The sequence below is a fragment of the Solibacillus sp. FSL W7-1472 genome, assembly GCF_037969775.1.
Classification (GTDB): Bacteria; Bacillota; Bacilli; order Bacillales_A; family Planococcaceae; genus Solibacillus; species Solibacillus silvestris.
Genome location: NZ_CP150208.1, coordinates 1,711,271 through 2,172,643 on the forward strand (window position 1 = coordinate 1,711,271; position 461,373 = coordinate 2,172,643).

Here is a 461,373-nt window from a genome sequence, read left to right on the forward strand (position 1 = left end):
GGGGGGCTTGACTAAGGATGTATAAAATAATCGTAGTAGAGGATGATCGCATTATTCGTCGAGGCATTTGCCAGACGATTCCATGGGGAGAGAATGGAATAGAAGTGGTAGGAGAAGCAAGTGACGGGGAAATGGCACTTGAACTGATTGCACAGCATCAGCCGCATCTCGTCATTTCAGATATTAATATGCCTTTTTTAAATGGGCTCGATATGGCGCGTCAATTAAAGGAAATCAGTCCGCAGACAAAATTTATATTTTTGACGGGTTATGAGGATTTTAGTTACGCACAGCAGGCGGTACAGTTAAAAGCATTCGATTACTTATTGAAACCGGTCGATTCGGAACTGCTGCTTGAAAAGGTGAAGGAAGCACTCGCGGAATGGTCCGAAACGTTTTCGAATGAACAATTGCTGGTAGAGTCGCGTGCAATACGCCAGCAGAAATTTTTCAAACAGCTCATGACGGTTGGTGAAACGGAGACCGATATTGAAAAAGGGCTTGCTGAATTGGATGTTCACTTGGACGGGACATTTTATTCTGCCATTATTGTGCATGACGGATGTGAAGGAAAGCTGCAATCGTCGCTTGATAAAGAAATTGTTCTGAATACATCAACGCAGATTGATCAAGACAAATTTCATCTATTATCTGTCACGGACAATGAATGGGTGCTGCTGATCGGTCATGATGAAACGGTGGAAGCTGTTGGCCTGGCAACCTTTTTGCTTGAGCAGCTGCCGGATGTGACATTGGCGTATGGGCGTCCGTATACGAATTTGTTTGAAATTGGCCGTTCGTTTGTCGAGGCTAAAATGGCGTTGGATTTGCGCTATATTCTGGGGACTGGCAAACTGTTTTCAATCGATGAAAAAGTGACAAGCGGCGAGCAATCAGCGGAAAGTTTAAAAGCGATTGATACGAAACTGATTGCACAGATTAAGCAAGGGGTTCCGGAAAAAGTGGAGGAATTGCTTGAAGAATTTCATGACGCAATCATCGACTATCAATCGCTGTCTCTAGCAGATCTGAAAGTGATGACGTTGAAATATGCGACGCTGTTATCATTTGAAATCGACCGCTGGAGTAAAGACGAAGCATCGACCTATTCCGCTCATGTATATCAGGCTGTTATGGAAATGAATTCACTGCACGACATGATGCAAATTATCCGGGAGCTTATTCAACAGTGGTCGGAAATTCTTTATCAAAAAGAGGAAAGTAAGTTTAAAAGCCATGTTGATTTGGCGATCTACTATATGAATGAATATTATTCGGACAGCAACTTAACATTGCAGAAACTGGCTAAAATGATTCATGTAAGTGCACCGTATTTAAGCAATCTGTTTAAACTCGAAAAAGGGTTTAATTTTGGCGATTATTTATTGGAATTGCGCATGAAAAAAGCGATGGAACTGCTGCGAGAAGAAAGTTTGAAAACTTATGAAATTAGCGAGCAGGTAGGGTACAGTAATCCGCAATATTTCAGCATTTGTTTTAAAAAATACACGGGCCATACGCCGGCCGAATTTAAAAAGAAACTGAATCCGAATGTCAGCTAGCGGTTAAAGATGCCGCTAGCTTTTTTTATAGCCCGGGCTGAAGCCGAGCTTATGTGTACAAATATTTAAGAAAAGCGTTTGATATTTTAAGGACATCCTTACGTAACATTGTAAACACTTACATCGTTTTTTATAATCGGGTTGTAACAATATTCAGAAAACAATAGCGAAACTTAGGGATCACAGACCTGAATGATTAAAACTGTTTATTAACCGGAGGAGGTAGTCAAATGGAAACACGTTATGCCAATCATCCTGAAGAAATTAAACGCTATAATACGGACGAATTGCGTCAGCATTTTTTAGTGGAAACACTTTTTGAACTTGGAAAGGTACATTTAACATATACACATGTCGACCGTATGATTTTTGGCGGGGTGACACCAGCTGATACGGAACTGACGATTGAACTGGATAAAGAATTGGGCGTGAGTTACTTTTTAGAACGCCGTGAACTGGGCATCATCAATATCGGTGGTGATGGGGTTGTCGTATTGGATGGTATTGAATATGACATGCAGCGCCGAGACGGTTTATATGTTAGCCGTGGTACGAAACAAGTGCTGTTCCGATCAAACGATGCGGCAAATCCGGCGAAATTCTACATCAATTCCACACCGGCGCACCATACATATCCGACGGTGAAAATTGACATTAACAACATCAAACCGTTAGAAGCAGGTGCACCAGGTACATTGAATGAACGGAAAATCTATCAATATATTCATCCGAATGTTTGCGAGAGCTGCCAGTTGCAGATGGGCTTGACGATGCTATCACCGGGCAGTGTATGGAATACAATGCCTGCTCATACGCATGAACGCCGTATGGAAGTGTATTTATACTTTGATATGGAAGCGGATACACGCGTTTTCCACTTTATGGGCCAACCGGACGAAACACGTCATCTTATTTTGAAAAATGAACAGGCGGTAATTTCCCCAAGCTGGTCGATTCATACAGGCACAGCGACAAGTAACTATACATTCATTTGGGGAATGTGCGGCGAAAACATTACGTATGACGACATGGACCATGTAAAAATGGAAGATTTACGATAAGCGAATGGAGGAACAATAGATGACACAGGATGTAGCCGGTTTTTCATTGGATTACTTTAGCTTAAAAGGGAAAATTGCGATTGTAACAGGCGGCAATAAAGGGTTAGGTCAGGCATATGCGGTCGCATTGGCAAAAGCGGGAGCAGATATTTTTGTCATCGCACGCAGCGCAGACTGGAGTGAGACAGAACGTCTTATCAACGAAACAGGCCAAAAAGCAACATTTTTTCAAGCTGATTTAAGCGATCGTACGGTCATCAAACCAGCTGTAGAAGCTTGCCTGCAAGAGTATGGCACAGTGGATATTTTAGTGAATAATGCCGGTACGATCCGTCGTTCGCCATTATTGGATTACGAGGAAAAAGACTGGGATGCGGTTATGGAAATTAACTTAAACTCCCTCTATCTGTTAAGCCAGGAAGTCGCGAAAGTAATGGTAGAAAAAAAGAGCGGGAAAATTATTAATATCGCCTCAATGCTTTCATATCAGGGCGGCAAATTTGTTCCGCCATATACAGCGAGCAAACATGCCGTTGCCGGTTTGACAAAGGCATTCGCCAATGAACTGGCAGAGCATAATGTGCAGATTAACGCGATCGCTCCAGGCTATGTGGCGACAGATAATACGGCACCAATTCGCCAGGATGAAAAGCGCAGTGCGGAAATTTTATCCCGTATTCCTGCAGGACGTTGGGCTACGACTGCAGACTTGATGGGATCGGTCGTTTACTTGGCAAGCCGTGCTTCGGATTATACGAACGGTCATATTTTAGCTGTTGATGGCGGCTGGCTGGCAAGATAACGACTAAAATTAATACGAAATCATAAGCCGTATCACGCCATGCTGATACGGCTTTTACTAAAGGATGTGGGGACAATGAAAGTAAATTTAGGTATTCGTGCACATGATGTGGAAGCAAAAAACTTACACGAGCTTGCTGCAAACGTAGTGCAAAGAGGATTTTCTGCAGTCCAGCTTGCACTTGCAAAATCCATTACGGAATTTTCAACAAGTACAGGTTCATTATCACCAGGGTATGGTCATTATGTAAAATCGATTTTTCAGCAGCATGATGTTCGGATCGCTGTTTTAGGCTGTTACATTAATATGATTCATCCGGATTTACCTGAAAGACAGAGGCAGCTCGATCGTTTTAAAGAGCATATCCGTTTCGCACGTGATTTCGGCTGCACTATTGTCGGAACAGAAACGGGCAGTGTTATTCCATCACTCGGTTACAGCGAAGATAATTTTACTGAGGAAGCTTATATAGAAGTGGTGAAAAGTGTGCGTGAGCTCGTAGAAGAGGCCGAAAAGTTTGGTATCATCGTCGGGGTTGAAGGCGGAATCAATCACCCGATTCATACACCGAAACGGATGAAGCGATTACTGGAAGATGTACCGTCTCCGAACCTGCAAGTCATTTATGACCCAGCGAATTTTATGAGCTTGGATAATGTCCATGAACAGCATTCTGTCATGGAGGAAGCGTTCCAATTATTCGGTGAACGGATAGTTATTGTTCACGCAAAAGATTTCATCGTAGACAATGGAGAAATTACGATGGTACCAGTTGGGACTGGACAGCTGGATTATAAATATTTGTTGCAACGACTGAAGAAGGAGAAGCCGTTCATCAACATTCTTTTGGAAAATACACGCGACCCCCATCTTACCGACAGCATTCGTTATATACAAGGACGGTATGAACAAGCTAAAAGAGTGCAGTAAAGAACGAAATAGCACATCATACACCATATATTATAAGATTTTATACAATTATCTAAAAATTTTAAATTATTTCTGAAAGCGTTTTCTATTACTATTAAATTAAGAAGCACATTAGCAATGTTCACGTGGAATCGATTGAGGGGGTAAGGAAATGGCAGAATTAAAATTAAATAATATTTATAAAATTTATGATAATAAAGTAACCGCTGTTGATAATTTTAACTTGCATATCGAGGATAAGGAATTCATCGTTTTTGTAGGTCCTTCTGGTTGCGGTAAATCGACAACTTTACGGATGATGGCAGGCTTGGAGGAGATTTCAAAAGGGGATTTCTATATTGATGATAAGCGTGTCAATGATATCGCACCAAAAGACCGTGATATCGCCATGGTATTCCAAAACTATGCGCTTTACCCGCATATGACGGTTTATGATAACATTGCGTTTGGTTTAAAATTACGGAAGCTGCCGAAGTCGGAAATCGATGAGCGAGTACGCAATGCGGCGAAAATTTTGGGCATTGAAAATTACTTGACTCGTAAACCGAAAGCTTTATCTGGTGGACAAAGACAGCGTGTTGCATTGGGTCGTGCCATTGTGCGGGATGCGAAGCTGTTCTTGATGGACGAGCCACTGTCAAATCTGGACGCAAAGCTGCGTGTGCAAATGCGTGCGGAAATTATTAAATTGCACCGTCGTATTGGCACAACGACAATTTATGTAACACATGACCAGACAGAAGCGATGACAATGGCGAGCCGTATTGTCGTGATGAAGGACGGTATTATTCATCAGGTAGGGGCACCGAAGTATATTTATGATAATCCTGAAAATGTGTTTGTTGGCGGCTTTATCGGTTCACCTTCCATGAACTTTTTAAATGGTCGTGTAGAAGATGGTTATTACCAGCTGGGAGACAGAAAAATTATAATTCCGGAAGATAAAATGACGATGCTTCGTAAGCAAGGTTATGTCGGGAAGGAAGTTATTTTAGGAATTCGTCCTGAGAGCTTTTTCGTAGGGGAAGAGACGGCGGAGCTTGATCCTTCTGTTGTATCTCAATATGAAATCGAAGTTGCGGAGTTAACAGGTTCTGAAATTATGCTGTATTTCAAAATCGGCGATCAGGAAGTTGTCGCATTGACGGATGCCCAACACACAATTGAAGCAGGACAAAAAGTCAATTTTGCTGTAAATACGAATAAAATGCACTTCTTTGATAAAGAAACAGAAATACGTATTCGTTAATAACGGAAGCAATAGTGAAGCTTCTAACTTAATAGAAGAAATGAGGCTGTCCAAAAGTCATTTACTTTTAGGACGGCCTTTCTTTCAACAATTACTTGTATGAAAGCAGGGGGAAAGCTCGTGGAACGAAACTATATTTTCACTTTAGGGGATGCACTGATCACATTTAATCCGGTGGCTACAGGTCCGTTACGTTATGTTGATTCATTTGAACGCAAGTTAGGCGGGGCAGAACTGAATTTTGCCATTGGCTGTGCCAGATTAGGACTTCCCGTCAAATGGATGAGCCGATTAGGCGGGGATGAATTTTCGAAATATATTTATAATACAGTGCGCGGTGAAGGAATCAATATGGAATATGTGAAGCATGTATCCGGCTATCCGACATCACTTAATTTTAAAGAAATATTGGAAAACGGCTCTGGTAAGACGTTTTACTACCGCTATCAGTCACCGATTTTAACGATGACCGAAGAGGATATTGATGAATCAATGTTCGATGATATTGCGTATGTTCATCTGACGGGCGTGTTTTTGGCCATTGCACCGCAAAACCTGCAAATTGGACTGTCCATTTTACGAATCGCAAAAGCAAAAGGCATTCCGGTTTCTTTTGATCCGAACATCCGCTTGAAGCTTTGGACATTGGAGCAAGCAAGGGCTGCATATTTTGAGATTTTCCCGTATGTCGACATTTTATTAACCGGGCTGGACGAAATCGAGATGATTATCGATACTATGCCATTTGAACAGTTTGTTGCACAGTATAATATCTCCGAACTTGTCATAAAGGACGGCGCGAATGGTTCGAAAGCTTATGTAGATGGACACTGGCATAATGCCGAACCTTTTCTCGTCAAACCTGTCGATACGGTTGGTGCCGGAGACGGGTATGATGCGGGCTATATTTTCGGTCTAATGAACGGTTATGACATGGCCGAGCGTCTGCGCTTTGCGAATGCTGTTGGTGCGATGGTAACAACGGTAAAGGGAGACAATGAAGGCTTGCCGGAATATACGGATGTGGAAGTATTTTTAGGACAGAAAACGTTAGTCGAAAGGTAAGGGGTCCGATGAAAAAATATGAAGTGATACACCAACTGAAAGAGCATAAAATTGTTGCGGTCATTCGCGGAAACTCGGTGAACGAAGCGACAGAGATAATTCAAGGCGCTGTACAGGGCGGAATCCGCCTTATAGAACTTACATATACAACACCGTTTGTTCAGGACGTATTTCAGGAGATCCGCTCTTTAGATGCGGTCATAGGCGCTGGAACCGTTCTGGATTCGGAAACGGCACGACATGCAATTATATGCGGAGCGAAATTTATTGTCAGCCCAAGCTTTAATGCGGACATCGCAAAATTATGCAACCGCTACGGCGTGCCCTATTTACCGGGGTGTATGACTTTAAATGAAATAATAACGGCATTGGAAGCAGGCTGTGATATCGTAAAATTGTTCCCGGCGAACCATTTCTCACCCGACTTTATCCGAACGGTGAATGGACCGTTGCCTCATGTGGAAATAATGCCGACAGGCGGGATAAACGCCAACAATATGCAGGAGTGGCTGGAGGCAGGTGCTGTTGCTGTAGGCATTGGCAGTGATTTAACGAAGGCCTATGCAATTGGTGGAATAAATGCTGTTGTAGCTGCGAGTCAGGAGTATTGTGGGAAGCTATGATTTGGAGCTTCAATATTTAGGAGGAAATATAGCATATTTATATGTATGGAGGCATTTTAAGTCTTGCTGGGCTTGTGAAAGAAAAATGAATTTCTAACGGACTCCTTTTTGTTCTAAGTTTTATATTTTTAAAATCAACTGAATTTTTTCATACCTAAAATCCTTGAGATTCAAGGGTTTTTATTTTTGACCACCTTATTGTATGTGAACTGTTGTTTTAATTAGTCATTTTCTAATCCTTACGGGTTGTAAAAAATTCATAAGCTGTTTACATTTAGTTAAAAAATATTGAGATATTAAGAAAGCGATATAATGAGTGGGAAAAGTGTCTTTTTTCACGAAGAACAAGGGCGCATTATTATTGTTTTATCAGTATAATATTTCCATATATTCGTTTGAGTGTAAGAAGTTCACGCGATGCTAAGCAAGAACTCAAATGGAACAGGGGGAAATTTATGAAAACAACGCTGCAGTTACCTTTCCAGCTAAAAGGCTTTTTGGAATTGGGAGATGCTGTACTGATCACAGACAGTAACCATATTATTTTGGATGTCAATGATACATATCAAAAGGTAACCGGTTTTGAAAAAAGTAAAATAATCGGTGTGAAAGCAGGTTTTATTAAATCGAATCTTACGAATAAAGAAACATATTGTTCAATGAAAGATTCCCTAAAGCAACAGATCCCTTGGTCAGGAATTTTTGTGAATCGAAAGAAATCGGGGGAACTCTGGCATTCGTCAATTACAATCACTCCTTTCAAGATAGGGAATGAATTATATTATATTGGTATTTTTCGCGCGTTAGAGCAGTTGGAAGAAGGGTTATATATATCGGAAGACAAAAAAATTGAAGTGCAGAGAGAGCTTTTGAAAGTGCTGGCCATCTCTTGTGAAATTCGTGATCCCGGAACGGAAGAGCACTTGATAAGAGTACAGGCATTAACGGAAAAACTTTTGAAAGCATACAATGAGAAAAATAACCTTCAATTAGAACCTAATTATATGAACAATGTAATTCATTCCAGTATATTGCATGACATCGGGAAAGCGGGTATGCCAGAAGGAATTTTATATAAACCTGGAGCATTGTCCATTTACGAAAGAAAAATAATTGAAATGCATCCGTTAACAGGTGCCGATATTTTAAATAAAATGTCGAAGGAAATCAATTATGATTTTATAAAGAGTATGGAAGTCGCAGAAAATATTATTTTGTATCACCATGAAAAATGGGATGGGACAGGCTACCCTTTCCAGTTAAAAGGTGAGCAGATTCCATTTGAAGCAAGAGTCGTATCAATCGTCGATGTGTTTGATGCGTTAACGACGCGCAGACCGTATAAAGATTCTTGGCCAGAAGGAAAAGCACTGGCATTTATTGATGAAAACAAAGGGAAACATTTTGACCCGTTAATTGCGGAAACATTTATCAGCCTGTTTTAAATATGGGTCCGGTATTAAACCGGACTCATTACTTTTAAGATGAAATTTTTTAATAGTGTTGCTAACATATTAGAAGTTCTTGGCAGCTTATTAGAAGATCGCACTAACTTATTAAAAAACCGGGGCACAAGATCATTAAAACTTTGTGATTGCATATTAGAAATTGTGGTCTGCAGCTTATATTAGAACTTTCCCCGATATATTAGAACATCCGACTCACATATTAGAAGTTCTCGGTAGCTTATTAGCAGACCTGGTCTTCCGTCAATATTTCGGACAAACGTTAAGAGACTTTTTTTGCTACCGCCCTTCGGTTGCTCTGCTTTTCATCCCTCCATGCCCAGACCTGGGCATGGAGGGATGAAAACCCTGTAAGAGAACTTTATGAGGCATTTTGACAAACGGGCTCCTGTTGATTTCTCTCAAATTGGTTTGGTGATAAATAACCGATTGTTGAATGACGTCGTCGTTCATTGTAAAAGTTTACGATATATGACTCCACGCTCTTTCTTGCTTCTTTTTTGGATTCGAAACGGTGACGATAGATCCATTCTTTTTTGATTGTGGCGTGGAAGGATTCAATACACGCATTGTCATAGGGATCTCCTTTACGACTCATGCTAATTTTAATCCCATGTTCTTTTAAAGTTCTTGTATAGCTTGTGGCACAATATTGTGCACCTCGATCTGAATGATGAACTAATCCTTTTTCGGGTTTTCGAACTGCTAAAGCATGCTTCAAGGCTTGATCTACTAATGTTTCTTCCATATGATCTGCGATGGCCCAGCCGACGATTTTACGAGAATATAAATCCATGATTGACGCAAGATACACCCACCCCTCCAGTGTTCGGATATAAGTTATATCTGCGACCCATACTTTATTTTTCTCTTTTACTTGAAATTGGCGTTTGACTAGATTCGGATAAATAAATTGATGGTGATTGGAATCCGTTGTTCGTTGAACAGTTTTCGGGATTACGGCACTTAACCCAAGGTTTCGCATCATATTCGCAATTTTCTTTTGCGAACAGACATACCCTAAACTCGCTAAGTCTTGCGCAATTCGAGGGCTACCGTATGTACCAAAACTCCTCGCATACGATCGATGAATCTGATGGGCAATTTCTGTATCACGTACTTCTTTTTCCGATAAGGGCTGTATCTGTTTTTTACGCCAATCATAATAACCGCTTTTTGAAACCATCAATACTTTACACATCATCGCAATGCCAAAGTCGTTTTTATGCTTTTCAATGAATGCATAAATCACTCGGGGTTTTTCGCGAAGATGTGCATAGCCTTTTTTAGAATTTCATTCTCTTCTTCCAAATCACGTAACTTCTTATCAAACGCTGCCTGCAACTTATCTACTTCGCTAGAAGTAAAGTAACGTGTGACATCCTGATTTTTCGATTCACGATAATCTTTAATCCATTTATGGATCGTTGAAGATCCAATTTCAAACTTAAATGCCAGATCTGAAACTTTTGCGCCATCTTCTAAAACAGACTTTAAAATGTATTCTTTTGTTTGTGTGTCTAATCGTTTACGAGTTTGTTTTTCTTTCATCGGTTCCACGTCCTTTTTTAGATATCTTAATCTTAAAGTGTCTCTTAAGACGTGTCCATTTTTTATACTAACCTCAGACCTCAACCACTTATTTGAATATTGACGACTTATATTAGAAGATCGGTGTTTTATTAGAACTTTTTCGGGTTTATTAGAACATCGCACCAATTTATTAGAAACACAGAAACATAGTAAAAATTAGTAGTGAAAGGGGAGGAAAACAAAAAACCAGTCACCGGTATGGCTACCGGAAACTGGCTGTTTCTTCTTCATACTATATAAAAGCTTTACTATAAATTAAGCTGTCTTCTTAATCTGCAACGCCATTGCTGCACCGAAAAATTCATAATGAATCTTCTCAGCTGGTACACCGAGCTCAACTAAGTATTGGATCACCGTTTCCATGAATACTGTTGGACCACATACATAGACTTCCATACCAGGAACTAGGAATTCCTCAATTTGCGCTTTTGTAATATAGCCGTCTATATCTGAATAAACCGCTTTATACTTACCGTCTGTCGCTGCAACGTTTTCTTCGATTGTTTCTTTAAATGCCGCTACATTTTCGTTGCGAGCACATTGAATAAATGATGCTTGGCGACCTTCCATTGTTTTCAGCATTCCTTGTAATGGCGTTACACCAACACCACCGCTGATAAATAGAACAGGGCTTTCATTTTCTACTAATGTGAACACACCTGCAGGAGCACTTACATCCACTTTAGTGCCGATTTCTGCGTTATGAAGGAAGTTGGAAACAATTCCGTTCGGTGTTACATCATCTTCACGTTTTACAGAAATGCGGAAATAATCTTCCGAACCGTCTGTTAATGTATATTGTCGGTTCATTAAGTATTGTTCACCAGGTACTTGTGTACGTAATGTAATGAATTGACCAGCTTTAAAGGCAGGCAGTTTTTCGCCGTTAACTGGTTTTAAGTAGAAAGATTTGACTGCTTCGCTTTCTTCCACAACTTCTGCAATTGTAAATTCTTTGAATGCGCGCCATCCTCCAGCATTTTCTGCTGCTTTGTATAAATCTTCTTCAACTGAAATGAATACATCTGCAATGACGCCGTATGCTTTACCCCAAGCGTCGATAATTTCATCTGTTGCCGCATCTCCAAGAACTTCTTTAATCGCTTCTAATAAATATTTGCCGACAATCGGATAATGCTCCGGTAAAATACCTAAACTTACGTGTTTATGGGCAATTTGAACAACAGCCGGTACGATTGCCTCCAAGTGATCGATGTGAACTGCTGCTGCATAAACTGTGTTTGCTAAAGCTGTTTGCTGACGATCTTTCTTTTGGTTTGTATGATTAAAAATGTTCAGTAATTCCGGGTTTTCTCTGAATAGGTTTGAATAGAAAGTTTTAGTAATCGCTAATCCGTGTACCTCCAATACAGGTACTGTTGATTTGATTGTATCAATTGTTTGTTGTGCTAACATACATTGCACGTCCCCTCAAAATTGGTTAGTTTATTTCTTGCACCATCAATATACTGCTAAAAAAAATTTAAAGCAATATCAAAAATACATCTTTAACAGATCTGTCACAAACATATATAGAAAATACATCTTTAACAAATTGGACACAAAATATTATAATGAATTCATCGACAAACATAAGCCGTTCTATTCGAACATTTTATTTAAAATGTTATACTTAAGTTGAAGAAAGATGGTGAACAGCGTGCGGTTAACAGTATATACAGATTATTCTTTACGTACGCTCATGTATTTAGGTGTACGGGGCAGAGAAAATTTAGTTACGATTCAGGAAATTGCAGATGCGTATCAGATTTCCAAAAACCATTTAATGAAAGTTACGCATGATTTAGGAAAACTTGGCTATATTGAAACGATTCGCGGACGTGGTGGCGGTATTCGTTTGGCAGTGGAACCTGAACAAATTAATATCGGTGAAGTCGTGCGCAAAACGGAAGATGACTTCCACCTAGTTGAATGTTTTAATCCGGAAGGGAACCTTTGCAAAATATCACCCGAGTGCAGGCTGAAATTTGCTTTACAGGAAGCATTAAAAGCATATTTGGCTGTGCTTGATACCTATACATTGGCGGATGTGCTCGTATCGAAAGACATTTTAAGTGAATTATTCGGCATTACCCAAACTAGTAAATAAATATTTACTAGTTTTTATATACATAAAAATAAGAAAATAAAGAGGGAAGCTATGAAAAAGACAGTTTTTATTACAGGTGCGACAAGCGGTATTGGACGCATCATAACAGAAATGTTAGTAAAAAAAGGACACACCGTTTATGCAACTGGAAGAAATGACAGTGCCATCAACTATTTAAATGGGATCGGAGCGGTTGCCTACAAAGCGGATTTAACAATTCCATCTCAGATAGATGAAGTCGTATCGCAATTGCCGCCAATCGATATCGCGATTTTAAATGCCGGATTAGGCTACTTTGAAAGTGCGGTTGATTTAGCGGACCGGGAAATCGATCAAATGTTAGATGTGAATGTACGTGCGCCGATTTACTTGGCAAAACGTCTCGCACCGGCAATGATTGCAAAGAAGAACGGCCACTTTATCTTCGTTGGTTCACAGGCGGGCAAGGTCGCAACGAAAAAAGCAAGTGTATATGCAGCGAGTAAACATGCAATTACCGGCTTTGTGAATGGCCTTCGACTGGAGTTGGCAGAATACAATATACATGTTACGGGGATTTATCCGGGACCGATCGATACACCATTTATTCAGAAAGCCGATGCAACGAACGCTTATAAGGAAGCAATCGGAAAATTTCTACTACCGCCTGAAAAAGTAGCGAAAGAAGTTGTCGATTCAATCGAGAAGCGTCCTCGAGAAGTGAATCTACCTCGTATTATGAGTGTAACGAGTAAATTATATGCGGTAGCGCCAGCACTTGTAGAATTTGTAGGCAAAGGTTTCTTTAATAAGAAGTAAGTGTGAGAGCATTCGATTTTTCAGTCATAAAAATTGAATTGCTCTCTTTTGTAATCTGCTGCAATTAATAGCATATTTATGCATGAACGAGAGCTTGTGAAAACTTCACGAATGAATGTTTTTAGATTGTATCAAAAAGTGAAAAAATTTATATAAATGCAGTTGCGTTTATTTTTATAACGTGTTACTATTCGTGTATAAACTATTAATTCAATGTATAAACATACATCATTTGGGGGCAATTAACATGGCGAACAAGAAAGTCGTATTAGCATATTCAGGTGGTCTTGATACATCAGTAGCAATTCCGTGGTTAAAAGAACAAGGTTGGGACGTAATCGCAGTATGTCTTGATGTTGGTGAAGGTAAAGACTTGGAATTTATCCGTAATAAAGCACTTCAAGTAGGTGCTGTTGAATCATATATGATCGATGCAAAAGATGAGTTTGCAGAAGACTTTGCATTAATTTCACTACAAGGTCACACTTGGTATGAGCAAAAATATCCATTAGTTTCTGCATTATCTCGTCCATTAATTTCTAAAAAATTAGTAGAAATCGCAAATGAAACAAATGCCGATGCAGTAGCACACGGTTGTACTGGTAAAGGGAATGACCAAGTACGTTTTGAAGTATCAATTAAAGCATTAAATCCGGATCTTGAAGTATTAGCACCTGTACGTGAGTGGGGCTGGAGCCGTGACGAAGAAATCGAATACGCAGCAAAACACGGTGTTCCAATTCCGGCAACACTCGATTCACCATTCTCGATTGACCAAAACCTATGGGGCCGTGCAAACGAAGCGGGTGTCATGGAAGATCCTTGGGTTGCACCACCAGAAGAAGCTTACGGTTTAACAGTTTCATTGGAACAAGCACCGGATACTCCGGAATATGTGGAAATCGAATTCGTTGAAGGTAAACCAGTTTCTATTAACGGTATTCAAATGAAACTAGCAGACTTAATTCAAGAATTGAATAAAATTGCGGGCGAACACGGTATTGGCCGTATCGACCACGTTGAAAACCGTCTAGTTGGTATTAAATCTCGTGAAGTATACGAAATTCCAGGTGCGAAAGTGTTATTAACAGCGCATAAAGAATTAGAAGATATTACATTAGTAAAAGAATTGGCGCATTTCAAACCAATCATTGAACAAAAACTATCTGAAATCATCTATAACGGTCTTTGGTTCAATCCAATCCGTACAGCTCTTGAAGCATTCTTAAAAGAAACGCAAAAGTATGTAAACGGAACAGTTCGTGTAAAACTTTACAAAGGTCATGCGATTGTTGAAGGACGTAAATCTCCAAATTCTCTATACTCTGAAGAATTGGCGACATATTCAAAAAATGACCAATTCAACCACGCTTCTGCTGTAGGCTTTATCGAATTATGGGGTATGCCAACAGTTGTAGCATCAGAAGTAGCAAAAAGCACAAAAGAAACAGTAAATAAATAATTAGATATACGGTTAATGAAGTGAGCGATTCGGAACCCGAGTCGCTTCTTCTATTATGAGGAACATAAGTTGAGGAGTGAAACTACTATGGCAAAATTATGGGGCGGTCGTTTCCAAAAGTCTGCAGAAAGCTGGGTTGACGAGTTCGGGGCATCGATTGGCTTTGATCAGCAGTTAGTATTGGAAGATATTGAAGGATCTGTAGCGCATGTCACAATGCTTGGAGCACAAAATATTTTACCAAAAGAAGATGTCGAGAAAATTCTGGATGGTCTGGCACAATTAAAAGTAAAAGCCGAAGCAGGTGAACTGGAGTTTTCAGTTTCAAATGAAGACATCCATTTAAATCTTGAGAAGATGCTGATTGATTTGATCGGTCCTGTTGGCGGGAAGCTGCATACTGGACGCTCACGTAATGACCAAGTAGCAACAGATATGCACTTATTTTTAAAGAAACGTGTACCTGAAGTGATCGGATTAATCGAACATTTCCAAAAAACGATTATCGAGCAGGCGGAGCAGAATGTGGACACGATTGCTCCTGGCTACACGCATTTACAGCGTGCGCAGCCGATTAGTTTTGCCCACCATTTAATGGTGTACTTCTGGCAGCTGCAACGTGATAAAGAGCGTTTTACAGAATCAATGAAACGTATTGATATTTTACCTTTAGGTGCCGGAGCGATGGCAGGTACAACATTCCCGATCGACCGTCTAAATTCGGCTGAACTGCTTGGATTTGCTGAAGTATATGCCAATTCAATGGATGCGGTAAGTGATCGTGACTTTATCGTCGAATTTTTATCGAATTCAGCACTATTAATGACACACTTATCACGTTTTGCGGAAGAAATCATTATTTGGTCGACAGATGAATTTAAATTTATCGAGCTGGATGATGCGTTCTCAACGGGTTCATCCATTATGCCACAAAAGAAAAACCCGGATATGGCAGAGCTGATCCGCGGGAAAACTGGCCGTGCATACGGGAACTTAATGGGGCTGTTAACAGTTTTAAAAGGTACGCCATTAACATATAACAAAGATATGCAGGAAGATAAAGAGGGCATGTTCGATACGATGGAAACCGTATTAGGCTCACTGAAAATCTTCGAAGGTATGGTTCGTACGATGACGGTCAACAAAGCTCGTCTACACAGTGCTGTACATTCAGACTTTTCAAATGCGACAGAGCTTGCGGATTATTTGGCGACAAAAGGAATGCCGTTCCGTGAAGCACATGAAGTAACAGGGAAGCTTGTATTTACATGCATCCAGCAAGGAATTTACCTACTGGATCTGCCATTGGAAGAAATGCAGAAAGAATCTGCGTTAATTGAAGAAGATATTTATGCAGTACTTGCACCGGAAGCTGCTGTCAGCCGACGTAATTCATTGGGCGGTACAGGTTTTGAGCAAGTAGCACTTCAAATTCAAAATGCGAAACAGCTATTAGTTTAACAATGGATGTCCTGTAGAAATTTTTACAGGACATTTTTGTTCCTTTTTTTGGTACTTTTTCTTAGTCAATTTCAAAATTAGCAGTATAATAATAGGTAACTTAAAAAGAAAGGTGTCTTTTTATGACGAATGCGAAGACTTCACAAACATGGGTGCTTACTTTATTTGCACTGGGCGTATTTATGGCGGCACTTGACAATGGGATCATCAGTGCAGCTCTCACTACAATCAACAGCTCATTCAATGTTGAAGCAAACTGGGGAGCTTGGGGTGTCACGTTGTATACTCTTGGCTTGGCAATCAGTGTCCCGATTGTCGGGAAACTCTCGGACCGTTATGGACGTAAAAAACTGTTTATTGTTGAAATTGCGTTGTTTGGTCTTGGATCTCTGCTCGTTGCACTTAGCCCGAACTTTACGTTTTATTTAATTTCCCGCTTTATCCAGGCAATGGGCGGCGGCGGTATTTTTATTATCGGTACTTCATATGTCGTGAGTACACTGCCAGCAGAAAAGCAAGGGAAAGCACTAGGATTGCTTGGCGGGATGAACGGGGTTGCCGCAGTGTTAGGTCCGAATATCGGAAGTGTCATTTTGGATCTCACAGGCAGCTGGCATTGGCTGTTTTTAATCAATGTGCCGATCGCAATTTTTCTTGTGATCATGGGTTTTCTCAAACTGGAAGAAACGAAAGACGCAGCACCTGGCAAGCTCGATATGACCGGTACGGTACTGCTTTCCATTGCAATTTTAGGAATTATGTACGGACTGACTAATATTGAGGGCATCAACTTTTTCAGCTCGTTGATCGAACCAACCGTATATCCTTATTTACTAGCTGGAATTATTGTTCTTGTTATCCTTTATTTCTATGAAACTCGTCTTGAGCGTCGTGGAGGAGACCCGATTTTACCGGTAGCGTTAATGCGTCAGCCTACTTATTTACTGACATTGCTGCTAGGTCTTCTATCTGGTGCAATGCTTGCTGCGATGATTTTCATTCCGGCCTTTTCAGAACAAGTATTGGGTATTAAATCCGAACATGCGGGTTACTGGATGACACCACTTGCACTAGCTGCAGGTATTGGGGCAGCGGTTGGCGGTATTCTAGTCGATAAACGTGGCCCGGTATTAGCTGTTCTGTTTTCCGGTCTCGTTGCTGCAATTGGCTTTTTCCTGTTCCCGACATGGATTGATGCAAAATGGCAGTTTGTCATTGCTTCCGTAATTGGCGGTGTCGGCATGGGCGTTCTTCTAGGAGCACCACTGAACATTTTGGCAACCGAAAAACTCGAAGCAAATAAAGGGACGGCATTAGCGTCACTCTCATTAATTCGAACAATCGGGATGACGATTGCGCCGACAATTTATGCAGGATTTATCGCGCGCGGATTCAGCGAAATCCCATCACTATTTAAAAACGATTTCCAAGGAATTTTGCAGCAAAATGTACAACAGGCAAATTTATCGGAACAGGCCACTGCAGAACTTGCTCAAGTGGGCAGTCAGTTCGCTGCGGGCGGTCAGTTTTCCGAGGAACAAATGATGACGGTCGTTCAAAATATCCAGGATCCGACGTTAAAAGAAGTCATTTTGAATTCTGTTAATGAAGTAACGGTAATGGCAGCGCAAAACGGCTATGGCGGACTATTTTACTCGGCAGTCATAATTGCCATTTGTATTTTTGCATTAGGACTGATTTTAAAACCGATTCGAAAAAAATCATTGGAAATATAAAAAAGTGTTTTAGGTTGAACGATTTGGGGTAATTTATCATTAGACTCATGCAAAGCTTGTGTGGGTGTGAAGTCTCTCCCCCAATAGTAGACTTACAAAAAGTGTCCTTTTGCGCATAAAAGGGCATTTTTTGTTGTCTAAAAGCGGTGCGTTTATTTTCCGGTAGGCTCAAATTAGAATAATCACAATGTTTTGCGTTATAATTAGCAGCAACAGCATGAAACTTTTCATGAAAATTTACGTAAATACTAGTAATACATAGAATGGGGGAATCGTACATGGCTGAAAATCCATTATTTGAAGATTTAAATAAACGTGCTGAGCAAGAGCCGGCACCAACAACTGATATGATCGAACAACCACAAAAACAACTCGTTTCGCAACAGGAGTTTTCTCAAATCCGCCAGCGTCAGGAACAGTTAAAACAACAGCCGCAAGTTCAACAGCTTGCAGAAAAAATAGACGTGAAAAATCAAATTGCCGTTCTCGAATTCGGTAAAGAAACGGCTCAGGGTATTTCAACATTTTCAGACCGTATGCTCGCAACGATTAAACAGAGCAACCTGGAAAAGTCGACAACATTACTCAACAATCTAAATAAAATTATGGACCGTTTTGATCCTCAGGATTTCCAGGAAGAGCAGAAAAAAGGCTTCCTAAAAAAACTGTTTTCAAAAAGCAAAGAGCAGTTGGAGCGCATTTTATCCAAATACGATACGATGAATAAAGAAGTCGATGTCGTTTATAACGAAATTCAGAAGTACGAAGTGGAAATGAAACGAAATACCGTGCAGCTGGAACAAATGTATGATGAGAACCTCAACTACTTCCATACTTTAAGCGAGCACATTGCGGCAATCGATATTAAAGTAAACGATTTGCGTCAGCAATTGCCAGCATTATCGGCAAAAGCGGATTCCGGTGACCATGAAGCGATCATGGAGCTTGAAACGGTTACTCGCGGAATCGAGTTACTGGAGCAACGAGGCTACGATCTTGAAATGGCTCAGCAAGTATCATTCCAGTCGGCACCGCAAATTCGTTTAATGCAGCAAGGCAACAACCATTTAATCGGGAAAATTAACTCCGCATTCGTGACGACAATTCCAATTTTCAAACAAGGTCTGATCCATGCCGTAACAATGCAGCGACAAAAGCTTGTTTCCGATTCGATGGCTGAACTGGACCGTCGAACAAATGAAATGCTTGTACGAAACGCGGATAATGTGCGACAAAATTCGGTGAACATTGCGCGTCAGGCAGGCAGTCCGAGCATCAAAGTCGAAACGATCGAAACAACGTGGAAAACGATAATTTCCGGTATTGAAGAAACAAAACAAATTCAGGCAGAAACAGTGCGCAATCGTGAAGAAGGACGTAAGCGTATTGAACAATTGCAGCTTGAGTATGAGAAATTAAAAAGTATGTAATAAAATAATGCAGGCATCGAGTATCTTTTGCTCGATGCCTTTTATCATTTTTGGAACACTGACTTGTTTTTTGAAGATGTGAATCTTTTATTATACTCAATAATAGGAGGGCTGGGGGCAGCCATCTAATGTGGTATACACCTATTATCCGATAAATATATATTCAAAAATACGGATTAACATACAATTTAAAAGCTTGTTATATTAAGCGTATAAGCCGTCTAAAATTTCTTTCTGGTGATTAATTAGGGGTGAATTTGGTGAAATTGGGTAAATAACAATAAAAGAAGATTTACACAAGTATTGCCAAGAGGGAAAGGAAGACAACGATGGAAAAGAACTTAATGAAAATCGACGAATTTCTTAAAATGCCGAAAAGTGTTATACGCAGAGCAAATGAACGGGACGTATTGAGTATAAAGAATGAATTGCTTATTTTAATGAATGAAAAAAGCGATTTGTATGATAAAGCGCATATTCGAAAATTAATTAATGAAATCCAATTTTTAAATGTGTTTGTTGTAAAGGATGATTTTGATAAAACCGTATTTTCCTACGAACCTCCAAAGTACGCATCACCCCGTGTAACGATTAAAGAAAGTGGCTGGATTGAGCTAATCAAATAATAAGTACTATTTTCCCAACAATGGAATCATGATAAAATTTTATTATGAATAGAACGTTGGAAGAAGGTAGTATTTGTGGAACGTCTGAAAGGCATAGTGATGATTATAGTAGGCTCGATATTTTGGGGGGCTACCGGTCCGATGATGGAATGGCTCCTGCAACAAACAGCCATGACCGCCGAATTTATGCTTGCTGTAAGGTTAATGATTGCAGGCATCTTAATACTTGGCATTGCAGCTATGCAGAAAAAATCGATATTCTCGATTTGGAAAAACCGGAACTATTCGGTACAATTACTTATTTTCAGTGTGATAGGAATGGTAGGTTTACAATTTACGTTTGTAAAATCGATTGAAGTGAGCAATGCGATTATTGCAACACTGTTGCAGTTTTTGGCGCCAATCTTCATCGTTATCTATACATCGGTCGTTGGGAAGGTTCTTCCTCCACGCAGTCAACTGATCGGTATTTTCGGTACGCTCGTCGGGCTGTTTCTATTGCTGACAAATGGCTCTGTTTCAGGGTTGCTTGTGAGCAATGAAGCGCTTGTTTGGGGACTGCTGTTAGGATTTACGTATGCATTTTATACATTGTATCCTGCTCGGCTAATGGCTGAAGTAGGGGTCATCATCATTATTGGCTGGGGTATGATCATAGGCGGGCTTATGTTCTCGGTAGCGGGTCAGCTTTGGAAAACAGAACAATGGCTGTTGTTGCTGGATCCGGTAAATGTATTTCTTATTATTGCTACGGGTATTTTTGGATCCTTCGCCTATATTTTATTTTTAACAAGCCTGAAATACATATCTCCAGTTGAAACGAGTATTTTATCGAGTTTCGAACCGTTGACGGCAATGGTGATTTCCGTTGTCTGGCTCGGTGCAACTTTGTATAGCTGGCAATATGTCGGTATTTTATTAATGCTTGTTTTTGTTGTCTATTTATCAATTGCCGGGAGCAAAAAAGCAACACTTCGAATGTCTAAGTGAATGTCACTTAGGCATTTTTGGGTATAGAAAACGAAGGAGGCGTTGTTATGGAAGCATTCGATTTTTTTATATTGCATGAAAAGGATATTAAAGACGATATTAAACGCTTAGTATTAGCAGATTCCCCATCACAGAATAAAGAGTTGCTTGATCTGTGCAAAGATGTGATCCAATCGATGTTTTATGACTATTTTCATGTGAAAGCTACGGAATATGCGATGGAGCATAACGGCAATCATCTCCGTTTTGAAATGGGCGAAGGGACCGAACAGATATTAATGATTGGTCATTATGATACCGTTTGGGATCAGGGAGCTTTGTCATACCGGGAAGAAGAAGATAAAATTTTTGGTCCTGGTATTCTGGATATGAAATCAGGTCTCGTCAGTGCTATTTGGTTTTTTAAATATGTTCAAAAAATGAATCTGCCTTTGAAGCGGCGGGTTGTTTTTTTCCTGAACAGCGATGAAGAAATTGGAAGCCCTACATCCAGAGCGCTAATCGAAGAAGAAGCAAAAAAGTCTGTGGCGGCTTTTATATTGGAGCCTGCTGTTACTGTTTCGGGTGAACTGAAAATTGCGCGGAAAGGGACATCCAGATATTTGCTGAATATTCGAGGACTAGCATCGCATGCTGGCAATAATCCGCGGGATGGTGTCAGTGCAATTACGGAAGCAGCAAGACAAATCCTGAATATTGATGCACTGAACGATTACGAAAAAGGGACAACGCTGAATGTCGGTATGATCCAGGGCGGCGGTAAACTGAATGTCGTACCTGATGAAGCGCACGTAGGAGTCGATGTCCGATCGGTTACTCGCACAGAGCAGGAACGTATCGACGATTATTTCGAAGAGCTAAAGCCATATGATCAACGTACGAAAATTGAAATTGATGGCGGAATTAACCGGCCGCCGATGGAACGTGATGAAGACAGTGAAGAACTGTTCGAAATTGCGCAGGACGAAGCGGAGGAGCTTGGTTTTGATGTGGAAGAAGCATCAGTCGGCGGTGCAAGTGACGGCAATTTCACATCGTTATACACGCCGACATTGGATGGCCTTGGACTAGTAGGGGACGGCATTCATGCAGAACATGAGCATATTGTAAAAGATCATATCATTGAACGTTTCGCGCTTTTGACGAATACATTGCTGGAAGTTGTAAATGAGATTGAGATGGAGGGAAATCAGGATGACGGCTGAAACACTGGCTCACTTGATGAAACAATCGAACCGTACAGTAGTGCTGACAGGTGCCGGAATGTCCACCGAATCGGGCATACCGGATTTTCGCTCGTCAACAGGCTTATGGCGAAATATCAATCCACGTATTGTTGCTTCGACAGAAAGCCTGCAAAAGAACTATGAACAATTCCGCGAGTTTTACCAGACACGAATGAATGCATTGAACAACTGCAAACCCCATGAAGGACATCTTATTTTAGCGGACTTTGAAAAGCGTGGACTTGTTTCGCTTATTGCGACCCAAAATGTCGACCAGCTTCATCAGCAGGCCGGAAGTAAAAATGTAGCGGAACTGCATGGAAATATTGTAACAATCCGCTGCCAAAAATGCGGCAAGCCACATGCAAAAGAGCAATTTTTGAATAACAGTATTTGTACGTATTGTTCAGGAAAATTACGCCCGAATGTGGTGCTTTTTGGAGAAACATTGCCATCCGAGGCATGGGACCGCACGTTACATGAAATACACCAGGCTGACCTTGTCATTGTGATCGGCACAAGTTTGGAAGTCTACCCTGTCAACCAGTTGCCAAGCATGTCGAAAGGAAAGCTCGTCTACATCAACCGGGAGCAAACGTCCACCAGTCTACACTATTCGTTTGATTTAGTCTTGGAAGGATCGGCAGGGAAAATTTTAGCGGATGTATACCAAGAGTTGGGGGATTTCGAAAAGTAATAACAAAGCCTGTAATGATACTACTATAGGCTAAATAGTATAATAAAATAAAACCAGATCTTATATTTAGAGGATTTGAGTTTGATTATATATAGTATATAAAAATACATCCATTAAAGAGGTAATGGATGTATTTTTTATTGTGGTATTTGAATAAACTCAACTAATTTTAATTTCAATAGTTCATCTTCCTATTAAAATTAACCTTTTGCGATTTCATTTTGGGGTGAATATTTGGTTCTCCATATTTATTCTATTCAAGGAGATATAATTAAACGGCAATCACTTAGAGAAATGGATATTTATGTTAAAATTAAATGACTTGTATTAGGGGGGAGATAAAAAAATGATTGAATTACGAAAAATATCAGGGGATAACATAGACGAAGTAATAGCACTTAAAGTTGGAGAAAACCAGAAAGAATTTATATTAGAAACTACAAACCTCAAATGCTTTGCAGATGCACATATGTTGAATGCAGATGGTATACCAGCTACACCGCTAGCCATTTATGCTAATGATACTATGGTTGGATTTTTAATGTATATTTACGATACGATGGATCATGAATCATTTGAAAATGAAGCTTTTTATGGCAAGAAGGCGTATTTTATTTGGCATAATATGATTGATAAAAGTCAACAAGGGAAAGGATTTGGTAAACTGGCTTTTGAAAAGGTCTTAATAAATATTGGAACTATGCCAAATGGAGATGCTGAATATGTAGCCCTCTTTTATCATAAAAGTAATGTCTTAGCGAAAACATTATACGCTTCATTTGGTTTCGTAGATACAGGCATCATTCAAGATAATTCGATGTTGGCGGTTAAAAATCTAAAGGGAAAATAACGAAATACATAAGGAACCTTTTTAGATAGGGACGGATTGCTTATTAAAGTGGGATTCTTCATTTTACAACCCTCTTAAAAAATAAAATAACTTTTTTAGTAATGTTATCAATTATATTATTCCTTTTTTATTTACTAAAAACCTTTTAATTGTTAAAAATAATTAAGAGGTGATTTTTATGAAGAAATATATACTTTCGTTTTTAATCGTGATTTTAATAGCAACTACAGTAATTATTTTTTTAAATGTGAATAAATCTAGAAATCTCGAAATACATATTTTCGATACAGATAATTTAAGTGAAGAAATAAATCAAATCTCTGTTGTAGATAACTCTACAACTATTGGTAAGAGTATCAAAAAAGACAATCCTTTATTTTTGCCGCTAATAACTTTACTAACAGATATGGAATTTAGAAAATCTAACTTAAAATTCTCTTATAGTGAAGGTTACGACCTTTTGACTAATCACAATGGAAATTTTTATAGTATCCAAATCAACGAAAATGGACTTTTTAACATTGATGGTAAAGTCTATAAAATACAAAATAACGAAACCGTTAAAGAATTATTTAATATATTAAAAAAGAGTACCCAGTAAAGTTTCTATTAAAAGTCAAGTTTTAATTATCTATACGTGTTTTAATAACAACAGAATATAATGTTACACATTGATTGTTCAAGACGGAATCCAACAGGGTTTCGTCTTTTTATTCCAAAATCGGGCCATATTGTGGAATAACATTCTTTATGAAATGTCAACAAACGACGCTTTGGGAATGATTTATGATAGCATTTTAGTAAGAGGTGATAAATTTTGAATAAAATTAAACTTGGAGGAAATCAAGGATTTATTGAAATAAATTTAGGAAATACGATCGAGGGGCAAAACGAAGGAACCGTATCCATCCAAAGTGGAAATTACTATGTAATAAATGCAGAATTTTGGGTGTCATTAAATGAGTTGATTGTGTTATATGAAGAGTTACAAGAAGCTTATAAAATACTAAAAGGAAATATTGCCTTTTCGAATTTGGATGGAACATTGCAATTTACACTTCAATTCACTTCAGTTGGACAAATAAAGTGTGAAGGTCGCTTTCAAGAATTTCCGAGCCAAGAAACTAATCGTTTGAAATTCGAATTTATGATTGACCAAAGTCATTTGCCTGCAACACTATCAGATATGAAACCAATTGTCGAAGCATATTATATGCAACAAAAAATCTAAAGAATAATTCGTGACTTTTTAAAGGGGGAAGTTATTTACTTTTGTTTTGTATACGCTATAAATCACAATCTGGCGCTTTTCCTGTATTTGAAACATATAAACATAGTAACTAAAAAAGGTGTATCACATAAGTGATAACACCTATTGATAAACTCAATCCCAAACTCGTATTCTTGGAACATTTGCCTTTCTTAAGTAATCCAGCAATTGTCCGGTATGAACTGATTCATGATAGGCTATTCTTAACAACATGTCGCCTAAACTTCTTATGTAACCTGATTCGGAACGATCAATTTTAATGTTTATAAGGTCTATTTCTGAAAATGACATGATACTTTCTAAGAATTGATTTCTATATGGTTCAGCAAAATTTAATTCAGCGTTTACAGTAGTAAAGGGTTGTTGTTCGAAAGGAGAATCGAATACTTCTAGACTTCCACGATTTTGAATAGCTAGGTGGTAATAATATTCACTTTCTAGAACATGCCTAATCATCTCTATACAAGTCATTGCTTCATCATCGGGTTTCCAATGTAATTTCTCTTGAGGAATAGAATTCCAAAGCTTAATACTTCTTCTTCGTACTTCATTGAAATTTAAAAGAATAAGTTCAATTGATTTCATAATTCACCCTCCATTTATTGATTTACCTTTAATATACAGGAATGGATGTTCGTAGTGAACAATTATTTTATCACATTTGCAAGTCATCAGAAATTATTCGTGTTATTCCACATTCGGGCGAGATTCTTCAATAAGAAGATCGCGTTTTTCCGATATAGGGCCATTTTCTTGAATAACTTTTAATAAGAATAAATTTAAATAGGTTTGTGAAGTAATGTACTTAAACTATCGCGCAGGATTATGTAACAAGTCAGTAAAAAAGGAGAGTTATAATGCGATACATTATAAGGTTTGCAAATGAAAACGACTTGTCTGGTTTATGTAGTATTAGAAATAATCGAGCTTTATTTATTCATTATTTAAAGAAATTTATGAATAAAGAAATTTATTTGCTAATTGCTGAACAAAATTCAATTATATTAGGTTTTGGATTGCTTAAGATTAAAGGTACATTACACCCCAAATTAAGCGACCTTTATGTAAAAGAGGAATATAGGGGAAATGGTATCGGTTCAGATTTAATAAGATGCAGGGAAAATATCGCAAGGAATTTAGGTTATACGGAGATATATGTGAGTGTTGATCCAATAGAGAATCCTAAGATGGTTAAGTTAATTAAAAAGCACAGTTATGAAACTATATCAGAACCATATATAAAGAAAGCAATTTTTTATGATAGTGATGGATCTTCTTATGATAAAACTTACCAGAGAATTGATTTAAAGAAGTTATTGAACTATCGGTGGGCTGTTGTACTCTAATATGAGAGATTACCAAACGAAGCTTTGGGGCATTTTGAAGGGTTTACATTATAAACTGTTGAAATATTAATTTATGAATGGAGAAGGGAGGTACGAGCAATGCAAAAATCCATATGGTATTTTATTTTTGGTTTAATTTTAGTTTTGGTAAGCACGCCGATAGCATATAGTGCTGTTGGAATTATTTATGCAGAGAGAAACTTAACAGGAGAGTATGTACCAATTTTAAATGGTTTCATCCATTCGTTTATGCTAATAGGGACTTTGATATTTAGTGTAGGTTTAATAAAATTAATTAAAATATCAAAAGCTTAAAATGTTTATACATATACATACAATAAAATATAAATAATCGTTCCCAAATTAAAGGCCGATTGAGATTGATTTTGTTATTGCAGTTAAATAGGAGGGATTAACAAGATGATTTCTTTAAAAGATGTGAAAGATGGCAGAGAACGAATTAGCGATATAGCGTATGTAACACCAATTTTACAATCAAGGCAACTTTCTGAAATATGCGGGAATCAGATGTTTTTAAAATCAGAGCATTTACAAAAAACAGGTTCATTTAAAATACGAGGAGCAAGTAATAAAATTATTCATGCGATTGAAAATGGTGCGAAGTTTGTAACAGCAGCATCATCAGGTAATCACGGTCAAGCCGTTGCTTATGTTGCAAAAAAATACGGAGTTCCGGCAACCATTGTAGTGCCTGAAAACGTTAGTAAGTGTAAGGTTAACGCAATCCAAACTTATGGTGGTAAGGTGCAAATGTTCGGGACTACTTCTGGAGAACGTATACCAAGAGCACAGGCGATTGCAAATCAAAAAAAAGGCGTATACATTCCACCTTATGACGACCCATTGATTATGGCAGGGCAAGGAACTATTGGATTAGAAATTTTGGAACAGGTGGAGAATGTTGATGTAATCATTGTCCCGATTGGTGGTGGTGGACTTATATCGGGAATTCTAACAGCCATTAAAGAAACTAACCCGAAAATAAAAGTAATTGGGGTAGAACCTGAACTTGCTAATGATACATACCTATCATTACAAAATGGAAAAATCACCACAATTCCCGTAAGTCAGACCATTGCGGACGGATTAAGAACTAACCAGCCGGGTGACCTAACCTTCCCTGTACTTATGAAATATCTAGACGATATTGTCCTTGTGAGTGAAGAAGAAATTCGCCAGTCCTTTAGCTTCGTCATGGAACGTACGAAACAACTAATAGAAACATCGGCAGCCGTAACGATCGCAGCAGCTATGTTCAATAAACTAAACATTCATGGTAAAAATATCGCAACTGTTATTTCTGGCGGAAATGTGGACCTAGACAAAGTCCATCAATTCATTGTAAATAGTGAGAAATGACCCCGTAAGACTAGACTTAATTCTCTTTAAGGCTAGATTGTTGAACAACATTCTTAAGATATAATTTGATAAACGAGTTATTCAACAATCGGGCCATATTGTGGAGCAACATTTTTTTCTTGGTGGAGTCCTAGAGAAGATGCAGATTTATATTGATAAAAGAATGGCTATACAAGTTTTTATGCAAATTAAAGATCAAGCCCAGCAAGTATAAAAGCTGCTTTAGTAACGTTTCATTGACTTGCATAAAATCATGTATAAACAATATTCCATAAGAAAAGCGAGAAATGTTATTAAATCAACGTTTCCCGCATTTTGGTGTATTCCCAAACTTTGTTTTGGGAATGTTATTTTGTATAGTAATGAATAAAAATTGTTCTATTCTTTTGCCTTGCGAATGTATTCCATTCCCTCGGAATCAACGATAATATGGTCCATAAATTTAGTAAATTCTAATGATATATCGTCATCAGCTGTAATAATATATTTATCACCTTTTACTTCAACCTTAGCATTAGTCAATTCTTTATGGATATGTGGACTATCCATAACTTCGGATACCACAACCTTGTCAATAATGCTCTTTCTATCATCATTTATAAAAGTTCCATCAATTGTGAGTCCATCTTCATGCAAGTATATAGTATACCTATCACTTTGATAATAATGAGATTCAAAATCCTCAGCTTTCGCAACTTTATCAGGATTTTTTGATGAATTTTGTTGGTCACATCCAAATAGCATTAAAGCACAGACAATAATAAGCATTGCTAACGAAAGAATTTTTTTCATAAATTCCCCTCCCTATTTTTAAATTAAATTAATCGATTTTATAGAGCTAATTACTTATACGAGAACGAATAAACAAAAGTTTCAATTTTCTGAATACAAAACCTAAATAGCACTTTTAGAATAACGAAACATTCCCAAAGCGTGTTTGGGAATATTGTTGTTCATAAATTTGTGAACCCAGCATAAAACTAATGGCATTCGTTATTCAACAAAACCAGCTAATAGTTGTCAATAATTTTCATTAAAAATAATAAAAATATCATGTTATACTAAATTTGTGCATGCCAAATAACCGTCCAAATTCTTGATTTGGAAAGTTTAGGTTTGCTTGGTTAAATTGTTAAATCAAGCTATGTCTTGGAAAGAAGTTTTGTTTTTTAATATTGCATAAATCCAATGTAAGAGTTTGTTTGCACAAGCTATTACAGCTACTCTAAATGGTTTTCCTTCTTCACGTTTTTTATCATAAAACGCCCGTAGTTTCTTATTACGAGGAAGGATTTCATCTGTAGTTTTCTGTTTTCGACAATCACGAATTGCACATTTAACAGCCATATACAAAGCTTGCCGTAGTCTGCTAGAGCCTCTTTTGGTTATTCGGTTGTAAGTGCCTTTGAATGTACCTGATTCAAAGATACTTGGATCAAGACCGGCAAATGCGACTAGTTTCTTAGGGTGATTAAACCTTTCAATTTCCCCAATTTCAGATATAATCGTGGCAGCGATTTTTTCTCCGATACCAGGAATTGATTGGATAATCTTCGATTCTTCAATACTTTTGGCCAAAGCATCTATCTCATTTTCAAGTAGGGATAGGTGTTTTTTGTATTCGAAGATCATGTTAATATACATATCTAAACTTAGGGCAAGGCTAGAATATAAAGCCTGTTGAAATGGATTTTGAGCTGCTGCAGTCATTAGCTTTTCAGCCTGTTGATTTGCCCATTGTAGAGAACGAGAATTACAGAATTCTTTTATTTTAGTTGTTAATACTTCGTTATTGGCGCTCAATATATCTTCTGAAGTAGGATAAGTCTGTAGTATTTTTAAAGAAACATTCGAATATAAGTCGCCAAAAACATTACTATATTCAGGGAATACTTGATCTAAGACTGCCTGGAATTGTAGTTTAGTTTGTACAAACATGCCTGTAATATTATCGTGCTGTCTCGTAAGATGACGTAAGTTCGCAAGTTGGATGCCACGCTTTTTATAAGGCTCTAAATCCTCTTTATAATACAGCTCGCAGAGATGATTGGCATCAACGATATCTGTTTTTACCTTTCGTAAACTAGAACTTTTCGTCTTATAAGAGATGAGTGGATTTACGATAATGATTAAATAACCTTTGTCTTCAAAATATTGAACAACTGGTGTGTGATAATGGCCTGTAGACTCCATAACTAGGGGAGGGCGCTCTCCTGAAATATCTTCTACTTCTTTAATAAAATCTAATAAACTAGCTAACCCATCAAGATCATGTTTTACTTTAAAGCTTTTCTTGTAGGGCTTCTTTCTTTCCAAATAAGCTTGAACCTGACTTTCACCTTTAGCTACATCCAGGCCAATGACTGGATTCATTATAATTCCTCCTTCAAAATGATAATTGCCGGTAACCCCTAAATCCTCTTTGTAGTGTCATAGCTTCGCTTGTTATACGAGATCACTGTCCCAACCAGCCTCAAACATGTTTCTACAAGTAGGGGGTGAACTGTTTTGCGGACGAGGTCTTAGCCCCACGGGCGCGAACGTTCTACCTCGGCTACCGTTATCATATATCGATATAAAAAATGGTCAACCAGAAATATTTTCTGGCTGACCTAATAATACGATCTGGGCGCGATTCTTCAATAAGAAAATCGCGTTTTTCTGTTAAAGGGCCAGATTGTAGAACAACATTTTTTCTCTAAGGGGAGTGTTAGAAAAGATGTAGATTTATAACGATAAAAGAATGGCTATACAAGTTTTTATGCAAATTAAAGAACCTGCCCAGCAAGTATAAAAGCTACTCTAATAATGTTTGTTTCATTTATATACATAAAATCTCGTATAAACAATGTTTCAATAAAAAATCGGTAAACGCTGAAACAACAACGTTTACCAATTTTTCTTATATCCCCTAACTTTGATTTGTGAATGTTATTTGTTTTCTTTATGTATTGAGTTATACTATATTTTTTATCTAATGTTATTTATTTAACAAATCGGAGGAATTACTTTGAGCGTTGCAACTTATATAGGGTTAAATTTCGAGGTAGCACTAAGTGAGGAAGTTATAGATGATGTTATAGAGATTCATTATTGTTTTTCAGATGAGGAAAATCGTATGAATGTAAAAGAAAAACATTTTTCTACACAATTTGTTTATGAGATTATGGACAAATCCGAACCTATTTGGAATATGAATGAGTACAACCAGCAATATTCACCACATAATTTTGATAAAGCTCAAACAACATTTATTCAGTTATGTGAATTTCTAAACCAATTCATTCCAGAAGGTGATTATTGTGAATTATATATATGTTGGTTGGGTGATGAAAACGATCCTATAGAATATAAGATGTCTATTGATTTAAATAACCCAATAATCAAGCCATTTGAATACTATGAGAAATGTTATATTAAGTTGTTTAAATAGCAAAATGGCCTCGTTTAAGTTAATTAAACGAGGCTTATTTAGTTCCCGAAGCGGTGTTTGGGCACATTTCGAAATGCTTGTTCCATTAAGCACCCGTTAGTAGAAAAAGGTATAATCTTAATTTGTTATTCTAAGATGATTTTTAAGCACTTTAAATGGAATAGCATAAGAATCATTAAATTTCTTGATATGATTTGTTAACTCAGACCAATTACTTTCAAGAAATGGGTGAATCTGGGTTGTATCTGCAATACTATACAGTTCAATTAAAAAGTAAAGAGCTTCCCAGATCAAATAGTCTTCGTCTAACTTAAATAACAACTCAATGACTTTTGGTAAATAATTATATGCTTCTTCAGAAGTCATTCCTTTAGTAATTGATTCAAAAGAAATACTGAAATACCACTCGTTCTTTTCTAATTTATCTTGCCATTCTTCATAAATTTCCAGTAATCTAATATCCGTTTTAATCACGTCCAATGTTAGAAATACTTTATCACTTCTTGTTCAACTAAATTGCCTCGTTAGTTGAAGTATAACCTTCCCAAACCGTTGTTTCATACCCTTAATCAAGTCCCCAAAATTGTATTTGGGAACTTCTTTGTATGTAAGGCAGTAAACCTTACGAATAACTATCCCTTATTCAATAATAGGGCCATATTATTGAATAACATTCTTTTTATGCAAGGTTCCCAACTGACGCCAATCACCAACCATTCAATTGAATGAGGGCTGAATTTGGCTGCTTATGAACAGTAGGTTACCAAATGTGAACTTATAAAACCCGTTCAAATGCTCTGAACGGGTTTTACTATTTGTTAATTTAAATCAATCGTAATAGGTTTCAATTGCTCTGTTTTAGCGCTATTTATTTTTAATACAGGTACGATTTTGATGGAAGTTGTATCTTTAGGAAGTTCTAATAAAAGAGTAGCGTTACTAATTTGATTAAAGTTTATTTTTTCACCATGAATATTATAGGCTTCGAAAGTATAAGTTTGCCCTTCAATTGTTGACTCAAAGTTTGCTGTATAAGAGATTCTCGCATTCGTTCGGCCAATTTGAATTTCATCAAATGTAATGCTAAGTTCTCTGTTTTTTGAAGTGACTTGTTGATTGATGATTTGCTGCTTAAACGGTAATTTTTCTACAGCTAAGTCAAATGACCATTCTCCCCTAACACCAGCCATATGCGTGAATGTAATAGGGAATGAGATAACATCTTCTGTAACATTAGCAGGGACATCTAAAATAAGCGCACCCGTATAACCGTTTTCAGTTTTTGTTAATGACCCTAATGCGCCACCCCAAGTGGACGTGTCTTTACCATCAAACATTTCGTAAGTAAAGCCTGCTTCCGGTGCTTTATCGCCACCGATTGTATTCGTCACTGCACCCGTTGCTTTAAATGTCATCCCTACATATGTTGTATCATAAAAAACAGATGTTACCTCCACCTGGATATCTTGATCATTTGCAATGAGTGACATTTCAGTAAGTAGTTGTTCGTGGGCAATCTGTTCACCAATCGACATTTGATATTTTTCATAAATACCGCCTATTAAGGGAACTTGTGCTAACACATTCGAAACAGGTGTGAAAATAAACCCTGAAGCCAGAAACAGGGCTGCTGCTACAGAAGTAAAATACGTCATGCGCTTTGTCACCTTTGTACGTTTCGCTTTTATCTCAAGCTGTTGCGCTTGCTCAATACCTAACTGAATTGCCTGGAAAACTTCATCTGTTGGCACTTCAATCTCATGTAAATCTTTGCGCATAGTAATCGTCTCCTAACTTTTGTTTTAATTCCAATTTTGCTCGGCGTAAATAGGTTTTAATCGTAGAAGAGGGTTTCCCCATCGAAGCAGCAATTGTTCGAATCGGTAAATCATAATAATAAAATAGTAAGATGGCGTTTTTATATTCAGGTTTTAATGTAGCTAGTGATTCTGTTAAATCAAACGTAGGCTCTTCTACTTGGTTCGATTCCAAAATGTATGTAATTGTTTCTTCGGGTAAAGTAATTAATTTTTTTCTTTCGTTCTAATTCCTTGTAAGCGGAACGGATTAAAATTTTGATAAGCCATGTGCTAAAGTAGGCTGGCTCCTTGAGTTGTCCGATTGCTAAATAAGCTTTGCAAGTAGCTTCTTGAAGTACATCTAATGTATCTTCTTTATTTTGCATATGGAGAAAGGCAATTTTATATAATTTCTCACCTTCACCTTTTAATAATTCCTCAAAAGCTAGCTTGTCCCCATGAATAGCTTTAAAAGCTAGATGTTCTTTTTTATTGTTCATGAGCTAACCTCCTTTCACTTATTAGAGCAAATAATTCTATTATAAAGTTTCAAAATCTAAAAAGAATTTTAGGAATATGTAATCTGTGATGAATTCAACTGTAAATAGGAGGAAAGTGTAGTTTAAATGTAGTGCTTTTTAGGTAGCACAACAAGGATTTCAAAAACAACGAATTTACACACTAGTGAATAGTAGCTTCAGAAAAATGCAGTTTTATAACGGTAAGCACTTAATGTTACCAAACAAGAGTTTGAGGACACAGAAAAAGATCTTCAACAATCGGGCGCTTTTCTGATTAGAAAAGTGCTTTATTAAATTATAGGGCCAAATTGTTGAGTAAAGTAAATAAAAAATTTTATGTAATGCCCTTTAACTAACGCAGCAGTTTAATTTAGAAAAAGGAATATTTCTTGTCTTCTAGAATTTATAGATATACAACTCTAGGAGGGGAATAAGTGATTTTTGAAATTACTAATCAAGTCCGTGTTACTGATATCCAACAAGGGCAAAGGTGGTATGAAATTTTACTAAATAAGAAACCTGATTTTATCCCACATGAAGGATTCGCCGAATGGGAGATAATACCTGGTTATTGGTTGCAAGTTGCTGAAGGAGTGCCTTCTGAAGGCAGTGGACCTTTACGTTTAGGGGTTACTAATATAATTGCTGAAAGAGATAGACTTGTAAAAGAGTTAGGAATTGAGAAATTTGAAATATTTTCTCGTGAAGAAGTAACTGCAAAATGGGGATCTTTTACTGATCCCTGGGGGAATGAACTGGGTTTCTTTGAATATTTGGATAAGAAAGAAGAAAACGATCGTGTTAAAACTATTTTGGGGATTTAATCCACGTGAAAGATTTTTGACAAAAATTAATTGAACAAGGAACTACAATTATTGGGATGCAATTCTGTAATTAGGATCAGCGCTTTTTTCATTAAAGGGTCATATTGTTGAATAACACTTCAATGAAAAGAAAGATTTTAAACAAGTTTTATGCAATTTATGAACAAGCTTTGTAAGGATAAGTGCAGCTACTTCAACTGTTTATGCTATCTGTATAAACAAAATTACTCTAAAAAAGAGACAAACGCTGTTACATCAACGTTTGTCTCTTTATTTGCAATCCGAAACTTTGATTTGGAAGCGTTACATGTATGGATGTATTGTAAATTCATATTGTGATGTTTAAGCATTAATAGTTAGAGCATCTTCGATAATATCATTAATTAATTCATGGTCATTCATAATATATCTAATTTCAGAAGGTTCTACCCAAATTCTTGTCTGTAATTCGTGTTCCCTTAAAAATGGGTGGCATTTTGTAACATCTAATCGATAAAACGCTTGAGTATTAATTGCATAGATTGTCTAAGTAGAATTTATAGTATGTTAATAAAAAATAAAAAATTTCCAAAAAAGTGCAATATTTTATCTATTTGTAGTGTCTTATTATTTAAACGGAAAGTAAGGAGGGTTTTTGAATGGAATTGAAGCAAAGTGAATTAGATGCCATTACGAAATCCATCCCCAACCCTCTTCGTCATCGTAAATCTTACATACTCCTCTTATATCATGTCGCATTTAAAACCTCCAATTTCATTAGTTGAATACATTATAACTATCCTACACTGTTAGTTGAGTAAAAACACACTCAAACCGTCGTTTGGGAACATTAACACTGTAAATGCTCATTTTTACTGACTGGTCCCTAATATGGTTATTTAATGATCGTTGGTTGAAGCTGATGTAAAGCACCAAGATATTGCGAAGCTGTGATAAAACATATGAACGTTAATAATTCATCCTTCTCTTCTTTAGTTAAATATTTATCTAAAACATTTGTAACAGAAGGAGAAGTTTGTCCCTTTGATTGAAGAAAAGCTTCCGCATATCCAGTACATACTGCAGTTTTTTCATCATATAATTGTGGATTAGGTGTCCCTTTCGCTTTACAATACAGGCAGCCATTTACTTGTGCTAACGTTTTCCGTACTTCTTCTTTTAATTGAGCAGATAGATAGTTATCTTTTTCAAGTTCTTCGCTAATATTTCTCCATAACAGTTTTACGGTAGGATTGAAATTTAATAGTTTTTGAAATGGTGTCATTTTATTACCTCCAAAAGAATGATAATTTATTTTACCAACTCAAAATTAAATTTTACATTTGAAATTTAAAGTATTAATATAAAAGAACTTTAAAAATTGGGGGTATTTTTTAAGAATGGATTTAATTGATGAGCAAATTATAAAAGAACTTTCAATGAATAGTCGATTATCAATGAGTGAATTAGGTCGACGTGTACATTTAAGTTCACCAGCAGTAAAAGAACGTGTACTACAGCTAGAGGAGCAAAAAATTATCACGAAATATACAATTGAATTGAATAAAAAGAATTGTGGTTATCCAATTAGTTCAATTATCGAGGCTACAATTAAAAATACATTGTATGAAGATTTTAAAAATCATATTGAAAAGCAACATAATATCGATTTTTGCTACCGAATTGCTGGAGCTGCATGTTTTATGTTGAAAGCGAACTTTGCTACGTTTGAGGAGGCAGAATTATTTATCGACGGTTTAATCCCATTTGCACATACGAAAACAAATTTCATTTTTTCTAAAGTTATTTAGTCCCTAACATTGTAAATCTGCATGGTGCAATCCTTATTACACAATCGGGCGCTATTTTTTGAATAAACCTTAGATTTTTAAATTACTTTATAGTTATATTTTTGAGTACAGTGAAGTAACGTATATAGAAAATTAAACAACTATATTTTAACCCCGTCCTAAATTTAGAACGGGGTTATTGCTTGTTTGGCTTTTTAAATTAAATTACTTTAATGATAGGTCTACCTAATTGATTATAAACCCAAACACTTTCAACTATCCCGTTCTCAATTTCTTCAATTTTATTGTCTCGAAAAGGAAAATAAATTGAATATAAAAAAAGCGTGTTTTGATCATTTTTTCAAAACATGCTTTTTCGTTTTGCACTTTTATCAAGGTTTAATAAGTTACTGGTCTAGCTCTAAAGGTAAAAAGGCATATTCTCCGTCCTTAAAAATCTCACATTTACGAACTGGAATAGGATGTTTAAAAATGGGCCCATCTAGTACTGTGGTATGGAACTCTCCACCTTCTCCGCAGGGGTCAATACCACGAGCTTCAAGCTCCTTCACGTATTCATGAGTTAACTTTCGCCCTAAATCGTCCTCTCGCATTCCAAGTGATAAATTTACTGTTACAATAATCGTTACAAATCCTAAATTTATGAACTCTTCGACAGCTTCATGATGGTTCATTTCCCATAAGGGCATTCCAAGCTTTAATCCAGCATACTTCGTAACCTTTTCATGCCAACAGCCATGTGCAGGCATATCTAAGTCTCCAGTTACTAACACTTCTGATCCTTGATTTTTAGCCTTTTCTAAAAGACTTATAAATACTTTTTCATAATCTCTCCAACTTGCAGCTGCAGTATATACGGGCAAACCTATAGATCTAGCTTGGGCATGTATGAGTTCCGAAGACATTCCATGAGATCTAGAACGTTTTCCTTCTTCCTCCAGCATGACGATCAGTCCAACCGCTTCTCCAACCATCATTGCTTTATATAGAGCTAAGGCACTATCCTTTCCTCCGCTAAAAGAAGCTATAAATTTTTGCCCGTGAGCACTATTTTTCCAATCCATTAATTCTGCCATTTATATCTTTCCCCTGTAATTTAATGACTTTTTCACAATTCGTGTTATTAGCCAATATCATATTTCATATATGAGTTTTCATAGCTCTAATTGTTTGTTTAATTTTATCACGATTGGACCTTACAGATAGCCTATTATTGCATCCTGATAGAAAAAAATTGAAATTGTAATGATGAATAAAAGAGAAAATCATCTCAATAAAACTACTTCATTCGACAGAGACCTGTATTCATATAGTGTGGGACAGGACAAAGTTAATTTTTCTTTGATTATAAACAGATAAATTAGGGTATAAAGATATAGTAGCAAAATGTTTTTATTATCATGATTATAAGCAATGTATTTTAGTAATTGATTAAAGGGGAGGATTTATTTTGGCAGAGAACAAAGACAAACATGTTGCAAAAAAAGAGGATGGGGAACGTGAAATTCTAACTACTCGTCAAGGACATCCTGTAAGAGACAACCAGAATATCCGTACAGTAGGTAACCGTGGACCAGCGACTTTAGAAAATTACCATTTCATTGAAAAAATTTCACACTTCGATCGTGAAGAGGTTCCTGAACGTGTAGTACATGCACGTGGTTCAGGTGCTTTCGGTTATTTTGAAACTTACGGTAAGGTTGGAGATGAGCCTGTAGAAAAATATACCCGCGCAAAAGTCTTTTCTGGTGCCGGTAAACAAACGCCACTTATGGTGCGTTTTTCTACAGTAGCAGGTGCAAAGGATTCACCTGAGACTGCACGCGATCCACGCGGCTTTGCGGTGAAAATGTATACGGAAGATGGTAACTGGGATCTTGTAGGGAACAATTTAAAGATTTTCTTTATTCGTGATGCGATGAAGTTCCCTGATATGATTCATGCTTTTAAAGCAGATCCAGCTTCCAACGTACCGAATCCACAGCGTATGTTTGACTTTGTTTCACGTTCACCGGAAGCGACGCATATGATTACGTTCCTATTTTCACCTTGGGGTATCCCAGCGACATACCGCCATATGCAGGGTTCAGGAGTTAACACATATAAATGGGTTAATGAAAAAGGTGAAGCTGTACTTGTAAAGTATCACTGGGAACCAAAACAAGGAATCCGTAATTTGACTCAGGAAGAAGCAAACTCCATTCAGGCTACAAACGTAGGACATGCTACACAGGACTTATATGAATCAATTGAACGTGGAGAGTATCCAGAGTGGGAGCTGTTCGTTCAGATTATGGAGGACGACTATCATCCGGAACTTGATTTTGATCCACTTGATGACACAAAGCTCTGGCCGGAAGATAAGTTCCCTTGGTTGCCTGTAGGTCGTATGGTGCTTAACCGTAATCCGGAGGACTTTCATGCAGAAATCGAGCAGGCTGCTTTCGGCACTGGTGTACTAGTTGACGGTATGGATTTTTCGGACGATAAAATGTTGCAGGGGCGTACATTTTCATACTCAGATACACAGCGTTACCGTGTAGGCTCGAATTATTTAAAATTGCCAGTCAACGCACCAAAGGTACCGGTTCGTACAAATCAGCAGCGTGGTCAGATGGATACTCGTGATCCTAAAGAATCCGGTGAAAACCCACATATTAATTATGAGCCGTCAATGATTGGTGGCTACCGTGATGCAGGGGATAAAGCATATCCACCACATCAGCCATCTTATAATGCGGCATTAATGAGTGAGCCGATTGATCGCCCGAATAACTATGGTCAAGCAGGTGAAACATACCGCAGTTTTGAAGACTGGGAACGTGATGAGCTCATAAATAACTTATCGGATGCTCTGGCAATCTGTGACGAGCGCATTCAGGAAGTGATGATTCATCACTTTACACAGGCTGATGAAGATTATGGTCGCCGTGTGAAGGAAGGAATTGAAATGAAAATGAAAGAAATCGAAAAGTTGGCTCAGGAAGGTAAATTACCGGGTCGAGAGTCAGGGATTTCTAAGTATGGTCAGGGTACGATCGCTGCGAATGAGGCAACAAAAGATGCAGTGAAGAAAAGCCATGAGGCAGACCCGTATTAATGATTAAAAAGAAAACCTGGATGAATGACTTTGATTTAATCTAAAGTTAAATTTAGATAGATGTAATTGGCGAAATTAAAAGACTTAGGTTTGGTATTACACCAGGCTTAGGTCTTTTAATTTTATGGCGGTTGGCAGTGGAAGCTATATGAATCGAAATTTAGCAAAATGATTGCAGAATTAGAAAGTGTTCTGAAATAAAATTTACACGTAGCAATCAAACAATGGGGGAATAGCATGAAAAGGATACTACTGACTGTATTATTAAGTTTTTTATTAGTTGGTTGTTCAGATGTATATAGTGAATCAGATTCGAGTCCCATATTAGATAAAGAGTTTATAGAAGCAAATGCAAAAATAGGTAAAACTAAAGATGAAGTAGAAGAAATATTCGGAACAGAATATTTCGCTGGAGAAGGCGAATTCGAGACCAATGAAGTATGGGTTTACGATAAAGTGAACGACGATTTCGAGTATGAAAAAAGTATACAAAGAGTCCCCTTTGATGCAATTAGAGAAGGAAATGTGGATTATCAGTTATATATAAATTTTGTTGAGGATGAAGCATTTATGTATCTGTACATTTACAGAGGGGAAGATGGGGAACTTTGGCAGTATCAAGTAAATCCAGATGAAACGACACAAGATAAAAAAATGTAGCGATGATGAAATACGCATAAAAGCGCTCAAATTTTTTCTGAGCGCTTTTACTTCTTTTTATATGGCTATTACTCATCCCTAATTTACTGGATGAAAAGATTCTAATAAAGCTTTCATTTCTTCGAGGGATATTTTTTGACTCACGACCTCATATATATAATCACCTTTCATGCCAATAAACTTGGCGCCTAAAACATCTTTTAATTCATAGCTTTTCCATTCAATGCCGTTTAACGTGAACAGTTCAAGTTGTTTTCCTGTAATCACATCGAAATTATTCGAAGGACGCATAAAGGAATCCTGGTGATAAGCGGTTACGTATACTATTCCCGCTTCATTTTTGGGAATATACGTAAGGTAAGCGTGGCTGAATTTTTCTTCAAATTCCATATAGTAAGCTGAAGATATTTCAAGATCGGGATGCGTGAATTCATACAGGAAAGGCAAGTCCTTTCGCATTAAATCTACTATAGCCTCCGTATCTTCTTTATTGGTGTCTGCAGAATCTACAGTTTCTATTTCTTCTTCTCTTGAATCAAGCTCGGGCTTTTTTCCGTGTGGAACAAAAGGTTTATATCCATCCAAGTTTGGTACAAAATCTTGTGGTTCAATGGGTATATTCACTTCCAAACTTTCTGGATGGAGATAACTAGTAAGTTGACCGTCCGTATCATACGTTTCATATTTAACTAAGATTCCAGTATCTTTATCTACCCAAAAGCGAAACGTATCGGTAGTTTCTTTCATTTTGAATCTATTTATTACTTGTTCATCCATTTTTCCATATAAAACAATGGTATTATGACCTAACAATTCTTCATTTTGTTTTTCTATCTCCCAAAGCTCTGTATTTCTTAAGTAACTAGCTGTGATTTCATAGGGAAACAAAGACATGCCGCCAGCGGAAATTTCCGGTCTTTCTCTAAATGGGGCCTTATCTGAATAAATGTCTTTCAATTCTAAATTAAACGCTTCTTCAGGAGTTATCGGGTCTCGTGTGGGTGTTGATTGATAGTCATGAACTAGATATGTTTTATTTACACTTTCTTTAAGCCAGACCTTTTCTTCATTATAAATAATTTCGTTTATCATTTCCCCATACCCCATTAACTTTTCGTCAAATTGAGAGGTACTTTTCTGATAGCCACCAATTACATTTTTTATACTTAGTTTATACTCAGTCACTGACTTACTATCTGAGTCGTCATAATATATTGAATAATCTTCGAATTTTCCGGTTGCTGTGTAAAAATAATCCGCCGTATTTAAGAGCTTGCTAACCACATCTTCTTTTGTCATCTCTTCGTATGATTCCTCTTGGGCAGGAGGTGTATAGATGTTGGTTTCAACTTTGGGGCCAGGTGGAACATCTCCCTTGTTGGTATTTAAACCTGCCGTCTGCTCCTCACGTGAGAAAATTTCCATTTCCGTAGTAACATAATAGCTTGTGCCTATAAAAAACAGACACGCTACAGCTATTGGTAATAGATAATTCAACGTTGGCTTGATATGGCGCTTCTTTTTTCTTTTGTATATACCCTGCCTTACGTTTTCTTTCTGTTTCGCATCGAAGTGAATGTCCTTTAACACAGTTTTGTTCATAGTCTCTACGATTTGTTTAAACATGTCATCCATGTTTGATGCTCCCTTCTAGTGACTTTTTTAATAAGAGGCGCGCCCTATGTAATCGGGACTTTATCGTTTGTATATTCAAATTTAATAAATCTGATATTTGGTTATATGACATTTCTTCATAGTAATATAAAATAATTACTTCTCGATACTTCACGGGTAAGGAAAGTATTTTTTCTGCAACTAATCGCCTTTCCTCTAGACCGACTAATTCCATTTCAGGTGATTTATTTGTACTCTTTATTTTTGTGAAAAATTCAGTAAGTACGATATTTTTAAAAGACCAGCTCCTTAACTTATCTTTACATAGGTTCACCGTAATACGGTATAACCATGTTTTATAAGTAGATTCATTCCTGAAGTTGTCTAAGTTCTCGTAGCACTTAATAAATACTTCTTGCGCAATATTTTCTGATAGTTGCTTCTGCTTAGTATAAGTAAATGCTAAACGAGCTATATTTTGGCCGTATTCATTCATCAACCATTCAATTCTCTCCTCTTTATTTAACTCACTTACTTCTACTTGTTCTAGCACTCGTTCAAGCATCCTCCTCACCCTTTCAATTATTAGACGCAGCAAATCTGATTTGGTTGTAAAAAAATTACTGTATTGAAATATTAAAACATATCGACCTATTATAAAAGTCGAGAAAGCGTAATGAAGGGAGGGGCGGAAATAGAGGAAGAAATTCCGCTTTAGGGTTTCAGGTTTTCCTTTTGATTTCAGGTGCTTTTCTGGGATAAAAGGATTGCCCCTTTTTGGCGTTTTTTGAAGGGTTATCAAAGTAAGATAGAGAATAAGCATTAAAAGTCAGTGGGAGGTATTTATGTTGAAAAAAAGAATCCTTTTAATATTCGCAGTAATTTTATCGTTTGCAATTGCAGGCTGTAAGGAAGAGGAGTCCATTGGAAAAAATGAAAAAGTAATTAAAAACAATTGGAATGAAAGTTCACTTTTTGAATCAGGCGGTTACACAATGATTGGAGAAGAAGGGCGATTAGGTTTTATTTACGATGATAGCGAAGTAGTTAGGTTCTATCCTGATAAAGAGCAAAAGTACATGTGGCATTTTTGGGGGGAAGAACAAGAGTTAGAAGGAGAACTAAAAGTTGTAGCCACACATGAAAATGAAGATGAAGAAATCTTCGTAACCAGTGGCGGACTAGGTGGTGCTAATAATGGCGCAGACAAACACGCCCCATCTAACATGGCATTACCTAAAAGTGGTATATGGAAGTTAGATGCTTATATAGGGGAAAGCCTATTTGGAAGTGTATATGTGAAAGTTCATGAAAAGTAATTTAGATTTGTTTGAAACTTGCTATTCGCATACTATCAAACGCAGGGATATGGAAAATTTGTGGTAAAATAAAATGATGGATTGTGAGACAAGGGGGAATTATCATAGGTATAGCGTACATAGCCTGGGGAGAATATGAAGAGTTTAAAAGTAAAAAGCAATAATTAATGGCCGTTAAGATACAGCAATCTTTATAAAGAAAGGGTTGGTGAAAGATTATGATATCAATACTCAAAATACCGATGAATCCAATTGCTAATCTGAAAGAAGAGCTGAAAAAAATGACACCTCTTTCAATTGCACTTGGACATGACAACGATGTATTTGTTCTACTGAGGGAGGAGCAAATTCCACTAATTGGTGGTTCCTTCCCTGCAACTGTTACGGAAAAAAGCTATAGATATCAAGTCGTTCATCTAAAAGATGGACAAAAGAAAGTGCTGGATTTGCCGGAAGAGACATGGAATTATCATTACATACAGCCGATAGATGACGGACACATTCTACTTGTGTGCGCGCGGTCGTATTACCATGATGCTCAAAATATTGAAGAAAACGCACGAGTCTATGATGAAAATGGTTGTTTCATCCGATCCTTTTGTTTAGGGGATGGTATTGAGCATGTATTCGTAACAAAGAATCAAGAGATTTGGACAGGATACTTTGATGAAGGCGTTTTCGGCAATTACGGCTGGAAGGATCCGGTTGGCAGTAGCGGGCTAGTTGGCTGGGACGCGTCGGGTGGTAAGATGGATTCGCTTGAAGAGGATACGGAATATTATATTTTTGAGTGTTTAGCGTTGAATGATGTACCTAATGAAGGAATTTGGTTTTTCTTTAGCCTGGAATCGATGATTGGTGTACGGAAAGAAGGTCTCACAAAGTATTATCCAACTGAAGATATGCATTTTCATGCATTTGCGGTAAAAGGGGAGACAATCATTGCGTACCAAGGGAGAGGGGAACATGCATTTTTTGAGTTACAACGTGAAGGCAATGAATATAAGACGGTCCGTAAACTCGAACTAATGAAACCAAATGGTAAGCCTCTCGAACCGCAATTAGTGAATAACCGGGAGAATAAGTTGCTGTTTTTGGACGGGAATGAGCTGTATATGTATGAATTGAAATCCGATGTGTGATGGTTATCGCTCAGTAAATGAGACGTTTCAGTACTTAAAAACAGAAGTGCAACTATTATAGTTATTAGCATTTGGGAGCAATTGTTATGCCAGAATCGGCTATATTGTTGAATAACGCGAGTGGGATAAAGTAAAGAAGTTCAATTAAATTAAATATACAATTATGTGGAATGATAATGAGAATAATGTAAAAATACCGACATACCTTCTTAATGGGAGGCGGTATTTTGAAAAAAGTCCTAACAGGCTTTGTTGTGTTATTATTCATAATAACGGCATCTAATATGATACTTAAAAAAGGTTCAAATAAAACAGCATCTGTAAATACCGAAGCAATAGAAAGTACATTAGTTAAAAGTATGGAAGAAACGAAAGTGGAAAAAAAGAAATTAGAGCAGTTTTTAATAAAAAGTGCTAAGGAACTAAACGATAATGGGTTTAAAGTTGGTTTAGGTTTTTCACATGAAGAACGAAACGTAACTGTGCAGGTTCAGAATAAGGCATTTTTAGAAGCCAATAAAACAAACATTGAAAAAATCATCCATAACACGGCAAATATGATTGGGTTTCAAAATTATACAGTAGATTTTCTTGCTCTCGATAACTATCCTGCATTAAGTGAAGAAGATGAAAAGCAAAGGGAAACTATGATGGAAGTAATTGAAGAAATTTCGGCTTTATTAAAGGAAAGGGGGTGTCCGTCTAATTCAATCTCAACTAATTCGAATAATGAAATCCTTATTGAAATGCAAAGAATGAAGGAAGATTTCGGGAAAAGTAAGAAAATTGAAGATCTCGAAAAAATCATCGATCAAACGATTCTCTCAAAAACGGATTTAGAATATACGGTTAAGATACAAAAGAAAAGCGAAAGTGCGATACGTGATCAACAATGGCAACCAATCTTTAGTGCGATAAGTGAAGAAACGAATAAGAGGTTTAAGGAATATCGGGGGTTTGCCTACTCATTCCACCCTGAACCATTACAAATTATAATTAAAACTAACATCCATTCATCTAAATGGTTCGGGAATTCAGATAAAAAGATAAATCAAATTACAGAGTATGTAGATAAAATCATAGAGTTGAAAAGAGAAGAGTTATCGATTGAAGAAATTCCATACGAAATTATTATTAGGGATAAAAATGATAGGGAAATAAAATAGTAAGATTTAGGTCAATTTTATTTTCTAAAGCTTTAGCTCTTTTAAATATTTATGTTATTCCATTAAAGGGCGTGATTCTTCAATAAGAAAATCGCGTTATTCCGTTATAGGGCCATATTGTTGAATCACATTTTTTCTGAAGTAATCCTAACTTAACTTGTATGTAGAATCAAAAATATGAAACGCTACCAAAGTGTTATTTGGCACATAATTCCAAAAATTATTGCAATATTCAAAACAAAAAGTTAAAATAGGAACGTAGGTTCTTATTTGGAGGCGCTAATTATGGAATTACAATCGTTCAATCAATCATATCAACATTTAATTAACGAATATCAATTAGTTGAAAGCCAGCTGAAATTTACAGGGCACCCACGTGAATGTTTAAAACTAGCAAGTAATAGTAGAACGCCTATATTAGCGATCGTTGAAGGAAAGCTTGTAACATATTTTGATTTACATCAGCAGGAAGGAGTAGCACCATATTCGGATAATTATAATGCGATTTTAGTACGTGCTTTTTCAACAGAGGTTAATGAACAAGGGAAAGGCTATGCAAAGCAGGCATTGCAGTTACTACCCGCATATGTACAAAAGAATTTCCCTCATATTAATGAAATCGTACTTGCTGTTAATGTTGCAAACACTGCTGCCCAAAATCTTTATAAGAAGTGTGGTTTTAAGGATTACGGTGTTCGCCGTCAAGGGCCTAAGGGTGAATTAATTGTGATGAGTTTCTTATTCTAAGAGGATTAGTGAGATCAGCAATCAGGCGGGATTCAAAAGTAACTTTAAATAGAAAAAGAGCAACGCCTTAAAAGAGGTTGCTCTACTATGTTGGTAAGTATTTTTGTTTTTAAAATAGAAAATCCTTGCCGTTCTTGTCTTGGATTAGTAACTCATATACCTGATTGTCTATCTTTATTTTTACTTCTTCACTATTTAGGAATTCAGTAATTCTTTCATGGATTTTGTTCACTTCCTCTTTAGATTCAGTATGTGATGAGTTCATGCTCAGCTTGATGGTAATAGACACTTTTTCAGGGTTGAAGGTATAACTAATGTCATCTACCCGGTACTCTTTTTTTAGGTATAACTCTTCTTCAATACTTGTAATGACGGGCATCCACTTTGTCTCAAGTTCTTCAACCGAAACATCTTTTGTTATAATCTGTACACTTTTCAATGAACCGTTTGAATTCAAGAATTCACTCGCTACTGTGTTAATTTCTGCTTTCTTAGCTTCATCAGTAACCGGTATATATACTTTGATGATAGGCGAGTATGCGTTAATATCCAAAATCGTATAGCCTGCTGCCTGCAAGTCCGACTTCAACTTTCCGCCTATTTCTCCCCTTTGATTAAATACCTAAGATAGCTCGGGTGATATTTCATTCGTCTTAGAAATCATTAACTCGTAGTTATCATAACCTTTTTTTCCCAAAACTTCCGACAAAATAGCTAAAACCTTGTCCTCTTCTTGATTGACGTATTCTTCCATTCCTTTCAGCTGTATGTCAAATAGTGTCATATCCTCCCATTTGCTCATACCGACTCCTGCCGTGGGCAATGCTTTTTGGGTTCAACATTCAACAATTGGGCGCTTTTCATGTATATGATGAAAAGGCACAAAGATTTTGGAGGCCTGAAACACCAACTACAAATTTACAAACATTTCGGCTGCCACTCATTTATAATAGACACTAGTAATAATCCCTTAAAGGAGAAAATTAACTTTATGCAACTATCTATTTACACAAAAAATCCGCATGCAAGAGCAATATCGCATTTACTGGCGAAAAACCCGTCAACCGTATATGAGCGCAAAGTAAAAGGGCATTCGGTTCGATTTGCTTATCATAAAATGACAGATGACGAATTATACGCTTCCATTTTTGTTACACCTGATTCATTGGCACTTGTAAAAGATAATGAAGCGTATGATATTACCCATTATATTAATGACCGGGAATTTGCTGTAAGTACCATTTTCTTATCTCTTATACGTTCGGCTTTAGGTACTGCGCTGAACGGAAAACCTAAGGAAGAATATATACAATATGCAGCGATGGACTTTCCGTTTACATTTGAGTTTGGCCCAATTTCATCGAGCCTTTCAGATGAGGAAATTCGTGGTTTATGGGAACCGCTAGGCTATGACGTGACAATTGATACAATGGTGGACACTAGACGTGCACGCTTCTTAACGCTTTTCAACACCATCAGTTTAAAGAAAGCCTTACAACAAATTTTTATTATAATCCCAGTCATGGATGACTATAAACATTATTATATTGATGAAGCAGAGCGTGAACGATTGGAAAACTACGGTGTGGGCTGGCTTGAAACTCATCCAATGCGTGAGTTTATTTACAAAAAAGCATTGCGCTTTAAGCAACTCTTATTAAATGAAGAGAATGAGCAAAAAGTTGACAAGCCATCTTTAAATACGCGTCGCTATGAGACCATTGCCCGGACAGTTACCGCTTTAAAGCCTAAAACAGTTATCGATATGGGGGCAGGAGAAGGGAAGTTATCGATGCTTCTTGCGCAAATCGATACGATTACAAAACTGTATAGTGTAGATCCTAGTAATCATGCACTTGCTAAAATGGAAAAGCGGTTCGCTGATCAGCAGTTTGCCACGACACCTATTATTAAATGGGGCTCACTTTATTATGAGGATCAAGAGTTTGCAGGAGCGGATGTATTTGTTTTATGCGAGGTGATTGAGCATATTGATGAGGAAAGACTGCCTCAGATTATGCAGCTCATTACGCAAAATTATATGCCTCAGCACTTAATTATTACCACTCCAAACGCGGAGTATAATACAGTTTACGAACTTAAGCTAATGCGCCATGATGATCATCGCTTTGAATGGGACCGCAAGCAGTTCGAGGCTTGGTGTAAAGCTGTAGCGCCAAACTATGACCTACATTTTGAAGGAATTGGTACTATACATGAGCAATACGGTGCACCTACTCAAATGTGTATCATGACAAGGAGAGATTCACATGCAATTTAAACTTCCAAACGGGGCCATTGTACTTTTAATCGGGCCATCGAATAGTGGGAAAACCACATTACTGCAATCATTAGTTGATTCGGATCAGCTCCTCGAAAGCGAAATAATTAGCTCTGACTACTATCGTCGGCTTGTGGCGGATATCGATTTTATCGAACTTTCGTCTGTATCAAAAGATAACGAGGATATTATTTACGAAGAGTATCAGCGCATTTCAGAGCAGGCATTCCAAGCGCTTCATACGATTGTGGAAGCCCGTGCGAAGTTAAATAGAGTATCGATTATTGATGCAACAAACTTACGCGGCTTTGAACGCGCCAAATATTTTGAAATAGCTAAGCGCAATCACGTACCCGTTCTGGCGCTTATTTTAAACACACCAAAAGAGCAGCTGTTGGCCCGTGATGTATTGCGCGATAATCCTCGAGGTCGTAAACGCGTGCTGCAGCAATTCAATACGCTGAAATATGAGTTAAAAGCAATTAAGAAAGAGCCATTTGCCAAAATTTATAAAGTAAATGATGAAAGCGTCGAGATTGTCCGTGAACCGAATAAACTTTATTTAGAAATCGAAAGTGGTTTTGATATTATCGGGGATATTCATGGCTGCTATGATGAGATGCTTGTGCTCTTGAAGGATCTTGGCTATGAGCAGCGCGGCGATGTATATATTCACCCAGCTGGGCGACGGTTAATTTCTGTAGGCGATATTATGAGCCGAGGTCCGAAATCAATTGAAACGATGCAATTTTGGTTGAATCAGATTGAAGCGGGATTAAGCTTTATGACAGACAGCAATCATGGTTGGAAGATAGCGCGTTGGTTAGACGGAAAAAACGTTTCGCTCAACCATGGGGATGAGCTTGTCCAGCAAGAATTTACCGAGTATGAAAAGGAGCATGGCGAAGAGGCTGCTGAGGCACTAAAAGAACGTTTTGCAAGCATGCTTCTAAAGGCACCTTCACATTATATTTTAACGAAAAATAAGATCACAAAAGCTGTTGTTACACATGCCGGGATAAAGGACCATTACATCGGCAAGGAATCTAAACGCATATCTGATTTTTGTCGATACGGTGATATACAGCAAACGGACAGCTACAGTAAGCCTGTACGCGGTGATTGGTTCTCGCAGCATAAAACAAGCGAGCTGATCATTTGGGGACATGATGTGAAAGTACAGCCATTTAAAGCAAATCGAACAATAAATATTGACCAAGGAGTTGTATTTGGCGGGGAGTTAACGGCATTTCAATATCCTGAGCAAACATTAAGAAGTGTGAAAGCATTCGCAAACTATGCCGGCACTGAGGACAACCCTATTTTAGAGGCGGAAAATAAGCGATTCATTCCACCAAATGTGGCACATTTTATAAATGGCTTTGCAGTTCATACAACTAGTGGGGATCAAATAACAATTCCGAAAGAAAATGCTATGGCAGCAATGGATACATTCTCTCATTACACATTGCCTTTGGAGCAGATTATCTACATTCCGCCAACAATGAGTCCAACACCACAAACAGCTGCATTACCGGACTATTTGGAACACCCTGCAGAAGCGTTTAATTACTATAAGAAAAACGGTATTCAAAAAATGATTGCCGAGAAAAAGCATATGGGCAGTCGTGCGGTCATCTTTATTGCAAAAAATAGAGAAGTTGCAAAGAAGCTCATTAACAGTGACAGCTTAGGCTACATTACAACACGTACAGGTCGTGCCTTCTTTGAAAAATTACAGCAGCAACAGATGGTGGAAAAAATCCATGCTGAGCTAATGGCTAAAAATTACTTCGAGCGATTTAATACAAGCTTCGTCTTAATGGACGCCGAAATTTTACCATGGAATTTAAAAGCACAAAGCTTAATCGATCAACAATATGAAACGGTCGCTGAAAATGCATTAATGGATCGCTATAAACTCATCGAAAAGTTGAAGGCTACTAAACATGTGGATGTTACAAGCTGGCTGGAGGAATACACAGATAAATATAAAAATGCTGCACGCTTTGATGCGGTATTCAAAAACTATTGCTGGCCAACAAATGAACTATCTGGTATACAAATCGCACCATTCCATATTCTTGCCCATAGTTCATCAACTAACTTCCATCAGCCTCATAGCTGGCATATGCAAATGAATGCGCATTTGGCTGAAAATAGTTCGTTATTTATAGCGACAGAATACCGTGTAATCGAAAGCGAACAGGATAAACAGGAAGTAATAGATTGGTGGCAGGACATGACGGAAAATGGTCATGAAGGCATTGTTATTAAGCCATTCGATTTCCTCGCTTATCATAAAGGGAAATTACTGCAGCCGGCAATTAAAGTACGAGGCCGGGAATATTTACGCATCATATATGGCATGGATTATACAGATGAAGCAATTATGAAAAAGTTAAAACAGCGGAACCCTTCCCGAAAAATGAAGAACGCTTTATTGGAATTTAAGTTAGGCTTAGAGGGAATTTCACGTTTTGTAAGTTTGGAAAGCAGCAATCGTGTACATGAATGTGCACTTGCAACGCTTGCATTAGAAAGCGATACAACCGATCCGCGATTATAAAATGATATTTACAAATTACCGCATACCTAAAAGAAACAACTCTATTTATGGTTTATGTTGACCCTTCTTCCTCTTTAAGAAATAAAATGAGAGAACCTCGTTTCAAGGAAGGGTTTGCATAGGTTTTATAGGCCCTTTAAGCATCCGTAACAATCATATTTTCATTAGATAGTTTAGTTGCAAGCACGAAACACCATTTAAAGAATTTCTGAAAGATTTATGGAACAGAATTAATTAATATGAAAGAGGTGAATTGTTTGGATTTAAGTTATCGAGAGTATGGGGATAAGAACGCTCCATTAATGGTATTTTTACACGGTGGTGGAGTAAGTAGTTGGATGTGGGATAAACAAATTCAATACTTCAGTAATTATCATTGCATTACAATAGATTTGCCAGAACAAGGGGCAAGTAGAAATACCGAAAATTTTTCAATTCAATTAAGTGCAGAAAAAGTAAATAGGTTAATAGAAAAGATAGCTGATGGTAAAAAAATAATTGTTATTGGCTTCTCATTAGGGGCACAGGTAACTATTCAAATGTTAAGTAAAAATTCAAATTTAATTAACTATGCAATCGTAAACAGCGCATTAGTAAGGCCTAATTCATTTATTAGAAAAATGATCAAACCATCTATAAAGCTATTTTTTCCATTAGTTAAAAATAAAACTTTTTCAAAACTTCAAGCCAAAACACTTTATATTGATGAAGAATTCCTTGAAACATATTACGATGAAAGTTCTCAAATGAAATCTGCTACCCTTATAAGAATATTAGAAGAAAATATGTCATTTAAAATTCCTAACGGCTTTAATAATGCAGAAAGCAATATATTAGTTACTGTGGGTGAAAAAGAAAAAGCAATTATGAAAAAGTCTGCAAGAGATATAGTTGCAAGTAATTCAAATTGTACTGGGATAATTATACCTAATGTTGGTCACGGAATATCATTGATGAATCCTAATTTCTTTAACCAAATGATAGAAAATTGGATACAGGACTTTTCTCTACCACAAGGCGTGGTAACAATAAAATAATAAATTGTTTAATCTACTAATTGGACTTAGTACATAAAGGAAACCTATATATAATAGGTTTCCTTTAATTTTTATGTAAATATTAACATTAATTATCCATATTATTATCTACATATTTATCCTTAAAAGGAACTTATTTCAAGCGCTTTCGTTAAGTAACTATATCTATTAATTCGTGAAACAGTATGAAAGGGTGCAGAAAATTGAAAAAAACTATAATTTCAGGGATTGTATTTTGTTCAATCTTGTTAGGTGGATGTAATAAAGTAGAGGTATTAGAAAGCGAGCACGAAGTAGCAGTTTCTCATAAAGCCTTATTTGCTGAATTACAATCAGAGATTATAGGATCGATTACAGAGTTAACGGAACTTGAAAGTGATGCACTCGCAATAATGTTAGATGGTGGAGCTGGCGAATCAACCGTTGCAGTAGGTTTTCCAAAGAAATCAAATATTGAAGCTACGTTGATTCAACAAATAGTTGAAGATTCGATTAAGAATATTTCTGAATCAGAAACAGGAACAACTAGTGAAGAAAAATTAAAAATAACTATTAAAATCGAGAAATACTAACAGATCCCCTAATGGGCGCAAAAAAAAGTTAGAGGAGAGTGGAGATGTTTAAGTATGTAATGCAAATTATTGTTGGGATATTAACTTTCATAATATCAACTTTTATTGCATGGTATGAAGGAAGCGCAATTATAGAAAAACCATTCGAATGGAAGCACACAACGCCATTTACCAATTTGTTTAATACAGAGATTACAAATGGGCATGATATTAGCCCACTCGATTATTTCGTTTATGCAGCTAAATTTCAACCCTTTTTCCCCACAATTATGATCGTAAGCGTCCTCTATATTCTAAGTATAACCGGCTTATATCTAATCAAAAGTAAATCTAAATGGGGAATTGGTTACTGGGGAATAATAGGTGTAATACTGTTAATATTTAGTAGCTCGATTTTTAATTCCTCGACTTTAGGAAGAAGTATTTTTTTCTCGTTTTCTTCAATTAGCGGATTTTTCTTTTTAACAGTTGCAGTATTACTATATAAATTACATAGTACGCCAAAAGGTGAGTTAAATAGTTGAAGGAGGTTAAAAAAATGCCGGTAATTCTAACAAGTGTTTTTTCCGCTTTCATAATTTTTATGACAGTTTTTTCAATGATTAGAGTATTAAATATAGCCTATAAAAGAGAAGATATTTCGATTTTACAATATAGAATTTTAACAACTTCTTTTATAATAGCAGGAATTTGTATTGTTTCGATTTTACCTTTTGGATATCAAAAAATATATGAAATCATCCTCTAACTGAATCGGTACAATTAAATTTAATTCATGGCGAGAAAGAGTAAGCCTATCTCGATATTCAATCAGGCGTGATTCTTTAATAAGGAATACGCATTCCTCAATTTATGGGCTTTAAATAAGTAAATAGATGACATGCTTTGAATTGTGGTTAATATGTTATTTATATTAGTTGGTATGAAATAGAAAGGTGTGTTCTTATGATATCACTTAATCAAATTGAATTTAAGAATTTAAAAAGAACATTAAACAAAAATAATATAACTTGTCCAACTTTCGTATATTCAATTTTAGATTGCTATATACAAGGAACAGTTTATGTTGACTCTACTTCTCAGAAGTCAGTTCTGATTGGGACAAAATCAGGTATTTATTTTGTGGGGGGAGAGGTAGATAACTTAGATTTCAATAATTTCCTCTTTGAGCTATATAGGTATAAGAAAAATAATAAGTCAAGATTCACTTTATTCTCTTCATCGAGTAAATGGAATTGTGCAATAATGAGTCAGTTCAAAGAGGAAATTAAACAAAGGAGCAGATTTTCTTTTAATTATAATTTTGATAAGGAAATAGACAAAACAATATTACAATCTAGTGAATATTCTATAAAAAAAATAAACGCAGAAATAATAAAGAATAGCTTGGAATTTAATGAGGCTTACTATAAAGAATATTGGGGTTCCACATCAAACTTTCTTAAAAATGGTTTTGGATTCAGCATACTACATAATGAAAGACTAATTAGTGAATGTTCTTCAATTTTTTCTTCACAAGAATTTGCAGAGATTGATATTTTTACTCACAAAGATTATAGAGGAAAAGGATTAGCAAATATAATCGCAACTTCATTTATAGAGTATTGTTTGAAAAATAGTATCGTGCCTAAATGGGATTGTGATGTAACAAATAAGTCTTCTATAAACTTAGCAGGGAAGCTAGGGTTTGTTGAACCTGTTGAATATTCAATTTTCGTTTACAAAAATTAATTAGTCCATAAGGTATTGAAGGAAGTTCAGAGCTTATCAAAGCAAACTCTATAGTGGATTGGCTTTATCAAGTTGGAAAAATCGACATTGGGATACTATGCAAGAAGGTTGGATGCCAGCGGAACAATATATTGCGGTGTGTTCCTTTGGTTAACGCACCCTATTGTTGAAGAATGTTATTTTATTGACCTTGCAATTGCTAATATGCTTTATGAAACTATTCTAGATTTTTTAGGTAAATTAGTTATTGGAAGGAGTTTTTAAATTGACTAGTATTTATTCAACAGCTTTTTTTTCTGGTATCGGTTTAATTAGTTTAATTTTTATTATCCGCTACTTTATTAAGAAACAACGAGCACATAAGGATTTTTATATTGTAGTTATTATTTGTGGCTTTTTTTCTATATTATCGCTATATTTAGTTGTTACTAGTGTAATTGATATTGTTAACTATCATAGTGGTAAGGTTCACACAGCTGAAGGAATTTGTGAAATTTATTTCTTTGAACCAGATTTTAGAGCTCCAGGTCGTTATGATATATGGGTTGATGACCTTGGTTTAACAGCTAACCCTGATGATTTTTCTTACCTTAAAGAAGAAACTACTACTTGTAAGGTAACCTATTTAAAAGCAACTGGAACTTTGATTGATATTGAATTGAAGTAACCGACATTTTAGATATTTAAAAAAGACCACTTCAAACTACTATTTAGTCGTTTGAAGTGGTCTTTTCATGAACCGCACATACTTATGATAAGGTCACCAATTTTAATATAAAATTTAATTTTGTAAGTTTCCAAAATTTCGCAGCGCCTCAGAGTATTATTTTCTATAAAAAACAGCGACAAACACTGTTTATTCAGTGGTTGTCACTGTTTAAAATATTACCAAGCTTACATTTTGGAACGTTATTTTGTATAGATTTATATAAAATTTTTATTATCCCATGTTCTCAATCATCTTAAAATCTTTTGTTTTCTTAAATGGAATTTCATTTTCGACGCAAAATACGATTAAATTTTTATATACATCATTTGGTTTAAAGTAAGTTACTCGAATAGAAAGTCCTTTTCGAACTTTAATGACAGCTAATTTTGAGTTCCAACCGATTCGTTTGAAAGTAATTTTTGCAACATCCGAATGAATTATTTTCTTGTTATAAATCTTTAATCCAAAGAGTTTAATGGTATAACGAATTGTATGTTTGTTTATTACTACTTGATACGTTACAAAAGCATTGCAGATACAGAAGACAAATACCGTTATCGATACCAATTTTACAGATGGAATATGCCAACTCGATATACTTACAGCAAGACTTAGAAACGCTAATGATAGTATAAGTTGACGTGACTTAGTTCTATCATATTTCATTTATTCACTCCTCAAATATATGTAACCCACAAATAATCTATATTTATTCTCTACCTAGCATTGATAAACCTTTTTACAGTTTCCAAAACGTTCACAAGCAGCCAAAATACCCCCTACTCAATTAATTAAGGGGTTTTGGTTCCCTAACTTGCGTTTGGAAACGTTATTTTGTATAGAGCTGAATATCTTATGTATTTAAAAATGAATATTATTAATAAGCGTTAACTAAAGCTGCTATTAATTCTACAATATTCTTTAAATATGAAACTATAAAGAAACTATTTATAGCTAAAATAAATAAAGAGGTTGCAATAATAAATTTTATGAATTTCTCCAAATTAATCCACCTTTCTTCAACTGTTTATAATAAGTCAAAAGAATGTTTATAAACGTAGAATATTTTAAATTCCTTCCACATTTACATTACCATATATGGCATTTTAATTTGTTCATTGTAAAAATTCAAAGAAGTAATTAGCAAATTAATAGCGTTCAAACACTCCCAAAGCGTTGTTTCGGTGCATTTTTTGTATTTGTAATGTGTGGTTATTCGTTTGATTCTAAATCTAATGTGGTAATTAGCCTTTGAAGTATCGCATTTTTTTCAGGATTTGTAACTTCTATTTGAAATTCGTTGGGCATTGTTGAGCGTTCACCGTTGAATTTTAGAGTTTTATCCAATACTTCAAAATCTATTTCATCGATTGATTCATCTTCTAATTCACCATAAGCTGCAATGATTCTGTACTCGTTATCTTCATTTTCTACGAATGCAAGCCTTGATTTAAAGGTCTCAAAATCCACTTGTGTACTTAAATAATCTGATACAATACCTAAGATATCATCTTCATTCAATTTGAAATACTGACGTTTAGCGTTCATAGTTACTCCTTACGTGTTAGGTTGATTAAAACCAGTATAATCTAAAACGCATCCAAACCGACGTTTGAAAACAATAATTATCGCTCATACTCGTTCCCGAAATCTTGTTTAGGAGCTTTTTATAGTGCTGATCATTGTATTTGCTCGTCCCTTAAAGCTAAAGGGTATTACTGTAAACGCAGTAAATCCATGTCCTACTGATACAGGCTGGATGACAGATGAGATAAAAACTCCTTTAACAAGTAAGTCCTTGAAGTTTGTAAAAAAAAATTGAATAAAAATGAAACTAATTTCAATTTTTTCCGTCAGTACAGCACACTACTGGTTGGAGGGGATTTCTTGAAAGAACAATTGTAGAGCTTACGCTAATATTTATTGTACGAGTAGGTGTCCAGCACAGCGTTGAAGCGAGTGAAAAACTCAAAATATGGAACGCTCTTATAAAATCTTGTCACTTCCTAACGGTGAATTCCAACAAGTTTTTCCAATACAATGAAATCTATTCAAAGAAAAGAGAGGAAGCTAGAGAATGAAAAAGAGACTAATGACAGTATTTAGTGTACTAATACTTGCGTGTAGCCTGCCTTTATCCGGCACATTTGCCGCAAGCAGCACAAAGCAATTTTCAGACGTACCATCATCCAAGTACTTTGCAAATGCAGTCTATGATTTGGCAGAACGTAATATTATTGGAGGTTATCCAGACGGTACGTTCAAGCCGGGGAATTCTATTACGAGAGGACAGGCGGCTGCAATCATTGCCAAATTGATGAAGTTGGACATGGACAATATAGAAAATCCGGGATTTAAGGACGTCTCGGCGAAGAACGGGTACTACAAAGCCATTGCAGCTATGGCGAAAGAAGGCATTATTAGCGGCTATGGAGATGGGCGTTACGGTCCGAACGATCCGATTAAACGGGGACAGATGGCTTCCATTCTTGTGAAAGCATTTGATTTACCACGTTACGGGTTCTATGAAATTGAAAATCCATTCAAGGATGTGAAAGAGTATGAAGCACACGGGTCTAATATTCTCATCCTCTATAGAGTTGGCATCACGTCAGGAACGTCTCCTGACAAATTTAGTCCGAATGCGCCCATTACAAGAGGACAAGCGGCTAAAATGATGAAAGCAACGGAAGACGCGAAACCGACGATGGTGACACTAGAGGCTAGCGACTTAGGTTTGGACTGGGTAAGTGTTATAGCTAAAGAACAAGAGAGGAATTCGGATTTGTTCAAAGCGATTCGTGTTCAAGGAAGAAACACACCTGAAGGATATATTGGCGATAGAATTCAATTAGTTCCATTAAAAGAGGGTGAAGGTACTCTCAACTTGTATGGCAGAGTAGATGAAAAGACTTCTGATATTTCGTACATTTACAAAAAATATTATGTACATATCAAAAAAGAAAACGGTGAGCTGAAGCTAACGCTAGAGGAAACAAATGATTTTCAGCCGACAGCAGTAGAGTTATCTTTTTGGAATGGAACGAGTAAATCATCTAGTGAAGCTGTTCGCAGTGTTCAAAACGTATCTCTTGCCACGATAGATGGGAAGAAGCTATCTGACAATGTGAAGTTCACCCAATGCAAGGATTACTCTATTTGTATCGATATAGACCAACCCGGCGAGTATATTGCTACTGCCCGTTCTACGGGAGGGAAAGAAGTACGGTTTGCAATCGAAGCAAAACAACCGATCAATGCACTCTTTAACTATGACATCAAGACGCTAAGGGAGCAACTGACTGTAGTATTTGATTTAACAACCCACCTTGAACGTTATAGATTTGATGTAGAGGCATCAAAAAATATAGGAAAACACAACATTCTAACAAAAGATGCAGACCAAATTGCTACGGTCACAAGAGACCCTGGCACTAGCCGATTCCGTGCCGAAGCTAAGGAAGTAGGCACTATCGAAATTGAATTTGAGAATGAAACATCTTGGATAATGGGAGTACCCGGCGATTCGATATCAGGTAGTACCACAGGTATTCGTATAGATGTTCAGCGAATGGGTGAAATAACTAATATCTCCATAAACGATATTTTTTATATCAATCCGGATATGTGACGCATGAAATCCATTCGAGCTCGAGCAGCGTTAAAATATATATAAACTGCCAAAAAGGAATTAATCTGATTTCCCATTATATGTAGGAAGAAAAGTATTTCTAAATATCAAAAATATTTGGTTTTAGGAAGGATAAAACTAAGCCTTTTTATTTTATTTGGTTGGTAAATGAAAATTTCGCTATGATAGAAAATAAATGGCGAAGTAATATAAAGTATTTTTTTCGAATTATTGTAACGAAAATCATTTTAAATCTATATATAAGTATCCCAGTAAATATTTGATAGAAGGAGGGGGGCAGGTGGAGGATTTAAGTAGCATATATCAATCTTCTGCAGATGAGGTAAAACGATTTCTTATCTGTTTAACTTCGAATGTGGATTTAGCGGAAGAATTAACACAAGAAACTTTTTATCAAGCTGTTAAGTCAATCCATCGATATAACGGTGAATGCAAAATATCTGTCTGGTTATGCCAAATTGCAAAACACACGTATTATAACTACTTAAAAAAGGAGAAGAACAATCACAATGCCAGTGTAGAAAATATGATGCAAATGGGTTTAGATATCGTTTCGAACAAGGACTTACCAGATGTTACAGTCATAAAACGCAGTACGCTAATTTCGATACATAAAGAAATTCATCGCTTACAAGAACCTTATCGTGAAATTTTTTTACTTAGAGTATCTCTTCAACTTAGTTTTAAAGAAATTGGTGAAATATTTGATAAGAGTGAAAACTGGGCGAGAGTCACCTATTATCGTGCGAAATTAAAACTATCAGAAAGGATTGATCCGCATGAATTGTAATATTATTAAAGATTTGTTGCCTTCTTATATTGATGAAATTAGTAGTAAAGAGACTGCTGAAGCTGTTGAAGAACATATTGAACACTGTGAAGAGTGTCAGCGATATATACAGAGGATGAAGAAACCAACCACTAGCATTCAAATGATGACTGAAGAAGTAAGTGCAGCAAAGGAGCCTTTTAAACGGATTAATAAAAAGCGACGCATTCAAGTGCTAATAGCAATTGCAATTACTTTTATGGTGACAATAATAGGAGCATGGGTAGTACAAGATGTTGGGGCAGTCAATGACATTTTCTTCCCAGACAAGTGGGGATTGGCAACTGTAACAGATGATATGGAAGAATGGGAGAGTATAAAGTTTAGCGATCAAAACTATATGATATTTGATAGTATTTTTTGGAGGAAAGAAATCGTTAATCATGCGAATAATGGGAAGAACGTTTTATTAAGAGTAAAAGATGATAATGACAATATAGTCATTGATGAAATTCTAGTACCTGCAGGGAAAAGTGTGAAATTAGAGGGTTTGAAAAGAAATGAAAAATATTATATTGAAATCAAAGCACCACAAGGTAGATTTACCATTGTTGCGGTATGATTGGATTTTTGGATAAGAATTTTGAACAGATATCTTCAGCATTAGGGCGCTTTCCTTGAATAAAGGAAAGGCTCTTTTTCCTTTAAAGGGCCAGATTGTTGAATAAGTATCTGTACCATGAAATATACGTTTTATTCCTGGTACCATATGTCAGTAAAAAAGATACGTTTGTACGGTTAAACTTAGTAGTTCCCATACGAGTTCCGATTTCTGAACATCCTAAATAACCGGAGCCTGTATAGGTGGCCCTTATTTAAATAAAGAAAAACAGACTGAGTTTTTGTTCAAGTTGTTCAACAAAATGGCGCGAATTAATTAATAAACTTCCCATTCTTTATAACATTCTGTATCAATACCTAGTGTGTTTGTTTTTAGCCATTCAAGTGCTTTAAGGACTAAAGGTGAAGCGTTATTTACTGATACATCTTGCTCTGAAATCCAAACAGCTCCAAGTGAATCTTGTCCATCAAATTGTAGGGGTTCACTCAATTCTCCACCTATTTTATTAACTAAATAATAAACAGCTATATGATGTAAGTCTGTGAACCCATTCCAATTGTTAGGAAGTTGAAAATCAATAACACCAATATTTTTCAGAATTTCAATTTCAACGCCTGTTTCTTCTAGAAATTCTCTTTTCATTGCAATTGATAAACTTTCCCCAGATTCTAGGCTACCACCAGGGAGGTCATAACGGTTTTTATAAGGCCCACCATTTTTATTTATTACTAATAGCTTTTCATTTTCTGTATAAATCCCATAAACACCAAAGGCTCGGTGATAATTTTTGGTTTCCTCCACGATACATTGACTCCTTACTAAAATGTATTTGGTAATATTATACAATATATACTTTAACTTTTCTTTACCTGTTAAATTTAGGTCTTGAAAAATTATAAATTATCAATCTATATAATAAGCCTATATTAGGAATTTATTGGTAAATAGTTGTAAAAATGGTAAGGTAATGGGGGTGTTTTGTTATATAAGCGGGATTCAAATGTCATATTTTAAAGTAGTAGTTAATGGAAATTCTAATCAAGTTTTAACAGAAAGAGAAAAATTGATTTTACAAACTCAATATTGCATTTTTCAGCAATGACAAATGCAATTGTTACAGGCAAAGGGGTTATGTTAAATCCACCAGATGAGGGTACGATGGGAATTGTTTTTGCATATCCTGAAGCGATTGAAGCTGAAAAGGAAGTTGAAGTCCGTGATAGTATTGTTAAAAGATTAAATAGCTTTTTTGCTATGTCAAATCTTGATACTATCAGGCTATTTAGAAAAACAAGACCAGGTGAGCCGCATTTTTTCTTTTTACGAAAAACAAAAAATTGGGAGGAAAAATGAAAAACAAAAATATTCTTATAACGATAAACTGGGTCACTTTCACTATTATGTTATTGGTGGGAATTTCAACAGCAGCATTTACGCTGTATGATTTAAATACTCAGATTAGGTTTGGGGAGGAATTACAGTCACGTGCGGGGTTCCGATGGGGTATAATGCACATCATCATTTTAATTGTAGTTTTACTGTCTACTTCCTTATTATGTTTTGGTTGGAAACGACTATTCCCATTTAATGTACCTATTGCAATCATAATAGCTGGTTTATGCTATTTACTATTTTTCTTTACATTTACAATTGGATGGGTCGGTATTGTAGGGATATTTGGCTTCCTTATCGCATTCATGGTTGGCGTAATATTAATCATTTGTTACTTGGTGTTCAAGTTTCTTGAAGTTCGTAAAGCTAGTCAGACCTAAATAGTAATTATGTGATACGGATATCACGACTCCTGAATCATGCGCTATTCTTCATTAATATAATAATTTTAGCGATGACTTATTCACTGAATAATATTAGGGGTGATGACATGAACCGAAAACGATTACTATTAAAAGCGATGTTAATAGGCCTTCCAATAGTTGTATGCCTTCTTTGGATTACAGGTTCTATAAACTTGTGGTTTTATGGAATGGGTGATATTGCGGATAACGTAAAGGATTATTACCTTGAGCTTGAACCCATCGATGGTACGTATTCCGTCTTGATTGATTTAAGTGATCCTGAAAGTAATGAAGGAAAAGTTCTTTTTGATGATGGTGAACATCAGATTTACGTATCTGATGTAATTACTCTAAATGAAGCAAATTACGAAGTGTTTTTTCGAACAAGTGGCAAATATAATTTACATGGTGCAACGTTAGTATCAGGTATCGAACATAAACGGGTACAGGGTGGATTTTCTTTCGATTTTTTAGCAACTGCAAGGGCAACTTATCGTGGCAGCAATTTTAAAATATACGAGTCTGGTACATCTGGAATAAATTATAAAGATGGCGATTCTTTTGGATTGTATTTAATCCCACATGATACAGAGGTGAATGTAAATATTTCAGAAGATCCTATTATAGAAATTACGCTCACCAATCTTATTATGCATAAATGGGGGAGGAAATAGGGGGATTGATTAAGGAATACAAATGAGGTATGTAAATGGAAGATCCTTTGATTGAAAGTCTAAGTTTACAACCCCTTATTTTATAGTCCAAGTTAGTGTTAGCCTCTCCACTTTAGAAAAAAATGATATTCATTAATCGGGCGTTTTCTTTGAATAAGGAAAGGCTCTTTTTGCATTTTAATGGCCCAATTTATTAAATACAACGTTCACGAAAATGTGTTTATGAGTAAATAAAAATAACCAAGACAATGCCTTGGTTATCTTTTATTTCCATACGGAATACACATAGGTGTTCCGTATATTGGATCTTCTATAATTTCACAATTCAGTTGAAAAACATCTTGAACGAGCTTTATTGACAAAATATCCTTTGGCTTTCCTTGCGCATATATTCCTTTATTAACGAGGGCGATAATATTGGTAGCATAGCGGCAAGCCAAATTGATGTCATGCAGTACCATTACGATTGTACGATTTTTTTCTTGGTTAAGTTTGTACAATAAATCTAATACTTCAATTTGATGTGTGACATCTAAATAGGTTGTTGGTTCATCAAGTAAAATAATATCTGTTTGTTGCGCCAAAGTCATCGCAATCCATGCCCGTTGTCTTTGTCCACCTGAAAGATTTTCAACTTCCATATCCTTAAATTCTATCAAACCTGTGGCAACAATCGCTTGTTCAACAATGAGTTGATCCTCATTAGACCATTGTTTGCGCCAATTTTGATACGGAAATCGTCCTTGTTTCACTAATTGTAGGACGGTTAAACCTTCTGGTGCCATTGGTTGTTGTGGTAAAATGGCTAATCTCTTAGCAGTATCTTTTGCGGATAATTTTGTAATATCCTCATTATTTAATAAGATAGATCCATTTTGGGGTTTCAATAATCGAGCAATGGATCTTAGAAGTGTAGATTTCCCACAACCATTTGCGCCTATTAATACGGTGATTTCTCCTTTAGGCACAACTAAATCTAAAGGCTCGATAATAATTTTTTCACCGTAATTTAACTGTAGCTGCTTTGTTTCAATCATTGTTATCAGCCTACCTTTTTTGCATTTTAATTAACAAATAAATAAAGTAAGGTGCCCCTATTGCGGCAGTAAATACCCCTGCGGGAACAACAATAGAACCGAATAAGCTCCGTCCGATCGTATCAGCAAGTACAACTAAAATTCCACCGATACAAGCTGAAGCAGGAATTAGCGAACCAAATGATGATCCAACTAATTTTCGAGCAATATGGGGAGCCATTAACCCTACAAACCCAATTGTACCTGCAAATGATACGGCACTCCCTACAAGAGCGGTACATAAAAGTAACAATGCCAGTCTCGTTTTTTGCACATGTTGTCCTAGGCTAGTTGCCACATCATCACCAAATTGCTGTAAATTTAAATGGCGAGTAACGAGCAAGGTAATGATGAATAAGCAAGTGACTATAGGAATAATAATTTTCACTTGTTGCCATGTTGCACTATTCACACTTCCGGTAATCCATACATTTGCTTTACTTGCCTGATAAATTGGGCCAATGAGCATCAATAAGGTTGTGACGGCCTGCATCAATGAAGCAATTCCAACGCCGATCATGACGAGCCGTGTAGCTGAGACGCCATTTTTCCAAGCTAAACTGTAGACGAGTAGTGCCGTAGCTAAAGCACCAATAAACGCTGCAAACGGCATCCATTCAATACTTACAGTTAGTGAATTGTTAGCATCGCTAAATAGTGCCAAAAATGCAACAACTGCTGTGCCTGCACCAGTTGAAATACCGATCACATCTGGTGAAGCTAAAGGATTACGAATAATTCCTTGTAAAATTGCACCCGAAATTGCTAACCCCATACCAGCAAATAATGAGATAAAAATTCGTGGCATTCGAAATTCTTGAACGATTAATGTGTCAAATGCGGAACCATTACCAAAGAGTATCGAAATAACTTTAAGCGGAGAAATAAAGGAATCACCAATCGATAAACTCAAAATAAACGTTAAAGCAACTATAAGCAGTAATATGAATAGCTTTTTTACAGCGCTTAAATCTACTAGTTGTGAAAAATAATTTGATTGTAAGTTCATTAACTTTTTCATCCTTTATTAAATCCCTTTCTAGCTATATATACAAAGATTGGCGTACCAATTATGGCAGTCATGACGCCCACGGGTACTTCTTGTGGCATGATGATATAGCGTGCACCTAAATCTGCAAATAGTAATAAAATCGCTCCAAGAAGTGCAGCTAACGGAATATACCATTGATGTTCCGTACCAATTATTTTGCGGGCAATATGCGGAATGATCAAACCGATAAAGCTTATTGGTCCAGCGATTGCAACTGAACCTCCAGCTAGTAGCACAACAATGAGTACAATTAATAACTTGGTTTTAAGAACATTCAATCCTAGCCCTTTTGCAACATCCTCACCTAATGACAACAAATTCAATTGTTTCGCCATAATCGCAGTAATAAGCCAGCCTATAGCAAAAAAAGGCAGTACTACCCAGAGCATTTGGAGATCCCTTCCTTGTACAGATCCTGCAAGCCAAAATAATACCTGATCGAGCTGTGCTTCATTGATCGCTAACAAGCCTTGAGTTATGGAATAAAACAACGCACCTAGAGCAGTCCCGGCTAAAGTCAAGTTCATAGGCATCATTTCTCCATGACCAATAGAACTAATTGCTAAAATACTAAGGGCCGATACAGCCGCACCTAAAAATGCAACTAATGTAAAACTAAAGAGACTTGTCATTTGGAAAATACTTATAGCAAGTACTACAAATAAGCCAGCACCAGCATTGATTCCTAATATACCTGGAGAAGCTAAAGGATTTCTTGTCATTGTTTGGAGTAAAGCACCTGCTATTGCAAGGGAAGCTCCAACAAAAGTGGCAATAAGCGCCCTAGGTAAACGATGCCTAAGAATAATGATATGTTCATTACTTTTATTAAAATGGAAAAATGCTTCCCAAGTTGTTTGGAGATTTGTATTAGCATAGCCATATGTAATACTTAGCACGATCCCTATTATCATCATAATAAAACCAAATAATAATAGAATTACTTTCGAAAAGTTACTTTTCATCATATGAATTCCTTTGATAAGAATGAATATTTAAAAAATAATGTTGACAGAAATTTCTTAGTCAAATATGATTTAAACTGTTAGAAAATGATAATCATTATCAATTATGTATTAGCACAATAATACTAACACACATATCGGAGGAAGAAAAGTATGAAAATGTCATTGAGTAAGATCTTAGGAGTTTTATTATTGTTAACGGTTTGTGTTCTGGCTGCGTGTAGCGATTCAGGAAAAACCCAAGAGGCAAGAAGTGCTGAGCCGACAGAGGAAAAATCTACATCATATACAGTAGAGCATGCGATGGGTTCTACAAATATTACATCAACAGCTGAAAAAATTGTCGTACTAACAAATGAAGGAACAGAGGCATTACTTGCTTTAGGAATTAAACCGGTTGGCGCGGTATCTTCATGGTCAGGTGAACCTTGGTATGAACATATTGCAGAACAAATGGATGGAGTAGAAGTTGTAGGGCAAGAAACAGCTATCGATTTAGAAGCGATTGCTAAGTTAAAGCCAGATTTAATTATCGGTAATAAAATCCGTCAAGAAGCTGATTATGAAAACTTAAGTAAAATTGCGCCGACAGTTTTTGCTGAAACATTAACAGGACAATGGAAAGATAATTTCACATTATATGCAGAAGCAGTTAATGCTGTAGATAAAGGCGAAGAAGTGTTGGCGAATTATGATGCTAGAATTCAAGAAACAAAAGAATCTTTAGGTGATGTAACTAATCAATCTGTATCTGTCGTTCGTTTTTTATCAGGCACTTCTAGAATTTATTACACTGACTCATTTTCAGGTGTTATTTTAAAAGAATTAGGCTTTAACCGCGTAGGAGAGCAAGCGGATTTATTTACTAAAGATAATCAAATGGCAGTAGAAGTTGGTAAAGAATTAATTCCACAAATGGATGGGGATTTGCTATTCTACTTTACTTATCTACCAACAGGCGACGATTCAGCATCTGCAACAGAAGCTGAATGGACAGCTGATCCATTATGGCAAAATCTTAATGCAGTAAAAAATGGCAAAGCTATTAGCGTGAATGATGCTGTTTGGAATACAGCAGGTGGTATTTTAGCAGCTCGAAAAATGCTTGAAGAAATTCAAGAATTATTAGCTCCTTAATTGCTACTTAATTTAAAAGAGCAGACGTTTAGAATTGGTTTCATTGCAATTTTATAACGTCTTTTTTATTTAAAGTGAAATTAAAAATACATAGGGAAGCTTTTCGAAAATAATTACAATCTATTAGAGGGAAATACCACATTCTTATCTAATTATTATGTAATACCTATCACTGAAAGGAGTAGCGCAAATGTATCAGTATTTTAATGGTTTCGTAATTAGAGAAGGTACTGATGGGATTCCAGCCGATTTTGTTGAGTCCTTGTTTAAAGATGCTGGATGGGCAAAAAATATTCCATCGTGGCAAAAAGAAAAATACTCACTCATCTTTAAAAATTCCACTTGGGCATTTACAGTTTGGGATAATGAGAGAATGATTGCAATGGTGAGAGTGATATCCGATCAAATCATGGCAGCAAATATAATGGATTTAGTCGTTTTAACGGAATATAGAGGCAAAGGGTTAGGGAAAAAACTTGTTGAGTTATGTATTCAAAAACTTCCGCATGGGGATTGGTTTGCGCACACTTCAGCAAACAATTTTAAATTTTACGAGAGCTGCGGATTGGAAGTGAAAGACGTATCAACCCATGGTACTTGTGTATATTATGGCTATATACAAGCTAGGAAAGATGGACACCGTTAAAACCTTTATTCAAATTCAGTAGAAAATAAGAAGCTTTTTTAATGGAGGAGAAAAATGACTACAACTTATGTTAATTGGGGAAAATCAAGAGTTAAACTAATTTGGGAAAAAAATACTTTACTTCCTCAATCTAATTTGATTACAAGTGTACACGGTTTTTGTTTTAAAGAAGATCAACTGTTACTAGTCGACTTAAAGGATCGAGGGTGGGATTTTCCGGGAGGACACATCGAATCAGAGGAAACTCCAGAGGAATGCTTTAAACGGGAAGCTTTGGAAGAGGGATATATTGAAGGGGAATGTAAGTTATTGGGACATATAATTGTAGACCATTGTGAAAATCCAATGTGGACAGAAGGGAGTCCATATCCTAAAATTGGTTATCAAGTTTTCTACAAAATGAATATCACAAAATTGTTACCATTTGAAGGTAAATATGAATCGACCCGACGTATTTTTATAAACCCTAATGATATTTCCGACTATTATTCAAAATGGAATGGGCTTTATCAGGAAATAATGGACTGTGCTATACAATAAATGCCGTATGAAATTTTATACATATACCGTTCATAACTAAGGACACAGAAAAACGATTTTACGCAAGGAAATACACAACGGTCTTATACCATTATAGTTATGCTTTAATTTATAACTTCTACAATCTGATGTTATCTTTGAAATAAATAAGGATAAGCGTTCATCTTCATTTTAGGACCAGATTTGAAGAATGGTTGGGGTAACAATATGTAATAATTAAAGGCAGTTTTTACATTAGACTAGCTCTTCCAATAATGAAAAGGTACTTTTGAAATAACAGAGACAAAAGTACCTACACACTAAATTTAAGGTTTTAAAACCACTTTAATGCAATCTTCTTGTTTTGTATCGAATATTTCATAGCCATGTTTTGCTTTTTCGAGAGGGAGGACATGTGTGATGATATCACCTGCATTCACTTTACCATCAGCAATTAAATTATAGACATGAGGCATAAGATGAACAACTGGTGCTTGTCCAGTACGTATCGCTACATTGCGTTGGAAGATATCACCGAGTGGGAAGGCATTATATCGCCCACCATAAACACCGGTAATTTGAATTGTTCCACCTTTACGTACAGCTTGACTGGCTGTGACTATCGCTCCCATAGCGCCACTTTGCAGTTTTACGCCACTTGCAAGGAATTCTAGAGGCGTCATTTTTCCGCTCATCCCGACACAATCAATGACAACGTCTGCGCCGCCTTTTGTAATCTCTTTCAAATATTCACCACAATTTTCATGGTCTTCAAAATTAACGATTTCCACTTTATTTGTCTTCTTTGCATGTTTGAGACGATATCCGATGTAGTCAACTGCGATTACTCTTTCCGCACCTTTTAACCAAGTAAATTTTTGCGCCAATAGCCCAACTGGTCCGCAGCCAAGAATAACAACCGTATCTCTTTTTTTTACACCGGCATTCTCTACACTCCAAAAAGCAGTAGAGGCAGCATCGGCAAGGAGAACGAGACTTTCATCAGGAACTTCTGATTTTTCCGGAATTTTGAAAGGGAGAAAATTTCCATAGGGAACGCGCATATACTCTGCCTGTCCTCCCGGAAAACCGCCTGTAGTGTCTGAATAGCCAAAGTAGGCACCCATTTCACCATTGTCATTGGAATTATCACATTGACTTTCCAGCTCGTGATTGCAGTACCAGCATTGACCACATGCAATATTAAAAGGAATAATAACCCGATCACCCTTTTTTACCTTCGTCACATCCTTACCGACTTCTTCTACAATTCCCATCGGTTCATGGCCAATAACATAATCTTGGCCAAGATTTGGAATCATTCCATGAATCAAATGTAAGTCTGACCCGCAAATGGCCGTTGTTGTTAGGCGGACAATAATATCATCGGCTTTTTTTATTTTAGGGTCTTGTACTTCTTTAACCTCAACATTTTTAACACCTTGATAAGTAACAGCTTTCATTTAAAATATCCCTCTTTTTTAGTTAATTTTTTGGTGGGGTAGGGAACATTCCTTTGCGGTTCATGCTCTTAGGAAATAATTCCAACTGTGCAATACTAATCGCATTTTCTGCAGATTTAATATCCAGTTCTTTTTGACCTTCAAGATTAAAGGGCTTCAGCCATTCTTTTTTTTGCATTAGATCAGAAATCTCAAAATATAAATCAATCATGACATCTAGCTGAGTTCTCATGATTTTTTGAAGTGCAGGGGAAGCTGTTTCGGTTAAGGCGATTGAAAGATTTCGAATACCCGTTTTGGTAGTAAGTAAAAACTCAAGAGCAACTCCCGAATCAGTTAGTTCAGGCATTCCAACTGAATTTATAGGATCTAAATAGTCTTGCATATCATTGTCCTCCTAATATTCTAATTCTGATTTAGAGTAAAGCTTGACCATGGCAGTGAGTGCTGGGGTAGATAATTTAACATTTTTGTCTAATAAGGCTCTTAAATCATCATCAAAGACAACCCCTTGACTCAGCTTCGATTTGAGTAAACTCGTTGTCATAAAGTTTATGACTTCATGAAATTCCATTGTTTCATGAAGTGCTAATTTTTTTTCTAACACGTTTAGCACACCTCCTGATTTTTCTTTAAAAAGTTACCACGATGAAAGTCTACCCTGTAGAAGTCTATATATACATTTAGGTTTTGGATTAGAAATGAAGATACTAAAGTGTATAAAAGGACGGTATGATTGAAATAACTGTAGAAAAGCAAAGAAAGGTATCGGTGCCATGTTTTCATTTTTTAAAGGGAAAAGGGAAATGAAGAATAGTAAAAATCAGCAGGGAAATAGCCCTACTGAATCTACTGATAAATCGCCGAATAACATCGATACCTCATTGTCCATGAATGTGGAAATCATTAAAAAAGACTCGAAGAGGTTAATATCCGGGCATTTGCGGTGAACGGGGAGACGATCGTTGCACACCGAGGCAGAACAGAACGTACAATCGAGCCGCAATTAGTCAGTAACCGTGAGAGTTAATTGGTGTTTTTGTAAGGGGATGAGCTGTATATGTATGAAGCAAAATCGGGTGTGTGACGATGTGAAAGTAGATCTCATAGAATTAAAACTATGAGTAGTTTGCAATTGATGGAAAAAGTAATGCAATCCATATACATTTTATGATGTTTTAACGGGTTGTAATAGTTCTAATCAAGAGACAATCAAATGAAAGTTACATGGAAAAATGGCGTAGGAACTTATGTTTTTGATGTTAATGTGAATTAACTGAACAATTAGTTTAAAGATAGGTGCAAGGTATCCAAATCTCCTTGCGCCTTTTTGCATTTTATAAGTTGTTGGTATTACAAACGGCTTATATTATTTTCAATATCCTCTTGTGAAAATTACTAGTATATACAAGGGTTGCCTGGTAACAAAAAAATTGGAATTTTACAGGAAGTAAAAACGAGTGGTAATGGGTAATTTTAGTTAAATTATCCTTACTTTTGTTAATTAAAGAAAATAAAAGCAACTTTAGAAGTTGCCTAGTCGTCTCACTTTTGAAGGGAAAATGGTTCAGGGAGATTAAAAAATGTCTAAAATGAATCCTTTAGTTCTTATTGAAGAAATATACAATGAGCATTATGCATATTTAAGAAATTTTTTAATAGGTCTTACCAAAAGTGACGTAATAGCTGATGATATTATTCAAGATTTTTTTACAAAAATTTTAGTTTCACCCTCCATAGTTACAGAAGTTAAGTATATGAGGAGTTGGTTAATAACAGGGGTTAAAAATACTCTACTTGATTATTATAAAAAGAAGAAGCCTGAGTTGCTTCAAGATGAGAATATTATAGAGACGTTGTTGGTTGACAATTATACACCAGAAGTAAGTGCAACAATAAACAATGAATTGGAAACAATTTTAGGCAAGCTGTCAACTTCTGAAAAAGCAATTATTATAGCAAAAGAATATTATGGTTATGACTATAATGAAATTAGCAATCTTTTAAATATACCAGTATCTACAATTAAATCGAAAGTGTTCAGAATGAGGAAAAGAATGATTAAAGTGAGGTAATTCTATGGATTCTTTTAAAAAAATACATCTTTTATCTCAGGAGTTGATTCCCATAATTAACGACCTTGATGATGAACCGAGACAGGTTATTTTAGAACATATCACAAACTGTGAAGATTGCAAAATATTATATGATAGTACAGAGAACTTTAATAAAACTATGCCAATGCACGATTACTCAGAGAATGTGGAGTTAAAGCCCTTAAAAAAATTAGTGCAGTTTAATAATGGATTAAAGTTATTACTGATTACTGTAAGAGCGTTAATTTTGTTTTATATTGTTTACTCCAGCTTTAAATATAATGGTGCGGAGTCTGTACCATCATTGCTAGAGTACATTAAATCAGGAATATTTCTATTTTATATACCAGCTGTCATATTTCTATTGGTATTTACATTTACTTTCTTCAATAAAAAATGGCTTTGGATATCGCTGGTGACGGATTTAGTAATTATTTTATTTTTATCAAAAGTGTTACAGATGTTTTTATAAATGGAGGTGCTAACATGGCCTATTTAATTATGTTGGTTGGATTGTTTTTAGGTATTATATTTTTTGCGTTTGTATTTATTGCTTCAAAAAGGAACGGCAAATACTATTTGGCACCTGTCATCACTTTTCTCTTTTCAGGAATGATTGTTGCGTACAGCATATTCATGGTTGGAGGATTTGAAGGGATGGGTTATTTATTTCTAGCAGTAGGTTTTTTTATTGTTAGTATATTGGGGACATTATTTTTACCCTTACTAATACGTAGAATTGAATCACAGTATCTTAATAAGAGAGATAAAATCAGTTTATTCCTTTTACCTATTATATTTTTTACTACAATCGGGATATCAATATTTTCACAAGATGGATATTGAATTATTGAACAGGCAAGTGCTACTCCTGTAGAAACAGAAGGTTATCAGGTTTCCACTATTTCTGAAGGAAGTAAAGCAATTACTTTACTACTAGGTGAAAAATATCTTGGAAAAGAAATTGAAGTGGAAAGCGTGAGTAAATGGGGCTCTACGGAAATTATTTTGAAATTTGTAGATGGAGGGGATAAGGATAAAGTTCCTTTTATAAAAATAGGTCTTAATGAAATAAACGAATCTTTGAAAGTACAAACAACAGAGGGTAAAATCTTTCAACCGATAGGAAGTGCAAGGGATTGAATCTAATTGGAATAGCATCAGAACTATATATTCACAACGTAAATTTTTTTAAATAAACACCGCTTTAGTGGTTTTTTACCAAACCTTTGGAGGGCTGTATGGAGAAAACAAGTTTATATGCATACATTAGTTTTACTGGTAAGGATGATGTTGACGATTTTCCTGTTGAAGTAATAACAGATATGTTAGGTGTACAGCCAACAACAATATATCGGATGGGTGAAAGAATAAATGATGTACGTACGCGTTCATTTACATCGTGACAATTCGAAACGGAAACATTAGAAACACTTGATACAGATGATGTTTTACTTCCCATTTTAAATGTTTTCCAGTACAAAACAGTTACAATTAACCGATTAAAAGAAGAATTGAATTTGAATATACAAATTCAATTAGTGATAACAATGATAAATGGTTATACACCAGGATTAGTAATCTCCCCTGAGTTTAGTAGGTTTGCATCTGCTATCAATGCATCCATTGGTATTGATATGTATGTATATCCTTTTAGTGACCCTGAAGAATAACAACTTTACTTTAAAAATACCAATTACTCAAGGGTCTTATTTTTATTTTATTGTCAAACGATGCTTTGGCAATATTTCCGAGCAGAATTGCTTTAACAGGAAAGTGTTTAGCAACTATAGTTATATAAGATATTTTGGCACTGAGCCAATGCCTGAGGAATTAGAACTTTCTCTTGATAATGGAGGGGGTACTATTTCATTGGATGAAAATGGTATGTTTTCATTATTAAAAGGATGTTCTAATTTAGTAAATGGATCAGAGGTAGAAGCGATTATTAAATGGGACAATAAAACTGACATAATACCATTAATATTGAAATAAAAATGTAGCGATGCATCAAAAAATGAACAGTATTTACTGTTCATTTATTATTTCATATTAATGTGAAAGTCTTCTATGCAGAAAGAAAGAGATTAAAAAGGCAATGATTAAGACGGGAAATGCGTATATTTGGCCGATTAGCAATTTCCAACCTATCGTATTGTATCCATCAGAAGCAGGTAGCATAACAGCAATTATACAAACAATTAAATAAACTAATAATGGAACCATTATTTTTTTCATTTATTCATTCAACTCCTTTAAACATTTGTTATATACTTATTTTACAGAACTTACCAAGGTAATTCTACTACGCATAAACTGCAGACTTTACGAAAACAGTCTTTTTATAAACCCAAACATAAAAACAAAAAAGAAGAATCCATTTTGTACATTCTTTTTTCACAATGAATTTTTCTGGATTTTAATCGGAGGAAAGACATGAAATTTTATATTGCATCAAGTTTTACGAATAAGGATAAGGTTAGATATGTTAGTGAAAAATTAAAGAGTAATGGATATAGGTCAATTACTTGTAACTTGAGTACCCTTTATTTTTTTGATTCCAAAAAAGTAATCTTCCATTTACAAATGGCTGGCTAACATACGAAACAACGCGATAGTGAGCAGACAATACCTTCAAGGAAAGTCATCATACAAAGGTTTAGGTATGATTTATTCATGTAATATTTGTAATATATGTAATAATACTATTTTTATCCTCTGAATTAAACATTCTTTAATTGCTTTATAAGCATTTTTTATCCATTACTATATGTTACTATCTCCTAACCGTTTTATTCATTTCAGAGGAATACTAGGCCCATTTAATACAATGATTTAGGAACTTTCCCCAACGGTAGATAAAGAAATTTAATGGTACTTTAAATATAATGTAATAACGAATTAATTCCTTTATATTACAATTGATATTAAATAAGGAGGGGTTAGATGTTAATTAAAAATAATGAAGATTTATATGAATTACTAGATTCTTTGTTGAGAGAGCCAACAGAATTTTGGAATACATTTTATAAAGATAAAGAAAAAAATGTCCCATTTTTTTGTGATAGACCTGACGAACATTTGGTTAAAAATTTTGAAACAAATTATTAAGCCTCGTAAGGTACTTGAAATTGGCTGTGGGAATGGGCGAAACGCGATTTATTTAGCTCAAAAAGGTTGTACTGTAACCGCTGTAGATATATCTCAACGAGCAATTGATTGGGCAAAAGAGCAAGCAGAGGTCAATAGTGTAAAAATTCAATTTGTTTGTGAGAATATCTTTAATTTAAATCTGGAATTACAAGAGTTTGATTACATATATGATTCCGGTTGTTTTCATCACCTATCACCACATCGAAGAGTATCTTACATTCAATTTATCAACAAATATTTAAAGAATAATGGTTATTTTTCAATTAGTGCATTTAAAGAAAACGGAAAGTACGGTGGATCATCGCTATCCGATAAACAATATTATATGGATCGAACTTTATACGGTGGTTTGGGATATTCCAAAGAAAAGTTACAGATCCTTTTTTCGGAATTCCAAGAAATTGAGATACGTGATATGCAGCACAATAATTTAAATCACGATGAATTTGGTCTTGAGGATTTTATTGTATGCACTTTTAAAAAAGTATAACTCCAGATTAAATTACGGATTTATAGAAGTGACCTACAATTTTATTAGGGTGGGTGAATGAACTGAAGAAGATAGGTAGTTTATGTTTAGTGTTCTTCTTAGCAGCGTGTCAATCTGTAACTAGTAGAGCTTATATTGTTGAAGCAGAAGTAGTAGAGGCGTTTCAAAGAAATAAAATGAATTTAGTCGAAATACATACCCCAGAAGAAGAAGACATATTTGGTTCTAAATTAAAAGGGGTGAAGCCAGGGGCATATCAGTTAAAAGAAAAGTTGGTTTTTATTTATGAATTCGACACAGCAGCTGATCGTGAGGATGGTAAGAGAGTATTTGTTGAAAAGACGGCTTCTATGAATTTAGTTTCGTACAGTCAATTTGAAAAACAAAATATATTAATATTTTATGTACATGGAGGAAATTTAAATTCAGATAATGTACTCTTCGAAAAAGAAATACAACAAGCATTGGATAGTCTTGTCGAAGGTTAACTGGACAACAGGAGAGATGGTATTTTGATTATAATGATAAATGGAGCATTTGGTGTAGGCAAAACTACAATAGCAAATCAGCTCCTGAACGAAATTGAAAATAGTATGTTATATGATCCTGAAGAAATAGGCTATATGTTAAGAAATGTTATTCCGATTGATATAAAAAGGACAGAATCCGCTACAGGAGACTTTCAAGATTTAGATTTATGGAAAGAGTTAACGGTTGATATGGGAAAGAAGTTGATTACTAAATATGAACTCAATTTAATCGTGCCAATGACGATCAGGGAAATAGAATACTTTCACTATATTTACAATGGGTTTAAAAGTATTGATAAACAAACCTATCATTTTTGTCTCAATGCAAGTAAAGAGACAATATACGAAAGGTTAAGAGAACGTGGAGAGGAAGAAGGCAACTGGTGTTTTCAACAAACCGATAAATGCTTAGCTGCCTACAATCAATACGAATTTGGAGAGTATATAGATACTGAAAAAAAAAGTATCGATGAAATTATTCAACATATAAAAGGAAAGTTAAATCTTCTTTAAACAAAAGTATATCTACTATTATTGAGCGCATTTTTTAATAAGAAATGCGTATTTTCCATTTAAGCTCAAGTGGGTGAAAATCGGCTTTTAAGAGATTACTAGAGGAGGTGTACTATTGCTGCCAATTCGAATTGAAGAGATTCCAAGAGAAATACAGGAATACGTTAACAAGATTAATTCCATAAGTTTCCCGCGACAAGGACATAGTTCCAATGTTGGTTTAATCGAAAATAATCAAGAGATCTATGCACTCAAGAGGACAATGGGAGAGTTAAATTGTGCTTTACTAAATCGAGAGGTGACAGTACTTAACTGTTTGACTCAAAAAACAAAATTACCTATCCCAAAGGTGAAGAGTTTCGTTGAACAAGTATCCGAAAAGGAATCTTGGGCTCTTATTGAGTTTCTAGAAGGGGAAACTGTTAGAGCCGCTTTATATAACGAAAAAAGTAAGGGAAAACGACACGAAATAATATATAACTTTGGTAATATTTTGCGGCAAATTCATTCAACACCTTGTCCTTCTGAACTAATAAGTGAACGTCCTTGGTTAGATGAGAAGCTATGCCAGGCAGAACTTAATTTTAAAAAATATCATGTGGGTTGTACTTTAGAATTATTGGGAAAAATTAAATCTTTTAAACCGAAAGAATGCCCTCAAACACTCATACACGGAGATTTTACGATCGATAATGTTTTAGTCAAGAACGGAGTAATTACAGGCGTAATAGACTGGGGTGGTGGTGCATACGGAGACCCAAGATATGACGTATCTTTAGCTATTCGTCCGAAACCCAATGCTTTTGAAGATGAGATAGATAAACAAATATTCTTTGAGGGCTATGGGGGCAAAATCATTGATGATAATGAGTACGATTATTTTGTAAACGGTTTATATGAGTTCTTCTAAGTAAATGTTTGAAAAGACTCTTCAAATTGGAGATTACTATCAGGATAAACGCTAAGTTAGTCTATCGTAAAGGGAGGTGTTAATTTGGAAATTTTATATCTGGTAGGGGCTATATTGTTCTCGATTTTATGGTTTACTAATTTGGTTCAGCTCTTAGAAAAATTACATCAAGGGAAAAATATACATAATCAAAAAATTTTAGGCTGTGTTTGGAGTGCTTGCTTAACTATATTTATAATTATTTCCACATCTATAGTTTTCTAACTCCTTGAGTTAACAGGATAACAAATTAAGGGAGAAGATGGAACCATGTACTTACAATTCATGTCTATATTAGAAATGAAAGAATAATGATTTGGAGGCATCATGATGTGGTTATTAATAGGTCTTATTGCAATCGTAGCAACTTTTATAAACCTGTATAGGTTTATAAAAGGTAAAGATTACAAACTTGCGATGGCCATTGGGTTATCATTTACAGCGTTGACCCTTTGTACAGAATACAGTCTAGTTTCGGAGTGGGTTAAAAACGAAAATTGGCCAGCTTTATGGGAAGTACCCAATTTTGAGAAGGTGCTATGGTTTTTAACAATTGTTTCTATATTATTAAATATAGCACCGATATTTTTAGAGCGGAAAAGGAAACAGTAGCAAACAGCTTTTTCCACTATTTAAAGACCTAAAAGACAATATGTAATGGATTGCATAAAAAGATTTTAAATAATTTCTTTTTATGCTATTTTTTTACGCAAATTACTGGAGACCAAAATCCATCCTTCTTTATCACCACTTCATCTACTTTATCGAAGTTTTCAAAGCACTTCTCAATAATAAGCTCATTTGCCTGATGATTCTTATAAATTTGGTTAAACAGTACACCGCCAATAGTTAGAATAAGAATGCTTCCAACTATTGCAATAGCCATATTAAATTTATTTTTATTCAAGGAACCCTTCTCCTTTCTTATAATTCAATTTTAACATTTTCGAGTAAATTATAAAATAAGAGTAATTAATCCTGTATACGGGTTTTGGAACAAACCTAGCGAAGTACTGCGTTGAGAAGATCGGTAAGGCAGGTTTATAGTAGTGTTTTGTAGAATTTAATACTGTGAAAAAAATTATTTATGAGGAGTTAAAAAAGGCATGGTTAATGTTGAAGGTTTCGAAGTCAAAATTGCAGCAATTGAAGATAGTAGCGTAATAATCAAAATGTTAAAGCAGTTAGCACAATGGATGAAGGAGCACGATATAAATCAATGGCAGTATTTATTGGACGGGGGTGATGATGAAGAAATCAAGCAAGCTATAGTCAATCAAGAAACATACATCGTATTGAAGGATAAGGAGATAATCGCAACTTTTTCATTATCATCGAAACAAAGTGAATGGGATAAACAATTATGGGGGAATGACACTACTTTATCCTCGCTTTATTTGCATAGACTTGCAATAGTTCCTGCTTATATGAATAAAGGTATTGGTAAAAGTATTTTAAAATGGATACAAGAATATGTGAGTGATAAGCAATTGCTTAAGCTAGATTGTATTGCGGCTAATGTTAAATTAAATAATTTTTATGTAGACAATGGGTTTGAATTTATTGGTGTTACGGATGGACATAGTAAATATCAGAAATTGATAAAAAAATAAGAATTTCTTCTATTAATTCGGTTATTGGAAAAGCGTATATTATAAAATTAAGTAAATTTAGGATAGTACGGGGAGGATCTACTATGGGGATTGATTTTCATAATGAAAAAAGCCGTAATACTTATACAACTAGAAAAGCAGATGATTCATGGGTTAATGTAATAACGGACTTGGTACCGTTGGATAATATCACTAAGGCGTTGGATATAGGATGTGGTGGGGGTATTTATTCAAAGGCATTAGCTGAAATGGAAGTAGCTTCTGTCACAGGGGTTGATTTTTCCGAAGAAATACTTAAAGGTGCGAGGGAGAATTGCAAAGAATATCCGAATATATCATTTAAGCAAGGTAATGCGCTGAATACCGGCTTAGAAAGTAATAATTATAACCTAATTCTTGAAAAAGCGTTAATACACCATATCAATGATTTGCAGAATTGTTTTGAAGAGGCCTATCGATTATTGGAAAACAAAGGAATATATATTGTTCAAGATCGTACACCTGAAGACTGCTTATTAAAAGGGAATGAACATCATATTAGAGGATATTTCTTTGAGCGATTCCCACAATTGATCGAGAAAGAGACAAAGCGCAGATACGATAGCGAATTTGTATTAAAAACACTTTCGGATGTTGGGTTTAAAGAGATTCAAGAAGTTAAGCTTTGGGAAACAAGAAAAGTTCATAAAAATAAAGAGGAATTATTAAACGACCTGGGTGAGAGAACAGGAAGAAGTATTTTGCACGAATTAGATGATAACGATTTAAGTGCATTGATTTCTTATATAGATAAAGCCATTACAAATGAAGAAAATATAGTGGAAAAAGATCGTTGGACAATTTGGAAAGCTGTAAAATAATATCTTTTGAAAAATTACTTAAAATAACAGAGCGTTAATCTATAAAGTTGTACGCTCTGTTATTGTTTTTCCTAAAGTAAATCAGCTTAACCTTCAACCATCCGATACACCCAATCATACACGAACTTGCATTACTTGAAGTCTAAGCTCTTCAAAAGAAAGAGTAGCTAATCTTTTTTTGTGAAAAAGTACCCAGATATTAAGTCTTTGCTAAAATAATGTTGAAGGATACTGAATTTAATTTAGGGGTGTGGGAAAAGTGATCGAGATAGAATTATCTAATGCTGTTAGAACTTTAGTGGAAGCAAGATACCCGAAAGGTTGGGGTGGTGCAGCAGCAGTTCGTGTAGAAGATGGTACGATTTATATAAGTGTGGCACCGGAAGTGATTAATGATGCAACAGCTCTTTGTATGGAAACAGGTGCCATTTTAGAAGCACATAAATTTAATAAAAAAATAACACATAGTATTTGCTTAGCACGGGAAGATGAATATTCACCGTTAAAAGTACTTTCGCCTTGTGGAATCTGTCAAGAACGCTTGTTTTACTGGGGTCCTCAAGTGCAATGCGCGATTTCAAATGATACTGAAGCTATTATTTTTAAAACATTAGAGGAACTGCAACCTTACCATTGGACAGATACATATTATGATGAAATGGTCGATCATTGGCAAAAACGATAGTTATATTACCTTTTTTATAAATCAGGTATAAAAAGTTTGAGGAAGCCCATGCGTTGGATTTCCTCTTTACGTCGTTTTGCAGTTAGTAGCTACAATGAAACATTTCCTAATGTCCTATCCAATCGATTTAGCGATTTCCTTTTTGTATTTAAAGTACATATTTAAAGAAACTAAGCCGAAAATTAGCATTAGCCATGGCGAGCCGAATCTTGTAATGGCGAAAGGTGTCTCGAAAAAAAAGGCACTCCAGAAGTCAAAGCCATTTTTATCCCACAACCCTGGTGTATAATAAGCATCTTTAAGACTAGTAAATTGCGCTGAGTTTTGGAATACGCAAAATGTAATAAAAAGGGCGAAGCATGCGTATGCACCGTAGATTTTGCTAAGACGCTGAAAATAATACTTTATTGAGGAATGATCGGAAAAGAGGGAATCGTCTTTATTTGTTGGGTTTATCCAATACTGTAAAGTCGAGAAACGTGAGCCTCCTACATGCACCCAGCCAAAATCCTCAAAAAATGTTTTGTATTCCTGAAATTTTTGTTCAGATTCGAATGATTGGCAATCTAATCGGAAAATTTGTTCTTTGTTTGATGTTTTTTCAAATGTGTACAGATTAAAGGCATTTACACGATTTAATTGCCATCCTTTTTGAAGCATCATGTTTAACCACTGTTCTTCTTTTTGAGCATTTGAAAATAATTTAAGCCTTCTCATCATTAAACCCTCCCTCGTAAAGTGAAAGAATATGTATGAAACGTCTTTTTTCAATTTCTAAAATCTCTAAGCCTTCATCTGTAATACGATAAACTTTTCTTCGCGGGTCGTCTGAAGGAACGAGAATAATCCAGTTGTACTTCAATAAATTTTCAATTGCACCATACAGAGTACCGGCAGCAATCCGTACTTCTCCATTACTCATCGTTTCGACCTCTTGCATAATTGCGTATCCATGCAATGGACTTCTCAACGCAAGTAATATATAGTGCATTGTTTCTGTTAATGGTAATAGCTTATGTCTTTTCATTACAGCGCTCCTTGCAAACAAAAATACAGTTAAACTTAATGTTATTATATACAGTCAAACTATACATTTCAACTGTATATATGGATAAATCAAAGATGTGCATGTGCTTCAATGAACAAGCATCGGAACTGGTGAAAGGTAGTTGTAGTTAAGATTTAAAGTTTGCGAAACGAACTATAATCTGGACAGGAAAAGAATGGGGAGAAATGCATCCTTTTCAAGGATACATTTGGTATCTAAAGGAATTCTACAAAAAATATGGTATTATTCTGGTAAGCGCAAGATGAGAAATTAAAAGAGATACCGAATGTTAAACCTAACGGGCAGGTTATTTGAATCATCACATGTTGAGGAAGGAGGGGGAATATGGGGAGTTTTAATACTTTTAAAGACAGACGTTACTGGATTCTATTGATGCCATTCCTAATCACTATGGTCTTATACGTTTATTTTACCCCTAAGAATGTTCTTGAAAAATCGTATGTTTCAACACTTTCAATTCTTATTTTTCCAACATTATTTTGGTCTACATACCATCTTTGGAAATATTTTGGCGATAAAAAGAAGCGGGATAGTATAGATGAACGTGGTGACTTATGACGTGTGATTTTTATTAGTAAAACTTTTTTATTGTAAACATCAATTAGCCCCCAACTTAAATTTACTTTAAATGGGGGGCATGCTGCTATTGCCGCTTTTTCGTTTTCTTATTGTTCAGTCTCTCTGCAGCTGTCAAGGGTTCGTTTGCAAGTTCGTGATCAAGCTCCTTTGATAAATTCTTTCGTACTGCTTGCTCATCACTAGTGCTGCGAGTGCTTTTATTGTTATTACTCACTATATACACCTCCATGATGTTAGTTTGCCCCGTGATGTCATGAATATGCATTTCAGTTAAACGTACAACAACGCTGCATCATATATTTAAAATTTTAAAATAATAGTCTTCGTAAAATTGTTTAACAAACAAAGCCAGCTATTGGGGGGAATTTATTTGAATAAAGGAAAGGTTGGGGTAACTCTAGGGGTTTTTTCTCAATTACCGGTAATCGTTAGTATTGTTTATTTCTTTTCTGTACGAGGACCGGAAGCTGATATTTATCGTATCATTACGGTGTTAACCGTTTTATCATTTATTGGTCTTATAACTGCTGGATTCTCGTCATGGATATCGAAGGGGCGCATGAGCAAATTATTAATCGGGTTGATAGGAATCATCGCAAATCTGGCCGTTTTAGCTGTTGCATTTCTTTTATTATTAGCCATGGGAATTAGCGAACCATAATAATTTTTAATTGAAGAGAGAATTACTATTATGAATTATGGAGGCATCATAATGTGGTTAGCAATAGGTATTATTGCAATAGTAGCAACTTTTATAAATCTGTATATGTATATGACAGGTAAAGATTACAAACTTGCGATGGCAATAGGGTTATCATTTACAGCATTAACACTTTGTGCAGAATACAGTCTTGTAGCGGATTGGGTGGAAGTGAAAGATTGGGCAGCGTTAGAAGATGTAGTACCCACTATGGAAAGGGCATTATGGTTTTTGACGATTGTTTCAATCTTTCTCAATATTGCACCTATCCTTTTAGAACGAAAGCGTAAGAAATAAATTACTTATTGTTGCATATTGCTTTTATGAGGTTTAGCGCGATCTTACAGCCAGGTGGTTAAATGAATGGGCGTTTACTAAGAAACGAGGGAATGTATTTGAAAAGGTTATTTACTTTAATGTTAGTTGCTGGCATCCTTTTAGCAGCTTGTAATTCTTCACAGTTGAGCATTAGTGAGTTGGAGAGTGTTCCTAGCAAAGTACAAGATGTCATCAACTCTGATTCTACCCTGCAAATGATTACTAGTGGAGAAAAAAACACCTACATTGTTTTTCACTCAACGGAAGAAGTTTCAGTTGAACTTGAAGTGACAGAGAATATATTAAATATAAAATTTAATACAACCAATCGTGGTAATACTGAGTTAAAACAGTATGTTTATCAATTACATGGTGAGGATTCAGAACATGATACAATTAATGTGCTAGTTAACGGGGAAAATGCGCCTTTTGATGGAGGTATGACGATTTTATAAAATATTTATTTGTAATTTTTTGCTTAAGATCTATAACGATGAAAAAACAGTTTTCCTATCATAAAGGAAAACTGTTTTTTGAGTTTGTATAACCATTAATTTTACAAATCAGCACACAGTACAAAACTATTCAGTGATAGGGGAGGCTTTGCTTGCTCATTCATTAAATAGGCATAACTATGAATTAATGACTGAATTTTTGTGGGAACCTCCGGGAATTCATTTAACAAATAATTGCTATAGTCGACTTCCCAAAGCCCGTCCTGTAAATAGCTGGCATCGACTGTTTGTTCTAAGGTGATTAAAAAGCCTTCACTATGCATAAGTTTCTTTATTTGCGTTTTATGAAAGAGATTCTGGATATTCCCATCATTTTCTGTAAAAGCTGTATAAAGCAATGCAATATTGGCTGCGCAAAAATGGGCACGCTGGGACTCCAATGTATAATCGATGTCCCACTCAGCAAAACAGATCCGGTCAGCGACTTGCTTGATTTTTTGTAAATAATTTTTCAACAGTTCGATACTTTCGAAATACCATGAACAATGGGATAGAACGATAACATCAAATTTTTCATCGAACGCCATTTGCAAAAAGTCCGTTTCAAAGTGGAAGTCGATTCGCTGTCCTAAAGGCGATTGTGAAATAGTTTCCGCTGCTTCGCCTAATGTAATTGGTGCACCGTATTCCGGAGATGCGATATCGATTGCAACAATATGTCCTGTTTCTCCGACGGCATCCGCCAGTACTACTGTAGTATCTCCCTGACCGCACCCGATTTCCAGTACCTTCATGCCTTTTTTTACTTGAAAGGTTTTTACCAGTTCAATACGATGTGTTAATTGTGTACGTTGGATTGTATCGTCTCCGATGATTTTCATGCACTTTAATAAATGTTCCAATGTTTTCAGCTCCAATAATGATTGATTATTGAGCACAATTTTTGGCTCAATATTATTTCTGAACGTTCAACCATTTCTCTAACATCAATTCATCGACTCCTTTTCAATAATTCTATTAAAACATTATGATGAGTCAGTGGACAATAGTTATTTAAAAATAAGGGCAAAATTAATATTTAAGGGGTTTACAACGGAATATTTTATTAAATTCTCTTAAAAACCGAACGTTTATGTAAAATTAAAATAAAATATTCGTTTTATGGTTGACAACGTTTTCATTGTTTTGTAAAGTAACAGATGTCGAATGATTATTATAAAAAACACGAAAAATGTTCGTATTTAGGAGTGTAGTGAAATGATAGATACAGTTTTTGATTATGAAGATATTCAATTAATCCCTGCAAAATGCATAGTGAAAAGTCGTACAGAATGCGATGCAACCGTTACTTTGGGAAATCATACATTTAAACTTCCGGTAGTTCCGGCAAATATGCAAACAATTATTGATGAGCAATTAGCAGAAAAATTAGCTGCACAAGGCTATTTCTATATTATGCACCGTTTCCAGCCTGAAAAGCGTGCGCAATTTATTCGCGATATGCAAAGTAAAGGATATATTGCCTCAATTTCTGTTGGTGTAAAAGATGAGGAATATACATTTATCGAAGAACTGAAAGATGCTCAGCTTGTACCGGACTATATTACGATCGATATCGCACATGGTCATTCAAACCAAGTCATCGAAATGATCGGCCATATTAAAAAACATTTACCAAACAGCTTTGTGATTGCAGGAAATGTCGGTACACCGGAAGCAGTTCGTGACCTTGAAAATGCTGGAGCTGATGCGACAAAAGTTGGGATTGGTCCAGGTAAAGTATGTATTACGAAAATTAAAACTGGCTTTGGTACAGGTGGCTGGCAGTTAGCGGCACTTCGCTGGTGTGCAAAAGCGGCTTCAAAACCGATTATCGCGGACGGCGGTATTCGTACACATGGCGACATTGCAAAATCAGTGCGTTTTGGGGCATCAATGGTAATGATCGGTTCACTTTTTGCAGGTCATGAAGAATCACCGGGTCAAACAGTGGAAATTGACGGCAAACAAGTGAAAGAATACTTCGGTTCTGCATCGGAATTCCAAAAAGGTGAGCGCAAAAACGTAGAAGGCAAAAAAATGTACGTTGACTCAAAAGGTTCGATTTTCGATACGTTAACTGAAATGGAACAAGATCTGCAGTCATCAATTTCATATGCAGGTGGTAAAACATTATCTGCGATTCGTAACGTTGATTATGCAATAGTAAAAAATTCAATTTTCAACGGCGATAAAATTTAACTTATTTTATTGCGCAAAAGAAGTTAGCCCTGGCGGATTTCAACTTCATTACGCTGAATTGAAATTTAAATTTTCTGATAATAAAGGTTGACATTTTATTTCATTGCCGGTAAACTTCATTTCAAGGTAATATCTAGGCAATGATTGGAAGTAGTAAATAGCTTGTATACTTTTAGAGAGCCAGTGGGTGGTGCAAACTGGCAGATACAACTGTTGAACTCGTCCATGAGCTACGACCTGAAATTAGAGTAGGGAAGTCGGAAGTCTCCGTTAAAAGACTGGCAAATGATTTGTCGTTAAGTGGAATGTTTCAGCAATGGACATTCAATTTAGAGTGGTACCGCGAGTTTAACCTCGTCTCTATGGAATTTTTCATAGAGGCGAGTTTTTTTTTATTTACTGTTTAAAAATCAATTTGAGAAGAAAAGGGGAAATGAAAATGAGCAGAAAAATTTGGGTTTTTGATACAACATTACGTGATGGTGAGCAAGTGCCTGGGGCTAAACTGAATTTATATGAAAAAGTGGAAATTGCCCAGCAGTTAAAAAAGCTCGGTGTTGATATTATTGAAGCCGGATTCCCAGCGTCTTCACAAGGTGATTTTGATGCAGTAAAAGCTGTGGCGCAAAAGGTCGGCCATAATTCCAATATGATGATTACGGCACTTGCTCGTGCTGTAAAAGATGACATTGATTCTGTTTACAATGCAGTCAAATATGCAAATAATCCGATGATTCATATGGTTCTAGGGACATCCGATATTCATGTAGAGAAAAAGTTCAGTAAATCGAAAGACCAGATTCTGCAAATCGGTGTAGACGCAGTGAAATATGCGAAAAAGTTACTGCCGCAAGTACAATATTCAACAGAGGATGCATCCCGCTCTGATTTTGAATACCTTTGGAAAACGATTGAAGCGGTTATGAAGGCCGGAGCTACGATGATTAACGTACCGGATACAGTCGGGTACGCAGAGCCGGAACAATGGGGTGAAATGATTGCCAAGCTGAATGATCGAATGAAAAACCTGGATGATTCTGTGCTGCTTTCAGTTCACTGCCACAACGATTTAGGGATGGCTACTGCCAATACATTAGCAGCGATCAAAAACGGTGCAGATAAAGTAGAAGTGACAATGAACGGTATTGGTGAACGTGCCGGAAACGCGGCATTAGAAGAAGTGGTTATGGCAATTAAAACACGTGGGGACGTTTACGATGTGTTCACAGATATTAATACAAAGGAAATAATGAATACATCTCGCTTAGTGTCGAGCTTTATGGGACTGGATGTCCAAGTAAACAAAGCGATTACAGGTGACAATGCTTTCGCCCATTCATCAGGTATTCACCAGGATGGCTTACTGAAATCACGTGATGCTTATGAAATCGTTCATCCGGAAGATGTAGGCCTTGATGATATGGAACTTGTATTAACAGCACGCTCTGGTCGTCATGCAGTAAAAAATGCACTGTCTAAATTAGGCTTTGATGATTTTGCGGAAGAAGAGTTTGAAGGCATTTTTGAAAGCTTCCTAAAGCTGGCTGATTCGAAAAAAGAAGTTTACAATCATGATTTATATGTCATCGTTGAAAACTACTATGAAAAAACAGAAAAGAACAATCCGAATAAAGAATCATACTCTGACCAGTTTTATGATATTGAAGATTTACAGATTATTTCAAACGCTGCTTTCCCGTCTGCCAGCGTAAAAATCCGCCGCGGAGAAGATATTTTCAAATCAAGTGCGGTCGGCTCCGGTCCGATCGATGCCCTTTACTCAGCTATTGCGGATGTTACTGGAATCAAGGTAAAGCTTGTTGAGTACAATATCAGCTCCGTATCACGCGGCCAAGAAGCATTAGGGAAAGTTAAAATCATTATCGAATATGGCGGGGAAAACTATATCGCAAAAGCAGCAGATACTGATATTTTAAAAGCTTCTGCAATGGCTTACATTAATGCGGTAAACAGCGTCATCGTAGCAAAAATCGCCCCGCAACCAGTTACGACGACAGCTACAGTTTAATTAAACAGGTAAAAGTGAAAAGGATTTAAAAATTAGAGGCAGTTCGAATTTTACGACAAGTAAAGTTTGGACTGCTTTTTAATTGATTATTATTCTTAGACTGCAATACCAACTGACTATATGTAAAAGAAAAAGGCAGTGCCACTTGAAATTTTAAATGGCACTACCTTATTAAACTATTATTATTTATTAAACTGTTCCATTAAAAGACGGTAGCTGTTCAGACGTTGATCGATCGTATATAAGTTACAGTTGATCATTGCTTCATCAAAGCCATAATAGGCCTGTTCTTCTCGAATCTGATTTGCAACATCCTCAGCAGAACCGATCAGCATAAGCGGACGGTTTTGCTCCAAAATCATTTTATCCATCTCAGTTAGCGGATAGTCATTTGCTTCTTCAGGAGAAAGTACGCTTAGTAGCTTACCGCGCATTAAGTTCAGGCGGGTAATTTGCATCGGCATCGATAAGTATTCCGCTTCTTCCGCCGTCTCGGCTACACTGATAGCATAAGTTGTAATAATTTGCGGTTGTTCCATAAAGTATGATGGCTGGAAACTGTTGCGGTACGCATCAAAAATTCCTTTTGACATTTGTCCATTGAAGAACTGGGCAAATGAATAGCCAACACCGGCTTCACCGGCTTTTTTCGCGCTTTGTCCGCTTGATCCAAGCAGCCAGCTTTGCGGTAGCTGAACTTTAAATGGAACTGCTACGACATTATCATAAACAGCTTCACCAGTACGCTGTTCATTCATTAAACGTAAAATGACTTCAAGTTTATCATATTGTTCTGTCAGATCGGGTCTGCGTCCACTGGCAAGTGCGGTCATTGCCGGCATATCCCCGCCAGGAGCACGGCCTGCACCGAAATCAATACGTCCTGGTGCCAGTGCTGCCAATGTTTTAAATACTTCTGCCACTTTAAATGGAGAATAATGCATCATCATAATGCCGCCCGTTCCGACACGGATGCGTTCTGTTTTCGCAGCTATATAAGCAGCGGTTACTTCAGGAGCAGAGCTGGCAAGGGAAGTCGTGTTATGGTGTTCTGCAAACCAGATTCGTTCATAACCTTGCTCATCACCAAGTTGGGCAAGCTTCACTGCATTAGCAAGTGCTTCTGTTGATGTCATGCCTTTTGAAATGGGTACTTGATCTAATATACTAAGTTTCATCGAAATTCACCTCAACTGTTCGTTACAGTTTACGATAACGAATTGGACCCGAAATGTAAAATTATTGGCCTCTCGTATAGGCTTTAATGATCGCAAGACGTTCGCGAATACGGGATTTTGTATTGATGACTTTCGGGGTAGGGGCTGCTACGACATCCGCCTTTAAACCGAGCTTGCGGGCAAGAATTGATGCACGTTTCAAGTGAAAATCATTTGAAATAATCGTGATGCTCGCGGTATTATCGGGCAATAGTTTTTTTGTGAATAACAGATTTTCATAAGTCGTTGTAGACTGATCTTCCAGTGAGATTCTATTTTCAGCAACCCCATGTTTGATTAAATAGTCAGCCATGACCGACGCTTCCGTACAATCCTCATCAGCACCCTGGCCACCTGTAACAATCGCTTTTACAGTGGGATATCTTTTCAAATAATCCACTGCCGCATCTAAACGGTTTTTTAAAGACTGGGAAGGGATGCCGCCTGGTTTCACTTTTGCTCCTAAAATGACAACATATTCATTTGAACCATCTGCCTCATTTTTTAACACAGCATTCATTTCATGGTCGAGCCAGTAGAAAATTAACACGAGTATAATTAGAATAAATAATAGTGCAAAAATAATTCTTTTCAAAAAAATCCCCCCTTTATATAGTATACGGTGCATAAAGGGGGAATGTTTCGCTATTGCGGAACAATTATGAAATTGCCTCTTTTTCTTTTCGAATGACTCTGCGCTGTTGTCGCACTTGTATAGATAAGTAATTGATATAGCGGATTAAAACGTAAAATACAATAATTGCCGAGAATGTTAACTGAAAATAAAAATACGTTTCAAGCCAATTCGTCGACAACCCATTTTGTTCAAAATAATGAATGACACCATTAGTTGCTGTAGCAGAAATGACTAATGGGAATGTAAAGGCCGCATAGCTCGGATAAAAGGGAAGCTGCAATGCGCTGGGTAATTTCGACAATACTAAAAGATACAAGATTTGCGCGACGATGAATAATGTCAAAACAATACCGAATCGACTTTCAAACTGCTGGAAGTAAGCGGCTAAACTAATCGAAGCGGGCGCGGTTAAAATTGTTAGCATCGGGATCGTCGGCTCCGGCAAATCCTTTCTTACAAAACCGCGCAAAATAAGAATCGGCACTAAAACAATTAAGGCACATACCGCAAAAATCACGATGGCTTTTGTGAAGATTCCTGAAAGATCACTCGCCGTTAAGGGCATAACAGCTGTCCCGACAAACATGATTAGCCAGCTTGGATAAATATCGGAAATCGTGATCCGTTTTTTCCAAATAAATGTTCGAACAAAATAAAAAATAATAAACACTTGAGTCGTCGCAGCCAAAATCCAGATCATATGTATAACGAACTCATGTACACCGTAATAGTGCAACCCGCTGCTTATTGATAAAGTCCCCATCGTAAAAGTGGGGGATACCGATGCAATGATCGGGTTTTGCATTTCTGTAAGGATACTGGAAAACGCAAAGATTAGTTTGCCAATGATTAATAGAAATAAAAAGATTCCTATAAAAAAACAGACATGACCGAAAGCGGTTTGGCCCATACTTAAAAATAAATTGCCCAATGAAACCAATCCGAGCATCAGCCCACTGATCGGAATTGGGACTACTTGAAATAAATTTCTCATAATGGCCTCCAAAATATAACAACAATGTGCACAATCTATGAAAATATTCATAAAATGTACACATTGCCTCTAGTACCTCTATTCTACTGCGTAATTTTTAATCCGACAACCGCAATAATAATAAACGAAATAAACAGAATTCGTTTCCAGTCTTTTGATTCATGATAGAGGAACATTCCGACAAGGGTACCGCCAACCGTACCAATTCCTGTCCATACAGCATAGGCAACCCCCATCGGCAATTCTTTCATCGCCATTGAAAGGAGCGAAAAACTAAAAATAAAGGAACCGATTAGAAACGCATAGGAGCCAAGTGACTTTTTCTGGGCAACTTTATTCATCCCGATGACGCCACCGACTTCAAAAAGTCCGGCAAAAATTAAATAGACCCAAGCCATTATGCATCCCTCGTTTCTTCTGGTTCATTTGAAATCAATTTAAGTCCAATGACGCCGATTAATAATAATCCAATAAAGCCGATTTTCGTTAAGCTGAACGGCTCATTGAAAATAACCGTTTCCGCAATGACCGTACCGGCAGTACCGATCCCAGTAAAGACCGCATAAACGGTAGCAACCGGCAATTTCTCCGTTGCGATGATTAAAATATAAAACGATAAAACGATCAATGCGGCAACACCGACCCATAGCCACAATGAGTTTGCATATTTCAGTCCCATTGCCCAAACAATCTCAATGATGCCTGCCAATAGGACGAGTATCCAGTATTTTGTCATGATGTGTACACCTCAGCTCTTAATTCCTCTGTAAAATATTGTCCATCCAGCCTGCAGCCGCTTTTCGCAACGTTCACTGCCACCATAAAGCATTTCGACATAAAGACTATCAAGTAACGCCAAAAAACCGATTGCTGCATCGTTCGCCGAAACGGAAAGTGTTTGTGCTTTTAAATAATCCGTGAAAAGCCTTTCCAATTCGTCCAAATAAATATACGTTTGCTCACTTAACTGTTGCTCCAAATGCTGGGGCATTAAGAAAATCGAGCGCATGAAAAATTTAGTTTCGGCTATAGTTTCAAAGCGCTCCTGAAAAGACTGCAGAAATGGCAGCAATACTTTCTCGACAGGAAGTTGTTGGTGTTTAGCGATAAATTCTTTTGCAAACAACAGCTCAGCCTCCATTGCCTGTTTCGAAATCGTTAAGTAAAGGGCATCTTTACTTTTAAAATACGTATAGATGGATTGTTTACGTATTCCTACTTCTTCTGCGATTTGGGCCAACGATCCACCGCTGTATCCGTGTTCGCTGAAATTAAGCAGAGCGGCCTGTATAATTTTCTCTTTTGTCACATGTTCACCTTCCTGACGTTCGTAAGGTAAGGATAACAAAAATTATTTGCGATTGCAAACGAGTTGGATTACAGTGGATTAAAAGAGGTGAGGACATGGAGCGTTGCAGTTGGGTGAAGCTGGATGAACCTATCTATGTGAAATATCATGACGAAGAGTGGGGCGTACCCGTTTATGATGACCGGAAGCTGTTTGAAATGCTCTGTTTGGAAGGGGCACAGGCAGGCTTAAGCTGGCTGACTATTTTAAAAAGAAGAGAAGGCTATTTGGCTGCTTTTGATCAGTTCGATGCGGAAAAGATAGTACAATATGATGAAGAAAAACTTGAAGCATTAAGAAATGACAAACGCATTATCCGCAATCGGTTGAAAATTAAAAGTGTTGTGACGAATGCCGAAAGCTTCATGGCCATTCAAAAACAATACGGTTCCTTTTCAAACTATATTTGGTCATTTGTCGACGGCAAGCCAATGATTAATTCGTGGGAATCATTCGGACAAGTACCCGTTACAACAGAAATAAGCGACCGGATGAGCAAGCAACTGAAAAAAGACGGCTTTAAATTCGTCGGCAGCACGATCTGCTATTCCTATATGCAGGCAGTCGGCATGGTGAACGACCATACAGCAAATTGCCACTGTTATAAAAGGTAAAAGAGGGGGCGGGCTCCAACAGGAAACGAATGCGGAGTTTCTAACCCCAGTTTTTAGAAATAATCGATTTGAGGATTATATACTTGAAAGTGAGGATTAACAAACAAGAATTGGGGATTATGCAAAAGCAAGTGAGGATTATATAGCTCGAAGTGAGGATTATTTTGCCGGAACTGAGGATTATATTTTGGATAAGCATAATTTAACCAGATAACTTTTAAAATAGGCTGTAGCAGAAGTTTAAGGTACATTCGGTTCTGCAGATATTAAAACAGCCTTTTTACTTTTCTTGACTTCGTAATTAAAAAAATATTCTTTCTCTACCTCAAAAGAATAATCATTAGTTTTGGGAATAACGATTTCTTTTGTTTCTCCACCCCAATTTCGAATGATAATCGAATTCACCTTAATTTCCTTCACAGTAGCAAACTCTGCAACTACAGTATTGCTGCAACCAAACCAAATAATAACAGGAACAATGAGTAATAAAAGTAGTTTTTTCAAAATTATCTCCTCTGTAAGTATTTTAATAATTTTTCTACGCATTCACGTTAAATAAAATGAGAACAATAAATGTTGAAAAAAGGGATACAGTTAATAGAATTGCCGATAAAGTTCCTGCGGATAATAAAGTGATCATCTTTCGTTTGTTCACCTCTTTTGTAGGCTTTGTAGCTTCTTTAGATACAGTAATCCATATCATAGTTGAAACTATGGCTAGTATTATTAGAGCATCATTGGTCATAATTAGTTCCTCCATAGGAAGTCTAGTTTTTAATCGCATCTTCTACATATGCCAAAAAACTATCATAGTTGGAATTGCCATCAAAATATTGCTTCACTTCAAAAATGGGACACAATACGTGATCCAATTTTTTAGAATAAAGAACAGATTCATCGTCTACACTCAATACATAATAATTTAAATGAATGGTATTTTCTTGAATCGAATTAAAATTAAACCAGCGATATTGCCCGTCTTTGTGATTTTTAATTACTTCGCCTAAATAGGCACCAATACGTGTGATGAAATTTTCTGAATGCTCTTTTAAAAGCTGCTGTCCAAATTCTGTATGGATTAACCGTTCAGCATACTCATTAACGAGACGAACACTATCTATTGAAAAATCCAAATTAGCTTTCGTTAAATGTTCCTGATCCCATTGATCTGGTGAAACATCTTTAAATAACAATTCCGCATTAGATTTCTTACCATTTTTAATTAGTTTAGGCTTTAAGAAAAACACAGTTCCCACCTCATCCTGAATTTGACATGTTGACCCCAATTATATCAGATATACATAAAAAAAAGACAAAACATATTAGTCGCTCTAAAAATGTTTTGTCTTTTCTCTGTTTAGTTTTCCCTTACTTCACAAGCATTGCAGGGCATTGAACGCGCTTCATCACTTTATGCGACACGCTGCCTAATACCATTTCTTGCAGACTGTTTAACCCGCGGCTGCCGATTACGACCAAATCCACATTTTGTGTGTTGGCATATTTGATGATTTCTGGTCCTGGTGAGCCATGAATGATTTCCACTTTATAGCGAACTTGATGCTCGTTGAACAATTCCTCAATTGGCACAAGCTTTCTACGGCGTTCCATGTATAGACTTTCATTGGAACTTGAATGAAGTACATCCGTTTTTGCTTTTTCCATATCAATAATAAAAATGATCGTCACCAATGTTTCGGCATGTACTTGTGCTATTTTTAAAGCTTCTTTTGCAGCACGTATCGAGTTTTGCGAACCATCAGCGGCCAGTAAAATATGTTGATACATACGCCACCTCCTAATCGATTAATGTCGTACCGGTTAACTTCTTCAACAGCTGTTTACTTGATTCATCAATATTCAAGTAGGTTACTTCTATATTTTTCGCTTTCAGCTGGTCCTTTACCTTCATTAAAGCACCGATTGCCGAATCATCCCATACTTTACATTGTGAAAAGTCGATTTCGATGGAAGAATGATCATTTTGAACCGATTTGAAATGGTCGATAAAGCCTTCCGTAGAAGCGAAGAATAGTTGCCCTTTGACAAAGTATGTTTTCCCTTGTTGTGAAATACTTACCCGTGAAATTTCGTTGACGAAAAACAGCGCACTGACAATAATACCGGCTACAACACCTAACGCTAAGTTATGTGTATACAGGACAACCGCGATTGTCAGAAGCATAACAAATACATCTTTTTTCGGTGCTGTCACAGCGTATTTGAATGATTGCCAGTCGAATTGAGTAATACATACAACAACCATTACACCGGCCAGCACCGGCATAGGTATTTGTACAACATAATCACCTAAAACGAGAATTAAAAACATTAAAAACACACCGGCTACAAAAGTGGAAAGTCGGCCGCGTGCACCGGATTTTACGTTAATGACAGACTGGCCGATCATTGCACAGCCGGCCATACCACCGAAGAAACCGTTAATCACATTGGCGATTCCTTGTCCGCGTGCTTCTTTGTTTTTATCGCTCTCAGAAGCCGTCATATCATCCAAAATAGAAGCGGTCAGTAATGATTCGACTAGTCCGACAACAGCCAAAGCAAGTGAATACGGCAAAATAATCATCAACGTTTCTAAGTTAAACGGAATATCAGGTATTAAAAATGATGGCAGCGATTGTGTAATCGTGCCCATATCTCCAACCGTATTTAAATTGAAGCCTGAATAAATGGCTACTGCCGATAAAATTACAACAGCAATAAGAGGGGCAGGGATACCTTTAATGACAAAAGGAATTGCGTAAATAAGAGCAATTGTCGCTAAAAGAAACGCCCATGTGACGATATCGCCACCGATAAAGTGCGGTGTTTGGGCGATGAATACCAAAATCGCCAATGAGTTAACAAAGCCGATCATGACCGCATTTGGAATAAACTTCATCAGGCGTGCAATTTTCAGCAATCCAAATATGATTTGAATGATACCAGTTAAAATTGTTGCAGCGAGTAAATACTGCAATCCATGGTCTTTTACAAGTGAAACGATCACAAGTGCCATCGCTCCTGTTGCAGCGGAAATCATCGCAGGTCGACCACCGACAAAGCTGATTGTTACAGCGATGACAAATGAGGCATAGAGACCGACCATCGGATCTACACCGGCTAAAATAGAAAAAGCAATTGCTTCAGGGATGAGGGCCAGTGCGACAACAAGTCCTGCCAGCACATCTGAGCGTACATTCCCAAACCATTGCTCACGGATATTGTACATATATTGTGTAGCTCCTTTTAAATATTCTTCTACTATAATAGCATGCATACAATGTCGAGCAATAGCAACATTATGATGAAATTTAATTTACTCAAGAAAATTTCCATGTGTTAATACCTAGTCATCGTTTTGTCGATTAAGTATGAGGAACCAATTATTTCGTTTTTCGTAATTACTTGTCCGTGTTGAAATCACTGCGTTTATAATAGAATAATAATCGATTGTAAAGGAGTGACCCGTATGACTGAGCGATTCAGCGAACAGCTAAACAACTTTGATGAACACAATCCGTTGGAACAATTAATTGAACGGCTAAAACCTTTGCATAGTATTCTGTCTCAAAATGGTTATGTAAAAGATACGACTACCCGTTTAAAAAGGATCATTGATGATGCGGACAGTCAGCCAATCGTCCTCTTTATCGGAAAAGAGCGGGTTGGGAAAACGACAGTAATCAACAGTTTAATCGGCAGAAACCTGTTGGAAGACCGCCCTTCAGAACCAACGAGGACAAATACATTTTTGAAATACAGTGATGAGGAATATATAAAAGCTGTTTTTCTGAATGGAATGGAAGTAATATTTGATATTGCCAACCTCTCGCTATTTACTATTTCAAATTCAGAAAGTGCGCAAATAATTCGTAAGCATCTGGATTATTTGGAAGTGTATATAACGTGTGAGTTATTAAAGAAAGTGACCATTGTCGACTCGGTAGCGCTGGAAACAGGCGCAAACAATACGGCCTACTTTTCACCGTCGCTATTACAGCGTTGTGATGAAGTATTCTGGGTGTTACAAGCGGGTTCGCCTGCAACAGAAGCAGAAGTGAATTTTATCGAACAACTGAACAAGACGGGGATAACGGCCCATTTAGTCGTAAACGGGATTGATCGGGTAGATGGGGAAGTGGAAGCCTTTCTTGAAGTGGAGAAAGAACGTTACGGCTACTATATTGGGGAGGATGTACCAGTTTCTGCTTTACAGGCACAAGAAGCCCGTAAGACGAACAGTACACAGCTGCTCATTGATTCCCGAATAACACAGCTGTCACAACTCATGTTCCAGTTAATTGATAACAAGCAGAAGAAGACACGCCATACGACGGAGCGGTTTTTACAATGGCTGGAACGATTGCGAGTAGAAATGAATACAATTCCGGCAAGAGAACCGTATGTATCGGCGTTTGAATATATCGTACAGCATCAAGGCAATCTTCATATTGATGCCGCTCAATTACAACAGGATAAAGCGCTCATTACTTCCTTTGAAAAACAATATGAAACGGTCAGTAAAGTGTTCAAAGAAGTACAAACGCTTTTTCAGCTGTTGCAGACACTGGAGAGCTATTCCTATCTACATGACCCCGTCGTGGACATGTATGAGGAAACGGCAGCGCTTTATCAAAAAAATGTACGTAATTACCGAAAATTGCATGTAGATTACATGATGGAATATGGCCAATTGGAGAAGCTATTCAAAAAGCAAACCGGGATGTCGCTTGCATTTCCATTGGAAGAGAGTGAACTTTCGTTGATAGTATCCGAGCAAATTCAAACATTGAATAGAATCCAGACAGAATGTGAACAGAAATTGATGTCTATAAAAAAATACGAACAATTTATCCTGGAAAAACTGGATTCAGTCCAAGCCCGGCTGAACGATCTGACAAAAAAGCAACTGACAACAATACGTAATCAGGTGAAGGAACTGGAAGCCCAACAAAATCTTGAACGGTCCAAAATGATATCATATACGAATAAACTGGCGGAATTCAGCTGTATGGCCGAAGCACAAAGCTTTTTGAAAGATGCGATAGAGCCCCTTTTATTGGAAAGAGTGCTGCCGATTAAAAAGCAGGAAGAAGCATACATCCGACAGACGGTTGAACATATTATGACGGCAGATTATTCATATGAAGCCCCAGCAGTAGCAGACTCGGGTGAAATGCTGGCACAGCTGAATTTGAAAGAAAAATACCCCCTGTTTGAGTTGCGGTTATCCGTAGAAGATATCGTTTCGGACATTCCGGAATTACCGGGAATAATCGAAATCTAAAAAAACGGCTGCGCGGAAATTCATCCCGTGCAGCTATTTGCATGTAACGTCCCTCTGCGATTTCCTTACAAACAATAGCTTTGCAATACAACTGTTTTATGAGAAAATTGTACTCGCAGAAAGGAAGTATTTAAATGAATACAATTTTTAAACCGCATGATGAGTGGGAACCATATATTGATATCGATCAACATGGTAAATTAACTTTATCGAATATAGAGTTTACAACAACAAACTTATGTAATATGAGATGCTCACATTGTGCAGTAGGCTATACATTACTAACGAAAGAGTTACCGGCCATTCCGGCAGACGAAATCATCCGTAAATTGGATGAAGTTGAAACATTACGCACGATGAGCTTTACAGGCGGGGAACCTTTATTAACGAAAAAGGGAATTAAAGATAATCTGTTACCATTATTGAAATATGCGAAAAGCAGGGGGATCAAGACACAGATCAACTCCAACCTCACTTTGCCGATGTCACATTATGAGCTGGTTGCTCCTTATTTAGATGTCATGCACATATCGCACAACTGGTGTGATGAAAAAGAATTTGTTGAAACAGGATTCGCTATGATGGAAAAAACGCCGTCAGTTGAATATAGAGGGAATTTATATCGTAATATTTTTGACAACGCAAGAGAACTGTCAAAAGGCGGCATGTTTGTATCCGCCGAAACAATGCTAAACCGTAACACAGTGCCATTTATGGAGAAAATTCATCATGAAGTGGCAAATGAAATGCTATGTAAGCGTCATGAGATTCATCCGATGTACGCCAGCGATTTTGCTGAAAGTTTAGAAACGATCGGTTTGGATGAATACAGAAAAGTGATCAACGAAATTCTCGATTACCGAAATAAAGATATTTGGGTATTATTCGGAACATTGCCATTCTATCCGTGCAGCCGTGATGAGCGTGATTTAGCATTAATCAACAGAATCAATAACGCATCAAATACGACAATGAGAAACGATGTGGATGGTCGTTCAAGAATGAATCTCAATATTTTCTCCGGTGATATTTCGGTTACCGATTTCTCGGATGACGGTCAGGCGTTCGGCAATATTAAAAATGAATCATTGACTCAAATTTATAAGAGATGGCTAGATTCAAATATTTCTAAATCGATCAATTGCCATTGTCCTGCGGTGAAATGCCTTGGGGCGAATGTTATTGTTAAAAATATGTACTATCCTGAGACAGAATTTGTAAGTGGGAGTATTAAATAAACCTTCATAAATCAGTTTACCCTTCATCCTACATGGAATGAAGGTAAACTGTTTTTTATTGTCCGCAAAAAAAACTACCTGCAACTGAAAAAAGTTACAGGTAGTAATGACCTAACTGATTTCATCCAAATTCGATGAAATTTCGCTGTTATTTTCACTGTAAAACTTTGAACCGAACGAATTGTCGACCATTGTTTCAGACAGATAAATTTTCGAGAAGTTGACCGCTTGGATATTGAAATCAAATTTCGCATTTTGGATAATGCATTTCGAAGCATGGAGAACCGATTTATTTTGTACAAAAATATCAGATTCATGGCCTTCGATAATTTGTGTGGCGTTCACCTCCGCAGAAGATTCGGAGTCAATCCATAATTGAGAATACATATGATTGGAAATAAATGAATCTTGAATTAATGCTTCTGCATGGTTTTCAATAATTAAACCATTTCGTTCACCTTCCATCAACTCGCTGTTCTTTAATACAAGAGAGCTGTCATTGACGATGATTTGCGGCATTTTATGACAAGATATTTGGCTATCGATAATATGGACCGATGTATCTTTCATCGCCACAATCCCATTTGTCTCACCGCCGCTAATTTGGGTTTTTTGAATCGTGGCATTTGTATTGCCCACCATTTCAATTTGAATTCCCGTACCATCTTTGACAACCGATTCGGTTACTTCCAGTTCACATTGATCCATGACAAATATACTTTTGCCGCCGACTAATTCACTTTGGTAAATCGTCACAGTACTGTTATTTTTCCCTGCAATATGAGCCAATTCATTGTGATTGAAATGGCAATTGTCCACAGAAGCCTTTGAATGATTGACCGCTAAAATTCCATTCCCTTTATTATGATGCACTGTTGTGTTTAAAAGGAATAGTTCTGCCTCCATCACCGTTAGTGCTGCGTTTTTATGTCCTGTAATCGTACTGGAAACAATCGAACACGAAGCCCCTTTTTCCGTATAGACCCCAATCTGTTTGCCTTCCTGAATCGTCGCATCTTTTATTGTACAAATGGAGTTTTCGGTAATGAAAAGCTGTGGCAGCACATTATATGCAAACACCGTACTGTTGAAGTTTGCAATCGATTTTTCCTTTATATGAATGCCGACCCCTTGGCAACTGTACACCTCACAGTCGGTCATATTGAGTAAAGATTCAAGCAATAACTGGACATTTGCGATTTTATGGAAAGCAATCAATGAATTTTCGATCATTGCTTCCGAACCATCCCGTAAAATAATACCGGATTCATTGCCGTATTGAATTTTGCAATCAGTTACGTTTAGGGAACTTTTTTGCATCCAGATTTGGGGAAGGCGATGGTGCTGTATAGCTGTTTTTATTAAATGAATGTTTGAATGGTCTGATGCATATATACCATTACCTTCGCCGTGCATGATTTCGCTGTCGTTCATTTCCAATGAGGCATGGTCTTGAATAATGAGCTGTGTGCCGGAATGATGCTGGACTTTTACATGAGTCAAATAAGCCTTTGCATGAGATTTTACCCAAAGTGCCTGGTTTGCTTTTGAAAGTGTACAATCTGTTAAATGAATTGTTGAATTTTCCGCTAATATATGGACTTTTTTATTATTTTCAAAATAACAATTTTCCAAATGGGCCTCACTATTGTATACCAACGTGACTGCCGCATCAGATGCACCGATGAATGTTGTATTTTCGCATTGTAATGTCCCGCCGTTCAGTGCCAACAGCACATTTGTACGTCCACCTTGAATAACGCAGTTTTTTAATATAATTTTACCTTCGACGTAAATTTGCGTTGTAGGTTGAATTGTCATGTTCTCAAATGTGACGGTCGCACATTCAGCAATCACTATCGTTCCTTTTATACAGACCGTTGCATCATTTGGTGCGGTAATCGTTCTGTTTTCCTCAAAAGTTAAAGTTTCTTTATATGTCCCGGATGCAACGATAATTTCATCATGGTTCATTGTTCGCTGCACCGCTTTTTGAATAGTTTTAATTCGTGAAAAAATTGAAGATGACACTCTTACTAACGCCATACGATTCCTCCTACAAAACATGCTATATCTAATATGTTCACGTAAAATAACAAAATTAATCATTTGTAACTAAAATTGTGTGGAAACATGAAAAAAATTTTTTCCTATGCTCTTACTAAAATAGTGCAAAGTCGCCTGAAATATTCCTAGTTCTTTAGAGGAAGAATTAAGACAAGCAAAGGTTTAAAAATCGTACAGGAAGTGTAACGTTATAAGTAGAGTATTACATAAACGTGCGGGTATACGGAATTACGAAAAGATAGAGGGAAAGGTGGTCAATCAATGTGTGAACAGCTGCAAACCATCCGTCAGCAACTGAATGAACGTTTTTATGATCGGGAAGAAGAGATTGAAGCATTATTAATTGCCTTATTATCACGACAGCATCTTTTATTTATCGGACCGGCGGGGACAGGAAAAAGCGTGCTGTCGTCCATGCTTGGTTCGATTGTCGAGGGAAGTCATTGTTTTCAGCATTTATTGACACCATTCAGTACACCGGAAGAATTGTTTGGTGTGCTGTCTTTGAAAGATTTGGAACAGGGGATTTATAAACGGAATGTGACAAATATGCTCCCGGAAGCCCATTTTGCGTTTATTGATGAAATCTTTAAAGCAAACTCTGCGATTCTGAATTCACTGCTCACACTTATCAATGAGCGGATTTATTATAACAACGGGTTTCCCATTGCTTCACCGCTTTTGACGATGGTCGGTTCCTCCAATGAATACATCGAAGAAGGGGAGGGACTAGAAGCATTATTCGACCGATTTTTGCTGCGCTATGAAGTAAATTATATTCGTGAAGAAGAAGCCTTTATTGCGATGTTAAAGGATGAAAGAAAAAAGGAAATTTCGAAAATAACATTGGACGAGCTGACCGAACATCAGCAAAGGACAGATAAGGTTGCCATTTCTGATACGATTTTTAAAGTGGTCGCTAAAATTAGGCAGGCACTTCATGATGAAGGGATTCGACCGTCCGATCGCCGTTTTAAACAGTCATTGTCAATTTTGAAAGCGAAGGCTTATTTAGACGGGCGTACAGAGGTGATTCGAGAAGACTTGACGATTTTGACGAATATTTTGTGGGAGACAATCGAACAAAAACCGTTAACAGAACAAATCATTAATGAAGTTGCCTTTGATACAGTAGAAGCGTTTATTCACAGGACAGCGAACGAGTTTGAAATGATTATTTTAACAGCAAAAAATGCGATGCTTCAAAAATCCCCGTTTGCTAAATCGGAGCTGAGTCAACTGCTCCTGCAGGGAAAAACATTATTTGTAGAAGTACAAAATATGAGCCGTCAAATCCCGAGCCGTCCGGAATTGCACAGTTTAAAAACGGAAATGCATAAACAATTGCTTCGAATTACTTCAGATGTCATCGGATTTTAAAGAATACAGAAGGTGGGAAGCTTCATGAGTGAGAACATACATGTAATCTACAGCCGAACAGTTTTTGAGAGCAGCACTGAGCAAAAGACCCGTTTTAACGAACTGTTGAAAATGGCCACTTTATTGAAAGACAGCTGCATCGAAGGTGAAAAAATTGTATCCGGCTTTACGAATATCATCGGAGATTGCTGGCATGCTTTCTATTATAAAGCGCCTGTAATAAATGAAAATGCAAAGCAACTGGACAAAATGCAATATGATTTTATGAAAGAGCTGCTGAAAAATGAAGAATACAACCAATGGCATGCGCTGACAAAGGGCGACGAGCTGTTGAGTGTCCTTACTTCCGTCAGCATTGCCGAACAGCTTCTTAAAAGTTTCCAATATTATGAGGAGCAAAAAAACCCATTTCAGATCGAGCAACTGGAAGCCTTTCAAAAGCAGCAACAAATGCCTAGTACGGCAAATGATTTACCGCAAAAAAGAGAGTATTTAAAACAGTTATCCAAAACATCCATCGGCATGATGCTTCAGGAAAATAAAAAGAATATCCATCAAACAAAAACTGCGGTCATGAAAGTAGGAACGATGGATGGGAAAAAATTGGAGCAAGTTCCTTTAAGCGATCAGTTTAAACTGGCAAAAATGATTAGCGAGCGAAAAGAATTGCATAAAATTGCCGAATTAGTCGGCCGTTTTAAAAAAATTGCGATGAAAAAGCAGAAAGCAAAACAAGCACAGACAATTCAGCATCACTCGGTTTCTTTTGGGCATGAACTGTCCCGACTACTTCCGGCAGAATTGGCGAACTATATGCTTGGACACAGCAAACTGGATTTTTTGAAGCGATTAAGCGAGCATCAAACACTCGTTTTTAATAAGAAAGGAAAAGAGCGTCAAGGAAAGGGACCGATTATTGTATGCATGGATGAAAGCAGTTCTATGACATCAATTAAAGCACAAAGTAAGGCGTTTTGTATTGCGTTGCTGAACATCGCCAAAAAGCAGAGAAGAGATTTTGCGATTATTCCTTTTGCAACAAATGTTGGGGAAATCAAATTTTTCAGAAAAGGTCAGGCAAAGACGCAGGAGCTCATTCAGTTTAGTGACAGTTTCATCGGTGGCGGGACGAATTATGAACTGCCATTGCGTGAAGCATTAAAACTTTTAAAGAAAAGTGAATTTAAAAAAGCGGATTTGTTGTTTGTAACGGACGGATCCAGCTTTTTACCGTCACGTTTTATTGAGGAATTTGCGCAAACAAAAAAGCAGAAACAGTTTGAATGTACTTCGATTGTATTAACAAATTTAATTAATACGGTCGATCTGAATGTTGTGGATCGGTTTTCAGATCGTGTTATTGAAGTAAATGAATTATTTGAAGCAGAAGATGCATTTGTTTTATAAAAAACGGGTATATTCAGAAGGTGTGCGTCTATTAGAAGAGCTTTTACCTAGTCAAATGTTGGCACGTCTCTTACAATGATGTTATGCATTTGGTAAGGAGGCGTCTTTTTGGTAGTGGAAGATTATGAAAAGTTTTTTGAAATGACGACGGAAGAGCGAAAACAATCGATTCAGGAGCACCCGTCGATATTGAATGATTTACTGGGAACAATCGGTCATGAAGAAGCAGCAATCCGTGACCAGCTCAACTATCGACTGTTCATCATGCTGTTATCTGAGAATGCACTCGGCGAAACAGTTATTACCGAATTTGTGAGCAAACTTTCTTCAACTGACGGTTTACTTTTTAATATCGGTGAGAATGGGACAAGTTCTGTTTTTCAGCGTTCCTATGCGGCTCTTTATTTAGCCGCAATCGTGAATGCCGATCGACAGCTTAACATTTTGACGAGTGAGCAGTTGGAGTTGCTTGCGCAAAATGCAGTGGCACTGTTAGCGAAGGAGCAGGATTTGCGAAGCTTTGTCGATACAAAGTCTGGCTGGGCACATAGCATTACGAATACAACGGAGTTAATTAGCGCAATTATTGCACATCCGCTTTATCCGATTCGCTTTACGGCTCAAATATTGCAGGCGATACGCGCGAATATTTGGAAGGGCTATGTTTTTATCGATGATGAGGAAGAACGTTTCTGCAATATCATTCAGGCATTGTTAGCCAAAAATATTGACGAAGAACTTTTCATTGAATGGTTTGAACAGTTGTTTGACCAGCTGGAAATGGTCGCCTATGAGCGGGGCTATGATGCATTGTGGTTTAAAGCAAGAACAAACCAGCTGAACTTGGCAAAAACGATTTATTTTTATCTGAAATTTGCCAATCGGAATGAAAAACTGCGCAGTATCGTATCAACATTTATTCAGCGCTGGCTCAAATTAAACTAATTATTTTATTTTAGTACAATAATAAAATAATTTTTATTCAAACTTTTTTCAAATAGGTACTAATAAAAATGCAATTTACAATGCATTAGAAATTTGTTGAGGAATACAGTGTGAGAAGAACTTTCTGACAAAGTAGGATTTCTAAATGTATTGCAGAAGAAAATGGTATTTCCGATAGGTCATAATTTTAACTTATCGCAAAAGATAATAATAATGCAATTTACTTATGTATGAATGTGCGTTATTATTGACTGTGGAGAAAAGAGCTTTACAACCTTTTCAATTAAGAAAAACTAGGGGGAACACAACATGGCAAACTTACACAACAGTCGTTCGACTTTTGAAGTTAACGGTAAAACTTATAACTATTTCCGTTTAGCTGCAATTGAAGAAGCTGGTATCGCAAAAGTATCACGCCTACCTTACTCAATTAAAGTATTATTAGAATCAGTATTACGTCAATATGATAACTACGTAATTAAAGACGAGCACGTTAATGAATTAGCGAACTTCGGTAATCACAATGCTGACGCTGAAGTACCATTCAAACCATCTCGTGTAGTATTACAAGACTTCACTGGTGTTCCAGTAGTAGTTGACTTAGCTTCATTACGTTCTGCAATGAAAGAAATGGGTGGAGACCCAGCTAAAATCAACCCTGCAATTCCGGTTGACCTTGTAATTGACCACTCTGTACAAGTAGATAAATACGGTAACGCAGCTGCATTACAAGCGAACATGGATTTAGAGTTCGAGCGTAACGCTGAACGTTATAACTTCTTAAAATGGGCTCAAACTGCTTATGATAACTTCCGCGCTGTACCACCAGCAACTGGTATCGTACACCAAGTTAACTTAGAGTATTTAGCTCCAATCGTTCACGTGAACGAAACAGAAGAAGGTTTAGTAGCATTCCCTGACTCAGTAGTAGGTACTGACTCTCACACAACTATGATCAACGGTATCGGTGTTCTAGGTTGGGGTGTTGGTGGTATCGAAGCTGAAGCTGGTATGTTAGGTCAACCATCTTACTTCCCAATTCCTGATGTTATCGGTGTTAAACTAGTAGGCGAATTACCAAACGGTACAACAGCTACTGACTTAGCATTAAAAGTAACTCAAGTATTACGTGCTCGTGGTGTAGTAAACAAATTCGTTGAGTTCTTCGGACCTGGCGTACCTGGTTTACCACTAGCTGACCGTGCTACAATCTCAAACATGGCTCCAGAATACGGTGCTACTTGTGGTTTCTTCGCAGTTGACGAAGAATCATTAAACTACATGCGCTTAACTGGCCGTGACGAAGAGCACATTGCTGTTGTTGAAGCTTACTTAAAAGCTAACGACATGTTCTTCAACCCGGACTTAGAGCCTGTTTACACTGACGTTTTAGAAATTAACTTAGCGGACATCGAAGCAAACCTTTCTGGTCCTAAGCGTCCACAAGATTTAATTCCTTTAACTGAAATGAAACGTGTTTACCGTGAATCAGTAGTAGCTCCACAAGGTACTCAAGGTTTCGGTTTAACAGAAGAAGAATTCTCTAAAACATCAACTGCTAAATTTGCAGAAGGTGACGTAGAAATTCCTGCAGGTGCTGTAGCAATCGCTGCCATCACTTCTTGTACAAACACATCTAACCCATACGTATTATTAGCTGCTGGTTTAGTTGCTAAAAAAGCGGTTGAGTTAGGCATTAAACCTGCTAAATGGGTTAAAACTTCATTAGCTCCAGGTTCTAAAGTAGTAACTGGTTACTTAGAAGAATCAGGTTTACAAGACTACTTCGACCAAATCGGTTTCAACACAGTTGGTTACGGTTGTACAACATGTATCGGTAACTCTGGTCCGTTATTACCAGAAATCGAAGATGCAATCAAATCAAACGATTTATTCGTAACTTCTGTATTATCAGGTAACCGTAACTTCGAAGGCCGTGTACACCCATTAGTAAAAGCTAACTTCTTAGCTTCACCACCATTAGTTGTTGCTTACGCTTTAGCGGGTACTGTAGATATCGATCTACAAAAAGACGCAATCGCTGTAACTCCAGAAGGCAAAGAAGTATTCTTCGCTGATATCTGGCCATCAACTGAAGAAGTTAACGAAGTATTAAATAAAGTTGTAACTCGTGAATTATTCCAAAAAGAATACGAAACAGTATTCACAGCTAACGAAGCTTGGAATGCAATCGAAACTTCAACTGAAAACTTATATACTTTCGATGAAAAATCAACTTACATCCAAAACCCACCATTCTTCACTGGTCTTTCTAAAGAGCCAGGTGCTATCCAAACATTAGCTGGAATGCGTGTAATGGCTAAGTTCGGTGACTCTATCACTACTGACCACATCTCTCCTGCAGGTGCAATCGGTAAAGATACACCAGCTGGTAAGTACTTAATCGAAAACGGTGTTGCAATCCGTGACTTCAACTCTTACGGTTCTCGTCGTGGTAACCACGAAGTAATGATGCGCGGTACATTCGCAAACATTCGTATCCGTAACCAAATCGCTCCAGGTACAGAAGGTGGTTTCACTACTTACTGGCCAACAGGCGAAGTTGAGTACATTTATGATGCTTGTATGAAGTACAAAGAAGCAGGTACTGGCTTAGTAGTATTAGCTGGTAACGACTACGGTATGGGTTCATCTCGTGACTGGGCTGCTAAAGGTACATTCTTACTAGGCGTTAAAACTGTAATCGCACAATCTTACGAGCGTATTCACCGTTCTAACTTAGTAATGATGGGCGTATTACCATTACAATTCATGGCTGGCGAATCAGCTGAAACTTTAGGATTAAAAGGTGACGAAACAATCGACGTTAACTTAACTGACAATGTTAAACCACGTGATATCCTAACTGTTACTGCAACTTCTCCAGAAGGAAAAGTAACTGAGTTCAAAGCGTTAGCTCGTTTCGACTCTGAAGTAGAAGTAGATTACTACCGTCACGGCGGTATCCTACAAATGGTATTACGTGCTAAAGCTGCACAACAATAATTCCATTCGATAACTTTAAAGACAAAGTCAATTTTTATTGGCTTTGTCTTTTTTTGTGCCTTTAGTATGAAATTTTTTGTTAATTAGAAGTAAAATTTTCCGGAATATGTGGAAATTTTTATAATATTTCGTTACTATCAAAAGGTAGGTTAAAATTTTGTAGGGGGTCTTTTGATGAAGAAAAAGAGAATGTATTCAGCAACAGCTTTAGCAGCATTTACGGCAGTAGCTGTAGGCGCAACAGGTGTTATGGCAGAAGAGACAATTTTTACGGATGTTAGTGCTAGCCATCCATATGCAGAAGGGATCAATTCTTTAACATCTGCAGGTATCGTAAAAGGATTTGGAGACGGTACATTTAAACCGGATGCAACGGTTACACGCGGACAAGCAGCAAAAATGATTGCTGGCGCTCTTAAACTAGATACAACAAATGTAAAAAATCCTAACCTTAAAGATATTAAAACGTCTAACCAGTATTATAGTCAAATAGCAGCATTAGTAGCGACTGGATTTGTAAACGGTTATGAAGACGGTACATTCCGCACAGCGGATAAAATTACACATGGTCAATTGGCTAAAATTTTAACGAATGTATCAGCGGTATACCCGATTGATGCAACGGCTTTATTAACAGAGGCTAAAGTAGTATTTAATCCTACTAAACAACTTACACGTGGCGAACTATCAAGTGTATTGGCGACTATGATGGCTGCAGCTGCACCAGCACCACAACCGGAACCGGAAACAAATAATTATAAATTATCGATTATGCATGTAAACGATACACATTCTCGTGTAGAGGCGCTTCCAAAATTAATGACGGCTGTCAATGAACAACGTGCGAAAACACCGGATGCGCTATTATTGCATGCGGGTGACGTTTTCAGCGGAACTTTATACTTCAACGAATTTGAAGGACAAGCAGATCTTCCATTTTTAAATGCATTGAAATTTGATGCGATCACATTAGGAAACCATGAATTTGACTTAGGTTCTTCACCAGAAGGACATAAAGCATTGGCAGAATTCATTAAAGCTGCACAATTCCCGGTTCTAACAGCGAATGTTGACTTTACAAAAGACAGCCTGTTTACAGGTATGTTCTCTGATTTAGTATCAAGCGAGCCTGAAAACGGCAAAATTTATGCAGGTATGATTAAAGAAGTAAACGGTGAGAAAGTCGGGATCTTCGGTTTAACAACAGCTGAAACAAAAGACATCGCTTCTCCAGGCAGTGTCGCATTTGAAAATTATATTGACGAAGCGAAAAAAGCGGTAAAAGCGTTTGAAGATAAAGGTGTCGATAAAATTATTGCATTAACTCATATTGGATTTGACGATAATCCTGCATATGATAATGATCAAATTCTAGCAAAATCAGTCCCTGGAATTGATATTATCGTAGGCGGTCACTCGCATACAGAGCTTAAAGAGCCATTCGTAGTGGATACGAACACAGTCGGCGAGAAAAAAGACGTAACGTTAATCGTACAAGCGAAAGAGTATGCTGGTTTCCTAGGAACATTGAATGTAGAATTTGACGAAAATGGTGTCGTTGTTAAACATGACGGTCAATTAGTTGAGATCGGGAAACTGGCTGATGATGCAGAAGGTTTAAAAATGCTTGCACCATTTAAAGAAAAAGTGGATGCTGTCTCTAAAGCAGAAATCGGGGTTAAGTTGACAGAAGATTTAGTGAGTCCTCGTAAATCCGATACAAGTGCAGTAAGTGTGCGTAACAGCGAAACAGTATTAGGAAACATCATTACAGACGGCATGCTGGCAAAAGCGAAACAGTATACGGATAAAAAAGTAGTGATGGCATTACAAAATGGCGGTGGTATTCGTGCTGCGATTCCGGCAGGGAATATTACGACTGGACAGGTTATTACAGTATTGCCGTTTGGTAATACACTGGCATTAATGGATGTTACAGGTGCTGAATTAAAAGCTGCATTTGAACACTCTGTAAAAAGTGCTCCAGAGGAAAATGGCGGATTCCTGCATATCTCAGGTGCTAAACTAGAATACGATTCTTCTAAAGAAGCGGGCTCTCGTGTCGTTTCATTGAAATACTATGATGAAGCAACAAAAGCATACGTAGATGTAGCGGACAACGAAACGTACACAGTAGCAACAAATGCCTTCACAGCTAAAGGCGGAGACGGCTTCAGCTCGTTTGAAAAAGCATATGGCGAAGGCCGTGTAACAGACTTAGGTTTATCAGATTGGGAAAACTTAAAAGAACAATTACTATCAATGAAAGAAATTAAGTTTACTACTGAAGGCCGCATTGTTGATACAGCTGCACCACAAGAAAAATAATTTCATAATTAAACCACTAATTTGGGCAACCAATTAGTGGTTTTTTTATTTATTTTTTTGCAAAAAACATTATGGAAACTGAACTATTATCTTAATTACCGATAATAATTTAAGTTAGAATATTCGGATAAATAAAGAGAGTCCTAAAATAGAAAATTATTTAGCGATTATTTTGTCCTATTTTTTGAATATTAATATGAACAAAATTCACGTACTAACAAGAAAATATTTACATTTTCTAGTAGAAATATGTAAAAACTTAGAATATATTATTGTATATACGCAATGAGTCTTTATTCATTCGTATAGGATTATTTTCATAAAAAGGGGGGTTTTTATGGGGTCGTTTCAGTTGTTTGGGAAGGAATTGCAGTCACTGAAAAATCGCAAGGGTTTACTCATTGCATTGATCGGTGTCATGCTCATTCCGATTGTTTATGTAGCAGTTCTTCTGTCTGCTACATGGGGGCCGTACGACAATCTGGATAACTTACCGGTTGCATTCGTCAATAAGGATGCCGGAGGGGTTTCAGGTGGTCAAGCGATCAATGTCGGCAATGATTTAATGGAAACATTGAAAGAAAGTAACTCATTGGGCTGGCATTTTGTGACGGAAGAAGAAGCGATGGAAGGGCTGGATAAGCAGGAATTTTACTTAGTGGTAGAAGTACCGGAAGACTTTTCCCAAAAGGTGACCACTGTTCTTGATGCAAATCCGCAAGTGCCGGAATTGCGTTACATTCAAAATGAAGGATTAAACTTCATGGGTGCGCAAGTTACGAACAGTGCTGTAGAAAAACTTCGCGAACAATTAGGGGACAAAATTACAGCGACCTATGCCAGAACGGTATTCTCCAGATTTACGGATATCGAAACAGGATTTGCTAGTGGAGCGGATGGTTCGAAGCAAATTGCAGATGGTACAGAGCAGCTGGCGGACGGGACGAATACATTGTTAACATCGTTGACGGAAAAATCGGCAGACATTAACAAACTTGCTGCCGGTGCGAAAACGGCTGATGCGGGGGCAGGTCAGCTTCTTTCCGCAATCAATGGTGGAACAGGCAATATTAATAAACTAGCGTCCGGATCACGTCAAGTGGCATCTGGTGCGACACAGTTAAAGGGCGGCTCACAGCAAGTGTTAGCGGGTCTTCATTCATTAAAAGGCGGTTCAACGGAAATTTATACAGGTTTACAGAAATTGCAGCCCGGTTCTGAAAATCTTCTGAATGGATTACAGCAGCTTTCAGCAGGAGCAAATCGGCTTTATGCTGGCATCGCTCTAGGGGACGGCACGCAGGGGAATCCAGGGTTGGCAAAAGGCTTAAACCAGCTGGCGACCGTATTGCAGTCAAAACAGGCGGATATCGAACAAATGGCACAAGGTGCAGCATTACTGCAAACATTGGCGCAAGCACCTGGCATGGAAGCGTATCGTGAAAATTTACTTGCTTTAAGTGCAGGTTTAGGAGAGCTTGGTACCGTTTATCCGGTTGCCGTTCAAAGTGCCAATGCATTAAGTAATGGTGCCAACCAGATGGCACAATCAATGCCAGCATTGACAGCCGGAATTGAAAACGCAATTGCCGGTCAAAAAACGATTGTATCCGGTATTAGTTCATTAACAGCTGGACAAGGGCAGGCAATAAAAGGAATCGATGCGCTCGTTGCAGGACAGACAGCGGTCGTTTCAGGTGCATCTACTTTAGCGGGTGGTGCTTCCCAAGTAGCAAATGGTAACGCATCGCTAACAAGTTCATGGAACAAATTAGGCGCAGGTGTTTCCAGTCTGAAAAGCGGGTTGACACAAATCAGCACGGGTAATGAAACCGTTGCAGTCGGCTGGAAAACAATGACAGAAGGTGTTACTTCATTAAATGATGGAGTCAATCGTCTTCAGGCAGGTTCATCGGAATTGGTGACTGGTTTGGAAGGTGGTCGTGAGCAAGTGGCGGCATTACGAATTACCGATAAAAATATTGCAATGTTCTCTTCACCGGTCACGTTGGCAGGGGAGAAAGTTAATGCTTATGAATATTACCGCGATTCAACAGCTCCGTATATTTTATCGTTGGCATTATTTGTAGGTATGCTTGTGTTGTCCATGTTTGTGGACTTTAAAAAGCCGGCTGTATTGCCAAAGTCTGCTGTAAGCTGGTTTGTCAGTAAATGGCTGCAATTAGCACTGTTTGCTACAATTCAGGCGGTATTGGTTACAGGATTTACATTAGTCGTATTACAGCTATCGGTAGATCATGTAGTACAGTTTATTTTATTTGGGATTTTTGTCAGCATTGTGTTCATGTCAATTATTTTCTTCCTTGTATCGGTTGCAGGCAATATCGGACGATTTATCGCACTTGTACTTGCTGTTGCACAATTATCGATTACAGGTTCGAATTTGCCGATTCCAATGCTGCCTGAAAATTTACAGGCTGTAAGTGCGTATTTACCGTTTACGTATTCAATCTCAGGGTTCAAATCGGTTATTTCATTGGGTGATCTATCAATGTTATCATCGAATGCTTTAGTTCTTGTCATTTATTTAGTCGCTGCTTCTGTATTGGCACTGATCGCGTTTATCGTAAGCTACAAATCACTTACGACGAAGTATACGCCGGTAGTACAGCCGACTGCATAAAATAAGACCCGTCTTCTCTCAGATCTGAGAGGAGACGGGTCTTACAGTTTTTTTTATTAAAACTCTACGTGAGCAATCATGCCTTCTTCATCATCAATAGCAAGTGAAATACGAGCTGACATTGAATCACGGCCAAGCTGCTCATCAATATACAGACGAAGTGCCATAATGAAATTTACAGAGTTGTAAACGTCTAGTTGTCCATTGTAGAAAGCTTCCGCTGAATAACCCGCAACATCATCATACATCAGCTCCACTTCCACATCTTCAGGTGTTGTGTTTTTAAATTTTGCATGGAAAAGACAAACGGCATTAATTAAATCTTGTTCAAGTAATGTTAGTTTTTCCACGTATCCGTAACCTCTTTATCTTTTTTGCGTTTGATCAACTGGTAAATCTTCACTAGGAAGAAGACAATTGCCGCAATTGCTGCTACGTTGATTAACAGACCTAAAATGTTACCTAACATACCCATGCCGGCAAACATGCTACCGAATAATAAACCAGCTAAACCACCAAGCATTAAGCCTTTCATTAAACCGCCTTTGTTTGATGAAGCTGTATTTGAATCATTCTTTTTCGTTGTATTGTTATTTTGTTTTGTTGTTGTCGGGTTTGTTGCATCGTTGTTGTTTTTCTGAATATTAGAATTGTTATTGTTGCTGTTGAAGCCTTTTTTCCCGGATTTGTAACCTTTTGCTTCAACTGACTGTGCATCATTAGCAAATAAAATCGTAGTCCCTACACTTGAAAAGACAAGTGTGAATGCTAATAAAATCGCTGATAACTTTTTCATGTTTTTCCCCCAATTAGTCTATTTTTTACTTTATTAGTATATCAAAAATTCACCTAAATAGAAAATGAAAACACTTTTATGTAAATAATACAATCATCGCGCGAAAGATAACATTTCTTGTGAAAATAACGAAAAATATTGTATTCATAAAAATGAAACTGTATGATGAAATATAATTTAGACGAAAATTCTGAATTTACATCATGATGTAAATGAGCAATCGTCGAATAATTAAGTTGGGGGAATGAATAATGAGTAAAATTCGCATTGGTATTGTAGGTTACGGGAATTTAGGCCGTGGAGTAGAAGCAGCAATCAATCAAAATGCTGACATGGAATTGGTAGCTGTTTTTACACGTCGTGATCCTGCTACAGTTTCAATCCAATCATCGAACGTACCGGTTTATTTAGTGGAGGATGCACCGAAATACAAAGAACAAATTGATGTTATGATTTTATGTGGTGGTTCGGCAAAGGATTTACCGGAGCAAGTTCCTCATTTTGCGCAATGGTTCAACACGATTGACAGCTATGATACGCATGCAAAAATTCCGGAGTTTTTTGATGCAGTCGAAGCGGTGGCACAAAAAAGTGACACAGTTTCAATCATTTCGGTTGGCTGGGACCCGGGTCTGTTTTCGTTGAATCGTCTATTAGGTGAAACAGTACTGCCTGAAGGAAATACATATACTTTCTGGGGAGACGGCTTAAGCCAAGGTCACTCAGATGCAGTGCGTCGTATTGAAGGCGTAAAAAATGCAGTGCAATATACATTGCCGATTAAAGAAGCGGTTAACCGTGTGCGCAACGGTGAAAATCCGGAGCTGACAACACGTGAAAAACATGCCCGTGAATGCTTTGTTGTATTGGAAGAAGGTGCAGATGCAGCAACGATCGAAAAAGAAATTAAAGAAATGCCAAATTATTTTGCGGATTATGATACGACTGTGAACTTTATTACGGAAGCTGAATTTAAAGAAAATCACCAAGGTATGCCACATGGCGGATTTGTTATCCGTTCTGGTCAATCCGGCGAATCAGACAAACAAATTATGGAGTTTTCATTAACGCTTGAATCGAATCCGATGTTTACATCAAGTGTTCTCGTTGCCTATGCCCGCGCTGCTTACAAATTGCACGCAAAGGGAGACAAAGGGGCAAAAACGGTGTTCGACATTCCATACGGTTTATTATCCCCAAAATCACCGGCAGATTTGCGCAAAGAGTTACTGTAATTTCCAAATGGAGCGTCGTCTAGTAAATCTAGGCGACGCTTTTTTATTTTTGCTAGACAAATCGTCGACAAAGTCTTTTCATTCAAGGTTTGGCAACGTAGAATAGAGAGGTTAAGTCTCTAAAATGACGGTTGTCCACTTAGAGCGAGTTAATTCCCTAATGAATCTGAAATTACAGCAGATTTAAATGGTAAACAGAAAGGATGTTTAATGTGCAGGATAAGCGTTTTAAAATCGCACATAAAGAAGCACTGATCGGTGTCGTGCTTGTCATCATCAACTTTGCAATCTGGTTCGGATTTGCGTATGGGCTTGGTTCTGGTGACCCGCTTGAGTATGACTATGTATTCGGATTTCCGGCATGGTTTTTCTATAGCTGTATCGCAGGAACCATTTTCATGATTATTGCCATCTGGCTTGCGATGAAGCTTTTCTTCAAAGATATTTCACTTGAAGAGGAGGACGATCAAAAATGATACATTGGTCTGTGATTATTCCATTACTCATATTTTTACTCATCATTTTTGGTATCGGTATTTGGGCAAATCGCCAAGTCCGTACATCTAATTCGTTTTTACAGGAATATTTTTTAGGCGGTCGCGAAATGGGCGGTTTCATTCTGGCGATGACGATGATGGCGACATATGGCAGTGCCTCAAGTTTTATCGGGGGACCAGGAGTTGCCTATAATACAGGTCTTGGATGGGTTCTGTTGGCAATGGCACAACTGCCTGCAGGTTATTTTGTTTTAATGGTGCTCGGCAAAAAATTTGCGATTGTGGCACGCCGAATTGAAGCGATTACATTAATCGACTTTTTAAAGAAACGCTATGACAGCCATACCATTGTTATTTTATCGGCAATCAGTATCATCATCTTCCTTTTTGCTTCCATGACAGCGCAATGGGTAGGTGGGGCACGTCTGATTGAATCGTTGACAGGGCTTTCTTATACAAGTGCATTGCTCATTTTTGCGGTAGCCGTATTGGCGTATGTAATTATCGGTGGTTTCCGGGCTGTTGCGTTAACGGATGCATTGCAAGGATCGATTATGATTGTAGGTACGGTCATCCTTCTTATTGCTACAGTCATTGCCGGTGGTGGTGTTGACACAATTATGCAAGGATTGGTTGCAGAAAATCCGAATTTAGTGACGCCATTTGGTGCGGAACAAAACCTGACACCATTGTATGTTTCAACATTTTGGATTTTAATTGGACTTGGTGTTATTGGTTTGCCTCAGATCGCGGTTCGTGCGATGAGCTACAAAGATTCGAAAAGCCTACATAAAGCCATTTTAATCGGGACAATCGGAATCGGGACAATCATGTTTGGCATGCATTTAATCGGTGTATTTGCACGTCCGGTCATGCCGGGAATTGAAGTCGGCGATAAAGTCATGCCGCTGCTGACATTGGAAGTGCTGCCGCCTGTTCTGGCTGGAATCGTACTCGCAGCTCCAATGGCGGCCATTATGTCGACGGTTAATGCACTGCTGATACTAGTAAGTTCTACGGTTGTAAAAGATATTTATTTAAACTATATCAACCCGAAAGCAAGCGATGCACAAATTAAAAATCGCAGCTTCTGGGTGACAAGCATTATCGGGTGCGCGGTAGTTATTTTTGCCGTTAAACCGCCTGAGCTGTTAATCATGCTGAATTTGTTTGCGTTCGGCGGACTGGAATCGGCCTTTTTATGGAGTGTTGTTTTTGGCCTGTACTGGAAGAAAGCAAACAAATACGGGGCTATCAGTTCGATGATTGTCGGCCTGACATTATATATTGTCATCTACCGTTTTGCGGAAAATATTTATGGCATGCATTCCGTAACAATTCCAATCATAGCTTCTCTTATCACATTTGTAGCAGTAAGTTTGATTGCACAAAAGGTGAAAAAAATAGAAGATTACCATTTCTAATAGCCAGAATCGTTTTGGCTCTGTATGATAGAAACCAGGACTATCAATTGATAGTTCTGGTTTATTTGACGTTAAACGCTTATTATTGTAAACTAGGTTACATAAAGTAACTTAATAAAAAATAAAGGTGATAAGATGAAAAAAATAATGGCTATTTTAGAAGATAAAATTCAGCTTGTACGTCGTGATGATCTGCAGAATATTGCAGTTGTCGGACCGGTAAAGCTACCTATAAAACAAGAAAATCTAGAAGCAACATTCCAGTGGTACTCATGGACAACTGTTGAAAAAAACCAGACGAAAGAACAGGTAGTAGACTCTGTATCATCGATGCATTTAGCTTTTGGCCAGCAGTCATCTGTACTTGTGTATGGTGATTTTGCCAATCAGGATGATGCATTGATCCGTATGCACAGCATTTGTCATACAGGTGATATTTTCGGTTCACAGCGTTGTGACTGTGGCTATCAACTACATGAATCCATGAAGATGATTGTTGAACACGGCTGTGGCGCTATCTTTTATTTGGCAGATCATGAAGGTCGCGGTATTGGTCTGTTTTCCAAATCACTTGCTTACTTATTGCAGGAAGAAGCGTTTGATACGGTGGAAGCGAATCATGCACTCGGTTTTGAAGATGATGTCCGCTCATATGATGATGCAATCCGAGTATTGCAAGTCCTGCGGGCAAAACCGGTAACGCTCATTACGAACAATCCGAAAAAACTTGCAGCACTGCAGGAAAACGGTTTACTTGCGGATGGCCATATTCCATTATGGGGCGGCCTGACGGAAACGAATGAACAGTACTTGAAAACTAAAGTAGAAAAGTCTGGACATATCGGAATTGTTGAAAAGTTAACTGTGTAAGGAGAATTTCAAATGAAAACTGATCAGGACTATATGCAGCTTGCGCTTGAATTGGCAGCAAGTGCCAGAGGGAATACAAATCCAAATCCGCTAGTTGGAGCCGTTATCGTAAAAGATGGTGTCATTGTCGGTACAGGACTTCATCGAAAAGCAGGGGAACCCCATGCAGAAGTACATGCGGTGAATATGGCAGGTGAACATACAAAAGATGCGACAATTTATGTCACACTGGAACCATGTTCACACTACGGCAAAACACCACCTTGTGCGAAGCTGTTGAAAGAAAGCGGATTTAAACGCGTCGTCGTTGCCACGGAAGATCCAAATCCTGAAGTAGCTGGGCGCGGTATTCGTCTTTTACGCGATGCGGGAATCGAAGTGGAAGTCGGTGTGCTTCAAGAGGAAGCACAAAAGCTGAATGAACGCTTTATTCATAATATGCTGACAGAGCGTCCGTTTGTAGTTGCGAAATTCGCCATGACACTTGACGGCAAAATTGCGACATATAATGGTCATTCACAATGGATTACAGGGGAAGAAGCGCGCGCGGATGTACATGAATTGCGTCATGAAGTGGACGGGATATTAGTAGGTGTACAAACGGTTTTAAATGATAATCCAAAGCTGACGACGCGACTAAATGATGAACGACAAGGTCGTAACCCGATACGTGTCGTGTTGGACAGTACTTTGAAAACACCGGTTGATGCACATATTGCGGACACAACGGATGCTCGTACAATCATTGTCACTTCACTCGATTCTGATGAAGAAAAGGCACAGCAATTGGAGCGCAATGGTGTTGAAATTATTCGAGTAGAAAAAGAAAAAACAGGCTTGCACATAGAGGATATGTTGAAAGCATTATATAAAAAGGGTATTACGCATCTGCTTGTTGAAGGTGGGGGCAATGTGAACGCGTCATTTTTACGAGGCGGCTTCATTGACCAGTATATCGTGTATATCGCACCGAAAGTATTGGGCGGGAAAAACTCCATTACACCGTTTACAGGAACTGATGTAGAAACAATCGATGTGGCAAATCAGCTTGAATTCGGTGAAGTCACTCACGTCGGGGAAGATTTGCGTATTTTTGCCTATCCAAAGAAAGCTGGTATACATGATTAAAAAAGTGGATGTATGCATTGTTGGCGGTGGTCCAGGCGGTGCGCTTCTTGCCAATATATTGGCGAAAAATAATGTGTCTGTTCTTTTAATTGAACGGACAAATGGCTTTGCAAAGGCATTCCGCGGGGAACATTTAAATGAAGAAGGCGAGCGTATTTTAAAACAGTATGAGCTATTCGAACGAATTGAACAGCTCGGTTTGCTGCGTATGGAAACATTGGAATATTGGATGAGCGGTGAAAAGTTTAAAACAATTGAACCGGATCCGGCTGTAGGGCATTTAGGCATCCATGTTCCGCAAGCTCATTTGCTTCAAGCAATTATCGAGCAGGCACAAGGCTATCCAACTTTTAACTATTTATTGAATACAACGGTTAAAGAGCTTGTTCAAAACGAGCACGGACAATATACAGCAGTTCGCGCCAAACAAGGTGATAACGATATGACAATTGAGGCACAGCTTATCATCGGTGCGGATGGGCGCTATTCTACAGTTAGAAAATTGGCGAATTTAGATGTAACGATCCGCGATCATGGCTATGATCTGCTCTGGGCAAGAATACCGGCACCTGCAAATTGGACACCTTCCATTAAAATGGCCCTAGTTGATGGCATGCAAATTTCCTTGTTTACACAGGCAAAAGGATTTGTACAAATCGGCTGGAATATTAATAAAGGAAGCTATCCGGAATTACGCAAACAGCCTTTTATGCCGTTTATTGAAAAGCTCGTAAAAGCATTTCCACAATTGGACCCTGTCGTACAAGAACATATCCAGTCATGGAAAGACTTTGTGCTGCTTGATGTATTCAGCAGTACAACGGAGCAATGGGGTAAAGAAGGCGTTGCATTGATCGGGGATGCTGTGCATACGATGACTCCGACCGGCGCGTACGGATTAAATAGTTCGTTAATGGATGCCCATGTGCTGGCACAAATGCTGCTGGAAAATGAGAAATTTGATTTTATCAGCTGCGCAACAGCACGAAAACAACAGATTGAAAAAATCCAGGCAATACAAATAGAAAAAGAGCAAAAGTTTCATGAAGCTTTTCTCGTATTAAGTTAGGTGAGGGATATGAAATTCGGATTTGACATAGATGATACGTTAATCGATTTACGTCGACATGCGTTTCATTTATATAATAAAAAATTGAACAAAACGATTGGCGAAGATGTGTTTGATACAATTGCAACTGTCGAAATCCATGAACCATTTGGGCTAACAAATGAAGAAGGCAGCCAAATGTGGAAAGACTCAATGGAAGAGATCTATTTCACGAATTGTCCAAGCTTTGAAGGGGCAAAAGAGGTATTGAACGCTTTAGCAGAAGAAGGGCATGAAATTTACTATATTACATCCCGTCCGAAAGGGTATTGTGAACAGACCCGCGCATGGGTAAAAGCACAAGGGTTCCCGGTTGTGGATGAGCGTTTTTACTGCGGGATGGCAGATCATGAGAAAATCGATATTATCAAAAACCTGGAACTTGATGTATATGTAGATGATAAACCAGCTGTTTTAAACACATTGGCTGGTAGCACAACGAAAGTAATCGTGAAAAACCAGTCATACAATCAGACTGTGGAATATACCCGTCTTACAAGTTGGGATGAATTCAATAAACTGGTCGGTTACGCATCGGTGTAATCGATATGGGAAAGTCACGGAGCCATTCCGAGACTTTCTTTTTTATATAAAAGTTAAAATAGTTTGAATTTTTTCCTTTCAAGAGAAAGAATATGTGGTATTGTTAACAATGTATAGACATACTGGTTGGAGGATTTTACTATGATAACACAACAACATTACGAAGCAAGCGTTCATTACAACGGGATTATATTACTGTCGGCCTACTTACAACGCCAATATGTATATCGTACAATTCAAGTACGTCTGAATGGAGCAAGTGAAGAACCATTAAATAAAGTGAAAAATATGCTTGAACATACAGAACTGATGCTAAATATTTTCGAGGAATCTAAAGATTTGATGGAAGGACAGCGCAACAAACTCAAATCTTTCGCAGATGAGGTTGCCCTCCTGATGCAAAACTATATTAAAGAAGAGCCGGATTTTAAAGAGCGTTTAGCAGTTGTCGGATCGACACTTTACTCGGAGCAGCTGATGAATAATGGAATTATTAAACTCGGCTATATTTTTAAACAAAACATCGGCAAAGATTTTCCGGCACGCATCAAGTTTTACGAAGAACGTACAAAAGTAATCGACGTGATGGTACAGCTCGTATCGGAAGGAAAAGAAATCGAGAAGGGCATGCAGGACATTTTAAACAAATGGTACGACGGCATTGCCATCCAGAAAAAAGGCATTATGGAAGATTTATCGAAAATTAACGAAATGCTCGATTTTAAAGCAGAATAATTAAAGATTTGGGCAGAAAAGTAGAAGTAAATTAATAAACGGATATTTTGTAAAATTGATTGGAATGGAGGGCGACTCCAGCGGGAACAGCACGACGCCTGAGACTACAGGCTCAGGCCGTGCCCGCGGAAAGCGTCCCGGAATGGAAATCAATTTTTAACGCATAGAAAAAATGCCATTTTTCTCTCTCGGAGGAAAATGGCATTTTTGGGCTATGTCTCACAATTTATGCGCGTTCGAAAAATACTTTATCGATATTGTATTTTGACTGGAATTGATTGATTGCAAATGTTTCGTAAATTTCACGTTCCATTGGATCTTCAATTTCATATACTTCAATTTTGTGAATTTCTGCTCGGTGGTTTTTCATTGGTGATACATTGTCTTCAAAGTGCTTTTTAATACGTTGACGGATTTTACGTGCTTTACCTACGAATAAAAGCTCGTTCTTTTCATTATAGAAGAAGAAGATACCGCCTTTATCACGCGTAATTTTATGGAAATCAATAAATCCGAAGTATGGTGTAATTTCAACATCCCCTGGTTTTAACACTTGTTCACGTTGACGAATTACTAAATCTGGTTTTGGCATTTCAATTTTAATCAAACTGTTCACGTCCCTAAATTATTCTAAAAGTTTATTTTACACGATAATACGATAAAATGCTATTGATATAGTAGTCCAGGCATTGGAGAAAAGTAAAATAAGCGGATTTTTTACCGTTATTTTCAAAACTATAGATATTTCCGACTATATAATAGGAATTTCCTTAATCAACTACACGAACTATATACATATTATCCGACACTATTTAACTAATTTTATTAATTTAATTACTCCGAACAAAACTAAATCAATACCATAATCTACATACTTTTTAGCTAATAAAAAACTACTTGTAACAAACCCAGTCAAGCAAAAAATTCTAACTTTACTGCAAGTTAAGGTAATTTTTGAATTTTCGCTTTCTTTTTCCTCGAAGTTTGTCTATTGTAGTAGTAGTTTGTTCAGCTAAAAACAATTATACATAAACAGCAGTTTAAAAAGAGAGAAGGAATCATATGCAAAAATATAAAGGTGAGTTTCTCATGCTCATCACCGCTGTCATGTGGGGAAGCGGTTTTGTCGGAATGGCGAAAGGGCTTGAACATTGGACCGTTTTTCAATTGATGGCCGGGAGATTTTTATTAGCTTCCATTATTTTAAGTTTCATTTTCTATAAAAAATTAAAACTCATTTCAAAAGCTGTAATATGGAAAGGTGCGATTCTCGGCGCAATCTTGTTTATTGCCTTTGCCCTGCAGACCATGGGCTTGGAATATACAACCCCATCTAAAAATGCATTCTTGACAGCGATTAATGTCATTATCGTTCCAATTATCGCTTATGTCATTTACAAAAGAAGAATTGACCGGTTTGAGTTTATTGCAGCTGGTGTGGCAGTGGTCGGAATTGGATTTTTATCATTGCAGGATTCGATGACGATTAATTTTGGCGATTTCCTGTCGATTCTTTGTGCGGTCGGATTCGCTTTCGATATTTTTTATACAAATGTATTTGTTAAAACTGAAGATGCTTTAGCGCTGACAATTGTCCAGTTTTATACGGCGACTGTCCTAAGTGTAATTAGTGTTGTCATGCTAGGGGAAGTGCCGACGACTTATACTTCAGAAGGGTTGGGCATCATTGTGTACTTGGCAATATTTTGTACTGCTGTGGCGTATGTATGTCAAAATATCGGCATGCAATATGCAAACCCTACGAAATCTGCCATTATTTTATCAACGGAATCGTTGTTCGGTACGATGTTCTCCGTCCTTATTTTAAATGAAATTTTAACTGGGCGTATGCTTGTTGGTTGTGTTCTTATCTTCTTTGCGATTTTGTTTGCAGAAGTCAAACCGACCTTTAGACGTAAAAAATCCTATATATAATGTACAGCCATTTTAAGCAATCCGTTTAAAATGGCTGATTTTGTTTATTATTATAGAAATACGGAAAAGGATAAGAGATGAATTTAGGGGAGGACTGGTTATATGTTAAATTATACGCGAAATGGTTCTGGGGAAGTTGTAGTATTAGTACATGGATTTTTAGGGAGTACAGCAATATTCGAAAAAATTATGGAACCTTTAACAAAGCAATTTGATGTCATTGCAATCGATTTACCAGGGCATGGAAAAAGTGAAATGCCGGAAGGGGAATATACAGTTTATCGCTATGCCGAAGATATAATCGATGTATTAGTTACGGAAAAAGTTGAAAAGGCTTATTGGGTCGGGCATTCGATGGGTGGCTATATTACATTGGCGGCAATCGAGAAACAATACTCTAAAATCGAAAAGGCTGTCTTATTGTATTCATCCGACTCATCGGATACACCAGAAGCAATCGATAAAAGAACGAAACAACAAGAAGAGATTCAGGAACATGGAACAGGCTCGTTCGTAGACGGAGTGATTCATAACTTCCTTGCGCCCAATGCAAAAACGGAAGATGTGCTGTTTGCAAAAGAAGTTGCCTATGAAGGAAAAGAAGAAGGCCTTGTTGCCGCACTAGGTGCTATGAAGTCACGTCCAAACCAACGAGATCTTGTCGATACAATATCAATTCCAATTCTCGTCATTGAAGGAGAACAGGACAAAGCTGTCACACCGATTACGACATCCAACCCGAATGTGGAGAAAGTAAAAACCAATACAGGACATCTTGGTATGGTGGAAGATTCTCAAACGGTAGCAAGAGAAATCATTCGTTTCCTAAACAGCTAAAACTAAAAAGAGAGGGATCCATTTTTTGGGTCCCTCTCTTTTTAACTGTATTGCTTTTTCAAATATAACGTAATCCAATTAAAGCACTCGTTTTTTTCTAAATTGGAGATGAGACCAATAATAATTGCATTTCTTGGATTTTCACTTTTAAGTTCTTCTATTAATAATTGGAGGGAATCGAGTTCCAAATTGTTCGTCGTCTGCTGTTGAAGCAACATCAGTTCCTCCACTATATGATCAATCGAATAATTTTCGATCCGTTTGTAAAACTGTGAAGTATTTTGCAACAGCGCTATTTTACTTTTTGTAGCTAATAAAGTTGTCTTCTCAACAAGCGAATCTGCAAACCTCACCGCATCAAATGTCTGGCACGAGTCGAAAATATACTGCATATACGATTGAACCATCCCATTTACAATAACGACTAAATCATATTGTCGTCCCTCGATTTGTTCGCCAAATACTTCAAATAGCAGCTTTTCCAAATTTTTATTGGAAAGCTCTACATAATAATGAATCCGTTCAATTAATGCCTTATTGATGGCAGAAACGTTTTCCTTCATCAAAATATCCGCAAATCCAGCATAGTGTGACAATACTTTCATAGTATGAACAAAGTAGATATGGAGCTTTTCTGAAGGGGTATTACCTTCACTGACTGCTTGGTCAACTTCGCGAATTATATTGTTCATAAAATGTTCAATAATAGAAAAAACGAGCTCGTCTTTGGATTTAAATGATAAATAAAAAGCACCTTTAGAAATGCCGCAATGATCGGTAATTTGCTGTACTGACGTAGCTTCTATCCCTTTTTCGGCAAATAAATGTAGTGCTGAATCGATTATCAATTGTTTTCTTGTCATAATATTTTCAAGCCCCTTTCAATTGACACGTGACCGACTAGTCATTATTATAGAATGGTGGTTACATATAGTCAAGAAAGGTAAGGTGGAACTGTGAGGGGCTTGGTTAATTTCGTATTAAAGAATAAGCTTGCAGTATGGTTACTAACAATCATTATCGTGTTTTCCGGTATTTATTCATCAACGCGTATGAAAATGGAGTCGATTCCAGATATTTCGATCCCGTTCCTAATCGTTATGGGTGTTTATCCTGGGGCAACACCAGAGCAAGTAATGGATGATCTTTCAATTCCTTATGAAAAGGCAGTTGAAAGTTTAGAAGATGTAAAGGCTGTATATTCTACATCTTCATCAAATGTTTCACAAGTTCAAGTGGAATATGAATATGGCGTGGATATGGATGAAAAGAAACGTCAGTTAGAAGCTGCTTTAGATAATATTGAGCTTCCTGAAGGTGCACAAGAACCTTCAATCATGGCAATCAGTATGAACATGATGCCTGTTATTGCATTATCAGTAAGTAGTTCGGATGAAGATATTGTTGAACTGACGTCGACAGTAGAGAAAATAATTTTGCCGAAACTAAACAAAATTGACGGTGTTGCATCTGCGACAGTTACAGGTCAACATCTTGAAGAAGTTGCCTTCACATATGATGAAGAAAAGATGGCACAATTAGGTTTAACGGAAGAATCTGTTAAGCAAATGATTCAGGCAAGTGACCTTGCAGTCTCGTTAGGATTATACGAGTTTGAAGATGGCGAGCAAGCTGTTGCAGTTGACGGCAAGTTCAAAACAGAAGAACAGTTAAAAGAAATGCTGATTCCTGTTACACCTTCTGAAACCAACCCGGTTCCTTTCGTAAAACTGGGGGATATTGCTGAAATCGAAAAAGTAGGTAAAGTGCAATCAGTATCTCGAACAAATGGTAAAGATGCGATTGCGATTCAAATCGTAAAAGGCCAGGATGCCAATACGGTGACTGTAGCAAATGCAGTTAAAGATTTAATCGAAGAAGAGCAGGAAGCCATTTCAGGTCTTAAAATCGATATTTCTTTAGACCAAGGGAAACCAATTGAAGATTCCGTCTTTACGATGGTTGAAAAAGCGGTATTCGGTGGTTTAATCGCAGTATTAATTATCCTATTATTCCTGCGTGACTTTAAATCAACTATTATCTCGATTATTTCAATTCCAGTGTCAGTATTCATGGCTTTAATGGCATTGCACTGGCTGGATATTACGCTGAATATTATGACGCTTGGTGCGATTACGGTTGCAATCGGACGGGTAATTGACGACTCGATTGTAGTAGTGGAAAATATTTATCGTCGTATGCACCTGAAAGAAGAAAAATTACAAGGCCGTGCGTTAATTCGCGAAGCAACAATTGAAATGTTCAAGCCGATCATGTCTTCAACATTAGTAACAATTGCAGTATTCGCACCACTTGTATTTGTAGGCGGTATGGTAGGGGAATTATTCGTACCATTCGCATTAACAATGTCATTTGCTTTAATCGCATCATTAATCGTTGCGATTACAATCGTACCTGCACTTTCACACACATTATTCCGTAAGAAAATTTACGGTGAAAAGTCTGAAAGTCAGCATAAAGAAGTCGGTAAGCTTGCAGTAACATACCGTAATTTCTTGGAAAAATCTTTAAACCATAAATGGATTTCGTCAATTATTGCGATTGTTCTATTAGTTGGTTCACTAGCGCTAACACCATTAATCGGCTTTAGTTTCATGGGTTCTCAAGAAGAGAAAGTAATGTATTTAACATACACACCTGGAACTGGCGAATTGATGGAAGAGACACTTACGAATATTGAAGAAGTAGAAAAAGAGTTATTGAAACGTGAGGACATCGATATTTTACAATTATCGGTGAACACAGAACCTTCTACTGATGCTGCTGCAATGATGACTGGCGGTGGTGCAGGCGGTGGTTTAATCTATGCGATTTTCGATCCGGATATGGAAGATTTCCCGAAAGCGAAAAAAGAAGTAGAAGACTATATCTTTAACATTGGCCAATCCGGCGAGTGGAAAACGCAAAACTTCGCGATGGGTATGTCATCGAATGAAGTAAGCTATACACTATACAGTGAAGATTTAGATAAGTTAAACGAAGCAGTTGCTCAAGTAGAAGATGTTCTAGTTGATGTTAAAGGGCTTGATGAAGTTGAGTCTAATGCTTCTGCACCATATGTAGAAAATGTAATCAAAGTAGATCAGGAAAATGTATTACAATACGGTCTGACTACTGCTCAAATTTTAATGGCTCTACAAACAAATAATACAAAAGAAGTGCTGACAACTGTTGAAAGTGATGGCGCTGATATTAATGTAGTTGTTCAACGTGAAGCAAAATCTGCAGCAGCGGATATTGATGAATTATTGGAAACACCGATTCAAACGGCAACTGGTCAAACAATGACAATTGGTGACATTGTTGAACTTGAAGAAGGTACGACTTTAAATTCATTATCTCGTCAAAAAGGCGAATACTTTGCGACTGTATCTGCAACGATCACAGACAAAGATATATCAAAAGCAACATCTGCAGCAGATGAAAAAATTGCTGATCTAGAATTACCGAAAGGCGTAACGACTGGTGTAGGTGGTGTGGCGGCAGATATGGCTGAAACATTTACTCAACTAGGGGTTGCGATGATTGCAGCTATTGCGATCGTTTACTTTATCTTAGTTGTAACATTCGGTGAAGGTTTAGCTCCATTTGCGATTTTATTCTCTTTACCATTTACAGTTATCGGTTCATGGATTGGATTGTTCGCAACAGGTCTTACAATTTCGGTTTCAGTTATGATGGGATTACTGATGTTAATCGGTATTGTTGTCACGAATGCGATCGTACTTGTTGACCGCATTATCCGTATGGAACATGAAGGAATGAACATGCGTGAAGCAATTCTGGAAGCCGGTGCAACTCGTTTACGTCCAATCTTAATGACGGCGATTGCAACGATTGGTGCAATGTTACCAATGGCATTCGGTGGTGCTGGCGGCGGTCTGATTTCTCAAGACCTTGCTGTAACAGTAATTGGTGGTTTATTATCATCAACATTATTAACATTAATCATCGTACCGATTGTATATGAAGTATTATCAAAAATGCTGAAGAAGAATCGTAAAGATGTAAAAGACAATTAATACGAACAGCCTGTAAGAAGTAATTTCTTGCAGGCTGTTTTTTATAGTAAAGTTATGGGTATAGAAGAAAAGTTTTGATATACATAACGGGAGGCATTTTATGAAGAAACTATTGTTGTTCAGTCTGTTATCTGCAGCCATTTTCAGTTTTGGTTCGATTTCTGCCGAAGCAGCGTCAGACGCAATTGGGCTTGGTAAATACCCGGTGCAAGTAATTGCGAAGAAGAATACAGAACTAAAAGATGAACACGGCAACATCATAAAACCTGTAGCAAAAGGTGAGAAGTTATTATTGCAGGCATTAAAAGGTACATCAGGAGTTATCAACTATTCTTCCAAAGAAGCCTACATCCCTTTAACCGATGTTCACTATATCCAGTTAGTCGATGGTTCGAAAATAATCACGTCCGATGAAGTGGCAGCAAAGCTAAAGCTCGTTTCTCAAATGTATCCATCACTGACGAAATTGAAGATGATCGGGAGTTCGGTGGAGGGACGTCCTTTATATTCATTGAAAGTGGGAACGGGTAAAAAGGAAGTATTGATGGATGCATCTTTTCATGGACGTGAACATATGACGACAAATGTATTGATGGAAATGATTGATACATATTTAAAAGCATATGTGAACGGAACGAAAATTGGAAAATACGATGTGAAGGAAATTTTAAGTGAAGTGAGCATCGTATTTGTGCCAATGGTGAATCCTGATGGGGTAACACTGGCGCAAGGAGGCAAAGTAAAAACATCGATGACAAAGCTTAAAGCAATGAACAACAACAGCACCAATTTTAATCGTTGGAAAGCCAATATAAACGGTGTCGATCTGAATCGTCAATTTAATGTAAACTGGCATTTAATCAAAACGACAAGGCCCTCATTCAAAGAATATAAAGGAAAAGCGCCAAATACTGAACCGGAAGCGCTTGCGATCAAAAGACTGATTGACCGTGGGAATCATTTAGCGTATATTTCATATCATTCTTCCGGTCAACTTATTTACTGGAGCCAAACGAAATCAAAGTTCAGCCGAACGAAAAAGTTGGTGAAAGGGGTATCGTCCATTACCGGCTATAAAGTAATGCCGGTAACAAAGAAAAATGAACCAATAGCGGCATCTGAAGATTACTTCACAAAAGTAAAAGACCGCCCTGCTATGACGGTTGAAATCGCGCCATATGCCGGGGAAGCATCCGTTCCGTTAAAAAGATGGAATAAAGTTTGGAAGCAAAATAGAACAGTCGGACTTTATATAGCCAATGAGGCCCTGAACTGGTAAAAAAACTGGTGAACCCCGATTACGAAGGTTCACCAGTTTTTAGTTTGTTTCTTGAGCGGGCGTTGTCCGTTTATGTTTAGGAACGAAAAGTACGACAATAAAGGCAACGATTGCTAATAGGAACATATAGAAATACGTCGAACTAGCCGCATTTGCATAACTTTCGTTTACCTGAACGGATGTACCCGTTAACTGCAGTGTATACACTGTTACGATGACAGCCGTTCCGATTGCACCAGCAAGTTGACGGATTGTATTGTTTACGGCAGACCCGTGTGAGGCCAGTTCTCTTGGAATCGCATTAAGGGCAGCCGTATTTAACGGCATTGTAATAAATGCCAGCCCAATCCGTAAAATAATGGTGCGTACAAGAATATATACATACGAAGTAGTAGAAGATAAGTCGATAACGAGCCACATCGAAAGTGCAACTAAAACTAAACCGAATATAAATAAAGGCTTCGCTCCGTACTTATCAAATAGTTTCCCTGTAACCGGTGACAAAAACGCATTGATAATCGCACCGGGAAGCAGCAGTAATCCTGCATCCAATGCAGAAAAACCACGGCCATCCTGTAAATACATCGGGAGTAAAATCAAGTCTGCATACATGATGATCGTAATTGCGACATTTATAATCGTCGTCATGGAATACATTTTATATCTGAATACCGATAAATTCAGTAAAGGATCCTGTGAAGACAATTGACGTTGGCAAAACAGAAAAATAATGATCAATCCCGCACCAATCGTTGTTAAAATAACTCCATCATCCCATCCGCGGCTTCCGGCACTACTAAACCCGAACAATAAGAGACCGAATCCGAATGTTGAGTAAATTAAGCTGATCAAATCGATTTTCGATTTCGCACCTTCATTTACATTCATCAAGTATTTATACGCTAAGACAATAATAATAACGATAAATGGAATTAAGCTGATGAACAGCCAGCGCCATGATAAATAATCAATAATAAATCCAGCAAGAGTCGGGGCAATGGCAGGTGCAAAAATAATTGCAAATCCGACTTTCCCCATAATAGCGCCCCTTCTTTCTTCAGGGAACAAGTAGACAATTACGGTCATCATTAAAGGCAAAATAATACCTGCTCCTACAGCTTGAATCATACGTCCTGTTAAAAGCATGCCAAAGTTCATCGCACATGCTGCGACAACAGAACCGGCTAATAAAAATAGCATCGCACTAATAAACAGTTGGCGTGTTGAGAAACGCTTCATTAAAAATGCCGTAATTGGAACCAAAATTCCGTTCACAAGCATAAAGCCTGTTGCGAGCCATTGAATTGTTGTAGGCGATACCGAAAAGGTGTTCATTAAATCACTTAGTGCGACATTGAGTAATGTCTGATTTAAAGTGGAGAAAAAACAGCCTGCAATCATGACGATCAGCAGTATTTTTCTTGTTTGTTCCGATAATTCATTTTGCATTTTAAAACCCCTTACGCTACGATAACTTTATAGACGGTTTGTCTAATAAGTATTTTAACAATGAGCAGGAGCCTTTGACATACACAATATGAAGCACTTTGTAGACTAATCGACAAATTGTTCAAATATGTAGATTTAATAATATTTAATAGACAGGAATGGTAATTCTGATGATGAAAATAGATCCACGAACAATCCGTACAAAAGAAATGTTAAAGAGAGCGGTATTCGAACTTTTGGAAGAAGGAGTAATGCTTAGTCAGTTGTCTGTACAAAAAGTAACAAAGCAAGCCACGTTAAACCGAACTACATTTTATTTGCATTATGAAGATATCAATCATTTGATGGATGATTTAACAAAAGAGATTTTCAATGAAGTAACTGAAAAAATAACAGATTTAAACCATATTCATCTGTTAAACGAAAAGGAACATTTAGTTGAGCTGCTCAATTATTTAGCCTCACAAAAACACGCTTTACGATTACTTTTCCAGTTTGAACAATTTGAAAAAGTGCTATATCAATTAATGAAACAATTGATTGATACGAGAAGGCTGAACAGTGACCGAGTTTCCTCAAAATCGCTTGTCGACAGTCATATAAAAGCGGCGTCCCTTGTCGGTGTGATCTCGTGGTGGTTAAAAGATGGAGGTTATTTAAATGCGTCATACATTGCTGATCAAATCTACCTCCTGTACAGAACATAGTTTAGTTGTTTTTCACAGCTAAACTAAAGTTTGTATACAATTCCTGAAATTAGCGAATCTTTTCATGTGTAAAAAATTTCAGCCATTAAATCTGGGCTTATGTAATTGACTATTTTCTGAATTCATAATATGTTAATATATGAGTATATGTTCATATATGGAATAAAAGGGGGCATTTTAAATGGGAGAGCACCATCATCACCATCATCATTCACATAGTACGAACAAGAAAGTGCTGTTTATATCCTTTTTAATTATTACCGGGTTTATGATTGTCGAAGCGATTGGTGGGGTGCTGACGAACAGTCTTGCGCTGCTTTCTGACGCAGGACATATGTTAAGCGACGCCGTTTCACTTGGAATTGCATTAATGGCCATTGTATTTGCACAAAAAGTAGCAAATGCCAGTAAAACATTCGGCTACAAACGTATTGAAATATTGGCTGCCACACTAAATGGACTGACGTTAATCATCATCGCGCTGTTTATTTTTTATGAAGCGATCGGCCGTTTCATGAATCCTCCTGCAGTTGCTTCAACCGGGATGCTCGTCATCAGCAGTATCGGGTTGGCAGTAAATATTTTAGTCGCATGGATTATGATGCGCGGTGCGGATACGAAGGAAAATTTAAATATGAGAGGCGCCTATTTGCACGTGATCAGTGATATGATCGGTTCAATCGGTGCCATTGTTGCCGCATTGCTTATACTGTTCTTTGATTGGGGATGGGCAGATCCATTGGCCAGTGTCTTTGTAGCTGCGCTTGTACTTCGAAGCGGATATCATTTAACGAAAGCTTCATTGCATATTTTAATGGAAGGCACACCTCAGGATATTACTGTTGATGAAATCATAGAAACGATTGAGAAATATGAAGAGGTAAAAGCGCTTCACGACTTGCACATCTGGACAATTACAAGTGGATTAAATGCGCTGTCATGTCACGTTGTTGTAAATGATGACTTGACGATTAAGGAAAGTGAGCAACTTTTAGAGAAAATTGAACATGATCTGCTACATCAAAATATTCATCACGTGACGATTCAAGTTGAAACAACTATGCATCAGCACGACCATTCGGTTTATTGTACAGCGAAGCAAGATTCCAGCCATCAGCACCACCACCATCATTAATCAATTACGCCGGGCGTATAAGAGAAAAGAGGTAAATCGTATGACAATGGAAAAAAGAACCCAACATGAATTGGATGAAGAAACATTGTTTGTCGTTTCGCAAACGTTCAAGGCGTTAAGCGATCCGACACGAATCCGTATTTTAAACATGTTATGCTGTGAAGAGCATTCGGTAAATGACATTGCAGAAATGCTCGATTTAAATCAGTCGGCGGTTTCCCACCAGTTACGTTTTTTGAAGAATTTACGTTTAGTAAAATTCAGGCGTGAAGGGACGACATTGTATTATACAAGTGCAGATGAACATGTTATCAACTTGCTCCATCAGGCAATCGATCATGCTCATCATTAATTGAATAGAAACAGTCATCAACACGTAAAAGTTTTCTTAAATGAACGGTTACGTGTTTTTTTCATTGGTTTCGACATTGAAGAATGTAGGGTATATCAATAAACGGAAGTCGCAAACTAAAATCATTGCCCATTTACATGGTGGCAGCAGCAAGTTTACAAAACATTTATAGTTGAATTCTAAAATAATGGAGGTTTTTCAATATGAAAGTTGTAGCAATTGTAGGAAGTATCCGTAAAGAATCATACAATCTAAAGATCGCAAAATATATTCAGGCACGATATGCTGATAAGTTTGATTTGGAAATTTTGGATTTAACCCCTCTGCCGATGTATAACCAGGATATCGAAATGGATCCTCCAAAAGCAGTATTAAACTTTAAGGCAAAAGTAAAAGAAGCTGATGCAGTTCTTTGGATAACACCTGAATATAACGCTACAATTCCCGGAGTGTTAGGAAACGCCATCGACTGGCTAAGCCGTGTGGATAAAGTGATGAACGGCAAACCATCCATTATAATGGGGTCATCAATGGGAATGTTAGGTTCTGTTAAAGCCCAAATGCATTTGCGAGATATTTTATTTGCAATCGGTTTAAATTCCCCGGTTTTACCTGGTAACGAAGTGTATATTGGAGCGGTTCATGAAAAAATTGATGCGCTAGGACAACTGACAGATGAAGCGACAATCGCATTTTTAGATGGCGTGATTGTGAACTTCTTGGAATGGATGAAGAAGTTTTAATAGTGATGGCACCTCTAAGAGGTGTTGTTTTTTATGAAGGCGAGTTTTCCTGGAAATGTTACTGCAACAAAAAGAGAATCCGACGGTAAGGCCCAGTGTAGAGGATAAAGATATCGCATTTTGTCAATAGAATGGTGTGACGAAAAAATATTGTTTTAGGTGAAAGAATACTCCTTAATTCTGCTTTTTTATTTACTATAGTTTTTATCTATCAAAATTATAGGAAGTATCTAATGGACGAAAGACGAATCTCTCATTACAATATAGATAAGGCGATTAAAAAATTAGGTGTAACAGATTTTTTAATGGCTATATGGATTTACAGAAATTCATCGTAACATCGAACTAAAAATATTATTTTGGGGTGATTGTTAATGGGAAAAGATTTAAGTCAGTTCATCAGAAATGAAGCGTTTTTAAACAAAGTTGTTTCAGCAGAGGAAGCCGCGTCTTGGATTGAAGACGGCATGAATCTGGGAATGAGTGGTTTTACACTTTTCGGAGAGCCTAAAGAATTTCCTCTTGCACTTTCTAAACGGGGAGAGCAGGAAAATTTCAAAGTAAATCTATATACAGGGGCATCATTAGGTCCAACTGCCGACCAATCGATGGCAGAAGCAGGCATCATCAACTTACGTGTGCCTTATCAAGGTAATGCGATTATGCGCGGTAAAATCAACAACGGGGAAATTTACTATATTGATCAGCATTTATCACATACAGCGGAAGAAGTACGTAAAGGTTCACTAGGTAAAATTGATTATGCGATTATTGAAGCAGCAGCAATTACAGAAGACGGTCTCGTGATTCCAACAGGTTCTGTAGGGAACTCACCGATTTTTGTAGAAAAAGCAGAAAACGTGATTATCGAAATTAATACAACAGCCCCAAAAGCATATGAAGGGCTTCATGATATTTATGTTCAAAAAGCACAAGGCGAGCGTAAAGAAATTCCTATCTACAATACAGGGGACCGTATTGGTGAAATTGGAATTAAAGTCGATCCTGCGAAAGTTAAAGGGATTGTTTTATCGGAGCAGCCGGATATTCCGTCACCTTTATTCGAGCCAAACGAGGAAACACAGAAAATTGCCGATAATTTATTAGCATTCTTGGCAAATGAAGTGGAAGTAGGGAATTTACCGGAATCTTTAGCGCCGCTACAATCAGGCGTTGGTTCAGTAGCAAATGCCGTATTAAACGGCATGCAAAAGTCTCAATTTAAAGATCTTGAAGTATTCTCGGAAGTACTGCAGGATGGTGTATTTGACCTGATTGATGCGGGTATTGTTAAATTCGCGGCAGGTACAGCATTCTCGCTTTCCAAAAAGCGCGTGGACTCACTAGCGGAAGACTTGGAAAAGTACAAAGATAAAATTATGTTCCGACCACAGGAAATTTCAAATAACCCGGAAGTAATTCGTCGCTTAGGTGTTATTTCGTTTAACACAGCAATTGAAGTCGACATTTACGGTAACGTCAACTCAACACATGTTAACGGCACAAAGATTATGAACGGTATTGGCGGTTCTGGTGACTTTGCACGTAATGCACGCATTACTATTTTCGTTACATCTTCATTAGCGAAAAACGGGGCTATTTCAACAATCGTTCCATTCGTTTCACATATCGACCATACAGAACACGATGTCGATGTCATCGTAACGGAGCAGGGCTATGCGGACCTTCGTGGACTTCCACCAGTGAAGCGAGCAGAGAAATTGATTGAAATTGCACACCCGAAATATAAAGAACAGTTACGTGCTTATTTCGAAGAGGCAAAAGAAAAAGTAGGCGGCCAAACACCGCATATCCTTGAAAAAGCATTCTCATTCCATAACAATTTAAAAGAGAATGGGACAATGTTATTTGAAGACGACAAAATTAAACACTAATGGATAAACAGACAAAGGTGGCGTTTTAACATGGATGTAAAGTTTCCTATTGGTCCATTGCAAGTACCTGAACAGGTGACACTTGACAATGTAAAGGAATGGTTACAACAAACGGAATCATTTACGACACGTTTAAGAGAAGTGGTCGATTCATTAAATGAAGAGCAGTTAAACAAAACTTACCGCGAAGGTGCGTGGACAGTTCGTCAGCTTGTTCATCATATTGCTGATTCACAGCTGAACATGTATCAGCGGCTGAAGCTGGCACTAACGGACGATAACCCGACAGTGCCGGGATTTAATCAAGAAAAGTGGGCAGTACTGCCAGACAATGACTTACCTGTAGAAAGTTCGATTAAAATGCTTGAAGGTATTAATGAGCGGATCGTTTCGTTAGGTCAACGTATAACTGAAGACCAGCTAAAACGTGAATTTACACATGAGACAAACGGGCCAATCACAGTTGCCAAAAAATTAGCGAAATTGGCATGGCATGAAGAGCATCATTTCGCTCATATTAAAATCGCCCTATCAAATTAATTATTTTTATTGTAATGGCTTACCAAACAGTGGTAAGCCATTTTTTTGTAAGTCTACTATTTTATTTCCTTATATAAAAAGACGAGACGTTCAATTTCATCAAAGCCATTATTTTTATAAAAATGTTCTGCCGGAATATTTCGGTTTGTGAGCAGTGTCATCGATTCAACTGATTTCTCTTTCAACTGGATTTCTAAATAGTTGAGCATCGCTTTTCCAATTCCTTTATTTTGCAACGTTTGATTGACGCACATTTCATGGATGAAATATTCATCGCCACTATACCACTTCCGTTGCACGCCCATTATAAAGCCAAGCAGTACATCATTTTCGATAGCAATTACACCTAGAAAGTTTGGGGTATTGTAGTAATCGGATAAATACTGGTGCGCACTTTCATCGTTCAAGTTGTCATTCCACGGTTCTGCATTAAATACTTTTATAAATGTTTCTGTACATGTTTCTAAATCGGATTCTTTCATTCTTTTAAGTTCCACTATGAATCGCTCCTTTTAAAGTTTTTTCGTAAAACAGACAATGCGGTTTGCTTCTGTAAACCCTAATTTAAGATGAACGTTTATACTGTCCTGATTAGACAATTCGCAGTCGCTTGCAAACTCTGTACATCCCTTTGTTTTAGCCCAATGTTCACATGCTTGTACTAACTGTTGCGCGAAATGCTGTCTACGGGAAGCCTCAACTACATATATGCCTTCCAAATAGCCAACTGGTGTGGAATGTGTACCCTCTACATAGTCAAACCGGAGCTGACATTGTGCAAAACCAATTGGTTCCCCATCGTTAAATGCTAAGAAAATAGTACTGTTCTGGTTTGTAATAACGTCTTCCATGTTCTGTACGAATTCTTGTAAATCATTACCTGGCCAAAGGAGTAAAGCAAGGTGAGCTGCTGCAGATGCTTGGTCCAGTGTCGCTTCTTTAATCATAGGTTCCTCCTGATTATAGTAATAAGTATAATTACTATTATAGAATAAAATGGAAGGTGATAGGTGGTTATGTACTGGATCGTCAAAAAATTTATTTTCATTTAAAGGTCGAGCTATTGCAAAAATTGGAAGGGAAAAGGCTTTTAAAAAGGGAACTCTTTTATATAGCTGATTTAATAAAGGGGAGAAATTGCTTTGAGTAAGTCATTTATTGAACAAGTCCATTATATTCGAATTCCTGTAAAGCATTTAGAAGTGTCTGCACAATGGTACAGTGATATATTAGGGTTCCAATTACTAAACAATACTGTGGAAAGAGCCATTTTAAAAGTAAATGAAGGACCATTCTTATTAATCTTAGTTCCTACTGAAGATGAAACATTTGCCCATTTCACAATTGATAATAACCAGGAATTTAGCATTGGCTTCACGAGTCCTGAACTATCTAAATTTCATCAACACTTAATTGATCATCAAGTTACGGTCGAAGATATAAAAGAAGATAATGGGCATGCTTTTTTCCATTTTTATGACCCAAATGGGAATAAACTTCAAGTTCACTGGTGATTTATGATAAATATATTTCCTAATATCAGTACACAACAAAAATGATGAAAAGATAAAAATATTAAAGCGAATCTATCTTTCCTTAATACGTTATATCACAGCGTTTCAACAGAGCCTAAAAATAAAAAGCAAGCCATACGATCAACGTAGGCTTGCTTTATAAAGGTTTTAAAGCTTTCGTCTGCTCAATGTAAATAAATGCATTGTATCTTGAACCAATATTGGATGGAACATAATTTCCGTATACTTCATATTCAGGATGATAGACAACACCAATTGCACGATGCCCAATCCGATCATTGAATAATTTCCGATTCGCATCAGTAAAAATCAGTATTTTATCTTGTCCGCCAGCTGCGTGGAGCTGTCCTTCCCATGTGTTGAGTTTGGAAGAGGGAACTTGGATTATTTGCAAAGGATCTCCCCAGCTGTCAGCAGCGATGACCGTACCTTCATACGTCCCGAAGCCGATCGCAAAAGTATTGTCCATTCCATATTGTTCACGAATAAGTTGACCGACGTTGATCATCTGATCTTCTTTCATGCTTGTGGCGGATGCATCTCCGATATGTGTATTATGTTCCCAAATAATGATTTTTGCATCATCACCGTGATATTTCAATAATTCATTGATCGCTTCCACCATATGTGAATCGCGTGTATTCCACGAGATTGCATCCTGCATCATTTCGCGGTAATACGTTTCAGCATTTTTCGCGACAAGCGCATTCATCATGACATTTAAATCTTCCTCATGTTTATTCGAGTACTGTTCCTTGTTATTTCGCAGTGATTTCAGCAAATCTGTTACTTCACGGACACATTCATCCGTAAATTGAGCAGTGGAAAGGGCATAATGTTCGGGCGTTCTGTTGTAAGGTTCAAAGCAGGAAAATGCCTTCTTTGCGTGCTCAAAATCTGCTTTATACTTAGGGTTTTCAGATAAAAAGTGTATTACTTCATCCATCGATTCAAAGAGACTGTATAAATCAATACCATAAAACCCGACTTTATTGCTCAATGTGTCATTTTTATCCTTTAGCCACTCTACGAATTCTTTTACTTCTTCATTTGCCCACATCCATTGCGGCCAACGGTTAAAAGATTCCTTTAAAATTGTTGTGGCAGTTGCATTGTCATCTTCATAACCTTTTACATAGCGGTTTACTGCCTGTGCAGATGGCCAGTCTCCTTCAACAGCGATTATATTAAACCCTTTTTGATTGATCAGAAGTTTAGTTAACTCTGCGCGGACTGTGTAAAACTCCGATGTACCGTGCGACGCTTCACCGATCATCACAATTTGGGCATTTCCAATCGATTCGACAATTTTATTTAAACCATGTTCGTTAAAGGGAAGGGCGTGCTCTTTTATTGCAGCTACCAGTTTTCTTGGCATCTTTTTTTCGCTCCTTTCATACAACGTTATCTTTCCCGTACTACTCATATGAATACCCAGCTGCGTGTAAATTACTCGGGAGCATATTAAAAAAAACAAAAGAAAATTATTTTGTATAAATATAAAATAATTGGTGATGCTAGTAACGATGGTCGGTTAGCCATCGAATGATTTTGGCGCATGATTCCTCGTGAATCCAATGCGCCTTTAATTTTGCTCATTAAATCTTAATCTTTTTACAACTTTCAGGTTAGTAATTTTGTACTTCGTAGAATTTTATAATATGATAGTTTTATACTAACTGAATTAGGGAGAATGACTTAATGAGTATTTATAATTATTTAGTGAAAAAAACGAACGGTGAGATCCTGTCAATGGAAACTTATCGTGATCAAGTGATGTTAATTGTGAACACGGCAAGTAACTGCGGATTTACTTTTCAATATGAAGACATGCAAAAGTTATATGAACGCTATGCAGCAAAAGGGTTCACAGTACTATCATTTCCATGCAACCAATTTGGCGAGCAGAACCCGGAAGACGGAGAAACGTCCGCAAGACAATGCAAGCTACAGTTCGGTGTTACATATCCAGTATTTGATAAAATCGATGTGAATGGCAGAGAGACTCATCCGCTATTCAACTACTTAAAACACGAGGTTGATTGTCCGGAATTTGTACGTGATACAATGCAGCAAAAACATTTGTACAATACAATTCAAACAAACTATCCTGATTATTTAATCGGTCGCAATATTCGCTGGAATTTCACGAAGTTCCTAGTAGACCGAAACGGCCGTGTCATTCAACGTTTTGAGTCGGATGCTTCATTCCTGGATATCGAAAATGCGATTGAACAGCTTTTGGAAACTGCAGCTGTAAAATAATCACATTACAAATAAAGCCCATTCCTTCAATGGAAATGGGCTTTATTTTATGCATTCTTTTTTGTCCTTGTAGTGGTTGCACGTTTTCTCGTTTTCGGCTTCTTCGTCTTATCCAGGGATGCTTGTAATGCGGACATTAAATCGGTCACATTATCAGGCAGCGGTCGTTTTTCGTTTGCCACAACCGTACTTTCCGTTTTCTTTTCCTCGATCAGCTGCATGAGCGCTGTACGGTAATCATCCGTATATTTGGTTGGATCAAACTCTGTTGTCAATTGTTCAACAAGCATAAGGGCCGTATCCAGTTCCTTTTGCACGACTGCTTCAACACTTGGTATATTCGGTACATCCCCGACATCTCGCACTTCATCCGGGAAATGAATGATCTCCATAACTAATGTATTTTTATAGACACGGACAATGGCCAATTGCTCTTTTGACCGGATCGTAATTTTAGCGACACCGATTTTACCTGATTCCTCCAACGTTTTTCGTAATAGGACATAAGCTTTTCCACCTGTATTATCAGGTGATAAATAGTATGTTTTTTCAAAATAAATCGGATCAATTTCTTCCAGCTTAACAAAATCTATAATCTCTACGGATTTGTCCTCATTTTCTTTACGCAAGTTTTCCAAATCCTCTTCATCCAAAACGACGAATTTGTTCTTTGTATATTCGTATGCCTTTACGATATCTTCATCCTTTACTTCGGCCTGACATCCTTCACACACCTTTTTGTAGCTGATCGGTGTATGGCATTCCTTATGGAGCTGCCGAAGTTTAACGTCTTTATTTTCAGTTGCGGCATGTAGCTTTACGGGAATATTTACTAAGCCAAAACTAATACTACCTTTCCAGACAGTATGCATGTTGTCACCTCATTTTTCCTTACTATGGGACTAAAAATTTAATTTATGTATTGTCTGCGAAAAAAAACAAAGCATAAATATAAAAATGAAAGTTGGCCTATATGTGAAACCTATGTTATTAACCGATGTACCGGATATTCCATTAGGTGACGATTGGTTGTATGAGGCAAAGTATGACGGTTATCGCTGTATTTTAGTTTGGGACAAGGGTAAAAATATTCCTGAGCTGAAAAGCCGAAATGGGAATGTATTAAATGAAAAATTTCCAGAAATCATTCGTTTCTGTAAGAGTATTTATGCTGAAATCGAACCATATTTACCGCTGATTTTTGACGGAGAAATCGTTTATTTAATCAATCATTTTCAAAGTAAATTCTCGTTTGTGCAAAAGCGCGGAAAAATGACGAATCAAAAAAATATCGAATCGAATGCAAAGACATTTCCATGTCATTATATTGTGTTTGATTTACTGAAATTAAAAGGGAAAGATAAGGGAAATAGCCGATTAACAACAAGAAAACAATTATTATCCGATCTTTTTGAACGGCTCAATTTACTTGACACTGTTCAATATAATGATTCAAAGAGACTTCAAGCGATTGATGTATTTGAAGATCCGCATTTACTTTGGCAAAAAGTAACGTCCCATAATGGGGAAGGGATCATTGCGAAAAAGCGCAGCAGCAAATGGCTGGAAAATACGAGAACGAAAAGCTGGCAGAAAATAAAAAACTGGAAACATGTAAATGTCATCCTCACGAAATTTGATCAATTAAACGGTTTTTTTAATGGTGCAATCTATCAAGAAGACATGCTTATGGAAGTGGTTTCGTTTAAACATGGTTTGTCCGAGGAAGAAAGCAAAACATTGATCGCCTTTTTTAAATCGAAAGGGACAGTGAAGGAGAAAAGTATATTCGAGATTCCCCCTTCAATTTGCGTAACCGTTGCCTGTATTGATTTCGATGGCAGTAAACTGAGAGAGCCGCGCTTTCATTCGTTCCAACATCATCTGGACGTTACCGAGTGCAACTGGCAGCAAATGCAGAGACAATTAAACCCGATTCCGGAAAGTGTCATCGTCACCCATCCGGACAAACCAGTTTTTCCTGCTAGCCATATTACAAAGGATGACTATTTGTATTATTTACAGACGGTAGCGCCCATGATGATGCCTTTTCTGCAGGACCGGTTATTGACGGTCATCCGTTATCCGCACGGAGTACCCGGTGAAAGCTTCTACCAGAAAAACTATATCGAAAACTTGCCGGAATTTATCACAACTCAGTTAGTAGACGACACCCATTTTATCTTGTGCAATAATCTCGAATCCCTACTGTGGTTGGGAAATCAGCTCGCTTTGGAATTTCATATTCCGTTTCAGCCGGTCACTTCAGAACAGCCGACAGAAATTGTATTCGATTTGGATCCACCTTCCGTTCATGAATTTGGATTGGCGGTAGATGCTGCTGTAAAGTTTAAAACGATAATGGATTACTTTAAACTGACAAGCTTTATCAAAACGTCTGGCGGAAAGGGCATGCAAATCTATATCCCATTGCCACTGCACACATTTTCTTATGAAGATACGGGTGTATTTACCGAGTTTATATGCCGATTTCTCGTACAGCAATTTCCTGATTCGTTTACAATCGAGCGGATGAAGAAAAACAGGGGTAAAAGGCTGTATTTGGATTATGTCCAGCATCGGGAAGGCAAAACGATTGTGGCACCATATTCACCACGCGGCAATAATAAAGGATTAATCGCCACTCCATTATTATGGGAAGAAGTAAACGAAGGATTAACGCCTGATCTTTTCACGATTCCAAATATAATAAAACGTCTGGAACGCATGGCGGATCCTTTCAAAAATTTCAGGGAAGTGGGTGAGCGGCAGCCATTCCGAGCTGCTCTAGATCAAATAACTGGGAAACAAGTGTAGCTGGTAGCACCAGCAGTCAACTTAGAAAAAAGCCTTCCGCAAATTATGCGAAGGCTTTTCTTCTATACATTAAGAAGGATTAATCACTATAGGAGCATCCTCATGGTGGTTTGAATGACTTGGGGATAAGTCATAAGCAATCAGCGTAACATTTAATTTTTGTTCCAGTTGCTTAATTGCCTCGAGTTTATTCAAATCCAGTTCTGCAAATTTTGTTTCTTCCACAATAATCACATCCTTATTACAGTATAGATGTAGTATGAAAATTAAATTTATATTTATCCGTTATGTATGTAGGACAAAATAGCGATTCAGTAAATTTGGCAGAAAAAAAGAGAGATAAAAATATCTCTCAAGCCTCAAGAATTAATTGCATTATAGTTTAATGGATGAAGAATATTAGTAAATACGTCCTTTTTTACAATAAAATATGTTTTCTTATTATATGTAACGACCACTTGCCCTGGTTTAACAAATACTTTAGCTGTCTTTAAATTAGCATATGGCACACCTAATAATTTTGAAATGTTCATGATAATTACCCCTTTTCAAGTTTCTATTTTTGTTATTCCCAAAATAATAATAGTTTTAAACTATATTAGATAAATTTATGCTAGAAATAAGGTTCGAAATTCAAGGTAAGTCAATGATTTTACAAATTTAATTATGAATAAAAACCTTCGTACCAATGGTTACTCTAGATGACAATTCTAGAACATCGTGATTAAACATTCTAATACATCCATGTGAACGATTCTTACCAATTGAAGCCGGGTTATTCGTTCCGTGTATACCATAATGAGGCTTTGACAATCCCATCCAAAGCACTCCGAATGGTGCAGGAGGATTAAGTTGTTTATTGATGATCGTGTATGTACCAGAAGGTGTTGGGGTTAATATTTTGCCAACTGCAATCGGGTAAGCTTTTATAAGTTTATTGTCATCCATTAGCTTTAATCGATGTTTTAAAGTGGATATGTCGATCCATATTGCCATGAAGATCAACTCCAATTTTAAAATAGTATGAAGCAATATAGATATCAGTTAATTCGAGGAAACCATTTTTGTCGATCTTATTCCTTGGCGAATTTAAAAAGACCTGAGCAACGACTCAAGTCTATAAACCCTTATTCTAATATATGCTGCTTAACCCAAAATAATTACATGCAAACCAGTTCATTTTTTACGTAATATTAGAGGTGAAATCGTTGGAAAAGCTTATTCGGATTTTATTTTTGAGACTTCACTACCGGAATATAGATATCGCAAATTTTCCCTTCATCAAGCATGCAACGGTCATCGTATAGTTCAAAGTCATTACAACCTGGTGCATACTCGAACCCCGACTTAGGAAACCATTCATTAAAAATATAATTCCATGTTCCCTGAATGGCAGCTACAAAGTTTTTATCATCAGAAGGGGGTGTAGAAAATACGGCATAAGTTGCGGGAGATACTTCACAAACATGGTATTCGTCATCAATTTTTGCCCCAGCTTTTGGTTCGACCCCGATTACATATTCAAATTCTCCGGTTGTCGGGTCTTCCGGGTAGCATACCCCATATTCATCGTGCTTTTTAATAAAGTTTTCCGAGTGAAGTTTTTCCATTTTTCCGCCGCTCATATAGTCATCCCAAAAAGCTGGGATTGCTGTAGAGTTTTCTCCGCCAGTTGACGTTGTTTTAATGGCATATCCGGCAAGTTTAATAGCAGGCAGTGTAACAAATTTAGGTTCCATAACAATTCCTCCGATAAAGTATTTGTACGTACAGGTTAAGCTTGGCGGGAATGGTCGGCCACAATCCGCATGCAAACGGTAAGTTCCTGGTGAACAGCCGTAATAACGCCGAAAAGCTTTACTGAATCCAGAGTGTGTCTCAAACCCATATTCCACTGAAATATCGAGAATCCGTTTGCCTGAAGAAAGTTCATGTGCAGCAAAGGCAAGTCGTCGGTTCCGGACGTAGGTCATCACCGAATATCCGGTACCCCATTGGAATACCCGGCTGAAATGCCAAGTTGAATAACCCGCTTGTGCAGCCAAAATATCCGGACTGATATTTTCAGTAATATTTTCATCGATAAACTCTAAAATCCCCTGTAAAGTTTCTACTGTGTCCATTTATATCCCCCTAGCTGTATAGTCATTCGTACAGTAAAATCAGTATACCAGAGCTCTGGAGGAAAACTGTTCCAAAATTGCTGTATTTGGAAATTAAAAGAAAAAGTAAAGAAGCGTGATGATATTGAATTACTGGTTTAGTTTAAACACTTCATCAATTACCCTATTTAAAACAGCATATCGATTTTTTATCCTTACAACTCAATCATTTTAGCGCTATAATACCTCTAGAGGTGAAGAGAATGTATATTTCAGAAACAACAGTAGAAGTGCGCTATGCGGAGACCGATCAGATGGGTGTAGTTTATCATGCCAATTACATCATTTGGTGCGAAATCGGGCGTTCACAGATTGTGAAGGATTTAGGATTTAATTATGCGAAGCTTGAAGAAGACGGGTATTTATCGCCTGTTATGGATTTCTCGATTCAATATAAAGCGGCGATGCGCTATGGACAAACGGCGACCGTTCGCACATGGATTGAAGAACATACGAAGCTTCGTACTACATATGGCTATGAAATTCTGCATGAAGACGGCACCGTTGCCGTAACGGCGAAGTCTCAACATATTTTAGTGAAAAAGGAAAACTTCCGTCCGGTCGCATTGAAAAAGATTGATGCTGCTTGGGATGCCAAATATGCGGAAGTTGCGAAAATTCAAAGTTAATCGACATGTCCTGTTAAATTGATAACAGGGCATTTTTTCTTTATCGAACAGACGAATATTGTTATAATCATATACGACCTAACGGAACTGTATATAAAAAACTATGAGGGAGGTGTGTTCATGGCACCAAAAACAATCGCGAATATTCAAACCCGCTGTCATATTTTATTGACGAATACGGCACGTGAAGCGATGAAGGAGCATGTTCCAGATGAACACGCCTTTTTTAATTTACAGCAATATTTCATTGTCGCGATTGAGAAAGTATCAGTCGATGCAGAGCAGACGCATTTGACCATCTTTTTCGACAATGAAAAAAATGTAAAGCTTAAAAACAAGTTTGAAGAGCGCGTTGTCATCATGGACTGTGTTTTCGACCCGAAAAACGGACTTGTAGCGAAAAGTTTTCGAACACGCGGCAAAGGGACACCAGTTGTCACAAATCGCCGCGCCACGATGAAAATCCGCTTCGTTGCCTCCCGTATTAGCGGCCATACATACCAGGAGCCGTTTCTAAAGGCAATTGACGAATTGCCGATTGCACAGGAACGCTTTGATTATGTCAATAAGCGAATCAGCAGCTGGGAAGGCTATTTAAAAGTATTGAACAAAAATGCGGACATTGAAGATATTCACGCCCGTTTTTCAAGTGTGACGTTTGATGCCGACTTTTCTCATATGACCGTCCGAATTAATAACCTTGATAAAAAGCAGTGGAAACAGCTGGAGGGGCTAAGTGCGCGTTTACGCGGCTATATCCAGGAAATCGGAGATGTTGCCAAAATCCGTCGTAACGAGAATACCGTCGAAATTGCGTTAAAACCGTATTACAGTAATTTAGCGCGGAAAAATGAGCTTCAGTTCCAATCAGAAGACATCGAATTCTCCAATGCTGCAACGAAATCACAGCTAAAACGCCTTTTAAAAGGGTTTGAACGTTTAAAAGAAGGATTGGCCGCAAATGCGAACCTCGAAACGATTCTATTTGAAGATAAACCAGTCATTGCTGAACGCAGACAAACGATTCCTCTAGATTTTCATAATCGGCTGAATCCTTACCAGCAACAGGCAGTCGAAGGGGCGATTAGTTCCGAAGATCTGTATGTCATTCAGGGTCCGCCGGGTACTGGTAAAACGACAGTTATTTCGGAAATTTGCTATCAAAATGCAAAGGCAGGACTGAAAACACTTGTTGCTTCCCAATCAAACTTAGCAGTCGACAATGCATTAAGCCGGCTTTTATCAAACAAGGATATCCGGATTTTACGCTACGGTCGTACAGAAAGCATTGAAGAAGAAGGGAAAAAGTTCATTGAGGAAAATGTTGCGACCTATTGGCAGGAGCAGACATTCGAAGCAATTGGCCATGAAATTTCGCTGCATGAACGAAAAGAGCAGCTTTTAAATAATGAGATCAATGAGGCTCAAAATGAAATTGCAGCGCTTGAACAAAAACAAAAAGAGCTCGAACTGCAAATTGAACAAAAAGAAGCGGCAAAAGCCGAATTGCATGTTTTGGCCGATAAGATCCTGGCATTGAAAAAAGAACTGACTGAATGCAAAAAAGAATTGGAAGACAATGAACGCAAACTGGAAAAACTGCAGGCAACACAGAGCACAGTAGCAGAAACCGTTGCGAATTTTGAACAGCAATTAAAAGACGGCTCGACTGTCGAACAACTGACTGAACAAGCGCAACAGTTAAAAGAAGCGAGAGAAAACTTCCAGCAGCAACTTACGCAAAGTCACTATAAAGCGCAACTTGAACACTTCCAGCAGCGCTTTAATGGGATCAAAACGAATATCGAAAAGGCAAATGAAACGTCACAGTATGATTTGCTCGTTGATAAAATTGCCTCTTTGAAAAAAGTGTACGAAATTGAGGAGTTCATGAGTGAATACAATATTCGCCGGAACTATGCAATGGACCGTTTACTTACAGCGCTTGATCGAATTCAGCCGCAAATGGAGCAGTATAAACCGATTAAAGATGTGAAGGAACGTCTGGAAAAGGCATTGCATTACAGTGAAACGGCGTTAGGTATTCATGTAACACCGGACAGGCTGGATATGGGCCATCATTATACGCTTGAAGAAATTCAGGAGTTTTTGACGAAGCTTAGTATCGCTTTTCGGGACCGTCGGGTTAATGCTCAAAACGGAACCCGCTCCATTCAGGGTATTCATTTGCGCATGCAATATATCGAGCAGCTGAACAATAAATATATGGATGCGATCCGTGAAACCGTGCTTATTTTCGAAAAGTTGAAAGAGGAAATCATTCTTCAGTTTAAAGAGCAAAATGATGTGAAAGCACAGCATCTTCAGCAGCTGGAAGAAGAGGCAACAGCGGTAAAATCCCAAATGGATGCAATCAATGAAAAAATTGATCCATCGATTACGCTGAACCATTCCACGGACGAGCTGGAAGAACTGCTCGCAACAAATGAACTGGATCAGATGAAAACTGAAACACAGCGCCAAAACCGTGAAAAAGTGGAGCTTCAACTGAACAAAAAGGCGGAGGAGCTGGCAGTTTTAAATGAACAGATTGCCCTTGGTACTGAGACTGTCGAACAGTTAACAGTTCGCTTTAAAGGGATCAACAGCGAAGGCGTCCAGCTTGAAAAACGCCGGACAGAGCTGGAGCAGCTGACAAAGCAGAACCCTGAGCTAGCGATCATCGAAGTAAACGAAAAGATCGAACAGCTTACTGAACAGATTGCGACTCTAGAAGTGAAAATTAGTTTGCTTCCGGTAACAGCGGAACTTCAAAACGAATGGCACGGCTTATTGAAAAATGCCAATGCCCATGACTTGGAGGAAATCCGCAAACTGTATGTGAAACACGCCAATGTCATCGGAACAACATGTGTTGCTTCAGCGAATAAAGAGTTTATGGACAACTATCCGACATTTGATGTTGTCATTATTGACGAAGTTTCGAAAGCAACACCACCTGAACTGTTACTGCCGATGTTAAAAGGTGCCAAAATCATTTTAGTTGGGGATCATCACCAGCTGCCGCCACTTGTCGGGGATGCGACGTTTGAAGAGACATTGGAGCAAGTTGTGAAGGAAAGTACAACATTTGAAGAAAAACGGGAGCTTGAAAAGTTACTGGAAGAATCATTGTTCGAGCGACTTTATAACAATCTGCCGTCACAAAACAAAACAATGCTCGCACTTCAATATCGTATGCATAAAAATATTATGTCAACTATCACACCGTTTTACGAAAATGAATCCGAACAGCTGCAATGCGGGTTAGAGGATTCGGATGCCGTACGTGACCATTTCCTTGAAACATCCAAAATTACGCGGAAACACCATTTACTATGGTTCGATATTCCGAACAAAAAGCCGTATTTTGAAGAGCGTATGAAGGAAGGTTCGAGTCTATTCAATTTGGCTGAGCTGGATCAAATTAAACAGCAGCTGCTTGAATTGAATGCAGCGACAGAACAAGCGAAAGCACAAGGATTGATTCCGCAGGACGCATTAAAATCGGTTGGCGTTATTTCTTTCTACGCGGAGCAAGTAAAACGCATCAACCGTTTGATCGAACAGGAAATCAGTGTACCGCATTTACACATCCGTACAGGATCCGTCGATAAATTCCAGGGGATGGAGATGGATGTGATTATCGTCAGCATGGTGCGGAATCATGACAATGAGCGCGGAGAAATCGGGTTTGCGAAAGATTACCGACGCCTGAATGTTGCATTATCCCGCGCACGGGAACTGCTCATAATGATTGGCAGTACCGAAATGTTTACAAAGCGTCCAAAGAGCGCGAAAACACGGGATATGTATGCCCATGTATTAACGACAGTAAAAGAGCAAGACGGCTATTTTGCTGTGTAGAAACAGGGGGATTGAATGGATTTACAAAGTAAAGTTATACAGCTGCAGAAAGAACTCATCCAAAACCCGTCCATTGAAATAAAAAAGCAAATGCAATATGCTATTCCGATTCACACATTGGAAGTAAAATATCATCCGGTGATGCGCAATGCGATGGATATTTTAATGAAGATGATGCTCATTTCATTTGAGAAGGCAAAGCTGAAAAATGTTGAGTTATTAGCCGAAATTTTGTTAGTGGAACCGTTATTTATTCATGATTTAACGAATAAAATGTTACGACTGGGTATGATTGTGAAGGAACAGGAATTTGCACTTACCGCTAAGGGTAAGTCACAGCTGGAATCGGGCATTTTTGAAGAGGAGCTTGAAGAAACAAGTTATTTTATTCAATACAGCCCGATCCATGAGCAGCCACTGGATGGTGATCTGGAGGAATTTGCGGATTTGGAGGAGTTTCCGGAGCCTTTCCCGACAATCGAAACGGAAGAAATCGAAGCAATTGAAGAAGCGGTGCTGATTGAGTTCATTCAGCAGCAACTATCCGAACAACCGGTTGCGGAAGATGAAGTACCGCATTATATTTCAAGTGTTGTTTCGACGGAATCGATCCAGATTAATGATATACCGGTCCTATGTTTTTTGCTTTTCGATCAAAAGGAAAACAGACATTTTATGCGGGTATACAATACATTGACACGTGTATGGGATGAACAGCTGGAGACAATGTTATTCAATATAGAAAAAGAGCAGCTTTAGTAAGCGTGAAATAATATTTTTAGAATTATTGCAAAATTACAAAGTACATGATACACTAATGACAATTTAATAGTCTTATCAAGAGAAGCGGAGGGACTTGGCCTTATGATGCTTCAGCAACCTCTAGTTCAACTAGAAAGGTGCTACTTCCAGCAAGGTGTGAACCTTGGCAGATAAGAACGGGTAAAAAGGCCCCTCTCATTTCTGTTTTTGCTGGAATGAGAGGGGCTTTTTATATTGTTCTGGAACAGTTTGTTTCAATCGTAAAACAATGCATTGCCTGAAAACTACAGATTATTAAAAGATTGCTGAAAAAGTTTATGAGGGGGAAAGTGGAATGCCGATTAATATTCCGAAACATTTACCGGCGGGAGAGCTGCTTAGAAAAGAGAAGATTTTCGTTATGGAGGAAGACCGTGCGAAAACGCAACAAATTCGACCGTTAAATATTTTAGTGTTTAATTTAATGCCTGAAAAAGAAAAAACCGAACTGCAGTTGCTGCGTTTACTCGGGAATACACCGTTACAGGTAGATGTGACATTTTTAAACACGGCTACATACGAATCAAAAAATGTTTCCAAATCACATTTAGATACATTTTATCGAACATTCGACCAAGTGAAGCACCGTCGCTTTGATGGGCTCATTATTACAGGAGCGCCAGTAGAGAAAATGGATTTTGAAGATGTTGGATACTGGAATGAGATTACGCATGTTATGGACTGGGCAGATGAACATGTCACTTCGATTATGTATATATGTTGGGGCGCCCAAGCTGCCTTGTATCACCATTTTGGCATCGGAAAATTCGAATTGCCGAAGAAATGCTCCGGTGTTTATTCCCATGTGATTACGGATTTAACAGTAGATTTAGTGCGGGGATTCAGTGATGAGTATGTGGCACCTCATTCACGCCACACGTCGGTTTCAATTGATGAAGTGCGGGCACACCCTGACTTGCGACTATTAAGCTATTCGGATGATGCAGGCGTGTTTATTGTGCAATCGAAAAACAATAAACATATTATGATTACAGGGCATCTGGAATATGATGCAACGACTTTATCGGATGAGTATTTCCGCGATATTGAGAAAGATCCGGACAATACGGAAATTCCGATCAACTATTTCCCGAATAACGACCCGTTGCAGGCACCGAAAAATGTTTGGCGTGCCCATTCGCATCTGTTGTTCTACAACTGGCTGAACTACTACGTATACCAAGAAACGCCGTATGAATGGCATTACGTCGATGAAAATATTGAATATCATATTTAATTTGTGTAAATGAAATGAACCAGCAGGAGGTGGACTCCTGCTGGTTCATTTTTATTTAATTGCAACCCAGGCACGTTCGCGTTCGATCTGCAAACTAATTTCCCGCCCGAAGAAATCGCTTAATAATTCGTCTGTTAAAACAACTTCGCGTGCATTGGCTTCGACATTTTTTCCGTCTTTCATTAAAAGTACATGGCTAAAACAAGGAAGTATTTCTTCTACATGATGCGTCACGTAAATTAGGGTAGGGCCGTTTTCTGCTTGTGCAATCTGTTCTATTGTTTGCAGCAAGTTTTCCCGTTCGATTAAGTCCAGACCGCCACATGGCTCATCCAATATTAAAATTTCCGGATCAGCCATAATGGCCCTTGCTATTTGAACACGCTGCCGTTCACCTTGAGACAAATGCTCGAATGATTTATTTGCTAAATGGTCACAGTGAAAATGCTTCATAATAGAAACCGCATGGTCAATTTCTTCTTCCGTCACATCATTGAAAAGGCGAAGGGCACCGAATTTTCCGCTGAGCACGATTTCAATTGCATTATCCTGCCAGTTGAAGTTATCGATCATCGCATTGCTGACCCAGCCGATCCGCGTCCGCAGTTTCGGTATATACGTCTTGCCATATGTTTCACCCAGTACTTGGACCTTACCTTCATTTGGCCAAATATAGCCGTTAATAACTTTCAGCAACGTCGTTTTGCCGGATCCGTTTAACCCTAAAATAGCCCAATGCTGTCCTTTTTGTACATGCCAGCTTAAATCATTTAAAATCTTTTTGTCATTACGATATAAATGGATATTTTCAATATGTATCATTTTAAAAACACCTCCACTTACTACTATGCACCTTTTTTCATTGTCGTGAAAGTATTTTTTGAAAATTGTAACAATTTAAATGTAAAAAAAGAAAGCAAACGCATAATGCTTGCTCTCCTCATTATTTATATAACAATACTTTCGACACCTGCTGCGCGGTGGAACAGCTTTCCGTTCCATTTGAGTGCCCATTGTACGACAGGCCCTAAGCCGAACGCCATAAATACAGTACCGACTCCGACTGGTCCGCCCAATACAAAACCTAATACAGCAACCGTTACTTCCATTGTCGTCCGTGCGCGGTTGACACTCCAGCCGAGGCGATGCACCAACAGCAGCATTAATGTATCACGAGGTCCTACACCGAGGTTTGCTACCATATACATCCCGCAGCCGAAGCCGAGCAGGACAACGCCAACAACAAACGCCAATGTTTGTTCTAACAGTGTATTCGCATCCGGTAATACTATCAAAAATATATCAATAAAAATCCCTGTCAGGAACATGTCCAAATAAGTCCCTGCTTTTGGCAATCTTTTTGTGAAAAACGTATCAACAGCCAGAATTAGCAAGCCCAAAATAATGGACCACATACCGACCGTCAAGCCCAAGTTTTTTTGTAGTCCGATATGAAGGACATCCCATGACCCAACGCCCAGTATTTGTCCTTTGATCGTCAATGCGACGCCTAATGATAAAACAATGATGCCTGCAATAAAAAATACGCAGCGCCAATAAAATTCCTGTTTCACTTTCACATGTAATCCCTCATCAATCCTCAATATAATCCTTACTCATTATAACGATTGAATCGGCAAAAATGGATTTACAATAAATTCGAAACATTTGAACTTTTTGAGCTGCAAATAGACCCGATTAGAATAGGGAATATAGGTATTTAATTTTCATATGAATAGCGCAATTCATCGGACGAATTGTCGACATCTACAACTAAATGATGTTCATTAAAAAACCATTCATCGGATTTTTCGATATAATAATGAATGCCTTCAACAACTGTTTCAACGCCTATTTCATGCGGCTGTTCCCGGGTCATGCCTAACGAAAAACCTTCATGAAAAGGTGAAGAACCTCCATATCGTGCATAAAAGCGAATAAAATCGCCTTTTTCTACTTCCATCTCTTGTTTAAACCAATTGAGTGCTTTTTCTGATAGTTTGATTTCCATATGTTTCACCTCTATTGCCATTATGCAGTAAATAAAAAAAACTTACAAAGCTCGCGTTCTGAATTTCAGGCACAAAAAAAGACTGAAAGGAAACCCCTTCAGTCAACAGTTTAAAATCCTTTAATTTTCGGTTCAGTACCGGCTTTAATCCGCTTAATATTTTCACGGTGACGGTAAAAAATAAAGCCTGCCAAAACGACAACTAAAATGAGTAATGCATATTCACCTGTCAGCATCCAATGAACAATTACATAAATAACGGCCACAGCGGATACAATCATAGATGACAAGCTCACCATCTTAGTTAACTTTAAGGCGATGACAAATACGATGATTAAAATTAAAAATAACGGTAAATTATAGCCTAAAATAACACCGCCGCTTGTAGCAACCGCTTTCCCTCCACGGAAGCTTGCGAAAATCGGGAACATATGGCCTGCTGCTGCAATCACACCCAAGAATAGCGGGTGGACAGTGCTGTCTGCAAAAAACGGCAATAACGGTAGCAATACCGCAGCCGTTCCTTTTAATATATCAATAAGCAATACGGCAATACCCGGTTTTTTACCTAATACCCTAAATGTATTGGTCGTTCCTAGATTGCCGCTGCCTTGTTGTCGAATGTCCGTTTTGTAAAAAATTTTGCCAATCCACAAAGCTGATGGAATGGAACCGATTAAATAAGCACAAATAATAATTAACGCGTTGATCAAGTGTTGTGCTCCTTTCGAATTCAGAATTACTACTTGGTACTAATAGTATGTATCGAATATTTTACAATGTTTTTTAATAGAAGGAAAGAGGTATTATTTTTTCGTCCATCGTGAAAAAACAGGGAAAAAGTTACATTTTATTGTTTGCTACTAAAGGATATGCTTTTAAACGTTCGTTTTTGATGATACAATTAATCTTTGCAAAGCCTAAATCAGTACCTTTAAACATTGACATCATGCATATTTGAGCGTACGATTAGGTAGTAAATAGAACGTTTGTTTGTATTTTTGGAGGGGATTACATTTGGTAAAAAACCAAACCGGTATTTCGTATAATGAAGATGCCATTCAAGTATTAGAAGGTTTAGAAGCCGTACGCAAAAGACCAGGGATGTATATTGGTTCTACAGATAGTCGAGGTCTTCACCACTTAGTGTATGAAATTGTAGACAATGCAGTGGATGAAGCGCTTGCTGGATATGGAAATCATATCATCGTGAAGATTCATGAAGATAACAGTATTAGCGTGCGTGACCATGGTCGTGGTATGCCAACAGGTATGCATAAAATGGGTAAACCAACCCCGGAAATTATTTTCACCGTCCTTCATGCAGGCGGAAAGTTTGGACAAGGCGGCTATAAAACAAGTGGTGGTTTACATGGTGTTGGTTCATCTGTTGTAAACGCCTTATCATCATTTTTGGAAGTAACGATTTACCGTGATAACCAAATTTATCGCCAGCGCTTTGAGCAAGGCGGGAAACCGGCGACATCGCTTGATATGATCGGGAAAACGAAGGAAACAGGAACACTTGTACATTTCCTGCCGGATCCATCGATTTTTTCTGTCATTAAATATAATTATGATACATTGGCAGAGCGCTTACGTGAATCTGCATTTTTATTAAAAGGATTAAAAATTGAACTGATCGATGCCCGTGGAGAAGGACAGCATGAAATTTTCTATTATGAAAACGGGATTGAAGCGTTCGTCACATACTTAAACGAAGAAAAAGACGTATTACATCCGGTTAAATATGTAGAAGGCACAATTCAAGAAATTGAAGTGGAGTTCGCACTGCAATTTAACGACGGCTATTCCGAAACGATTTTATCGTTCGTCAACAATGTCCGTACTCGTGATGGGGGTACACATGAAACAGGTGCCAAAACAGCTCTGACACGTGTATTTAATGAATACGCCCGCAAAATCGGATTACTGAAAGAAAAAGATAAAAACCTGGAAGGTACCGATATTCGTGAAGGCCTGACAGCAATTGTTTCTGTCCGTATTCCTGAAAATCTGCTTCAATTTGAAGGTCAGACAAAAGGAAAGCTTGGTACATCTGAAGCTCGTTCAGCCGTTGATACCGTTGTTTCAGAACAATTAATGTATGTGCTTGAAGAAAATGCCGAGCTGTCGGCTTCTTTAGTGCGTAAAGCAATTCGTGCCCAACAAGTGCGTGAAGCAGCACGTAAAGCACGTGATGATGCCCGTAATGGGAAAAAGAAAAAATCAAGTACTCTTCTGTCTGGTAAGTTGACACCTGCACAGTCGAAAAATGCTTCAAGAAATGAATTATACCTAGTAGAGGGTGATTCTGCGGGTGGTTCGGCTAAGCAAGGTCGTGATCGGACGTTCCAGGCGATTTTGCCATTGCGCGGTAAAGTCATCAATACCGAAAAGGCAAAGCTGCAGGACATTATGAAAAATGAAGAAATCGCAACGATTATCCATACGATCGGTGCTGGTGTCGGAGCTGATTTTTCGGTGGAAGATGCCGCTTACGATAAAGTTGTCATCATGACCGATGCCGATACAGATGGTGCTCACATTCAAGTATTATTGCTGACATTCTTCTACCGTTATATGCGTCCGCTCATCGAAGCAGGAAAAGTATATATTGCGTTGCCGCCTCTTTATAAAGTATCAAAAGGATCCGGCAAAAAGCAGGAGCTTATGTATGCTTGGACAGAACAGGAGCTGAGTGCAGCTACGAAAAAAATCGGCAAAGGCTATATTATTCAGCGCTATAAAGGGTTAGGTGAGATGAATGCCGACCAGCTTTGGGATACAACGATGAATCCCGAAACACGTACATTAATCCGCGTTAAAATTGAAGATGGTGCTCGTGCAGAACGTCGTATTACGACATTGATGGGCGATAAAGTAGAGCCCCGCCGTAAATGGATTGAATCAAACGTCAACTTCGGCATGGAAGAGGATGCAAGCATTTTAGAAAATGAATTCATCCAGCATGAGGAGGTTAACGAATAATGAGTTTTGTAGAAAAATTTCAAGATTTGCCTTTAGAAGAAGTAATGGGTGACCGTTTTGGTCGCTATTCCAAATATATTATTCAAGACCGTGCATTACCGGATACACGTGACGGGCTAAAACCTGTTCAGCGTCGTATAATGTATGCGATGTTCCATGAAGGTAATACTTTTGACAAACCGTTCCGTAAATCGGCAAAAACAGTCGGAAATGTAATCGGTAACTATCACCCGCATGGAGATACTTCGGTGTATGATGCAATGGTCCGTATGAGTCAGGACTGGAAAAGCCGTCATATGCTGGTAGAAATGCATGGTAACAACGGTTCTGTCGATGGGGACCCGCCAGCCGCAATGCGTTATACGGAAGCGCGTCTATCGGCAATTGCCGCTGAACTGTTACGTGATATTAACAAAAATACAGTAGAATTTGTCCCGAACTTTGATGATCAGGATATGGAACCTACTGTATTGCCATCTCGATTCCCAAATCTGTTAGTTAACGGCGCAACAGGGATTTCGGCTGGTTATGCGACGGATATTCCGCCACATAATTTGCAGGAAGCACTTGATGCGGTTTTAATGCGTCTGGATAACAAAAACTGTACAGTCGATGAACTGATGACCGTTATTAAAGGTCCCGATTTTCCGACAGGCGGTATTATTCAAGGTGTTGACGGCATTAAAAAAGCGTACGAAACAGGAAAAGGGAAAATTATTGTCCGTTCACGCACAGAAATTGAACAGCTAAAAGGCAATAAAGAGCAAATTATCATTACAGAAATTCCATTTGAAGTAAATAAGGCCAACATGATTCGTAAAATGGATGAGTTGCGTGTAAATGACCGCCGTTTAGACGGCATTTCCGAAATTCGCGATGAATCGGACCGTAATGGTTTACGAATTGTTGTGGAGCTGAAAAAAGATGTACCTGCACAAGGGATTTTAAACTTTCTATTAAAATCAACAGATTTGCAAGTTTCGTATAACTTCAATATGATTGCGATTCATAACCGTCGTCCAATGATGATGACACTGCCGCTCATGTTGGATGCGTATATTGATCACCAAAAGGAAATTGTGCGCCGCAGATCCCAGTATGACTTGACGCGTGCAGAAGATCGCTTACATATCGTTGAAGGTCTGATGAAGGCCCTATCTATTTTAGATGAAGTGATTGAAACAATCCGTGCTTCAAAAGATAAACGCGATGCGAAAAATAACATTATCGAGAAATTCGGCTTTTCGGAAGAACAGGCAGAAGCAATTGTCAGCCTACAACTTTACCGTTTAACGAATACCGATATTACACAACTGCAAAAAGAACAAGATGAGTTACATGAGCTTGTTGTGAAACTGAAAGCCATTTTAGAGGATGAAAAGAAATTGATCCGTGTTATTAAATCTGAATTGAACGACATTAAAAAACGCTTTACTTTACCTCGCCTTTCTACAATCGAAGCAGAAATCGAAGAGATTAAAGTAACGCGCGATGTATTGGTGCCGAGTGAAGAAGTTGTCGTAACCGTGACAAAGGACGGCTATGTAAAACGGACAAGCCTTCGTTCACACAGTGCTTCAAACGGCAAAGATTTTGCGATGAAGGATTCCGATTACTTGCTGTACGAAGCTAACTTAAATACGCAGCATCATTTACTCCTGTTTACGAGTAAAGGGCACTACATTTACCAGCCGGTACATGAGCTGCCAGATATTCGCTGGAAAGATCTCGGACAGCATATTTCAAGTATTGTGCCAATCGATTCAAACGAAGAAATTATCGAAGTCATCGGTATTGAAACGTTCGATCAGCCGAATGTGTATGTATTTACGGCTACAAAAGAGGGGCAAATTAAGCGTTCGGCACTCGCCGATTATATCGTCACTCGTTATTCGAAACCGATTAAAACAATGAATTTAAAAGGTGAAGACGAGATGATTTTTGCCCGCCTTGTTACAGATCAGGAAGAAGTATTGCTTTCTACGAACACGAGCTATACAATTCGTTTCCCTATGGAAGATCTTCCGGTAACAGGGGTAAAAACGGCAGGAGTTAAAGGAATTATTGTTAAAGAGGGCGAGTATCTTGCGGCGGTTGCATTGTTAAAACCGGATCAGGAACAAGAGCTCGTAATCGTAACACAGCGTGGTGCCGTCAAACGAATGTTATTATCGGAACTTGAACTTGGCAACCGTGCAAAACGCGGCGTCGTCATTTTAAAAGAGTTGAAATCGAACCCGCACCGAATTTTTACAATTTTAGTTGTCAACTTTAGAAATACTTTTACTATTGAAACAGAAAAAGGCGTCCAGGAAACGATCTCTGTGACATCCTTAACGAGAGCGGACCGTTATTCAAATGGTTCACTGCGGATTGATACAGAAGGCGATGGGGCAATTAGCCGCGCCTATGTGGAGAAGACAGAGTAGGGATTCATGTATATTAGCTGGAATCTAAACATAAGATAAAAGTAATTCATTGACATGGAAGGCATACTTTCATACAATGAAGTTAGTAAGATTCATGCGTGATGGATCTACAGTAGTACAGAGCGGTTGGGTGGCCCCCAATCGCTTTTTTATTTACCCTTTTTGATTGTTGAAATTAAAAACACCACCTAGATGGCGAGTCTAAGTGGTGAAAATAAATTTTTTACAGCATCATTCGGAAAAAACGATAAATTGTATCGACTAGACGAAATAGATCAGTCACATAGCGAAAAATGGCGAGTTTTTCGTTACGCTTTTTTTCCGAAACAGCCTTAGCCTTTTCTTTGCGTGATGGATAAGACACAGTAGTACACCTCCTTTACAAAAGGAGTCAGCTGGATGCTGCTTTTCTATTGTACCATGAAATATTGAAGAGAATATTACTGTTTTTAATAGAAAATTATATAAAAAAAGCGTCAAAATCCGGCAAGAAATCCTGCGGATTTTGACGCTTTTTTTATTACGGAAGTTTTTACATAAGTCCACTTTTGTAGATGGTAAGAGGATACTTTTTTGCTTAAACGCACCGACCGTAATACCCACCTATAAATGTAAAGCATTCTTTCATGTAAACTGGACGACATGCTGGACGTTTTAGGAAGCTAAGTATACCTGCGAGTATAAACCCGTAAGTATCTCCACTTCAGCTAGCTCCATTTACATCGTTCCGATCTGTTCAGAAAACATAGCCATGGTCAATTGGTGCTATTCGTTTTTAAAAATACCCGCTGTAATCATATTCGGTAAGTTATATATATAATAACAGGTTGGCCACTTAATAAGTATTTATACCCATTAATTATAAAAACAATATAAATTCATATTGATTCAAATGACTTATTACACTCGAATTTTAGTAGGTTTAATGATATAGTTTCTAAGTTGCAAATACTATCTTGAGTTGTGTTTTAAAGTCGATATTATAGGTCAAATGGGAATTTAATTTTTTGGTGAGAAATCAGCCGGAAATTTACTAATATAGTAACTTACATATGTATCAGATTAAAGGCAACTCAAAATAAAAAATGAGGAGTTTATTATGTTCAAAAATATGACGTTCTTTAAACGGAGCATGCTATCAACGGTTTCAGGGATTATACTGATTAGCATTTTTTTAATTGGAGTTAGTTATTTAATCCAAGGTAGCCTTTTAAAGGATCAGTTAAGAAGCCAAACAAAAGCCATTTCAGAATCATGGTATGAGCAAATGGAAGGCTCGGATATTGCAGACTTAACGAAAAACCCGGATATCACAAGTAAAACACATGTGGAATATACAGATATGTTCGATAAAATGAGCGAATACAATCCTTCTGTATCACATGGTTATATTTTTGGTACTGAATTAAGCGGTGCGAATGGTAATGAAACATCATTAATTTCTTTTGATTCAGAATTATGGGAAGCCTTCTCTTCTGAGGGAATGGTCGTTGGTGATATGTATGAACAACCGGGCTTAGTAGTAGAGGGACTTAAAAAGTTAAAGGAAACCAATGAACCCCAATTTACTGAAGTATACAGCGATGATTTTGGTACATGGTTAACATTTATGTATCCAATCTTTGATAGTAATAATGAGCTGTTCGCTTATTATGCAATTGATGTAGATGCGTCTAGTATCAATAAAGGCCAAATGGATTTATTGAAATTGTCGCTTCTTGTTTTAGCGGTATTACTTGTTCTATTTATTTTAGCTCAGTATTTTGTTATCAAAAAGCAATTAAAGCCACTGCAATTCCTATTGGTTGGTATTAATAAAGCAAGCAATGGTGACTTGAAATCAGATTTACCAGAAGGTACAGATGAATTGGGTACAGTAAACGCGAGCTTCAACAACATGATCGGATCCCTGAATAACACGGTAAGCGGGGTAAGTGATTCAGCATCCAGCCTGAAAGCAGGTGCTATGGACTTAGAAAGTTCGTTCAAAGCGACGTACGAATCATCGGAAAAAATTACGAACTCAGTAAACAGCATGCAAGTAACTTTAAAAGGTCAAGAAACCTCAATTGAAGAAGCAGCATTTTCTATGGAGGATATGTCTAAGCAAGTACAGGATATTGCAACAAACGTGTCTGATGTTTATAGATATTCTGAGGAAGTAATGTCATTTACTGAAAACGGTAAAGAGTTAACAGATAAAGTTTCAAATCAAATGGAATCCATTAATGTGGATGTTGAGGAATCGAATAGAACGATTCAAACTTTAGTACAACTATCTGACGAAATCGGCTCTATTTTAACAGTAATTAATTCAATTTCAAGTAATACAAATTTACTTGCATTAAACGCAAGTATTGAAGCCGCAAGAGCTGGAGAACATGGTAAAGGGTTTGCGGTAGTGGCTCAAGAAGTTAAACAGCTATCTGAACAATCCGCGCAATCTACAGAAGACATTCGAGAATTAGTGAATCGGGTACGCACATCGGTTCGAGAAACTGAAACGGTTATGTCTAGCATTCAAAAGGAAGTTTCAGCAGGTAAGGAATTAACTGTAGAAACAAGTGAAATGTTTAATAAAATCCTTAATTTCAACAATGATATTTCAGCTAAATTACAATCGGTCTCAGGGTCGGCAGAAGAAATATCGGCAGGTGTAGAAGAAACAACCGCTATGATGGTTACTCTTTCTTCTAATGCCAAAGAAATTTTAGAAGGCTACGAGGGTATTGTTGAAAACATTGAAGATCAGCAAACGGCTCTAGGTACAATCGGCGGTATGTCAGAGAAGCTAATTAATACTTCTGAGCACTTGGAAGATATAGTTAGCCAATACAATAAGTAAAAACAAACAGGGGATTCTTCAAAGAATCCCCTGTTCTAAATAAATAACTTTTACAGCAGTCAAGGAGAGAAAAACATAATGAATACCATTTTAAAAGAGTTTAAGAGTGTAGTTGCGCGTTTCAGCGATTCAGCAGCTATTAAAGAAGGACAAAAAACAATTACATATAAAGAACTAAACGAAGAATCAAATAAAATTGCAAACCATTTAAAAGAAAATGGTTTGCAGAAAGGGGAATTTGTCAGCATTTACTTGAAGCGCAGTATGGAAACAGTCATCTCAATCTTAGGGATTATTAAAGCGGGCGGTGTGTATGTACCACTTGATCCTACACATCCGGTAGAGCGTAACAAGTACATTATTAACGATACAAAATCATCGAACATTATCACAAGTGAAAATCTCTTAAATAGCATCCAAGGGATGGTAACAGAAAATACGAATTTCTTGTTAATGGAGAACCTTAAAAATTTAGCACACGTAAATATCGAGTTCACAGATGATGATATTGACGATTTAGCATACGTTATTTATACTTCCGGAACGACGGGCAACCCGAAAGGAACTTTAATCCGTCAGCGCGGCGTAATTAATTTAATGGACTACATGTTAAAAGAATGGTCGATAACAAATGAAGATATTATTATGCAGTTTGCTACATACAGCTTCGATGCTTCCATTTTAGATACGTTTGCCTCTTTATATAGCGGTGCCACATTATACTTGATTGACGACGCGGAGCGTATGTCAGAAGAAGGTTTTTTATCAGTAATCCAACGTGAGAACATTTCTATTATCCCGGCGATTCCAACCGTATTCTTTAATCGCATTGTAAACTATGTGAACGAGCGAAATTTAGACATTTTCAAAGGTGTAAAAATCGTAGGTGTTGCAGGTGAATTATTAACAGGTGATTTAGCTCGAAAGTTCAAGTCAAGCATCGGGGAACAAATTCGTTTCTTTAATTTATATGGACCAACAGAAACTACAGCGATCGTAACGTGTTATGAAGTGCCAAACAACTTGTCTGAGGCTGTATTTAGTGTGCCGATTGGTGATGATTTACCGGGTACAAAACTTTATGTAGTCAATGAAGAAGGAAAAGTCTGTGAAACAGATGAAGTAGGAGAACTTTGGATTGCATCGGAAGGGATTTCTTTAGGTTATTTAAATAACAAGGAAAAAACAGAAGAGGCATTTATTAAAAATCCTTTTGACGAGAATATTTATGGCGGAATGCTGTATAAATCAGGCGATTTAGTAAAACGCCTGGCTGACGGTAATATTGAATTTGTTTCTCGAAAAGATACGCAAGTCAAAATTCGCGGCCATCGTATTGAAATCGCTGAAATTGAAACACGGATGAATGAAATTGACGGAATTAATGATGCAGTAGTCGTCGTTGAAGTTATAGACGGCGAAAAAACATTAAAAGGGTTCTTCACATCGGATGAAGAGTTATCGTTCAATTCTATTGTTGAAAATTTAAAAGTAACTTTACCAAGCTATATGATTCCATCGAAACTTAAACAAATCAAGGATATTCCTTTTGCGCCTACTGGTAAAGCAGACCGTAAAAAGTTAGAGCAGCTTGAAGCAGACCCAGTCGTATTGCTTAAAACAGGTGAGATTGTAGAACCGCGAAATGAGATTGAAGCAGATATTTTAGCTGCATGGAAAGCCGTTTTGGAATTAGAAAACATCGGTGTAACGGACGATTTATTTGATATTGGTGGTCACTCATTAAAAATTATTGCAATTTTATCAAAATTAAAAGCAAAATATAGCACAATTTCTATTAAAGATTTCTTCGATTTAAAAACAGTTGAAAATTTAGCGGCTAAGGTGCAAGCCGATGCGATGTTAGGTGCTCGTGAGTTTAAAAAGGAATTTACACAGCTTACTGAATATCCGAAAATGGCTGTTACTGAAAGATTACCTGAAGTTGAAACAGTGCTTGTAACGGGAGCTACCGGCTTCCTTGGCAGTCACATTGCCGACAAGCTTGTACAGGAAGGAAAAAGAGTGATTTTGCTTGTACGTGGAGAAGATGCAGTTAAGCGTGTAAGCGATACAGTGAAATATTTCTTCAACAAAGAGGTTTCTTCTAATATCCTTGTATTAAAAGGTGATTTAACTGAAAAGTATTTAGGATTAAAAGAAGAAGAATTTAAGGACTTAGCAACACGCATTGATGCTATTATTCATAGTGCGGCGGATGTACGTCACTTTGGGGATCGAGAGCATTTCGAAAAGATCAATGTACAAGGTACGCAAAATATCTTTGAATTAGTAAATGTAAACCCAGCAATCGTATTCCACCATATTTCGACTGTTGGTGTTGTTGAAGATTTACTGGCAGAAGGAAAATGGGGTTTATTAGAAGGGACTACTGAAATGCCAGAAGGTTTATCCGTAGAAAGTGTGTACACGGATACTAAGATGATTGCGGAAAAGTGGATATTAGATAAGGCTAAAGAAAACAAACAAGTATTTGTTTACCGTATGGGGAATTTAGTAGGTCGTTATAGTGATGGAAAATTCCAAAGCAATATTGACGCAAATGCCTTTTACCGTATGTTAAAACTAATGATTCTAGGCAAGAAGGCTCCGAAAGTATTATGGAAAGTGGATTTCACACCAATTGACTTTGCAAGCGAAGTAGTTGTAAATTCCGTACTTAAAACAGATAATTCTCAGCGAGTGTATCATGTAAGCCATCCAAACCCAATTACCTTTGAAGAATTGATCGCCGTTTTAAATGAATTAGACTTCGATATTACAATGATTGAACAAGAAGATTACAACGTCTATATTCTAAGTGACGAAATGAGCGAGGAAGTTAAAAACTTAGCGGTTGCTCAACTTGACGGTGACGGTGCAAACGATTCAAACGCTGTCTATGACAGCAATAACACGATGCAGGTACTCGAGGTTACAAACATTCCTGTATTGAATAAAGAGTACATCGGTAAATTAATCAACCATGCTATTGCAGTCGGATTTATTAAAGAAACAGTTATGGCTTAAATGTAGGCGTGGGGGCTATCAACTGCTTATAACTAAATGATTGGAGCACCGATTTTTATGTCTTTTCTAACATGAAATCGGTGCTTTTTTTACTAAAATAGAGAACATTTCTTTTATGTGTTTATATACACTATATTGTAGGGGCCATTGCCTACTTTTTTATTGGAGTGAAGCGAGTCCTTGAATATTTATATTATTGAAGATTGGAAAAATAACGTGAATACTGATGAGCCTAAAGGTAATTGGGCATCAAACCTTATTGAGAGTACATTTAATATTCGAATTCGAAAAGATGAAAGGGGCAAGCCTTATATAATCGGTGAAGAAAAATTTATCAATTGGAGCCATACAGAACGGTTTTTAGTAATTGCAATCAGTACAATCGGGAATATTGGGATCGATGCGGAACATTTGTTAATCCCTTATGAGGAATCATTATACGGTTGGATTTTACATGAACAGGAAAAAACCAAATTAAACGCGGGCATTCTGTTTTCAGAGATTTGGACGAGGAAAGAAGCGATTTTAAAATATACAGGCGAGGGCATTCATGAAAATATGTGTGAATTAAATAGCTATGCTCTTGATTACAATATTTCTTCATTTACATATAACAACCTTTCGATAAGCGTGTGTTATGAAGATTGTTCAGACGTTTTGAAATTATATACGAATGCTCAATAATCCTTAATTATTTGGAGTAAATAGTAGATATATAGAAATCAGCCTCTAACAGTGTTAGAGGCTGATTCGTTTATCCTCAACTCGTCAAAGTAAGGAAGGTTATTTTAGTGAGAAATGTCTTGTACAGAAATACCTGTTTGAGCTTTTACTTCAACTTCACGGTATTTCAGATCATTTCTTTCTTTAGAAATTAATGTACCGATAAATCCGCCTAAGAAGCCAAGAGGTACAGAAATTAATGCCGGGTTCGTTAACATAATTAACGGTTCACCAACAAAGATTGCTTTACCTTCCACCGGATTCCATACGTTTGGAGATACGGCAACTAAAATTAATGCAGAGATTAAACCTGTTAACATTGCTGTAACCGCACCTGATGTGTTGAAACGTTTCCAGTAGATTGTGTAGATAATTACCGGTAAGTTTGCTGATGCCGCAATACAGAATGCTAATGATACTAAGAATGCTACGTTTAATGTTTGAGCACCTAAAGCTAATAGAATCGAAACAATTGAGATAATAATTGAACCGATACGAGCTGCTTTAACCGCTTCTTTTTCAGTAACTTTACCTTTTTTAATAATTTGACCGTAAATGTCATGTGATAGGGCAGATGCACCTGAAAGCACTAAACCTGCTACTACCGCTAAGATTGTTGCGAATGCTACCGCACACACGAATGAGAATAGAATGTCGCCACCAAGCGCTTGTGCTAAAAGTGGGGCAGCCATGTTACCTGCCGGGTTCGCTGCTATGATTTCGTCTTTACCAACGAATGCTGCTGCACCGAAACCTAGGAAAATCGTTAATACATAGAATAAACCAACAATCCAAGTAGCCCAAATTACTGATGAACGAGCTGTTTGTGCGTCTTTTACTGTGAAGAAACGCATTAGGATGTGTGGAAGACCTGCTGTACCAAGTACTAACGCCATCAGCATTGAAATTGTATCAATACCATTTGTATAACGTAAACCTGGATTTAAGTAAGCTTCACCATGCTCAGTTACCGTAGTCATTTGAGTAAACATAGTAGCGATAGAGAAGTCGAATTTTGCTAATACTAAGAATGAAATAATAACAGTACCTAACATTAATAGACATGCTTTAATGATCTGTACCCAAGATGTTGCTGTCATACCTCCGAATAATACGTAAATTGTCATCATGACACCAACTAAAAGTACCGCCATCCAGTATTCAATACCTAACAGTAATTGAATAAGGGCACCTGCACCTACAAGCTGGGCAATCATGTAGAACAATACAATTGTAATCGTAGATAATGCTGCTGTACCACGAACTTTTGCTTTATCGAAACGAGCTGTAATCATGTCCGCTAATGTGAAACGGCCTAAGTTACGTAATGGCTCTGCTACGATATATAAAACTACTAAATAGGCTACAAGGTAACCGATCGAGAAGAAGAATCCATCGAAACCGAATAATGCAATCGAACCGGCGATACCTAAGAATGATGCTGCTGATAGATAGTCACCAGCAATCGCCAGACCATTTTGCCAGCCCGTTAAACCACCGCCAGCTGTATAGAAGTCTGATGCACTAGATGTACGTTTAGACGCCCACCAAGTAATGACTAAAGTTAAACCTACGATTGCTACGAAGAAGAATATCGCTGTAAAACTCATTTGCTTTTACCTCCTTCATATTCCGCAATAATTGCTCTCGCTTCTGCGTCATATTTATTAGCACGTGCTACATAGAAGTGAGCTAATCCCCAAGTCATTATGAATAAACCTGCAGAATAGAGCCAAACCCATGTAATGTCACCAATCGCTTTTTGATGTAAGATTTCTGTAAACGAAGTTAAGATTGGTAATAACATATAAAGTACTAAAAAAATTGCGGTAATCGTCCATAAAAATGAATTCTTTTTTCTTGCAAGTTGCCTGAAAGATTGCTGCGATGCAATTCTCTCATAATCAATAATCGGCTTTTGATTATTCCCCATAAACATTCCCCCATTTGTGATAATTATTACTGCTTAATGTACGTAAAATTCTGCTTTTAGGATTTTACATTTTCATTCTATTTTAGCTGTAACAAAATTGCAACACTTTTTAAATAAATTATGTGGAAAAATTTATTGCAAAAATAAGTTTAATAGAGAAAAAATAATACATTAAGGGGAGAATATTAAAAAGTTATATTTTGGATAATTGGTGAAAAGGTATATGTTATATGGGTTTAAAGGGGTCTAAACATTAAAGTATTACAAAAAATCAGAAATTTAAGTATAAGAAAATATTATTCAATTCTATAAGTAAAAGTAATATTTAAAAAATAATTTATTTTACAAAAATATGAATTCAGTATATTCAAAAAGTTATATTCATGAAAAAAATGGTATAAAAAAGCAAAAAACTGTCCGAAAATAGTAAATATTTTCGAGACAGTTTTCTATCATTCTAATCTATTCATCTAATTTACTTTCTTATAATAATTAATGAGAAACATCTTGTACAGAAATACCTGTATGTGCCTTGACGCGGATCTCTTTATAAACACGTTCTGACTCTGCACGTTCCACTTTATGTGCTGTTAATATAGAACCTAAATAACCTGCTAAGAAACTTAAAGGAATCGTAATAATGGCAGGTACTGCTAAGTTCACGAGCGGTTCGCCTACGAAAATCGCATTTCCTGTAGGACTCCAAATGTTAGGGCCTAGCGCACCTAATACAAGACAAGATACTAAACCGGTAACCATTGCTGCAACCGCGCCGTTTGCATTGAATTTCTTCCAATAGATCGTGTAAAGGATAACTGGTAAGTTCGCCGAAGCCCCGATACAAAATGCAAAGGATACAAGGAATGAAACGTTTAAACTTTGCGCAAATAATGCCAAAATGATAGAAACAATTGCAATGGAAATCGAACCAATTCTAGCTGCTAATACTTGTTGCTTTTCTGTTAATTTCCCGTCTTTAAGAATCTCACCGTAAATGTCATGCGAAATCGCTGATGCACCTGTTAATACTAACCCGGATACAACCGCTAATATAGTAGCAAACGCAACCGCACAAATAAATGATAATAAAATATTGCCGCCTAAAAACTCTGCCAACAACGGGGCAGCCGTGTTACCCGCAGCATTTTCTGCGATGATTTTATCAAACCCGACGAAGTGCATTGCACCAAAACCTAAGAAGATTGTCAACGAGAAGAAAATCGCTGTAATCCAAGTTGTCCATGAAATCGATGCACGCGCCGTTTTCGCATCTTTTACCGTAAAGAAGCGCATTAAAATATGTGGTAAACCTGATGTACCGAGCACTAATGCAAGCATCATCGAAACCGAATCGATTGTAGAGGTATACTTCATACCAGGTACTAAATACTCGTCACCGTAATTTGTGCTAACCGTATCAAACATTTTCACTAAACTAAAATCAAACTTCGAAAATACTAAAAACGCCAATAATGTTGTACCGAACAATAATAGACCTGCTTTAATAATCTGTACCCAGCTCGTTGCCGTCATTCCGCCGAACAGTACATACGTCGTCATCATGACCCCTACAATTAAAACAGCCATCCAATACTCAATACCGAATAAAAGCTTAATTAACGCGCCCGCACCAACCAATTGGGCTATCATATACAAAATTACGATAATGATCGTGCCTGTAGCAGCTACACCGCGAATCCGTTTTTCATTAAAACGCGCTGTCAGCATATCAGCCAAAGTATAGCGTCCTAAATTACGCATCGGTTCTGCTATTATATATAGTAGAACTAAATTTGCAACGACATATCCGACAGAAAAGAAGAAGCCGTCAAAGCCTGTTAATGCTATCGCTCCGGAAACCCCTAGAAATGCAGCTGCCGATAAGTAGTCACCGGCAATGGCAAACCCATTTTGCCAACCTTTTAAACCACCGCCAGCTGTATAGAAATCACTTGCTGAAGAAGTTCTCCTAGCCGCGATATATGTAACGATCAAGGTTAAACCGACGATACCAATAAAGAAACCTGCTGAAACAAGATTCATCGTTATGCACCTGCCTTTTCATATTCTTGTAAAACGGCAGCTGCAGCTTTATCAAATTTTGATGCCATTTTTACGTAGAGTGTACATAAAATAATGGTCATAATGAATAGGGCAAGCGAGTAAACCCATACCCACGTAATATTGCCGACAGCTTTCTGTTGTAACACAGAAGTGAATGCCAGGATCGGTAATAAGAGGTAAAATGTCAAAAATGTTATAGTTATTCCGAATAAAAATGTGTTTTTCTTCTTTACAAACTGATTAAATGTTTCCATGCGATCGATTTTATCATAGTTAATACCATCGCATTTCGCTGAGATTTTGTTATCTAATTGACTCAACGGAATTCCCCCTTATGAAAAATTATTCTGTTTTAAACGGCATATTACGCTTTGGACCCGTTAATAGTACTCATTGTAAGAGGGTGGAGAATATAATGCAATAACATTTTTTCTGAAAACTTGGAATGTTTAAAAAGGGAATGAAGTAGAATTATCAAGTTTTAAGGAGATAAAATAGAAGGAGTGGTGTTTTAAATTTACAGTAGATTATTATTCAAGAAAAAGAAAGTAAAGAAAAACATATTTTAGATAGAATTTAAATTACATGAAGCACAATATTATATTTCGCTACTAAAAATATTTGTAGTTTTCGCTTTTTTTAAGCAATCAAGCAAATTGTACTATAACACAAAAGTGATAGTAAAAATTTGATATACTTAACATGTAAAAATTTTTATTTAACCTATTGATTTTAATTTGTAGAATAAATCGATTGTAATTTACAAAAATTGAAAGTTAAATATTAATATTTTGACTATGTGTTAGAAAAAACCCGGGATATTATAAATAAAGAATCAAAAAAATATTAAAATGGAGGGACAGTATGTTGAATTTGAATTCGAAACGATTAACTTTTGAACGGTATTCAGATAAGGATCTTGCGCATGTTATTGAGCTTGTTTCGGACCCATTTATGATGAAATTTATTGGAAATGGACATACAAAAGATGAACAGTATGCAATTCGATTAATCGAACGGATGGTGGAACAGTACCGTAATTTTGATGATTATGGGTTACATAAATTAATCCATCGTCAAACGGGCGATTTTATCGGTCATGCAGGGCTTGTTGCACAAGTTATTGATGATACATTTGAAATTGAGCTTGGGTACTGGATTAAACGCGCTTACTGGGGACAAGGCTATGGATTTGAAGCAGCTCAGGCATTGGCAAAATACGCAGATGAAGAAATGTGGTTGCACCGTTATATTTCAGCAATACAAGTAGGTAATGAAGGATCTAAAAAGATTGCATTAAAAAACGGGATGCATTTGGAGAAAACCATAGAAATGGACGGGAAAATGGTTGAAATATATGTTAAGCTCAATTCATTTGAAGAAGATGAAACGGAAGCGTTATAAGAGGAGTATCGACACATTGTGAAAACGTATTTTGAAAGCTACGAACAGTATAAAAGGCAAGGGAATTCAATCAAAACAACGACCATTACAGCAAAACAGTTGCTGCCGGCGCTTATTGCCCATATGGAGCGTATGGACAGGCAATTTACGCTGCACATTAACGGCCAGCTGCCTATGCCAATCGATGAATTATTGAAGGAAGCTTTTGATCAGTGCCATCTAGAACAGCCATTTTATACCCAGCATTGTGAAAAGCGCAGCTACAAATATCGCCAATTAACGAAAAACCGGATTAAAGTGGAGTTTACGATGCGTTACCGTATGGCGCGGCAGGAAGAAAAATGGATAGTTGATGAAATTCAAACCATTTTAAAGAATCGAATACATCCAGACATGTCGGCGTTGCAAAAGGTCTTAATTGTCCATGATTATATTGCCAGAACGTATAGCTATGAACGTCATACAGAAGGTTCGCCGTTTGCTGTATATACGTTTATGAACGAAAAACACGGTGTTTGTATGGCATACGCGCTTTTGTTTGAAAAGATGATGGAAGTTTTGGAGATCCCTTGTTATTATGTGATTGGAAAAGCGGCGGGTGAGGGAACAGAGGGACATGCTTGGAATATGGTGCAAATTGATGGGCATTGGTATCATGTTGACGAGACTTGGGATGATATCGGTTCTATTCCAGGCAGAGAAGTTCGCTATCGCTATTTTTTAGTTGCGGACGAGAAAATGCGTCTTGATCATGAATGGAATGAAAATCATTATCCCATTTGTACGAGTACTAAATTTGAAGCATTTCATCGTTTATATGATGGCTGTGTCGTCAATACTAGTGTATATTATCCGCATCCTGGAAATGGTCATTTGTATGAAATGAACTTGGCGAATTATCCATTACAGGCTAAACAGAAACTTTCTGTTAACATTCAATTTTGTTTCTCTATAAATGGATTGTTATATTTCAGGAATGATTCTCATAATCGCTATTTGTATCAATTTGAAATTGCTGCTGAGGAATTGACGCAGTTAAGCGCGGAACCAGTTATACGAATCTATGAAACTGAAACGACATTGGAAGTCTTGTATGCTGATGAAACGACAAATAGTATTCAGAAGTTGTTTTCAACGGATACAGAAAGTGAAGATTCACTAAGAGTTGAAACGGATGAAAATCGCTTGGAAGTCCCGTTAAATACATTTGGGGACAGCTGGGTAGCATCAGTTGAACAACAAGCGGATTGTCAGCCAATGGGGTTTAAAAGCGCGGATGGAATCGAATTGATTGTAGAAGATCGTTCCAAACAATTAACAGTAGATATATATATTAATAGAGGTTTACATATACAAATAACAAGTAACCGAAAAAATGTGGAATTCGATCAGCCGGCACAATTGAAAATGCCAACTGCGTTAATACCAGGCTTAGAGCAGCAGTTAAGTAAACAAAACGCGTTGGAGTATTTTGCTGATGAAAATTTTATTTATATACAGCTGTTTAAAAGCGTAACGATCCAACTAAAAAAGTAAACAAAGTGACCATAATATATGAATCCGGTTATATTATGGTCATTTCATTAAAAAACGCATTTCGTCTCACTATTATAAGTATACTTTTGAAACGAGACTTAACTTCCTATAATATATATTATGACCGTGTCCCTATTTTATATACCTATAAATGGTTCACTCTAGACTTCCCTCGATCTTTGTACATGAACATGGACAAGACTTTCTTGTCTTTGTAATACCATTTGATTAAAAATTGGACGAAACTTTTAAAGTTTAATCAAAAATGCCTCACAAACTCGTAATGCGGTAAAAAAGAAGAATCCATTTTTAAAGAAAATTTGATCAAATTGGATTCTTCCCTTGCATCTATAAGTTTTCGTTTTATAAAAAAGTTTGATCACTTTCTAACTGTTTTGCACAACGATCATGCCCGATTATTGTTTTATGGCTCCTGTACAATTTCTTTTATAGCTTCAGCTAAAGCATCCGTAGCTCTAAAAGCCTCTTCCATTGTATTTTCAGTTCCACCAATATTTAATAATACAGACTGCTTTTGAATTTCTTGATTATATGTGTTCCTCGGATTTTCACCTTGCTCAATTACTCCTCTAGATATTCCTGGGTAAAGCTTTTCTAATTTTTGATGTAGATGGTTCGCAAACAAACCTGCCCGTTAGTATAAGTACATTTCATCTTAACATTAACATAAATATCCAAATTCATTTTAAATTTGATTCCTTCAAATGGACCTTTAATTAAATAATGCCCTTTTTCTATTCAAGAAAAGCGCCAGATTATTGAACAACTTGAATATAATTTCGGCCTCCTATGAATTACAGTGGTACTTTGACTAAAGTACCCTTCACTAGTAGCAGATTATATTTAAATGTAGCACTTGATAAAGGGATAAATTGTAAAACAAATGTTTCTTGGTTATATTAAATTTATTAAGGAAAGGAGTTTGTGCATGAAAACTAATATTTTATTCGGTTCTGCTATTGTAGTTATAATTATTTCCACACTCGGTGGAGTTTTTATATATTTAAACGATGAAGATGAATCAACTAATAAAAACCTTGTAGTAGCATTTGAACCACAAATTTATCATGCTGAAATCGGAGAATGGGTTTCAAAGATGAACGTATTACTTTCCAAACCGATGAACGACCCAAAATTGATAAAAGCGGGTAACGATGAAGGTTTCGAGTATTACTTGAAGTCACAAGTAGTCAATGATGAATCCCCTGTTCATTTAATTAGAGTATATGAAGAATTGAAAGAAGATTATATAAATTTGTTCCTTTTAACAAGTTATATATCTAATAAGCAATTTGCCCGCACGGTACATTTAGGCCCTAATGGGGAAGCAGTAGAATCAACAGATTTAGTTGAACAATGGGCACCTACAGATGAAAATACGCATAAAGCATTCGAGTACATGAAGCAAATTATGAATGATTTAGACGTTGCCATTAATCATAAGGGAAAAGGTGAAGTATATGGTGTAACGAATATATTGAATGGCGATAAGGCTTCAGAAGTCAAAGAGTTTGTAACCAGCAGTTGATAGCGAAGATGATAAAAGCTATTCGTCCCTTCAGACAGTAGAAATCTCGAAATTTCGATTTGCTGTCTTTTTTATTTGAATGCTAAGGGAGCTTACCAGTTCCATATTATTTGCATTGGAGTGGTTGGGACATTTTAATGTTTATTCCTAAAATGATTATACGTTTAATATAGAACATTTGGTGAGTTGGTTAGATCACTGATTTTACACAGAACAAAACCAACTGCTTTCAAACAAAGTCTGATCCAAACAGTTGGTTCATTATTTATAGTCTGGTTTTTATAAAAAAGTGAGATTATTTCAGGATGAGAATATTCAATTGAAGCGTCAGATTGTTGAATATGTATAATGATTTATAATCCTCAATATGAAATTAAAGGATTTTACTTCTCAAAGATATATCCAAAATAAAGTGTTAGTAATTTAACCCTTCTAGTTTTTGGCGCTACGAGACCATAACATAACCGGAATTAATAATAAAGAGAGAATCCCTCCAATAAATGATAAAGTTAGATAACTTGATCCTGCCATAATCACTCCCGACAAGGCTCCACCAGCAGCTCCTGACAACGCCACGAAAACATCCAATGTACCTTGTGTTTTAGCCCTTGTAGAGGTTGTAGTTGAATCAACAATAAGTGCAGTCCCACTTATCAACCCAAAATTCCATCCTAATCCGAGTAGAGAAAGTGCAATCACCAGGAAAACCATGGAATCTCCTGGTGCAAATGCTGCTGTTAAACCCGCCAGAAGTAATGTAATTCCAGAAGCAATCGCCATAGCAGTACGTCCCAATTTATCAACAAGGATACCAGTAACCAGAGAAGGCAGATACATGGCACCTATATGAAAACCAATAACAATACCAACTTCCCCTATGCTATGCCCATGATGCCGCATATGAACAGGTGTCATTGTCATAATAGCTACCATTACAATTTGAGTGAGAACCATAATTGTCGCACCTACAATTATGCCTCTTCGGTTTTCTACTTGCTCTGTAATAGCTGAATGTGTTTTCTCATGCTTTTCTTTGTTGGACGCTTCTATTGATCTTGCTATTAGTAATGGATCTGGCCGAAGCATAACAAAAAGCACAATTCCTGCTAAGATATATGCAGCTGCTGCTAAAATGAATGGTCCAGCAAGTGCTGGAACGCCAATAGAAAGAGCAATATCACCCATTACATTTACTAAATTCGGACCAGCAACTGCACCAAAAGTTGTAAAAACCATCGTAAGACTAATAGCAGTCGCTCTCTGTTTATTATTTGCTAAGTCCGTACCTGCATACCGAGCTTGTAAATTAGTTGCAGTTCCTGAACCATAAACAAGTAAAGATAGAAATAACAGCAAAACGCTATTTATAATAGCTGCAATGATGACCCCTATTGCCCCAAGCCCACCAATCATAAAACCTGTAGCCAGCCCGATACGACGTCCAGACGCTTGCGAAAGTCTCCCGACGAGTAAAGCTGCTCCTGCTGAACCTAAAGTAAATAACGCGGAAGGAAGCCCGGCATAGGCTTCTGTACCAAGCATTTGCTGTGCAAGAAGCGCCCCCACCGTAACGCCTGCTGCTAATCCTGCCCCACCAAAAATTTGTGAGACACTTACAACGAATAATGTCCGCTTATATAACGCTTTTTGTTTTTCCGGATAAAGAATGTAGCTTTTCAGTGTAGCTGTTTGTTCTTCTGAAGATTCTACACGAGTTTTTTGTACCATATTCCTGCCTGCCTTTCTAAAAACCTTCCTACAAGATTTGGAATATCATAACACGCACATAAAAGCCATACAATATGAAAATTGTATGGCAAACAATATTTGATAACGCAAACAGAAATCCTTACTGCCCTTTCCGGACAACTATTTCCAACTACCAACCCCACTCCTTAGGTATCCAGAAAGTCCTCGTTCCCTCCAAAAGGCACGATCATAGATAGCAACTACTTTGGCCTGTCCTGCCGTCCATGCTCTTTTCCTCGCTTTATACATCATTTAAAAGCGACAACATGTCCTTTCTACTTGTAATAAAACTCGTGGTGATACCAATAGAAAGTATAGTCATAACGGAGAGATAAAACGTCTCTGAAGTTAATAATAAGCCACCAATAATTATTATGATGGAATCAATAAACAAAATATAAATCCCTACATTTATCCCCGTCTTCTCACATAAAAACTGGGCAATAAAATCCGTGCCTCCCGTACTTGTCTGAAAATTTAACATCAATCCATTTCCAATTCCAACAAGAATGCCACCTAGTAATGAACTGTATATAGCTTCTAATTCAATTAGATTATTTAATGGTGATAGAAAATCGATAAAAAAGGCATACAGAATCAGACCATGTAAGCTGTTATAGAAATAATTTCTATAAAAAAACCAAGCAAAAATAAAAATAGGAATACTAACTACTATAACTATTAATCCTGTATTAAAACCCCATAAGTAATTTGCTATTAATCCAATTCCTACTGTTCCTCCATCTAATATTTCATGTGGCACTATAAACAGATTTATACCCAATGATATAAAAATGCTTCCGGTAATTAGCGCCAAACCTTTTTTTAAAAAGTACAGGGAATCACCTCTTATTTATACTTTTCAGAACATCTATTAGTACAATTCAAGTAATGGAAATACTTAAAAATATATGTTCATTACTCAGTTTAAAGAAGAACCCCCAAAAGTTTTTTACTACTTGCTATTAGTGTTTTGAAATTTCTTCTAGCATGAGGTTAACCTTCAATACATAACAGTTTCTTCACCAAATACACTAACAATCGAGTCAGTACATTCATGCTTCCACTGAAATAAATCGCTGGATTTAAACCACTTCCTGAAATATACACTAACTTCTAACCGTGAATTCACGAATCTAACATATTCGGCTAAATACTCCTTCTTCTCTCCATTAAAATATTGTCTTTCCACTCTCCATTGAGTTGAGCAATCTTTTCGCGGACACCAACCACACGAAAACCATTTTTAATATGTAAATTAAGACTAGCAGCATTTTCTTTAAAAATTTTGGATTCTAATGTCCAAAATCCTTCCTTTTCAGATGCTGTAATCATATGATTCAATAATAAATGTCCAATTCCCTTTCCTATTGCATCTGGTGCAATATAAATGCTTACTTCTCCTACTCCTTTATACACCTTACGTTTTGAAACGGGCGTTAATTTACACCAACCTAAAATATGATTTTCCTCCAAAACAACAAATGAACAATTTGGATTTGCTTCACCAAACCACTCATTATAAGAATCGGGGGCATTCGATTCGAATGTAGCCATTTTAGTATCGATCCCTGCTTCATAAATTCGCTTTACGTCTAACCAATCTTCACTTGTAACAAATCGTATTTTAATAGACATATGTTAACCTCCAAGTGACTGAATATTAAAATAATAAAATAAATAGTTGCATTTTGCAAATGTTTTTGTTTTACTTTAATTAGAGGTGATTGAATGGAGAATAAACGTGAAATTTTTCATATACTAACACGAAGATTTGGATTACTAAACAAAAATTGCTGTTCTGTTGGATCCTTTGAAATATCTACAATTCAAAGTCAAATTCTCTACGAAATTGATAAACAGCATACACCTTCTATGCAACAAATTTCTGAAACACTTGCAATGGATATTACGACATTCAGCCGGCAAATTCAAACACTAGTGAAAATGGAATTGGTTAAAAAAACGCCTTCACTTCAAGATAAACGTGTATCAATTTTATCATTAACAACACAAGGAAAATTTGTTGCAACAACGATAGATGAATCCATGAATGCCTATTTAGAGGAAGTATTCTCACATATGAACGACTTTGAAAAAGAAACGGTACTTCGTTCAATTCAGCTTCTAAACGAAGCAATGTCTAAATCGACGGTATGCTGTACCCCGATTTACTAAGCAAGGATTTCTTGCTTTTTTATTTAGTATATAGTTGCAAACTACAAGTAATTAAGGAGGAAGTTATAAATGAACATACCGTTATCAATTAAAAATCAAAATTCAAGCTGTTGTGCACCTGTATCAACGTCAATTAATTCTTGTTGTAGTCCTGCGGAAGGTACACAAAATGAGTCACTCCCTAAAGAATCATCTATTAAGCTAAATAAAACATATCCTGTTGCTATTATTGGAGCAGGTCCAGTTGGCTTAGCTGCTGCTGCCCATCTATCTTTAGCTGGTGAAGCATTTATCCTTCTTGAAAAGGGATCTGAGGTTGCTGAAAACATAAAATCCTGGCAGCATGTTCGTCTATTTTCACCATGGCAATACAACGTGGATAAAGCTGCTAAACAATTGCTACTTAAATCTGGTTGGACTATGCCTGAAGAATCCATTCTACCAACAGGTCAAGAAATCCGCGCGATGTATCTACAGCCATTAGCAAATTTACCTGAGATCAAACCATTTATATCGTTTAATACAACCGTTGTCGGCATTAGTAAAAAGAATCGCGATAAAATGAAATCAGCCAGTCGCGATTCTGCGCCATTTGTACTTTATACAGAACAAAACGGTAAGACAGAGCGCATTTTTGCCAGTGCTGTTATTGATGCTACGGGTACATGGACAACGCCAAATCCTGTTCATGCAGAGAATGTTTGGACTTCAGCTGAGCAAAAGCTTGCTGACAAGATCTTTTATGGTATTCCGAATGTTAAATCATTAAATGATCGCTATAAAGGCAAGCGAGTCGCTGTTATTGGAGGTGGGCACTCAGCTATTAATACGATTTTAGAATTAGAAAAACTTGAAGATGTTGAAATTATATGGGTTTTACGTAAAAAGCGTGTAGAAGAAGCTTATGGCGGTGAAGAAAAGGATGCGCTTGCTGCTAGAGGTGAATTAGGGAGTCGCATTCATACTTTAGTTAATGAAGGAAAAATAAAAGTCTTTACTCCATTTTATATCGAAGAGCTTACACAAACATCTGATGGAATTATCATAAAAGGTGATGGCCCAACTGGCGAACATCAACTTCCAGCAGTTGATGAAATCATTGCGAATACAGGAAGCCGACCAGACTTCTCATTTTTAAAAGAAATCCGATTATCGATTGATTCTACTGTCGAAAGTGTTGAAGCATTAGCACCACTCATTGATCCAAATGAGCATAGCTGCGGTACGGTCCGTCCTCATGGTGAGTTAGAATTACGTCATCCTGAATCTGGCTTTTATATTGTCGGTATGAAAAGTTATGGACGTGCTCCTACATTCCTAATGGCAACTGGTTATGAGCAAGTTCGATCAATTGTCGCTTACTTAACAGGTGATCTCGAAGCAGCTCGTAAAGTTGAGCTGGATCTTCCTGAAACGGGTGTCTGTAGTTTAGATTTAAATAGTAATAACAATTCTAACTGCTGTTAAAAAAGAAATCCCCTTGAAAACATTTCAAGGGGATTTCTTTATTAGACTATTTTTTTAACTCATCGTTTACGAACTGCTCAATGCGTGCACCGATAGCATCACGTACTTGCTGGAAAATTGCCCATTTCTCTTCCTCAGTACCTGTAGCTTTTGCCGGGTCTTCGAATCCCCAATGCTCACGGCGTACACTTGGTGGGGTCATTGGACACTTATCGGCTGCATCTCCGCAAAGTGTTACGACTAATGTTGCTTTGTTTAAAATATCTTGGTTAATTAAATCCGAAGTATGGTGAGAAATATCGATCCCTACTTCATTCATTGCTTTAATCGCATTGGGATTGACACCATGCGTTTCAATTCCAGCTGAATACACTTCCCAATCTTCCGGTAATAGCTTTTGTGCCCATCCATCTGCCATTTGTGAGCGACATGAATTCCCTGTACATAAGAAATATAGTGTGTTTTTTGTCATTTGAAAACCGCCCTTTTTAAAAGATTAGTAATGTAATATATAGTCCAATTAAAGTAAAGATAAGAATAGGCACCGTTAACACAATCCCGGTTTTAAAGTAAGTACCCCAAGAAATTTTTACACCTTTTTGAGATAGTACATATAACCAAACCAGTGTTGCCAGTGATCCGATTGGTGTAATTTTTGGACCTAAGTCTGACCCGATCACGTTTGCGTAAATTAATGCTTCACGTAATGTACCATTCGTCGTCGTTTCAGCAATCGCTAAAGCATTGACCATCACTGTTGGCATATTGTTCATGACAGATGATAGAAAAGCCGCGATAAAGCCCATTCCAACAGTAGCTGCGAACAATCCTTGCTCTGCTGTCCATTCAATTACACTTGCTAACATAGGAGTTAAACCTGCATTGCCAAGTCCGTAAACAACGACATACATACCGATTGAAAAGAATACGATATTCCAAGGTGCACCTTTCACAACCGCTTTTGTATCAACGACAGCACTTTGCCGCGCCATGACTAAGAAGAAAACTGCAATAACGCCTGCAACAAGAGAAACTGGTACGCCAATAAATTCACTTGAGAAATAGCCAACAACTAAAATTGCAAGCACAACCCATGAAAGTTTAAACATTTTCATATCTTTAATTGCAAGGTTTGGTTCCTTTAACATCGATTCATTGTATTCGCGTGGTATCGACTTGTTAAAGTAAATCAGCAGCACGACAATCGTTGCCGCTAGCGAGAACAAGTTGGGAATAATCATACGCGAAGCATACTCTACAAACCCAATACCGAAGAAATCTGCAGAAACAATGTTGACTAAGTTACTTACGACAAACGGTAAACTTGTCGTGTCCGCAATAAATCCACTTGCCATAATAAACGGGAAAATCATTCTTTCGTTAAACTGTAAATTACGCACCATTGCTAACACAATGGGTGTTAAAATCAAAGCAGCTCCATCATTCGCAAATAATGCAGCAACGACAGCTCCTAGCAGACTAACATACACAAACATTTTGATACCATTGCCTTTTGCGGCCCGTGCCATATGTAGTGCAGCCCATTCGAACAAGCCGATTTCATCTAATATTAGTGAAATTAATATAATCGCAATAAACGATAATGTGGCATTCCACGTAATATCAATGACTGTGCCGACGTCGTTAAAATCAACAACACCAACAAGTAATGCGACGATTGCGCCAACCATTGCCGACCAGCCAATATTCAGTCCCTTTGGCTGCCAGATTACAAAAACCAGCGTTACAATAAAAATGAGTAACGCAATGACAAACATATTCAATTTTTAGCCCTCCACACATTCACTGTTAATTTTACATCCACATGTTGAATCTTCATTAATTGAAGCAAGTATATTTCGCATTAACGAAGTTTGATTTTCTTGTATTCGATAATGCTTCCATGTCCCTACCTTGCGTTCAGTAATAATACCAGCTTCCTTAAGTTTGCGTAGATGCTGACTCACGGCAGGCTGTGAAATATTAAGGACGTCTGTAAAATCACATACGCAAACTTCCCCTTTTTTCAGACAGGCTAAAATTCGTAAGCGATTGGCATCTGCAACTGCCTTTAATTGTTTTTCCATTAAATCGAGTTCCATTTGCATCCCTCCATAGCTATATAAGAATATACTTATATTATGTTCTTAGTCACGGTTTTGCAACTACTAAATTTTAATTTACAATTAACTCTGGTGAAGTGTTAGAAGTACAAGTAACAGATAAAGGTGCACTTGCAGACTTTACAGCATGGGCTGGCGCAGGTGGTCACACTATTTTAGAGCAAAAAGAAGAAGCAGGCGTACTGTACTTCTACATTCAAAAAGCATAACAGTGTCTTGGGCGAGTAGAGCATTGTTCTACTCGCTTTAATTTTTATGAAAGAAGGATAAACAAATGGAAATCGATTGCCATTTGTTTATGGAGCGGTTACACAAAATTTCTAAAACTTTTACAAAGTGGACACTAGAAAAGCCATACACATCTGCTGTATATGGCTTCCTTGTCCATTAATATAGACGAATAAAATCGATTAAATCTTCTTTTGGCATGAAACCAGCTGTCTTTCCTTTTAATTCACCGTCTTTAAACACTAATAGCGATGGAATTGACATAATTTGATAGTTTTCTGCTGTAACTTGGTTCGTATCTACGTCTACCTTCACAATTTTAACTTCGTTTCCGATTTCTGCATCCAATTCCTCTAAAACTGGCGCAATCATTTTACATGGACCGCACCAAGCCGCCCAAAAGTCGACTAATACTACACCGTTTAAAATTTCTTGTTCAAATGTTTGATCTGTTGCATGTACAATTGCCATGTTTTATTCCTCCAAGTATGTTTGATGTTTTTTGATTAATTGGCGCAAGACCTCTTCGCTGACAGGGCCTACTAAGCGCTCCAGTTCCTCACCTTGTGCATTAAGTAGCACGGTTGTCGGGATAGACATTACCCGAAAGGCAGTTCCTACTTCATCTGATTCATCCAATAAAATTGGATAGGTCACTTCATATGTTTCCATAAAATTAACCAATGCCTGCTCCCCGTTATCACGGTCTGTTAAGTTTACCCCGATGAGCGCTACCCCCGCAGGTAAATCTTCCGCAAAGCTTTGCAAGTGAGGCATTTCTGCTTTGCATGGTGGACACCAGGTTGCGAAGAAGTTAACAATAGTCAGTTTCTGCTCTTGCTCCGATAAACTATACATTTCCCCGGTCGTTGTCGGTAAATCAATCATTTCATGGGCTATTGTTTCAGTTGCTTTCTCCACATCCACAAGCATCATTGCTACTAAACTTAAAATACCCGTGACGACCAAATACTGTGCTTGCTTTGTTTTTAAATACACTGTTAACAATACAAAAAGTTGGACTAGTGTTAAACTGCTCGTAAAGCCATTCAACCATGCTAGTAGTAAAAACTGTCCGAGTAACAGCCCGTGTTGATATTTTCTTTCAACAAGTACAAGGACCAAAAGCCAGATTACTGCATACAGCCAGTGCTCCTGAAATCCTAAACTAATGACGCTAAATATCGCCACAACCCTCGCCCAGTATATCCAAATATCCGGCCATACTAGTATTTGTCTTTTTCTATATAGAATAAAAGCAAGCGCCACTAATGCGAGAACGTGTCCTTTTAGCCCTCCGTCAAAATAAACTAATGATAACGGAGCTTTTATAAAATCGGATAAAGAGAATAGGATATAGCTGAACTTCCAAACGAGAATATAGGTAAAGACAAGATGCTCCAATAATTTATTTGTTCCTACACCTACCTTCCGACTTCTAAAATCACTATATAAAATAGCAAGTATAAAAGCGAGCCATGCTACCGGAATATTGAATTGTCCTAAACTTATATACATCATCTGTTAATTCCCCTCTACCAGCAGTGGGCTTTCCAGGGCTTACTTAAAACACCGCCTGCAACTCCACCAATAATGATTACTTTTTTCATCCATAAACCTCCTACCTCTTCTTATATTTGCAAAACACCAATTTCTAACACATATAATATACCCCGGTGGGTATGCGGTCAACTGATTTTTTTATAATCCTTTCTATTTCCACGTCCAGTGAAGTTTTAATTGTCCTTTAATGTATAATTTTTGATTAGAGACTTTACCTTTTTTATTTTTATCAATAATTTTGCAAATATGAGATAAACCCTCATTATGCCAAAACTTAGCCTGTATTTGAGTGTATAGGGTATAGATAGGTTTATTAATTTGTTACAATAAACAATTGAACTGGAGGTAATGCATTATGAACAAATGGACCATAGTCCTTATAACGGCAGGAATGCTGCTCGTTGGGTGCAGCGATGAAGCTGCAGAAAAGAGTAAAGCGGAGGAAGAAGAAAAACCAAATGAAACAGATCAGCTTAAAGACGATCTCAGTGAGGAAGAGGCTGCAAAATTACCGGAATACAATATTATCCGTAAGCAAATTGGAGACGGTTCTTACAAAATTATGATCATTGCTAATAACGAAGAAACTCGTATTCTCCATTTTCTAAATGCACAAGGTGAACTACAATACAAAGCCGTGTTTGTAAAAGAGACCAATCGTTTAAAAATTATAAACACCAAAGGAGACGACATTGTATTTAATCAAGTCATCGGATAGGCGCAATTTATCTAATGTCTCCAAAGGTAGTTCGAAAATGAATCAACCGTGAATCCCTTCCTTTGAATAAAACTCGCTTCAATAATGGCGAGTTTTTTGTCATTTTTTAGACTTATTTATTATACTGACATTCTATTGCTTCCCCAGCCTCTTGCTGCTGTACTTCTAACAAATGTCATCCGATAGACATTGAGGAACCATTTCTCGTGACATCTCTACCTCATATCTAAAAAATAATTTCCATTAAAATAGCATAAGATTACTCTCATTTAAACAACCTTTGCCTCCTTAAAAATAAAGTTAATTAAAAAAAGTAGATATTTTCCGGAAATCCAATAAAAATTTGTTATATATATAAGAATTACCAGTATTATTATCCTAGAATAACTAGTAAAATATTATTATTAAGATTAAGGAGGATTTACCGCGTTGAAAAAAGTATTTAAACTTGGTTGTGGTGGTTTTTTAGCCCTTATAATACTAGTGATAATCATTGCAGTGTTCAGTGACGGAGATACGTCTGAAGTGGATTCAGATACAAAAGTTGAAACGGCAACTGAACCAAAAGAAAACGCAGCAGAAACAAAAGAAGCTGTTAAAGAAGAACCAAAAGAGGAAGCAAAAGAAGATAATGTACCGCGCGAATATAAATCTGCGTTGAAAAAAGCGGAAATGTATGCAGAGACAATGCAAATGTCTAAAGCAGGTATTTACGATCAGTTAATTTCGGAATATGGAGAAGGTTTCCCTAAAGAAGCTGCGCAATATGCAATCGATAACCTGGAGCATGACTGGAAAGCGAATGCATTAGAAAAAGCAAAATCATACGCTGAAACAATGGCAATGTCTGACTCTGCAATTTATGATCAATTGATTTCCGAATACGGTGAAAAATTTACGGCTGAAGAAGCTCAGTACGCAATTGATAATTTAGAATAAAATGAAAGCCTTCCATCAAATTGATTGGTGGAAGGCTTCTTCCGTTAAAATTCATCGATCTTTTTAATTACCGTCTTTAAAAGATCAATGGAATTGACAGGATCGCTCTTATACTGCAAACTATGATCCGCGCCAGCAAGTAGACTTGTCACAAGCTTAGGATTATTGACGAATTGACTATATCTTTCCGCATTATAATGCGTGTCATCATCCCCAATAAAACATAAACTTTCATTATGACTGTTTAACATCGATTCAAAAACATCATCCCGATTAAGAAGCGGTGTTAACCAAACAGCTTTTGCATTATAAAAAGTCTCTCTTTCCAACAGAGACGCCATAGCAATGGTACCTAGAGATTTTCCGACAAAATAATATTCCTCATACGAATTTTCTTTTAAAACATTATCAATGACCGCACCCACATCATGTTTTATCGCTTCAACGAGTTCTTCCATACTGAAATGGTCATAGAACTTATCGTTATAGGTATAATTTACCTGCAGTACATCTACAGACTTCCGTAAAAATATACCCGTTGAATAATGAAGTAGAGGTGCTTGAGTGGTATATCCTGCCCCGGGAAGCAGAATCGCCAATTTCGAGGCATGCTCATCAGTGCTTAATATTGTAAATGGAATATCCTTTTCTTTATAACCTGTAATAGTATCTGTTTTTACTTTAAACATACACATCCCCCCTTAAAAAGTTTATTTATTACTCGGTTCACTCGCATTTTTATCGATATTCACGGTCCATGAAACAATCGTTGTACTGTCCCGTACGCCGTTTTCTTGAATTTCTTTTAATAGATGGTGCACAGCATTGGAATGAGATTTGGTATGGTCAAACACCTTCATAATTTCCTGAGGGTTATCAAATGAAGTATGAGGACATTCTGTTAACCCGTCCGTTGTCACAAAAAGCTGATTTAGCCCTTTTCGCAATTCCCTGCGCCCCGTACTATAACATGGTACTTCCATTTCAAATGTATTGACATTCCCGATCCACTCGTAAAAATTCCTTTGATTTAGCTGATATTGATGCATATTAGCCAGCTCAGGATGAAATAGATGTAGAATACAGTCTCCAACTGAAAACCACCAAATATATTTGCTTTTCCTAAAAACGATAAGACAAGCCGTTTCGCCTTGCACCTTACGGCAACGAGCTAAAAAATGCGGATCTTGAAAAATCTGAATGATATAATCGTCCAATTCATTAAAAGCATCGGGTAGTGACTTGTTAAAAATTGTGATCAAGTTATATTCTTCATTCACAATGGTCTCCATGACTAGTTCGGCGCTTTCCGCACTGTTATGAGCATCAAGAATCATGACGAATTCCCAGTCCTGCTCTTTATTCAACCAAACGATACAACCATCTTCGTTTTTGTATTGCCCAGCTGATGAATTACCGCCAAACCGACCAATTGCAAGATTGTTGAATTGCTGAATATGTGGTAAATCAACTAAATGTGTTTCGCTCCCTACCCAATTGAATTTAAACACTTTCTACATCCCTCCTTACACCACATTATTTATAGATTTTCATAGTATATCATCTTCAAGGTAAAATTTGTAAAATAAAGAAAAAGCTTAACCCTTTATTGAGCTAAGCTTTTTTATCTCGACTGAAAATGACTATTTCTTTTCATACTCATCGAATTTTATGTTTTTCTTACTAGCCATTAGATAAATATAACTCGTTGCCATCGATTTATCTTCCTGAACGATTAATTCATTCCCTGATTTATCGATAAATTTATAATTGCCTAATGCATTCGGCACAAACTCTAAAGCAACACGTTCAATCGAATCCCATTGCATTTTCTCAGAGCCGATTAATTGGCTTTTAAACACTACCTGCTCATTAATCGCTGTGTACGTACTTGTTGAGCTATACAACGTCACCAATCCTCCGATCAGGAGCAGTAAACTAAGCACATAGGTCGCAATTTGACGTTTCCAGCATAGCATTGCAAAAGCTGCAGCCAATATTACAAATCCTGCGATAATAATTTTCACATTGGTTCTAAATGAATAAATATAAAAATACGAGCGATCTGTCAAAAATAAATCCGGAACAGTCATAGGTACAAATATGGCGAACAGCGGTGAAATAATGATACAAGTAACCGCCATTACACCAAAAATCAGTCTCGGTGAATAGTCTTTAAACATGGCCGTTCTCATCCCCTCTTAAAAAATAGCTTTATACTATAAATTTAATGTATAATGGACCATTTTTCAATAATTTGGAAAAAATGAGGGGACGAATTTTATATAAAATAAAAAAGCAATCGAATTCTCCAATTGCTTTTATCATTTTTCTTATTAAACTTCCACACGGTAACGCCAATTTGTATGCTTTACATCCTCATAATTGATATACGCAACGCTTGCTTCGATGACATCGTTTAAGTTCAGGTTATGCTGTTTTGCAAATTCCTTCAGGCTTTCCAGTAATTCTTTATCGCATGTTGTCCGAAATTCAATGCGATCTTTTGGTCGGTTTTTTTTATCATAAGCAATTGTACCGGACTCAATCAAATTACTATAACCATTTTCCAATAAATAGCCGATATGGGTATCATATTTTTCGGCAAGCTGTTTTAAGCTGTTTATTATCGCCGCGCTCATTCGCGTTTTATACCGGATTCTTGATTCATCCGTTGTTTGGATCAGTTTCCCGTTATGTATCTTCCACATCGTCATTCTCCTATCACCAATTCATTACGTATATTATATAGCCATTATCGGGCAAATGAAAACACTCCTTATGGCATAAGGAGTGTAAAGGGGTAAAGTTGCGGCCGGTATTGCATATTAAGTTGTAATGTTTTGTACGTTAGTTTAACTTTTATAAAACGTTTGAGCTGAAATTTTCAATGGTATATCTCAATTCGTGTATGCATTTCGCTCGCCTAATTTGGTTTGGCATCTTTCGAAAATCTTCGTTAAAGCATTTTGTTCATTAATTGCCTAACATAAACTGTGAATGTTGCTTGATAAACGCATACAACGAAGCTAATAGAAATCATCATATAAACAATCTAAACTAGTGGTTAACTTACTGTCTACTCTTCAGTGACCGCAACTTTACTTACAAGTTATATACCACCTTAAAACATCTTTAAACCTAATATGCAGACTTTTTTTTCGGATTTTTTATCGTTCAAGTATATAATAGAAGGAACGGAGGTGTCTTACATGCTAAAAATCAAAAAGATCGAGTTTATTAAAGTTCTGTATGACGACGCAATAGCGCAAAATATATTTTCAATCGCCAATATTACGTTTTCAAATAGAAGTCCGATACAAGGTGCCCTCCTCTACTGGCAGCAAAATGAATCAAAGGAACCTTATACGAAAGAAGGCGACTACAAATTTTTCTATGACTTGGCAAAAGCGCAGTATTTTGCGGCTGTAAAGTTTCCGAAAGACTGTGAGTTAACACGGGATGAACGCCAGGAACTTGCCTATATATTACTGGAAGAACGCGGGGCCATCGGGACGTACAGTTTTGTCTCAACTAAGCCGAGAGCAGCCTTCCATCTAAATAAGGCTTTTCAGGAAATTGCGTTCCCTACACAGTTTTCAGTAGATAATTTTAACGATTTATCTGTTATGAAAAAGCTGGAGGCCAATGTTGAGACCATTTACGAGCAACTACCATATGACCGTGTATTTTTGGAAGCTTATAGAAATTGGTGCATTCAAGCAGTCCAGTTGCATCCTTCCCGCTTAACAGCTTATTTTCAATACTTGCCGTTTACGTATGTGTGTTATGCGAATCCGCTTTTATCAGAGCAGTTTCTAATCGATTATTTGCCTGAAGTGGATCTGGAAGCACTACAGTATAACAAGCCGGTACTTGAGCGGTTATCGATGTCCTTTAAACGTTATTTAGTGACAACGTTAATGGCCAACAAAAAACGTCTGAATCCGGATTTTGTCGATCAGCTGGATGATTTTATCGAAAGCAATGCCTTTTATAATTCCTTTGAGCTTATCTATTTACCGGAAGCCGATGACATCCCGGATATGGATTTGCAGCTATTCGAATATGACCGCGGATCTTATAAATGGGCAGGCAGTGAGCACTTAGTTAAAGGAATCCCTTCCCTTGTCAGTCAGAAGTATAACCGGTATGGGGATAGACGCTTAACAAATACCGAAATGGATAAAAAATTTAAGGCCTACAATGAAGAACAAAAGCAGTTATTTACAGCAATCGCGGAGCTGCATTGGCTAAATAAATACCGAAATGAGCTGGATTGGTCATATATTTGCCAATATAATGTGCATTTAACGGAACAGTTTTTAACAGCGCATCTTAATTATGTCGATTTCAATGCGCTAGGCCAGAATACGGATATCGCGGTTAACGCTGATTTTTTATCAACTTATTTGCACCGGTTTAACCATCAAAAAGCGGTTCCGTTAATAATTTCTCATTTAACAGAGCAGTTTTATTTAACGCATAAAGACGAAATTAAAGTTGATCTCGATTTGCTGTATAAATATATGGACAATATTGATGAGGAAGAGTTTTTGCGAATTGAAAATTATTTCCTTGATTAATACAAGGCTGCTTTGTATCACCATTACGAAGCAGCTTTTTTTGTTTTAAAAAACAAAAATCAACCTACAATATATTTGTAGATTGATTTAATAAAGTAGATTAAGTTGTAATTTCATAAACACCTCGATGCAGCATGGCGTAATTTGCAGACAGATAAGACATTTCCATCGTCAGATCAGGCTGGATATAGTGAATGTTCACAAGCTCAATCGAATGAATCGGCATTACATCCTTATAATATACTGTTTCGGTTTGAGGACTAATCATGTTGTCTCTTCTCCTGTTCCATTGCATAGCCGTTATAAGCAAGTAATTGCTGATGGGAAAGCTGATTCACATAATATCGGAAATTAACCGGCTGTAATCCAAACTGTTCACATTTCTCTACATACATCTGATACCCTTTTTCAAAATAATTCATTGGACTTCTCTCCTTTGTTATATAACAGTTTTTATTTATAAATTAAATATATAACAGTTTATAAACAGTGTCAATGAATTATCTGAATTTTATTTTACTTTTGAACATTAGCGACGAACCGTTCTTTTCGTGGAACCGCAGTAGACAATAATTTCATCTCATCGACATCTTTGTTACCATAGGAGGCGGGAGGAATTTAATGAAACTTATTTATAAAAAACTAATCGATTTTGGAGTAAATCCAATAGTTGCTGAGTATCTCTCAGTAGGAATCATGATTATTTTCATCGTGATCCTTTGTTTATTGGCAAACTTTATCACTAAAAAGATTGTCATCCGATTTATTACACATATTGTGAATAATAACAAATATACGTGGGATAACATCCTTTTAGAAAAGAAAGTATTCCACAAGTTATCTCATATCGTTCCGGCGATTATTATTTATCATTTTGCTGAAGCTTTTACGTATCAGGACCTCATCGAAAAAGGGGCCATTACGTATATCATAATCGTCGTAATAAGTTTATTAGGCAGTTTATTGAATGCTTTTCATGAAATTTATCTTACGTATGAAATTTCAAAAGTTCAGCCGATTAAAGGCTATATTCAAGTAGCAAAAATTATTGTTTATGTCCTGGGGATTATATTGATCATCGCGAACTTAATTGGTAAAAATCCGCTCATTATTCTAAGTGGGCTAGGTGCACTGTCAGCTGTCTTGCTGCTCGTTTTTAAAGATTCCTTATTAGGGCTTGTTGCAGGGATTCAATTAACATCAAACGATATGGTGCGTGTAGGTGATTGGATTGAAATGCCGAAATACGGTGCGGATGGGGATGTCATTGACCTTTCGTTAAACACTGTGAAAGTACAGAATTTTGATAAAACGATTACGACAATTCCAAGTTATGCACTAATTTCGGACTCTTTTAAAAACTGGAGAGGTATGCAAGTAACTGGTGGGAGAAGGATCAAACGTTCCTTATTTATTGATACAACAAGTATTGCGTTTTGCTCGAGGGAACAGATCGAGAAGTTACGAAACATCCATTATCTTACGGACTATATTGATACGAGACAGCGTGAGATTACTGAATATAATATCAAGCATCGGATCGATACAAGCAATCAGGTAAATGGCAGAGCACTGACTAATGTCGGTTTATTCCGAACATATATTAGTAATTACTTAAGAAATCATCCAGGCATTCATAAAGAAATGACCACAATGGTAAGACAATTGGCTCCGAATGAATATGGTTTACCAATTGAAATTTATGCTTTTTCAAATGATATCAATTGGGCCGTATATGAATCTATACAATCTGATATTTTCGACCACCTCTTTGCCATTGCGTCAGAATTTGACCTTCGACTATTCCAAAATCCGACGGGCAATGACTTTAAAGCGATGAGTTCCCTACATTTAAATAATCATGAAGGTGAATCAAATTAATTGATCGCTTTAAAAATAGCCATTTTCTTTCATAAGAAATGGCTATTTTTTTAACTCATGCGGGCTCCTATCGCGCTTCCTGTTAAATATCTCTATATTCATCTAGTTTACATAATATTATTATCATAAATTATTGAATGGGTTATTTTTAAGTACTTCTTGAATTTGTTCGTCTTCGATATGTGTATAGATTTGTGTTGTCGCGACACTGGAGTGACCAAGAATATGCTGTAGTGTCCGGATGTCCGCTCCGGATTTATACATCATTGTAGCGGATGTATGTCGAAGTTTATGCGGTGTCAGCTTCTCTTTCGGTGAATGGCTGTTTGCATTGATTACTTTCACGATTCGTGCAATCGACTGTCTCGCAAATCGTGTCCCTTTTTGGGAAATGAACAGCGGTTCTTTCCCGTCCCCTTTATACGCATGCCGCTCCTGTAAATACTTATCCAATGCATTCATACAGGCATCATTTAAATACACATGACGTTCTTTATTCCCTTTCCCGATTACCGTCAGCATACGACCATTAATAGAATCGATATTGAGTGAGCATAACTCGGATACACGAATGCCAAGATTCAGGAAAAAAACCATCATGCATTCATCGCGTGCACAATAGGACTGTGTCTGTACTGCGCCGATAAAATCCTTTGCCTCATTATAATTTAAGTAAACTGGCTGGCGTCGGCCAATTTTTGGTGTTTCCAAATGTTCAGCCGGATTTTCATCAATTAGACGACGTTTCCCTTTTAAATATTTAAAAAAGGATTTTAATGTTGCGACTTTGCGAGCGCGGGCTGATGAGGAGTTACCTCGCTGTACTTCGCAATATTCCATAAATAAATATAAATCTTCCAGAGACACTTCTTTTATTTGGTCAATTGTAATAGTCGAAATGTCGATTGTATGTAAACGGTCTAACGGAATATCTTCTTCAATCGCTTTAAGGAAACGCATAAATAAAATAAGATCATATTCATATTCTTTTCGGGTTCTTTGCGACTTTCCCGTAATCGTTGTTAAGTATATTAAAAAATCACGTAAAAATTTCGGCAGCTGCATTTTCGTCCAATCCCCCTCTATTTAGCTCTTATTATAGCATAAAAAATGTTCCCAAATTTATATTTGGGAACATTATTGCTAATTTAGAAGATTTAAGCGGTTTTTCGACATTAAAAAGGAACAAATGTTCTTATTTCGTAATTTCGCCTTCAGACGAAGTGAAATGTCGAATCGTGGATGGTAACCCATGTCGAATCGTCTGAGCGCGATTTTTGTCATCGCAGCTTTTGGTTAAATTTATCGGATTTTGGGAATAGATGTTCCAGGAGGTGAAAGGATGAATTCGCTAAAAACCCACTATGTTTTTTATTATCCTTTCAATTATCGACAGTACGATTTTGTAAAATTACAGCAAATATTAAAACGCAACAAATTTTATCATTTTACTATCGATGAAGAGGAATTCAACGAAACACTTTACGGCACGGATATCGAAGTTTCCCACCAATTGTTAAAGCAATTCTTTTACCCTTTCATGGAAGAGAAATTATTGAACGACGAGATTTCCATACGAAATTTTAACCGCTACTCCAAAAAAATTCTTTGTGATGGAAAAATGAAGACGGCATTCGATGAAATTCCATTTACATTATTGAGCGCGGATATCAATCTTTGTCCATTTGGGATCGGAATTTTAGCGGTGAGGATACAATTGGCAGATGATGTGGATTTAAATGCCGCGTTATCATTCGGTCATTTTTTTAGAGTACTGCAGCCAAAAATTGATGAAGAGCTAGGCGCAGAAATTACTTACGACAATTTTGTCTTTTATAATACAGATGAATTAATATTAAAGAAAATTGCACCTTTTTTAGAACAGTTTTTTGTCGATTATTCTTCGATTCATAAAAATATTAGTAAAATACCGTTTTTTGAAGATGAGCGGATGTATGTCAGTGCTTTTTTTCATTTGGAAGAAGGCGCTGAAATCGACGAGCATTTACTGTATCGAGCAGGACAGTTAAACGGACGTGACAAAAATGGGGATCCCTATATTTCAAGTTCAAATAAAGAGTATATTGAACGCTTTGTGCAGGAGCATTGCTACGAAAGATGGGCACCGAAATTTCATATTATAACCACATTGCAAGGCCATATTCACCTTTCGTCCGTAAACGATGAAAGCATGAAGAAATATTTGAACAGCTTTCATTCTGTTTCCTACTATACATTGCTTATCCACTATTTTTATAAGCTGATGTTGTTAAAACTCGTATTTGAACATAGTGAATTGAAGTTTTCGAAAGATAAGGACATTGTAGAGGAATTAATTGAACAGATTACGAAATTCGCATCCAGGTATTACTTTTCAGAGGTTTCGGCACGTTCGGAAGGTAAAGAAATTTCGCACTATTTCCGGAAAGCGTTTCGTATTGATGGACTGTACCGCGAGACAAAGGAAACGCTCGAAGAACTATATCGGATACAGGAAGACCGTTCAACGGACAGGTTAAATAAACTGATTTTTATTTTGACGATTTTCAGTATGATTTCCGGTATATATGGAATGAACTTGGTCATTGAAATGCTGGCAGAGCCATTTAATATATCCGAAATTTTTAGTTTTACATTTTTTGAATGGATTGCACTTATACTGATGGTCTTCGGCTTACTGACGCTGGCACTGCTTATTTTGAATCAAGTTTATAAATATTCAATTAGCTACTACGGGAAAGTGAATAGGCGACGTCAAAGATAATGGGGTTATGGGGATAGTCAATTGACTGCACCCATAACCCCATATTTATTATCCTTAGACATATAGTGTAATCTGTTCCCCGCTCCGCTCTACTTTCCAGTTTGAAGAAAGCATTCCCCGAATTTGTTGCTCGGTAATCGAATCGACTTGTAAAAAATGCAGACCGTTCCCCTCCGCTAGCAGTTCATATTGGTCATCAGAAATTTGAAAACGCATGCGCAGCAAGTTTTTCAATCCGTTCATCGTTACAAATTTCACCTCATAGTTCCCAGCAAAAGCCTGTTCCATTTCTTTAGCATTTTCTTTTAATAAAATTCTTAAACTATCTGTATCGATATCATAGGAATTTGTTAATAAATGAAGTTCATCATTTTCAATAAAGTGTTTAATTTGTTCAAATGTATAAGGATGGTTTTTCAGTAATTCGATCGTATAGGCTTCCATCATCGATATCGCCATTATTTCTCCCTCTCAATCTTTCATCAATTATATTATTTACTAGCTATTTTTCGGGAAGCGTTGTTCTCGCTCAAGCAAGACACCTTTTCTTGCATAGCCGAATTGCTCGTACAAAACTTTCGGATCCTCATTTTTCGTTAGCAATTTTTGAATGGCGTGGTAGCGCATATTTGTGGCGGTCACTTTAAATTGGAGTTGCTCGGACATCGCCTTAAAAATCCGTTCAATTGTTTTGACGGAGACCGGTTCCCCCATTTTATTGCCGACACCGAGCCAAACATATGGTGAATTTTCGGTTAGCGGCATGAATTCCAAAGTATGGTGTTTATAGTCCTCGAGCAATTCCAGCAGTTTTTTCGAACACTGTAAAACACGGTAACTTTTCGATGCCAGAACAATAATTTCATTTTTTTCGGTGTTAATATGCTTCCATTCCATGCGCACAAGTTCGGCTGGCTTAATACCAAGCTCAGCAACTGTAAAAACAATGACCGTATTGCGTAATGCGAGCCATTCATGTTCCTCATTCAAGGCAATCTCATATTGCTTCGGCCAATAGGCTAAGGCCCGAGTGAACTGCTTTTCCTTCAACACATTCAGTTCCGTTTCCTGTTTTGTCAATGGGGCGATGATTTCTTCATTATATACAGAAATCACACCGCGTAGCTGCAGAAAAGTAAGGAAATGGCGAATCGATGCGAATTTGCGGTTGACCGAATTGAACGAAGGATATTTTTCCTGAATTGTTTTTGAATAAAGTTGCAATGCTTCATTAATTTTATTTTCATGCTGAATAATTTCCGCGAATTGCTTTGCATCCAATGTATATTGTTTCGTTGTATGAAAAGATTTATTTAAAGACTTTAAATAAGCAGTAAACGCTTTAACATACGGTTGGATTTTTTCCATATTTTACGCCCCTTTCTTTGTATTGTATCATGCACAGAGGTAAGAGTTATATGGATTTCATACGGAAAATTGCTGAAAATTCGTTAAATTTACTTGAACCGCCCAGATTGCATGTTATTGTATATTTTTTCGTCTATAATGACTAGGTATATATAGTTAAGGGGGACCATTTAATGCAAGTACGTACGACAAGACTTGAAGCGGAAGAAGCGAAAATCATTTATCAGGAAACTGCGGGGCTCGCCATTATTACCATTCATCGCCCGCAACTTAAAAATGCATTAACGGCAAATATGTGGGATCAGCTTGCAAAAATTGCATTGCGCACATTGGAAAATCCAAAAAACAAAGTGCTGCTGTTGCGCGGCTCCGGCGAGAACTTTACAGCAGGCTCGGATATTAAAGAATTTAATTCGATTTCGTTGGAGAAAGCAGAAGAAGCTTTTGTGCATATGGAAAGAACCATTTCCACGATAGAAAATTTACCGATCCCAGTAATCGGTGTTATTAACGGTCCGGCAATGGGGGCAGGACTGGAACTTGCCCTCGCATGTGATATTCGTATCGGTTCGGACAAAGCGAAAATGGGGATTCCGGTCGGTAAGCTCGGCATAACATTGAATAATAAATTTGCAAAGCGACTAGTCGATCTGGTCGGACCATCCGCAACGAAAGACTTTGTATTTACAGGACGCATGTATAAAGCAGAAGAAGCGTTTAAAGCCGGAATGCTTAATTATATAGTTGCTGAAAAAGATTTGAACCGTTTTGCAATCCGTATGGGTAAGCTTGTTGCGGGTATGTCTCCTGATTCGTTAGTAGCAGTAAAACACTCCGTAAAAGAATGCGTCGATTCTGCCCCTGTATTATGGGAAGGTTCAACATCATTTGTGTCCGAAACAGACTTTTCAGAAGGTGTCCGGGCATTTGTAGAAAAACGTCAGCCGGTTTTCACAAGACAGCTTCCAAAACAATAAAAAACTGCCTCCATTTTGTGGAGGCAGTTTGTTTGAAGCTTTTTAATAAAGTTTGGTTAAAAGTAAGTTATAATCGCTTATTTTATACAGAAACCAACTGTTTTGAAACAAAGTTAGATTAATACGAATTTGTACCATAACCTTTTACTATTTACTTACTAGGGATTTTCACAATCGCAATTGTCTCTTTTTCGTTTATTGTATCAAGTGTAATCGTTCCATTGTATTTATTAATTGTTTCTTTAACAATAAACAAACCTTGTCCTCTAACTCTTCCTTTCTCTACTTTTTTCGTTGAGTAGCCTTGTTTAAAAATTTGATTTATGTCAGGTAGCTTTCGCCCAGCGTTCGTAATCGAGAACGTATAATATAACTCGTCTGCTTTACAGCTAACTGTAATTTTACGTAGTTCCTCTGGCAACTCCATTGTTGCTTCTATCGCATTATCAATTATGTTCGATAATATATTGATTAAATCAATCGTTTTTATGTTATCAAATGGATTATCATCAACGGTTATCTGTATATCAATTTGTTGATTTTGACATGTTAATTTTTTTGTTTGCAGTAATATCGCTAATCCTGGGTGATCAAGATTCAATTTAATGGATTCAATTGTCTGTATGTCTTTAGACAAAGAATCGACATACTTTGTCGCTTGATCTACCTCACCTATATGCAGAAATCCATGTAAAACTTGGATATGATTAATATAATCGTGCCTTAATGATGAGACAGAAGCAATTAACGTTTTAATTTCCTTTTGATATGTATACTCCGTAGTTCCAACTTCTTTTTGATACCACTTTTGTAAAAGGAAGAAAGAAATAATAACAATAATAACAAAAAGTCCACTGAGTACTAATAGAAAAATATTACTATTAATAACTGTTTCTTTAATCCCGTCAAGTGTTTCCGTACTAATATCAATGCTAAGGTAGCTAATAATTTCCCCTTTTTCATTCATAATAGGAGTCCCAACCGTTATATAATGATGATCATATTTCGTATCTTCTAGGATCTCTGTTACAAATTGCTTTCCTTCCTCATACGCAAATTTCACTTGGGCTTCCGGTACTGTACAAACTTCACCTATTAGAAAATCATTTGGATTATCCTTGTTTTCAGGATAACCTACAATTAAAATCTTCGATGTTGTAGGATTGTCTATTTCCATAGTATAGACGTATAATACACCTAGTTTTTCTCGGGCATCATTCAAATAATGTCGTATTGTCCAATAATCTTCATCACGATTCCGTTCTTTTAAAAATCGCTCATACGTTTCCAGATCAATCGCCTTTGCAATGGATTTGGCAGCTTCAAGATTTTGGTTAGCAATCGCCTCTTCCACTGTATCTTCAATCTTTATATAGGAAGTATACATACTTATTCCAATAAAGAATATGACTAATACGATAGATAACACTATTATTAGCTTTAATTTAAAACGTTTCATATCAAAACAATACTCCCTTACTATTAAATACATATTTTGCAGCAAATTAAACAATTAAATTATTTTCCTGAAAATGAAAAAGCCCATCCCAACGACTGATGAAATAAGGGCTATTTCAATTAGTAATCTGTTATAGAATCTATAATTATTAATATTAATTGGATATAAGGAACAAAAAACAGTATAAATGTTCCAAATCCTTTTGTCCAAAAAACTTTTATATTATCAAAGAATGTAATTATATATTTATCCGCAAAGTTAATCCAATTTTTTTAGAATACTGCTAATAATAGGTGCAATTAACATAATTAATAATACATTAATAAAAAATCTTTTCAAAACAAGTTCACATCAAACTTAGAATGATCTTTATCAAAATATAACATAAGTAATATAATTCTAAAACCTCGTTTGCTAACCTTACAGCATTAAAATGGCATGACAAGGTTATGATCAGCAATACTCCTAAACTTAGCTTTGGGGACGTTTATCTTCAATTAACGAGATAGTAGTTCAACAAGAAAATGGTATAATTTTTAGTAAATGAGGTATTAGGGGGATTAGATGAATTTTAAGAAACCAGCAGGATTTGGTATAAGATTTGTCGCAAGTTTTATAGATTTTTTAATTATTTCGTCAATATTTGGAATCGTATTCTACATGATAAACGGTAATTATTCTATCGAACAGACCGAAGAATTCACTTTTCAAGCATTATATACCTTGTATTTGACCATTACTCCTATTTTGTGGGGTGGATACGTAATTGGCAAAAAAATTTGTAAGGTTAAAATAAAGCGTTTTAACGATGATGAGAAACCTACAATACTCAAACATAACAGGTTTAATCCACAAGAAAAACCGAAATCCTTCTTCATAGACAGAGAGAGGAAATTCCGGTTCATTTATTTTACACGTTTAAACTTTGTTCAAAACGGTACGTATTTTTTATAAACAATTTAACTTTAATTCAAATCCACACAGTTTTTTTATATCGTTAATTCGGATAGTTCTTGTCTGATTGTACGAATATGGTCTTCCATCAATACTTTTGCTCTGTCACTTTCTCCCCGGCTAATCGCTATAAATATCGCGCGGTGTTCTTCTAAAGTCCGGGCGAAATTTTCTTTTGAAGATAATCGATGTTTTCTTGTTACTTCGATCGTACTTCGCATATGCGATGCAAATGACGAAATTAGTTGAGCAAGCACACTGTTATTCGCTGCTGCCGCAATTGCCATATGGAAATCCAAATCAGCTTGTATACCGATTTCTTCATCATCAGTATTTTTCATCGCTTCCAATGTGCGCGCAATTTTTTCAATATCTTGTCCTGTTGCACGTAATGCAGCAAGTGCAGCACACTGAGATTCCAGGATTAGACGTAATTCGAGCATTTCATACAAAGTCGTTTGGTCTGTTTTTAGCACGACGCTTGTCAATTGCTGTTGAATAGTCTGTTGCTCATTGGTTTTTATAAAAGTTCCATCACCAGGGCGAATTTCGACAAAATCACTTAGTTCCAGTAGTCGGAGTGCTTCGCGTATCGATGTCCGACTTACACCGTATTTTACTGCAAGCTCGCGTTCTGGTGGCAGTTTCTCCCCTGCTTCTAATATTCCGGCAGTGATTTCAGTCTGGATCTTTTGAATTATAATCTCATACACTTTTTGTTTATTTGCCGAAGTCACGTTCTTCACACCTTTACTATTTTACTAAAAATAAACTTAAGGCTGGAACAAACGAAATAATGAGTACACATACAACCATCACCATAATAAATGGAATGATGGCACGCATGACTCCTTCAAATTTCGTTCCGGCAATTTTATTTGCCACAAATAAATTTAACCCGACTGGCGGCGTAATGTACCCAATTGCCAAATTCACAATCATAATAATACCGAAGTGAACTAAGTCCAGTCCAAGTGCCGTAGCAACCGGTGCTAAAATAGGCGTCAATATTAAGATCGCTGCCGCTGTTTCCATAAAGGTACCGACAATTAGCAAAATGACGTTGATGATGAGCAATGCAAAAATCCAGTTATCGGTAATACCGAGTAATGCTTCAGTAATTTGCATAGGTATACGCTCGCGTGTCAAATAGTAGGCAAAAATAGAGGCGCCGGCAATAATGAAAAGAATCGTTGCACTCATAATCGTTGCCGATGAGAATATATGATATAAATCTTTCAATGTAATTTCACGGTATATAAATACTCCGACAATTAATCCGTAAACAACCGCAACAAGGGCTGCTTCCGTTGCCGTAAAAATACCACTGTAAATGCCGCCTAATATAATAACAGGCATCAAAAGTGCCAAAATCGAATCTTTAAAGGCAATGAAAAATTCTTTTAAATTATATTTTTCACCACCGCCATATCCTTGTATAATCGAAATAACATAAACTAGAATCATTAGCGCAGCCGTAACAAAGAAACCCGGAATGATACCGACCAAAAACAGGTCACTAATCGAAACACCTGCAGTTACACCAAATAATACGAGCGGTACACTTGGAGGGATAATAACACCAATCGTTCCCCCGGCAGCCTGTATCGCTGTGGAAAAGTTTTTATCGTACCCTTTTTTGACCATTGCAGGAATCATAATCGCCCCGACAGCTGCCGTTGTTGCAGCAGCACTTCCGGATAATGCCGCAAAAAAGGCACAAGCAACAATGGAAACGAGCGCCAGTCCTCCGCGAACCCGACCGAGCATTACTTCTGCCAAGTGGATTAGACGACGTGAAATTCCGCCTGATTCCATTAACTTACCTGCTAAGAGGAAAAATGGTACCGCCAGTAATGGAAAAGAATCAATGGAATTAAACATACGCTGGAAAATCGCTACAATAGGCATTTCACTTTGTGTGACAAAAAACAATGTTGCGGCCATTGCAAGTGCAATCGCAATCGGAACATTAATAAAAATTAACAAGAGTAAAACAACGAAAAGAATCATATCTGCCATTACGATAATTCTCCTTTCAATTGTTTGACGGTTATATAAAACAGATTCACAACGAGAATTATGCCACTAATCGGAATAACAGAATAAACAATCCCCATTGGAACCTGCATTACAGCGGATGGCTGATCCATTACCCTCATCGACAGTTCATACCCTTTTACGACCATGAGCACGAAAAACACTAAACATACTGCTGCCGCAATCACAATTAAAACCTGTTTCAACAAACCTTCTGTGCGATCAACGAATAGTTCCATCCCGATATGTGCTCGTTTGGCCAATGCATACGCAGCACCTAAAAAGGTCATCCAGATCATCGAGTACCTGGACAATTCCTCGGTCCATGCAATGGAATAGTTGAAAAAGCGCAAAGTAATTTGACAAAATACAGATACTACAAGTACGACCATTAAGGCAATCAATGCAATATGTACAACTTTATTAATCCCTTCTACTAATTTCACCATATTTTTTCTCCCATCCTACTGCTCACTTAAAATACGCTGCAATAACTGCTGATTTTCCGAACTATCATAAACTTTCATAATCTTGTCTCGGAATGCCCCTGTATCAACTTCTTCAACAACTTCCATTCCGTTTTCCTTAAGTCGCTGAAGTGCCTTCTCCTCCATATCGACAACAAGTTGACGTTCATAGGCACCGATTTTTTCGCCTTCTTCCATGACGATATCACGCAGATTCTCCGGCAGGCGATTATAGGCATGTTCACTCATCATGAATACCGCTGACGAATAGGCATGACTTGTTAACGTCATATACTTCTGATTGGCATCGTACAGTTTATAGCTGTCAATTACTAGAATAGGATTTTCCTGTCCATCCACTACTCCGGATTGGAGTGCTGTCAATGCTTCTGTCCAAGCCATCGGAGATGGGGTTACACCTAGTTCATTAAATGCGGAAATGAAAACTTTATTTTCCTGTACGCGTAATGATAATCCTTCCAGATCTTCCGGTGTCGCAACAGGTTTTATGCTATTCGTGACATGACGAAATCCATTTTCTCCCCAAGACAGGCCTACAATTCCGATTTCACGCAATTGGGCAAATAGATCTTCGCCAATATCTCCCTCTAAAATATTGACGGCTGCATCACGGTCATTAAATAAAAACGGTAAATCGAGTACCGCAAAATCTTTAACAAAGTTCATGATAGGACCTGATGTTGAAACGACAAGGTCGACTGAACCGAGCATGGCCCCTTCGATCAATTCACGCTCAGCACCGAGCTGACTTAATGGAAAAGTCTCGATAATTACGCGCCCGTCTGTACGTTCTTCCACTCGTTCTTTTAACTCTTGCATCGCCAATTCAAATGGATGATCAGCAGCAAGTGAATGTCCCGCATATAAAACATACTGCTCTTTTTCATCGGAAGTGGAGCATGCAGTTAACAGCATGCTCCCAAGGATCAATCCTGCGATGTATAGTATTTTTTTCATCTTTTAATCCCCTAATCAATAAAAATTTTGCCAGGATTCATAATGTTGTTCGGATCGAGTAGCCGTTTGATTTCTTTCATCCAAATGTAGGCAGCTCCGTGTTCCTGTTGCTGATACTTGGCCTTGCCGACCCCTACACCATGTTCTCCAGTGCAAGTTCCTCCAAGAGACAGTGCGTATTCAACAACATGTTCATTTAATTCTTTTGCTATTGCAATCTCTTCCTGACTTTCCATATCGACCATCAGCAAAATATGGTAATTACCGTCACCAACATGGCCGACAATCCCCGCGTCGATTTCCATACTTTCAATTTTTTCACGGGAATTTTGAATGGCATCAGGCAACGAATTGATCGGAACAACGACATCTGTGGACATCAGTTTTTTTCCCGGTGCGGAATGAATATATGTATAGGCCAAGTTGTGGCGAAGCTCCCATAATTGATTACGCGCACGTTCATCCTGCTCAAATGCCAGCTCAATACAGCCATTGTCATTCAATAATTCAGTCGCAAAAATGACATCTGACTTCAATCCTGCTTCATTTCCATGAAACTCCAAAAATAATGTCGGTGTTTCGGGGAAATTTGTATCGGAAGCAAAATTTACTTGTTCGATACTGCGTTTGTCGACAAGTTCAATACGTGCCATTGGGATTCCCGCTTGTTTTAATGAAACAACAGCATCCACTGCCTGCTGGATTGTTTCAAATGTAGCGCGGCCCGCAATAATTTTTTCTGGTATCCCGTAAACACGTAATGTTAATTCCGTGATGACCCCAAGTGTCCCTTCCGAACCTACCATTAAACCATTCAAGTGATAGCCTGATGATGATTTTGCGGCCAATCCGCCGGTATGGATCACATCACCATTTGCCAACACCACCTCTAAATCACGGACTTGGTCTCGCATAATGCCGTATCGGACAGAAGTTGTACCGCTCGCATTTGTCGCGGCCATTCCTCCTAATGTCGCATCTGCACCTGGATCGACAGAAAAGAATAAGCCGTATTTTTTTAATTCTTTATTGAGCTGGCTGCGGGTTACACCTGGTTGGACCTTTACAAGAAAATCATCGGGGCGTACTTCTAATACAGCATTCATCATCGATAAATCAAGCGAGATTCCTCCCTTATAAGGAATTACATGACCTTCTAAACTCGTACCAAGACCAAATGGTACAACTGGAATTCGCTGATCATTTGCCAGTATTACAATTTTGCTGACTTCTTCAGCTGTCTTCGGAAATACTACAACATCCGGTAAATGCGGTTCATGATAAGATTCATCCTTCCCGTGTTGTGTACGTAATACTTCATTCGTTGTGACCTGCTCATGTGATAAAAGATGTTGCAATTGTTCAATGTAATTCAAACCAATTCCTCCTCACTTTTGTTGTCGGACCTTTGGAGCTTTGGTCCAACCAACTCTTAATAATTAGAATATATTTATTTTTCTAAAAATACAAACTATTTATTTTTTATACTGTATTTTCCATAAAAAAAAGCTGACGTTTAAATGTCAGCTCCTGTTTAGTCTTTTTATTTCACACCTTTAATTTGTACGTGAATCGTTTCGGGCTCAATACCAAAATGCAATGAAAATTCTTCAGCAATTTCCTTTTGAAGTTCATAGATATAGCTAGGCACAACATATGAAACAGGTGATTTTAAATAAACACCGATTGTCATTTGGGGTACGCCATCTGTATGAATCTGCGCTATTTCAAATTTTGCCAGTCTTTCCTGCCTTAAAAGTACATGATCCAATACATCTGTAAATACAGTACGGGAAATATAGACACTGTTTTGATGAAAATCAGGTTGTACGATCGTCGTTTCTCCGAGCTTTACTTGTGAAGAAGAGAAAATTTCCTTTCCCCGCTGAATCAGGCGTTTAAAAAAGTTCTGTTCTACTTGGCGGTATGGAACAGGCATCACATGTTTGCCCTGAATTTCCCTCACATATTTGGCAATGCGAATTTCCTTTTCTGTACGGATATTATGAACATAATGAAATTCATCGATTTCACCAAGTTGTAACCGGCTTGCTATTCTTTTTGTCATTTTGTCGGAAGTACCGATCAGTAAAATGGACTGCACTTCATGGGACATAATTGCCTGTACGATTTCAGCTTTATGTATATCATCATCCAAAATGGCCCGGCGTACTGCTTTTAATGTATTTTTCTCAAATTTAGCCGACGTTCCTGCGACTTTTTCACCGTTAATAATAAGTATGCCGTCATCAATAATGGCTTCGATTTCATTGTCATATGCAAATTGTAAAGCGCTCGTACTTTTACCTGTCCCGCTTGGCCCACTTAAAGAATAGATTTTCATGCTGCACCTCTTAATCAATTATTATGCTGTTAATAATATTTCCTGTACCTATATTGCTATTCCACTACGGTTTCGTGCTTTATGTAGTGAATTAATTCTCTTTTCTGATTTCATCCCCATTATACGTGATGTGTATGATAAAATGGTGCTTACAATTGAAAGTTTTAAGGAGTGTTAAAATTGAATATCCAACCGTCTAAAAAAATGTCATTATTTGTGCCGGCTATATTTGGTGACTTAAAAAAACATGCTAAATTACAAGAGCAAAAAGGAACGGAACTCATTGATTTAAGCCTTGGGAGTCCTGATATCGCTCCTGCAGAGAATTTACGCCAAAAAATGTCCGAGCTTACTGCGCTCTCGTCTTCTTACGGCTATACTTTAACGGGTATTCAAACATTTAATGAAGCGGTATGTCGTTATTATAAACGAGTAAACAATGTAGAGTTGGATCCGGAAACAGAAGTTGTCCAAACAATTGGTTCTCAGGAAGGTTTAGTCCATCTTCCAGTCGCATTCTGTGATCCTGGTGATATTGTACTTACTACAAATCCTGCCTATGTTGCTTATGATGCGGGGATTCATTTGGCAGGCGCAACACCTTATTATATGCCATTAACAAAGGAAAATCAGTATTTGCCTGATTTAAAAGCCATTCCAGAAGATATTCGCCAAAAAGCAAAATTACTAATTTTAAACTTGCCGGGTAACCCCGTACCGGCCATGCCATCAATCGCGTATTTTGAAGAAGTGGTGGCCTTTGCGAAAAAGTACAATATTATTGTTTTGCATGATGCGGCTTACTCTGAATTTTACTTTAAGGGAGATGCCCCAATCAGCTTCCTTGCCACACCTGGTGCGAAAGAAGTCGGTTTGGAAATTAACTCTTTATCTAAAAGCTTCAGTCTTGCTGGGACTCGTATTGCCTACATAGTTGGAAATGCCGAATTAGTGGCGATTATGAAGCAACTGAAATCGAACTTGGACTTTGGTATTTTCGAACCGATTCAGCAAGTAGCGGCTTTAGCATTGGACAATGCTGAACAAGTTACAAGTGTACTGAGAGAAACTTTCTCTGTACGCCATAAAACACTTATGGAAGGCTTAACATCAATCGGCTGGGAAGTTGCGCCAAGTGATGGCGGGATGTTTGTATGGGCAAAATATCCGTATGATATTCCATGTATTGACTTTGCCTATAAAGCGATCGAACAAACTGGTGTCGTTATGGTTCCGGGTACGGTGTTTGGCACAGCCGGTGAAGGTTATATGCGTCTCGCATTGGTTCAACCTGTCGAACAACTCCAGGAAGCGGTTAAACGACTGTCTACAATAAAATTATAAACAAAAAGGCGTTGCTGTATGTAATTATCAGCAACGCCTTTTTAATTATTCCATAGCGCTATACGTAATAACACCTTTTTCTTCGATTTCCACACCGTCTAAAAATACAACTGTCGTTTGGAAAATCAGCTGCTCATCTTTACCGCATACCCAGCGTTCGTCTGGAATAATCTCAAATGGGATTATTTCCCCATCTTTTGATCGAATCCCTCCAACTAACTGAAACGAGTGCTTTCCGATAATGGAAAATTCACCATCCAACTCTTCACAAAGGACTAATAATGAAATGTAATCAATTTTATCCTCTTCATCTTCTGTAAGTGATGTAACATAAACGGAACCGTTTAATATGTCACCTTCTACAAGCTCTGTCTTTTCGATGACAGTTTCAACCTTCACGCCATTTTCTTCAAGTGATGTTAGCCATTTGCTTAACATGTATACTCCTCCATTTAAATATGTAATTGATAAAAGATTTTAAAAAAGGGAGCGTGTTAAAAGTTTTCGCTTTTAACACACCCCATCTTTACAATTTCCTGTTTTCTTATTTCAATTCTTCATACAGGTTCGTCTCGTCAGATTGGAAACGATTGTAACGTTGTTTAAAGAGTCGATACGTATGTGAAATGAGAACTTTGATTAAAGCATAACCAGGAATACCTAGCACGACACCTGGAACTCCAAATAAAGAACCAGCTGTTAATAATACAAAAATAATCGTAATAGGATGGATACTTAATGATTTACCCATAATTTGAGGGGAAATAAACTTCCCTTCGATTAATTGTACAATTGTCCATACAATAGCTAACTTTACTAACAGCCATGGTGAATTTACAATCGCAATAATTGCTGCAGGAGTAGCGGCAATAGCTGGTCCCAAATATGGAACAACACTTGTAATCATTGCGAGGAAGCCAAGTAGTAAAGCATATGGCATTCCAATAATTAAAAAGCCGATTGTCATCATGACACCAATACAAAACGATACTAAAATCTGGCCTTGTATGTAAGAGCTAATCTGCTTGTCCATATCATGCAATACATCTCCAATTCGCTTACGCATACGCGGCGGAAATAGGAGTAAGATGAAGCGCGGCATTTTATCCCCTTCATATAATAAATAAAATGTAATAAACGGCACGATTACGAGCGATAAAATGATACCTGTAACTGTTGACAGGAATCCTGTAATACCAGTCGCAACTCCAGTCGCTAAACTACCTAAAGTTACCTTTACTGTTGTAATGAAACTATCAGTAAAGTCCGTTAAAATCTGATTGTAGTCAAAGTTAATCTTTTCAAAATACTCGCTGAAGTGAGAGTTGTTTAAAAATGCTAATAAATCATTTGCAAGTGCCATTAAAACAACAGGAAACTCCTGTACTAAGTTTGTAAACTGATCACGTAAAAACGGGAAAACCAGTAAAACAAGCAATGTGATCAAAGCAATAACTACAATATACAAAATTAGAATCGCTAAGGCACGCGGCACTTTCCATCTTACTAAAAGCTTCAATGGCGGGCGTAATAAGTAAAACAAGATTACCCCTAATACACCAGGCAATATGATGACTTCAAATAATACATGTAACGGCTCGAAGATAAAGGAAATTTTATCGTAGACGAATACCGTACAACCAACCAATAAGATGATCACTAATAAGAATAATAAATTTTTACCACCTAAAAATCGAATAAATTTAGAAGAGAAAAATCTAGACGTTTCCTGGGGTAAAGAATTCACTTTATTCATTTCATTTTTTCTCTCCAAAAGACCACCTCAATATTTCAACAATATTTAATTTATTATTTATTTTATCATGAATAACGGATGTACACGTAATGCTTACTCGTTTAAATTTAAAAAATCATGTAAAATTTGCGAATTTTTCGCAACATCAATTTCCAGTACTTCCCCAGCATGTCGGTAGTTGTTAATTTTATACGTACCTTCTGCTGGAATCGTCATTTTTTCAACATTGATTTCCCCGCTTGAAACTGCCTTTAATGCGGTTTTCAGCTGGTCTTTATTTGTTAAATCCGTCGTAATATAACCTTGGGTAGCACCGATGAATTTTGGCAGATTCGCAACATTTTTTGGTGATAAGAATTCATCTTTCAATGCTTCGATTACTTTTTGCTGACGTGCTACACGTCCAAAATCACCTTCAGCATCCCCACGGAAACGGGCATAGCCGAGCAGTTCTTTACCGTTTAAGTTTTGAAGACCCTTTTCAATCTCTACATAGATTAATCCACCCATCTTTTTTTCAACATCGATTTCGATACCGTTTGGAGCCAAAATATCAATCAATGTTTCAAAGCTTTTAAAATCAATCATTGCATAATGGTGGATCGGTATATCGAACATATTATTTAACGTTTCCTGAAGTAACGGTACCCCACCTAAATAATAGGCCGTATTCAGTTTATACGATTGATAACCGGGAATTTCCGCATAAATATCACGCATAAATGATACGAGCTTCATATCGTTCGTTTTATGGTTCCATGAAAGAACCATCATCGTATCGGAACGCGATTTTTCTTCACCTCGGGTATCTACACCTAAGATTAAATAATTTTCTATAGTCGGATGATTGTCATCTGGTTCAAAGCCTTCTACTTCAATTTTATTACCGCTTGCCAATTCCTTTCCCTTATTAAATTGGACATAGCTATATCCAATAGCACTAATAAGCAAAAGAAATACCACTACGAAAAGTAACCGGCCTTTGCGCATTTTTTTCTTTCGATAGCGGGTTTGACGCGTCTGTTCTTCCATTCCTACAACTTCCTTTCTATTTCTGTGAAGTTTAGACGATTTACATTAAATTTAGTTGCAAATTACTTATAGTATACCATTTTATGCACATTTTCTTCCTAATTAATGAAATGTCAGCATATCTTTTTTTCAATTTTTTGCTATAGAATATTATATGCGCTTACAGGAAGTTTAATAAATTGAATGTCATTCTTATCCATGGTAGAATACAGCATATTTAACTGCTTTAATTAAGGTTAAAGTTTAAGGTTGAATATGTTTTTACTGGTTAATGAGGAGTGATACAGAATGGAAAAGGCTACATTTGCAGGTGGTTGTTTTTGGTGTATGGTCAAACCTTTTGATCAATGGGAAGGCATCGAAAAAGTAACAAGCGGTTATATGGGTGGTCATGTGGAAAATCCTACATATGAAGATGTAAAGCGTGGAGACTCTGGACATGTTGAAGTTGTCGAGATTGAATTTAATCCAGAGCTTTTCAGCTATGAAAAATTATTGGATATATATTGGATGCAAATTGATCCAACAGATGCTGGCGGTCAGTTCCAAGATCGCGGTGAGTCGTACAAAACAGTTATTTTTACGCATAGCGATGATCAATATAAGGCTGCACAGAAGTCAAAGAAAGACTTGGCGGAAAGTGGACGTTTCAAAAAACCGATTGTCACTGAAATTCAACAAGCACAAACTTTTTGGCCAGCGGAAGACTACCATCAAGACTATTACAAAAAAGAAGAAGCACATTATCAGGAAGACCGGGCTAAATCAGGACGCGATGAGTTTATTGATGTTCACTGGAAGGAAAGTTAAAATTTCTGTATAAAAAGGAACGTACCACTCGAAATTTCGAACGGTACGTTCTTTTTAAGTTAATTTTGATTGAATTAAATAAAAATTTCATTGAAAGCTTTATAAATAAATTTTTTGTAAATTGTCTCGGGAAAGTCTTCTACACCATTTTTGGCAAAAATGATATCACGTTTCGCGGCAACTTCATCTTTCTCATAGTAAGAAGCTAATGCCCGTACAGCAAAGAATTGATAATATTTGGCTAGATCAATGGGATGGTGTAAGTAGTCAGGAATGGTTAAAGCAGTACCGACTTGGAGTGCTTTCGAGTAGTTTTGTAATTTAAATTCCGCATACATCTCTTCACCGATGAAAATAGGATTTTTAAATAAAAATAAGTAATCCTGCAGTTTTGTTTTATAATGGTCAATTTCCATAACGATTTGTGCGTATTTCTTTTCAACAATGTTCATATAATGCAGCTTGCTGTACAAATAACGTACAGATATCGCCGGATCGTCAGCAAACTCTGATAAAAGCATTAATTTTTCTATGTACTCTTTACATTTATTAATATCCTCATTTGCAATGGATTGAATAAACAACAAATGATAAAAGCGGTCCATACGATAAAATATTTGCTTCTTTTTTGCCATATTTAATGCCTTTTGTAAATAATGATCTGACATTCTAGTATTATCTACTGCCGAATAGGAAATCGTTAAATTATAGTATAAATCAAGGATTACCATCGGGTCCATCATCAGTTCATAAGGTTCAATCCGTTTTTCTCCTTGCTTTAATATAGCTAATGTTTCATTGTAATTACGCTGTTCAATCGCAGCTTGACATAAATAAAAATAACAGCGAAGCATTTGACTATATGCATGAATCTCTTCGTATTGATCGATAAACTTCCAATATTCATCAAGTGATTTGGCTTTGTTAATCGTACGGTTCATTAAAAAATAAACTTCTCTTAATCGAATTTGTTCATAGTTTGTACCTTGAATTTCCGATAAATAAGGTTCGATTTTTTCGATTATTTTAATCGTTAGTGATTGGAGTTCTTCTGGGTCGCGAATGAGCTTTCTACGCTCAACATCTTCTTCGATTGTGGTATACAAATTTCTAAGCATTGTGAGTGTCCCGTCATCTATCAGAAAATCGACATCGACATTTAATTGATTGGCAATAAAACGAAGGCTTTCCATTGAAGGTTGTGCTTTACCATTCTCAATTAAACTTAGCATACCTTTCGTTAAACGTTCCCCTACTACCTCTGTTTGAGTTAATTTCTTCTGTTTTCTCAGCTTTTTGATGCGTTCACCTAGTATATTCAATATTTCACCTACACTTCTTAACTGAATATTCTTATTAAACTATGAATACAGAATTTTTACAATATCTTAACTTAAAGTTTAATGATTTAAACGCCAAAATAGTTAAAAAAGAATGTACTGCACTTGGCAATACATTCCTTTAGTATAGTGAGATAGCAATTTCAATGAGTAAATTGAATTTATTCGTTAAAAGTATTTTTCAGTATAAAGATTATATCTTTAAAAATTTTTAGGAAAAGTTTAATTTTAAATAACATTAGCTCTGTTACTATTTAACAAACTTTTATGAATTTGCAATAATCGCCTCAATAAAGGTTTTCCCGTACTTTTCCAGTTTACTTTCCCCAACACCGCTAACCTCTAAAAATTGAGTGCTGTTTTTAGGTTTTCGTACACACATATCTTTTAATGATTTATCCGAAAAAACAACAAATGGAGGCACTTTCTCATGGTCGGCAATTTCTTTCCGTATTTTACGAAGTACTTCAAATAGTGGATCATTAGGCTCGACGGTTGATTCGATAATCCGTGCTTCCTTACGTAATACCTTTTTTTGCCCAAGTAATACTTCTTTTCCCGAATCAGAAATGGATAACGTAGGGAACTGTCCATTATTTACAACAATCAGTTTTTCTGAAATTAAAAATTCGATAAAATTGGCGATTTCTTTCGCATTCATTGCCCGTAAAATGCCATATGTCGGCAACTTTTGGAAGTTGAATTCAAGCACTTTTTTGCTGCGCGACCCTGCTAATACTGAAGCTGTTAGCTGCTTGCCGAATTTTTGCCCCATTCTAACGATACAGGATAATACTTTTTGGGCATCAGTTGTCACATCCAGTTGCGGACGGTTATCTGTACAATTTGCACATCTGCCGCAATCTTGCCCTGCCTCGTCTCCAAAATATTCGATAATATAACTTTGTAGACAACGCTCTGTATGACAGTAATCAATCATGGCATGCAGCTTTTGCAGTTCAAAAGGAATACGAGAGCGATCTTGCGCCTGATCGATTAAAAAACGCTGCGTTTGTTCGTCGGAAGAGCTGTAAAGTAATATACATTCACTGTCCAGTCCATCACGTCCTGCACGGCCTGCCTCCTGATAATAGCTTTCCATATTACGAGGCATATTATAATGAAGCACATAGCGCACATTTGTTTTGTTGATTCCCATTCCAAAAGCATTTGTTGCGACCATTATTTGAACTTCATCATTTAAAAAGCGATTTTGTTCATATGTACGATCTTCCTCGAACATCCCACCATGGTATTTTCCTGCTGCAAATCCTGCTTTATTCAGCATTTCATAGACCGATTCCACCGATTTTCGAGTTGCCGCGTAAATAATACCCGCTTCATTTTCATTTGCCTTTACATATTTTTTTATATAGGCTTCTTTGTTTTCTCCAAGTAAAACAGAAAACGATAAATTTTCACGTGCAAAGCCGGTAATGAATGTATTTTCCTTTTCAATGGAAAGAAGCTGTTGAATGTCGGCACTCACCTCTTCAGTAGCTGTTGCAGTCAATGCAATAACGGTTGGTTTCTTATCCCATAAATGTAGCAGTTGCTGAATTGAACGGTAACTTGGACGAAAATCATGCCCCCACTGTGATATACAATGGGCTTCATCAATGGCTAATAATGGTACATTTATTTGTGCTAGTTCATTGCAAAAGCGCTCATTTTCAAGTCGTTCCGGTGCAATGTACAGCAACTTAATTTTTCCGCTTTGCACCCCATACATAACATTTTGCACTTCTTCATAACTGAGCGAACTATTTATATAAGCCGCTGAAATTCCGCTGGATACAAGCATATCAACCTGGTCTTTCATAAGAGAAATCAGTGGTGAAATAACAAGTGTCGTTCCTTCCATACATAGTGCTGGAATCTGATAGCAAAGGGATTTACCGCCGCCTGTAGGCATAATAACAAGCGTATCGTTATTATTTAATACATTATCAATAATTTGAGTTTGACCAGGACGAAAAGAGTCATAACCAAAATTTGTTTTTAAATGTTGTAATGCTAGTGAAATCATAATCCCTCCTCAATAACTTCAATTTCTTTATTATACATGCAAATAAAAATTCGTAAAAGGGCTTCTAGTTAACATAATATATTTATAGTGCTTTTAATGGTGTTGATGATTATAATAAAATCTTCAGTCCCCTTTTTCAATTGTTTTCGATACATACAAAATAAAAACCTTTCTAATTAGGCAAACAAATTATTTGCATAATTTTCTTCTTTCCTTTATTTCTTACTGACTAATTGGTTATTAAAATTTTACATATATAGCGTCGGATAATATGTATAATAAAAAAGAATTGCCGAATTGCAATTCCCATTTTCCAAATATGGCGATAATGTAATTTTTGTTTTTCGAGTTCGTATAGCCGTTTAAAACAAGTTGATTTTCTTCCAACCCATAGAACTGCATGTAAATTGCGCTAAACCATTTTCAACAGCAATTCCTTTGTCTTCATCTTTTACTAACCGTTAATTGGATAGCCGGCAGCTGATCTATTAAATATAAATGGAATGTAGATACTTTTGTTTCTATTCCCTGCTTATTGAAAAAGTGAACTTTCGGTACCTTTACTTCCAATCGTTGCTCGCCTTTTAAAAATTTGCACCGATTACTTTACTTTAAAAATGCTGTTATTGTACAAATGTGAGACGCACCGCACCTCTTTTTTTATCCCTCCTCCCCCTTTTTAAAATAATAGACCCAATCTTTTCGCGCATCCTATACTTAATAACCTTTAACGGGTTCTTATATTTTGTGCAGCGCTTGTACCACATCATCCAAAGCGGGGTTAATAATTTCCGCACGCTTATCGTTTACCATAATTGTATTATGTAAACTAAATTTATTTCCTTGAATAAAAAAAGTGACTAAACGGATTCAGACACTTTTTCATTATACTGATTTCTTTCGCTTTTGCATCCCGATGATCGAAAATGACATAAAAGCGAATAATATGACGATAATCCATTTCGTAGTGTAATGAGTACCGATCATATCATACAAAATACCAATGATGAGCGGGACGATCTAACTCATCTTAAAATCGCCCGATAATACTATTGAACTCCATTCATTCACTTCAGCCTTAGTTTTTTGCTTCAACCAATGGAAGCATTAAACCAATTGGGAATTATGCCTCGTTTCTCTTTTATTATCGGGAAAGCAAAACCCATTAAAAATGTGTGCCACGTAAATAATCACGTTTAGTGAGATTCATTTATTTCCGATACGCTGTTATTTAATTTAGCACTAAGACATGCTATAATAGAAACATTGTGTGCAAAAGAGAATTCTCTTTTTTAAGCAATCGAAAATACAACGAAACAATTCAAGGAGGTACTTGCATGATTCAAGTATCAGGTGTAGGTCTACGTTATGGTGACCGTAAATTATTTGACGATGTAAACATTAAATTCACACCAGGCAACTGTTATGGTCTAATTGGAGCAAACGGTGCTGGTAAATCGACATTCTTAAAAATTTTATCAGGTGATATCGAGGCACAAGAAGGCCACGTATCAATGGGTAAAGATGAACGTCTTTCAGTTTTAAAGCAAAACCATTTCGAATACGATGAATTCAACGTATTGGATACAGTTGTAATGGGTAACAAACGTCTTTGGGAAGTAAAAGCTGAAAAAGATGCAATCTACATGAAACCGGAAATGACAGACGAAGATGGTATGCGTGCTGCTGAACTTGAAGGCGAATTCGCTGACATGAACGGTTGGGAAGCTGAATCTGATGCTGCCACACTTTTAAACGGTTTAGGTATCGGCGATGACTTGCACTACATGATGATGGCTGACTTAGAAGGTTCTGACAAAGTAAAAGTATTACTAGCGCAAGCTTTATTCGGTAAGCCGGACGTATTACTACTGGATGAGCCTACGAACCACTTGGACTTAAAAGCGATTAAATGGCTGGAAGAGTTTTTAATTAACTTTGAAAACACAGTAATCGTTGTATCCCATGACCGTCACTTCTTAAATAAAGTATGTACACATATCGCTGACTTAGACTTTGGTAAAATTCAGCTTTATGTTGGTAACTACGATTTCTGGTATGAGTCAAGTCAATTAGCGCAAAAAATGATGGCAGACCAAAACAAGAAAAAAGAAGAGAAAATTAAAGAATTAAAAGAATTCGTTGCACGATTCTCTGCAAACGCATCGAAATCTTCTCAAGCAACATCTCGTAAAAAAATGCTTGATAAGATTGAGCTGGATGACATCCGTCCTTCAAGCCGTAAGTACCCGTTCATCAACTTCCAAACTGGTCGTGAAATCGGGAATGACGTATTAACAGTTGATGGCTTAACAGCTTCACAAGATGGCGAAACATTATTCAAAGACATCCGCTTCTCAATGAACAAAGAAGATAAAATTATCCTTTTAGGTTCACCAAATGCAAAATCTGCATTTATGGATATTTTAATGGGTCGTAAACAAGCAGATGCCGGTACGTATAAATGGGGTGTTACAACATCTCAAAGCTACTTCGAAATGGATCATGACCAATACTTTGGCGGTAACGAAAAGTCATTAGTTGAATGGTTACGCCCTTATTCTCCGGAAGATGAAACTGAATCATTCTTACGTGGTTTCTTAGGCCGTATGCTATTCTCTGGTGAAGAAGTGAAGAAATCTCCTGCTGTACTTTCAGGTGGAGAGAAAGTTCGCTGTATGCTTTCAAAAATGATGCTTTCAAACTCGAACGTATTATTATTGGATGAACCAACAAACCACTTGGACCTTGAATCAATTCAAGCATTGAATGAAGGCTTAATCCGCTTCAAAGGTGCGATGATCTTTACATCACATGACCACCAATTCATTCAAACAATCGCAAACCGCGTAATCGAAATCCGTGAAGATGGTTCTATTTTAGATAAACCATTATCATATGATGAGTATCTAGAGTGGAAAGATGCACAAGGTTTAAGCTAATAGATAAAAAAAGAAGGAGGCAGTTAATCTGCACTCCTTCTTTTTATTTATTCGATAATCGTATTTTTGTAAATATCGAGTATGTCATGCAATTGTTTTTTCTTTGTTTCATCAGCCTTTAATTGATCCAGTTTGTCTATATATTGTGTAATTGAATAACGGGAAAGAACCGGTAAATCAAACGTTTTGACAAGCAGATCAAATACTATTTGCTGTTCATCAGACAAATAAAGTGTGGAACTATTAGTAAAGGCATATTGTCCTTTTTTATTTATACCTATTTGAGGTGCATATTCCGGTAAAGAAAATGATAAATCAGGCTGTGGCTCAAGTGGCTCCACAATTTCCTCATCATCCATCGACCACATTTTCTCAAATTTATCTTCCCATGTAAAATCTGCAGCCATTCTGTAGCGCGCTTCGATCCAGCCTTTATTGTACCGGCCATTATGATCAAGACCTAAATTTTGCTCTCTCATTAGCTGCAACAAGAGTTTATATTCCTCCATCACTAATAAGTAATCATCTAAATACGTAGATAATGGAATATCAAATGACTTCAATAAATCATCCATATACTTTTTAAAATAAGGATTTTCCATTTGCTCAATTAGCGACTTTTCAAGCTTTATTCGCGCATTTGAACGTGCTGCTTCATCTATTTCGGTTTCGAAATCCTGCTTCAAATAATTAAATAAACCATACATCGCACCTACTTCTTCATTGGCAATTCGGTAAGCATAGGATTTATTAGGAATGTTTTCTGCACGGTAATAATATTCATGCTCAACCAGCTTTAAAGTAATGTCTTGATGCTTCCGCAATTTGCTAACGTCGTATGAAGGGATTTTGCTGAACTGATAATTTACCACTTCACCAAGATCCATGTCTATACTCCGCTCCACTACTCTAAATAATTCCAGTAACTCATCCGCAACCGGCGCATTTTCATTTCCCGATGCCGCTTCTTGCTGTAACGCATTTTCATACTGTTTGAAATTATACCGCGCCAACTCCTGTAGATTATTCCTTTCTCCAACTTCGTAAATTATATGGCTCTGTTCATCTGTAATCCCCATCGTATTAAACTCTTTTGAAGCAAGAATAATTTCCCCATCCTGATTTTTAGCAAACTTAAATAAATTCCGCTCAACTGTAAAAGGCAAATCGATATCCTTACTGGAAGGCTCGATATGAATGAATTCACTTTCTGCTAAATATTCCTGGTAATCAAAGGTTATACCCATCTTTTCTTTATAAATCTTCTCCTGATCTTCAGTTGGATAGCTAAGTTGGTTCAGTTCCATATCAACACTTAAAGAAGCATATTCGTTATTAACGAGTAAATATTCCTCTATATATTCCTGTTTACTAATTTGAAGATCTTGGAACATCTTTTCAAAATAGCTCTTTAATATTGGATCCTGCAAATCATATGTAAGCTGCTTATCTAAAGTTTCCCGCTGGAATTGACGCTTTTCATGACTTAGCGTAATATTTTGCTGCTGCATATAATCGATGAGCGCATATTTAGATATCGCATGTCTTAATGCAGAAGACACTACATCTTCATTCGAACGCATTCGATTATTCCGGTAAAAAAGTTCATACTGTTCAATATTTAAATATGTATCGCTGATCGGTATAAAATTTTCATCACTATCTGCCAGTTGGTTCATTTTTTTGTTAGTTTGTTTACTTTGTTTTTCCCAGTAAAACAGTCCGAACAAACCTGCCGTTACTAAAACAATAATAACAGCCGATTTTATTGTTCTGTTTTTACTCGTGTTTTCATTATGTACTTGTCGTATTGGTAACTCAACCTTTCAAATTATTTTCTAAATTATATCACGATTTGGAAAAATTATGTAAAAACAAAAAAGCTGCGTACTTTTATACGCAGCTTCGGAATTTGTACTATTATAGTTTGATTACATTCGATGCTTGTGGTCCACGGTTGCCATCAACAACTTCGAACTCAACTTTTTGTCCTTCTTCCAATGTTTTGAAACCTTCACCTTGAATTGCAGAGAAGTGCACGAATACATCGTCTTCCCCTTCTAATTCAATGAAGCCAAAACCTTTTTCTGAGTTAAACCATTTTACTGTACCTTGTTTCATAATAAATACCTCCAAAAATAAAAGTTAACAATTAAAAAACCAAATAAAAAAACACATATTACAAGAGTACCGATCAACTAACTCGATTACTGTTTGTAATATGTGAAGCCATTGTATTCGGTCATCTTTCAATTGTTAAATATAGTATATATATCATAATAATGACTGTCAATTACCATTTGGCAAATTAAGCAAATTTTCAATTTAATGTAGTTATCGTGTAATCGCTTCTGGCGTTAGTACAATAATGCCATGATATATTTGGGCATCATCATCACAGGCTTCACAAAATTCACATTCATCCTCTGACCAAAATGCATAAAATCGTTCATTTTTATGTGCTTCAAACTCATATTTGTTACGAAACTGAGCAAGCAAATGATTCAATGCCATTTGGAATTGCTGCTCTGTATCAAATTGTTTCGTTGATACAATATACTCTTCCCAACCGTCAAATTGCCACCAAGGCTCATAATCTGCCTTCATATAAATAATTTTATACATATACATTATCCTTTCTTTCTCTATATTTTATACACAATTGCCCGCATTGTCTAATAATGCTCATTATAATTAGGGGAAGATTGGAAATGATAATATTTGTTCCGCTTTTTAAATCTTTTTACTTTTTAATAGAGCCAAAACTTGTTACGATTAATAAAAAGCCGCCATAATAAGTTCAGGTAATATATGTGGCTTAAAATAATAATTCCGCTAATATTTCTGCGATATTGTAAGAAACAGTGAAACTTTTTTACGTTTCATACGTATCAATAGTATCGAGTAAAGGAGGTATGACAATGCTTGGTCCTATAAATTTTCTAACACGCCATCTAATTAATGTATTGGTTTTTTCGACAGCTGCCACACTAACGTTTGTTAATTTTACCGGCATAACAACGATGCTGGCATTACCTCTTGGAGCAGCAGCATATTTCATCAGTAATAAAATAACATACGCTATTCAGAAAACAACACAAAGTAAAAAAATTGGGCTTTCTAAATCGGAATACAATTTAATCGAAGCACAATTAAAACAGGCCCGTTCACATATTCAGGCATTAAATCAGCAATATGTCAGAGTGCGTTCGGTACGTGCTTTTAAGCAAATAAATGAAATGTCCAAACTAGCAAAACGTATTATCAATATTGTGCAAACAAACCCTCAAAAGTTTTATGCAGTGGAAGATTTCTTCTATGCACATCTACCTTCAGCCGTACAGTTGTCTGATAAATACACGTTACTGACAAAGGAACAAGTACCTGGTACGGATGTACATTTAGCATTGGAAGATACACGCAGAACGCTGAAAGATCTCCAAATTACAATGGAATCGGATTTAAAAAGTGCTTTATCTTCGGATATCGAAAACTTAAAAATTGAACTCGACTTTGCTAAATTGTCGAATGAAAAGCGTAAAGATCGATTAAAAATCGGCGGTGAGTAACAAATGAATATGACAAATAATCCATTTGATGCCTTTACAGCAAGTGAAAATGTTGACTTGCAAGTAAGTAAAGAACAATTTGCGGTGAACGTTGCAAACAATGCAGCCTCACCGCTTTTCGCATCATTATCTAATGATATGAAACAACGGGCACTGCAATTAGCCCAAAATTTAGAGCCGAAAAATTACGAAACGGTTCTTTCATTTGGTTTACCAGCACAAGAAGCATTGAAAAAATTTACAACACAGATGCTGCAGTATATTCAGCGCAAAGATGTCCGGAAAGTCGGTGAAGTATTATCCGATTTAATGCAGCATTTAGAAATGATTGACCCGGATGCATTAATCGAACAGGAAAAAGGGTTCTTTGCAAAACTCTTCAGCCGACCGACTCAGTCTATTCAAGAGATTATGACCCATTACAACAAATTGAGTAAACGCATCGACCGCTTGAGCATCCAATTGGAATATAACCAAAATGCGTTATTAAACGATTACCAGTTTTTAAATAAACTATATGCAATAAATGAAGACTATTTCCAGGAAATTAATGTTTATATCGCAACATTGGAAATAAAAAAACAGCATATGCGGGATGTTGTCCTACCTTCAATGCAAAAAGAAATTGTAGAAGGACAAAATCCTTTTAAACAGCATGAATTGAAAGACATTGAAATGCAAATCGAGTGGATTGACCGCCGTATGTATGATCTGGAACTATCGCGGGAAGTGGCAATTCAATATGCACCGCAAATTCGAATGATTCAGCAGACGAATCAAATGTTAATCGAAAAAATTCAAAGTTCGATTATGACGACTATCCCTTTATGGCAGTCCCAAATTGCGATGTTATTAAATATGAACAATCAGCGTCGTGCAATACGGGCTCAGGAACGGCTAATGGATGCTTCAGAACAATTGATGCGTAAAAACGGTAAAATGCTGGAAGTGTCCAAAAAAGCCTCGAATCGCCCTGCATTATCCCATAGTGATATTGACCGGTTTAAACAGACCCAGATGCAATTATTGCACGATATTGAAGATACATTACGTGTTCATGTAGAGACAGACGAAAAGCGCCATGAAATCGAGCATACAATATTAGAACAGAAATAAAAAGGGAGTGTGAAAAGCCATTATGACTTTTCTCACTCCCTTTTTATTTTTAAGCGAAGTAGTCTTTGTAAAATCCGCCAACTTCACCCGTGTTGTCGATTACAAAAATGAATTCTTCTGTTTCGTTTTTCACTTCATATTCTTTACCTACTGTTAATACGTTTGATACTAAATATTTTGATGCGTCTGTATGTACACACTTTACTGTGCGAATTGTCGGTGCATCTTTCCATTTTAAATGTAGCATGTTGTTCCCTCACTTTTAACTAATATCGATACTCTCCTATTTTATATGATTTTCCTGCCAGTGGAAAGCGCGTTGTAGTAAAAATCAACTTTTCTTGTTTGTTATATAAATACATAGGCACCGAACACATTAAAAATTGATTTAATTTATCGCTGTTTCCGGTATTTGATAGAACTACTATTCCATGTTAAACTTTCAAACAGAGGTGGAATTTATGGCTTTTGGTAGTATTCCAATGTGGTTTTTCGCAATTGTAATTGCTTTTGCAATTGTATTTATTTTAATAAGCGAATGGAACTCACGAAAATAAGCTCGCATTTGACTGCGAGCTTTTTACTACTACCGTAATGTTCGTTTCAAAAACTCTTTTGTCCGGTCATGTTTCGGATTTACAAGCAACTGTTCCGGAGGGCCTTCCTCTACGATAACCCCTTTATCCATGAAGACAATGCGGTCCGATACTTCCTTGGCAAACTCCATTTCATGTGTAACGATCAGCATAGTGTTTCCTTGGTCTGCCAGGTGGCGCATTACCTTTAATACTTCCCCTACCATTTCAGGGTCAAGCGCTGATGTCGGTTCATCAAACAGCATTACATCGGGATCCATCGCTAATGCACGGGCGATTGCGACACGTTGTTTCTGTCCACCGGATAAATGTTTCGGTTTCGCATTTTTATAGGCACTCATACCGACAAGCTCCAAATATTTCATCGCATTTTTTTCTGCTTCCTCTTTTGAACGCTTCAACACTTTCATTTGGCCAACAATACAGTTATTTAGTACATCCAAATTATTGAATAAATTGAACTGCTGAAATACCATCCCTAAATGTGTACGGTACTTTTCAATTTGATGACCGTCATTTAAAATATTTTCTCCGTTATAGATAATTTCTCCTGCTGTTGGTGTTTCGAGTAGATTAATGCAGCGTAACAGTGTTGATTTCCCAGAACCAGAAGAACCAATCAAAGTTACGACTTCCCCTTTGTTTACCTGGAAATTCACATCTTTCAATACTTCATGATCGCCGAATTTTTTATTTAAATGGTTAATATCTATTACAACTGTCATTTTATTCACCATCCTTTTCTAGCTTGTTGCCGGTAATAAGCTCAACTTTATATGAAGAAGGTCCGTCCATCTTCTTCTCGAATAATAGTAAGAAACGAGTTACAGTAAATGTCATAATAAAGTACAAAATCGTTGCGATAAAGAACGCTTCGATATATTTATAGTTACTGCCTGCAATCGAGTTTGCCGTAAAGAATAGTTCCACAACCGAAATAACACTTAATACTGAAGAATCTTTAATGTTCATTACGAACTGATTCCCTGTTGCAGGTAAAATATTTCGTGCGACTTGCGGCAGGACAATATGAATCATCGTTTGCAGGTGATTCATGCCAATCGCCTGTGCTGCCTCAAATTGCCCTTTATCAATCGAAACAATACCGCCACGTACATATTCAGCCATATATGCTCCCGTATTTAAACTAATAACAACAGAAGCTGCTAAAAAGCGGTCAATATCAATGCCTAAGTATACGAGGCCATAAAACACCACCATCGCTTGAACCATCATTGGCGTTCCCCTGAAAATTTCCACATATGATGTTAATATGAAATTAAGTACTTTTAAAACTATTGATTTTACATTCTTTTTACGTTGTGGAATCGTATGCATAATCCCGATAAAAAATCCAATCAGAGTTCCGCAAATTGTCCCGATAATTGCCAATAGAAGTGCAGTCCAAGCACCACGTACAAATAAATCCCAGTTGTTCGTAAACAAGTTCCATGATGATTCTAAAAATGCCATCGCCTTGTCCTCCATTTCTTTCTTTGTTTCTACTATTTATGTATGAAACCATAATTTTAATAGAAAAAGGTTGTCTTCCGTTTGCCGGCAAGACAACCTCATCAAAACTGTTAATGCGACACGATTATTGTGCTGCTGGTTGATTTGCAATTGCGTCTTCCATTAGTTGTTGACGCTCTTCTTCCGAAATTTCAGCTAAAACTTTGTTAATTTGTTCACGTAAATCTGATCCCTTTTTCAAACCTACTGCTACAGCTGTTGACGCTTCGTCTGCTTCGAAGTTTGGCTCAGGTACGATGTATTTAATATTATTCAGTGCCATTTCAGCAGAGATACCTTCTGGACGTTCTGAAACATATCCATCAATCGCACCTGACTGTAATTGCACTCGCATTGCACCAAAATCAGTTGCCGCTACTTGTTTTTGAACACCTTCGATTTGATCGATTACATCATAATGTGTTGTCGATTGCTGACCTGTAATTTTTGCACCTGCAAAGTCAGGTAACGAAGTTGCATTTGCATATGGACCGTCTTCTTTTACAACAATGACATAGTCACTTGTGTAATAGTTCTCTGTGAAATCAATTACTTCCTTACGTTCAGGCATTGGTGACATACCTGCAATTACCAGATCAATGGCACCTGATTGTAATGATGGAATTAAGCCATCCCAGTCTGTTTTAACAATTTGTAATTCCATGTCCAGACCTTCTGCAATTTTTTTCGCAATTTCCACATCATAGCCTGCTGCAAATTCCTTTGAACTTGCAATTTGAACTCCGCCATTAGTATCATCTTTTTGTGACCAGTTAAAAGGGGCATACGCTGCTTCCATACCAATTTTAATAACTTTCTTGTCTGAATCAGAACCGCTTGTAGTACCTTCATCGCTTGAACCACACGCTGCTAACAATAGCATTGTCATGGCAGTCAATAAAATTAATAGTCTTTTTTTCATAGAAAATCTCTCCTTTTTTGTTAAATTTCGGGGTTCACGTATACAAAAAACGACCTAAAAGAAGAACTTTAGGTCGTTTAAATTATAATTAGCCCGAATCCTCTACAGTTCCCATTTTGAGATAGCACAACTCAACCATCAGGGATATAGATGATTGAGACAGTTCTGCAATTGTTCACTGCAGACCCAGCATTGTAAAATTGAGCATTTACAACACTTCGGCGATATTTCCTTCTCTTATATTTCACAGCCAGCTCATGGCTCCATATAAAACTGTTAAGTATCGCGCCTCTACCTCACGAGAATGTGAGGTTTTGATATGAAATTGATATGTTTATATTACATTATTGCGACATTTCCGTCAACAATCATTTTTCTGAAAGTTATCTGTAAAAAAAAGCTAATGCGCAATATATAACATATTGCGCATTAGCATATAAGATACTATTAAGAATTTAATAATAAATCTTCTGGGTTTTCGATCATTTCTTTAACTGTTTTTAAGAAGCCAACAGAATCTTTACCATCGATGATACGGTGGTCATAAGATAATGCTACATACATCATTGGACGAATTTGAACTTCACCATTAACAGCTACTGGACGGTTTACGATTGAGTGCATACCTAAAATACCAGCTTGAGTACCGTTCATGATCGGTGTAGACATTAATGAACCGAATACACCACCGTTAGTGATTGTGAATGATCCGCCAGCCATGTCGTTTAAGCCTAATTTTTTGTCGCGTGCTTTACCAGCTAATTCCGCAATGTTTTTCTCGATTTCAGCAAAGTTTTTCGCATTTGCATCACGAACTACTGGTACTACTAAACCTTCTTCTGTTGATACAGCAATACCGATATCGAAGAAGTTGTTTAAGTGAATTTCATCACCGTTAATTTGTGCATTTACATATGGATATTTCTTTAATGCTGCTACTACAGCTTTTGTGAAGAATGACATGAAGCCTAATTTAATATCGTTAGCTTTCACGAACTCATCTTGTTTACGCTTACGTAATGCCATAATGTTCGTCATATCAATTTCGTTGAAAGTAGTTAACATTGCAGTTGATTGTTTAACTTCTAATAAACGTTTTGCAATTGTTTGACGACGACGGCTCATTTTTTCTACTGTTACACGGTCTGTATCAGCTGCTGGTGTAAAGATCATTGGACCATTGCCTGCTGCTGCTGGTGCTGGAGCTGCTGCTGGAGCCACAGGAGCTGTACCATGTGCTGCAACGTCTTGAACACGTACACGACCTTGTGGATCAACTGGTGAAATTGCTGCTAAGTCGATACCTTTTTCACGAGCTAATTTACGTGCTGCTGGTGAAGCGATTACACGTTCACCTGAAGTTTCTTCAACTGCAACTGGTGCTGCTGCTGCTGCTTTAGGAGCTTCTTCTTTTGCTGGAGCTGCTGCTGGAGCTTCTTCTTTTGCAGCTGGTGCTGGTGCTGCGCCTTCGCCTGCTTCAACTACTGCGATTACTTGTCCAACTAATACAGTATCGCCTTCTTCAGCTAAAATTTGTTTTAAAACGCCTGCTTCTTCAGAGATAATTTCAGCATTAACTTTATCAGTTTCTAACTCAACGATGAATTCGCCTTTTTCTACGCGATCTCCAACTTTTTTCACCCATTGGGCAATTGTTCCTTCAGTAATTGATTCTGCTAATTCAGGGACTTTAATTTCAGCCACGTTCATATCCTCCTTTAATTACGCTACACATTCATTGTATAGCAAGCCACTTCTATTTTAAATAGAAGCAGCTCTTTTTAAACAAATCATTTATTACTTTTCAAGTGCTTCGTTCACTAATTTAGCTTGTGCTGCTTTATGTGAATCGCCATCGCCTTCAGAAGTAGAGCTCATTGCAGGACGTCCTACATAGCGTACTTTTTTGCCTTCAGCGATATCATATAATGTTTCAAGAACATATGTCCATGAACCTTGGTTTTTTGGTTCTTCTTGTACCCAAACGATTTCTTTAACATTCGGGAAGCGAGCAATAATATCTTTCACTTGTTGTGCAGGGAATGGGTAAATTTGTTCCACACGAATAATGTGTAAGTGATCAAGCCCTTCGCCATCTTTCACACGTTCTGCTAAATCGATCATTACTTTACCTGTACCAAGTACTACTTTTTCAACCGCTTCTGTGTTTTTGCCTAAACCTTCTTGCTCGATTACTTCCTGGAAGCGACCATTTGCAAGTTGTTCAGCAGTAGCTGCAGCAAGTGGATGACGTAAAAGTGATTTTGGAGAAACCACTACTAATGGACGTACACCTTCTGTACCTAATAAAGCAGCTTGACGGCGTAATAAGTGGTAGTAGTTGCCTGCATTTGAACAGTTTGCTACGAACCAGTTATTTTCTGCAGATAATTGCAGGAATCGTTCCATACGGCTTGATGAGTGCTCTGGACCTTGACCTTCATAACCATGTGGTAAAAGAAGTACGAATCCAGATTTTTGACCCCATTTAGCGCGGGCACTTGAGATGAAGTTATCAAACATTACTTGCGCCATGTTTGCAAAGTCACCGAATTGTGCTTCCCATACAGTTAGTACATTTTGGTTTTCTAAATTGTACCCATATTCAAAACCTACTACTCCTGCTTCTGTAAGTGGTGAGTTGTAAACTGTGAATGAAGCCTTTGCACCTTCAATATGATGTAATGGTGTAAATTCAGCACCGTTATTTTTATCATGTAATACTAAGTGACGTTGAGAGAACGTACCACGCTGTGCATCCTGACCAGTGAAACGAACCGGTGTGCCATCTTGCGTAATTGTTGCATATGCTAATGTTTCAGCATGACCCCAGTCAATTTTACCTTCAGTAAACGCATCACGACGTTTTGCTAAAATTTTCCCTAACTTGTTTTGCGGCTCAAAACCATCTGCAAAGACAAGTAAATCTTCATTTACTTTAGCTAAACGCTCAGCATCTACTTTAGTATCGATTTCAGGGAATTCGATTTTTAGTTCTTCCGGCATATTAGGCGTTACATGCTCGTCTTTTTCTGCCATTTCTTTAACATGATCATACGCAGCTTGCATTTCCGCATAAATAGCCGTATCTATAGCTTTTACTTCATCAGCAGATAAAATGCCGGCTTCTGCTAGTTCAGCACCATACAATGCACGAATCGGTTCATGTTTTGATACTAATTTATATGTTTCAGGGTTTGTTACTGTCGGATCATCCGTTTCATTATGACCGTAACGGCGGTAACCGATTAAATCGATAACGATATCCTTTTTAAATTTGGCACGGTATTCCGCTACAAAGCGACCAACAGCTGCCACTGTTTCAGGGCTGTCAGCATTTACATGAATAACCGGAATATCATAGCCTTTTGCAGGGTCAGATGAATAAATAGATGAACGTGAATCATGTAACTCAGTCGTGAAACCGATCATGTTGTTCGCGATAATCTGAACTGTACCACCTGTTGTAAATCCTTCTGTTTGAGAGAAGTTGAATCCTTCTGTTACAATCCCTTGACCAGCGAATGCCGCGTCACCATGTAAAATGATACCGAATGCATTTGATGGATCATGTTTAGCTGTTCCTGCTGAAGATACATCATCTTGAGCTGCACGAACAGAACCGATTACAAGCGGGTTCCCTACTTCTAAGTGTGATGGGTTATAGGCTAATTTAACGTTCAATCCAGAATCATGAGTGTAAGATGCACCCATATGGTATTTAACGTCTCCAGTCCAGCCTTTTGTAATTTCTAATTTACCATCTTCAGGGAAGAATAGATCATTTGAAACATGGGCGAAATCAGAGAACATCATATCGTATGGTTTGTTTAATACGTGTGTTAATACGTTTAAACGTCCACGGTGGGCCATACCAATTCGAACATTTTTTACACCTTTAGTTTCAGATGATTTAATAATTTCATCTAAAAGGATGATTTGTGTGTCTAAACCTTCTCCAGAGAAACGTTTTTGACCAACAAATGTTTTATGAATGAATTTTTCAAAGTTTTCAATGCGTGTTAATCGCTCTAAAACTGCTTTCTTTTCTTCAGGTGATAACGTTGCTTTAAACGCTCCGCCTTCAACTTGAGCTTCGATCCAAGCACGTTCTTCCGGATTTTGTAAATGTGCAACTTCTACACCTATTTTATCTGTATATACAGATTTTAAATAATCAATTGCTTCCTTACCGTTTGTAACACCTGCAGGAACATTTGCAAAAAATACTGATGCAGGAATAGCTTGAAGATCAGCCGCTGTTAAATTGAATACGCTTTCTTCAATGCGTGAAGTGTCTAATTGACGATTTTTTAGTGGGTATAAATCTGCTGCTAAATGGCCGTATTCACGAATTGATTCTGCCAATTTAACTGCTGCTAATACTTTTTTGTAGTCTCCAGTACCTGTTACTGCTGCAGTTGCAACCGGTTGTTGACCATCTGCAAATACAGGACCACCGTATGCTTGGAATAATTCTACTAGTTCAGGTTCTACTTCTTCAGGAGATTGCAGGAATAAGTCATATTGCTCTAATACATAACCTAAGTTAGGACCAGAAAACGCTGACCATGGAGAACCTGCAGGTAATACATTGTTCGACATGAAAATAACCTCCAAATTTTGCCTTATGGCTGTTCCAATAATTTACTTAAAAAAGGATAATATTGTATATTACAATACAAAAATTTCCTTCTTTTGTAAGTAGATAAATTAAGTATTCTCTTTTTATCTACCAAATCAAAGCAAATAATATTTTATCATTCTTCCACACGGACTAAAAGCACATTTATAAACGTCGGAAGAACATTTTTTCCATCTCAATCTTACTACTCTTCACAAAAAATACAACTCTTTTTATCAAATTAAGCAATTTTTTTCGTGAACTATTGAAATAGTAATTAGATTGACTAAAATTATTCATTTTTTAAGAAGTTTTAGGTAAAAAAAGGTACCTTTCTGCAATTTACTTTCTACATCAATTTCCACTTCATATTTATCTGCAAGCATTTTTGTAATACTCAATCCAAGTCCAGTACCTGCAACTTTGTTTGTACGTGATGCATCCACCCGGTAAAACCGGTCGAAAATATGCGGTAAATGCTGTTCTGAGATACCGATCCCATTGTCTTCTAACGTAACTAAGATTGACGATTGTGAATCATTATAATTGATATTCACATTAAGATTCGGAACATTGCTATTATATCGTATACTATTACTCAAAATATTTCTAAAGATTTGCGCTAGGGCATGCTCAGTAATGGAGGCTGCCGATTTTTCGCCAGTAACTGTCAGGTGAAATTCAGCGGCAGGATACAGCTGCAATAATTCTTCTTTTACTTGTTCGTATACTTGTTCTATATCAGCATAAGCATGTTCATCCGCTTGCTCCCTGCGTGCCAATTGTAACAGTTCTTCAATCATTTTTCTCATACGTGCAATTTCAGTAATAGAAGTATTTAATGATTCTTCCATTACTTCCGGTTCATCTTTACCCCATCGTTTGATTAATGATAAATGGCCTTCAATTACTTGAATCGGTGTTCGCAGTTCATGCGAGGCGTCTGCAACAAATTGCTGTTGCTTTGTAAATGAAATTTCAAGTTCATTCATTAATGTACGGTACATATGAAGTAAATCGCCAATCTCATCTTTTGCCGCATAATCAAATTTAGGCTGTGCAGTAAAACCGTTTTTTCTGACAAAGCTCATTGCGTCCCGTAACTGGACAAGCGGTTTCATTAACATATTTGCCAAGTAGTAGCTGATCATAACCGAAAATAAAATGGCACCAAAACCAATAATAAAAATCGTCGTCAAAATATAATTCATCATCGATTGAAATGCGGCCAACGGATGAATTAATTGCATAATCCCTTGAAATTGTCCGATTTGAACGACTCGGTGGATGACATAGCTTTCGGATCCTGCAATCGTCTGTTTTTCGATCATCGTCGAAAAATAATTTTGATTTTGTGGCAGCTGTGCAGCCGGTGCCGCATCATTAATTCGCATTACTTCAATACCATCCAAATTAAATACGCGTACCGTTTGTTCCTGATTTAAAATGGCTTTCATCAAAGCCGTGTTATTCTGCAGTGCCTGTACTGTAACAGTGTTGCCCTGCGATTCAAAATAGGTTGTCATATCATCGACCGTCCGCAATGCATTTTTCTCTTCATTATGAATAAGCCAGGTTTGTAAAGCGATATACAGTACGACAGATATTAGGGCATAGCTTACAAAGATCGTTACACCTACCGCAAGCATCCACTTTGATTTTAAAGAAAGGTTCAAAAGTTTGTTTTTCATCATCCTCACCCGCGCATCACATAGCCAACCCCACGTACAGTTTCAATGTACGGAGTATGTTCTGTTTGCAGTTTTGTACGCAAATGGCGAATATATACATCGACTACATTAGTTTCTACCTCAGTATCAAATCCCCAAACCTCTTCTAAAATACGTTCCCTTGTACATACAAGGTTTCTGTTTTCCACAAGTAATTTCAATAGATCAAATTCTTTTCTTGTAAGTTCGATTTTATTGTTTTCAAATATTACTTCATAAGCATCGACGTCGATTTCCAACTCCCTTAAAATGAGTTGTTTAGATTTTTGGGCAGGCTGCACTCTCCTTAAGATTGAACGGATCCGTGCCAATAATTCTTCTATCGCAAAAGGCTTCACGACATAATCATCTGCTCCCGCATCCAATCCTGAAACGCGGTCCATTACTTCATCTCGTGCTGTAATAAGGAGAATCGGTACATTGCTTGTTTTTCGTATTCTTCTACATACTTCAATCCCGTTTAATTGCGGCAGCATTACATCGAGCAAAATACAGTCGAATTGTTCACTTTCAGCCAATTCCAGACCAGTTCTCCCATCATATGCAACAACCGTTTCAAATTGCTCGTGCTTAAGCTCCAGTTCAAGGAAACGTGCTATATTTTTTTCGTCTTCGATTATTAAAATCTTCTTTTTCATCAGCTTCCCTCTCTATCAGCAATATATATCATAATTAGTGTACCATTTGTATTTTACAAAAAAAAAGAATACGGAGTATGTTTCCGTATTCTTGCAAGTGCTAATTGGAAGACTGCTTTGCCTTGTATAATGCTTGATCCGCTAAATCGATAAGAACATCTAAACTTATACTGTGTTTTGGATAAATCGAAATTCCCATTGAGGCTGTAGGTGAAAAATGGCTACCTCTAATCAACCATCCGATTTGCAGATTTTCTTTAATCCTGTCCATAATGTGAACAAGTTGGACGGAGCGTTCTTTTTCGAAGATGGACAACCCAGTTAAAACAATGAGAAATTCATCACCACCCAGCCTTATAACAAGGTCTTCATTTCGTACACTGCGAACGAGCGAATTCCCGAATTGAATTAAAAACTCATCCCCAACTTCATGTCCGTATATATCATTTACTTCTTTAAAATTATCTCCGTCAAGATATAAAATTGCCAGGCAAGTACCTGTCTCGTCTGCCTCCTTTTTAAGAAGCGGAAATTCCTTGTAAAGTTTCCTGCGATTACCGAGCTGCGTCAAACTATCATGATAGGCTAAATAAGTTAATTTATCTTCCAGTTCCTTGCGCTCGGTAATTTCTCTTGAAACCATGACAATTTCCGTAATTTCATGATGTGACAAAGCGAACGTTAGCGTATAATTCCCTTCCGTCCAAATCGTACTATTATCTTTTTTATACAAAAGCAATTCAATTTTTTGTTCTTGTATTACATCAACCGTTTCCGGGTTTAATGCTTCATGCCACAGTTTAACACTTTCCGGCTTCAGCAATCGATCGTACGGTAAACCGATAAGCTCTTCTTCCCGGTAGCCAAGTTTCCTTGAATAGGAAGGTGAAGCATATTTAATTTTGCCGTAGCGGTCTGTTACGACAATAAAATCATTTGTGTTTTCAGTAATGGCTCTGAAATTTCGTTCAATTATATATAGCTCTGACATTAATTGTTTTTCAGAAGAAATATTATATTGAACCATTAAAAACTGCTCCACTTCCCCTAGTTCATTCTTCAGGGGAATCATAGTAGAGTCCACCCAATATATCTCACCATTCTTTTTACGATTGCACACTTCCTCACGCCAGATTTCTTCTTTACTTACTTTTTGCCAAAAACTCATCGAAGCTGAATCGGATAGATACGTTGAGTGAAGAATATGATGCGGTTTACCAATTAATTCATCATGCGTATAGCCTGTATTTTCAATAACCCGCTCATTAATATCGATTATATTTCCATCTACATCTGTAAATATAACGTCAGCTAATGAATTAATCGCATTTTTGAACATTTCCAGACCGTGTGAAGCTGTGCGCAATGCCTGTCCTTGTTTAATAAATTCCGTAATTTCCTGCAATATGATAAATACCGCGATATTTTCACCATTGCTTGTCAGCGAGGAAAAAGAAGCAGTAAAACAACGCCGCTCATTATGTTTATCGATGAAAAACAGCATTTTCGATTGAACATTTTCTCCCAGCCGTGCCCGTTTTATATAACTTTTCAATTTTTTTGCCGTTTTTCTTTCTATAAAAGGCATGTCTAACATAGAGATCCCGGAAGCATCTTCCATTTGAATATTAAACTCTTCCAAAAATGTCGGATTTGCTTCAAGTAATTGCAGATCATTGGAAACTAATATCGTGGATAAAAATGAATTAGAAAATATGGAACGCATAAATAAATATTTATCTTCTAAATCAAGGCTCATCGATACTTCTTTCGTCATGGCCAAAATATAATTTTTCCCGTCTTGTATTACTGGAATAGTTGTCGTTCTTTGTTTTCGAACATTCATTTTTCCATAAGTAAAATCTTCAAATTCAACTTGTCTGTTTTGTTCGATTGTTAAATCATAATAGTGAATAATCGTCTTTGCTAAATGGGACGGGATTACCTGTTCGATCGTTTTGCCGCAGGGATTCGTATTAATCAGATTTACTGCAGCATCGTTGACAAAAATATAACGATACTTTCCATTTATATTTTCCATGAAGAATACAGCATCATTACTATTTTTGAATAACAAATTCAATAAATCCATTGAATAAATGGAACTCATCATCCTTGTCCCCCCACTATCTGATGTTTAAAGAAAGCTTTCTATTTTATCTTTCACAAAAAGTTTGCATTTCTCATATTGGATTTGCTCTTCTGCTAGTTGAAAATGCACCAGTTGAATTTTTTCGTCTTGAAGGTCATATTCATAATCCCCAAGTACCGTTGCATTTCCGATCAGTGCCAATTCCCAGCTGTCACCGCAGTTCTTAACTTCACACTGAACAAAACCTCCGGGATTATAGACGGTTACTTTACTGTTTGTAATAAATCCTTCAATAGAAGCAATTAGGGCAGAGGCAGTCATTGCCGTACCACAGGCATTTGTAAAGCCTACGCCCCGTTCAAAAGTTCGGACGAATATTTCATCAGGAGATAACGGCTGGACATAGCTGACATTCACTCCATCCGGGCAATATTCATTTTCACTGTTCAAATAGGCAGCGAGCTGTTCTTGGTGTAACGTATTTTCCATATATTTATGATCAACGATTCCGATTAGATGCGGATTTGGTACAGATATCGCTGTAAAAGGAATATCCATTGAAAAAGCAGGAATAATTTCATGGCGCAATTGTTGTCTATTCTCTACCTTCATTGGCAATGATACTAATTCAAATGAAATGGGTGAGATTTCTACAGAATAGGTAGGTAGTTGTTCAAAAATGGATGCTTCTCGTTTTACTTTCAGACAGGCATGCATTGTTTCGATAACTGCTTCATCTACATTTAATTTTTCGCAAACATACCGCGCGACACAGCGTAACCCATTCCCGCACATCGAAGCTTCCGAGCCGTCCGCATTAATGACACGCATTTTTGCATCTGCAACAGAAGATGGGAGCACGATTAATAAGCCATCCGCTCCCCCATCATTGGAGTGATGACATAGCTGTTTCGCGATATTCACAAAATTAAATTGTTCATCATATAATGCTTCGTATAAATAAAATGTATTTCCAGAACCATGAACTTTCGTTAGTTGGATACTCATATTTTACGCCTCCGCGTTCTCTCTTATTTTATTATATTATACTTTTAAAAAATTCATCTTGTCATTAATAGTTTTTATTTACGCATTATTCTGAATATATCGACTTTTAGCAGAAAAAAATGTTTTTTTCGAGCTTGAAAGTTGCGGCAAGAGAATATATTATAATAAACTGTAGATATATTTCTTATTTCGATATTGTTATTAATTGTCTAGGATAGAGCGAGACATACGAATTATGCATAATAGTTTAACGTCAAATTCTTTTAGGTAAGATCAAGCTCGAAATGACTACTGCCTTATGATAAAGAACCTTTTAGCATTAGAAGATTATTTGCACCATTTCTTTAACAACAGGCTCTACCATTTTCTTCTTAAAAGGAGGCGTTTCACATGTTAAAACAGAGAGAACTTCATGAAACAGCAGAATTATACGAATTATTACGTCATCCGTCTGTGTTTCCATTCGTACGTCAGAAAGCGACTTCAGCAGAAGAGTACTTATTTATGACTAAACAATTGATAGAAGAAGAACAAAACGGATTAACGATTTCACGTACAATTGTAGATGATTGGGGTGCTCCAATCGGAACAATCAGTATTTTTGATATCCAAGATGGCGCCGGCTTCTTAGGAACATGGATCGGCAAACCATATCAAGGCATCGGTTATAATCAGAAAGCGAAATTAGCGTTTTTAAACGAACTATTTTTCGATTATGATTTCCATACCGTTTTCTTACGCATCCGGGAAGAAAATGCACGCTCACAAGCAGCCGCGTTGAAATTACCTTATGTAGTAGATGCCGAGCAAACAAATCCGTCTCTTTACAATGAAATTAATCAAGGTGTTAATAAATTCCGTCTTTTTAAAATTCCTAAAGATCTGTTCTATTTAACAACTGCCAATACGCTCGAGCAAGCAGAAGAACAGGCAATGTAAAAAGGAAACTTGCATTTGTGACGTGAACATCATCTTTACGCTTATATGATAAAGGCGTCATAAATATTCCTGAAACGAAACAAGGGGCTACCTTAAAAGTATGAACTTTTAGGTAACCCCTTTTTATTGATTATTTTTCATATTGAGTAATTAAGGCAACCATTTCTTTCGGAGTTTTCGGATGTTCGACTTCGAGCATCTGATCAATCATTTCTTCCGCTTTCTGTTCAAGCATTTGAATTGCTTGCATGAATGATTCTTTTGTCAATTTTTCCTCGTCCAATACATGTGCAAAGCCTTGTTTTTTAAACAAGTTGGCATTTAATATCTGATCACCACGGCTTTTTGCTGCAGAAAGAGGAATGAGCAGCATCGGTTTATGCAACGCCAAAAATTCGAAAATCGAGTTTGAACCAGCACGCGATACAACAAAATCGGTTGCATACAGTAAATCCGGCAATTCTGTTGTCACATATTCAAACTGACAGTATCCTTGTAGATTTCCCAATTTTTTGTCGGCGTTCCCTTTACCGCACAAATGGATAATCTGATACTTCTCTAATAGTGATGACAAATTTTCACGAAGCGCATCATTAATAATAACGGAACCTAAGCTTCCTCCCATGACAAGCAGTACTTTTTTTTCGGCTGTAAATCCACATAACGCCAAGCCACGCTCACGATTTCCTTCAAATAGCTGCTGACGGATTATCGAACCAGTGCAAGTTGATTTGTCGTTCGGTAAATGTTTCATCGTTTCTTTGAAAACCGTAAAGATATGGGACGCGAATGGCAGTGAAATTTTATTCGCTAAGCCAGGTGTCACATCCGATTCATGGACAACAACCGGAATATTTGCCAATTTTGCCGCAATAACGACTGGCACTGAGACAAAGCCACCTTTAGAAAAAATTACAGTCGGCTTAATTTTTTTGATGATCGAAAATGCTTGTGTAACACCTGCCATCACTTTAAACGGATCTGTAAAATTCTCTACTGAAAAGTATCGGCGCAACTTTCCGCTCGAAATACTGTGATAAGGCAATGAAGGAAACGCATTTGTAATAAGCTCTTTTTCAATCCCGTCATGAGAGCCTATATAATGCACATTATACCCCGCTTCCTGCAATGAAGGGATAATCGCTTCATTTAATGATACGTGACCGGCCGTACCCCCGCCTGTTAAAATAATTGTTTTTTCGTTCATAAACTTCTCCTAACAAAGCAAATGTCATTGCATCTATTTTATGCAACAAGACATTTCAACATGCTTCGATATATATCTTATTTATTTGATGTAACATTTTATTTTCAATGTTTATTTTTACTACTCTTTTTATAGTTCCTTTTATATTATTTAATATTTGTTCCTGTTTTGTTATTCTAAAAAAATAATTTTACTGTTTATCACTTCTATTCATGCGAATTATACACCTTTTTTTATAAGGCTTTTAAAAGTATACCGTATATTGTAGCACATTTTGGCACTTTATAAAGCATTTCTCTAAAAATGGGTGTTTTCACATACAAAATTATAAGGCCAAAAGAAATAATAAATTTCCCTAAGAATATTTCTATTGTTTTAAGTATTCGCTTAATAATAAAATAATACCCGAAATAAAAAAACTACCCTTCTCATGTTGAAAAGGATAGTATCTTCATCAAATTACTTTTTTATAAATTGTTGCGTCCAGATATTACCGTCCTTCACATAGCCAACACCAATGTGAGTGAAGTCTTTATTTAAAATATTAGCGCGGTGACCTTCAGAGTTCATCCATGCTTGTACAACTTCTTCCGGTGTTCTTTGACCTTTGGCGATGTTTTCACCAGCTGATTTATAAGCAATGCCCAATGCTTTTAAGCGGTCAAACGGGCTGCCGAATGTTGGTGAAGTATGTGAGAAGTAATTTTTATCTTTCATATCCTGAGATTTTTCACGTGCCGCTGCCATTAATGGGCGGTCAATTTGTAGTGCACTTAAACCATTTTTAGCACGTTCTGCATTTGTTAATGCAACAACTTTTTCTTCAATCGCTAAAATTTGATCTGTAGCTGTCGATTCTTTTTGTTCTTGAACTGGAGCCTGTTCAGTTTTAGGTTGTGTTGAAGGTGTTTGTGACTGTGTTTGTGACTGTGTTTCAGTCGTTGTTGGAGCAACAACGTTTGGATTTTCGTTGTTTACTACGTTTGTCGGCTCTTTTTCTACTTTCTTGTTAACCTCTTTAGAAGACTCTTTGCTGACATCTTCTGTTGAAGCCGGTTTTTTAACTGTATTTGTCGACACTTCCTGTTTAACGATTGCCCCTTTTTGAGGTGTCGTTTTTACAAGTTTAAAGTAATTATTAAGCTTTATTTTATAGTTATATGTTGATTGAACATGATTAGTTGTTGTTGATTTGCCCCCTTCAATTGCATTTGAGCTTGCATTAGCAACGGGTGCTTGAGTTGCAAAAAGTATTACTGCACAAAATGGTAGAACTAATTTTTTCATTTTGTACGCCTCCTTTCGTGATTTCATCGTAAATGAAAAAACGAAAAAAAAAAGGCCTATAAATTGGTAAACTGTCCATCTACCAACTTATTAGCCTTAAAATCTTACTCATAATTTGCGATAAATTTATCCAATTTCCTCAAACATTTCATCTGAAAAGCTATTGACATATTATGATAGTTAGATAATTTCCAGAGTGTTAATGTTCTCCCCAATGATGACTAAATTCGGTTCCATTTTAATATATTCCGGCAGCCATTGGACCATTCCGTAAGCATACTGGAACAGCATTGGATTTTTGATTCCCTCAATCGGAACATAGCCTTTCATACGATAAACGGTATCCGGTAATGAGCGAACCCAGTTTTCAAACTGTTCCTGTGTAAAGCTTGTATCAAATCGTATAAGTCGCGAGCCTAAATTGAAGCTTTCGCCAATACGTGCTGTCACAATATCATCTTTGGATACACGGGCAGTTGACTGGATATTTTGCAATAACTTTAATGGAACACGGCCATTTGTTGTTTGGAGGATGAATGCCTTTGCATTAAATCCTTGCAATTCATAGACAACTTGCGCTTGTTCCGATTCCGTTAGTAAGTCCGTTTTATTTGCCAGTAACAGATGCGCATGACGAATTTGTTCCATAAAAAGAGAACGTACTTGTGGAGTAAGGTTTGATCTGTCCAACCATAACCGACTGTCCGCCACCGTCACAATTCCTTTAATATTCAACTTATCCGCAAATAAAGGCGAATATACCGCATCCAGTGCTTCTACAGGGTGTGCAGCGCCTGTTGTTTCTATTATAAGGACATCAAATTCCTGATCGTGTAAAAGGGACTGGATTTGCGCTTCTGTTTTTTCTGCTCCACTGCAGCAAATACAGCCTTCCAACATTTCCTTCAATGGCACATCCTCTTCTACCGCCTGTGAATCAAATGGAAGCTTGCCTAATTCGTTCATAATAACAGCCGGCTTTAAATTGGCCTCCTTCAACTGGCGAATGACATCAGTTAACATGGACGTTTTGCCGCTCCCTAAAAATCCGCTAAATAAATATACATCCTTCATAAGTTCACTTCCTATAATAATGGGCTGGCAATAAAGTGTTTTTCACTTTTTACCAGCCCGCGTATTTTTTATTCGTTTGTCGTTTCTTCGGGTTTAATATCCAATAACTCTTTCGCCTTTAAGATTTGAGGATCTTCTGTTTTTAGCTTTTCGCTAATTGCATCCATTAAGGCATATGTTGTATCACCTGTTAAAATACCCGTAACTTCTAATTCATTATCTTGCTGATATGCTTTTAATGCAGCTTCAGTTGCTCCATCAAATTGTGTATCAACTTTACCTGGCTCATATCCCAATACTTCCAAAATACGTTCAGCAGTTTTGATGGAAGCATGATTTGCTTCTTTTTCATATTGCTGGCTCGGATCGATATAAGGTAAAGAAGCATAATCCGGGTAGTCAACTTTTACATCTGGTGCAATACCTTTTTCATTCACCCAATTGCCGTCTGGAGTTAACCATTTACCTGTTGTGAATTTTAAGTTTGCCCCATCTTCCATATAAATGATTTCCTGCATTGTCCCTTTACCAAAGGAATTCAATCCAACAATTTGGGCACCTGCAGATTCTTTTAGTGCACCTGCTAAAATTTCAGAAGCAGAAGCACTTCCTTCATCGATTAATACTGTTATCGGAAGATTATACTTAGAACGATTATCCGCAGTCACGATTTGAGGTTCTGCATCTCGTTCTTGAATTTGAACGATTGTTTTTCCTTCCTCAACAAACAAGTTTGAAATGTCGATTGCCGCCTTTAAATAGCCGCCTGGATTTTGACGAACATCTAAAACAATCCCTTTCATCCCTTGTTTTTCATATTCAATTAGCAACTTTTCCAGTTCTACTGCTGTGTTTTCACTGAAAGAAGTGATTTGGAAGTGTGCAATTCCTTCTTCATCAATATCGCCATAAACCGTTTCTACCGGGATATCATCACGCACGATCGTCATATCAAAGCTCTCAGCATCTCCGCGTTGAATTGTCAAAGTGACTTCAGAACCTTTTTCACCACGAATCAGTAACACAGCTTCTGTAGAGCTCATGCCTTTGACGCTTTTCCCGTCAACCGCCAATACCATATCTTTCGGTTGTAAACCGGCTTTTTCGGCAGGCGTATTTTTAATTGGAGAAACAATCATTATATAACCATTTCGTTCTTGAATTTCCGCACCAATTCCTTGAAAACTAGAAGACAGGCTTTCATTAAATGAACTTGCCTCATCTTTATTCATATAATCAGAATAAGGGTCTCCCAATGCATCAAACATCCCGTTGATTGCACCATATACCACTTCTTCTTCATTTATGTCTTCATAATATTTTTGCTGAAGTGCATCATACGCATCATATAGTTTTTTGAATTCCGCCCGTTCCAACGGTTCTTTAACTTCTACAACTTTGTTTTCACCGAATGTTAACGCAAAAATTGTTAAACCGGCTGTACATAAAATTGTCAGGAAAATGACCATTATGAATGCAAATGGTTTCATGCGTAAATATTTTCCTGCCGGTTTAGTAATTTGCTCTTCGTTTAAACCGTTTTGATCCTCATCTCTTTTTTGTTCATCCATTTCAATTTCACCACTCTCATTTTTACACTGTCTGATGTCACACTATACCAATAATATCAGTTTACAAGCGACTAGAAAAGGATAGACGTTAATTTTTTTATTTCGTTTCATGTTTAATAGAAAAAAGCAGCGATTTTCGCCATAACGCGGCATCGCTGCTTGATTTATTATTGAGTTTTAGCTTCATTTATAACTTCATTTGGTATATTGATCTCTTTTACTTCATCAAATTTCGAATAGACAATGTTCGCATCATTTTCAATTGTTGTTTCCTGGCCTTCGACATTTGTGATAATCTTGAGATCCATATCCATTTCTTTTATATCAAACGTATCTTTTGCAACGACAATATTATATTGTGAATCTTCAAAGGTCATGTTCTCCAGAATTTCACCATTAACTTCCATTGATTCACCTAAGCTTGCACCCATTTGTGAAACTATGAACTGTTTGAACTCATCCCCTTCAATGTTCAGTGTTAACAAATAATTCTCATCGTCCTGTTCAAAGCTGAAATCATCGATAAATTGCTCAAGCTGTTCAAGTTGTTCTGATGCATCTGCCTGTGCACCGGTTTGCGCTATTAATTGTTCATATTGCTCATCCGGCATTTTCAGCCATTCATTCGTATCGCCGTTTAACATGTAAAAGCCGTCTTCTTCGGTCATATACATTTCTATCGGCATATCCATTTTTTCATCGCCCATATCCATCTTAACGGTTCCTTTTGAATACATTGCCATCGGTTTTTGCTGTATATCCATTGCCAAGTTTGAATTGCTTGTAATTTCCATCGTTTGACCTTCCATAACGAAACTCGTCACCTGATCCATCGTTGTTTCAGCATGAACACTTTTCAAATTTTGCTGGCGTTGCATGGCATTCTCATATACTTGCTGTAATGTTAAATTGGCTTCGCTATCTGTACCTTCAACCGGTTCTGCTGTATCTCCGCAGCCTGCAACTAGTGCAATAGATAATGTAGACATCGCGAATAAGTATTGTTTTTTCAAATGATTTCAACCCTTCCTAGTTAAACTTCCCCTATCCATACCCTAATTTGGTGTATTAATATCTTTAATTTGGAAATAAGATTAAATGAATTTTATTATGAATTGAAAATATTGTATGGATAGAGGCATTTTTTTAGGAATGACGGATAAAATAAAAAGTGTCTACAGGCATAGACACTTTTTATTCTTCACCAATTTAATTTAATACCGTATTGTTCATTTAAGAACACATGCAATTCTTTGTAAGTGCAAAGGGCAATGCCGATGACAATTTCGTTTTCATTCATGTCTTTTTCGATTTTGAGGTTGTTATCAAAAATGTGAAAGTTCATCGGCAAAGCTCTAATATCCACACTAATGTTATGTGCGGCTTTGTTGCGCCAATAGTTCAGCAACCATAAGTTTTCGAACAATTTTTGTTCGATTAAGCCTAATGCATAAACAGAATATACTTTAGTGCTGTAATTAGAGCTCGCCATCGGGATATAAGTTGACTGATCCTTGAAGCTTCGTACTTTCGGCAGCTTTTCCTGAATCAATTGGTTAATGGCATTTTCACAAAACAGACTAACCGTGACAATATTCGCTAACGGATCCACTGTGCTTGAGATTCGATCAATAAATTTCTTTGCTACTTCCTGACTCATCCCCTCACTCCTTTTTACTTTTTTGGCCGTCATCTTATGTGCTTTAAAATTGTCGGTATCTCAGTTTGCCCACAACACAAATTCGATATGCCAAAGATTCGCTAAGAAAATTTTTTGAAATTTTTATACGCCCTTCGTTATGTACTAAAGTGCTTTATCGGTATACATAAAAAACACACCACTATTGTGTGATGTGCAAGAGTTATTCTGTATAAATTATTTCGTGTCATCTACATTCGTCTATTTCTTCAACAATTTAATCTGGCGTTCCATTCTTTTATCTGCTTTATGATCACGAACTATCAAAATTGCATGTATAACTGCCGGAATCCATATTAAAAAACATAGGAAAAAGTTGATTAATGCTTGTATTGGTTTACCGCAAATTAATACAGCTAACGGTGGAAAGAAAATAGCTAATAAATACATCATGATGATCACCTGCTTAATAAAGTTACTATTAGCATTAGTGTACCCATTAATTTGCCCAGTATTATAATCATTTTCCTATACTGAAATGATGTACGTTGCTTTTCAATTCCCTTTATATAGAAAAAGTGCCTAACAAGTTTTCACCTGTTAGGCACTTATGAAATAACGTTATAAATTAACTTACAATGATTTGTTATTTTAGTCTTGAATTGCCGCTTCTAACGCAATCACCATCATATCATTGAACGTAGTTTGACGTTCTTCTGAAGTTGTTACTTCACCTGTCAGGATGTGGTCAGATACAGTTAAAACTGTTAACGCCTGACGACCGAATTTCGCTGCTAATGTGTAAAGTGCTGAAGTTTCCATTTCAACGGCTAATACGCCATATTGTGCTAATTTTTCGTTTTGTGCTTCGTCAGAATAGAACATATCCGCCGTGAAGATATTTCCTACACGTACGTTTAAGTTCGCTTCTTTTGCTGCATTATATGCTTTTAGTAATAAATCAAAGTCTGCAGTTGGTGCATAGTCGATTGTACCGCCGAAAATTACACGGTTTAAGTTTGAGTCTGTAGATGATGTTTGTGCAATAATAACGTCACGTACTTTCACGTCTTTTTGAATCGCACCACAAGTACCTACACGGATTAGTTTCTGTACACCGTATTCTTGCATTAATTCAGTCGCATAAATCGAAATAGATGGAACACCCATGCCTGTCCCTTGTACAGAAATGCGTTTTCCTTTATACGTGCCTGTGTAGCCAAGAATATTACGTACTTCGTTGTATTGTACAACATCTTCTAAAAATGTTTCGGCAATATATTTTGCACGTAATGGATCTCCTGGTAATAGTACAATTTCTGCAATTTCGCCTTTTTTGGCATTAATATGAACGCTCATCAAAAAACCTCTTTTCATCATAATTCTTCTAAATTGTAAACGTTTTCGTATAAACATTCAATCGTTAGACGTCTTGCTTCACAAAAAAATTTGCATAAAAAACAATATTTGGACAAAATAACGAAAATTTAACGAAGGGTGCATCATAATTTCACTATACCCCATCTTGCGTATTACATGCAAAACATCGCTTATATAGAAAATTTACTTTCATATAAATCCCATAATTGATCAAAAGCACCGATAGTCAAATATTCGTCGGATTGAAATTCAATATAATTCGTAAGTTCTTCAAAGCTATCGGACATTTTAGGAAAGGCGTGATCCAGAAACATGCTTTCAGCAAAACGTACCTTTTCATCCGACCATTCTCCCCCTCTGTAGGTTAGTGCAAAATGATAAAAAGATTTTTTCAAAATTTCCCCTCCTTTATATTTTTTCTCGATATATAGTGAAAATTTCCCATACATGTAGTAAAATAGTTAAATATATAATTTTCAGAAAGTGGTGAATTATTTGCGAAATAGCAAGAAAACTAAACCTATTAAAGAAAAACTAAGGAAAAACACTAGTAAACCGAAAGCCCTATTTCACTTCTTTCATCTCATACGAGGGAAAATTTTAATTGCTTTCACTATTTTAATGGCAATTATTATTTCTATGCAAATTTTATCGTATATTAATATAACAAACTTGGAAAAGAACTTGCGAGAATTTGCTGCAGAAAACTTAAAACAGCAGATGCATATTAATAATTTAGCCTCCGATATTGCAAAGCTATCAAGCCATGAGCAAACTTACTTAATTACAGGCGATGAAAAATTTCTTCAATTATATGAAGAGTCGAAGGAACGAATACATACAAACTTAACTTCTATTGAAACTTCATTTAAAAATCAGGATGAAGAACTGAAAATCTTAGGCTTAATACAACAGTTTTACACCAATTATTTATCTTTTTCTAAATCGACAATAGAAATCCGTCAAAAATATGGCTTTGAAAATGCTGCTAAACTTTTTGCGAATAGCGGAAGCCAAAATTTTAAAGGATATATTGATGAAAACACAGGGAAACTGATACAAATACTCGAACAGCGTAACGAAAAAACAATTTCGGAACTGGAACAATTTGCTTTCGCCTCTAAAATATCAATTTTTGCCTTATCAGGTTTTGCTGTAATTTTAACCATTTCATTAGGCTATATATTATCAAAATCGATTCGAAGAAATACAAAAAAGATAAATGAATCGATTTTAGAAATTGCACAGGCTGGCGGTGACTTAACACGTCGCGTAAATGTTAAAACGAAGGATGAATTTTCAATTATCGGAAATTCTACGAATATTCTAATCGAATCAATTTCAGCATTGGTAAAACGTGTTTCAAACCTTGCTGAGAATGTATCCGGGAGTTCACAGGAATTAATGGCACTCGCGGATGAAAATGCTCGAACAATTGATTTCATTGCTGATTCTACGATGAAAATCGCGAGCGACAGCAGTGACATTCTAAACAGTATTGGTAATGCCGGCAATGAAATGCAAAAATTGGAACAATCGATGCACATATTAGACGAAAAAGCACGAGAGGTTCAGCAGGCTGCCTATGAAATGAAAGAAGCCGCATATCGTGGAAGCAAATCGGTCACCCATTCATCAATCGTCATGCTCGAAATTGAAGAAACAATGGCATCGACTTCGGATACGGTGGAAAAATTGGGGGAAAAATCGAAAGATATCACTTCTATTATAAGTACAATTACAGCGATTTCTGAACAAACAAATTTACTTGCATTAAATGCGGCGATTGAGGCTGCACGGGCCGGTGAACATGGAAGAGGATTTGCAGTTGTTGCAGCGGAAGTTCGAAAACTTGCCGAACAATCCCAAAAGGCTGCAAAGGAAGTATCGGCAATTGTAGGTTCGATTCAAACAGAGGTGAAGTCGATTATTGAACAAAACCACACGGGTGTTCAAAAAGTAATTCGTGGAGTAGAAGTGACAAATGAGACGACCGGTTCTTTACAAAATATATTAATGCAAACAGACAAAACTTCTGATATCTTAACACAGATGGTTGCTCAAATCGAACAAACATTAAATAATAGCCATGGTGTGACATCTTCATTTGTACATGTTGCCGCTATTGCGGATAATACTGCTGTCAATACAGAACGCAGCGCAGCTGCCGCATCCCAAGGTTCCGCTTCCATGGAAGAAATCAATGCATCCGCCGTTGAACTAGCTGCTCAAGCAGATCAGCTGCGAAGCGTAGTCAATGAATTCAAAATCTAATTGATAAATTAAACAGCAAAAAAATACAACTCGCTTATGAAATTCCATAAGCGAGTTGCTTTTATTCAAACATTGATTTATATTCACCGTAGCCTTCTTTTTCAAGGTCTTCAACCGGAATAAAGCGCAATGCAGCTGAGTTGATGCAATAACGTAATCCGCCCAATTGTTGCGGACCATCAGGGAATACATGCCCTAAATGTGAATCAGCTGTTTTGCTGCGTACTTCGACACGACGCATACCGTGTGATGTATCAAAATGCTCGGTAACTTCAACTTGTTCAATCGGCTTTGAAAATGACGGCCAGCCACATCCAGCATCATATTTGTCTTTTGAACTAAAAAGCGGCTTTCCTGACACGATATCCACATAGATACCATCTTCAAACACGTCATTGTATTCATTACGGAAGGGTGGTTCCGTACCTTGGTTTTGTGTAACATGATACTGCATCTCTGTTAACTCTTTTAATCGTTGTTCTTTATTCATTTATTTTGACCCCCAGTGTTTTTCAATAAATCCTGCACGTCCAGAACCAACCGAATAGCGTTCATAATGTGCCGGGTTCTTCTTATAGTAGTGCTGATGATAATCTTCTGCTGCGTAAAATGGCTTTGCTTCCAGAATTTTAACGGCAATTGGTGATTTGAATTTTCCGCTAGCATCCAGTTTTGACTTGGATAATTCGGCAATCTGCTTTTGAACATCATTATGGTAAAAAATCGCCGTTGTGTATGATTCGCCTCGATCATAAAATTGACCGCCCGCATCTGTAGGATCGATCAAGGTCCAATAAAGTTCAACCAGTTTTTCATACGGATAAATTTCCGGATCAAACGTAATTTGGACTGCCTCAAGATGGCCTGTTGTTTCACTGCATACTTGCTCGTATGTCGGGTTTTCAATATGCCCGCCAGTGTAACCGGAAATGACTTCTATAATACCGGGCTGTTGATCAAACGGCTTTACCATACACCAAAAGCAGCCCCCTGCAAATGTTGCTTGTTCATACGCCATTAAAATTACCTCCTGTTTTACTTCGTTTGGTTTGGAATAACTACTTCCAATTCTATTTTATCATTTGCTAAATCGATTTCCTTCGCACGCACCCTAGAACCACTTGCGATATTGATCCGTGACAGGTCCACATAAATTTCTTCGTCGTTTGGCTTCACCGTAATCCAATTAGGAAAATTAACCGCATCATCAATCATTTTCAGTACGGTTTTCGGAGGGATATTTACCTTGCCGACGTGGACAGCTTCTTGACTCAGAGTGATATTCCCGTTATTAACAACAGGAATGAAGTCCATCTGAATCGGCAAATCGATATTAAAGACAGTTAATGTACTGTATAAATAAATTTTATCGTCCACTGTCAGCTCTACCGGAACCGGTGACTGGTTCATAGCTTCCGATAAATATTGTTTTGCGATTGCTTCGAATTCTTTAGCTGTCGTTTCCACAGTCAATATATTACCCTCAATTTGGAGTGGCGGCTGTTCTGTTGCTTGTTCTACATCAGCAGTTATAAAATAGAGCAATGTGGCGAATGAAATGAGTACTGCTCCAGCCAATAATAAAAATGCGATTTTCCATTTATTCATCTTCTCACTCCTCAAATCCTAATAAACCGTCTGACATCTGCTCAATATCACATTGTTGCATTGATTCAATGATGCGTTTTGTCATACGATCATATCCCGTGCTATTCGGATGAAAGAAGTCTACATGATATACCATATCCTCATTTGATACAAATAAATCCTCTACAGAGACAAAACATGCATTTTCATCTGTTGCAGCAAGCTTTTCAATTTCATCATTCCACTCCGATATAATCGGATCGAAAGGTGTAATCTCATCTACTACGATCGAAAAAGGATTATAGAACCCAACTAATATAATCGGTACCTCAGGATTGACTCTACGAATTTCTGCAATGACCTGCTCGTAACGTTTAGCGAATTTTGGTAATTCCTTATCAAACATAGACTTTTTCATTGAAAACAAATTCTTTTTTACAATTTTCATCACATCATTACCGCCGAGCGTAATCGTAACTATATTTGCTTTTTCTAGCTCTTCATCATAATGGCCACGCTTAAGTAAACTTAATAGTTGATCACTGCGTCTCCCATTTTTACCGCGATTATCAAGCTCAACTTCTTCTACCATCGGCCATTTTTCCAGCTCCTGCTGCAGACGAATCGTATAGCCATAATCTTGGGTTTCATCTCCAACACCCCTTGTGAGCGAATCACCTAATGCTAAATAAAAAACCGGTTGTGCATTTTCTTCCTTACGATCAGACCAGTCTAGTTGAAATACATCATTGATAATATCAAAAAAGCTCGTATTAATTGTTTCTTCGTTTTCGGTTTCTTTTTCTGATATAGACAAATCATTTTGTTCATCGAATGATTTGTCGGACTGTTGTGCTTCTTCTATTTGTGGGTCAATTGTAACGGAGCATGCGGACAAGAAAATGACAGCTAATGATGTGAGTAATAACCGCCACATGCAACTTCCCCCTTTTTACTTTGTTATTTCATTATAAAATATTTTCCTTATCTTTAGGAATGATATGCCTATAAAAATAGTGATATATCAGAAAATATTTTTTATTGCTTTACAAAAAAGGTAATTCTAAAGTTAAAAATCTTTAGAATTACCTTTTACCTATTCTGTATAATAAATAAAGCCGATTGCACCTTCACCCGTATGTGTACTAATAACCGGAGAAGTAAAGGCAACTTCCACTTGTCCTGTATATCCCGCTGCTTTTACTTGTTCGATTAGCGGATTCACTAGAGTATCCATTGAATTCGCATGTGAGATGCCGACACCTGCAACTTTTTTACCTTGAGTATCCTTTTCAAATTCACTCATCAAATATTTCACTACTTGCTTATAGCTGCGTGGTTTCGCACAAATCGTCACTTCCCCAATATCCAAGTGACCAATTGGCTTAATATTCAGTAAAGAACTAACAACTGCCTTACCTTTTCCGATTCGGCCGCCCTTTACCATATTTTCCAACGTATCCAATGCAACAAAAAGACGTGTGTTTTCACGTACACGATTCACTCCGGCAACAATTTCCTCCACTGTAGCCCCTGCATTACGTAAACGGATCGCTTCACGAAGCTGGAATGCCAATCCAAAAGCAATATAACGTGAATCAATTACAGTTACGTCGGAATCACTCATTTGAGAAGCCTGATTCGCTGACTGATATGTACCGCTCATACTGCCTGTCATATGGATTGATATAATTCTAGATCCATCTTTACCGAGCTCGTCATATAGTTCTTTAAATGCACCAGGAGACGGTTGAGAACTTTTCGGAAGTTCTTTTGCTGTTTTTAATAATTTAATAAATGTATCCGGTTGCAAATTTACGCGATCTGTATACGTTTTTTCATCAATTTGTACGGTTAGTGGTACTACATGAATTCCATGTTCCTGAATTTCCGCGTCTGTTAAATCGCAAGTTGAATCCGTTACGATATGAATTTGACTCAAAGAAAACACATCCTTTTTCTATCTTCCTTACTATTATAAAGAAATCATATTTGTTTACCAATATGACATTTGTCATTGAAGAATGACCCCGTTTATCACGATTTACATATGACATATAGCAGTATAACATCATGACAACCATCTATCACGAATATTTTGATTTAGAACTATACTAATATAAAGGAGCGTGATGACACATGCACAATTTTGACGCATTTGACTATAAAAACTGGAAAGAAGAACTTTGGAATGCCATAACTCATGGTATAGGCCTTGCCATCAGCATACCTATTTGCATCCTATTAATTATCCATTCAGCTGTAAACGGCACTGCGATACATATAACTTCCTACGCTATTTTTGGCTCTTCATTGATTTTGCTGTTTCTCATGTCAACATTATTACATAGTGTTCCGGAAAAATATAAACGGTTCTTTTCTATACTGGACCATTCTTCAATATATATCTTGATTGCTGGTACCTATACCCCATTTTTGCTTATAGCAATCGGAGGTGTGACAGGCATTGTCATGCTATGCATTATCTGGTTTATTGCAATACTAGGCGTTGTGTTCAAATGTCTGTTCATTCATCGATTCGAAAAATTATCGTTGGTCCTATATATTTTCATGGGGTGGCTTATCATTTTCGCCATTCGACCATTATATGAATTTTTGACGTTTGATGGTTTTATGCTGATGCTCATTGGGGGGCTGCTATTTACATTTGGCGCGATTTTTTATGCTTGGACACGCCTTCCGTACAATCATGCAATATGGCATTTATTCGTAATCGCAGGCTGCGGATGCATGGTGGCTTGTATATATATCTACTTGATTTAAAAGAAAAATACTTTGGGCATAATTCAAAAACGGCACTATTCTCATGGAGAAAAGTGCCGTTTTTTCGCTATGCTTAAAAATTGATTTCCATTTCGGGACGCTTTCCGCGGGCACGGCCTGAGCCTGTAGTCTCAGGCTTCGTGCTGTTCCCGCAGGAGTCGCCCTACATTCCAATCAATTTTTTACTTCTGTCACAACGTCCTTCTTTTATAAATTTATTTTTCATAAATACAATACTGGAATGTATATCCTTCATCAGACTCGATTGGGTCGAGACATGAGATTTGTTTCCAGTCATCGTATGACGGAAAATAAGTGTCCCCTTTAAAACTATGGTTGATGAATGTAATATATAACCGATCGGCAATGGCCATGGACTGTTCAAAAATTTGAGCACCACCAATGATCATCACTTCCGCTTCACCTTCAACAAGCACCAAAGCTTCTTCCAGACTACCTACTATTTCAATACCCTCTGCTGCAAAGTCTTTATTTCTTGTAATGACAATATTTCTACGTCCCGGTAACGGTCGGCCAATTGAATCATATGTTTTACGGCCCATAATCATCGGTTTTCCCATTGTCATTTCTTTAAAGTATTTCAAATCTCCCGGTAAATACCACGGCAAATCGTTTTGATAGCCAATAACCCGGTTTTCATCATGTGCAACGATTAATGAAATCATCGTAATCCCCCTTTATACCGCTATCGGTGCTTTAATTGACGGATGCGGATGATAGCCTTCCAACGAAATATCTTCCATTTCAAAATCAAAGATCGATTGCTTTTCTAAATTAAGCTTTAAGGCCGGCAATTGCTTCGGTTCACGTGCAAGCTGTTCTTTTACCTGTTCAAGGTGGTTTGAATAAATATGTGTATCAGCCATACTGTGCACAAACTCGCCTACCTCCAAACCACATTCATGGGCAATTAAATGCGTCAGCAATGCATAGCTCGCAATATTAAAAGGTACACCTAGGAATGTATCCGCACTGCGCTGTGTCAGCATACAGCTCAATTTACCTTCTGCCACGTAAAACTGGAACATCGCGTGACATGGTGGTAATGCCGCTTTACTGCCTTTTCCTCCCGCATCGATTACATCTTCCGGATTCCAGGCATTCACGATAATTCGACGCGAATCCGGATTATGTTTAATTAAATCAATTGCATCTTGTAACTGATCGATTGATTCACCCTCTGAAGTTGTCCAATTGCGCCATTGTTTCCCGTAAACATTACCCAAATCCCCGTATTTTGAAGCAAATTCATCATCAAGCAGCACGCGTTCGCAAAATGTAGAAAGCTCTGTTTGATACTGTACATTAAACGCTTCATCAACAAGTGAGCGTCGTCCAAAGTCGCTCATATCAGGTCCGCCGTACTCTTCTGATTCTACCCATTTTTTAAATGCCCATTCGTCCCAAATATGGTTATTATTCTGCAGTAAATAGCGAATATTTGTATCCCCTTTTATAAACCATAGAAGCTCACTTGCTACAAGTTTGAATGGTACACGCTTAGTCGTTAAGAGCGGAAAACCTTCTTGTAAATTAAACCGCATCTGATAGCCGAAAACACTGCGTGTCCCTGTTCCTGTACGGTCAGATTTGTCGGTACCGTTGTCCAAAATATATTGCAATAAATTTAAATATGTATGATCTGCATGTGTCATTGTTTTCACTCCTAAAGAATGTTCTTCGTATATTATATAGACTTATGTTGAGAAAAACACGCCAATCTGCAAAATCGCTCGAAAAGCCTACTTAGAGAATACTTACTGGTTCAAATAAAACAATATGTATAAAAAAATGTACAATAAAAGGCGCTACTCGTCTTTCGTCTGCTGAGTAGCGCCTTTAGTCAAATGTGTCTAAGTCATCGTATAGCTCAATCGTTTGCGTCAATTTTTATGTTGCCTCCCTAAGAATTGTTTTGTTGTTTTCCAGAATTTGAATCATTTGAAGTAAAATTTTTTCCTCAATTTTTTGAGTACCATTTACTTCTTTCGCAATAATTTTTGTTAACTCTAAAATTGTATTTACGTCGAGCTTATGTTTTTCCGCTAATTGGAATGCTCGCCCTAACTGACCGGTTATCATCGGCAGTCCTCCTTTTTACTATAGTATACAAATATTATACCTCGAGTTACATAAAAATTCACCTTTAAATTTTAAATTTTTTGTAAACAGATCAAAAAAATAAAGGGACACTTTTTTATTGCATAGTAATAATATGATTAATTGTCGGATACTCTATTACCAACCTTAAATAAATAACTTTCACTGTATTTATTACGAAAACAGAACTATATATTTTCCTCGTTAATTCTCCGGATATTAATTCCTTTTTTAATTATTTTTATTTTCAAAAGGACAATTTTATTCGTATTTTGATACATTTTCTTTTACAAAAAAAGAGTATAAACAAACAGTTACCGGGAAAAATACGAACAGAAATAGATACTTGAAGTTCTTTCGTATGAGTATTTTGCATACAAAAGAACTTCTTATCTAAAATAAAGGAGATGTTTTACATGGGAACGTTATATAGAATTGCCCTTGTACTTGTAATTATTGGGGCAATTAACTGGGGACTTATTGGCTTTTTCAAATTTGATTTAGTCGCATCGTTATTTGGCGGTCAAACTGCCGGTTTATCACGAATTATTTACGCACTCGTAGGTCTAGCAGGTCTCGCTTGTATTCCATTGCTAATGAAAAACCTTGATGAAGAGGACACTGCAACCGTGACGCATACAAGAACTTCCAACAGACCGAACTATAACATGGAAGCAGGAAAAGAAGCAGATTTCTCGGAATATTCTAAGCAAAAAAATAAAGACAACAATAACGAGAAATAACTCAACAAATGCAAAAGACCAGGCTCTTTAAAGAGACCTGGTCTTTTGCATTTACCTGCATAGCAAGTATAAATTATTTATGAGTAGCCTTTTCTCTGCATATTCTTTGCAATTTATAATAAACCCGTTATGATCTTTATCCATCCAAATATAGAGGTCCATAATATAATACTTAAGATCAAGCCATTAAATAAACCTAAAAAAAATCTGTTTTCCAAGATCACCACTCCCCTTAAGATAAAGGTTGGCAAATCGCGGTTTATTTAAGCTTTTAATCGTTTGGTTACTGTTGGTAATGGATGGAAATGAATATCCTAACAATTTTACTTGACTGCAGTTTGTTATGACAACCATTTAAGCGGTGTTTTTTTCGGTCAAACAGAGTCCTCGTATGACAAGTAGGCGTTTTAACGGCAATAAAAATTTATAAGGTCTATTACATTTATCGGTAGAAAATTTTTCAGCTTGGCACTAATTTGTTATAAAAATCTCCTAATGTCGTATAGCACTTATACATGTTTATCTGTTCTGGACGTGAATTGTTTAGTATGATGCTACCTCTTAGTCTGACTCTTCAAAAGATGATTGCTAACCCCTACTGTAAGATATGCTCCAATGTTTAACGTCAATAAAAAAAACACCCGGCAATATATGACGGGTGCAGCTTTTTTCTATGATAACCATTTAGGCGGTGTGTTTTTCGACCAGTAGATCTCGCCAAGGTCATAATGCTTAGAATAGTTGTCTTCAAACGTATGGTAGTGGAAATTGTAATAATAGCCATCAAAAGGACGGTTCTCTGTTCGTACATGAAATCGAATTACGTCTGTTTTCGATTGAGCGTCAACAATGTGGAAGATTTTTTCTGAATAATCTCCACTCGGTTTTTCGGAAACCGTTAAGTTACGCAGTTTTTCATCGCCAACTCGTTCCACTGTCATTGCAATAGCTTCCTCGATTTTCGGGAAAATATCCGTTTCAAATTGTTGTTTAATAACCGGTCCGACTTTTGTGCCAAATTTTATGTATGATTGTTCTTTTGCAGCTGACACAAAGTCATCGGTCGTTGGCAGCGGTTTTTCATCAACGATAATATCATCCAACTGATAGGCAGCTGAAATATGGTTGTCGCTTGGACGATCCAATACAGATTTATCAAGACGGTCTTCATCAAAATTTGCCCAAATTTCATGCTTTGGTGTAATTAAACCAAATGATAATAACGCGACGGAAACAACGAGAGATTTGTAGATCCATTTCTTCAAGTCTATCACCCACTTTTATTATGTATAATTTTAAAACGCTCTTACTAATATATACGAATATTATAACAAATAGTTTCATCTTTATTGTAATCATTGTACAATAAAAAAGGAAGATATTGTAGGTTATATTAAGGGAGGTTCTAAAAAATGGACATTGTTATGGGTCTTGGATTATTACTAATGCTTGGGTATATGACTTCTTTATGCTTCACGGACTAATATTTTTTATGTGCCATCCAATAAGATTTGGATGGTTTTTAATTGGAAAATTGGACAAGGGGCCCCCAATTATTGGGGACCCCTTTAGTATTTAATAGATAGATTTATAAATAAATGAAAGTCTCAACCCGATCTTCCGGGGAATTTTTATTTTATTCGGAGTGCATAACTCCAGTTTTAACCGCGGTAAAATTCTACTAATCTCTTCTAACTTAAGCAACATAGTCCCAACCTGCTACTATGTCCTTGCAGCCCTGAAGCTTGCGCCAGTGTGAATAAGTATCTTCAAAAACACTAGCAGAAATGCCAATTCATTTATAGCACTATCTAAAATAGCACAAAAATAATCATAACACATATGTTCGTGTTTGTAAAATGTATTTGGGCCCGTGCAAATTTTCATGATGTCCGCTATACTTGAAAAATCGGAATTTAAAAGGAGTTATGTAAAGATGAATGAAGTTGAAACAACATTATCAATCCAAATGAAACGGATGGCTGTTACATTGCTGGATATGCAGCAAAGCCGTTTTGTATCTGCAAGTGAGACAATGGATTTATCCGCACTTCAATCTGAAGTGTATAATCAGTTCTTTGAATCATACATAGATGCTACATTGAATAGTCCTAAATCTGTTGCATGTAAATTTTTAGACCGTGACAATGATATTGTTACAAAAATGAACCGTTATGTAGAATATCCGGATGACACACACTTCTTATCACTGGCCAATGATTTATCAAATAAACTGTATCAAATTATGCAGACGGTATCGAACAGTAACGGTTCGGTATTTGTCGCGCATATTGAGCTGATTGGTGAAGATTATATTCTGCTGTTAAAGCTGGATCCTAAAGATGCTGTTCAGATCGACTTGGAAACATTACATTTGAAAACGATTGAAAATATTTTACCTGACGCATCAAGCCGTGTACAAAAGTGTGCACTTATTCGAATGAACTATGATCCGCTTGAAGAAAATGTTTATGTACTGGATAAGCAATCAGATGGCGAACCGGCGAAGTTTTTCATGGAAACTTTCTTGCAGGCTACTCCAATCGCATCCGACAAAAAGAAAACAAAAATGCTCATGAAGGAATTGTATGAGAAAATTGCGGAATCACTTAACGAAGAGCAGACTCCCCACCTTCAAAGAGCGATTGACGAGGAATTTGAACACGGCAAATACGTTGAACTCGACGCATCAGTGCATAATATTTATGAAGCGATTGCACCTCCTGAGAATCGGGAAGATTTTGTTGAGCAAGGAGCCAAGCTATTTATCAATGAGTTCACCGACCGCAATCCCGACTTCACGCCTACTTTTGAAGTAAAACGCGATGATTTGCATGTTGTCTATAAATCAGCAGAAGGTGAAATCTTCTTCCGTTACGATAAAGGATTGGACAATATTGATGTTAAGCACGATCAAGTGAGTGGTACGTATACGATTACTGTACGGGATGCGGATACACTTGGATTTACGCTGCACAAAAAACCGTTATAAACTTTTTATAAATCATTAAAGGGCTGTGTGAATTTTTCACACAGCCCTTTTCTTATATTACTTCGATGTTAATGCAATAAACTCGGCAACATCTTTTTCACAAAGTGCGATTCCTTTTAACCAGAAATCTTCTTTTGTAATGTCTTCACCTAAGTGCTTCATCGCCAACTCTTCAACTGTCATGACAGCCGTATCACGCAATAAGGCCATATACTTTTCTTCAAAGCCTTTTCCTTCTTCTTTTGCTTTCGCATAAATGCTTAATGAGAATAAATAACCGAACGTGTACGGGAAGTTATAGAAAGGTACACCAGTAATATAGAAGTGCATTTTAGAGGCCCAGAAGTGCGGATGTGTTTCGCCTAACCCGCCTGCATGTGCTTCAATTTGCGCTTCTTCCATAAGTTCGTTCAAGCGTTTCGTTGATACAATGCCTTTCTTGCGTTCTTCATAAAATCGAGTTTCAAACAAGTAACGCGCATGGATATTCATAAAAAATGCGACAGAACGCTGAATTTTATCTTCCAGTAATGCAATCTTTTCTTGTTCAGTTGTTGCTTCTTCGACCGCTGCATCTGCCACGATCATTTCAGCAAACGTTGAAGCTGTTTCAGCAACATTCATTGCATAGCGGCGGTTCAATGGATGAACAGGACGCAGTGCATAAGTATGGAAAGCATGTCCCAATTCATGTGCCAATGTTGAAACATTGGACATCGAACCCGAGTATGTCATGAAAATACGTGATTGATCAGACAATGGCATCCCTGTACAGAAACCGCCTGGACGTTTATTGTCACGGTCTTCCGCTTCAATCCAGCCATCTTCAAATGCTGTGCGTGCAAAGCTTTCCATTTCAGAACCAAAGCGTCCGAAATGCTTCAGAATAAATTCAGCACCATCCTGATAAGACATTGTAGCTGTTGAATCCGTAACCGGTGCATCAAAGTCAAACCAGTCCAGATGTTCTGTACCTAACAGGTTTGCTTTATGTTGCAAATAACCGGCAAATATCGCCTTACGTGATGTAATGGCACCCCACATAGCATCGATTGTTTCTTGCTTCATACGGTTAATTTGAAGCGGCTCTTTTGTTACCGAGTCCCAGCCGCGCTTTTTATAGACGGCTAAACGGAAACCAGCTAAATGGTTCAATGTTTTCGCGAAGAATTCTTCACGCTCTGTAAACACTTTTTCCAATGCATCAAATGCTGCTTTACGGACAGTTCGGTCTTTATGAGAACTTAAATTATTCGCTTGTCCAACAGAAAGTAATTTCTTTTCGCCATCCACTTCAACTTCCACTTTAATATCGCCGATCAGCATGTTATAAAGCTGGCCCCAAGAACTGTACCCATCAACACCTAAAGCGGAAATTAGCGCTTCTTCTTCTTCAGATAAGGACTCTTTCGATTTTTCGCGCCATTCCGTCAAGATGAACTCGAATTGAGCTAATTCAGCTGTTTCCAATAATCCTTTAAAAGTTGCCTGATCGATCTTACCCAATTTTTGATTAAAACTTTCTAAAATCGGTGATGAATTTGCGGCAATACCGGATAATTGGCCTTGCAGTAATAGTGCATCACGATCAGTTGTATCTTGTGCAGTCAAGCATGAAAGCACTGCCCCTGCCTGAGAAATATGCATTATTACTTCTTTGATGCTTTCCAGAATTGATTGGATTTCCAATGCAGCATCACTATTTTGTGGAACTTCAAACTTGTCGATTTTTCCTTTTAATACATCTAGTTTAGGTGTCAAACTTTCAATGTGCTCGATCAATTGCGAAGACGCACTACCACCAGGGAAAAACACATCCAAATCCCAAACTTCAGGATATTTTACATTCACCATTTCATTACCCACTTTCTGAATTGTAGTTCAATTCTTATTTTACTAAAAAATCAGTTAAAATGCTCGGAAATATTTCGGTTTTTGAAATAAAAAAGCTAGCCTGTATGTCGGCTAGCTACAAGATTATAATATCGGAGATAATAAACGTGAAACGGATTCTCGAACTTTCGTCCATGTTTTGCGTTCATCATATTGCTCCTTCGTTAATTCAAAACTCTCCTCAATATCGGCTTCAAACAGCTCCCTGCATTGTATCGCCAAATCGGCATCATATAGAATGGCGTTAATTTCAAAATTCAGGCTAAAACTTCGTACATCAATGTTTGCGGTTCCAATTGTCGCCACTTCATCATCAATGACAATCATTTTTGCATGAAGGAAGCCTTTTTTATAACGATACACTCGACCGCCAACCTCCAATAAATCGCCGCTGTATGCTGAATTGGCTCCATATACAAAAGCATGATCGGTTACTTCAGGCGTCATGATGCGCACATCAACACCTGATGAAGCAGCAATTTGTACCGCATGCATAAATGGCTCATCCGGAACAAAATACGGCGATTGAATATAAACATACTTTTTGGCACTTAAAATCATCCGAATATAGCTGTTTTTAATCGATTCAAAATCCGTATCCGGGCCGCTCGACACAATTTGAACAGGTGTATCCGAATCTACTGTAAATGACGGGAAATATCTTTGTTCGATTTCAGTCAGCTCTTCTTTTTTCGCCTGATACCAGTCAAATAAAAAATGTGCCTGCATGTTATAGACCGAATTGCCTTCTATTCTCAAGTGTGTATCGCGCCAATACCCGATTTCATCATCCAGACAGGCATATTCATTTCCGACATTAAATCCACCGATATACCCGATCCTCCCATCAATAATAATGAGCTTCCGGTGATTTCGGAAATTGATACGCGGATTAAAGAGTTTAAAATAGGATGAAAAATATGCTTCTACCTGTCCACCGGCATCCGTTAACTTTTTCAGATCCTTTTTGCGTAATGTGCGCGACCCTAAATCGTCGTACATCATTTGTACTTCGATACCTTCTTTTGCTTTTTTCACAAGTGCGTTAAATATACTTTTTCCGACATCATCCATTTTATATATGTAGTATTGAATATGAATGGTCTGTTTTGCATTTTCGATATCTTCAATAACCGAACGGAATTTCTCTTTCCCTTCTGACATTATTTTGACATCATTTTTCGAACTTAATAAAGAATGGTTATAATCAACGTTCATCTTGATTAACGCTTCATGCTTTTTTGTAATGGGATTGGGAAATTCATATGTTCCATCTTCCAGCGCATTCTTTTGTTCCTGGAATATTTCCAATGTTTCCTCCTGCTGCACTGCATGCCACCGCACAAAATGTTTTTTCTGTAAATTCCTACCGATCAGTAAATATAAAATAAAACCAAAAATCGGTAAGAAAAAGAGTACAAATAACCAAGCCCATGTAGATGAGGCGCTTTTCCGGCTGATGAATATTAATACGAGGGCAAACACAATGTTCAAAGCAAACAAGGTGACGGTTAAAATACCAGTGACTGTCATGAAATTCATCTCTTTTCATAATTTAATTATAAGAGAAAGCAACTACTAAATGTTATAAATTACTAGTTTTTTCTACTATTTTACTATTCCCTGTAAATATATATTTAAGACACAGAAATGCATATTTTAAAGGAATTCACTCATTATTCGAGTGAGTATTTGCTTTTAGCGTGAAAATGAAAATACCGCTTACCTCAAAAGTAAGCGATAATTTGATACTAGTCTCCATTTTTGCCATTTTGAAACGTTCATAGCGCTGTAATCTCTTCACTTCATTTATTATAGCTCAAACTTCCTTACAATCAATGACCGTTCTAATTAACAGATCGCATAAAAAAGCAGATGCACAATATCAGTACATCTACTTGTGATTTATCTCGCATTAACGGGTAGTAATTTATTTACCTCAAAAGCGTAAGGGTAGAGGCAAGCCTCCCCCTCCAGACTTAAGCATGGCGAAAAGCAGGCGGGAAATCAACTACCCGTAAAAGCCCGATTGGTTCTGGCCAACACGATGTTGGCCACACAAGCGTTGTCACAGGACGTGACGGTTTTAGCTTGTGTTCCTTCAATCAGTTGTGGAATGCCCCCCCCTGTTTGAAGTTTCACTTTACTTCATTTTCTTTAAGCTTTTCGATACTTGTTTCCACTTACGTTTTTCTGCAAGCTGTGCATCCGTATTCGCCTTTTTCTCGATATAAGCAAGCTCCCGCTGTAGTTTAAAATAGCTCGCTAACCGGGCAGCATCAAGTGCCCCTTCTTCAACTGCCTGCAAGACAGCACAACCTGGTTCATTTTTATGCTGGCAATCCCGGAATCGGCAGTTTTCCGTAAGCTGTTCAATATCAGAAAAACTTGCATTCAGACTGTCTCCCTGATCCCATAGCTGTAACTCCCGCATCCCTGGAGTATCGATCAGGCAAGCTCCGGATGGTAAAACAACAAGTTCCCGATGTGTCGTCGTATGGCGGCCTTTTGCATCATCTTCACGGATTGTAGACACTTTCATTTGTTCTGAGTTTAATAAAGCATTCGTAAGCGTTGACTTTCCGGCACCAGAAGAACCGAGTAATGCCGCTGTTTTCCCTTCCGTTAGTAGCGCATGTAATGGAGCCATTCCTTCACCTGTCTGTGCACTTACCGTTAAAATATCCACACCAAATGCGACCGGTTCGATTTCACTCAAAAATGGCGTGACTTCCTTACACAAATCCGATTTTGTTAATACAATAACCGGTGTTGCCCCCGAATCCCATGCAGCAACTAAATAACGTTCTAAACGGCGTATATTGAAGTCATCATTTAAACTCATGACAAGTAAAATGAGATCTATATTTGTCGCCACGATTTGTTCATCGATTTCCAGACCGGCCATTTTTCTTGTGAATTTTGATTTCCGCTCAAATAAATGATGAATTATGGCACGGTCTTCTCCAGGCATTTGTTCAATAATGACGAAATCGCCTACAGCCGGGTAATCTTTTCTTGAAAAGGCATGGTATGCAAAGTTTCCGGATACCGTTGCCAAAAACTCTCCCTGTTCTGTCAGGACACGGTAGGAATGTTTATGTTCGAGTATGACGCGTCCTACAAGTTTTGTGGACGTATCGATGGATAAAGTTTGTAGTTGTGTATCAAAAAAAGTGGTGAAACCTAATTGTTGTAAATTCAATGGAATTGCCTCCTAATGGCGTATGATATTTTGTTTTCAGGCAAACAAAAAAACCTTATGACCAGCAATTTTGCTCGTCATAAGGTTTCATACGCACAGTAAAGAAGCGTGACTCTTCGATATTAGAAGGCACTATTGTGGCGAATGTCATATGACAAGCATAATTGCATTGTTTCAATCTCATGTAATTTAGTCATATCCATCACCATCTTTCTCCATTAGTTATTCCAACTATAACAATAGATAGAATGTTTTGTCAATACAGTTCGACGGTTAATTACAAAATAATTAACAATTCATTCTACACTGCTGCACTTGCTGATCATTCCATTCATTATTGAATCTTCTCGAATATTATGAAACAATTATTTTATTAGTTATGATCATAACAATAAATAGAAATTATTAAAAAGAGGGATTCTAGATGAACATTCGATTAATACAATGTACTACCGAAAGTTTAGACGCTTTACAAACAATCAGCCGTGATACATTTTACGAAACATTTCATGAGCAAAATAGTGAAGAGAGTATGACTGATTATTTGAATGATGCTTTTTCAGTAGAAAAATTGACAGCTGAGATCAAAAATAAACACGCTCTATTTAAGTTACTGTATGTAAATGAAGCGCTGGCAGGTTATTTAAAAATCAATACAGAGGAAGCGCAGTCCGAACAATTGGGGCAAGAAACTCTGGAAGTGGAACGAATTTATATTTTAAACCGTTTTCAGAAACTTGGTTTAGGGAAAGTGTTAATGAACGAAGCGATCAAGCTGGCCCATGAAAAGAACAAAAACAAAATTTGGCTCGGCGTATGGGAAAAAAATCTGAATGCAATTGCGTTCTATGAAAAGGCTGGCTTTGAAAAAACAGGCTCTCACTCTTTTTTCATGGGTGAAGAAGAGCAAAAAGATTTTATTATGACTAAACATTTGTGAGGGAAAATAATGTACATTCCAAAGCAGTATCAATTAACAGATGAACAAAGGATTCGCCAGATTATTAATGAGTATAGTTTTGCGACAGTTGTTTCCCTTCACCAAGGTGTACCGACTGCCACGCATTTACCGCTATATTTAGGTGAAGACGGGAAGTTTATTTACGGTCATTTTGCACGCGCTAACACACAATGGAAAGATATTCTCGATCAGCAGGTGCTCGCCGTTTTCAATGGCCCGCATAGCTATATCTCTTCTTCCTGGTATGAAACAAAAGATTCTGTACCTACGTGGAATTATGTGGCGGTTCATGTAAAGGGATTTATCGAACTGATGGAGGATGAAGAGGAAATCCGCCTATCCCTTCACCATTTAATTGATAAATATGAAGTACCTAATAGTTCCTATGATGTAAATACTGTTGATCCGAAATATATGAACGGCTTATTAAAAGGCATTGTGCCATTTAAAATTCGGATTAGTTCCATTGAAGCTACGGCAAAATTAAGCCAAGGCCACTCTAAGGAACGTCAAAAACTTGTCATTGATGAATTGCTAAAACGGAATGACATTTTTGATAAAGAAATTGCAAAATTAATGACGGAAAATTAATGGATTGTAAAATGTTTGAATTATTTAAATAGTCTTATATTTTAATTGACACCCTTATCCTAATATGGTAAATTTATCTCGAATTCAAGGTATAGAACTTCTTGGGTTTCATAATAGTTGGGAGGAATTTATCATGGCAAAATGGCAAATCGATCAGGCACACTCAACAATTGGTTTTGAAGTCAAGCATATGATGGTCTCGAAAGTTAAAGGTCAGTTCACTAATTATTCAGCTGATGTAGAAGTGGATAATTTAGAAGATTTAACATCGGCGCAAATTGAAATTACGATTGATACGACAAGTATTAATACAAACAATGAAGATCGTGACAACCACTTAAAATCAGCGGAATTCTTTGATACTGAGCAATTCCCTGACATTAAATTTAAATCGACAAGCATCACAAAAAATGGTGAAGATTATAAAGTTTCAGGCGATTTGACGATTAAAGATGTAACGAAACCAGCCGTATTCGATGTAGAATATGGCGGTAAAGGAACAAATCCATGGGGTGTTGAAGTTTACGGTTTTGAAGCGGAAACGAAAATTGACCGTGAAGAATTTGGTCTTACATGGAACGCAGCACTTGAAACAGGTGGCGTATTAGTTGGAAAAGATATTAAAATTAAAGTAGAACTTGAATTAAACCCAGCACAATAATTAGTAAGATGCAGCCGTAGCTATTATGTATACGGCTGATTTTTTTGTGCAACTTTACATAATTTATAGCGTCAAGTTTGAAAACATTATTTTCCATTTTGGTGTGAGGTGCTATTTTGCGAAATTTTTGGTCTGCCATTACATTATTCACTTTATGTTTGGCCTTTATCGGCGTTTGCGTTTATATAATGAGTAATACATTATGGACATTTTCCTATACAACACTCATTGTGATTGCTCTCCTTTTTGTGCTGATTATTTATTCGTTACTTAAGGAATACAAACAATTGTCACGCCTAAAAAAAGTGGTAGCTTCTTTCTTGAATACCATCTCCATTTTATTTACATCACTCATTCTTTTATTTTTCGCTTTAAAAATCATTGTTTATTCATTTGGTGGTACAGAGCATCTGGTAAAATCTTATTCGCCGGATATGGGCTATACTTTGGATTTCTATGCTTTTGATGCAGGAGCGATGGGATCGTTTGGAATTCGGGGGGAACTTGATGGCCCATTAGGATTTAAAAAACAGTTTTATTACGAAAGACATGCCGAAAATGCAAATATTCAATGGCTGACCGATGAGATTGTCATAATTAATGGACACAAACTCAATCTAAAAAATGGGGAATCATTTGGTTATAAAATCAAAACGAGGTGAAGGTAATGCAAACGGCAATAATTTTTGATATGGACGGCACTTTATTTCAAACTAATCTTATTTTAGAACCGGCACTCGAGCGTACCTTTGAGTATTTACGCCAAAATAAGCTTTGGACAGGTGCTACCCCTATCGATGAATACCGAGAAATAATGGGTGTTCCTCTTGATGTTGTATGGAAGACGTTGTGTCCGAATCACTCTGATAAAATTCGTGAAAAGAGCAATTATTATTTTCAGTCGGCACTTATTGAAGAAATCCGCCTAGGAAACGGTGCACTTTACGAAAACGTAGTGTCGACACTTCAAATATTAAGTAAATCGTATCCTTTATTTATTGCAAGTAATGGTGAAACCGCTTATTTACAAGCGATTATGTCTACTTTTAAGTTAAATCGGTGGATACAAAAGTGCTATAGTATCGACATTATTCCATCAAGAAATAAGTCCCATCTTGTTGAACAAATAAAGCAGGAACAGAATATAGTCAGTGGTTTTGTCGTTGGCGACCGCGCATCAGATATTATCGCTGCAATTGATAACAATCTACTAGCCATTGCAGTGAACTTTGATTTTGCCCAACATGAAGAAATAAAAAAAGCCCATCATATCATTGCCGAATTTCCGCAACTAATTGACATTTTGAACATCAATCGAATATTGGAGGGAGAACATGACTAATTCAACCAAAAACTCAGATTTACTTAAATTAAGTAGCATATTTGCGATTATTGGGCTGATATTAATTGTTTTTAACGGTTCTATTGCCAATTCACTCGGCACTATTTGGATACAATCTCTCGGGGGAATGTCAGATACAAATGAATACATATTTATAAAAACGAGTTATGCCCATGCATCACTTGTAATTGGCGGGGTATTTTTGAGCATCAGTTTAATTGCAATGCTGTTCAGCTGGTATCAGCTTAGAAGTTAATAATAGTTTACACAAAAAAAGCATCGAATTAAGTCGATGCTTTTTTGCGTAGATGGAGATGAAATTTATTTGTTATTACTATTATATTTTTCATGTACGGATGTCTCCTGAACAGGTTCGTCAGGAAGACGGTTGTACGATTCTTTCTCGGTATCAACACTCGATTCCTGTTGCTGATTGCCTTCCACGTGACTGCGTTCATTATAAGATTTCATCTCTTCGTCATTGCGTTCATCCGGTAACCGGTTATAGGACTCTTTTACGGTTTCAACAGATTTGTCTGTTTGACCGTTCCCTTCCACATGACTTCTCTCATTGTAATTCTTCATCTCTTCATCATTACGTTCATCCGGTAACCGGTTATAGGACTCTTTCACCGTCTCAACAGTTTTTTCCTGTTTTATGTTATCTTCTACATGGCTGCGTTCATTGTAATCTTTCATTTTTGTTTCATCACGCTCATCCGGTAACCGGTTATATGATTCTTTATTCGTTTTTAGGCTTTTTTTTTCCACATTTCCTTCGACATGACTTCGTTCATTATACTTCTCCATTTTTTTATCATCACGCTCATCCGGTAAACGGTTATACGATTCTTTATTCGTTTTAAGCAATAAATCATCTTTCATTGATTCGTTTTGTACATTTACATGATTCGTTTCATCAAATTTTTCTACTTTCTCGTCATTACGTTCATCCGGTAAGCGGTTATATGATTTTTTATTTGTTTCAGATTCTTTGTTTCCCATTTTGCATTCCTCCTACTATATCCATGTTGTTAACGATGTATGAAGCGTGATAGTCATCTATTCCCTCAAATAACTACATAAAACATGTTGTTCAACTGTCCTAGTATTAAAACGTTAACAATAAGGAAGTTGCTAATCATACTAAAAACCGCCCTTTTCTCTAACAATAAAGGGCGGTTTTATGAATTTGTATTAATGGAGTATTATGTAAAAGAGAATTTCACCCTTAATTTATATAGTTATTAACTGCCGGTTCGTTTCCACCTGGTAAGTTTAGTTATTGATCTGATTTTAAAAATCGCAAAACCCTGCTCATCGTAGTTGGAATGACGGATGCGTGATTTTCGCTTTCTGCTATATAAAACTCATAATTAATCCATTTCTCCGAAGCCATTTCAACAAATTTCTGGGCATCTTCTACCATATCGCCCTCCTCACCTCCGACTCCTATGTATAGAGCAGCTGCAAAAGGTTTTTCCGCTTGTTGAATTGTACGAAAAAGCTCATGATTATTCCACCAAATCGAAGGACTAATAGCTACATATTTATAAAAGCTTTCGGGATAAGTTAAGTAGCTCCACAGCACAAATAATCCGCCTAACGAGTGTCCATACAGCGAGATTTTCTGATCGTCAACTGTATATTTTTCCCGAAGCATCGGTACAATTTGCTGCAAAATATAATCGATTAGTTGTACTGCTCCTCCAGCCGGAACCTCTTGCATCACTTTCCCCCTGCGAACAGGAAAATGATAGTGATCTGCCGGTGCCGTGAAATCATGGAATCGCTGTTTAGGAATATCTTTTTCATCATGGCCGATACCAACAATAATTGCTGGCTCCACTAATGTTTTTTGTCGGTTTCGCAACTGCATTGCCATTGTTTCATACATAAGTTTACTGTAGCGTGTTCCATCCAACACGATGATTACCGGAAACCCTTCTGTCGGAGGAGTTTCATACGGTTCGTAAATGTCCACAATATAAGAATAGTCATTGTAATTTGATTGCATTAACTTCACCTATTTCATTAAATTATATGAGAAACAGACGGGTACCTGATGTTCCTGATCAATCATAATCTTAGCATCAATCTGGAATACACTTTTTAGTATGTCGGCATTCATTATTTGTTCGGGTGTGCCTGTATGAAGCACTTGCCCTTTTTTCATTGCGATTAGTTCATCTGAAAATCTTGCAGCATGGTTCAAATCATGAAGCACCATAATTATCGTACAGCCAAATGTTCTATTAAGATGCTGAACAATTTCAAGCACTTCCAATTGATGTGCCATATCCAAGTATGTAGTCGGTTCGTCCAGCAGTAAAATATCGGTCTCTTGCGCCAAAGCCATCGCCAGCCACACGCGCTGACGTTGCCCCCCTGAAAGTGCCGCGATTTCCCGATTTCGAAATTCTAAAGTATTTGTGACTTCCATTGCCCAATTGATTTTTTCGTTATCTTCTTTCGTAAGGCGTCCAACATTTTTCCTGTGAGGATAGCGTCCATATGAAATAAGCTCATGTACTCTCAACTGTCCCGGTGCTGCCGGTGACTGTACTAGTAATGCCAGTTTTTTTGCGATTTCCTTAGTAGACATTGTATTCATGTTTTCATCCTGAAGAAAAATTTCGCCACATTCCTTTTTTAATATTCGGCCGATTGTTTTTAATAAAGTAGATTTACCGCATCCATTAGGTCCGATAATCGTTGTAATCTTACCTGTTTGAATGCTTACATTTAAATTTTCGATAATTCTTGTGTTCTCATAACCTGTTGTTAAGCTTTCAACTTCAAATGCATACAATATATCTCACCCTTTCGATTTTACAAGTAAATACAGAAAATATGGAATCCCGACTAGTGATACGACAATCCCAACAGAGAGTTCTACAGGTGAAAAGAGTGTTTTCGCTACATAGTCTGAAAACACAAGCAATACAGCCCCTATAAAAAGACTTACCGGCATCATAAAGCGATGATGAATACCGACTAGCTGCCTGGCGATATGCGGTGCCATTAATCCAATGAACCCTATGCTCCCTGAAACGGAAACACAGGCACTGACAAGTCCGACACTTGCGAGCAATAGTTTAATTTTTTCTTTTTCTATACTAATTCCAAGACTTGTAATCGTCTCCTCCTCCAATTGAAAGTAGTCGAGCAAATAGGCTTTCCTGTAAATATAAACCCCTAAAATAATCAGCCATGGCAGCATTGCACTAACAAAATACCAGTTGGAATTATAAATGGAACCATTCATCCAAATAGCGGCTGCCTGATAATCCCCTTCATCCATTTTCAGTGACCAGAATAGGGTAACAGCACTAAAGCCGGTATTAATCGCAATCCCTGTTAAAATCAGCCTTTGCATATCCATACGCCCATGTTTAAATGAAATGACCAATATAATTATTGCAGCTATTGCTCCTCCTACAAAACCAAAAATCGGAACAATCAATATTTTAATAAGGCTGTTTATTTCCACATCAATGAGTTCGATATGGAAGAAAAACATGAAAATAACAATTGCACAGCCTGCACCTGCGTTAATTCCGATAATTCCAGGATCAGCAAGGGCATTTTTTGTAATCCCCTGAAGCACAACGCCAGCCATCGCAAGGCCCATCCCGACAAGGGCAGCCGTAATAATTCTAGGCAGCCGAAAATCAAATATGACTAAATCAAATTGTTCTGTCGAATCAATCCGCAGTAAAGTCTTAAATACTTCCGGCGTCGTCATCGTGAATGCACCGCTCGTTATATGTATATACATGGCTATAAGAAGTATGAAAAACAGTGTGCAAATAATAATAAGCCATCTTGTTTTTTTAAGCGGCATATTTTTCCCCGCCTTTACGTCGAATTAAATATAAGAAGAACGGTACCCCGATAAGCGCGGTTACTACTCCAATCGGTGTTTCAAACGGAAAATTGATGTAACGGCTTATGAGGTCACATCCTGAAAGGAAAAATGCACCCATAACAGCCGAACAAGGAATAATTACTCGATAGTCGACGCCCACAAGCATTCTTACAATATGAGGTACGATCAAACCGACAAAAGCAATTTTGCCGACAAGAGCTACAGCAGTACCTGTCAATATAGCGACAGCTAACATACTTAATAGCTTTACTATTCTTGTGTTCTGCCCTAAGCCGACAGCAACATCTTCGCCAAGCGCAGTAATCGTTACAGCGCGCGCCAATGAAATGGCCAGTATAAATCCAATCATTCCAATTGGAACACATAAATAGATTAATTCCATTTCTACCATATGTACTTTCGAGTTGTACCACATAGTAACCGTTTGTGAAATTTGACGATACATCGCAATTGCTGTTCCGATGCTGCTTATAAACGTACCGATTACAGTACCGATAATTGCCAGTCTTACTGGGGAAAGACCGTTTTTAATAATGGATGCAAAACCAAATACAAGTGCACCGCCTAAAAGTGAACCTAGCATAGAAAGGAGGACTAAATTAAAACTTGAAATTCCTGGCAAAAAAACAAAGGCCAACGTTATAAAAAAGGCTGATCCATCCGTTACGCCCATAATTGATGGGGAGGCAAGGAAATTTCGAGTTACCCCTTGCGTAATTGCACCTGCTGTTGCTAAAAATGCACCAACAAATAATACAGCGAGCGCTCTTGGTACCCGTCCAGTCCATATGATTTGATGATCTACATTTTCTTTGTCGTAACGGATAATTGCATCGATAATCGTTTCAAGCGCGATTGATTTTGTACCCATCGAAATCGACATGAGTGTCACAACAATAATTAGAACTGGCATTATTGTTGAAATTAAAATGAAATGCCGATATGAAAAATTCAAAAGTATTGGCCTCCTTTTATTGAATAAAAGAAAGAGGCTGCCCGGAAAACCTTTCCGGGACAGCCCTTTCACAGAAATATTGTAAAGTCTGTTTTACCTTCTCTGAAGCTGTCTATTGAATAATTCGCACCTATTTTAATACGTTCTCATTAAATGCTCCCAGAAAGTTAATTTTTGACCATGCTGTCCCGCCCTGTGCCATTGCATCAATTAGATTAACGTGCACATTATTTGTTTTGGCGGCAGTTGTACTGTTGAATATCGGATTATCTAAAATCTCCTGTAATAATTCAGGAGTATCCTTATTTTCATCATCAGCATATTGAAGGAAAATCATGTCCGGGTTCCACTCTGCCAACGTTTCATATGTAATCGTTGTTTGTGCTTCGATTGAATTCAATTCTTCCGGCACTGTAAATCCAAAATCTTCATAAATTGAAGGGTTTAAATATACTCCTGCAGGATAGACCGACAACCCGCCACGTACGCGGATGATTACAACCTTTTTATCTTTCAGCTCACTGTTAGCAATCGATTTTTTCGTACTGGCTAATTTCGTATCATAGTCATCCAATGCTTTTTGTGCTTCTGATTCTTTACCGGCTAATTGGCCAAATAATAATAAATTCTTTTTCCAGTTTGTAGAAATATGAGAATAAGGGAATGTCGTTGCTATTTTGTTATAATTGGATATTTGTGCTTCGTCCCATTTGCTAGTACCTAAAATTGCCTCAGGATTTAAAGAAAGCATTGCCTCTGTGCTTGGTTCTTTTTTTGAACCGACAACAGTTGCTCCTGCTAAATCTGACTCCAAGTATTTAGGAATTGTCTTACCGTCCATAGAAATAACACCAGCAGGCTTTACACCAAGTACTGCTGCATCTTCCATCGCTTCCAGACTTGCTGCAATAATCCTTTCTACTTTTTCCGGTACTTCGTAGTCGTTCCCTAAATAAGATATTTTTCGTTCTGTTTCTTCATCTGCAACTGTTTTTTCTACATTTGAAATTTGTTCTGATTTACTTTCTGATTCACCTGCAGATGACGAATCCACCTCTTCATCTGCAGTGCATGCAGCAAGCATTAAAGACAATGCCCCTGCAAAGATTAATGTACGATATTTCTTCATAATTCTTTCCTCCTGTTTTAATCGATAACGATTATCATTATCACTTTATGTACAATATCGATAATATCAAAAGAATATTTTTACGTACATAGAGTTTTTTACAAAAGGAATGGACTTTTGCTCAAACAGTTAAATATTGCTTTCGGAAATTTGTCGGTGTCATATGATATTGCTTTTTAAAAACACGACAAAAGTAGAATGCATCCTGGTAACCGATTAGTTCAGCAATGTCTTTAATAGGAATTGATGTCGTGCGCAGCAATTCCCTCGATTGTTTTAACCTGATTTCCGTTAAAAATTGAATGGGTGACATGCCGGTTTGCTTATCGAACAAATAGGCAAGGCGTCGACGGTCACACCCTACCTCTTCCGCGATTTCTGCTATCGTAATAGGTAATGTATAATGTTCGGTCATAAATGTAATGGCCTGGTCCACAACATTATTTGATGTTTGCATTTTTGCGCAAATGACGAGAAATTCCACCAGCTGCATAAACAGGGATTTGCATTTCAGCCTATTTAAATCGCCCGGTATTTTTTCGAAATAAATTAATTGGTGGACTAAATAATCCAATTTATGATGATGACCTGTTTCAATTTTAAAATGGCCTATTTCCACTGAAAAGGGGTTGCTTATCATTTCATAATGCAGTACCGTATAATACCATGGTTCTTCACTCGTGACCGTAATATCAATCGCCATATTAGGTCCGGCATGCAGGATAACCCCTTTCTGTATAGCGTATACTTCTCCATTTAACGAAAAATTTGCACTACCTGAAAGAGTAATAACGAGTCCGTTGAAACATGGAGCCGTATTTCGATTGTGATCATGTACATTAGGACCTAAACTTGTTACAAATAAATCCGAATATTGAACCGTTGAGTTTGCGAAATATTTTATTAAATCATTTGTTTGAATGTTCCTCACCCGCTTTATCTTTCAATACCATGGGAATGATAATCATTTTCAATAAAGGTACACTACTATGACTTAATAATTCAACATATTTTTACTACTTGAGTGAATTAATGCAATTTATCATATAATTCATACTTAAAATAAGCCAAGGAAATCTCATTTTACTTAATTAATTCTATTTTCCGAAAATGTTGTTGATAGTTGATACACATTGATTTATAGTTATTGTATTTTAATGGAATAGAGGTATTTGGTCCTTGTTTTATGTCATTCAGTTTATTCTTGGCGGTACAGTTATGCTGCTGGCTTCTTGGTTAAGCAAATCGAATCTGCACTTTTTGTCCGGTATTATAACATTGCTTCCGATCTTAACGTTACTCAATATGCGGTTGCAAATGAAAAATATGACGGAAGATACTTTTCATATTGTCCAGCAAAACGCCATTTTTGGTGCTGTCGGCATGGTGTTATTTACTGTACTTGTTTTTTATTTATCGGGTTTATGGAAGCCTAGTTATGCTATTTTAGGAGCACTTTCGGTCTACATCGTTTTCATGGTTGCCGGAAGACCTGTGCTTGCGTTATTAAACGCTTAGTAACAGTTTTATTATGGATTTCCAAAAATAAAAGCGCATGGAGCAGTTACTTTCGTAACCAGCCCCATGCGCTTTTAATTTTATTGATAAAATGGTTTTACTTCATAACCGCTTTGTTCTAAATGATAGCGAATATTTTGATCGACTAAGAAGTGACCTGCGCCGACAACGACAAAGAATGTCCCTTGCTGTTCTTCCAATACATCAACAAGCTTTGCGGCCATTTCTTCATCACGTTTACCAAACAGCATCTGATTGAACTCGGATGTGTCTCCTTCCATTTCAGTTAAGCTTGCCGCAAACTTTTCCACATCACCTTTGACCCAATTCGTGAACCAGTCTGCCATTAACTGTACATCTTCTTCTGATTGTTCAGTAGGCTCCAAAATACCGTCAAGAGCGGCTACCAATGATTCTTCCTGGGCTTCTGGAGATAAAGCTTCAAACATATCGACTTGTGCATTAACACCTTCTAGCTCATAAATAGGCTTTTGCTGTAAGTAAGCACTTAATAAAAATTGCATATCTACCCCATGCATCGCCATTTCTTCTGCTGTTAAACCAAATGCCCCGTCCATCATCATTGTCGAAAAATTATTTGAAAGCAACCAAGGCTTTTGCATTTCCAGTTCTTCCATAGGCACTTCTAGTTGAGTTGCGACTTTCTGAAGTTTCGCATACGTTTCTTCACTTACAACATCTTTAATCGTTCGTCCATCTTTAAACATTGCTTTTTCGATATAATAATCCATACCAGTTGGATCTAATAAGTTCGCTTCAACGAAAAGGCCGTCCGAATCATCGAAGGCTTTCGTTAATTGTTTATGCATAGGATATAAATCAGGTGTTCCTACATGAATGGAACCAAGCAAATACACTTTTGTATCTTCGTCTTCCACTACCCATGCAACACCTTTTGCACCTTCGTTTGCCTGCTCAAATGTATTCTGTATTAAGCGTACTGCAAAAATTACCGCATGTTGTGTTGTAGCTTTTTTGTCGAGCATCAAGCCTTGTTCTGACCCTTGTAATATTTTTTGTTTCTGCATATATGTAACAGCATCTTTTTCTGTATTTAACTTGTATTGGCCGACAATATTATAAAGACGGTTAATAATATCACCGCGTGTGCCATCGCCTTTTACCGCTACTGGTTTAAATTCTTCGTTTTTATCCAAATTTAAAGTTGCAATTTTTTGAGCAGTTAGCTTAATTAATGAATCTAAACGTTCAGCTGTAATAGTAGAACGGAAGCCGTCATAGTACCATTCAATCGGAAAGATACCGAACTTTTCGCCTTCATTTAATGTACCGATTGCCCAGCTGCTTATATCCGGTGTTACTTGTTCCGCTTTAACGGCAGGCATAATTGATGTAAGCATCAATGAAGTCCCCAACGTTGTAGCCAAAACAGTTTTAGTCATCTTTTTCATTTAAACATCCTCCTGCATTTGAAAGTCATTTCCAATTAGTTTTTTGAAATAAATTATAGATAATGGATAAATTCAAGGTTAAATCATTTTCCATTAAAATCTATTTCACGAAATAAGTGTAACATAAATTTATTTAAATATAGAATATTTTGACATTTAAATTGTTTGTCTATGTACCCAAAAGCTGTAACTAGATAATTTGACTTAAATAAAAATAACTATATTTTTCTAAATAATATGAAGCTGATTAATTTTTAATAAATCGGGTATTTTAACAATAGTTACAAGAAAGGTGGTTTCCATTCATGAAGAAATTTGCATTAATTTGCGCATTAAGTACAACTGCATTGTTAGTAGGCTGTGGTGACAGCGAGGAAGCAACCAATTTGCCTGAAAATGCGCCGACAGAACAAAATACAATGAATCAGACAAGTACTGTAACCGAAACTCCGGATGCCCCATTTAACTTTACTCACTTTGATTTGGATATCCAGTATGCGGATGATAAGAGTTATGAAGTGAGTTATGAAAATGAAGCATCTCGCGCAGAAGCACAAATCGAAGATGAAGTGAACAAAACAAAAATTGAAGGTAATGAAGCAACGAACAAATTGGTTCCGATTTTTGAAAGCTTCACATTCGATATCAATTCAGAAGATGATGCGGTAATTGATGAAGTGCTGCAAAAATTTGAACAACCGGACAGCTATTTGGAAGTGGAAATTGAAATTAAATATGCAGATGGTACAGTAAAAGAGTACCACCGTGTAGCACAGCAATAATGATAATGCAGCTGGAACTGAAGTAGATATCCCAGTCGATTTTTACGGCAGCTAAAAAGTGCCATTTTTCTCCCCACGGAAAAATGGCACTTTTGTGTTATTTGCTCCCCTCTTCATTTTTTCTTGCCAAACTGAATTAAATCATTTTTGCGATCTGCAATGTTTTATATAATACTTTTGCCATTTGCGAACGTGTCAGTTTTCCATTCGGGTCAAATTGGCCGTTTTTCTTACCACCAAAAATTCCAAACTCATAAGCTGTTGCTACAAAATAACGGTCAGACGTAGATAGCTGTTTAAAATCAGTAAATGGGATTTTTTTATAATCAGGATCTGAAATTTGGACCCCCGCATATTGCAGCATCCGTATTGATAAAACAGCTGCTTCCTGCCGTGTGACAACTTTCCCTGCATTGAAATAGTTACTATTTGGATGCTCAAGTATACCGGTTTCCAACAGTGCCACTATAGAAGTTTCATACCATTTTCCACTGATATCTAGATACGTGGAACTTTCGTTTGTCGTAATATTCATCGAACGGGCAATCATTGCCGCATATTGCCCCAAAGTTACTTGCGTATTCGGTTTGTAATATCCGTTTTCTACCCCACTAACGATTTTACGTTTCGCTAACTGTTCAATTTCATATTGATGCCCATCGGCATGAATATCAAAAAATTGCACTCGACTATTTACAACTTTAAATTGTGCGGATGTTTTCGTTTTTATTATATTTTTATTTGCAATTTTTCTGTATGGCGTTGCTATATACTCCCCATCGTTATCTAGACGAACAATGGTAGTTGAAGAAGGCAATCCCTTTACTTCTATATCAATATAGGAAGAAAATTCGAAGTTTTCATCATACATACTTGCAGTAAACAGTATAGAATCTTCATTAATTTCTTCAATTGTCATTGTCACAATATCATTATTATTTGTTTTTGGCACCGCAACATAAGGGATTGTAAGTGTAATAGTATCCGATACAGCTATTTTTGTGTTCGTATACTGATTCATTTCTGTAACCGGCATTACTACCGTATACAATTGTCCTTTTTTTGAAACTTCTATGTTTGTCGGATAATCGGTTGGCTTTTCCATTTCATCAATATAATAAGGATCCCACCCATATGAAGTGTTGCGTTGTACTTCTTCGATATAAAGTAAATCTCGATAATTGGCTACATAGTTTTGCTGTAAGATCGTCAAACCGTTGTATTTAGCACGCACGGATGCTACTTCTTCCATTGAAGAGCTTGTCGACAGTTTGGAAATTTCATTTATTACTTGTTGTGCGACTGAACGATTGTTTGCTGGTGATATATACGTTTCGTACTCACGCTTTTTCTCACTCATTAGTGGTGTGAGCAACATTCGAAAATCATATGGCAATAATTGATACGCCTTCATGGCAGTTTCATAACTGTAAATATAACTGCTGTCCAGTACGGATAATTTTTCAAAATCAAGTTGTACTGCTTTCATTTTTGCTATGTTTTCCAAATAATTTTGAAGCTGTAAGTATAAATAATTTGGGATTATCGCTTGCTGTGATGTCGTCAGAGAATGGTAATAACGATTCGCTTCCTCAATATCACGCAAAAAAGTACTGTTTCGTGCAGAAATGGCAGCCATTTTATCCGAGAACATCTTCAGATAAGTTTGTTGGTTATCAGTACTTCCTAAATAATAAAATAGTGTTGTCGAATTACGAACATTACTTTGCTGATATGTCGATAATAAATAATATGCATTTTTTGCCTCTATTAAATAATATTCGTATGTAGTGCTAAATGGATTAATCTGATCGATGAGGTTTTCTACATTTTCAACCTGCCAGTCATTTGCAGCATTGATGTATGCAGGTGCAGTTATGATGACAGCTGGAGTTGTAAAGAGAGCCAAGTATAATGTTGTTTTTTTCATACGTTTAAACTACCTTCCTATTGTAAACTATTACAATCAGTTTAGCACAAATTACCTAGTCATTGTATATTTTTCCATTTTTTAATAAATACTCTCATTCCTGTCCTGGTGAATTTATCCCACTTGTGGAAGAAAACCATATGATCAATGGAATTACCGATTGGGTGATTGAAAAGGTGTGCCAATATCTTAAAGAATGCAAAAAAAACGGATTGCCATCATCCCCATTGCAATTAATGTCCCCCCTATCCGATTTATGAAAAAAGGGCTGTTTCAACATGTCAAAACACAATTGGATCATATGGGATCGATCCGTTCTATTTGGAATTCGAAATTACAGAAGATACATTGCTGAATATCGAATCGAGTGTATATTCTACGATTCAAAGCTTGAAAGACCTCGGGATTCGAATCGCGGTTGACGATTTTGGTACCGGCTATGCATCTTTAGCTTCGATTCGAAAGTTTAAACCGAATAAAATTAAAATCGATAAAATATTTATTGATAATATTAATAATGAGGACAAGGTAGATAACGGTATTATTTGTGCTACATTAAATTTAGCAAAATCGTTGGAGATGAATGTGGTCGCAGAAGGTGTGGAAGAGTTTGAACAGCTTAAATTCCTCAAGAAGAATGACTGCGATGTAATTCAAGGCTATCTATTTTCCAAACCCGTTAAGAAGGAAATGTTTGAACACATCATGAAAGCCGGTTATTTATCACCGCAAGTTTCATAATCTTTAGTTCCATCCATTAAAACAAATAAACCGAAGCAACTTTTAATAGCTGCTTCGGTTTTTTATGATGTTATTTTGACTCTTTATATGCTTTTAAGAATTCTTTAACTTTTTCGCTGTCTGCTTCCAGTTTTAAACCTGTGTCAATTAAAGGTGAAACTGTTGATACAGCTGGTTTTTTCTTACCTTGGTAGTAGCTGATGAACTCATCTTGATTGATCGAGTGAAGGACTGCTTTACGTAAGTCTGCAGATTTTGCTGTTTCACGACCGCTTGTATTGAACAATAAGTACGATACTGCGTTGCTGTCGGCTGTTTTTAATTGTAAGTTTTCATCGCCTTCAACTACATCTGTTTTCGTTTCAGGAACTGATTGTAATACGTGGATTTCACCATTACGCAATGCTGATAGTGCACTGTCATTATCCTGGATGAAACGAACGCTGATATTTTCAATTTTCGGTTCGTTTTCAGTTCCTGCCTGGTATGCAGGGTTTTTCACGAATGTTGCTTCATAGTCATTTTTCTTCACTAAAATATACGGACCTGATGCTGCTAAATGGTTTGCATAGCTTGTGCCTTCCGTAACAGTCGATTGATCACCGTATGCGATATCCGTGTTCGGGTCATAGCTTGCTACATCAAATGTGTTCACTGCAGTTACTGCCGCTTCAGATACAATTCCGCCAGATTGGTGCGCTAAGTAGTTTAATACTTGCGGGAATGGATTTGGCGTTGTTAGTTTTACAACTTGGTATTTCCCTGCTGCATTGTCTACATCTTTTTCATCTGTCACAACTTCAGAAATTGCTGCAGGCAGGTCATCTGATAATTCTTCTAAAACAGACTTGCCATCTGCTGTTTTCACTGACTCCAATGAAGTAATATCCGATACGATTTCAACTGTATCAATATTTTCATGGATTGAATATGTGCGGTGATCCGGAACTGATGTTTCGTCTTTTGCACGGTTTAATGAGAATACAACATCTTCTGCTGAAACTAAATCCCCTGTATCAACTGCTTTTTCCCCTTCCACTTTTGCGAAGTTAATATCATCGCGCAACACGAAATAATACTCTTCATTGTTTTCGGCTACTGCATGGTCATAAGAAAGTGAGCCTTCTGATACGACTTCATCTGTATCCGATAAGTTTACTAAACGAACATACATATTTGTGTTTAATGTATTAATCGAGCCATCGTTTGCTTTAACCGGATCAAGTGATGTTAATGAAGCTAATGCTTGGTGAAGGACCAATGTTTCTGAAGCATTTTTCGCTTCTTCATTGAATGAAATTGTTTCCCATGCTTGAGCACGTGATTTTGGCAGCCGTACTGTATCAGGATTTACTTCTGCTTTATAAATACCTTGGAACTTTTGAGAAATATATAATGGTGCAATATAGGCATTGTCGAATACTAAAGCTTGTTCCAGCTCTTTATATTTTTCCTTTGCTTCATCACCTGTTAGCGTACTCGCTTCATCGATTAATTTGTCGACTGTTTCATCTGAAGTACGGCTGTAGTCCCCACCAGTTTTGAATAATCCGCGTACTGCATAGTCAGGGTTACCTGTTACAGTCGTCCAACTTGAAATGGCAATGTCAAAATTGCCCGCATCTTGCTGTGCTGTGAATGAACCGTAATCCGGTTGGATATTCAGTTTTACATCGAAACCGTTCTTCACTAACTGGTCACGTACGATGTTCATGTCCTGCTCAGAAGAAGCCATACCAAGTAATTCGATGACTGGCTTTGTCCCAGCCGTTTCAGTAGTTGCTGAATCATTTTCTTTTACATCCGATTTTGTTTCGACACAGCCTGCTAATGCTACTGCTGCCACTGTTGCTGTTGATGCTAACGTAAATAATTTTTTATTCATGAAAAATTCCTCCAAAAAGTTAATTAGATTTTGGGTCCAATGCGTCACGCAGTCCATCGCCGAAAAAGTTAAACGATAAAACAAGCAGCATAATACATAGCCCCGGGAAAATCGCTAAATATGAATGTGACTCTAAATACGTACTTCCAACTTTTAAAATATTTCCCCACTCCGGTATGTGCGGTTCAATACCTAACCCGAGGAAACTTAAACTACTAGTTGAAATAACGGCTCCTCCGATTGTTAATGTTGCTTTAACTATCATTGGTGCTAATGCATTTGGGACAATATGCTTGAAAATAATCGAACGGTCATTTGCCCCTAATGCCCTGGCGGATTCCACAAATTCATAGTTTGAAATTTGCAATACATTTGCCCGCATCGTTCTCGCATAGGTCGGAATTGCACCGACACTTAATGCGATAATCAAATTGGTCGTATTTGCGCCAAATGCGGCAATAATCGCAATCGCCAACAGAATACCAGGAATTGCATATAAAATGTCCAATGCACGCATAATGATATTGTCGGTATTTTTTCCGTAATAGCCTGAAATCGCACCGAGCGCACCGCCGATTATTGCGGGAATGATCGTTGCACTGAAACCAACAATTAAAGATATCTGCGCACCGAATACAATTCGGGAAAATAAATCCCTGCCAAAATTATCGGTACCTAACGGATATTCAAGTGACGGTGTTTGCAGCAATACCGCATAATTGTTTTCAACTGCAAAGTCATAATCAAAGGTCCATGAGCTGACAACCGATAAACTGAACATGAAAACGATGAAAAACAGGCCAAAAACCGCCATCGTATTACGTAATATTTTATTCCAAGTTTTTTGCCATTTCTCCACAGCGGACGGATCTGAATTCCGCGCTTTACGAATTAGTGTAATGCCTAGCAACAGCGAGAAAAAATTGCCTGTCACTGTTGGAATAAGCAGTACAATTCCAAGCGGCAGCATCCATTTAGGTGCTGTATCAACCGTGACAAACTTCGCAATTAACACAGCTGTTGCCAAATACAGCAATGTTAGTAAGATAAATCCGCCCATAGCAAGAACAAATGTATCGACTACATATGGTTTGAACAAATTTAATCCTGAAATCAGGATAATGAATATTTGTGTCAAAAATGCATAAACAGCAAAAGTATATTCTGCCGTTTTGTTTTTCGTTGCGAGCATAAAGCCGAATCCAGCAGCAAATACATTCCCGACGAAAATGGTTAAAATCAATGGAATACCGAGAAGTCGTGTACGCTTTGTCAGTTCTCGATGCTCCGCTAAATCCTTTTTAATAAGCAGTGATATGAGCCATACGTATATTGTTGTACCAATATAAATCGCAAAAAATGCAAGTACATAAGGCCGCCATACACCTTCTGAAAAATTAAAACTATAAAGTAAAAACAGCAATGAAAAAATCGCAGAAAAAGCAATGGTAAACTGTGCATTTACATACTCTTGTGTTATTTTCAACAGCAGTTTTACATCTGATATAAATTTCACGTCGTTACCCTCTCCTAAGATTTTTTCATTTTCGAACGAATTCTTGGGTCAAAGAAAGCGTATAAAATATCGATCAGCATATTCACTATGGAAATGGTGATCGCAATATAAACAACCCCACCCAAAATTGCCGGGATATCCGGAATAAATTGCTTGTCGACAATATAACTTCCAATACCGCTAATATTAAATACTTTCTCTGTTACTGCAGCACCGCCTAGCATTCCGCCAAACAGCAGGCCAATAACTGTAATAATCGGAATCATTGCATTACGGATCGCGTGCTTAGTAATTACTTTTCGTTCACTTAACCCTTTTGCTTTTGCTGTAATAATATAATCTTCATGGATTACTTCCAGCATACTGGACCTTGTCATACGAGCAATTGATGCTGTTATTGATGTTCCAAGTACAACGATCGGTAGAACGAGCGACATCCAGTTGCTCGGATTATACGTTGCCGGGAACCATTTTAATTCCAGCGAGAACGTCAATATAAAAATTAGCCCTTGCCAGAAACTTGGAATGGATAGTCCGATTAATGCGATTAGCATAAATACATAATCAATAAATGAATTTGGACGCACTGCAGAAACAATACCGACCGGAATCGCTATTGCAATCGCCATCAGTAAAGAGAACATTGCGATTTCAAGTGTTACAGGAAATTTGTTTAATATGCTTTGTGTGACATCTTCTTTCCCTGCAAAAGATGTTCCTAAATCAAATGTAAACAGACTTGACAGTGAATGCCAAAGCTGTACTAGGTAGGGCTGATCCAACCCGTATAGCTTATTAAAGTTTTCGACTTGTGCAGGAGTTGCCTCTACCCCCAGCAAATTACGGGCAGGGTCAAACGGTGAAATATACAAAATCGTAAACACAAGCGTTGCTACCCCAATGATAACGAACACACTTTGTAATAAGCGCTCAAAAATAAAGCGAGTAAATGGATTACTCGTAATGAGTAGTAAAGCATACATCAAAATACCAGGAATTATTGTAATCAGTAAAAAGTTCGGACGTTCTAATAGTGTACTAAAATAATTTTTGTAGGAGTTTTCCACTACTCCATTTGCCTCAAGCCTTTTTTCTATTTCTCGCTCCAATTTTTGCTGGGCAAGCGCTTTCGCAGCTTGAATAATAGTTTGCTCATCGACCTTTCGATTGAAAAACTGAGCTTTCGTCCGTTCTTCTACTTCATATTGCTTATGCCACTCGAATACTTTCTCGTCTTCTATTATTTGTCTCTTCACATTCATAGCCTTTTCCGCATACGTTGATTTGGATCGATTCATTAAATAGAGCGGAACTGTGAAAATGTGTACGAGCAAGCCGAGCAATACAAAAGCAAAATAATAACTCTTTTTCGAAGCATTTTTTTGAAAGCTTTCAAAAAATAAATGCTGCATGAAACAAAAGCAGCTCCTTTCTTACCAATTCTCTCCACCCTTACTGTGTAAAGAATTTTCAAACTTTAAATATTGTATAATTCCTACCTGTATAGTAATGTATTATGTAGAACGAACATTCAGAAGTCAATGAAATTATTTTATTTTTATTAAAGGATGAGCATGTTATGAGTAAAAAGTTGCTTCAAGTAAAGGATTTACGTGTATCTTTTATAACTGGCGAGCAAGAATTCGAAGCCGTTAAAGGCGTAAGTTTTCATGTAAACGAGGGTGAAACAGTCGGAATTGTAGGAGAATCCGGTAGCGGAAAAAGTGTAACGGCCCGTTCAATTATGCGTTTACTTCCATCTCCTCCTTCGTTTTTAAAAGATGGAACGATTGAATTCCAAGGGAAAAATCTAATTACCCAAACGGAAAACCAAATGGAAGCGATTCGCGGAAAAGACATTAGTATGATTTTCCAGGATCCGATGACCTCTACAAACCCAACTATTCGTATTGGTGACCAAATTGCAGAAGGTATAATGAAACATCAAGGGCTTTCGAAAAAGGAAGCACATTTAAAAACAATTGAACTATTAAAATTAGTCGGAATAAAAAATAGTGAACAACGTTATAATCAGTACCCCCATGAATTTAGCGGCGGGATGCGACAACGAGTTATGATTGCTATGGCTTTAGCATGTAACCCTTCCCTTCTTATTGCCGATGAACCGACAACAGCGCTTGACGTAACAATCCAAGCACAGATTTTATCATTGATGAAGGACATGCAGCAGCGATTTGGTACATCTATTATATTGATTACACATGATTTGGGTGTCGTAGCGGGTATGTGTGATCGTGTCGTTGTTATGAAGGAAGGCGAGGTCGTCGAACAAGGTACTACGGAAGAGATTTTTGCCAATCCGCAGCATCCTTATACGAAACGACTGTTGAACGCTTTGCCGAAGCTACATGAACCGAAACAGCCGAAAGAACTGCCAAACTTGTCGCCTGACTTGAATATTAATGTGCCGTTAGTCGAAGTTAAAAATATATCCAAACATTTTGAATTAGCAAAAGGCAATGTATTAAAAGCGGTGAATGATTTATCATTTCAGATTTATCCGGGTGAAACATTAGGGCTTGTTGGTGAATCAGGTTCCGGTAAATCGACAACCGGCCGAACATTGTTGCAGCTACACGAGCCAACAGACGGTGAAGTACTTTATAAAGGCGTACCGGTTAGTCGCTTAACGAAAAATGAGCTGAAAAGTATGCGTCGTCATATGCAAATTATTTTCCAGGATCCTTATTCAAGTTTAAATCCGCGAAAAAAAATATTGGATATTATCGGAGAAGCACTGGATGTTCATAAACTGTCCCCTTCCAAAGAAGCACGCCGGGCACGAGTAGAAGAATTATTGGAGCTCGTCGGTTTAAAAAAAGAACATGCGCTTCGTTATCCGCATGAGTTCAGCGGCGGTCAGCGTCAGCGTATCGGAATTGCACGTGCTCTTGCTGTGGAACCTCAATTCATCGTTTGTGATGAGCCGTTATCCGCGCTTGATGTGTCCATTCAAAAGCAAGTCGTTGATTTATTGAAGGATTTGCAGCAGCGATTAGGATTAACATATTTGTTTATTGCACATGACCTGTCCATGGTGAAACATATTAGTGATCGTGTAGCTGTGATGTATGCCGGAAAAATTGTTGAGCTGGCAGAAAGTGAAGAGCTGTATGCCAATCCGCAGCACCCTTATACGAAAATGTTGCTCGATTCGATTCCGATTCCCGATCCGGCTATCGAAAAACAGAAAAAGCGTCGTGTTATGACAGACGAAGAACTGGCAGCGAATCGATTCGATGTAGAGAATACAGAGCTTGTTGAAGTTACAAAAGGTCACTGGGTAGCTATATAAATATTAAAAAGACTTCAAAAAAAGATAATATAGGGTGAAAAGTATAATAAAACAAACTAGACCTTATGTTTAGAAAATTTAAGTTTGATTATATATAATCAAACTTTATAATCAAACTTTTACCTGTATATAAAAATACATCCATTAAATCTTTATTGTGTTAATGGATGTATTTTTTATTTTGGTCATTTAATAAAGGTTAATAATTTATAATTAAGTTCGATCATTTATAATAAAGTATGATAAAAAACCTGTATGGGGTGCAATTTTCTTATTCCACAATCGGGCCATATTGTGGAGTAAGAAAAGGTGCTGATTAATAATAATAAAAGATTTGTTATACAAGTTTTTATACAAATTAAAGATCAAGCTCATCAAGTATAAACACTGTTACCTCTAGGGTTTTCATCATCTGTATAAAATGCTGCATAACATAATGTTCATACAAAAAAGCATGAAACGTTGATTTAACAACATCCATACCTTTTTAATGTGTCCCCAAACTTTGATTTGGGAACGTTATTTTGTATAGAATTGTATATCCTAAACTTAGCTAAACGCTCCGACTAAATCTATAAATTTTCCATTATGAGCGTCTATCACAATCGTTGCATTCATTTCAGATGATTTTATTGTAACTTCCCATTGCATTCTATTGAATAATTTATTCCAAAACCCAGTTCTTTCAAAAAGATGTATATGTATATCTTCTTCTGGAATTCCTTCTAGTCCATCATATACAATCGTTCCCCATTCTTCTGTTGGATTTAGTAAATATTTTTCCGCACTAATTAAAGCTGCATCGGCACTAAGTATGGGTGATTTATAAAAATATAAAAAACAAATGACACTAGAAACGATTAAAACTAATCCTATTTTTTTAAAAATAATATCACCTCAAATGAAATTATTGTGTTATCTATTCAAATCGTCCCCAAAGTGGCATTTGGGAACGTTATTTTCGTTTCAACTAAATATTCCTTCATTAACTAAATTTATTTTCTATATTTCATTATTTTTCTCCGTATTTTCCATCCCTCATTGCTTTTTTATATCGACTACCTTCTTCAATAGCTATTGCTTCCTCAGTGCTTATTCCTTGAATAGCGTAATACTTTGTGCCTTTTTCATACGTATTCGAGAAGTTTCCGGAGTAAGTTCCCTCCATATCTGAATACTTTGTAACTTCACCGATTTTTTCATCTACATTTTCAACATATTCATCACTTAATTGATAAATATAGCCATCCCAAACAACAAACTGAAAAGCCCAATCAGCTGATGAATTATTAAAGGGATTAGAGTTGGAGCAACCTGATAAAAGAACAATAGCTATTACTACACAGAAAAAATTGTATTTTAGTCTCAAAAGCATTAACTCCTTTATCTACCAATTTAATTAAAGAACAACCTTACCAAAAACGGTGTTTGGGAAGGTTTATAACAGTTTATTAGCTTAAAGTCCCTAAATAACTCACCAAATGATCTTTATTAAACGAATAATCATTTTAGGAATAAACATTAAAATGTTCCAAGCCACTTCAAATAATATTGAACTGGTAAGATCCCCGAAGAACTCTTTAAAAAAGCCGTCCTGTTGTTGCTTTGTAATAAATTTCAATCAAAAATGCCTCAAAATCCATTATTTACGGTAAAAAAAGAAGAATCTATTTTGAAATAAAGATTGATCATAATAGATTCTTCTCTTGCATATATAAGTTTCCGTTTTATAAAAAAGTTTGTTCATTTTCTAATTGTGTTGCTCAACAATCGCGCCCTTTAATGGAATAACTATGATTTTAACAAAACATTTTATTTGTGCTTTCTTTTTAAAAGCCAAGAGCGTATAAACGTTTATTACACGGGTGGAATTACACCTGTAACTAGCAAAATAAAGAAAAACAATCCGATGCCAAAGTAAACAACGGAAGCGAAAAACACTGCACCTTTTTTAAAAACAAAGGCTTCTCTTTTTTGAATGATCCCTGTTATGCCCGCGTTTCTCGCTGTAAAGAAATTCGAAATAGGCCCACCTCCACTTGTTAACAAAAGAAGTAATCCGCTACATATCGCACCGATAATTCCCATTACTTCAATAAATCGAACAGAAAACGAATTTGCAACAAAATAGGTGATAACCGCCTCGATACATAAAGTTAGGAAAAAAAGAAAACCCTTCTTTTTATTCATTGTTCTTCAACTCCCTTTATTTATATTTCTAATTATGAAATAAACTTCTTTTACACTAACCCTTCCTTTTAACCTAATTTTACCATAACAATACGTTGATTGAACCCACAATTGTATACTTCGTAGACTGCGATCTTAGTTTAAGTGTTATCCTACAATCTCAATATAAATCTAAATCTAAATGAGTATCTGAATGTAGTTCCTCCACAATCTGGCCCTATAATTGAATAAAGCACTTTTCTTATTCAAGAAAAGCGCTCAATAGTTGAAGTTTATTTTACTGTTTAAATAGATTTATCTAACAATACCTAAATTATCAAATGGATAGAATCTAACTTTGGCTGTTCCTAGAACTTTATCCATTGGTACTAATCCTACATTTGGATCTCTGCTATCAGTAGTTTTTCTACGATTATCTCCTAAAACAAATAAATAACCCTCCGGTATTTCTTTATAACCTGTTAAAGATTCTAAATTGAAATTGTATGTTAGTGGAGCATGATCTGTTAATTTTTCTTTATATTCATCTAAATAAGGTTCTTCTAATGCTTCACCATTAATATAAAGGATATCATTCTCGTATGAAATAGAATCTCCCGGCAAGCCCACAACGCGCTTAATATAATCTTCACCAATCGGCGCTTCAAATACTATGACCTCAAATCTGTCTATACCAGATATTTGCTTACTAAATTTATTAATAATAACTCTGTCTCCGTCCTCATATGTTGGCATCATTGAAGAACCATCTACTACAATTGGTGAAAAAATAAATGTTCTTATAGCGATAACAAAAACAACTGCTACCGCAATAGCTATAAACCAATCTAATAATTCTTTTTTCTTTGATTTCTCCAAAATAACAGCGCTCCTTTAATTACTCTAAAATAAATCATTTCTTCTTTCACTGTTCTGTCGTGTTAGAAGTAATATTTTACTTCACAATTTAACCTTAATTGTAACATAAACCCACCACTTTTTTGAGACGTTATTCAACTAAATGGCCCGATTGTTGAATAACTTTATTTTGACTTAACAGGTTCAAATCCACAAGAAAAACCGAGATTCCTTTTTTATAGAAATAGAAATTCCGGTTCATCTTTTTTATAAACGGTTAAACTTTTTTCAAAACGGTACGACTTTTATTAAAACAGTTCAACTTTATTTCAAAGCCACACCTGTCTTTCCTTCTTTGTTTTTTTATTTTTCATTTCCTAACTCCAAATAACTCAAGATTTATTTGAATTATAATCCTTTTTTATTTTTGAAACCAATTGATGAAAGAAATAAATTCCCCAAACCGACGTTTGGTAGCATTAATTATAGCCCAATGTCGTTTTCAAAATCGTATTAGCGAACAACTTCTTTTTGCGTATGGTCGTAAGCCACTCGAATATGGCAGCCCCTTATTCCACAAAACCAGCTAATAGTTGTCAATAATTTTCATTAAAAATAATAAAAATATCATGTTATACTAAATTTGTGCATGCCAAATAACCGTCCAAATTTTTGATTTGGAAAGTTTAGGTTTGCTTGGTTAAATTGTTAAATCAAGATATGTCTTGGAAAGAAGTTTTGTTTTTTAATAGTGCATAAATCCAATGTAAGAGTTTGTTTGCACAAGCTATTACAGCTACTCTAAATGGTTTTCCTTCTTCACGTTTTTTATCATAAAACGCCCGTAGTTTCTTATTACGAGGAAGGATTTCATCTGTAGTTTTCTGTTTTCGACAATCACGAATTGCACATTTAACAGCCATATACAAAGCTTGCCGTAGTCTGCTAGAGCCTCTTTTGGTTATTCGGTTGTAAGTGCCTTTGAATGTACCTGATTCAAAGATACTTGGATCAAGACCGGCAAATGCGACTAGTTTCTTAGGGTGATTAAACCTTTCAATTTCCCCAATTTCAGATATAATCGTGGCAGCGATTTTTTCTCCGATACCAGGAATTGATTGGATAATCTTCGATTCTTCAATACTTTTGGCCAAAGCATCTATCTCATTTTCAAGTAGGGATAGGTGTTTTTTGTATTCGAAGATCATGTTAATATACATATCTAAACTTAGGGCAAGGCTAGAATATAAAGCCTGTTGAAATGGATTTTGAGCTGCTGCAGTCATTAGCTTTTCAGCCTGTTGATTTGCCCATTGTAGAGAACGAGAATTACAGAATTCTTTTATTTTAGTTGTTAATACTTCGTTATTGGCGCTCAATATATCTTCTGAAGTAGGATAAGTCTGTAGTATTTTTAAAGAAACATTCGAATATAAGTCGCCAAAAACATTACTATATTCAGGGAATACTTGATCTAAGACTGCCTGGAATTGTAGTTTAGTTTGTACAAACATGCCTGTAATATTATCGTGCTGTCTCGTAAGATGACGTAAGTTCGCAAGTTGGATGCCACGCTTTTTATAAGGCTCTAAATCCTCTTTATAATACAGCTCGCAGAGATGATTGGCATCAACGATATCTGTTTTTACCTTTCGTAAACTAGAACTTTTCGTCTTATAAGAGATGAGTGGATTTACGATAATGATTAAATAACCTTTGTCTTCAAAATATTGAACAACTGGTGTGTGATAATGGCCTGTAGACTCCATAACTAGGGGAGGGCGCTCTCCTGAAATATCTTCTACTTCTTTAATAAAATCTAATAAACTAGCTAACCCATCAAGATCATGTTTTACTTTAAAGCTTTTCTTGTAGGGCTTCTTTCTTTCCAAATAAGCTTGAACCTGACTTTCACCTTTAGCTACATCCAGGCCAATGACTGGATTCATTATAATTCCTCCTTCAAAATGATAATTGCCGGTAACCCCTAAATCCTCTTTGTAGTGTCATAGCTTCGCTTGTTATACGAGATCACTGTCCCAACCAGCCTCAAACATGTTTCTACAAGTAGGGGGTGAACTGTTTTGCGGACGAGGTCTTAGCCCCACGGGCGCGAACGTTCTACCTCGGCTACCGTTATCATATATCGATATAAAAAATGGTCAACCAGAAATATTTTCTGGCTGACCTAATAATACGATCGGGCGCGATTCTTCAATAAGAAGATCGCGTTTTTCTGTTATAGAGCCATATTGCAGAAAGTCAATTGAAGCAAGATAGGTAGCATACGCTATCATTTTTTTTCGTATTTAATAATGTTAAAATGAACTTACGTATTGAGCAAATGCTTCACACTTAAATGAAATTTATACTTACTATTTAACAATTGGGCACGTGAGGTAGAAAGTGGTCAAGATTTTTTACAAAGCTAAAAATATAATTATTTATTGAAAAATTATACATAAAACTAAAGAAAGAGATAAGGGGATAAATTAATGACTTGGAGAGAAGACGATAACTGGAAAGTCGTATTTCCAGAACAAAAAATCTTCATAATGAAACATCATAATTGGGCATTTGTTGCATGGGATCTAGCCCGTAAAAATGCCTGGATAAACAGTGATTCAGTATTAATTCATGTTGATCAACATCTAGATGCTGCGCTAGATGGTGCACAAGTACCTGGCTTAAAAGAAGCTAAAGGATTAAAGCAATTGTCAGAATTAACAGCAGGTACTTTAGGTAATGATAGAATTGTTGGAATTGATAATTTTATTTGGGCCGGATTTGCTAGAGAAACAATACAACGAATTTTATATGTATCTCCTGAAGAACAAGATGAGTTATCGGATAATGAATTGCAATCACGTGAGTTAAAAGGTTACACTTCTAAAGAAAGGGTTGACAATATTTGGGTAAAGCGGTTAGATTCAGTAGAAATGCTAGAGTTTATAAAGCGACGTAATCTATTAAATTTATTCACGGATGGTCACTCATTAATACTTGATCTAGACTTAGATTATTTTGCTTTTGAATCTCAAACTGAGACAGGACATACTATTTATCAACTTAAAGATACTGAAGAAATAAAAAAGGATTTAAAAGTTCTAAAAAATTTGTACTCTTGGGATGCGATTACAGTAGCTCTCTCCCCAGAGGATTGGTACATAGGTGGTTCAGAGAATGCTGAATATGTATTGAACCTCTTCCTTGAAGAATTTGAATTAAATCTTTCACAAGGAAAGAGTTGGTCCGCTTTAGAAAGATAAGTATAAGTAATATTTTGCTCTAAGATTAAGATTATGTAGATATCGTAAATTTAAGAATCGGGGGCTTTCGTTCAATAACGGAGACAGCTTAAAAAAACTGTCTCTTTTTTTTATGTCATTAGCAATAATCTTTAAGAACAGAGCCTTTATATTTCATTAAGAATTTTTTGTAATGCAGTTATATATCCTGCCTTATATACCTGAATGCCGTTTTCTTTTACTCTGCCATAATTATCGGTAGTCCATCCTTGATGGTTCATAAATTCGTTTGATATGGCATTTTTCAGTGCATCTATTTCGGTATCTGTTAGATTATAAGAAGGCTCGACTATAACTACATCCTTATTTTTGCTTAGATCGTTTGTAGGACGCATATCAACCATAAAAGTTGTTTGTTCTTTAAGCAGAGAATTTTCTCGTTTAAGCTTTTTATTCTCTGCCATTAGCATTCCAACCAATGCCTTTGTTGTTGGTTCGGAGATACTTGCTAAGATATCATCGTTTAGAGTTGTTCTCTTTTCTTTTTTAGGCTTTTTAGTGGTAGTTTTATAGAATTCAGCCCACTGGCTTATCAAAACTCTGTAATCCTCTGCATTTTTGTTTCTAAGTGCCTGTTCACTTGGACCGCCATCATCTGCTATCAATCTGGCTATAGTACCAATAGAAAAATCTTTTATGTCAGACTCAGACTGTTTTTTACATACGTTATTTATGAGTTCTAATGTTTTCTTTTTCCTAGTAGAAGCATTCTCGTAAAGCTTTGAGTACAGTTCATCTGGATGCATTTCCATCCTATATCCTCCAATACATAAATAAATTATTCTTAATCAAGATTAGAATTATCTATATTGGTAATAAATTATTGTTTAAATTCACAGATTTAAGTTCATTAACAAACTCATTCTCAAACCCGATTTCTTCAAGTTTCTTACGCCCGATTGCATAAGGGATAGCATCTTTTAAATTACCTGCACGATTAATCAAAAGCCTCATGAATTGATTACCGGCAATGAGCTGTTCTTCTTCTGTTAATGAGAACATAACAGGCATTTTATTATTATTTTTTAATGTTAAATCTATGATTTGAGACCTTTGAAGAACTGCCTTGCTTGCATCTGTTTCAGGAAACAGTTCCGCCCCATTACAGATGATTTGAAGTTGTTCAAGGTCATGTTCAACGTTATTAATAGAAATTCCAATATCCGATATAGAACCTACGGTAACAAGATGAAATCCGTCATCAGAAGATGTTTCTTTGATTAAATTCATGCACTTATCAATCAGCCGAAGACTGGCATTATAATCGTTTGCTAGCTTATCGTTTTTCTGTATCTCCTGTGCATATAATTGCTCATATTTAAGCAACTCTCGATGTTTTGTAAATATGGTTCCATTTTTTAAAGAAGTTTGATAGAGATTCAATTGCTTTGGCTTTGCTTCTTATAATCGTTTTTAGCCATTCACTGCTATATTCATTCCATTGTTGTAAATCAGAATCATATTCTAAAATCCAGTCGAAGTTTTCACTCTTAAAAGTTCCATGTCGCCTTAATTCAACTTCTCTTTTTTTAGCTTTTTCCCTTAATTGTTCAAACCTTACACTTTCATTTGGAGTTAATACATTTTTACCAAAAGCTCCGTTATTAACAAATTCTCGGAGCCATCTCATAACATTAGATCCAGAAATACCGTATTCTTTCTCAATATCCGCAGTTGATTTGCCGTTGCAAAGTTCTTCAATCATTTTATACTTAAGATCATTGTCAAAACCTTTTCTGCCCATTTATTTTCTCCTATATCTGTTCTGTTGTTTAGTTTCTTCATTCATCCATGCATCAATCTCACTCTGCATTGGAAGTACACAACCATTATCCAAAGATGCAGTAGCATTATTTAGTGAAGCCGTAACTTCTGCAACTGTTGGCTCTGTATATACTTCCTGAGACATCATTGATTTGTGGTGCATGGTAATTTGTATGTTTCGGTTAGATATATTGGCTTTTTTAAGTCTTTGACCATATGCATGTCTATGTCCGTGTGGCGTAGTGCCATATTTCTTTCCGAATAACAAATCAATCTTTTCAACCGCTTTTTCGTGAGACTCCCTCTGAGTCCTTAGTGGCATCATTTCTCCTAGCGTTTTAGGAGAATGTGAGACAAAGGCAAATGGGTGCGTTTCCTTAATGCCATCTCTTAACCTTTTTGCCATATACATTTTCCATGCATACATAAAGTTGTATCCCCATTCCTTTGAAAACCAGTAAACATGCATGTATTTATCTACATAGTTATCAAGTCTTGGCTCTTTCCACCCTGCAAATCGTTTGTCCTGTGCGGAATACATATTGCGTGGAAGTAAACCATACTTTAACAAAAGATAACTTTCTCTGTCTGTAATATATTTACCGGTAGTAGGGTTCTTGCAATCCTGCGGTGCTCTTCCTTCGCTTGGATGATAGATTCGTACCACAGCAAGATTTGGGTCATCAGGGTCAGGGAAGACGTCCTGTACCCATAAATGAAATACTTCACTATGCCTAAGTCCACCGCCATGCATCAGTATTGTAATAGCAATATCACGCCAGTTATAACGGTCAACAAGGTCTAATTCAACGTTCTTTCTTAAATTCTTAAAGCCTTCCCATAGGAACTTATCTATTTCATTTTCGGGGAAGGCTTTTGTATCTCCTTTTGCTGAGTATGGATTTCTTCTTTTAACGACAGTGCGAGCTAATTTTGCAGTTTCAGAGATTTCATGAACATCATTTAAATGCCCTAGAAATGAGTTCTGACTTTTGTTTATTTGAGCCATCCAGTTAAGTCGTTCTTCATATCTGGTGGCTCTTCTCCAAGGGTTTAATTGAGTAGCTCCATATTCTTCATATAACCAATCTGATAACCCATTTAAAGCAGATAGAAGCATATTCGCTGTTTCTACTCTTTTAGGTAGCCAATAAAGTCCCGAAGGGTCTATGCCTTCTTCATTTATTGTCCCTGAATAAACAGACTCCGCAAATGTATCAAAGAATTCTTTTGGTGAAGAATAATATTGCTGATTAGCTTCCATATAATCAAGCAATAGTCCAACAGCTTGTACCAACTTCTTATGCCAAGTTCTGCTTTTACTACGATTCTTTATTTGATATCTGTGTAATTGTTCGAAAAGCTTTGTCTCTCTATTATACTCAACTAGAAGAGTAGGTAAGTCTATGCTCCTCCCTGTATTATCCTTATATGTTTTTGAAGATACCTGAACATATCTCATATATATTTCTCCTATACTTATAGTTTGATTATAATATTACATATATTACCATAAATATTTACATATAACTACAATAAAAAAGGTACTGCATCATTAAAATGCAATACCCTTTTAGTAGTTTGATTATAAATATTTCACCCTAGATAACATTCGATTTGAAGTCTTTTGTTATTATACAAAGTGCTTATTGGATTGATCCGGTACTTTTTATTCCTGGTTTAACAGTTAAGTTGACTTTAGCTTTTTTATAGGCTTCCATCCATTCTTCATCGGTCATGCGCCGATTATGTAAAACCTTTGCTTTGTAATCGATGCCGAAACCTAGTGGATCATAGCCATGTTTTTTCATCTCCGTTATAAATCCCTTAAATTTCTCTTCCGATTCCTTCTTCAGTTCTTCATTATATTGTGGAAGATCTTTATTTATCATTGGTTTATGAGATTCTGCTATCGAGCCGTATAAACTAATATTAATATCAAGTTGGATTTCAGACGGATTTTTAATATTCACATTATATTTTGATTTGACCGTATCGATATTGGCAATGAAATGGTCTCCATCCTCTTTTATAAGTAAATTCGCATGTTTTACACTTCTTGACAGCATATTATAAATCGAAGTATCTAATGAATTCAATTCTAACGGTTCTTTGTTTATTGCGAGTAATAGGGATTTATTAACTTCAAAATGCTGATCTTCATGATTTATTTCAATAATAGGCAGTACACTATCGATCCCACTTTCTTTCATATTTCTTCTGAACTCAAATAAATGTGTCGTCACAATATATGGTGTTGTAGTACCATTACTGTCAAAGTAGTTAAACAGTTCAGGATAAGCCGCCGATTCCCCTTGCGGAATCATTTTAATAATTTCTTCAGCATTAGGACGCCCAACCGTTATCCAGGAAATCATCTGAATATCAGGTCTGCGCAGTAAAAAGTCCAAAATTTCCTTATTTTTATTATCTTTCACCAATTCCTCACCGAGAATAATTAGCTTTGAATGTCCAAATTCAAGCTCCTTATCTGAATAGGATTCCATCATACGAATCGCTTCGGAAAGAGTTTCCCCATTTTCCGATAAATAGGAATACTGAGGTTCTGTTGCCTCATTAAAAGATCCAGTCGGTTCATATAGCTTTAATGTAACTTTGTACGGTTTATCCTCATCTTCAGAAACATCTAAGGCGATCATTGCAACAAAAACACTTTTATCAATGTCTTTAAATGCGCATCCGGATAATAGAACACTTCCCAATACAAATAACAGTATAGTTCCTTTAATTTTCCGGGGAAGTCTCTTCATTTTTCATCCTCCTGTTAATGTAAGTAAACAATAGGATCATGCCTGGAAAAATAAAAACCAAAACATCATAAAAATATCTCGAATACCGGAAAAGCTGATATTCAGTTAATACGGTTACAAAATATAATGAGATGGCAACAAAAATAGGAAGCGGCAAAAGTATCCCGATATCTTTATCTTTATATTTTATTTTTTCCAGCTTAAAGGTGAATTTTAAAAACTCCACCGCCGCATGCCAGTGAATGAGTATGCTTAAAAAAGCGATTCCTAAATAAAACAGTAAAAACATGAACAACACACGTTCAATAATAAAATATTCCATCCTGATCGAATCGGTCGTCGAAATCCACGGATAGACTAAATCATTAATTCCTTCAACTCCATTAAAGCCTATCGGGATGAAGTACGTTGTAAATAAAGTCCCAATAGATATTAAAACAATAAACATAATCTGTCTAAAGCCAAATTTCTGTTTATCCGTAAAGAAACGATTGAATATAAATAGATTGGCAGCACCCAAAAATAAAAAAAAGCAAGCAGAAAATGAATGCCAGTTCGGTACTTGATTAATATATAAAGCCGCTTCCCTAACAAAGTCCCAATTTAGACTTTTGCTGCTGTATGCTTTAAAAAATATGAAAAGAATTAAAGGACTTGTGATAATCATAATCATCTCAACGGTGTACATTACACGGTCTGTTTTTAATATACAGCCAAAAATTACCGCTAATATTAGCGTTAGGCAAATAAGAATTATTGGCATTTCAGGACTTAAATAGCGAATAAGTAAGAATGTAAATGTTATTAGCGTAATAAGCCCTGCAACAAACCATAATACAGCGAGTAGAAAAACGAAAGGCAGGTAAAACCATTTGGAAGTAGTTTTTTCCAGCAGTTCAGGTAAAGTTTTACCTGGATACTTAAGGAAAAATTTTGTGTATATTGTTACAAGAAGTACACCTGCAGCAATTGATAAAAGCATGGAAATGACAGCACCATCATTGTGATAATGGAGAAGGATAGCAGGTACCGAAGCGATAATATTAGCAACCATATTAATAAGAATTAAATAGTAATAAAACCTGCTCATATTTCCTCCCCTGCCTTCGTTTTACTTGTCTTCTTTTCATTGAATTTCAGATACGGTTCACCGAAGCTATCGATACTCACTAAATACATAATCATCGCGTAAAGCGCTAACGTTAATCCTGCCAGACCGAGTATTGTTGCTGCAAGAATGAAAATGAAGCGAATTACTCGTATGGAAAATGCCATTTCATTGATTGGAATAACAAAAGTTGATATTGCCACCGCCGATACAATAATAACCATAATATCCGATGCGAGAGATGCTTCTGTTACAGCCGTCCCTAAAATTAACCCCCCAACGGTTGTAGCAGTCGCACTAATACTTTTCGGTAGTCGTATACTCGCTTCCAGCAGCATTTCCATAAAAAACAGCATGAACAGTACTTCTACAAATGAAGAAAACGGTACCCCAATACGGCTTCCTGCAATTGTCAAAGCGAGTTCTGTCCTGAACACTTCCGGTGCAAATGAAGTAATACCGATATATAAGCCCGGTAAAAGGAGACTGATAAATAACCCGGTATAACGAAGAAATTTAAGGAAAAACGATATATAAAATGAATGGTAATTATCCTCCATCGATGTCATAAAGTCGAAGAAATATACTGGGGCAATCAATGCTTGAGGGTTACCATCCACCAATATGATAACTTTGCCTCCAGCCAAGTTATAAACGATCCTGTCCGGACGTTCGGTCATAATCAACTGCGGAAATAATGATAACTTTTTATTGTTGATATAGTTACTTAGCTGAACCGTAGATGTAATGACCTGCTTATCCACTTGCTGCAATTTTTCCATGATGAGTTTCAGGGCATTTTTATTTACTTTTTCCTTGTCGTAAATGATAGCCATTTTATGATTGTTTACTTGACCTATCGTGGAATATTCAACATATAACGTCGGCTGATGGTAATCGGATCGAATAATATTAATATTGGTCGCAATATTGTCGCTAAGTGCCAGCTGTGAACCGTGTATTGTTGTTTCAACTGATGCTGCATTCGTCTGGTCATTGAAAGAAAATTTCAGGTCCAGCAAATAAAATTTATTCTGTATGAAAAGAACTACATTGCCGTTCAGTACTTCAGTTTTCAGTTGCTCCTGTGACTTACTGTCCTGAAATTGAGGCAAAGCTTTCAGATATCGGATAAATTTAGTTTCAGATTGCATTTCAAAAAAAGGTTTAATGATAATTTGTTGAAGCAATTCCACATTGATAAGCGGCTTTATGTAAAACAGCTCTGCTTTCTTATCATCATCTTCCAGCGTCTTCATCGTTAATTCATTTGTATCTTTGAATTGTTCATTAATCCACTTAATGTTCTCTTCCGAAGACATATTATTTCTCCAATCTCAGCAAAACTTTTTTATAGAATGTCCAATATGAGAAATAATATTCAGGAAAGGTTAAATTTGGTTAATAAACATAAAAAAGCCCATCTCATAATGAGAATGGCTTTTCCAGTCTAATGATTATTCGCTTTCAATAAGCGGTATGCATCCATATTAATTGTTTTCACTGGGCTGATATCTTCCATGATTTCCACTACATCTTTTAGCAATGGCATTAAGTTTTCTTCAATAAATTCTTTTTTGACCGCATCTGTTACTTCTATTTCCAAGTTATCCATTCGTATTAGCAGTTCATCACACATTATGTGCAAAACTTCCTCTTCACGGTATGTAGGTGTGTCATTCAAAATGAGTTTTGCGCGTAAATCCAAATATTTATACCAGTAATCCCTTAAATCCAATTGCTGCTTGTTTTTATACAATTGGCGCTTATATCCATTGGGATCAATATTATTTGTTAAAATTAGCAATCTTTCCATTTTATACTCGATCGTTGATTGATTTTCTATTATTTGCTGTTGTTCTGCTATTAGCGCTTTTTGTTGCTGTTTCTCTTTAGAATATTTTACAAGTTTCTTAATTCCATAATACAGAGCAACGGCTCCAACGATTAACATCCAGTAATTGATGATAAACCCAATAACTAAAATAATCCCGATCCAAACCCATAATTTATTCATAATTACACTCCCGATACTTACACAATGAATTAAATTATAGCATCGCCAAAATAGCGTAACAACCGGTAAAATAAGACAGAGCCTGCTACTAAGGGGGGTTCCCAAAGTAACAGGCTCATCTATTAGTATGCTACGCGATTTTTCTCGTAAGCAGTAATTTGCTCTTCATATTGGAATGTAAGAGAAATTTCGTCCCATCCATTCAATAACATTTGTTTATAGTATGGATCAATTTCAAATGAATACGTTTTGCCATAACCCGTAGTAACCGTTTGCTGTTCTAAATTAACTTCAATTGCCTGTGCTTCTGCTAAACCTTTTTCTAACAGTTCGTCACATTCGCTTTCCGTTAATTTAATCGGTAAAATACCGTTTTTGAAACAGTTATTATGGAAAATATCCGCAAAGCTTGGTGCGATGACAACTCGGAATCCGTAATCAAGGATAGCCCATGGAGCGTGCTCACGTGATGAGCCACAGCCAAAGTTATCTTGTGCCACTAAAATTTCAGCGTTTTTATATTCCGGTTTATTTAATACGAAATCCTCGATTGGATTGCCGTTTTCATCAAAACGCCAGTGATAAAATACGAATTGTCCGAATCCTGTACGTTCGATGCGCTTTAAAAATTCCTTCGAAATAATCTGGTCTGTATCGACGTTTTTACGATCAAGTGGTGCATAGATACTATTTACAATATTAATCGGTTTCATGCTGATCTCTCCTTATGCTTCCTGCTTTTGTAGCTTACGAACATCGACAAAACGTCCGTGAATTGCAGCTGCTGCTGCCATCGCCGGTGATACAAGATGAGTGCGTGCACCTGCACCTTGACGTCCTTCAAAGTTACGGTTAGATGTAGAAGCACATCGTTCACCCGCTGGAATTACATCTTCATTCATCCCTAAGCAAGCAGAACAGCCTGATTCACGCCATTCAAAGCCAGCATCAAGGAATATTAGATGTAGACCCTCTTCTTCTGCCTGGCGTTTTGTCGACCAAGAACCAGGAACAACAATCCCTTTAACCCCCGGTGCAAGCTTTTCACCTTTTACAATTTCAGCTGCTGCACGTAAGTCGTTAATACGGGAGTTCGTACAAGATCCGATAAATACATGTTGAATTTCAATATCTGTAATTTTTTGGCCTTCTTGTAAATCCATATATTTCAGTGCTTTGTTTAAAGCGGATCTATCTGTTTCATTGTCATAATCAGCAGCAGTAGGAACTGTTTTTGAAACGCCGACACCCATCGCTGGATTTGTGCCCCATGTTACAATCGGCTCGATTTCCTGTGCGTCAATTTCAAGGACTACATCATATGTTGCATCTGCATCCGATGCAAGGCTTAACCAGTATTTTGCCGCTTCCTCAAATTTATCTCCTTGAGGTACGTGACGTCGACCGCGTAAAAATTCAACCGTCGTTTCATCCGGTGAAATCAGGCCTGCTTTTGCTCCTGCTTCAATCGACATATTACAGATTGTCATGCGCTCTTCCATAGAGAGCTTGCGGATTGCTTCACCTGTATACTCCACGATATGCCCTGTACCAACACCGATTCCCCATTTTGCAATAATCGCTAAAATGATGTCTTTCGCTGTTACACCAACACCAAGTTCACCGTTCACACGGATTTCCATTGTTGGCGGCTTTAATTGCCATAAAGTTTGTGTCGATAATACATGTTCTACTTCTGATGTACCGATTCCGAATGCGATTGCGCCGAATGCACCGTGTGTCGCTGTATGGGAATCACCGCAAACGATTGTTTTACCAGGTTGCGTCAGTCCTAATTCCGGTCCAATTACGTGAACGATCCCTTGATCCGGATGACCGATATCAGCTAATTCGATACCGAATTCTTTTGCGTTTTCCGCAAGTGTCATAATTTGTTTTTTTGCGATCGGATCGTTAATCGTCGGCAGATTTTTAGTCGGTACGTTATGATCCATAGTTGCGAACGAAAGATCAGTACGACGCACTTTTCGTCCTGCCAGGCGAAGTCCTTCGAATGCTTGAGGACTTGTAACTTCGTGTATTAAATGCAGGTCAATATAAAGTAAGTCCGGCTTTCCTTCTTCACGATGTACGACATGCTGTTCCCACACTTTTTCTATAATATTTTTCCCCATAGTTCTCACCGTTCCTTAACCATATATAGTGTTGATTCAAAACCAACTACTTTTCTTTTTATCTGAATTATTAGTTATATGAAATCATAATGCTGTCTGAGACGAAGCTTGCATCGATTTCGTTTAGTACTTTTTCTGTCCATTCTTCTGTTGTTAATGTACGTGTATGTTCCTGGGCTAAATCGGCTGTGTAGTAGCCATCTTCGAATACGGCTGCAACAGCACGCTCGATTTCAGCTGCTTCTTCTTTTAAGCCAAATGAATATTGAAGCATCATTGCTACTGAAAGAATTGTTGCTGCCGGGTTTGCAACACCTTGGCCAGCAATTTCAGGTGCTGAACCATGTACAGGCTCATAAAGTCCAAAATTATCGCCGCGAATTGATGCAGAAGGTAATACACCTAATGAACCCGTAATTACAGAAGCTTCATCACTTAAAATGTCGCCGAATAAGTTTTCTGTAACGATGACATCATAATGACCCGGATTTGTAATCAGTTTCATTGCCACTGAGTCAACTAAGTTGTGTTCTGTTTCTACATCTGGGTACTGCTTTTTCTTCTCTTCTACAATTTCACGCCATAAACGGGATGTATCCAGTACATTTGCTTTATCTACTGAGCAAAGTTTTCCTCGGCGTAATCGTGCTAATTCGAATGCATTTTCGACAATACGTTCGATTTCTTCACGGGAATACACACATGTATCAATAGCACCTGCATCTGTTTTTTTACGTGGTTCTCCGAAGTATAGCCCTCCTGTTAATTCACGGACGATCATTAAGTCTACATTTTCCGCAACTTCACGCTTTAATGGAGAAGATGCAAGTAAACTTGGGAATGCTTTCACAGGACGTAAATTCGCAAATAAATCGAAGTGCTTGCGGATTTTCAGTAAACCTTTTTCCGGACGCAATGCTGGCGGGTTATTATCCCATTTTGGACCACCTACCGCGCCTAATAAAATGGCATCACTTGCTTCACACATCGCAATTGTTTCTTCCGGTAACGGGTTGTTGTACTGATCAATTGCAGCTCCGCCGATTGCCGCGTAGTTTAAATGAAATGTATGGTTAAAACGTTTCCCGATTACTTGTAATACTTTTACTGCACTTGCAACAACCTCTGGACCAATGCCGTCACCTGGTAGTACTGTAATTATCTTTTCCATTTGTAAAACACCTTTCTTTCTACGTGAAGTAACTTGATGTAGAAGCGCCACCAATTAGGATGGCGCTAATGATAATATAAAAAGATTGCAATTAGTTCGTACAATCTGTTAAATCGTAATTGCCAGTTTTTCGCGTACTTGCTGTTGAATCAATTGTCGGTTCACTGCATTTAAATATGCTTTTGCGCTTGCTTCCAGCACATCCTGTGCAGAGTCGCGTCCTGTTGATGTGTAGCCATTATATTTTAAATTAATGACCGCTTCCCCAAGTGCATCACGACCTTTACCAACTGATTGTACTCGGTAGTCCAAAATATTAACTTTACCTCCAACAAGCTGCTCAAGTGTATTAAAAATAGCTTCGACTGAACCCGATCCTGTTGAAGCAAGTGTTTTCAACTCCCCTTCAGGAGTAATGACTGATGCAGTGGCAGTTGGAATATTTTCTGTACCGTACTGAACTTGGACTGATTTAAGTTCAAATAATGGAACATCTTCTATTGAAACTTGCTGCTCAGTTAAGATTGTTGTTAAATCTTCTTCTGTCACTTCTTTTTTGCGATCGGCCAATTTTTTAAACTCAGCGAAAGCTTTGTTCAGCTTTTCATCCGATAACTGGAATCCCATTGTTTCCGCACGATCACGGAATGCTGCGCGGCCTGAATGTTTTCCTAAAACTAACGGGATATCATCTTCTCCGATAAGTGCTGGAGATATGATTTCATATGTCTCAGGATTTTTTAATACACCATCCTGGTGAATTCCTGATTCATGTGCAAATGCATTTTTACCGACAACTGCTTTGTTTGGTTGAATGACTACATTTGTTAAACGGCTTACCATCTGTGATGTACGTTTAATTTCTTTTAAATTCAGTCCTGTTTCAACACCATAGAAGTCTTTACGAATATGTAGGGCAACACCGATTTCTTCCAATGCGGCATTTCCTGCACGTTCGCCTAGTCCGTTAATCGTACATTCTACTTGGTCTGCACCGTTTTCGATCGCTGCCAAAGAGTTTGCAACTGCCATACCTAAATCGTCATGACAATGTGCCGAAAATTTAATCTTTTCTGCACCGATCACGTTTTCACGTAAATAACGGAATAAAGCGCCGTATTCTTCCGGTGATGCGTAACCAACTGTATCCGGAATATTGATCGTTGTTGCACCAGCTTTAATAACTTCCCGGCAAATTCGAACTAAAAATTCTTTATCTGAACGGAACCCGTCTTCAGCAGAAAATTCTACAAGTGAGAATTTTTCCTTTGCATACTTTACAGCTGTTACGGCTTGCTCGATTACTTCATCCGGATTTTTCTTTAGCTTATATTCCATATGAATCGGGCTTGTTGCAATAAATGTATGGACATGTGGCTGTTCAGCATGGCGAATTGCTTCCCACACGGCATCAATATCGCTTTTAACAGCACGTGCTAAACCTGTGACGATTGAATTTTTCACTGTTTTCGCGATTAATGATACCGCCTCCAAGTCACCTGGAGATGAGGCAGGAAATCCCGCCTCAATAATTGTGACACCTAAACGCTCTAGTTGTTTTGCGATTTCTACTTTCTCTGCAGTATTTAAGTTAATACCGGCCGATTGTTCTCCGTCGCGCAATGTTGTATCAAAAATGTCAATTTTTCTCATATTATTTCACTGTTACCTTTTGTTTTCCTTGGTTGATGAATGGCATCATAGCACGTAATTTTTCGCCAACTTCTTCAATTTGGTGGTTTGCACCAGCTTCTTTGAATTTTGTGTATTCAGGGCGGCCGTTTTCGTTTTCAGCGATCCAGCGCTTCGCAAATGTACCGTCTTGGATATCAGTTAATACGTCTTTCATACGCGCTTTTACTGATGCGTCGATAATACGGGGACCTGAAACATAGTCGCCCCACTCTGCTGTATCTGAAATTGAATAGCGCATTGTCGCCATACCGCCTTCAAACATTAAGTCAACGATTAATTTAAGTTCGTGTAATGTTTCAAAGTAAGCTAATTCTGGTTGATAACCTGCTTCAACTAATGTCTCGAAACCTGCTTTAACAAGTTCAGTTGTACCGCCGCAAAGTACTGCTTGCTCACCGAATAGGTCAGTTACTGTTTCTTCAGCAAAAGTAGTTTCAAGTAATCCGCCACGTGCTGAACCGATACCTTTACCGTATGCTAGAGCTAAATCACGCGCTTGACCTGTCGCATCTTGGTGGATTGCGAATAAGCCTGGTACGCCAGCTCCTTCAGTGAATTGACGACGTACTAAGTGACCTGGGCCTTTTGGAGCTACTAGGAATACGTCAACATCTGCTGGTGGTTGAATTTGATCGAAGTGTACGTTGAAACCGTGTGCGAACATTAACGCTTTACCAGGTGTTAAATGTGGTGCGATTTCTGCTTCATATACTGCTTTTTGACGCTCATCCGGAAGTAGGATTTGAATTACATCTGCTTCTGCAGCCGCTTCTGCTACAGATTTTACTTCTACGCCATCTTCTTTTGCTGCATCGTATGATTTACCTGGACGGATACCTACTACTACATCAAAACCTGATTCTTTTAAGTTAAGCGCATGAGCATGGCCTTGTGAACCATAACCGATGATCGCGATTTTCTTCCCTTGTAATACTTGCTCGTTAATTTCGTTTTCATAATACATTTTTGACATTTTCATTTCCTCCAATTAAGTGAATGTTTTTTTATTTTTGAAATACGGGCTTCAGATGACATCTTCCACCCTGTTTAAAACCAATTGAGTAATGTTGTATTCCGTTGCGGTGGACGCTTTCCAGGGGCACGGCTCGAGCCTAAAGTCTCTCCCTCGTGCTTATCCCCTAGGAGTCGCCACCTCCACTACATACAACGTATCCATCTTTGACATAAAATTGGCCGTTTGCTTATTTTAAAATCGATAATTGCGGGCTCTCGATTTTTTGTGCTTCACGGATGGCTGCTGTTGCACCAGTACGTGTTAACTCTTTAATGCCATATGGACGAAGTAACTCGATAAAAGCATCGATTTTTTCCGGATGGCCAACTACTTCATATGTCACAACATTTTTCGAAGTATCGACAACCTGCGGACGGAATGGCTCAACGATTGCATTCATCTCCAGGCGCAAGTTGGGTGGTGAAACTACTTTTATAAGAGCCAACTCACGAAGGACGATCGCTTTTTCTGTAATATCGTTTACTTTTAATACATCGATTTGCTTCGAAAGCTGCTTGATTAACTGTTCGATTTTATTTTCATCTTCAACATGGACGATGAACGTCATTTTCGAAAAATTCGGCTGTTCCGTATGACCTACTGTAATCGATTCAATATTGAATTGACGTTTCATTAATAAGCCAGTCACTCGGTTCAATACGCCGCTTTGGTTAATTACTGTTACTGTCAGCACTCGTTTCATGGCTTTTTCACTCCAATCATTTCATGTAATCCTTTACCAGGCGCAACCATCGGGAATACGCTAACAAGTTGCTTCACTCGACAATCAATGACAACCGGCTCATCAGAATTGATCGCTTCGTCAAAGATTGCTTCCGCTTCTGATAAATTGTCAATGCGGTAGCCTTTAATGCCATATGCATCGGCAAGTTTAACGAAGTCCGGCTGGATTGGCATTAAGCTTTGTGAATAACGCTCCTCATAGAATGTTTCCTGCCATTGACGTACCATTCCTAAACAACTGTTGTTAAGGATTACTACTTTTACTGGTAAGTTAAATTCCTTTAGTAATGCAAGTTCCTGATTTGTCATTTGGAAACCGGCATCTCCAACAATTGAGATAACCTTTTTCTCAGGCTTCGCAAACTGTGCACCGATTGCTGCCGGGAAACCGAAGCCCATCGTTCCTAAACCGCCTGATGTTACCCAGTTATGCGGATTATTTAGTTGATAATATTGGGCTGCCCACATTTGATGCTGTCCAACATCTGTTGTGATAATCGCTTCTCCATCTGTCAGCTTATGAATGATTTCAACTGCTTGCTGCGGTAAAATTTCTTCTCCCGCTTCTTCATACCAAAGCGGATATTTATCACGGCTATCATTTAAGTAATGAGTCCATTCCGTCGTATCTGGTCCTGGGAAATCTTTTTTCAACAGGGCATATAACGCTTCTTTCGCATCTGCAACAATCGGAATATCAGTCGGTACATTTTTACCGATTTCTGCCGGATCGATATCGATATGGATAATCGTAGCGTTCGGTGCAAATGTTGCTAAATTACCTGTTAAACGGTCATCAAAACGTGCACCGATATTAATTAATAGGTCACATTTTGTAATGGCATCATTGGCAGTTGCATAACCGTGCATCCCGGCCATTCCGTAGAATTGTTTATGCTGTCCGTGAATGCTTCCTAAACCAAGTAATGTATTAACAACCGGTAAATTATATTTTTCAATAAATTCTGTCAATTGTTCGCGTGCGTCGGCGAATAATACACCTGCACCTGCCAGTACTAAAGGTTTTTTAGCTAAACTTAATGCTTGAATCGCCTTTTGAATCTGCAGGTAATTCGGTTTCGTTGTCGGCTGGTAACCCGGTAAATAAATATCATCCGGAGCTTTAATTTCATCCAGGAATACTGTTTGAGAGATATTTTTCGGGAAGTCAATGACAACCGGTCCTTTACGTCCTGTATTGGCAATATGGAATGCCTCTTTAACAATACGAGGAATATCTGCTACGTCCTGCACTTGATAGTTATGTTTTGTAATTGGTGTTGTGATGCCCATAATATCAGCTTCCTGGAATGCATCTGTACCGATTACCGATGTAGCTACTTGCCCTGTAAAAATTACTAACGGGATCGAGTCAATCATCGCATCGGCAATACCGGTTACAAGGTTTGTCGCTCCAGGTCCAGATGTCGCAATTACTACACCCGGTTTATTCATAACACGTGCGTAACCTTCTGCCGCATGGATAGCACCTTGTTCGTGGCGTGTCAAAATGTGACGGATCGGATTGCGGTATAGAGCATCATAAATTTGTAAAACTGCCCCACCCGGGTAACCAAAAATAATATCCACATCTTGTTCATGCAGTGCCTGCACTAAAATATCCGCACCGTCTCTCGGTTTTGTTACTTGCTGTTGTTCTTCGGGCTTTTCGATTTCTTGATTTACTGAAACGTTTGCACTCATAGTAATTTCTCCTTCCTTTTTTAAAACTTTATATGTGAAGTCATTTTTATAAATTTATAAAAAGAAAAAGCCTCTTTCTCCGCACGCAAAAGAAAACCTCTTACGTAGGGATGAAAAAGACTTTTCATGGTACCACCCTCATTTATAACATCGATGAACATGCGCTTCTAAAAGAAACAGTGTTCACCTAGTTACCTCGTGAACCGCCTTAGCCTCTTTATTTCAAAGTTCCTACTGGAAATTTGCGCAACTAAACAAAGAGAACGGTTCATTAATAACGAGCAATTCGAATATGCCCGGAGCTATCTAATGACAAATGCGTTTAATAGCCCACTCCGAGGGGATGTCGGATATAGTTGTACCGCCGGCTTCCACCAATACCGGCTCTCTGGTAAATACAAGACTCTATATCCTTTAACCTCATCAACGCTTTAAAATATTCAGATTATATTTTCATTACGCCGCCTTGGGAAGCATTTGTTACTAATGCTGAGTAACGTGCCAACCAGCCGCGCTTAATTTTTGGTTCAAATGGTTTTAAATTTAAACGACGCTCTGCAAGAATTTCGTCGGAAACTTGTAGATTAATTGTTCTGCTTGGCAAATCAATTATAATTGTATCGCCATTTTCGATTAATGCGATTGGACCGCCTTCAGCAGCTTCCGGAGAAATATGGCCGATTGAAATACCGCGAGATGCACCTGAGAAACGGCCATCTGTAATGAGTGCGACTTTCGTTCCTAACCCACGTCCTTGAATTGCAGAAGTTGGTGCCAGCATTTCCGGCATACCTGGCCCGCCTTTTGGACCTTCATAGCGAATGACAACTACATGTCCTTCACGTACTACGCCGTCATCGATTGCCTGCTGTGCTTCTTCCTGTGATTCGAATACAATCGCTTCGCCTGTAAAGGTTTTAATAGAAGGATCAACCGCACCGACCTTAATTACCGAGCCTTCAGGGGCAATATTTCCGAATAACACGGAAAGTCCGCCTACAGCACTATATGGATTATCTTTTGTGCGAATGACACGATCATTCGTAATTTCATAGTCTTTCACAAGCTCTCTCATGGAAACACCTGCGATTGTTGGTCTGTCAGGGTGAATTGCCCCTGGAATTTTTGTTAATTCATTAATAATCGCCTGAACACCGCCCGCTTTTGCAATGTCATCCATCGAAATATCCGATGCCGGCATTATTTTTGCAATGTACGGAACACGTTCTGCTACTTTATTAATGTCTTCAATGTTGTAGTCAATTTCTGCTTCATTGGCAATTGCCAATGTATGAAGTACTGTATTTGTAGAACCGCCCATTGCCATATCAAGAGCAAAAGCATCATCAATCGCTTCTTTTGTAACAATGTCACGTGGTTTTACATCTTCTTTAATCATGCGTACTAAATGCTTCGCTGCTTCGTAAATTAATTCTTTACGTTTTTCGCTTGTTGCAACAATTGTACCGTTGCCCGGTAATGCTAAACCTAACATTTCCATTAAGCAGTTCATTGAGTTAGCAGTGAACATTCCTGAACAAGAGCCGCATGTTGGACACGCATTGTTTTCAATATCAAGCAGCTCTTCAGCAGTCATCGTACCTGCTTTATGTGCACCGACTCCTTCAAAAACACTCGTTAACGATAATGTTTTCCCTGAAGAAGAAGTACCTGCTTCCATTGGTCCTCCTGATACGAATACAGAAGGAACATTTGTACGAACAGCTGCCATTAACATACCTGGTGTAATTTTGTCACAGTTTGGTATGTAGAATACTCCGTCAAACCAGTGTGCATTAATAACCGTTTCAGCTGAATCGGCTATGATTTCACGTGATGGCAAAGAGTAGCGCATCCCGATATGCCCCATTGCAATTCCGTCATCGACTCCAATAGTATTGAACTCGAATGGAATCCCGCCTGCTTCAATAATGGCCTCTTTTACTACGTCCGCAAATTCTCGTAAATGGACATGGCCTGGAATAATATCAATATAAGAATTACATACACCGATAAATGGCTTCTCTAAATCTCTTGCCTTTACTTTACCTGTAGCATATAAAAGACTACGGTGTGGAGCTCGGTCAACTCCCATTTTGATCATATCACTTCTCATTTTTAAACGCCCCTCAACGTAATGCTTTTACTCTAGTTGTTTTTATATGTTCGATATTCAATTTAAATTTCAAATATTCGAAATTTTATAATTAGAAAGTATCGAAAGTTTTACACCTTATAAGCTCACATCAAAATGTCGCTTGAGTGATGTGGTGTACTAAATTGTTGTTATCATAGTACGAAACGAACTAGAACGTCAACACTATTTTTTGAATTTTTTATACAATTCAGAAAGTAAAGATTTATTGCAATCGCTTTCATCCTCATTGGTGTTACCTTTTAACTCTTTCGTCACACTTTTTACAAAAATTGAATTTTTAAAATTTTTTGTACATATTTATTGAGCCCCGTCTTTTTTCGCCACAAAAAAGAACCTAGCGCAATATTAGGCTAGATTCTATTAAATATCGTAATCTATTAGAGTAATAATAATTCAATAGCAAAGTTCAATATGATTAAACTGTGGATTCCTGCAAAAATTAATCCTTGTCGATCCAGTTTCTTCTTTAATGCCATATCCATATTAATCACCCCATTTTTTTAATATCCTAACTATACAACATTCGGCATAATAAATCAAAATATTTCGAATATTTAGTTTTATAATCTCGATCACATTTTTTCTTTAGCCATGGCATAATAAGCTTACAATTGAAAAGGAGTGAATGAAAGATGAAAAAAGCATTGATTGTCATTGATTATACGTATGATTTTGTAGCGGATGATGGTAAATTAACTTGCGGTAAGCCGGGGCAGGCAATAGAAAACAATATTAGTACTCTTATAGAGCAATTTATTCAACAAAAAGATGTAGTCGTTTTCGCCAATGATTTACATGTTGAAAACGATCCGTATCATCCTGAATCTAAATTGTTTCCGCCGCATAATATTGCAGGAACAAAAGGCCGGGAACTGTATGGTTCGGTAAAAGATCTATATGTAACATACAAAGATTGTGTTATTTCATTTGATAAAACGCGTTATAGTGCCTTTGCAGGGACAAATTTAGATATTTTGCTAAGGGAACGCGGCGTGGAAGAAGTTGTACTGGTCGGTGTATGTACTGATATTTGCATTTTGCACACAGCGGTAGACAGTTATAATTTAGGCTATAAAATCAAAATTCCTGAATATGCCGTAGCAAGTTTTAATGAAATCGGACATAAATGGGCGCTTGGCCATTTCAAATCTTGTTTAGGTGCTTCCATTATTTAATTAAAAAGTAACATTATTTTATTATTCACTATAAAATGATTTTACTCCCATAATTTTCGGAACTGCATAAAAACTTCCAGCTAAAAAAATGTTTAAGCTTTTGCATGATAGGAAATAAATAACTAGATGCAATTATAATTCATAATCTTAAACAAAGGAGTTGGAAAGAATGATGAGTTTCATTTGGTTTTTAATTATCGGTGGTATTTTAGGTTGGTTAGCAGGAGTAATTTTAGGTAAGGATGTACCAGGAGGCATTATCGGTAATATTATTGCAGGTATTGTCGGTTCATGGATCGGTAGCATGATTTTAGGTAACTGGGGCTGGAAAGTATCAGACTTCTATGTATTCCCTGCATTAATCGGTGCCATCGTCTTAATCTTTATTGTAAGCTTTATCCTACGCTCAATGCGTAAAGCAACAAATTAAATATTTCTGCATCTAGAATAGTTTTAAAAGTGTGACTTGACGTCACACTTTTTTTATTTGTTTTCATCAAGCGCAATTTTTTTCAACTGATTCCCGTAATCACGGTACTGTTTATAGTAGAATAAGATATTTTCTACGTATTCATCACTATGATTATATTGAAATATCGCTTTTTTCAATTGCCCATCATTTACACCGGCGATTGATAAAAATTTAGCTGCACTGAACACGGCATCTTCAATATCAAAAGGATCAGCTATACCGTCACCGTTTGCATCGACCCCATATCCGCCATATTTTTTAATAACGGCAGGATTCGTTTTATCATGTTCCGGAATTTCCCCCTGCCCTAAGTCTTTGCATGATGGGTGTTGCCAGCCTACAAATGTACAAGGCATAAACTGAAGATGGCCTTCTGCGCCAACCGGTGATATAAGTGTAGACATTGTGGAAAACCGGGTTTCTACGCGATGATGTGCGGCAAGAAGCGTCCATGGAACACCGTATTTTTGTTCTGCTGCAACATATACAGGGATATATTCGATTGGAATTTCCAAATCAAACTGCTCCTGGATTTGCTGATACACCGTTTTTTCCGTAAAAGGCCAACCACGAATTTGCTGCCAACTAAAATAAGCAACAATATAAATTGTTAAAGTGATGGGGATAAGCAGAATAATTGTTAATATTTTTGTTTTCGGGGAGAGAACAGGTTTCTTTTTCTTACTTTTAGCCATAAATGCCACCAATCTATTATACATAATGAATTCATTATCTCTCATTCTACTAAAAAAGCAGGTAATTTTCACTGTTGAAAATTAAAGTGTCAATCGCTAGAATTAGAAATTGTGTAATATTATAAGAGGAGTTGCTATATTATGTGGAAAGATTTTAAAGAATTTGCGATGAAGGGCAATGTTATCGATTTAGCTGTTGCAGTTGTTATTGGTGCAGCATTCGGTAAAATTGTTACATCATTAGTTGAAAATATTATTATGCCGCTTGTCGGGATGCTTACAGGCGGAATCGATCTGACAAACGAATGGAAGTTTGGATCAGGTGAAGCACAAATAGCGTTAGGTGTGTTCGTTCAATCGATTATCGATTTCATTATTATCGCATTTGCTATTTTCATGGCATTACGATTACTGACTAAATTAAACCGTAAAAAAGAAGCGGAAGTTGTGGAAGAATCGACACCGGAACTCGATACAAAAGAAGAACTGTTAAAAGAAATCCGTGACTTATTAAAAAATGAACAAGCCAAATAATTTTTTTATCCTGGAGTACGGAGCGAACGTATTCCAGGTTTTTTTGTTTTTTAATTCAATTATTCCCCTATTCTACTTAATACTCGTTTCTCCTATTGTTCCTTTCATCTGTTCATGATAAATTGATGTAATACTCGATTCATTCGAAATGTTTAGTAAATTCATGTAAGGAAGTGTAATCCATGTCACAACGTTCAATTGAAACAAAATTAGTACAGCTCGGAAATTTAAGTGATGCCAAAACAGGTGCGATCAATCCACCGATCTATATGTCGACAGCCTATCAGCATACGGGTATTGGTGAATCGACAGGCTATGATTATACACGAACTAAAAATCCTACTCGTACAATCCTTGAACAAGGAATCGCAGATCTGGAAAACGGCGATGCGGGATTTGCATGCAGCTCAGGAATGGCTGCAGTACAGCTTGTCATGTCATTATTTAAACCGAACGATGAATTAATCGTTCCGGAAGATTTATATGGCGGAACATATCGTCTATTCAAAACATTTGCGGAAAACTACAATATTAAACCGGTATATAACCCATTTACTAACATTGAAGAGGTTGAAAGTTTAATCAATGAAAATACGAAAGCATTGTTTATCGAAACTCCGACAAACCCGTTAATGCAGGAAATCGACCTTGTGGCATTTGCGGCACTAGCGGAAAAACATAACTTATTGCTAATCGTCGACAATACATTTTACACTCCGTATTTTCAGCGTCCCCTTGAATTAGGTGCACATATTGTTTTACATAGTGCAACGAAATATATTGGTGGACATAATGATGTATTGGCAGGTCTAGTCGTAGCAAAAGGTGCTGAATTATGTGAAAAGTTAGCATTCTACCATAACGGGATTGGTATGGTGCTTTCACCGATGGATTCATGGCTGCTGATTCGCGGACTGAAAACTTTGCATTTACGTTTAAAACAGCATGATGCGAATGCAAAAAAAGTTGCGGAATACTTGGCGAATGAACCTCTCGTGACAGATGTACTGTATACAGGAAAAGGCGGTATGCTGTCATTCCGCGTCAAAGATCGATCAATGGTCAACCCGTTTTTAAAAGGAATCAAGTTGATAACATTTGCTGAAAGTCTTGGAGGCGTGGAGAGTTTTATTACTTACCCTGCTACGCAAACGCATGCCGATATGCCGTATGAGGAACGTGTTGCACGAGGTGTATGTGACCGATTACTACGTTTCTCAGTAGGTATTGAAGAAGCAGAAGATTTAATCGCAGACTTACAGCAAGTTTTCGATTCGTTACGAGGTGAATTTGCATGACAAACCGCATTGAAACAGCATTAATACACGGGGCCATCCGTGAAGGCTATGCCGATAAAAAAGGCGCTGTAAACGTACCGATGTATTTATCATCGACTTTCCATCAGGAATCGATTGATGAATTTGGTGAATATGATTATGCGCGTTCAGGAAACCCGACACGTGCCGCATTGGAAAAGGCCATTGCCGAACTTGAAGGCGGTAATCGAGGGTTTGCATTTGCTACAGGTATGGCTGCTGTCTCTGCCTGCTTTATGATTTTATCTGCAGGCGACCATATTGTTATTACAGAAGACGTTTACGGTGGTACGTACCGTTTCGTTACAAAAGTATTGCCACGTTACGGTATTACGCATACATTTGTCGACTTCACTGACACGGAAGCAGTAAAAGCAGCAGTACGACCGGAAACGAAATTAATTTATATGGAAACACCTTCGAATCCTACATTAGGTATTACCGATATCCGTGCTGTGGTAGAAATCGCGAAACAACATGGTGCGCTAACGTTTTTAGATAATACGTTTATGACACCGTTGCATCAAAAGCCGCTGAAGTTAGGTGTAGACGTTGTCATTCATTCTGCAACAAAGTTTTTATCGGGGCATTCCGATATAGTAGCTGGGCTTGTTGTAACGAAAGATGAAGCGCTCGGTAATGAAATTTATTTCGTGCAAAATTCATTCGGTTCTGTACTCGGTGTACAGGATTGCTACACACTAATTCAAAACATGAAGACGACGGCAGTACGTTTTAACGAGGAAACACGTGTTGCAATGCGCATCGCACAATTTTTACATGCACATCCGTTAGTGGAAAAAGTATATTATCCTGGCCTCCCTACTCACCCAGGATTTGAAATTCATGCTGCACAGGCAACTTCAGCAGGTGCGGTATTATCGTTTAGTTTACCGAATTATGAGATTGCAAAAGCTTTTGTGGAAGCGATGAAAATTCCGGTATTTGCGGTTAGTCTTGGCGGTGTTGAATCGATCTTATCGTACCCTGCCAAAATGAGTCATGCAGCAATGGAACCTGAAGAACGTGCAAAACGCGGAATTACTGATGGTTTGCTGCGCTTTTCAGTCGGTTTGGAAAATGAAGATGATCTGATTGAAGACTTTACTCAAGCATTGGAAATCGCAAATAAAATCAAGTAAATTACTGGTCGGTAAAATCTCTTAAAGTAGATTTTATCGGCCTTTTATAATGTCGCTTATTCGTTAATTACCGATAATAAATTGATTTCAAAGCCGCCGTCACAAGACGTAAAGTTATAATCTGTTAATGAACCGGTTACTTCCTCCGCTAATTTATCACATTGATAGTTTTCAATATTTTTACTTCCCCATTCGTCTTCCCTGTTATCAATTTCAATGTTAAAATGCTCGCCATTAAATTTTACAGCCCAATAAATTGGTGCACCCTCGATTGTATAGCGAGTTACTTTAAGTGTCTTTTGTTCCTTATCTTTAACATCCTTCAAAAACTGATGGAATAAATCCGAATTCTCAAGCTGTCCATGTTGATCAATCACTCGATCATTATCTATAGATTCGATTTGCGCCCGTTCCATTGTTTCGAAATGCTGCACGTTATCATTACAACCAGCTAAAAGTAGCAACAAACTAAATACAAGTATTTTTTTCATTCATCCTTCATCCCCTTTCTAAAGTTGACGTTAAAAAAGGAAAATAGTTACAGTAATATTTTATTTCGAATCCGAGATATTATTCTTGTCATTTTGTCAGTTGAGTAGTAAAGTGATAACTAAGAAAGGACGTGTACAGATGAAAAGTAATACATTAGGCTCTCTCATTTGGCTGCGAATGATGCGCTTTACCCATGAAAGTAATACCCTTTCGAATGAATTTTTAAAGCAATTTGATTTAACTACGGCGAAATTCGATGTCCTAATGCAAATCTCTTTATTTGAACCGATTCCCCAATCGGAGCTTGCACAAAAAGTGACAGTAACACAAGGTGGAATTTCCCGTATGCTGGCACGACTTGAGCAAGAACAACTGATTATTAGACAGCAAAACTGGAAAACAAAATATATTTCATTAACTGAAAAAGGTACTGAACTTTTAAACAATGCGTATGACGCCCAACTCGCCTTCCAGACCTCTTTTTTCGATGAAACATTAACGAAGGAAGAGCAAAAAACCCTATATAAATTAATCTCTCGTGTCCAAAAAAATAGCGAAAAGCGCAGTAAATAATAATTGGAGGAATGAACAATGTATACAATTCCAGGACATCATCATATTTCGATGATTACGAAGAATGCACAGCAAAACAACAAATTTTACCGTGATATTTTAGGATTACGCCGTGTTAAAGTGACAGTTAATCAGGATGACACATCAATGTACCATCTCTTTTATGGTGATAAAACAGGCAGTCCGGGTACAGAGCTTTCATTTTTTGAGATTCCTTTAGTCGGGCGGACGCACCGAGGCACAAATGCCATTACAAAAATCGGTCTGATTGTACCAAGTGTTGACAGCCTGCACTATTGGGTAACTCGATTGGATGAATTAGGTGTAATAAATGATGGTATTACAACTTATGCGAACCGTCCTTCCCTCCTTTTTGAAGATGAGGAAGGTTTGCGTTTGGCACTTATAGCTGCACCCAATACAAAGGTGGCACATTGGGAAACGTATGAAAAATCCCCGATTCCGGTTGAACATCAAATCCAAGGAATGGGTACTGTTGAAATAACTGTGAAAAATAAAGGGAAACTGATTCGAACATTAACTGAAATTTTTGGCTATGAATTGAAAACACAGGATGAAACGACTGCCATTCTCCAATCAATCAATGGTGAAATGTTTGGGGAAATTTACATTATTGAACAGGATGGACCATCGGAAAAACCTGGTCGCGGCAGTATTCACCATTTAGCCATCCGAGTAAAAAATGATGAAGAATTGGCGTTTTGGGATGAACAAGTAAAAGCGCGAGGATTTATCTCATCCGGCATTGTTGACCGATTCTATTTTAAAAGCTTATATTTCCGTGAGTCGAACGGGATTTTAATTGAGATTGCGACAGATGGACCAGGCTTTTTACGCGACGGCGATGTGGAGTCGCTCGGGGAACAATTGGATTTACCGGATTTTTTAGAACCTCAGCGTGCGGAAATTACAGCAAAATTAAAGCCAATTTTATAAGGAGGCATTGAAATGGAACAATATCGAATCAATGAAAAAAACGGGATGGAATTTGGTCTTTATACATTAGGTGACCACATTCCGAATCCTTTAACTGGTTCACGCATTTCTGCACAGCAGCGAATTCAGGAAATTATCGAAGCAAGTCAATTAGCAGAACAAGCAGGCATCGAAGTATTTGCAGTCGGTGAAAGTCATCAGCAATATTTTACAACACAGGCGCATACAGTCGTACTTGGTGCGATCGCCCAGGCAACAAAAAGCATCAAACTGACAAGCTCTGCGACGGTATTAAGTGTGGCGGATCCAGTTCGTGTTTACGAGGATTTTGCGACAATCGATTTACTTTCAAATGGCCGTGCAGAAATTGTTGCAGGACGCGGCTCAAGGGTTGGCGCACATGAGCTGTTCGGGGTTAGTCTGCGTGACTACGAAGAAATTTTTGAGGAAAAGCTCGCTTTGCTTAAACAGTTAAATGATAATACGGTTGTTAACTATAACGGAAAATTCCGTCCTGCTTTAAAAGATGCACATATTTTACCTCAACCTTTAAATGGCTCGATTCCGATTTGGCGTGCTGTTGGCGGACCTCCCGGAAGTGCGATTAAAGCTGGCTATATGGGAATTCCAATGATGCTGACAACATTAGGCGGACCTTCAATTAACTTTAAAGCTTCTGTTGATGCATACCGTGAAGCCGCAGATCGCAACGGATTTGATGCTGCATCTTTACCGATTGCAACGACGAGTTTGTTTTATGTTGCGGAAACGGAAAAAGAAGCGGTTGACGGGATGCACCCGCATTTAAGCGGTGGTTTCCAGGCAATTCGCGGTCAAGGCTATCCGCGCTGGCAAGTGGAACAGGCACCTCAAGTGGAAGATGCACTCATGGTAGGTAGTCCGAACCAAATTATTGAAAAGATACTGTACCAATATGAATTGTTCGGCATGCAGCGTTTCATGGCCCAAATCGATTTTGGCGGTGTGCCGTTTGATAAAGTAATGAAAAATATTGAACTGATCGGTAACGAGATCATCCCTGCGATTAAAAAGTATACTGCGAAATAAAATGAAGCGGTTGACTCATAATCCAAAATATCCACTTTTCTCTCGGAGAAAAGTGGATATTTTTCACTATACATTAATTCGATTTTAAAAAGTCAGGATCCATGTAGGCCGGATTCGGGTATTTGTAGAAGCCTTCGCCTGTTGAAACACCCATTTTACCTTGATCGATCATTTCACATTTAATTTTTTCAGCTACTAATTTAGCTCCAGGATCGTGTTCTGCACGCATTAAGTTTAAGTTATATGGTGTTTCCATTCCTACAATATCATATATTGCAAATGGTCCGCGTGGCGAGCCAGTTGAAACCATCCAGTTTTTATCTATCGTTTGGGGATCTGCTATATCTTTCACCCAAAGTTCCATTGCAGCAGATAAAAACGGTACTAATAAAGAATTAAGAATGTAGCCTGGCTGCTCTTTTTTCAGTACAAACGGAATCATACCGATATTCCGTGCGAAATCTGCCACTTGTTCCACATACTGCCTATCTGTTCCGGGATGCCCCATTACTTCCGCAGTATTGTTTTGCCAAATCGAGTTCGCAAAATGCAGGGCCAGGAACTTTTCCGGACGGCCAGTAAACTCAGCAAATTGACTCGGTAATAATGTTGAGGAATTGGAAGCAAAGACTGTTTTTTCAGGTGCCACTTTCCCGAGCTTTTCATAAAAGTTCTGTTTGATCTCTATACGTTCCGGCACTGCTTCAATAACAAGATCTGCATCTTTTGTCGCCTCTCCTAAATCGGAGTAAAACTTAAGACTGTTAGATGCTTTTTCTGCACGGTCAACGTCTTGAAAATATTTGCCATATGTTGTTTTTAATGTTGCCATCCGCTGTTTTGCTTTAGTAATTGCGTCTTCATTAATATCATAAACACTTACTTCAAATCCGAAAAATGCAGACTGGAAAGCGATTTGGCTTCCTAATACACCGCTGCCCGCAATTGTAACCTTTTTATAATTCATATGGACCTCTCCTTTGTAATAAGCTCAATTACTTTTAACCTGTTCCATTTAAAATGAACGAAATCCATTGAGAGTATTCCCATATTTACAGAAAATGAAAAGGATTACTTCATATATTGACAATTAGTCAGAGACATTCATTCAATAAAAAACCCGCGAAGGGAATGACTCCTTCGCGGGTTTCAAATTATACAGTTACTTTACTTTTAGGTGCAACACTTTCCCATACCTTTTCGATACGTTCTTTTGCTGCTTCTTCCACTATAAAGCCAGTGTCCGTTTTTGTTACTTGTGAATCAACGATATAAATTGGACTTGAAATTGTTGTCGCTCCTAAAATAGAAAGTACCGGCTTCAATGAATATTCCAATGCTAATAAATGTGCGATCGATCCGCCGATTGCAACTGGTACGACTGCTTTGTTTTCCAGGCCTTTTTGCGGCAGCAAATCAATAAATGTTTTTAAAATACCAGTATAGGAGCCTTTATAAATCGGTGTGAGGAAAAATACGATATCAGCCTCCCCTACTTTGACAATTTCTTTTGCAATCGTTTCACTCGCATAGTTCGCAGTAATTAAATCTTCCGCAGGCAATTGATGAACCTGAATTGTTTCATGCGAAATACCATACTGCTCAAGCAATGATTCAATCGATTGCTGTACGCCTGTTAATCGGGATGTCACACTGTTTCCACCATTAATTAAAACTGCTTTTATCATGATTCAATCCTCCTAAATATTTTGTAAAGTATAACGGGATGGAACTTGTTTTAAGCCTAAGTTTTCACGTAGCGTTTTGCCTTCATATTCTTTACGGAATACCCCGCGCTTTTGAAGCTCAGGAATGACTAAATCAATAAAATCGGTAAAGCCGCCCGGGAAATACGGAGGCATTAAGTTAAAGCCATCTGCCGCTTCCTGATCTACCCACTCAATTAACTGATCGGCTATTTCACTTGGCGAACCAAATATAATGCGATGACCGCGTGATCCGGCGATACGCAAATACAATTCACGAATTGTCAGGTTTTCACGTTCCGCCAGTTCGATGATCAGCTTCTGACGGCTGCGGTTACCATTTGTCGGAGGGATATCTTTCGGCAATGGGCCATCCAGGTCATATTTCGACAGATCCACCCCTAAGTAGTCTGCTAAAAAGTCCAAGCCTATTTCCGGGGTAATTAACTGTTGCAGTTCTTCATATTTGGCATAAGCTTTTTCTTTCGTTTCCGCTACATAAATTGACACGCCCGGCATGATTTTGATATCATCGCGGTCACGTCCTGCAGCAACTGCCTTATCTTTCAGTATTTTATAAAATTGTCGTGCATCTTCAAGCGTCTGCTGTGCAGTAAAAATAACATCTGCTTGCTGTGCCGCAAGTGTGGTACCGGCTTCCGATGATCCTGCCTGTACTAAAACCGGTCTTCCTTGAGGTGGACGCGATGAATTTAACGGACCACGAACTGCGTAATATTCACCTTTATGGTTTAACGTGTGCAGCTTCCCTTTTGTAATATATTCACCTGTCTGTTTATTACGTGCCAATGCATCATCTTCATAAGAATCCCATAGACCTTTTACTACTTCCACAAATTCGTCTGCCCGATCATAACGCAGAGAATGATCCAAATGCTGGTCCTTGTTAAAGTTGCTCGCTTCTGCTGAATAGTAACTTGTTACAATATTCCATGCAGCACGCCCCCCGCTTAAATGGTCAAGCGATGAAAACTTACGTGCAATGTGAAATGGCTCATTGTACGTAGTTGAAGCAGTAGCGGTTAAACCGATATTTTTAGTCACCGTGGATAAAACACTTAGTAATGTAAGTGGTTCAAAGCGAACTTGCTCTGCCGGGTGTGAAAGTTCGTTAAATGATAAACCATCACTTAAAAACAGCATATCTAATTTACCTTGCTCGGCTTTGACAGCAACTTCTTTAAAAAATTCTACATTCTCACTTGCGTCAGCCTGTGCATCCGGATGACGCCATGAAGCGATGTGATGCCCTGTACCCATTAAAAATACGCCTAATTTCATTTGTTTTTTTGTCATTTGCGTACCTCCTATACTAACTGTTCTTCGCGTTTAGCTAATATTTCATGAACTAGTGGAATGACCTTTTCACCAATCTCTTCAATGACCTCCAAATGAGGGAAACCACGCAGCAGTACTTTATCAAAACCTAAATCGACAAACTCCACAATCCGCTCAGCTACTTGCTGTGGTGTCCCGACCAGCGCAATCGAATTGCCTGATAAAACTTGCGTTAACCCTGCCCAAATATTCGGGGCAATCACAAAATTATTGTCTTTAGACTCAAGCATTAACTGATGAAGGCGGCTCACACCTACTGCTCCGTTGCTAACTGTATTAGCATGTTTTGCTTCCAATACTTCAGGGTCGACTTGGCTAATAATTTTGTTTGCATTTTCAAACGCAGCTTCTTCTGTTTCACCTAAAACAACCTGGAATGAAACACTGTAAGAAAGATCGCGATTTTTTTCTTTTGCCAGTTTAACAACCGAATCAAGCTCTTGTTTTGTCGTTTCCAATGTTTCACCCCAAAGCATATATACGTCAGCCACATCTGTTGCAACTTCTTTTGCAATTGGTGATGAACCACCGAAGAAAATTGGTGGCGCATTTTTAACAGGCAATGGTAAGTTCGCTCCTTTTAATGTGTAAAACTCGCCATTATAATCAAACGTTTCCCCGTTAAACAGGCGTTTTAAAATTTCAATATACTCACGTGTACGCTTGTAACGATCTGTATGTGATAAGAAATCCCCGTCATTCTCAAGTTCTTTTGGTGCACCGCCTGTTACGACATTGACAAATACACGGTTATTCGTCCAGTAATTGACTGATGAATACTGTTTTGCCAGTTGTGTAGGCGCAGTAGAACCAGGTCGAACTGCAATAAGGTAATTCAATGTCTTCGTATGTGCCGTCAAATGCGAAGCAGCAACCAATGAATCAACACAGCTTCCGCCAATCGGTAACAGTAATGTTGAAAAGCCTGCTTTTTCAGCTGCCTGTGCAACTTTTGTAATATACTCCACAGAAGGTTCACGATCAGAATCAACACCGACACCTGACCATGTTTGTGCACCTTTATTTGACGTTTGGTTCCCTACATATTCACTATCGCCAGAAGTTGGCGCCATTGTAATAAACTCTACTTTTGTCATTTTAATTCCTCCTTATTTTGTAACCGGTGCACTTGCTACTACTTCATCAGCCGGTAATTCGTTGGATTGTTGAATTGTGCCTGATTTTAACTGCTCTGCTACCTGTGCAAAAGATTGATTTGCCGGAATGTTAATAAATGAAATTTGCTCTTCCTGTGCTTTTTTGTAAGATAATTCGCAGAAAGTTTCAGGTGGTGCAACAAAAGTTGTCGCTCCCAGTTCAATTGCTTTACGTAATGTTGCGCCACGGCGTCCTTCTGTTAAATCAAGTGCCGGATTACGCAAATCTTCTACAGAATGGTCCTGCTGAATAATACGTAAAATTGTTCCTTCCACAATCGGTGTTACAATACCTTCATCATTTACTACAACTGCAATCGCCATTTTAAAATCCCCCTGTTATTTTGTTATTTGAGCAACTTCGGCAGCTTTCTGCAAGCTTTGTGCCAAGTCGTTTTTAATATCTTCAATATCTTCCAGACCAATAGATAAACGGATCAGACCAGGTGTTACACCACTCGCCAACTGCTGTTCAGTTGATAGTCGTGAATGCGATGTGCTTGCCGGATGGATGACAAGTGATTTCGAGTCGCCGACATTGGCAACATGTGAAAGTAGCTGAACATTATTAATAAATGCCTTCGCTGCCTCTAGTCCGCCTTTGATACCAAAGCTGAAAATCGACCCTGCCCCTTTTGGTAAATACTTCTCTACCAAATTGTTTGGATCATTGCCAGGTAGTGTCGGATAATTTACCCATTCCACTAAATCATGCTCCGCTAAATATTCAGCAACTGCCTGTGCGTTTACAACATGCTGACGAACGCGAACTGCCAGTGATTCAAGACCTTGAATGAAAAGCCAAGCATTGAACGGTGACAATGTGGCACCTAAATCATGCCCTAGCTCGAAGCGTGCTTTCGTAATAAATGCTTTTTCTCCAGCGGCTTCTACAAACGAACGGTTGCCGATTAATTCATTCGGTTCAACGAAGCTTGTGAATCGAGGCGCTTTCCACTCAAATTTACCGCCGTCAATAATTGCACCACCTAGCGAAGTTCCGTGACCGCCGATAAATTTTGTTGTGGAATGCACAACAATATCTGCTCCAAATTCAATCGGCTTTGATAAGTAAGGTGTCGCAAATGTATTATCAACAATAAGCGGGACGTCTTGACGATGGGCTACTTGTGCCAATCCTTCAATATCTGCAATTTGCAAGCTCGGATTGCCGATTGTTTCAGTGAATACGGCGCGTGTTTTATCATTGATTGCTGCTTCAACTTCCTGTAAGTCAGATCCTTCGACAAAGCGTACTGTAACACCGAAGCGAGGCAATGTTTTAGAGAACAATGTATACGTCCCGCCATAAAGGGCATTCGTTGCTACAATCTCATCTCCTGCCTGTGCGACAGTCAGTACAGCAATTAAGATTGCCGCCTGTCCGGAAGCGACCGCAAATCCACCGACACCGCCCTCCAATGCAGCAAGACGCTCTTCAAATACAGCATTTGTCGGGTTGGCATTTCGCGAATATAAATAGCCGCTTTCCTGTAATTTAAACAAGTTTGCTGCGTGTTCCGTGTCATCAAATACATATGAAGTTGTCTGATACAGCGGAACTGCACGGGAGCGTGTTACCGGATCAACTGTTTGACCTGTATGGAGAGCGATTGTTTCCTGATTTAAAAATGTCATATGAAAGATTCTCCTTTAATAAAGAAATTTTTGAGTAAGTGTAAGCAATTCCTGTTCTGTCAGTTCACCTTTTACGGTGTGTACAACTTTTCCATCTTGCAAAAATAACGTCGTCGGCAATGTTAAAATTTCATAGCTTTCTTTCAGCTGCCCTTGACGGTCTAACAGAATCGGAAACGGCAAATCGAATTTCGTTAAGTATTGATTGACCAGCCTTGTCGGTTCTTCCACATTGACTGCATAAAGCTCAATGTTATGTGACTGAAGTATTTCATACGCCGCTTTGAACGAGGGCATTTCCCGTTCACAAGGGGGACAGTAGGTTGCCCAGAAGTTGACGATGTAACTTCCTTCATTTGGAAGAGCCAATTGCTCCCCGGAAGAAGTTTGAAGTACAATATCTTCGGATTTTGCTTCGGCCTTCTGTTTGGATGCATTTGAAATAATGGCGTAGCTTAGTGCGACAATTAGTACAGAAAATAATAAAAGCTGAATCCATTTTTTCATTTTAGCTTCACCTCGATTTCAGGCATTTCATGTAGTTGGCCATAGCTGACATGGGAAATTACTTTATAAATACCGGTACCGTCAAAGCTCGTTTCAATCGCATACTTACCATCCCCGCTAGTATCTGGAGTCACGGAACCAATGGCATTGCCGGTTGGATTGATCAGTTCGAATTCAATTTCCACATCGTTTTGAATTGGTTTACCGTTGTACATTACGGTTGCTGTGATCGTTACAGGTTCGAATGCTTCGAGCTCAGATTTACTGGCATTTAATGTTACATCGAGCGTTTCATTCGCTTGTGCACTACAGCCGGTAAGCAGTAGCACTGTAAGTAAAAGTCTTTTCATTTACCATCAGCCTTTAAATTTGTCCAGAACAGCAGGCGTTTTTTTAATTTTTCAAATGCAATCATGATAGCGACAATGATAATACTGTTAAAAATAATGCCTGCCAGCACGTAATGATATTGTGAGAAATCACTGTAATACTGGATGAAAAAGCCCATTCCTGATGAAGCACCGAACATTTCGGCGATCGTTAAAATCAGGAAGCTCATACCAAGTGATGTACTCGCACCACTTAAAATATGGGGTGCACTTGCGGGCAACACGACTTTCAGCAAAAACGTCGGTCCTTTTAAACCAAGAGATTTCGCATTGTCAAGATAATGCTTTTCAATCAGCAGGACGCCATGAATCGTCCCTAAAAATACTGGCCAAAATGCGCCGATAAAAATAAGAGACATCGAAGCTGTTTGGAAAGTCGGTAAAATTGCAATGACATATGGTATGAACAGCGTTGGCGGAATCGGACTTAGTGCATGAAAATAAGGCATTAATATTTCACGTGACCGTTTGTTCAATCCGAAAAACAGACCGCCTACAATACCTGTCACCAATGCTCCGGAAAATCCAGGAATCAGCAATTTCATCGAGCTTACTACACCAGTTACAAGCTCCCCTATTTTTGCGGAAAAGGATTCAATGACCGTTAGCGGCTGCGGGAATATAACCGGGTTAATCCATGTCGCATATTTTGTGACAAGTGCCCAGACGACAATAAATATAATTCCTATCAAAATAGTAAGATTATAGCGTTTAAAAAATGTGAGCATTCCATCCCACCCCTTAAATGTTTTGTTCATTAAATCGAACGAGCTGATCTTTGTAATAAGCATCATCCGGATATTGTTCGATTAGCTCATTTAATGCTTTTTCGTATAGATCGATATTTACATACTCGTTTACATCAATATCATCCACATTTTCAACATAACCGATTTCTTTCATCTGCTCCCACATTTGAACTACTTTCTCTCTGCTTGGATCAGAAGAATAGTTCGAGTGGCTGTCGTTTACAATCGTATTAATTACTTTATCATCGACTTTCATATACTCTTTCGCTGCAGTTACTGCTGAATGCGGGTCTTCAATTTTTTTACGCTCCGCGCGAATAAGCGCTTTTAAGAAACGTTTATATGCTTCACCATCTTCATCCGCCAACAGTTCCGAGCGTGTTACAACACGGCAGCATACATGCCCTTCCTGTAAATCATTGCTCCATGCAACTGCTTCAAGACCCATATCAACAGCCTGTGCGTAGAATGAGTTTGCTGATACTGCAACGTCCACTTTTCCTGATGCTACAGCTTCAAGTAGCATACTACCTGTTTTGAATTCAACAATTTCCAGATCTTTTTTCCAGTCGATACCTGCATCTTCAAGCGCAGAACGGAAAACAATATCCGATGTAAAGATCCTGATCGTTCCAACTTTTTTTCCTTTATAGCTTTCAAGTGAAGTATATTGCCCCGCGTTTTCCTTTTTCGTTAAAATCGGGTGTCCGCCCTCCAAATGCCCTCCAATAATGGAGAAATCCGAGCCGTTTGCGATAAACGTTAAGGGGCCAGCTGTACCGAATGTTAATCCGACATCAATTTTCCCCGCCTGGAGTGCATTCAGTCCGTCTGCCGAGTTTGCAAAGCCAACACGATTGACCGAAATATGTTCTTCTTCAAAATAGCCTTCCTGATGAGCAATGTCGACAAGTGTTCCACCTGCAGACTGACTTAAACCAACCGTGATTTCATAATCGTCAGAGGCTGCTCCTTTTGAAATTTGTTCATCATCTCCGCATGCAGCGAGTAAACCTACTGTTAAAGCGAGTGAAGCGATCCATTTCTGATTTGTTTTTTTCATTTAACGATCCTCCTATATCCCTGCTCCATCTGCTATTTCTGTTTTTAAACTATTGACGATCTGTTCGTTCATCTCGTTTAAAAGGGATTCACGAAATGCACGGAACTCCTTGTTTTCATATAGTTTTTGACGATCCGTCCCTTTTTTCTCAATCGGTACTTGAATGCTTTTCGTCACCGCCCCGTTTTTCCCGGGAGCAAAGATGACAATCCGGTCCGCCAAATAAATGGCTTCGTCAACATCATGTGTCACAAACACGACTGTACGTTTTTGTTCGGCACTAATTTGAACAAGCAGATCCTGCAGTTGAATACGTGTGACAGGATCCAAAGCGCCAAATGGTTCATCCATCAGCAGTAGATCCGAACCGTAGCTTAATGCCCGTGCAATCGCTGCACGCTGTTTCATACCACCTGACATTTGGCCAGGATATTTCTTTACGGCGTGCCCTAAATGGACAAGTGTCAAATATTGCTCTGCGATATGTGCCAGTTCTTTTTTCGGCATTTTTTTATTTCGCTGTTTTAGTGCAAGCATGACATTCGCCTGTGCCGTCAGCCATGGGAATAAGGAATAATCCTGGAATACGACACCACAATCAGGGTGCGTTTCCTTCACGGATTTACCGTTTATTTCGATATTGCCATTTGAAAATGGTTCAAGCCCTGCCATCATTCGAAGCAATGTACTTTTCCCACATCCGGAAGGTCCCATAAATACGAGAAACTCGCCTTCTTTTACTTCAAGCTGAATATTGTTCAGAATTTTTGTCGTCGCATCATAACTGAAATCGATATTCTGGACTTTAATCTTCGTTTTGTACTCGGTACTCTCTTCCGTAGATATAGGGTTTTGTTGTGGCACTGGACGTTCCAATAATTGAACCATGTACTCACTCTCCTAACAGAAATTTTCTACCTAATGATTGGATCGAAGTATCAACCGGAACATGCAATGTCATCGTCCTTAAATTCCGCCAATAGCGGTCAAACCCATAGTGACTTGCAGTAGCGCGGCTACCCATCACTTCGAAAATTTTTGATGTAATATCGAGCCCTACTTGCGTTGTGAAGATTTTCGCTGTTTGCAGTGCATCATCCAAATTACTGCGATGCTCCGATGTAATTATTCCGGGTTGATCCCAAAGCTCCTGTAATAATTGATCCGCTTTTTTCACAACCAGATTTGCAGCTTCAACCTGTACGTAAAACTGGCCGTAATGATGCTGGATAATTGGATCTTCAATCGCCGATGTCTGTGTAATAGCACGCGGTCTTGTTTGTTCTCTTGTATATGTAAGCGCTGATTGAAGAGCACCTTCTGAAATCCCTAAATAGACATGGTTTAAAATAAATGTAGCGATATTCAGACGTAGCTGTGAAAACTCGCTTGCGTAAAAGCCTTGCTGCAACACTTCTTCATCATGTACTTCAACATCGTTGAAAAGAATCGTTCCACTGTCTGTCTGGCGTTGCCCCATATTGTCCCAATCGCCTTTTATATCTACACCTATCCGTTTACTAGGAATAACGACCAATAATGGCTCATCCTGTCCTTCCACTAACGCCGATACTAATAATACATCTGAATCGACACTACCAGAACAGAACGTTTTTACGCCGTTTAACAAATAGCCTGTTGTTGTTTTTTCAGCCTTCAGTTGAATAGCCACCGGGTTGAACGCATTCCCCCAAAAATAATTATGTTTTGCTGTTTCACGGTAATAAAATTCCTTTTGCTCTTGTGACCCGCATAAATGCGGTGTAACGAGATTGATAAAATGATAGCCTAAAACATGTGCAAGTGAACTATCCGCACGTGCAATCGTTCGGACAACTTGAAACACATCATGCCAATTCCCACCTAAACCACCGTATTCTGTCGGAATTAAAAGTTTTAAAAGTCCGCTTTCTCGTATTAAATCCCGCTCTTTTTTAGCATTGCCTCCGATTTTATCCCTCACTACGGCTGTCTGTTTAAACTGTTCGGCAAGCTTTTCAGCGATCTCATCAATATGTGCAACTGCTCCCATAACACCTCTCCTTTACTAGTTATAGAATTTTCTTGCAATTCAGTATTCTTAATTCGTTAGTTTACAGATGCATGTATTTAAAGTCAATAGCTAATTTAAACAATTCATACTGGAATAGTATGCTTTTAGCGGATTAACGTAAAAAAGCATATTTATTTGTATTTATTTAGAAATTAATAATGTGATTTAAAGATGAATTCGAGGTTATAAGAAGAAAAAACCACTATTTACATAGCGGTCTTTTGGTTTTACATTTTTAATAACTCATGACTTGATAATAAACAACGATTTGATAGATCGCCGGCACAATTAAAGCAATCGCCAGTGAGATGACTGCTCCCCACTTCGATTGTGTCATTAAACGAATATTGTCGCTTTTCAAATGTAGTAAAAATGACAGTGTAAAATAAAATGCACTGACTAAAAAGATAGGGGTTACGAATGTGAGCCAAATTCCTGCATTCATTTCATGCATCGATTCCTTCACCTCAATCCCATTATATTTCAATATCTATCTGTTTTATTTCTGTGAATTGAAAATCAATACTTTCGTCGAAAATAAACGTCCATGGCATTGAACAAAAAGGAGGAATTTGGAGTGCATCAATTGTAAAATTTTGAGTAATTTTCTCCGTTTCTGTTATAATACTTATTTCCGTATTTCGGAATTTCAATTGTTGATCTGTTCGGTTGTGAATAAGTGTAATGATGAGCTTTTGTTGTTTATGATTAATAGCCGTTCGTATAAGGCAACAGGAAATTCTCTTGTCCTGTTCTTTAGTTTGTTGAAAAACTTGTTCTATTAATAATCGATCCTGAGCTGAAATCGCTTTATCCCAGGCGGGTTCATATTGCAGTTTTTGCATGAACTTCATCCTTCCCATAAATTATTTACGTAAATAAGTAATTAAACAACCTTTCTTCTATAATACATGTTACAGTAGGAAAGAATCTTAAAAGTTAGAAGGCGAAAAATATGATCGAAGTTAAGAATTCCCCGATAAGTGAAGGGGAATATAATCGCGGAATTTTTGCGATTAACGCAATTCCTGAAGGAACGTTATTCCACCAAGCACCGGTACTAAGCTATCCAAATGAGCAGCATGAACATATTGAAAAAACGAATCTTGCGGATTATGCATTTGAATTTGGCATTGGACGCTCTGCAATCCTATTAGGCTACGGGATGCTATTTAACCATTCGTATGAGCCGAATGCCACATATGAAATCAATTTCGACAACGAAACATTTGATTTCTTTGCCTATAAAGATATTGAAGCAGGCGAAGAAATTTTTATTAATTATAATGGCGATGTTGATGATAATGACCCGTTATGGTTTAACAGCGAAGAAGAATAGCAGGAGGAAGGAACTGTCTAGAATAATTAGACAGTTCTTTTTTTTATCCCATCGATAAATCGAATGATATCCTCTGTCAATAATTGTCGCTCTTTTCCTAAGGTAATAAGATGACCACTATTGTCATATTGTTTTTTCTTAATAATGTTACTTTGTGCTGTTTGTTCGATTATGTCAATACTTTGGTGGAATACTGGTTCGTCCAACATCCCCTTTGCCAAGAAAAGCGGCTGTTTTAGCAAATGGAGCTGCTTGCCTGTTTCAACGATAAACTGCTGCAATGCAATCAATTTTTCCTCAGGTCTCGGGAAGTGATTGTTTAGAAATGCTTCCAGTTCCTGTTCGGAACTCCCTCTATTTTGTAAATACCTCTTGGAATAATAGACAACGCGCTGTTCCAAACCTTCCACAGGCCGCTCCAATACTGGTGAAGAGATAATACATAAAGCCTTCACTTCAGGAAATTCATTTGCCAGTCTTATGCCTAGTACACCACCTAATGACTGACCAATTACCGTAATCGCTTCATATTTTTCATCAATTAAAAATTGAACTGCCTGTCTGCTATGTTTCCATATCTGCTCCATAGAACTTGCAAATAATTGTTCCGGTGATGCTCCGTGCCCTGCCAGATTTGGCGCATAACTTGTATATCCTTTATTATGAAGCATTTTTGCCACATAGTGCATCTCTTTCGCATTGCTCGTAAAACTATGTAAAAGCAGGACGGCCTGTTTATGTCCATTTAAAAAAATATCCTCTACAAAATATTTCATGTTGGTCCCCTTTTCATTTGTGACAATATTATAGCATAACAATTCTCTCTTACTGACATTTCCTCAAGTTTAAAAAGCGGAAACAGTGCAAATGTTTTATTGTTCGGCTACAATATGGATTGAGTAAAAAAACCTATGAAAGGAGAATCATATTAATATGAGAACAATATTATTATCGATTCTTGCTGCGTTATTTTTAGCTGTACCGAACGTAGCAGCACATACGTATTTAGACACGACGAACCCAGAAGATGGAGCAGTTGTAACAGAAACATTGCAGGCGATCGAACTTACATACGCCGGGAAAATTGAAGTAGGCAGTACATTTAAAGTCATTTCAAGTAACGGCGAAGAGATAGAAACAGTTTCGATGGATTTAGTCGATGGTGTATTAACGGGTACTTTTGATTCCCCATTACCAAATGATGACTATACTGTTGAGTGGAATAGTATTAGTTCTGATGGCCATCCGTTGTCAGGTAAATTCTCATTTACGATTGATGCACCTGTAGCTGAAGAACCGGTCGAAGAAAAAGTTACAGAAGAAAATGAAGAGCAAGTAGAAGTAAACGAAACGGTAGAAAATAATGCAGCGGAAACGACTGCGGCAGATGAGGAAGAATCATCAAACAATACATTACTATATATCGTTGGAGCCCTTTTACTTCTTATTATAATAGTAAGTATTTTCACGATTGCTAAACGGAAAAATGTAAAATGATGGCATTGACCATTTTTAGTCAATTTTTACTCTATGTTAGTTTAGCTCTTCTTATGGGCTCATTTATCTTGTACTGTATCCCAGAAACAGTTCGTCCGAAAATTGATGTTTCTGCAAAGTGGCTCATTGTTAGCGCGGTCATCTTGCCGGTTGTCACATTTGTACCGAATATTCAATTGCTGACTATTTTGACACCGCAGTTCGGACTGATTGAATCAGTTGGCATGCTGCTTATGAAATTTAAAGTTGGCCATTCATGGCTGGCGATCGTTGGCTTTACGATTATTTTGCTTATTGTGATTCGACAATTCATGAAAAAAACCTCGAAGCTTATGGCGATTATGACAATCTTTATTTTAATCGCCATTATGGCGGCAATTGGCTATATAAGTCATGCAGGCTCGATGACCGGTCTTGTCGGATCGGCCCTCGATTTTGTTCACCTTCTTGCTGTCAGTGTTTGGCTCGGTATTTTACTCATGATGAGTTTTTTCTCAAAAGATCCACTTAACTGGGAAGCTTTTTTAAAATGGTTCTCCCCTGTTGCGCTCGTAGCTTTTACAGCCGTTGCTTTAACTGGTGTCCTGATGACTGACACGATTGTTCCTGGCTATGTGACAAGCTGGTCGAGCAATTATGGTCAATTCCTATTCATTAAACATGTTTTGCTCGTACCGTTGACTGTTATTATTTTGGCAAACAGTCTGCTCATTAAATTGAAGTTGAACAAGCCATTGTTTGAACCGCGTACATGGGTACGGATTGAAACGATTTTGCTCATATTGATTTTATTCATTACCGCACTGTATAGTGAGCAACAGCCACCTAGTTTTTATGTACAGGAAATTTCGCCGTTTTTTGAATTGTTCTACCGTAGCTCAATTGATGCCGGTATGCGCGGGTATTTCCAAATGACAGGTATTGGCTTAGGATTTTTCCTGTTGACTACACTGTTCATCGGTCTCGTCATCGTAAGTTATATTAAACAGTTGCCGGTCATTGTATCGGCTGCTATGACTTTTGCGGTGACACTATGTTTTTACATGGGCTTTATGTCGATTATATTTTTCAAATAATGTCCAAAATAAAGGGTTGTAGTATCAAGTCTGTTCCGACTTATACTACAACCCTTATTCATTATGCGAACTTTTTCGTCTTCATACGAACATAGCGAATGAGTGCCGCGATAATTAATATCGCCGTTAATGCGATTGTACCGTACTGCATTGTCGAATTATCTGTTTTTACAGCAATACCGATTAGAGCCCAAACGATGACTAGTGGAAAGAAAATATCCTGCGAAATGGCAACGGCCAAATAACCGAGAATAACCGCAACTCCTACAAGTACGAGCGAACCGACCACCTCTGAAATCCCCAAATCGACTCCATGATATTTTAACACATAACTTACATTAGCAATTGTCGCTACGGATATCCAAGCTAAGTAAAATGAAAACGGAAAACGCTCTGAAAGACCTTTTTCTGTATTTTTATACTGCAGGTAAATCGCTATCAGTGTAAATAATAAAAAGAACATAACGATAATGGATAGTATAAACTGTTCATAATGCCAACTGAACAGCCAAGCAATATTAAATATACAGCTGATGATAAATAAAATACCCACTTTTCCTTTAAAACGATTGTCTTTCACTTTGCGGTATATAGTAATCAGCCATAAAACAAGCAATCCATAAATCAGCGACCAAATGGAAAACACATAGCCTGCCGGCGTAAATAATACTTCCAGACGATTTGTTATTTCAGACGCCGTTTGCCCGTTTAACGGCAGTGTATTTGACAGCACATTTACTACTATTACAGCGATCATGGCTATCCACATTGAAATATACAAGCCCATTTTTCATCATCCTTTTTTTCTAGATTTAGGGAACTATACCCTTTTTTAAAAAAGAATAAGCGGTGAATAAGCTATTGTGTTTTTAATGTGAATTACGCTTAGTTAACTGTTACATTTGTTTTTCAAATGCAAGCTTGATGCCAAATCCGATTAGTACAGCACCCGTCAACGTTTCGATTACCGATTGTGTAGCAGGTTTTTTCATGAAATTGCGAATTTTGTTCAGTAAAAATACATAGAGCGCAAACCAGACAAATGTTAAGACGATATAGATGATGCCCATCGTCAGAAACGGCCAAAACGGTTCTGTATCTTTTGCTAGGAATTGCGGCAAAAACGTAAGGAAGAAAACCGCTACTTTAGGGTTTGTGATATTAGTAATGAGACCCTGTTTAAAATAAGAATTGCCTTTTGCTTCAATTTCGGGAATGTCCGTCATTTCCTCCGTATCTGCCTTTTTCGAACGCATGCTCATCAATGTTTTTACGCCTAAGTAGCATAAGTAGGCTGCTCCGACGTATTTCAGTACTGTAAATGCTACGGCAGACTTTACAATTATCGCCGATAGCCCTGCAACGGCTGCAATAGTATGGACGGTTAATCCCGCACAAGAACCGACCATCGTTTGAAAACCCCCCTTTTGTCCGTTAACAATCGTATTTTTCGTAACGATCGCTGTATCAGGACCCGGTAAAATAATGAGCAGTATACACGCAATTATAAAGAACAGAACATTCTCCATTTAATCACCTTCATTTTCTGAATTTTTAAATATGTTAACATAATTCATCCGAATGAGGCTAGAGGATTTTCAGTTTTATGGATTGTTAGTATGGCTTTACTTCTATGCCTTCTAATGATATGACCGGTGACTGATTTTATTAGAAGAATTTTATATTTATTAGAAAACTTCAACAGGTTATTAGCATTTTCCGAATGTTTATTTGAACATCTAAAAGCATTATTAGAACAATTGGTCTTCCGTCAATATTTCGGACAAACGTTAAGAGACTTTTTTTGCTACCGCCCTTCGGTTGCTCTGCTTTTCATCCCTCCATGCCCAGACCTGGGCATGGAGGGATGAAAACCCTGTAAGAGAACTTTATGAGGCATTTTGACAAACGGGCTCCTGTTGATTTCTCTCAAATTGGTTTGGTGATAAATAACCGATTGTTGAATGACGTCGTCGTTCATTGTAAAAGTTTACGATATATGACTCCACGCTCTTTCTTGCTTCTTTTTTGGATTCGAAACGGTGACGATAGATCCATTCTTTTTTGATTGTGGCGTGGAAGGATTCAATACACGCATTGTCATAGGGATCTCCTTTACGACTCATGCTAATTTTAATCCCATGTTCTTTTAAAGTTCTTGTATAGCTTGTGGCACAATATTGTGCACCTCGATCTGAATGATGAACTAATCCTTTTTCGGGTTTTCGAACTGCTAAAGCATGCTTCAAGGCTTGATCTACTAATGTTTCTTCCATATGATCTGCGATGGCCCAGCCGACGATTTTACGAGAATATAAATCCATGATTGACGCAAGATACACCCACCCCTCCAGTGTTCGGATATAAGTTATATCTGCGACCCATACTTTATTTTTCTCTTTTACTTGAAATTGGCGTTTGACTAGATTCGGATAAATAAATTGATGGTGATTGGAATCCGTTGTTCGTTGAACAGTTTTCGGGATTACGGCACTTAACCCAAGGTTTCGCATCATATTCGCAATTTTCTTTTGCGAACAGACATACCCTAAACTCGCTAAGTCTTGCGCAATTCGAGGGCTACCGTATGTACCAAAACTCCTCGCATACGATCGATGAATCTGATGGGCAATTTCTGTATCACGTACTTCTTTTTCCGATAAGGGCTGTATCTGTTTTTTACGCCAATCATAATAACCGCTTTTTGAAACCATCAATACTTTACACATCATCGCAATGCCAAAGTCGTTTTTATGCTTTTCAATGAATGCATAAATCACTCGGGGTTTTTCGCGAAGATGTGCATAGCCTTTTTTAGAATTTCATTCTCTTCTTCCAAATCACGTAACTTCTTATCAAACGCTGCCTGCAACTTATCTACTTCGCTAGAAGTAAAGTAACGTGTGACATCCTGATTTTTCGATTCACGATAATCTTTAATCCATTTATGGATCGTTGAAGATCCAATTTCAAACTTAAATGCCAGATCTGAAACTTTTGCGCCATCTTCTAAAACAGACTTTAAAATGTATTCTTTTGTTTGTGTGTCTAATCGTTTACGAGTTTGTTTTTCTTTCATCGGTTCCACGTCCTTTTTTAGATATCTTAATCTTAAAGTGTCTCTTAAGACGTGTCCATTTTTTATACTAACCTCACAATTGTCTTATATATTAGAAAATCGGTAACTTATTAGAAGATGTCAACTTGATATTAGATGATTTAAATGTTTATTAGAATATTACTAGCGACTCCTTCAATCGTCAGCAAGTAATGCCATTTTCTCAGCAGCTTTCTCTATGATTACATCATCTTTAACCTGACCCCTATAATTGATATACATCACGGTCCGACCCCTTACAAAAAGAAAATCTTTATGAAAAGAATTATCCCTAATCAGCAGACGATCAAAAGCTGTGTGTTTTCTTTCTTTAAAACTTGCAGGATCACTTCCATATGTATGCTTGATTATTAACTCATTAACTAGTGAGCTAACATGGGAATTGAAACGTAGCTTATAAACTTCCGATGAGATTGATGGTTGATATGCATGATTTGGATCGTACCATTCCCCTTCCTGAATAACGCCCATTTCTGTTGAATCATATTGGACAGAAGCAAAAATATTCCACTGTGATGAGTAGGTGCTTCCCAAATCCTCGCCTTCGAAGTAAAATGGCTTTCTTTTAAGATGCGGCTGATTTTCAATTGAAGCAAGTCGGACAATTGGCAGCCCTGTATCTTCTTCTGGTAAAGGGGTTGTTTTCATACTCCATATTTGGTAAATCGGTATAAACACAAGAGTTAATGTAATTACTAATACTATGAAACTGTAGACAATACCTGACCGGTAAAAGTTTTCCCATGGTTTTTGTTGATCGTCTAATATCCCAGCCTTAAGTTCATTATGCAAACGATTGATTCCAAATAAGCTTTTACCTATCGGAAGTATTTGTATAAAATTAACGAATAATACCAACAACGGAGCAAGTGTATATCCATCTATCAGTTGCAAAACAGAAATATTTCCGTTTTCGAAAGATTTGACGAAGACCGTAGTGATTACAATAATTGCAATTAAATTGACTATAAAATTAAATAATGTTTTATTAAAAGCTTTTTTTGCTATTGAGATTTGCTCTTCTCGATTTATTGGAGGTTCATTTGCTTTACGTTCAGTCGGTGCTGCAAATACGTGAAAATTGCGGTCACTCGCAATATAGTCCCAGCCGCTTTCTTCGTATAACCGAATTTTTTCACTCGATATATATTTGCTTTTTGCCAGTTCCAGCCGGTAATCCATTTGTTTGCGATCACCTTTCTTAAACTTTGCAAAATGAGTACCAATCTCATAAAAATGCAGCCCTTGCTCGGACATATCTGAAAACCAGCATTCATGTTCCTTGATACGCCAATACTGCCTTGGCCTTATTCTACGTACTATTTCTGCCATCGCTCTACCTCCTTGTAAGTCTTACCTAACAATAGAATAGAAGGGATTGTTTGTAAATAAAAAATAAGGACCTGGAATCTATTTCAGCACTCCCTGACGAAATAAAAAAATTGAAATTTTTCACAGCAAATAGGCAACCCTACCCATGTAAGATTGCCTTTTACACCGCTTGGAACTAACTATCCGCAAGCAGCAATATTTTCTGAGCTGCATTCTCCACTAGAACATCAAGCTCTGCATATCCGTAATAACGTATATACATTACAACCTTATCTTTTGATGCAACTAATTGTTTCCATTCTTCATCCTCGCGAGTAATAAGGTTATCAAAGCCAGGGTGTTTCCTTTCTATGAAACTTTCCCTTTCATCTCCGTATGTATGCCACTCCATCAAGTCAGACAGCAATGGTTTAGCGAACGCCTGAAATGTTAAATTGTATATTTCAGTAGAAACGCTCGGTGAGTATGTACCACTTTTATCTAACCACATTTCATCCTTAATTATTCCACTTTCGTCGGTCTCAAACTGAACGGGTGCAAAGATACTCCAATTTGTTGAATAACGGTTTGCCCAATCGATTTCATCTGTATAATATTCATCCCGGATTAGCTGTGGATTTTGTTCGATATCGGCTAAACGAACAAACGGCAAGTTTTCATCATTCTTTGGAAGTGTATAGTTATCCATTTTTTTTAATTGGTAAAGTGGCATAATTAAGCCGCTTACGAGAATAATCCCTATAAAGACAACCGAAAATACACCATTTTTTCGCAAACTTTTTTTCCAAGGGGCATGATGGTTGATGGCTTTGCCTTCATTTAAACTTTTTTTCAATTCTTTAATCGCCAATAAAGCTCTTATGGCGTAAAAAACATAGTGAATATAGACGAGAGTAAGGATACTTTGCTGTACGACATATCCTTCAACTAAACGTAATACAGGTGCTCCATCCAAAAACCACATTGCCAAAAGCATACCTAGAATCAGGGCCACTACAAGAGAAATCCATACTAAATTAAATACGAGTTTTTTACTTAGCCGCTGTAATGTAAATGCCTGTTCTGCAGAATCTGTATGGATTTCGGGTGCATTGTTTTCAGTTAGTGAAGAGAAAACATGAAACCATTGATAGCTTGTGACATACTTCCAGCCGTTTTCCTCGTACAGATCAATTTGCTCATAGGTAATTAATTTCCTATCTGTCACTTCAATCCGGTATTCAATTCGCTTCGGGTCACCTTTTTTAAAATGGGCTAAATTTGTTCCCATTTTATGAAGGTGGAGCCCCTGTAACGACATATCCGAAAACCAGCTTTCGTGTTCTCCGATTCGCCAGTAGTTGGTTGGTCTGATTTTGCGCACCATTTTAGTCATCGTTTCCCTCCTCTAATATACTGCTGTCGAAAATCAGAGATTTTAGACGAGCATATTCTATTCTTAATGCATGCTCGCCTTCTTTCGTAATTTCATATATTTTTCGCCGCCCATCGTCTTTTGCCAAAGCGATTAATCCGTCTTTTTGCATTCGTGATAGGACACCATATAACGTTCCGGGCCCCATTGTTAAACGGCCTTTTGATACTTCTGTAATGGACTGCATTAATTGATAGCCATGATTTGGACGCATTAACGCCAATAATACGTAGTACATTGCTTCAGTCATTGGCCCGCCATTATAAGACATATTCATTCCTCCAACTATTATGTCATGCGATATATCGTCTGACATAATAGTAAATGACAGGGAATAATTTGTAAACTTGTTATTAAAAGAAAACGAAAAACCACTCCAACATGTTGGAGTGGTCAGCACTAAGCATTCTTAAAACATCTTATTCAAGTTTGCCATTTCAATAGCGGACATTGCGCTGTCGTAGCCTTTATTACCCGCTTTTGTACCAGCGCGTTCAATCGCCTGTTCGATATTTTCTGTTGTGACAATACCGAAAATTACCGGAACCCCTGTATCCAAGCCTGCTTTGGCAATTCCTTTTGCTGCTTCGTTACATACATAGTCGTAATGTGTAGTTGATCCGCGAATGACCGTACCTAAACCGATTACTGCATCATAATTATTTGTTTCAGCCATTTTTTTTGCAACAAACGGTACTTCAAAAGCACCTGGCACCCATGCTGTATCAATGTTTGCTTCGTCAACACCGTGACGTTTTAAACCATCCAGTGCACCGCTTAATAACTTATCATTAATAAATTCATTGAATCGCCCAACGACAATTCCGATTTTCAAATCTGTTCCGACTAATTGTGCTTCAAATGTTTTTCCCATTTTAATTGCTCCTTTTTATACCGATACGGTAGTTAATTTTATATATTGAACTAAGTCTTCGATTGTAATAAATTTCAGTTTATGTTTTTGCGCTAGCTTTTCGAGCTGCGGCAAGCGGGCCATTGAACCATCTTCGTTCATAATTTCACAGATGACCGCGACTTCATTCGAACCGCAAAGCTTTGCCAGGTCAACGCCTGCTTCCGTATGCCCTCGACGTTCCAACACGCCCCCCTGTTTTGCAATGAGGGGGAATACATGGCCCGGACGATGAAAATGCCCCGGTTCTGTTGCTGGATCCAGCAATGCTAACATCGTTTTAGAACGCTCAAATGCACTTATACCTGTCGTTGTATGGATATGATCGATACTAATCGTAAAAGCCGTTTGATATGTATCGGTATTGCTTTGCACCATTGGATGAAGGGAAAGCTTTTCTGCAATTGCAGATGAAATTGGTGTACAAATTAACCCTCTTCCATAAAGCGCCATAAAATTAATATTTTCCGGTGTAGCGAATTCTCCTAACACAAGAAAATCCCCTTCATTTTCACGGTTCTCGTCATCTGACACAATAATAATCTCACCGTTTTTCAATGCCTGAATTGCTTCTTCAATCGTATTCATTTATCACCACTCCTTTAAAATCCGGTACGTTGCAAAAAGTCCATTGTAATCGTACTTCCCGTTTGATTTTGTAAATGTTTTTTTACATATTTTCCGATTAGATCTGTTTCAATGTTCACAACATCTCCTGGCTTTTTATAGCCTAGTACAGTCTGCTCATACGTATGAGGGATTAAGGAAATGGTAATGAATGTGTCTGTCACCTCAAAAATCGTTAAACTCGTGCCGTCTACTGTAATCGAGCCTTTCTTGATGCATTCTGCAATCAAATGCTTTTCCATTGCCAAATCAATATAAACTGCATTGGCGACCGGTCTTTTCCGTTGAATTGTCGCTATCCCATCCACGTGGCCCGATACAATATGCCCCCCGAAACGACCATTCGCCGACATTGCCCGTTCCAAATTGACAGGCTTACCTGCTGCTAATTGCTGGAGGCTGGTTGCTTTGACGGTTTCCGGCATAACATCCGCCAAAAATACGGTTGGCGAGAAATGCTTTACGGTCAAACAGACACCGTTAACGGCAATACTGTCCCCGAGTTGGACATCCTCTAAAATTTTGCTTGCGCGAATGGCTAGTTCCATCGCTTGTGTGGACTGGCTGATCGTTTCAACCGTTCCAAGTTCTTCAATGATTCCTGTAAACATCCTGCTCACCTCTTTTTAATAATAAAAAAGAACCCCGATTGAAGTCGGAGTTCGATGAGAGGAAAATTGAGCATCATCAAATAAGCTTTTTGAAGATAATTTTCAAAAAACTGCTGACATTGCTTCCTTCTCCCATCCAGACTATAACTGTCGGCTTTGGACTTGCACCAAATCCTGCACACAAAAGTGGCTCACGGGCTTAGAGATTACTCATCACCGTCGATTGGGAATTTCACCCGACCCCGAAGGAAATTATTTTTCAATGGAAATAAAAAAATCCCGTCACAAGGCGCGACAGGAAAAGTGTATAGCAAAAAACCACATTAAAAATCAAAAAATTTTAAAAATGTGTTGCCATTCCTTCTCCCATCCAGACTATAACTGTCGGCTTTGGATTTGCACCAAAATCCTGCACACAAAAAAGTGGCTCACGGGCTTAGAGATTAACTCATCACCGTCGATTGGGAATTTCACCCGACCCCGAAGGAAATTATTTTATTTGAAAGTTATTGTAACATAAATAAATTAAAAAGCTAATAGTATTTTAGCACTTACTTACTTTTTGTTCCCTCAATCTTTTTACATCTACCCCTCTATCAAATTAATATTTTGAAACTTTACTCATGGTAATACGTAGAAGAATATACATAATATCACAGAAAATAGAAAGGACTTATTGCAAGCTGATTTTAATTGTCTCTCATTTGCTTGGTTGCTTTTTTTAAGTTTTAATTTGTATAAAATATAGTGTCGGATAATCTTCAGTAATATAAAAAAACAAATACCTTTTTAACGATAATGGAGGCTTTTATGGCGAATAATTCACAATCGAATAAATATCTTATCTTTCTAGAACTACTGTTTTATGCAGCTTTACCCTATGCAATATGGAAGTTTGGCCGAGAGCCTTTTGGTGACTATGCTGCGATGCTGCTGTCCACTGTTCCCGGGATAATTTATACTGTTTACCGCTTTGCTAAGGATCGGCAGTTTAATGTGACGGGCTTGTTTATTTTAGGCTCGATGCTTATAGGTACTACAGTAGATTTATTGTCAGGTTCAGCGGAGCAAATGATTTGGAATAATGTTTATTTAGGTCTTTTTTACACATTTCTCTATGTAATTTTATTTATTATAAAAAAGCCTTTTCCTTTGTATGTTGCAATTGATTTTGCATATTTGCAAGGCTATGCACGAAAGGACAGTAAAGCTTTGTTCTTTCAAAAAGGGATTTTCGAATGGTTTCAGCTGATCCAGATTGTTTTCATTATTCGAGGACTTGTTATGGCAGGAATTACGGTCTTTCTGCTACAGAAATACGGAATTGACAGCTATGGGGATATGCTGATTTATAAACGTATAGCAAGCTGGCTGTTTTCCGGCATAGTAATGGGTATGTTCTTCTACATTAATGTAATCGTGCAAAATTACACGAACAGGGTACAGGAAAAAAATGATGAAAAGCTGCCGGAACCTGAAGTTATGGCGAAGTAATTTTTTGTGAAAGGATGATGGTGATGAAGAACACAGCAAATGTAAAAGAATGTCCAAAATGCGGCGGCACGGAATTAGGTAGAGGAAAACATAGCGGCTACAGTGTTATGGCCCCTGTTAATAAATTGAGTTTGGGTTGCAATATCGAATACATTATATGTACACATTGTGGATTTATCATTGAGGGCTATGTCGTAAAGCCCGAGAAATTTAAAGGAACATTTTAATTTAGACTTCCACTTACTAAAAGCCCATTGCATCCTGCAATGGGCCTCTCATTTTCTATATTATAAAAAATTACATCTTCCAACTACCTCTGCTTTTACTGAATAATATGCTTTTTGTATCTCCTTTGCATCCGTTGGATATGTCGCCATCAATTCATCACGCAACTCTTTAAGCTTTTTTGTATAACTTCCTGTAAAGCCATTCATTATAGCCGTCAAAAACACGGGGCTGTAATTTGTTTTCATTTGATTCATAGTAACCGCCCCTTCATTAATTCAACTGTTTTAGTCGCTCTTTTGCGGCCACCATATTTTTTAATGATGCAATCGTCTCTTGTTCCGTACGAGTTTTCAGGCCACAATCGGGATTGATCCAAAATTGTTCTTTTGCGATTACTTTTTTACCTTTTTCAATAATGGCTGCCATTTCTTCCACAGTTGGAATACGCGGGCTATGAATATCATATACACCTAAACCAATTCCTAGTTTGTATGGTGTTTCTTTTAGTACTTTTATGAGTTCTCCGTGGCTTCGTGATGTTTCAATTGAAATCACATCCGCATCCAATGATTCTATTACATCTATAAAATCGTTGAATTCACAATAACACATATGTGTATGAATCTGGGTCGTTTCACGCACACCGCTTGTCGCTAATTTAAACGCATTTACACTTGCATCGATATAAGCCTTATGCAGACTTTTACGGATCGGCAAGCCTTCTTTCAATGCAGGTTCATCTACTTGAATAATATTGATTCCCGCATTTTCAAGTGCTCTTACTTCTTCTCTTAGTGCCAGGCCGATTTGATAAGCAACTTCTGAGCGCGCTAAATCATTTCTTACAAATGACCAGTTCAATATTGTAACGGGTCCCGTCAACATCCCTTTGACCGGTTTTTCCGTAAGTGATTGTGCCGCACTTACTTCCTTTACTGTCATCGGTTCTATCCATTCAACATCTCCGTATATAATTGGGGGTTTTACACAACGTGATCCGTATGAAACTACCCATCCATTTGTCGTAAAAGCAAAGCCATTTAATTTTTCACCAAAAAATTCCACCATGTCAGTTCGCTCGAATTCACCATGAACAAGGACATCAAGGCCAAGTTGCTCCTGAATGGTAATCCAACGTGCGGTTTCATTCGCGTTGAATGCTTCATACTCTGTTGTTGTAATTTCCCCTTTTCGCCATAATCTACGGTTTTTCTTAACTTGTGCGGATTGCGGGAAACTCCCGATTGTTGTTGTCGGATAGTCTGGTAACTGTAAAAAGGCACGTTGTAGCTTACTACGCTTGCCGTAGTTATCAGTTCGTTTAAATGCTTCCGGTGTTAATGCGTTTACTTGTGCATGTACTGCTTTCTTTTTTCTTGATTCATGCAGTGCCAATGTTCGGATTGCTTTTTCGCTATCTAAAAAAGCCTGGATATGAAGAACTTCCTGCTGAAGTATTTTCCCTTTGATCATTTGCAATTCCGTTATTTTTTCATTAGCAAATGCCAAAGCATTTAGCAGCTCTGGTACAATCCCGTTTTCTCCTGCTGTTGTAACTGGCACATGCTGAAGACTGCACGATGTTTGTAAATGGATTGGTGAAAATGGTACATAGGAACGTATTTCCGCTACTAGTGCCAACTGCTTCTGCAACTCGGCTCTCCATATGTCCCGACCATTAATAATACCTGCATATAGAACTTTATCTTTTGGGAAACCAAACTTCTTTAACGCTGCTAGATTTTCATTTTTCCCATGAACAAAGTCCAGTCCAAAGCCATCTACAGGCAAATTAATCATTGTTTCATAGTTGGATAACGCTTCAAAATAAGTTGTGCAGATCGATTCAACTGTCAGTCCTTTTAATATTTGATGATAGAAATGTTGAACTAATGCGATATCTTCGGACGTAAGGTCTTTTGTAAGGCTTGGTTCTTCAAGCTGGATCGATGTTGCGCCACTTGCTTCCAATGACTGAAGCAACTCTTTATACACCTTTACCAGCTGCTGAATATAGTGTTGTTTTTGTTCTTGGCCTACACCTTTCGTCAGTTTATAAAATGTAAATGGACCGATAATAGTCACACGAGGGGTCATGCCGAATGCTTCGATTGCCTCCTGAATATATTGCGCGTAAACATTGTGTTGCAATGTCAGTTGCTGCCCTTCGTATTCCGGGACAATGTAGTGATAATTCGTGTTGAACCATTTCGTCATTTCACAAGCCACCACATTTTCAGCCCCGCGCGCCATTGCAAAATACGCTGTTAACTGATGCTTCAAGGAAAGACGGTCGTATCTAGATGGAATCATATTAAACATAATGGCTAAATCAAGCATACGGTCATAGTATGTAAAATCTCCTACCGTTAAAACATCCAGCCCTAAATTCTGCTGTTGATGGAGTTGGGCAAGTCGTAAGTTTTTCATTTCCTGTTCATAGGATTCCAAAGACAATTGTTCTTTCCAAAACGCCTCTGTTATACGTTTCCATTCACGATTTTGTCCAATATACGGATAGCCAATTACTGCTGTTTTCATAAACAATTCCTCCTTAAATTTGTTACATAAAAACCAAAACCCCTCTTTCAAAATGAAAGAGGGGTGTGAATGTTTAAGAGATTGACAATAAAAACCTTTGCATAATCAAAGGAGTTCTGTCTCACTTTCGCACAAAATCACCACCTATTTCCACGTAGGTATTGGCGTGTACTAGTTTCCGGCAGGTCTCCTGGCTCATCATCAACGTTCTTGTGACCCTTCCCATCAATAGACAGTGGTTGAATATCACGAACTCCGATTTACAGTTGCGGGACAGCACCAGACTTTCACTGGTTTCCCTTTTAAGCTTGTTCTCACAAGCACCGTAACTTACACAGTATGTAATTTCGTATACTATATCATAGAATTCTAGTTTTGAAAATTCTTTTTATTTTGCGACCATATTAAAGATATGCGGGGTTGAAATAATTTCAGTGGATGCTGTGTGCTTTTTATTAGAAGAAATTTGTTTATTTTAGCACTTCTGGTCTTCCGTCAATATTTCGGACAAACGTTAAGAGACTTTTTTTGCTACCGCCCTTCGGTTGCTCTGCTTTTCATCCCTCCATGCCCAGACCTGGGCATGGAGGGATGAAAACCCTGTAAGAGAACTTTATGAGGCATTTTGACAAACGGGCTCCTGTTGATTTCTCTCAAATTGGTTTGGTGATAAATAACCGATTGTTGAATGACGTCGTCGTTCATTGTAAAAGTTTACGATATATGACTCCACGCTCTTTCTTGCTTCTTTTTTGGATTCGAAACGGTGACGATAGATCCATTCTTTTTTGATTGTGGCGTGGAAGGATTCAATACACGCATTGTCATAGGGATCTCCTTTACGACTCATGCTAATTTTAATCCCATGTTCTTTTAAAGTTCTTGTATAGCTTGTGGCACAATATTGTGCACCTCGATCTGAATGATGAACTAATCCTTTTTCGGGTTTTCGAACTGCTAAAGCATGCTTCAAGGCTTGATCTACTAATGTTTCTTCCATATGATCTGCGATGGCCCAGCCGACGATTTTACGAGAATATAAATCCATGATTGACGCAAGATACACCCACCCCTCCAGTGTTCGGATATAAGTTATATCTGCGACCCATACTTTATTTTTCTCTTTTACTTGAAATTGGCGTTTGACTAGATTCGGATAAATAAATTGATGGTGATTGGAATCCGTTGTTCGTTGAACAGTTTTCGGGATTACGGCACTTAACCCAAGGTTTCGCATCATATTCGCAATTTTCTTTTGCGAACAGACATACCCTAAACTCGCTAAGTCTTGCGCAATTCGAGGGCTACCGTATGTACCAAAACTCCTCGCATACGATCGATGAATCTGATGGGCAATTTCTGTATCACGTACTTCTTTTTCCGATAAGGGCTGTATCTGTTTTTTACGCCAATCATAATAACCGCTTTTTGAAACCATCAATACTTTACACATCATCGCAATGCCAAAGTCGTTTTTATGCTTTTCAATGAATGCATAAATCACTCGGGGTTTTTCGCGAAGATGTGCATAGCCTTTTTTAGAATTTCATTCTCTTCTTCCAAATCACGTAACTTCTTATCAAACGCTGCCTGCAACTTATCTACTTCGCTAGAAGTAAAGTAACGTGTGACATCCTGATTTTTCGATTCACGATAATCTTTAATCCATTTATGGATCGTTGAAGATCCAATTTCAAACTTAAATGCCAGATCTGAAACTTTTGCGCCATCTTCTAAAACAGACTTTAAAATGTATTCTTTTGTTTGTGTGTCTAATCGTTTACGAGTTTGTTTTTCTTTCATCGGTTCCACGTCCTTTTTTAGATATCTTAATCTTAAAGTGTCTCTTAAGACGTGTCCATTTTTTATACTAACCTCACTTCTGCGGATGATTTTAGAAAAGTTGACATACTTATTAGCTAATCTGGAACTGATATTAGCATATCCTGCTCCTTTATTAGAAAATCAGCAACTTATTAGAAAATCGGTGGATTTATTAGCACATTTTTATATTTATTAGAAAAGCCCGCAGTAAACTCCATAAAAAAACTTGCTTAAAAAGCAGCTACACTTTTTTCGCAAGTTAATCTTTCATTTCACTATTACTTTAGACGTTCGTCAATGAGTGCTTCCATATCACTCGCAATCGTTTCATATGGAACACCATCTTCGCCAGTGCCATAGCCTGAATAGTTTTTCACGGCGATTCCTTTTTCATCCACTAGGAAAAATGTATCGGCATGGATAACTTGATCGTTCCCTTCAATCGACTGGACAGGTGTTTTAAATGAGTTTCTGCCAAACTGCTCAATAAATTTTTGATCGTATCCTGTCAGCATATGCCATTTTGATTCATCTACTGGTGTATGGCGCGATAAATATTCTGTCAAACGCGCCGGTGTGTCGTAGTCCGGATCAACGGAAAACGCGACAATTTTATAATCTTCCAGCCCTTTTTTCTCGAGATGATCCTGGACACGGGTCATATTCATTGTCATTGGTGAGCAAATTGTTGTACAGCTTGTGAAGATGAACATTGCAAGCCATGGTTCCCCTTTTAGGCTGTCCAGTGTCACTTCATTGTTCCGGTGATCGGTCATCGTAAACTCGCTAATTTCAAAGTTGGTCGTCGGTTTAAACTGATAATTGCTGCATGCTGTAAGTACAGTTGCTGCCAAGAGCATAAGTGCGAATACTATGTTTTTCGTTTTCATTTCTCTCTCTCCACTCTTTGAACATTACTCTCATCTTACCCAATATTTAGTATATTCTCAATAGTTATTGGAAGAAAGGACGTGTGTCAACATTGTGAAGAGTTTCTCACGCTCTATCTGCAGGATGATGTAATGATACGAGTGCTGTATGAATCGCTTCAAGTTTTGTTTCTATCCGATACAGTAAATAAAAAGATATAAAGATCGGAAACGTTACTTCCTGAAGAATGGCAATCCACTGGTCCATTATAATCCCTCCATTTTTATTTAAAGAAGCCGGCAAAGCATCACACTTCGCCGGCCTTGCTATTAGCTGATCAGTTCAATTGCTGTTACATTACGCTCAACAATACGCGCAGATTTTTTTACATTGAACAAAAATCCGTCTTTCGAAAATACCGCCTGATCAATAATTGTTTGCATCGCTGCATTCACTTCAGCCTCAGTTAAATTCGGCTTCGGATCACTTATATTGATCGTCATCGTGCTTCCTGCAATGTTGGCAAATGTTAATTGTAAAACTTGTGCCATAAGCTCTCCTCCTTTTCTTTACTACACTTAATTAAGCTGTAATCGTTTCTTTCTGCGTTTTCACAGATTCGATATAATCGTAATCTGTTAAGCCGACGATTGTTGTCCCAACTGTGTACAGCTGCTGGGCTGTTGCGTTTCTTTCCAAGTTACGGAATGTGGAACTTTTAATCATTGGCTCATTAAATTCATCAAGCCCTGTCTGATAATAAACTGTCAACGTCGCAGATAAAAATCCAAATTCATTCATGTTTCTCACCTCCTTGCCCTATATATGTCATGATTTACAGAAAAAAGGGACAATGACGATGAAAAAAATTACAAAAACTTATATAATAGACAATAATGAGGTTTATCACCAATAGATTAGTAGAAGAAATTTCGTAGACAATATTAAGTAATGAGGTGAACATTGTGGGCTTAGATGGCTGGTTTTTATGGTTTATTTTATTTTGGGTTGTAGTATTGATTTCGCTTATGGGGATTGGCGGCTTTTTTATGTTCCGCAAGTTTTTGAAGGCCCTGCCGAAACAGGATGGTAAATCGGATTTAGATTGGCAAAACATATACTTAGATAAAACAATTCATCTATGGGGTGAAGATGAAAAACAATTACTTACCGAGCTTGTCAGTCCTGTACCAGAGTTATTCCGGCAAGTTGCCAAAGAAAAGATTGCCGGTAAAATCGGTGAAATCGCCCTGAATGAACGTGCCACAAAAATCGACTTGGACTTAATTATTCGTGGCTATATTATCGCTTCGCCAAAGCGCGACCATAAGTTTTTACGTAAAAAGCTCGATGAAATGAGAATTGATACGACGAATTATGATCATTTATTTGAGACGTAAAACGAAAAAGACTGTCTTTAAAAGTATAAAACTTTTAGAGACAGTCTTTTTTATGCGACAATATGCGATTTTTCAAGCTTCTTATATTTAATAAGCATACCGATTCGCCACGGTAAAATCATAGAGAAAGCCAAGATAAAGAACATACCGGCCAGTTCACCGACATCAAATGTATCGGCAAATATTAATTTCAAAATAATACGTAGTACAAGTAATCCCACTAATATGAATGGAAATGCTTTAGATTGCTTCATATAAATTGCGCCGTCTCGCACTTCAAACTTCGACGTTAAGATTAATACAGATGAAAATAACAAGCCTAGTGCGGCCGCTTCTACTATTTGAATTGGCGCTACACGAAATTCCTCAAAAATAAACATCAGTGCACCTGTTGACATCGCAAAAGGCGGGATGAGTATTTTTTTTGTGGATACCGGCTTTTTTTGTGCACGTAGTCTTATGAACATTACGAATGAGCCCATTAAGACTGCCATAATCGTCGAACCAATTAATAAATAGTGAGAAGGTATACTGTCAAACATCATATTCCTCCTCTTGCATGAACGAGTGTAAAGATCTGGTATATACGAATCATGCACCCTTTTTCCCTTATATTACTTCCCTTAGTATAGCACGGTCTTATTAAGCAGGGAACTGTCAGAATCCTTTAAAACCATCGAAAATCGGCAAGAGAAGATTAATAATATACGTCAATCCGTCAAAGAACAATAAAATTCCGACCGCAATCATAATATAGCCGCCAACTACTATGATTTTTTGGCTATGTGTGCGAATCCAGTTCATTCGTGAAATGAAGAATGACAATGTAAAGAATGGGATAGCAAAGCCTAAGTAGTATGCTAGCATATACCACATTGCCGAGTCAGGATTCGTTCCACCAAGGGTAATAATCGCTGCCAGTATTGGTCCTGTACAAGGAGTCCATCCCGCTGCAAAAGCAAGACCGATCAGCACCGAACCTAAATATCCGGATGGTCGGTTTTTGAACTGGAACTTGCGGTCTTTCATTAAAAAGTCAATTTGCAGCAGACCGACAATCATTAAACCGAATGCGACAATTAAAATGGCTCCAATTTGACGCAGTAAGTCCTGGTATTGAAAAAAGAAATCTTTCGCTAACGATGTTCCAAATCCGATGGCGATAAATATAATCGAAAATCCAAGCAAGAAAAATAAAGTATGTAAAATTGCGCGTTTTTGCATCATCCCTTTTTCGGCTTTCAGCTCATCGAGTGTCATACCGGTTATGTAGGACAAAAATGCAGGATAGAGCGGTAGCGTACATGGTGAAATAAAACTTAAAAACCCGGCACCGAACGCTAAAAGGATATTTAAATCTGAATTCATGCTGCTTCATTCTCCTTAACATTGATACCTTCATCGTACCAAATTTCCCCATACATTACTTGCTTTTTTAAATGAAAATTTTTTGACAGCATTTTGTGGTTGATTTGAAAGGTAAATGTGCGAAAGTGCCGCGCTAATGTTTGAAAAATAAATGCTCTGTCTGCATGATTGGACTGACACTTTAGCACATTTGAGAAAAGAAGGGCGTGTTTTATTATCGAATCATATCAATAATAAAAAGACTGGAATAAATGACCGAGGTAAACAGGACCACAATTGAAATCGTAATAAATTGGAACCTAAGCGACCAGCGCCATACACATTCCTTAGGATAGCTTTTTTTCCATCGAAGAGCTGCCTTAAAGTTAATAAACCAGCAATGCAATGTGATAAAAATGGAAGGAATGGTATACAATGCGATCAACAACAAAGATTGTTGGAATACGTTTGTCGTATATTTTCCGTAATGAATCATGAAGTATGGGAGTACAAACCAGAATACGGATGTAAATACTAATACGACAGCTGCCAAAATATGCAGCCATAAATATTCACTGTGTGTTTGCCTGTAATGTTTTAATGCTGCCTGCATGATAAATCACCTACTTTTTTTCACTTACTATTCCCGCTTTTTGTCGAAAATGAAACCGGAAAAATATAGTAAACTGAAAAATCCTGCCTTTATCTCTTAAGATTAAGGCAGAATTTTTTAAAAAGATGAAGATAATTCGAAAATTTCTCTGTTGGACCGTAAATTCCATTCAGGTTCGAAGCGTTTCACAATTGCATTTTTCAGTTTATTCATTGCTTTTTCATTTTCCATTGGATATATTGCAAAATGCACATCGCTCGTCGGCAAAAGCTGTGTTATCTTTGCGTTTACATGGCAATGTGTAGACGTTCCATCCCGATAGCAACCTTTTGCATATATGCTGCCAATATGCTGATTAAAACGCTCTTTAAAAGTTCTTGCGCAAACACCACAAAATTTCAGTTCATTGTTTGCAACAATCGTATAAATGCCTTGCTGTTTCAATAAATTCTCATCTCCACTAACAACAAAGCGCGAGTAGATCAGGTCACCGTAATTATTTAAAAACTGTCTGTAAATAGGGTTGCCTTCATCTTTAAGAGATTTTAATGCAGCCCCTGCCGGCAAATCCAATAAATATTTCTGTTTGTTTACACAGTCTTTTAAATGCTCGTATTTCTTTTGTTTCGTAAGCTCGCCCAACGTTTTTTTATCAAAACTCTCAAATAAGTCGGCAATACCCTGTTCTAGTACAATTATCTCTACTTTAGTTAACTCTATTTTTTCTTCATTTATTTGGATAAACATTCATATTCCCCTTTCAACGAATCCCCTTTTAACATAAAATTTCGATAGAAAAGATTAAAACCCTCTTTATTTTTCAAATTCTGTATTAGTACACAATTAAACATTGCTTGCTCTCAAAAAAAAAGCGATTCGCTCTATTGAACGAAACGCTTTACTATTAAAAATTTTCTTTATCAAATACTTCCAAATCAATAATGCGTGCCCCTTGTTTTAAGATGGCGGCTTCTAGCTCGTCCACTGTCGATTGTTTCGCGCCTTTTGCCAGAGTAATAACTACTCGACGTAAATAGGTCGTGTCATCATCAAGCGAGAACACACAATGCAGAGGCCACACCTTTTTGACCGCCGTCAGAACTCTTATTAAAATTCCGTCCGTGTCCGGCAAAGCAATTGTAATGGCACAGCTACCTGTTCGGTATCCCCACGCCTCTTCCAATAGCTCAAATACTTTAGAATGAGGTAAAATGCCGGCAAAGTTCCCTTTCGTATCAACAACCGCCAAATAAGGCAACTGTTTAATCGAATGGAATACTTCAAAAAATGAACTGTTTTCGTGGACGAATGCATCTGCTTCTTCCGTCAGTGCTTTTACCGGAGCTTTCATATCGCCTTCCTTTAATTTATATTCGAGCACTTCGATTTTATAAATATTTCCGACGAATTTTTCACCTGCTTCATCCAATACCGGGATGCATCTGTAGCCATTATCATTTAACTGACCGAGTACGTCTTTAATCGGGTCCGTCTCTTTTACATAGCTTACATCTTTTTTCTTTACATACCTTTGTTTAACTAACATGGCATTACCTCCTTGATGTACTACTCTTATTTTAATGGTAGTGATTCAAATACGAAAGAAATTTTTGGAATATTTCGTATTTCCTATTTGTAAATTTCATAATAAATATACGCATACGCTAAATCCAGGCATTTTTGATAGCTAGTTAAACTATTTTCTTTATTATTTACTGAGGCGAAATAGATGGCCTCTAGTTCACTGCTGTTTTTCGGATAAGATTCACGGATTTTATAGAAAACCTTTGCACATAGTGTATCGGTACAGTTTTCAGACAGCTGAATAATATAGCCGATTGTCGATTCATCAAGGCGTGTACTCGTGATGATGACATCTTTCATCACTCTCATCATTTCTTCATTGATTAAATGAATAATTTCATTCAACTTCTCTTTTTCAGTCGCCACCACTTTACAATCAACTAGAACGAGCGTATACCCCTCATCTTTCACTGAGTTCAATAGGTATGTACTCGTGAGATGAAACTGCTGTAATGGCGATATAAAGCTTTTATCCAGTTCAAAATCGTTCGTCGTGGATGTTTTAATATATTTTTCCATATAGCGTTTATCGGTTTCAATTTTACGGTAAAAACGTGACTGGTACTGCTCCATCTTTTTTAAGAGGATTTCTTCGTTAATCAGCTTGTAGGAACGGGTAATATATTTATAGCATTCTTGCACTAAGTCCTTATGGCTATTCGCTTTCATGGAAAGCAGGAGGACTTTATGCATTACTTCAATTGCACATTCATATCGGCCATTTTCAAATAGAATTTTCCCTCTCAGGACACGCACATGGAGATCGATTCGGGAAAACTTTTCAAATGGATACTCTTTAAAATAATCATTAAATAACTTCTCTGCATAATCTACTTTTCCAAGCTGCAATGACATTTCAATATGTGTTATAAAACGGACAAGCAAGAACCGATCATCTTCCGGCTTCCCCATCTTTAAAAAGACAGCAGGTATTTTGCTGATATCCCAAAAGATTTCTTTCGGTAATTGGTCCATTTGGGTTGCAAAATAATTATTCATCGCAAGTGACAGCAATGCATAATTTTCATCTTCCAATGCTAGGCTGCTCGCAAGTCTGTAATATTTTTTCGCCTGAACAAATTCAATACTGAAATAATAGCAGTGCCCAATTATTAAATAGAGTTGAGCTAAGCACTCCTTAAGATTTTCTTTAAAATGCTCTTCCTGATCCAACAACAGTTGTAAAATCTTAAGATTGCTATTAGCTAAAACAAAAGGTTCACTATCAAAACGTAGAAAGTCACTCATCTTTTCAAAGTTCCCCTCTTTTACTAATGATTTGAACATTACTCTATACGCCTCATAATGTGCATCCAATGATGTAAATGTTTGTGATCGATAATGGTCAAGCTGCAATGTTTTAAGTTGCTCCCCCATCGTTATATACACCTCCTATTTTTCCAAAGATAATGGCTCGTAAAGTTCTCTTTTAATAATTGAAAATTGGTCCATAAAACGAATGACTTTCAGTTTAAAATCATTATATATAGCTGCATTCTCCTCTAAATACTGGCGCAGATCTTTTATTATTATCGTTTCAATTTGGACGAGCTTTTTTGGATAATGTTCGTATTCATAGAAGCGATCATTAAATAATTGCTTTGAGCTGTTTTCAAATTTCATATATAAATCATATTGTTCTTTTGATAATGATTCGAGTACATCACGCAAAAGATCCAAAAATAAATTGACTGTCATTACCGAAACCATTAAAGCATTCGTATAAGATCCAACCGTTGTTTTTTTCAGTCGTTTTAATTTCGAACTGACAAGGATCTCATTCAATATAAAATTTCGCAACAAAAAAATGAGGGCATACTCGGAATTGATGACCGGTTCTTCCTCAAAATAAAAGTAAATCCAAACATCACTTACACTGTCTTTTGCAAAAGATAAGTGTGTAAAGTCATGTCGGATTAAATGGAAAAAGTATTCAAAATGCTCAAGCTGTTTAAATTGTTCCAACTGTTGATCAGTTAATATAAATAACGAATTCGATGTATCAAAATCCTTCATCTTCACACCTCATTTACAATCTTTACTACCATTATAATAGTTATTTGTTAAATTTTGTTGTATTTTGTAAAATAAAAAGACATACCCGAAAGAAAGTGACTTTCGGGCATGTCTAATCTAATTAATATGAATTAATATGCTAGGCCAAATAACGCTTTAATATGAGTCATATAGCGGATATTTGAAGCTTCTTTCATTAATGAAGCTGGTAAACCTACTAATTGAGTGTTGTTTGCCCCAACTGTAGCAATACCGTCTTTACGACCTAAAGAACCTAAAGTACCTGAGTTAGTAAATTTGAATTCTTTTAAGTCGGCACCTTTAATTTGCGCAAAAATGTTGTAACCTGCAATTTCACCTTGCTGCCACGCTACTTGAGCAGTTGGCGCATAAGTTGGGCGGTCACCTGGGTTTGGAATATGTGCTGATGCATCACCAATAACAAATACTTCAGGATGTGAAGTAGATTGTAAGAAGTCATTGATTGTTGCTTTACCGCGATCTGCAGCTAAACCTGATTCAGCGACTAATGGAAGCGGAGCAACTCCACCTGTCCATACTAATGTGTTTGCAACGATTGGCTCACGGTCTTTTAATTGAATGACATTGCCTTCAACACCAGTAACAGGTGTTGATGTAATGAATTCTACACCGCGCTTCGATAATGACTTAGTTGCACGATCGATTAAGTTTTCCGGGAATACTGGCAAGATTTTTGGACCTGCTTCAACTAGTTTAATTTTAAGGTCTTCAAATTTAACACCGTATTTCTCAGCAACTTTAGGGAAGTGGTCTACGATTTCACCAACAAGCTCAACGCCTGTTAAACCGCCACCGCCGATAACGATTGTAGCATCTGCTTCGTCTTTTGTTGTTGCATATGCTTTAATGCGTGCTTCAATATGCTCGCGAATTGCATTTGCTTCATCTACTGATTTTAATACGAAAGAGTTTTCCTCTAAACCTGGGATTCCGAAGAAACCTGTTTGGCTACCTAGAGCAACAACTAATGTATCGTATTGTACTGTTTTGCCGTTTGAAAGTACTACATTTTTGCTTTCAACGTCAAAGCTGTTTACTTTTGCGATTTCCAAGTTGATGTCATAACCTTTGAAAATCTTTTCAAGTGGCAATGCTACAGCACCTTCAGCAATTGTACCGCCAGCTAAACGGTGTAATTCAGTAATGATTTGATGTGTAGGGAATTGGTTTACAACTGTAATACGCGCTTCGTCTTTATTTAAATATTTACGAGCTGTTTGTGCTGCTAATACACCAGCAAATCCAGCACCTAAAATAACGATTTCTTTAGTTACCATATTAAAAATCCTCCAATAAAATTAGATTATACAAATTATTTCATTTGTTTACGTTCAGATGCTACTTGTAAAAATGCATTAGCAAAACGTAATGCCCCTTGAACCTGTGGGTCTTTTAACATTTTTAATAAGCCGAATACACCTACTGTTTCATTGCTAACTTCAGCACGGTCTTTCGCTTCAATCGCTGTCTGTGCCAATGATTTTGCAGTATCAACAACTGGGCTAGCCATTTCTGTTACAGCCGCAACTGTATCATTTTTTAATGTTTCGTCTGTTGCAACACTAGTCGCAAATTCATAAGTTTTTGTTAATAAAGTAGTCATCTCAGCCAATTTTGGTAAGTTATCTACTAAAGTAGTTAATGAAGCTTGTACCTCTGGCTTTAGTAACTGATCTAATACATCTAATTGCTCTTGTGTAACAGCCACTTTTTCTACCTGCTGATTATTCATTTCTGACATAATAACTCTCCTTTGCCATCACTTAATATTATTTTTTTCGAAAATTTCATACCTGATTGTAAAAACTTTCACATACCATTCAATAAGCAACGATAGCACAAAGATTCGTTTGTTACAATTAGAAATCGGAAATAAACGACCGAAAAACTTAATTCAAGAATATTCTGTAATTTTATTATTTAAAAAAATTTAATTTTTATGTATTTAGCGTATTTTTGTGTATTTTATAATAAAAATTTCCCTTTATTATTTTTAATATTGGAAGTATTGAAATAGTTGATTCTTATCATTATTAAAGGTTAATTAGGTATTTAAATGATGGAAAACAAAAATTCATTACTACGAAAAGTGAATCACCCCCTCCTCTATTCCCCACCCTGTTATTTTTCTAAAAAAACTTTCTCTTTAAACTGTTGATTTGACTCAATAGGAACCTCCACGTTGCTATGAAACGAAAAAGTGCGTACTTTTTTTAATTTTCGAGTGGATCCATAATAAAAAAGCAACGAAATACTTATTCAATTGGAGGATCAATAAATGATTACTAGTTTACAGGATACAATCAAATTAAATAATGGGGTAGAAATGCCAGCAATGGGCCTTGGCGTCTTTCAGGTAGAAAACGATACAACGGCAGAAATCGTTAAAAATGCGATTGAGCTAGGTTATCGCAGCATTGATACAGCTGCTATTTACGGCAACGAAGCGGGTGTTGGCGAGGGCATACAATTAGCACTGGCCTCTACCGGATTAAATAGAGAGGACTTATTCATCACATCTAAAGTTTGGAATGCCGGTTTAAATTATGAGGAATCTGTTTCAGCTTACGAAGAAAGCCTGGAAAAATTAGGGCTGGATTATTTGGATCTCTATTTAATTCATTGGCCGGGTCAAAATAAATTTGCCGAATCTTGGACCGCTTTAGAGGATCTATATCAGGAAGGCAAAATTAGAGCAATCGGGGTTTGCAATTTCAATATCTCGCATCTGCAGGATTTATTGAAAACTGCTCGTGTAACACCAGTCATTAATCAAGTAGAGTTTCACCCGCGTTTACAACAACGATCATTACGTGCATTTTGTAAAGAACACAATATTCAGTTGGAAGCTTGGGCTCCATTAATGCAAGGGGGTCTACTCGAAGATACGACAATTGCAAAAATTGCCGAAAAATATGGAAAATCAAATTCACAAGTTATTTTACGTTGGGATATTCAAAATGAAGTAATCACGATTCCTAAATCAGTTCGTAAAGAGCGGATGGCGCAAAATGCCGACATTTTTGACTTTAGTCTTACTGATGAAGAAATGCAGATAATCAATGCGATGAATTTAGATAAACGCGTCGGTCCAGATCCGGAAGTTTTTGATTTCTAATTTAAATTGAAGAATTGAAAATTGCAGAGACGAAAAGCCTCAAGATTTTAGTACTTGAGGCTTTCATTATTTTTATTAAGATAGTTTTTGCACAGCAATATCATCATCTCGCTGCATAAGAAGAACTTCTTCACCATTCTCTTTTAATTTTTCAATATGTTTCTCTCCCCATGTACAAAGTAAGTTGAGCACCGGCTCCATCTCGTGTCCATATGGGGTTAAAGAATATTCAACTTTCGGTGGTACTTGGTTATACACCTTACGATTAATTAAACCGCATTGCTCAAGTTCGCGTAATTGGGACGTCAGCATTTTTTGTGAAATGCCGGGAATTAATCGGCGAAATTCATTTGTTCGGATTTGACCATGGTGATTGAGGTGACAAAGAATGACTGGTTTCCATTTACTGCCAATGACTTCGAGTGTTGCTTCGACACCAATATTATAAACTTTTTTCATTTTGAAACCCCCAGTATTATCAAAAGTAACTAAAAGTACTGTACATGCTTTTATAGTATGTATGAATAATACTATACCCTATAAAATAAATCAAAGGAGTTATTTTTAATATGTCTACATCAAAAACACCAAACGCCAGATTAACACTTCTTGCGTTAGCAATCAGTTCGTTTGGTATCGGTTCCACAGAATTTATTAGCGTTGGATTGCTCCCGCTCATCACAAATGAGTTTGGTATTACTTTAAGTACTGCAGGATTAACAGTATCAATCTATGCATTAGGCGTTACAATCGGAGCACCAATTTTAACGGTTTTAACATCCCGGCTTGACCGTAAAAAGGTGCTGTTGCTCGTAATGGTACTTTTTATCGTCGGTAATTTATGGGTAGCGATAGCACCAACATTTACTTTACTATTGATTGGACGCATTATTTCTGCTTTTGCTCATGGTGTATTTATGTCGATTGCGGCGGTTATTGCGGCTGACGTTGTGGCACCTAACAAACGGGCAAGTGCCATCGCTTTTATGTTTACAGGATTAACTTTGGCAACTGTCAGTGGAGTACCTTTAGGAACATTCATTGGCCAAGTAACGGATTGGCGGCTATCATTCATCTTTATCGTCATTATTGGCATAATTGGGTTAATCAGCAATGCGTTCCTTGTGCCAAATAATTTAACAAAAAGTAAGCCGATTTCATTAAGTGATATCGGAAAAGTATTAAGCAATTTCCGTATGCTGTTAATTTTATTTATTACAGCAATGGGTTACGGAGGCGTATTTGTTGTTTACACATATGTGACCCCTATTCTTGAAAATCAAATGGGCTATTCCCCTCATGCAATTGTCGTAATATTGGTTGTATATGGTATATGTGTCGCAATAGGAAATACAATCGGTGGCCATTTTGCAAACACTAATCCATTGCGTGCGATATTCATCTTCTTTATTGGATTAGCGTTAACGTTACTTGGTGTCTACTTCTCATTTGATTCCAAAGTAATTGGGCTCATAATGGTATTAGCAATGGGGCTTTTTATGTTTATGAATGTGCCGGGCTTACAACTGTATGCCGTTCAGCTATCCGAAAAATATGTGCCGGCAGCCACTGCGATGGCTTCCGCTTTAAATATTTCAGCATTTAATATCGGGATCTTCCTCGGTTCATATATCGGCGGTTTAATTGTTCATTATCAATCACTGGACAATACGCCCCTATACGGATTTTTAATGGTTATCATTGCAGCAAGTATTACGTTAGTTTGGATGATTGTTGAAAATAAACAAAACGTTTGGAATGCGAAGGAATTCTCGCCATTATCAAAAAATTAATCGCTATAATATATTTAAGTAGAAATGGATAGAAACCTCTCCTAACATTAATGTTTGAGACGGTTTCTATTTTTGTTTATAAATTCATATGCAAATAATTTAAAAGAGCTCTATCTTGTTTTGATAGTTCTTCGGAATATCTCCACAATTTAACCTTCAATATTCAGTTTTATTTGCTATGCTTAGATTGAAGGAGCGTTATTTAATGAAAAAGATTATTTTTATACTTATTTTTGCCGTTATTGGCTTTCAATTTTTTACGACTGAACAAGTTGGTGCTCCCGACTTACCCCAGCAGCTTTCACTAGCATCGTATTCCAATTCAAACGGGGATCTTGTCCTTGTTAACCGGGACATCGCATTACAGAATGAACCAGGCAACTTAGCCACTATTCCAGATGATATTGCTAAAAATGTAATCGTTAATTCGGAGTATTTTCTTGAAGAACAGGCTATTGCACCTCTCAAGCAATTATTCGATGCTGCAGCGAATGATGGAATCGAGCATTTCATAATCAATAGTGCCTATCGCAGCGGAAAACTTCAGAAACAGCTTTTTGAACAAATCGGTGCCGATTATGCCCTGCCTGCCGGCTATAGTGAACATCAGACGGGCCTATCGATTGATATAGGTTCGACTGTCGGCAAAATGGAAAATGTTGCAGAAGGAAAATGGATGGAAGAACATGCAGCGGAGTTTGGCTACATTCTACGCTATCCTAAACACAAAGTCGACATTACCGGAATTGAGTATGAACCTTGGCATTTCCGTTACATAGGCTTGCCCCATAGCGTGATGATGAAGGAGCACGACTTCGTTTTTGAAGAATATATTGCTTATCTAAAAGAGAAGCAATTTTATAAAATGAAATTAGATAATACAACTTATTTCGTGCATTATACCGATAACAAGACATCTGTTAACACACTTGAATCAAACAATATCAAAGTATCTGGTGATAATGTGAGCGGGTATATTATTACTTCCGTATTGGAGGAAATATGATAGGCGTTCGTTAATGTTAATGGGATAAATAAAAAGACGACCATTTGCAAGTTGCAAAATGGTCGTTTTTTATTTTAATTGCTAGATTATACTTTAACTTCGTTCTCTTTATTATACGTTGCATGTTGTTTTCTCGCTTCGAACACTTTGGATGCCGAAAAGATGAATACCGCCAGCCATATACATACGAAAGTGATGAATTCTGTCAGTGTAAAAGGCTCCTTGTATAAAAAGATGCCGAGCATTAAACTAATCGTTGGTGCCAAAAATTGAATAAAGCCCATTAAATAAAGTGGGATTTTTTGCGCACTTTTTGCAAATAGGACAAGTGGCAAGGCTGTTACGATCCCGCCGCCCATTAACAATAGGTTAGTTTTCCAGTCCACATGCATAAAAGCAATTTCCGACGTGTTCATTAAGTAAATGTATATAGACACAGCAATCGGTAAAACAAACAATGTTTCGATTGCGAGTCCGCGTGTCGCATCGAGCGGAATTTGCTTTTTAATTACACCATAAAAAGCAAAAGTTAGCGCCAGCGCCAGTGATACCCAAGGAATTGTTCCTCCTAATACAGCCTGATACCCTACGCCTATTGCCGCAATGATGACAGCTACCGCAGTTGCCCGGGAAATTTTCTCTTTAAAAAAGATCATCCCAAACAATACCGATATAAGCGGGTTAATATAATAACCTAAACTCGTTTGAAGTAAATGTCCATTGTTTACTGCCCAAATGAATATTCCCCAATTGAGCGAAACGAAAACCGATGCTACGAACAGTAGAATAAACTGTTTCTTATTTTTCCATAGCATCTTGATATCTACGATCATTTGTTTATACTGACGGATCAGCAATACAAACAGGACGGTGAATACAAAGGACCAAATTACACGTCCTACTAATATTTCTACACTGCCGACATGCTGCAGCTGTTTCCAGTAAAGAGGAATAATCCCCCACATTAAATAGGCGCCGATTGCTAAAAAGACGCCCTTTTTTTGTTCTGACATTGGTGCACCTTCTAATTTTTGATACTCTCATTATAGATGTCCATATTTGAGAAGTAAATAATTGTAGCTTTATAGACTCATTAAATTATTCCACTATACCATTTTGCAGTAAGTACATTTTGTGATATAACCCTTTTTGTGCGATGAGCTGTTGATGTGTACCGCGTTCGACAATTTCTCCTTTATGCAATACTAGTATTTGCTCTGCATCCTGGATTGTTGAAAGTCTATGGGCAATCGCTATCGTTGTACGGCCTTTTCGCATTTTTTCCAATGATTGCTGGATGCCGACTTCCGTTTCAGTATCGATCGCTGCCGTTGCTTCGTCAAGGACAAGAATTTTCGGGTTTGTCGCAATTGTCCGCGCAAATGCCACCAGTTGACGCTGCCCGCTTGAAAATGTCGAACCACGCTCTGTTACATGGCTTCCATAACCATCCGGAAGCGATTCAATGAAATCATTTGCCTGCACAAACTCTGCAGCTTCCTTCACCTTCTGTAAAGTGAGATTTTCATTATATAGTCGAATGTTCGAATCAATCGTTCCGTAAAACAGAAATGGGTCTTGTAGTACTAACCCCATTTTTGCACGTAGCTCCTGCTGTTCGTAATCTTTAATCGACTGACCGTCAATTAATATTTCACCACGCTTAAACTCGTAAAAACGCATTAGAAGATTGATAATTGAACTCTTCCCACTGCCGGTATGCCCGACTAACGCAACTGTTTCTCCAGGATTGACTGTGAATGAAATATTTTTCAGTACATCTTGCTTGCCGTCATAGCTAAACGACACATTTTTAAATTCGATATGACCTTTTGAAACTTGAACCGGCTTGTTCTGTTGCACTGGTTCAAGTTCTTCATTATCTAACAGCTCAAATACGCGGGATGCCGCTACAATCGCCTGCTGGAACAGTGCCAGACGTTCCATTACTTGATTGATCGGATCAAAGAAACGGTTCATATATGTAATGAACGCATAGACAACGCCGACTTCTACCGCTGTTTCAAATGATGTCCATCCAAAGTAAAACAGTAAAATAACGATTGCTGTAAAATACACTAAATCAATAATCGGACGAAGCAGAAGACTGTTCATTTTCGTATTGGCCATCATGGACTGGAAATGCTCTTCATTGACACGATCAAATTCATCATTGAAACGTGGTTCTTGACGGAATGCCTGCACGATGCTCATTCCTGATAATGTTTCAGAAAGTTTCGCATTAAGCTCACTGAGTTTTTCCCGCATTCTCATATAGACAACCGAACTCATTTTGCGGTATAGCCAAATGATGTACAGAATGACAGGAAGCAAAAGAAGCATATAAAATGCAAGCTTCGCATTCAGGAAAAACATCGCAAAATACACACCGACAATTAAAAACGCCGCCTGTACAAAGCTGATGAGTACCGACACGAACATATCTTTAATCGCTTCGGTGTCATTTGTAGCCCTGGACACGATGGAACCTGCCGGAACCTGATCAAAATAGCGCATGCCCAATCGGTGAATTTTAGAAAACACATCAATACGCAGTTGCTGAATGACCTTCAAAGCAAGTTCCTGGAATTTAATATTTTGATAGTATGTGATAACGACGTTCAGCAATTGAATAATAAAGTACCCAACACCGAGTGTCACGATTGGGGTCATATCAAAATTGCCGATCATTAAATGATCATCAATATAAACTTTTATCAGATAAGGACCGATAATATCGCCGAGAACGGTTAAAACAAGAAGAAACAGCGCAATGGCCAATATCTTTTTATGTGGCTTCAAATAGGTAAACAGACGCTTTAATACGATGCGCTGTTCTTTACTTGAAATCGTCTCATTCGCCATCATGATCCCCCCCTTGTTCCACTAACTGCTCAAGTTGCTGTAACTGGTACATTTCATAATAACTGCCCTCTAGTGCCATCAGCTGTTCATGGGTACCTTTTTCAATAATTGTTCCTTCATCAACGACAATAATGATATGTGCCTGCTGGATTGCACTTAGACGGTGCGACGTAATGATCGTTGTCGCATTTTTCCGCTCTTTTTTTAATGCATGCAGAATCGCTTCTTCTGTCCGCGCATCAACCGCAGATAAAGAATCATCCAATATGAGCAGCTCAGGTTTCATTAACAATGCCCTAGCGATAGAAATACGCTGTTTCTGTCCACCGGAAAGAGATACTCCCCGTTCTCCGACAATCGTGTCATAGCCATCTGTAAAGCTCATAATATCTTCATCAATATTTGCAAGTGCTGCCGCTGCACGAACTTCCTCCATGCTTGCACGTGGATTCGCAAAGGCGATATTGGAATAAAGCGTTGCTGAGAATAAAAAGTGATCTTGAGGTACATAGCCAATCGCCTGACGCAGAGCACTTTTCCTATAATCATTTATATTGTGTGCACCAAATTGAATCGTTCCTTCATATCCTTCAAACTCACGGAGCAACAGCTTTAAAATGGACGTCTTCCCTGCACCTGTTTTACCGACGATTCCGAGTGTTTCGCCGCGTTTCAGCTCAAAATGCACATCCCTTAATGTCGGTGCTGCATCTCCAGGGAAAGTAAAGGATTTCACGTTGAATAAAAGATCCCCGGAAGGATTTTCTTCAATAGCATCCAGCTTGTCATCAATTTCAATTGGGGTATTTAAAATACGTTCAATCCTGTCATACGAAACGCTGCCTCGCTCAACGATATTGAACAACATCCCAATTGCCAGCATCGGCCAGATCAGAATACTTAAATACGTCGTGAACGTAACTAAGTCACCGACCGTCATCGCATCTTCCAATATAAATTTCGTGCCAAATCCAAGACTCAGCATAAAACTTAAACCAACAACGAAGCTAATCGTCGGGTCAAATAATGAATCGACTTTTGCTACGCGCATATTTTTTTCCACCACTTCATCGGAAAGCTTCGTAAAATCCGCAACATCCTGCTGTTGCTGTCCAAACGTTTTCAGTACTTTCATCCCACTGATACTTTCCTGAGTTTTATCGTTCAAGTCGGAAAAGGCTGCTTGGGCATGGCGAAAACGCTCATGAAGCAACTTGCCGTAATAGCTCGTCGATAATGCGACTAGCGGCATTGGAATGAGCGCAATCAGTGTAAGACGCCAGTCAATGGTAATTGCCATTGCCAAAATTACAAAGCCCCCTGTTGTAAGCGAGTCAAATAATGTTAAAACCCCTCCACCAGCTGTTTGCTGCACTGCACTTATATCATTTGTTGCATGTGCCATTAAATCACCGACACGATTCTTTTGATAAAACGACGGAGACATCTGTGTAAAATGACGATGGAGCTTTTCACGTAATATTCGCGCCAACAGATTGGACGAGCCAAAAATCATTTGACGCCAATAATAGCGCAATATGTACATGGCAATCGCTACACCGATGATGATAGCGAGCCATTTAAACAAACCTGCTTTCGTCAATGTCCGTGTACCGATTTCATCGATTGTGAAGCCGATAATTTTCGGCGGTACGAGCTGCAGGATGGCTACTAATACAAGCATAAAAAGCCCGACTGTGTATTGGTATTTTCGCTCTTTGAAAAACCAACCTAATTTAAGAAATACCTTCATTCTTTCACCCTCTTTTTTACTCAAGTTCCCCCATTTTACCAAATATTTTAATTTTCCGATATATTTTACAAATATTTTTTTCGGATTCCGAATTAATTTTTTTTGTAAAAAATGTTAAGTCAATCTCTTGTCTATAAAAAAATATAATTTTGGCATTCTTTATATATTTAAATCCAATATTTCAGCTTCTTTTTGTCCATACTAAAATTATAAATCCATTTAGTACGGATTTTCCGTCCAAATATGGATAGCAATTTTTGTTACATGCATTACTGATAAATAAATTGAAGGGAAATTTTAACATGATGAAACAATTATTATTTGCACTGGCTGCTATTTTTTTATTATTTGTTCCTGGGGTTTACGCACATACGCATCTAGAATCAACCAATCCTGCAGAAGGTGAGACTGTAACAGAAAATATCCAAACAATTGATTTAGCGTATGGGGGCAAAATTGAAGAAGGCAGTACATTTAAAGTTATTGCAAGCGATGGGAAGGAAATGGCGATTCATTCAATTTCAATAAATGAAGGTGTCCTATCCGGAATTATGCTTGATCCCCTTCCAAATGACACTTATACAGTTGAATGGGATAGTATTAGTGAGGATGGACATCCGTTAACGGGTTCGTTTACATTTAAAGTAAATGCGCCTAAGACGAAGAAAGAAGAGGACAGCGCTGCAGATACAACAGAGAAGATTGAAAATGATGTCAATTCACTTGTCGATACATTAAAGGATGAGACGAACTCCGATGAGGATGATGAAGGATCATTTTGGACACTCATCATTGTTACTGCCCTAATTGTACTAGTACTTACTGTGATTACGATGTACAGCTATAAGCGATGGTTAGTTAAGAAAACGAAGAAATAAAACAAATGAAAACTGCACTCAAACTTTTATAAAGTTTGAGTGCAGTTTTTTAACGATTTACTGAGCTGTTATTCCGCCATCTACTACAAACTCTGCACCTGTTGAGTAGCTTGACTCGTCTGATGCTAAGAAGACTACTAATTGAGATACTTCTTCTGGTTGTGATACGCGTTTCAGCGGGATATGCTTTGCAAATTCCTCAATAGCTGCTTTTGCATCTTCCTGCATGATCATCGGCGTTGCAATAACTCCAGGGTGTACTGAATTTACACGAATACCCATTGGCGCCAAGTTTAATGCAGCTGCTTTTGTCATACCACGAACAGCAAACTTTGTATCTGTATAACCTACAGCACCACCAACTAAGCCGTTGATTGAAGAAATGTTGACGATTGAACCGCCACCAGCTTTCATCATTGAAGCAGCAACTGCTTTCATTCCTAAGAAAACAGATACTTGGTTAATATTGACGATTTTCATGTATTCATCTAAAGACATTTCCAACATGTTTTTATTCATCGAAATTCCAGCATTGTTTACTAATACATTTACCGGACCAAATGCTTCTTCTGCTTTCGCAATAACGGTTGTCCAATCTTCTTCAGAAGTAACGTTCTGTTTTATGAAGATTGCATTTCCGCCTAATTCTGCAGCAAACGCTTCCCCTTTTTCTTCATTTAAATCTGTTAAAACTACTTTTGCACCTTGTTCTACAAAAGCCTTCGCATGGGTAGCACCCATACCTTGAGCAGCACCAGTAATAATTGCTACTTTACCTGTTAATCGAGACATTAAAAATCACCCTTTCAATAATATGATAGTTAACTATCACTATCTAAAACTAACAATAACAATGTTTGATCGGTCCGTCAATTTTTAGTAGCTATGAATTGTAAAAACATCTCTTTAATAAGCTTTAACTGCTTTTTAGGATCTAATTTCACAGGTAGATTAGGGTCATGCTCGGTCAAATAGGATTCTACAGTAAAGTAACTTATATTTTGAACAACTGTAAATACATACTCCGGAATATCAATGCCTGCTCGGATCGATTGGTCTTCATTTCCTTTTTCTGCAATTGAATACAAAACATTAGCCATTTCTCTTCGAATATCTACAAATTCTTTGTATTCGTCCGTCTCTTCAGATATCGGTTTATATGCTTCAAACGCTTTAAAAAACTTCACAAATTGATGCTGCGGGTCATCGATTAACTCAATATAATAAGTTAATATTCGTTCAATCTGTTCATAAGCTGTCAAAGGTTCATTAGCAATTTTTCGGATAGAATTTGTCATTTGACTGGTAATTTCATTATTAATTGCTAAAACGAGTAATTCCTTATTCGCAAAATAACGATAAAATGTAGCGATCCCAATCCCTACTTCATTTGCAACGTCCTGTAATTGAACTTGTTGAATTCCGTTATTCAACATCAATGTTTTTGCTGCCTGAATTATTTGTTCCCTGCGCTGTTGTTTTCTTTGTTCTCTAATGCTCAATAGTATTCCCCTCAATTTTACATATTATAGCTGTATTGTATCATGATTATGTACGCTTATTTTTATAGTAAGATCCAAAAAAATACACCACAACAATTGTATTCAATCGTTGCGGTGCGTATATTAGCGTAAACGTTCCAAGTCCTGATAATCTTTCATATATGGGCCATCTTCTGCCACAGCTGAATGGTACAGCGCTTTAACGGCGAAGTTTTTTTCCAGTCCCATTTCCGATTTCAGTTTTTTCAGTTCGTCATGCAGTTCGCGATGCTCGTTGATTAATTTCAGCATCGTTGTTTTATTGTATTTCATATAATATCACTCCGATTAGTTCATCACTTGAATGATGACTACTTTTAAATAATTGAATTCCGGGAAATTATGCGGCACCGTGAAATCTTCCGGCAACTGGTGCTCTTCTAAAATTTTATAGCGTGCACCATAATCTTTAAACGCTTTGTCGATAAATGTTTTGAACTTTTTCATATTAAAGCTTGCATTGTTTGTCGATGCGATAATAACGCCACCATCGTTTGTAAGAGTTAACGCATCCTTGAGCAATTTCGGATAATCTTTTGACGTACTGAACGTCATTTTTTTCGTACGGGCAAAGCTTGGCGGATCCAGTACAACTACGTCGAACTTCAGGCCTTTTCTTGCTGCATAACTGAAATAGTCAAATACGTTCATCACTTTAATATCTTGTGATTCATAGTCGATTCCATTCACACTGAATTGCTCAATTGTTTTCGGCAAGCTGCGTTTAGCCAGATCGACACTCGTCGTACCTGATGCACCGCCTAAAGCAGCGGCAACCGAAAACGCACCTGTGTACGAGAATGTATTTAGCACCGTCTTATCAGTTGAATATCGGTCACGTAATGCTTTTCGTACATTTCGCTGATCCAGGAAAATTCCTGTCATTGCCCCATCATTCAGATCAACCGCAAAATTCATGCCATTTTCCTGAACGATCAGCGGGAATTCGCCCTTTTCACCTGATACATAATCATCCTGATCGATATATTGACCATTTGTATCAAAGCGTAGTTTTTCATAAATCCCTCGTGTATTCACTGCTGCATTCAATGCCTCATAAATGTCCGTACGGAACGAATAAATTCCTTCACTGTACCAGCTCACCATGTAGTAGCCGTTAAAGAAATCGATTGTCAAACCGCCAATGCCGTCACCTTCGCCATTAAACACGCGGAAAGCTGTTGTATCTTCAGAGGCAAAAAAGTCTGCACGTTTTTCAGCAGCTTCACGGATTTTTTTCGTAAAGAACTTCACATCAATCTGCTCTTTTTCTTTACGTGTCAGCACCCAGCCGATCCCTTTATTTTGAATACCGTAATAGCCAGTTGCAATATAGCCGCCGCTTTTATCGACTAAATGAAGAAGACTACCTTCTTCAATTGACGCTTCCGGCATAACAACCGTATCTTTTAATATCAATGGATTGCCATTTGTTAAATCCTTAATCGCTTTACTATCTACTTGTAGTTCTGTTTTTTTTCTCATGCTTTCATCCTTACTACTGTTTTTCGTTCATAAAAAAGAGAGACTTGTTTTAAATACAAATCTCTCCGTACAATATCAGTTTACTACGAAAGCTTGCGAATAGCTACTCGCATGTTGAGTTGACGCTTACTAGTATTGCTATTTTAAATCACTCAGGTTGGATGCACGCTCATATGTCCACCATTTATTTATTACAAGTTAACTAAAGTACGAGCCATTTAACCCGAACTATTGAAAGTACTATTTTTTTCAGGAACTTTTTCAGTTCGGAATTTTAATCCCTATTCTGTTTGGATTAGTAATTTCGAATTTAAGTATTCTGAAATCATTGGAACAGCTACACTTACATTATTCCACTCAGAATACTTGTGCTCCGCATCTTCTATAGTTAAAGCTGTAAAATTCTCTACAACTTCAAATTTCTCTACATCTATGGTAGTTATCTCGTCATCTTTCCCTTTGTAATATAATATCTTGACAGTTAATTCACGCTTGTCAAATATCACTAATATGTATTCTGATATTTCATCATAAGTCATAAATAAATTAACCTTCATATATTCAGCGCTATTCTCATGCATATTAGTACCCCTTTCTTTTTACCTAAATTCGACATTTTATATGATAATCCTGCTTAGTAGAGCAAAAAATGCGCTTGTACAGTAATATCTATTATTTATTTAGGTAATAAGTTCTATTATCTAGGCATCTAAAAATCCACGAACTCTAGTACCGATTTTCCGGAATAAGAGTACCTGTCGTTCAACCATTACTTCACCGTTATTCTGTCACTAATCTTTTCTATTAGCAAATATTAGAAAAAACTCCCCATTAAGATGAACAGGTTTCCTGTCCATATAATGAGGAGCATATTTTAAAAGTTACGTTGTTACTTTAAATACGGTTTTCATTTTTTCTATAATACCGCCTGATGAATATGTCAGTACACTTCGTTTATAGAATGACAGACTCAGGAAGTATAGTGTCAATACTGTTCCAACTAAAATAACGAAGCTAATGATTGGTTCAATGGCGTTCATATCTGTTGCACCTAAACGCATCGGCATGACCATTCCTGAAGTAAATGGAATGTATGAGAATACTTTGATCAGCATAGTATCCGGATTACCCATACCTGTCAGCATAACGTAGAATCCAACGAGTGTCAGCATCATTGCCGGCATCATTACTTGCCCTGCTTCTTCTACTTTCGACACTAGGGAACCGAATAATGCGCCGATTATTAAATACATGAAAATCGTTAAGAATAAGAAACCGACTATATATAGGAAGTAGCTTATCGATAGTGAATCAAGCAGATCCGTAACAATTGACCATTTGTTTCCGCCATCTGAGAAGCGAAGCAGTAATAAAAGTCCGCCGAAAAGTATGACGAATTGTGTAAGTGCAACTAAAAATACTCCGACAATTTTTGAACGGAAATGCACTTCTGGCTTCACGCTGACTAATAACATTTCCAATGCACGTGACCCTTTTTCCGAAGCAACATCTGTTGTAATCATTGACAAATATGATGCGACAAAAACATAAATGATAATTCCAATCGCATACGAAACCCAAACGCCCGCCATTTTTTCTTCAGCGGATTTACCGTCATCTGCAGCTTCATTCAGTGAATTTAATGTAATGACAGGCTCTGACGACAATAATAACTGTTGCTGCTCCGGTGATAATTCCATCTGACTCATCGCATACAGCTGACCCGCCTGACTTAATGAACTTTGGAAATCTTGCTGATCATTAAGCGGAAGCGGATCAAATGATTCAATTTTTGCCGCCAGCTTGCCATCTGCATCCGATAATGTAAAGGCCGCGTAATAGTCTCCATCCTTCAATTTATCTTTGACATCACCCGCTTCAACATAGACATATTCCACATCATCTGAATCTTGCAGTACTTGCGCTATATCAAAATCAGTTTCATTGATAACTGCGATTGTATCCGCATCCCCAGAGAAAATGAGGTCTTTAATTTCCGACCAGAACATAAAACCGCTTAGCACTACTAAATAAAGCAATGTTGTTAAAATAAAGGATTTTGATGTGATTTTTTGTTTATATAATTTTCTAATAAGCACATTAAATTTAGACAAGACCGGCACCTACTTTCTCTTTGAAAATCTCATGCAGCGATAAATAATCTAAACTGAACTTTTCGATATAATTGCCGTTTGAAAGCAGTTCGAAAATTTCCGGTGCATATGATTCGTCTTCAAGTGTCAGTACTGCCTGTGAGTCCCGTTCCAGTTTGACATGATTCACACCTGGATACTTACTTAATTCTTCAAAGGATTTATCTGTACGTACCGTCAGTTTTGTTTTACCGTACTGCTTTTTCAGATCAAGCAGCGAGCCTGAAAATAGGGATTCACCGCGCTTTAGTAGACATAAATGATCACATAGCTCCTCGACATTATCCATTTGGTGACTCGAGAATAAAATCGTCATTCCTTGGTCGCGCAAATACAGGATTGCATTTTTCAGCAGCTCCATGTTTACCGGGTCCAGTCCACTAAACGGTTCATCAAGAATTAAAAACGCCGGTTTATGAATAAAGCTGGCGATTAATTGGACCTTTTGCTTATTCCCTTTTGATAACGTCTCGGCTTTCACATGTCGTTTTTCTTCCAGATCAAAGCGCTCAATCCAAAAGTCGATATCTTTTTTCAGTTCGTTTTTATCCATACCGTGCAGCTCGCCGAAAAAGTAAAGCTGCTCTTCCACTTTCATTTGAGGGAAAATACCGCGCTCCTCCGGTAAATAGCCTAAAAAGTCACGGCTTACCGATTTGATTGGCTGCCCATCCCATGTAATCGTACCTTCTGTTGTATCCTGTAAATCCAGAATCATTCGGAATGTAGTCGTTTTTCCTGCACCATTTTGCCCGATCAAACCGAATATTTCACCTTTTTCAATTGTAAAGTTCAATCGATTTACTGCAACGAAATCACGATAGCGTTTCGTCACATCTTTCAGTTGTAACACCATGAGCGTACCTCCTGTTTTTAAGAACTAGCGAATTCCATTATATAGTAATTATTACAATTATTGAATAACTAAAAAATTTATGTATGTGCACTGCTTATAAAAATACTAATCAATTTCATCCGCCAATATGTTTATGTACGAAACAGACGAAGAAAAGATTCATTATTATGTAAAAAACTTAGCAAGAAATACACCCTTACTAAGTTTCGTTAAGGCGTTAAATTAATTTTCCTTTAAAAGCAGGGCTCAATTCACTCCAAACATCGAATTGATTTCCGTCCAAATCATAAAAAATAAAATTCTTTCCAGCATGTCCCCGATTTTCAATTTCACCGACTTTTACTCCGATTTGCTTAAAATCATGATGCAATGCCTCTAACGCCTGGAATCCATCAACTTCGAATGTAATTGAGAAACACTCCTTTCCGTATTTGTCTATAAAATTGGCCCTTTCATTCTCTTTTGAATGTACTAGAAAGAAACTTTGATTTGCAAAGTTTAAAATGGCTTTATCTTTGTCTTTATAATTTAAAGTCGCTTCCAAGTTTTTCACATACCATTCAGAAGATCGTTCCACATCCGCTACCGGTATGTAAGTTGTTCCGACTCTCACTAATTTTCCACCCATTTTTGTCCCCCCGAGTCCAGTTCTAAGCAATAATTGGTAAGTAGATTTCAACTTCTTCCCCTTTGCTAACAGGATGATATGTTTCGATAATATAAGAATCAAGATCTCTTTTATAACCTTGCACTGTTCCCCAATTCAGCAAATTTTCATGAAGTTTTTCCAGTTCCATTATGTTCCCTCTTGTCGTAATATAATGGTTATTCGTCTCTAAATAATCCATTCCTGCCGGGATTTTATTCACTTTCCCGCGAACGATTAGTCCTACAAAGAAATTGCCCGTTTTATGTTCGTCACTCTTTTTAGGTTCAAACAATGCGATTTCACTTTCAATCTGGTAGTCGATCTCATCAGAACGGCTTAATAACCGTTTTGCAAGCAATGGTACTTCACTTCCAAAGTTTTGATACTCCCCACTACCCTTTAAGCCAACCAACTTGAACTCTTTTTTTATCATTTTGAACGTCATTTACATCACCGCTCTATTCATATTTTTTAATCCACTCTTCCAGCAATGTACGATCAAATGGTTCTTTCAATTTTAGATAGCCGCTTGTCATGACTGCTGTTGCATCTTGTTCCCGCTTTACAATATCGTTGTCGTAAATCGTATAAGTGATCGATTTCATAAGTGCTTGATCAGAGAATTTAATTTGATAGTTAGAAGTTGTTTCTTTTCCTTTACGTACCGACTCGGTTGGCATTGTTTCGAGCAGGCGGTAAAGCTCTTTTACTTCATCCATATTATAAGAAACAGAAGAATCATTTGATGGATATTTAGCAACTGTGACCTTTGTTAAATCTCTGCTATCCACAAAACTCACTTCATTCAACTCTTTAGAAATCTGGTACATTTCATATTGATTCCATATATAATAAATACCTAAAACAATAGCGATTGACAGGATTATTTTTATCGACTGCTTCATTTCATCCTCCTCCAAACAATTTTTCATTTTAAATAATTTTACCATATTTTTCTAGATTATAAATATTAATTTGAGCAAGAAAAAATGGCTTAGTCCTTGTGAAAGAACTAAGCCATTGAACAGCGTATTTTATTTTCTGTAGTAATCAACAATCCCGTTATAAATAGATTGTGCATAGATTTCTACATACTTGTCATTGATTAATTTTTTACGGTCTTCTGCATTTGAGATGAACCCAAGTTCGACTAATACAGAAGGAATGATCATATTGCGTGTCACATAATACTGTGCTTCTTTTACCCCTCGGTTTGTCATATCCGCATTTTTGACGATTTCATTATTGATATACGTCGCAAGCTTTTTATCCTCTTCATACTGGTCACCTGTTGTAATGCTGTAATACGTTTCCGTACCTTTCGCACTTGTAGATGTCGCTGAATTTACGTGAATGCTTACATAAACTTCACCGAACTTGTCCTTTGTAAATTTCACGCGTTCCTGAAGGGATGGATACGTATCTCCTGAACGTGTAGTAAATACTTTTGCGCCGTTTGCTTCAAGTTTTTGTTTGACAAGATTACCTACTTTTAAAACGATCGCTTTTTCCGTACTACCTGAGTTCACAGCACCTGGATCTTTACCACCGTGCCCTGGGTCTAAAATAATAATACGGTCTTTGATAGGGCTGCCTTTTTCGTTTACTAGTTTAATATACGATTTGTGCACATATCCTGTATCTTTGCCCGCTGTCACTTTTGCCCAATAGCCATCAATGGAATGAACCGCAATTACTGATCCTTTTGATAACTTTTTAATTGTCGCTGATGATCCTGAAGCCGATTTGCGCATGTTTAAACTTGCAACCGTTACCTTACCTGTTGTGCCGGATGTAACGACAGGATCGTTATTGTCGGAATCCGTTTCTGATGGTGGCGGATTCACACTTGAACCACCAACATCCGTTGTGCTATTTTTTACAATATAGCCTGGAATTCCACCTACAGTTGTTAAATAATAACCGTCAATTTCTTTATAGACTGACAATGTTGACCCGGCTGAAATTTGTTTAATTTTTTTCGATGACGATGTCGGTTTGTAATACAGATTTATAATTGTATTTGTCTTGACAGCTTTAATTGATGGTCCAATGGCACTGCCGTCTTGTTCAAGGAATTTGGCATATGATTTACTGATATAACCGTAATAACCTTGATAAGAAACTTTTAACCAATTACCTTCAACAGCATACACCGATAACTTACCACCCGTATTTACTCTGCCAATCACTGCACTTGATGTTGTCGGCTTTGTACGAACATTTAAGCCATCTGTTGTTACTGATACAAGACCAATTACTTGTGTCGGATCAACTGAATCAAGGTGTTCGGGTAAGGCTAGTCGGAATTCATCGCTTTTTGCTCGCGCAATAAATGATGCAAACTGTGCTCGTGTAACCGAGCCCTTCGGCATATATTTGCCGTCACTACCTTTTGTAATCCCATTATAGTAGATTGCTTTAATATACGGAGCATATGTATTCGAACTCGATACATCTGGGAAGTACACCGGTAAATCTTTATAGTCACTTACATTTAAATTAAATGCGATGGATAAAACGTGACTCATTTCTTCACGAGACAAAGTGGCATTAGGAGAAAATTTCCCTGATGTTTTAGTAAATAATCCAAGTTGACGTGCACGTTCGATGTATGTCGATTGTTCAGTCCCGACTTTAACATCAGTGTACGAGGAATTACTTACTTTTAGTGGACTTTTACCTGCAGCAATAACCGCCATTTTCGCAGCTTGTGCACGCGTCACACTCATGTTGGGTTTGTAGTACGTTTTGCCCTTTTCCTGATATCCTTTAATCGCCCCTAGGCTAATTAAATACTGGATCTCATCGTAAGTGGCATCGGTTGTCGCAACATCTGCAAATACTACTTTAGCTGATGTCGGTGTAACAGCTAGTGTACAAACGAGGAAGATTGCAACAACCAATGTAATCAATTTTTGATTCATTGTTCCCTATCCTTTCATAAGCTGTCCCCCTCATTGTATAGTACAAAACCGGAAAAAAATAGAGGTAAATCCATATTTAATGTCAAAATCTTGTTACAGTCTAGTTACAAAAAGATTACACAGTATAATAATTTAGGTTTGTAAGGTAGAAGTAAAGGGTAAATAATCTATTTAGCATTGTTGTAATAGAGCGAATTGTCGGTGTTTTTTATAAGACAAAAAAAGAATCCAGTTCGTAATATTTCGAACAAACGGATCCTTTTTAAATCTATAAATTTTTTATGAATTTGTCATTATTTTTTAGAAATTGATTGAAAACTGTTTTGCGATTGCTCGAATCTCTTCTATTTTTTCCGGTTTTAAATAGTCTATCATCTTCGGAACAAACTGTTCGATATCATCTTTTGTAAAAGTACCTTCATCTTGCTTTTTAAAGTTTTCAGCTAGTAATGCTTTTGCTTCCTCCACCTTATCCTCTTTTACACGTTGTAAAATAAAGTTTGAAAACATTTCCTGCATATTTTTATCCAATTGCATAATGAGTGCCTCCCTATGATTTTAATTTCTTCATTACTTTAAAATTATAACAATAAATGCATTTAATAATCTATTGGGATCCAGTTCAAATTAAAGATAATAACGAAAGATGCATCCTTCCCCCTTAATTACAGTGCCCTCCAAAATAAATAAACAGCTTTGCCTATTACTAGTCCTAAAAATCCTTACTTCCGAATAAAATGCACAAATATGTAATTAACGGGGGATAATTCATGAATTCAATTTTTACCTATATTTTTTTAGGCATAACTATGGCCGCTACATTCGGACCTGTTAAGAACGTCCTATTAAATACAGGTTTAAAGAACGGTTTTTTCCATGCCTGGTTTTTTAGTCTTGGTGCCTTAACTACTGATATTGTGTACATGTTCGTCGTTTATTTTGGAGTTGGGAAATTTATTGATTCTTTATTATTGCAAACAATACTATGGTCTTTTGGGTGCTTTGTTCTTTTGTATACAGGGATAGAAAGTTTACTCACTCTACATAAAATTGAAATGAACTCTAAAACCGGCAAAATAGTTAGATTACGACATTCGTTATTAGCCGGATTATTAATGTCATTGTTAAATCCGATAACCATTTTATTTTGGCTAGGAATTTATGGCTCTATCCTCGCGAAAACGGCAGGAATCGCTACAGGATTGGACATCATACTAATTAGTGGAGCCATTTTACTTGGCATTATTTTCGTAGATTTTCTTTATTCATCCTTATCCAGTATTGCCCGTAAGTTTTTATCCATTAATCTGTTGAAAACTGTAACCGTTATATCCTCTATATTTATGATCGGATTCGGCATCTACTTTGGAAAGCATGCTTTTCAATTGTTATTCTGAATTGTTGTGACTTATACAAATAGCCGAGTGTATAAAATGAACACGAAAGGAAACCATACCTTAATAAATAGAAATACAAAATTAGTCGAGGTGTGGTAATGGATAAAAATAAGAATCATGTAAGTATATGGTGTATTGTTAGTTTGACTTCTATCCCGCTCATCATGACTTTAGGAAATTCAATGCTTATTCCAGTGCTCCCCATATTAGAAGACAAAGTCGGGATCACATCATTTCAGTCGAGTATGATTATTACTAGCTATTCAGTCGCAGCCATTTTTCTCATTCCGGTAGCAGGCTATTTATCCGATCGCTTTGGCCGAAAAGTCGTAATATTACCGAGTCTAATATTAGCTTTAATCGGAGGTCTGATTGCCGGGTTCGCTTCATGGAAGATGGATGACCCGTACACAATGATTATTATAGGCAGAATTATTCAAGGTATTGGTGCAGCTGGTGCCATGCCAATCGTTTTGCCTCTTGTAGGTGACCTCTATCAAGATGATGATGAGAAAATCAGCTCAACTTTAGGGATAATAGAAACTTCTAATACGTTCGGAAAAGTGTTGAGTCCTATATTAGGCTCAGTATTTGCTGCTATTTTATGGTTTCTTCCCTTCTTTTCTATCTCTGCACTCAGCCTAATTTCCATTGCACTTATATTTTTCTTTGTAAAAGTACCTAAAGATAAGGATGAACCTTTAAAATTTAAGCAATTTATACGTAATACGAAAGAAGTTTTCAAGGAAGAAGGAAGATGGTTGTATACCGTATTCCTTAATGGAGTCCTTGTTATGCTTATATTATTCAGTATGTTATTTTTCTTATCAGAAAACCTGGAAAAAGTTCATGATATTAAAGGGATTAAGAAAGGTTTTGTACTAGCTATCCCACTTTTACTGCTTTGCATTTCCTCCTATATTTCCGGTCGGAAAATTAAAGGAGATTTATCAAGAATAAAGAAAATTATAGTGGTCTCCTTGATTGCAATGTCTATCAGCATTGTCTTTGTTGGATACACAAGCAAAAAACTAATCCTCCTGTTGATTGTAACAAGTATCGTGGGAATAGCTATTGGCGCATTATTGCCTGCTCTAGACACCATTATTACAGATAATATAAGAAAAGAATTACGCGGTACTGTTTCTTCATTTTATAGCTCTGCCAGATTTATCGGTGTTGCAGCAGGTCCGCCTATTATGTCACTCGTCATGAAAAACTATCTCAATATTAGCTATATCACTGCAGGAATATTAGGATTAATTCTTTTATTGTTTGTCTTCAAGTTCATTAAAGTTGATGAAATCGGAAAATCAAAAGAACCAGCATAAAAATATGGACCTAACAGCAACAGCTGCATAGGTCCTTTTTTATGGGATATTTTCATGCGGATTTTAAACTAAACAGAATTAGGGAAATCCCACAGAAAAGACAAATTATACGTGTGAGAGAAATTTTTTCTGCAAGTCCAAGCAATGCTAGTGCTGTTGTCACAATTAAGACGACCGGTCCGACTAGGGCAAGTAGCGTATTAATATAAAAAGCTTTTTCTAAATCATTGAATTTAAACATTAATGCAGCAGCCGTTAACTCTATACTTCCGGACATAATTCTTAAAGCAATGATAATAATGAGTGCTTTATCCATAAATGTAAACACATCCTTGCTAGTATTGTTACCTAACATATGCAACTAACCCTAGAAATATATTTATACAGACACTTTTCCCAATTCTATAATATCTAAGATAATGGTGGATCTATAAAACCCAAGTATAGGCTAATTTTTAAAACTATTTTGAAAATATAATTAAATTCAATTTACATACGAACTATTTCTATTTAAAATTAAAATATAGTAAATGAAGGCGGTGTTTAGTTGAAAAAAATACACTATAGCTGGATTATTCTTGCTATATCTTTTTGCTCCATAATTGCCGCCGGAATAGCGATGGCATCATCCGGAGTTTTCTTAACTCCATTTGAACAAGAGTTTGGCTGGAATCGTCAGGTGATTTCCCTAGCCTTTGGAATCAGTTTATTTTTCTACGGATTTGCAGGTCCATTCATGGCGGCATTACTCCAGAAATTCGGACTAAAGAAAATGATGCTTGCTTCTATGGGGACATTGCTGATTGGCCTTCTTTTAATTTTCCTCATGAATCAATCATGGCAATTGATCATTATTTGGGGCGCTATTATCGGACTTGGTTCCAGTCTGTTTTTAACCGTTTTAAGTCCATATGTAGCGAATCATTGGTTTAAAGAAAAAAGAGGACTTGCGACAGGGATTTTAACCGCGAGTACTGCAATGGGTCAGTTAATACTGCTCCCTGTCTTAGCCACTATTATCGAAAATTACTCGTGGCGTTGGGCAGTTGGTTTAATTATAACGATTAGCGTAGTAATGTTTTTCATCATCTTCTTATTCATGAGAAACACACCTAAAGAAATCGGTATCCTTCCATATGGACAGACAGAGGATATAGAGGTCGTGCACGACCAATCAAAAGGCAATCCAATTGTAATTGCATTTAAAGGGTTAGCTGATGCTATACGCGCTAAAGAATTTTGGTTATTGGCAGGGAGTTTCTTTTTCTGTGGCTTTTCAACAAACGGGCTTGTTGGGACACATTTTATTTCCTATTGCATTAGTTTCGGAATCCCTATCGTGACTGCGGCTTCCTTGCTCTCTTTTATGGGTGTTTTTAATATGGTAGGAACGACACTTTCCGGTTGGCTTTCCGATCGTATTGATAATCGCTGGCTTCTGTTTTGGTATTATCTATTTAGAGGCGCTTCACTTGTCTTGCTGCCTTTTGCGTTAATGGAGGGCAATCTGACTTGGATTCTTGTTTTTTCTGTGTTTTACGGGTTGGATTGGGTGGCAACGGTACCGCCGACCATCAATCTTTCAAGACAAATTTTTGGAGTACATAAAAGCGCAATTATTTACGGATGGATTTTTGCTTCCCACCAAGTAGGTGCTGCAACTGCTGCCTATGGTGGAGGTATGCTTTATTCCTATTTTAATACATATACTTGGGCATTTTTTATGGCCGGCGTTTGCTGCGTAATGGCAAGTTTATTTGTAATTCTAATAAAGAAACAGCCTCGTTCGGTCAACTAAAATAGGGTGCTTTGATTTAAATTCAAAGCACCTTTTTCATGCAAAAAAAGACTAAAATTCACGTAAGGAATGAATTTTAGCCCATAAAATTATTTAATGTGGTTCAGCAACTCTTTCACAAAATTATATTCTACATATGTTTTGTTCTTTTCCAATAATGCTGGTGCAACGTCAAAATGTTTTAATGCACGATTATGGCCATATTTTGTCTCTCCACGTGTAATTGTGTAAGACAATGCACCTTTTGAGATGATTGCGCCATTTCCTGTTGAAGCAACTTTGAAGTCAAGCTCTTCTGCAACCATTCGTAACGGCACCATGATTTTGCCATCGACTTCTTTATAGTCTTCACCTATTATCGCCTGTATTTCAGGTGCGATTTCAGGGTTTACTACTTCTTCTTCAAGTTTAGGGAACACAACAATTTTTTCAGGTGCTGTCTGTGCTGGAATACTCCTTGTTGTAGGACCGTAAAATACAATCGCGTTGTAGTTTTGCAATTCCTTCGCAGGCACTTTTTCGCCTTTAGTGTTGATAATGACTGATTCCTCATTTAAATTCAGCTTTAATTGTCCGTCGTCACTTAAGAAATTTTCATCAAATTGCGCTACCTTAACTGAGTTGGCTGTATCGTCCTTTTCAACAATGACGACTGGTGGTGCATATTGCGGCGGATAAATTAAGATCATCGGCTGATCTGCATAAATGGATAATGTAATCGTATCACCAATTTCCAGTTTAGCTTCATTGCCATGTTCATCAAAAACAAGTGTTTTGTCATCTACATAGAAGTTGAACACATTGTCATCTTGACCAACCGTAAATAATTGGGCATTTTCCCGCTGCTCGACTGCTGTAATGTTCCCTCTGTGCTGGATAAATGTACCTGCTTTTTCCACTTGCTCAGTCCCTTCAGTTGTTGGCTGCTCAGCATAAGCAGATACGGTTCCGAGTAAGAGTACAGATAATGCTAATGGTGCAATTTTTTTCATATCATTCCATCCTTTCGGTAATTTCACTACATTAGTCGATTTAAAGGAAAAAAGGTTACACGTTCTAGTTATTTTTTTTGATATAGCAATGCTGTAAGTGCGATATAATCATATAACGTTAATGTACCACAATCGAATTTTTCCAACCACAATGGCTGAAATGCCCCTAATCGAATGCCTTGTTTAAGTTGCTCACGTACTGCTTCTTTATCATTAAAAATTTCTTCAACTTTTTGCTGTAACGCCCTGCTTGTGATTAATTGAGCATTCATTCGTGTTATTGGAGTTGGTTGTGCTACCAGTGTTGAAGGTTTTGCTGTCATTTGAAGTGAAGTTTTCAGGAAATAGCTTCTTAACGTCTCGGCTATTCCTTCAATTATTTGGTCTTTATTTGATTGGTATAACTTTGCATCCTGCTCGGAATTGACAAAGCATATTTCTATGATAATGGCCTTTTTCGTTGTGCCATTTAAAAATGCCAAATTTGTACGGTGTTTGGCACCTCGATTTTTAAACATCCCCGCTTTCGAAATTTCGGAGCTCATCTTTTCCGCAAACGGAGAAATTGTTGGATTCACATAAAGCACTTCTGTCCCAATTCCTTCTTTCTGTTTACTTCGTGCGGAATTAAAGTGAATGCTGACATCGAGTCCGCGTACTGTTGCGTTATGCCGCTTAACTAAATACGCTAAGTTTTGTTTCTGGCTTTTAGATTGTTTATCGATAATGGTAGTGACCTTAATCCCTTTTTGCTGCAATTTATTCCCGAGCTCCTGCACAACCAGAACAGTCTCCTCCCCTTCATCCATGTAACCAGAGGCACCTGTCCCCTTTCCGTAATGGCCAGCACTAATAGTTAGCATCATAATTCATCTCCTTTTCAATCTATATGTCTAATAGCGGAATGAAAAAGGGACATTTCGTTTTTTATTATATTAATATAAAAACCTCACTTTACATGTTGTAATAGATCGCAGAAAAAACGGTATAGCATTTTGAATAGTGATTCGTTACAATGGAGTAATTATACATAATGTGTGAGGGTTAGGCATGAAAAACAAACGAATGATTGGATTTTTATTAGTTGTGAGTGGCAGTTTTTTCTGGGGAATCGGCGGAACAATGGCACAACAACTGTTTTCTCTTGGCATTGAAGTAAGCTGGCTTGTATCAACACGCCTTGTCATTGCTGGAATTCTACTTTTAATTGCCCAGGCAATATTTAAAGATCAGGGGCAAATTTTCAAGATTTGGCGGGAAAGACGGGATGCATTCCGCCTACTCGTTTTTGCAATTGTAGGAATGCTAGGAGTTCAGTACACATATATGGCCTCGATTAAAGAAGGCAATGCGGCGGTAGCAACATTATTGCAATATTTGGCACCGGTTATGATTATTATTTGGGTAACAGTACGTGGCCTATCCAAATTCACGAAAAAAGATGCAGTAACGATTGTGCTAGCTCTTAGCGGAAGCTTCTTTTTATTAACAAACGGTTCACTTTCCGCGTTTGCCGTGCCGCTGCCTGCGATTCTTTGGGGGTTATTGTCCGGGGTGACCCTTGCGTTTTATACGCTTTATGTCATTCCACTTTTAAAACGATTCGACTCACTTGTCGTTGTCGGCTGGGCGATGCTGCTTGCCGGATTGACAATGAGTTTTGTGCAGCCTCCATGGGATGTGGATGTATCGGTTTTGACTGGCGCAACATTAGTTTATTTAGTAATTGTGATTATTTTTGGCACGATGCTCGCTTTCTGGTTTTACATTGAAAGCCTTCAAACTCTCACTGCTAAGGAAACGAGCCTTCTTGGCAATATTGAACCGCTAACTGCTGTTTTGGCAACCGTGTTATGGCTGAAGGAACCGTTCGGTGGATTTCAATGGCTCGGAACTTCGTTGATTTTGGTGATGATGATCTATATAGCATTGAAGGCGGATCGGCAGAAGGTTGAGGATCTGGATAAAGTTGAGGATGCGATAGTAGAAGACAATTGACGTTAGATAATGAAAGTGCTTGCATTGAGTGTGCGGGCGCTTTTTTATTTGTAAGGCTTCATCGGAATTACGAAATCTTCCGCAGAATTCGGAAGCGGGTTTTAGATGTTATCGTGGTTATATTAGAACAGTTCATAGGAATGTTAGAAAACCCGGGTGTGTGATAAGACATGGTGTAATTTCCGGGAAATATTAGAGGTTGGTTGATGACGTTTTGATTTTATTAGAACAATTACAGCGGATATTAGAAAATTTGAACGGGTTATTAGAACAATTCGCCTGGATATTAGAAAACCCACATTTGGAGTACGATTTCCGGTGAATTTTCTGGCAAGATTGAGGACAAGTCGATGTTGTTTTGAAGTTTATTAGAACAATCTGTTGGTATATTCGAACTTTTGATAGTGATATTAGAAAATCTACGGAGGATATTTGAACAGTGGAATAGTTTATTAGAACATTGATCGATTATATTAGAAGCTCAGCAATATATTAGAACTTTTTACGATTTATTAGAAGATCAGTGCTAGATATTAGAAAACCAACGTCTAAACATTCGAACCTCATAATAAAAACCAACTAGTAGATGCTAGTTGGTTTCCCCTCTAAAGCTTCTCAAGTTCCTTGAATACATCAAAAGCGCCTTCACTCTTATTTGAACAAACGACACTCGTCACACCATTTTCCGGATAAAATGCTGAGTGGAAGCTCACGCCCGGGTCATAGCCCATCACATGGTATTTTGATATAATATCATCCCGTTTATCAATCCATACCCCGTAGCCGTAAAATCGGTCATAGTCGTCATCTGTATGAATATATGGCGTTAATAATTGCTGTGTCATCTCTGGATTTAAAAGCTCAAACTTCATCAATGCTTGCCAAAAATGATGCATATCATCCACTGTGACAAATGCTCCGCCGTCTGCACCGCCTTTTACGGGAACAGAGTAAATATTTGATTTCCAAGAACCGTCTTCCTCATCAATATAGCCGAGTGCCGTATTTGAAGGTAGGGCATCCAGTTCAAAGTAGCCTGACTGCTCCATACCTGCACGCTTGAATACGTGTTCCGTCACATACTCATCAAAGCCCTTGCCGCTCACCTGTTCGACGATAAGACCGAGCAGTATATAGCCCGCATTATTATAATGAAAGCGTTCACCTACTGCCAACTTCATCGGTTCATGCTGGAACAACGGCAAAAAATTATGGCCGTTTCGCATTAGATACATCGGCTGATTCACCCATAAATCCGCAAAGTCCTTCATTACTTCTTCGTCAAAATAATCCGGTATCCCCGCAGTATGTGTTAACAGATGGTGGATAGTGATTCCCTCGTCGAAATGGGGAAACGGCATGTCCAAAACATCGGATAACTTCGATTCAAATGTAAGCTGCTCCTTCTCTACAAGCTGACATATCGCTACTGCTGTAAAGATTTTGCACCCGGAAGCGATACCGAATCGCGTTTGCTCATTATTTAAAGTATGATGTGTACGATTCGAAAAACCGTTACTGTAATGCTGTAATAATTCATTATTTCGTTTTACTAAAACATTACCTGAAAAGTCAATCTCTTTCATAATTGCAGTTACTTTTTCATTTATTAAATGCATTTTCATCTTGATCCCCTTTAATTTTGAGTGATTATAGATAAAAACTGGGTAACTAATTTATTCCGAATGAGATTTTCGGAATAACAAAACTTGGCAATTCAATTTTAACATACCCCGAAGTTTTTTAAGCAATAAAAAAGGACTGACTTTAACAATTAATTGCTGAAGGCCTGTCTCTCTCATATAACCAGAGTATTACACTCGATTCCTATCCCCCTATTATTTATTGTTTGCTATTTTCATGTTAAAAAACGCATTCCCATAACTCAGGAGATGCGTCATTGATTTGTATTACTCACTAAAATCCAAATTACTTGGATGTTCAGGCAAATGTTCGATATCAAGCATATTCGTTGTCGGTACTTTTTTCGTTACTTCCTCAAAACGGAAGCCATCCGCCCAAACCTTCCCTTGCCCAATAAGCAAAACACCAAAGTAAATGGAAGAACTATCTTCAGGAACATCTAATACGATTGAATAGTGGTTCCAATCTGACGTTTCCTTTATTGACCGGTTGTCCATATTATCAAATTGAATCGTATCTCCCATGCCATTATCAATCCGGAGCCAAGCCCCACATTTAAATACATTCTCTGTTTTTAGGAAACATGAAAGCTTTATTCGTTTTCCCTTATAGTCATGTGCTTGGAAGCCTTGCATCATTGTAGCGACGTGCTGCGCATTAACTTCACCCTTTGAGTAGAGCATTCCGGATTTTGTACCTGTATGAAAAACATTTGAATCTACCGTCACTTCATATAATTCAGGGTTAGATCCACTTAAACTCCATCCTTTAATCTCTTGACTATCATTCATTTCTTTTTCCTCCTCCATCATTCTTACAGCTTGCATAAGCTTCCGATATTTTCCGGGTGGCAAGGAGTAAATTTCTTTAAATGTTCTAGTAAATGCTTCCTGCGATTGAAAATGAAATAAGAAGGCAATCGTTAATAATGATTCATTTGACTGCAAAAGAAGTATTGCAGCGGTAGCTAAACGCCGCTCACGGATATATTCACCGATTGACTTCCCTGTCTCCTGCTTAAAAATACGCAACAAATGGTATTTTGAGTATCCAATAACTGACGGGAAACTATCCAACTGAATTTCTTCAGTTAAATTACTTTCAATAAATGCAATAACTCTTTGGGTTACTTCACTGTAATACATCTTGCTCACCTCAAAATTATCATAACGAATGAAGAGAAATTTTATTTGATAATTCTTGCTAAAGTTCATCATCCATATTTTAACATAAACATCAGTGGAAAATTCAGTCTATTTAACGATTCGTAAATGACGAAAACATGATAATTTAAAGTTATCACAGATTGAGAGAAGGAAAATGTTATGAATATTAAACATGTTACGATGTATGCGTCTAACTACGATGCAACAAAACAATTTTATTTAAATAAGTTCCAATTCCCTCTAATTTCAGAAGACTCGGACCGCTTTACAATGAATGTTGGAAAAACAACGGTCACTTTCATTGAGGCTTCCTTGAACGAAATACCATTTTATCATTTTGCTTTCGATATCCCGTCAAATCAATTTGAAGAAGCGAAAAAATGGGCAAAAGAAAAAGTAACTTTATCAAAAAATCAGGGTGATGATGAAGTTTACTTTGAAAGAATTGATGCAAAGTCCATCTATTTTGAAGATCCGGCCGGTAATATTGTCGAATTTATTTGTCGCCTTTCAGATGCAAAACAAAGTACAGCACCGTTTTCGGCTTCATCCCTCCTAAAGATGTCGGAGATGAGTATTGTTGTAAAGGATAAGTTAAAATCCGTCTCGGCGTTACATGCAGTTTCTATTTTTGAACGTGATCATAAAGAAATTGCGGCTGAAGGTTTAACATTTATGGGGGCACGCAAAGATGCGTCCTATCTGTTATTCGTAAATGAGGGCCGCACATGGTTCTTTTCAAATAAGAATGCTGAAGTTTTCCCAATGGAGGTATTATTATCGGATGGAGTATTGGTTAAAATTGATGAAAATCTGGAATTGGTGAGTTCGAATCGTGGATGAAATGCTTGAAATCTTTTTAAGGAAACGAGCTTGGTTCTACAAGCTCGTTTGGGCAATCTGAACAATATTTCCCATAACATTATCGATATCGCCTTTATTCTTGATAATAAATAAATGGTCGGCCTCATGTACTGTTGGATCAACAATATCTTCGCCTAGAGATTCTGCCTGTTGTTTAAAAAGCAGTTCCTCAAAATTTGAAATTGATCCCCTAAATATATTTGTACTTCTTTGACTTTGTTTTACTCTGGAATGAAGTTCATCATCCGATATATCAAAGTGAACCAATATTCGAACAAAAAATTCAGATGGGAACACTTCCTCTAGTAAATACTTTCGAGCTTTGCTACTACGATTCGAATTGGAAATAATAAAATGAAAATCAGTATGTTCTTTAGCATAATCGACAATAAGCTTTGATAAAGAAGTTTTGAGGGTATTAGGCCCTTCAATCGGGAGTAGTTTTTTATAAAAAGTATTTAAAAATCCCGCGTGATTATCTTGGTCAATTATAATCGAGCTACTTAAATGTTTCTCTAAAGCATGTGCAAATGTAGTTTTTCCAGAATGGGTTTTGCCCACTGTAATAATTACTAATTTTTTCATTTGTAACCCCTTTAATAGAAGCACTAGCATAATTACTTATTTAATATCCGTTTCCCTTTTATTCTCTTCACTTTTAAACATATATCTTATACCTTTACCTGCAAGCGGTTCATCTGCATACCTTGGTAATACATGAAGATGAGAATGAAATATATGCTGGCCCCCAATTTTTCCACAATTCCATCCGAGATTATATCCTTGAGGTTGATACATTTCATCCAAGTAGTTTTTCACATCTTGAAGAAGTGCATAGGTTGCATTCCATTCTTCTACTGTTAAGTCAAATGGAGTTGCTCTATGTACTATTGGTATAATGACGCCAGAACCTTCAAGACGAATTCCTTTCTGTTGTGCCTGTTCCAACTGCAGAAACATACAGTATTCATTTCTTAAAATAAGTTTTTGAGTTGGTTCTAATTCTAGATCACAAAATTTACAATCTTTCATTCAGATTCTCTTCCTGACAATAATTATTATTTTACGGTTTTCATTTAAATAAACAGTCGGCCTTAATTCTTTTCCTGTTCAATAAATAGTACATTGTTTTGTCTAGCTATTCGATAAATTTCGCTTTTATCTTCCTGTAGGAAATGGTTGTTCAAAGGAATTCGAATAGAATTGCCGTCTTTTGATATAAAATTGTATTCTTCGTATTTACCCGTGTCGTCGACATAATATTCAAGCGCTACTTCCTTGATTTCAGTCCATTGAAACGATTTTCCATCAAACAAATTATGCGAAACTACTTTTTCTTTTCCTATATATGTATAGCTTAAAACCGATAAATAAAAAACAAAGATCCCGCATGCAATAAAAACAATTAATAGGCTATATGTGAATTTGTTTTGTTTGATCAACGGGATAATGAATCCAATAAATAATAATAAACATGCAGCCACAACTAGGTTGAAATTTAAACCATTCGGAAAAAGCACGATTGCTGAAGAATCATACAAAAATGTTTGGACATAGAAAACAGGAAAGATTAGCCTAACGAAAGGTAAACTGATAATTGTTAATCCAGCAAGTACTAATAAAAGTAGCCGCGGCGAGTAATTGGTCGTAATTTTAATCCCCCCTAATAGTTAATCAAATATATTAGAAATTATAACAAGGAAACGTGCGCCTTCATTTAAATATGCCTAAAAGAATATTATCTTCAATATCCCTTATTTTAATGAAAAAGGGCGTGATACTAAAATAGAATCACGCCCTTAATTTATCTGGAATTTTTCAGGGAATTAAAATAACTGTGTAAACACTTTTTGAATGCTGAATTGTAAAGTTCTTATAGGTTTAAAGGTAATTGCGTGTAATAGGTTAACTGTGATAGTTGTATGCTGCCAGTCATCTTTATAAGACCGGATAATGTTTTTACGGAACCGCGGAACCTCACTGTTTGCATTAATGATAATGAATGGCTCATGAGACAAATCAAAGGTTTTACCTTCTATCGTCCATTCAATAAACTGAAGAGCAATTGGTTGGCGCATCTTATTTACAACATCAAAGTTAAAATTCATTGCATCTGTTATTTCATTATGACTGATCCCCATAATTTTCATAAAAAGATCCTGGTCATCAAGTAATAAAAGCTTAATGCCAACGTCGTCGTACATGTACTCATCACCGCGCCATATTGCCCATTGCTCATCTGTCCACGTGTCCGATTTGCTCATGTCGAATGTCTGCATTTCCATCTGGACATCAACTATTTCTTTTGGTGATATGCTTTCTTCTAATAGTACGCTCTCACGTAAACTAAGTGCATAATTTAAATCGACGTCTTCAACTAAGTGCTGTGGCGTCCATGGAATGTGGATATGTGGTAATGTCCCAGTTGCATTGTTATGATATTTTTCGGATATTTTTGAAATGCTGTAGCTGAATTCAAAATTGCCATACTTCTTAGTTGTGACATTGAAGTAATCAAGAATACCCATTGTAGGACGGCCAATTACTATGACTTTTGGTGAATATTTTAAATTTTTAATAAATGTTTCACCAGAGCTTCCGCATGTTACATCTGAAAGAATAAATACCTTTTGAGCGTTTCCTTTAGGCTCAAAAATAAAATCCTCATTGTCTTCTACTTTTTTCATGCCAATACCGTAATTTGTTTTAAATTTTTGAATTTCCTTCTCAAGGAAAGCTATCGTTGCTTCATCAAGCGGCTGCTTTAAGTAATCTGATAATGATTCAATCCATAGATCACAGTTATTAGCTGTATAATTTGTATACATTGCTTCATCAGGTTGAACGATTTGTGAGGCATGAACGGTTTCATCAATTGTATAGCCAACTAGCGGAAAGTAAAAAAGGTCGTTGCCACCGTAGTTTACACGTACATCAAATATGATGTTTTGAATGGAACTTAAAAGTGCTTCATGTTCATCCATCATTTTTTGAATTGGTTCGCTTTGGCCAAAGTCCGTCAGCTTAATATAAACCGTGTTTTCATCAAGCTGCTTTAAATCATATATTGGCGTATAAGCAGGTCGAATATATTCCGATAAATCAAGCTCATACTGTTCACCATCTCGCTCATATGTAATATGCTCGACAAATGGAAGTAAGTTATTCCATGTTTGACGCTCGAATACGTCGTGTTGTAAATATGTAGAGTAACGGGAAGCAGCAAGGTTAATAGAATCACCGTCGATTGCTATTATTTTGTCGCCAACATGCAAGTGCAGCTCTCCTAAAATATCTGTAACATATAGCGCATCTTCATAGCGACGTACACGAAAGCCACGGAATGGCACTTCACTTTTTTTATTCCTGAAAGATAGGTGGCCATCTTTAAAACCATATAAATATTCTTGAATTGTTTGAGTGAATGTTGCATCATCCATGTTGTTTGTTACAGTATAACGCTCTGGATAGTTATACTTCTTTTTGTCTTCATAACCTGCATAATCATTTTTTAAAATTGAAACAATATCATTAAAAATCTCAGTTTTGGTGTACATCTAATCACTCCGTTATCCTTATATTTTTTCTGACATTTCTTTTGCATCTAAAACACAGATGTATCTCACCCGCCCCTGCATTTTGTACAATTAAGTATTAAACCGAAGTAAAAAGTAAACTACTCTATGCTTTTATTTCCCTTACACTGCAAACTCTTCAACTAAAATTAAGTATTGTACATATGCCCTTTTCAATAATCTTTCCCGCAAGAAACACAACGGTTATCCGTGTCAGTTTCTCCATACATCCGAAGTTCCTTTTCAATATTACATACACAACATTTTTCAAAGCGGATTTGCGGGAGTTTACCGGCTTCAGCCAATATAACCCATTGTTCTTCATATAATTTTTTAGTCATACCATAGTCAATTAAAACAAGGTGTCCCTGTTCATCCAAACCGTAATTTCCACTATCTTTAAAATCAAAGCCATCCAATTCATGATCGATTACATGGAGTGCAGCTTTTAAATCTTCCGTTATTCTTGAATCCGTCTCCAAATCAATATCGTATGAGCAGTGATTGATTAAAGGAAGTTGCTCATAAAAAGGCTGAATGACATATTTATCATTCATATAAAGAATGGCCGCGATTTGCTTTTCTAACCCCTTCATTCCCAACGTTTGATACATATCATATTCATTTTTACTTTGAGCATATCCAATAGGATGCAAAAAGGTTTTAATTACAAGGTTTTCAAAACGATAAACTTTTCTTGTTGAACCGATTCCAATCATCTCAGCTTGTTTAAGCAAATCTTCTATGTGTTCTACTACTGTGGAAATCTTCATTTTCTTCATCCCCGAATCATCTATGTATTTAGTTCTCGTGTTTACAGCTGCTTCTAAAGAATGGATCTATTATCCTTCATACCAGCCTTCATCGAATTCGAGATTTAATGCTTTACCTAAACGAATCCCAAATTCAATAAATCCTCTCCCCCTTGCTGTAATAATATTTCCATCCTGTACTACAAGATCATCACAGTATTTTTCTTTATCAAAAACACATAACTTTTCGATAGCTTCCATTGGTAACCCAACAGTATATTTCTTTCCTGTCAGCAAACCTGCTTTTGCCAATAGATACGGTGAACTCGATATACTTGCAACGATTGTCTCTTTCGTAACGGTTTGCTTTAAAAATTCAAATAATATTCTTCATTAAGAAGCGTTTTTATATCCAAACACCCCGGCATCACGATACTATCAATTTCCTCAATGCTAATTTCCCTAATTGTTGTGTCAGCTACACACGTTAATCCAGACTCACCTCTTATGGAGTGATTATCCAACCCTACAGTAACCATGGTCTTGTTTCCTTGCATTAAAATAGACAACGCTATACTTAATTCATATTCACTGAATTGCGGATACAAAATTACTGCTGTTTTTTTCACAATCGCTACCTCCTTATTTCCGACCCGTTTTTATAGAACCGCCCGTGATTGTTTCGTTTGTTGTATGCTATTATTTCGGCATCACCACTTAACATATATAAACATTATTAATGAAATTATCGAAATTGAAATAGCTTAATAAAAAATAAGCGCTAATTCTTTAAAAAGAATAGCGCATGAAAACTATCCAGAAATTTTTGTTCCCTGATGAAAATGCATCTTCCACTGTCCATCGACAAATTTCCAAATCGAACTCCGCAATGAATGCTGTTTGTTTACCTCATTATAAATCCGATACGTTGCTAGAACGATTTCTTCAGACAATAAATGTATTTCAAAGTCACTCATTGTCATTTGTACGATTCCAAGAGTCGTTTCGCTAATCTCCTCATCTTTGTACAATACTTTCCCTGAGCTTCCAAATTCAAAAAAATTGTCTGCAAGTAAGTTCGTTAGCTCCTCTTTTGATGTCCGAATTTCAGATGCCAACAATTTGTTTTCTAGTTGAAATAACAGTTTTTCCAATGCTGACTTTTTTTCCACTTTCAATTCACCTTTTCTGTACTTGGAAATGTAAATCGCTTATCTTAAACAGGAATAGTAGGTGATTGGCACCCATATGAGTAGGCAAGACAACTGAAACCAGCCTTCTCAAGAATAGGTTTACTCATTGGACTGGCATCAACCGTGAGGAAAGAAAACCCCTTCTCATAAGCTTTTTGTGCACGAACCGCCAATAGTTTTGAATAATAACCATTGCCTCGGAATCCTGGAAGCGTTGAACCACCCCATAAGCTGGCAAAGGATGAATTATTCTCTAAGTACATCCAAGCAGCACTTACAAGCTGGCCGTCGTCATAAACCCCATAAATATAGAGCGAGTCAGGATTATTTTGTTTGTCTCTCCAAAGTCTTTCTCCAAGCTCTGAATGGGATCCATTCCAGATAGCATCTTCTAGCGCAATAACATCATGGATGCCTTGTTCATCCGTTATTTCCTTTACTACATGTAAATCGAAATTTGTAAGGAAAGGATGACTTCCCGATAATTTCATGACCATCAATGCTTCTGGATTATCGATCGTAAATCCTTCTTGTTTAAGTATTTCAGTCAAATTATCAGGTTTGTCATAACTGTACACTTTCCATTCAAAACTCTGCTTAAGGTTACCGAAATAAGTTAACTCATTTCGAATCACTTCCCTAGCAGAACTTACATTTACATTAGAACTTAAAATAAATCCGCTTTCGTTATATTTTGAAACATGACGAACAACATGGTCGGTTTCTTCTCTTCTAAAACCTGGTGTTACAGCTTCTTGGCGTAGTTCTTTATGAAAAAGTGCAATGCATTCGTTTTTATCCATAGCCGAGTTCCTTTCAACACATCAAATATTTTTATTGCAAAAAATTGAATAACTTATAAATATTGTAAACCAATTTTACATGTTTTTGTTTAATCTTCCTCAATTTCTTCGGCAAATTTATTGATCCTTTCTAACATTGGCGGATGAGTATAGCGGAACCATTTGACAAGTGCTGGCGGGTTAACTTCACTAAGTCCGGCTTTCGTCAACTGTTGAAATGATGAGACCGCTGCCTCAGGATTTTCTACAAGTTCAATTGCAAATTCATCAGCCCGGATTTCCTGATACCGTGAAATCGCATTGGATAATGGGCTTGAGAAGAAAACGAGAAACGATGAAATCAATAAAAACAACGGCAAGGAGTTCATATTGCCCATATCTTTAATTTTCAAAACTGGTCCATAACGTCGTATCATCCAAGGCATAATCTTTGCGATTAGCCATAGTCCAATAAGTGTCATAAATAGATAGACTGCGATGTTTATATAAATATCCTTCAATAAGTAATGACCCATCTCGTGTGCCATGATAAAGAGGATTTCATCATCCGTTAATCGGTTTAATGTCGTATCCCATAGCACTATCCGGGAATTTTCACCGATCCCTGTTACATAGGCATTTAAAGCATTCGTTTTCTCCGACATATTCACTTCATACACATGTTCAGATGGAATATTCGCCTGCTCTGCAAGAGAAAGAATTTTCGTCTCTAACTCTTTATCTTTTAATGGTGAGAAATCATTGTAGATCGGGTCGATCACGACAGGCTGAATGAACATGAGGAAAATTGAAAACGGTACAGTTAAAGCCCATGCATAGAGCCACCATTTTTTCGGGCTTTTTCTGATGAGCCAATAAAGCACCGCTACCATGATTACCGACATTCCTAACTCAAGCCAAAAATCAATTACATTTTCCCGCATCCATGATGAAAAGATCTGCGTACTGATGCCATAGCTTTTACTCAGCGTATAGCGGAAATAATCCAGTGGGAATTGGATGATGAAAAGTAGCAAGGACAGGAAAAACAGATACATCGAAGTTCTGAAAAGAGACCATTTAAATTGTTCAGAACTCCAACTTTCGAACAAACGTGAAATTCCCGTAATCAAAATAAAGAAATAAAGAAGCCATTCCAGCGGTGTTGTTATAAAGAACAGGAAATTCCTTACTTTTGATAACTCTTCACTTAATAGCAACTCCTGCGTTGTAAGAAAAGTGCTTGGATCTGCAGCCGTTCCTTGAAGAGCGGCTGGAATCCCACTATTTTGTCCATGGAAAAAATACAAATACATTGCGACAACATAAAGTCCAAATGCAAAAACAGCCAGTAAACCCCATTTTTTTGTCATTCCTTCTACACCTCAATTCATTCGTTACCATATCCTATTATTGAAATGCGGAAATCATTTCTGCCAAGTTGGTCATACTCCTTTTTTGACGGTTCTATATATCTTGGAATCTTCATAAATTGGACTCAATCTTAAATTGAATTAACAAGGAGCGCTTAATCATGTTGTTTGCTGTTCATTATTTGGAAAATAAAACACCTGTCCTAAGTCAGTGTCTAGAACGTATTCCTGAGGTAGACGAGGATATAAAAATTAAAGGTCGTAAAGGAAAAGTTTTAAATGTCGTTCAAATCGAGGAAAGTAAATATCATGTGCATGTCGTCTTAGAAAAAATAATTAAAAATCAAGCTGTATTGAAAGACGATAAAAAGAAAAGACGTTGAGGAACATGAGAAAACTAGGGTAACTATTCTAAAAATAAAGTAAAAATATAACAGTTCCCTATATACCTCCCCCTCTGTAAATGCTATAATAACAGTTAAGAACATGACTTTATCTGTTTCTTATCACGGTCTTGTAGCTCAGTTGGGAGAGCACCACCTCGACAAGGTGGGGGTCGCAAGTTCGAGACTTGTCGAGACCATTATTTCAAGTGCCCATAAACGTTGATATACCAACGTTTATGGGCTTTTCCTTTTTGAGAGACTTTCTTTCTTACACCTGGTTTTTTGGATTTGTCCGCAATTTGTCCGCAGGATTATTTCCAATTATTTAGTGTTACTTTGGATAGCGTTGTGAAAAATGTCTGCAATGTCATTATCTGCATTCGGTAATAGGTGTGCATAAAACTCTAATGTGATTTTAGGGTTGGCGTGACCTAATCGTTTTGAAATTTTAACAATATCTACACCTTCTGAAATAAGGATAGATGCATGTGTGTGCCGAATATCATGATATAAATATCCGGTCACTCAACGCTGTATTACATTAGTTAATCTTTTTAAATGGTAGCACCGGTTTTTCTTCACTATATCTTGAATAAGACCAACCTTCATTCGAAACTCCCGTACATAAATTATCCGTACAGGAAAAAATATAAGTTTGCTGTTCTGTTTGGACATTTATTTCATAATGGAAAATAGAAGATGGATTAGCAACATTAAATCGACTTACTCCTTGTTTAATTGCATAAACATTCTCCCTTGCAGCAATTTCCTGATATTGTTCATTTTCCAGCACCATTTTAGTCATTTCTCCTAAAATGATTTGATCTTCTAAGTTTGGTGTATATGTATTTTTGATAAAACTACTAATCCCCAAATAAAAATTTAATACAAAGCTAATAAAAAGTAGGATAAAAATTAATTTTGTTTTTTTCTGCATATTTAAGCACCCCGCTTTGTGATTCCATTTATCAGTCTTTAGTGAAATGCACCGGATAACTGTAATTACATACCGGACATTGCGGCTATAATTAAGAAAGTGGTCCATAAGAAACCCAATCCTAACGCTAAAATACATAGTGTCCTAAGTAAATTAATTGAATAGGAATAGAAACCATTTTTACTATCATCTCTTATTTTCAATGATAGGATAATGAAAATGACACCTAATATTCCTGTTAAATAAGTAATAGTAACCCCTACCCAATACCACGTTAATCCGTTTCCCCAATATGCCATTTTTCCAAATTTAATACTGAGATAAAATAATCCAACTGCACATAATAAAGAAAATAATGTATATAAATATAATTTAATAGCAACCGATTTCAATGAAGCTCACCTACGTTTCCAAATTTTATAAATTATCTTTAATTACCACTACATTATATATATCAAATAGGTCCTTTTCGTGTAATATTACACTATAAGTTTCATTTGTCAATATTCTAAAGCCTATTATTCTAGTTACAGATATTTACACCACAATATGACTCTATAATAAAAATGGGCTGATTCTTATTACAGAAGGTACTGCACCCCAAAAGTTAGAGTAAAAAACTAACTTTTGGGGTGATTTTTTATGACTAAATATAATGAAGAATTTAAATTGATGGTGGTTCAAGAATATTTAAGTGGTTCACTAGGATATCGAGCGATAGCGAAAAAATATGGTGTCGGTGCTACACCGTTAAGGAAATGGGTACGTGCTTATAAAGAGTTTGGATGTAGTGGCCTATCTGTTAAGAAAACGAAGCAGTTTTATTCTGTTCAATTTAAATTAGATGTATTAAGCTATATGAAACGAACAGGTGCTTCCCATCAAGATACTGCGATTCATTTTAACTTGAATGATCCAACTTTAGTTGCTAGTTGGTATCATCGGTTTTTAAAAGAAGGGATAGAGGGCCTGCAAAGAAAACCAAAGGGGCGCCCATCCATGTCTAAGAAACAAAAATCAACAGTGAATAACCAAGAAAAAACAATGTCACGTGAGGAGCAGCTAGAACGCGAAAATGAACTGCTTCGTTTAGAGGTAGCTTATTTAAAAAAGTTGAAGGCTTTTCGGGAGAATCCAGATGCCTTCCTCGAAAAGCACAAGCTGCCATCGCATTCGAACTTAAACAAGAAGGATTTCGATTAAAAGATATTTTAAAACAAGTGGATATTCCTGAAGCAACGTATCATTATCATATCAAACTGATGAGGCAAAAAGATCCAGATTTAGAGTGGAAAGCCTTGATTTTAGAGACTTTTGAACAACATAAGGGGCGATATGGCTACCGCCGAATTCATGCGGAATTAAGAGTGCAAGGACACATAATTAATCATAAAAAGGTACAACGAATTATGAAAAACCTAGGGTTGAAATGTGTAAAATTCATACGTAAATCACGCTATAAATCCTACAAAGGAACAGTTGGAAAAGTCGCTAAAAACCTTTTGAATCGTAGATTCAGAACGTCATATGCCCTTCAAAAATTGGTGACTGATGTAACTGAATTTAAATGTACAGATGATGAAAAATTATATTTAAGTCCGATCATGGATTTATTTAATGGTGAAATTATTGGGTTTAGTATGTCAAAACGGCCGAGCCTAGATTTTGTGTTAAATTCACTTAGACAAGCACTACCAATTATTCAAAAGCGCGCAGAATATCGGACAACAATTCATTCCGATCAAGGCTGGCACTACCAACACAATACATGGGTGAGAACATTAAGACAGAACAGGATTTTTCAAAGTATGTCTCGTAAAGCAACATGCGCCGACAATGCGGCCATGGAGAACTTCTTTAGCTTACTAAAACAGGAAATGTATTATGGAGAACAAATCATCTCTTATGAAGCATTACAAAAGAAAATAAATGAGTATATCCATTATTATAATAATGTTCGTATTAAACAAAAACTGGCCGGCATGAGTCCGGTAAATTACCGAAAACATGCCAGCCAATTAGCAGCATAATAAAAACTCTAACTTTAAGGGGTCACTACCGTTGTTGCCGCTCCCTATAACTTAAAGCAGGAAAGAGTTTTCTACTTATTTCATTCATCTGTAATCCCATTGTACCTTCAAAGTCTTTCCTAGTTAATTCACTTTTTATTTGATTATTATTTCTTATAACACTATTCCAGGCACTGAGTACTGTGTCAATTGGATCCCAGAGAGTTCCATCTAGATCAAAAATTACACTATCCAATTAAATTTCACTTCCCTCTAAACTAGTTTAAAAACTAACTTCGTTACATCCTAATATTACCATTTAAAAATCGATTTATATAGTTGCTTTTTAAATGATTTATTTTGATAATTGGTATTGAAAAATTTATAAAATTACTTTTGATACATACGTTATTCCACAATCTGGCCCTATAACGGAAAAACGCGATCTTCAAATTGAAGAAACGCGTCCGATTGTTGAATATTGCTATTAAACTAAAGCCCCCGTTAGTAAAGAAAAGACAATTAATTACTGTAATTGATTTTTCCTTTAGTCTCTTGTTCTGATAAGATTTTATAATCAACAATATATCTTGAACTAGGAAGATAGTTAATTACAAACCAATTATCATAAGAATTTTCTTGAATTTCTATTGGCATAGAAAATTTAATATTATCTACTACAACTTCCCATCGTTCTGGATTATTCCTACCACTACGAATTTCAAAGAGAGTAGGAACTCCTTCGGCAACTTTATAATCATTCTTTAAGTAAGCAGGAATGTCCAACCATTCAGGACTATGAATTAACAAGGCAATCGTAGCAAACAAATATATAAGTCGTTCAAAAATTTTTATATCCCTAATTAAAATAATTACAACACAAGTAAAAGCAAGTATTAGTGTACTTATCGAAATAACCCAAAACATTTCTGTAAAAGGATATTTGTAACGCAGCATCATTCCAACAGTCCCAACTGCAAAAGAAACAAACCAAATACGTTTCGTAAGTTTATTAAGGGGACTTACTAATGACTTTTCATTTTTGTTATCGTTTATCATAAAAAACCCTTTCTAACTAATCTATCTCATTAGAGTATATTACTTCACAATGTAGCCTAAATTCAAACAGATTTTCTCCAATTTATTTAATGACTCTATTCAACAAAATGGCCCTATAACGGAAAAATGCGATCTCCTTATTGAAGAATCGCGCCCGATCGTATTATTAGGTCAGCCAGAAAATATTTCTGGTTGACCATTTTTTATATCGATATATGATAACGGTAGCCGAGGTAGAACGATCGCGCCCGTGGGGCTAAGACCTCGTCCGCAAAACAGTTCACCCCCTACTTGTAGAAACATGTTTGAGGCTGGTTGGGACAGTGATCTCGTATAACAAGCGAAGCTATGACACTACAAAGAGGATTTAGGGGTTACCGGCAATTATCATTTTGAAGGAGGAATTATAATGAATCCAGTCATTGGCCTGGATGTAGCTAAAGGTGAAAGTCAGGTTCAAGCTTATTTGGAAAGAAAGAAGCCCTACAAGAAAAGCTTTAAAGTAAAACATGATCTTGATGGGTTAGCTAGTTTATTAGATTTTATTAAAGAAGTAGAAGATATTTCAGGAGAGCGCCCTCCCCTAGTTATGGAGTCTACAGGCCATTATCACACACCAGTTGTTCAATATTTTGAAGACAAAGGTTATTTAATCATTATCGTAAATCCACTCATCTCTTATAAGACGAAAAGTTCTAGTTTACGAAAGGTAAAAACAGATATCGTTGATGCCAATCATCTCTGCGAGCTGTATTATAAAGAGGATTTAGAGCCTTATAAAAAGCGTGGCATCCAACTTGCGAACTTACGTCATCTTACGAGACAGCACGATAATATTACAGGCATGTTTGTACAAACTAAACTACAATTCCAGGCAGTCTTAGATCAAGTATTCCCTGAATATAGTAATGTTTTTGGCGACTTATATTCGAATGTTTCTTTAAAAATACTACAGACTTATCCTACTTCAGAAGATATATTGAGCGCCAATAACGAAGTATTAACAACTAAAATAAAAGAATTCTGTAATTCTCGTTCTCTACAATGGGCAAATCAACAGGCTGAAAAGCTAATGACTGCAGCAGCTCAAAATCCATTTCAACAGGCTTTATATTCTAGCCTTGCCCTAAGTTTAGATATGTATATTAACATGATCTTCGAATACAAAAAACACCTATCCCTACTTGAAAATGAGATAGATGCTTTGGCCAAAAGTATTGAAGAATCGAAGATTATCCAATCAATTCCTGGTATCGGAGAAAAAATCGCTGCCACGATTATATCTGAAATTGGGGAAATTGAAAGGTTTAATCACCCTAAGAAACTAGTCGCATTTGCCGGTCTTGATCCAAGTATCTTTGAATCAGGTACATTCAAAGGCACTTACAACCGAATAACCAAAAGAGGCTCTAGCAGACTACGGCAAGCTTTGTATATGGCTGTTAAATGTGCAATTCGTGATTGTCGAAAACAGAAAACTACAGATGAAATCCTTCCTCGTAATAAGAAACTACGGGCGTTTTATGATAAAAAACGTGAAGAAGGAAAACCATTTAGAGTAGCTGTAATAGCTTGTGCAAACAAACTCTTACATTGGATTTATGCAATATTAAAAAACAAAACTTCTTTCCAAGACATAGCTTGATTTAACAATTTAACCAAGCAAACCTAAACTTTCCAAATCAAGAATTTGGACGGTTATTTGGCATGCACAAATTTAGTATAACATGATATTTTTATTATTTTTAATGAAAATTATTGACAACTATTAGCTGGTTTTGTGGAATATCAATTGGTTTCTATTAGCAGCCTTAATTAAGCACTAATATTAATTTATTTCCATGACTTTAATTACATTGTCTATATTTTATAGGTGTAAGATGTTGCCACTCTTTATAGAGTTCCTCTTGCGAAAGTATTTTCCAAGGATTAAACATCGTTTGCCCATGTTTATTAAAATATAACCCATCCCCAATATAATAAGCAGCATGTTGAATGATTTCATCTTTATCTTTCCAAACTACGATGTCCCCTAGGTGTAGTACTTCACCTAGGAACTCCTTATAATGATACTGTTTTAACTTTTCTAGAAATGTTTTTTGATGTATCCATTCATAAATAAACCATTCTTGTTTCCCTTTTGAAATAGCAAATAAAACTGATGCTAAACAATTTGCACCTTGGTAATGACCAAAAGTATTGGCAAAAGGTTTTAGAAAATTGGGTAAGGACATAGGCGCTTCGTTACATTCTCCCTTATCCCACCATTCATAAACCATTGTTGTTAGTAACTGTTCTTTAGACGACTCATCAAGCTTTTCCCACATGGAACGCTGAATGACTACGTGACCATTCACTACATAATTTGAAGGGATTTTTTCTATATCTTGTATAAATGAGGCAGGTAATACTAGCCCTCTTTCACTTTGCACTTGTGAATTTAAAATAAATTGTTTGACCTCTTCAGATATGCTTTCAATCCATTCTTTTTCAGCAATGATTACGTATTGTGCATTTTTTATATTCCAGTATTCATAACTATTTACAAAATTTAATTGTCCATACATACTGTGATTATAAAACTCGTCTATTGGCATTAATAATACATCTTTAAAGTCAATTTCATTATTAAGATGTTCTTTAGATAGAAAAAACAAGTCTTTTTCTGGGACATAAATATCAATCCATGACAATAAGACTTTTTTTGTTGGTTTTATTTTCATTATCTATTCTCCAAGTTATATTTCACTGCAGTTTAATTACATAACAGATTTTACCATAAAATCCCCTTTTAAAAATATGTTATTCCACAATCTGGCCCGTTAATAAAGCAAAGTTCAAATTTAAGTATTTATATCCTGACGGTGAAAATTAATGATTTTACAGAACTGATTATTTATGAACATTAAGTTACATTAAAAATCCATCTGTTTTTAAATTAGCAATTGCTAATACAGAGATCCCTACCTATCCAGACAAAAGAATTTTAAAACAGTTAATACAGAAAAACAAAAAAGAGTAATACAAACCACTTGTTTACTCTTTTGTCCGCAATTTGTCCGCAGAATTATTTTTTTGTGCTTATTTTATTTAACTGAATTAATTTATCCTCTCTCAAAAACCTTATTATATCAGGCTTATTTAACTTAATTGAATTTAGTTTAACTCGGTTTATTTAGCTGGATAAATTCGACAAGGTGGGGGTCGCAAGTTCGAGACTTGTCGAGACCATTATTTCAAGTGCCTGTAAACGTTGGTATATCAGCGTTTACGGGCTTTTCCCTTTTTAGGAGACTTCCTGCCTTACGCCTGATTTTTGGATTTGTCTGCAATTTGTCCGTAGGATTTTTCTAATTATTTAGTATTACTTTGGATTTAACTAAATCTCTCGTTATTTAATAAGTTTTGAACTTTTAAAACAATTTCTCTCGGTTTAACATCAAGTGATGATAACCTTTTTATATCTATCCACATAGGCAAATATATTCCTTTATTTCTCTCTTTGTCTGTGTATTCCTCACCCTGACCAGTTCCGAATGTCCCATTAATGATTTAGGATAAGAAAAAGTATTGGGTTCCGTTATATTCAATTTTTGCTATACACTCATTGACCACTACTTCTACTCCCAATTCTTCAAATGCTTCTCTTTCTGCTGCTTCTTCTGGCGTTTCTCCTTTTTCTATTCCACCACCAGGAAAAACATAATAAATAATGCCATCTCTAACTCTACGAATTATTGCTACCTTATCATTTTCTACTATTACTACCGATCCTCTATTTCGCATTAATCGTAACCTCTCAGTGATTCATATTTATTAAAGTATTACACCAGTTTGTTGAAAATCTTTATTAGTTAAATATTAGTTAAACTTTTGCTAAAACCCGTACTTTTTTCTAAGTACCCTAAACTTTTATAAAATTTATGTGCAGCGATTCTCTCTTCTCTATTCCCGCTGTTTAAAATGATTGCTATACAATCGTTCTTTTTTGCCCAGTCTTCAACTGCTAACATAAGATTTTGCCCAATATTTTTTCTACGATAATCGTCGTGAACTACTAGTGCTAAAAGTCTTACATATGGCTCATCAAATTCGTATGCTGTTTGCTTACACATTCCTACAAAACCAACTAATTCTCCGTTAACTTCTGCAACAAATGTTTCGTAATTTGGTATATTTAAAATTTTATTAAATCTCTCTTGAATTTTTTGATTTGAAGAAGGATAACCTAGCTGTTTCATTAACAGATCCATATTATTAATATCTTTTAAGGTCATTGAACGAATATACATAGTATTTCCACCTTATCTCTTTATTGATTTAGATTACCAAATGCCGTCATTAATAAACCTTCTTTAAAGATTGTTATTGAAATTTAGGAACGTTTAAAAATACAGATTTAAATTGTATGTAGGACTCTCTTCGATGAGGTGAAAGGTGATGAAAATATCCCAATTAGTATGTAATCAAACGATTGTGGTTCCAGCTTTAAATTAAAGATATTCTTACAAACAATTTGGATGTTTACATTTTGGAGATCAGCGATAAACTATAGAGGAAATGTATCCCAAAATTCTGTTGGCTCTCTTAATAATGAATCCAGTAATTCATATAATTCTTCATTATTTTTAACGCTTTTTAATTGAAGTATTTCTTAATATATTTTGTATTCTTAATAACTTCTATTTTATCTTTATATACCCCATATTTATTGAAAAAATTTATTTTACCAACTTCTTCAAAATAACGATTCCATTTAAACATTTTTAAAAAAATAGCTAATGTTGGTATGTAATTTGCTTTCTCTATTCGTAGTTTTTGTTTAATAAACCTTTTTATAATTCGATAAGTTCTGATTGAATATTTTGTATCTAAAAAGAGAATCAAATCTGCACTATGAAAACAATCGCTTACCCAATCTTCATTGTGTATGCCTTCAATTATCCAACTGTCTGATTGTAATATACTGTTTAGATACCCTTCCCTTTCTTGTTCAGTTCTCCTAATATCTCCGGACTCAAGCCTTATCCAAACAACATTGTCTAATTCGTAATACGGTATATCTAACCATGAAGATATTTCTTTTGCTAAAGTTGTTTTACCACTTCCAACTGATCCAATAATATGAATTCTTTTGTAAATTGTCTTTTTCAAAATACACCACCATAAGATATGTTTATATAGACATTTCGCTTATAGAGTTGAATTTACCTCTTACGATTTGAAATAGTAACGCTATTCCCCCTTCCTAATTATAGGTTAACAACAAATTTTTGTTGCTCCTCAAACTAATCGGTTAATGAAAACAAGCACCTAATTTCGTTACATAAGGTATATTTAACCATTAAATTCTATATGTGCCATTTCCCACTCATCATCATTAGAGTGTTTCATCCATTCTCTGAATCTTTGAGTGGGAAATTAAATATACTTTGCCAAAAATGTCGATTTTGTCTCCCTTCGTACGTATAGCGCAATCTTTGTTCGACGCGTAAATATTTATTCCTTCCGATAAAATAGACAATTCGTTTTGAACAAGCGCTATGTTATTTTCAAGATCAAAGTGAGATAGAATGGAAAAATCGTCAAGGCCAATTCCATCATAAACATAGTTCTCATCAACTTTATATCCAAATTTTTGGGAACATAACCATTTAGCAGACATGTTAATTGCACCAGCGCTTGCCCCTATGACAACCGCGCTGCTTTTTTAATCGAATCTGATAATTCATATTCCATCAAAAACCCGTTTTGCTTTATAGTATCCCCGCCCAACAAGAAAATGACTGAAGCATTTTGAATTATCTTTTGGGCATCTTCCTTCTGTACGTGATAATTAATTAAATGATAGTCATCAAAAATAATGCCAGCCTGATCAAGCCACGAGCGTTCAGTTGCACCAATCTCTTTATAAACAGATGGATTCGAGCTAATCATTGCAAGTGATTTTCTATCAGTAATATCCTCCTGTAATACCCTGCCCAGATGCTCTGGGAAAAAATTGTTAAACCACCCTAAATAATAGTGAGTTTTCATAAGTACCTCCGTAGCCAAGTATAATAAACATTCACCCCTCACTTTAACATAAATATCCAATTTATTGATTGTACTTTCTTCAATTAAATAACCCTTAAAAGAAAAAGAGCCTTTCCTTAATTCAAGGGAAGCGACCGATTAGTTGAAGGGACTAAATACCATTTAATATTATTGTCAATAAACCTCTTCATTGTATCTGTACATGAACTCTAAGTTTCCAGGTTACTAATATTGCCGAAAAGTGATGCTACAGAGATCCCTTATCATGCTTGATTGACTAATAGATCCCAATACTATTTTCACTTTTAAAATTCAGATAGTTAGATAAAAACACATCTATTGTAACTTTTAATAATTATTCAGAATTGTTAGACTATTATCAACTACCATGAATACACTTAAAACTTAATTCTTTCAGGAGGGATACAAATGGAGAAAAAGTTACACTTATTACCATATCAAGTGGATGAAGTGGTCGAAATGGTCGAAGTGGTACCAAAAGGTATTGAACTTATTGCAGCACCAGAAATTTGGGAGAATTCTAAAGGGAAGGGAATCACTGTTGCGATATTGGACACAGGCTGCGACGTCACCCACCCTGATTTGAGTGAGCGTATTATCGGCGGACGGAATTTCACTCGTGATGATGATGGACAAGCTGATGTATACATCGATTATAATGGCCATGGAACCCATGTGGCTGGCACAATTGCTGCAATTCATAACGGCACGGGAGTAGTTGGTGTTGCACCTGAAGCAAGTTTATTGATTTTAAAAGTGCTTGATAAAAGTGGATCAGGGCAATACGACTGGATCATAAATGGTATTAACTATGCAGTTGAACAAAAGGTGGATATCATCTCCATGAGCCTCGGAGGTTCTGTCGATGTACCTGAGTTACACCAGGCTATTCAAAATGCAATCACTAATCAAATTCTAGTAGTTTGTGCCGCTGGTAATGAGGGAGATGGACAGAGTTCTTCAAATGAATTTGCCTTTCCCGCCTGCTACAATGAAGTCATCAGCGTCGGATCCATTAACCTGCAACGCAGTTCTTCTGAATTTTCAAATTCGAATAATGAAGTCGACTTAGTAGCCCCTGGTGAAGGAATCCTTTCAACGTATTTAAACGGAACTTATGCAAAACTAAGCGGAACTTCGATGGCAACACCGCATGTATCCGGTGCACTTGCACTCATAAAAGTGAATGCCAACAGAAACTTTGAACGAAATCTGACAGAGACTGAGCTGTATGCACAATTAATAAAGAGAACCATTCCTTTAGGAAACTCGCCAAAACTCGAAGGCAACGGATTGCTGTACTTAACAACAGAGAAATACTTATCGGAGGTGTTCAACCAAGAATTATCTGCAAAGGCATTGAAAATATAATGGAAAAACTAAATTTGCTATATTGTGAATGGGAAACGGCCAAGTCAGACTTTTTAATAAGGAAATTCGACCCTTATTATGACGAAAAGAAAGATGAGGAAGTCAGAAATCAATACTATCAGAGCATTTCATTCACAGACGCCAATCTTTTAGATAGCCTTCACACACTGCTTGAAAAAACACATACAAATCGGTTAAACTACAGCCCACACCGTTATGTGTACCCTTGGGTTGATTTGCAGGAAAACGGTTTATTAAAAAGCCTTTATTCTGGAAATAGGATGGATCCACTTTCTATCATAGAGGAGGACATTCGGCTCCATGAAATGCAGGCAAAAGGGTTAATCAGCAACTTCTCGGATAATCTATTTAACTGTGAACATGTAGTGCCTCAATCATGGTTCGATAAAAAAGAACCGATGAGAGGAGACTTGCATCATCTATTCGCCTGCGAACCCACCTGCAATAGCAGTCGTAGCAACTACCCCTACTATGATTTCTACAATTATAACCCTGAAGGATTAATTTTAGGAATCAAAGATGGCTGCGGCAAAGCTGAAGAAAGTAAATTCGAACCCGAATACGGCAAAGGAATCGTTGCTAGAGCAACACTTTATTTCCTAATTCGCTATCCGAACATAATAAAAAAAGAACTAGCGAATGTCTCTTTATTGTTAAAATGGCATCACTCTTTTCCAGTATCCATCTATGAAAAGCATCGCAATCAAGCTATCCAAGAACTTCAAGGCAATCGGAACCCATTCATTGATTTTCCAGAGATTGCAGAAAGTATCGTAACAAATTAAAAAACACTAATTCCCTTAAAAAAGCACAAGAGAATTAGTGTTCGCTTTTTATTTTAAATGAAAATAATGGTATAATTACTATATGTAGTAGGTCTAGGTATTAAAGGTGATTGGTCATCATTTATTCCAAAACTTCGTTTCAAACGAAGGTAAAGAAGATTATCCCATTACCGTTTATGAGTCTAAACACTCATGTTAATTTTGCTACACTTATTGTAACGATTCTTGCATTGGCATTTACTTTTCCAAAGAAAGTAAACACCCTCTCTACCTTACACCAGGGTGATTTACTAGTCCTGTCAATTGCCTTATTTGCTACCGACTGTTTAGTGTTCCACACTAAGCAGCTTTTTTATTTTACGATTATTATGACTTAAGTATGAAGCAATCCTCCTTATTTTCCACTAATTAGATACACCTGCTTAACTAAATCTAAATTAGTTTATTAGATGTTATCATCTACATCCAAAGAACAAGATTTATAGATGTTCGGAAATTGTTTGCGAATGGTGTTTGTACTTGCTGGACTTGTTCTTTAATTTATATAAAAACTTGTATAGCAAATCTCTTATCGTTATTTATCAGTATCTTCTCTTTTTCAACAATATGGCCATATAATAAAAAGCACCTTTCTTATTAGGAAAGCACCCGATTGTTGAAGCCCTAGCTGCTGTATGGTTTAACTCATTGGCTATTTGTTTTTGTTTTAAGCCCTCTGTAAGTAAATTATCTACCTTTAATCCCAGAATGGTTAGCTTTATAATCCGAGTCTGGCACCTACTTCTGCATACTCTATATCTTTTCTTTCTGCATTCCAATTATACCCTGTTTGTCCGTCCCATATCGCTCCTGTTTCAACGAAACCGACATACGCAAACAACTTCCGAGCGACTTCGTTTACCATCCAATATGATGTAGCAACTGCATCGGCTTTTCCTTGTGGAAACGACTTTATGTAATCAATAACTTTTATCATTGCTTGTTTGCCAAACCCTTTGCCTTGATGCTTTTTATCAATCATAAAGCGATTAATTCCATAAGTAGATTTATCTCCATATTTTTCACATAAAAATGCACTTTCCGCCAGTTCGAAAAATCCAATATCGACATATCCTATGACTTCATCATAGTTGCATATAGCGAAATCATAGGAGGTTTTTCATCGTTAAGTAACTTTACATAGGCTTTAGCCAAACAATATATACTGGAATCGACATTTCCTTTCTGCTCGTCTGTTAGGCTTAACTTCAACACTGCCTCAAAATTATCGTGGGTAATTTTTCTTTAATCCCGATTACTGTAATACCTACGCTAAATGGTATCAAAAGTATCTCCTCATTTCTTAAGTTTACATATTTATATAATGAGAAGTATTATAACAGACAACTATTATTACAAACTATAATTTATTCATAACAATTTAAAAGAATGTTCCTAAATAAAAGTTTGGAGTCAAAAGAAAATTTGGTAAACGTTGTTGTAGCAGCGTTTACCGATTTTTTATTGAACATTGTTTATACTAGATTTTATGCAAGTCAATGAAACGTACTAACAGCTTTTATACTTTCTGGGCATGATCTTTAATTTGCATAAAACTTGTATAGCCATTCTATTACCGGTATAAACCTGCATCTTCTCTAAAACTCCCCCAAGAAAAAATGTTACTCAACAATATGGCCCTTTATCTGAAAAGGGTAGCATCAAATCTATAAGCACAAAGATTTCCCCATATTTCATAGAGCATATAAGGACAGGAACAGAGAGTCGTAGATTGGAAAAGAAGCTATTTCTTTCACCGAAAACAGCAAACCCTTACCCTGTAAACGAGTAGAATAATCAAAATTCTGAATCTAAAAATATAGTCATTCTGAGAGGTGAGTTTAGTGATTATTAAAGATAATAAATCATCCCATTTAGATGAACACCTAAAGAATAATTCTGAAATTAGTAGTAATGAAGATAAAGAAATGCTTGAAAACATCAAGGTTACAATAGAGAAAAATAAAGAAGTAATAGAGCAAAACCGTAAAATTCTTGAATCAAAGAAACAAGAAGAAGCCACTGAAGAATGATCTCAGTGGTTTTTTGTTTTATCTTATTGCTCTTGGAATTCCTTATAAAATTACTTTAGGGTCTTCCTTTTTTCCAGGAAAGCGCCCGATTGTGGAATAAGGGATCGTCATTTTCGTGTGGTTTCTTACCTGTCATACAAAGAAGTTCCCAAATACGATTTGGGAACGGGACGAGTTTAAAATTAATGTTACCAAACGTTGGTTTGGGAAGGTTATACTTTAACTAACGGCTGATTTATTAAAAGGTAATAATTTCTTATTGAAGAATGGAAGGGTTGAAAAAATGGAGAATTGTATATTTTGTGGAATTGTAAGGGGAGAGCTATCCTCATACACAATATTTAAAGATGAGATAGCTACTGCATTCCTTGATATTAATCCTGTGGCTTTGGGTCATACATTAGTAATCCCAAATAAACATTTTCACAGATTAGACACTATAAACGATGAAGAAATTATGAAAGGATTAATGAATGCAGTAATAAAGGTATCAAATTTACTCATCGATTCTGGTATTTGCAATGACTTTACTATACTCAATGATAATGGGATAAATGCACAACAAGATATTATGCATACCCATTTCCATATAATACCGAGACATCATAATGAAAAAATAGAATTAAAACTACCAACAGATAAAGAAGTTGCTAATACCGAGAAATTGAAATATACATATACTCTTTTAAAACAATCATTATAAGATATTCAACTAACGGGTGCCTTAGGTAAAAAATATTCCCAAACACCGCTTTGGGAACCATATACTTACAATTTATGTCTATATTGAAAAATGAAAGTATGATGGAGGTATTATTATGTGGGTAATATTAGGTCTTATTGCGATAGTCATAACTTTTATAAATCTTTATATGTATGCAGCAGGAAAGGATTATAAACTTGCTATGGCGATGGCATTATCATTTACAGCATTAACAATTTGTGCAGCTTTCAGTAATTTGAATAGGTGGGTAAAAGTGGAAGATTGGTCAGCCTTAAGGGAAATACCTGGTATGGCAAGGGCATTTTGGTTTGTGACAATTGTTTCTATCTTGCTAAATTTAGCACCTATATTTTTAGAACGAAAACGTAAGAAATTATGACCTATGCAATTATTGTGAAAGTCTTATCTATAACTAACGGGGTGCTTTAGTGAAAAAAGGATTTATAAAGTATACAAAATAAACCTAAATAATGTTCCCAAATGAAAGTTTGGGATATACCACAAAGGCACGAATGTTGTTAAATTAACATTTGTGCCTTTGCGCTTGAACGATCGATTATACAGTTTACTATACGTATGGCATAAACGGTTGAAGTAGCAGCGTTTATACTCGCAGAGCTTGTTCATAAATTTGCATAAAAACTTGAATAACATTTTTTATCGTCAAAAGTGTTATTCAACAATATGGCCCTATAACGGAAAAACGCGATCTTCATATTGAAGAAACGCGCCCGATCGTATTATTAGGTCAGCCAGAAAATATTTCTGGTTTACCATTTTTTATATCGATATATGATAACGGTAGCCGAGGTAGAACGTTCGCGCCCGTGGGGCTAAGACCTCGTCCGCAAAACAGTTCACCCCCTACTTGTAGAAACATGTTTGAGGCTGGTTGGGACAGTGATCTTAATAAACAGTAATTATTTTTCATGCAATAGATCACTTTGTGAACTAGATGAATACCACCCTTGCTGGATAACATCAACTTTATTACGAGCGAAATATTTATATTCTACTTGTGGTTCAGTATCAAATATTACACCTATATAATATGGATTCAAAGATTCATAGCCATCCTCACGATGAGGGACTATCTGATATTTCCACGTTTCCCCAGGGTACTGTTCTTCCAAATATATCTGTATATAACCTACTTTTTTTTCGATTTGCAAATCAATCCAATATGGACGTAGTAATAAAAGATGCCGAAAGACACCAAAAATAAAATAGCCAATCCCTGAATAATTTTTCTCCATTTCCCTTTCAAAATAAAAGAAACTAATAGGATAACAAGTATAATTCCACCAACTATCATCAATTCAATTATCTCTATTTGATGCAATGAATTTCCCCCATTTTTTTGTTTCATTTAGTTCGTTAATTGAAGTATAACACCATATTTTGGTATCCTTTCATAAAAGATTGTTATTCCACAATCTGGCCCTATAACGGAAAAACGCGATCTTCTTATTGAAGAAGGTGCTGCACCCGATTGTTGAAGAATTATCTTCTCCAAAGATACCCATAAACACAATTTACTCTTTATTAATTAAATTTAATTCCTCATAGTCCTTCACTTTTAAAGAAAGTGCTTGCTGTTCATTTCTCACACTATAAGGGAAGACAAGACTTATTTCAGTTTTTTGTTCAAACTCTTTAAAACTATTGCCTGATGCATAAAACGCCTCGCCCTTTTCATTAATTAATGCTGTATCGTGAGCGATCGTTTCACCTACATTTATTTCATTAATTGTAAAAGTAATATGCATTGAGCCATTTGTGACGATTGCTTCATTTAATGTAAGCCCAGGAACGGTATTATTTGCAATGTACTGTTGTTTCACGATTGTTGGAGATGTTAAATCAAATTCCCAATGTCCATTTATAGATTTCATTCCTCTTTTATCTGAAGAAATATGAATAGTTTCTACCACTAATCGTGCCCCTTCTAAAGAAGGTACTTCTCGCTGATTTGCAGTTGCAATCATTTCAACTGATGCACGGCTATCACTGACATCAGTTAGTTTAAAATCCATTCCACTGAAAACCTGTTTCCCTGTATAAGGTTTTGTATCTGAAATGAGGGCACTAATTTCATTACCTTGTGCATCAAATAGTCGATATGCAAACTCGATTCTATTTAAATCATCTGCCGAAATATCCTTAGAATCCATTGTAAACTGTAAACCCAAACGGTAAGCATCAACAAATAGATTTTCTAATGTCATCGTAATGTTTTCATTTTGTTGTACTTGTGCAAGATTTTGTACATCCCCGTTAATCGCTGCAATTTCTATTCCAGAATCACTTAACCCTAGAAAAGCTTGTAACTTCGCGAATGCAGTATCATTTGTCAGTAACACAGTTGCACTCAAAGCGATCGCTGCAGCTACTGCTGATACAGGCTTTAGCCAAGATTTCTTTGTCTTTTTCTTTGATTGCTGGCGAATTTGTGCATAGGATTGGTCAAAAGCCGAACGAATTGCTGCTGGTAATTGTTGTTCCTTATTCATATCTTCACGTACTAAATCATCTATATTTTGCTTCATACTAAATTAGCTCCTTCCAAATAATACGTATTTTTTAATTGCTTTTTCGCTCTAGAAATTCGCGATTTGATTGTGCCTTCAGATTCATGTAGAAATTCACTAATTTCCTTCGTTGTAAAGCCGTTTACATAATAAAGTGTGAGGGCGATACGGTGGTTGTCATCTAGGCTGCCTAGTGCCTCATCTAGCTCTACTGATAAAAAATCTTGATGTGACAAATTGTTGAGAACTGTTTCATCCATTGCAGCTAAAGGCTTGTTCTTTTTCATAAAGCGGTAGCAATTGTTCAATAAAATTCTACATATCCAAGTATTAAAATACTGTCCCTTTTTCAAAGTTGTGATTTTTTCAAAAGCTATCATAATTGTATCTTGCAGTAAATCCGCAATATCCTCGTCTTTTAAACCGAGTCGTTTAGCAGTACGATATAAAATCAGCTCATACTGCTGAATTAACTGTATAAATGCTTCCCCATCTCCTTTTTGTGCTTTTTTCACTAAAATGTCATTTTCCATTGGTAGCACCTCTCTTTTCCTTACATACCGTTAGAGCATTTGAAAGGATATTTAGTTGCATAAAGTTTAATATTTTAATTATTTCATTTTCTAATCTCGAAAAAGATGTTTTTAAGACAGTATTTATTTAGTAATTTTTTCTGTATTTATAGATAAATGTTTTTCTTCCAAAACTTGTCCCTTAATTGAAGAAGGACACATCCTTTTTAATTTAAAGGATTGCGCCCGATTGTTGAATATAAAATAAGAGTATTGTCGAAAATTATTTTTAGTGTGATATATGTTTGTACTCTAATATTTCAAGTTTAAACTCATGTTTACATATTTGCTTATTTATTTTCTCACTATCACAGGACGGGGATATTCTTACCTTAACCAAATCTTCTTTACCATTCCCGTTAAGTTGTTCTGAAGGAATATCAATTCTTACAGTAACATCATAAGAATGATTATTATTGTAAGTAATATCAACAATTCCTCTTCTATTCCAAGGCCGTTCTACCATATATACAAAGAAGTTCCCAAATACGATTTGGGGAACGGGAATGGACTGTAATTAATGTTACCAAACGACTCTTTGGAAAGGTTATACTTTAACTGATGAAGCAGCTTAATTAAACTAGAATAACGCTAAAGGGTAGATGATTTTTAACATGGAGGTTAAGTTATGTGGAAGAATTATTTGAGCAGTATTATAAAAGACAGTCAGTTTAAAGCACCTGCAACAGAAAAAGAGATAATTTCGATAAAAAAAGAATTAAACACTGAATTACCAAAGAAATTGACTGAATTATACAAGGAGACAAATGGAGTAGATGGCGAATACTACTCTTATATTTGGTCAACGGATCAAATGGTAAGGGAAAATTTATCTGTTTGGGATATTGAAGAATATGAAAACTATAAGAAGCCAGATAACTTATTATTCTTTGTTGATGCAGGTAATGGCGATTTATTTGATTATTTAATAGTGGATGGGAAAGTTCAAAATGAAAACATTTATGGTTGGAATCATGAAGATGGTAGTCAGAAAATTATTGCATCTTCATTAGAAGAGTTTATTAAAGGATGGTATAGTGGAGGAATTTCTATCTAAATTAACCCTAATGGTTGCTTTAGTGTAACAAAATCATTTCCAAAAATCGCTTTGGCTGTATTTTCATTATTCTAAAATCGTTCATGTCTGTGAAGGAAAATAAGTAAATGGAGGAAAAAATGAGTACACTCGTATATTTAACAAGACACGGAGAAACCGTGTGGAATACAAAAAAACTCATGCAAGGCTGGAAGGACTCATCTTTAACAGATAAGGGGATAAAACAGGCAAAACAATTAGCTCAAAGACTGTCTGAAGTACCATTTGACGCTATTTATTCAAGTACGAGTGATAGGGCTGTGAAAACTGCTGAAATAATTAAAGGGAAAAGACCTGTGCAAGTAATTCAAACTGATACTTTAAGAGAACTTTCTTTTGGAAATTGGGAAGGAAAAACATTTGATGAAAACGAAAGGGAAAGCCCGAAAGAATGGAGTGCTTTTTGGGAAACTCCTCATATTTTTTCAAGCAATACTGTAGAATGCTTTAGTAAAGTGCAAGAAAGAATGGTTAAAACAATAAACTACATAGTTAAACAACATCCTAACGAAACTGTTTGTGTAGTTTCTCATTCTATTGCCCTTAAATTACTGTTAGACTTCTTTGAAAACAATACGCTTGAAAATTTATGGTCTTCTTCACCTATTCCTCCAACAAGTTTAACTTTGCTTAAAATAGACAGTGTAACAAATGAGATTATATTTAAATGTGATACTTCTCACTATAATGCATAAAGACTTTTTTCACCAAACAGGCGCTATTATTAAAGGGTTTGTTCCTAAATGAAAGTTGGGGGCATAAGAAAAATCGGTAAACGTTGTTGTAGCAGCGTTTACCGATTTTTTATTGTGGAAACGAACCCTCCTGCTATGCGGGGGGGGTTCTAAAGAACTTTTAGCTATGAACCTAATCAAGGATCGGACACTGTGCTTTTCATTATTCATTTTCGTATAGCAAAAATCGGTTCTAGTTCAAGTCAGGAACAAAATACCTCTTCCTGCTTTTTGGATAGCTCAATTTCAAAGCCTAAATCCTCTAACATACGATAATCTCTATTTGCTTCTTGCCCTTCTGTCGTTAAATAGTCGCCAACAAAAATACTGTTGGCTGCATACATGCCCAGTGGTTGAAGTGAACCAAGATTCACCTCACGACCACCTGAAATACGAATTTCCTTCGTAGGATTCATATAGCGAAATAGCGCTAATACTTTTAGGCAATAGCGAGGATTTAACTCCTTCGTACCTTCTAACTTTGTACCATCAATTGCATTCAGGAAATTGACCGGAATGGAATCCGCATCTAATTTGTTTAGCGCTCTTGCAATATCCACTACATCCACTTTTGTTTCCTTCATACCGATAATCGCTCCAGAGCAAGGTGAAATACCATGCTTTTTAGCAATTTCCACAGTATTTACACGATCTTCATACGTATGTGATGTTGTAATGTACGAATGGTGGCGCTCGGATGTATTTAAATTATGATTATAACGGTCGACACCGGCCTCTTTTAATTGCTGTGCCTGCTCTTCCTTTAATATTCCTAAACATGCACATACCTTTAAACCATATTTATCTTTTATTTCTGTCACCGCTTCACTTACTGTATTCACATCTTTCCGTGTTGGGCCACGTCCACTTGCTACGATACAATATGTACCAATCTTGTTTTCAAATGCACGCTTTGCCCCTTCTAGAATCTCATCCTTTGTAATAAAAGGATATTTTTCAATCGGAGCCGTTGATTTTGAAGACTGTGAGCAATATCCACAATCCTCAGGACAATAGCCACTCTTCGCATTCATAATCATATTCAGCTTTACTTTTTTACCGTAATAATGCTTGCGGATAGCGAAAGCCCCATCCATCAATTTTAATAGCTCATCATCCTCACTATTTAAAATTGCTAGTGCCTCTTCATTATTAAGTACTTTACCTCCAATAACCTCTTGCGCCAATTGTAACCAATTCATTAAATATGCTCCTTTTCTACTCTGACAATTTTTAATGTTCGTGCAGTTTGGAATACCGGGTACAGTCGCTGTGCTAATAAAGCAGCAAGTAGTGATAAGCAAAAATCCGCTACAATACTATTTAAGAAACCTATTACCAAAATATGTGACCAACTGGCTTTTACATCTAGCCAAAAATTTAATGACACATACAAGTACGGTACAGCAACTGCATAAATCAGAAATAATCCCACAATATTTGCGCCGATAAAATGTTTTTTGTCGGTGCTTCTACCTTTGCTAATATCCACCCAACAACGTACGCGGCCATTGCAAAGCCAATTAAAAAACCAAATGTGGGCTGCAAAACATATGTAATTCCACCCCCCTGCGTAAACACAGGTAATCCTACCAAACCAATACCAATATAGACGGACTGACTAAGTAGTCCATTTCGACTTCCTAACAAGCTCCCCGCCAAAAGAACAAAAACAATTTGCAATGTAAAGGGTACAACGGGGAGTGGTACTTTAATAAATGCACCAATTGCGGTTAAAGCGGCAAACATTGCAATCATGACAAGTGAAAGAGTCGATTTGCGTTGTTGCATCACTTATCCCTCCCATTCCTTAAAAAATTGTTCAATTGTTTCTTTTGTAGTTGTTATCATGAATTCCATTTCTTCGTCTGATATAATGTACGGCGGCATAAAATACAGGATATTCCCAAGTGGGCGAATAAGCAGGCCTTTTGTTAAGGCTCTTTTATATATTTGGTAACCTATCCTCTCTTCACCTGGTAATGGCTCCTTAGTATCTCGATTCTTTACAAGCTCGATTGCCCCTACTAATCCGGTCTGGCGATATTCACCAACAGAATGAAACGCAGAAAATGCCTCTAAAGCAAGTTTCCTCATTCTCTCCCCCTTAGAGCGAATAATAGCAAGATAGTTTTCCTCTTCGAAAATCGCCAATACTTCCAGCGCTACACGACAAGCTAGTGTGTTTCCGGTATAGCTATGAGAATGTAAAAAGGCCTTCATCGTTCCATAATCATCGTAAAAAGCCTCGTATACTTTATCTGTCGTCAAAACAGCTGAAAGAGGTAAATACCCTCCTGTTAAGCCCTTAGATAAGCACATAAAGTCAGGGGAAATATCCGCTTGTTCACATGCAAATAATGTTCCAGTACGACCAAAGCCAACCGCTATCTCATCTGCGATTAAATGCACATCGTACACTGTACATAATTCGCGAAGACACTTTAAGTAACCGGGCGGATACATTTTCATTCCAGCCGCTGCCTGAATAAGCGGCTCAATAATAACAGCTGCAATCTCGTTATGATGATTGACTAATTGTTCTTCCACATAACGGATACATTGTACCTGGCAGCTTTCCGGCCGATCGTTAAACGGACAACGGAAACAGTCAGGTCCTTGCGCACGGACAGTATCGAGTAATAACGGCTGATATACCTCGTTATAAAGATCTACGCCTCCAACAGATAACGCTCCTAATGTCTCACCATGATAAGCATCTGTTAAGGCCAGGAATCTCGTTTTAGACTTTTTACCGCTTTGCATATGATATTGAAAGCTCATTTTCAAGGCGACTTCAATAGCAGAGGAACCATTATCTGCAAAAAAAACTTTATTTAAGTTCACTGGTGTTAACTCAACCAATTTTTCTGCTAATTTAACAGCTGGCTCATGCGTGAAATTTGCAAATATAGTATGCTCCAATGTAAATGCCTGCTCACTTAATGCTTTGCTAATACGTGGATTAGCATGACCAAATAAATTCACCCACCAGGAAGATACGGCATCTAAATACCGGTTATCCCGTTCATCGTACAGCCAAACACCTTCCCCTCTTTTGATCACTATAGGTGGGAACTGCTCATAATCCTTCATTTGTGAGCAAGGATGCCAAACATGCTGTAAATCTTTAGCCTGTAATTCAGAGATCTGTCTTGTCATGTTGATATAGCCTTTCGAATAATGATGTTTTTTTGAGTGAATAACGGACAACTTGCTCTATATCGTTAAGTTGTGGAACAACCGCATAAGGTAATAGGCAATGCTGAAGAATTTTCTCCATATTATTCTTCTCTAATTCGCTTCCGGTATCTCCGTTAAAAACGATACCAAGTACTTCTATTCCCCGTGAAGCTAATGCCCCCATTGTCAACAATGTGTGATTTATTGTTCCTAGCTTTGTACGTGTGACGATAACAACAGGCAATTGGCTTTGAGAGATCACGTCGAGTAAGGTTATCTGCCTATCGATATCCAGGGGAACGTAAATCCCACCTGCCCCTTCACAAATAACAGCATCATATTTTTGCTGCAGTTTTTTTATGTGGTGCAATAACCGTTTCGTATCAATTTTCTGCCCCTCCAGCATTGCAGCGAAATGTGGTGATGCAGGCTCTTTAAATGAGTAATCATTTAAATCTGCTCGTGTAAGTTTCTGCAGAGAATACTTTTCGTACATTGTGGTGTCGAAATAATAGGCTTCCTCCTGATCGCTTATTTCTCCCGTTTGCACAGGCTTGTAGGGCGTGACTCGAAGTCCTTGTTCCTGTAATTGCCGCATCAATAAAGTGGTTATACATGTCTTTCCTACATCGGTATCTGTACCGACAATCCAAAAATTAAGCAGCATTAATACCTCCTTTTTACGTTAACCAAATATAAAATTAGGTTAACACATAAAATCTATCTTTGTAAATAAATTTTGAAAATTCAACATAAATGAGAGGTTTCTATACGGATCCACTAGATTTTGAGATTCTATAAACTTTTCTGGATTACAACACTCATTCGAATGAGATAGTAGCGGGGTAACTTCATATTATTAATGCAAAAACTTCAGTCTATAATATTATTAACAATAAAGAGGTAAGCCCGAATTATAAATTCGGACTTACCTCTTTATTGTATTTCACTATCCTATTCATCTATTTGAATTTTATCCCAGCCCAATTTATCAATACTCTTTTGTACTTTCTGAATGTTCTCAATCACAATATAGAATTGATTTAATAGTTGCTAACTCCCTCTAAAATATCCCTTGATCCATTATTCTTTATTGGTCAGCTCCGATTCTTCAAATATCGTGACCATTCCTCCACCGATGAATCAAGCCTTATCCGCTTTTACGTTGCACTATTATTCCAATAAAGAAAAAAACCAGGTACGCAACAGCACCTGGTCAAGCCTTCAATATAAGAATGGTTTGGTCATCATGAATATCCGATGGCCTCAGTTCGTTTACCCTCTCTAACACTTGCTTGGCGAGCAATTCCCCTGGCAGCGAAAGGTCGGCTTTCATTACTGCTCTATGCAGCAAGTCGATCCCATCGGATGCATCGCCTTCCTTGCACTCGGTCACCCCGTCTGTATAAAGGATAATGAGGTCATTTGGCTCAAGCTCCACACTGTGTGTCGTGTAGATGCTGTCCGCCATAATGCCAAGCGCAGGGTTTCTCGTGTGCAAGTTAATAAATTCATCGATGCCAGCCTTGTACCATATAATCGGCTCATGCCCACCGGTCGAATAGGAAAAAAGCCGGGATGACTTATTGTAGTTCGCCATCGTCAATGTGACAAAGGAATAGTCGCTCGTATAGTCATGTACAAAGCTGTTCATACTGGTCAGCACATCATGCGGCTCCTCATAGCGGCTATTGAAATCCTCCAGCGCATAGACCATCATCGATTTTTGTATAGCTGCCGGAACACCTTTACCTGAAATATCGGCAATAGCCAGCATCAGCAAATCGCCCTGAGGCACGATGCTGTAAAAATCGCCATTCAGTGCACGATAAGGAACGCTCACCGCACCAACATCTTCGAGCAGCTTCCATTTACGTTGCTGCATACTGAGCGATTCCTGGAGTTTAACGGCCAGTTGCAGCTCCAGATCTATTTCCTTTTTCTCCCGCTGCAATTCATCAAAAGCCAATTCCCAAGAAAGATCGTAAAAAGTGATGACCGTCCCCCTCTGCTCTCCATTTTCAAGCATCGGCTCTGTTTTCATCGATATAGGGAACACATGTCCATCCCTATGCTGGAAAAATTGGTCCTTTGAGATGCGCGACTTTCCGTCATAGGACGTTTGCCATGCGAGGCAAGCCGTTTTTGATAAGCAGTGGCCGTCGGAGGTACAGTGAATGAGATCATGCAAATCCAAGCCCACAATTTCCTCCTGCCTGTAGCCAAGCATCTTTATAGCAGAGTCGTTGATGAATGTCACCTTGCCTTCCTTGTCGATTCCATAGATTCCCTCAGCCACCGAATTCAGTAAAAGTTTATGCCTTGCACTCAAATTATGCAGATCTGTATAAGGTTTTTCAATTTTACGGTGATATATATGCTTTAGCAAATAGTAATAACCCAGTACTTTAAAAACATGCCCAGCCATATTCCGATATTCCGTTATAGCCTCGTAGGAAGTAAAAAGCCATGAAGACAGGATCAAGTAAAACGAAGCAAAGGAAAAGTCCCTGAAATTCATGTCAAATTTGCTCGACATCACTTTAATCAGCACCGCAGTATGAATAATCATCGTTACATATTCAAAGCCGTTCTTCAATGACGTTGGACCCCTTTCCCCGATAAGAAGCGGCAGGTCCGCATAATATTTAAAAATGAAGAAGGCCACAGACGCTGCATACAATAATGCAAGCAGATAAACGTAATTTCGAACAAATAGCTTCACTCTGCTTTTTAATGGAAAAAGTACGACTACCAAGAAAATGATGCTCTCAGTCAAGCGTGCAGCAATCCAGAACCAAGCAGCCACCAACGAATTGCTGTCAATTATAAAATACGGCATCCCTTCAAAAGTGACCGTATGCAGTGCATCCAGCACCGCCACCGCCACAAACATCGCCGAAAACATCAGCCAGTTTGCCGACATCGTTTCCCTAAAGGAAATCCAGCCATGAAGCGCAATGGCGAGCGCCACAAAAATGCTAGCCACCTCAAGAATGCTGTGAATCGCTACATGGTTGGCGCGAATTGGCTCATAGAGCGTCGTAAAAAAATCGACCTGCAGATTCAGAGCGGTAAAAAAGAAGACAGAAATTAGCACAAGTAATCTTGTAGACAGTGTCAAACTTTGAAAAAAGGCAATCATAGTTGTCCTCCATTTTTTTGGGAAAGCGATTCATTATAATTTTCTTTGTATAATCTAGACCGGCATTGCCTAAACGAATTCGTGCATACCGCAATTATTGAACGTTTGTTCGCATTAATTAATCTATTATACTACGCTTTGCAGGGAAAATAATATGGAAAAAGAAGAAAATGGATATATTTTCATAGATATATCGTTCTCCTTTCTGCAAGGCATAACACGCTGTAAACGAGACATCAGCCCGCTTCTCCTTTGGAATGAATTCTACCGGCGGTAATTCGATCCTTCCAGATATGACCCTATAATTGAATAAAGCACTTTTCTTATTTAAGAAAAATGCCAGATTGTTGAAGGTAGATTTTAAAGTCATTCCTTTTTTAATTGAAAAGATCATAAATTTTCATAAAAGCCATTATCAAGATTACAACCCAAAGTATTAATATTAGCGAGCCGACTATCCAATTCTTCGGCTTACCCATTCTCATCATTTCCTCTGCCTTTGCTTCACAGTCAGATATTACACCTTTTGGTATCATTTTTAATGCAATCATAACTCCTAATGGAACAACAATAATATCATCTAAATAGCCAAGTATTGGTATAAAATCAGGTATTAAATCTATTGGACTAAACGCGTATGCTACAATACAAGCCGTAAAAATTTTAGCAGACAAAGGTACTCTTTTATCTTTGTAAGCAAAGTAAAGCACAAATATCTGTCGTTTTAAATTTTTCGCCCACACTTTTATTTTTTTATACATTTTATCTCCTACTATCAACTAGAATTTTATTTTTATTATAACAAACCTCCTGTTCCTTTAAGTATTTCCCTCCACAATATGGCCCGATTACTGAATAAGGCACAATTCCTAATTAAAAATGGTACGCACCCCAAAAGTTAGAGTAAAAAACTACTCTTGAGGTGCGGTAACGAATTGCGCCCAATTGTGAAATAACGATTAGCTTCTATTAGTTGGTTTTGTGGAAAATCGAAGTAATTCCTTTTTAGCAGTTTGAATATATTTTAAGCGGCTCGAGCTCAAATGGATTTCATGCATCACAAAAAGCAGACATGCTGAGTATGCCTGCTTTTAATGTGGTGTGCGGAGTCGGTACCCCATTATTTCATTATATGAATTAGTTCGATAGATTTTAAAATAATAACTTCCTTAAACTAAAAGCACCAGCTCTTAGTTAAGGAAGTGTATAGTTATATACTTACTCTAAAGGGAGAATTGCCTTAAGTCACAATTGATTCACTTACAATAATTACCTCGGCCCATTTCGATCTAAAATGGCGGATGTATTATCTTCATGTAAGTTGTTCAAAGTAGTTGTAGTACTATCCCTTGCATATACATCTTCTTTCCCAAAAGGAATATCCGTAGTTTGAACTTCCGATGCCTGTGCTAATAATGCTTCGCTATCGTTTTTGGACATGCCAAATGCTTCACTTATTAGTTCGACTCCTGTCTTTCCATGATTCGCCTTCGAAACTTTCTTCCCCATATTCACACCTCCTCTATATAGAATGTGTGAAGGTTCATTATTTATGTAAAAAATCTAGGAGGTTTCATTTGCCAATCATCTGATTTTGAAGCAGCTTAAATTTGTAATTTAAAAATTAAACAACTACTGCAGCTTCCCTAGTATATCCAGAATTCCGTTAAAATATAGCTTTAAAAAATATTAGAATCCTTATTAGAAAAAACATGATCAAGGGGTAACCAACACCAAATTGCATCTGTAAAATTAACTTTTGATCTTAATTTTTATTACTAAACATTTTCATTTCTATTTTCTTCATTCCTTTATTTTCCTCCGAATTTCCCATCCCTAATTGCTTTTTTATATCGTCGAAAATTGGTTTGAAAAAAATTGACACATATATTAGAAAAAGCTAATATGTTGGTATTAAAACGTATTCGTTTCCACTAATATTTAGGAGGGATTTTTTGGAAATTATAGATGTTGACATGAAAGTTAAATTGATTCATGGATTTTCCAACAAGACGAGGATTCAAATTCTTGAAAGTATAAAGGTTAAAGAAAAAACAGTTTCACAAATTGTAGAAGAAATTAATGGAAATCAGTCAAATATCTCACAACACCTCGCTTGTTTAAAAGACTGTGGAATTATTGTGGGCCGAAACGAAGGAAAATACATTTACTACAGCTTACGAAATCAACAGATAAGTGATTTATTAAGCATGTTTGATGCTGTTCTTGAAGATGTTGAAAATGATATCTCATGTTGTAATCGTCAGATAGATTAGGAGGAGTTTACATTGGCTAAAGAAAGCTGTTGTTCAAACAATAGTTCAAAAACAGTAGAAGCTAGTTGTTGTAGTAAAGCACCGACTGAACAAGCTAATAAGAGTTGTTCGAGCGCACTTGAACAACAGTCAAATAAGTCTGATTTAGCATCTTTATTATCTTTAGAAATAATGTCATATCGTGTTTATGGAATGGATTGTGGCGCATGTGCCGCAACTATTGAAAAGGGCTTGAGTAAACTTAAGGATATAGATGAAGTTAAGGTTAATTTTAGCACGGGGAAAATGCAGGTTTCCGCAACTACTGCCGAAGCATTACTTCCAATAGAAAAAGAAATTAAAAAACTAGGCTTTTCCGCAGAATCTTTGAACCAAAAAGATAATATAAAAACATTTAAAATTGTTGGGATGGATTGTAGTAGTTGTGCAAAGAGTATCGAAAATCATATTAATACCCTTCCATCGGTTAAAAGTGTAAACGTCAATTTCTCTACAGGAAAAATGAAAATTGAACATTCGAATAGTGTACAGGAGATTATTTCAGAGGTTTCGAAAATTGGTTATCAAGCATCATTATTAGGAAATAACCAACAGCACCCCGTAGAACAAGAAAGTAAAAAATTTAACGACAATACTTACGTAGTTTTGTCTGGTGTATTATTGGGATTTGGATTTATCGGATCATTTACTGGATTACCTCCTTTACTATCGACCATTCTGTATGCTATTGCAATGGTGATTAGTGGCGCTAAACCTGTTAGAAGCGCTTTCTATGCAATTAAAAGCCGCTCATTGGATATGAATGTACTCATGTCTGCTGCAGCTATTGGTGCTGCTATTATCGGCGAATGGTTTGAAGGTGCAACCGTTGTTTGGTTATTTGCTATAGGGAACTATCTGCAAAACCGCTCAATTGAACGTACGCGAAATTCAATTCGAAATTTGATGGATTTAGCTCCTGCAGAAGCATGGATTAAAGAAGGAACTAAAATCTCGAAAGTATCGGTCGAAGAAGTTAGCGTTGGTGATATTATAGTTGTAAAACCAGGCGAAAAAATCTCGCTCGATGGTGAAATCATTCTTGGAGAATCTAGTATTAATCAAGCCCCCATTACAGGAGAATCAATTCCAGTTGATAAAACGATTGGTGATGCTGTCTATGCGGGAACGATTAACGAACACGGTTCCCTTGATATTAAGGTAACGAAGTTAGCTGAAGATACGACGATATCAAAAATTATTCAATTAGTCGAAGAGGCACAAGAGAAAAAGGCACCAACAGAAGCCTTTGTTGATAAATTTGCAAGTATCTATACACCGATTGTATTCATTGTGGCATTAGTCATGATTGTACTTACACCACTACTGGGTCTTGGCGCTTGGGGGGAATGGTTTTATAAAGGTTTAGAACTACTTGTTGTTGCTTGTCCTTGTGCTTTAGTTATTTCTACTCCCGTTGCCATCGTATCAGCAATTGGAAACGCGGCGAAGAATGGTGTTTTGATTAAAGGCGGAACGTTCCTTGAAAAAGCAGGTGGAATCACTGCCATTGCATTCGACAAAACTGGTACATTGACTGAAGGGAAACCGAAAGTAACTGAAATAAAAACCTTCAACGATTCAGAAGAGGAATTACTTTCAATTGCACTCACGCTAGAAGAATATTCAACACACCCTATTGCAAAATCAATCGTAAATCATGCGAATGACAAAGGAATCATATCGAAAAATGGTGATTCATTTAAGGGTATTGTAGGGAAAGGTGTTCAAGCGACGATTCAAGAAGAAACCTATTACGCTGGAAATCTAAAACTATTCGAAGATCTCCAGGTTTCCTTAGAAAATGTGTTTGTTCATGTTCAAGAAATCCAAAGTAAAGGTAAATCTGTTGTAATCATCGGAACCCAACAAAGGATCATGGGGATTATTGCAGTTTCTGATACAATCCGAGAAACATCTGCAACTACCTTAAACGCACTAAAACAAAGCGGCGTTAAGCAAACAGTCATGTTGACAGGAGATAATGAAGGAACAGCAAAATTGATTGCATCCGAATCGAATATTAACCGATATTTTGCAGAATTATTACCCGAGGATAAAGTAAATGCGGTTAGGCAATTACAAAATGAAGGTCATAAAGTAGCAATGGTTGGTGACGGAATAAATGATGCTCCTGCACTCGCAACAGCCGATTTAGGTATTGCAATGGGCGGTGCCGGAACGGATACTGCTATGGAGACGGCTGATATTATTTTAATGGCTGATAATCTTGAAAAACTACCACATACAATGAAGTTAAGTAAAAAAGCGTTAAGGATTATTAAACAAAATATTTGGTTCTCTATCATCATTAAAGTCGCAGCTCTAGCATTAATCTTCCCTGGATATCTTACACTCTGGATGGCTGTATTAAGTGATACTGGCGCTGCTTTAATTGTAATATTAAATTCAATCAGATTACTTAAATTTAAAGGATAAAGCAGAAAAGAGGTGCTTCTAAATAAGAGGCATCTCTTTTTACATTAAAGTGTCGCTTTTAATTGTTAAATTGGAGGTGCAGTTTTTATATGGCCATCTATTTACAACAAGATTTGTAATATTTTCGAGTGGGCAATATTTGACATAAATTATTGGGAAATTTTTTTATATCCCTAAAATTTGTATTACATTTTAAATATCCGTATATTCCCGCTCAAACCTAAATCTTAGCTTGAAAATTATTATTTTTTATCTGCTGGTGTTAGATACTTCATTCCTAATATACGTTTCATCTCCTCGCTCACCCAGTTTCGTAAAGCAATGTTCCCATAGCTTCTTATTTCATCGTATCCCCTAAACAATATAAAATAGTAGGTCATAAAGTCATCAGATTTTTGCTTTTCAATTTTACACCCTTGCTTATATAAAAAATCCCTTAACTTTTTAAATTCATGAAACGTTTCATCGATTTTGGAATCATACCATTCTTCCACTACGTCCCTCATTTTTAGTTCAGATATGCATTCTCTATCCCGCTCCAGTGTTTTTAAAAATAATTCTAATACAATGTACCGGTGAATATCATCGCTAAGCTTCATGAATTCTTTATGCATTTAGTACACTCGCTTTACTGACAACTGGATATATTGTTCGTTTAGGTGGAAAAATAAAATTGTTCTTTACCGCCAAGTCGTTTTTGTTTATATAAATAATTTCTTTGATATGGTTAAGTTGCATCGCTTTACTCAGTTTCTTTCTCAACTTAATTTCCCCCAATCGTTATTCTTCACCTATTTGTAAGTGATTTTCGTTCAATATCGTCATAAAGTTTTATCACTATCTATTCTATACAAGAACACTTGTTTGTATACTTGATACAAAATTAAAATAGCTCATTAAACTGGATTTAACTTGTAATAATGAGTTTAACCTTTGAATTTTTATGACTGAAGGAATCTGGCTGAAGGAAAAACTTTCAACTGAATATTGAGTATTTTTCATAGCTGTTTAAGCCATTCTAACTTTTGTTAAGGAGGTGAGCAGCTGTGGAAAATAATAACCTTAATATTAAACGTCAGCGAAATAACAATATCAATAAGAACAATAATAATGAATTTGAATTCGGTGAAGATTTTAACTTCGACAATTTAAATGATCAAAATCAAATTAACCGAAATAACAACGAGAAAAACAAAAACAATAACAAAAACAAAAACAAAAACAACAATAAATAACAATATATTTACAGTCACCCTTTAGGGCTGATTATAACAATTCATACAACTAACTTGATGCATTAACAAAGTAGCCCTTTACCAGAAGTTTACTGGTAAAGGGCTACTATTTATTCAAATCATTTAGTTAAATCTCTCAATGTAATGATTTGGCCTGAAAAAGTGTACTATTATTACTGTCCAGATTACTGATAGTAATTAAATACTATTGCCTTTGATATGAAAATATCTTAAACATAAGGACCTTGACTTTACCCATTACTGCTTCCCTTCACTTCTTCGCCGGCTTCTTTGACTTTCCCGCCGATGTCTTTTAAATCAGTTGTAGCTTCTTTGGCATGGGAAAGAATTTCACTTGACTCGTCCTTTACCAGAGTAACTGGAAGAATAATGTTCTCGTTTACTTTTTCGTAAAGTTTTTGAGCGTCACTTATTACTTCTTTTAAGACGGAAGAAGCCGATTTCAGTCGCTCCTGCAAGTCATCCTTTACTTCTGTAGGATTGTTTTTAACCTGGCTGTACATATCCATTGTCGTATCTTTCATATTTTTGGTTGTCTCAGTTACTTTATTTCTTGTATTTGAGTCAAGCATTGAAAGCGCACCACCAATAACTGCCCCTATTATCATCCCTCTTAAAAGCTTACCATTATTATCATTTTCAGTTGTTGTCGATAAATTATTATACGAAGTTTGTGTCATAATGAATACTCCTTTTTGTTTGAATTTGATTTGTTAACTTATACCTTAGTTGCCCGATATTTTTTTCATTCAAACTATTTAAGCTAATTCTTTTTTAGCTATTCGAACAAGCATTAACAATTTAGAAGATCCTTTTTCTTTTACCAACTTTCTTTCTCAGAATAAAAAGCGGCAACCCATAAGCCCAATAGGGTGTCGATAAAATTTGTTGATGCTAGCCTTTACATAAAGGTAAAAGTGAGGTTTGTCGAATATAATAAAATACTGTTTTGAGGAGAAACACTTTTATGGATAAAAAAACTCTTTTAAATGAATATTTGATGTTACAGCCAAAATGTCTATAACTTTCATCGATTATCTAAACGGAGGCAATTTGATCTTTCTTGTATGCCATTTAATGATAGCCTGTTAAATTACTTTGCACTGGACTCACGGTTTTTATCGGTTTGAAGTAACTTTTTCCTTGTTAAAATTCACTGGTTGCTGGTTAGAAAATTCATGAAAAGGAGAAATAAAATGAAAACGAAATGGCTTTTGAGTAGTAGCGCTGTATTGATGGGTTTATTGGGGTTGGCAGGAACCTTTATTCCAGAAGAAATTTCAAATATATTAGGGATTGACCCTTTACCTATTACTCTAATTCTGCTGCAAATTATCGGAGGACTATATTTAGGGTTTGCAATGTTAAATTGGTTTACACGTTCTGCCCTGATCGGGGGCATCTATAACAAACCTATCATATTGGGAAATCTGATGCATTGCGTCGTTGTCTTTTTTGCCCTAATCCGGCAGTTGGCTGTGCAGTTTCATTTCATATTCGCTATTTTGACATTAGTTTATCTGGGGTTTGCTGTCTGGTTTACATTAGTTATGCGCTCTAATCCTTTAAGCAATCAATCAAAAAGTCTGTCTAACACATAATAAAACGGGTATTACAGGTATCTATAATACATCGCATATTTATACTTTTGGTACACAAAATTATTTTTTGTGCTGATTTAAAAAATCTCATTTGTTATGTATTAATTTTTATTGTCAATCAAATCTAAATCGAGAGAATTTCATTATGTAAAAATAAACTATATGAAGTAATAAGTCGGTTGGTGGTATCCTTAATACGAAGTTAGACTACTCAACGCCAAAATAATTTGGTCGCCAAGTAGCCTAAATAAAAGTGATTTATGTTTAAAGTTGAATAAATTGTTGTGTCCAATAGTAACCATTTTCAACAAAACCTACACCAATATGCGTGTAATTTGCATTCATGATGTTTTGACGGTGTCCTGGTGATTCCATCCAGGCTTGTACCACTTGTTGTGGTGTTCTTTGACCTTGTGCAATATTTTCTCCTGCAGAACGGTATGAAATTCCTGCAGATTTAATTTGATCAAATGGGCTTCCGTAAGTTGGGCTAGTATGTGAAAAATAATTATTTTTCGCCATATCTTCTGATTTTGCCTGAGCTACTTCCATTAAAGGAGAATGCATTTCAAGCGGTTTTAGTCCTTCTTTTGCACGTTCTGCATTTGTTAAATCTACTACTTGTTTCTCGAATTCAGAAACCGATTGACTAACATTGTTAGAAGGTGTTTTTACAGGTGCCTCTACTTGTTGGTTTTTCGAGCTTGAAGGTGCTTTTGTATTATTGTTATTTGTAACCGGAGTAGCTTTTTCTTTTGCCGGTGTTTGAGGTGCCTTAACCTCTTTTGCAGGTGTTTGAGGTGCCTTAACCTCTTTTTCTACTTTTTTATTAGTAGATTCTTTTTGTGTTTCTTTATTAGTATTAGTGTTTTCTTTATCAGTTGTAGCCTTTTCTTTATGCACTACTTTGCCTTCTTCAACTACTTTATTATCTTTAGAGTTATTAATAGTTTTGTTAATTAAACTTTTAAATTTATTTAAATCGAACTCTCCATTTGATAAGGCGATTGGATCGATTATTTTTAAACCAAAACCTTGAATGTTATCCCCTTTAATAACCTGGGCATTTTGAGGATTTGAAACACTCTTCACCTCTATATTTAAACTTGCTGCATCTGCTGTAGTAATAGATGTTGCAAATAATGTCGCTGCACATAATGATGTTGCTAACCATTTTTTATTCATTTTGTATTCCTCCTCTACGACACCAATGTTACAGTACAAAAGTTGTAATAAAGGGCCCATAAACTGGGAGGAGTAACAATTCACTACTAAACTCCGTTAAATCAAAGGTTTAATAACTAATAATTTCATAAAATCATCCAACCTAAAATTATACTACCACTGAAAAACTATTGACAGATTTTAAGCTTATTAAATTAGCGTTTTACTATTACATTTGTTACAAAATAATTACAAAATAGTATAGTGAGCTGAATCTTTTTTTATAACCGTTACAGAATGCTTAAAAAGGAAGAATCCTGAATACAGGTTCCTTCCTTTTTGTTTATTAAAAGAACAAAAATAATGCGTAATCCTCAATATCAGCAGTCAATATTTTATACTCTTACAGCACTATTACTAAATTCCGTTACAATATACGTTCCCGTTGTATTAAAATTACTCATTTCCTCGAATATATTCGTTACATCCGATAATGCAATTTCTGCAGTGATCATTTTCCCCGGTGTAATTTTCCCTTGCTTAACTAAAGGAAGCAACGATTCAAAACGATGATTTGGCATTCCCAATGTCCCGATAAATTGGATTTCTTGCATGACCATTTGATCGATAGGTAAAGCAACTTTTCCGCCTTCCACTTTTGTCGTTACACCTATTTGCAGATGACGACCTCGTTTCGCCAGGCTATTGATTCCATTTAAACAAGTATCGGCAATACCTAATGCATCAATTGAAACGTTCGCACCACCACCAGTAATTTCTCTTACCGCTTCTACTGGATCTACTTCTTTACTGTTAATGACAATGTGTGCACCCATTTGTTTTGCAAGTTCTAAATTCTTAGGGTTGATGTCGACGCCAATTACCGTAGCACCAATGGATGAGGCGATATTAATAGCGTTAAGCCCAACACCACCACACCCATAAACGACTACCCATTCACCAGGCGCCACATTTGCTCGATCAACAATACCATGGAAAGCAGTCATTAAACGACAACCTAATGCTGCACCATCCAAGAAGCTAATTTCTTCTGGTAAATGGATGATATTTCGATCTCCTAATGGTACTCCCACATATTCTGCATAGCCGCCATCATAAGTGGAACCAGGAATAAATGAAGTGTTGCAAAGGTTTGAATGCCCTTGTTGGCAATATGGACAAGTACCGTCACTGCCGGAGAATGGTACGATTACGTTATCGCCCTTTTTAAAGTTCTTTACATTTTTCCCTACTTCTTCGACTATCCCTGTAAATTCATGTCCTAATATTTTTTGTGTGATTGGAATGTCCCCGGCCCAATAGTGCCAGTCACTACGACAAACACCATTTGCTTTTACTTTGACGATGACACCATTTTCATCGACTGTTGGGTCCGCTACCTCTTGAACAAATGCTTTTTTTACACCCTCTATTACTAATGCTTTCATTTGTGTACACCCCTTATCCTAATTTAATGGCAACACTTTTTACTTTTGTATACGCTTCAATCCCTGCTAATCCCAATTCAGAACCAACCCCACTTTGTTTAAATCCTGTAAGTGGGATATTATCATCCGTTAAATAATATTCGTTGACCCAAACGGAACCTGCATCTAATGATTCAATCATTGTGTGCGCTGTTTGTAAGTTTGTTGTCCATACACCGGAAGCCAGTCCATATTCTGTTGAATTGGCACGTTCAATCACTTCCTCAATCGAATCAAATGGCAGGATGCATAGTACTGGACCAAAAATTTCTTCATAAACTGCCTGGCAATTTTCATCAAGTCCTTCGATAATCGTCGGAAGATAGAAGTTGCCTTTTTCTAATTCTGGATTTTCAGGTCGTTTGCCACCTGTTAAAATATTGGCACCATCTTTTCTTGCTTGTTCAACATATTTTTCAACCGTTTCAACTTGTGCTTTTGAAACGAGTGGTCCCATTTGAGCATTCGGATCTAATGGGTCCCCTAATACAAAGCTTTCGGCAATTTCCACAAGTTTTTCTTTTACTTCATCATATACAGAACGTTCCACATATAATCGTGATCCTGCCGCGCATACTTGCCCGGTGTTCATCAGAATAGCGGTAATGGCACCAGGAACCGCTTTATTTAAATCTGCATCTGCGAAAATAATATTTGGTGACTTGCCACCTAGCTCAAGAGTAATTTTTTTCAATGAATCAGAAGCTTTCTCCATAATCCGTTTGCCGACAACTGTCGAACCAGTGAAACCAATTTTATCGATATCCGGATGAGATGTGATGGCTTCACCAAGTTTGCCGCCTGCACCCGTTACAATATTTACAACACCAGGTGGGAATCCAGCTTGCTCTACTAACTTACCAATATATAATGTAGATAAAGACGTTTGTTGGGCAGGTTTTAATACAACGGTATTCCCTGCTGCAAGAGGTGCTGCTAATTTCCAGCATGCAACTAATGCCGGGAAGTTCCATGAAGTAATTTGTCCACATACACCAAGTGGTTCACGCTTTGTATACGCATGAATATTGCCGCCACCCGTTAATTCGACTGTCTCTCCATAAAGTTTTGTAGCCCAACCAGCATAATAACGCAAATGATGAACTGCATTTTGCGCAAAGCCCCCTGCTACAGCGAGTGTCCCACCGTATTCAAGCGAATCCAGTTGTGTAATTTCTTCCAAGTTTTCTTCCACTAAGTCAGCTAATTTGTTTAATAGTCGAGCGCGTTCTCTCGGTGCCGTTTTTTTCCATCCATCTTCAAATGCACGTCTTGCTGCTTTTACTGCAAGATCAACGTCTTGTTCATCTCCTTCGTAAACTTTGGCTAAGACTTCATTTGTTGTTGGATTAATGGATTCATAGAGAGTCCCATTAACTGCAGGAACCCACTTCCCATCGATAAACATTTCTTTAGTACCCTTCAGAAACACTTGCACTTTTTCATTGATCAATAAAGTAGTATTCACCAATCATACTCCCCCTGTTTATGCTTTAATTTCTTCGTACTGTAATTGGTAACCTTTATAGCCATGTTCAGCGACTTCATTGCAAAGTTGACGATAATTATCTAAACCATTTAAGTAAATTAAGAAGTCACGCGATTTCCCATCGATATTAGAACCTGTATACCAGGATTCCGTTTTAGTAAACAATGTACCATTGGCAATTTCTGTACATTGTTTACTCCACTGTATTTCCGCTTCTACTGTTGGCTCAATTGTTTTCACATTGTGTTCTCTTAAATAGTTCAGACAATCCGAAATCCATTCCACGTGTTGTTCGATTGCTGTTGGTACATTTGTTAAAACCGATGGACTTTGTGGACCAGTAATCGTGAAGAAGTTTGGAAATCCTGCTAGCCCAAGCCCTAAATATGTTTCAACTTTTGCCCCATTTTCCCATTTTTCCTGAAGCGATACGCCATTGCGTCCTCTAATATCAAGTTTTAATAAAGTACCTGTCATCGCATCGTAACCTGTAGCAAATACGATAATGTCTAGTGGGTATTCTTTTTCTGTAGTCTGTATACCGTTTTCTGTAATACACTCAATTGGCTGTTGTCGTAAGTTCACTAATGTAACATGGTCCTGGTTATACGTATCATGATAATTTGTATCTAAAATTGGACGTTTCGTTGAGTAATAGTAATATGGAAGCAAATGTTCGACTACATCAGATTTTTTCACTTTTTCACGAATCTTGCCTCGAAGAAATTCCGAAACCAACTCATTTGACTTTGGATCAATGACAATATCATAGAAGGCATTATTTAAAATCATGCCTCCTTTTTCCCAAGCATCTTCTAAAATTGCGATACGCTCTTCTTCTGGTGTATCTACTACTGATCTTGTCGATCTTGGAATGGGTAATCCAGAAGGAGAATTTAACATAATTTCTCGCGCATCTAAGAACGCTTCTTTAAATTGAGCGATTTCTTCTTCTGTAAATTGACGATTCCGTGTTGGAACGGAATACTGTGGGGTACGTTGGAATACATAGACTTCCTTCGCTTCTTCGGCAATTACAGGAATTGATTGCACACCACTTGAGCCTGTCCCAATCACGCCGACACGCTTTCCTTTTAAGTCGACTGGTGTATGTGGCCAATTCCCTGTGTGATAGCTCTCCCCTTTAAAGCTTTCACGACCTTGGAAATTCGGAATACTTGAAGTTGATAAACATCCGACGCCCGAAATCAAGTAAGTAGCTGTAAACACTTCTCCTTGTGCTGTTGTGACAAGCCACTTCGTTTGATCCTCATCCCAAATAGCGAACTTTACTTCTGTATTAAATTGCATTTCTTTTTTCACGTCTAACTCATCAGCAACAAAGTTTAAATAGCTTAAAATTTCATCTTGAGCTGCAAAACGTGATGACCACGACCATTTTTTATATAGTTCCTCTGAGAAAATGTAATTGTAATAAATACTATCAGAGTCGCAACGAGCACCTGGATAACGTGCTAAAAACCATACCCCCCCAACACCAGCTGCTTTTTCGAGCGTTTTAACCGTGAAACCTTCTTCCCGTAACTTATACGTCATATAAATTCCAGAAAAACCAGCACCAATAACGATTGCATCAACATGATTTGCCATAAGCATGATCCCCCTTTGTTTATGCTTATTTATAAGGAATTGAGGAAGTTTTATACTCCATGAATTCCCATAATCTCGTTTTACGCTTTTTGTTCGACTTTGTTTATGAAATTGACAATTAGTTGTGCCGTTTGTTTCGTTTCATCCGCAAAGAAATCCATATTACTGTAGTAACCATGAACAACACCCGGGATTAATTCATACTGAACGTTCACACCGTCTTGTTTTAATTTTTCTGCATAAGCGACCCCTTCGTCTTTTAACACATCATTTTCTGCAGCAATAATAATTGCAGGAGGTAATCCCTTTACAGAATCATATTTTAAAGGAGAAACATCTGGCTCATTGTATAGTTTTTCGTTTCCAACATAGTGAATGCCAAACCATTTCATCAGATCGCGGTCAAGTCCGTACCCTTGAGCAAATTCATTATATGAATCTGTGTCAAATTCTAAGTTCGTTACTGGATAAATAAGAACTTGAGATTGGATTGCGGGCCCATTATTATCCAATGCTTTTTTTGCAATAACAGTAGATAGATTTCCTCCTGCACTATCGCCCCCAACTGAAATTTTTGCTGGATCTACATTGATATCCGTTGCATGTTCGAATACCCATTCAAGTGCAGCGTAACAATCTTCAATTGGAGTTGGATATGGATTTTCCGGTGCTAAACGGTAATCAACCGATACGACAACAGCATTAGCTTCTGTAGCAACGAAACGGTTTGCAGCTTCAAACATCTCAACAGTACCAATTACCCAGCCACCGCCGTGATAGTATACAAGTGCCGGGAAGGGACCCTCTCCTTCTGGTGTATAAATACGAAGTCTAATTTCTTCACCATCTTTTGCTTTAATAAAACGATCTTCTGTTTGATGAATGCTTGGTAGATTATTTTGAGGGGGTACTGGAGATTGTGCCATAATTGCCTTTAATTCCACCGGATTAAACGATTCCATTTTCGGCCCACTGTAAAAGCTCTCTAAATATTGTTTTGCTTGTTCAGTTAAATTTGCCATTATAATTCCTCCCTTTTCTAACATAAAAATTTAAGACACTTTTATTTTATTCGCTGCTCGGTTTAATAGATATTCCTACTTTTAGGGAAAATAATATATACTTTTGGGCGAAGAATGGATTTTTTATGATTTTTCGGAGTATGGGAAGCATATATAAAACTAATAAACCGTTTTTATATAAAAGGGGTGCTCTTTTTGGTGATTGAAAGGAATACTTGGGAACAAAACTTAGCTAAAATTAATTCCGTAGAAAACGTAGATAGAAAAATTAAAATGATAATAGAATGTTTCCTATCGACCTTTTCAATAGAAGAAACAATGCTTTTCCGATATTCTCCCATTGATCATTTAGCGGAAGGTATTGTTTGTGCTAATACAAATGAATTTAAATGTATTTCATCCATTCGTGATGATGTAACTACGATTCCAGCCATTTTTGAGGCAATCCAAAAGAAAAGTGCGCAATATTTTGAAAGCAATGATTTTCATTTAAATATCCCAAGAAAATATATTATCGCTGAAAACCAAAATTCACTCTTGGTTGTACCGATTACATTTAATCATGTAGTTGTTGGATACTTTTTGGGTACCCATTTCCATAAAAACTTTGACCCTCAATTATTAATGGAAGCAAATTTATTTAGTAGTCAAGTAGGAGAAATGTTATTTAATCATCCATGCTATGTAGAAAACAATGAAATCAAACTATCCAAAAGAGAATTTGAGGTCATGAAATGCGTTGCGTTTGGTTATAGTTCAAAACAAATCGCCCACCTATTAGAAATTAGTGAAACGACCATTAAACAATATATTAAAAGTGTCATGTCAAAAACAAATACGTCAAATCGAACACATGCAGTGGCATTTTTATTCCAAAAGAGGATTTTGACTTAGACAATTAGATTTTAATGAACGAACAATTCTCATATCCATTTTTGAAAATAAGGTCTTTGGTGCGCCAATTTCTTATATATTTAAAGTTAATGAGCCAAGCGAAGTACTGAAACCGTTTGTATTCGGTTTTTTAACTCTGATACTATCATAAAGTAAAATTCCAGAACCTGGAGATCTATCTATCACATAATATTGGAGCCAATTCCACCTCAGCCCCTTCAAAGGGCTGAGGCTGAAACAGTTAGAGAGGGCAAGTTTAGTTATTATAATGGAGAAGGTGCAGCAGGTTCAGACGGAGAAAACCTACATTTTATGATTGTGCCGTCGGATTTAACTATCGATATCTTTAAAAAGGGACGACTACTTCCTCTAGCCTAAATCTGTTACCCTATTTCATTGGGATTATTGTGTGTTATTAGTCGATACGTTTAATGATTCATATCTTAAATGTTTGAATTAAACATTGCTCACCATCAATTAATTCTTGTTTTTCATTAATGTTAATGTTTAATTCAATATATAAATTTCTCCAAAATGAAACAGCACGTTTATTTTCAATAACTTGTATCACAAAATATTGTCCTTGTTTCGCTTCAAATAATTTTGCTGCGGCTTGTGCTGCTACTCCTTTCCCCTTGTACTTATTAATTATAAAAAAATCATTTATCACTAAATCATTCTCCTCAGTCAAAAACGGCCGTTCCAATAGTAAGATAAAACCTATAATACTCCCCTCCAATTTAATAAAATACGGTGAAATTCCATCAATGTCCCAGAATTTATCCAGGCTTTCATATTTGAAAGAACCGTCTATTCCAAGGTCAATCATTGAAGAGAACTTTGAAAGATCATGTAGATACAATGAGTAAAGGTTTCTTAAAATAGTTTTTTCTGATTCTAAAATTGGCACTAAAGAAATTGGCATTTTGTAAAAACTCCTTCCCTATTTCTATTATTTTTGTACTCATGAAAGTAAATCAATAAAAGCAGCCCAACAAATAATTACAATTACGATTCTATTTATAATTTTGATAAAGTCTCATGGTTTATTAATGAGATTCCTTCTACGTCACATCGTATTTTATAAAAGTCTAAAATTAATGGATGAGTGTCCTCGATGCTAAAGTTCAATTTTTTTATCCTTCTTTTGCCTAGCCTTCTATCCAGCATTGCATATGCCCGTATTATTATAATTTCGGAATTTAATGCTTCATCAATGGTCAAAGAACTATATTTCATAAAAGATCGATAAAAATGATAACTGTTAAAAATATTTTGGTTTATCATCCATTTTTCTACATTATCAGATGCTGTTAATAATTCTTGTCGTTCAGGAGAATTGAACATTACATGCCAATTTTCGTTGAATGGAATGTCTTTTAGGTTTTCTTCCTTTTTTATCTTACGATACAATTCTTCGTGTTTTTTTTCATAAATAGTATCAGATGCACTTATAATTTCTTTGTTATCAAATGTAATCCAGACTCTGCTTGGACTATCATGAAATTTCCGATATACAGTTGCGTATATTTTGATTCTTCCTTGTAACTTATCACTGAGAAAACTTTCAAGTAATGATTTGGTCTTACTCCATTGCATATCAGTCAATCCTTTCTTCAGGTAATCTAGAATCCGCTTCAATGACAGGTGAATTACCGGCACCTCGGACATCAATTAAAAATACTTGATAATGTTTCGTGAATGAAGAAGCAAACCAATTACCATTTTTATAAAAAGTCATGGAATAATGCGTTATACAAGTGGCTGACCGCTTCCCTTTACAAAATATCCAAAAGTCCCACTAGGTGTTTCAATTGATTTTTGTTCCCACATCATTGACACATCCTCTTGCTCTTGTTTCAGATGCAATATTCTAACAAACTCATTATACACTTTTGGAATTTTTTATAGGAGAATTCCCACAGCTTCGTATATTAACAATTTATAATAGAATATTAGTCAACAATCTGACCCTTAATAGAAAAAGACCCTTTCCTTATTCAAGGAAAGGGTCAGATTGTTGAAGTCGTTTTTCTAAATCTCCAAAATTTATTCTAGGGAATTGATTTTGCGTCTAAGTTCTGTTTCCTCTAATTTCAACATAGAATTGCCATGATGCATATTCTTTTATAGGAGGTAAATGTTTGTCTGAACCATTTGAATTCAGGATTACTGCTGACGAAATTCCTGAACCGATTCGGGAAGACGGAGCCGGTGCGACTGATCCTGGGCCACGTGATATTTTACGCGCATTAGAAAATCCAAATATGCTTGTACCACCTGAAACAGATGCGGGAACGGTGCCGAATCTACGCTTTTCTTTTTCCGATACACATATGACTTTAAAATATGGTGGCTGGTCGAGACAAATTTCGATGCGTGAGCTGCCAGTTGCGACAACGATTGCTGGCGTTAATATGCGTTTAACTCCTGGCGGTGTAAGAGAGTTACATTGGCATAAAGAGGTGGAATTTTGTTTTATGACCGTAGGAAGAGCAAGAATTACCGCGGTCGATCAGAATGGAAAAAACTTTATTGCCGATGTAGGAGTGGGTGATTTATGGTATTTTCCTCCAGGAATTCCCCATTCCATTCAAGGACTTGAAGAGGGCTGTGAATTTTTATTAATGTTTGACAATGGTATGTTTTCAGATTTAGATACGTTCACAATTTCCGACTGGTTTGCTCATACCCCTAAAGAGGTTCTATCGTCCAATTTTGGGGTACCTGAGAGTGCCTTCCGAAATATTCCTAGGCAGGAAAAATATATTTATCAAGGAGAGGTTCCAGGACCTATTGAGGAAGTTGCAATTCCAGATCCGTTCGGTACAAGAAATTTTACACATAGTTTGCTTGGTCAGGAGCCAATTCTTTCACCAGGAGGATCAGTTCGTATTGCAGATTCAACGAATTTCCCAGTTGCACACGATATGTCAATTGCACTTGTTGAAATTCTACCAGGAGCTATGAGGGAATTACACTGGCATCCAAATAATGATGAATTCCAATATTTCTTGTCTGGTCAAGGCCGGATGACAGCATACGCCGCTAACGGGGTTGCTCGAACTTTTGATGTGAGGGCAGGAGATGTAGGCTACATCCCTTTTTGTTATGGACATTATATTCAGAACACAGGCAATGAAACCCTATGGTATATAGAAGTATTTAAAAGTCCCAACTATGCGGATATTTCATTAACACAATGGATGGCGCTGGTCCCTAAACAAATCGTTAGTAGCAACTTAAATGTAGGACCAGAATTAATGGACTCGTTACGTAAAGAGAAATGGGCTGTTGTTAAATTCCCAGGGTATACTTATCAAGATACTGAATAGCCAAATAAAATACGTGAAAGAAAAATTTTTTACCTCTAATTTATTTAGCTGTAAATGGATATTCAATTTATACAAATAACTGATCTGTCGAGACATTGCTAAAAGCCTATAAGCATTGGTATATCAATGTTTGTAGGCTTTTTTTTATTGAATGGCACAACTACTTTCTAAAAAATTGCATCTGAACAAGCTTTTTTTCAAATTCTTATAATATTTCCTCTGTTCTATCTAACCATTCGTTTACTAAAGAACTAAATAGTTGAGGCTGTTCAATTTGTAAATTATGGCCTGCAATATCTAATATTGCAAATGACCCTCTTGGATAATAATCCATTATGTTAATTGCATCTTTGTAACCAACAGAAGAATCTTGTTTCATATCATCAGAGCTACTAATATCGTTATAATTCTTTGTTACCCCCATTCCAGGTAGGTCAATATATATCCTTCTCCATCTCTCCTTAAAGTAAATATTGGCTCCATACAACCACTCATTAGTCTGTGATCAGGTGTACATCCGTGTATCATTAAAATAGGTTTACCTTCACTTATTTCTTCATAATAAATCTCTGCCTGACGAACTTTACAATACGGCACTGCTTCCCCCCCCTCTTTCATTTCATTCCCCTCCATTTGTCCAATTGTTGAATATTAAAAAATCTATAATTTCCGTACTGTTTTACAGATTTTTAACAGAACGACCATCAGGCAAGTTAATTCAATAACCATATTTCATCATATTTGTATCAAACCATAATAAAATGCAATTTTGCACACAGTAGAAAAACACCATTTTCCCCTCAAAGAAAAATGATGTTTTTGGTTTCTGTCCCAGGTTCTAGCTATGTTTCATACTAAATGCTGCAATTAATATGTCTCCGTCTTCACCGCTATTACAAATGCTGCGAGTACAGAGATGAACACGACTATAAATGGGGCGTAGAAAATTAAAAAATCCATCATAGAAGTCACTCCCTATACATGTGTTTCGTCTTCCCCGGTAATATAGCCCTTATGAAAAATAAATAATTTAAATACTAAATACATCGATGGAATGAGTAAACAAAGTCCAGCGATAAAAGCTAACACAAGAGCGATGGCCATCGATTCATTTGTAAAACTGTCGTGAATCGTTAAATAAGGGTAAAGAAGGTAAGGATAATGCGATATACCATAAGCAAAGAACGCTGTGGCAAACTGTAAAATCATTACGACAACCGATAGACCATAGTGCTTCTTCCTCCAAATTAGCCAGATTGTTAGTATAAATAAAATGCCTGATACGATAAATAGCCCAGTAAGATTCAGTATATTTTGATAGTGCCAATTATTTGTGGCACGCATTTCCAAAATGATCCCCATGGCACTGACGATTAAAGGAATTGCCCAAATCAGTGCGTATTTACGCATCAATTCACTTGCCTTAATATCCCCTGCCTTATTGGCATACCAATTTAAAAACACTGCGGAAATATACAGAACAGCAGTAAGACTTAATACGACAATTGACCAAGCCAGTGGACTTGTAAATAACGCGCTATAGTCAAGTTTTGGTCCTGTTCCCTCTATTGTGACAAATCCACCCTCTGAAATCGCCAATACGACCGATAACGAGGCCGGGATCAATAACCCTGCTATTCCGTATGCCGTCGCGTAACCTTTATGTCCCCTCAATCCACTGTAGGATTCAAACGCATAGTAGCTCCCCCGGATTGCGAGCAGGATTAGAGCAATCGAAACAGGAACTAACAGAATGGTGCCGTAATAATAGGCGGTTTGCGGAAAAAATCCTACGATACCAACAAAGAAAAATACTAAAAATACATTGGTAATTTCCCATACCGGTGATAAGTAGCGTTTAATTATTTTTGACAAAATGTTATTTTTCCCAGTTAAAAGACTGTATGCATTAAAAAATCCTGCACCAAAATCAATTGAGGCGACAATAACGTAGCCAAACAAGAATATCCATAAAACAAAAATCCCGAGTATTTCTAATGACATTAATGTTCACCGCCTTTACGAAGCGCTAATTCTTTGGATACGGGATTATTTTTAAACATTCTTCGTAATACGACAACGCTTCCGATCCCTAATATTAAATAGACAACAGCAAATGCGATAAACAGCCATTCGACACCGGTCGCTGTTGTGGCACCTTGCTCTGTGCGCATAATCCCGTATAAAATCCAGGGCTGCCGTCCCTGTTCTGCGAGCCACCATCCTGTTTCAATGGCTACAAATGATAAAGGCCCGCCTAATACGATAAGCCACCTGAACCACCGGGAAGCAATCCACTGCCAACCTCTCCATTTTCCGACTACATACCCGAGTGCTAAAAAAATCATCAAACTGCCGATTGCCACCATAATATTAAAATAATAATGGGTGATAAGCGGTGGTCTTTCATCTTCAGGGAAATCATTCAACCCCGTTACTTCTGTATTGAAATTATTACTTATTAAGAAACTCAATACTTTCGGCATACGAATTTCATACTTCACTTCATCCCCGTCAAGTATCCCGAAAAAGATTAAATCTGCCCCCGCTTCTGTTTCAAAATGCCACTCGGCTGCTGCTAATTTTTCCGGCTGATATTCAGCTAAATATTTAGCAGAAAAGTCCCCTACAACTGCTGTCGCTATAGAGAAAACCAGTCCCAACTTCATCATCAGGTTAAGCGATTTTTTATGATAAATATGGTTCTCGCCTTTCAGCAGTTTATATGCCGCAATCGCAGCTAATGTAAATGCGACGGTCATAAAACTCGAAGTTAACACATGTCCGACTTTAGTTGGCATAGCAGGTGTAAACATCGCCAAAATCGGTTGAATGTTAATGATCTCACCGCCAACAAGATCAAAGCCCCTCGGTGCATTCATAAAAGCATTGACAATTGTAATGAAAATAGCCGACATGAAGGCGCCGATTGCTACTGGAATGAGAAGCAACATATGATATTTAGGATTTTTAAATCGATCCCATGTGTATAAATAAATGCCTAAAAAAATCGCTTCAAAGAAAAACGCAAATGTCTCCATGAAGAGCGGAAGTGCGATTGTTTGACCAGCTAACTCCATAAACTGAGGCCATAAAAGTGATAACTGTAAGCCAATAATGGTTCCCGTCACAACCCCTACCGCCACTGTAATCGTAAACCCCCGAGCTACTCTCCGCGCCAGCAATGTATAGTGTTCATCATTTTTCTTATAACCCACATATTGAGCTATTAAAATGATGAGCGGCACCCCGACACCAAGCGTTGCAAATATAATATGAAAAGTTAATGTAAGCTCTGTCAGCGCCCTGCTCCAAAACACAGCCGAGTTATCCATTATTTTACCTCCTATATTTAAAGCATCTGTAAATTATGTGCAAGTTCTACTTAATATCTCCACATCAGTATAAACATCCATTCTGCTAATATGCACTCCTAACAAAGATTCTCCACTACATGCAGAAAGCAAAAAATGAATAGTTGATGGTTGCTTTTAACATAATTTGACTAGTATAGCTAATGAGGAGTTGATACTTTGCCATTTCTGCAGCATTTCATGCGTACAAACCGATTTAAAATTGTTATTTTAATTGTCCTCTCATTATTTTTAGGAGGAAGTATTATTATGCAAAGCTACAGCATTGTAGAAACGGTCAACCATGTTTTTATGGAAAAAAAGCCTTTTTCATATACGTATGTATTCTTTTTACTATTACTATTAGCCATTATTGTCAGACTGGCTTCTCAATACTCTATAGGGCGTATCGGCGGCATGCTGGCTGAAGATGTTAAAGTGACAGTTCGGGAAAGATTAATGAATCACTGGTCGTCAACTACAATGGAAAAACACGCTTCATACCAAACCGGAGAGAAAGTAACACTACTTGTAGACACAGTGGAACAACTGGAAAGTTATTATAGAGAATATACACCCCAGCTTATTAAGACTGTCATTGTCCCTATTATGATTTTAACTGCTGCGTTTCTCATTCATCCGAACAGTGGATGGATTATGCTCGTTACTGCCCCATTCGTGCCCATTACTTATATCATCATCGGGTTGCAAACGAAGAAAAAATCAGAGGAACAATTGGACGCACTGAATCGATTTTCTGGTAAATTCCTTGACTTGCTTCAAGGACTGCAAACGATTCGATTGTTTGGTCAGAGTAAACAGCAGGAGCGGATTTTAGCAGAAAGCAATGAAGCATTTATGATTCGGACACTCGGCGTATTAAAAATTGCATTCGCCTCGACACTTTTTATTGAGCTCATTACAACACTTGGCATTGGTTTAGTCGCACTGGAAATCGGCTTTCAAATGATCGTTTTTAAAACGTTGACCTTTGCTCCGGCATTTTTTATTTTGACATTGGCTCCTGAATACTATAATTCGTTGAAAGAATTAGGCGCAGCATTTCATACAGGCCGTGGAAGTTTAGGTGCTGCCGCAATACTGGAAGAACAGATGAAGGAAGATGAAAGACCTGTACAGTGGGGAGAAAAAAAATTAGCAAACGGACAGGTGACTATTTCTGTTGAATATGCGACATTTCGCTATAGCAGCGGTTTTACTATCGGCCCCCTATCATTCACAATACAGCCCGGACAAACCGCCGCTTTTATCGGTAAAACAGGTCATGGGAAAACGACGATATTGAATCTCTTATCAAGCTTAAATGAACTTGATTCAGGGGCTATCTATTTAAACGGTGAACCGCGCAAATTGTACCGTGCAAATGACTGGTATGCGCAAACAAGCTTTATTTCCCAGCACCCTTATATTTTTGCAGGTACACTTCGTGACAATATTTGCATGGGGCTTCAAGTTTCAGATACACAAATTTATACCGCATTAAAAAAAGCCCAATTAACAGAATGGGTTGCCTCTTTACCAGATGGACTTGCTGCAGTAATCGGCGAAGGGGGTATCGGATTATCCGGGGGCGAAAAGCAGCGTGTGGCCATTGCACGAGCTTTCCTGAAAGAGCCTTCTATCGTTTTCTTTGATGAGCCAACAGCCGGATTGGATGTGGCAACAGAGCATCTGCTCAGTACAACTATCGAAAAGCTAAGCAAACAGGCAACCGTTATAATTGCTGCTCACAAGTATAAAAGCATCCGATTTGCAGATACCATTTTTATCGTTGAAAACGGACAAATCGTCACATCTGGCACACCCATTACACTGAAAGATCATCCGTATTATAAGGAAATGGCGGAAAGGAGGGCAACGTAATGCAGGAATTAGTCGCATTGATTTGGCAGGATAAAAAAGATGTGTTACTTGCATTACTGGCCGGCACATTAAGCGGTTTAACAGCTGTTGCTTTATTTGCACAAAGCGGTCTTCTCATTTCAAAAGCCGCTCTCATGCCGCCTTTTTACATCATTTTAATTTTAACTGCCTTTCTTAAATTATTCGGTGTAACAAAGTCCGCGAGTAAATATGCAGAACGCTTTATTTCACATCGCATTACTTTTAAGTTTATTAGTATTGTACGAATGAAATTTTTCAAAAAACTATTGCCGCAAGCACATGTACTCAACAATTATAAAAGCGGTGATTTACTGACCCGTATTACAGGCGATGTGGAGCAGTTGCAAAACTTCTTTTTACGCGTAATGTACCCACCCTTTATCGCCCTATTTGTATTTATCGTCGTCATATTATTTTCGTTGTTGTTCTCTCCGTGGATTTCACTGATTTTGCTCATCGGCATTGTACTGACAAGCATTGCCGTTCCATATATACTATTTCGCCGACCTTATTCTACAAGTACCTCAGAAAAAAAGGAACTCACGATTTTGGCTACAGAATACTTTTACGGGTACAGGGATTTAATACTGCATCATCAAAATGAAGCAAAAGCAGAGCAATTATCAGTTATATATAAAGCATACGGGAACTCCCGTAAAAAAGAGCTTAATCAGGAGCAGACTTCTTATTTATGGAATCAGCTCATCTCTTTATTTACAAGCTTTTCAGTTGTATTTGTCGGAGCTTATTTAACTTCAGCCGGAGAGTTGGAGGGGGTTTACCTTTCATTAATTGTTCTCATCTCACTTACGGTATTTGAATCAGCGGTACCGCTTGCCCTCGTTCCTATTTTTGCAAGACACACGAAAAATGCCGTTGTCCAGCTTGAAGAAATTACTTCTAAAAATGAAGAAGATGGAACATTACATTTAAAGGGCGTTATAAAACAAATACAATTACAGGACGTCTCCTATTGGTATCCTGCTGCTACCCGCCCTGCTCTTGACCACCTTTACTTGAACATTCAGGCTGGCCAGAAAATAGCCATTATTGGTCCAAGTGGCTGCGGCAAAACTACACTGCTGCAGCTTTTAATGAAGGAAATAAAAAGAACATCCGGTGATATCCGCATCAATACTACTGATATTGATATGATCAGTTCACAGTCGATGTATGCGTATATGAGTACAATGCTGCAGCACAATCATTTCTTTTCTGGGACAATCAAAAGCAACCTGTTAATGGCGAACAATGAAGCATCAGACGAAGCGTTACAAGTCGTACTCGAAAAAGCGCAGTTAAACAAAAAACTAGAAGCCCCTGTTTTTGAAAAGGGCGGAAATTTGTCTGGTGGAGAAAAACAGCGGTTAGCCTTTGCCCGCTTATTATTAAAAGAAAGTAACTTATGGATCGTGGATGAACCGTTTACGAGCCTTGACGTTCAAACAGAAAAATTATTGTACAACACCTTACATGAGGAAGCCTTTAATAAAACCGTTGTTATGGTTACCCATTCACTGGCCAGGTTGGACCAGTTTGACCGAATCTGTGTAATGCTCCAAGGCAAAATTGCCGAATGCGGTTCACATCAACAATTGCTGGCTGAAAAAGGACTTTATTATAAGATGCTTAATCAGTAAAAATATATAAAAAATCAAAAAATAAAATGGAGTTGTTGTCTATTTATAGACAACAGCTTTGTTTAACATACGAAACTTTATTTAAAAATTACCTAAATCTGAACTTTGGATATATCCCTTTCTCTTCAATTTCAATATTTATGTATTACACAATTTGCAACAGTATAGTTCAGAAACAATTATGAAGTATTTAATCTGGAAATTAACTCGTCTGTTTATGAGCATCTTCAAATTCACGGCTCAAAATTTCTTTAACATCCAATGGCTTGAAAGACGGAACTTCCTTGCTACTTTTAGTCAGCTCTTTATGGATGGCTAATAGCACTTCTTCATTCGCTACGATGCCAAATAAGCTCTCACGCTTAATCTCACCTGTTGTATAGATTGATAGGTCATCGTAAACTACGAAATCGATGTAGCGAACAACATTGAGGAAGCTGCCCCCATGTGTCATACCAATTCGTAATGGATCCTTTAAAGAAATGATTTTATTTTTAAAACCAAACTGGATGCCCCCAGCTGGAATATAAATGATTTTGTTTTTATCTGTTTCTACGATTTTTTCAACTTTTAAAAATTCAAGTTTCATCTTTACTCCCCCTATATTACATCTAACATATACCCTATTTTCGCAATTACTAATACGGTCGGTCGTAAAGTTTTTTATCCTGTTGGTTTTTGGCATTTTAGTTCCTCTCAAATTAGCCAAAACTTTTGCTCGTTTAGATTATAAGTCGATTGGCCTTTCCCAATTGCTAAGCATTAGATAATATAAAACCCTACCTACTTAGACAGAATATAGATAATACAGAAAAAGAGGTGCTTCGACCCGTTTTTATAATTATTCAATTAATGAAAACAGACGTTTATTAATGTACACATTTATAACCTAGAGAATTTAAAAATGACCCTTTATCGTTATCATCGTAACAGATACTTGCTTACTAATATGCTAACAGAATTCTCACAGAATTATTTAATTTACACGAAAAACATGAAAACCCTGTCGACAGTAACGTTTGATAACACTAATGTCTACAGGGTTTTTACTATTTTAAGAAATTATAGGATAACCATGATAACTATATTACATGGATGAAAACCAGGAAATCTATAATTTATTAAGTAATAAACTAAGTTTATCTTTAGTCACATTTTATCTTTACGACGGTTTTTCCTTACCTCCTTTACTTATACCTTTATGGAATCTAGTCCTTATAGCTCCTTTTGGTCTATCAAACAGCAGATTCAACAGTTTCTCTTTGGGAATTCGGATCATATAAAATTTCACCATCAACTACTGTAAGTACAACCTGTAAATCTTTAATCTTATTTAAATCACAATCTAAAATGCTTTCGCTTAGAACAACAAAGTCTGCAAGTTTTCCAATTTCGATGCTTCCCTTAATGTTTTCCTCAAAGCTTGCGTAGGCTCCGTTGATTGTGTAGCCCCGAATCGCATCTAATACGCTTACTTTTTGACGATTTCCGATTGGTTGTCCATTCCACGCTTGGCGATTGACTGCCGCATGAATTCCTAGAAGTGGATTTAATGTAATCACTGGTGCATCTGAACCGTATGCAGCAATAATGTCTTGCTCGATATAGTCCCAACAAGGATACATCACATTCACTCGATCACCGTAATACTCACTATATTTGTCACCATTAACATAAATAAATGCTGGATTAGGAATGGGTACAACTCCTAACTCTTTCATTCGGCGTTGCAGATCAGGAGAAGCAATCCCAGCATGTTCGATTCTGTGACGGTGGTTCTCTCTTGGTTGATTTTCTAAAGCTTTTTCAATACAATCTAGAAGCATTTCAATTGCACGGTCCCCTTGCGCGTGAGCAGTTACTTGGAACCCTTTTGCATGGGCATTGCCAAGAATTTCATTTAATTCCTCTTGACTATAATACAAAAGTCCAAAATTATTTTGGTCATGGGAATAGGTTTCGCGTGTAGCAATGGTTGGTCCAACACTAGCACCATCAGTAAATAACTTAGCAGGACCTATTCTGAACCTTTCATTCCCTAACCCTGTGATTGCACCCGATTCGCTCATTTTACTTACAAATAAATGGGAATTCGTTAAGGAACAAACGAATGCATAGATTCTTACATCTATTTCCTTGGCATTCACCGCTTCTTGCATGATTCGAAATGTATCCGCGCCATCACCGTAGGCACCTGCATCATGAACACTTGTAATTCCAGCTTTAATAAACTCTTTTGAAGCAAGTTTCAACCCTTTTCTTAATTCTTCTTTTGTAAAATTTGCATATTCAAGCATTTGCATATGTGCATTTTCGATTAATTTCCCTGTTAGTCTTCCATCAGCAAGTCTTTCAAATATGCCTCCATTCGGATCTTTCGTTGTTGAATCAATATTTGCTACTTCTAGTCCCTTACTATTTACAAAGGAAAAATGGTTACACTTACGGATAAGAATAATCGGATGGTCCTTTGAAATAGAATCTAACTCTTCTCTGGTTGGATAACGTTTTTCAGCTATAGTATGCTCATTGAATCCTGTCGCTCTCACCCATTGTCCCTTTGGCGTTTCCATGCATTTTTTTTGAATCGCTTCAAGTAAATCTTGAATCGATTGAATACCGGAAGAAGTACAGTCTACTCCTAAGGAATTTGTTCCATAGATCGTGAAGTGAGCATGTGCATCAATAAATCCTGGTAAGAGCGATTTACCTTCTAGGTCAAACACTTTTGTATCTTGAGTAATGGTATGTTCAATATCATTATAGGACCCTGTTGCAATGATTTGATTTGCTTTAATGGCTACACAGTCCACAATACGATTCTGATCATCCACAGTAATAACTTCTCCATTAATAAAGATTAAATCGGCTTTCATGTCCATCCCACTCCTTATTTTATTGTTGTGATATTTTCAAAAACTTCACTTTTTATAACTTTTCCGTGAAGTGATTCAATAAAAACACTGTTCTCTTCTTTACAAACTTCTCCATTTACAAGTACATACTGGATTCCTGTAGGTTCTTGTAAAGGATCGGTGAACGTTGCTTGATCACTTATATTTTCTGGATCAAAAATAACGATATCTGCATAGTAACCTTCTTTAATTAGCCCTCGATCTTTTAATCTCAACAACTGTGCTGGTGAACCTGTCATATGATGAATGGCTTCTTCTAATGTTAGTATGTTTAATTCACGTACATAGCGCCCTAGTATCCTAGGTTGAGTTCCATATAATCGTGGGTGTGGTTTTCCACCAAAAATACTATCTGAACCAACTATATGGTAGGAACTTTTCATTAGCTTTACAATATCTTCTTCTAGTCCCCAGTGAACGACCATCGTTACATTTGCATTTGCTGTAACTAAAAGGTCCATCGCCATCTCATCAGGTGGTATTGATTTAATGTCTGCTATTTCTTTTACACTTTTCCCTTCAAATAGCTTAAATTCTTCCGCACCTATAGAAGATATAATAATATTCTCCCACCCACAGTTATACACCCAATTTTCAAAGGTTAAATTACTGGCAAAATCCTCTTTTATCTTTTCACGGTCAGATAAATTCTTCAAACGTGAAAGCATCATTTCCGCCCCCCCATCATGTGCCCACGGGGGTAAAATCGCACTAAAGACTGTCGAAGCAGCTGTATACGGGTATTGATCAAAGGTAATTTCAATTCCTTGAAGACGAGCTTCGTTTATCTTTTCTAGTAGATATTGATAATTTTCACGATTTCTTACACCAATCACTTTAAAATGAGATAAGTGCAAACGAACTCCTGATTGTGTTGATACTTCGATCATTTCGTCTAAAGCTTCCATGATATTGAAACTTTCATTTCTCATATGGACGACGAAACAACCATCATACTTTGCTACACCTTTACATATCTCAATTAATTCGTCCGTTGCACAAAAGCTGTTTGGTGGATACACTAAACCGGTAGAAAAGCCAACCGCACCTTCTTCCATTGCCTTTTCTACCAGCTTGCGCATCTCGATTTGTTCTTCTACAGTAGATTCTCTTTTTTCAAATCCCATCACGAGTGTACGAACATTTCCGTGGGGTACTAGAAAAGCAACATTCGTAAGACTTTTCCTTTCATTTATGTGTTGCAAATAACTTTCAACCGAATCCCATGGCCAATCACCAATATCTCCGTCTAACCCTTTCAACTGGGCTTGCCATAGTGGACGTGTTTCATTCGAAACCGGTGCCACAGCAATACCGTCTTGACCAAATAGCTCAGTTGTAACGCCTTTTTTAACCTTAATTTGATGAATATCAGGCTTTGTCCAAAGTAGATCAGAGTGAACATGAGTATCAATGAACCCTGGTGAAACAGATAGACCTTTCGCATCAATTTCCCGTTTCGCCCCGAACTTCATATTTCTTTCTAACTTAACAATCTTCCCATCTTTTATTCCTATATCTAGCAGTGTGAATGGATTACCAGTTCCGTCATATACTTTCCCGTTCTTAATCAGAATATCTAACATAATCCTCATCTACTTTCTTCTCTTTATTTAAAAGCTTCACTTTTCTCGAGATACATAGTTTTAATCTCATCTGGGATGATACTTCCACCAGTCGCCCAAACAATATGTGTGGCTTGAATATCTTGTAAGGTTTTTGAAGTGTAAGTTGGACCCACCATCCCAGCTAATGCGGAAGGTTCTAAAAAGATTCCCTCCACTTTATACAAACGATTTAGTAGTCTATATAATTCTGCATCCTTTACTGTATAGACACCCGCTAGGATTGAGTTCATGATTTTACCTACAAACACGGATGCTCTTCCAACAGCTAAACCATCTGCTTCTGTTTTATTGGATAGATTAATATCGTATACAGATATTTCATCATGTAATTGGGTAATCATCCCTAGGAGCATACTTGGTGACTGAGTAGGCTCGGCAAAATAACAATGAACATGTTCTCCAAAAATTAGTTTCATACCAAAAGTAATTCCACCCGGTCCTCCACCAACTCCACATGGTAAATAAACATGCAGTGGATGCCTTGAATCTACTGGTATATTTTGCGCCTCTAACTGTTCTTTTAACTCAAGAGCAGCAACCGAATATCCAGCGAACAATAGTTTCGAAGTCTCATCATCTACAAAATAAGCTTTTGGATTTTGAGCACATTCAGCTCTAGCAACTTCCACTACTTTTGAGAAGTCTGCATCGTGCTCAATAACAATTACACCAATATTTCGAAGTCGCTGTTTTTTCCACTCTTTTGCGTCACTTGACATATGAACAACAACATTGAAGTTTAAAGCGGAACCAATTAAACCGATACTAAGTCCAAGATTTCCTGTTGAACCAACAGCAATGGTATATTGACTGAACAGGTCCTTTGCTTTTTCACTAATTAAAAGTGAATAAGAATCTTGCTTATCTCGGATGATTCCATGCTCGATAGCAAGTTTTTCTGCAAAAGTTAACACTTCATGGAACCCCCCTCTTGCTTTTATAGAGCCAGCAATAGGTAGTAGGTCATCTCTCTTTAAGAGTACTTTTCCTTTAATAGGTGTTTCATAGATTTCTTCAAGTTGTGCAACCATTGAAGTTAATGAATGAAGGGGCGATTCAATCCTGCCCTTTGTAACTTCTAATGGAGGAAATAACTGTTGCAATACTGCTCTAAATCGCTCAAATCGTTCCTTTGATTCCAGCATAATTTCTTCATCCATTCCCCCGACTAGACTGGTAGGGAGCGAATAATAGTTCGAATTACTCCAAAGGAAGGTTTCTTCATTTTTTAATTGTTGGATCTCTGGATAACTATTTTCTAAATACTCTATATTAATCGTTTCGTTCTTCCCCAAATTAGCTACCCCCGACTCAAATTATTCACTTTCATTTAAATGACATCTAACTACATGTGAATTGCTCACTTTTGTTCTCTGAGGTAATACGCTTTTACATATATCCATTGCCATTGGACAGCGGGTGTGAAAAACACATCCAGAAGGTGGATTCATAGGTGAAGGTAAATCGCCTTTAAGAATTATTCGGTCTTTTTTCACCTCAGGATTTGGTAATGGTACGGCTGATAACAATGATTTTGTATAAGGGTGTTTAGGGTTCGCAAAAAGTTCTTCGGTTGTTGCTTCCTCAACTAAATGGCCAAGGTACATAACGCCAATTCGATCTGAAATATGGCGAACAACGCTAATATCATGGGCGATAAAGATAAAACTTACAGATAACGTATTCTGTAAATTTCTTAGTAGATTAATAATTTGTGCTTGAACGGAAACATCTAATGCGGAAACGGGCTCATCACAAACGACGACTTTCGGATTAACTATTAAAGCCCTTGCGAGTCCAATCCGTTGCCGTTGTCCACCTGAAAACTCATGTGGAAAACGATAGTATTGTGCCTCATTTAAACCAACTAAATTTAACATTTCTAGTACTCTTTCTGTCCGTTCGTTTTTATTGCCGATTCCTTGAATTTTTAATGATTCCTCGAGAATGTTTCCAATACGCAATCGAGGATTTAAAGATGAATATGGATCTTGGAACACCATTTGAATATTTTTTCGAGCTTTTCTTAAATCGTTTATATTTAAATTCGTTATATCGTTTCCTTCTAGAAAGACCTTACCTTCTGTTGGTTCAATCAGACGTAATAAGCTACGCCCCATCGTACTTTTTCCGCATCCAGATTCCCCAACGATCCCCAACGTTTCACCTTTATACAAATCAAAGGAAACGTTCTCGACCGCTTTCACTACTTTTTGCTCTTCACCAATTGATTTTTTAGGGTAAAAATACTTCTTTAATCCTTCAACTTTTAAAACGGGCTCTCCCTTAACCTCTGTTTCTTGTATGATTTCTTTGTATTGTTGTGTAATCACGAGACGACCTCCCCTTGAAGAATTTCTGCATAATGCCAACAACGTACTTTTTGTTGATTACTAAGTGTCGTTAACTCTGGATTTTCTTGGCGGCATTTATCAGTTGCAAATGGACATCTTGTAGAAAAACCACATCCTTTTGGTGCATTTTCAAGAGAAGGGACATTTCCTTGAATCACATAAAGGTCCTTGCTCCGATCTCCATCCATCTTCGGAATGGATTGGATTAGACCTTTCGTATAAGGATGTAAAGGATTATTAAATAAACTCTTCACATCTGCTTCTTCAACGACTTGACCTAAATACATTACAATGACTCTCGAACAGACTTCTGCAACTACACCTAAATCATGAGTAATTAACATAATTCCCATGTCCATTTTTTCATTTAACTCTTGAATAAGTTCCAAAATTTGAGCTTGAATAGTTACATCCAATGCCGTTGTCGGTTCATCTGCAATAAGCAATTTTGGTTCGCAGGCAAGAGCGATGGCAATCATGACCCGTTGCTGCATTCCTCCAGATAGTTGGTGTGGATACTGATGCACTCGTTTTTCGGGAGAGGGAATACCTGTTAATTTTAAAAGTTCAATGGCCTTCTCTAATGCTTCTTTCTTTGATATCTTTTTATGGGTACGCAAAACTTGCGAAATTTGTGAACCAATTGTATATACCGGGTCTAATGAGCTTAACGGGTCTTGAAAAATCATTGAAATATTGTTCCCGCGAATATGTTCCATTTCTTTCATGGGTAGTTCTAATAAATTCTTGTCTCTAAATGAAATCGTCCCATTGTATTCTACAAGGTGCTTTTCATCATATAAGCGAAGGATTGACTGGGAAGTTACGCTTTTCCCACAACCAGACTCACCCACGACCCCTAAAATTTCACCCTCTTTTACATGAAAGCTAATATTCTTTAGTGCCTGCACTTTACCTCTTTCCGTATGAAAAAATGTAGAAAGTCCACTTACTTCTAATAATTTTCCCACCATATACCGATCACCTCTTCCATTTCACCTCTGTTATTTACGTTTTGGAGATAATACATCCCTTAAACCGTCCCCTAGTAAGTTAATGCCCAACACACTTAAAATCATAAAAACACCCGGGAAGACTACTAACCACCATGCGTTGTAAATAAAGATTTTCCCATCAAATAGAATATTTCCTAAAGTCGGTTCTGGAGCGGGTACCCCGACTCCTAAAAAGCTTAATGCTGCTTCAACGATAATTGCTTCCGCAAAAACAAATGTCGCTTGAACAATCAACGGTGATAACGTATTGATGGCCATATGCTTCCATATGATTCTCGAAGACTTTGCCCCTTGCGCTTCCATCGCCTCAATATACGTTTGTTCTCGAATGACTAATGCGGAGGATCGAACTGTTCGTGCGATAAAAGGTGTATACACGATAGATACCGCTATGATTACGTTCAATGTCGTTGGTCCAAGTGCTGCCATAATAGCAATCGCTAGTAAAATTGCTGGAAAGGCCATTAAGGAATCGCAGATTCGCATTAATATTCCATCAAGTACTCGATAGTACGATGCATATAATCCAACAATTGTACCGACAATTGCTGTAATCAGAGCTACAACAAATCCAACCATCATTGAATTTTGTAAGCCGTAAATTACTCGGCTAAACAAATCGCGTCCAAAGTTGTCTGTTCCAAACCAATGCTCTGAAGATGGGCCTTGGAGTTTATCCGTCACAACCATCGAGTAAGGATCCTGGGAGACAATAACTGGAGCTAATAAAATGAGTAACAAAATAATGGTCGTAATTACACCGCCTGTCACCGCAAGCCTATTATTGAAAAACCCTCTAATGGCCAATCTTCGTTGTTCTTTTTTCAATCGGTTCTTAGTATCTTTTAAATCAACGTGTTGAATTGTTTCCAATTGTCTTCCCTCCCTCTTATTTCAATCTCACTCTTGGGTCAATCAAACCGTATAGTAAATCAATAACTAGATTAATAAAGATATAGGAGCAAGTAATAAATAAAATCGACCCTTGAATAACGGAGTAATCTCGTCTTTCTACAGAGTTTAATATCAGTTGACCAATCCCTGGAATATTGAATACGGTTTCGACAACAGCGGCTCCAGCAATAAGCGTTCCTAACGTTTGACCAACGACAGTAATAATAGGAATTAAAGCATTTCGAAATACGTGTTTTACCGTTAAAACAATCTCTTTTGTCCCTTTTGCACGAATTGCTTTTACAAAGTTCAACTCATATATTTCAATCATGGAAGCACGTGTCATACGAGCAATGAGTGCTGCTTGCATCGTTCCAAGAGCAATCGCTGGAAGAATTAAATAACGTAAGTGCTCTATTAACCCCGCACTTAACGGCATATATCCAGCTACAGGTAATAAAGCAAAATAAACTCCAAATACTAAAATTAAGATCAATCCAAGTAAGAAACTTGGAACAGAAATTCCTAATAAAGAGAATCCCATAAACGTTTGATCTACAGCAGACCCTTTTCTTTTCGCAGCGATAATCCCGAAAGGAATGGCAAGAAGAATCGCAAATATTTCTGCTAAAATAGCTAGGGATATCGTCGGTTCTAAATGTTCAAAAATAGAAGAGAGAACAGGCTCGTTCATAAAATAAGAGAATCCTAAATTGCCTTGTAGTACATTTGCTATCCAAGAAAAGTATTGAATGTAAATTGGTTGATTGAGTCCAAGTTGTTCCCTTACTTCATCTAGTTGCTCTTCAGTCGCTTGATCCCCCAACATCACCGAAGCTGGATCTCCAGGTGTGAGATGGATAATAAAGAAGACAACCACAGAAACGATAAATAACACTGGAATGACTGATAAAAGACGTTTCAGGATATAATTTGCCATGAGATTATTATCACCTTTCTTTATAAAGTGAGACTTCCATGAGCGGGACTTTTCCCACTATTCGGGTGGTTGCACTGGGATAAAAATAATTGTGGTCATCCACTTTTAAGTTAATGACCACAATATTTCAGGTTTAGAATTACTTTGCTTTAGATGTATTCCATAAAATCATTCCATCAAAAATTGTCATACCATTCACTTTGTTAGAAACACCATAATATTCGTAGTAGTCTCCAAGTTTAGAGATTGGTAGGTAATCATACATTCTGTCTTGCAATTGATCCCATGTTGCCTTCGCCTCCTCAGAAGTCGCAGAAGCATTCAGTTGTGCAATGAGCTGTGTAATTTCTTCATCATTTGTCCAACCTGGCCAATTAGGGCTTAAATATAATAATTGTGGTGGCGTCATTACCAGTGGGAATCCTGTAATGAATGCATCAAATTTTGTTGGGTCTGATCTTAAGTCTAGTAGTGTTGCCCAGTCCACTACTTCAATTTCAACATTTACACCGACTTCTTTCATAAGCTCTTTTATAACAACTGCAGAATTGTACATATATTCATATTCGCGAGTTGCTAGAATTTTAATTGTTTCTCCGTTATAACCAGCTTCTTGTAATAGTTGTTTCGCCAATTCAGGGTCTTTTACGTTATATCTGTCATTTCCGACTTCACTTGCCCAGTCCACTTGTTCTTGTAGCATATATCCAGGATTAATACGATAAAAGGCTTCGTCTGAAAATGCAGCTAACATAATGCTTTCCGTATCTAAAGCTGCGTTAAATGCTTGTCGCATTTTTTCATTTGCAAAGACACGATCAGCTTTATTGTAGACAAATCCAATATTCCCTTTTAAAGCCATTTCTGTTTTTAAATTAGAATTATTACTTAACATTTGGAAGTTATCAGGTGGTAAAGTTATGGCAATATCATATTGACCTGATTGGATACCAGCAACTCGAGTAGAAGCATCTGAAACAATGTTTAAGTAAATGTCATCTACTAATGCTTCTTTTTTTCCCGTAAGTCCATCTGATGGTGTTTCTAATGATACATAATCTTCATTCTTTGTTAGATGAATATATTGGTCTTGTTTCCATTCAGCAAATTTAAATGGTCCTGTACCAATGTATTCTGTCGCGCCTGTAGGTCCCGCGCTCTCAGCAATTTCCTTTGGCATGATGCCAGCAGCTTGTCCGTTATCCGCTAAAAGTGTTAGTACCCCATAAATCCTATTTGGAATTTTCATTTCCACTGTATATTCATCAATTTCAGTAAATGTAGCATCTGGAATAACTGTTTTCGCTTTTGACGATATATTTTTCCACTTTTCTAATGATGCAACGACGTCTTCAGCCTTCAACTCTTTTCCATTGTGGAACTTGACACCTTGACGAAGATTGAATGTATACTGTGTGCCATCATCACTTTCATCAATGGATTCAGCAAGCATAGGTTGTACCTGGTAACTTGAATCTAATGCGACGATTTGTTCAAAAATATGACGCGATACTTCTGTTAGAATAGTTGCAGTTGACATATGCGGGTCTAATGTTGCAGGTTGGGTATTAATTGCAACATTCAATTGCCCACCTTTTTCAGGTGTCCCTTGAGTATCTCCTGTACTTCCTGTTCCTGGTGTGGAATCATCACTACAGCCTGCAATGATTAATAGAGTTAGTAATAGAAACGAAATCATTTTCTTCATTTTCTTATCCCCCTTAAACATTTTTAATTGTTGTATCCTGTTTATGTTCGATTAGCTCTAGTTGTACTTCTTTATCAAATGGATAGATTGGACGTCTTAACTTTTTATAGTCAAATCTATCCAGTTGTAACGTACTTAACCCTGGTGAATCTACCGTAATAATTTCAGCTGCAATTGATTCATAAGCTGCTCGGAAATGTTGGCTCGACTTTAAGCCAATTATTTTTTGTTTGTGTACATCAATCCCATGGATAAGGAATATTTGTTCATCAAATACTTGCGTATGAATACAACCAACGATAATATCTAGTCCTCCGACTTGAATCCTTACAGATTTTTTTAAATTGACTTCTCTTCCTTTCCACATGGGTGAAGATTGTTTAAAGATGCCGTCTGACAATGATTTTACATACCCTTTGATAAAGACAGGTTCACCATGGTAATGATCTGTCTTACCACCAATAAATGTTTCAATGACAGTACCGACACCTTGTTTATGTGCTAATTCCACCACTTCAGGATCATAAATCATCCCTAAACAAGAGTTTTCTAAATTTGATTCAAGCATTGCTTTTAGTAAATACGTGCCATCACCTGGAGTGCCTGATCCAGGATTATCGGAAGTTTCATTTAAAACGATAGGAGCTGATAGTGATTCTAAAGCTTTTTGAATTCCTTCTGCTGGAGAAATTTCTGGCGAATAAAATTCATCTTTAACATTCCACACTTCTTCAGCTACAACTTTGGCAATAGCTGCTGAAGATTGTTTTTCCCCATCAGTAGCTACTAAAATCGAGACGCCAGCATAAGGAACATCCGTATACGCGAACCCGTGATACAAGGTACATTCGAGCACGCCATCTTGTTTTTCAAATTCCCTACAAATTTCATTTAATTCCTTAATAGGAGATAGATTCGACGTACATGTTGGAATGATGAGCGGTAATTTCTTTAAATGAATGCTAGGCTCAATTTCTTTTTGGATGATTTGTTTTAAACGAATAACCGCTTCTTTGCCTCGGTCATATGAATCCGTGTGGGGATACAATTTTACCCCTAGTAATAAATCTGCATGTTTTAGCATCTTCTCAGTTATATTTCCATGCAGATCTAACGTAACGACTATTGGCACCCCATCACCAACAATCTCACGGATAAATTCAAGAAAATCTCCTTCTAAATCATCAATGCTTTCCACTACTCCAGCTCCATGAAGTGCTAAACATACACCATCATATTGCCCTTTTAATGGGAAGTTCTTTATAAAGTTCTCTTTAATAGTTTGATAGGTTTCAAACGGGATTAATCCAGATGGAAGAGCTGATGCAGAAAATGTAGGTATTATTTCAAACCCTTGTTCCTCGCATTCATCAATCATCCCTCCGACATAATCCTTTACATCTCGATTTCTCTGAACGACCTCTTCTCCTTCAGTCCACTCCCATAGCTTAAATAACTCCTCGGTTGTTAACACATTAGAAAATGTATTTGTTTCATGAGATAATTGCCCAATAACTATTTTCAAAATCTCAACCCCTTCCTTTGTTTGAAACGATTCGATCTTCATTAAGTGTAAAAATTCTCCTTGGTTTTCCTTTTGATTCTAGGGTTTCTTTCCCTACTACCTTAAGTGCACCTGAATTTTCAAGTTTTCGGCAGATTCTTTGCATGTTCTTTACAGATACCTCCATATAGGGTGCAATCTCATTAACGGTAAATTCATTACCAACTTGTTTTATTGCTTGAATAACTCGATTTAACGTCTTCGTACTAAGTCCAGAAATTTTAGCAATTTCTAGAAGTGAGGCATCTGTAGTACGTAAATCAATACTTTTAGATGTATTGATTGTTGTAATCGGTCCAGTGGTTTTATCTCCTTCGTGAACAACAAATAAGCTATTTTCTATATACTTTTGAGAGTGCCTTTTAGCTTCTTTTAAAGCTACAAATGCAGATTCCGTGGCTAAATTAGTAGTTCCCCCTATTCCTACACCAATGCTAAATCTTACTTTTTCTAAACCTTCTTCCTCATGGAAAAGGGTAGGCAAAATAGTAAACGAGTTTGTTTGATTCTCAATCATGGAACGAGTGGTAAAAAATAAAAATTTGGTTGGCGATTTTTTAATATATTGACCATCTAGTTTGTTGACAAACTTTGATATATATTCTTCAAAATCTATTTGTAAGTTAGGATTTTCTGAGATGCCAAGAGATATAATCCCTACGGAGATTTGATTAGCTAAATTATGCAGATTTTCACAAGTTAAATTCACTTTTTCCAAAGCCTCTCTAACGGTTGATAATAGTGGGGTAACTTTAATACATGGTATATTGTGTTTTTGTAAAATTTTATAACACGTTGATGAGATTGTTATTGCTCCAACGGTTTCCCTTTTCTCATAAAGAGTTTTGTGATAGTTGGCTAAAAATAATGCATCTCTTTCAGGATGTATTTCTACAATGTGTTTCGGAGATTTGAGGATTTCTAATTCTTGAAAAGCTTCTAATACTAGATCAACATGTATAGTGTCAAGACTAATTCGATTTAATTCACCAAGTTTCTGTGCTTGAAATAATGCTTTTAATAAACTAGATCCATGAAATGGAATATAGCTATTAGGTATTTTCTTCATCTTTTCAAGATAAAGGGCTCTTGAAAATGGAATTGGTCCACAAAATAAAATGTAATGAAAATCATCACTTAGCTGTGAAACGATATTAACTGTTTCAAAATCCGATTGATAATAAAATGGTTGTAAGTTTAATGTTGGAAACAAATCTTGGAGAGAAATACATTTGTCGACAAGTTCCTCGGGTCCAATTACTGCGATTCTAGATGATGTATGAATAAAACTCTTCCCCCTTTTCACAAGGACTGTAATGCTTTTTAATTAGATGTCCTTAAATGGACTGAGTGCTTATTCTTTAATGGTTCCTTAATTACAGCTTTCTTTTATTTTCGGGTTAAAACTTATTCCTTTATGGTCCCTAAATAAAGGAACATAAGCTTACTCCTTTATAGTTCCTTATTCATGAGGGTAGCTTATTTATGGCTCCTCTAATATCGAAATTTGCACGTAAGCTTTTATTGTTCCTTAATCAGAAAAAGGAAATCATTTAAGAGTTGGTTGTGAATTGTTTTAAATTCATGTGCTATAACGTTGCACTACCTAATACTTATGCAGCAATTAACATTCCACGTTCGTTAAAGTTAAACTTAGGATGATGATGTGGATAAATTTCTTTGGGGTCAGAGACAGAAGCTCCAGTGAAGAAAAAAGTAACTTTTACATGCTGGAAATAATATACGAAATTTTCCCCACACTTATTCGGTTCAAATACTGTAACGGAATAAAAACCCGGTACTTTCTTTAATTCTCAGCAATAAATTCGTTTTCAGAATGGTTGATTACTGCTGGATAACCTCTTCTGAACTCATTTTTATAATAAGTTTCGGAAATCACATACCGTTCCTTTTACAACTTTTTTAAGGCCTTTGTACCAATTAGTTAAAGCAACCTAGGTTTATTTCAATCATATAGTAATATATTTTTTTAGTCAATTCTAAATTTTCAAAATAATTAAAATATTATTGTGGGAATTTGGTGACATAATTTATGATTAATTTAGCTGAATGCTTCCGTTCAAAGAATAAAAGCCACTTCATCCTTGCTTTGTCCTTTGCATATTGCCTTTCCCGAATTAATATTTTATAGCCATGTTCCAAAATATTTTTCATATATGTAGATGCTTTAGCGAGTAATCTAGGCTTATGTATCGTTGTTACATGCCAGATTGCATTTTCATCTCCAACAAGTGTTTGTTGTATATATTGATCCATTGCATTTCCTCCCACTAACCTTATAATTTCAGCTTTATATTAAGAGCCCATTAATGTTTGTATCTCAACGTTTACGGGTTCTTTCTATTAGGGAAACTACCCTTCTTTTAATTTCGATATATAAGCAGTATAAATATACAATTTTGTAAAAGATTATATAAAGATGGAATGTTCGTTAGAAGCAAAATTGTAGCTACCGAAAAAGAATAAAAGGAGAGATTGCGATTCGAGCGAAGAGTGACGTATAGTGAAACGTTTGTTTGATATTAAACGGATGTTGTTGGTCATTATGGTATTAAATCTCATTGATGGCATTTGTACAGCTTGGGGACTCAGCAACGAATGGATTGAAGAAGCAAATCCCCTGTTGAGTTCACTTTCGCCCTTAATGATTCTCGGCACAAAAGTTATCTTATCCGGGCTAATTTGGTTATTATGGAAGTCAAATTTTCCTACAAGATTAACAAATGTTTGGCGTATAGTCCTTTCTTTCGTTATGTTCTTATATAGCGGAATATTCGTTCTACACATTACCTGGATAACAATGTTGTTGTAAAAAAGCAGAATTGGTTCTGCTTTTTTATTTTGGCTAGCCATAATAAGACCTCCTATACCTTTCTTCTTAATCGCCAATTCCACTTTGATTTGTTATAACAAAAACATAATAGAAATACTCAGTAACCTATTTACAAATTTCGACAATTCCAAAAAATAACTTCATTATAAAAAAGCGAAATTTTAACTAAAACCTAAACACTAGTGAAATATATACAGATAGCTCACGAGACTTTATTCCCCCTCAAATTTATCGATTAATTAGTCGAAAATAACATTTTGATTACTTTATTTTTTAAATGTTTAAACCACTAATTCTCTAACTCAATTAAAATACTGAACATTCCAACAAATTAACCGATGAATATTTGTCACCTTTTCCTACTTAAGAATAACAATTAACTATTAGTTAAGTGAACAAAAAGTCCCTCTTACAACCTAAAATAAAAAATTAACCTTTAGACCTATTGCCCTTTTTATAGGTTAAACTAATCTTTTTTCGCAATGGGAGATATGATTTATTATTTTTACGAAATCTCAGTAATCAGCTTAACCTTACTATTACCGATTTCCATAATTGTCCAACTATGTCTCATTGCCCTCTTTCCCCTTAAAAAAATAGTCAATTAACTTCAAAAAATTTTTCATCTAAAATTTTCGACATAATACGATAAACAAACCTTTTTCGATAATCTAACATAGTACTTACATCTAGAGAATTTAAGTTCACAAATTAGTAATTTCTACCCTAAAAAGCATAAAGAAAGGAGGAAAGGTTGTTCTTAAAGTACAACCTACAGCTTCAAATTACTATTAGAGGTACAAAGTGAATTCAAAATCGAAGGAGGAATACAAATGAGGAAGAAAAAAAATTCTAAAAAAGCACTTAGTATTTTTGCTACTGCAGCGATGACATTTTCTTTATTGACACCAGGTGTTGCTAGCGCACAAACAACTTCCAATCAACTCTATGAATCATTTAGAGATTCGAGTTCGAGCGGTACTTTTAGTTCTGCACGCGAAAAATTGAATAAACGCTTACTTGAAAATTTCAAAGAGGAGAACAAAGTAACGTTCTTAGTCAAATTTAAAGATAAGGCGAATTCTACC

Annotated in this window: 461 protein-coding genes, 1 tRNA gene, 9 pseudogenes, 5 riboswitches and 1 other annotated feature (2 of these 477 only partly in view); of the genes and pseudogenes, 189 read left to right on the top strand and 282 right to left on the bottom strand. The window is 37.1% G+C overall.

The features are described 5' to 3' along the window. The 9 genes from MKY07_RS08355 to MKY07_RS08395 all read left to right on the top strand — a co-directional run. Window positions 1–15: the final stretch of a sensor histidine kinase gene (locus MKY07_RS08355; protein ID WP_339264405.1), read on the top strand. Its footprint begins 1,755 nt before the window's first position; 15 of the gene's 1,770 nt are visible here — the last part of the coding sequence; its start codon lies off the left edge, out of view; the stop codon is at window positions 13–15. 2 nt (window positions 16–17) lie between these two features. Beyond that, entirely contained in the window at window positions 18–1,562 is a 1,545-nt protein-coding gene (locus tag MKY07_RS08360) for a response regulator (RefSeq protein ID WP_339264408.1), read from the top strand. A 230-nt stretch (window positions 1,563–1,792) separates the two neighbouring features. Next, on the top strand, window positions 1,793–2,623 hold the full coding sequence (kduI, locus tag MKY07_RS08365; RefSeq protein ID WP_008407839.1) for a 5-dehydro-4-deoxy-D-glucuronate isomerase: 831 nt from the start codon (window positions 1,793–1,795) through the stop codon (window positions 2,621–2,623). Window positions 2,624–2,642: 19 nt separating this feature from the next. After that, complete coding sequence (gene kduD, locus MKY07_RS08370; RefSeq protein ID WP_008407838.1) at window positions 2,643–3,425, top strand: 2-dehydro-3-deoxy-D-gluconate 5-dehydrogenase KduD; 783 nt, start codon at window positions 2,643–2,645, stop codon at window positions 3,423–3,425. A 75-nt stretch (window positions 3,426–3,500) separates the two neighbouring features. Then, a complete protein-coding gene (locus MKY07_RS08375) occupies window positions 3,501–4,355 on the top strand; it encodes a sugar phosphate isomerase/epimerase (RefSeq protein WP_008407836.1) in 855 nt (284 codons plus the stop codon). A 151-nt stretch (window positions 4,356–4,506) separates the two neighbouring features. Continuing rightward, the gene (gene ugpC / locus MKY07_RS08380) at window positions 4,507–5,604 is read left to right on the top strand and encodes a sn-glycerol-3-phosphate ABC transporter ATP-binding protein UgpC (protein ID WP_339264410.1); all 1,098 of its coding nucleotides are present in this window, start codon (window positions 4,507–4,509) and stop codon (window positions 5,602–5,604) included. A 120-nt stretch (window positions 5,605–5,724) separates the two neighbouring features. Then, window positions 5,725–6,669 (top strand): sugar kinase, encoded by a 945-nt coding sequence (locus tag MKY07_RS08385; protein WP_339264411.1) that lies wholly within the window; start codon window positions 5,725–5,727, stop codon window positions 6,667–6,669. Window positions 6,670–6,677: 8 nt separating this feature from the next. Beyond that, window positions 6,678–7,292, top strand: a complete 615-nt coding sequence (locus tag MKY07_RS08390) for a bifunctional 2-keto-4-hydroxyglutarate aldolase/2-keto-3-deoxy-6-phosphogluconate aldolase (RefSeq protein ID WP_339264412.1) — start codon at window positions 6,678–6,680, stop codon at window positions 7,290–7,292. A 455-nt stretch (window positions 7,293–7,747) separates the two neighbouring features. After that, the gene (locus MKY07_RS08395) at window positions 7,748–8,737 is read left to right on the top strand and encodes an HD domain-containing phosphohydrolase (RefSeq protein ID WP_339264414.1); all 990 of its coding nucleotides are present in this window, start codon (window positions 7,748–7,750) and stop codon (window positions 8,735–8,737) included. A gap of 382 nt (window positions 8,738–9,119) precedes the next feature. On the opposite strand, the gene MKY07_RS08400 is transcribed toward MKY07_RS08395, so the two are convergent. The 3 genes from MKY07_RS08400 to hmpA all read right to left on the bottom strand — a co-directional run bounded on the left by MKY07_RS08400 (window position 9,120) and on the right by hmpA (window position 11,767). After that, window positions 9,120–10,010, bottom strand: a complete 891-nt coding sequence (locus MKY07_RS08400) for an IS3 family transposase (protein ID WP_156732622.1) — start codon at window positions 10,008–10,010, stop codon at window positions 9,120–9,122. Then, on the bottom strand, window positions 10,007–10,309 hold the full coding sequence (locus tag MKY07_RS08405; RefSeq protein WP_065217046.1) for a transposase: 303 nt from the start codon (window positions 10,307–10,309) through the stop codon (window positions 10,007–10,009). Before MKY07_RS08405 ends, MKY07_RS08400 begins: the two co-directional genes overlap by 4 nt. Before the next feature lie 297 nt (window positions 10,310–10,606). Continuing rightward, window positions 10,607–11,767, bottom strand: coding sequence for an NO-inducible flavohemoprotein (gene hmpA / locus MKY07_RS08410; protein WP_008407829.1), 1,161 nt, complete (start codon window positions 11,765–11,767; stop codon window positions 10,607–10,609). Between the two features lie 244 nt (window positions 11,768–12,011). Here hmpA and MKY07_RS08415 point away from each other — a divergent pair, with 244 nt between their 5' ends. From MKY07_RS08415 to MKY07_RS08475, 13 genes are all read left to right on the top strand, one after another. Next, the gene (locus MKY07_RS08415) at window positions 12,012–12,461 is read left to right on the top strand and encodes an Rrf2 family transcriptional regulator (protein ID WP_179946239.1); all 450 of its coding nucleotides are present in this window, start codon (window positions 12,012–12,014) and stop codon (window positions 12,459–12,461) included. Between the two features lie 51 nt (window positions 12,462–12,512). Beyond that, on the top strand, window positions 12,513–13,259 hold the full coding sequence (locus MKY07_RS08420; protein ID WP_339264416.1) for an SDR family NAD(P)-dependent oxidoreductase: 747 nt from the start codon (window positions 12,513–12,515) through the stop codon (window positions 13,257–13,259). A gap of 247 nt (window positions 13,260–13,506) precedes the next feature. Next, window positions 13,507–14,721 (top strand): argininosuccinate synthase, encoded by a 1,215-nt coding sequence (locus MKY07_RS08425; RefSeq protein ID WP_339264417.1) that lies wholly within the window; start codon window positions 13,507–13,509, stop codon window positions 14,719–14,721. 87 nt (window positions 14,722–14,808) lie between these two features. Continuing rightward, window positions 14,809–16,182: an argininosuccinate lyase gene (gene argH, locus MKY07_RS08430; protein WP_339264418.1), complete on the top strand. Its 1,374-nt coding sequence runs from the start codon at window positions 14,809–14,811 to the stop codon at window positions 16,180–16,182. 122 nt (window positions 16,183–16,304) lie between these two features. Beyond that, entirely contained in the window at window positions 16,305–17,918 is a 1,614-nt protein-coding gene (locus MKY07_RS08435; protein ID WP_339264419.1) for an MFS transporter, read from the top strand. Window positions 17,919–18,196: 278 nt separating this feature from the next. Beyond that, on the top strand, window positions 18,197–19,348 hold the full coding sequence (locus MKY07_RS08440) for a toxic anion resistance protein (RefSeq protein ID WP_339264420.1): 1,152 nt from the start codon (window positions 18,197–18,199) through the stop codon (window positions 19,346–19,348). Between the two features lie 329 nt (window positions 19,349–19,677). Next, on the top strand, window positions 19,678–19,974 hold the full coding sequence (locus tag MKY07_RS08445; protein ID WP_008407820.1) for a hypothetical protein: 297 nt from the start codon (window positions 19,678–19,680) through the stop codon (window positions 19,972–19,974). Window positions 19,975–20,049: 75 nt separating this feature from the next. After that, window positions 20,050–20,964 (top strand): DMT family transporter, encoded by a 915-nt coding sequence (locus MKY07_RS08450; RefSeq protein WP_339264421.1) that lies wholly within the window; start codon window positions 20,050–20,052, stop codon window positions 20,962–20,964. A gap of 47 nt (window positions 20,965–21,011) precedes the next feature. Next, window positions 21,012–22,169 carry a M20 family metallopeptidase gene (locus MKY07_RS08455; RefSeq protein WP_339264422.1) on the top strand — a complete coding sequence of 386 codons (1,158 nt, stop codon included), beginning with the start codon at window positions 21,012–21,014 and terminating at the stop codon, window positions 22,167–22,169. Continuing rightward, complete coding sequence (locus tag MKY07_RS08460; protein WP_339264423.1) at window positions 22,159–22,887, top strand: NAD-dependent protein deacylase; 729 nt, start codon at window positions 22,159–22,161, stop codon at window positions 22,885–22,887. Before MKY07_RS08455 ends, MKY07_RS08460 begins: the two co-directional genes overlap by 11 nt. A 346-nt stretch (window positions 22,888–23,233) precedes the next feature. Next, a complete protein-coding gene (locus tag MKY07_RS08465; protein ID WP_339264424.1) occupies window positions 23,234–23,737 on the top strand; it encodes a GNAT family N-acetyltransferase in 504 nt (167 codons plus the stop codon). A gap of 178 nt (window positions 23,738–23,915) precedes the next feature. Further along, a complete protein-coding gene (locus tag MKY07_RS08470) occupies window positions 23,916–24,338 on the top strand; it encodes a hypothetical protein (RefSeq protein ID WP_339264426.1) in 423 nt (140 codons plus the stop codon). A 216-nt stretch (window positions 24,339–24,554) separates the two neighbouring features. Further along, on the top strand, window positions 24,555–24,968 hold the full coding sequence (locus MKY07_RS08475; protein ID WP_339264427.1) for a hypothetical protein: 414 nt from the start codon (window positions 24,555–24,557) through the stop codon (window positions 24,966–24,968). Window positions 24,969–25,121: 153 nt separating this feature from the next. Here the strand turns inward: MKY07_RS08475 and MKY07_RS08480 are convergent, their stop codons facing one another. Continuing rightward, window positions 25,122–25,592, bottom strand: coding sequence for a DinB family protein (locus tag MKY07_RS08480; RefSeq protein ID WP_339264428.1), 471 nt, complete (start codon window positions 25,590–25,592; stop codon window positions 25,122–25,124). 272 nt (window positions 25,593–25,864) lie between these two features. On the opposite strand from MKY07_RS08480, the gene MKY07_RS08485 reads away from it, so the two are divergent. The 3 genes from MKY07_RS08485 to MKY07_RS08495 all read left to right on the top strand — a co-directional run bounded on the left by MKY07_RS08485 (window position 25,865) and on the right by MKY07_RS08495 (window position 27,733). Continuing rightward, a complete protein-coding gene (locus tag MKY07_RS08485) occupies window positions 25,865–26,353 on the top strand; it encodes a GNAT family N-acetyltransferase (RefSeq protein WP_339264429.1) in 489 nt (162 codons plus the stop codon). Between the two features lie 99 nt (window positions 26,354–26,452). Further along, a complete protein-coding gene (locus MKY07_RS08490) occupies window positions 26,453–26,668 on the top strand; it encodes a glycosyl transferase (protein ID WP_339264430.1) in 216 nt (71 codons plus the stop codon). A gap of 105 nt (window positions 26,669–26,773) precedes the next feature. Then, window positions 26,774–27,733: a threonine/serine dehydratase gene (locus MKY07_RS08495; RefSeq protein WP_339264431.1), complete on the top strand. Its 960-nt coding sequence runs from the start codon at window positions 26,774–26,776 to the stop codon at window positions 27,731–27,733. A gap of 378 nt (window positions 27,734–28,111) precedes the next feature. Here MKY07_RS08495 and MKY07_RS08500 read toward each other — a convergent pair whose 3' ends face one another. Continuing rightward, a complete protein-coding gene (locus MKY07_RS08500; protein WP_339264432.1) occupies window positions 28,112–28,525 on the bottom strand; it encodes a protein-disulfide isomerase in 414 nt (137 codons plus the stop codon). Window positions 28,526–28,870: 345 nt separating this feature from the next. Then, window positions 28,871–30,106, bottom strand: coding sequence for an IS110 family transposase (locus MKY07_RS08505; RefSeq protein ID WP_061550137.1), 1,236 nt, complete (start codon window positions 30,104–30,106; stop codon window positions 28,871–28,873). 637 nt (window positions 30,107–30,743) lie between these two features. Here MKY07_RS08505 and MKY07_RS08510 point away from each other — a divergent pair. Then, window positions 30,744–31,166 carry a hypothetical protein gene (locus tag MKY07_RS08510; protein ID WP_339264433.1) on the top strand — a complete coding sequence of 141 codons (423 nt, stop codon included), beginning with the start codon at window positions 30,744–30,746 and terminating at the stop codon, window positions 31,164–31,166. Between the two features lie 117 nt (window positions 31,167–31,283). On the opposite strand, the gene MKY07_RS08515 is transcribed toward MKY07_RS08510, so the two are convergent. From MKY07_RS08515 to MKY07_RS08530, 4 genes are all read right to left on the bottom strand, one after another. Continuing rightward, entirely contained in the window at window positions 31,284–31,640 is a 357-nt protein-coding gene (locus tag MKY07_RS08515; RefSeq protein ID WP_339264633.1) for an ABC transporter, read from the bottom strand. Window positions 31,641–31,984: 344 nt separating this feature from the next. Next, window positions 31,985–32,944: a DUF4179 domain-containing protein gene (locus MKY07_RS08520; RefSeq protein ID WP_339264434.1), complete on the bottom strand. Its 960-nt coding sequence runs from the start codon at window positions 32,942–32,944 to the stop codon at window positions 31,985–31,987. Further along, entirely contained in the window at window positions 32,925–33,158 is a 234-nt protein-coding gene (locus tag MKY07_RS08525) for a sigma factor-like helix-turn-helix DNA-binding protein (protein ID WP_231918652.1), read from the bottom strand. The genes MKY07_RS08520 and MKY07_RS08525 overlap by 20 nt, the downstream gene beginning before the upstream one ends. Further along, a complete protein-coding gene (locus MKY07_RS08530; RefSeq protein WP_231918651.1) occupies window positions 33,124–33,465 on the bottom strand; it encodes a sigma factor in 342 nt (113 codons plus the stop codon). Before MKY07_RS08530 ends, MKY07_RS08525 begins: the two co-directional genes overlap by 35 nt. Window positions 33,466–33,920: 455 nt before the next feature. Between MKY07_RS08530 and MKY07_RS08535 the strand changes: the two genes are divergently transcribed. After that, entirely contained in the window at window positions 33,921–34,310 is a 390-nt protein-coding gene (locus MKY07_RS08535) for an ornithine monooxygenase (RefSeq protein ID WP_065216054.1), read from the top strand. An 874-nt stretch (window positions 34,311–35,184) separates the two neighbouring features. Here MKY07_RS08535 and MKY07_RS08540 read toward each other — a convergent pair. Then, window positions 35,185–35,574 carry an alkylhydroperoxidase gene (locus MKY07_RS08540; RefSeq protein WP_008408898.1) on the bottom strand — a complete coding sequence of 130 codons (390 nt, stop codon included), beginning with the start codon at window positions 35,572–35,574 and terminating at the stop codon, window positions 35,185–35,187. Between the two features lie 115 nt (window positions 35,575–35,689). Here MKY07_RS08540 and MKY07_RS08545 point away from each other — a divergent pair, with 115 nt between their 5' ends. After that, the gene (locus MKY07_RS08545; protein WP_014824001.1) at window positions 35,690–36,100 is read left to right on the top strand and encodes an Lrp/AsnC family transcriptional regulator; all 411 of its coding nucleotides are present in this window, start codon (window positions 35,690–35,692) and stop codon (window positions 36,098–36,100) included. A 208-nt stretch (window positions 36,101–36,308) separates the two neighbouring features. Here the strand turns inward: MKY07_RS08545 and MKY07_RS08550 are convergent. Beyond that, window positions 36,309–36,410: pseudogene (locus tag MKY07_RS08550) on the bottom strand (3-hydroxyisobutyrate dehydrogenase); the annotation flags it as partial. A gap of 76 nt (window positions 36,411–36,486) precedes the next feature. Beyond that, on the bottom strand, window positions 36,487–37,176 hold the full coding sequence (locus MKY07_RS08555; RefSeq protein WP_339264435.1) for a diphthine--ammonia ligase: 690 nt from the start codon (window positions 37,174–37,176) through the stop codon (window positions 36,487–36,489). Window positions 37,177–37,550: 374 nt separating this feature from the next. On the opposite strand from MKY07_RS08555, the gene MKY07_RS08560 reads away from it, so the two are divergent. Both MKY07_RS08560 and MKY07_RS08565 read left to right on the top strand, forming a co-directional pair. Then, entirely contained in the window at window positions 37,551–39,200 is a 1,650-nt protein-coding gene (locus MKY07_RS08560) for a catalase (protein ID WP_339264436.1), read from the top strand. A gap of 237 nt (window positions 39,201–39,437) precedes the next feature. Further along, window positions 39,438–39,860, top strand: coding sequence for a PhoU family transcriptional regulator (locus MKY07_RS08565; RefSeq protein WP_339264437.1), 423 nt, complete (start codon window positions 39,438–39,440; stop codon window positions 39,858–39,860). Window positions 39,861–39,938: 78 nt separating this feature from the next. On the opposite strand, the gene MKY07_RS08570 is transcribed toward MKY07_RS08565, so the two are convergent. Continuing rightward, on the bottom strand, window positions 39,939–41,495 hold the full coding sequence (locus tag MKY07_RS08570; RefSeq protein WP_339264438.1) for a hypothetical protein: 1,557 nt from the start codon (window positions 41,493–41,495) through the stop codon (window positions 39,939–39,941). Beyond that, window positions 41,488–42,027, bottom strand: coding sequence for a sigma-70 family RNA polymerase sigma factor (locus MKY07_RS08575; RefSeq protein WP_339264440.1), 540 nt, complete (start codon window positions 42,025–42,027; stop codon window positions 41,488–41,490). The genes MKY07_RS08570 and MKY07_RS08575 overlap by 8 nt, the downstream gene beginning before the upstream one ends. A gap of 292 nt (window positions 42,028–42,319) precedes the next feature. Between MKY07_RS08575 and MKY07_RS08580 the strand changes: the two genes are divergently transcribed. The 4 genes from MKY07_RS08580 (at window position 42,320) to MKY07_RS08595 (ending at window position 45,848) form a co-directional block, all read left to right on the top strand. Next, window positions 42,320–42,793, top strand: coding sequence for a hypothetical protein (locus MKY07_RS08580; RefSeq protein WP_339264441.1), 474 nt, complete (start codon window positions 42,320–42,322; stop codon window positions 42,791–42,793). A gap of 218 nt (window positions 42,794–43,011) precedes the next feature. Then, on the top strand, window positions 43,012–43,935 hold the full coding sequence (locus MKY07_RS08585) for a hypothetical protein (protein ID WP_339264442.1): 924 nt from the start codon (window positions 43,012–43,014) through the stop codon (window positions 43,933–43,935). Window positions 43,936–44,162: 227 nt separating this feature from the next. Beyond that, entirely contained in the window at window positions 44,163–45,101 is a 939-nt protein-coding gene (locus tag MKY07_RS08590) for a hypothetical protein (protein WP_339264443.1), read from the top strand. 285 nt (window positions 45,102–45,386) lie between these two features. Further along, window positions 45,387–45,848 (top strand): GNAT family protein, encoded by a 462-nt coding sequence (locus tag MKY07_RS08595; protein WP_339264444.1) that lies wholly within the window; start codon window positions 45,387–45,389, stop codon window positions 45,846–45,848. Window positions 45,849–45,957: 109 nt separating this feature from the next. On the opposite strand, the gene MKY07_RS08600 is transcribed toward MKY07_RS08595, so the two are convergent. Both MKY07_RS08600 and MKY07_RS08605 read right to left on the bottom strand, forming a co-directional pair. Continuing rightward, a complete protein-coding gene (locus tag MKY07_RS08600; protein WP_339264445.1) occupies window positions 45,958–46,437 on the bottom strand; it encodes a DUF4030 domain-containing protein in 480 nt (159 codons plus the stop codon). A gap of 33 nt (window positions 46,438–46,470) precedes the next feature. After that, a complete protein-coding gene (locus MKY07_RS08605; protein ID WP_339264446.1) occupies window positions 46,471–46,650 on the bottom strand; it encodes a hypothetical protein in 180 nt (59 codons plus the stop codon). 189 nt (window positions 46,651–46,839) lie between these two features. Between MKY07_RS08605 and MKY07_RS08610 the strand changes: the two genes are divergently transcribed. The 8 genes from MKY07_RS08610 to MKY07_RS08645 all read left to right on the top strand — a co-directional run bounded on the left by MKY07_RS08610 (window position 46,840) and on the right by MKY07_RS08645 (window position 54,705). Beyond that, window positions 46,840–48,129, top strand: a complete 1,290-nt coding sequence (locus MKY07_RS08610; protein ID WP_008408881.1) for a methyltransferase domain-containing protein — start codon at window positions 46,840–46,842, stop codon at window positions 48,127–48,129. Beyond that, complete coding sequence (locus MKY07_RS08615; RefSeq protein WP_339264447.1) at window positions 48,119–50,698, top strand: AAA family ATPase; 2,580 nt, start codon at window positions 48,119–48,121, stop codon at window positions 50,696–50,698. Before MKY07_RS08610 ends, MKY07_RS08615 begins: the two co-directional genes overlap by 11 nt. A 257-nt stretch (window positions 50,699–50,955) precedes the next feature. After that, window positions 50,956–51,735 carry an alpha/beta hydrolase gene (locus MKY07_RS08620; RefSeq protein ID WP_339264448.1) on the top strand — a complete coding sequence of 260 codons (780 nt, stop codon included), beginning with the start codon at window positions 50,956–50,958 and terminating at the stop codon, window positions 51,733–51,735. Between the two features lie 203 nt (window positions 51,736–51,938). Further along, a complete protein-coding gene (locus MKY07_RS08625; RefSeq protein ID WP_339264449.1) occupies window positions 51,939–52,307 on the top strand; it encodes a topoisomerase in 369 nt (122 codons plus the stop codon). A 44-nt stretch (window positions 52,308–52,351) separates the two neighbouring features. Beyond that, window positions 52,352–52,831 carry a YjdJ family protein gene (locus MKY07_RS08630; protein ID WP_339264450.1) on the top strand — a complete coding sequence of 160 codons (480 nt, stop codon included), beginning with the start codon at window positions 52,352–52,354 and terminating at the stop codon, window positions 52,829–52,831. A gap of 14 nt (window positions 52,832–52,845) precedes the next feature. After that, window positions 52,846–53,055, top strand: a complete 210-nt coding sequence (locus MKY07_RS08635) for a hypothetical protein (RefSeq protein ID WP_014823980.1) — start codon at window positions 52,846–52,848, stop codon at window positions 53,053–53,055. A gap of 197 nt (window positions 53,056–53,252) precedes the next feature. Next, window positions 53,253–54,038, top strand: a complete 786-nt coding sequence (locus tag MKY07_RS08640) for a GNAT family N-acetyltransferase (RefSeq protein ID WP_339264451.1) — start codon at window positions 53,253–53,255, stop codon at window positions 54,036–54,038. 265 nt (window positions 54,039–54,303) lie between these two features. Next, a complete protein-coding gene (locus MKY07_RS08645) occupies window positions 54,304–54,705 on the top strand; it encodes a hypothetical protein (protein ID WP_339264452.1) in 402 nt (133 codons plus the stop codon). Between the two features lie 273 nt (window positions 54,706–54,978). Here the strand turns inward: MKY07_RS08645 and MKY07_RS08650 are convergent, their stop codons facing one another. Together MKY07_RS08650 and MKY07_RS08655 are read right to left on the bottom strand one after the other, a co-directional pair. After that, window positions 54,979–55,413, bottom strand: a complete 435-nt coding sequence (locus MKY07_RS08650; RefSeq protein WP_065216039.1) for a hypothetical protein — start codon at window positions 55,411–55,413, stop codon at window positions 54,979–54,981. 546 nt (window positions 55,414–55,959) lie between these two features. Beyond that, the gene (locus tag MKY07_RS08655; RefSeq protein WP_065216038.1) at window positions 55,960–56,295 is read right to left on the bottom strand and encodes a hypothetical protein; all 336 of its coding nucleotides are present in this window, start codon (window positions 56,293–56,295) and stop codon (window positions 55,960–55,962) included. A gap of 163 nt (window positions 56,296–56,458) precedes the next feature. Between MKY07_RS08655 and MKY07_RS08660 the strand changes: the two are divergent. From MKY07_RS08660 to MKY07_RS08675, 4 genes and pseudogenes are all read left to right on the top strand, one after another. After that, window positions 56,459–56,524, top strand: a pseudogene (locus tag MKY07_RS08660) (Short-chain dehydrogenase/reductase); the annotation flags it as partial. A gap of 300 nt (window positions 56,525–56,824) precedes the next feature. After that, complete coding sequence (locus MKY07_RS08665; protein WP_065216037.1) at window positions 56,825–58,378, top strand: S-layer homology domain-containing protein; 1,554 nt, start codon at window positions 56,825–56,827, stop codon at window positions 58,376–58,378. Between the two features lie 301 nt (window positions 58,379–58,679). Continuing rightward, window positions 58,680–59,189 carry a sigma-70 family RNA polymerase sigma factor gene (locus tag MKY07_RS08670; protein WP_065216036.1) on the top strand — a complete coding sequence of 170 codons (510 nt, stop codon included), beginning with the start codon at window positions 58,680–58,682 and terminating at the stop codon, window positions 59,187–59,189. Further along, window positions 59,179–59,790, top strand: a complete 612-nt coding sequence (locus MKY07_RS08675) for a zf-HC2 domain-containing protein (protein WP_082990831.1) — start codon at window positions 59,179–59,181, stop codon at window positions 59,788–59,790. Before MKY07_RS08670 ends, MKY07_RS08675 begins: the two co-directional genes overlap by 11 nt. 315 nt (window positions 59,791–60,105) lie before the next feature. On the opposite strand, the gene MKY07_RS08680 is transcribed toward MKY07_RS08675, so the two are convergent. After that, complete coding sequence (locus MKY07_RS08680; RefSeq protein WP_339264453.1) at window positions 60,106–60,591, bottom strand: NUDIX hydrolase; 486 nt, start codon at window positions 60,589–60,591, stop codon at window positions 60,106–60,108. 297 nt (window positions 60,592–60,888) lie between these two features. Here MKY07_RS08680 and MKY07_RS08685 point away from each other — a divergent pair, with 297 nt between their 5' ends. The 3 genes from MKY07_RS08685 (at window position 60,889) to MKY07_RS08695 (ending at window position 62,260) form a co-directional block, all read left to right on the top strand. Continuing rightward, on the top strand, window positions 60,889–61,143 hold the full coding sequence (locus MKY07_RS08685; protein WP_339264454.1) for a hypothetical protein: 255 nt from the start codon (window positions 60,889–60,891) through the stop codon (window positions 61,141–61,143). After that, a complete protein-coding gene (locus MKY07_RS08690; RefSeq protein WP_014823966.1) occupies window positions 61,140–61,562 on the top strand; it encodes a hypothetical protein in 423 nt (140 codons plus the stop codon). The genes MKY07_RS08685 and MKY07_RS08690 overlap by 4 nt, the downstream gene beginning before the upstream one ends. Window positions 61,563–61,672: 110 nt before the next feature. Next, window positions 61,673–62,260 (top strand): hypothetical protein, encoded by a 588-nt coding sequence (locus MKY07_RS08695; protein ID WP_014823965.1) that lies wholly within the window; start codon window positions 61,673–61,675, stop codon window positions 62,258–62,260. A 257-nt stretch (window positions 62,261–62,517) separates the two neighbouring features. Here MKY07_RS08695 and MKY07_RS08700 read toward each other — a convergent pair whose 3' ends face one another. Genes MKY07_RS08700 through MKY07_RS08710 form a run of 3 tightly spaced genes read right to left on the bottom strand, consistent with a single transcriptional unit; the run spans window position 62,518 to window position 65,355 of the window. Further along, window positions 62,518–63,306, bottom strand: a complete 789-nt coding sequence (locus tag MKY07_RS08700; RefSeq protein WP_269454579.1) for an ABC transporter ATP-binding protein — start codon at window positions 63,304–63,306, stop codon at window positions 62,518–62,520. Between the two features lies 1 nt (window position 63,307). Continuing rightward, window positions 63,308–64,345 (bottom strand): iron ABC transporter permease, encoded by a 1,038-nt coding sequence (locus MKY07_RS08705; RefSeq protein ID WP_014823963.1) that lies wholly within the window; start codon window positions 64,343–64,345, stop codon window positions 63,308–63,310. An 8-nt stretch (window positions 64,346–64,353) separates the two neighbouring features. Further along, entirely contained in the window at window positions 64,354–65,355 is a 1,002-nt protein-coding gene (locus MKY07_RS08710; protein WP_041865755.1) for an iron ABC transporter permease, read from the bottom strand. Between the two features lie 150 nt (window positions 65,356–65,505). Here MKY07_RS08710 and MKY07_RS08715 point away from each other — a divergent pair, with 150 nt between their 5' ends. The 3 genes from MKY07_RS08715 to MKY07_RS08725 all read left to right on the top strand — a co-directional run bounded on the left by MKY07_RS08715 (window position 65,506) and on the right by MKY07_RS08725 (window position 67,675). Continuing rightward, window positions 65,506–66,489 (top strand): iron-siderophore ABC transporter substrate-binding protein, encoded by a 984-nt coding sequence (locus MKY07_RS08715; protein ID WP_014823961.1) that lies wholly within the window; start codon window positions 65,506–65,508, stop codon window positions 66,487–66,489. A gap of 190 nt (window positions 66,490–66,679) precedes the next feature. Next, window positions 66,680–67,135, top strand: a complete 456-nt coding sequence (locus MKY07_RS08720; protein ID WP_014823960.1) for a GNAT family N-acetyltransferase — start codon at window positions 66,680–66,682, stop codon at window positions 67,133–67,135. 54 nt (window positions 67,136–67,189) lie between these two features. Next, window positions 67,190–67,675, top strand: coding sequence for an NUDIX domain-containing protein (locus MKY07_RS08725; protein WP_014823959.1), 486 nt, complete (start codon window positions 67,190–67,192; stop codon window positions 67,673–67,675). Window positions 67,676–67,980: 305 nt separating this feature from the next. Here MKY07_RS08725 and MKY07_RS08730 read toward each other — a convergent pair whose 3' ends face one another. From MKY07_RS08730 to MKY07_RS08740, 3 genes are read right to left on the bottom strand one after another with little or no spacing between them, the layout of a single operon-like run. Next, complete coding sequence (locus MKY07_RS08730; protein WP_065216033.1) at window positions 67,981–69,117, bottom strand: zinc-dependent alcohol dehydrogenase; 1,137 nt, start codon at window positions 69,115–69,117, stop codon at window positions 67,981–67,983. Between the two features lie 22 nt (window positions 69,118–69,139). Then, window positions 69,140–69,502, bottom strand: a complete 363-nt coding sequence (locus tag MKY07_RS08735; protein WP_008407171.1) for a spore coat protein — start codon at window positions 69,500–69,502, stop codon at window positions 69,140–69,142. A gap of 12 nt (window positions 69,503–69,514) precedes the next feature. After that, the gene (locus MKY07_RS08740; protein ID WP_008407170.1) at window positions 69,515–69,724 is read right to left on the bottom strand and encodes a hypothetical protein; all 210 of its coding nucleotides are present in this window, start codon (window positions 69,722–69,724) and stop codon (window positions 69,515–69,517) included. A gap of 976 nt (window positions 69,725–70,700) precedes the next feature. On the opposite strand from MKY07_RS08740, the gene MKY07_RS08745 reads away from it, so the two are divergent. The 6 genes and pseudogenes from MKY07_RS08745 (at window position 70,701) to MKY07_RS08770 (ending at window position 73,208) form a co-directional block, all read left to right on the top strand. Then, window positions 70,701–71,192 carry an RNA polymerase sigma factor gene (locus MKY07_RS08745; protein WP_339264455.1) on the top strand — a complete coding sequence of 164 codons (492 nt, stop codon included), beginning with the start codon at window positions 70,701–70,703 and terminating at the stop codon, window positions 71,190–71,192. A gap of 4 nt (window positions 71,193–71,196) precedes the next feature. Beyond that, window positions 71,197–71,685 carry a hypothetical protein gene (locus tag MKY07_RS08750; RefSeq protein WP_065216031.1) on the top strand — a complete coding sequence of 163 codons (489 nt, stop codon included), beginning with the start codon at window positions 71,197–71,199 and terminating at the stop codon, window positions 71,683–71,685. A gap of 14 nt (window positions 71,686–71,699) precedes the next feature. Then, window positions 71,700–72,059 carry a YesK family protein gene (locus tag MKY07_RS08755; protein WP_339264456.1) on the top strand — a complete coding sequence of 120 codons (360 nt, stop codon included), beginning with the start codon at window positions 71,700–71,702 and terminating at the stop codon, window positions 72,057–72,059. Window positions 72,060–72,191: 132 nt separating this feature from the next. After that, window positions 72,192–72,356, top strand: a complete 165-nt coding sequence (locus tag MKY07_RS08760; protein WP_339264457.1) for a hypothetical protein — start codon at window positions 72,192–72,194, stop codon at window positions 72,354–72,356. A gap of 98 nt (window positions 72,357–72,454) precedes the next feature. Continuing rightward, window positions 72,455–72,886 (top strand): annotated as a pseudogene (locus MKY07_RS08765) (DUF4279 domain-containing protein). Between the two features lie 199 nt (window positions 72,887–73,085). Beyond that, on the top strand, window positions 73,086–73,208 hold the full coding sequence (locus tag MKY07_RS08770; protein ID WP_014823953.1) for a hypothetical protein: 123 nt from the start codon (window positions 73,086–73,088) through the stop codon (window positions 73,206–73,208). A 57-nt stretch (window positions 73,209–73,265) separates the two neighbouring features. Here MKY07_RS08770 and MKY07_RS08775 read toward each other — a convergent pair whose 3' ends face one another. Next, window positions 73,266–73,451 carry a DUF4017 family protein gene (locus tag MKY07_RS08775; protein WP_014823952.1) on the bottom strand — a complete coding sequence of 62 codons (186 nt, stop codon included), beginning with the start codon at window positions 73,449–73,451 and terminating at the stop codon, window positions 73,266–73,268. Between the two features lie 708 nt (window positions 73,452–74,159). On the opposite strand from MKY07_RS08775, the gene MKY07_RS08780 reads away from it, so the two are divergent. The 6 genes from MKY07_RS08780 (at window position 74,160) to MKY07_RS08805 (ending at window position 77,460) form a co-directional block, all read left to right on the top strand. Further along, window positions 74,160–74,324: a hypothetical protein gene (locus MKY07_RS08780; RefSeq protein ID WP_339264459.1), complete on the top strand. Its 165-nt coding sequence runs from the start codon at window positions 74,160–74,162 to the stop codon at window positions 74,322–74,324. Next, window positions 74,308–74,856, top strand: coding sequence for a class I SAM-dependent methyltransferase (locus MKY07_RS08785; RefSeq protein WP_339264460.1), 549 nt, complete (start codon window positions 74,308–74,310; stop codon window positions 74,854–74,856). Before MKY07_RS08780 ends, MKY07_RS08785 begins: the two co-directional genes overlap by 17 nt. Before the next feature lie 53 nt (window positions 74,857–74,909). Then, window positions 74,910–75,344 (top strand): hypothetical protein, encoded by a 435-nt coding sequence (locus tag MKY07_RS08790; protein ID WP_339264461.1) that lies wholly within the window; start codon window positions 74,910–74,912, stop codon window positions 75,342–75,344. Window positions 75,345–75,377: 33 nt separating this feature from the next. After that, complete coding sequence (locus MKY07_RS08795; protein WP_232504563.1) at window positions 75,378–75,899, top strand: AAA family ATPase; 522 nt, start codon at window positions 75,378–75,380, stop codon at window positions 75,897–75,899. Between the two features lie 115 nt (window positions 75,900–76,014). Beyond that, window positions 76,015–76,809 (top strand): aminoglycoside phosphotransferase APH(3'), encoded by a 795-nt coding sequence (locus MKY07_RS08800; protein WP_014823947.1) that lies wholly within the window; start codon window positions 76,015–76,017, stop codon window positions 76,807–76,809. Window positions 76,810–77,178: 369 nt separating this feature from the next. Further along, on the top strand, window positions 77,179–77,460 hold the full coding sequence (locus MKY07_RS08805) for a hypothetical protein (RefSeq protein ID WP_014823945.1): 282 nt from the start codon (window positions 77,179–77,181) through the stop codon (window positions 77,458–77,460). A gap of 85 nt (window positions 77,461–77,545) precedes the next feature. Here the strand turns inward: MKY07_RS08805 and MKY07_RS08810 are convergent, their stop codons facing one another. Then, window positions 77,546–77,755 (bottom strand): hypothetical protein, encoded by a 210-nt coding sequence (locus MKY07_RS08810; protein ID WP_008407147.1) that lies wholly within the window; start codon window positions 77,753–77,755, stop codon window positions 77,546–77,548. A gap of 199 nt (window positions 77,756–77,954) precedes the next feature. Here MKY07_RS08810 and MKY07_RS08815 point away from each other — a divergent pair, with 199 nt between their 5' ends. The 3 genes from MKY07_RS08815 to MKY07_RS08825 all read left to right on the top strand — a co-directional run bounded on the left by MKY07_RS08815 (window position 77,955) and on the right by MKY07_RS08825 (window position 80,006). After that, window positions 77,955–78,461 (top strand): GNAT family N-acetyltransferase, encoded by a 507-nt coding sequence (locus MKY07_RS08815; protein ID WP_014823944.1) that lies wholly within the window; start codon window positions 77,955–77,957, stop codon window positions 78,459–78,461. Window positions 78,462–78,544: 83 nt separating this feature from the next. Further along, entirely contained in the window at window positions 78,545–79,321 is a 777-nt protein-coding gene (locus tag MKY07_RS08820; protein WP_339264462.1) for a class I SAM-dependent methyltransferase, read from the top strand. Window positions 79,322–79,580: 259 nt separating this feature from the next. Next, complete coding sequence (locus MKY07_RS08825) at window positions 79,581–80,006, top strand: cytidine deaminase (protein ID WP_339264464.1); 426 nt, start codon at window positions 79,581–79,583, stop codon at window positions 80,004–80,006. Window positions 80,007–80,120: 114 nt separating this feature from the next. On the opposite strand, the gene MKY07_RS08830 is transcribed toward MKY07_RS08825, so the two are convergent. Then, window positions 80,121–80,723: a DUF2812 domain-containing protein gene (locus MKY07_RS08830; RefSeq protein WP_339264465.1), complete on the bottom strand. Its 603-nt coding sequence runs from the start codon at window positions 80,721–80,723 to the stop codon at window positions 80,121–80,123. After that, window positions 80,710–81,033 carry a PadR family transcriptional regulator gene (locus tag MKY07_RS08835; protein WP_339264466.1) on the bottom strand — a complete coding sequence of 108 codons (324 nt, stop codon included), beginning with the start codon at window positions 81,031–81,033 and terminating at the stop codon, window positions 80,710–80,712. Before MKY07_RS08835 ends, MKY07_RS08830 begins: the two co-directional genes overlap by 14 nt. Window positions 81,034–81,399: 366 nt before the next feature. On the opposite strand from MKY07_RS08835, the gene MKY07_RS08840 reads away from it, so the two are divergent. Next, window positions 81,400–81,633, top strand: coding sequence for a hypothetical protein (locus MKY07_RS08840; protein WP_014823939.1), 234 nt, complete (start codon window positions 81,400–81,402; stop codon window positions 81,631–81,633). Between the two features lie 85 nt (window positions 81,634–81,718). Here MKY07_RS08840 and sspO read toward each other — a convergent pair whose 3' ends face one another. Beyond that, window positions 81,719–81,919: a small acid-soluble spore protein O gene (gene sspO, locus MKY07_RS08845; RefSeq protein ID WP_339264467.1), complete on the bottom strand. Its 201-nt coding sequence runs from the start codon at window positions 81,917–81,919 to the stop codon at window positions 81,719–81,721. 105 nt (window positions 81,920–82,024) lie between these two features. Here sspO and MKY07_RS08850 point away from each other — a divergent pair, with 105 nt between their 5' ends. The 3 genes from MKY07_RS08850 to MKY07_RS08860 all read left to right on the top strand — a co-directional run bounded on the left by MKY07_RS08850 (window position 82,025) and on the right by MKY07_RS08860 (window position 83,127). After that, window positions 82,025–82,315 carry a hypothetical protein gene (locus tag MKY07_RS08850; protein WP_065216017.1) on the top strand — a complete coding sequence of 97 codons (291 nt, stop codon included), beginning with the start codon at window positions 82,025–82,027 and terminating at the stop codon, window positions 82,313–82,315. A gap of 51 nt (window positions 82,316–82,366) precedes the next feature. Further along, window positions 82,367–82,651, top strand: a complete 285-nt coding sequence (locus tag MKY07_RS08855) for a hypothetical protein (RefSeq protein ID WP_339264469.1) — start codon at window positions 82,367–82,369, stop codon at window positions 82,649–82,651. A gap of 62 nt (window positions 82,652–82,713) precedes the next feature. Beyond that, window positions 82,714–83,127 carry a peptidylprolyl isomerase gene (locus MKY07_RS08860; protein WP_339264470.1) on the top strand — a complete coding sequence of 138 codons (414 nt, stop codon included), beginning with the start codon at window positions 82,714–82,716 and terminating at the stop codon, window positions 83,125–83,127. Between the two features lie 101 nt (window positions 83,128–83,228). On the opposite strand, the gene MKY07_RS08865 is transcribed toward MKY07_RS08860, so the two are convergent. Continuing rightward, entirely contained in the window at window positions 83,229–84,029 is an 801-nt protein-coding gene (locus tag MKY07_RS08865) for a class I SAM-dependent methyltransferase (RefSeq protein ID WP_339264471.1), read from the bottom strand. A 358-nt stretch (window positions 84,030–84,387) separates the two neighbouring features. On the opposite strand from MKY07_RS08865, the gene guaC reads away from it, so the two are divergent. Together guaC and MKY07_RS08875 are read left to right on the top strand one after the other, a co-directional pair. Beyond that, window positions 84,388–85,368, top strand: coding sequence for a GMP reductase (gene guaC, locus MKY07_RS08870; protein ID WP_039967217.1), 981 nt, complete (start codon window positions 84,388–84,390; stop codon window positions 85,366–85,368). Window positions 85,369–85,499: 131 nt separating this feature from the next. Continuing rightward, window positions 85,500–85,733: a binding site (T-box leader), on the top strand. 74 nt (window positions 85,734–85,807) lie between these two features. Continuing rightward, entirely contained in the window at window positions 85,808–87,397 is a 1,590-nt protein-coding gene (locus MKY07_RS08875; protein ID WP_339264472.1) for a 2-isopropylmalate synthase, read from the top strand. Window positions 87,398–87,579: 182 nt separating this feature from the next. Here MKY07_RS08875 and MKY07_RS08880 read toward each other — a convergent pair whose 3' ends face one another. The 6 genes from MKY07_RS08880 to MKY07_RS08905 all read right to left on the bottom strand — a co-directional run bounded on the left by MKY07_RS08880 (window position 87,580) and on the right by MKY07_RS08905 (window position 91,554). Then, window positions 87,580–88,575 carry an LLM class flavin-dependent oxidoreductase gene (locus MKY07_RS08880; protein ID WP_008407136.1) on the bottom strand — a complete coding sequence of 332 codons (996 nt, stop codon included), beginning with the start codon at window positions 88,573–88,575 and terminating at the stop codon, window positions 87,580–87,582. Window positions 88,576–88,636: 61 nt separating this feature from the next. Further along, window positions 88,637–89,209, bottom strand: a complete 573-nt coding sequence (locus tag MKY07_RS08885; protein WP_339264473.1) for a YdcF family protein — start codon at window positions 89,207–89,209, stop codon at window positions 88,637–88,639. Window positions 89,210–89,273: 64 nt separating this feature from the next. Continuing rightward, window positions 89,274–90,245, bottom strand: coding sequence for a TDT family transporter (locus MKY07_RS08890; RefSeq protein ID WP_339264474.1), 972 nt, complete (start codon window positions 90,243–90,245; stop codon window positions 89,274–89,276). 83 nt (window positions 90,246–90,328) lie between these two features. Further along, window positions 90,329–90,643, bottom strand: a complete 315-nt coding sequence (locus MKY07_RS08895; RefSeq protein ID WP_014823930.1) for a multidrug efflux SMR transporter — start codon at window positions 90,641–90,643, stop codon at window positions 90,329–90,331. After that, window positions 90,643–90,981: a multidrug efflux SMR transporter gene (locus tag MKY07_RS08900; RefSeq protein WP_014823929.1), complete on the bottom strand. Its 339-nt coding sequence runs from the start codon at window positions 90,979–90,981 to the stop codon at window positions 90,643–90,645. The genes MKY07_RS08895 and MKY07_RS08900 overlap by 1 nt, the downstream gene beginning before the upstream one ends. A 12-nt stretch (window positions 90,982–90,993) precedes the next feature. Beyond that, a complete protein-coding gene (locus MKY07_RS08905; RefSeq protein WP_339264476.1) occupies window positions 90,994–91,554 on the bottom strand; it encodes a TetR/AcrR family transcriptional regulator in 561 nt (186 codons plus the stop codon). Window positions 91,555–91,649: 95 nt separating this feature from the next. On the opposite strand from MKY07_RS08905, the gene MKY07_RS08910 reads away from it, so the two are divergent. Then, a complete protein-coding gene (locus MKY07_RS08910; RefSeq protein WP_339264478.1) occupies window positions 91,650–92,207 on the top strand; it encodes a DNA-3-methyladenine glycosylase I in 558 nt (185 codons plus the stop codon). Window positions 92,208–92,447: 240 nt separating this feature from the next. Here MKY07_RS08910 and MKY07_RS08915 read toward each other — a convergent pair whose 3' ends face one another. From MKY07_RS08915 to MKY07_RS08935, 5 genes are all read right to left on the bottom strand, one after another. Continuing rightward, window positions 92,448–92,711: a hypothetical protein gene (locus MKY07_RS08915; protein WP_008407129.1), complete on the bottom strand. Its 264-nt coding sequence runs from the start codon at window positions 92,709–92,711 to the stop codon at window positions 92,448–92,450. A gap of 34 nt (window positions 92,712–92,745) precedes the next feature. Further along, on the bottom strand, window positions 92,746–92,952 hold the full coding sequence (locus tag MKY07_RS08920) for a hypothetical protein (RefSeq protein WP_339264480.1): 207 nt from the start codon (window positions 92,950–92,952) through the stop codon (window positions 92,746–92,748). Between the two features lie 22 nt (window positions 92,953–92,974). Continuing rightward, window positions 92,975–93,454 (bottom strand): hypothetical protein, encoded by a 480-nt coding sequence (locus tag MKY07_RS08925; RefSeq protein ID WP_339264481.1) that lies wholly within the window; start codon window positions 93,452–93,454, stop codon window positions 92,975–92,977. A gap of 121 nt (window positions 93,455–93,575) precedes the next feature. Next, window positions 93,576–93,995 carry a universal stress protein gene (locus tag MKY07_RS08930; protein ID WP_008407126.1) on the bottom strand — a complete coding sequence of 140 codons (420 nt, stop codon included), beginning with the start codon at window positions 93,993–93,995 and terminating at the stop codon, window positions 93,576–93,578. Window positions 93,996–94,005: 10 nt separating this feature from the next. Further along, a complete protein-coding gene (locus tag MKY07_RS08935; protein ID WP_065216009.1) occupies window positions 94,006–95,439 on the bottom strand; it encodes a SulP family inorganic anion transporter in 1,434 nt (477 codons plus the stop codon). A 240-nt stretch (window positions 95,440–95,679) separates the two neighbouring features. On the opposite strand from MKY07_RS08935, the gene MKY07_RS08940 reads away from it, so the two are divergent. Together MKY07_RS08940 and yfkAB are read left to right on the top strand one after the other, a co-directional pair. Further along, window positions 95,680–97,497, top strand: coding sequence for a dynamin family protein (locus MKY07_RS08940; protein WP_339264483.1), 1,818 nt, complete (start codon window positions 95,680–95,682; stop codon window positions 97,495–97,497). 134 nt (window positions 97,498–97,631) lie between these two features. After that, window positions 97,632–98,735 (top strand): radical SAM/CxCxxxxC motif protein YfkAB, encoded by a 1,104-nt coding sequence (gene yfkAB / locus MKY07_RS08945; protein ID WP_087617294.1) that lies wholly within the window; start codon window positions 97,632–97,634, stop codon window positions 98,733–98,735. Window positions 98,736–98,846: 111 nt separating this feature from the next. Here the strand turns inward: yfkAB and MKY07_RS08950 are convergent, their stop codons facing one another. Beyond that, window positions 98,847–100,781 (bottom strand): right-handed parallel beta-helix repeat-containing protein, encoded by a 1,935-nt coding sequence (locus MKY07_RS08950; protein WP_339264485.1) that lies wholly within the window; start codon window positions 100,779–100,781, stop codon window positions 98,847–98,849. 282 nt (window positions 100,782–101,063) lie between these two features. On the opposite strand from MKY07_RS08950, the gene MKY07_RS08955 reads away from it, so the two are divergent. The 6 genes from MKY07_RS08955 (at window position 101,064) to MKY07_RS08980 (ending at window position 112,512) form a co-directional block, all read left to right on the top strand. Next, a complete protein-coding gene (locus MKY07_RS08955; protein ID WP_339264486.1) occupies window positions 101,064–102,182 on the top strand; it encodes an AAA family ATPase in 1,119 nt (372 codons plus the stop codon). A gap of 24 nt (window positions 102,183–102,206) precedes the next feature. After that, on the top strand, window positions 102,207–103,589 hold the full coding sequence (locus MKY07_RS08960) for a VWA domain-containing protein (protein ID WP_339264488.1): 1,383 nt from the start codon (window positions 102,207–102,209) through the stop codon (window positions 103,587–103,589). Between the two features lie 114 nt (window positions 103,590–103,703). Continuing rightward, a complete protein-coding gene (locus tag MKY07_RS08965; protein WP_232504562.1) occupies window positions 103,704–104,534 on the top strand; it encodes a DUF2785 domain-containing protein in 831 nt (276 codons plus the stop codon). 309 nt (window positions 104,535–104,843) lie between these two features. Next, the gene (gene acnA, locus MKY07_RS08970; protein ID WP_008407118.1) at window positions 104,844–107,540 is read left to right on the top strand and encodes an aconitate hydratase AcnA; all 2,697 of its coding nucleotides are present in this window, start codon (window positions 104,844–104,846) and stop codon (window positions 107,538–107,540) included. A gap of 174 nt (window positions 107,541–107,714) precedes the next feature. Beyond that, a complete protein-coding gene (locus MKY07_RS08975; protein ID WP_339264491.1) occupies window positions 107,715–109,868 on the top strand; it encodes a 5'-nucleotidase C-terminal domain-containing protein in 2,154 nt (717 codons plus the stop codon). 337 nt (window positions 109,869–110,205) lie between these two features. Next, window positions 110,206–112,512 (top strand): YhgE/Pip domain-containing protein, encoded by a 2,307-nt coding sequence (locus tag MKY07_RS08980; protein WP_339264493.1) that lies wholly within the window; start codon window positions 110,206–110,208, stop codon window positions 112,510–112,512. A 56-nt stretch (window positions 112,513–112,568) separates the two neighbouring features. Here the strand turns inward: MKY07_RS08980 and MKY07_RS08985 are convergent, their stop codons facing one another. Both MKY07_RS08985 and MKY07_RS08990 read right to left on the bottom strand, forming a co-directional pair. Continuing rightward, the gene (locus tag MKY07_RS08985) at window positions 112,569–112,862 is read right to left on the bottom strand and encodes a YxcD family protein (protein WP_339264495.1); all 294 of its coding nucleotides are present in this window, start codon (window positions 112,860–112,862) and stop codon (window positions 112,569–112,571) included. Further along, entirely contained in the window at window positions 112,850–113,308 is a 459-nt protein-coding gene (locus tag MKY07_RS08990) for a hypothetical protein (protein WP_014823916.1), read from the bottom strand. The genes MKY07_RS08985 and MKY07_RS08990 overlap by 13 nt, the downstream gene beginning before the upstream one ends. Before the next feature lie 251 nt (window positions 113,309–113,559). Between MKY07_RS08990 and MKY07_RS08995 the strand changes: the two genes are divergently transcribed. From MKY07_RS08995 to MKY07_RS09030, 8 genes are all read left to right on the top strand, one after another. Beyond that, window positions 113,560–114,543: a diaminopimelate dehydrogenase gene (locus tag MKY07_RS08995; RefSeq protein ID WP_339264496.1), complete on the top strand. Its 984-nt coding sequence runs from the start codon at window positions 113,560–113,562 to the stop codon at window positions 114,541–114,543. A 203-nt stretch (window positions 114,544–114,746) separates the two neighbouring features. Next, window positions 114,747–115,019, top strand: a complete 273-nt coding sequence (locus MKY07_RS09000; RefSeq protein WP_039967203.1) for a YhdT family protein — start codon at window positions 114,747–114,749, stop codon at window positions 115,017–115,019. Beyond that, window positions 115,019–116,464 carry a sodium/pantothenate symporter gene (gene panF, locus MKY07_RS09005; RefSeq protein WP_339264634.1) on the top strand — a complete coding sequence of 482 codons (1,446 nt, stop codon included), beginning with the start codon at window positions 115,019–115,021 and terminating at the stop codon, window positions 116,462–116,464. The genes MKY07_RS09000 and panF overlap by 1 nt, the downstream gene beginning before the upstream one ends. Window positions 116,465–116,599: 135 nt before the next feature. Continuing rightward, a complete protein-coding gene (locus tag MKY07_RS09010) occupies window positions 116,600–117,334 on the top strand; it encodes a GTP cyclohydrolase II (protein ID WP_008407110.1) in 735 nt (244 codons plus the stop codon). Window positions 117,335–117,346: 12 nt separating this feature from the next. Continuing rightward, window positions 117,347–118,462 (top strand): bifunctional diaminohydroxyphosphoribosylaminopyrimidine deaminase/5-amino-6-(5-phosphoribosylamino)uracil reductase RibD, encoded by a 1,116-nt coding sequence (gene ribD / locus MKY07_RS09015; RefSeq protein ID WP_339264500.1) that lies wholly within the window; start codon window positions 117,347–117,349, stop codon window positions 118,460–118,462. Then, entirely contained in the window at window positions 118,455–119,531 is a 1,077-nt protein-coding gene (locus MKY07_RS09020; RefSeq protein WP_339264502.1) for an FAD-dependent monooxygenase, read from the top strand. Before ribD ends, MKY07_RS09020 begins: the two co-directional genes overlap by 8 nt. 9 nt (window positions 119,532–119,540) lie before the next feature. Then, on the top strand, window positions 119,541–120,113 hold the full coding sequence (locus MKY07_RS09025) for a hypothetical protein (protein ID WP_014823910.1): 573 nt from the start codon (window positions 119,541–119,543) through the stop codon (window positions 120,111–120,113). 141 nt (window positions 120,114–120,254) lie between these two features. Beyond that, window positions 120,255–120,848, top strand: a complete 594-nt coding sequence (locus tag MKY07_RS09030) for a transcriptional regulator (RefSeq protein WP_339264504.1) — start codon at window positions 120,255–120,257, stop codon at window positions 120,846–120,848. A gap of 226 nt (window positions 120,849–121,074) precedes the next feature. Here MKY07_RS09030 and MKY07_RS09035 read toward each other — a convergent pair whose 3' ends face one another. After that, window positions 121,075–121,455 carry a nucleotide excision repair endonuclease gene (locus MKY07_RS09035; protein WP_008407105.1) on the bottom strand — a complete coding sequence of 127 codons (381 nt, stop codon included), beginning with the start codon at window positions 121,453–121,455 and terminating at the stop codon, window positions 121,075–121,077. Between the two features lie 455 nt (window positions 121,456–121,910). Between MKY07_RS09035 and MKY07_RS09040 the strand changes: the two genes are divergently transcribed. Both MKY07_RS09040 and MKY07_RS09045 read left to right on the top strand, forming a co-directional pair. Next, window positions 121,911–122,783, top strand: a complete 873-nt coding sequence (locus MKY07_RS09040; protein ID WP_339264505.1) for a DMT family transporter — start codon at window positions 121,911–121,913, stop codon at window positions 122,781–122,783. 102 nt (window positions 122,784–122,885) lie between these two features. Continuing rightward, window positions 122,886–123,620: an alpha/beta hydrolase gene (locus MKY07_RS09045; protein ID WP_339264508.1), complete on the top strand. Its 735-nt coding sequence runs from the start codon at window positions 122,886–122,888 to the stop codon at window positions 123,618–123,620. Between the two features lie 41 nt (window positions 123,621–123,661). Here MKY07_RS09045 and MKY07_RS09050 read toward each other — a convergent pair whose 3' ends face one another. Continuing rightward, the gene (locus tag MKY07_RS09050; protein WP_339264509.1) at window positions 123,662–124,483 is read right to left on the bottom strand and encodes a TetR/AcrR family transcriptional regulator; all 822 of its coding nucleotides are present in this window, start codon (window positions 124,481–124,483) and stop codon (window positions 123,662–123,664) included. Window positions 124,484–124,576: 93 nt separating this feature from the next. Here MKY07_RS09050 and MKY07_RS09055 point away from each other — a divergent pair, with 93 nt between their 5' ends. After that, on the top strand, window positions 124,577–127,663 hold the full coding sequence (locus tag MKY07_RS09055) for an efflux RND transporter permease subunit (RefSeq protein ID WP_041865753.1): 3,087 nt from the start codon (window positions 124,577–124,579) through the stop codon (window positions 127,661–127,663). A 100-nt stretch (window positions 127,664–127,763) separates the two neighbouring features. After that, complete coding sequence (locus MKY07_RS09060; protein WP_339264510.1) at window positions 127,764–128,942, top strand: M14 family zinc carboxypeptidase; 1,179 nt, start codon at window positions 127,764–127,766, stop codon at window positions 128,940–128,942. 39 nt (window positions 128,943–128,981) lie between these two features. Here MKY07_RS09060 and MKY07_RS09065 read toward each other — a convergent pair whose 3' ends face one another. After that, on the bottom strand, window positions 128,982–130,391 hold the full coding sequence (locus MKY07_RS09065) for an MDR family MFS transporter (RefSeq protein WP_339264512.1): 1,410 nt from the start codon (window positions 130,389–130,391) through the stop codon (window positions 128,982–128,984). A gap of 170 nt (window positions 130,392–130,561) precedes the next feature. Between MKY07_RS09065 and MKY07_RS09070 the strand changes: the two genes are divergently transcribed. The 6 genes from MKY07_RS09070 to MKY07_RS09095 all read left to right on the top strand — a co-directional run bounded on the left by MKY07_RS09070 (window position 130,562) and on the right by MKY07_RS09095 (window position 135,763). Beyond that, on the top strand, window positions 130,562–131,098 hold the full coding sequence (locus MKY07_RS09070) for a TetR-like C-terminal domain-containing protein (RefSeq protein ID WP_339264513.1): 537 nt from the start codon (window positions 130,562–130,564) through the stop codon (window positions 131,096–131,098). A gap of 181 nt (window positions 131,099–131,279) precedes the next feature. Next, the gene (locus MKY07_RS09075; protein ID WP_339264514.1) at window positions 131,280–132,233 is read left to right on the top strand and encodes a cation diffusion facilitator family transporter; all 954 of its coding nucleotides are present in this window, start codon (window positions 131,280–131,282) and stop codon (window positions 132,231–132,233) included. Window positions 132,234–132,273: 40 nt separating this feature from the next. Next, a complete protein-coding gene (locus MKY07_RS09080) occupies window positions 132,274–132,585 on the top strand; it encodes a metalloregulator ArsR/SmtB family transcription factor (RefSeq protein ID WP_339264515.1) in 312 nt (103 codons plus the stop codon). A 203-nt stretch (window positions 132,586–132,788) separates the two neighbouring features. Beyond that, window positions 132,789–133,328 (top strand): NAD(P)H-dependent oxidoreductase, encoded by a 540-nt coding sequence (locus MKY07_RS09085; protein WP_339264516.1) that lies wholly within the window; start codon window positions 132,789–132,791, stop codon window positions 133,326–133,328. Between the two features lie 374 nt (window positions 133,329–133,702). Further along, the gene (locus MKY07_RS09090; protein WP_008407094.1) at window positions 133,703–135,223 is read left to right on the top strand and encodes a succinate CoA transferase; all 1,521 of its coding nucleotides are present in this window, start codon (window positions 133,703–133,705) and stop codon (window positions 135,221–135,223) included. Between the two features lie 30 nt (window positions 135,224–135,253). Continuing rightward, the gene (locus MKY07_RS09095) at window positions 135,254–135,763 is read left to right on the top strand and encodes a YfiT family bacillithiol transferase (RefSeq protein WP_339264517.1); all 510 of its coding nucleotides are present in this window, start codon (window positions 135,254–135,256) and stop codon (window positions 135,761–135,763) included. A 56-nt stretch (window positions 135,764–135,819) separates the two neighbouring features. Here MKY07_RS09095 and MKY07_RS09100 read toward each other — a convergent pair whose 3' ends face one another. Next, on the bottom strand, window positions 135,820–136,260 hold the full coding sequence (locus MKY07_RS09100; RefSeq protein ID WP_339264518.1) for a GNAT family N-acetyltransferase: 441 nt from the start codon (window positions 136,258–136,260) through the stop codon (window positions 135,820–135,822). Between the two features lie 15 nt (window positions 136,261–136,275). Then, on the bottom strand, window positions 136,276–136,710 hold the full coding sequence (gene aac(6'), locus MKY07_RS09105) for an aminoglycoside 6'-N-acetyltransferase (protein ID WP_339264519.1): 435 nt from the start codon (window positions 136,708–136,710) through the stop codon (window positions 136,276–136,278). A 195-nt stretch (window positions 136,711–136,905) separates the two neighbouring features. Here aac(6') and MKY07_RS09110 point away from each other — a divergent pair, with 195 nt between their 5' ends. Continuing rightward, window positions 136,906–137,277 carry a VOC family protein gene (locus MKY07_RS09110; protein WP_339264520.1) on the top strand — a complete coding sequence of 124 codons (372 nt, stop codon included), beginning with the start codon at window positions 136,906–136,908 and terminating at the stop codon, window positions 137,275–137,277. Window positions 137,278–137,434: 157 nt separating this feature from the next. Here the strand turns inward: MKY07_RS09110 and MKY07_RS09115 are convergent, their stop codons facing one another. Beyond that, window positions 137,435–138,676 carry an erythromycin esterase family protein gene (locus MKY07_RS09115; protein ID WP_339264521.1) on the bottom strand — a complete coding sequence of 414 codons (1,242 nt, stop codon included), beginning with the start codon at window positions 138,674–138,676 and terminating at the stop codon, window positions 137,435–137,437. A gap of 323 nt (window positions 138,677–138,999) precedes the next feature. Between MKY07_RS09115 and MKY07_RS09120 the strand changes: the two genes are divergently transcribed. After that, window positions 139,000–139,563: a glutathione peroxidase gene (locus tag MKY07_RS09120; protein ID WP_339264522.1), complete on the top strand. Its 564-nt coding sequence runs from the start codon at window positions 139,000–139,002 to the stop codon at window positions 139,561–139,563. 47 nt (window positions 139,564–139,610) lie between these two features. On the opposite strand, the gene MKY07_RS09125 is transcribed toward MKY07_RS09120, so the two are convergent. Beyond that, complete coding sequence (locus MKY07_RS09125) at window positions 139,611–140,435, bottom strand: Ku protein (protein WP_008407087.1); 825 nt, start codon at window positions 140,433–140,435, stop codon at window positions 139,611–139,613. 103 nt (window positions 140,436–140,538) lie between these two features. Between MKY07_RS09125 and MKY07_RS09130 the strand changes: the two genes are divergently transcribed. After that, window positions 140,539–142,380 carry a DNA ligase D gene (locus tag MKY07_RS09130; protein ID WP_339264523.1) on the top strand — a complete coding sequence of 614 codons (1,842 nt, stop codon included), beginning with the start codon at window positions 140,539–140,541 and terminating at the stop codon, window positions 142,378–142,380. A gap of 69 nt (window positions 142,381–142,449) precedes the next feature. On the opposite strand, the gene MKY07_RS09135 is transcribed toward MKY07_RS09130, so the two are convergent. From MKY07_RS09135 to MKY07_RS09150, 4 genes are all read right to left on the bottom strand, one after another. Beyond that, a complete protein-coding gene (locus tag MKY07_RS09135) occupies window positions 142,450–142,605 on the bottom strand; it encodes a hypothetical protein (RefSeq protein WP_014823888.1) in 156 nt (51 codons plus the stop codon). A gap of 134 nt (window positions 142,606–142,739) precedes the next feature. After that, complete coding sequence (locus MKY07_RS09140; RefSeq protein WP_008407084.1) at window positions 142,740–142,913, bottom strand: hypothetical protein; 174 nt, start codon at window positions 142,911–142,913, stop codon at window positions 142,740–142,742. Window positions 142,914–143,040: 127 nt separating this feature from the next. Further along, on the bottom strand, window positions 143,041–143,376 hold the full coding sequence (locus MKY07_RS09145; protein WP_339264524.1) for a L,D-transpeptidase: 336 nt from the start codon (window positions 143,374–143,376) through the stop codon (window positions 143,041–143,043). A 233-nt stretch (window positions 143,377–143,609) separates the two neighbouring features. Then, on the bottom strand, window positions 143,610–144,503 hold the full coding sequence (locus tag MKY07_RS09150; protein ID WP_339264526.1) for an AraC family transcriptional regulator: 894 nt from the start codon (window positions 144,501–144,503) through the stop codon (window positions 143,610–143,612). Window positions 144,504–144,745: 242 nt separating this feature from the next. On the opposite strand from MKY07_RS09150, the gene MKY07_RS09155 reads away from it, so the two are divergent. The 4 genes from MKY07_RS09155 to metA all read left to right on the top strand — a co-directional run bounded on the left by MKY07_RS09155 (window position 144,746) and on the right by metA (window position 151,076). Continuing rightward, window positions 144,746–145,171, top strand: coding sequence for a thioesterase family protein (locus MKY07_RS09155; protein WP_339264527.1), 426 nt, complete (start codon window positions 144,746–144,748; stop codon window positions 145,169–145,171). Window positions 145,172–145,291: 120 nt separating this feature from the next. Then, window positions 145,292–149,038 (top strand): AAA domain-containing protein, encoded by a 3,747-nt coding sequence (locus MKY07_RS09160; protein WP_339264528.1) that lies wholly within the window; start codon window positions 145,292–145,294, stop codon window positions 149,036–149,038. 15 nt (window positions 149,039–149,053) lie between these two features. Next, the gene (locus MKY07_RS09165; RefSeq protein ID WP_339264529.1) at window positions 149,054–149,797 is read left to right on the top strand and encodes a nucleoside-diphosphate sugar epimerase; all 744 of its coding nucleotides are present in this window, start codon (window positions 149,054–149,056) and stop codon (window positions 149,795–149,797) included. A gap of 72 nt (window positions 149,798–149,869) precedes the next feature. Then, window positions 149,870–149,977, top strand: a riboswitch (SAM riboswitch). 157 nt (window positions 149,978–150,134) lie between these two features. After that, window positions 150,135–151,076 (top strand): homoserine O-succinyltransferase, encoded by a 942-nt coding sequence (metA, locus tag MKY07_RS09170; RefSeq protein WP_014823882.1) that lies wholly within the window; start codon window positions 150,135–150,137, stop codon window positions 151,074–151,076. 51 nt (window positions 151,077–151,127) lie between these two features. Here metA and MKY07_RS09175 read toward each other — a convergent pair whose 3' ends face one another. The 4 genes from MKY07_RS09175 to plsY form a co-directional block, all read right to left on the bottom strand. After that, window positions 151,128–151,898: an ABC transporter ATP-binding protein gene (locus tag MKY07_RS09175; protein WP_014823881.1), complete on the bottom strand. Its 771-nt coding sequence runs from the start codon at window positions 151,896–151,898 to the stop codon at window positions 151,128–151,130. A gap of 125 nt (window positions 151,899–152,023) precedes the next feature. Continuing rightward, entirely contained in the window at window positions 152,024–152,650 is a 627-nt protein-coding gene (locus MKY07_RS09180; RefSeq protein ID WP_339264635.1) for a YitT family protein, read from the bottom strand. Window positions 152,651–152,796: 146 nt separating this feature from the next. Continuing rightward, window positions 152,797–153,087: a HesB/YadR/YfhF family protein gene (locus tag MKY07_RS09185; RefSeq protein WP_008408787.1), complete on the bottom strand. Its 291-nt coding sequence runs from the start codon at window positions 153,085–153,087 to the stop codon at window positions 152,797–152,799. A gap of 110 nt (window positions 153,088–153,197) precedes the next feature. After that, window positions 153,198–153,800, bottom strand: coding sequence for a glycerol-3-phosphate 1-O-acyltransferase PlsY (gene plsY, locus MKY07_RS09190; protein ID WP_008408785.1), 603 nt, complete (start codon window positions 153,798–153,800; stop codon window positions 153,198–153,200). Window positions 153,801–154,104: 304 nt separating this feature from the next. On the opposite strand from plsY, the gene parE reads away from it, so the two are divergent. Both parE and parC read left to right on the top strand, forming a co-directional pair. After that, window positions 154,105–156,078 carry a DNA topoisomerase IV subunit B gene (parE, locus tag MKY07_RS09195; protein ID WP_008408783.1) on the top strand — a complete coding sequence of 658 codons (1,974 nt, stop codon included), beginning with the start codon at window positions 154,105–154,107 and terminating at the stop codon, window positions 156,076–156,078. Beyond that, window positions 156,078–158,507 carry a DNA topoisomerase IV subunit A gene (gene parC, locus MKY07_RS09200; protein ID WP_339264530.1) on the top strand — a complete coding sequence of 810 codons (2,430 nt, stop codon included), beginning with the start codon at window positions 156,078–156,080 and terminating at the stop codon, window positions 158,505–158,507. The genes parE and parC overlap by 1 nt, the downstream gene beginning before the upstream one ends. Before the next feature lie 223 nt (window positions 158,508–158,730). On the opposite strand, the gene MKY07_RS09205 is transcribed toward parC, so the two are convergent. Continuing rightward, window positions 158,731–158,871 (bottom strand): hypothetical protein, encoded by a 141-nt coding sequence (locus MKY07_RS09205; protein WP_014823877.1) that lies wholly within the window; start codon window positions 158,869–158,871, stop codon window positions 158,731–158,733. Between the two features lie 735 nt (window positions 158,872–159,606). Here MKY07_RS09205 and MKY07_RS09210 point away from each other — a divergent pair. The 3 genes from MKY07_RS09210 (at window position 159,607) to MKY07_RS09220 (ending at window position 165,066) form a co-directional block, all read left to right on the top strand. Then, complete coding sequence (locus tag MKY07_RS09210) at window positions 159,607–161,352, top strand: methyl-accepting chemotaxis protein (protein ID WP_339264531.1); 1,746 nt, start codon at window positions 159,607–159,609, stop codon at window positions 161,350–161,352. Between the two features lie 78 nt (window positions 161,353–161,430). Beyond that, window positions 161,431–164,382, top strand: a complete 2,952-nt coding sequence (locus MKY07_RS09215) for an amino acid adenylation domain-containing protein (RefSeq protein ID WP_339264533.1) — start codon at window positions 161,431–161,433, stop codon at window positions 164,380–164,382. 180 nt (window positions 164,383–164,562) lie between these two features. Continuing rightward, window positions 164,563–165,066, top strand: a complete 504-nt coding sequence (locus MKY07_RS09220; RefSeq protein WP_339264534.1) for a 4'-phosphopantetheinyl transferase superfamily protein — start codon at window positions 164,563–164,565, stop codon at window positions 165,064–165,066. Between the two features lie 104 nt (window positions 165,067–165,170). On the opposite strand, the gene MKY07_RS09225 is transcribed toward MKY07_RS09220, so the two are convergent. The 4 genes from MKY07_RS09225 to MKY07_RS09240 form a co-directional block, all read right to left on the bottom strand. Continuing rightward, window positions 165,171–166,715 carry a sodium/solute symporter gene (locus tag MKY07_RS09225; RefSeq protein WP_014823875.1) on the bottom strand — a complete coding sequence of 515 codons (1,545 nt, stop codon included), beginning with the start codon at window positions 166,713–166,715 and terminating at the stop codon, window positions 165,171–165,173. Continuing rightward, window positions 166,712–167,038, bottom strand: coding sequence for a DUF485 domain-containing protein (locus MKY07_RS09230; RefSeq protein WP_339264535.1), 327 nt, complete (start codon window positions 167,036–167,038; stop codon window positions 166,712–166,714). Before MKY07_RS09230 ends, MKY07_RS09225 begins: the two co-directional genes overlap by 4 nt. Window positions 167,039–167,530: 492 nt before the next feature. Further along, window positions 167,531–169,081 (bottom strand): cation acetate symporter, encoded by a 1,551-nt coding sequence (locus MKY07_RS09235; protein WP_014823874.1) that lies wholly within the window; start codon window positions 169,079–169,081, stop codon window positions 167,531–167,533. A gap of 2 nt (window positions 169,082–169,083) precedes the next feature. Further along, window positions 169,084–169,422 (bottom strand): DUF485 domain-containing protein, encoded by a 339-nt coding sequence (locus MKY07_RS09240; RefSeq protein ID WP_008408769.1) that lies wholly within the window; start codon window positions 169,420–169,422, stop codon window positions 169,084–169,086. 544 nt (window positions 169,423–169,966) lie between these two features. Here MKY07_RS09240 and MKY07_RS09245 point away from each other — a divergent pair. Both MKY07_RS09245 and MKY07_RS09250 read left to right on the top strand, forming a co-directional pair. Then, the gene (locus MKY07_RS09245; RefSeq protein ID WP_339264536.1) at window positions 169,967–170,506 is read left to right on the top strand and encodes a GNAT family N-acetyltransferase; all 540 of its coding nucleotides are present in this window, start codon (window positions 169,967–169,969) and stop codon (window positions 170,504–170,506) included. 18 nt (window positions 170,507–170,524) lie between these two features. Continuing rightward, window positions 170,525–172,042 carry a transglutaminase domain-containing protein gene (locus MKY07_RS09250; protein ID WP_339264538.1) on the top strand — a complete coding sequence of 506 codons (1,518 nt, stop codon included), beginning with the start codon at window positions 170,525–170,527 and terminating at the stop codon, window positions 172,040–172,042. A gap of 424 nt (window positions 172,043–172,466) precedes the next feature. Here MKY07_RS09250 and MKY07_RS09255 read toward each other — a convergent pair whose 3' ends face one another. Further along, a complete protein-coding gene (locus tag MKY07_RS09255) occupies window positions 172,467–172,688 on the bottom strand; it encodes a stage II sporulation protein P (protein ID WP_339264540.1) in 222 nt (73 codons plus the stop codon). A 303-nt stretch (window positions 172,689–172,991) separates the two neighbouring features. On the opposite strand from MKY07_RS09255, the gene MKY07_RS09260 reads away from it, so the two are divergent. Beyond that, entirely contained in the window at window positions 172,992–173,591 is a 600-nt protein-coding gene (locus MKY07_RS09260) for a hypothetical protein (RefSeq protein ID WP_339264542.1), read from the top strand. Window positions 173,592–174,023: 432 nt separating this feature from the next. On the opposite strand, the gene MKY07_RS09265 is transcribed toward MKY07_RS09260, so the two are convergent. The 3 genes from MKY07_RS09265 to MKY07_RS09275 all read right to left on the bottom strand — a co-directional run bounded on the left by MKY07_RS09265 (window position 174,024) and on the right by MKY07_RS09275 (window position 176,978). Beyond that, on the bottom strand, window positions 174,024–175,319 hold the full coding sequence (locus MKY07_RS09265) for an MFS transporter (protein ID WP_339264544.1): 1,296 nt from the start codon (window positions 175,317–175,319) through the stop codon (window positions 174,024–174,026). A 262-nt stretch (window positions 175,320–175,581) separates the two neighbouring features. Next, window positions 175,582–176,178, bottom strand: coding sequence for a YitT family protein (locus MKY07_RS09270; protein ID WP_339264636.1), 597 nt, complete (start codon window positions 176,176–176,178; stop codon window positions 175,582–175,584). Window positions 176,179–176,489: 311 nt separating this feature from the next. Next, window positions 176,490–176,978, bottom strand: a complete 489-nt coding sequence (locus MKY07_RS09275) for an N-acetyltransferase family protein (protein ID WP_339264546.1) — start codon at window positions 176,976–176,978, stop codon at window positions 176,490–176,492. Window positions 176,979–177,071: 93 nt separating this feature from the next. Here MKY07_RS09275 and MKY07_RS09280 point away from each other — a divergent pair, with 93 nt between their 5' ends. After that, window positions 177,072–177,518, top strand: coding sequence for a MarR family winged helix-turn-helix transcriptional regulator (locus MKY07_RS09280; RefSeq protein ID WP_014823860.1), 447 nt, complete (start codon window positions 177,072–177,074; stop codon window positions 177,516–177,518). 69 nt (window positions 177,519–177,587) lie between these two features. Further along, on the top strand, window positions 177,588–178,985 hold the full coding sequence (locus MKY07_RS09285; protein WP_339264548.1) for an NAD(P)-binding domain-containing protein: 1,398 nt from the start codon (window positions 177,588–177,590) through the stop codon (window positions 178,983–178,985). A 46-nt stretch (window positions 178,986–179,031) separates the two neighbouring features. Here the strand turns inward: MKY07_RS09285 and arsC are convergent, their stop codons facing one another. The 3 genes from arsC to MKY07_RS09300 are packed head-to-tail and all read right to left on the bottom strand — an operon-like array spanning window position 179,032 to window position 181,087. Then, window positions 179,032–179,457: an arsenate reductase (thioredoxin) gene (gene arsC, locus MKY07_RS09290; RefSeq protein WP_339264549.1), complete on the bottom strand. Its 426-nt coding sequence runs from the start codon at window positions 179,455–179,457 to the stop codon at window positions 179,032–179,034. Between the two features lie 16 nt (window positions 179,458–179,473). After that, window positions 179,474–180,769 (bottom strand): arsenic transporter, encoded by a 1,296-nt coding sequence (locus MKY07_RS09295; RefSeq protein ID WP_339264551.1) that lies wholly within the window; start codon window positions 180,767–180,769, stop codon window positions 179,474–179,476. A 3-nt stretch (window positions 180,770–180,772) separates the two neighbouring features. Then, a complete protein-coding gene (locus MKY07_RS09300) occupies window positions 180,773–181,087 on the bottom strand; it encodes a metalloregulator ArsR/SmtB family transcription factor (protein WP_065215958.1) in 315 nt (104 codons plus the stop codon). Between the two features lie 80 nt (window positions 181,088–181,167). On the opposite strand from MKY07_RS09300, the pseudogene MKY07_RS09305 reads away from it, so the two are divergent. Continuing rightward, a pseudogene (locus MKY07_RS09305) lies at window positions 181,168–181,317 on the top strand (sulfurtransferase TusA family protein); the annotation flags it as partial. 178 nt (window positions 181,318–181,495) lie between these two features. On the opposite strand, the gene trxA reads toward MKY07_RS09305, so the two are convergent. Beyond that, window positions 181,496–181,807 carry a thioredoxin gene (trxA, locus tag MKY07_RS09310; RefSeq protein ID WP_339264552.1) on the bottom strand — a complete coding sequence of 104 codons (312 nt, stop codon included), beginning with the start codon at window positions 181,805–181,807 and terminating at the stop codon, window positions 181,496–181,498. A gap of 3 nt (window positions 181,808–181,810) precedes the next feature. Beyond that, entirely contained in the window at window positions 181,811–182,857 is a 1,047-nt protein-coding gene (locus MKY07_RS09315; RefSeq protein WP_339264553.1) for a TlpA disulfide reductase family protein, read from the bottom strand. Between the two features lie 397 nt (window positions 182,858–183,254). On the opposite strand from MKY07_RS09315, the gene MKY07_RS09320 reads away from it, so the two are divergent. Together MKY07_RS09320 and MKY07_RS09325 are read left to right on the top strand one after the other, a co-directional pair. Further along, window positions 183,255–183,617, top strand: a complete 363-nt coding sequence (locus MKY07_RS09320; RefSeq protein ID WP_339264555.1) for a hypothetical protein — start codon at window positions 183,255–183,257, stop codon at window positions 183,615–183,617. Between the two features lie 429 nt (window positions 183,618–184,046). Further along, window positions 184,047–184,556 (top strand): Ltp family lipoprotein, encoded by a 510-nt coding sequence (locus MKY07_RS09325; RefSeq protein WP_014823853.1) that lies wholly within the window; start codon window positions 184,047–184,049, stop codon window positions 184,554–184,556. Between the two features lie 44 nt (window positions 184,557–184,600). Here MKY07_RS09325 and MKY07_RS09330 read toward each other — a convergent pair whose 3' ends face one another. From MKY07_RS09330 to MKY07_RS09345, 4 genes are all read right to left on the bottom strand, one after another. Then, the gene (locus MKY07_RS09330; RefSeq protein ID WP_339264557.1) at window positions 184,601–185,245 is read right to left on the bottom strand and encodes an alpha/beta family hydrolase; all 645 of its coding nucleotides are present in this window, start codon (window positions 185,243–185,245) and stop codon (window positions 184,601–184,603) included. Window positions 185,246–185,266: 21 nt separating this feature from the next. Then, complete coding sequence (locus tag MKY07_RS09335; RefSeq protein WP_339264558.1) at window positions 185,267–186,067, bottom strand: protein phosphatase 2C domain-containing protein; 801 nt, start codon at window positions 186,065–186,067, stop codon at window positions 185,267–185,269. A gap of 132 nt (window positions 186,068–186,199) precedes the next feature. Further along, a complete protein-coding gene (locus MKY07_RS09340; protein ID WP_339264560.1) occupies window positions 186,200–186,739 on the bottom strand; it encodes an ATP-dependent exonuclease in 540 nt (179 codons plus the stop codon). A 153-nt stretch (window positions 186,740–186,892) separates the two neighbouring features. Next, on the bottom strand, window positions 186,893–187,267 hold the full coding sequence (locus MKY07_RS09345; protein ID WP_008407221.1) for a hypothetical protein: 375 nt from the start codon (window positions 187,265–187,267) through the stop codon (window positions 186,893–186,895). Between the two features lie 501 nt (window positions 187,268–187,768). Here MKY07_RS09345 and MKY07_RS09350 point away from each other — a divergent pair. Further along, complete coding sequence (locus MKY07_RS09350) at window positions 187,769–189,142, top strand: nucleoside-diphosphate sugar epimerase (protein WP_339264561.1); 1,374 nt, start codon at window positions 187,769–187,771, stop codon at window positions 189,140–189,142. A 100-nt stretch (window positions 189,143–189,242) separates the two neighbouring features. Here the strand turns inward: MKY07_RS09350 and MKY07_RS09355 are convergent, their stop codons facing one another. Both MKY07_RS09355 and MKY07_RS09360 read right to left on the bottom strand, forming a co-directional pair. Beyond that, a complete protein-coding gene (locus MKY07_RS09355; protein ID WP_008407223.1) occupies window positions 189,243–189,410 on the bottom strand; it encodes a hypothetical protein in 168 nt (55 codons plus the stop codon). Beyond that, window positions 189,403–189,564, bottom strand: a complete 162-nt coding sequence (locus MKY07_RS09360; protein WP_339264564.1) for a transcriptional regulator — start codon at window positions 189,562–189,564, stop codon at window positions 189,403–189,405. Before MKY07_RS09360 ends, MKY07_RS09355 begins: the two co-directional genes overlap by 8 nt. A 199-nt stretch (window positions 189,565–189,763) precedes the next feature. Between MKY07_RS09360 and MKY07_RS09365 the strand changes: the two genes are divergently transcribed. Further along, window positions 189,764–191,023, top strand: coding sequence for a mechanosensitive ion channel domain-containing protein (locus MKY07_RS09365; RefSeq protein ID WP_339264565.1), 1,260 nt, complete (start codon window positions 189,764–189,766; stop codon window positions 191,021–191,023). Between the two features lie 123 nt (window positions 191,024–191,146). On the opposite strand, the gene MKY07_RS09370 is transcribed toward MKY07_RS09365, so the two are convergent. Then, on the bottom strand, window positions 191,147–192,088 hold the full coding sequence (locus MKY07_RS09370) for a tyrosine recombinase XerC (RefSeq protein WP_008407226.1): 942 nt from the start codon (window positions 192,086–192,088) through the stop codon (window positions 191,147–191,149). Between the two features lie 277 nt (window positions 192,089–192,365). On the opposite strand from MKY07_RS09370, the gene MKY07_RS09375 reads away from it, so the two are divergent. Further along, a complete protein-coding gene (locus MKY07_RS09375; RefSeq protein WP_339264566.1) occupies window positions 192,366–193,787 on the top strand; it encodes a sugar phosphate isomerase in 1,422 nt (473 codons plus the stop codon). Window positions 193,788–193,841: 54 nt separating this feature from the next. Here the strand turns inward: MKY07_RS09375 and MKY07_RS09380 are convergent, their stop codons facing one another. Continuing rightward, window positions 193,842–194,246, bottom strand: coding sequence for a hypothetical protein (locus MKY07_RS09380; RefSeq protein ID WP_008407228.1), 405 nt, complete (start codon window positions 194,244–194,246; stop codon window positions 193,842–193,844). A gap of 39 nt (window positions 194,247–194,285) precedes the next feature. Next, a complete protein-coding gene (locus tag MKY07_RS09385) occupies window positions 194,286–195,155 on the bottom strand; it encodes a tyrosine-type recombinase/integrase (protein WP_008407229.1) in 870 nt (289 codons plus the stop codon). A 173-nt stretch (window positions 195,156–195,328) separates the two neighbouring features. On the opposite strand from MKY07_RS09385, the gene MKY07_RS09390 reads away from it, so the two are divergent. Continuing rightward, window positions 195,329–196,132, top strand: a complete 804-nt coding sequence (locus tag MKY07_RS09390; RefSeq protein WP_339264570.1) for an enoyl-CoA hydratase-related protein — start codon at window positions 195,329–195,331, stop codon at window positions 196,130–196,132. Window positions 196,133–196,283: 151 nt separating this feature from the next. Here MKY07_RS09390 and MKY07_RS09395 read toward each other — a convergent pair whose 3' ends face one another. Further along, the gene (locus MKY07_RS09395) at window positions 196,284–197,591 is read right to left on the bottom strand and encodes a Spo0B domain-containing protein (RefSeq protein WP_008407231.1); all 1,308 of its coding nucleotides are present in this window, start codon (window positions 197,589–197,591) and stop codon (window positions 196,284–196,286) included. A gap of 564 nt (window positions 197,592–198,155) precedes the next feature. Here MKY07_RS09395 and MKY07_RS09400 point away from each other — a divergent pair. Continuing rightward, window positions 198,156–198,545 (top strand): RDD family protein, encoded by a 390-nt coding sequence (locus MKY07_RS09400; protein WP_231918649.1) that lies wholly within the window; start codon window positions 198,156–198,158, stop codon window positions 198,543–198,545. Between the two features lie 35 nt (window positions 198,546–198,580). On the opposite strand, the gene MKY07_RS09405 is transcribed toward MKY07_RS09400, so the two are convergent. From MKY07_RS09405 to MKY07_RS09430, 6 genes are all read right to left on the bottom strand, one after another. Further along, a complete protein-coding gene (locus MKY07_RS09405) occupies window positions 198,581–199,282 on the bottom strand; it encodes a FadR/GntR family transcriptional regulator (protein ID WP_339264573.1) in 702 nt (233 codons plus the stop codon). Window positions 199,283–199,298: 16 nt separating this feature from the next. Continuing rightward, entirely contained in the window at window positions 199,299–200,567 is a 1,269-nt protein-coding gene (locus MKY07_RS09410; protein ID WP_339264575.1) for a TRAP transporter large permease, read from the bottom strand. Next, the gene (locus MKY07_RS09415; RefSeq protein ID WP_339264577.1) at window positions 200,567–201,034 is read right to left on the bottom strand and encodes a TRAP transporter small permease; all 468 of its coding nucleotides are present in this window, start codon (window positions 201,032–201,034) and stop codon (window positions 200,567–200,569) included. The genes MKY07_RS09410 and MKY07_RS09415 overlap by 1 nt, the downstream gene beginning before the upstream one ends. A 15-nt stretch (window positions 201,035–201,049) precedes the next feature. Further along, complete coding sequence (locus MKY07_RS09420; RefSeq protein WP_339264579.1) at window positions 201,050–202,030, bottom strand: TRAP transporter substrate-binding protein; 981 nt, start codon at window positions 202,028–202,030, stop codon at window positions 201,050–201,052. 11 nt (window positions 202,031–202,041) lie between these two features. After that, window positions 202,042–203,406 (bottom strand): FAD-linked oxidase C-terminal domain-containing protein, encoded by a 1,365-nt coding sequence (locus MKY07_RS09425; RefSeq protein ID WP_339264581.1) that lies wholly within the window; start codon window positions 203,404–203,406, stop codon window positions 202,042–202,044. A 167-nt stretch (window positions 203,407–203,573) separates the two neighbouring features. Continuing rightward, a complete protein-coding gene (locus MKY07_RS09430) occupies window positions 203,574–204,374 on the bottom strand; it encodes an ATP-binding protein (RefSeq protein WP_339264582.1) in 801 nt (266 codons plus the stop codon). Window positions 204,375–204,578: 204 nt separating this feature from the next. Here MKY07_RS09430 and MKY07_RS09435 point away from each other — a divergent pair, with 204 nt between their 5' ends. Further along, a complete protein-coding gene (locus MKY07_RS09435; RefSeq protein WP_173364553.1) occupies window positions 204,579–205,718 on the top strand; it encodes an aminotransferase class I/II-fold pyridoxal phosphate-dependent enzyme in 1,140 nt (379 codons plus the stop codon). Between the two features lie 45 nt (window positions 205,719–205,763). Here the strand turns inward: MKY07_RS09435 and MKY07_RS09440 are convergent, their stop codons facing one another. The 3 genes from MKY07_RS09440 to MKY07_RS09450 all read right to left on the bottom strand — a co-directional run bounded on the left by MKY07_RS09440 (window position 205,764) and on the right by MKY07_RS09450 (window position 208,506). Further along, window positions 205,764–206,156, bottom strand: coding sequence for a cysteine synthase (locus tag MKY07_RS09440; protein WP_008407240.1), 393 nt, complete (start codon window positions 206,154–206,156; stop codon window positions 205,764–205,766). A 106-nt stretch (window positions 206,157–206,262) separates the two neighbouring features. Continuing rightward, window positions 206,263–207,474, bottom strand: a complete 1,212-nt coding sequence (locus tag MKY07_RS09445; RefSeq protein WP_039967238.1) for an AI-2E family transporter — start codon at window positions 207,472–207,474, stop codon at window positions 206,263–206,265. Between the two features lie 93 nt (window positions 207,475–207,567). Then, window positions 207,568–208,506: an LCP family protein gene (locus MKY07_RS09450; RefSeq protein ID WP_339264583.1), complete on the bottom strand. Its 939-nt coding sequence runs from the start codon at window positions 208,504–208,506 to the stop codon at window positions 207,568–207,570. 288 nt (window positions 208,507–208,794) lie between these two features. Between MKY07_RS09450 and msrA (MKY07_RS09455) the strand changes: the two genes are divergently transcribed. After that, window positions 208,795–209,316 (top strand): peptide-methionine (S)-S-oxide reductase MsrA, encoded by a 522-nt coding sequence (msrA, locus tag MKY07_RS09455; RefSeq protein WP_008407243.1) that lies wholly within the window; start codon window positions 208,795–208,797, stop codon window positions 209,314–209,316. 74 nt (window positions 209,317–209,390) lie between these two features. Here msrA (MKY07_RS09455) and MKY07_RS09460 read toward each other — a convergent pair whose 3' ends face one another. Both MKY07_RS09460 and recQ read right to left on the bottom strand, forming a co-directional pair. Further along, window positions 209,391–210,638 carry a helix-turn-helix transcriptional regulator gene (locus MKY07_RS09460; protein ID WP_014823833.1) on the bottom strand — a complete coding sequence of 416 codons (1,248 nt, stop codon included), beginning with the start codon at window positions 210,636–210,638 and terminating at the stop codon, window positions 209,391–209,393. A gap of 283 nt (window positions 210,639–210,921) precedes the next feature. Beyond that, window positions 210,922–212,685 carry a DNA helicase RecQ gene (gene recQ, locus MKY07_RS09465; RefSeq protein WP_014823832.1) on the bottom strand — a complete coding sequence of 588 codons (1,764 nt, stop codon included), beginning with the start codon at window positions 212,683–212,685 and terminating at the stop codon, window positions 210,922–210,924. A gap of 1,337 nt (window positions 212,686–214,022) precedes the next feature. On the opposite strand from recQ, the gene MKY07_RS09470 reads away from it, so the two are divergent. Next, window positions 214,023–215,627, top strand: a complete 1,605-nt coding sequence (locus tag MKY07_RS09470; protein ID WP_339264586.1) for an ABC-F family ATP-binding cassette domain-containing protein — start codon at window positions 214,023–214,025, stop codon at window positions 215,625–215,627. A gap of 47 nt (window positions 215,628–215,674) precedes the next feature. Here MKY07_RS09470 and MKY07_RS09475 read toward each other — a convergent pair whose 3' ends face one another. From MKY07_RS09475 to MKY07_RS09485, 3 genes are all read right to left on the bottom strand, one after another. Then, window positions 215,675–217,357, bottom strand: a complete 1,683-nt coding sequence (locus tag MKY07_RS09475) for a hypothetical protein (RefSeq protein ID WP_339264588.1) — start codon at window positions 217,355–217,357, stop codon at window positions 215,675–215,677. Between the two features lie 190 nt (window positions 217,358–217,547). Continuing rightward, window positions 217,548–217,748, bottom strand: coding sequence for a cold-shock protein (locus tag MKY07_RS09480; RefSeq protein WP_008407248.1), 201 nt, complete (start codon window positions 217,746–217,748; stop codon window positions 217,548–217,550). Window positions 217,749–217,961: 213 nt separating this feature from the next. After that, window positions 217,962–218,252, bottom strand: coding sequence for a DUF1033 family protein (locus MKY07_RS09485; RefSeq protein WP_008407249.1), 291 nt, complete (start codon window positions 218,250–218,252; stop codon window positions 217,962–217,964). 296 nt (window positions 218,253–218,548) lie between these two features. Here MKY07_RS09485 and MKY07_RS09490 point away from each other — a divergent pair, with 296 nt between their 5' ends. Together MKY07_RS09490 and MKY07_RS09495 are read left to right on the top strand one after the other, a co-directional pair. Next, window positions 218,549–219,196: a 5-bromo-4-chloroindolyl phosphate hydrolysis family protein gene (locus MKY07_RS09490; RefSeq protein ID WP_008407250.1), complete on the top strand. Its 648-nt coding sequence runs from the start codon at window positions 218,549–218,551 to the stop codon at window positions 219,194–219,196. Between the two features lie 3 nt (window positions 219,197–219,199). Then, window positions 219,200–220,312: a toxic anion resistance protein gene (locus MKY07_RS09495; protein WP_339264589.1), complete on the top strand. Its 1,113-nt coding sequence runs from the start codon at window positions 219,200–219,202 to the stop codon at window positions 220,310–220,312. A gap of 49 nt (window positions 220,313–220,361) precedes the next feature. On the opposite strand, the gene MKY07_RS09500 is transcribed toward MKY07_RS09495, so the two are convergent. The 10 genes from MKY07_RS09500 to dapF all read right to left on the bottom strand — a co-directional run bounded on the left by MKY07_RS09500 (window position 220,362) and on the right by dapF (window position 233,434). After that, the gene (locus tag MKY07_RS09500; RefSeq protein WP_008407253.1) at window positions 220,362–220,559 is read right to left on the bottom strand and encodes a DUF6501 family protein; all 198 of its coding nucleotides are present in this window, start codon (window positions 220,557–220,559) and stop codon (window positions 220,362–220,364) included. Between the two features lie 339 nt (window positions 220,560–220,898). Further along, a complete protein-coding gene (locus tag MKY07_RS09505; RefSeq protein WP_339264590.1) occupies window positions 220,899–221,633 on the bottom strand; it encodes an amino acid ABC transporter ATP-binding protein in 735 nt (244 codons plus the stop codon). Window position 221,634: 1 nt separating this feature from the next. After that, window positions 221,635–222,381 (bottom strand): amino acid ABC transporter permease, encoded by a 747-nt coding sequence (locus tag MKY07_RS09510; protein WP_065215940.1) that lies wholly within the window; start codon window positions 222,379–222,381, stop codon window positions 221,635–221,637. A 124-nt stretch (window positions 222,382–222,505) separates the two neighbouring features. Beyond that, complete coding sequence (locus MKY07_RS09515) at window positions 222,506–223,342, bottom strand: transporter substrate-binding domain-containing protein (protein ID WP_339264591.1); 837 nt, start codon at window positions 223,340–223,342, stop codon at window positions 222,506–222,508. A gap of 114 nt (window positions 223,343–223,456) precedes the next feature. Next, window positions 223,457–223,644: riboswitch (Lysine riboswitch) on the bottom strand. 145 nt (window positions 223,645–223,789) lie between these two features. Next, window positions 223,790–225,046, bottom strand: coding sequence for a 2-oxoglutarate dehydrogenase complex dihydrolipoyllysine-residue succinyltransferase (gene odhB, locus MKY07_RS09520; RefSeq protein ID WP_339264592.1), 1,257 nt, complete (start codon window positions 225,044–225,046; stop codon window positions 223,790–223,792). Between the two features lie 93 nt (window positions 225,047–225,139). Continuing rightward, window positions 225,140–227,947 carry a 2-oxoglutarate dehydrogenase E1 component gene (locus MKY07_RS09525; RefSeq protein ID WP_065215939.1) on the bottom strand — a complete coding sequence of 936 codons (2,808 nt, stop codon included), beginning with the start codon at window positions 227,945–227,947 and terminating at the stop codon, window positions 225,140–225,142. A gap of 315 nt (window positions 227,948–228,262) precedes the next feature. Then, complete coding sequence (locus MKY07_RS09530; RefSeq protein WP_014823824.1) at window positions 228,263–229,657, bottom strand: HAMP domain-containing histidine kinase; 1,395 nt, start codon at window positions 229,655–229,657, stop codon at window positions 228,263–228,265. A gap of 5 nt (window positions 229,658–229,662) precedes the next feature. Next, entirely contained in the window at window positions 229,663–230,334 is a 672-nt protein-coding gene (locus MKY07_RS09535; RefSeq protein WP_008407267.1) for a response regulator transcription factor, read from the bottom strand. Window positions 230,335–230,434: 100 nt separating this feature from the next. Further along, complete coding sequence (locus MKY07_RS09540) at window positions 230,435–232,444, bottom strand: PAS domain S-box protein (RefSeq protein ID WP_339264594.1); 2,010 nt, start codon at window positions 232,442–232,444, stop codon at window positions 230,435–230,437. Window positions 232,445–232,471: 27 nt separating this feature from the next. Further along, complete coding sequence (gene dapF / locus MKY07_RS09545) at window positions 232,472–233,434, bottom strand: diaminopimelate epimerase (RefSeq protein WP_014823822.1); 963 nt, start codon at window positions 233,432–233,434, stop codon at window positions 232,472–232,474. A gap of 390 nt (window positions 233,435–233,824) precedes the next feature. Between dapF and MKY07_RS09550 the strand changes: the two genes are divergently transcribed. Continuing rightward, window positions 233,825–234,373 carry a GNAT family protein gene (locus MKY07_RS09550; protein ID WP_008407274.1) on the top strand — a complete coding sequence of 183 codons (549 nt, stop codon included), beginning with the start codon at window positions 233,825–233,827 and terminating at the stop codon, window positions 234,371–234,373. 130 nt (window positions 234,374–234,503) lie between these two features. Here the strand turns inward: MKY07_RS09550 and MKY07_RS09555 are convergent, their stop codons facing one another. The 9 genes from MKY07_RS09555 to MKY07_RS09595 form a co-directional block, all read right to left on the bottom strand. Continuing rightward, a complete protein-coding gene (locus MKY07_RS09555; RefSeq protein WP_014823821.1) occupies window positions 234,504–235,580 on the bottom strand; it encodes an undecaprenyldiphospho-muramoylpentapeptide beta-N-acetylglucosaminyltransferase in 1,077 nt (358 codons plus the stop codon). 459 nt (window positions 235,581–236,039) lie between these two features. Continuing rightward, window positions 236,040–236,867: a CAP domain-containing protein gene (locus MKY07_RS09560; protein ID WP_339264597.1), complete on the bottom strand. Its 828-nt coding sequence runs from the start codon at window positions 236,865–236,867 to the stop codon at window positions 236,040–236,042. Between the two features lie 180 nt (window positions 236,868–237,047). Then, window positions 237,048–237,941 carry a CobW family GTP-binding protein gene (locus MKY07_RS09565; RefSeq protein ID WP_065215935.1) on the bottom strand — a complete coding sequence of 298 codons (894 nt, stop codon included), beginning with the start codon at window positions 237,939–237,941 and terminating at the stop codon, window positions 237,048–237,050. 68 nt (window positions 237,942–238,009) lie between these two features. Next, window positions 238,010–239,512 (bottom strand): S41 family peptidase, encoded by a 1,503-nt coding sequence (locus tag MKY07_RS09570; RefSeq protein WP_065215934.1) that lies wholly within the window; start codon window positions 239,510–239,512, stop codon window positions 238,010–238,012. Window positions 239,513–239,679: 167 nt separating this feature from the next. Then, a complete protein-coding gene (locus MKY07_RS09575) occupies window positions 239,680–240,525 on the bottom strand; it encodes a DUF6612 family protein (protein ID WP_065215933.1) in 846 nt (281 codons plus the stop codon). Between the two features lie 188 nt (window positions 240,526–240,713). Continuing rightward, window positions 240,714–241,172 carry a hypothetical protein gene (locus tag MKY07_RS09580; RefSeq protein WP_008407284.1) on the bottom strand — a complete coding sequence of 153 codons (459 nt, stop codon included), beginning with the start codon at window positions 241,170–241,172 and terminating at the stop codon, window positions 240,714–240,716. A gap of 240 nt (window positions 241,173–241,412) precedes the next feature. After that, complete coding sequence (locus MKY07_RS09585) at window positions 241,413–241,601, bottom strand: YqaE/Pmp3 family membrane protein (RefSeq protein ID WP_081483446.1); 189 nt, start codon at window positions 241,599–241,601, stop codon at window positions 241,413–241,415. A gap of 201 nt (window positions 241,602–241,802) precedes the next feature. Then, window positions 241,803–242,510: a purine-nucleoside phosphorylase gene (gene deoD, locus MKY07_RS09590; protein WP_008407287.1), complete on the bottom strand. Its 708-nt coding sequence runs from the start codon at window positions 242,508–242,510 to the stop codon at window positions 241,803–241,805. Window positions 242,511–242,701: 191 nt separating this feature from the next. Beyond that, complete coding sequence (locus tag MKY07_RS09595) at window positions 242,702–242,926, bottom strand: YozE family protein (RefSeq protein WP_014823817.1); 225 nt, start codon at window positions 242,924–242,926, stop codon at window positions 242,702–242,704. A 91-nt stretch (window positions 242,927–243,017) separates the two neighbouring features. Between MKY07_RS09595 and MKY07_RS09600 the strand changes: the two genes are divergently transcribed. Beyond that, complete coding sequence (locus tag MKY07_RS09600; RefSeq protein ID WP_339264637.1) at window positions 243,018–244,805, top strand: methyl-accepting chemotaxis protein; 1,788 nt, start codon at window positions 243,018–243,020, stop codon at window positions 244,803–244,805. A 61-nt stretch (window positions 244,806–244,866) separates the two neighbouring features. Here MKY07_RS09600 and msrB read toward each other — a convergent pair whose 3' ends face one another. From msrB to MKY07_RS09625, 5 genes are all read right to left on the bottom strand, one after another. After that, window positions 244,867–245,295 (bottom strand): peptide-methionine (R)-S-oxide reductase MsrB, encoded by a 429-nt coding sequence (msrB, locus tag MKY07_RS09605; protein WP_014823816.1) that lies wholly within the window; start codon window positions 245,293–245,295, stop codon window positions 244,867–244,869. Then, on the bottom strand, window positions 245,296–245,823 hold the full coding sequence (gene msrA / locus MKY07_RS09610) for a peptide-methionine (S)-S-oxide reductase MsrA (protein ID WP_065215930.1): 528 nt from the start codon (window positions 245,821–245,823) through the stop codon (window positions 245,296–245,298). It lies immediately after the preceding gene. 17 nt (window positions 245,824–245,840) lie between these two features. Continuing rightward, a complete protein-coding gene (locus tag MKY07_RS09615; RefSeq protein WP_008407297.1) occupies window positions 245,841–246,413 on the bottom strand; it encodes a YpmS family protein in 573 nt (190 codons plus the stop codon). A 4-nt stretch (window positions 246,414–246,417) separates the two neighbouring features. Further along, on the bottom strand, window positions 246,418–247,329 hold the full coding sequence (locus tag MKY07_RS09620; protein WP_339264600.1) for a GDSL-type esterase/lipase family protein: 912 nt from the start codon (window positions 247,327–247,329) through the stop codon (window positions 246,418–246,420). Between the two features lie 159 nt (window positions 247,330–247,488). Then, entirely contained in the window at window positions 247,489–248,334 is an 846-nt protein-coding gene (locus MKY07_RS09625; RefSeq protein ID WP_014823813.1) for a DegV family protein, read from the bottom strand. Between the two features lie 197 nt (window positions 248,335–248,531). Between MKY07_RS09625 and MKY07_RS09630 the strand changes: the two genes are divergently transcribed. Continuing rightward, complete coding sequence (locus MKY07_RS09630; protein ID WP_041865747.1) at window positions 248,532–249,176, top strand: hemolysin III family protein; 645 nt, start codon at window positions 248,532–248,534, stop codon at window positions 249,174–249,176. Between the two features lie 215 nt (window positions 249,177–249,391). Here MKY07_RS09630 and MKY07_RS09635 read toward each other — a convergent pair whose 3' ends face one another. The 3 genes from MKY07_RS09635 to MKY07_RS09645 form a co-directional block, all read right to left on the bottom strand. Continuing rightward, complete coding sequence (locus MKY07_RS09635) at window positions 249,392–249,862, bottom strand: dihydrofolate reductase (RefSeq protein WP_014823812.1); 471 nt, start codon at window positions 249,860–249,862, stop codon at window positions 249,392–249,394. 12 nt (window positions 249,863–249,874) lie between these two features. Continuing rightward, window positions 249,875–250,852, bottom strand: a complete 978-nt coding sequence (locus MKY07_RS09640) for a thymidylate synthase (RefSeq protein WP_339264601.1) — start codon at window positions 250,850–250,852, stop codon at window positions 249,875–249,877. A 235-nt stretch (window positions 250,853–251,087) separates the two neighbouring features. Beyond that, the gene (locus tag MKY07_RS09645) at window positions 251,088–251,279 is read right to left on the bottom strand and encodes a hypothetical protein (RefSeq protein ID WP_008407303.1); all 192 of its coding nucleotides are present in this window, start codon (window positions 251,277–251,279) and stop codon (window positions 251,088–251,090) included. Between the two features lie 434 nt (window positions 251,280–251,713). On the opposite strand from MKY07_RS09645, the gene MKY07_RS09650 reads away from it, so the two are divergent. Further along, window positions 251,714–252,040, top strand: a complete 327-nt coding sequence (locus tag MKY07_RS09650; protein WP_008403624.1) for a DUF378 domain-containing protein — start codon at window positions 251,714–251,716, stop codon at window positions 252,038–252,040. A gap of 671 nt (window positions 252,041–252,711) precedes the next feature. On the opposite strand, the gene MKY07_RS09655 is transcribed toward MKY07_RS09650, so the two are convergent. Continuing rightward, the gene (locus MKY07_RS09655) at window positions 252,712–253,305 is read right to left on the bottom strand and encodes a YpjP family protein (protein WP_339264602.1); all 594 of its coding nucleotides are present in this window, start codon (window positions 253,303–253,305) and stop codon (window positions 252,712–252,714) included. A 671-nt stretch (window positions 253,306–253,976) separates the two neighbouring features. Between MKY07_RS09655 and MKY07_RS09660 the strand changes: the two genes are divergently transcribed. Continuing rightward, window positions 253,977–255,032, top strand: a complete 1,056-nt coding sequence (locus tag MKY07_RS09660; protein ID WP_008403627.1) for a nucleoid-associated protein — start codon at window positions 253,977–253,979, stop codon at window positions 255,030–255,032. 57 nt (window positions 255,033–255,089) lie between these two features. Here MKY07_RS09660 and MKY07_RS09665 read toward each other — a convergent pair whose 3' ends face one another. From MKY07_RS09665 to rsgA, 3 genes are all read right to left on the bottom strand, one after another. Then, window positions 255,090–256,886 carry a M3 family oligoendopeptidase gene (locus tag MKY07_RS09665; protein ID WP_339264604.1) on the bottom strand — a complete coding sequence of 599 codons (1,797 nt, stop codon included), beginning with the start codon at window positions 256,884–256,886 and terminating at the stop codon, window positions 255,090–255,092. A 123-nt stretch (window positions 256,887–257,009) separates the two neighbouring features. Further along, complete coding sequence (gene cls, locus MKY07_RS09670) at window positions 257,010–258,458, bottom strand: cardiolipin synthase (RefSeq protein ID WP_339264605.1); 1,449 nt, start codon at window positions 258,456–258,458, stop codon at window positions 257,010–257,012. Between the two features lie 610 nt (window positions 258,459–259,068). Then, on the bottom strand, window positions 259,069–260,130 hold the full coding sequence (rsgA, locus tag MKY07_RS09675) for a ribosome small subunit-dependent GTPase A (RefSeq protein ID WP_339264606.1): 1,062 nt from the start codon (window positions 260,128–260,130) through the stop codon (window positions 259,069–259,071). 424 nt (window positions 260,131–260,554) lie between these two features. Between rsgA and MKY07_RS09680 the strand changes: the two genes are divergently transcribed. The 6 genes from MKY07_RS09680 to MKY07_RS09705 all read left to right on the top strand — a co-directional run bounded on the left by MKY07_RS09680 (window position 260,555) and on the right by MKY07_RS09705 (window position 263,941). Next, entirely contained in the window at window positions 260,555–261,070 is a 516-nt protein-coding gene (locus MKY07_RS09680) for a GNAT family N-acetyltransferase (RefSeq protein WP_339261797.1), read from the top strand. A gap of 9 nt (window positions 261,071–261,079) precedes the next feature. Further along, complete coding sequence (locus tag MKY07_RS09685; protein WP_014823803.1) at window positions 261,080–261,682, top strand: FMN-binding negative transcriptional regulator; 603 nt, start codon at window positions 261,080–261,082, stop codon at window positions 261,680–261,682. A 133-nt stretch (window positions 261,683–261,815) separates the two neighbouring features. Further along, on the top strand, window positions 261,816–262,343 hold the full coding sequence (locus MKY07_RS09690; RefSeq protein WP_339261803.1) for a YceI family protein: 528 nt from the start codon (window positions 261,816–261,818) through the stop codon (window positions 262,341–262,343). 116 nt (window positions 262,344–262,459) lie between these two features. Beyond that, a complete protein-coding gene (locus tag MKY07_RS09695; RefSeq protein WP_339261805.1) occupies window positions 262,460–263,005 on the top strand; it encodes a DUF5412 family protein in 546 nt (181 codons plus the stop codon). 5 nt (window positions 263,006–263,010) lie between these two features. Continuing rightward, entirely contained in the window at window positions 263,011–263,685 is a 675-nt protein-coding gene (locus MKY07_RS09700) for an HAD hydrolase-like protein (protein WP_339261807.1), read from the top strand. Further along, window positions 263,678–263,941: a translation initiation factor 2 gene (locus tag MKY07_RS09705; RefSeq protein WP_065215921.1), complete on the top strand. Its 264-nt coding sequence runs from the start codon at window positions 263,678–263,680 to the stop codon at window positions 263,939–263,941. Before MKY07_RS09700 ends, MKY07_RS09705 begins: the two co-directional genes overlap by 8 nt. 65 nt (window positions 263,942–264,006) lie before the next feature. On the opposite strand, the gene MKY07_RS09710 is transcribed toward MKY07_RS09705, so the two are convergent. The 7 genes from MKY07_RS09710 to MKY07_RS09740 all read right to left on the bottom strand — a co-directional run bounded on the left by MKY07_RS09710 (window position 264,007) and on the right by MKY07_RS09740 (window position 270,592). Continuing rightward, entirely contained in the window at window positions 264,007–264,690 is a 684-nt protein-coding gene (locus tag MKY07_RS09710) for a hypothetical protein (protein ID WP_339261812.1), read from the bottom strand. Window positions 264,691–264,967: 277 nt separating this feature from the next. Further along, window positions 264,968–265,702, bottom strand: a complete 735-nt coding sequence (locus MKY07_RS09715; RefSeq protein WP_339261813.1) for an alpha/beta hydrolase-fold protein — start codon at window positions 265,700–265,702, stop codon at window positions 264,968–264,970. Window positions 265,703–265,711: 9 nt separating this feature from the next. Continuing rightward, window positions 265,712–266,497 carry an ABC transporter ATP-binding protein gene (locus MKY07_RS09720; RefSeq protein WP_339261815.1) on the bottom strand — a complete coding sequence of 262 codons (786 nt, stop codon included), beginning with the start codon at window positions 266,495–266,497 and terminating at the stop codon, window positions 265,712–265,714. 6 nt (window positions 266,498–266,503) lie between these two features. Continuing rightward, window positions 266,504–267,532, bottom strand: a complete 1,029-nt coding sequence (locus tag MKY07_RS09725; protein WP_339261817.1) for an iron ABC transporter permease — start codon at window positions 267,530–267,532, stop codon at window positions 266,504–266,506. After that, window positions 267,522–268,532 (bottom strand): iron ABC transporter permease, encoded by a 1,011-nt coding sequence (locus MKY07_RS09730; protein ID WP_339261818.1) that lies wholly within the window; start codon window positions 268,530–268,532, stop codon window positions 267,522–267,524. Before MKY07_RS09730 ends, MKY07_RS09725 begins: the two co-directional genes overlap by 11 nt. A gap of 130 nt (window positions 268,533–268,662) precedes the next feature. Next, entirely contained in the window at window positions 268,663–269,661 is a 999-nt protein-coding gene (locus MKY07_RS09735) for an ABC transporter substrate-binding protein (RefSeq protein WP_339261820.1), read from the bottom strand. A gap of 121 nt (window positions 269,662–269,782) precedes the next feature. Beyond that, window positions 269,783–270,592: an AraC family transcriptional regulator gene (locus tag MKY07_RS09740; RefSeq protein ID WP_339261821.1), complete on the bottom strand. Its 810-nt coding sequence runs from the start codon at window positions 270,590–270,592 to the stop codon at window positions 269,783–269,785. A 248-nt stretch (window positions 270,593–270,840) separates the two neighbouring features. Between MKY07_RS09740 and MKY07_RS09745 the strand changes: the two genes are divergently transcribed. Next, entirely contained in the window at window positions 270,841–271,179 is a 339-nt protein-coding gene (locus MKY07_RS09745; protein WP_014823793.1) for a GlpM family protein, read from the top strand. Window positions 271,180–271,259: 80 nt separating this feature from the next. Here MKY07_RS09745 and MKY07_RS09750 read toward each other — a convergent pair whose 3' ends face one another. Then, entirely contained in the window at window positions 271,260–272,612 is a 1,353-nt protein-coding gene (locus MKY07_RS09750) for a TraB/GumN family protein (RefSeq protein WP_339261823.1), read from the bottom strand. 305 nt (window positions 272,613–272,917) lie between these two features. Between MKY07_RS09750 and MKY07_RS09755 the strand changes: the two genes are divergently transcribed. Then, window positions 272,918–273,394 (top strand): YusW family protein, encoded by a 477-nt coding sequence (locus MKY07_RS09755; protein WP_008403653.1) that lies wholly within the window; start codon window positions 272,918–272,920, stop codon window positions 273,392–273,394. A 136-nt stretch (window positions 273,395–273,530) separates the two neighbouring features. Here the strand turns inward: MKY07_RS09755 and MKY07_RS09760 are convergent, their stop codons facing one another. Then, window positions 273,531–275,324, bottom strand: coding sequence for an S-layer homology domain-containing protein (locus MKY07_RS09760; protein ID WP_339261826.1), 1,794 nt, complete (start codon window positions 275,322–275,324; stop codon window positions 273,531–273,533). A gap of 252 nt (window positions 275,325–275,576) precedes the next feature. Between MKY07_RS09760 and MKY07_RS09765 the strand changes: the two genes are divergently transcribed. After that, window positions 275,577–276,065: an EAL domain-containing protein gene (locus MKY07_RS09765; RefSeq protein WP_339264638.1), complete on the top strand. Its 489-nt coding sequence runs from the start codon at window positions 275,577–275,579 to the stop codon at window positions 276,063–276,065. A gap of 70 nt (window positions 276,066–276,135) precedes the next feature. Here the strand turns inward: MKY07_RS09765 and MKY07_RS09770 are convergent, their stop codons facing one another. The 3 genes from MKY07_RS09770 to MKY07_RS09780 are packed head-to-tail and all read right to left on the bottom strand — an operon-like array spanning window position 276,136 to window position 280,878. Beyond that, window positions 276,136–277,950 (bottom strand): ABC transporter substrate-binding protein, encoded by a 1,815-nt coding sequence (locus tag MKY07_RS09770; protein ID WP_339261828.1) that lies wholly within the window; start codon window positions 277,948–277,950, stop codon window positions 276,136–276,138. A 19-nt stretch (window positions 277,951–277,969) separates the two neighbouring features. Further along, window positions 277,970–279,466 carry an ABC transporter permease gene (locus MKY07_RS09775; RefSeq protein ID WP_339261830.1) on the bottom strand — a complete coding sequence of 499 codons (1,497 nt, stop codon included), beginning with the start codon at window positions 279,464–279,466 and terminating at the stop codon, window positions 277,970–277,972. Between the two features lie 14 nt (window positions 279,467–279,480). Then, window positions 279,481–280,878, bottom strand: a complete 1,398-nt coding sequence (locus MKY07_RS09780) for an ABC transporter permease (RefSeq protein ID WP_339261831.1) — start codon at window positions 280,876–280,878, stop codon at window positions 279,481–279,483. Window positions 280,879–281,045: 167 nt separating this feature from the next. Between MKY07_RS09780 and MKY07_RS09785 the strand changes: the two genes are divergently transcribed. Further along, a complete protein-coding gene (locus MKY07_RS09785; RefSeq protein ID WP_339261832.1) occupies window positions 281,046–282,782 on the top strand; it encodes an ABC transporter ATP-binding protein in 1,737 nt (578 codons plus the stop codon). Window positions 282,783–283,794: 1,012 nt separating this feature from the next. Here MKY07_RS09785 and MKY07_RS09790 read toward each other — a convergent pair. The 4 genes from MKY07_RS09790 to MKY07_RS09805 all read right to left on the bottom strand — a co-directional run bounded on the left by MKY07_RS09790 (window position 283,795) and on the right by MKY07_RS09805 (window position 287,758). Then, complete coding sequence (locus MKY07_RS09790) at window positions 283,795–284,151, bottom strand: hypothetical protein (RefSeq protein ID WP_339261833.1); 357 nt, start codon at window positions 284,149–284,151, stop codon at window positions 283,795–283,797. 488 nt (window positions 284,152–284,639) lie between these two features. Beyond that, complete coding sequence (locus MKY07_RS09795; protein ID WP_339261835.1) at window positions 284,640–284,972, bottom strand: hypothetical protein; 333 nt, start codon at window positions 284,970–284,972, stop codon at window positions 284,640–284,642. A 294-nt stretch (window positions 284,973–285,266) separates the two neighbouring features. Then, window positions 285,267–285,830 carry a signal peptidase I gene (lepB, locus tag MKY07_RS09800; protein ID WP_339261837.1) on the bottom strand — a complete coding sequence of 188 codons (564 nt, stop codon included), beginning with the start codon at window positions 285,828–285,830 and terminating at the stop codon, window positions 285,267–285,269. Window positions 285,831–286,522: 692 nt separating this feature from the next. Beyond that, window positions 286,523–287,758 carry an IS110 family transposase gene (locus tag MKY07_RS09805; protein ID WP_061550132.1) on the bottom strand — a complete coding sequence of 412 codons (1,236 nt, stop codon included), beginning with the start codon at window positions 287,756–287,758 and terminating at the stop codon, window positions 286,523–286,525. Between the two features lie 546 nt (window positions 287,759–288,304). On the opposite strand from MKY07_RS09805, the gene MKY07_RS09810 reads away from it, so the two are divergent. Continuing rightward, window positions 288,305–289,078 carry a UPF0489 family protein gene (locus tag MKY07_RS09810; RefSeq protein ID WP_339261841.1) on the top strand — a complete coding sequence of 258 codons (774 nt, stop codon included), beginning with the start codon at window positions 288,305–288,307 and terminating at the stop codon, window positions 289,076–289,078. Between the two features lie 146 nt (window positions 289,079–289,224). Here the strand turns inward: MKY07_RS09810 and gmtX are convergent, their stop codons facing one another. From gmtX to ilvD, 16 genes are all read right to left on the bottom strand, one after another. Next, a complete protein-coding gene (gene gmtX / locus MKY07_RS09815; protein WP_339261843.1) occupies window positions 289,225–289,869 on the bottom strand; it encodes a gamma-mobile-trio protein GmtX in 645 nt (214 codons plus the stop codon). 52 nt (window positions 289,870–289,921) lie between these two features. Beyond that, window positions 289,922–290,500, bottom strand: coding sequence for a hypothetical protein (locus tag MKY07_RS09820; protein WP_339261845.1), 579 nt, complete (start codon window positions 290,498–290,500; stop codon window positions 289,922–289,924). After that, on the bottom strand, window positions 290,436–290,861 hold the full coding sequence (locus MKY07_RS09825) for a hypothetical protein (protein WP_339261846.1): 426 nt from the start codon (window positions 290,859–290,861) through the stop codon (window positions 290,436–290,438). Before MKY07_RS09825 ends, MKY07_RS09820 begins: the two co-directional genes overlap by 65 nt. Continuing rightward, window positions 290,862–292,343, bottom strand: coding sequence for a gamma-mobile-trio recombinase GmtY (gene gmtY / locus MKY07_RS09830; RefSeq protein WP_339261848.1), 1,482 nt, complete (start codon window positions 292,341–292,343; stop codon window positions 290,862–290,864). Window positions 292,344–292,527: 184 nt separating this feature from the next. After that, window positions 292,528–293,652, bottom strand: coding sequence for a Ger(x)C family spore germination protein (locus MKY07_RS09835; protein ID WP_339261849.1), 1,125 nt, complete (start codon window positions 293,650–293,652; stop codon window positions 292,528–292,530). Further along, window positions 293,627–294,742, bottom strand: coding sequence for a GerAB/ArcD/ProY family transporter (locus tag MKY07_RS09840; protein WP_339261850.1), 1,116 nt, complete (start codon window positions 294,740–294,742; stop codon window positions 293,627–293,629). Before MKY07_RS09840 ends, MKY07_RS09835 begins: the two co-directional genes overlap by 26 nt. Continuing rightward, entirely contained in the window at window positions 294,739–296,082 is a 1,344-nt protein-coding gene (locus MKY07_RS09845) for a spore germination protein (RefSeq protein ID WP_339261851.1), read from the bottom strand. The genes MKY07_RS09840 and MKY07_RS09845 overlap by 4 nt, the downstream gene beginning before the upstream one ends. A gap of 128 nt (window positions 296,083–296,210) precedes the next feature. Continuing rightward, on the bottom strand, window positions 296,211–296,777 hold the full coding sequence (locus tag MKY07_RS09850) for a hypothetical protein (protein ID WP_008403668.1): 567 nt from the start codon (window positions 296,775–296,777) through the stop codon (window positions 296,211–296,213). A gap of 122 nt (window positions 296,778–296,899) precedes the next feature. After that, on the bottom strand, window positions 296,900–297,490 hold the full coding sequence (leuD, locus tag MKY07_RS09855; protein WP_339261853.1) for a 3-isopropylmalate dehydratase small subunit: 591 nt from the start codon (window positions 297,488–297,490) through the stop codon (window positions 296,900–296,902). 12 nt (window positions 297,491–297,502) lie between these two features. Then, entirely contained in the window at window positions 297,503–298,912 is a 1,410-nt protein-coding gene (leuC, locus tag MKY07_RS09860) for a 3-isopropylmalate dehydratase large subunit (RefSeq protein WP_008403672.1), read from the bottom strand. 70 nt (window positions 298,913–298,982) lie between these two features. Beyond that, window positions 298,983–300,083 (bottom strand): 3-isopropylmalate dehydrogenase, encoded by a 1,101-nt coding sequence (gene leuB / locus MKY07_RS09865; protein ID WP_008403675.1) that lies wholly within the window; start codon window positions 300,081–300,083, stop codon window positions 298,983–298,985. A 108-nt stretch (window positions 300,084–300,191) separates the two neighbouring features. After that, on the bottom strand, window positions 300,192–301,736 hold the full coding sequence (locus MKY07_RS09870) for a 2-isopropylmalate synthase (protein ID WP_041865742.1): 1,545 nt from the start codon (window positions 301,734–301,736) through the stop codon (window positions 300,192–300,194). 1 nt (window position 301,737) lies between these two features. Beyond that, the gene (gene ilvC, locus MKY07_RS09875) at window positions 301,738–302,751 is read right to left on the bottom strand and encodes a ketol-acid reductoisomerase (RefSeq protein ID WP_008403679.1); all 1,014 of its coding nucleotides are present in this window, start codon (window positions 302,749–302,751) and stop codon (window positions 301,738–301,740) included. Between the two features lie 229 nt (window positions 302,752–302,980). Then, window positions 302,981–303,496, bottom strand: a complete 516-nt coding sequence (ilvN, locus tag MKY07_RS09880; protein WP_008403681.1) for an acetolactate synthase small subunit — start codon at window positions 303,494–303,496, stop codon at window positions 302,981–302,983. Beyond that, complete coding sequence (gene ilvB, locus MKY07_RS09885; protein WP_065215902.1) at window positions 303,493–305,241, bottom strand: biosynthetic-type acetolactate synthase large subunit; 1,749 nt, start codon at window positions 305,239–305,241, stop codon at window positions 303,493–303,495. The genes ilvN and ilvB overlap by 4 nt, the downstream gene beginning before the upstream one ends. Window positions 305,242–305,686: 445 nt before the next feature. Next, on the bottom strand, window positions 305,687–307,357 hold the full coding sequence (ilvD, locus tag MKY07_RS09890) for a dihydroxy-acid dehydratase (protein WP_339261862.1): 1,671 nt from the start codon (window positions 307,355–307,357) through the stop codon (window positions 305,687–305,689). Window positions 307,358–308,031: 674 nt separating this feature from the next. Here ilvD and MKY07_RS09895 point away from each other — a divergent pair. After that, the gene (locus MKY07_RS09895) at window positions 308,032–308,574 is read left to right on the top strand and encodes an isochorismatase family cysteine hydrolase (protein WP_339261864.1); all 543 of its coding nucleotides are present in this window, start codon (window positions 308,032–308,034) and stop codon (window positions 308,572–308,574) included. Window positions 308,575–308,743: 169 nt separating this feature from the next. After that, window positions 308,744–309,004 carry a GlsB/YeaQ/YmgE family stress response membrane protein gene (locus MKY07_RS09900; protein WP_008403685.1) on the top strand — a complete coding sequence of 87 codons (261 nt, stop codon included), beginning with the start codon at window positions 308,744–308,746 and terminating at the stop codon, window positions 309,002–309,004. A gap of 53 nt (window positions 309,005–309,057) precedes the next feature. Here the strand turns inward: MKY07_RS09900 and MKY07_RS09905 are convergent, their stop codons facing one another. Then, the gene (locus tag MKY07_RS09905; RefSeq protein ID WP_008403686.1) at window positions 309,058–309,741 is read right to left on the bottom strand and encodes a lytic transglycosylase domain-containing protein; all 684 of its coding nucleotides are present in this window, start codon (window positions 309,739–309,741) and stop codon (window positions 309,058–309,060) included. A 141-nt stretch (window positions 309,742–309,882) separates the two neighbouring features. Between MKY07_RS09905 and mscL the strand changes: the two genes are divergently transcribed. The 3 genes from mscL (at window position 309,883) to MKY07_RS09920 (ending at window position 312,733) form a co-directional block, all read left to right on the top strand. Next, window positions 309,883–310,275, top strand: a complete 393-nt coding sequence (gene mscL, locus MKY07_RS09910) for a large conductance mechanosensitive channel protein MscL (RefSeq protein WP_008403687.1) — start codon at window positions 309,883–309,885, stop codon at window positions 310,273–310,275. A 182-nt stretch (window positions 310,276–310,457) separates the two neighbouring features. Beyond that, a complete protein-coding gene (locus tag MKY07_RS09915; RefSeq protein WP_339261868.1) occupies window positions 310,458–311,573 on the top strand; it encodes a methionine biosynthesis PLP-dependent protein in 1,116 nt (371 codons plus the stop codon). Further along, a complete protein-coding gene (locus MKY07_RS09920; RefSeq protein WP_339261870.1) occupies window positions 311,570–312,733 on the top strand; it encodes an aminotransferase class I/II-fold pyridoxal phosphate-dependent enzyme in 1,164 nt (387 codons plus the stop codon). Before MKY07_RS09915 ends, MKY07_RS09920 begins: the two co-directional genes overlap by 4 nt. A 56-nt stretch (window positions 312,734–312,789) precedes the next feature. Here the strand turns inward: MKY07_RS09920 and MKY07_RS09925 are convergent, their stop codons facing one another. Then, window positions 312,790–313,224, bottom strand: a complete 435-nt coding sequence (locus MKY07_RS09925) for a DUF4362 domain-containing protein (RefSeq protein ID WP_339261872.1) — start codon at window positions 313,222–313,224, stop codon at window positions 312,790–312,792. A 139-nt stretch (window positions 313,225–313,363) separates the two neighbouring features. Between MKY07_RS09925 and MKY07_RS09930 the strand changes: the two genes are divergently transcribed. The 3 genes from MKY07_RS09930 to MKY07_RS09940 are packed head-to-tail and all read left to right on the top strand — an operon-like array spanning window position 313,364 to window position 315,823. Beyond that, window positions 313,364–313,798 carry a MarR family transcriptional regulator gene (locus tag MKY07_RS09930; RefSeq protein ID WP_339261874.1) on the top strand — a complete coding sequence of 145 codons (435 nt, stop codon included), beginning with the start codon at window positions 313,364–313,366 and terminating at the stop codon, window positions 313,796–313,798. Window positions 313,799–313,816: 18 nt separating this feature from the next. Next, window positions 313,817–314,755: a ring-cleaving dioxygenase gene (locus MKY07_RS09935; RefSeq protein ID WP_339261875.1), complete on the top strand. Its 939-nt coding sequence runs from the start codon at window positions 313,817–313,819 to the stop codon at window positions 314,753–314,755. 12 nt (window positions 314,756–314,767) lie between these two features. After that, window positions 314,768–315,823 (top strand): LLM class flavin-dependent oxidoreductase, encoded by a 1,056-nt coding sequence (locus tag MKY07_RS09940; RefSeq protein WP_014823772.1) that lies wholly within the window; start codon window positions 314,768–314,770, stop codon window positions 315,821–315,823. 73 nt (window positions 315,824–315,896) lie between these two features. On the opposite strand, the gene MKY07_RS09945 is transcribed toward MKY07_RS09940, so the two are convergent. The 14 genes from MKY07_RS09945 to MKY07_RS10010 form a co-directional block, all read right to left on the bottom strand. Then, window positions 315,897–316,790, bottom strand: a complete 894-nt coding sequence (locus tag MKY07_RS09945) for a 3-hydroxyacyl-CoA dehydrogenase (RefSeq protein WP_339261877.1) — start codon at window positions 316,788–316,790, stop codon at window positions 315,897–315,899. 187 nt (window positions 316,791–316,977) lie between these two features. Beyond that, window positions 316,978–317,511: an NADPH-dependent FMN reductase gene (gene ssuE / locus MKY07_RS09950; RefSeq protein WP_339261881.1), complete on the bottom strand. Its 534-nt coding sequence runs from the start codon at window positions 317,509–317,511 to the stop codon at window positions 316,978–316,980. Window positions 317,512–317,523: 12 nt separating this feature from the next. Then, window positions 317,524–318,846, bottom strand: coding sequence for an LLM class flavin-dependent oxidoreductase (locus MKY07_RS09955; protein ID WP_339261882.1), 1,323 nt, complete (start codon window positions 318,844–318,846; stop codon window positions 317,524–317,526). Window positions 318,847–318,857: 11 nt separating this feature from the next. After that, entirely contained in the window at window positions 318,858–319,985 is a 1,128-nt protein-coding gene (locus tag MKY07_RS09960; protein ID WP_339261883.1) for an LLM class flavin-dependent oxidoreductase, read from the bottom strand. 12 nt (window positions 319,986–319,997) lie between these two features. Next, window positions 319,998–320,369 (bottom strand): hypothetical protein, encoded by a 372-nt coding sequence (locus MKY07_RS09965; protein WP_014823767.1) that lies wholly within the window; start codon window positions 320,367–320,369, stop codon window positions 319,998–320,000. Window positions 320,370–320,384: 15 nt separating this feature from the next. Next, window positions 320,385–321,683 (bottom strand): O-acetylhomoserine aminocarboxypropyltransferase/cysteine synthase family protein, encoded by a 1,299-nt coding sequence (locus MKY07_RS09970; RefSeq protein ID WP_339261885.1) that lies wholly within the window; start codon window positions 321,681–321,683, stop codon window positions 320,385–320,387. A 15-nt stretch (window positions 321,684–321,698) separates the two neighbouring features. Continuing rightward, window positions 321,699–322,190 carry a redoxin domain-containing protein gene (locus MKY07_RS09975; protein ID WP_339261887.1) on the bottom strand — a complete coding sequence of 164 codons (492 nt, stop codon included), beginning with the start codon at window positions 322,188–322,190 and terminating at the stop codon, window positions 321,699–321,701. Then, window positions 322,187–322,540 (bottom strand): FixH family protein, encoded by a 354-nt coding sequence (locus tag MKY07_RS09980; protein ID WP_014823764.1) that lies wholly within the window; start codon window positions 322,538–322,540, stop codon window positions 322,187–322,189. Before MKY07_RS09980 ends, MKY07_RS09975 begins: the two co-directional genes overlap by 4 nt. Continuing rightward, complete coding sequence (locus tag MKY07_RS09985; RefSeq protein WP_339261889.1) at window positions 322,537–323,307, bottom strand: ABC transporter permease subunit; 771 nt, start codon at window positions 323,305–323,307, stop codon at window positions 322,537–322,539. Before MKY07_RS09985 ends, MKY07_RS09980 begins: the two co-directional genes overlap by 4 nt. Before the next feature lie 13 nt (window positions 323,308–323,320). After that, window positions 323,321–324,391 carry an ABC transporter substrate-binding protein gene (locus tag MKY07_RS09990; protein WP_339261890.1) on the bottom strand — a complete coding sequence of 357 codons (1,071 nt, stop codon included), beginning with the start codon at window positions 324,389–324,391 and terminating at the stop codon, window positions 323,321–323,323. A 12-nt stretch (window positions 324,392–324,403) separates the two neighbouring features. Continuing rightward, a complete protein-coding gene (locus tag MKY07_RS09995) occupies window positions 324,404–325,279 on the bottom strand; it encodes an ABC transporter ATP-binding protein (RefSeq protein ID WP_339261892.1) in 876 nt (291 codons plus the stop codon). Window positions 325,280–325,283: 4 nt separating this feature from the next. After that, on the bottom strand, window positions 325,284–326,423 hold the full coding sequence (locus MKY07_RS10000) for an acyl-CoA dehydrogenase family protein (RefSeq protein WP_014823760.1): 1,140 nt from the start codon (window positions 326,421–326,423) through the stop codon (window positions 325,284–325,286). A gap of 256 nt (window positions 326,424–326,679) precedes the next feature. Next, window positions 326,680–326,898: a hypothetical protein gene (locus MKY07_RS10005; protein ID WP_014823759.1), complete on the bottom strand. Its 219-nt coding sequence runs from the start codon at window positions 326,896–326,898 to the stop codon at window positions 326,680–326,682. Between the two features lie 22 nt (window positions 326,899–326,920). Beyond that, window positions 326,921–327,289 (bottom strand): SLAP domain-containing protein, encoded by a 369-nt coding sequence (locus tag MKY07_RS10010; RefSeq protein WP_014823758.1) that lies wholly within the window; start codon window positions 327,287–327,289, stop codon window positions 326,921–326,923. Window positions 327,290–327,399: 110 nt separating this feature from the next. Between MKY07_RS10010 and MKY07_RS10015 the strand changes: the two genes are divergently transcribed. Further along, window positions 327,400–327,783: an SET domain-containing protein gene (locus MKY07_RS10015; RefSeq protein ID WP_008403724.1), complete on the top strand. Its 384-nt coding sequence runs from the start codon at window positions 327,400–327,402 to the stop codon at window positions 327,781–327,783. Between the two features lie 26 nt (window positions 327,784–327,809). Here MKY07_RS10015 and MKY07_RS10020 read toward each other — a convergent pair whose 3' ends face one another. Beyond that, the gene (locus tag MKY07_RS10020) at window positions 327,810–328,559 is read right to left on the bottom strand and encodes an alpha/beta fold hydrolase (protein WP_339261895.1); all 750 of its coding nucleotides are present in this window, start codon (window positions 328,557–328,559) and stop codon (window positions 327,810–327,812) included. 157 nt (window positions 328,560–328,716) lie between these two features. Here MKY07_RS10020 and MKY07_RS10025 point away from each other — a divergent pair, with 157 nt between their 5' ends. Both MKY07_RS10025 and MKY07_RS10030 read left to right on the top strand, forming a co-directional pair. Further along, window positions 328,717–329,280: a copper resistance protein CopC gene (locus MKY07_RS10025; protein WP_339261896.1), complete on the top strand. Its 564-nt coding sequence runs from the start codon at window positions 328,717–328,719 to the stop codon at window positions 329,278–329,280. Continuing rightward, window positions 329,277–330,356: a CopD family protein gene (locus tag MKY07_RS10030; protein WP_339261897.1), complete on the top strand. Its 1,080-nt coding sequence runs from the start codon at window positions 329,277–329,279 to the stop codon at window positions 330,354–330,356. Before MKY07_RS10025 ends, MKY07_RS10030 begins: the two co-directional genes overlap by 4 nt. 61 nt (window positions 330,357–330,417) lie before the next feature. Here MKY07_RS10030 and MKY07_RS10035 read toward each other — a convergent pair whose 3' ends face one another. The 10 genes from MKY07_RS10035 to ribE (MKY07_RS10080) form a co-directional block, all read right to left on the bottom strand. Next, window positions 330,418–331,143, bottom strand: a complete 726-nt coding sequence (locus MKY07_RS10035; RefSeq protein WP_008403731.1) for a TspO/MBR family protein — start codon at window positions 331,141–331,143, stop codon at window positions 330,418–330,420. Between the two features lie 109 nt (window positions 331,144–331,252). Next, window positions 331,253–331,885 (bottom strand): LysE family translocator, encoded by a 633-nt coding sequence (locus MKY07_RS10040; protein WP_008403733.1) that lies wholly within the window; start codon window positions 331,883–331,885, stop codon window positions 331,253–331,255. Window positions 331,886–332,245: 360 nt separating this feature from the next. Next, window positions 332,246–333,136, bottom strand: a complete 891-nt coding sequence (locus MKY07_RS10045; RefSeq protein ID WP_156732622.1) for an IS3 family transposase — start codon at window positions 333,134–333,136, stop codon at window positions 332,246–332,248. Next, the gene (locus MKY07_RS10050; protein ID WP_065217046.1) at window positions 333,133–333,435 is read right to left on the bottom strand and encodes a transposase; all 303 of its coding nucleotides are present in this window, start codon (window positions 333,433–333,435) and stop codon (window positions 333,133–333,135) included. The genes MKY07_RS10045 and MKY07_RS10050 overlap by 4 nt, the downstream gene beginning before the upstream one ends. 174 nt (window positions 333,436–333,609) lie before the next feature. Further along, a complete protein-coding gene (locus tag MKY07_RS10055) occupies window positions 333,610–334,806 on the bottom strand; it encodes a DUF2812 domain-containing protein (RefSeq protein WP_339261900.1) in 1,197 nt (398 codons plus the stop codon). 175 nt (window positions 334,807–334,981) lie between these two features. Then, window positions 334,982–336,181, bottom strand: a complete 1,200-nt coding sequence (locus tag MKY07_RS10060; RefSeq protein ID WP_339261901.1) for a DUF2812 domain-containing protein — start codon at window positions 336,179–336,181, stop codon at window positions 334,982–334,984. Beyond that, window positions 336,174–336,491 (bottom strand): PadR family transcriptional regulator, encoded by a 318-nt coding sequence (locus tag MKY07_RS10065; RefSeq protein ID WP_065215880.1) that lies wholly within the window; start codon window positions 336,489–336,491, stop codon window positions 336,174–336,176. The genes MKY07_RS10060 and MKY07_RS10065 overlap by 8 nt, the downstream gene beginning before the upstream one ends. A gap of 138 nt (window positions 336,492–336,629) precedes the next feature. Next, complete coding sequence (gene ribE, locus MKY07_RS10070; RefSeq protein WP_008403743.1) at window positions 336,630–337,094, bottom strand: 6,7-dimethyl-8-ribityllumazine synthase; 465 nt, start codon at window positions 337,092–337,094, stop codon at window positions 336,630–336,632. Window positions 337,095–337,109: 15 nt separating this feature from the next. Further along, window positions 337,110–337,721 carry a 3,4-dihydroxy-2-butanone-4-phosphate synthase gene (ribB, locus tag MKY07_RS10075; protein ID WP_339261904.1) on the bottom strand — a complete coding sequence of 204 codons (612 nt, stop codon included), beginning with the start codon at window positions 337,719–337,721 and terminating at the stop codon, window positions 337,110–337,112. Window positions 337,722–337,735: 14 nt separating this feature from the next. Beyond that, window positions 337,736–338,371 (bottom strand): riboflavin synthase, encoded by a 636-nt coding sequence (gene ribE / locus MKY07_RS10080; RefSeq protein ID WP_008403747.1) that lies wholly within the window; start codon window positions 338,369–338,371, stop codon window positions 337,736–337,738. 120 nt (window positions 338,372–338,491) lie between these two features. Next, window positions 338,492–338,625, bottom strand: a riboswitch (FMN riboswitch). Window positions 338,626–338,725: 100 nt separating this feature from the next. Then, window positions 338,726–338,863: riboswitch (FMN riboswitch) on the bottom strand. Between the two features lie 318 nt (window positions 338,864–339,181). Here ribE (MKY07_RS10080) and MKY07_RS10085 point away from each other — a divergent pair. After that, entirely contained in the window at window positions 339,182–339,865 is a 684-nt protein-coding gene (locus tag MKY07_RS10085; RefSeq protein ID WP_008403749.1) for a VC0807 family protein, read from the top strand. Window positions 339,866–340,152: 287 nt separating this feature from the next. On the opposite strand, the gene MKY07_RS10090 is transcribed toward MKY07_RS10085, so the two are convergent. The 8 genes from MKY07_RS10090 to MKY07_RS10125 all read right to left on the bottom strand — a co-directional run bounded on the left by MKY07_RS10090 (window position 340,153) and on the right by MKY07_RS10125 (window position 346,129). After that, window positions 340,153–340,347 carry a hypothetical protein gene (locus MKY07_RS10090; RefSeq protein ID WP_008403753.1) on the bottom strand — a complete coding sequence of 65 codons (195 nt, stop codon included), beginning with the start codon at window positions 340,345–340,347 and terminating at the stop codon, window positions 340,153–340,155. A gap of 16 nt (window positions 340,348–340,363) precedes the next feature. Further along, a complete protein-coding gene (metE, locus tag MKY07_RS10095; RefSeq protein WP_339261906.1) occupies window positions 340,364–342,634 on the bottom strand; it encodes a 5-methyltetrahydropteroyltriglutamate--homocysteine S-methyltransferase in 2,271 nt (756 codons plus the stop codon). Window positions 342,635–342,796: 162 nt separating this feature from the next. Then, window positions 342,797–342,977, bottom strand: a riboswitch (cobalamin riboswitch). Between the two features lie 270 nt (window positions 342,978–343,247). After that, a complete protein-coding gene (locus MKY07_RS10100) occupies window positions 343,248–344,138 on the bottom strand; it encodes an IS3 family transposase (protein ID WP_156732622.1) in 891 nt (296 codons plus the stop codon). Continuing rightward, window positions 344,135–344,437 carry a transposase gene (locus MKY07_RS10105; protein ID WP_065217046.1) on the bottom strand — a complete coding sequence of 101 codons (303 nt, stop codon included), beginning with the start codon at window positions 344,435–344,437 and terminating at the stop codon, window positions 344,135–344,137. Before MKY07_RS10105 ends, MKY07_RS10100 begins: the two co-directional genes overlap by 4 nt. Window positions 344,438–344,736: 299 nt before the next feature. Next, on the bottom strand, window positions 344,737–345,348 hold the full coding sequence (locus MKY07_RS10110; protein ID WP_008403757.1) for an SCO family protein: 612 nt from the start codon (window positions 345,346–345,348) through the stop codon (window positions 344,737–344,739). Window positions 345,349–345,454: 106 nt separating this feature from the next. Next, window positions 345,455–345,595: a YvrJ family protein gene (locus MKY07_RS10115; protein WP_008403759.1), complete on the bottom strand. Its 141-nt coding sequence runs from the start codon at window positions 345,593–345,595 to the stop codon at window positions 345,455–345,457. Window positions 345,596–345,657: 62 nt separating this feature from the next. Continuing rightward, on the bottom strand, window positions 345,658–345,879 hold the full coding sequence (locus MKY07_RS10120; protein WP_339261908.1) for a DUF2922 domain-containing protein: 222 nt from the start codon (window positions 345,877–345,879) through the stop codon (window positions 345,658–345,660). Between the two features lie 31 nt (window positions 345,880–345,910). Beyond that, window positions 345,911–346,129 carry a DUF1659 domain-containing protein gene (locus MKY07_RS10125; protein ID WP_008403764.1) on the bottom strand — a complete coding sequence of 73 codons (219 nt, stop codon included), beginning with the start codon at window positions 346,127–346,129 and terminating at the stop codon, window positions 345,911–345,913. 155 nt (window positions 346,130–346,284) lie between these two features. Here MKY07_RS10125 and MKY07_RS10130 point away from each other — a divergent pair, with 155 nt between their 5' ends. Further along, window positions 346,285–346,728, top strand: a complete 444-nt coding sequence (locus MKY07_RS10130) for a DUF2621 domain-containing protein (RefSeq protein ID WP_173364517.1) — start codon at window positions 346,285–346,287, stop codon at window positions 346,726–346,728. Window positions 346,729–346,778: 50 nt separating this feature from the next. On the opposite strand, the gene MKY07_RS10135 is transcribed toward MKY07_RS10130, so the two are convergent. The 9 genes from MKY07_RS10135 to MKY07_RS10175 form a co-directional block, all read right to left on the bottom strand. Further along, window positions 346,779–347,270, bottom strand: coding sequence for a cytochrome c biogenesis protein CcdC (locus MKY07_RS10135; protein WP_008403767.1), 492 nt, complete (start codon window positions 347,268–347,270; stop codon window positions 346,779–346,781). 115 nt (window positions 347,271–347,385) lie between these two features. Further along, window positions 347,386–348,096, bottom strand: a complete 711-nt coding sequence (locus MKY07_RS10140; protein ID WP_339261911.1) for a cytochrome c biogenesis protein CcdA — start codon at window positions 348,094–348,096, stop codon at window positions 347,386–347,388. Window positions 348,097–348,310: 214 nt separating this feature from the next. Beyond that, entirely contained in the window at window positions 348,311–348,688 is a 378-nt protein-coding gene (locus MKY07_RS10145) for a hypothetical protein (RefSeq protein WP_008403769.1), read from the bottom strand. Window positions 348,689–348,805: 117 nt separating this feature from the next. After that, the gene (locus tag MKY07_RS10150) at window positions 348,806–349,435 is read right to left on the bottom strand and encodes a hypothetical protein (protein WP_008403770.1); all 630 of its coding nucleotides are present in this window, start codon (window positions 349,433–349,435) and stop codon (window positions 348,806–348,808) included. Between the two features lie 157 nt (window positions 349,436–349,592). Then, the gene (cbpA, locus tag MKY07_RS10155; protein WP_008403771.1) at window positions 349,593–350,234 is read right to left on the bottom strand and encodes a cyclic di-AMP binding protein CbpA; all 642 of its coding nucleotides are present in this window, start codon (window positions 350,232–350,234) and stop codon (window positions 349,593–349,595) included. 83 nt (window positions 350,235–350,317) lie between these two features. Beyond that, on the bottom strand, window positions 350,318–351,649 hold the full coding sequence (locus tag MKY07_RS10160) for a dehydrogenase (protein WP_339261915.1): 1,332 nt from the start codon (window positions 351,647–351,649) through the stop codon (window positions 350,318–350,320). Window positions 351,650–351,664: 15 nt separating this feature from the next. Further along, on the bottom strand, window positions 351,665–352,288 hold the full coding sequence (locus MKY07_RS10165; protein ID WP_339261917.1) for a serine protease: 624 nt from the start codon (window positions 352,286–352,288) through the stop codon (window positions 351,665–351,667). Window positions 352,289–352,419: 131 nt separating this feature from the next. Then, the gene (locus MKY07_RS10170; protein WP_008403774.1) at window positions 352,420–353,607 is read right to left on the bottom strand and encodes an NAD(P)/FAD-dependent oxidoreductase; all 1,188 of its coding nucleotides are present in this window, start codon (window positions 353,605–353,607) and stop codon (window positions 352,420–352,422) included. A gap of 35 nt (window positions 353,608–353,642) precedes the next feature. Next, complete coding sequence (locus MKY07_RS10175) at window positions 353,643–354,071, bottom strand: DUF1641 domain-containing protein (RefSeq protein WP_008403776.1); 429 nt, start codon at window positions 354,069–354,071, stop codon at window positions 353,643–353,645. 537 nt (window positions 354,072–354,608) lie between these two features. On the opposite strand from MKY07_RS10175, the gene MKY07_RS10180 reads away from it, so the two are divergent. Then, complete coding sequence (locus tag MKY07_RS10180) at window positions 354,609–355,448, top strand: aldo/keto reductase (protein ID WP_339261920.1); 840 nt, start codon at window positions 354,609–354,611, stop codon at window positions 355,446–355,448. A gap of 75 nt (window positions 355,449–355,523) precedes the next feature. Here MKY07_RS10180 and MKY07_RS10185 read toward each other — a convergent pair whose 3' ends face one another. Continuing rightward, window positions 355,524–355,907 (bottom strand): helix-turn-helix domain-containing protein, encoded by a 384-nt coding sequence (locus tag MKY07_RS10185; RefSeq protein ID WP_339261922.1) that lies wholly within the window; start codon window positions 355,905–355,907, stop codon window positions 355,524–355,526. 110 nt (window positions 355,908–356,017) lie between these two features. On the opposite strand from MKY07_RS10185, the gene MKY07_RS10190 reads away from it, so the two are divergent. Both MKY07_RS10190 and MKY07_RS10195 read left to right on the top strand, forming a co-directional pair. Then, complete coding sequence (locus MKY07_RS10190; RefSeq protein ID WP_339261924.1) at window positions 356,018–357,241, top strand: MFS transporter; 1,224 nt, start codon at window positions 356,018–356,020, stop codon at window positions 357,239–357,241. Window positions 357,242–357,446: 205 nt separating this feature from the next. Next, window positions 357,447–358,247, top strand: a complete 801-nt coding sequence (locus MKY07_RS10195) for a D-Ala-D-Ala carboxypeptidase VanY (RefSeq protein WP_008403781.1) — start codon at window positions 357,447–357,449, stop codon at window positions 358,245–358,247. Between the two features lie 86 nt (window positions 358,248–358,333). Here the strand turns inward: MKY07_RS10195 and rarD are convergent, their stop codons facing one another. From rarD to MKY07_RS10210, 3 genes are all read right to left on the bottom strand, one after another. Then, a complete protein-coding gene (rarD, locus tag MKY07_RS10200) occupies window positions 358,334–359,260 on the bottom strand; it encodes an EamA family transporter RarD (protein WP_008403782.1) in 927 nt (308 codons plus the stop codon). 85 nt (window positions 359,261–359,345) lie between these two features. Next, window positions 359,346–361,115, bottom strand: coding sequence for an ABC transporter ATP-binding protein (locus MKY07_RS10205; protein WP_339261927.1), 1,770 nt, complete (start codon window positions 361,113–361,115; stop codon window positions 359,346–359,348). After that, window positions 361,102–362,865 carry an ABC transporter transmembrane domain-containing protein gene (locus MKY07_RS10210; protein WP_339261929.1) on the bottom strand — a complete coding sequence of 588 codons (1,764 nt, stop codon included), beginning with the start codon at window positions 362,863–362,865 and terminating at the stop codon, window positions 361,102–361,104. The genes MKY07_RS10205 and MKY07_RS10210 overlap by 14 nt, the downstream gene beginning before the upstream one ends. Window positions 362,866–363,167: 302 nt before the next feature. On the opposite strand from MKY07_RS10210, the gene MKY07_RS10215 reads away from it, so the two are divergent. Beyond that, window positions 363,168–363,743 carry a copper resistance protein CopC gene (locus tag MKY07_RS10215; RefSeq protein ID WP_339261931.1) on the top strand — a complete coding sequence of 192 codons (576 nt, stop codon included), beginning with the start codon at window positions 363,168–363,170 and terminating at the stop codon, window positions 363,741–363,743. 57 nt (window positions 363,744–363,800) lie between these two features. On the opposite strand, the gene MKY07_RS10220 is transcribed toward MKY07_RS10215, so the two are convergent. The 12 genes from MKY07_RS10220 to MKY07_RS10275 all read right to left on the bottom strand — a co-directional run bounded on the left by MKY07_RS10220 (window position 363,801) and on the right by MKY07_RS10275 (window position 373,891). Beyond that, window positions 363,801–364,535, bottom strand: a complete 735-nt coding sequence (locus MKY07_RS10220; protein WP_065215862.1) for a glucose 1-dehydrogenase — start codon at window positions 364,533–364,535, stop codon at window positions 363,801–363,803. A 77-nt stretch (window positions 364,536–364,612) separates the two neighbouring features. Continuing rightward, window positions 364,613–365,245 (bottom strand): TetR/AcrR family transcriptional regulator, encoded by a 633-nt coding sequence (locus tag MKY07_RS10225; protein ID WP_065215861.1) that lies wholly within the window; start codon window positions 365,243–365,245, stop codon window positions 364,613–364,615. 123 nt (window positions 365,246–365,368) lie between these two features. After that, window positions 365,369–365,557, bottom strand: a complete 189-nt coding sequence (locus MKY07_RS10230; protein WP_008403793.1) for a hypothetical protein — start codon at window positions 365,555–365,557, stop codon at window positions 365,369–365,371. Window positions 365,558–365,572: 15 nt separating this feature from the next. After that, complete coding sequence (locus MKY07_RS10235) at window positions 365,573–366,769, bottom strand: class I SAM-dependent rRNA methyltransferase (RefSeq protein WP_339261935.1); 1,197 nt, start codon at window positions 366,767–366,769, stop codon at window positions 365,573–365,575. Between the two features lie 281 nt (window positions 366,770–367,050). Beyond that, a complete protein-coding gene (locus MKY07_RS10240; RefSeq protein WP_014823726.1) occupies window positions 367,051–367,350 on the bottom strand; it encodes a hypothetical protein in 300 nt (99 codons plus the stop codon). Between the two features lie 300 nt (window positions 367,351–367,650). Beyond that, complete coding sequence (locus MKY07_RS10245) at window positions 367,651–368,892, bottom strand: ABC transporter permease (RefSeq protein ID WP_339261938.1); 1,242 nt, start codon at window positions 368,890–368,892, stop codon at window positions 367,651–367,653. Further along, complete coding sequence (locus tag MKY07_RS10250) at window positions 368,876–369,778, bottom strand: ABC transporter ATP-binding protein (RefSeq protein WP_008403799.1); 903 nt, start codon at window positions 369,776–369,778, stop codon at window positions 368,876–368,878. The genes MKY07_RS10245 and MKY07_RS10250 overlap by 17 nt, the downstream gene beginning before the upstream one ends. A gap of 217 nt (window positions 369,779–369,995) precedes the next feature. Further along, a complete protein-coding gene (locus MKY07_RS10255; protein ID WP_008403801.1) occupies window positions 369,996–370,406 on the bottom strand; it encodes a VOC family protein in 411 nt (136 codons plus the stop codon). A gap of 22 nt (window positions 370,407–370,428) precedes the next feature. Further along, the gene (locus MKY07_RS10260) at window positions 370,429–370,860 is read right to left on the bottom strand and encodes an AraC family transcriptional regulator (protein WP_339261941.1); all 432 of its coding nucleotides are present in this window, start codon (window positions 370,858–370,860) and stop codon (window positions 370,429–370,431) included. A gap of 25 nt (window positions 370,861–370,885) precedes the next feature. After that, window positions 370,886–371,332: an aspartate aminotransferase gene (locus MKY07_RS10265; protein ID WP_065215856.1), complete on the bottom strand. Its 447-nt coding sequence runs from the start codon at window positions 371,330–371,332 to the stop codon at window positions 370,886–370,888. A 129-nt stretch (window positions 371,333–371,461) separates the two neighbouring features. Further along, on the bottom strand, window positions 371,462–373,354 hold the full coding sequence (locus MKY07_RS10270) for an N-acetylmuramoyl-L-alanine amidase (protein WP_008403807.1): 1,893 nt from the start codon (window positions 373,352–373,354) through the stop codon (window positions 371,462–371,464). 300 nt (window positions 373,355–373,654) lie between these two features. Next, on the bottom strand, window positions 373,655–373,891 hold the full coding sequence (locus MKY07_RS10275; protein WP_339261946.1) for a hypothetical protein: 237 nt from the start codon (window positions 373,889–373,891) through the stop codon (window positions 373,655–373,657). 233 nt (window positions 373,892–374,124) lie between these two features. Between MKY07_RS10275 and MKY07_RS10280 the strand changes: the two genes are divergently transcribed. Both MKY07_RS10280 and MKY07_RS10285 read left to right on the top strand, forming a co-directional pair. Further along, window positions 374,125–374,751, top strand: a complete 627-nt coding sequence (locus MKY07_RS10280; protein ID WP_339261948.1) for a LysE family transporter — start codon at window positions 374,125–374,127, stop codon at window positions 374,749–374,751. Between the two features lie 98 nt (window positions 374,752–374,849). After that, window positions 374,850–376,082, top strand: coding sequence for an MFS transporter (locus MKY07_RS10285; protein WP_339261950.1), 1,233 nt, complete (start codon window positions 374,850–374,852; stop codon window positions 376,080–376,082). A 52-nt stretch (window positions 376,083–376,134) separates the two neighbouring features. On the opposite strand, the gene MKY07_RS10290 is transcribed toward MKY07_RS10285, so the two are convergent. Beyond that, on the bottom strand, window positions 376,135–376,437 hold the full coding sequence (locus MKY07_RS10290; RefSeq protein WP_008403814.1) for a YqhV family protein: 303 nt from the start codon (window positions 376,435–376,437) through the stop codon (window positions 376,135–376,137). A 192-nt stretch (window positions 376,438–376,629) separates the two neighbouring features. Here MKY07_RS10290 and MKY07_RS10295 point away from each other — a divergent pair, with 192 nt between their 5' ends. Continuing rightward, on the top strand, window positions 376,630–377,880 hold the full coding sequence (locus tag MKY07_RS10295) for an MFS transporter (protein WP_065215854.1): 1,251 nt from the start codon (window positions 376,630–376,632) through the stop codon (window positions 377,878–377,880). A gap of 89 nt (window positions 377,881–377,969) precedes the next feature. Here the strand turns inward: MKY07_RS10295 and MKY07_RS10300 are convergent, their stop codons facing one another. After that, complete coding sequence (locus MKY07_RS10300) at window positions 377,970–378,872, bottom strand: stalk domain-containing protein (RefSeq protein WP_339261952.1); 903 nt, start codon at window positions 378,870–378,872, stop codon at window positions 377,970–377,972. A gap of 68 nt (window positions 378,873–378,940) precedes the next feature. Continuing rightward, window positions 378,941–379,738, bottom strand: coding sequence for an N-acetylmuramoyl-L-alanine amidase (locus MKY07_RS10305; protein WP_339261953.1), 798 nt, complete (start codon window positions 379,736–379,738; stop codon window positions 378,941–378,943). Between the two features lie 184 nt (window positions 379,739–379,922). On the opposite strand from MKY07_RS10305, the gene MKY07_RS10310 reads away from it, so the two are divergent. Further along, entirely contained in the window at window positions 379,923–380,870 is a 948-nt protein-coding gene (locus tag MKY07_RS10310; RefSeq protein ID WP_339261954.1) for an EamA family transporter, read from the top strand. Between the two features lie 605 nt (window positions 380,871–381,475). On the opposite strand, the gene MKY07_RS10315 is transcribed toward MKY07_RS10310, so the two are convergent. Further along, a complete protein-coding gene (locus MKY07_RS10315) occupies window positions 381,476–382,495 on the bottom strand; it encodes a serine hydrolase (protein ID WP_339261956.1) in 1,020 nt (339 codons plus the stop codon). A 285-nt stretch (window positions 382,496–382,780) separates the two neighbouring features. Next, the gene (locus tag MKY07_RS10320) at window positions 382,781–383,659 is read right to left on the bottom strand and encodes an AraC family transcriptional regulator (RefSeq protein WP_339261958.1); all 879 of its coding nucleotides are present in this window, start codon (window positions 383,657–383,659) and stop codon (window positions 382,781–382,783) included. Between the two features lie 180 nt (window positions 383,660–383,839). Between MKY07_RS10320 and MKY07_RS10325 the strand changes: the two genes are divergently transcribed. Beyond that, on the top strand, window positions 383,840–384,523 hold the full coding sequence (locus MKY07_RS10325; RefSeq protein ID WP_339261960.1) for a VOC family protein: 684 nt from the start codon (window positions 383,840–383,842) through the stop codon (window positions 384,521–384,523). Window positions 384,524–384,559: 36 nt separating this feature from the next. Here the strand turns inward: MKY07_RS10325 and MKY07_RS10330 are convergent, their stop codons facing one another. From MKY07_RS10330 to MKY07_RS10375, 10 genes are all read right to left on the bottom strand, one after another. Next, the gene (locus tag MKY07_RS10330; protein ID WP_014823710.1) at window positions 384,560–385,129 is read right to left on the bottom strand and encodes an AAA family ATPase; all 570 of its coding nucleotides are present in this window, start codon (window positions 385,127–385,129) and stop codon (window positions 384,560–384,562) included. A 36-nt stretch (window positions 385,130–385,165) separates the two neighbouring features. Next, entirely contained in the window at window positions 385,166–385,576 is a 411-nt protein-coding gene (locus MKY07_RS10335; protein ID WP_339261963.1) for an HIT domain-containing protein, read from the bottom strand. Between the two features lie 62 nt (window positions 385,577–385,638). Further along, window positions 385,639–385,986, bottom strand: coding sequence for a hypothetical protein (locus MKY07_RS10340; protein ID WP_339261965.1), 348 nt, complete (start codon window positions 385,984–385,986; stop codon window positions 385,639–385,641). 384 nt (window positions 385,987–386,370) lie between these two features. Beyond that, window positions 386,371–388,101: a S41 family peptidase gene (locus MKY07_RS10345; protein WP_339261967.1), complete on the bottom strand. Its 1,731-nt coding sequence runs from the start codon at window positions 388,099–388,101 to the stop codon at window positions 386,371–386,373. Between the two features lie 191 nt (window positions 388,102–388,292). After that, window positions 388,293–388,892 (bottom strand): protein kinase, encoded by a 600-nt coding sequence (locus MKY07_RS10350; RefSeq protein ID WP_339261969.1) that lies wholly within the window; start codon window positions 388,890–388,892, stop codon window positions 388,293–388,295. 69 nt (window positions 388,893–388,961) lie between these two features. After that, on the bottom strand, window positions 388,962–389,258 hold the full coding sequence (locus tag MKY07_RS10355) for a DJ-1/PfpI family protein (protein WP_339264639.1): 297 nt from the start codon (window positions 389,256–389,258) through the stop codon (window positions 388,962–388,964). After that, window positions 389,240–389,500, bottom strand: a complete 261-nt coding sequence (locus MKY07_RS10360; RefSeq protein ID WP_339261971.1) for a DJ-1/PfpI family protein — start codon at window positions 389,498–389,500, stop codon at window positions 389,240–389,242. The genes MKY07_RS10355 and MKY07_RS10360 overlap by 19 nt, the downstream gene beginning before the upstream one ends. A 183-nt stretch (window positions 389,501–389,683) precedes the next feature. Beyond that, on the bottom strand, window positions 389,684–390,043 hold the full coding sequence (locus MKY07_RS10365) for a DUF4440 domain-containing protein (protein ID WP_339261973.1): 360 nt from the start codon (window positions 390,041–390,043) through the stop codon (window positions 389,684–389,686). Between the two features lie 44 nt (window positions 390,044–390,087). Then, window positions 390,088–390,867 carry a GNAT family N-acetyltransferase gene (locus tag MKY07_RS10370; protein WP_339261974.1) on the bottom strand — a complete coding sequence of 260 codons (780 nt, stop codon included), beginning with the start codon at window positions 390,865–390,867 and terminating at the stop codon, window positions 390,088–390,090. 89 nt (window positions 390,868–390,956) lie between these two features. Further along, on the bottom strand, window positions 390,957–392,219 hold the full coding sequence (locus MKY07_RS10375) for a M48 family metallopeptidase (protein ID WP_339261976.1): 1,263 nt from the start codon (window positions 392,217–392,219) through the stop codon (window positions 390,957–390,959). Between the two features lie 164 nt (window positions 392,220–392,383). Between MKY07_RS10375 and MKY07_RS10380 the strand changes: the two genes are divergently transcribed. Then, window positions 392,384–392,602 carry a hypothetical protein gene (locus tag MKY07_RS10380; protein WP_039966464.1) on the top strand — a complete coding sequence of 73 codons (219 nt, stop codon included), beginning with the start codon at window positions 392,384–392,386 and terminating at the stop codon, window positions 392,600–392,602. Between the two features lie 127 nt (window positions 392,603–392,729). Continuing rightward, a tRNA-Val gene (locus MKY07_RS10385) sits at window positions 392,730–392,802 on the top strand. Window positions 392,803–392,926: 124 nt separating this feature from the next. Here MKY07_RS10385 and MKY07_RS10390 read toward each other — a convergent pair. Both MKY07_RS10390 and MKY07_RS10395 read right to left on the bottom strand, forming a co-directional pair. Beyond that, the gene (locus MKY07_RS10390; protein WP_339261978.1) at window positions 392,927–393,130 is read right to left on the bottom strand and encodes a tyrosine-type recombinase/integrase; all 204 of its coding nucleotides are present in this window, start codon (window positions 393,128–393,130) and stop codon (window positions 392,927–392,929) included. 16 nt (window positions 393,131–393,146) lie between these two features. Continuing rightward, window positions 393,147–393,542: a hypothetical protein gene (locus MKY07_RS10395; protein ID WP_339261979.1), complete on the bottom strand. Its 396-nt coding sequence runs from the start codon at window positions 393,540–393,542 to the stop codon at window positions 393,147–393,149. 642 nt (window positions 393,543–394,184) lie between these two features. Here MKY07_RS10395 and MKY07_RS10400 point away from each other — a divergent pair. Both MKY07_RS10400 and MKY07_RS10405 read left to right on the top strand, forming a co-directional pair. After that, window positions 394,185–394,745, top strand: coding sequence for a helix-turn-helix domain-containing protein (locus MKY07_RS10400; RefSeq protein ID WP_014823685.1), 561 nt, complete (start codon window positions 394,185–394,187; stop codon window positions 394,743–394,745). Next, a pseudogene (locus MKY07_RS10405) lies at window positions 394,706–395,572 on the top strand (IS3 family transposase); the annotation flags it as partial. The gene MKY07_RS10400 and the pseudogene MKY07_RS10405, both read left to right, overlap by 40 nt. A 25-nt stretch (window positions 395,573–395,597) precedes the next feature. On the opposite strand, the gene MKY07_RS10410 reads toward MKY07_RS10405, so the two are convergent. Together MKY07_RS10410 and MKY07_RS10415 are read right to left on the bottom strand one after the other, a co-directional pair. Beyond that, complete coding sequence (locus MKY07_RS10410; RefSeq protein ID WP_339261980.1) at window positions 395,598–395,807, bottom strand: HAD hydrolase-like protein; 210 nt, start codon at window positions 395,805–395,807, stop codon at window positions 395,598–395,600. Between the two features lie 266 nt (window positions 395,808–396,073). Continuing rightward, window positions 396,074–396,610: a hypothetical protein gene (locus MKY07_RS10415; protein ID WP_339261981.1), complete on the bottom strand. Its 537-nt coding sequence runs from the start codon at window positions 396,608–396,610 to the stop codon at window positions 396,074–396,076. Window positions 396,611–397,019: 409 nt separating this feature from the next. Between MKY07_RS10415 and MKY07_RS10420 the strand changes: the two genes are divergently transcribed. Beyond that, the gene (locus MKY07_RS10420) at window positions 397,020–398,255 is read left to right on the top strand and encodes an IS110 family transposase (protein WP_061550137.1); all 1,236 of its coding nucleotides are present in this window, start codon (window positions 397,020–397,022) and stop codon (window positions 398,253–398,255) included. Between the two features lie 202 nt (window positions 398,256–398,457). On the opposite strand, the gene MKY07_RS10425 is transcribed toward MKY07_RS10420, so the two are convergent. From MKY07_RS10425 to MKY07_RS10445, 5 genes and pseudogenes are all read right to left on the bottom strand, one after another. Continuing rightward, window positions 398,458–399,333 carry a hypothetical protein gene (locus MKY07_RS10425; RefSeq protein WP_339261982.1) on the bottom strand — a complete coding sequence of 292 codons (876 nt, stop codon included), beginning with the start codon at window positions 399,331–399,333 and terminating at the stop codon, window positions 398,458–398,460. A gap of 652 nt (window positions 399,334–399,985) precedes the next feature. Then, window positions 399,986–400,396: pseudogene (locus tag MKY07_RS10430) on the bottom strand (NUDIX domain-containing protein). 68 nt (window positions 400,397–400,464) lie between these two features. Continuing rightward, window positions 400,465–400,902 carry a GNAT family N-acetyltransferase gene (locus MKY07_RS10435; RefSeq protein ID WP_008403866.1) on the bottom strand — a complete coding sequence of 146 codons (438 nt, stop codon included), beginning with the start codon at window positions 400,900–400,902 and terminating at the stop codon, window positions 400,465–400,467. Window positions 400,903–401,248: 346 nt separating this feature from the next. Beyond that, entirely contained in the window at window positions 401,249–401,764 is a 516-nt protein-coding gene (locus MKY07_RS10440; protein ID WP_339261983.1) for a DNA topology modulation protein FlaR, read from the bottom strand. Window positions 401,765–401,990: 226 nt separating this feature from the next. Continuing rightward, a pseudogene (locus tag MKY07_RS10445) lies at window positions 401,991–402,646 on the bottom strand (Type 1 glutamine amidotransferase-like domain-containing protein). A gap of 429 nt (window positions 402,647–403,075) precedes the next feature. Here MKY07_RS10445 and MKY07_RS10450 point away from each other — a divergent pair. Next, window positions 403,076–404,038 (top strand): S8 family peptidase, encoded by a 963-nt coding sequence (locus MKY07_RS10450; RefSeq protein ID WP_339261985.1) that lies wholly within the window; start codon window positions 403,076–403,078, stop codon window positions 404,036–404,038. After that, window positions 404,038–404,844: an endonuclease gene (locus MKY07_RS10455; RefSeq protein ID WP_339261987.1), complete on the top strand. Its 807-nt coding sequence runs from the start codon at window positions 404,038–404,040 to the stop codon at window positions 404,842–404,844. The genes MKY07_RS10450 and MKY07_RS10455 overlap by 1 nt, the downstream gene beginning before the upstream one ends. A gap of 757 nt (window positions 404,845–405,601) precedes the next feature. Here the strand turns inward: MKY07_RS10455 and MKY07_RS10460 are convergent. Beyond that, the gene (locus MKY07_RS10460; RefSeq protein ID WP_339264640.1) at window positions 405,602–405,982 is read right to left on the bottom strand and encodes a GNAT family N-acetyltransferase; all 381 of its coding nucleotides are present in this window, start codon (window positions 405,980–405,982) and stop codon (window positions 405,602–405,604) included. A gap of 745 nt (window positions 405,983–406,727) precedes the next feature. Here MKY07_RS10460 and MKY07_RS10465 point away from each other — a divergent pair. From MKY07_RS10465 to MKY07_RS10475, 3 genes are all read left to right on the top strand, one after another. Beyond that, window positions 406,728–406,916, top strand: a complete 189-nt coding sequence (locus MKY07_RS10465; RefSeq protein ID WP_014823977.1) for a hypothetical protein — start codon at window positions 406,728–406,730, stop codon at window positions 406,914–406,916. 283 nt (window positions 406,917–407,199) lie between these two features. After that, window positions 407,200–407,619: an HIT domain-containing protein gene (locus MKY07_RS10470; protein ID WP_339261991.1), complete on the top strand. Its 420-nt coding sequence runs from the start codon at window positions 407,200–407,202 to the stop codon at window positions 407,617–407,619. A 115-nt stretch (window positions 407,620–407,734) separates the two neighbouring features. Next, window positions 407,735–408,019: a hypothetical protein gene (locus tag MKY07_RS10475; protein ID WP_014822890.1), complete on the top strand. Its 285-nt coding sequence runs from the start codon at window positions 407,735–407,737 to the stop codon at window positions 408,017–408,019. Window positions 408,020–408,560: 541 nt separating this feature from the next. On the opposite strand, the gene MKY07_RS10480 is transcribed toward MKY07_RS10475, so the two are convergent. The 3 genes from MKY07_RS10480 to MKY07_RS10490 all read right to left on the bottom strand — a co-directional run bounded on the left by MKY07_RS10480 (window position 408,561) and on the right by MKY07_RS10490 (window position 410,704). Further along, a complete protein-coding gene (locus tag MKY07_RS10480) occupies window positions 408,561–408,896 on the bottom strand; it encodes a hypothetical protein (protein ID WP_339261993.1) in 336 nt (111 codons plus the stop codon). A 279-nt stretch (window positions 408,897–409,175) separates the two neighbouring features. After that, a complete protein-coding gene (locus MKY07_RS10485; RefSeq protein WP_339261994.1) occupies window positions 409,176–410,189 on the bottom strand; it encodes a DUF4179 domain-containing protein in 1,014 nt (337 codons plus the stop codon). After that, window positions 410,186–410,704, bottom strand: a complete 519-nt coding sequence (locus tag MKY07_RS10490; RefSeq protein ID WP_014823652.1) for a sigma-70 family RNA polymerase sigma factor — start codon at window positions 410,702–410,704, stop codon at window positions 410,186–410,188. Before MKY07_RS10490 ends, MKY07_RS10485 begins: the two co-directional genes overlap by 4 nt. Window positions 410,705–411,371: 667 nt before the next feature. Here MKY07_RS10490 and MKY07_RS10495 point away from each other — a divergent pair. Together MKY07_RS10495 and MKY07_RS10500 are read left to right on the top strand one after the other, a co-directional pair. Beyond that, window positions 411,372–411,800, top strand: coding sequence for an SMI1/KNR4 family protein (locus MKY07_RS10495; protein ID WP_339261997.1), 429 nt, complete (start codon window positions 411,372–411,374; stop codon window positions 411,798–411,800). A 119-nt stretch (window positions 411,801–411,919) separates the two neighbouring features. Continuing rightward, window positions 411,920–412,534, top strand: coding sequence for a histidine phosphatase family protein (locus MKY07_RS10500; protein WP_014823650.1), 615 nt, complete (start codon window positions 411,920–411,922; stop codon window positions 412,532–412,534). Window positions 412,535–412,776: 242 nt separating this feature from the next. Here the strand turns inward: MKY07_RS10500 and bioB are convergent, their stop codons facing one another. From bioB to MKY07_RS10535, 7 genes and pseudogenes are all read right to left on the bottom strand, one after another. Then, a complete protein-coding gene (gene bioB, locus MKY07_RS10505) occupies window positions 412,777–413,775 on the bottom strand; it encodes a biotin synthase BioB (RefSeq protein WP_339261999.1) in 999 nt (332 codons plus the stop codon). Then, window positions 413,775–414,364: pseudogene (locus MKY07_RS10510) on the bottom strand (biotin transporter BioY). The gene bioB and the pseudogene MKY07_RS10510 overlap by 1 nt, the downstream one beginning before the upstream one ends. 3 nt (window positions 414,365–414,367) lie before the next feature. Then, complete coding sequence (bioA, locus tag MKY07_RS10515; protein WP_339262001.1) at window positions 414,368–415,735, bottom strand: adenosylmethionine--8-amino-7-oxononanoate transaminase; 1,368 nt, start codon at window positions 415,733–415,735, stop codon at window positions 414,368–414,370. Continuing rightward, window positions 415,716–416,420, bottom strand: coding sequence for a dethiobiotin synthase (gene bioD, locus MKY07_RS10520; protein WP_339264641.1), 705 nt, complete (start codon window positions 416,418–416,420; stop codon window positions 415,716–415,718). The genes bioA and bioD overlap by 20 nt, the downstream gene beginning before the upstream one ends. A gap of 552 nt (window positions 416,421–416,972) precedes the next feature. Continuing rightward, window positions 416,973–418,901 carry an MASE3 domain-containing protein gene (locus tag MKY07_RS10525; protein ID WP_339262003.1) on the bottom strand — a complete coding sequence of 643 codons (1,929 nt, stop codon included), beginning with the start codon at window positions 418,899–418,901 and terminating at the stop codon, window positions 416,973–416,975. A gap of 377 nt (window positions 418,902–419,278) precedes the next feature. Further along, complete coding sequence (locus MKY07_RS10530; RefSeq protein WP_339262005.1) at window positions 419,279–419,662, bottom strand: YkvA family protein; 384 nt, start codon at window positions 419,660–419,662, stop codon at window positions 419,279–419,281. Between the two features lie 508 nt (window positions 419,663–420,170). Further along, entirely contained in the window at window positions 420,171–420,410 is a 240-nt protein-coding gene (locus tag MKY07_RS10535; protein ID WP_008403930.1) for a hypothetical protein, read from the bottom strand. A gap of 446 nt (window positions 420,411–420,856) precedes the next feature. Here MKY07_RS10535 and MKY07_RS10540 point away from each other — a divergent pair, with 446 nt between their 5' ends. Together MKY07_RS10540 and MKY07_RS10545 are read left to right on the top strand one after the other, a co-directional pair. Next, on the top strand, window positions 420,857–421,177 hold the full coding sequence (locus MKY07_RS10540) for a metalloregulator ArsR/SmtB family transcription factor (protein WP_339262007.1): 321 nt from the start codon (window positions 420,857–420,859) through the stop codon (window positions 421,175–421,177). A gap of 12 nt (window positions 421,178–421,189) precedes the next feature. After that, a complete protein-coding gene (locus tag MKY07_RS10545; protein ID WP_339262009.1) occupies window positions 421,190–423,655 on the top strand; it encodes a heavy metal translocating P-type ATPase in 2,466 nt (821 codons plus the stop codon). A gap of 242 nt (window positions 423,656–423,897) precedes the next feature. Here the strand turns inward: MKY07_RS10545 and MKY07_RS10550 are convergent, their stop codons facing one another. Beyond that, a complete protein-coding gene (locus MKY07_RS10550) occupies window positions 423,898–424,149 on the bottom strand; it encodes a hypothetical protein (RefSeq protein WP_339262011.1) in 252 nt (83 codons plus the stop codon). A gap of 552 nt (window positions 424,150–424,701) precedes the next feature. On the opposite strand from MKY07_RS10550, the gene MKY07_RS10555 reads away from it, so the two are divergent. Continuing rightward, entirely contained in the window at window positions 424,702–424,890 is a 189-nt protein-coding gene (locus MKY07_RS10555; protein ID WP_339262013.1) for a histidinol-phosphatase, read from the top strand. 251 nt (window positions 424,891–425,141) lie between these two features. Here MKY07_RS10555 and MKY07_RS10560 read toward each other — a convergent pair whose 3' ends face one another. Then, window positions 425,142–425,591: a YtxH domain-containing protein gene (locus tag MKY07_RS10560; protein ID WP_339262015.1), complete on the bottom strand. Its 450-nt coding sequence runs from the start codon at window positions 425,589–425,591 to the stop codon at window positions 425,142–425,144. Between the two features lie 516 nt (window positions 425,592–426,107). On the opposite strand from MKY07_RS10560, the gene MKY07_RS10565 reads away from it, so the two are divergent. Beyond that, window positions 426,108–426,512, top strand: coding sequence for a multidrug DMT transporter permease (locus tag MKY07_RS10565; RefSeq protein WP_339262017.1), 405 nt, complete (start codon window positions 426,108–426,110; stop codon window positions 426,510–426,512). A 264-nt stretch (window positions 426,513–426,776) separates the two neighbouring features. Here MKY07_RS10565 and MKY07_RS10570 read toward each other — a convergent pair whose 3' ends face one another. The 5 genes from MKY07_RS10570 to MKY07_RS10590 form a co-directional block, all read right to left on the bottom strand. Then, entirely contained in the window at window positions 426,777–427,697 is a 921-nt protein-coding gene (locus MKY07_RS10570) for a CAP domain-containing protein (protein ID WP_339262019.1), read from the bottom strand. A gap of 374 nt (window positions 427,698–428,071) precedes the next feature. Next, complete coding sequence (locus MKY07_RS10575; RefSeq protein WP_008403940.1) at window positions 428,072–429,124, bottom strand: alcohol dehydrogenase catalytic domain-containing protein; 1,053 nt, start codon at window positions 429,122–429,124, stop codon at window positions 428,072–428,074. A gap of 13 nt (window positions 429,125–429,137) precedes the next feature. Then, window positions 429,138–430,634, bottom strand: coding sequence for an aldehyde dehydrogenase family protein (locus MKY07_RS10580; RefSeq protein WP_339262021.1), 1,497 nt, complete (start codon window positions 430,632–430,634; stop codon window positions 429,138–429,140). A 15-nt stretch (window positions 430,635–430,649) separates the two neighbouring features. Then, window positions 430,650–432,263, bottom strand: coding sequence for an NAD(P)/FAD-dependent oxidoreductase (locus MKY07_RS10585; RefSeq protein WP_339262023.1), 1,614 nt, complete (start codon window positions 432,261–432,263; stop codon window positions 430,650–430,652). An 80-nt stretch (window positions 432,264–432,343) separates the two neighbouring features. Beyond that, window positions 432,344–433,285, bottom strand: a complete 942-nt coding sequence (locus MKY07_RS10590; protein ID WP_339262025.1) for an alpha/beta hydrolase — start codon at window positions 433,283–433,285, stop codon at window positions 432,344–432,346. A gap of 198 nt (window positions 433,286–433,483) precedes the next feature. Here MKY07_RS10590 and MKY07_RS10595 point away from each other — a divergent pair, with 198 nt between their 5' ends. Beyond that, on the top strand, window positions 433,484–434,179 hold the full coding sequence (locus MKY07_RS10595) for a LuxR C-terminal-related transcriptional regulator (RefSeq protein WP_231918660.1): 696 nt from the start codon (window positions 433,484–433,486) through the stop codon (window positions 434,177–434,179). 436 nt (window positions 434,180–434,615) lie between these two features. Here MKY07_RS10595 and MKY07_RS10600 read toward each other — a convergent pair whose 3' ends face one another. Together MKY07_RS10600 and MKY07_RS10605 are read right to left on the bottom strand one after the other, a co-directional pair. Continuing rightward, entirely contained in the window at window positions 434,616–435,104 is a 489-nt protein-coding gene (locus MKY07_RS10600) for a GNAT family N-acetyltransferase (protein ID WP_014823629.1), read from the bottom strand. A 95-nt stretch (window positions 435,105–435,199) separates the two neighbouring features. Further along, a complete protein-coding gene (locus tag MKY07_RS10605) occupies window positions 435,200–435,778 on the bottom strand; it encodes a nonribosomal peptide synthetase (RefSeq protein ID WP_339262028.1) in 579 nt (192 codons plus the stop codon). Between the two features lie 545 nt (window positions 435,779–436,323). Here MKY07_RS10605 and MKY07_RS10610 point away from each other — a divergent pair. Then, on the top strand, window positions 436,324–437,514 hold the full coding sequence (locus tag MKY07_RS10610) for an oxalate decarboxylase family bicupin (protein WP_339262030.1): 1,191 nt from the start codon (window positions 436,324–436,326) through the stop codon (window positions 437,512–437,514). Between the two features lie 205 nt (window positions 437,515–437,719). Here MKY07_RS10610 and MKY07_RS10615 read toward each other — a convergent pair. The 3 genes and pseudogenes from MKY07_RS10615 to MKY07_RS10625 form a co-directional block, all read right to left on the bottom strand. Beyond that, window positions 437,720–438,132: pseudogene (locus MKY07_RS10615) on the bottom strand (hypothetical protein). Between the two features lie 357 nt (window positions 438,133–438,489). Continuing rightward, a complete protein-coding gene (locus MKY07_RS10620) occupies window positions 438,490–439,518 on the bottom strand; it encodes a cytochrome d ubiquinol oxidase subunit II (RefSeq protein ID WP_339262032.1) in 1,029 nt (342 codons plus the stop codon). Further along, complete coding sequence (locus tag MKY07_RS10625) at window positions 439,518–440,852, bottom strand: cytochrome ubiquinol oxidase subunit I (RefSeq protein WP_339264642.1); 1,335 nt, start codon at window positions 440,850–440,852, stop codon at window positions 439,518–439,520. The genes MKY07_RS10620 and MKY07_RS10625 overlap by 1 nt, the downstream gene beginning before the upstream one ends. Before the next feature lie 195 nt (window positions 440,853–441,047). Here MKY07_RS10625 and cydD point away from each other — a divergent pair, with 195 nt between their 5' ends. Continuing rightward, window positions 441,048–442,751, top strand: a complete 1,704-nt coding sequence (gene cydD, locus MKY07_RS10630; protein ID WP_339262034.1) for a thiol reductant ABC exporter subunit CydD — start codon at window positions 441,048–441,050, stop codon at window positions 442,749–442,751. Then, window positions 442,751–444,412: a thiol reductant ABC exporter subunit CydC gene (cydC, locus tag MKY07_RS10635; RefSeq protein ID WP_339262036.1), complete on the top strand. Its 1,662-nt coding sequence runs from the start codon at window positions 442,751–442,753 to the stop codon at window positions 444,410–444,412. The genes cydD and cydC overlap by 1 nt, the downstream gene beginning before the upstream one ends. A 202-nt stretch (window positions 444,413–444,614) precedes the next feature. Here the strand turns inward: cydC and MKY07_RS10640 are convergent, their stop codons facing one another. The 13 genes from MKY07_RS10640 to MKY07_RS10700 form a co-directional block, all read right to left on the bottom strand. Then, window positions 444,615–445,001 (bottom strand): hypothetical protein, encoded by a 387-nt coding sequence (locus tag MKY07_RS10640; protein ID WP_014823626.1) that lies wholly within the window; start codon window positions 444,999–445,001, stop codon window positions 444,615–444,617. Between the two features lie 646 nt (window positions 445,002–445,647). Next, window positions 445,648–447,288, bottom strand: coding sequence for an amidohydrolase (locus tag MKY07_RS10645; protein WP_339262039.1), 1,641 nt, complete (start codon window positions 447,286–447,288; stop codon window positions 445,648–445,650). A 14-nt stretch (window positions 447,289–447,302) separates the two neighbouring features. Next, entirely contained in the window at window positions 447,303–448,922 is a 1,620-nt protein-coding gene (locus tag MKY07_RS10650; protein ID WP_339262041.1) for a D-aminoacylase, read from the bottom strand. A 14-nt stretch (window positions 448,923–448,936) separates the two neighbouring features. Then, entirely contained in the window at window positions 448,937–450,250 is a 1,314-nt protein-coding gene (locus tag MKY07_RS10655) for a D-serine ammonia-lyase (protein ID WP_339262043.1), read from the bottom strand. A gap of 21 nt (window positions 450,251–450,271) precedes the next feature. After that, entirely contained in the window at window positions 450,272–451,288 is a 1,017-nt protein-coding gene (locus tag MKY07_RS10660; RefSeq protein WP_339262045.1) for a dipeptide ABC transporter ATP-binding protein, read from the bottom strand. Then, complete coding sequence (locus MKY07_RS10665) at window positions 451,285–452,283, bottom strand: ABC transporter ATP-binding protein (protein WP_339262047.1); 999 nt, start codon at window positions 452,281–452,283, stop codon at window positions 451,285–451,287. The genes MKY07_RS10660 and MKY07_RS10665 overlap by 4 nt, the downstream gene beginning before the upstream one ends. A 30-nt stretch (window positions 452,284–452,313) precedes the next feature. Then, window positions 452,314–453,198, bottom strand: a complete 885-nt coding sequence (locus tag MKY07_RS10670; RefSeq protein WP_339262049.1) for an ABC transporter permease — start codon at window positions 453,196–453,198, stop codon at window positions 452,314–452,316. 16 nt (window positions 453,199–453,214) lie between these two features. Beyond that, the gene (locus tag MKY07_RS10675; protein WP_339262051.1) at window positions 453,215–454,159 is read right to left on the bottom strand and encodes an ABC transporter permease; all 945 of its coding nucleotides are present in this window, start codon (window positions 454,157–454,159) and stop codon (window positions 453,215–453,217) included. Between the two features lie 139 nt (window positions 454,160–454,298). Further along, window positions 454,299–455,867 (bottom strand): ABC transporter substrate-binding protein, encoded by a 1,569-nt coding sequence (locus MKY07_RS10680; RefSeq protein ID WP_339262053.1) that lies wholly within the window; start codon window positions 455,865–455,867, stop codon window positions 454,299–454,301. A gap of 13 nt (window positions 455,868–455,880) precedes the next feature. Next, on the bottom strand, window positions 455,881–457,392 hold the full coding sequence (locus MKY07_RS10685; protein ID WP_339262055.1) for a M81 family metallopeptidase: 1,512 nt from the start codon (window positions 457,390–457,392) through the stop codon (window positions 455,881–455,883). Window positions 457,393–457,396: 4 nt separating this feature from the next. Next, window positions 457,397–458,644 (bottom strand): hypothetical protein, encoded by a 1,248-nt coding sequence (locus tag MKY07_RS10690; RefSeq protein WP_339262057.1) that lies wholly within the window; start codon window positions 458,642–458,644, stop codon window positions 457,397–457,399. A gap of 812 nt (window positions 458,645–459,456) precedes the next feature. Continuing rightward, window positions 459,457–459,708 (bottom strand): hypothetical protein, encoded by a 252-nt coding sequence (locus MKY07_RS10695; RefSeq protein ID WP_339262059.1) that lies wholly within the window; start codon window positions 459,706–459,708, stop codon window positions 459,457–459,459. 153 nt (window positions 459,709–459,861) lie between these two features. Continuing rightward, on the bottom strand, window positions 459,862–460,305 hold the full coding sequence (locus MKY07_RS10700) for a hypothetical protein (RefSeq protein ID WP_339262061.1): 444 nt from the start codon (window positions 460,303–460,305) through the stop codon (window positions 459,862–459,864). A gap of 813 nt (window positions 460,306–461,118) precedes the next feature. Between MKY07_RS10700 and MKY07_RS10705 the strand changes: the two genes are divergently transcribed. Next, on the top strand, window positions 461,119–461,373 hold the 5' end (the start) of the coding sequence (locus MKY07_RS10705) for a S8 family serine peptidase (protein ID WP_339262063.1). 4,266 nt of this gene lie beyond the right edge of the window; 255 of the gene's 4,521 nt are visible here — the first part of the coding sequence; its start codon is at window positions 461,119–461,121; the stop codon falls past the right edge of the window.

What these genes read in the sequence shown, in the direction of transcription:
- MKY07_RS08360 (WP_339264408.1), top strand. Translation starts at nt 18, where the DNA reads ATGTATAAAATAATCGTAGTAGAGGATGATCGCATTATTCGTCGAGGC.
- kduI (WP_008407839.1), top strand. Translation starts at nt 1,793, where the DNA reads ATGGAAACACGTTATGCCAATCATCCTGAAGAAATTAAACGCTATAAT.
- kduD (WP_008407838.1), top strand. Translation starts at nt 2,643, where the DNA reads ATGACACAGGATGTAGCCGGTTTTTCATTGGATTACTTTAGCTTAAAA.
- MKY07_RS08375 (WP_008407836.1), top strand. Translation starts at nt 3,501, where the DNA reads ATGAAAGTAAATTTAGGTATTCGTGCACATGATGTGGAAGCAAAAAAC.
- ugpC (WP_339264410.1), top strand. Translation starts at nt 4,507, where the DNA reads ATGGCAGAATTAAAATTAAATAATATTTATAAAATTTATGATAATAAA.
- MKY07_RS08390 (WP_339264412.1), top strand. Translation starts at nt 6,678, where the DNA reads ATGAAAAAATATGAAGTGATACACCAACTGAAAGAGCATAAAATTGTT.
- MKY07_RS08395 (WP_339264414.1), top strand. Translation starts at nt 7,748, where the DNA reads ATGAAAACAACGCTGCAGTTACCTTTCCAGCTAAAAGGCTTTTTGGAA.
- MKY07_RS08405 (WP_065217046.1), bottom strand. Translation starts at nt 10,309, where the DNA reads ATGAAAGAAAAACAAACTCGTAAACGATTAGACACACAAACAAAAGAA.
- hmpA (WP_008407829.1), bottom strand. Translation starts at nt 11,767, where the DNA reads ATGTTAGCACAACAAACAATTGATACAATCAAATCAACAGTACCTGTA.
- MKY07_RS08420 (WP_339264416.1), top strand. Translation starts at nt 12,513, where the DNA reads ATGAAAAAGACAGTTTTTATTACAGGTGCGACAAGCGGTATTGGACGC.
- MKY07_RS08425 (WP_339264417.1), top strand. Translation starts at nt 13,507, where the DNA reads ATGGCGAACAAGAAAGTCGTATTAGCATATTCAGGTGGTCTTGATACA.
- argH (WP_339264418.1), top strand. Translation starts at nt 14,809, where the DNA reads ATGGCAAAATTATGGGGCGGTCGTTTCCAAAAGTCTGCAGAAAGCTGG.
- MKY07_RS08435 (WP_339264419.1), top strand. Translation starts at nt 16,305, where the DNA reads ATGACGAATGCGAAGACTTCACAAACATGGGTGCTTACTTTATTTGCA.
- MKY07_RS08440 (WP_339264420.1), top strand. Translation starts at nt 18,197, where the DNA reads ATGGCTGAAAATCCATTATTTGAAGATTTAAATAAACGTGCTGAGCAA.
- MKY07_RS08445 (WP_008407820.1), top strand. Translation starts at nt 19,678, where the DNA reads ATGGAAAAGAACTTAATGAAAATCGACGAATTTCTTAAAATGCCGAAA.
- MKY07_RS08455 (WP_339264422.1), top strand. Translation starts at nt 21,012, where the DNA reads ATGGAAGCATTCGATTTTTTTATATTGCATGAAAAGGATATTAAAGAC.
- MKY07_RS08460 (WP_339264423.1), top strand. Translation starts at nt 22,159, where the DNA reads ATGACGGCTGAAACACTGGCTCACTTGATGAAACAATCGAACCGTACA.
- MKY07_RS08465 (WP_339264424.1), top strand. Translation starts at nt 23,234, where the DNA reads ATGATTGAATTACGAAAAATATCAGGGGATAACATAGACGAAGTAATA.
- MKY07_RS08470 (WP_339264426.1), top strand. Translation starts at nt 23,916, where the DNA reads ATGAAGAAATATATACTTTCGTTTTTAATCGTGATTTTAATAGCAACT.
- MKY07_RS08480 (WP_339264428.1), bottom strand. Translation starts at nt 25,592, where the DNA reads ATGAAATCAATTGAACTTATTCTTTTAAATTTCAATGAAGTACGAAGA.
- MKY07_RS08485 (WP_339264429.1), top strand. Translation starts at nt 25,865, where the DNA reads ATGCGATACATTATAAGGTTTGCAAATGAAAACGACTTGTCTGGTTTA.
- MKY07_RS08490 (WP_339264430.1), top strand. Translation starts at nt 26,453, where the DNA reads ATGCAAAAATCCATATGGTATTTTATTTTTGGTTTAATTTTAGTTTTG.
- MKY07_RS08495 (WP_339264431.1), top strand. Translation starts at nt 26,774, where the DNA reads ATGATTTCTTTAAAAGATGTGAAAGATGGCAGAGAACGAATTAGCGAT.
- MKY07_RS08500 (WP_339264432.1), bottom strand. Translation starts at nt 28,525, where the DNA reads ATGAAAAAAATTCTTTCGTTAGCAATGCTTATTATTGTCTGTGCTTTA.
- MKY07_RS08505 (WP_061550137.1), bottom strand. Translation starts at nt 30,106, where the DNA reads ATGAATCCAGTCATTGGCCTGGATGTAGCTAAAGGTGAAAGTCAGGTT.
- MKY07_RS08520 (WP_339264434.1), bottom strand. Translation starts at nt 32,944, where the DNA reads ATGCGCAAAGATTTACATGAGATTGAAGTGCCAACAGATGAAGTTTTC.
- MKY07_RS08530 (WP_231918651.1), bottom strand. Translation starts at nt 33,465, where the DNA reads ATGAACAATAAAAAAGAACATCTAGCTTTTAAAGCTATTCATGGGGAC.
- MKY07_RS08540 (WP_008408898.1), bottom strand. Translation starts at nt 35,574, where the DNA reads ATGACACCATTTCAAAAACTATTAAATTTCAATCCTACCGTAAAACTG.
- MKY07_RS08545 (WP_014824001.1), top strand. Translation starts at nt 35,690, where the DNA reads ATGGATTTAATTGATGAGCAAATTATAAAAGAACTTTCAATGAATAGT.
- MKY07_RS08555 (WP_339264435.1), bottom strand. Translation starts at nt 37,176, where the DNA reads ATGGCAGAATTAATGGATTGGAAAAATAGTGCTCACGGGCAAAAATTT.
- MKY07_RS08565 (WP_339264437.1), top strand. Translation starts at nt 39,438, where the DNA reads ATGAAAAGGATACTACTGACTGTATTATTAAGTTTTTTATTAGTTGGT.
- MKY07_RS08570 (WP_339264438.1), bottom strand. Translation starts at nt 41,495, where the DNA reads ATGGATGACATGTTTAAACAAATCGTAGAGACTATGAACAAAACTGTG.
- MKY07_RS08580 (WP_339264441.1), top strand. Translation starts at nt 42,320, where the DNA reads ATGTTGAAAAAAAGAATCCTTTTAATATTCGCAGTAATTTTATCGTTT.
- MKY07_RS08585 (WP_339264442.1), top strand. Translation starts at nt 43,012, where the DNA reads ATGATATCAATACTCAAAATACCGATGAATCCAATTGCTAATCTGAAA.
- MKY07_RS08595 (WP_339264444.1), top strand. Translation starts at nt 45,387, where the DNA reads ATGGAATTACAATCGTTCAATCAATCATATCAACATTTAATTAACGAA.
- MKY07_RS08605 (WP_339264446.1), bottom strand. Translation starts at nt 46,650, where the DNA reads ATGAGCAAATGGGAGGATATGACACTATTTGACATACAGCTGAAAGGA.
- MKY07_RS08610 (WP_008408881.1), top strand. Translation starts at nt 46,840, where the DNA reads ATGCAACTATCTATTTACACAAAAAATCCGCATGCAAGAGCAATATCG.
- MKY07_RS08615 (WP_339264447.1), top strand. Translation starts at nt 48,119, where the DNA reads ATGCAATTTAAACTTCCAAACGGGGCCATTGTACTTTTAATCGGGCCA.
- MKY07_RS08630 (WP_339264450.1), top strand. Translation starts at nt 52,352, where the DNA reads ATGTTTAAGTATGTAATGCAAATTATTGTTGGGATATTAACTTTCATA.
- MKY07_RS08635 (WP_014823980.1), top strand. Translation starts at nt 52,846, where the DNA reads ATGCCGGTAATTCTAACAAGTGTTTTTTCCGCTTTCATAATTTTTATG.
- MKY07_RS08640 (WP_339264451.1), top strand. Translation starts at nt 53,253, where the DNA reads ATGATATCACTTAATCAAATTGAATTTAAGAATTTAAAAAGAACATTA.
- MKY07_RS08650 (WP_065216039.1), bottom strand. Translation starts at nt 55,413, where the DNA reads ATGAAATATGATAGAACTAAGTCACGTCAACTTATACTATCATTAGCG.
- MKY07_RS08655 (WP_065216038.1), bottom strand. Translation starts at nt 56,295, where the DNA reads ATGAACGCTAAACGTCAGTATTTCAAATTGAATGAAGATGATATCTTA.
- MKY07_RS08665 (WP_065216037.1), top strand. Translation starts at nt 56,825, where the DNA reads ATGAAAAAGAGACTAATGACAGTATTTAGTGTACTAATACTTGCGTGT.
- MKY07_RS08675 (WP_082990831.1), top strand. Translation starts at nt 59,179, where the DNA reads ATGAATTGTAATATTATTAAAGATTTGTTGCCTTCTTATATTGATGAA.
- MKY07_RS08685 (WP_339264454.1), top strand. Translation starts at nt 60,889, where the DNA reads ATGACAAATGCAATTGTTACAGGCAAAGGGGTTATGTTAAATCCACCA.
- MKY07_RS08690 (WP_014823966.1), top strand. Translation starts at nt 61,140, where the DNA reads ATGAAAAACAAAAATATTCTTATAACGATAAACTGGGTCACTTTCACT.
- MKY07_RS08695 (WP_014823965.1), top strand. Translation starts at nt 61,673, where the DNA reads ATGAACCGAAAACGATTACTATTAAAAGCGATGTTAATAGGCCTTCCA.
- MKY07_RS08705 (WP_014823963.1), bottom strand. Translation starts at nt 64,345, where the DNA reads ATGAACTTACAATCAAATTATTTTTCACAACTAGTAGATTTAAGCGCT.
- MKY07_RS08710 (WP_041865755.1), bottom strand. Translation starts at nt 65,355, where the DNA reads ATGATGAAAAGTAACTTTTCGAAAGTAATTCTATTATTATTTGGTTTT.
- MKY07_RS08715 (WP_014823961.1), top strand. Translation starts at nt 65,506, where the DNA reads ATGAAAATGTCATTGAGTAAGATCTTAGGAGTTTTATTATTGTTAACG.
- MKY07_RS08720 (WP_014823960.1), top strand. Translation starts at nt 66,680, where the DNA reads ATGTATCAGTATTTTAATGGTTTCGTAATTAGAGAAGGTACTGATGGG.
- MKY07_RS08725 (WP_014823959.1), top strand. Translation starts at nt 67,190, where the DNA reads ATGACTACAACTTATGTTAATTGGGGAAAATCAAGAGTTAAACTAATT.
- MKY07_RS08730 (WP_065216033.1), bottom strand. Translation starts at nt 69,117, where the DNA reads ATGAAAGCTGTTACTTATCAAGGTGTTAAAAATGTTGAGGTTAAAGAA.
- MKY07_RS08735 (WP_008407171.1), bottom strand. Translation starts at nt 69,502, where the DNA reads ATGCAAGACTATTTAGATCCTATAAATTCAGTTGGAATGCCTGAACTA.
- MKY07_RS08745 (WP_339264455.1), top strand. Translation starts at nt 70,701, where the DNA reads ATGTCTAAAATGAATCCTTTAGTTCTTATTGAAGAAATATACAATGAG.
- MKY07_RS08750 (WP_065216031.1), top strand. Translation starts at nt 71,197, where the DNA reads ATGGATTCTTTTAAAAAAATACATCTTTTATCTCAGGAGTTGATTCCC.
- MKY07_RS08755 (WP_339264456.1), top strand. Translation starts at nt 71,700, where the DNA reads ATGGCCTATTTAATTATGTTGGTTGGATTGTTTTTAGGTATTATATTT.
- MKY07_RS08775 (WP_014823952.1), bottom strand. Translation starts at nt 73,451, where the DNA reads ATGAAAAAAATAATGGTTCCATTATTAGTTTATTTAATTGTTTGTATA.
- MKY07_RS08780 (WP_339264459.1), top strand. Translation starts at nt 74,160, where the DNA reads ATGTTAATTAAAAATAATGAAGATTTATATGAATTACTAGATTCTTTG.
- MKY07_RS08795 (WP_232504563.1), top strand. Translation starts at nt 75,378, where the DNA reads ATGATAAATGGAGCATTTGGTGTAGGCAAAACTACAATAGCAAATCAG.
- MKY07_RS08805 (WP_014823945.1), top strand. Translation starts at nt 77,179, where the DNA reads ATGTGGTTATTAATAGGTCTTATTGCAATCGTAGCAACTTTTATAAAC.
- MKY07_RS08815 (WP_014823944.1), top strand. Translation starts at nt 77,955, where the DNA reads ATGGTTAATGTTGAAGGTTTCGAAGTCAAAATTGCAGCAATTGAAGAT.
- MKY07_RS08820 (WP_339264462.1), top strand. Translation starts at nt 78,545, where the DNA reads ATGGGGATTGATTTTCATAATGAAAAAAGCCGTAATACTTATACAACT.
- MKY07_RS08830 (WP_339264465.1), bottom strand. Translation starts at nt 80,723, where the DNA reads ATGAGAAGGCTTAAATTATTTTCAAATGCTCAAAAAGAAGAACAGTGG.
- MKY07_RS08835 (WP_339264466.1), bottom strand. Translation starts at nt 81,033, where the DNA reads ATGAAAAGACATAAGCTATTACCATTAACAGAAACAATGCACTATATA.
- MKY07_RS08840 (WP_014823939.1), top strand. Translation starts at nt 81,400, where the DNA reads ATGGGGAGTTTTAATACTTTTAAAGACAGACGTTACTGGATTCTATTG.
- sspO (WP_339264467.1), bottom strand. Translation starts at nt 81,919, where the DNA reads ATGCATATTCATGACATCACGGGGCAAACTAACATCATGGAGGTGTAT.
- MKY07_RS08855 (WP_339264469.1), top strand. Translation starts at nt 82,367, where the DNA reads ATGTGGTTAGCAATAGGTATTATTGCAATAGTAGCAACTTTTATAAAT.
- MKY07_RS08860 (WP_339264470.1), top strand. Translation starts at nt 82,714, where the DNA reads ATGAATGGGCGTTTACTAAGAAACGAGGGAATGTATTTGAAAAGGTTA.
- MKY07_RS08875 (WP_339264472.1), top strand. Translation starts at nt 85,808, where the DNA reads ATGAGCAGAAAAATTTGGGTTTTTGATACAACATTACGTGATGGTGAG.
- MKY07_RS08880 (WP_008407136.1), bottom strand. Translation starts at nt 88,575, where the DNA reads ATGAAACTTAGTATATTAGATCAAGTACCCATTTCAAAAGGCATGACA.
- MKY07_RS08890 (WP_339264474.1), bottom strand. Translation starts at nt 90,245, where the DNA reads ATGAGAAATTTATTTCAAGTAGTCCCAATTCCGATCAGTGGGCTGATG.
- MKY07_RS08895 (WP_014823930.1), bottom strand. Translation starts at nt 90,643, where the DNA reads ATGGCTTGGGTCTATTTAATTTTTGCCGGACTTTTTGAAGTCGGTGGC.
- MKY07_RS08900 (WP_014823929.1), bottom strand. Translation starts at nt 90,981, where the DNA reads ATGACAAAATACTGGATACTCGTCCTATTGGCAGGCATCATTGAGATT.
- MKY07_RS08910 (WP_339264478.1), top strand. Translation starts at nt 91,650, where the DNA reads ATGGAGCGTTGCAGTTGGGTGAAGCTGGATGAACCTATCTATGTGAAA.
- MKY07_RS08920 (WP_339264480.1), bottom strand. Translation starts at nt 92,952, where the DNA reads ATGACCAATGATGCTCTAATAATACTAGCCATAGTTTCAACTATGATA.
- MKY07_RS08930 (WP_008407126.1), bottom strand. Translation starts at nt 93,995, where the DNA reads ATGTATCAACATATTTTACTGGCCGCTGATGGTTCGCAAAACTCGATA.
- MKY07_RS08935 (WP_065216009.1), bottom strand. Translation starts at nt 95,439, where the DNA reads ATGTACAATATCCGTGAGCAATGGTTTGGGAATGTACGCTCAGATGTG.
- MKY07_RS08940 (WP_339264483.1), top strand. Translation starts at nt 95,680, where the DNA reads ATGACTGAGCGATTCAGCGAACAGCTAAACAACTTTGATGAACACAAT.
- yfkAB (WP_087617294.1), top strand. Translation starts at nt 97,632, where the DNA reads ATGAATACAATTTTTAAACCGCATGATGAGTGGGAACCATATATTGAT.
- MKY07_RS08950 (WP_339264485.1), bottom strand. Translation starts at nt 100,781, where the DNA reads ATGGCGTTAGTAAGAGTGTCATCTTCAATTTTTTCACGAATTAAAACT.
- MKY07_RS08955 (WP_339264486.1), top strand. Translation starts at nt 101,064, where the DNA reads ATGTGTGAACAGCTGCAAACCATCCGTCAGCAACTGAATGAACGTTTT.
- MKY07_RS08960 (WP_339264488.1), top strand. Translation starts at nt 102,207, where the DNA reads ATGAGTGAGAACATACATGTAATCTACAGCCGAACAGTTTTTGAGAGC.
- acnA (WP_008407118.1), top strand. Translation starts at nt 104,844, where the DNA reads ATGGCAAACTTACACAACAGTCGTTCGACTTTTGAAGTTAACGGTAAA.
- MKY07_RS08975 (WP_339264491.1), top strand. Translation starts at nt 107,715, where the DNA reads ATGAAGAAAAAGAGAATGTATTCAGCAACAGCTTTAGCAGCATTTACG.
- MKY07_RS08980 (WP_339264493.1), top strand. Translation starts at nt 110,206, where the DNA reads ATGGGGTCGTTTCAGTTGTTTGGGAAGGAATTGCAGTCACTGAAAAAT.
- MKY07_RS08990 (WP_014823916.1), bottom strand. Translation starts at nt 113,308, where the DNA reads ATGAAAAAGTTATCAGCGATTTTATTAGCATTCACACTTGTCTTTTCA.
- MKY07_RS08995 (WP_339264496.1), top strand. Translation starts at nt 113,560, where the DNA reads ATGAGTAAAATTCGCATTGGTATTGTAGGTTACGGGAATTTAGGCCGT.
- MKY07_RS09000 (WP_039967203.1), top strand. Translation starts at nt 114,747, where the DNA reads ATGTTTAATGTGCAGGATAAGCGTTTTAAAATCGCACATAAAGAAGCA.
- MKY07_RS09010 (WP_008407110.1), top strand. Translation starts at nt 116,600, where the DNA reads ATGAAAAAAATAATGGCTATTTTAGAAGATAAAATTCAGCTTGTACGT.
- ribD (WP_339264500.1), top strand. Translation starts at nt 117,347, where the DNA reads ATGAAAACTGATCAGGACTATATGCAGCTTGCGCTTGAATTGGCAGCA.
- MKY07_RS09020 (WP_339264502.1), top strand. Translation starts at nt 118,455, where the DNA reads ATGATTAAAAAAGTGGATGTATGCATTGTTGGCGGTGGTCCAGGCGGT.
- MKY07_RS09025 (WP_014823910.1), top strand. Translation starts at nt 119,541, where the DNA reads ATGAAATTCGGATTTGACATAGATGATACGTTAATCGATTTACGTCGA.
- MKY07_RS09030 (WP_339264504.1), top strand. Translation starts at nt 120,255, where the DNA reads ATGATAACACAACAACATTACGAAGCAAGCGTTCATTACAACGGGATT.
- MKY07_RS09040 (WP_339264505.1), top strand. Translation starts at nt 121,911, where the DNA reads ATGCAAAAATATAAAGGTGAGTTTCTCATGCTCATCACCGCTGTCATG.
- MKY07_RS09045 (WP_339264508.1), top strand. Translation starts at nt 122,886, where the DNA reads ATGTTAAATTATACGCGAAATGGTTCTGGGGAAGTTGTAGTATTAGTA.
- MKY07_RS09050 (WP_339264509.1), bottom strand. Translation starts at nt 124,483, where the DNA reads ATGACAAGAAAACAATTGATAATCGATTCAGCACTACATTTATTTGCC.
- MKY07_RS09060 (WP_339264510.1), top strand. Translation starts at nt 127,764, where the DNA reads ATGAAGAAACTATTGTTGTTCAGTCTGTTATCTGCAGCCATTTTCAGT.
- MKY07_RS09065 (WP_339264512.1), bottom strand. Translation starts at nt 130,391, where the DNA reads ATGCAAAATGAATTATCGGAACAAACAAGAAAAATACTGCTGATCGTC.
- MKY07_RS09070 (WP_339264513.1), top strand. Translation starts at nt 130,562, where the DNA reads ATGATGAAAATAGATCCACGAACAATCCGTACAAAAGAAATGTTAAAG.
- MKY07_RS09075 (WP_339264514.1), top strand. Translation starts at nt 131,280, where the DNA reads ATGGGAGAGCACCATCATCACCATCATCATTCACATAGTACGAACAAG.
- MKY07_RS09080 (WP_339264515.1), top strand. Translation starts at nt 132,274, where the DNA reads ATGACAATGGAAAAAAGAACCCAACATGAATTGGATGAAGAAACATTG.
- MKY07_RS09085 (WP_339264516.1), top strand. Translation starts at nt 132,789, where the DNA reads ATGAAAGTTGTAGCAATTGTAGGAAGTATCCGTAAAGAATCATACAAT.
- MKY07_RS09090 (WP_008407094.1), top strand. Translation starts at nt 133,703, where the DNA reads ATGGGAAAAGATTTAAGTCAGTTCATCAGAAATGAAGCGTTTTTAAAC.
- MKY07_RS09095 (WP_339264517.1), top strand. Translation starts at nt 135,254, where the DNA reads ATGGATGTAAAGTTTCCTATTGGTCCATTGCAAGTACCTGAACAGGTG.
- MKY07_RS09115 (WP_339264521.1), bottom strand. Translation starts at nt 138,676, where the DNA reads ATGCCAAGAAAACTGGTAGCTGCAATAAAAGAGCACGCCCTTCCCTTT.
- MKY07_RS09120 (WP_339264522.1), top strand. Translation starts at nt 139,000, where the DNA reads ATGAGTATTTATAATTATTTAGTGAAAAAAACGAACGGTGAGATCCTG.
- MKY07_RS09125 (WP_008407087.1), bottom strand. Translation starts at nt 140,435, where the DNA reads ATGCATACTGTCTGGAAAGGTAGTATTAGTTTTGGCTTAGTAAATATT.
- MKY07_RS09140 (WP_008407084.1), bottom strand. Translation starts at nt 142,913, where the DNA reads ATGAACATTTCAAAATTATTAGGTGTGCCATATGCTAATTTAAAGACA.
- MKY07_RS09145 (WP_339264524.1), bottom strand. Translation starts at nt 143,376, where the DNA reads ATGGCAATATGGATCGACATATCCACTTTAAAACATCGATTAAAGCTA.
- MKY07_RS09150 (WP_339264526.1), bottom strand. Translation starts at nt 144,503, where the DNA reads ATGGACACAGTAGAAACTTTACAGGGGATTTTAGAGTTTATCGATGAA.
- MKY07_RS09155 (WP_339264527.1), top strand. Translation starts at nt 144,746, where the DNA reads ATGTATATTTCAGAAACAACAGTAGAAGTGCGCTATGCGGAGACCGAT.
- MKY07_RS09160 (WP_339264528.1), top strand. Translation starts at nt 145,292, where the DNA reads ATGGCACCAAAAACAATCGCGAATATTCAAACCCGCTGTCATATTTTA.
- MKY07_RS09165 (WP_339264529.1), top strand. Translation starts at nt 149,054, where the DNA reads ATGGATTTACAAAGTAAAGTTATACAGCTGCAGAAAGAACTCATCCAA.
- metA (WP_014823882.1), top strand. Translation starts at nt 150,135, where the DNA reads ATGCCGATTAATATTCCGAAACATTTACCGGCGGGAGAGCTGCTTAGA.
- MKY07_RS09175 (WP_014823881.1), bottom strand. Translation starts at nt 151,898, where the DNA reads ATGATACATATTGAAAATATCCATTTATATCGTAATGACAAAAAGATT.
- MKY07_RS09185 (WP_008408787.1), bottom strand. Translation starts at nt 153,087, where the DNA reads ATGGAAATCAAACTATCAGAAAAAGCACTCAATTGGTTTAAACAAGAG.
- parC (WP_339264530.1), top strand. Translation starts at nt 156,078, where the DNA reads ATGAGTTTTGTAGAAAAATTTCAAGATTTGCCTTTAGAAGAAGTAATG.
- MKY07_RS09210 (WP_339264531.1), top strand. Translation starts at nt 159,607, where the DNA reads ATGTTCAAAAATATGACGTTCTTTAAACGGAGCATGCTATCAACGGTT.
- MKY07_RS09215 (WP_339264533.1), top strand. Translation starts at nt 161,431, where the DNA reads ATGAATACCATTTTAAAAGAGTTTAAGAGTGTAGTTGCGCGTTTCAGC.
- MKY07_RS09225 (WP_014823875.1), bottom strand. Translation starts at nt 166,715, where the DNA reads ATGAGTTTTACAGCGATATTCTTCTTCGTAGCAATCGTAGGTTTAACT.
- MKY07_RS09230 (WP_339264535.1), bottom strand. Translation starts at nt 167,038, where the DNA reads ATGGGGAATAATCAAAAGCCGATTATTGATTATGAGAGAATTGCATCG.
- MKY07_RS09235 (WP_014823874.1), bottom strand. Translation starts at nt 169,081, where the DNA reads ATGAATCTTGTTTCAGCAGGTTTCTTTATTGGTATCGTCGGTTTAACC.
- MKY07_RS09245 (WP_339264536.1), top strand. Translation starts at nt 169,967, where the DNA reads ATGTTGAATTTGAATTCGAAACGATTAACTTTTGAACGGTATTCAGAT.
- MKY07_RS09260 (WP_339264542.1), top strand. Translation starts at nt 172,992, where the DNA reads ATGAAAACTAATATTTTATTCGGTTCTGCTATTGTAGTTATAATTATT.
- MKY07_RS09265 (WP_339264544.1), bottom strand. Translation starts at nt 175,319, where the DNA reads ATGGTACAAAAAACTCGTGTAGAATCTTCAGAAGAACAAACAGCTACA.
- MKY07_RS09275 (WP_339264546.1), bottom strand. Translation starts at nt 176,978, where the DNA reads ATGTCTATTAAAATACGATTTGTTACAAGTGAAGATTGGTTAGACGTA.
- MKY07_RS09280 (WP_014823860.1), top strand. Translation starts at nt 177,072, where the DNA reads ATGGAGAATAAACGTGAAATTTTTCATATACTAACACGAAGATTTGGA.
- MKY07_RS09285 (WP_339264548.1), top strand. Translation starts at nt 177,588, where the DNA reads ATGAACATACCGTTATCAATTAAAAATCAAAATTCAAGCTGTTGTGCA.
- arsC (WP_339264549.1), bottom strand. Translation starts at nt 179,457, where the DNA reads ATGACAAAAAACACACTATATTTCTTATGTACAGGGAATTCATGTCGC.
- MKY07_RS09300 (WP_065215958.1), bottom strand. Translation starts at nt 181,087, where the DNA reads ATGGAACTCGATTTAATGGAAAAACAATTAAAGGCAGTTGCAGATGCC.
- trxA (WP_339264552.1), bottom strand. Translation starts at nt 181,807, where the DNA reads ATGGCAATTGTACATGCAACAGATCAAACATTTGAACAAGAAATTTTA.
- MKY07_RS09315 (WP_339264553.1), bottom strand. Translation starts at nt 182,857, where the DNA reads ATGATGTATATAAGTTTAGGACAATTCAATATTCCGGTAGCATGGCTC.
- MKY07_RS09320 (WP_339264555.1), top strand. Translation starts at nt 183,255, where the DNA reads ATGAACAAATGGACCATAGTCCTTATAACGGCAGGAATGCTGCTCGTT.
- MKY07_RS09330 (WP_339264557.1), bottom strand. Translation starts at nt 185,245, where the DNA reads ATGTTTAAAGTAAAAACAGATACTATTACAGGTTATAAAGAAAAGGAT.
- MKY07_RS09340 (WP_339264560.1), bottom strand. Translation starts at nt 186,739, where the DNA reads ATGTTTAAAGACTATTCACCGAGACTGATTTTTGGTGTAATGGCGGTT.
- MKY07_RS09345 (WP_008407221.1), bottom strand. Translation starts at nt 187,267, where the DNA reads ATGTGGAAGATACATAACGGGAAACTGATCCAAACAACGGATGAATCA.
- MKY07_RS09350 (WP_339264561.1), top strand. Translation starts at nt 187,769, where the DNA reads ATGCTAAAAATCAAAAAGATCGAGTTTATTAAAGTTCTGTATGACGAC.
- MKY07_RS09355 (WP_008407223.1), bottom strand. Translation starts at nt 189,410, where the DNA reads ATGATTAGTCCTCAAACCGAAACAGTATATTATAAGGATGTAATGCCG.
- MKY07_RS09360 (WP_339264564.1), bottom strand. Translation starts at nt 189,564, where the DNA reads ATGAATTATTTTGAAAAAGGGTATCAGATGTATGTAGAGAAATGTGAA.
- MKY07_RS09365 (WP_339264565.1), top strand. Translation starts at nt 189,764, where the DNA reads ATGAAACTTATTTATAAAAAACTAATCGATTTTGGAGTAAATCCAATA.
- MKY07_RS09370 (WP_008407226.1), bottom strand. Translation starts at nt 192,088, where the DNA reads ATGCAGCTGCCGAAATTTTTACGTGATTTTTTAATATACTTAACAACG.
- MKY07_RS09375 (WP_339264566.1), top strand. Translation starts at nt 192,366, where the DNA reads ATGAATTCGCTAAAAACCCACTATGTTTTTTATTATCCTTTCAATTAT.
- MKY07_RS09380 (WP_008407228.1), bottom strand. Translation starts at nt 194,246, where the DNA reads ATGGCGATATCGATGATGGAAGCCTATACGATCGAATTACTGAAAAAC.
- MKY07_RS09385 (WP_008407229.1), bottom strand. Translation starts at nt 195,155, where the DNA reads ATGGAAAAAATCCAACCGTATGTTAAAGCGTTTACTGCTTATTTAAAG.
- MKY07_RS09390 (WP_339264570.1), top strand. Translation starts at nt 195,329, where the DNA reads ATGCAAGTACGTACGACAAGACTTGAAGCGGAAGAAGCGAAAATCATT.
- MKY07_RS09395 (WP_008407231.1), bottom strand. Translation starts at nt 197,591, where the DNA reads ATGAAACGTTTTAAATTAAAGCTAATAATAGTGTTATCTATCGTATTA.
- MKY07_RS09400 (WP_231918649.1), top strand. Translation starts at nt 198,156, where the DNA reads ATGAATTTTAAGAAACCAGCAGGATTTGGTATAAGATTTGTCGCAAGT.
- MKY07_RS09410 (WP_339264575.1), bottom strand. Translation starts at nt 200,567, where the DNA reads ATGGCAGATATGATTCTTTTCGTTGTTTTACTCTTGTTAATTTTTATT.
- MKY07_RS09415 (WP_339264577.1), bottom strand. Translation starts at nt 201,034, where the DNA reads ATGGTGAAATTAGTAGAAGGGATTAATAAAGTTGTACATATTGCATTG.
- MKY07_RS09420 (WP_339264579.1), bottom strand. Translation starts at nt 202,030, where the DNA reads ATGAAAAAAATACTATACATCGCAGGATTGATCCTTGGGAGCATGCTG.
- MKY07_RS09430 (WP_339264582.1), bottom strand. Translation starts at nt 204,374, where the DNA reads ATGAAAATCTATTCTTTAAGTGGGCCAAGCGGGACAGGTAAAAGTACG.
- MKY07_RS09435 (WP_173364553.1), top strand. Translation starts at nt 204,579, where the DNA reads ATGTCATTATTTGTGCCGGCTATATTTGGTGACTTAAAAAAACATGCT.
- MKY07_RS09440 (WP_008407240.1), bottom strand. Translation starts at nt 206,156, where the DNA reads ATGTTAAGCAAATGGCTAACATCACTTGAAGAAAATGGCGTGAAGGTT.
- MKY07_RS09445 (WP_039967238.1), bottom strand. Translation starts at nt 207,474, where the DNA reads ATGAATAAAGTGAATTCTTTACCCCAGGAAACGTCTAGATTTTTCTCT.
- MKY07_RS09450 (WP_339264583.1), bottom strand. Translation starts at nt 208,506, where the DNA reads ATGGAAGAACAGACGCGTCAAACCCGCTATCGAAAGAAAAAAATGCGC.
- msrA (WP_008407243.1), top strand. Translation starts at nt 208,795, where the DNA reads ATGGAAAAGGCTACATTTGCAGGTGGTTGTTTTTGGTGTATGGTCAAA.
- recQ (WP_014823832.1), bottom strand. Translation starts at nt 212,685, where the DNA reads ATGATTTCACTAGCATTACAACATTTAAAAACAAATTTTGGTTATGAC.
- MKY07_RS09470 (WP_339264586.1), top strand. Translation starts at nt 214,023, where the DNA reads ATGATTCAAGTATCAGGTGTAGGTCTACGTTATGGTGACCGTAAATTA.
- MKY07_RS09480 (WP_008407248.1), bottom strand. Translation starts at nt 217,748, where the DNA reads ATGAAACAAGGTACAGTAAAATGGTTTAACTCAGAAAAAGGTTTTGGC.
- MKY07_RS09485 (WP_008407249.1), bottom strand. Translation starts at nt 218,252, where the DNA reads ATGTATAAAATTATTTATATGAAGGCAGATTATGAGCCTTGGTGGCAA.
- MKY07_RS09490 (WP_008407250.1), top strand. Translation starts at nt 218,549, where the DNA reads ATGCTTGGTCCTATAAATTTTCTAACACGCCATCTAATTAATGTATTG.
- MKY07_RS09495 (WP_339264589.1), top strand. Translation starts at nt 219,200, where the DNA reads ATGAATATGACAAATAATCCATTTGATGCCTTTACAGCAAGTGAAAAT.
- MKY07_RS09500 (WP_008407253.1), bottom strand. Translation starts at nt 220,559, where the DNA reads ATGCTACATTTAAAATGGAAAGATGCACCGACAATTCGCACAGTAAAG.
- MKY07_RS09505 (WP_339264590.1), bottom strand. Translation starts at nt 221,633, where the DNA reads ATGACAGTTGTAATAGATATTAACCATTTAAATAAAAAATTCGGCGAT.
- MKY07_RS09510 (WP_065215940.1), bottom strand. Translation starts at nt 222,381, where the DNA reads ATGGCATTTTTAGAATCATCATGGAACTTGTTTACGAACAACTGGGAT.
- MKY07_RS09515 (WP_339264591.1), bottom strand. Translation starts at nt 223,342, where the DNA reads ATGAAAAAAAGACTATTAATTTTATTGACTGCCATGACAATGCTATTG.
- MKY07_RS09525 (WP_065215939.1), bottom strand. Translation starts at nt 227,947, where the DNA reads ATGTCGAACAATGTATTACCTGCAGGTTCTCCATGGTCAGCGTTTTCT.
- MKY07_RS09530 (WP_014823824.1), bottom strand. Translation starts at nt 229,657, where the DNA reads ATGAAAAACAAACTTTTGAACCTTTCTTTAAAATCAAAGTGGATGCTT.
- MKY07_RS09535 (WP_008407267.1), bottom strand. Translation starts at nt 230,334, where the DNA reads ATGAAAAAGAAGATTTTAATAATCGAAGACGAAAAAAATATAGCACGT.
- MKY07_RS09540 (WP_339264594.1), bottom strand. Translation starts at nt 232,444, where the DNA reads ATGAGTTCCATTTATTCAATGGATTTATTGAATTTGTTATTCAAAAAT.
- dapF (WP_014823822.1), bottom strand. Translation starts at nt 233,434, where the DNA reads ATGAGTATCCAACTAACGAAAGTTCATGGTTCTGGAAATACATTTTAT.
- MKY07_RS09550 (WP_008407274.1), top strand. Translation starts at nt 233,825, where the DNA reads ATGTTAAAACAGAGAGAACTTCATGAAACAGCAGAATTATACGAATTA.
- MKY07_RS09555 (WP_014823821.1), bottom strand. Translation starts at nt 235,580, where the DNA reads ATGAACGAAAAAACAATTATTTTAACAGGCGGGGGTACGGCCGGTCAC.
- MKY07_RS09560 (WP_339264597.1), bottom strand. Translation starts at nt 236,867, where the DNA reads ATGAAAAAATTAGTTCTACCATTTTGTGCAGTAATACTTTTTGCAACT.
- MKY07_RS09565 (WP_065215935.1), bottom strand. Translation starts at nt 237,941, where the DNA reads ATGAAGGATGTATATTTATTTAGCGGATTTTTAGGGAGCGGCAAAACG.
- MKY07_RS09570 (WP_065215934.1), bottom strand. Translation starts at nt 239,512, where the DNA reads ATGGATGAACAAAAAAGAGATGAGGATCAAAACGGTTTAAACGAAGAG.
- MKY07_RS09580 (WP_008407284.1), bottom strand. Translation starts at nt 241,172, where the DNA reads ATGAGTCAGGAAGTAGCAAAGAAATTTATTGATCGAATCTCAAGCACA.
- MKY07_RS09585 (WP_081483446.1), bottom strand. Translation starts at nt 241,601, where the DNA reads ATGTATTTATTAGCTATTTTCTTTCCACCGTTAGCTGTATTAATTTGC.
- deoD (WP_008407287.1), bottom strand. Translation starts at nt 242,510, where the DNA reads ATGAGCGTTCATATTAATGCCAAAAAAGGCGAAATTGCAGAAATTGTA.
- msrB (WP_014823816.1), bottom strand. Translation starts at nt 245,295, where the DNA reads ATGAATAAAGAACAACGATTAAAAGAGTTAACAGAGATGCAGTATCAT.
- msrA (WP_065215930.1), bottom strand. Translation starts at nt 245,823, where the DNA reads ATGGCGTATGAACAAGCAACATTTGCAGGGGGCTGCTTTTGGTGTATG.
- MKY07_RS09615 (WP_008407297.1), bottom strand. Translation starts at nt 246,413, where the DNA reads ATGAATAAATGGAAAATCGCATTTTTATTATTGGCTGGAGCAGTACTC.
- MKY07_RS09620 (WP_339264600.1), bottom strand. Translation starts at nt 247,329, where the DNA reads ATGTGGCGGTTATTACTCACATCATTAGCTGTCATTTTCTTGTCCGCA.
- MKY07_RS09630 (WP_041865747.1), top strand. Translation starts at nt 248,532, where the DNA reads ATGCACAATTTTGACGCATTTGACTATAAAAACTGGAAAGAAGAACTT.
- MKY07_RS09635 (WP_014823812.1), bottom strand. Translation starts at nt 249,862, where the DNA reads ATGATTTCATTAATCGTTGCACATGATGAAAACCGGGTTATTGGCTAT.
- MKY07_RS09640 (WP_339264601.1), bottom strand. Translation starts at nt 250,852, where the DNA reads ATGACACATGCAGATCATACATATTTAAATTTATTGCAATATATTTTG.
- MKY07_RS09645 (WP_008407303.1), bottom strand. Translation starts at nt 251,279, where the DNA reads ATGATAACCGGTCAGTTAGGGCGAGCATTCCAATTAGCGGAAAAACAT.
- MKY07_RS09650 (WP_008403624.1), top strand. Translation starts at nt 251,714, where the DNA reads ATGGGAACGTTATATAGAATTGCCCTTGTACTTGTAATTATTGGGGCA.
- MKY07_RS09660 (WP_008403627.1), top strand. Translation starts at nt 253,977, where the DNA reads ATGAATGAAGTTGAAACAACATTATCAATCCAAATGAAACGGATGGCT.
- MKY07_RS09665 (WP_339264604.1), bottom strand. Translation starts at nt 256,886, where the DNA reads ATGGTGAATGTAAAATATCCTGAAGTTTGGGATTTGGATGTGTTTTTC.
- cls (WP_339264605.1), bottom strand. Translation starts at nt 258,458, where the DNA reads ATGACAGTCACTGGTATTTTAACCGTCACCTTGTTTGCTTTGAACATT.
- MKY07_RS09680 (WP_339261797.1), top strand. Translation starts at nt 260,555, where the DNA reads ATGAACATTCGATTAATACAATGTACTACCGAAAGTTTAGACGCTTTA.
- MKY07_RS09685 (WP_014823803.1), top strand. Translation starts at nt 261,080, where the DNA reads ATGTACATTCCAAAGCAGTATCAATTAACAGATGAACAAAGGATTCGC.
- MKY07_RS09690 (WP_339261803.1), top strand. Translation starts at nt 261,816, where the DNA reads ATGGCAAAATGGCAAATCGATCAGGCACACTCAACAATTGGTTTTGAA.
- MKY07_RS09700 (WP_339261807.1), top strand. Translation starts at nt 263,011, where the DNA reads ATGCAAACGGCAATAATTTTTGATATGGACGGCACTTTATTTCAAACT.
- MKY07_RS09705 (WP_065215921.1), top strand. Translation starts at nt 263,678, where the DNA reads ATGACTAATTCAACCAAAAACTCAGATTTACTTAAATTAAGTAGCATA.
- MKY07_RS09710 (WP_339261812.1), bottom strand. Translation starts at nt 264,690, where the DNA reads ATGGGAAACAAAGAATCTGAAACAAATAAAAAATCATATAACCGCTTA.
- MKY07_RS09715 (WP_339261813.1), bottom strand. Translation starts at nt 265,702, where the DNA reads ATGCAATCAAATTACAATGACTATTCTTATATTGTGGACATTTACGAA.
- MKY07_RS09725 (WP_339261817.1), bottom strand. Translation starts at nt 267,532, where the DNA reads ATGCCGCTTAAAAAAACAAGATGGCTTATTATTATTTGCACACTGTTT.
- MKY07_RS09735 (WP_339261820.1), bottom strand. Translation starts at nt 269,661, where the DNA reads ATGAAGAAATATCGTACATTAATCTTTGCAGGGGCATTGTCTTTAATG.
- MKY07_RS09750 (WP_339261823.1), bottom strand. Translation starts at nt 272,612, where the DNA reads ATGAAAAAGATGACTAAAACTGTTTTGGCTACAACGTTGGGGACTTCA.
- MKY07_RS09755 (WP_008403653.1), top strand. Translation starts at nt 272,918, where the DNA reads ATGAAGAAATTTGCATTAATTTGCGCATTAAGTACAACTGCATTGTTA.
- MKY07_RS09760 (WP_339261826.1), bottom strand. Translation starts at nt 275,324, where the DNA reads ATGAAAAAAACAACATTATACTTGGCTCTCTTTACAACTCCAGCTGTC.
- MKY07_RS09770 (WP_339261828.1), bottom strand. Translation starts at nt 277,950, where the DNA reads ATGAATAAAAAATTATTTACGTTAGCATCAACAGCAACAGTGGCAGCA.
- MKY07_RS09780 (WP_339261831.1), bottom strand. Translation starts at nt 280,878, where the DNA reads ATGCAGCATTTATTTTTTGAAAGCTTTCAAAAAAATGCTTCGAAAAAG.
- MKY07_RS09785 (WP_339261832.1), top strand. Translation starts at nt 281,046, where the DNA reads ATGAGTAAAAAGTTGCTTCAAGTAAAGGATTTACGTGTATCTTTTATA.
- MKY07_RS09795 (WP_339261835.1), bottom strand. Translation starts at nt 284,972, where the DNA reads ATGAATAAAAAGAAGGGTTTTCTTTTTTTCCTAACTTTATGTATCGAG.
- MKY07_RS09805 (WP_061550132.1), bottom strand. Translation starts at nt 287,758, where the DNA reads ATGAATCCAGTCATTGGCCTGGATGTAGCTAAAGGTGAAAGTCAGGTT.
- MKY07_RS09810 (WP_339261841.1), top strand. Translation starts at nt 288,305, where the DNA reads ATGACTTGGAGAGAAGACGATAACTGGAAAGTCGTATTTCCAGAACAA.
- gmtX (WP_339261843.1), bottom strand. Translation starts at nt 289,869, where the DNA reads ATGGAAATGCATCCAGATGAACTGTACTCAAAGCTTTACGAGAATGCT.
- MKY07_RS09825 (WP_339261846.1), bottom strand. Translation starts at nt 290,861, where the DNA reads ATGGGCAGAAAAGGTTTTGACAATGATCTTAAGTATAAAATGATTGAA.
- gmtY (WP_339261848.1), bottom strand. Translation starts at nt 292,343, where the DNA reads ATGAGATATGTTCAGGTATCTTCAAAAACATATAAGGATAATACAGGG.
- MKY07_RS09835 (WP_339261849.1), bottom strand. Translation starts at nt 293,652, where the DNA reads ATGAAGAGACTTCCCCGGAAAATTAAAGGAACTATACTGTTATTTGTA.
- MKY07_RS09840 (WP_339261850.1), bottom strand. Translation starts at nt 294,742, where the DNA reads ATGAGCAGGTTTTATTACTATTTAATTCTTATTAATATGGTTGCTAAT.
- MKY07_RS09845 (WP_339261851.1), bottom strand. Translation starts at nt 296,082, where the DNA reads ATGTCTTCGGAAGAGAACATTAAGTGGATTAATGAACAATTCAAAGAT.
- MKY07_RS09850 (WP_008403668.1), bottom strand. Translation starts at nt 296,777, where the DNA reads ATGAATAAATTATGGGTTTGGATCGGGATTATTTTAGTTATTGGGTTT.
- leuD (WP_339261853.1), bottom strand. Translation starts at nt 297,490, where the DNA reads ATGAAACCGATTAATATTGTAAATAGTATCTATGCACCACTTGATCGT.
- leuC (WP_008403672.1), bottom strand. Translation starts at nt 298,912, where the DNA reads ATGGGGAAAAATATTATAGAAAAAGTGTGGGAACAGCATGTCGTACAT.
- leuB (WP_008403675.1), bottom strand. Translation starts at nt 300,083, where the DNA reads ATGGAAAAGATAATTACAGTACTACCAGGTGACGGCATTGGTCCAGAG.
- MKY07_RS09870 (WP_041865742.1), bottom strand. Translation starts at nt 301,736, where the DNA reads ATGAGAAAAATTGACATTTTTGATACAACATTGCGCGACGGAGAACAA.
- ilvC (WP_008403679.1), bottom strand. Translation starts at nt 302,751, where the DNA reads ATGTCAAAAATGTATTATGAAAACGAAATTAACGAGCAAGTATTACAA.
- ilvN (WP_008403681.1), bottom strand. Translation starts at nt 303,496, where the DNA reads ATGAAACGAGTGCTGACAGTAACAGTAATTAACCAAAGCGGCGTATTG.
- ilvB (WP_065215902.1), bottom strand. Translation starts at nt 305,241, where the DNA reads ATGAGTGCAAACGTTTCAGTAAATCAAGAAATCGAAAAGCCCGAAGAA.
- ilvD (WP_339261862.1), bottom strand. Translation starts at nt 307,357, where the DNA reads ATGAGAAGTGATATGATCAAAATGGGAGTTGACCGAGCTCCACACCGT.
- MKY07_RS09895 (WP_339261864.1), top strand. Translation starts at nt 308,032, where the DNA reads ATGAAAAAAGCATTGATTGTCATTGATTATACGTATGATTTTGTAGCG.
- MKY07_RS09900 (WP_008403685.1), top strand. Translation starts at nt 308,744, where the DNA reads ATGATGAGTTTCATTTGGTTTTTAATTATCGGTGGTATTTTAGGTTGG.
- MKY07_RS09905 (WP_008403686.1), bottom strand. Translation starts at nt 309,741, where the DNA reads ATGGCTAAAAGTAAGAAAAAGAAACCTGTTCTCTCCCCGAAAACAAAA.
- mscL (WP_008403687.1), top strand. Translation starts at nt 309,883, where the DNA reads ATGTGGAAAGATTTTAAAGAATTTGCGATGAAGGGCAATGTTATCGAT.
- MKY07_RS09915 (WP_339261868.1), top strand. Translation starts at nt 310,458, where the DNA reads ATGTCACAACGTTCAATTGAAACAAAATTAGTACAGCTCGGAAATTTA.
- MKY07_RS09920 (WP_339261870.1), top strand. Translation starts at nt 311,570, where the DNA reads ATGACAAACCGCATTGAAACAGCATTAATACACGGGGCCATCCGTGAA.
- MKY07_RS09925 (WP_339261872.1), bottom strand. Translation starts at nt 313,224, where the DNA reads ATGAAAAAAATACTTGTATTTAGTTTGTTGCTACTTTTAGCTGGTTGT.
- MKY07_RS09930 (WP_339261874.1), top strand. Translation starts at nt 313,364, where the DNA reads ATGAAAAGTAATACATTAGGCTCTCTCATTTGGCTGCGAATGATGCGC.
- MKY07_RS09935 (WP_339261875.1), top strand. Translation starts at nt 313,817, where the DNA reads ATGTATACAATTCCAGGACATCATCATATTTCGATGATTACGAAGAAT.
- MKY07_RS09940 (WP_014823772.1), top strand. Translation starts at nt 314,768, where the DNA reads ATGGAACAATATCGAATCAATGAAAAAAACGGGATGGAATTTGGTCTT.
- MKY07_RS09945 (WP_339261877.1), bottom strand. Translation starts at nt 316,790, where the DNA reads ATGAATTATAAAAAGGTTACAATTGCGGGCAGCGGTGTATTAGGAAGC.
- ssuE (WP_339261881.1), bottom strand. Translation starts at nt 317,511, where the DNA reads ATGATAAAAGCAGTTTTAATTAATGGTGGAAACAGTGTGACATCCCGA.
- MKY07_RS09955 (WP_339261882.1), bottom strand. Translation starts at nt 318,846, where the DNA reads ATGACAAAAAAACAAATGAAATTAGGCGTATTTTTAATGGGTACAGGG.
- MKY07_RS09960 (WP_339261883.1), bottom strand. Translation starts at nt 319,985, where the DNA reads ATGACAAAAGTAGAGTTTATTACAATGGCGCCAACTTCTGGCGATAGT.
- MKY07_RS09965 (WP_014823767.1), bottom strand. Translation starts at nt 320,369, where the DNA reads ATGGCGATTGCAGTTGTAGTAAATGATGAAGGTATTGTAACACCGATT.
- MKY07_RS09970 (WP_339261885.1), bottom strand. Translation starts at nt 321,683, where the DNA reads ATGACATTTTTAAATCAGGAAACAATCGCTCTCCATACAGGTCAAACA.
- MKY07_RS09975 (WP_339261887.1), bottom strand. Translation starts at nt 322,190, where the DNA reads ATGAAAAAATGGATTCAGCTTTTATTATTTTCTGTACTAATTGTCGCA.
- MKY07_RS09980 (WP_014823764.1), bottom strand. Translation starts at nt 322,540, where the DNA reads ATGAAAAGACTTTTACTTACAGTGCTACTGCTTACCGGCTGTAGTGCA.
- MKY07_RS09985 (WP_339261889.1), bottom strand. Translation starts at nt 323,307, where the DNA reads ATGCTCACATTTTTTAAACGCTATAATCTTACTATTTTGATAGGAATT.
- MKY07_RS09990 (WP_339261890.1), bottom strand. Translation starts at nt 324,391, where the DNA reads ATGAAAAAAACAAATCAGAAATGGATCGCTTCACTCGCTTTAACAGTA.
- MKY07_RS09995 (WP_339261892.1), bottom strand. Translation starts at nt 325,279, where the DNA reads ATGGTTCAATTATTGGAACGTCCAGTGCCACAACAAAACCCTATATCT.
- MKY07_RS10000 (WP_014823760.1), bottom strand. Translation starts at nt 326,423, where the DNA reads ATGGGAGCAGTTGCACATATTGATGAGATCGCTGAAAAGCTTGCCGAA.
- MKY07_RS10005 (WP_014823759.1), bottom strand. Translation starts at nt 326,898, where the DNA reads ATGCATGAAATGAATGCAGGAATTTGGCTCACATTCGTAACCCCTATC.
- MKY07_RS10010 (WP_014823758.1), bottom strand. Translation starts at nt 327,289, where the DNA reads ATGCAAAAACTGCAATATGAACCCGCCTGGGATAAAGCGATTTCAGCT.
- MKY07_RS10015 (WP_008403724.1), top strand. Translation starts at nt 327,400, where the DNA reads ATGATCGAAGTTAAGAATTCCCCGATAAGTGAAGGGGAATATAATCGC.
- MKY07_RS10020 (WP_339261895.1), bottom strand. Translation starts at nt 328,559, where the DNA reads ATGAAATATTTTGTAGAGGATATTTTTTTAAATGGACATAAACAGGCC.
- MKY07_RS10025 (WP_339261896.1), top strand. Translation starts at nt 328,717, where the DNA reads ATGAGAACAATATTATTATCGATTCTTGCTGCGTTATTTTTAGCTGTA.
- MKY07_RS10030 (WP_339261897.1), top strand. Translation starts at nt 329,277, where the DNA reads ATGATGGCATTGACCATTTTTAGTCAATTTTTACTCTATGTTAGTTTA.
- MKY07_RS10035 (WP_008403731.1), bottom strand. Translation starts at nt 331,143, where the DNA reads ATGGGCTTGTATATTTCAATGTGGATAGCCATGATCGCTGTAATAGTA.
- MKY07_RS10040 (WP_008403733.1), bottom strand. Translation starts at nt 331,885, where the DNA reads ATGGAGAATGTTCTGTTCTTTATAATTGCGTGTATACTGCTCATTATT.
- MKY07_RS10050 (WP_065217046.1), bottom strand. Translation starts at nt 333,435, where the DNA reads ATGAAAGAAAAACAAACTCGTAAACGATTAGACACACAAACAAAAGAA.
- MKY07_RS10055 (WP_339261900.1), bottom strand. Translation starts at nt 334,806, where the DNA reads ATGGCAGAAATAGTACGTAGAATAAGGCCAAGGCAGTATTGGCGTATC.
- MKY07_RS10060 (WP_339261901.1), bottom strand. Translation starts at nt 336,181, where the DNA reads ATGACTAAAATGGTGCGCAAAATCAGACCAACCAACTACTGGCGAATC.
- MKY07_RS10065 (WP_065215880.1), bottom strand. Translation starts at nt 336,491, where the DNA reads ATGTCTTATAATGGCGGGCCAATGACTGAAGCAATGTACTACGTATTA.
- ribE (WP_008403743.1), bottom strand. Translation starts at nt 337,094, where the DNA reads ATGGGAAAAACATTTGAAGCACAATTAGTCGGAACAGATTTGAAAATC.
- ribB (WP_339261904.1), bottom strand. Translation starts at nt 337,721, where the DNA reads ATGAATACGATTGAAGAAGCAATTCAGGCATTGAAAAACGGTGAGATT.
- ribE (WP_008403747.1), bottom strand. Translation starts at nt 338,371, where the DNA reads ATGTTTACAGGAATCATTGAAGAACTTGGAACGGTTGAAACGATCAGC.
- MKY07_RS10085 (WP_008403749.1), top strand. Translation starts at nt 339,182, where the DNA reads ATGGCGAATAATTCACAATCGAATAAATATCTTATCTTTCTAGAACTA.
- MKY07_RS10090 (WP_008403753.1), bottom strand. Translation starts at nt 340,347, where the DNA reads ATGAATCAAATGAAAACAAATTACAGCCCCGTGTTTTTGACGGCTATA.
- metE (WP_339261906.1), bottom strand. Translation starts at nt 342,634, where the DNA reads ATGAAAACAGCAGTAATTGGCTATCCGTATATTGGACAAAATCGTGAA.
- MKY07_RS10105 (WP_065217046.1), bottom strand. Translation starts at nt 344,437, where the DNA reads ATGAAAGAAAAACAAACTCGTAAACGATTAGACACACAAACAAAAGAA.
- MKY07_RS10110 (WP_008403757.1), bottom strand. Translation starts at nt 345,348, where the DNA reads ATGAAAACGAAAAACATAGTATTCGCACTTATGCTCTTGGCAGCAACT.
- MKY07_RS10115 (WP_008403759.1), bottom strand. Translation starts at nt 345,595, where the DNA reads ATGGACCAGTGGATTGCCATTCTTCAGGAAGTAACGTTTCCGATCTTT.
- MKY07_RS10120 (WP_339261908.1), bottom strand. Translation starts at nt 345,879, where the DNA reads ATGGCACAAGTTTTACAATTAACATTTGCCAACATTGCAGGAAGCACG.
- MKY07_RS10125 (WP_008403764.1), bottom strand. Translation starts at nt 346,129, where the DNA reads ATGAATGAATTTGGATTTTTATCTGCGACGTTGACAGTTTATTATCAG.
- MKY07_RS10135 (WP_008403767.1), bottom strand. Translation starts at nt 347,270, where the DNA reads ATGTTTGACAGTATACCTTCTCACTATTTATTAATTGGTTCGACGATT.
- MKY07_RS10140 (WP_339261911.1), bottom strand. Translation starts at nt 348,096, where the DNA reads ATGAATTCAGATTTAAATATCCTTTTAGCGTTCGGTGCCGGGTTTTTA.
- MKY07_RS10145 (WP_008403769.1), bottom strand. Translation starts at nt 348,688, where the DNA reads ATGCAGGCAGCATTAAAACATTACAGGCAAACACACAGTGAATATTTA.
- MKY07_RS10150 (WP_008403770.1), bottom strand. Translation starts at nt 349,435, where the DNA reads ATGTTTATCCAAATAAATGAAGAAAAAATAGAGTTAACTAAAGTAGAG.
- cbpA (WP_008403771.1), bottom strand. Translation starts at nt 350,234, where the DNA reads ATGTTAGTTAAACAAAGGTATGTAAAGAAAAAAGATGTAAGCTATGTA.
- MKY07_RS10160 (WP_339261915.1), bottom strand. Translation starts at nt 351,649, where the DNA reads ATGGGGGAGCAACTTAAAACATTGCAGCTTGACCATTATCGATCACAA.
- MKY07_RS10165 (WP_339261917.1), bottom strand. Translation starts at nt 352,288, where the DNA reads ATGAAGGATTTTGATACATCGAATTCGTTATTTATATTAACTGATCAA.
- MKY07_RS10170 (WP_008403774.1), bottom strand. Translation starts at nt 353,607, where the DNA reads ATGGTAACTAAAGAAATCGTTATTTTAGGTGCTGGATTTGCTGGTGTA.
- MKY07_RS10175 (WP_008403776.1), bottom strand. Translation starts at nt 354,071, where the DNA reads ATGTCAGAAATGAATAATCAGCAGGTAGAAAAAGTGGCTGTTACACAA.
- MKY07_RS10180 (WP_339261920.1), top strand. Translation starts at nt 354,609, where the DNA reads ATGATTACTAGTTTACAGGATACAATCAAATTAAATAATGGGGTAGAA.
- MKY07_RS10185 (WP_339261922.1), bottom strand. Translation starts at nt 355,907, where the DNA reads ATGAAAAAAGTTTATAATATTGGTGTCGAAGCAACACTCGAAGTCATT.
- MKY07_RS10190 (WP_339261924.1), top strand. Translation starts at nt 356,018, where the DNA reads ATGTCTACATCAAAAACACCAAACGCCAGATTAACACTTCTTGCGTTA.
- MKY07_RS10195 (WP_008403781.1), top strand. Translation starts at nt 357,447, where the DNA reads ATGAAAAAGATTATTTTTATACTTATTTTTGCCGTTATTGGCTTTCAA.
- rarD (WP_008403782.1), bottom strand. Translation starts at nt 359,260, where the DNA reads ATGTCAGAACAAAAAAAGGGCGTCTTTTTAGCAATCGGCGCCTATTTA.
- MKY07_RS10205 (WP_339261927.1), bottom strand. Translation starts at nt 361,115, where the DNA reads ATGATGGCGAATGAGACGATTTCAAGTAAAGAACAGCGCATCGTATTA.
- MKY07_RS10210 (WP_339261929.1), bottom strand. Translation starts at nt 362,865, where the DNA reads ATGAAGGTATTTCTTAAATTAGGTTGGTTTTTCAAAGAGCGAAAATAC.
- MKY07_RS10215 (WP_339261931.1), top strand. Translation starts at nt 363,168, where the DNA reads ATGATGAAACAATTATTATTTGCACTGGCTGCTATTTTTTTATTATTT.
- MKY07_RS10220 (WP_065215862.1), bottom strand. Translation starts at nt 364,535, where the DNA reads ATGTCTCGATTAACAGGTAAAGTAGCAATTATTACTGGTGCTGCTCAA.
- MKY07_RS10230 (WP_008403793.1), bottom strand. Translation starts at nt 365,557, where the DNA reads ATGAAATACAATAAAACAACGATGCTGAAATTAATCAACGAGCATCGC.
- MKY07_RS10235 (WP_339261935.1), bottom strand. Translation starts at nt 366,769, where the DNA reads ATGAGAAAAAAAACAGAACTACAAGTAGATAGTAAAGCGATTAAGGAT.
- MKY07_RS10240 (WP_014823726.1), bottom strand. Translation starts at nt 367,350, where the DNA reads ATGCATGAGAATAGCGCTGAATATATGAAGGTTAATTTATTTATGACT.
- MKY07_RS10250 (WP_008403799.1), bottom strand. Translation starts at nt 369,778, where the DNA reads ATGGTGTTACAACTGAAAGATGTGACGAAACGCTATCGTGATTTCGTT.
- MKY07_RS10255 (WP_008403801.1), bottom strand. Translation starts at nt 370,406, where the DNA reads ATGGGTGGAAAATTAGTGAGAGTCGGAACAACTTACATACCGGTAGCG.
- MKY07_RS10260 (WP_339261941.1), bottom strand. Translation starts at nt 370,860, where the DNA reads ATGATAAAAAAAGAGTTCAAGTTGGTTGGCTTAAAGGGTAGTGGGGAG.
- MKY07_RS10265 (WP_065215856.1), bottom strand. Translation starts at nt 371,332, where the DNA reads ATGAAGCAGTCGATAAAAATAATCCTGTCAATCGCTATTGTTTTAGGT.
- MKY07_RS10270 (WP_008403807.1), bottom strand. Translation starts at nt 373,354, where the DNA reads ATGAATCAAAAATTGATTACATTGGTTGTTGCAATCTTCCTCGTTTGT.
- MKY07_RS10275 (WP_339261946.1), bottom strand. Translation starts at nt 373,891, where the DNA reads ATGCAATTGGATAAAAATATGCAGGAAATGTTTTCAAACTTTATTTTA.
- MKY07_RS10280 (WP_339261948.1), top strand. Translation starts at nt 374,125, where the DNA reads ATGAATTCAATTTTTACCTATATTTTTTTAGGCATAACTATGGCCGCT.
- MKY07_RS10285 (WP_339261950.1), top strand. Translation starts at nt 374,850, where the DNA reads ATGGATAAAAATAAGAATCATGTAAGTATATGGTGTATTGTTAGTTTG.
- MKY07_RS10290 (WP_008403814.1), bottom strand. Translation starts at nt 376,437, where the DNA reads ATGTTAGGTAACAATACTAGCAAGGATGTGTTTACATTTATGGATAAA.
- MKY07_RS10300 (WP_339261952.1), bottom strand. Translation starts at nt 378,872, where the DNA reads ATGAAAAAAATTGCACCATTAGCATTATCTGTACTCTTACTCGGAACC.
- MKY07_RS10305 (WP_339261953.1), bottom strand. Translation starts at nt 379,738, where the DNA reads ATGATGCTAACTATTAGTGCTGGCCATTACGGAAAGGGGACAGGTGCC.
- MKY07_RS10310 (WP_339261954.1), top strand. Translation starts at nt 379,923, where the DNA reads ATGAAAAACAAACGAATGATTGGATTTTTATTAGTTGTGAGTGGCAGT.
- MKY07_RS10315 (WP_339261956.1), bottom strand. Translation starts at nt 382,495, where the DNA reads ATGAAAATGCATTTAATAAATGAAAAAGTAACTGCAATTATGAAAGAG.
- MKY07_RS10320 (WP_339261958.1), bottom strand. Translation starts at nt 383,659, where the DNA reads ATGTATTACAGTGAAGTAACCCAAAGAGTTATTGCATTTATTGAAAGT.
- MKY07_RS10325 (WP_339261960.1), top strand. Translation starts at nt 383,840, where the DNA reads ATGAATATTAAACATGTTACGATGTATGCGTCTAACTACGATGCAACA.
- MKY07_RS10330 (WP_014823710.1), bottom strand. Translation starts at nt 385,129, where the DNA reads ATGAAAAAATTAGTAATTATTACAGTGGGCAAAACCCATTCTGGAAAA.
- MKY07_RS10335 (WP_339261963.1), bottom strand. Translation starts at nt 385,576, where the DNA reads ATGAAAGATTGTAAATTTTGTGATCTAGAATTAGAACCAACTCAAAAA.
- MKY07_RS10345 (WP_339261967.1), bottom strand. Translation starts at nt 388,101, where the DNA reads ATGTACACCAAAACTGAGATTTTTAATGATATTGTTTCAATTTTAAAA.
- MKY07_RS10350 (WP_339261969.1), bottom strand. Translation starts at nt 388,892, where the DNA reads ATGAAGATTTCCACAGTAGTAGAACACATAGAAGATTTGCTTAAACAA.
- MKY07_RS10370 (WP_339261974.1), bottom strand. Translation starts at nt 390,867, where the DNA reads ATGGATAAAAACGAATGCATTGCACTTTTTCATAAAGAACTACGCCAA.
- MKY07_RS10375 (WP_339261976.1), bottom strand. Translation starts at nt 392,219, where the DNA reads ATGACAAAAAAATGGGGTTTACTGGCTGTTTTTGCATTTGGACTTTAT.
- MKY07_RS10395 (WP_339261979.1), bottom strand. Translation starts at nt 393,542, where the DNA reads ATGCAGAAAAAAACAAAATTAATTTTTATCCTACTTTTTATTAGCTTT.
- MKY07_RS10400 (WP_014823685.1), top strand. Translation starts at nt 394,185, where the DNA reads ATGACTAAATATAATGAAGAATTTAAATTGATGGTGGTTCAAGAATAT.
- MKY07_RS10415 (WP_339261981.1), bottom strand. Translation starts at nt 396,610, where the DNA reads ATGATAAACGATAACAAAAATGAAAAGTCATTAGTAAGTCCCCTTAAT.
- MKY07_RS10420 (WP_061550137.1), top strand. Translation starts at nt 397,020, where the DNA reads ATGAATCCAGTCATTGGCCTGGATGTAGCTAAAGGTGAAAGTCAGGTT.
- MKY07_RS10425 (WP_339261982.1), bottom strand. Translation starts at nt 399,333, where the DNA reads ATGAAAATAAAACCAACAAAAAAAGTCTTATTGTCATGGATTGATATT.
- MKY07_RS10435 (WP_008403866.1), bottom strand. Translation starts at nt 400,902, where the DNA reads ATGTATATTCGTTCAATGACCTTAAAAGATATTAATAATATGGATCTG.
- MKY07_RS10450 (WP_339261985.1), top strand. Translation starts at nt 403,076, where the DNA reads ATGGAGAAAAAGTTACACTTATTACCATATCAAGTGGATGAAGTGGTC.
- MKY07_RS10455 (WP_339261987.1), top strand. Translation starts at nt 404,038, where the DNA reads ATGGAAAAACTAAATTTGCTATATTGTGAATGGGAAACGGCCAAGTCA.
- MKY07_RS10470 (WP_339261991.1), top strand. Translation starts at nt 407,200, where the DNA reads ATGGAGAATTGTATATTTTGTGGAATTGTAAGGGGAGAGCTATCCTCA.
- MKY07_RS10475 (WP_014822890.1), top strand. Translation starts at nt 407,735, where the DNA reads ATGTGGGTAATATTAGGTCTTATTGCGATAGTCATAACTTTTATAAAT.
- MKY07_RS10480 (WP_339261993.1), bottom strand. Translation starts at nt 408,896, where the DNA reads ATGGAGAAAAATTATTCAGGGATTGGCTATTTTATTTTTGGTGTCTTT.
- MKY07_RS10485 (WP_339261994.1), bottom strand. Translation starts at nt 410,189, where the DNA reads ATGAAGCAAAATATAGATGATTTAGTACGTGAAGATATGAATAAGGAA.
- MKY07_RS10490 (WP_014823652.1), bottom strand. Translation starts at nt 410,704, where the DNA reads ATGGAAAATGACATTTTAGTGAAAAAAGCACAAAAAGGAGATGGGGAA.
- MKY07_RS10495 (WP_339261997.1), top strand. Translation starts at nt 411,372, where the DNA reads ATGTGGAAGAATTATTTGAGCAGTATTATAAAAGACAGTCAGTTTAAA.
- MKY07_RS10500 (WP_014823650.1), top strand. Translation starts at nt 411,920, where the DNA reads ATGAGTACACTCGTATATTTAACAAGACACGGAGAAACCGTGTGGAAT.
- bioB (WP_339261999.1), bottom strand. Translation starts at nt 413,775, where the DNA reads ATGAATTGGTTACAATTGGCGCAAGAGGTTATTGGAGGTAAAGTACTT.
- bioA (WP_339262001.1), bottom strand. Translation starts at nt 415,735, where the DNA reads ATGACAAGACAGATCTCTGAATTACAGGCTAAAGATTTACAGCATGTT.
- MKY07_RS10525 (WP_339262003.1), bottom strand. Translation starts at nt 418,901, where the DNA reads ATGATTGCCTTTTTTCAAAGTTTGACACTGTCTACAAGATTACTTGTG.
- MKY07_RS10530 (WP_339262005.1), bottom strand. Translation starts at nt 419,662, where the DNA reads ATGTATAAAAAAATAAAAGTGTGGGCGAAAAATTTAAAACGACAGATA.
- MKY07_RS10535 (WP_008403930.1), bottom strand. Translation starts at nt 420,410, where the DNA reads ATGGGGAAGAAAGTTTCGAAGGCGAATCATGGAAAGACAGGAGTCGAA.
- MKY07_RS10560 (WP_339262015.1), bottom strand. Translation starts at nt 425,591, where the DNA reads ATGACACAAACTTCGTATAATAATTTATCGACAACAACTGAAAATGAT.
- MKY07_RS10565 (WP_339262017.1), top strand. Translation starts at nt 426,108, where the DNA reads ATGAAAACGAAATGGCTTTTGAGTAGTAGCGCTGTATTGATGGGTTTA.
- MKY07_RS10570 (WP_339262019.1), bottom strand. Translation starts at nt 427,697, where the DNA reads ATGAATAAAAAATGGTTAGCAACATCATTATGTGCAGCGACATTATTT.
- MKY07_RS10575 (WP_008403940.1), bottom strand. Translation starts at nt 429,124, where the DNA reads ATGAAAGCATTAGTAATAGAGGGTGTAAAAAAAGCATTTGTTCAAGAG.
- MKY07_RS10585 (WP_339262023.1), bottom strand. Translation starts at nt 432,263, where the DNA reads ATGGCAAATCATGTTGATGCAATCGTTATTGGTGCTGGTTTTTCTGGA.
- MKY07_RS10590 (WP_339262025.1), bottom strand. Translation starts at nt 433,285, where the DNA reads ATGGCAAATTTAACTGAACAAGCAAAACAATATTTAGAGAGCTTTTAC.
- MKY07_RS10600 (WP_014823629.1), bottom strand. Translation starts at nt 435,104, where the DNA reads ATGCCAATTTCTTTAGTGCCAATTTTAGAATCAGAAAAAACTATTTTA.
- MKY07_RS10605 (WP_339262028.1), bottom strand. Translation starts at nt 435,778, where the DNA reads ATGCAATGGAGTAAGACCAAATCATTACTTGAAAGTTTTCTCAGTGAT.
- MKY07_RS10620 (WP_339262032.1), bottom strand. Translation starts at nt 439,518, where the DNA reads ATGTCATTAGAAATACTCGGGATTTTTGTTTTATGGATATTCTTGTTT.
- cydC (WP_339262036.1), top strand. Translation starts at nt 442,751, where the DNA reads ATGCAGGAATTAGTCGCATTGATTTGGCAGGATAAAAAAGATGTGTTA.
- MKY07_RS10640 (WP_014823626.1), bottom strand. Translation starts at nt 445,001, where the DNA reads ATGAAACTTGAATTTTTAAAAGTTGAAAAAATCGTAGAAACAGATAAA.
- MKY07_RS10645 (WP_339262039.1), bottom strand. Translation starts at nt 447,288, where the DNA reads ATGAAAGCCGATTTAATCTTTATTAATGGAGAAGTTATTACTGTGGAT.
- MKY07_RS10650 (WP_339262041.1), bottom strand. Translation starts at nt 448,922, where the DNA reads ATGAGGATTATGTTAGATATTCTGATTAAGAACGGGAAAGTATATGAC.
- MKY07_RS10665 (WP_339262047.1), bottom strand. Translation starts at nt 452,283, where the DNA reads ATGGTGGGAAAATTATTAGAAGTAAGTGGACTTTCTACATTTTTTCAT.
- MKY07_RS10675 (WP_339262051.1), bottom strand. Translation starts at nt 454,159, where the DNA reads ATGGCAAATTATATCCTGAAACGTCTTTTATCAGTCATTCCAGTGTTA.
- MKY07_RS10680 (WP_339262053.1), bottom strand. Translation starts at nt 455,867, where the DNA reads ATGAAGAAAATGATTTCGTTTCTATTACTAACTCTATTAATCATTGCA.
- MKY07_RS10695 (WP_339262059.1), bottom strand. Translation starts at nt 459,708, where the DNA reads ATGGATCAATATATACAACAAACACTTGTTGGAGATGAAAATGCAATC.
- MKY07_RS10700 (WP_339262061.1), bottom strand. Translation starts at nt 460,305, where the DNA reads ATGGCTAGCCAAAATAAAAAAGCAGAACCAATTCTGCTTTTTTACAAC.